415 protein-coding genes, 4 tRNA genes and 6 pseudogenes (2 of these 425 only partly in view) are annotated in these 457,695 nt (G+C 62.7%); 299 read left to right on the forward strand and 126 right to left on the reverse strand.

Translation table 11 applies throughout. The annotated features are described in order from the left end of the window. The 29 genes from C4K27_RS07300 to C4K27_RS07440 form a co-directional block, all read left to right on the forward strand. A protein-coding gene (locus C4K27_RS07300; protein ID WP_173613332.1) for a phage terminase large subunit family protein crosses the window boundary here: on the forward strand, nt 1–571 show its 3' end. Its footprint begins 1,316 nt before the window's first position; only the last 571 of its 1,887 coding nucleotides appear in the window; the start codon falls outside the window, past its left edge; the stop codon is at nt 569–571. A 12-nt stretch (nt 572–583) separates the two neighbouring features. Next, nucleotides 584–799: a hypothetical protein gene (locus C4K27_RS07305; protein ID WP_053259967.1), complete on the forward strand. Its 216-nt coding sequence runs from the start codon at nt 584–586 to the stop codon at nt 797–799. 2 nt (nt 800–801) lie between these two features. Further along, nucleotides 802–2,409: a phage portal protein gene (locus C4K27_RS07310; protein WP_053259968.1), complete on the forward strand. Its 1,608-nt coding sequence runs from the start codon at nt 802–804 to the stop codon at nt 2,407–2,409. 2 nt (nt 2,410–2,411) lie between these two features. Further along, the gene (locus C4K27_RS07315; RefSeq protein WP_053259969.1) at nt 2,412–3,632 is read left to right on the forward strand and encodes a S49 family peptidase; all 1,221 of its coding nucleotides are present in this window, start codon (nt 2,412–2,414) and stop codon (nt 3,630–3,632) included. An 11-nt stretch (nt 3,633–3,643) separates the two neighbouring features. Continuing rightward, nucleotides 3,644–3,994, forward strand: a complete 351-nt coding sequence (locus tag C4K27_RS07320) for a head decoration protein (RefSeq protein WP_053259970.1) — start codon at nt 3,644–3,646, stop codon at nt 3,992–3,994. Nucleotides 3,995–4,005: 11 nt separating this feature from the next. Continuing rightward, nucleotides 4,006–5,037, forward strand: coding sequence for a major capsid protein (locus C4K27_RS07325; protein ID WP_053259971.1), 1,032 nt, complete (start codon nt 4,006–4,008; stop codon nt 5,035–5,037). A 1-nt stretch (nt 5,038) separates the two neighbouring features. Next, on the forward strand, nt 5,039–5,218 hold the full coding sequence (locus tag C4K27_RS07330) for a hypothetical protein (protein ID WP_053259972.1): 180 nt from the start codon (nt 5,039–5,041) through the stop codon (nt 5,216–5,218). Next, nucleotides 5,211–5,540 carry a head-tail joining protein gene (locus C4K27_RS07335; protein WP_007927010.1) on the forward strand — a complete coding sequence of 110 codons (330 nt, stop codon included), beginning with the start codon at nt 5,211–5,213 and terminating at the stop codon, nt 5,538–5,540. Before C4K27_RS07330 ends, C4K27_RS07335 begins: the two co-directional genes overlap by 8 nt. Continuing rightward, entirely contained in the window at nt 5,537–6,199 is a 663-nt protein-coding gene (locus C4K27_RS07340) for a hypothetical protein (RefSeq protein ID WP_053259973.1), read from the forward strand. Before C4K27_RS07335 ends, C4K27_RS07340 begins: the two co-directional genes overlap by 4 nt. Beyond that, nucleotides 6,192–6,725, forward strand: a complete 534-nt coding sequence (locus tag C4K27_RS07345) for a hypothetical protein (RefSeq protein WP_053259974.1) — start codon at nt 6,192–6,194, stop codon at nt 6,723–6,725. The genes C4K27_RS07340 and C4K27_RS07345 overlap by 8 nt, the downstream gene beginning before the upstream one ends. Beyond that, nucleotides 6,722–7,303 (forward strand): phage baseplate assembly protein V, encoded by a 582-nt coding sequence (locus tag C4K27_RS07350; RefSeq protein ID WP_053259975.1) that lies wholly within the window; start codon nt 6,722–6,724, stop codon nt 7,301–7,303. The genes C4K27_RS07345 and C4K27_RS07350 overlap by 4 nt, the downstream gene beginning before the upstream one ends. Before the next feature lie 43 nt (nt 7,304–7,346). Next, the gene (locus C4K27_RS07355; RefSeq protein ID WP_053259976.1) at nt 7,347–7,562 is read left to right on the forward strand and encodes a hypothetical protein; all 216 of its coding nucleotides are present in this window, start codon (nt 7,347–7,349) and stop codon (nt 7,560–7,562) included. A gap of 2 nt (nt 7,563–7,564) precedes the next feature. Then, entirely contained in the window at nt 7,565–7,891 is a 327-nt protein-coding gene (locus C4K27_RS07360) for a GPW/gp25 family protein (RefSeq protein WP_009047523.1), read from the forward strand. Continuing rightward, complete coding sequence (locus C4K27_RS07365; protein ID WP_053259977.1) at nt 7,888–8,769, forward strand: baseplate assembly protein; 882 nt, start codon at nt 7,888–7,890, stop codon at nt 8,767–8,769. The genes C4K27_RS07360 and C4K27_RS07365 overlap by 4 nt, the downstream gene beginning before the upstream one ends. A gap of 1 nt (nt 8,770) precedes the next feature. Next, nucleotides 8,771–9,382: a phage tail protein I gene (locus C4K27_RS07370; protein ID WP_053259978.1), complete on the forward strand. Its 612-nt coding sequence runs from the start codon at nt 8,771–8,773 to the stop codon at nt 9,380–9,382. Next, on the forward strand, nt 9,375–10,922 hold the full coding sequence (locus C4K27_RS07375) for a phage tail protein (protein ID WP_081002224.1): 1,548 nt from the start codon (nt 9,375–9,377) through the stop codon (nt 10,920–10,922). Before C4K27_RS07370 ends, C4K27_RS07375 begins: the two co-directional genes overlap by 8 nt. A 2-nt stretch (nt 10,923–10,924) precedes the next feature. Then, entirely contained in the window at nt 10,925–11,356 is a 432-nt protein-coding gene (locus C4K27_RS07380; RefSeq protein ID WP_053259979.1) for a phage tail assembly chaperone, read from the forward strand. A gap of 98 nt (nt 11,357–11,454) precedes the next feature. Continuing rightward, complete coding sequence (locus tag C4K27_RS07385; protein ID WP_053259980.1) at nt 11,455–12,624, forward strand: phage tail sheath subtilisin-like domain-containing protein; 1,170 nt, start codon at nt 11,455–11,457, stop codon at nt 12,622–12,624. Nucleotides 12,625–12,636: 12 nt separating this feature from the next. After that, nucleotides 12,637–13,146, forward strand: coding sequence for a phage major tail tube protein (locus C4K27_RS07390; RefSeq protein ID WP_053259981.1), 510 nt, complete (start codon nt 12,637–12,639; stop codon nt 13,144–13,146). 24 nt (nt 13,147–13,170) lie between these two features. Further along, on the forward strand, nt 13,171–13,467 hold the full coding sequence (locus C4K27_RS07395) for a phage tail assembly protein (RefSeq protein ID WP_053259982.1): 297 nt from the start codon (nt 13,171–13,173) through the stop codon (nt 13,465–13,467). Nucleotides 13,468–13,598: 131 nt separating this feature from the next. Next, nucleotides 13,599–16,199, forward strand: coding sequence for a phage tail tape measure protein (locus C4K27_RS07400; RefSeq protein WP_053259983.1), 2,601 nt, complete (start codon nt 13,599–13,601; stop codon nt 16,197–16,199). Nucleotides 16,200–16,208: 9 nt separating this feature from the next. Then, nucleotides 16,209–17,054, forward strand: a complete 846-nt coding sequence (locus C4K27_RS07405; RefSeq protein ID WP_053259984.1) for a phage tail protein — start codon at nt 16,209–16,211, stop codon at nt 17,052–17,054. After that, nucleotides 17,029–17,235, forward strand: a complete 207-nt coding sequence (locus C4K27_RS07410) for a tail protein X (RefSeq protein WP_007923313.1) — start codon at nt 17,029–17,031, stop codon at nt 17,233–17,235. Before C4K27_RS07405 ends, C4K27_RS07410 begins: the two co-directional genes overlap by 26 nt. A gap of 56 nt (nt 17,236–17,291) precedes the next feature. Beyond that, the gene (locus C4K27_RS07415) at nt 17,292–18,371 is read left to right on the forward strand and encodes a phage late control D family protein (RefSeq protein ID WP_053259985.1); all 1,080 of its coding nucleotides are present in this window, start codon (nt 17,292–17,294) and stop codon (nt 18,369–18,371) included. After that, complete coding sequence (locus C4K27_RS07420) at nt 18,368–18,919, forward strand: glycoside hydrolase family 19 protein (RefSeq protein ID WP_053259986.1); 552 nt, start codon at nt 18,368–18,370, stop codon at nt 18,917–18,919. Before C4K27_RS07415 ends, C4K27_RS07420 begins: the two co-directional genes overlap by 4 nt. An 11-nt stretch (nt 18,920–18,930) precedes the next feature. Continuing rightward, nucleotides 18,931–19,443, forward strand: coding sequence for a lysis system spanin subunit (locus C4K27_RS07425; RefSeq protein ID WP_394325635.1), 513 nt, complete (start codon nt 18,931–18,933; stop codon nt 19,441–19,443). A 150-nt stretch (nt 19,444–19,593) separates the two neighbouring features. Then, nucleotides 19,594–20,388, forward strand: coding sequence for a DNA adenine methylase (locus C4K27_RS07430; protein WP_053259988.1), 795 nt, complete (start codon nt 19,594–19,596; stop codon nt 20,386–20,388). Nucleotides 20,389–20,473: 85 nt separating this feature from the next. Further along, entirely contained in the window at nt 20,474–20,659 is a 186-nt protein-coding gene (locus tag C4K27_RS07435; protein ID WP_053259989.1) for a hypothetical protein, read from the forward strand. Between the two features lie 241 nt (nt 20,660–20,900). Further along, a complete protein-coding gene (locus C4K27_RS07440; protein WP_053259990.1) occupies nt 20,901–21,701 on the forward strand; it encodes a hypothetical protein in 801 nt (266 codons plus the stop codon). Between the two features lie 413 nt (nt 21,702–22,114). On the opposite strand, the gene C4K27_RS07445 is transcribed toward C4K27_RS07440, so the two are convergent. Further along, the gene (locus C4K27_RS07445; RefSeq protein ID WP_125737983.1) at nt 22,115–22,483 is read right to left on the reverse strand and encodes a helix-turn-helix domain-containing protein; all 369 of its coding nucleotides are present in this window, start codon (nt 22,481–22,483) and stop codon (nt 22,115–22,117) included. Nucleotides 22,484–23,059: 576 nt separating this feature from the next. Between C4K27_RS07445 and C4K27_RS07450 the strand changes: the two genes are divergently transcribed. Then, the gene (locus tag C4K27_RS07450; protein ID WP_125737985.1) at nt 23,060–24,043 is read left to right on the forward strand and encodes a hypothetical protein; all 984 of its coding nucleotides are present in this window, start codon (nt 23,060–23,062) and stop codon (nt 24,041–24,043) included. 307 nt (nt 24,044–24,350) lie between these two features. Here C4K27_RS07450 and C4K27_RS07455 read toward each other — a convergent pair whose 3' ends face one another. After that, nucleotides 24,351–26,888 carry a VCBS domain-containing protein gene (locus tag C4K27_RS07455; RefSeq protein WP_238437525.1) on the reverse strand — a complete coding sequence of 846 codons (2,538 nt, stop codon included), beginning with the start codon at nt 26,886–26,888 and terminating at the stop codon, nt 24,351–24,353. 276 nt (nt 26,889–27,164) lie between these two features. Between C4K27_RS07455 and C4K27_RS07460 the strand changes: the two genes are divergently transcribed. Continuing rightward, nucleotides 27,165–27,653 (forward strand): Hpt domain-containing protein, encoded by a 489-nt coding sequence (locus C4K27_RS07460; RefSeq protein WP_053260054.1) that lies wholly within the window; start codon nt 27,165–27,167, stop codon nt 27,651–27,653. Between the two features lie 109 nt (nt 27,654–27,762). Here C4K27_RS07460 and C4K27_RS07465 read toward each other — a convergent pair whose 3' ends face one another. Beyond that, nucleotides 27,763–28,392, reverse strand: coding sequence for a response regulator transcription factor (locus C4K27_RS07465; RefSeq protein WP_053259993.1), 630 nt, complete (start codon nt 28,390–28,392; stop codon nt 27,763–27,765). A gap of 513 nt (nt 28,393–28,905) precedes the next feature. Between C4K27_RS07465 and C4K27_RS07470 the strand changes: the two genes are divergently transcribed. The 9 genes from C4K27_RS07470 (at nt 28,906) to C4K27_RS07510 (ending at nt 41,494) form a co-directional block, all read left to right on the forward strand. After that, entirely contained in the window at nt 28,906–29,469 is a 564-nt protein-coding gene (locus C4K27_RS07470; protein ID WP_053259994.1) for a fimbrial protein, read from the forward strand. A gap of 24 nt (nt 29,470–29,493) precedes the next feature. Further along, nucleotides 29,494–30,261: a fimbrial biogenesis chaperone gene (locus C4K27_RS07475; RefSeq protein ID WP_081002226.1), complete on the forward strand. Its 768-nt coding sequence runs from the start codon at nt 29,494–29,496 to the stop codon at nt 30,259–30,261. Nucleotides 30,262–30,430: 169 nt separating this feature from the next. Beyond that, complete coding sequence (locus C4K27_RS07480; protein ID WP_053259996.1) at nt 30,431–33,001, forward strand: fimbria/pilus outer membrane usher protein; 2,571 nt, start codon at nt 30,431–30,433, stop codon at nt 32,999–33,001. Next, nucleotides 33,001–33,780, forward strand: a complete 780-nt coding sequence (locus C4K27_RS07485; RefSeq protein WP_053259997.1) for a fimbrial biogenesis chaperone — start codon at nt 33,001–33,003, stop codon at nt 33,778–33,780. The genes C4K27_RS07480 and C4K27_RS07485 overlap by 1 nt, the downstream gene beginning before the upstream one ends. A 79-nt stretch (nt 33,781–33,859) precedes the next feature. Beyond that, nucleotides 33,860–35,545, forward strand: a complete 1,686-nt coding sequence (locus tag C4K27_RS07490; RefSeq protein WP_053259998.1) for a ShlB/FhaC/HecB family hemolysin secretion/activation protein — start codon at nt 33,860–33,862, stop codon at nt 35,543–35,545. Nucleotides 35,546–35,619: 74 nt separating this feature from the next. Continuing rightward, nucleotides 35,620–38,655, forward strand: a complete 3,036-nt coding sequence (locus tag C4K27_RS07495; RefSeq protein WP_053259999.1) for a two-partner secretion domain-containing protein — start codon at nt 35,620–35,622, stop codon at nt 38,653–38,655. 123 nt (nt 38,656–38,778) lie between these two features. Next, complete coding sequence (locus C4K27_RS07500) at nt 38,779–40,014, forward strand: fimbrial protein (RefSeq protein WP_238437523.1); 1,236 nt, start codon at nt 38,779–38,781, stop codon at nt 40,012–40,014. A 94-nt stretch (nt 40,015–40,108) separates the two neighbouring features. Then, a complete protein-coding gene (locus C4K27_RS07505; protein ID WP_007928849.1) occupies nt 40,109–41,038 on the forward strand; it encodes a LysR substrate-binding domain-containing protein in 930 nt (309 codons plus the stop codon). 93 nt (nt 41,039–41,131) lie between these two features. Then, on the forward strand, nt 41,132–41,494 hold the full coding sequence (locus C4K27_RS07510) for a 5-carboxymethyl-2-hydroxymuconate Delta-isomerase (protein ID WP_007928850.1): 363 nt from the start codon (nt 41,132–41,134) through the stop codon (nt 41,492–41,494). A 24-nt stretch (nt 41,495–41,518) separates the two neighbouring features. Here C4K27_RS07510 and C4K27_RS07515 read toward each other — a convergent pair whose 3' ends face one another. The 5 genes from C4K27_RS07515 to C4K27_RS07535 form a co-directional block, all read right to left on the reverse strand. After that, a complete protein-coding gene (locus C4K27_RS07515; RefSeq protein WP_007928853.1) occupies nt 41,519–42,457 on the reverse strand; it encodes a LysR family transcriptional regulator in 939 nt (312 codons plus the stop codon). A 184-nt stretch (nt 42,458–42,641) separates the two neighbouring features. Beyond that, nucleotides 42,642–43,553, reverse strand: coding sequence for a DMT family transporter (locus C4K27_RS07520; protein ID WP_053260000.1), 912 nt, complete (start codon nt 43,551–43,553; stop codon nt 42,642–42,644). Nucleotides 43,554–43,569: 16 nt separating this feature from the next. Beyond that, on the reverse strand, nt 43,570–44,754 hold the full coding sequence (locus tag C4K27_RS07525; RefSeq protein ID WP_053260001.1) for a cyanate transporter: 1,185 nt from the start codon (nt 44,752–44,754) through the stop codon (nt 43,570–43,572). Nucleotides 44,755–45,015: 261 nt separating this feature from the next. Continuing rightward, the gene (cynS, locus tag C4K27_RS07530; RefSeq protein WP_009042607.1) at nt 45,016–45,486 is read right to left on the reverse strand and encodes a cyanase; all 471 of its coding nucleotides are present in this window, start codon (nt 45,484–45,486) and stop codon (nt 45,016–45,018) included. Nucleotides 45,487–45,560: 74 nt separating this feature from the next. After that, nucleotides 45,561–46,220: a carbonic anhydrase gene (locus C4K27_RS07535; protein WP_007926930.1), complete on the reverse strand. Its 660-nt coding sequence runs from the start codon at nt 46,218–46,220 to the stop codon at nt 45,561–45,563. Between the two features lie 123 nt (nt 46,221–46,343). Between C4K27_RS07535 and cynR the strand changes: the two genes are divergently transcribed. Further along, nucleotides 46,344–47,258, forward strand: a complete 915-nt coding sequence (cynR, locus tag C4K27_RS07540) for a transcriptional regulator CynR (protein WP_053260002.1) — start codon at nt 46,344–46,346, stop codon at nt 47,256–47,258. Here the strand turns inward: cynR and C4K27_RS07545 are convergent. Further along, nucleotides 47,231–48,013 (reverse strand): transporter substrate-binding domain-containing protein, encoded by a 783-nt coding sequence (locus C4K27_RS07545; RefSeq protein WP_053260003.1) that lies wholly within the window; start codon nt 48,011–48,013, stop codon nt 47,231–47,233. The genes cynR and C4K27_RS07545 overlap by 28 nt on opposite strands. Before the next feature lie 265 nt (nt 48,014–48,278). On the opposite strand from C4K27_RS07545, the gene C4K27_RS07550 reads away from it, so the two are divergent. From C4K27_RS07550 to C4K27_RS07570, 5 genes are all read left to right on the forward strand, one after another. Beyond that, nucleotides 48,279–49,928, forward strand: coding sequence for a phosphoethanolamine transferase (locus tag C4K27_RS07550; protein WP_053260004.1), 1,650 nt, complete (start codon nt 48,279–48,281; stop codon nt 49,926–49,928). A gap of 84 nt (nt 49,929–50,012) precedes the next feature. Beyond that, complete coding sequence (locus tag C4K27_RS07555) at nt 50,013–50,696, forward strand: class I SAM-dependent methyltransferase (protein WP_009042612.1); 684 nt, start codon at nt 50,013–50,015, stop codon at nt 50,694–50,696. A gap of 123 nt (nt 50,697–50,819) precedes the next feature. Continuing rightward, nucleotides 50,820–51,953 carry a ribonuclease D gene (gene rnd, locus C4K27_RS07560; protein WP_009042613.1) on the forward strand — a complete coding sequence of 378 codons (1,134 nt, stop codon included), beginning with the start codon at nt 50,820–50,822 and terminating at the stop codon, nt 51,951–51,953. Then, nucleotides 51,950–52,243: a YcgL domain-containing protein gene (locus C4K27_RS07565; RefSeq protein ID WP_007926915.1), complete on the forward strand. Its 294-nt coding sequence runs from the start codon at nt 51,950–51,952 to the stop codon at nt 52,241–52,243. The genes rnd and C4K27_RS07565 overlap by 4 nt, the downstream gene beginning before the upstream one ends. A 127-nt stretch (nt 52,244–52,370) precedes the next feature. Beyond that, nucleotides 52,371–53,303: a D-2-hydroxyacid dehydrogenase gene (locus C4K27_RS07570; protein WP_053260005.1), complete on the forward strand. Its 933-nt coding sequence runs from the start codon at nt 52,371–52,373 to the stop codon at nt 53,301–53,303. 161 nt (nt 53,304–53,464) lie between these two features. Here C4K27_RS07570 and C4K27_RS07575 read toward each other — a convergent pair whose 3' ends face one another. Beyond that, nucleotides 53,465–54,058, reverse strand: coding sequence for a nitroreductase family protein (locus C4K27_RS07575; RefSeq protein WP_007926913.1), 594 nt, complete (start codon nt 54,056–54,058; stop codon nt 53,465–53,467). Nucleotides 54,059–54,337: 279 nt separating this feature from the next. Here C4K27_RS07575 and C4K27_RS07580 point away from each other — a divergent pair, with 279 nt between their 5' ends. Both C4K27_RS07580 and C4K27_RS07585 read left to right on the forward strand, forming a co-directional pair. Next, on the forward strand, nt 54,338–54,787 hold the full coding sequence (locus tag C4K27_RS07580) for a YcgN family cysteine cluster protein (RefSeq protein WP_007926912.1): 450 nt from the start codon (nt 54,338–54,340) through the stop codon (nt 54,785–54,787). Between the two features lie 45 nt (nt 54,788–54,832). Beyond that, the gene (locus tag C4K27_RS07585; RefSeq protein ID WP_053260006.1) at nt 54,833–56,071 is read left to right on the forward strand and encodes a hypothetical protein; all 1,239 of its coding nucleotides are present in this window, start codon (nt 54,833–54,835) and stop codon (nt 56,069–56,071) included. A 125-nt stretch (nt 56,072–56,196) separates the two neighbouring features. Here C4K27_RS07585 and C4K27_RS07590 read toward each other — a convergent pair whose 3' ends face one another. From C4K27_RS07590 to C4K27_RS07605, 4 genes are all read right to left on the reverse strand, one after another. Beyond that, nucleotides 56,197–56,574 (reverse strand): YgaP family membrane protein, encoded by a 378-nt coding sequence (locus tag C4K27_RS07590; RefSeq protein WP_053260007.1) that lies wholly within the window; start codon nt 56,572–56,574, stop codon nt 56,197–56,199. Between the two features lie 88 nt (nt 56,575–56,662). After that, entirely contained in the window at nt 56,663–57,130 is a 468-nt protein-coding gene (locus C4K27_RS07595; RefSeq protein WP_007926908.1) for an RNA methyltransferase, read from the reverse strand. Nucleotides 57,131–57,295: 165 nt separating this feature from the next. Beyond that, nucleotides 57,296–57,661 (reverse strand): YajD family HNH nuclease, encoded by a 366-nt coding sequence (locus tag C4K27_RS07600; protein WP_009042617.1) that lies wholly within the window; start codon nt 57,659–57,661, stop codon nt 57,296–57,298. 49 nt (nt 57,662–57,710) lie between these two features. Beyond that, nucleotides 57,711–58,397 (reverse strand): spermine/spermidine synthase domain-containing protein, encoded by a 687-nt coding sequence (locus C4K27_RS07605; protein WP_053260008.1) that lies wholly within the window; start codon nt 58,395–58,397, stop codon nt 57,711–57,713. 75 nt (nt 58,398–58,472) lie between these two features. Between C4K27_RS07605 and C4K27_RS07610 the strand changes: the two genes are divergently transcribed. Then, nucleotides 58,473–58,778, forward strand: a complete 306-nt coding sequence (locus C4K27_RS07610) for a hypothetical protein (protein WP_053260009.1) — start codon at nt 58,473–58,475, stop codon at nt 58,776–58,778. Here C4K27_RS07610 and C4K27_RS07615 read toward each other — a convergent pair. Together C4K27_RS07615 and C4K27_RS07620 are read right to left on the reverse strand one after the other, a co-directional pair. Further along, nucleotides 58,775–59,248 carry a cyclic nucleotide-binding domain-containing protein gene (locus C4K27_RS07615; protein WP_007926904.1) on the reverse strand — a complete coding sequence of 158 codons (474 nt, stop codon included), beginning with the start codon at nt 59,246–59,248 and terminating at the stop codon, nt 58,775–58,777. The two genes, C4K27_RS07610 and C4K27_RS07615, sit on opposite strands and share 4 nt — an antisense overlap. Before the next feature lie 103 nt (nt 59,249–59,351). Next, nucleotides 59,352–61,406, reverse strand: a complete 2,055-nt coding sequence (locus C4K27_RS07620; RefSeq protein WP_053260010.1) for a S9 family peptidase — start codon at nt 61,404–61,406, stop codon at nt 59,352–59,354. Nucleotides 61,407–61,507: 101 nt separating this feature from the next. On the opposite strand from C4K27_RS07620, the gene C4K27_RS07625 reads away from it, so the two are divergent. Genes C4K27_RS07625 through C4K27_RS07635 form a run of 3 tightly spaced genes read left to right on the forward strand, consistent with a single transcriptional unit; the run spans nt 61,508 to nt 63,358 of the window. Then, entirely contained in the window at nt 61,508–62,002 is a 495-nt protein-coding gene (locus C4K27_RS07625) for a hypothetical protein (RefSeq protein ID WP_007926901.1), read from the forward strand. Nucleotides 62,003–62,027: 25 nt separating this feature from the next. Beyond that, complete coding sequence (locus C4K27_RS07630; RefSeq protein WP_053260011.1) at nt 62,028–62,804, forward strand: class II glutamine amidotransferase; 777 nt, start codon at nt 62,028–62,030, stop codon at nt 62,802–62,804. 11 nt (nt 62,805–62,815) lie between these two features. Further along, nucleotides 62,816–63,358 (forward strand): DUF2937 family protein, encoded by a 543-nt coding sequence (locus C4K27_RS07635; RefSeq protein ID WP_009042623.1) that lies wholly within the window; start codon nt 62,816–62,818, stop codon nt 63,356–63,358. 157 nt (nt 63,359–63,515) lie between these two features. Here C4K27_RS07635 and C4K27_RS07640 read toward each other — a convergent pair whose 3' ends face one another. Then, nucleotides 63,516–64,430, reverse strand: coding sequence for a LysR family transcriptional regulator (locus C4K27_RS07640; RefSeq protein ID WP_053260012.1), 915 nt, complete (start codon nt 64,428–64,430; stop codon nt 63,516–63,518). A 134-nt stretch (nt 64,431–64,564) separates the two neighbouring features. Here C4K27_RS07640 and C4K27_RS07645 point away from each other — a divergent pair, with 134 nt between their 5' ends. The 4 genes from C4K27_RS07645 (at nt 64,565) to C4K27_RS07660 (ending at nt 68,287) form a co-directional block, all read left to right on the forward strand. Continuing rightward, nucleotides 64,565–65,851 carry an MFS transporter gene (locus tag C4K27_RS07645; RefSeq protein WP_053260013.1) on the forward strand — a complete coding sequence of 429 codons (1,287 nt, stop codon included), beginning with the start codon at nt 64,565–64,567 and terminating at the stop codon, nt 65,849–65,851. Nucleotides 65,852–65,919: 68 nt separating this feature from the next. Continuing rightward, a complete protein-coding gene (locus C4K27_RS07650; RefSeq protein WP_053260014.1) occupies nt 65,920–66,669 on the forward strand; it encodes a 5-oxoprolinase subunit PxpA in 750 nt (249 codons plus the stop codon). Next, nucleotides 66,666–67,373 carry a 5-oxoprolinase subunit B family protein gene (locus C4K27_RS07655; protein ID WP_053260015.1) on the forward strand — a complete coding sequence of 236 codons (708 nt, stop codon included), beginning with the start codon at nt 66,666–66,668 and terminating at the stop codon, nt 67,371–67,373. Before C4K27_RS07650 ends, C4K27_RS07655 begins: the two co-directional genes overlap by 4 nt. Continuing rightward, on the forward strand, nt 67,370–68,287 hold the full coding sequence (locus C4K27_RS07660) for a 5-oxoprolinase subunit C family protein (RefSeq protein ID WP_053260016.1): 918 nt from the start codon (nt 67,370–67,372) through the stop codon (nt 68,285–68,287). The genes C4K27_RS07655 and C4K27_RS07660 overlap by 4 nt, the downstream gene beginning before the upstream one ends. 60 nt (nt 68,288–68,347) lie before the next feature. On the opposite strand, the gene C4K27_RS07665 is transcribed toward C4K27_RS07660, so the two are convergent. The 3 genes from C4K27_RS07665 to C4K27_RS07675 all read right to left on the reverse strand — a co-directional run bounded on the left by C4K27_RS07665 (nt 68,348) and on the right by C4K27_RS07675 (nt 71,601). Beyond that, nucleotides 68,348–69,526: a vWA domain-containing protein gene (locus C4K27_RS07665; RefSeq protein ID WP_009042629.1), complete on the reverse strand. Its 1,179-nt coding sequence runs from the start codon at nt 69,524–69,526 to the stop codon at nt 68,348–68,350. Nucleotides 69,527–69,538: 12 nt separating this feature from the next. Further along, complete coding sequence (locus C4K27_RS07670; RefSeq protein WP_053260017.1) at nt 69,539–70,384, reverse strand: AAA family ATPase; 846 nt, start codon at nt 70,382–70,384, stop codon at nt 69,539–69,541. A 143-nt stretch (nt 70,385–70,527) separates the two neighbouring features. Further along, nucleotides 70,528–71,601, reverse strand: coding sequence for a DUF748 domain-containing protein (locus C4K27_RS07675; protein WP_053260018.1), 1,074 nt, complete (start codon nt 71,599–71,601; stop codon nt 70,528–70,530). A gap of 133 nt (nt 71,602–71,734) precedes the next feature. Here C4K27_RS07675 and cysK point away from each other — a divergent pair, with 133 nt between their 5' ends. The 4 genes from cysK (at nt 71,735) to C4K27_RS07695 (ending at nt 75,759) form a co-directional block, all read left to right on the forward strand. Continuing rightward, complete coding sequence (gene cysK / locus C4K27_RS07680; protein ID WP_007926882.1) at nt 71,735–72,709, forward strand: cysteine synthase A; 975 nt, start codon at nt 71,735–71,737, stop codon at nt 72,707–72,709. A 283-nt stretch (nt 72,710–72,992) separates the two neighbouring features. Next, nucleotides 72,993–73,931, forward strand: a complete 939-nt coding sequence (locus tag C4K27_RS07685; protein WP_009042631.1) for an aspartyl/asparaginyl beta-hydroxylase domain-containing protein — start codon at nt 72,993–72,995, stop codon at nt 73,929–73,931. Between the two features lie 345 nt (nt 73,932–74,276). Beyond that, nucleotides 74,277–75,140: a DMT family transporter gene (locus C4K27_RS07690; RefSeq protein WP_053260019.1), complete on the forward strand. Its 864-nt coding sequence runs from the start codon at nt 74,277–74,279 to the stop codon at nt 75,138–75,140. Nucleotides 75,141–75,372: 232 nt separating this feature from the next. After that, complete coding sequence (locus C4K27_RS07695; RefSeq protein ID WP_053260020.1) at nt 75,373–75,759, forward strand: hypothetical protein; 387 nt, start codon at nt 75,373–75,375, stop codon at nt 75,757–75,759. 178 nt (nt 75,760–75,937) lie between these two features. Here C4K27_RS07695 and C4K27_RS07700 read toward each other — a convergent pair whose 3' ends face one another. Both C4K27_RS07700 and C4K27_RS07705 read right to left on the reverse strand, forming a co-directional pair. Next, nucleotides 75,938–80,275 (reverse strand): autotransporter domain-containing protein, encoded by a 4,338-nt coding sequence (locus tag C4K27_RS07700; RefSeq protein WP_081002232.1) that lies wholly within the window; start codon nt 80,273–80,275, stop codon nt 75,938–75,940. Nucleotides 80,276–80,987: 712 nt separating this feature from the next. After that, complete coding sequence (locus tag C4K27_RS07705) at nt 80,988–81,902, reverse strand: DMT family transporter (RefSeq protein ID WP_053260021.1); 915 nt, start codon at nt 81,900–81,902, stop codon at nt 80,988–80,990. 198 nt (nt 81,903–82,100) lie between these two features. Here C4K27_RS07705 and aceK point away from each other — a divergent pair, with 198 nt between their 5' ends. From aceK to C4K27_RS07735, 6 genes are all read left to right on the forward strand, one after another. Further along, a complete protein-coding gene (aceK, locus tag C4K27_RS07710; RefSeq protein WP_053260022.1) occupies nt 82,101–83,822 on the forward strand; it encodes a bifunctional isocitrate dehydrogenase kinase/phosphatase in 1,722 nt (573 codons plus the stop codon). Nucleotides 83,823–84,045: 223 nt separating this feature from the next. Continuing rightward, nucleotides 84,046–87,957 (forward strand): ATP-dependent RNA helicase HrpA, encoded by a 3,912-nt coding sequence (gene hrpA / locus C4K27_RS07715; protein WP_053260023.1) that lies wholly within the window; start codon nt 84,046–84,048, stop codon nt 87,955–87,957. Nucleotides 87,958–88,292: 335 nt separating this feature from the next. Continuing rightward, nucleotides 88,293–89,414 (forward strand): beta-ketoacyl-ACP synthase III, encoded by a 1,122-nt coding sequence (locus tag C4K27_RS07720; RefSeq protein ID WP_053260024.1) that lies wholly within the window; start codon nt 88,293–88,295, stop codon nt 89,412–89,414. A 65-nt stretch (nt 89,415–89,479) separates the two neighbouring features. Continuing rightward, on the forward strand, nt 89,480–90,094 hold the full coding sequence (locus C4K27_RS07725; protein ID WP_007926857.1) for an RNA polymerase sigma factor: 615 nt from the start codon (nt 89,480–89,482) through the stop codon (nt 90,092–90,094). Further along, entirely contained in the window at nt 90,088–90,321 is a 234-nt protein-coding gene (locus C4K27_RS07730) for an anti-sigma factor family protein (protein ID WP_053260025.1), read from the forward strand. The genes C4K27_RS07725 and C4K27_RS07730 overlap by 7 nt, the downstream gene beginning before the upstream one ends. Nucleotides 90,322–90,630: 309 nt before the next feature. Then, complete coding sequence (locus C4K27_RS07735; protein WP_053260026.1) at nt 90,631–91,974, forward strand: OprO/OprP family phosphate-selective porin; 1,344 nt, start codon at nt 90,631–90,633, stop codon at nt 91,972–91,974. Nucleotides 91,975–92,073: 99 nt separating this feature from the next. Here the strand turns inward: C4K27_RS07735 and mtr are convergent, their stop codons facing one another. From mtr to C4K27_RS07775, 8 genes are all read right to left on the reverse strand, one after another. Further along, nucleotides 92,074–93,351 (reverse strand): tryptophan permease, encoded by a 1,278-nt coding sequence (gene mtr, locus C4K27_RS07740; protein ID WP_053260027.1) that lies wholly within the window; start codon nt 93,349–93,351, stop codon nt 92,074–92,076. 98 nt (nt 93,352–93,449) lie between these two features. Continuing rightward, a complete protein-coding gene (locus C4K27_RS07745; protein WP_053260028.1) occupies nt 93,450–94,793 on the reverse strand; it encodes an amidase family protein in 1,344 nt (447 codons plus the stop codon). A 36-nt stretch (nt 94,794–94,829) separates the two neighbouring features. Further along, entirely contained in the window at nt 94,830–96,539 is a 1,710-nt protein-coding gene (locus tag C4K27_RS07750) for an NAD(P)/FAD-dependent oxidoreductase (RefSeq protein ID WP_053260029.1), read from the reverse strand. Between the two features lie 18 nt (nt 96,540–96,557). Continuing rightward, nucleotides 96,558–97,028, reverse strand: coding sequence for an aromatic-ring-hydroxylating dioxygenase subunit beta (locus C4K27_RS07755; protein ID WP_053260030.1), 471 nt, complete (start codon nt 97,026–97,028; stop codon nt 96,558–96,560). Continuing rightward, a complete protein-coding gene (locus C4K27_RS07760) occupies nt 97,021–98,322 on the reverse strand; it encodes an aromatic ring-hydroxylating dioxygenase subunit alpha (RefSeq protein ID WP_007920608.1) in 1,302 nt (433 codons plus the stop codon). The genes C4K27_RS07755 and C4K27_RS07760 overlap by 8 nt, the downstream gene beginning before the upstream one ends. Before the next feature lie 13 nt (nt 98,323–98,335). Next, entirely contained in the window at nt 98,336–99,283 is a 948-nt protein-coding gene (locus C4K27_RS07765; protein ID WP_053260031.1) for a flavin reductase family protein, read from the reverse strand. A 14-nt stretch (nt 99,284–99,297) separates the two neighbouring features. Next, nucleotides 99,298–99,699: a hypothetical protein gene (locus C4K27_RS07770; protein WP_053260032.1), complete on the reverse strand. Its 402-nt coding sequence runs from the start codon at nt 99,697–99,699 to the stop codon at nt 99,298–99,300. Continuing rightward, nucleotides 99,680–101,047, reverse strand: a complete 1,368-nt coding sequence (locus C4K27_RS07775; RefSeq protein WP_007920621.1) for an MFS transporter — start codon at nt 101,045–101,047, stop codon at nt 99,680–99,682. Before C4K27_RS07775 ends, C4K27_RS07770 begins: the two co-directional genes overlap by 20 nt. A 118-nt stretch (nt 101,048–101,165) precedes the next feature. On the opposite strand from C4K27_RS07775, the gene C4K27_RS07780 reads away from it, so the two are divergent. Together C4K27_RS07780 and C4K27_RS07785 are read left to right on the forward strand one after the other, a co-directional pair. Continuing rightward, nucleotides 101,166–102,053, forward strand: a complete 888-nt coding sequence (locus C4K27_RS07780) for a LysR family transcriptional regulator (protein WP_053260056.1) — start codon at nt 101,166–101,168, stop codon at nt 102,051–102,053. 46 nt (nt 102,054–102,099) lie between these two features. Beyond that, on the forward strand, nt 102,100–103,224 hold the full coding sequence (locus C4K27_RS07785) for a GNAT family N-acetyltransferase (RefSeq protein WP_053260033.1): 1,125 nt from the start codon (nt 102,100–102,102) through the stop codon (nt 103,222–103,224). Between the two features lie 15 nt (nt 103,225–103,239). On the opposite strand, the gene aqpZ is transcribed toward C4K27_RS07785, so the two are convergent. The 5 genes from aqpZ to C4K27_RS07810 all read right to left on the reverse strand — a co-directional run bounded on the left by aqpZ (nt 103,240) and on the right by C4K27_RS07810 (nt 108,562). Next, on the reverse strand, nt 103,240–103,938 hold the full coding sequence (aqpZ, locus tag C4K27_RS07790; RefSeq protein WP_007920624.1) for an aquaporin Z: 699 nt from the start codon (nt 103,936–103,938) through the stop codon (nt 103,240–103,242). Nucleotides 103,939–104,303: 365 nt separating this feature from the next. Continuing rightward, nucleotides 104,304–106,136, reverse strand: coding sequence for an ABC transporter ATP-binding protein (locus C4K27_RS07795; protein ID WP_053260034.1), 1,833 nt, complete (start codon nt 106,134–106,136; stop codon nt 104,304–104,306). Nucleotides 106,137–106,224: 88 nt separating this feature from the next. Beyond that, complete coding sequence (locus tag C4K27_RS07800; protein ID WP_007920626.1) at nt 106,225–106,788, reverse strand: peptidylprolyl isomerase A; 564 nt, start codon at nt 106,786–106,788, stop codon at nt 106,225–106,227. Between the two features lie 3 nt (nt 106,789–106,791). Next, nucleotides 106,792–107,595: an alpha/beta fold hydrolase gene (locus C4K27_RS07805; protein WP_007920627.1), complete on the reverse strand. Its 804-nt coding sequence runs from the start codon at nt 107,593–107,595 to the stop codon at nt 106,792–106,794. A 43-nt stretch (nt 107,596–107,638) separates the two neighbouring features. Continuing rightward, nucleotides 107,639–108,562 carry a PA3225 family LysR-type transcriptional regulator gene (locus tag C4K27_RS07810; protein WP_053260035.1) on the reverse strand — a complete coding sequence of 308 codons (924 nt, stop codon included), beginning with the start codon at nt 108,560–108,562 and terminating at the stop codon, nt 107,639–107,641. Between the two features lie 49 nt (nt 108,563–108,611). On the opposite strand from C4K27_RS07810, the gene C4K27_RS07815 reads away from it, so the two are divergent. The 3 genes from C4K27_RS07815 to C4K27_RS07825 all read left to right on the forward strand — a co-directional run bounded on the left by C4K27_RS07815 (nt 108,612) and on the right by C4K27_RS07825 (nt 110,868). After that, nucleotides 108,612–108,926 (forward strand): hypothetical protein, encoded by a 315-nt coding sequence (locus C4K27_RS07815; protein WP_007920629.1) that lies wholly within the window; start codon nt 108,612–108,614, stop codon nt 108,924–108,926. A gap of 149 nt (nt 108,927–109,075) precedes the next feature. Next, nucleotides 109,076–109,675 carry an FMN-dependent NADH-azoreductase gene (locus C4K27_RS07820; protein ID WP_053260036.1) on the forward strand — a complete coding sequence of 200 codons (600 nt, stop codon included), beginning with the start codon at nt 109,076–109,078 and terminating at the stop codon, nt 109,673–109,675. Nucleotides 109,676–109,995: 320 nt separating this feature from the next. After that, complete coding sequence (locus tag C4K27_RS07825) at nt 109,996–110,868, forward strand: carboxylate/amino acid/amine transporter (protein WP_053260037.1); 873 nt, start codon at nt 109,996–109,998, stop codon at nt 110,866–110,868. A gap of 149 nt (nt 110,869–111,017) precedes the next feature. Here the strand turns inward: C4K27_RS07825 and C4K27_RS07830 are convergent, their stop codons facing one another. Then, a complete protein-coding gene (locus C4K27_RS07830; RefSeq protein ID WP_007920632.1) occupies nt 111,018–112,316 on the reverse strand; it encodes a mechanosensitive ion channel family protein in 1,299 nt (432 codons plus the stop codon). Between the two features lie 192 nt (nt 112,317–112,508). Here C4K27_RS07830 and C4K27_RS07835 point away from each other — a divergent pair, with 192 nt between their 5' ends. After that, the gene (locus tag C4K27_RS07835; protein WP_007920640.1) at nt 112,509–113,846 is read left to right on the forward strand and encodes a DEAD/DEAH box helicase; all 1,338 of its coding nucleotides are present in this window, start codon (nt 112,509–112,511) and stop codon (nt 113,844–113,846) included. 56 nt (nt 113,847–113,902) lie between these two features. Here C4K27_RS07835 and C4K27_RS07840 read toward each other — a convergent pair whose 3' ends face one another. Then, nucleotides 113,903–114,178 (reverse strand): hypothetical protein, encoded by a 276-nt coding sequence (locus C4K27_RS07840; protein ID WP_053260038.1) that lies wholly within the window; start codon nt 114,176–114,178, stop codon nt 113,903–113,905. 284 nt (nt 114,179–114,462) lie between these two features. On the opposite strand from C4K27_RS07840, the gene C4K27_RS07845 reads away from it, so the two are divergent. The 6 genes from C4K27_RS07845 to C4K27_RS07875 all read left to right on the forward strand — a co-directional run bounded on the left by C4K27_RS07845 (nt 114,463) and on the right by C4K27_RS07875 (nt 132,206). Further along, entirely contained in the window at nt 114,463–116,169 is a 1,707-nt protein-coding gene (locus tag C4K27_RS07845) for a ShlB/FhaC/HecB family hemolysin secretion/activation protein (protein ID WP_125737987.1), read from the forward strand. 25 nt (nt 116,170–116,194) lie between these two features. Continuing rightward, entirely contained in the window at nt 116,195–129,511 is a 13,317-nt protein-coding gene (locus C4K27_RS07850; RefSeq protein ID WP_249040385.1) for a two-partner secretion domain-containing protein, read from the forward strand. Next, the gene (locus C4K27_RS07855; RefSeq protein ID WP_125737989.1) at nt 129,508–130,110 is read left to right on the forward strand and encodes a hypothetical protein; all 603 of its coding nucleotides are present in this window, start codon (nt 129,508–129,510) and stop codon (nt 130,108–130,110) included. Before C4K27_RS07850 ends, C4K27_RS07855 begins: the two co-directional genes overlap by 4 nt. Nucleotides 130,111–130,522: 412 nt before the next feature. Continuing rightward, on the forward strand, nt 130,523–130,831 hold the full coding sequence (locus tag C4K27_RS07865) for a hypothetical protein (protein ID WP_125737991.1): 309 nt from the start codon (nt 130,523–130,525) through the stop codon (nt 130,829–130,831). Nucleotides 130,832–130,857: 26 nt separating this feature from the next. Then, complete coding sequence (locus C4K27_RS07870) at nt 130,858–131,436, forward strand: hypothetical protein (protein WP_394325638.1); 579 nt, start codon at nt 130,858–130,860, stop codon at nt 131,434–131,436. A 179-nt stretch (nt 131,437–131,615) separates the two neighbouring features. Then, on the forward strand, nt 131,616–132,206 hold the full coding sequence (locus C4K27_RS07875) for a hypothetical protein (RefSeq protein WP_053260059.1): 591 nt from the start codon (nt 131,616–131,618) through the stop codon (nt 132,204–132,206). Between the two features lie 302 nt (nt 132,207–132,508). Here the strand turns inward: C4K27_RS07875 and C4K27_RS07880 are convergent, their stop codons facing one another. The 3 genes from C4K27_RS07880 to C4K27_RS07890 form a co-directional block, all read right to left on the reverse strand. Continuing rightward, nucleotides 132,509–132,781 carry a hypothetical protein gene (locus C4K27_RS07880; RefSeq protein WP_053260060.1) on the reverse strand — a complete coding sequence of 91 codons (273 nt, stop codon included), beginning with the start codon at nt 132,779–132,781 and terminating at the stop codon, nt 132,509–132,511. 481 nt (nt 132,782–133,262) lie between these two features. After that, nucleotides 133,263–134,210 carry an AraC family transcriptional regulator gene (locus C4K27_RS07885; RefSeq protein ID WP_053260061.1) on the reverse strand — a complete coding sequence of 316 codons (948 nt, stop codon included), beginning with the start codon at nt 134,208–134,210 and terminating at the stop codon, nt 133,263–133,265. A 117-nt stretch (nt 134,211–134,327) separates the two neighbouring features. Further along, nucleotides 134,328–135,065 carry a DUF899 domain-containing protein gene (locus C4K27_RS07890; RefSeq protein ID WP_053260062.1) on the reverse strand — a complete coding sequence of 246 codons (738 nt, stop codon included), beginning with the start codon at nt 135,063–135,065 and terminating at the stop codon, nt 134,328–134,330. A gap of 198 nt (nt 135,066–135,263) precedes the next feature. On the opposite strand from C4K27_RS07890, the gene C4K27_RS07895 reads away from it, so the two are divergent. Then, nucleotides 135,264–135,656: a transcriptional regulator gene (locus C4K27_RS07895; protein WP_053260063.1), complete on the forward strand. Its 393-nt coding sequence runs from the start codon at nt 135,264–135,266 to the stop codon at nt 135,654–135,656. A gap of 87 nt (nt 135,657–135,743) precedes the next feature. Here C4K27_RS07895 and C4K27_RS07900 read toward each other — a convergent pair whose 3' ends face one another. The 3 genes from C4K27_RS07900 to C4K27_RS07910 form a co-directional block, all read right to left on the reverse strand. Next, nucleotides 135,744–136,613: a DUF6279 family lipoprotein gene (locus C4K27_RS07900; RefSeq protein ID WP_053260064.1), complete on the reverse strand. Its 870-nt coding sequence runs from the start codon at nt 136,611–136,613 to the stop codon at nt 135,744–135,746. A 79-nt stretch (nt 136,614–136,692) separates the two neighbouring features. Then, the gene (locus tag C4K27_RS07905; RefSeq protein ID WP_053260065.1) at nt 136,693–137,406 is read right to left on the reverse strand and encodes a TorF family putative porin; all 714 of its coding nucleotides are present in this window, start codon (nt 137,404–137,406) and stop codon (nt 136,693–136,695) included. Nucleotides 137,407–137,603: 197 nt separating this feature from the next. Further along, a complete protein-coding gene (locus tag C4K27_RS07910) occupies nt 137,604–137,792 on the reverse strand; it encodes a PFL_1563 family small protein (RefSeq protein WP_016702300.1) in 189 nt (62 codons plus the stop codon). Between the two features lie 351 nt (nt 137,793–138,143). Here C4K27_RS07910 and C4K27_RS07915 point away from each other — a divergent pair, with 351 nt between their 5' ends. The 3 genes from C4K27_RS07915 to C4K27_RS07925 all read left to right on the forward strand — a co-directional run bounded on the left by C4K27_RS07915 (nt 138,144) and on the right by C4K27_RS07925 (nt 141,952). Then, on the forward strand, nt 138,144–138,980 hold the full coding sequence (locus C4K27_RS07915) for a CvfB family protein (RefSeq protein ID WP_053260066.1): 837 nt from the start codon (nt 138,144–138,146) through the stop codon (nt 138,978–138,980). Between the two features lie 444 nt (nt 138,981–139,424). Then, nucleotides 139,425–140,873, forward strand: a complete 1,449-nt coding sequence (locus tag C4K27_RS07920; protein ID WP_053260067.1) for an NCS1 family nucleobase:cation symporter-1 — start codon at nt 139,425–139,427, stop codon at nt 140,871–140,873. Nucleotides 140,874–141,028: 155 nt separating this feature from the next. Further along, on the forward strand, nt 141,029–141,952 hold the full coding sequence (locus tag C4K27_RS07925) for a DMT family transporter (protein WP_009042666.1): 924 nt from the start codon (nt 141,029–141,031) through the stop codon (nt 141,950–141,952). 8 nt (nt 141,953–141,960) lie between these two features. Here the strand turns inward: C4K27_RS07925 and C4K27_RS07930 are convergent, their stop codons facing one another. Further along, complete coding sequence (locus C4K27_RS07930) at nt 141,961–143,121, reverse strand: MFS transporter (protein ID WP_053260068.1); 1,161 nt, start codon at nt 143,119–143,121, stop codon at nt 141,961–141,963. Nucleotides 143,122–143,225: 104 nt separating this feature from the next. Between C4K27_RS07930 and ptrR the strand changes: the two genes are divergently transcribed. Together ptrR and C4K27_RS31570 are read left to right on the forward strand one after the other, a co-directional pair. Beyond that, complete coding sequence (ptrR, locus tag C4K27_RS07935) at nt 143,226–144,107, forward strand: putrescine utilization regulator PtrR (protein ID WP_053260595.1); 882 nt, start codon at nt 143,226–143,228, stop codon at nt 144,105–144,107. Nucleotides 144,108–144,245: 138 nt separating this feature from the next. Next, nucleotides 144,246–144,374 (forward strand): PA1414 family protein, encoded by a 129-nt coding sequence (locus tag C4K27_RS31570; RefSeq protein ID WP_009042667.1) that lies wholly within the window; start codon nt 144,246–144,248, stop codon nt 144,372–144,374. A gap of 152 nt (nt 144,375–144,526) precedes the next feature. On the opposite strand, the gene C4K27_RS07940 is transcribed toward C4K27_RS31570, so the two are convergent. The 6 genes from C4K27_RS07940 to speB form a co-directional block, all read right to left on the reverse strand. Further along, nucleotides 144,527–144,778, reverse strand: a complete 252-nt coding sequence (locus C4K27_RS07940) for a hypothetical protein (RefSeq protein ID WP_053260069.1) — start codon at nt 144,776–144,778, stop codon at nt 144,527–144,529. A 72-nt stretch (nt 144,779–144,850) separates the two neighbouring features. Continuing rightward, nucleotides 144,851–145,576, reverse strand: a complete 726-nt coding sequence (locus C4K27_RS07945) for an MBL fold metallo-hydrolase (protein ID WP_053260070.1) — start codon at nt 145,574–145,576, stop codon at nt 144,851–144,853. A gap of 84 nt (nt 145,577–145,660) precedes the next feature. After that, nucleotides 145,661–147,040 (reverse strand): sodium:solute symporter family protein, encoded by a 1,380-nt coding sequence (locus C4K27_RS07950; protein ID WP_053260071.1) that lies wholly within the window; start codon nt 147,038–147,040, stop codon nt 145,661–145,663. A 140-nt stretch (nt 147,041–147,180) separates the two neighbouring features. Next, a complete protein-coding gene (locus C4K27_RS07955; protein ID WP_053260072.1) occupies nt 147,181–148,692 on the reverse strand; it encodes a purine-cytosine permease family protein in 1,512 nt (503 codons plus the stop codon). Between the two features lie 54 nt (nt 148,693–148,746). Then, nucleotides 148,747–149,169 (reverse strand): YybH family protein, encoded by a 423-nt coding sequence (locus C4K27_RS07960; RefSeq protein ID WP_053260073.1) that lies wholly within the window; start codon nt 149,167–149,169, stop codon nt 148,747–148,749. A 9-nt stretch (nt 149,170–149,178) separates the two neighbouring features. Continuing rightward, nucleotides 149,179–150,129, reverse strand: a complete 951-nt coding sequence (gene speB / locus C4K27_RS07965; protein WP_053260074.1) for an agmatinase — start codon at nt 150,127–150,129, stop codon at nt 149,179–149,181. A 373-nt stretch (nt 150,130–150,502) separates the two neighbouring features. Here speB and C4K27_RS07970 point away from each other — a divergent pair, with 373 nt between their 5' ends. Together C4K27_RS07970 and C4K27_RS07975 are read left to right on the forward strand one after the other, a co-directional pair. Further along, complete coding sequence (locus C4K27_RS07970) at nt 150,503–151,396, forward strand: LysR family transcriptional regulator (RefSeq protein ID WP_007920680.1); 894 nt, start codon at nt 150,503–150,505, stop codon at nt 151,394–151,396. 10 nt (nt 151,397–151,406) lie between these two features. Then, on the forward strand, nt 151,407–152,018 hold the full coding sequence (locus C4K27_RS07975; protein ID WP_053260075.1) for a tRNA-uridine aminocarboxypropyltransferase: 612 nt from the start codon (nt 151,407–151,409) through the stop codon (nt 152,016–152,018). 138 nt (nt 152,019–152,156) lie between these two features. On the opposite strand, the gene C4K27_RS07980 is transcribed toward C4K27_RS07975, so the two are convergent. The 3 genes from C4K27_RS07980 to C4K27_RS07990 are packed head-to-tail and all read right to left on the reverse strand — an operon-like array spanning nt 152,157 to nt 157,060. Beyond that, on the reverse strand, nt 152,157–153,512 hold the full coding sequence (locus C4K27_RS07980) for an HlyD family type I secretion periplasmic adaptor subunit (RefSeq protein ID WP_007920682.1): 1,356 nt from the start codon (nt 153,510–153,512) through the stop codon (nt 152,157–152,159). Between the two features lie 10 nt (nt 153,513–153,522). Next, nucleotides 153,523–155,682 (reverse strand): type I secretion system permease/ATPase, encoded by a 2,160-nt coding sequence (locus C4K27_RS07985; RefSeq protein WP_007920683.1) that lies wholly within the window; start codon nt 155,680–155,682, stop codon nt 153,523–153,525. A gap of 19 nt (nt 155,683–155,701) precedes the next feature. Then, nucleotides 155,702–157,060 (reverse strand): TolC family outer membrane protein, encoded by a 1,359-nt coding sequence (locus tag C4K27_RS07990; protein ID WP_007920684.1) that lies wholly within the window; start codon nt 157,058–157,060, stop codon nt 155,702–155,704. 588 nt (nt 157,061–157,648) lie between these two features. Here C4K27_RS07990 and C4K27_RS07995 point away from each other — a divergent pair. Next, nucleotides 157,649–164,023 (forward strand): retention module-containing protein, encoded by a 6,375-nt coding sequence (locus C4K27_RS07995; protein ID WP_053260076.1) that lies wholly within the window; start codon nt 157,649–157,651, stop codon nt 164,021–164,023. Nucleotides 164,024–164,085: 62 nt separating this feature from the next. Here C4K27_RS07995 and lapD read toward each other — a convergent pair whose 3' ends face one another. From lapD to C4K27_RS08015, 4 genes are all read right to left on the reverse strand, one after another. Next, nucleotides 164,086–166,026 (reverse strand): cyclic di-GMP receptor LapD, encoded by a 1,941-nt coding sequence (lapD, locus tag C4K27_RS08000; RefSeq protein WP_053260077.1) that lies wholly within the window; start codon nt 166,024–166,026, stop codon nt 164,086–164,088. A gap of 18 nt (nt 166,027–166,044) precedes the next feature. After that, nucleotides 166,045–166,752, reverse strand: coding sequence for a transglutaminase-like cysteine peptidase (locus tag C4K27_RS08005; RefSeq protein ID WP_053260078.1), 708 nt, complete (start codon nt 166,750–166,752; stop codon nt 166,045–166,047). 108 nt (nt 166,753–166,860) lie between these two features. Next, entirely contained in the window at nt 166,861–167,256 is a 396-nt protein-coding gene (locus tag C4K27_RS08010; protein WP_007929758.1) for a YbaN family protein, read from the reverse strand. Nucleotides 167,257–167,266: 10 nt separating this feature from the next. Next, complete coding sequence (locus C4K27_RS08015; protein WP_007929756.1) at nt 167,267–167,854, reverse strand: UPF0149 family protein; 588 nt, start codon at nt 167,852–167,854, stop codon at nt 167,267–167,269. Nucleotides 167,855–168,128: 274 nt separating this feature from the next. Here C4K27_RS08015 and recQ point away from each other — a divergent pair, with 274 nt between their 5' ends. The 3 genes from recQ to C4K27_RS08030 all read left to right on the forward strand — a co-directional run bounded on the left by recQ (nt 168,129) and on the right by C4K27_RS08030 (nt 172,179). Then, complete coding sequence (recQ, locus tag C4K27_RS08020; protein WP_007929753.1) at nt 168,129–170,255, forward strand: DNA helicase RecQ; 2,127 nt, start codon at nt 168,129–168,131, stop codon at nt 170,253–170,255. 124 nt (nt 170,256–170,379) lie between these two features. Further along, nucleotides 170,380–170,814 (forward strand): MarR family transcriptional regulator, encoded by a 435-nt coding sequence (locus C4K27_RS08025; RefSeq protein WP_007929752.1) that lies wholly within the window; start codon nt 170,380–170,382, stop codon nt 170,812–170,814. A gap of 129 nt (nt 170,815–170,943) precedes the next feature. Continuing rightward, nucleotides 170,944–172,179, forward strand: coding sequence for a type IV pilus assembly protein FimV (locus C4K27_RS08030; RefSeq protein WP_053260079.1), 1,236 nt, complete (start codon nt 170,944–170,946; stop codon nt 172,177–172,179). Here the strand turns inward: C4K27_RS08030 and C4K27_RS08035 are convergent. Next, nucleotides 172,152–174,341 (reverse strand): patatin-like phospholipase family protein, encoded by a 2,190-nt coding sequence (locus C4K27_RS08035; RefSeq protein WP_053260080.1) that lies wholly within the window; start codon nt 174,339–174,341, stop codon nt 172,152–172,154. The genes C4K27_RS08030 and C4K27_RS08035 overlap by 28 nt on opposite strands. Before the next feature lie 71 nt (nt 174,342–174,412). Between C4K27_RS08035 and C4K27_RS08040 the strand changes: the two genes are divergently transcribed. Further along, nucleotides 174,413–174,700 (forward strand): Rdx family protein, encoded by a 288-nt coding sequence (locus C4K27_RS08040; RefSeq protein ID WP_007929749.1) that lies wholly within the window; start codon nt 174,413–174,415, stop codon nt 174,698–174,700. On the opposite strand, the gene C4K27_RS08045 is transcribed toward C4K27_RS08040, so the two are convergent. Together C4K27_RS08045 and C4K27_RS08050 are read right to left on the reverse strand one after the other, a co-directional pair. Then, on the reverse strand, nt 174,694–175,584 hold the full coding sequence (locus C4K27_RS08045; RefSeq protein ID WP_053260081.1) for a DMT family transporter: 891 nt from the start codon (nt 175,582–175,584) through the stop codon (nt 174,694–174,696). The genes C4K27_RS08040 and C4K27_RS08045 overlap by 7 nt on opposite strands. Nucleotides 175,585–175,678: 94 nt before the next feature. Next, nucleotides 175,679–176,437: a helix-turn-helix transcriptional regulator gene (locus C4K27_RS08050; protein WP_053260082.1), complete on the reverse strand. Its 759-nt coding sequence runs from the start codon at nt 176,435–176,437 to the stop codon at nt 175,679–175,681. Nucleotides 176,438–176,569: 132 nt separating this feature from the next. Here C4K27_RS08050 and C4K27_RS08055 point away from each other — a divergent pair, with 132 nt between their 5' ends. Further along, nucleotides 176,570–177,391, forward strand: a complete 822-nt coding sequence (locus tag C4K27_RS08055) for a UDP-2,3-diacylglucosamine diphosphatase (protein ID WP_009042684.1) — start codon at nt 176,570–176,572, stop codon at nt 177,389–177,391. Nucleotides 177,392–177,510: 119 nt separating this feature from the next. Here the strand turns inward: C4K27_RS08055 and C4K27_RS08060 are convergent, their stop codons facing one another. Further along, entirely contained in the window at nt 177,511–178,101 is a 591-nt protein-coding gene (locus tag C4K27_RS08060) for an HD domain-containing protein (RefSeq protein ID WP_053260083.1), read from the reverse strand. Between the two features lie 98 nt (nt 178,102–178,199). Continuing rightward, nucleotides 178,200–178,511, reverse strand: coding sequence for an Mpo1-like protein (locus C4K27_RS08065; RefSeq protein ID WP_025805147.1), 312 nt, complete (start codon nt 178,509–178,511; stop codon nt 178,200–178,202). Nucleotides 178,512–178,673: 162 nt separating this feature from the next. Here C4K27_RS08065 and C4K27_RS08070 point away from each other — a divergent pair, with 162 nt between their 5' ends. Then, nucleotides 178,674–179,735, forward strand: coding sequence for an AraC family transcriptional regulator (locus tag C4K27_RS08070; protein WP_053260084.1), 1,062 nt, complete (start codon nt 178,674–178,676; stop codon nt 179,733–179,735). Here C4K27_RS08070 and C4K27_RS08075 read toward each other — a convergent pair. Further along, nucleotides 179,692–181,146 (reverse strand): TrkH family potassium uptake protein, encoded by a 1,455-nt coding sequence (locus tag C4K27_RS08075; protein ID WP_009042687.1) that lies wholly within the window; start codon nt 181,144–181,146, stop codon nt 179,692–179,694. The two genes, C4K27_RS08070 and C4K27_RS08075, sit on opposite strands and share 44 nt — an antisense overlap. A 120-nt stretch (nt 181,147–181,266) precedes the next feature. Between C4K27_RS08075 and C4K27_RS08080 the strand changes: the two genes are divergently transcribed. Continuing rightward, on the forward strand, nt 181,267–181,833 hold the full coding sequence (locus C4K27_RS08080; RefSeq protein WP_007929740.1) for a nitroreductase family protein: 567 nt from the start codon (nt 181,267–181,269) through the stop codon (nt 181,831–181,833). A gap of 69 nt (nt 181,834–181,902) precedes the next feature. Here C4K27_RS08080 and C4K27_RS08085 read toward each other — a convergent pair whose 3' ends face one another. From C4K27_RS08085 to C4K27_RS08110, 6 genes are all read right to left on the reverse strand, one after another. Beyond that, nucleotides 181,903–183,243 (reverse strand): sensor histidine kinase, encoded by a 1,341-nt coding sequence (locus C4K27_RS08085; protein WP_053260085.1) that lies wholly within the window; start codon nt 183,241–183,243, stop codon nt 181,903–181,905. A 66-nt stretch (nt 183,244–183,309) separates the two neighbouring features. Then, entirely contained in the window at nt 183,310–183,747 is a 438-nt protein-coding gene (locus tag C4K27_RS08090) for a Spy/CpxP family protein refolding chaperone (RefSeq protein ID WP_053260086.1), read from the reverse strand. Between the two features lie 255 nt (nt 183,748–184,002). After that, nucleotides 184,003–184,680: a response regulator transcription factor gene (locus C4K27_RS08095; protein ID WP_007930075.1), complete on the reverse strand. Its 678-nt coding sequence runs from the start codon at nt 184,678–184,680 to the stop codon at nt 184,003–184,005. 7 nt (nt 184,681–184,687) lie between these two features. After that, the gene (locus C4K27_RS08100) at nt 184,688–185,098 is read right to left on the reverse strand and encodes an SH3 domain-containing protein (RefSeq protein WP_007930076.1); all 411 of its coding nucleotides are present in this window, start codon (nt 185,096–185,098) and stop codon (nt 184,688–184,690) included. A 110-nt stretch (nt 185,099–185,208) separates the two neighbouring features. Continuing rightward, entirely contained in the window at nt 185,209–185,508 is a 300-nt protein-coding gene (locus C4K27_RS08105; RefSeq protein WP_053260087.1) for a YciI family protein, read from the reverse strand. A 1-nt stretch (nt 185,509) separates the two neighbouring features. Beyond that, complete coding sequence (locus C4K27_RS08110) at nt 185,510–186,106, reverse strand: septation protein A (protein WP_053260088.1); 597 nt, start codon at nt 186,104–186,106, stop codon at nt 185,510–185,512. 87 nt (nt 186,107–186,193) lie between these two features. On the opposite strand from C4K27_RS08110, the gene C4K27_RS08115 reads away from it, so the two are divergent. From C4K27_RS08115 to rluB, 5 genes are all read left to right on the forward strand, one after another. Beyond that, entirely contained in the window at nt 186,194–187,057 is an 864-nt protein-coding gene (locus C4K27_RS08115; protein ID WP_007930079.1) for a PHP domain-containing protein, read from the forward strand. A 13-nt stretch (nt 187,058–187,070) separates the two neighbouring features. Further along, nucleotides 187,071–187,700 (forward strand): L-threonylcarbamoyladenylate synthase, encoded by a 630-nt coding sequence (locus C4K27_RS08120; protein ID WP_009042694.1) that lies wholly within the window; start codon nt 187,071–187,073, stop codon nt 187,698–187,700. A 120-nt stretch (nt 187,701–187,820) separates the two neighbouring features. After that, complete coding sequence (locus C4K27_RS08125) at nt 187,821–188,519, forward strand: segregation and condensation protein A (protein ID WP_173613338.1); 699 nt, start codon at nt 187,821–187,823, stop codon at nt 188,517–188,519. A gap of 12 nt (nt 188,520–188,531) precedes the next feature. Beyond that, nucleotides 188,532–189,566, forward strand: a complete 1,035-nt coding sequence (gene scpB, locus C4K27_RS08130; RefSeq protein WP_053260090.1) for an SMC-Scp complex subunit ScpB — start codon at nt 188,532–188,534, stop codon at nt 189,564–189,566. Nucleotides 189,567–189,886: 320 nt separating this feature from the next. Then, nucleotides 189,887–191,101: a 23S rRNA pseudouridine(2605) synthase RluB gene (gene rluB, locus C4K27_RS08135; protein ID WP_007930085.1), complete on the forward strand. Its 1,215-nt coding sequence runs from the start codon at nt 189,887–189,889 to the stop codon at nt 191,099–191,101. A gap of 106 nt (nt 191,102–191,207) precedes the next feature. Here the strand turns inward: rluB and C4K27_RS08140 are convergent, their stop codons facing one another. Together C4K27_RS08140 and C4K27_RS31170 are read right to left on the reverse strand one after the other, a co-directional pair. Then, nucleotides 191,208–192,167, reverse strand: coding sequence for a CgnE/CgnB domain-containing protein (locus C4K27_RS08140; RefSeq protein ID WP_053260091.1), 960 nt, complete (start codon nt 192,165–192,167; stop codon nt 191,208–191,210). Nucleotides 192,168–192,237: 70 nt separating this feature from the next. Further along, a complete protein-coding gene (locus C4K27_RS31170) occupies nt 192,238–192,375 on the reverse strand; it encodes a hypothetical protein (protein ID WP_007930088.1) in 138 nt (45 codons plus the stop codon). A gap of 1,040 nt (nt 192,376–193,415) precedes the next feature. Between C4K27_RS31170 and C4K27_RS08145 the strand changes: the two genes are divergently transcribed. Further along, entirely contained in the window at nt 193,416–194,837 is a 1,422-nt protein-coding gene (locus tag C4K27_RS08145; RefSeq protein ID WP_053260092.1) for an amino acid permease, read from the forward strand. Between the two features lie 217 nt (nt 194,838–195,054). After that, the gene (gene arfB / locus C4K27_RS08150; RefSeq protein ID WP_053260093.1) at nt 195,055–195,468 is read left to right on the forward strand and encodes an alternative ribosome rescue aminoacyl-tRNA hydrolase ArfB; all 414 of its coding nucleotides are present in this window, start codon (nt 195,055–195,057) and stop codon (nt 195,466–195,468) included. Here arfB and C4K27_RS08155 read toward each other — a convergent pair. The 6 genes from C4K27_RS08155 to phhA all read right to left on the reverse strand — a co-directional run bounded on the left by C4K27_RS08155 (nt 195,465) and on the right by phhA (nt 199,808). After that, nucleotides 195,465–196,664 (reverse strand): MFS transporter, encoded by a 1,200-nt coding sequence (locus C4K27_RS08155; RefSeq protein WP_053260094.1) that lies wholly within the window; start codon nt 196,662–196,664, stop codon nt 195,465–195,467. The genes arfB and C4K27_RS08155 overlap by 4 nt on opposite strands. Nucleotides 196,665–196,777: 113 nt before the next feature. Continuing rightward, nucleotides 196,778–196,960, reverse strand: a complete 183-nt coding sequence (locus tag C4K27_RS08160; RefSeq protein ID WP_007930093.1) for a hypothetical protein — start codon at nt 196,958–196,960, stop codon at nt 196,778–196,780. 81 nt (nt 196,961–197,041) lie between these two features. Next, nucleotides 197,042–197,173, reverse strand: coding sequence for a hypothetical protein (locus C4K27_RS31575; RefSeq protein WP_007930094.1), 132 nt, complete (start codon nt 197,171–197,173; stop codon nt 197,042–197,044). Between the two features lie 224 nt (nt 197,174–197,397). After that, entirely contained in the window at nt 197,398–198,591 is a 1,194-nt protein-coding gene (locus tag C4K27_RS08165; protein WP_053260095.1) for an amino acid aminotransferase, read from the reverse strand. Continuing rightward, nucleotides 198,591–198,947 carry a 4a-hydroxytetrahydrobiopterin dehydratase gene (locus C4K27_RS08170; RefSeq protein ID WP_007930096.1) on the reverse strand — a complete coding sequence of 119 codons (357 nt, stop codon included), beginning with the start codon at nt 198,945–198,947 and terminating at the stop codon, nt 198,591–198,593. Before C4K27_RS08170 ends, C4K27_RS08165 begins: the two co-directional genes overlap by 1 nt. A gap of 69 nt (nt 198,948–199,016) precedes the next feature. After that, nucleotides 199,017–199,808, reverse strand: a complete 792-nt coding sequence (phhA, locus tag C4K27_RS08175; protein WP_053260096.1) for a phenylalanine 4-monooxygenase — start codon at nt 199,806–199,808, stop codon at nt 199,017–199,019. A gap of 305 nt (nt 199,809–200,113) precedes the next feature. On the opposite strand from phhA, the gene C4K27_RS08180 reads away from it, so the two are divergent. The 65 genes and pseudogenes from C4K27_RS08180 to C4K27_RS08500 all read left to right on the forward strand — a co-directional run bounded on the left by C4K27_RS08180 (nt 200,114) and on the right by C4K27_RS08500 (nt 269,955). Further along, nucleotides 200,114–201,679 carry a sigma-54-dependent transcriptional regulator gene (locus C4K27_RS08180; protein WP_053260097.1) on the forward strand — a complete coding sequence of 522 codons (1,566 nt, stop codon included), beginning with the start codon at nt 200,114–200,116 and terminating at the stop codon, nt 201,677–201,679. Between the two features lie 364 nt (nt 201,680–202,043). Beyond that, nucleotides 202,044–202,784, forward strand: a complete 741-nt coding sequence (locus C4K27_RS08185; RefSeq protein WP_007922703.1) for a flagellar basal body rod protein FlgF — start codon at nt 202,044–202,046, stop codon at nt 202,782–202,784. A 45-nt stretch (nt 202,785–202,829) separates the two neighbouring features. After that, nucleotides 202,830–203,615: a flagellar basal-body rod protein FlgG gene (gene flgG / locus C4K27_RS08190; protein ID WP_009047672.1), complete on the forward strand. Its 786-nt coding sequence runs from the start codon at nt 202,830–202,832 to the stop codon at nt 203,613–203,615. 51 nt (nt 203,616–203,666) lie between these two features. Continuing rightward, complete coding sequence (flgH, locus tag C4K27_RS08195; RefSeq protein ID WP_053260098.1) at nt 203,667–204,362, forward strand: flagellar basal body L-ring protein FlgH; 696 nt, start codon at nt 203,667–203,669, stop codon at nt 204,360–204,362. A gap of 27 nt (nt 204,363–204,389) precedes the next feature. Continuing rightward, entirely contained in the window at nt 204,390–205,478 is a 1,089-nt protein-coding gene (locus tag C4K27_RS08200; RefSeq protein ID WP_080748366.1) for a flagellar basal body P-ring protein FlgI, read from the forward strand. Nucleotides 205,479–205,488: 10 nt separating this feature from the next. Beyond that, nucleotides 205,489–206,769: a flagellar assembly peptidoglycan hydrolase FlgJ gene (gene flgJ / locus C4K27_RS08205; protein WP_053260099.1), complete on the forward strand. Its 1,281-nt coding sequence runs from the start codon at nt 205,489–205,491 to the stop codon at nt 206,767–206,769. Nucleotides 206,770–206,779: 10 nt separating this feature from the next. Next, nucleotides 206,780–208,831 carry a flagellar hook-associated protein FlgK gene (gene flgK, locus C4K27_RS08210; RefSeq protein WP_053260100.1) on the forward strand — a complete coding sequence of 684 codons (2,052 nt, stop codon included), beginning with the start codon at nt 206,780–206,782 and terminating at the stop codon, nt 208,829–208,831. Nucleotides 208,832–208,844: 13 nt separating this feature from the next. Then, on the forward strand, nt 208,845–210,419 hold the full coding sequence (locus tag C4K27_RS08215) for a flagellar hook-associated protein 3 (protein ID WP_053260101.1): 1,575 nt from the start codon (nt 208,845–208,847) through the stop codon (nt 210,417–210,419). 120 nt (nt 210,420–210,539) lie between these two features. Next, nucleotides 210,540–214,112, forward strand: coding sequence for a glycosyltransferase (locus tag C4K27_RS08220; protein ID WP_053260102.1), 3,573 nt, complete (start codon nt 210,540–210,542; stop codon nt 214,110–214,112). Between the two features lie 317 nt (nt 214,113–214,429). Then, nucleotides 214,430–215,203, forward strand: coding sequence for a glucose-1-phosphate cytidylyltransferase (rfbF, locus tag C4K27_RS08225; RefSeq protein ID WP_053260103.1), 774 nt, complete (start codon nt 214,430–214,432; stop codon nt 215,201–215,203). Beyond that, nucleotides 215,185–216,267, forward strand: a complete 1,083-nt coding sequence (gene rfbG / locus C4K27_RS08230; RefSeq protein ID WP_053260104.1) for a CDP-glucose 4,6-dehydratase — start codon at nt 215,185–215,187, stop codon at nt 216,265–216,267. Before rfbF ends, rfbG begins: the two co-directional genes overlap by 19 nt. Further along, on the forward strand, nt 216,264–216,824 hold the full coding sequence (locus C4K27_RS08235) for a dTDP-4-dehydrorhamnose 3,5-epimerase family protein (protein WP_053260105.1): 561 nt from the start codon (nt 216,264–216,266) through the stop codon (nt 216,822–216,824). The genes rfbG and C4K27_RS08235 overlap by 4 nt, the downstream gene beginning before the upstream one ends. Beyond that, a complete protein-coding gene (locus C4K27_RS08240; protein ID WP_053260106.1) occupies nt 216,821–218,047 on the forward strand; it encodes a class I SAM-dependent methyltransferase in 1,227 nt (408 codons plus the stop codon). Before C4K27_RS08235 ends, C4K27_RS08240 begins: the two co-directional genes overlap by 4 nt. A gap of 5 nt (nt 218,048–218,052) precedes the next feature. Next, on the forward strand, nt 218,053–218,910 hold the full coding sequence (locus tag C4K27_RS08245; protein WP_173613339.1) for an NAD-dependent epimerase/dehydratase family protein: 858 nt from the start codon (nt 218,053–218,055) through the stop codon (nt 218,908–218,910). Continuing rightward, nucleotides 218,900–219,970, forward strand: a complete 1,071-nt coding sequence (locus C4K27_RS08250; protein ID WP_053260108.1) for a class I SAM-dependent methyltransferase — start codon at nt 218,900–218,902, stop codon at nt 219,968–219,970. The genes C4K27_RS08245 and C4K27_RS08250 overlap by 11 nt, the downstream gene beginning before the upstream one ends. Before the next feature lie 19 nt (nt 219,971–219,989). Next, on the forward strand, nt 219,990–220,727 hold the full coding sequence (locus C4K27_RS08255; protein WP_053260109.1) for a cephalosporin hydroxylase family protein: 738 nt from the start codon (nt 219,990–219,992) through the stop codon (nt 220,725–220,727). Nucleotides 220,728–220,777: 50 nt separating this feature from the next. Beyond that, nucleotides 220,778–223,726, forward strand: a complete 2,949-nt coding sequence (locus C4K27_RS08260) for a TIGR00180 family glycosyltransferase (RefSeq protein ID WP_053260110.1) — start codon at nt 220,778–220,780, stop codon at nt 223,724–223,726. A 30-nt stretch (nt 223,727–223,756) separates the two neighbouring features. Continuing rightward, nucleotides 223,757–224,758: a UDP-N-acetylglucosamine 4,6-dehydratase (inverting) gene (gene pseB / locus C4K27_RS08265; RefSeq protein ID WP_053260111.1), complete on the forward strand. Its 1,002-nt coding sequence runs from the start codon at nt 223,757–223,759 to the stop codon at nt 224,756–224,758. Continuing rightward, nucleotides 224,755–225,927 (forward strand): UDP-4-amino-4,6-dideoxy-N-acetyl-beta-L-altrosamine transaminase, encoded by a 1,173-nt coding sequence (pseC, locus tag C4K27_RS08270; RefSeq protein WP_053260112.1) that lies wholly within the window; start codon nt 224,755–224,757, stop codon nt 225,925–225,927. Before pseB ends, pseC begins: the two co-directional genes overlap by 4 nt. Further along, nucleotides 225,924–226,631: a pseudaminic acid cytidylyltransferase gene (pseF, locus tag C4K27_RS08275; RefSeq protein ID WP_053260113.1), complete on the forward strand. Its 708-nt coding sequence runs from the start codon at nt 225,924–225,926 to the stop codon at nt 226,629–226,631. The genes pseC and pseF overlap by 4 nt, the downstream gene beginning before the upstream one ends. Then, a pseudogene (gene pseG, locus C4K27_RS08280) lies at nt 226,628–227,668 on the forward strand (UDP-2,4-diacetamido-2,4,6-trideoxy-beta-L-altropyranose hydrolase); the annotation flags it as partial. The gene pseF and the pseudogene pseG, both read left to right, overlap by 4 nt. A gap of 86 nt (nt 227,669–227,754) precedes the next feature. Next, the gene (gene pseI / locus C4K27_RS08285; protein WP_053260115.1) at nt 227,755–228,807 is read left to right on the forward strand and encodes a pseudaminic acid synthase; all 1,053 of its coding nucleotides are present in this window, start codon (nt 227,755–227,757) and stop codon (nt 228,805–228,807) included. 223 nt (nt 228,808–229,030) lie between these two features. Next, nucleotides 229,031–229,957 (forward strand): ketoacyl-ACP synthase III, encoded by a 927-nt coding sequence (locus C4K27_RS08290; protein WP_009042726.1) that lies wholly within the window; start codon nt 229,031–229,033, stop codon nt 229,955–229,957. An 82-nt stretch (nt 229,958–230,039) separates the two neighbouring features. Continuing rightward, a complete protein-coding gene (locus C4K27_RS08295) occupies nt 230,040–231,332 on the forward strand; it encodes a motility associated factor glycosyltransferase family protein (protein ID WP_053260116.1) in 1,293 nt (430 codons plus the stop codon). Further along, nucleotides 231,329–231,598 carry a hypothetical protein gene (locus tag C4K27_RS08300; RefSeq protein ID WP_053260117.1) on the forward strand — a complete coding sequence of 90 codons (270 nt, stop codon included), beginning with the start codon at nt 231,329–231,331 and terminating at the stop codon, nt 231,596–231,598. Before C4K27_RS08295 ends, C4K27_RS08300 begins: the two co-directional genes overlap by 4 nt. Nucleotides 231,599–231,848: 250 nt before the next feature. Beyond that, nucleotides 231,849–232,700, forward strand: a complete 852-nt coding sequence (locus tag C4K27_RS08305) for a flagellin domain-containing protein (RefSeq protein ID WP_009047694.1) — start codon at nt 231,849–231,851, stop codon at nt 232,698–232,700. 72 nt (nt 232,701–232,772) lie between these two features. Then, nucleotides 232,773–233,138 carry a flagellar protein FlaG gene (locus tag C4K27_RS08310; protein ID WP_053260596.1) on the forward strand — a complete coding sequence of 122 codons (366 nt, stop codon included), beginning with the start codon at nt 232,773–232,775 and terminating at the stop codon, nt 233,136–233,138. 82 nt (nt 233,139–233,220) lie between these two features. After that, nucleotides 233,221–234,639, forward strand: a complete 1,419-nt coding sequence (fliD, locus tag C4K27_RS08315) for a flagellar filament capping protein FliD (RefSeq protein ID WP_053260118.1) — start codon at nt 233,221–233,223, stop codon at nt 234,637–234,639. A gap of 128 nt (nt 234,640–234,767) precedes the next feature. Next, nucleotides 234,768–235,163 (forward strand): flagellar export chaperone FliS, encoded by a 396-nt coding sequence (fliS, locus tag C4K27_RS08320; RefSeq protein ID WP_053260119.1) that lies wholly within the window; start codon nt 234,768–234,770, stop codon nt 235,161–235,163. Between the two features lie 10 nt (nt 235,164–235,173). Further along, nucleotides 235,174–235,470, forward strand: coding sequence for a flagellar protein FliT (fliT, locus tag C4K27_RS08325; protein WP_007922640.1), 297 nt, complete (start codon nt 235,174–235,176; stop codon nt 235,468–235,470). A gap of 173 nt (nt 235,471–235,643) precedes the next feature. After that, a complete protein-coding gene (locus tag C4K27_RS08330; RefSeq protein ID WP_007922638.1) occupies nt 235,644–237,119 on the forward strand; it encodes a sigma-54 dependent transcriptional regulator in 1,476 nt (491 codons plus the stop codon). A 110-nt stretch (nt 237,120–237,229) separates the two neighbouring features. Then, entirely contained in the window at nt 237,230–238,441 is a 1,212-nt protein-coding gene (locus C4K27_RS08335; RefSeq protein WP_053260120.1) for a sensor histidine kinase, read from the forward strand. A 5-nt stretch (nt 238,442–238,446) separates the two neighbouring features. Beyond that, nucleotides 238,447–239,856 carry a sigma-54-dependent response regulator transcription factor FleR gene (fleR, locus tag C4K27_RS08340; RefSeq protein ID WP_053260121.1) on the forward strand — a complete coding sequence of 470 codons (1,410 nt, stop codon included), beginning with the start codon at nt 238,447–238,449 and terminating at the stop codon, nt 239,854–239,856. A 128-nt stretch (nt 239,857–239,984) separates the two neighbouring features. Beyond that, on the forward strand, nt 239,985–240,311 hold the full coding sequence (gene fliE / locus C4K27_RS08345) for a flagellar hook-basal body complex protein FliE (protein WP_007922633.1): 327 nt from the start codon (nt 239,985–239,987) through the stop codon (nt 240,309–240,311). A gap of 15 nt (nt 240,312–240,326) precedes the next feature. After that, the gene (gene fliF, locus C4K27_RS08350) at nt 240,327–242,114 is read left to right on the forward strand and encodes a flagellar basal-body MS-ring/collar protein FliF (RefSeq protein WP_007922632.1); all 1,788 of its coding nucleotides are present in this window, start codon (nt 240,327–240,329) and stop codon (nt 242,112–242,114) included. Next, the gene (gene fliG, locus C4K27_RS08355; protein WP_007922630.1) at nt 242,107–243,126 is read left to right on the forward strand and encodes a flagellar motor switch protein FliG; all 1,020 of its coding nucleotides are present in this window, start codon (nt 242,107–242,109) and stop codon (nt 243,124–243,126) included. The genes fliF and fliG overlap by 8 nt, the downstream gene beginning before the upstream one ends. Nucleotides 243,127–243,135: 9 nt before the next feature. Then, complete coding sequence (gene fliH, locus C4K27_RS08360; protein WP_053260122.1) at nt 243,136–243,948, forward strand: flagellar assembly protein FliH; 813 nt, start codon at nt 243,136–243,138, stop codon at nt 243,946–243,948. Then, nucleotides 243,938–245,296, forward strand: coding sequence for a flagellar protein export ATPase FliI (gene fliI / locus C4K27_RS08365; protein ID WP_053260123.1), 1,359 nt, complete (start codon nt 243,938–243,940; stop codon nt 245,294–245,296). Before fliH ends, fliI begins: the two co-directional genes overlap by 11 nt. A gap of 6 nt (nt 245,297–245,302) precedes the next feature. Next, on the forward strand, nt 245,303–245,752 hold the full coding sequence (fliJ, locus tag C4K27_RS08370; RefSeq protein WP_053260124.1) for a flagellar export protein FliJ: 450 nt from the start codon (nt 245,303–245,305) through the stop codon (nt 245,750–245,752). Between the two features lie 118 nt (nt 245,753–245,870). Then, entirely contained in the window at nt 245,871–246,176 is a 306-nt protein-coding gene (locus tag C4K27_RS08375) for an STAS domain-containing protein (protein ID WP_007922622.1), read from the forward strand. Nucleotides 246,177–246,181: 5 nt separating this feature from the next. Continuing rightward, on the forward strand, nt 246,182–247,888 hold the full coding sequence (locus C4K27_RS08380; protein ID WP_053260597.1) for an ATP-binding SpoIIE family protein phosphatase: 1,707 nt from the start codon (nt 246,182–246,184) through the stop codon (nt 247,886–247,888). Between the two features lie 30 nt (nt 247,889–247,918). Further along, the gene (locus C4K27_RS08385) at nt 247,919–248,263 is read left to right on the forward strand and encodes an Hpt domain-containing protein (RefSeq protein ID WP_007922619.1); all 345 of its coding nucleotides are present in this window, start codon (nt 247,919–247,921) and stop codon (nt 248,261–248,263) included. Between the two features lie 110 nt (nt 248,264–248,373). Further along, nucleotides 248,374–249,738, forward strand: coding sequence for a flagellar hook-length control protein FliK (locus C4K27_RS08390; protein ID WP_053260125.1), 1,365 nt, complete (start codon nt 248,374–248,376; stop codon nt 249,736–249,738). Between the two features lie 178 nt (nt 249,739–249,916). Next, the gene (fliL, locus tag C4K27_RS08395; RefSeq protein WP_007922529.1) at nt 249,917–250,420 is read left to right on the forward strand and encodes a flagellar basal body-associated protein FliL; all 504 of its coding nucleotides are present in this window, start codon (nt 249,917–249,919) and stop codon (nt 250,418–250,420) included. 9 nt (nt 250,421–250,429) lie between these two features. Then, nucleotides 250,430–251,398 (forward strand): flagellar motor switch protein FliM, encoded by a 969-nt coding sequence (fliM, locus tag C4K27_RS08400; RefSeq protein ID WP_009042741.1) that lies wholly within the window; start codon nt 250,430–250,432, stop codon nt 251,396–251,398. A 54-nt stretch (nt 251,399–251,452) separates the two neighbouring features. Next, the gene (gene fliN, locus C4K27_RS08405) at nt 251,453–251,920 is read left to right on the forward strand and encodes a flagellar motor switch protein FliN (RefSeq protein WP_009042742.1); all 468 of its coding nucleotides are present in this window, start codon (nt 251,453–251,455) and stop codon (nt 251,918–251,920) included. After that, nucleotides 251,921–252,358: a flagellar biosynthetic protein FliO gene (gene fliO / locus C4K27_RS08410; protein WP_053260126.1), complete on the forward strand. Its 438-nt coding sequence runs from the start codon at nt 251,921–251,923 to the stop codon at nt 252,356–252,358. It begins immediately after the preceding gene. Then, on the forward strand, nt 252,358–253,107 hold the full coding sequence (gene fliP, locus C4K27_RS08415; protein WP_007922525.1) for a flagellar type III secretion system pore protein FliP: 750 nt from the start codon (nt 252,358–252,360) through the stop codon (nt 253,105–253,107). The genes fliO and fliP overlap by 1 nt, the downstream gene beginning before the upstream one ends. Before the next feature lie 24 nt (nt 253,108–253,131). Continuing rightward, a complete protein-coding gene (fliQ, locus tag C4K27_RS08420; RefSeq protein WP_003184009.1) occupies nt 253,132–253,401 on the forward strand; it encodes a flagellar biosynthesis protein FliQ in 270 nt (89 codons plus the stop codon). 3 nt (nt 253,402–253,404) lie between these two features. Then, the gene (gene fliR, locus C4K27_RS08425) at nt 253,405–254,187 is read left to right on the forward strand and encodes a flagellar biosynthetic protein FliR (protein ID WP_053260127.1); all 783 of its coding nucleotides are present in this window, start codon (nt 253,405–253,407) and stop codon (nt 254,185–254,187) included. A gap of 3 nt (nt 254,188–254,190) precedes the next feature. After that, the gene (gene flhB, locus C4K27_RS08430; protein WP_007922509.1) at nt 254,191–255,327 is read left to right on the forward strand and encodes a flagellar biosynthesis protein FlhB; all 1,137 of its coding nucleotides are present in this window, start codon (nt 254,191–254,193) and stop codon (nt 255,325–255,327) included. A gap of 236 nt (nt 255,328–255,563) precedes the next feature. Continuing rightward, nucleotides 255,564–257,693, forward strand: coding sequence for a flagellar biosynthesis protein FlhA (gene flhA, locus C4K27_RS08435; RefSeq protein WP_053260128.1), 2,130 nt, complete (start codon nt 255,564–255,566; stop codon nt 257,691–257,693). Between the two features lie 11 nt (nt 257,694–257,704). Further along, entirely contained in the window at nt 257,705–259,021 is a 1,317-nt protein-coding gene (gene flhF / locus C4K27_RS08440; RefSeq protein WP_053260129.1) for a flagellar biosynthesis GTPase FlhF, read from the forward strand. A 118-nt stretch (nt 259,022–259,139) separates the two neighbouring features. Further along, a complete protein-coding gene (gene fleN / locus C4K27_RS08445) occupies nt 259,140–259,970 on the forward strand; it encodes a flagellar synthesis regulator FleN (RefSeq protein ID WP_007922506.1) in 831 nt (276 codons plus the stop codon). Beyond that, the gene (fliA, locus tag C4K27_RS08450; protein WP_007922505.1) at nt 259,967–260,707 is read left to right on the forward strand and encodes an RNA polymerase sigma factor FliA; all 741 of its coding nucleotides are present in this window, start codon (nt 259,967–259,969) and stop codon (nt 260,705–260,707) included. The genes fleN and fliA overlap by 4 nt, the downstream gene beginning before the upstream one ends. Before the next feature lie 160 nt (nt 260,708–260,867). Beyond that, entirely contained in the window at nt 260,868–261,239 is a 372-nt protein-coding gene (locus tag C4K27_RS08455; RefSeq protein WP_003183998.1) for a chemotaxis response regulator CheY, read from the forward strand. 29 nt (nt 261,240–261,268) lie between these two features. Further along, a complete protein-coding gene (locus C4K27_RS08460; RefSeq protein ID WP_007922504.1) occupies nt 261,269–262,057 on the forward strand; it encodes a protein phosphatase CheZ in 789 nt (262 codons plus the stop codon). Nucleotides 262,058–262,069: 12 nt separating this feature from the next. Then, nucleotides 262,070–264,361: a chemotaxis protein CheA gene (locus C4K27_RS08465; protein WP_053260130.1), complete on the forward strand. Its 2,292-nt coding sequence runs from the start codon at nt 262,070–262,072 to the stop codon at nt 264,359–264,361. A 49-nt stretch (nt 264,362–264,410) separates the two neighbouring features. Beyond that, nucleotides 264,411–265,541, forward strand: coding sequence for a protein-glutamate methylesterase/protein-glutamine glutaminase (locus C4K27_RS08470; RefSeq protein ID WP_053260131.1), 1,131 nt, complete (start codon nt 264,411–264,413; stop codon nt 265,539–265,541). Beyond that, nucleotides 265,541–266,281 carry a flagellar motor protein gene (locus C4K27_RS08475; RefSeq protein ID WP_007922500.1) on the forward strand — a complete coding sequence of 247 codons (741 nt, stop codon included), beginning with the start codon at nt 265,541–265,543 and terminating at the stop codon, nt 266,279–266,281. The genes C4K27_RS08470 and C4K27_RS08475 overlap by 1 nt, the downstream gene beginning before the upstream one ends. 15 nt (nt 266,282–266,296) lie before the next feature. Then, nucleotides 266,297–267,181 (forward strand): flagellar motor protein MotD, encoded by an 885-nt coding sequence (gene motD / locus C4K27_RS08480; protein ID WP_007922499.1) that lies wholly within the window; start codon nt 266,297–266,299, stop codon nt 267,179–267,181. A 50-nt stretch (nt 267,182–267,231) separates the two neighbouring features. Continuing rightward, a complete protein-coding gene (locus tag C4K27_RS08485) occupies nt 267,232–268,020 on the forward strand; it encodes a ParA family protein (RefSeq protein WP_007922498.1) in 789 nt (262 codons plus the stop codon). A gap of 84 nt (nt 268,021–268,104) precedes the next feature. Further along, nucleotides 268,105–269,001 carry a CheW domain-containing protein gene (locus C4K27_RS08490; RefSeq protein WP_053260132.1) on the forward strand — a complete coding sequence of 299 codons (897 nt, stop codon included), beginning with the start codon at nt 268,105–268,107 and terminating at the stop codon, nt 268,999–269,001. A gap of 78 nt (nt 269,002–269,079) precedes the next feature. Beyond that, entirely contained in the window at nt 269,080–269,562 is a 483-nt protein-coding gene (locus C4K27_RS08495; RefSeq protein WP_007922496.1) for a chemotaxis protein CheW, read from the forward strand. Continuing rightward, entirely contained in the window at nt 269,563–269,955 is a 393-nt protein-coding gene (locus C4K27_RS08500; protein WP_037033950.1) for a DUF2802 domain-containing protein, read from the forward strand. Between the two features lie 100 nt (nt 269,956–270,055). On the opposite strand, the gene C4K27_RS08505 is transcribed toward C4K27_RS08500, so the two are convergent. Beyond that, nucleotides 270,056–270,385, reverse strand: coding sequence for an EscU/YscU/HrcU family type III secretion system export apparatus switch protein (locus C4K27_RS08505; RefSeq protein ID WP_053260133.1), 330 nt, complete (start codon nt 270,383–270,385; stop codon nt 270,056–270,058). Beyond that, complete coding sequence (gene fliK / locus C4K27_RS08510; protein WP_053260134.1) at nt 270,382–271,953, reverse strand: flagellar hook-length control protein FliK; 1,572 nt, start codon at nt 271,951–271,953, stop codon at nt 270,382–270,384. The genes C4K27_RS08505 and fliK overlap by 4 nt, the downstream gene beginning before the upstream one ends. A 198-nt stretch (nt 271,954–272,151) precedes the next feature. Here fliK and ccmA point away from each other — a divergent pair, with 198 nt between their 5' ends. The 11 genes from ccmA (at nt 272,152) to C4K27_RS08565 (ending at nt 280,770) form a co-directional block, all read left to right on the forward strand. After that, the gene (gene ccmA, locus C4K27_RS08515) at nt 272,152–272,787 is read left to right on the forward strand and encodes a cytochrome c biogenesis heme-transporting ATPase CcmA (protein ID WP_053260135.1); all 636 of its coding nucleotides are present in this window, start codon (nt 272,152–272,154) and stop codon (nt 272,785–272,787) included. Beyond that, nucleotides 272,784–273,452 carry a heme exporter protein CcmB gene (gene ccmB / locus C4K27_RS08520; RefSeq protein ID WP_007922033.1) on the forward strand — a complete coding sequence of 223 codons (669 nt, stop codon included), beginning with the start codon at nt 272,784–272,786 and terminating at the stop codon, nt 273,450–273,452. The genes ccmA and ccmB overlap by 4 nt, the downstream gene beginning before the upstream one ends. 76 nt (nt 273,453–273,528) lie before the next feature. Beyond that, complete coding sequence (locus C4K27_RS08525; protein WP_007922035.1) at nt 273,529–274,284, forward strand: heme ABC transporter permease; 756 nt, start codon at nt 273,529–273,531, stop codon at nt 274,282–274,284. Next, nucleotides 274,281–274,457, forward strand: coding sequence for a heme exporter protein CcmD (gene ccmD / locus C4K27_RS08530; protein WP_007922041.1), 177 nt, complete (start codon nt 274,281–274,283; stop codon nt 274,455–274,457). The genes C4K27_RS08525 and ccmD overlap by 4 nt, the downstream gene beginning before the upstream one ends. Next, nucleotides 274,454–274,909, forward strand: a complete 456-nt coding sequence (gene ccmE, locus C4K27_RS08535; protein WP_009047728.1) for a cytochrome c maturation protein CcmE — start codon at nt 274,454–274,456, stop codon at nt 274,907–274,909. Before ccmD ends, ccmE begins: the two co-directional genes overlap by 4 nt. A gap of 3 nt (nt 274,910–274,912) precedes the next feature. Further along, nucleotides 274,913–276,901 (forward strand): heme lyase CcmF/NrfE family subunit, encoded by a 1,989-nt coding sequence (locus tag C4K27_RS08540; RefSeq protein ID WP_053260136.1) that lies wholly within the window; start codon nt 274,913–274,915, stop codon nt 276,899–276,901. Next, a complete protein-coding gene (locus C4K27_RS08545) occupies nt 276,898–277,434 on the forward strand; it encodes a DsbE family thiol:disulfide interchange protein (RefSeq protein ID WP_007922047.1) in 537 nt (178 codons plus the stop codon). Before C4K27_RS08540 ends, C4K27_RS08545 begins: the two co-directional genes overlap by 4 nt. Next, nucleotides 277,431–277,901, forward strand: a complete 471-nt coding sequence (locus C4K27_RS08550) for a cytochrome c-type biogenesis protein (RefSeq protein WP_053260137.1) — start codon at nt 277,431–277,433, stop codon at nt 277,899–277,901. The genes C4K27_RS08545 and C4K27_RS08550 overlap by 4 nt, the downstream gene beginning before the upstream one ends. Beyond that, nucleotides 277,898–279,100, forward strand: a complete 1,203-nt coding sequence (gene ccmI / locus C4K27_RS08555) for a c-type cytochrome biogenesis protein CcmI (RefSeq protein ID WP_053260138.1) — start codon at nt 277,898–277,900, stop codon at nt 279,098–279,100. Before C4K27_RS08550 ends, ccmI begins: the two co-directional genes overlap by 4 nt. A gap of 11 nt (nt 279,101–279,111) precedes the next feature. Beyond that, nucleotides 279,112–279,513, forward strand: a complete 402-nt coding sequence (locus tag C4K27_RS08560; protein WP_007922056.1) for a hypothetical protein — start codon at nt 279,112–279,114, stop codon at nt 279,511–279,513. A gap of 114 nt (nt 279,514–279,627) precedes the next feature. After that, nucleotides 279,628–280,770, forward strand: a complete 1,143-nt coding sequence (locus C4K27_RS08565; RefSeq protein ID WP_053260139.1) for a hypothetical protein — start codon at nt 279,628–279,630, stop codon at nt 280,768–280,770. A 6-nt stretch (nt 280,771–280,776) separates the two neighbouring features. Here the strand turns inward: C4K27_RS08565 and C4K27_RS08570 are convergent. Together C4K27_RS08570 and C4K27_RS08575 are read right to left on the reverse strand one after the other, a co-directional pair. Further along, a pseudogene (locus tag C4K27_RS08570) lies at nt 280,777–281,675 on the reverse strand (LysR family transcriptional regulator). Between the two features lie 78 nt (nt 281,676–281,753). After that, entirely contained in the window at nt 281,754–282,962 is a 1,209-nt protein-coding gene (locus tag C4K27_RS08575; RefSeq protein ID WP_053260140.1) for an MFS transporter, read from the reverse strand. A gap of 265 nt (nt 282,963–283,227) precedes the next feature. On the opposite strand from C4K27_RS08575, the gene C4K27_RS08580 reads away from it, so the two are divergent. Both C4K27_RS08580 and C4K27_RS08585 read left to right on the forward strand, forming a co-directional pair. Beyond that, the gene (locus tag C4K27_RS08580) at nt 283,228–283,857 is read left to right on the forward strand and encodes a DUF5666 domain-containing protein (RefSeq protein WP_023968338.1); all 630 of its coding nucleotides are present in this window, start codon (nt 283,228–283,230) and stop codon (nt 283,855–283,857) included. 105 nt (nt 283,858–283,962) lie between these two features. Further along, nucleotides 283,963–284,412, forward strand: coding sequence for a RidA family protein (locus tag C4K27_RS08585; RefSeq protein WP_053260141.1), 450 nt, complete (start codon nt 283,963–283,965; stop codon nt 284,410–284,412). A gap of 54 nt (nt 284,413–284,466) precedes the next feature. Here C4K27_RS08585 and C4K27_RS08590 read toward each other — a convergent pair whose 3' ends face one another. From C4K27_RS08590 to gcl, 8 genes are all read right to left on the reverse strand, one after another. Then, nucleotides 284,467–285,465, reverse strand: a complete 999-nt coding sequence (locus C4K27_RS08590; protein WP_009042768.1) for a sulfate ABC transporter substrate-binding protein — start codon at nt 285,463–285,465, stop codon at nt 284,467–284,469. Nucleotides 285,466–285,571: 106 nt separating this feature from the next. Then, on the reverse strand, nt 285,572–286,405 hold the full coding sequence (locus C4K27_RS08595; protein ID WP_053260142.1) for an ion transporter: 834 nt from the start codon (nt 286,403–286,405) through the stop codon (nt 285,572–285,574). 21 nt (nt 286,406–286,426) lie between these two features. After that, the gene (locus C4K27_RS08600; protein ID WP_053260143.1) at nt 286,427–287,350 is read right to left on the reverse strand and encodes an urea transporter; all 924 of its coding nucleotides are present in this window, start codon (nt 287,348–287,350) and stop codon (nt 286,427–286,429) included. 164 nt (nt 287,351–287,514) lie between these two features. After that, the gene (gene pyk, locus C4K27_RS08605) at nt 287,515–288,930 is read right to left on the reverse strand and encodes a pyruvate kinase (RefSeq protein WP_053260144.1); all 1,416 of its coding nucleotides are present in this window, start codon (nt 288,928–288,930) and stop codon (nt 287,515–287,517) included. Further along, nucleotides 288,920–290,200 carry a glycerate kinase type-2 family protein gene (locus tag C4K27_RS08610; protein ID WP_053260145.1) on the reverse strand — a complete coding sequence of 427 codons (1,281 nt, stop codon included), beginning with the start codon at nt 290,198–290,200 and terminating at the stop codon, nt 288,920–288,922. Before C4K27_RS08610 ends, pyk begins: the two co-directional genes overlap by 11 nt. A 172-nt stretch (nt 290,201–290,372) precedes the next feature. Next, nucleotides 290,373–291,263 (reverse strand): 2-hydroxy-3-oxopropionate reductase, encoded by an 891-nt coding sequence (locus C4K27_RS08615; protein WP_007922096.1) that lies wholly within the window; start codon nt 291,261–291,263, stop codon nt 290,373–290,375. 154 nt (nt 291,264–291,417) lie between these two features. After that, nucleotides 291,418–292,200: a hydroxypyruvate isomerase gene (hyi, locus tag C4K27_RS08620; protein WP_053260146.1), complete on the reverse strand. Its 783-nt coding sequence runs from the start codon at nt 292,198–292,200 to the stop codon at nt 291,418–291,420. 115 nt (nt 292,201–292,315) lie between these two features. Continuing rightward, on the reverse strand, nt 292,316–294,091 hold the full coding sequence (gcl, locus tag C4K27_RS08625) for a glyoxylate carboligase (RefSeq protein WP_053260147.1): 1,776 nt from the start codon (nt 294,089–294,091) through the stop codon (nt 292,316–292,318). 267 nt (nt 294,092–294,358) lie between these two features. Between gcl and C4K27_RS08630 the strand changes: the two genes are divergently transcribed. Continuing rightward, the gene (locus C4K27_RS08630) at nt 294,359–294,799 is read left to right on the forward strand and encodes a GlcG/HbpS family heme-binding protein (protein WP_053260148.1); all 441 of its coding nucleotides are present in this window, start codon (nt 294,359–294,361) and stop codon (nt 294,797–294,799) included. A gap of 116 nt (nt 294,800–294,915) precedes the next feature. Here C4K27_RS08630 and C4K27_RS08635 read toward each other — a convergent pair whose 3' ends face one another. Further along, entirely contained in the window at nt 294,916–295,524 is a 609-nt protein-coding gene (locus C4K27_RS08635; protein ID WP_007931453.1) for a TetR/AcrR family transcriptional regulator, read from the reverse strand. A gap of 135 nt (nt 295,525–295,659) precedes the next feature. On the opposite strand from C4K27_RS08635, the gene C4K27_RS08640 reads away from it, so the two are divergent. Continuing rightward, the gene (locus tag C4K27_RS08640) at nt 295,660–296,586 is read left to right on the forward strand and encodes a DUF808 domain-containing protein (RefSeq protein WP_053260149.1); all 927 of its coding nucleotides are present in this window, start codon (nt 295,660–295,662) and stop codon (nt 296,584–296,586) included. A gap of 48 nt (nt 296,587–296,634) precedes the next feature. Here C4K27_RS08640 and C4K27_RS08645 read toward each other — a convergent pair whose 3' ends face one another. Next, a complete protein-coding gene (locus C4K27_RS08645; protein WP_009047750.1) occupies nt 296,635–298,050 on the reverse strand; it encodes an aminotransferase-like domain-containing protein in 1,416 nt (471 codons plus the stop codon). 275 nt (nt 298,051–298,325) lie between these two features. On the opposite strand from C4K27_RS08645, the gene C4K27_RS08650 reads away from it, so the two are divergent. The 10 genes from C4K27_RS08650 (at nt 298,326) to C4K27_RS08690 (ending at nt 308,896) form a co-directional block, all read left to right on the forward strand. Then, on the forward strand, nt 298,326–299,330 hold the full coding sequence (locus C4K27_RS08650) for an SGNH/GDSL hydrolase family protein (RefSeq protein WP_007931458.1): 1,005 nt from the start codon (nt 298,326–298,328) through the stop codon (nt 299,328–299,330). A 185-nt stretch (nt 299,331–299,515) separates the two neighbouring features. Continuing rightward, nucleotides 299,516–301,693: an iron-containing redox enzyme family protein gene (locus C4K27_RS08655; RefSeq protein WP_053260151.1), complete on the forward strand. Its 2,178-nt coding sequence runs from the start codon at nt 299,516–299,518 to the stop codon at nt 301,691–301,693. Nucleotides 301,694–301,709: 16 nt separating this feature from the next. Then, nucleotides 301,710–302,753: an inosamine-phosphate amidinotransferase gene (locus C4K27_RS08660; RefSeq protein ID WP_007931460.1), complete on the forward strand. Its 1,044-nt coding sequence runs from the start codon at nt 301,710–301,712 to the stop codon at nt 302,751–302,753. A gap of 14 nt (nt 302,754–302,767) precedes the next feature. Beyond that, nucleotides 302,768–303,394 (forward strand): LysE family translocator, encoded by a 627-nt coding sequence (locus C4K27_RS08665; RefSeq protein ID WP_007931461.1) that lies wholly within the window; start codon nt 302,768–302,770, stop codon nt 303,392–303,394. 65 nt (nt 303,395–303,459) lie between these two features. After that, nucleotides 303,460–305,301: a carbamoyltransferase family protein gene (locus tag C4K27_RS08670; protein ID WP_007931462.1), complete on the forward strand. Its 1,842-nt coding sequence runs from the start codon at nt 303,460–303,462 to the stop codon at nt 305,299–305,301. A gap of 34 nt (nt 305,302–305,335) precedes the next feature. Beyond that, nucleotides 305,336–305,479, forward strand: a complete 144-nt coding sequence (locus C4K27_RS31175; RefSeq protein ID WP_007931463.1) for a hypothetical protein — start codon at nt 305,336–305,338, stop codon at nt 305,477–305,479. 27 nt (nt 305,480–305,506) lie between these two features. Further along, nucleotides 305,507–306,829, forward strand: coding sequence for an aspartate aminotransferase family protein (locus tag C4K27_RS08675; protein ID WP_053260152.1), 1,323 nt, complete (start codon nt 305,507–305,509; stop codon nt 306,827–306,829). Between the two features lie 59 nt (nt 306,830–306,888). Next, nucleotides 306,889–307,491 (forward strand): formyltransferase family protein, encoded by a 603-nt coding sequence (locus C4K27_RS08680; RefSeq protein WP_007931465.1) that lies wholly within the window; start codon nt 306,889–306,891, stop codon nt 307,489–307,491. Nucleotides 307,492–307,571: 80 nt separating this feature from the next. After that, a complete protein-coding gene (locus C4K27_RS08685; protein ID WP_053260153.1) occupies nt 307,572–308,201 on the forward strand; it encodes a LysE family translocator in 630 nt (209 codons plus the stop codon). Nucleotides 308,202–308,290: 89 nt separating this feature from the next. Continuing rightward, the gene (locus C4K27_RS08690; protein WP_007931467.1) at nt 308,291–308,896 is read left to right on the forward strand and encodes a LysE family translocator; all 606 of its coding nucleotides are present in this window, start codon (nt 308,291–308,293) and stop codon (nt 308,894–308,896) included. 69 nt (nt 308,897–308,965) lie between these two features. Here the strand turns inward: C4K27_RS08690 and C4K27_RS08695 are convergent, their stop codons facing one another. From C4K27_RS08695 to C4K27_RS08705, 3 genes are all read right to left on the reverse strand, one after another. Next, nucleotides 308,966–310,996 carry an FUSC family protein gene (locus tag C4K27_RS08695; RefSeq protein ID WP_053260154.1) on the reverse strand — a complete coding sequence of 677 codons (2,031 nt, stop codon included), beginning with the start codon at nt 310,994–310,996 and terminating at the stop codon, nt 308,966–308,968. 154 nt (nt 310,997–311,150) lie between these two features. Next, entirely contained in the window at nt 311,151–311,939 is a 789-nt protein-coding gene (locus C4K27_RS08700) for an MlaA family lipoprotein (protein WP_007931470.1), read from the reverse strand. Then, nucleotides 311,932–313,230 (reverse strand): hypothetical protein, encoded by a 1,299-nt coding sequence (locus C4K27_RS08705; RefSeq protein ID WP_007931472.1) that lies wholly within the window; start codon nt 313,228–313,230, stop codon nt 311,932–311,934. Before C4K27_RS08705 ends, C4K27_RS08700 begins: the two co-directional genes overlap by 8 nt. A gap of 241 nt (nt 313,231–313,471) precedes the next feature. Here C4K27_RS08705 and C4K27_RS08710 point away from each other — a divergent pair, with 241 nt between their 5' ends. After that, on the forward strand, nt 313,472–313,843 hold the full coding sequence (locus C4K27_RS08710) for a hypothetical protein (RefSeq protein WP_053260155.1): 372 nt from the start codon (nt 313,472–313,474) through the stop codon (nt 313,841–313,843). Between the two features lie 52 nt (nt 313,844–313,895). Here the strand turns inward: C4K27_RS08710 and C4K27_RS08715 are convergent, their stop codons facing one another. Further along, nucleotides 313,896–315,449 (reverse strand): glycoside hydrolase family 17 protein, encoded by a 1,554-nt coding sequence (locus C4K27_RS08715; RefSeq protein ID WP_053260598.1) that lies wholly within the window; start codon nt 315,447–315,449, stop codon nt 313,896–313,898. Nucleotides 315,450–315,790: 341 nt separating this feature from the next. Between C4K27_RS08715 and C4K27_RS08720 the strand changes: the two genes are divergently transcribed. The 3 genes from C4K27_RS08720 to C4K27_RS08730 all read left to right on the forward strand — a co-directional run bounded on the left by C4K27_RS08720 (nt 315,791) and on the right by C4K27_RS08730 (nt 318,800). Further along, nucleotides 315,791–316,642, forward strand: coding sequence for a glycine betaine ABC transporter substrate-binding protein (locus tag C4K27_RS08720; RefSeq protein WP_007931479.1), 852 nt, complete (start codon nt 315,791–315,793; stop codon nt 316,640–316,642). Between the two features lie 191 nt (nt 316,643–316,833). After that, the gene (locus C4K27_RS08725) at nt 316,834–317,145 is read left to right on the forward strand and encodes a DUF485 domain-containing protein (RefSeq protein WP_053260156.1); all 312 of its coding nucleotides are present in this window, start codon (nt 316,834–316,836) and stop codon (nt 317,143–317,145) included. Continuing rightward, nucleotides 317,142–318,800: a cation acetate symporter gene (locus C4K27_RS08730; RefSeq protein ID WP_007931491.1), complete on the forward strand. Its 1,659-nt coding sequence runs from the start codon at nt 317,142–317,144 to the stop codon at nt 318,798–318,800. Before C4K27_RS08725 ends, C4K27_RS08730 begins: the two co-directional genes overlap by 4 nt. Before the next feature lie 301 nt (nt 318,801–319,101). On the opposite strand, the gene gltA is transcribed toward C4K27_RS08730, so the two are convergent. Then, nucleotides 319,102–320,391 (reverse strand): citrate synthase, encoded by a 1,290-nt coding sequence (gene gltA / locus C4K27_RS08735; protein ID WP_007931493.1) that lies wholly within the window; start codon nt 320,389–320,391, stop codon nt 319,102–319,104. Between the two features lie 351 nt (nt 320,392–320,742). On the opposite strand from gltA, the gene sdhC reads away from it, so the two are divergent. The 12 genes from sdhC (at nt 320,743) to C4K27_RS08795 (ending at nt 335,161) form a co-directional block, all read left to right on the forward strand. Further along, nucleotides 320,743–321,129: a succinate dehydrogenase, cytochrome b556 subunit gene (gene sdhC, locus C4K27_RS08740; protein ID WP_169915034.1), complete on the forward strand. Its 387-nt coding sequence runs from the start codon at nt 320,743–320,745 to the stop codon at nt 321,127–321,129. Then, on the forward strand, nt 321,123–321,491 hold the full coding sequence (sdhD, locus tag C4K27_RS08745; RefSeq protein ID WP_007931497.1) for a succinate dehydrogenase, hydrophobic membrane anchor protein: 369 nt from the start codon (nt 321,123–321,125) through the stop codon (nt 321,489–321,491). The genes sdhC and sdhD overlap by 7 nt, the downstream gene beginning before the upstream one ends. Nucleotides 321,492–321,494: 3 nt before the next feature. Beyond that, nucleotides 321,495–323,267, forward strand: coding sequence for a succinate dehydrogenase flavoprotein subunit (sdhA, locus tag C4K27_RS08750; protein ID WP_007931499.1), 1,773 nt, complete (start codon nt 321,495–321,497; stop codon nt 323,265–323,267). Between the two features lie 12 nt (nt 323,268–323,279). Beyond that, the gene (locus C4K27_RS08755; RefSeq protein WP_007931501.1) at nt 323,280–323,984 is read left to right on the forward strand and encodes a succinate dehydrogenase iron-sulfur subunit; all 705 of its coding nucleotides are present in this window, start codon (nt 323,280–323,282) and stop codon (nt 323,982–323,984) included. A 276-nt stretch (nt 323,985–324,260) separates the two neighbouring features. Continuing rightward, nucleotides 324,261–327,092: a 2-oxoglutarate dehydrogenase E1 component gene (locus C4K27_RS08760; protein WP_007931503.1), complete on the forward strand. Its 2,832-nt coding sequence runs from the start codon at nt 324,261–324,263 to the stop codon at nt 327,090–327,092. A gap of 42 nt (nt 327,093–327,134) precedes the next feature. Then, complete coding sequence (gene odhB, locus C4K27_RS08765) at nt 327,135–328,355, forward strand: 2-oxoglutarate dehydrogenase complex dihydrolipoyllysine-residue succinyltransferase (RefSeq protein WP_009042789.1); 1,221 nt, start codon at nt 327,135–327,137, stop codon at nt 328,353–328,355. Between the two features lie 112 nt (nt 328,356–328,467). After that, nucleotides 328,468–329,904 (forward strand): dihydrolipoyl dehydrogenase, encoded by a 1,437-nt coding sequence (gene lpdA, locus C4K27_RS08770; RefSeq protein ID WP_007931507.1) that lies wholly within the window; start codon nt 328,468–328,470, stop codon nt 329,902–329,904. A gap of 224 nt (nt 329,905–330,128) precedes the next feature. Then, nucleotides 330,129–331,295 carry an ADP-forming succinate--CoA ligase subunit beta gene (gene sucC / locus C4K27_RS08775; RefSeq protein WP_007931510.1) on the forward strand — a complete coding sequence of 389 codons (1,167 nt, stop codon included), beginning with the start codon at nt 330,129–330,131 and terminating at the stop codon, nt 331,293–331,295. Further along, on the forward strand, nt 331,295–332,176 hold the full coding sequence (gene sucD / locus C4K27_RS08780; protein ID WP_007931513.1) for a succinate--CoA ligase subunit alpha: 882 nt from the start codon (nt 331,295–331,297) through the stop codon (nt 332,174–332,176). The genes sucC and sucD overlap by 1 nt, the downstream gene beginning before the upstream one ends. A gap of 358 nt (nt 332,177–332,534) precedes the next feature. After that, on the forward strand, nt 332,535–333,848 hold the full coding sequence (brnQ, locus tag C4K27_RS08785; RefSeq protein ID WP_007931515.1) for a branched-chain amino acid transport system II carrier protein: 1,314 nt from the start codon (nt 332,535–332,537) through the stop codon (nt 333,846–333,848). Nucleotides 333,849–334,022: 174 nt separating this feature from the next. After that, a complete protein-coding gene (locus tag C4K27_RS08790) occupies nt 334,023–334,760 on the forward strand; it encodes a DUF599 domain-containing protein (protein ID WP_007931525.1) in 738 nt (245 codons plus the stop codon). Continuing rightward, nucleotides 334,760–335,161, forward strand: a complete 402-nt coding sequence (locus tag C4K27_RS08795; RefSeq protein ID WP_009042792.1) for an MAPEG family protein — start codon at nt 334,760–334,762, stop codon at nt 335,159–335,161. The genes C4K27_RS08790 and C4K27_RS08795 overlap by 1 nt, the downstream gene beginning before the upstream one ends. Before the next feature lie 64 nt (nt 335,162–335,225). Here C4K27_RS08795 and C4K27_RS08800 read toward each other — a convergent pair whose 3' ends face one another. Then, a complete protein-coding gene (locus C4K27_RS08800; RefSeq protein ID WP_007931529.1) occupies nt 335,226–335,477 on the reverse strand; it encodes a hypothetical protein in 252 nt (83 codons plus the stop codon). A 158-nt stretch (nt 335,478–335,635) separates the two neighbouring features. Between C4K27_RS08800 and C4K27_RS08805 the strand changes: the two genes are divergently transcribed. From C4K27_RS08805 to C4K27_RS08820, 4 genes are all read left to right on the forward strand, one after another. Further along, a complete protein-coding gene (locus tag C4K27_RS08805) occupies nt 335,636–336,112 on the forward strand; it encodes a PaaI family thioesterase (protein ID WP_053260157.1) in 477 nt (158 codons plus the stop codon). Then, a complete protein-coding gene (locus tag C4K27_RS08810; protein ID WP_053260158.1) occupies nt 336,109–336,561 on the forward strand; it encodes a PaaI family thioesterase in 453 nt (150 codons plus the stop codon). The genes C4K27_RS08805 and C4K27_RS08810 overlap by 4 nt, the downstream gene beginning before the upstream one ends. 88 nt (nt 336,562–336,649) lie before the next feature. Beyond that, on the forward strand, nt 336,650–338,554 hold the full coding sequence (gene htpG, locus C4K27_RS08815) for a molecular chaperone HtpG (RefSeq protein WP_053260599.1): 1,905 nt from the start codon (nt 336,650–336,652) through the stop codon (nt 338,552–338,554). 67 nt (nt 338,555–338,621) lie between these two features. Continuing rightward, nucleotides 338,622–339,350: a dienelactone hydrolase family protein gene (locus C4K27_RS08820; protein WP_053260159.1), complete on the forward strand. Its 729-nt coding sequence runs from the start codon at nt 338,622–338,624 to the stop codon at nt 339,348–339,350. 94 nt (nt 339,351–339,444) lie between these two features. Here the strand turns inward: C4K27_RS08820 and C4K27_RS08825 are convergent, their stop codons facing one another. The 4 genes from C4K27_RS08825 to C4K27_RS08840 form a co-directional block, all read right to left on the reverse strand. After that, entirely contained in the window at nt 339,445–340,623 is a 1,179-nt protein-coding gene (locus C4K27_RS08825) for a trans-sulfuration enzyme family protein (protein ID WP_053260160.1), read from the reverse strand. After that, nucleotides 340,620–341,996 carry a pyridoxal-phosphate dependent enzyme gene (locus C4K27_RS08830; RefSeq protein WP_053260600.1) on the reverse strand — a complete coding sequence of 459 codons (1,377 nt, stop codon included), beginning with the start codon at nt 341,994–341,996 and terminating at the stop codon, nt 340,620–340,622. The genes C4K27_RS08825 and C4K27_RS08830 overlap by 4 nt, the downstream gene beginning before the upstream one ends. Before the next feature lie 208 nt (nt 341,997–342,204). Then, nucleotides 342,205–343,092: a pirin family protein gene (locus tag C4K27_RS08835; protein WP_053260161.1), complete on the reverse strand. Its 888-nt coding sequence runs from the start codon at nt 343,090–343,092 to the stop codon at nt 342,205–342,207. Nucleotides 343,093–343,154: 62 nt separating this feature from the next. Then, on the reverse strand, nt 343,155–343,571 hold the full coding sequence (locus C4K27_RS08840; protein ID WP_007931549.1) for an OsmC family protein: 417 nt from the start codon (nt 343,569–343,571) through the stop codon (nt 343,155–343,157). 148 nt (nt 343,572–343,719) lie between these two features. Here C4K27_RS08840 and C4K27_RS08845 point away from each other — a divergent pair, with 148 nt between their 5' ends. From C4K27_RS08845 to C4K27_RS31710, 4 genes and pseudogenes are all read left to right on the forward strand, one after another. After that, the gene (locus tag C4K27_RS08845) at nt 343,720–344,721 is read left to right on the forward strand and encodes an amidohydrolase family protein (protein WP_053260162.1); all 1,002 of its coding nucleotides are present in this window, start codon (nt 343,720–343,722) and stop codon (nt 344,719–344,721) included. Nucleotides 344,722–344,833: 112 nt separating this feature from the next. After that, complete coding sequence (locus C4K27_RS08850; protein ID WP_053260163.1) at nt 344,834–345,310, forward strand: DUF3859 domain-containing protein; 477 nt, start codon at nt 344,834–344,836, stop codon at nt 345,308–345,310. Nucleotides 345,311–345,447: 137 nt separating this feature from the next. Then, nucleotides 345,448–346,218, forward strand: a pseudogene (locus tag C4K27_RS31705) (MCP four helix bundle domain-containing protein); the annotation flags it as partial. Then, the gene (locus C4K27_RS31710; protein WP_370686805.1) at nt 346,210–347,073 is read left to right on the forward strand and encodes a methyl-accepting chemotaxis protein; all 864 of its coding nucleotides are present in this window, start codon (nt 346,210–346,212) and stop codon (nt 347,071–347,073) included. The pseudogene C4K27_RS31705 and the gene C4K27_RS31710, both read left to right, overlap by 9 nt. An 84-nt stretch (nt 347,074–347,157) precedes the next feature. On the opposite strand, the gene fabB is transcribed toward C4K27_RS31710, so the two are convergent. From fabB to C4K27_RS08880, 5 genes are all read right to left on the reverse strand, one after another. Continuing rightward, nucleotides 347,158–348,378 (reverse strand): beta-ketoacyl-ACP synthase I, encoded by a 1,221-nt coding sequence (gene fabB / locus C4K27_RS08860; RefSeq protein WP_053260165.1) that lies wholly within the window; start codon nt 348,376–348,378, stop codon nt 347,158–347,160. Nucleotides 348,379–348,389: 11 nt separating this feature from the next. Continuing rightward, the gene (fabA, locus tag C4K27_RS08865; protein ID WP_007931558.1) at nt 348,390–348,905 is read right to left on the reverse strand and encodes a 3-hydroxyacyl-[acyl-carrier-protein] dehydratase FabA; all 516 of its coding nucleotides are present in this window, start codon (nt 348,903–348,905) and stop codon (nt 348,390–348,392) included. A 248-nt stretch (nt 348,906–349,153) separates the two neighbouring features. Next, the gene (locus C4K27_RS08870) at nt 349,154–351,055 is read right to left on the reverse strand and encodes an ATP-binding protein (protein ID WP_053260166.1); all 1,902 of its coding nucleotides are present in this window, start codon (nt 351,053–351,055) and stop codon (nt 349,154–349,156) included. Next, nucleotides 351,052–351,981 (reverse strand): ABC transporter substrate-binding protein, encoded by a 930-nt coding sequence (locus C4K27_RS08875; RefSeq protein ID WP_053260167.1) that lies wholly within the window; start codon nt 351,979–351,981, stop codon nt 351,052–351,054. Before C4K27_RS08875 ends, C4K27_RS08870 begins: the two co-directional genes overlap by 4 nt. A gap of 1 nt (nt 351,982) precedes the next feature. After that, nucleotides 351,983–354,106 carry a TonB-dependent receptor plug domain-containing protein gene (locus tag C4K27_RS08880; RefSeq protein WP_053260168.1) on the reverse strand — a complete coding sequence of 708 codons (2,124 nt, stop codon included), beginning with the start codon at nt 354,104–354,106 and terminating at the stop codon, nt 351,983–351,985. A gap of 194 nt (nt 354,107–354,300) precedes the next feature. On the opposite strand from C4K27_RS08880, the gene C4K27_RS08885 reads away from it, so the two are divergent. From C4K27_RS08885 to C4K27_RS08930, 10 genes are all read left to right on the forward strand, one after another. Further along, a complete protein-coding gene (locus C4K27_RS08885) occupies nt 354,301–355,326 on the forward strand; it encodes an NAD(P)H-dependent glycerol-3-phosphate dehydrogenase (RefSeq protein WP_053260169.1) in 1,026 nt (341 codons plus the stop codon). 18 nt (nt 355,327–355,344) lie between these two features. After that, the gene (locus tag C4K27_RS08890) at nt 355,345–355,692 is read left to right on the forward strand and encodes a DUF4389 domain-containing protein (protein ID WP_007931570.1); all 348 of its coding nucleotides are present in this window, start codon (nt 355,345–355,347) and stop codon (nt 355,690–355,692) included. Next, nucleotides 355,689–356,138, forward strand: coding sequence for a phosphohistidine phosphatase SixA (sixA, locus tag C4K27_RS08895; RefSeq protein ID WP_053260170.1), 450 nt, complete (start codon nt 355,689–355,691; stop codon nt 356,136–356,138). The genes C4K27_RS08890 and sixA overlap by 4 nt, the downstream gene beginning before the upstream one ends. A gap of 222 nt (nt 356,139–356,360) precedes the next feature. Next, nucleotides 356,361–358,028, forward strand: coding sequence for an AMP-binding protein (locus tag C4K27_RS08900; RefSeq protein WP_053260171.1), 1,668 nt, complete (start codon nt 356,361–356,363; stop codon nt 358,026–358,028). Nucleotides 358,029–358,058: 30 nt separating this feature from the next. After that, the gene (locus tag C4K27_RS08905) at nt 358,059–358,502 is read left to right on the forward strand and encodes a hotdog fold thioesterase (RefSeq protein WP_053260172.1); all 444 of its coding nucleotides are present in this window, start codon (nt 358,059–358,061) and stop codon (nt 358,500–358,502) included. Between the two features lie 114 nt (nt 358,503–358,616). After that, nucleotides 358,617–359,423, forward strand: coding sequence for an alpha/beta fold hydrolase (locus tag C4K27_RS08910; protein ID WP_053260173.1), 807 nt, complete (start codon nt 358,617–358,619; stop codon nt 359,421–359,423). Further along, nucleotides 359,420–360,274: an alpha/beta hydrolase gene (locus C4K27_RS08915; protein ID WP_053260174.1), complete on the forward strand. Its 855-nt coding sequence runs from the start codon at nt 359,420–359,422 to the stop codon at nt 360,272–360,274. The genes C4K27_RS08910 and C4K27_RS08915 overlap by 4 nt, the downstream gene beginning before the upstream one ends. Before the next feature lie 50 nt (nt 360,275–360,324). Next, nucleotides 360,325–360,984 carry a glutathione S-transferase family protein gene (locus C4K27_RS08920; protein WP_007931599.1) on the forward strand — a complete coding sequence of 220 codons (660 nt, stop codon included), beginning with the start codon at nt 360,325–360,327 and terminating at the stop codon, nt 360,982–360,984. Nucleotides 360,985–360,992: 8 nt separating this feature from the next. Then, nucleotides 360,993–361,799: a DUF4892 domain-containing protein gene (locus C4K27_RS08925; protein WP_053260175.1), complete on the forward strand. Its 807-nt coding sequence runs from the start codon at nt 360,993–360,995 to the stop codon at nt 361,797–361,799. 82 nt (nt 361,800–361,881) lie between these two features. Further along, on the forward strand, nt 361,882–362,937 hold the full coding sequence (locus C4K27_RS08930; protein WP_053260176.1) for an AI-2E family transporter: 1,056 nt from the start codon (nt 361,882–361,884) through the stop codon (nt 362,935–362,937). Nucleotides 362,938–363,056: 119 nt separating this feature from the next. Here C4K27_RS08930 and C4K27_RS08935 read toward each other — a convergent pair whose 3' ends face one another. Then, on the reverse strand, nt 363,057–364,094 hold the full coding sequence (locus tag C4K27_RS08935; protein WP_053260177.1) for a sensor histidine kinase: 1,038 nt from the start codon (nt 364,092–364,094) through the stop codon (nt 363,057–363,059). After that, complete coding sequence (locus C4K27_RS08940; RefSeq protein ID WP_007931608.1) at nt 364,094–364,858, reverse strand: response regulator; 765 nt, start codon at nt 364,856–364,858, stop codon at nt 364,094–364,096. The genes C4K27_RS08935 and C4K27_RS08940 overlap by 1 nt, the downstream gene beginning before the upstream one ends. 315 nt (nt 364,859–365,173) lie before the next feature. Between C4K27_RS08940 and pyrF the strand changes: the two genes are divergently transcribed. Further along, on the forward strand, nt 365,174–365,872 hold the full coding sequence (pyrF, locus tag C4K27_RS08945) for an orotidine-5'-phosphate decarboxylase (protein ID WP_007931610.1): 699 nt from the start codon (nt 365,174–365,176) through the stop codon (nt 365,870–365,872). A 106-nt stretch (nt 365,873–365,978) separates the two neighbouring features. Here the strand turns inward: pyrF and C4K27_RS08950 are convergent, their stop codons facing one another. Then, on the reverse strand, nt 365,979–366,986 hold the full coding sequence (locus C4K27_RS08950; RefSeq protein WP_053260178.1) for an NADP-dependent oxidoreductase: 1,008 nt from the start codon (nt 366,984–366,986) through the stop codon (nt 365,979–365,981). 233 nt (nt 366,987–367,219) lie between these two features. Here C4K27_RS08950 and C4K27_RS08955 point away from each other — a divergent pair, with 233 nt between their 5' ends. The 3 genes and pseudogenes from C4K27_RS08955 to C4K27_RS31720 all read left to right on the forward strand — a co-directional run bounded on the left by C4K27_RS08955 (nt 367,220) and on the right by C4K27_RS31720 (nt 370,153). Then, nucleotides 367,220–367,981 carry an SDR family oxidoreductase gene (locus tag C4K27_RS08955; protein WP_053260601.1) on the forward strand — a complete coding sequence of 254 codons (762 nt, stop codon included), beginning with the start codon at nt 367,220–367,222 and terminating at the stop codon, nt 367,979–367,981. Between the two features lie 363 nt (nt 367,982–368,344). After that, a pseudogene (locus C4K27_RS31715) lies at nt 368,345–369,241 on the forward strand (methyl-accepting chemotaxis protein); the annotation flags it as partial. A 207-nt stretch (nt 369,242–369,448) separates the two neighbouring features. Further along, nucleotides 369,449–370,153 (forward strand): methyl-accepting chemotaxis protein, encoded by a 705-nt coding sequence (locus C4K27_RS31720; RefSeq protein ID WP_394325639.1) that lies wholly within the window; start codon nt 369,449–369,451, stop codon nt 370,151–370,153. Nucleotides 370,154–370,240: 87 nt separating this feature from the next. Here C4K27_RS31720 and C4K27_RS08965 read toward each other — a convergent pair whose 3' ends face one another. Further along, complete coding sequence (locus C4K27_RS08965; RefSeq protein WP_081002234.1) at nt 370,241–371,011, reverse strand: hypothetical protein; 771 nt, start codon at nt 371,009–371,011, stop codon at nt 370,241–370,243. Between the two features lie 365 nt (nt 371,012–371,376). Between C4K27_RS08965 and C4K27_RS08970 the strand changes: the two genes are divergently transcribed. From C4K27_RS08970 to C4K27_RS08990, 5 genes are all read left to right on the forward strand, one after another. Further along, a tRNA-Glu gene (locus C4K27_RS08970) sits at nt 371,377–371,452 on the forward strand. A gap of 2 nt (nt 371,453–371,454) precedes the next feature. Next, nucleotides 371,455–371,530 (forward strand) — tRNA-Gly (locus C4K27_RS08975). A gap of 104 nt (nt 371,531–371,634) precedes the next feature. Then, nucleotides 371,635–371,710, forward strand: a tRNA-Glu gene (locus tag C4K27_RS08980). Between the two features lie 3 nt (nt 371,711–371,713). After that, nucleotides 371,714–371,789, forward strand: a tRNA-Gly gene (locus tag C4K27_RS08985). 279 nt (nt 371,790–372,068) lie between these two features. Then, on the forward strand, nt 372,069–373,283 hold the full coding sequence (locus C4K27_RS08990) for a sugar transporter (RefSeq protein ID WP_053260181.1): 1,215 nt from the start codon (nt 372,069–372,071) through the stop codon (nt 373,281–373,283). A 140-nt stretch (nt 373,284–373,423) separates the two neighbouring features. On the opposite strand, the gene C4K27_RS08995 is transcribed toward C4K27_RS08990, so the two are convergent. After that, nucleotides 373,424–376,498 carry a two-partner secretion domain-containing protein gene (locus tag C4K27_RS08995; protein ID WP_053260182.1) on the reverse strand — a complete coding sequence of 1,025 codons (3,075 nt, stop codon included), beginning with the start codon at nt 376,496–376,498 and terminating at the stop codon, nt 373,424–373,426. Nucleotides 376,499–377,570: 1,072 nt separating this feature from the next. On the opposite strand from C4K27_RS08995, the gene C4K27_RS09000 reads away from it, so the two are divergent. The 4 genes from C4K27_RS09000 (at nt 377,571) to C4K27_RS09015 (ending at nt 383,825) form a co-directional block, all read left to right on the forward strand. After that, complete coding sequence (locus C4K27_RS09000) at nt 377,571–378,287, forward strand: fimbrial biogenesis chaperone (RefSeq protein ID WP_053260183.1); 717 nt, start codon at nt 377,571–377,573, stop codon at nt 378,285–378,287. Nucleotides 378,288–378,392: 105 nt separating this feature from the next. Then, on the forward strand, nt 378,393–379,358 hold the full coding sequence (locus tag C4K27_RS09005; protein ID WP_053260184.1) for a fimbrial protein: 966 nt from the start codon (nt 378,393–378,395) through the stop codon (nt 379,356–379,358). Nucleotides 379,359–379,674: 316 nt separating this feature from the next. Further along, entirely contained in the window at nt 379,675–382,551 is a 2,877-nt protein-coding gene (locus C4K27_RS09010) for an ATP-binding protein (RefSeq protein WP_053260185.1), read from the forward strand. Nucleotides 382,552–383,003: 452 nt separating this feature from the next. After that, complete coding sequence (locus C4K27_RS09015) at nt 383,004–383,825, forward strand: alpha/beta hydrolase (protein ID WP_053260186.1); 822 nt, start codon at nt 383,004–383,006, stop codon at nt 383,823–383,825. A 79-nt stretch (nt 383,826–383,904) separates the two neighbouring features. Here C4K27_RS09015 and C4K27_RS09020 read toward each other — a convergent pair whose 3' ends face one another. The 3 genes from C4K27_RS09020 to C4K27_RS09030 form a co-directional block, all read right to left on the reverse strand. Next, the gene (locus C4K27_RS09020) at nt 383,905–384,543 is read right to left on the reverse strand and encodes a LysE family translocator (protein WP_007931630.1); all 639 of its coding nucleotides are present in this window, start codon (nt 384,541–384,543) and stop codon (nt 383,905–383,907) included. Nucleotide 384,544: 1 nt separating this feature from the next. Beyond that, nucleotides 384,545–385,315 (reverse strand): 2OG-Fe(II) oxygenase, encoded by a 771-nt coding sequence (locus C4K27_RS09025; protein ID WP_053260187.1) that lies wholly within the window; start codon nt 385,313–385,315, stop codon nt 384,545–384,547. Between the two features lie 101 nt (nt 385,316–385,416). Continuing rightward, nucleotides 385,417–386,043, reverse strand: coding sequence for a serine-tRNA(Ala) deacylase AlaX (locus tag C4K27_RS09030; protein ID WP_053260188.1), 627 nt, complete (start codon nt 386,041–386,043; stop codon nt 385,417–385,419). 91 nt (nt 386,044–386,134) lie between these two features. Between C4K27_RS09030 and C4K27_RS09035 the strand changes: the two genes are divergently transcribed. After that, nucleotides 386,135–387,118: a LysR family transcriptional regulator gene (locus C4K27_RS09035; RefSeq protein ID WP_053260189.1), complete on the forward strand. Its 984-nt coding sequence runs from the start codon at nt 386,135–386,137 to the stop codon at nt 387,116–387,118. 72 nt (nt 387,119–387,190) lie between these two features. Here the strand turns inward: C4K27_RS09035 and C4K27_RS09040 are convergent, their stop codons facing one another. Then, on the reverse strand, nt 387,191–387,598 hold the full coding sequence (locus C4K27_RS09040; RefSeq protein ID WP_007931642.1) for a PA2817 family protein: 408 nt from the start codon (nt 387,596–387,598) through the stop codon (nt 387,191–387,193). 84 nt (nt 387,599–387,682) lie between these two features. Beyond that, complete coding sequence (locus C4K27_RS09045) at nt 387,683–390,130, reverse strand: acyl-CoA dehydrogenase (protein WP_053260190.1); 2,448 nt, start codon at nt 390,128–390,130, stop codon at nt 387,683–387,685. A gap of 246 nt (nt 390,131–390,376) precedes the next feature. Between C4K27_RS09045 and C4K27_RS09050 the strand changes: the two genes are divergently transcribed. The 4 genes from C4K27_RS09050 (at nt 390,377) to C4K27_RS09065 (ending at nt 393,543) form a co-directional block, all read left to right on the forward strand. Further along, nucleotides 390,377–391,036, forward strand: coding sequence for a transglutaminase-like domain-containing protein (locus C4K27_RS09050; protein WP_007931646.1), 660 nt, complete (start codon nt 390,377–390,379; stop codon nt 391,034–391,036). Nucleotides 391,037–391,078: 42 nt separating this feature from the next. Continuing rightward, a complete protein-coding gene (locus tag C4K27_RS09055) occupies nt 391,079–391,702 on the forward strand; it encodes a glutathione S-transferase family protein (RefSeq protein ID WP_053260191.1) in 624 nt (207 codons plus the stop codon). Nucleotides 391,703–391,834: 132 nt separating this feature from the next. Next, nucleotides 391,835–392,767: an ABC transporter ATP-binding protein gene (locus C4K27_RS09060; protein WP_007931649.1), complete on the forward strand. Its 933-nt coding sequence runs from the start codon at nt 391,835–391,837 to the stop codon at nt 392,765–392,767. Beyond that, nucleotides 392,764–393,543, forward strand: coding sequence for an ABC transporter permease (locus C4K27_RS09065; RefSeq protein ID WP_007931651.1), 780 nt, complete (start codon nt 392,764–392,766; stop codon nt 393,541–393,543). Before C4K27_RS09060 ends, C4K27_RS09065 begins: the two co-directional genes overlap by 4 nt. Nucleotides 393,544–393,591: 48 nt before the next feature. On the opposite strand, the gene C4K27_RS09070 is transcribed toward C4K27_RS09065, so the two are convergent. After that, nucleotides 393,592–394,107: a DUF2062 domain-containing protein gene (locus tag C4K27_RS09070; protein WP_053260192.1), complete on the reverse strand. Its 516-nt coding sequence runs from the start codon at nt 394,105–394,107 to the stop codon at nt 393,592–393,594. 148 nt (nt 394,108–394,255) lie between these two features. Between C4K27_RS09070 and C4K27_RS09075 the strand changes: the two genes are divergently transcribed. From C4K27_RS09075 to C4K27_RS09130, 12 genes are all read left to right on the forward strand, one after another. Next, nucleotides 394,256–396,487 (forward strand): DNA internalization-related competence protein ComEC/Rec2, encoded by a 2,232-nt coding sequence (locus tag C4K27_RS09075; RefSeq protein WP_053260193.1) that lies wholly within the window; start codon nt 394,256–394,258, stop codon nt 396,485–396,487. Between the two features lie 102 nt (nt 396,488–396,589). Beyond that, the gene (locus C4K27_RS09080; RefSeq protein WP_007931657.1) at nt 396,590–397,225 is read left to right on the forward strand and encodes a flagellar polar localization protein PocA; all 636 of its coding nucleotides are present in this window, start codon (nt 396,590–396,592) and stop codon (nt 397,223–397,225) included. Beyond that, nucleotides 397,222–397,650: a flagellar polar localization protein PocB gene (locus C4K27_RS09085; RefSeq protein ID WP_007931660.1), complete on the forward strand. Its 429-nt coding sequence runs from the start codon at nt 397,222–397,224 to the stop codon at nt 397,648–397,650. Before C4K27_RS09080 ends, C4K27_RS09085 begins: the two co-directional genes overlap by 4 nt. Further along, on the forward strand, nt 397,650–398,660 hold the full coding sequence (lpxK, locus tag C4K27_RS09090) for a tetraacyldisaccharide 4'-kinase (protein WP_053260194.1): 1,011 nt from the start codon (nt 397,650–397,652) through the stop codon (nt 398,658–398,660). Before C4K27_RS09085 ends, lpxK begins: the two co-directional genes overlap by 1 nt. A 22-nt stretch (nt 398,661–398,682) precedes the next feature. Beyond that, nucleotides 398,683–398,868 carry a Trm112 family protein gene (locus C4K27_RS09095; protein ID WP_007931663.1) on the forward strand — a complete coding sequence of 62 codons (186 nt, stop codon included), beginning with the start codon at nt 398,683–398,685 and terminating at the stop codon, nt 398,866–398,868. Then, a complete protein-coding gene (kdsB, locus tag C4K27_RS09100; protein ID WP_053260195.1) occupies nt 398,865–399,629 on the forward strand; it encodes a 3-deoxy-manno-octulosonate cytidylyltransferase in 765 nt (254 codons plus the stop codon). The genes C4K27_RS09095 and kdsB overlap by 4 nt, the downstream gene beginning before the upstream one ends. Next, complete coding sequence (locus tag C4K27_RS09105; RefSeq protein ID WP_007931667.1) at nt 399,629–400,093, forward strand: low molecular weight protein-tyrosine-phosphatase; 465 nt, start codon at nt 399,629–399,631, stop codon at nt 400,091–400,093. The genes kdsB and C4K27_RS09105 overlap by 1 nt, the downstream gene beginning before the upstream one ends. Continuing rightward, on the forward strand, nt 400,090–401,109 hold the full coding sequence (gene murB, locus C4K27_RS09110) for a UDP-N-acetylmuramate dehydrogenase (protein ID WP_053260196.1): 1,020 nt from the start codon (nt 400,090–400,092) through the stop codon (nt 401,107–401,109). Before C4K27_RS09105 ends, murB begins: the two co-directional genes overlap by 4 nt. A gap of 248 nt (nt 401,110–401,357) precedes the next feature. Then, nucleotides 401,358–401,828 carry a (2Fe-2S)-binding protein gene (locus C4K27_RS09115; RefSeq protein ID WP_053260197.1) on the forward strand — a complete coding sequence of 157 codons (471 nt, stop codon included), beginning with the start codon at nt 401,358–401,360 and terminating at the stop codon, nt 401,826–401,828. Further along, on the forward strand, nt 401,825–404,143 hold the full coding sequence (locus tag C4K27_RS09120; RefSeq protein ID WP_053260198.1) for a xanthine dehydrogenase family protein molybdopterin-binding subunit: 2,319 nt from the start codon (nt 401,825–401,827) through the stop codon (nt 404,141–404,143). The genes C4K27_RS09115 and C4K27_RS09120 overlap by 4 nt, the downstream gene beginning before the upstream one ends. Further along, nucleotides 404,143–405,138, forward strand: coding sequence for an XdhC family protein (locus tag C4K27_RS09125; RefSeq protein WP_053260199.1), 996 nt, complete (start codon nt 404,143–404,145; stop codon nt 405,136–405,138). The genes C4K27_RS09120 and C4K27_RS09125 overlap by 1 nt, the downstream gene beginning before the upstream one ends. Continuing rightward, nucleotides 405,135–405,728, forward strand: coding sequence for a nucleotidyltransferase family protein (locus tag C4K27_RS09130; protein WP_053260200.1), 594 nt, complete (start codon nt 405,135–405,137; stop codon nt 405,726–405,728). Before C4K27_RS09125 ends, C4K27_RS09130 begins: the two co-directional genes overlap by 4 nt. 103 nt (nt 405,729–405,831) lie before the next feature. Here the strand turns inward: C4K27_RS09130 and rne are convergent, their stop codons facing one another. Further along, nucleotides 405,832–409,041, reverse strand: coding sequence for a ribonuclease E (gene rne, locus C4K27_RS09135; protein WP_053260201.1), 3,210 nt, complete (start codon nt 409,039–409,041; stop codon nt 405,832–405,834). 716 nt (nt 409,042–409,757) lie between these two features. Between rne and rluC the strand changes: the two genes are divergently transcribed. The 3 genes from rluC to sppA are packed head-to-tail and all read left to right on the forward strand — an operon-like array spanning nt 409,758 to nt 412,374. Next, nucleotides 409,758–410,714, forward strand: coding sequence for a 23S rRNA pseudouridine(955/2504/2580) synthase RluC (gene rluC / locus C4K27_RS09140; RefSeq protein WP_007928042.1), 957 nt, complete (start codon nt 409,758–409,760; stop codon nt 410,712–410,714). After that, entirely contained in the window at nt 410,704–411,366 is a 663-nt protein-coding gene (locus C4K27_RS09145; protein ID WP_053260202.1) for an HAD-IA family hydrolase, read from the forward strand. The genes rluC and C4K27_RS09145 overlap by 11 nt, the downstream gene beginning before the upstream one ends. Before the next feature lie 18 nt (nt 411,367–411,384). Beyond that, nucleotides 411,385–412,374 carry a signal peptide peptidase SppA gene (gene sppA, locus C4K27_RS09150; RefSeq protein WP_009042847.1) on the forward strand — a complete coding sequence of 330 codons (990 nt, stop codon included), beginning with the start codon at nt 411,385–411,387 and terminating at the stop codon, nt 412,372–412,374. Between the two features lie 54 nt (nt 412,375–412,428). Here sppA and C4K27_RS09155 read toward each other — a convergent pair whose 3' ends face one another. Then, a complete protein-coding gene (locus tag C4K27_RS09155) occupies nt 412,429–413,007 on the reverse strand; it encodes a Maf family protein (protein WP_053260203.1) in 579 nt (192 codons plus the stop codon). Nucleotides 413,008–413,112: 105 nt separating this feature from the next. On the opposite strand from C4K27_RS09155, the gene C4K27_RS09160 reads away from it, so the two are divergent. The 12 genes from C4K27_RS09160 (at nt 413,113) to C4K27_RS09215 (ending at nt 423,011) form a co-directional block, all read left to right on the forward strand. Further along, nucleotides 413,113–413,640 (forward strand): YceD family protein, encoded by a 528-nt coding sequence (locus C4K27_RS09160; RefSeq protein WP_007928051.1) that lies wholly within the window; start codon nt 413,113–413,115, stop codon nt 413,638–413,640. 13 nt (nt 413,641–413,653) lie between these two features. Then, the gene (rpmF, locus tag C4K27_RS09165; RefSeq protein ID WP_003179396.1) at nt 413,654–413,836 is read left to right on the forward strand and encodes a 50S ribosomal protein L32; all 183 of its coding nucleotides are present in this window, start codon (nt 413,654–413,656) and stop codon (nt 413,834–413,836) included. Nucleotides 413,837–413,839: 3 nt separating this feature from the next. Next, nucleotides 413,840–414,850, forward strand: a complete 1,011-nt coding sequence (plsX, locus tag C4K27_RS09170) for a phosphate acyltransferase PlsX (protein ID WP_081002236.1) — start codon at nt 413,840–413,842, stop codon at nt 414,848–414,850. A gap of 126 nt (nt 414,851–414,976) precedes the next feature. Continuing rightward, the gene (fabD, locus tag C4K27_RS09175; protein WP_053260205.1) at nt 414,977–415,915 is read left to right on the forward strand and encodes an ACP S-malonyltransferase; all 939 of its coding nucleotides are present in this window, start codon (nt 414,977–414,979) and stop codon (nt 415,913–415,915) included. 16 nt (nt 415,916–415,931) lie between these two features. Beyond that, complete coding sequence (fabG, locus tag C4K27_RS09180; RefSeq protein WP_053260206.1) at nt 415,932–416,672, forward strand: 3-oxoacyl-ACP reductase FabG; 741 nt, start codon at nt 415,932–415,934, stop codon at nt 416,670–416,672. 196 nt (nt 416,673–416,868) lie between these two features. After that, entirely contained in the window at nt 416,869–417,105 is a 237-nt protein-coding gene (acpP, locus tag C4K27_RS09185) for an acyl carrier protein (RefSeq protein WP_003175607.1), read from the forward strand. Between the two features lie 111 nt (nt 417,106–417,216). Continuing rightward, entirely contained in the window at nt 417,217–418,461 is a 1,245-nt protein-coding gene (fabF, locus tag C4K27_RS09190; protein WP_007928055.1) for a beta-ketoacyl-ACP synthase II, read from the forward strand. Continuing rightward, nucleotides 418,461–419,276 (forward strand): aminodeoxychorismate lyase, encoded by an 816-nt coding sequence (pabC, locus tag C4K27_RS09195; RefSeq protein WP_053260207.1) that lies wholly within the window; start codon nt 418,461–418,463, stop codon nt 419,274–419,276. The genes fabF and pabC overlap by 1 nt, the downstream gene beginning before the upstream one ends. Before the next feature lie 3 nt (nt 419,277–419,279). Further along, nucleotides 419,280–420,512: an endolytic transglycosylase MltG gene (gene mltG / locus C4K27_RS09200; protein ID WP_053260208.1), complete on the forward strand. Its 1,233-nt coding sequence runs from the start codon at nt 419,280–419,282 to the stop codon at nt 420,510–420,512. A 19-nt stretch (nt 420,513–420,531) separates the two neighbouring features. Continuing rightward, nucleotides 420,532–421,164 (forward strand): dTMP kinase, encoded by a 633-nt coding sequence (tmk, locus tag C4K27_RS09205; protein WP_007928062.1) that lies wholly within the window; start codon nt 420,532–420,534, stop codon nt 421,162–421,164. After that, entirely contained in the window at nt 421,157–422,143 is a 987-nt protein-coding gene (locus C4K27_RS09210) for a DNA polymerase III subunit delta' (protein ID WP_053260209.1), read from the forward strand. The genes tmk and C4K27_RS09210 overlap by 8 nt, the downstream gene beginning before the upstream one ends. Before the next feature lie 82 nt (nt 422,144–422,225). Further along, on the forward strand, nt 422,226–423,011 hold the full coding sequence (locus C4K27_RS09215; protein WP_053260210.1) for a TatD family hydrolase: 786 nt from the start codon (nt 422,226–422,228) through the stop codon (nt 423,009–423,011). 217 nt (nt 423,012–423,228) lie between these two features. On the opposite strand, the gene C4K27_RS09220 is transcribed toward C4K27_RS09215, so the two are convergent. Continuing rightward, nucleotides 423,229–424,362: an aminotransferase class V-fold PLP-dependent enzyme gene (locus C4K27_RS09220; RefSeq protein WP_053260211.1), complete on the reverse strand. Its 1,134-nt coding sequence runs from the start codon at nt 424,360–424,362 to the stop codon at nt 423,229–423,231. 78 nt (nt 424,363–424,440) lie between these two features. Here C4K27_RS09220 and C4K27_RS09225 point away from each other — a divergent pair, with 78 nt between their 5' ends. The 8 genes from C4K27_RS09225 to C4K27_RS09260 all read left to right on the forward strand — a co-directional run bounded on the left by C4K27_RS09225 (nt 424,441) and on the right by C4K27_RS09260 (nt 431,935). Then, on the forward strand, nt 424,441–425,079 hold the full coding sequence (locus tag C4K27_RS09225) for a TetR/AcrR family transcriptional regulator (RefSeq protein WP_053260212.1): 639 nt from the start codon (nt 424,441–424,443) through the stop codon (nt 425,077–425,079). A 138-nt stretch (nt 425,080–425,217) separates the two neighbouring features. Beyond that, entirely contained in the window at nt 425,218–426,186 is a 969-nt protein-coding gene (locus C4K27_RS09230) for a GTP 3',8-cyclase MoaA (RefSeq protein WP_007928078.1), read from the forward strand. Nucleotides 426,187–426,421: 235 nt separating this feature from the next. Next, nucleotides 426,422–427,024 carry a DUF4823 domain-containing protein gene (locus C4K27_RS09235; protein ID WP_007928079.1) on the forward strand — a complete coding sequence of 201 codons (603 nt, stop codon included), beginning with the start codon at nt 426,422–426,424 and terminating at the stop codon, nt 427,022–427,024. 21 nt (nt 427,025–427,045) lie between these two features. Then, entirely contained in the window at nt 427,046–427,609 is a 564-nt protein-coding gene (locus C4K27_RS09240; RefSeq protein ID WP_053260213.1) for a DUF1285 domain-containing protein, read from the forward strand. A gap of 70 nt (nt 427,610–427,679) precedes the next feature. After that, a complete protein-coding gene (locus C4K27_RS09245) occupies nt 427,680–428,393 on the forward strand; it encodes a GntR family transcriptional regulator (protein ID WP_007928081.1) in 714 nt (237 codons plus the stop codon). Beyond that, nucleotides 428,390–429,388: an ADP-ribosylglycohydrolase family protein gene (locus C4K27_RS09250; RefSeq protein WP_053260214.1), complete on the forward strand. Its 999-nt coding sequence runs from the start codon at nt 428,390–428,392 to the stop codon at nt 429,386–429,388. The genes C4K27_RS09245 and C4K27_RS09250 overlap by 4 nt, the downstream gene beginning before the upstream one ends. Before the next feature lie 155 nt (nt 429,389–429,543). Next, a complete protein-coding gene (locus C4K27_RS09255) occupies nt 429,544–431,010 on the forward strand; it encodes a purine-cytosine permease family protein (RefSeq protein ID WP_053260215.1) in 1,467 nt (488 codons plus the stop codon). After that, complete coding sequence (locus C4K27_RS09260; RefSeq protein WP_053260216.1) at nt 431,003–431,935, forward strand: PfkB family carbohydrate kinase; 933 nt, start codon at nt 431,003–431,005, stop codon at nt 431,933–431,935. The genes C4K27_RS09255 and C4K27_RS09260 overlap by 8 nt, the downstream gene beginning before the upstream one ends. 76 nt (nt 431,936–432,011) lie before the next feature. On the opposite strand, the gene C4K27_RS09265 is transcribed toward C4K27_RS09260, so the two are convergent. Further along, nucleotides 432,012–432,392 carry a Rho termination factor N-terminal domain-containing protein gene (locus tag C4K27_RS09265; RefSeq protein WP_053260217.1) on the reverse strand — a complete coding sequence of 127 codons (381 nt, stop codon included), beginning with the start codon at nt 432,390–432,392 and terminating at the stop codon, nt 432,012–432,014. Nucleotides 432,393–432,788: 396 nt separating this feature from the next. Between C4K27_RS09265 and C4K27_RS09270 the strand changes: the two genes are divergently transcribed. Continuing rightward, complete coding sequence (locus C4K27_RS09270; RefSeq protein WP_053260218.1) at nt 432,789–433,769, forward strand: DUF3829 domain-containing protein; 981 nt, start codon at nt 432,789–432,791, stop codon at nt 433,767–433,769. 69 nt (nt 433,770–433,838) lie between these two features. Here C4K27_RS09270 and C4K27_RS31360 read toward each other — a convergent pair. Continuing rightward, a pseudogene (locus tag C4K27_RS31360) lies at nt 433,839–434,030 on the reverse strand (hypothetical protein); the annotation flags it as partial. Nucleotides 434,031–434,470: 440 nt separating this feature from the next. Then, nucleotides 434,471–435,121, reverse strand: coding sequence for an HD domain-containing protein (locus C4K27_RS09280; RefSeq protein ID WP_053260602.1), 651 nt, complete (start codon nt 435,119–435,121; stop codon nt 434,471–434,473). Between the two features lie 263 nt (nt 435,122–435,384). Between C4K27_RS09280 and C4K27_RS09285 the strand changes: the two genes are divergently transcribed. From C4K27_RS09285 to C4K27_RS09315, 6 genes are all read left to right on the forward strand, one after another. Then, nucleotides 435,385–435,864 carry a GNAT family N-acetyltransferase gene (locus tag C4K27_RS09285; RefSeq protein ID WP_007928100.1) on the forward strand — a complete coding sequence of 160 codons (480 nt, stop codon included), beginning with the start codon at nt 435,385–435,387 and terminating at the stop codon, nt 435,862–435,864. 840 nt (nt 435,865–436,704) lie between these two features. Continuing rightward, the gene (locus C4K27_RS09295; RefSeq protein ID WP_053260220.1) at nt 436,705–437,700 is read left to right on the forward strand and encodes a 2-dehydro-3-deoxygalactonokinase; all 996 of its coding nucleotides are present in this window, start codon (nt 436,705–436,707) and stop codon (nt 437,698–437,700) included. 13 nt (nt 437,701–437,713) lie between these two features. Continuing rightward, complete coding sequence (locus tag C4K27_RS09300; RefSeq protein ID WP_053260221.1) at nt 437,714–438,334, forward strand: 2-dehydro-3-deoxy-6-phosphogalactonate aldolase; 621 nt, start codon at nt 437,714–437,716, stop codon at nt 438,332–438,334. A 47-nt stretch (nt 438,335–438,381) separates the two neighbouring features. After that, nucleotides 438,382–439,530, forward strand: a complete 1,149-nt coding sequence (dgoD, locus tag C4K27_RS09305; protein WP_053260222.1) for a galactonate dehydratase — start codon at nt 438,382–438,384, stop codon at nt 439,528–439,530. A gap of 135 nt (nt 439,531–439,665) precedes the next feature. Beyond that, nucleotides 439,666–440,976, forward strand: coding sequence for an MFS transporter (locus C4K27_RS09310; protein ID WP_053260223.1), 1,311 nt, complete (start codon nt 439,666–439,668; stop codon nt 440,974–440,976). 55 nt (nt 440,977–441,031) lie between these two features. Next, nucleotides 441,032–441,829: an IclR family transcriptional regulator gene (locus C4K27_RS09315; protein WP_053260224.1), complete on the forward strand. Its 798-nt coding sequence runs from the start codon at nt 441,032–441,034 to the stop codon at nt 441,827–441,829. Between the two features lie 99 nt (nt 441,830–441,928). On the opposite strand, the gene C4K27_RS09320 is transcribed toward C4K27_RS09315, so the two are convergent. Continuing rightward, nucleotides 441,929–442,981: an NAD(P)-dependent alcohol dehydrogenase gene (locus tag C4K27_RS09320; RefSeq protein ID WP_053260225.1), complete on the reverse strand. Its 1,053-nt coding sequence runs from the start codon at nt 442,979–442,981 to the stop codon at nt 441,929–441,931. Between the two features lie 180 nt (nt 442,982–443,161). Here C4K27_RS09320 and C4K27_RS09325 point away from each other — a divergent pair, with 180 nt between their 5' ends. After that, the gene (locus C4K27_RS09325) at nt 443,162–444,052 is read left to right on the forward strand and encodes an AraC family transcriptional regulator (protein WP_007928122.1); all 891 of its coding nucleotides are present in this window, start codon (nt 443,162–443,164) and stop codon (nt 444,050–444,052) included. A gap of 175 nt (nt 444,053–444,227) precedes the next feature. On the opposite strand, the gene C4K27_RS09330 is transcribed toward C4K27_RS09325, so the two are convergent. Continuing rightward, nucleotides 444,228–445,892: an electron transfer flavoprotein-ubiquinone oxidoreductase gene (locus C4K27_RS09330; RefSeq protein WP_053260226.1), complete on the reverse strand. Its 1,665-nt coding sequence runs from the start codon at nt 445,890–445,892 to the stop codon at nt 444,228–444,230. A 546-nt stretch (nt 445,893–446,438) separates the two neighbouring features. Here C4K27_RS09330 and C4K27_RS09335 point away from each other — a divergent pair. From C4K27_RS09335 to C4K27_RS09385, 11 genes and pseudogenes are all read left to right on the forward strand, one after another. Next, a complete protein-coding gene (locus C4K27_RS09335) occupies nt 446,439–447,188 on the forward strand; it encodes an electron transfer flavoprotein subunit beta/FixA family protein (RefSeq protein WP_053260227.1) in 750 nt (249 codons plus the stop codon). A 2-nt stretch (nt 447,189–447,190) separates the two neighbouring features. Beyond that, a complete protein-coding gene (locus C4K27_RS09340; protein WP_009042879.1) occupies nt 447,191–448,120 on the forward strand; it encodes an electron transfer flavoprotein subunit alpha/FixB family protein in 930 nt (309 codons plus the stop codon). Between the two features lie 82 nt (nt 448,121–448,202). Then, entirely contained in the window at nt 448,203–449,027 is an 825-nt protein-coding gene (locus C4K27_RS09345; protein WP_053260228.1) for a substrate-binding periplasmic protein, read from the forward strand. A 9-nt stretch (nt 449,028–449,036) separates the two neighbouring features. Next, entirely contained in the window at nt 449,037–449,393 is a 357-nt protein-coding gene (locus C4K27_RS09350; protein WP_009042881.1) for a DUF4398 domain-containing protein, read from the forward strand. Further along, entirely contained in the window at nt 449,390–450,202 is an 813-nt protein-coding gene (locus tag C4K27_RS09355; protein ID WP_053260229.1) for an OmpA family protein, read from the forward strand. Before C4K27_RS09350 ends, C4K27_RS09355 begins: the two co-directional genes overlap by 4 nt. 202 nt (nt 450,203–450,404) lie before the next feature. Continuing rightward, a pseudogene (locus C4K27_RS09360) lies at nt 450,405–451,843 on the forward strand (aminotransferase-like domain-containing protein). 79 nt (nt 451,844–451,922) lie between these two features. Then, entirely contained in the window at nt 451,923–452,435 is a 513-nt protein-coding gene (locus C4K27_RS09365; protein WP_053260230.1) for a hypothetical protein, read from the forward strand. A gap of 168 nt (nt 452,436–452,603) precedes the next feature. Beyond that, the gene (locus tag C4K27_RS09370) at nt 452,604–452,858 is read left to right on the forward strand and encodes a YkgJ family cysteine cluster protein (protein ID WP_007928142.1); all 255 of its coding nucleotides are present in this window, start codon (nt 452,604–452,606) and stop codon (nt 452,856–452,858) included. Nucleotides 452,859–452,901: 43 nt separating this feature from the next. Further along, on the forward strand, nt 452,902–453,510 hold the full coding sequence (locus C4K27_RS09375; protein ID WP_053260232.1) for an START domain-containing protein: 609 nt from the start codon (nt 452,902–452,904) through the stop codon (nt 453,508–453,510). Between the two features lie 113 nt (nt 453,511–453,623). Further along, nucleotides 453,624–453,881: a hypothetical protein gene (locus C4K27_RS09380; protein ID WP_007928144.1), complete on the forward strand. Its 258-nt coding sequence runs from the start codon at nt 453,624–453,626 to the stop codon at nt 453,879–453,881. Nucleotides 453,882–454,103: 222 nt separating this feature from the next. Next, on the forward strand, nt 454,104–454,445 hold the full coding sequence (locus tag C4K27_RS09385; protein ID WP_009042886.1) for a ribonuclease E inhibitor RraB: 342 nt from the start codon (nt 454,104–454,106) through the stop codon (nt 454,443–454,445). Between the two features lie 402 nt (nt 454,446–454,847). On the opposite strand, the gene C4K27_RS09390 is transcribed toward C4K27_RS09385, so the two are convergent. After that, the gene (locus C4K27_RS09390; RefSeq protein ID WP_053260233.1) at nt 454,848–455,660 is read right to left on the reverse strand and encodes a c-type cytochrome; all 813 of its coding nucleotides are present in this window, start codon (nt 455,658–455,660) and stop codon (nt 454,848–454,850) included. A gap of 687 nt (nt 455,661–456,347) precedes the next feature. Here C4K27_RS09390 and C4K27_RS09395 point away from each other — a divergent pair. Continuing rightward, complete coding sequence (locus C4K27_RS09395; RefSeq protein WP_053260234.1) at nt 456,348–457,553, forward strand: acetyl-CoA C-acetyltransferase; 1,206 nt, start codon at nt 456,348–456,350, stop codon at nt 457,551–457,553. Between the two features lie 25 nt (nt 457,554–457,578). Then, nucleotides 457,579–457,695, forward strand: partial view of a 3-hydroxyacyl-CoA dehydrogenase NAD-binding domain-containing protein gene (locus C4K27_RS09400; RefSeq protein WP_053260235.1) — the start only. Its footprint extends 2,028 nt past the window's final position; the window shows 117 of its 2,145 coding nt (coding positions 1–117); its start codon is at nt 457,579–457,581; the stop codon falls past the right edge of the window.

The raw sequence follows: 457,695 nt of genomic DNA on the forward strand, positions 1-457,695 counted from the left end.
CTCCGACGGTAACACCAGCGACGCGGTGTACACCTACGTACGGGATCGCCAGCGCTTCAACATCATGGCGATCAAGGGCGCGTCCATCGACAGCCGGGACCGGGAGATCTTCACCAAGCCGGCCCAGTCAGCGGATACCAGCCAGGACAACACCAAGGCCGCCAGGTATGGCCTGCGCGTGTTCATCGTCGGTACCCACAAGGCCAAGACGCTGATCGATGGCCGGATGCGCCTCAAGGGCAGCGGGCCAGGGCGCATGCACTGGTACAGCGAGATCCGCGCGGACTACTACGAGCAGGTGACCAACGAAGTCCTGGCGCCGCACCCGCGCAACCCCAGCAAGATGGTCTGGCAGAAGAAGGCCGGCCGGCGCAACGAGGCGCTGGACTGCGAGGTGTACGCCTTGCACGCGGCCCGCAGCCTCAAGACCCATCTGCTGCGCGACAACGAATGGGACCAGCTGGAGCAGCAACTGCTTCAGCCCACCCTCTTCACTACTGAACAGGCGGTGGCGCCGATTCCTCGTCGCGTGGTTTCGCGCGGCAGGGGCACGCGGAGCCGCGTCAGCTAACCGAGGTTCACCATGACAGATGCACAACAACGCCTTGCCGATGTCCGGGCGGCGATCTCGCGCGTCCTGAAGAACGGCCAGCGGCTGCGTCGGCAGGATCGCGAGGTCCAGCTGGCCGAGCTCAACAGCTTGCGCTTGCTGGAGAAACAGTACGCCGAAGAGGTCGTCGCAGAGCAGGCCCTGCTTCAGGGCCGGGGCCGTAACCGCATTTCCTACGTGGGGATCTGACCATGTGGCCGTTCAGTAAACGGGAGTCGGCTGCCGAGCAACTGATGACCGAAGCGATCCGCGTGGCCAGGGCATCGGTCGATGGGCAACAGATCGTCGCCCAGGGCGGCGGCGGTGGGGTTGAAACCCGTTGGCGCGGCGCGTCGCGGGTATTGCGCAGCGTAGCCAGCTGGCTGCCTGGCCTCGGCAGCCCACGGCGCGACTTCAATCAGAACGAGCGCCGGATGCTGGTGGCGCGCTCCCGTGATGCCATGCGTAACCACCTGGTGGCCCGCGCGGCCATCACACGGCTACGCACCAACGTCGTGGGCACGGGGCTGGTCTGTCGCGCCCAGGTCGACCATGAAGCGCTGGGCCTGACCGAAGAGGAGGCCGAACAGCTCAACGCTAAGCTGGACCGGTTGTGGTCGCTGTATGCCGATGACCCGAGGGAGTGCGACGCCGAAGCGACACTCAACCATTACCAGCTGCAAGCCCTGGTGCTGGTGTCGTCGATGGTGGCGGGTGACGTGTTCGTGGCCAGCCCGGACCAGGAGCGCCCCGGTTGCATCTTCAGTACGCGGCTGCAGCTGATCGAGTCCGACCGTGTCGGCAACCCGAACGGCGGCATGGACCGCGCGGACCTGGTGGAAGGGGTCGAGTTCGACGGGCTGGGTTCGCCTGTGGCGTACCACGTGTGTTCCGGCTACCCCGGCGAGCATTTGGCGGGTAAGGCACTGCATTGGGAGCGGCTGACCGTGTTCGGTGCTGAGACTGGGCGGCGTCGCGTGCTGCACGTCATGGCCGACAAGGAGCGGCCTGGGCAGAAGCGCGGAGTACCGTACCTGTCCCCGGTGCTGGAGCCCCTGCAGAAGCTGGAGCGCTACAGCAGCGCCGAGCTGATGGCGGCGGTGATCTCGGCAATGTTCACCGTGTTCATCAAGAAGAGCAACGACTTCAACACCAGCAACCTGCCGATGTCGGCGCTGACTGAAGAACAGCCCGGAGGCGATGACAGCTCTGACGGCACGCTGGCTCTGGGTGAAGGCGCCATCGTGGATCTCGGCGTGGGTGAGGAACCGATGGTGGCCAACCCCGGCCGCCCAAACGCCCAGTTCGACCCGTTCTTCACCGCGGTGGTGAAGGAGATCGGCGCGGCACTGGAACTGCCGCTGGAAGAGCTGCTGTTGCACTACAGCAGCAGCTACAGCGCCGCCCGTGCCGCGATGCTCCAGGCCTGGCGCTTCTACAGCTTGCGCCGCTGGTGGCTGGCCTGCGACTTCTGCCAGCCGAGCCGCGAGCTGATCATCGATGAGGCTGTGGCCAGAGGGTTGATCGACCTGCCCGGATACAACATTCCGGCCAGGCGCAAAGCCTATTGCCAAGCCATCTGGATTGGCCCGGCCCGTGGCGCCATCGATGAGCTCAAGGAAGCCAACGCTGCCGGCAAGCGCATCGAGATCGGCGTGAGCAACGAGACCCTGGAAACGGCGGCCATGACCGGTGAGCCCTGGCAGCAGGTCATTCGTCAGCGAACCCGCGAAGTCACCTATCGCCGTACACACAACATGCAGGCCCTGCCCAAGAGCGGGCTCGAAACCCCGCCTGACCCCAACCCCGAAGAGGAATAGAGATGCCTCGAGCACTTGAGCTGGCTGCCTCGCAGCCCTGGCTGATGCTGCCTGACGCGCTGGACAACCTGCTGACCATCTCCGACCGCATGGGCGATCCGGTGGCGCTGGCGACCAAGCGCGGCGAGCAGCTGGAGGACACCCGCAAGGTGACCATGCGCAACGGCGTGGCGGTGGTGCCGGTCGTTGGGCCGATCTTCCGTTACGCGAACCTGTTCACCGAGATCAGCGGTGCGACCAGCACGCAGATCCTGGCCACGGACATTCAGCGAGCGCTGGATGACCCCAAGGTCAGGTCGATCGTACTCAACATCGACAGCCCCGGTGGGGTCGCGTCGGGCATCAACGAGCTGGCCGAGATGATCTACGCCGGCCGCGCGCGCAAGCGCATCGTCGCGTACATCGGCGGGATCGGGGCCAGTGCGGCCTACTGGATCGCCTCGGCGGCCAGCGAAATTGTCATCGACGAGGCCAGCCTGGCCGGCAGCATCGGCGTCGTTGTTGAGGCGGTAGTCGAGAACGAGAAGGTGAGCGGGCGGACCCGTTACCAGATCGTCAGCCGCAATGCCCCCAACAAGCGCCCGGACCTCAACACCGAGGAAGGCCGGGCGAAGCTGGGCGAGACCATCGACGCCCTGGGCGAAGTCTTCGTGGGCAAGGTTGCCCGCAACCTCGGCGTGACTGCCGAGAAGGTGCCCGAGATGGGCGATCACGGCGGGATCCGCGTCGGTGCTGATGCCGTCAAGCACGGCCTGGCCCATCGCGTGGGCTCGCTCGAATCCCTGATTACTGAACTGGCCAAGCCGGCCCTCAACTCCCCAAGGATACACACCATGACCACCGTCACTACCACGGCAGAACTGCGCACGGCGATTGCAGCTGGCACCGACCCCAACACCATCGAGATCGCTCAGGCGGCCCAGCCTGACACCGCGGCGATCCGCACCGAGGCTGCCACCGCCGAGCGTGAGCGCATCAAGGGCATCAACGCCCTGGCCGCCAAAGGCTTCGAGAAGGAAGTCGGGGCGGCCATCGACGATGGCAGCTCTGTAGAAGCCACCGCCCTGGTGCTGTTCAAGGCGGCCCAGGACCGCGGTATCTCGCTGGCTGCCATCAAGGGTGATGCCCAAGGCGTCACCAGCACTTCCCCATCCACTGACAGCAAGCAAGCTGACCGCAAAGCCGCTGTCAGCGCCATTGTGGCCGGCGCGTCGCGCCGCTGAAGGAGAGTTTCATGAGCAACCCCGAACGCAAGACCTACCTGCCGAGCCAGCTCTCGGCGGGCGATTTCCCCATCGTGATGGACATCGGCGTTATCGCAACTGGCCAGAAGCTGGCCCGCGGTGCGGTGCTGGGCCAGGTCACCACCACCAGTGAGTACCTGTTGTGCAAGGCCGCTGCCGAAGACGGCTCGCAGGCGCCCGCGGTGATCCTCGATCAGGACGTCGACACCACCGACGGCGCCAAGAGCGCGCCGATCCGTCTGACCGGCCAGGTGCTGGGCAGCCAACTCACCTTTGGCGAGGGCCTGACCCTGGCCGCTGCGAAGGCCGCTCTGCGTCCTCTCTGCCTCTTCATTCGTTGATCGGAGCACCCATGACTGACATTTTCGACACCCTGACCATGCTGGAAGCCGTCGAGCAGATGGTGACGCCGCGGCGCTTCCTCATGAACACTTTCTTCAACGGCGGCGCTCCCGAGACCTTCGGCACCGAAACGGTCTCCATCGACATCGTGAAGGGCCAGCGCAAGATGGCGCCGTTCGTACACCCGACCCTGCCAGGCAGCGTATCGCAGCGTACCGGCATCAACTCGTCGACCTACAAGCCGCCGTACATTCAGCCGAAGCGCGAAACCCGTGCAGAGCTGATCCTGAAGCGCGGTGCGGGCGAGAACCCATTCTCGACACGCACTCCGCTTGAGCGAGCCGGTGAGCTGCTCGGCCGTGACCTGGTGGACCTCGATGACGAGATCACTCGCCGCGAGGAGTGGATGTGCGCCCAAGCGCTGACGACCGGGCGTATCCGGGTAGTCGGCGACGGTGTGGATGACACCATCGACTTCCTCATGGAAGACACCCACAAGGTCACGCTTGCCACCGGTCGCTGGAACACCGAGGGCTCTGACCCGATCGCCAATATGCGCCAGTGGCGCCGTCTGATCGCCAAGGACTCCGGTCGATCGGCAAACGTGGCGGTGTTGAGCGCCGAGGCGCAGGACGCCTTCCAGAGCAACAAGACGGTGCTGGCACAACTGAACAGCCGGCGCGTGGACATGGGGATGATCAAGCCCGAGGAGCTGCCGGACGGGGTGACCTACCTCGGTTACCTCAACGATCCGGGCATCGATCTGTACGTCTACGACGAGTGGTACCTGGACGCAGCCGATACCGAACAGCCGGTGATTCCAGCTGGCGGCTTGATTCTGGGTTCCACCTCGACCCGCAACGCCATGCTTTACGCGGCCATTCAGGATCTGGAAGCCATCGAGAGCGGCCTGGTCGAAGCGGCGCGCTTCCCCAAGAGCTGGGTCACCCAGGAGCCGAGCGTGCGTTGGTTGAAGCTCCAATCGGCTCCTCTGGCCGGCATGCTGGAACCGAATGCTTTCCTCTACGCAAAGGTGGTGTGACATGGCAGTGAAAACGGAATACGTGGTGGTGGACGGTTGTCTTCAGGACGGCGCCAAGGTGACCCGCCAAGGTGAGGTCTACGACCCGCCCAGCAAGGAAGTCGCCGAGCTGCTGGTGGCCGAAGGCAAGATCGCTCGCCGCGGCCAGCTGCCGAAAGGTGATCAGGACGGCGGTGACTGACGTGGGCTTCCGCGATCAGGTGGCGGGCATGGATGCTGCGCTACTGGAAGAGCTGGGTGATGAGGTCGAAATCGAAGGTTTCGACGAGCCGGTGAAGGGGTTCATGTCCGTGCCGTGGCAGCAGCCAAAGGTCGGCACGATCAACACCGGCCTCCGTCAACCTGTCTTCTCTGTGCGTGTGGGTGACGCCGCGGGCATCAAGGAAGGCCTGCACCTGGTCTGCGATCTTGCCCCTGCGGATGGCGGTGGACGGTACGTCATCGCCAAGCGTGACCCGGACGGTACGGGTTGGATCAATTTCGCTTTACGGGAGGTTCGATGAATGTCGGCAGCTATCACAAGCAGTCCTCCGACACCGGCCTGATCACACTGCAGGCGAACCCTCGACAGGTGAAGGAGTTCGAGCAGTTTGCCGGGCTGGTGCCCAAGGCGATCAACGCAGCCCAGCGCCGGGCCATCAACAAGACCTTGCGCTGGCTGCGGACCCATGTCGCGCGTTCGGTAGGCCAGCAGGAGCGCATTGCCATCGCGGCGGTGCGGCAGCGCCTGCGGGCCTACACGGTGGGCAGCAACGGGCAGGGCAGACTCTGGTTTGGCCTCAACCCGATCGAGGCCAGCCGTGCTGGCCGGGCCAGGCAGACCCGCGCAGGTGTCTCGGTGGCGGGGCGGCGATATCAGGGCGCGTTCTATCGGCAGGTGTACGGCGGCAATCCAGACATCTGGATCCGCACGGCCAGCAAGCACTTTAGAGCGAGCGACTATCCCGAGAGCGAGGTTTCGAAAGCGGGTGGGGCCAGCTCGGGCTGGATCGCCGAGAACGACAGTCGCTTTCCCTTGGCCAAGGCGAAGATCTCACTCGAGGCGGTGAGGCCTCACTTCGAGTCATGGACGAACAAGGCTCACCAGCGGTTGCTGGTGGTGATGGAGCAGGAGCTGAACTTCGAAATGCACAAACTCTTACGGAGAACTGGTAATGGCTGATGATCCGATCCCTCTGGCGAGGGTGTACGCCGCGATGGAGGAGGCCATAGCTCAGGCCATTCCTGGCCTGCACTACGTGGGCACGATGCCCGGAATGCTTCAAGCCATCGCCGTCCCTGGGATTGTTCTGGAGCTGTCCGGGTTCGAGCCCGCTGACTATGACCGAGGCACGGGCGAGGTAGCGATCGAGGCGCGTTTCGAGGCACGGGCTATCGTCGGTACCGAGCATGACGATCATCTACACGTCGCGGCGTTTATCGCTGCTCAGCTGGCGGTGCTGCTGCGTATGCAAACCTGGGGGATAGAGGTTGAGCCAGCTCAGCTGGTTCGGGCTGAACCCGACTGGAGCAGGCCAGAGCTGGACGGGCTGGCGGCTTGGGTGGTCGAGTGGACCCAGGTCATCTACCTCGGTGAAGAAGAGTGGCCCTGGCCCAATCAGCCACCAGGCTCGCTTGTCTGGGGTTTTGTTCCTGACACCGGTCCGGGCAGTGAAGGCAGTTACCTGCCACCGGAGGCCATGGGATGAGCTACGCATCTTCAATGCACGACCGCATGCTCTCCAGCCTGGTGATCCCTTGTCGGGTGGTCGCGGTCGACCTCGCCGCCGCCATGGTCCGGGTCTCGGACGGCAGCGGTTGGACCAGTGCCTGGGTGCGTTGGCATAGCCAGGCGGCGGGGAAGGCGCGTCACTGGCGGGCACCGAGCCTGAATGAGCAGGGTGTCCTGATCAGCCCGAGCGGCGAGCCCGCTCAGGGCACCTTCGTTGCGGGGTTGTACGGCAACGCCGGTGCTCAGCCGGACAACCGCGACCACGTCGAGACCTGGCGCTTCGACGATGGCGGCTCGCTGATCTACGACTGGCAGGCCAAGAGCTACACCATTCAGTTACCCAGCGGCACCGTGACCGTTCAGGTGGGCGCCTCGCAGGCGGTTCTGACGGACGAGGCCATAACGGCGAAGTCCAGCAGCATCAGCGCGCAGGCCGAGACGATTACGTTGACCGGCCAAGTGACGATCAACGGTCCGCTCACGGTGACGGGTGACATTAACGGAGGTGGCCGGATCATCGACACCGCCGGTAACACGGCAAATCACAAACACTGACCAGAGCCCGCCCCGCGCGGGCTTTTTTATGCCTGGAGGTTCCATGGCCAAGACACAGAAAGAAACCGGTGAGGTCGTCGAGCCCTTACCGCAACCCAGCAAGGCAGTCACCTTCATCGACCAGGAGTACACCCGACGCACGCTGGTCCTGCCCGATTGGCTGGTGCTCGAGGTTGTCCAGGGGCAGGTCACCCTCGCGGGCGATGATGCCCCTGGCTTGGCCTATATGCGCAACCGGGCCGACTTCAAGGAGGCCTGACCATGATCGGCATGGATCGTCGAACGGGGCAGCCGGTCTCCGGCCTGGCGCACCTGCGGCAGTCCATCGAGGACATTCTCGGTACCACGGTCGGCAGCCGGCGGATGCGTCCGGAGTATGGGTGCCAGTTACGCCGCTACGTGGACTTGCCGGTGAATGAGGGGTGGAAGAGTGCGGTTCAGGCCGAAGTCGCCCGTGCCCTTGGGCGATGGGAGCCGCGGCTGCGGTTGGAGCGCGTGCGCGTTGTGGCTGTTGTCGATGGCCAGATCAGCTTGCAACTGACCGGCGAGTACCTGGGTGACAGCGCAGTGATGGAGGTGAGTGTATGAGCGCAGTGGACCTATCGCAGCTCCCGGCGCCGCAGGTGTTGGAGAGCCTGGACTTCGAGGGGATTTACGGCGAAGAGCTGCAGCGCTTCCGCGAGTACATGGGCGACAAGTGGGATGCGCTGCTCGAGAGTGACCCGATCACCAAGCTCCTCGAGCTGGGCGCGTTCCGCCGGATGCAGAACCGTGCGCGGGTCAACGATGCTGCGAAGTCTCTGCTACTGGCATATGCAACGAAGGCCGATCTCGACCAGTTGGCCGCCAATGTGAACCTGCAGCGGCTGGTGGTGCAGGCTGAGGACTTGAACGCGGTACCACCGGTGGAACGGGTTCTCGAGGCGGACGATGCACTGCGTGAGCGCGTGCAACTGGTGTATGAGGGGCTCACCACCGCCGGCCCGCGAAACAGCTACATCCTGCATGCGCGCAATGCTTCGGGACGTGTGGCAGATGCTACAGCAGAGAGCCCGGCCCCGGCCGAAGTGGTGGTGACAGTGCTGGACTTGGAGGGCACAGGGCTGGCTCCGCCTGAGCTACTGGAGACTGTGCGCTTACATCTAAGTGACGACGATGTACGACCTGTTGCCGATCGGCTCACCGTCCAATCTGCACAGATCCTGACTTATCGGGTCGAGGCCCTCGTTTACCTGTCGGGTACTGGACCGGAGAACGAAGCCATCCTCGCCGAATGCAGGCAGCGCATCGAGGCCTGGGTGAACCCCAGGCGCCGCTTGGGCTTGGAGGTAGCGCGGTCAGGGGTGGATGCGCAGTTGCACATTGCTGGGGTCAGCCGGGTGGAACTGGTGGGGTGGTCTGATATCCGTCCCACCAAGGCCCAGGCGGCCTGGTGTGAAGACATCCGCGTGACGCGAGGTGGCTGACATGAAAAGTCTGCTGCCGTTGAACAGCACCCTGCTGGAACGGGGCATTGAAGTCGCCACGGAAGAAGTGACCGAGATCCCGCTTCGGACGCTGTACAACCCCGATACCTGTCCGGTTCATCTGTTGCCTTACCTGGCCTGGGCCTGGTCGGTTGACAGGTGGGACCCGAGCTGGGCCGAGCCGGTCAAGCGTGCGGCGATCAAGGCCTCGTATTACATCCATGCGCACAAAGGCACCATCGGGGCTTTGCGGCGTGTGGTCGAGCCATTGGGTTATCTGATCGAGATTATCGAGTGGTTCAACGCCGTGCCTGAAGGCGTGCCTGGAACCTTCGCGTTAAAAGTGGGGGTTCTAGAAACCGGTATTACTGAAGAAATGTATCGAGAGCTGGAGCGCCTGATCGACGATGCCAAGCCCGTGAGTCGGCAGTTAACCGGACTCGACATCATTTTAGAAAGCCGCATCGACGCCTTCGTGGGTGTGGCCATTTATGACGGTGACGAAATCGACGTGTACCCCTGGAGCAATCCTGACATCGATATGGTGGTCCAGGGCTACAGCGGCGTAAGCGTTTACACCCTCGACGAACTGGATATGTATCCCTATGGTTGATCAGAACACTATGTTCGGCGGCATGCTGACAACGCTCGGTGCCGCCAAGAAAACAAACTGCGATGCCTTGGGCATTCCTTGGGAGCCCAAGTACATGTTGATTGGCGACGGGGGAGGGGCTGACCCAGTCCCGAGCCCGACGCAAACCAAGCTCGTTAACCAAGTCTATCGCGCCCAGCTCAATCAGCTGCGGGTTTCTCCGACTGACTCCAATGTGCTTATTGCTGAGCTGGTGTTACCGGCTGACATCGGTGGCTGGTGGATGCGCGAGCTGGCCTTGGAAGACAAGGATGGTGTGTTTTCCGCGGTGGGCAATATGCCCCCCAGTTACAAGCCTCTCTTGCCGCAGAATTCTGGGCGCAACCAGGTAGTGCGGATGCACGTCATCACCAGCGGTACGTCGAACATCCAGTTGAAAATCGACCCGTCTGTGGTCCTCGCGACTCGTGAGTATGTCGACCAGCGGATCATGGAAGAGCTGTACAAGCTCGACACTAAGCAGTCGGTACGGGTGGCCACAACTGCCAATATCGCGCTGGCAGGGCTTCAGTCGGTCGATGGTGTGGCCCTTGTGGCAGGCGACCGGGTACTTGTGAAAAACCAGGCCGCGGCCAAGGATAACGGCCTGTATGTCGCGGCGGCTGGTGCCTGGGCTCGGGCGGCGGATGCTGATACCAGTTCCGAGGTTACTTCGGCCCTACTGGTCTCCGTTGAGCAGGGTACATCTCAGGCTGATACGCGCTGGCAGTTGATCACCGATGGGGTAATTGTCTTGGGCACCACTGCCCTGACGTTCCAGAACGTGACGCAAGGATTTGCGCCGATCAACTCCCCTGCATTTATGGGTACTCCAACAGCCCCGACGCCTGCGCGATTTGATAAAACTCCACTCTTGGCAACTACAGAGTTTGTTCAACTTTCAAAGGGCGGCTACAGCGGATACGCAGAATATCAAGCGGCTAGCGGGAGTATTCCGGTAAGCGATGCAGGGAAGTACATCGGCTTCAACTCTGGCGGGGTTCAATCCTATTCGTTGCCCGATGCAAACACGCTTCCGCTTGGGGTAAGTTTTTTTATTGAAGCTGTAGGGCCGGCTTCTGTTTTGACCTTGACCGCGCCTAATACAACTTTCACAGGGGTAAGTGCGCAAGCGCCTTCTAGTTCTTTCAGGCTTCGTGACAGTGCGTGCGAGTTTATCGTTATTGGTGGGTCATACAGAGTGGTTGGAGGAGGCGGTAAATCTCTGGTCGCGAGAAATGGTTATGAGCGTATGTCAAATGGCCTGATCCGTATGTGGGGGGACGGCGGTGCTGGTGGTCATGCAAGTCACTGTGCATTCGGCAACTCGATTGCCAAAACGACCTATAACGCCTTTCCGATCCCATTTCCTAACGAGTTATTTGGCGTTGTCGCCAATCACAATAGCGCTGGGGTTTCAACAGTATCTATCGTAACCACGGGGGAGACCGTTAACGGATTTTATGCCGCTGCTAGCTGGTCTGTTGATTGCTCTGTCCGCTGGTCTGCCATTGGGAGGTAAGCATGAAATTTAGCCCTAGCAACCTTCAGTTTTATCCTGATGATATTGGCTACGAAATGACGGATGTACCGGGCGATGTTATCGACGTTCCGCCAGAGGATTTTGCGGCGGCGATGGATCGCGCTCCGGGGGAGTTGCTCAAATTTGAGAATGGTCGTGTCGTTATTATCCCGGCACCTGAGATCGATACTGTTGAGCGGTTGGTCGCGCTTGAACGCTATTGGCGTTCGCAGCAACTTACGCAAACAGATGCTGTTGTGACACGTCATCGCGACGAGCTGGAGGATGGCTCGGAAACTACATTGACACCTGCACAGTACAGCGAGCTTCAGGCGTACCGCCGAGGGCTTCGCGACTGGCCCGAAAATGGCGAGTTCCCGCTTGCGGAGCATCGCCCCATGGCTCCGCCTTGGCTGGCTGGCCAGCTTCAATAAACGCCCCGCACTGACGGGGCGTTTTCATTTCCGCAACTTGAAATCCTCACCCACCAAAGCCTCGCTCATGCGGGGCTTTTTCGTATCTGGAGACTCTAATGAGTGGCTTCTTTCACGGCGTTACAGTAACGAACGTTGACACCGGAGCGCGCACCATCGCGCTGCCGTCGTCATCGATCATTGGCTTGGTCGACACCTTCACCCCTGGCGCGGATGCCACCGCCAAGGTCAATGACCTGATGCTGATCACCAACGAGCGCGAGGCGGTTGCCGCGTTCGGTTCTAACTCGGCCATTACCAAGGCCTGTCGCGCTATCTATGCCCGCGCCAAAGCGGTCATCGTTGCCTGTGGCGTGGCCAAGACGGAGAGCAGTGCCGAACAAGCTTCGGCGATCATCGGCGGCGTGCTGGCCGACGGCAAGCGTACCGGTATGCAGGCGCTGCTCGACGGCAAGAGCCGCTTCAATGCGCAACCGCGGTTGCTGGTAACACCGAAGCACAGCGCGACCCAAGCCGTGGGCACCGCACTGGTGGCCTTGGCCGACAAGCTGCGCGGCCTCGCCATCATCGACGGTCCGAATACCACCGACGAAGCGGTCATCGCTTACGCCGGCGAGTTCGGCGCCAAGCGGGCCTTTCTGGTTGACCCTGGTGTGCAGTACTGGGACACGGACACCAGCGCGACCGTCAACGCGCCCAGCTCGGCCTATGTCGCCGGCCTGTTCGCCTGGACCGACAGTGAGTACGGCTTCTGGGCTTCGCCCTCGAACAAGGAGTTCGTCGGCATCACCGGTACAACGCGCCCGGTCGAGTTCCTCGACGGTGACGAGACGTGCCGTGCGAACCTGCTCAACAACGCGAACGTGACGACCATTATCCGCGACGACGGCTACCGCCTGTGGGGCAACCGCACCCTGTCGAGCGATCCGAAATGGGCCTTCGTCACCCGCGTGCGGACCATGGATATCGTGATGGACGCGATCCTGTACGGCCACAAATGGGCTGTCGACCGATCGATCACGGCCACCTACGTCAACGATGTGACCGAGGGGCTGCGAGCGTTCATGCGCGACCTGAAAGCTCAGGGCGCGATCATCAACTTTGAGGTGTACGCCGACCCAGAGTTGAACACCGAGAGCCAGCTGGAGCAAGGCAAGGTGTACTGGAACATCCGCTTCACCGACGTCCCGCCGGCCGAAAACCCCAACTTCCGCGTCGAGGTCACTAAGCAGTGGCTGGGCGAAGTCCTCGACAACAACGCCGCATAAGGAGCGCACCCGATGGCAATGATTCCCGAAACCTTGGCGAACCTGAACCTGTTCGTCGATGGCGTCAGTTTCCAGGGCGACGTGCCCAGCCTGACTTTGCCCAAGCTCACCCTGAAGATGGAAGAGCATCGAGCCGGCGGCATGGATATGCCGGTGGAGCTGGACCAGGGCATGGAAAAACAGGAGGCCGGCTTCACCACCACCGGCGTGCGCCGTCAGTCGCTGAAGTTCTTCGGCCTGGCTGACGGCACCGCCTTCAACGGCACTTTCCGCGGGGCTTACAAGGGCCTCAAGGGCAAGATCACCCCGGTCATCGTCACCCTGCGCGGGGCGTTGAAAGAGGTCGACATGGGCGACTGGAAGCCAGGCGACAAGGCCGAGATCAAGCACAACGTCGCAGTGACCTACTACAAGCTCGAGGTCGACGGACGCGTGGTCTACGAGATCGATGCGCTGGGCATGAAACGGGTCATCAACGGTGTCGATCAGCTCGCCGCGCAACGCCAGGCCCTGGGCCTGTAACCCTCACTACAAGGACAAACTCCCATGACTAAGAAAATCCCCGCTTTCCTGCAGGTCGACGTCGACCGCGTCACCGTCAAGTTGAGCAAGCCGAGCGAGTGCAACGGCGTCACGGTCGACACGCTGACCCTGCGGGCGCCGACTGTTCGAGATATCCGCACTGCCCAGGTTACCGCCGATGGCGATGATGAGCAGCGTGAACTGAATCTGTTTGCCTCGCTGGCCGAAGTCAGTGTGAAGGATCTCGAAGGGTTGGCACTGAAGGACTACACCCGTCTACAGGCCGGCTATTTTCGCCTGGTGCAAGACGACGAGCTTTGACCCGCAGACCCAGAAGCAGCTGGCCAAACGGCTGGCTGCCGAGCTGGGCTTCTCGGCAGCAGAGATCTCTACGATGTCCTGGATAGACATCGTCTGGTGGCTCACGGATTGAGCCTGCAGGAGGGTAGCGCATGGCAAAGCTGGCGATAGCGCTGGAAATCGGCGGCGCCGTTGCAGCATCGCTCGGTGCGGCATTCGGCACTGCCCAGGGACATATCAAGAAGCTCGAGGACAAGGGCAACCGGGCCAAGGTGTTGAAGAACACCATCGGCGAAACAATCAAGCTCAGGGACGAATGGAAGAAGGCCCATGACAGTGGGTCGTCAGCAGCATCCGGTCTGCTGCGTCGCTTGGAAGGCAATCTCGATGCCCTGAAGAAACAGGGCGTCGAGGTCGGGCGCCTTGCTCGGGAGTACCAGCGCCTTGGGCGCGAAGCGAAAGCAGCAGATCTGCAGCAGAAGGGACGGCAGCAGATCGATGCGGGCAAGTCTTCGCTGAAGTCAAACATCGGCGCCGCGGTTGTCGGCGTTGGCATGGCTGCGATCCCAACGAAGATCAGCGCGGATTACCAGGCTGTGATCCGCGACATTGCGATCAAGGCCGACGTGGCCAACAAACCCGAGGAGGCCCAGCTGACCAGGACGGTCATCGATACGGCCAAGGACACGGGCATGTCGCGCAACGACGTTGCCGACCTGGTCAACCAGCTCGTCGGTGCCGGTATGGAGCTGGACAAGGCACTGGCCTATGCCCCTACCGCAGCCAAGTTCGCGGTCGGGCAGGGTGCCAGTGGCGTCGATACGGCATCGATGATCATGGCGCTGCAGCAGAACGCCAAGATCACCGACCCCAAGGTCATGCAGCAGGCGCTCGAGGCCATCGCGTACCAGGGCCAGGCGGGCAGCTTTGAGGCCAGTGACATGGCCCGCTGGTTTCCGCAGCTGTTGGCTGGCATGGAGAAGAGCGGCAGCACGGGGCTAGAGGCAGTGACGTCTCTGGGGTCGATGCTGCAAGTGCAGATGAAAACTGCCGGCAGCTCGGATGAAGCGGCGAACAACTTCAAAAACTGGATCGAGAAGATTGGCTCTGGCGAAGTAGTCGATGCCTACAAGAAAGCTGGCATCGACTACCAGGCCTCGCTGAACACCGGCATCCAGAAGGGCATGTCGACGATCGAGTCATCGATGGCCCTGGCCCTGAAGTATGTCGAAGCCACGGACCCGGCCAAGGCGAAAAAGATCAAGGATGCCCAGGCCGGTATCAGCAAGGAAGCTGACCCGGAGAAGGCCAGGGCTGCCCTGGATGCGTTGGAGAAGTCCCTGCGTACCGGGGACTTGTTCGCGGACATGCAGGTCAAGGCGGCGCTCACGGCCTATGCGCAGAACAGAGGTTTGTACACCCAGCTCAAGAACGACTCGACCAAGGCCACCGGAATTCTAGACAAGAACCTGGCCGAGCGGCGCGAGACGTCGTCGCAGATCTGGAAGGAGACGCTGCAGTCGGTCGATGACAGCATGCGCAGTGTCGGCGACGCCATTCGGCCGGTGACAGACAAAGTCGGGCAGGGCATCAACTTTGTGGCACGCAAACTGACGGAGCTGTCGGACAAGGCGCCGGGCGTAGTGATGGGCATTGCCGGCATCACTGCTGGTATCGGTGCGCTGCTCACTCTGTACAGCACAGCGAAGATCGGGCGCGGCGTTTGGAATGTTGCGCGTGGCCATCGCTTGGGACGCGGTGCTGCTGGCGGTGGCGGCGTTCCTCAGACCGGCAACAAGGCGGTGGATGCCGGCCTTGGCGTGCTTGGCAAAGTGTTTGGTGGAGCTGCTGCAAACGATGCTGGTGGCGTGCTTGGCAATGAGCCGCAGCGAGTCTTCGTCGTCAATGCCAGGGATCTCGGCGGGTTGGGTTCTTCGGTAGGTTCTGCAGAACCAGGTGGCCGGCGCCGCCGCAGGCAGCGAAGGGGGCGTGGTGGTTCGGTGACGCGCAGGTCCCCTGGTGCAAGTTCAGTCGGGCGGGTGGTGCGTGGAGGTGCTTCGACCGGATTGGTGGCCGCGAGCGCGGTTGCGGATGCGACTCAGGTCGGGCGGATGGGGCGGGTGCTGGGTACCGTCGGCAAGGCTTCCAAGTTCGTTGGCAAACTGCCGGGCGGGAAAGTGCTCGATGCCGGCATGACCCTGGTCGACACGGCCCTCAACGCGAAAACCCAGGACGAGAAAGCCGAAGGCTATGGCACCGCGGCGGGCGGTTTGGCCGGTGCCCTGGCGGGTGGTGCTGTAGGGGCGGCGATTGGCTCGGTCGTGCCGATCATTGGTACCGCCATCGGGGGTGCCATTGGTGCAGCCTTCGGCGGTATGGGCGGGGAGGGCATAGGTGGTTGGCTCGGTAAGAAGCTGTTCGGCGAGGACGAGCAGTTGGCCAAGGCCGACAAGGACAAGGGCGCGGCACCTGGTGACGTGGCTCGCTCGATCGCAGCCGCAGCGCCGGCACCGACAGCTCCGGCAGTCGCCCAGGCCCTCGAGCAGGCCAAGCCCAAGTCTGATCCGCCCAAGGTCGACCAGCAGTTCTCCTACATGCCGAATATGCCGATCACCGTTCAAGGCGATGCCAAGGATCCGCAACAGTTGTTCCGCTCGCTCGAAGGGTTCATCCGCAATAGCTGGGATACCTGGTCGCGGGAAAACCTTGCTCGGCAGGCTGCTGGGCAACTGTTCGATGAACCCCATGTTTAAGGAGGTGCCATGGCCTACATGGAGTCTATGCAGTCGACGCTGTCTTCGTTGATTGCCGCGGGGGAGGCTGGCCGTACCAGCCTCGACGGCATGCTCGGGCCGCTGACCGGCGCTGTGAGCGATATGACGGGGGCTGCTGCCGAGCTGGAGGGCTTGCCGATCCTCGGCCCGGCCCTTGGCCAGAAGCTGCAGCGCACAATGCGGGCGATCAGCGCAGCCCAATCCACTGTGGGGCGGGTGGCGTCCACCTACAGCCAGGCGGTCAGTGGCGCCGCGGCGGTACAAGACCGAATCGGTTCGCTGAAAGAGCAGGCCGGTAAGGCTTCGGCGGCAATCAATCGGATAGCCGGCCAGGTTAGCCCGTCGTTGGCCAACATCCTGCCAACCAGCGCGCTTGCCTCGCTGGCAACGCCAGTGGCCGAGGCGATCAAACCCTTCCCGCACCTGCTGATCCTGCAGCCGCTTGATGCCAAGCAGCAGCCGTACTACTTCAACCTGGACACCGCCGCGTTCGACGAGCTGCGGCGGCAGACGGCAGCGCGCTGGGCCGGCCAGGAGCGACTGACACGGGATATCGCGCAGCAGGCGGTCGGGCAGGGCGAGGACAAAATCACGCTGAAGGGTGTGATCTATCCCGGCTTCAAAGGAGGGATCAAGCAACTGGACACCCTTCGCGCCATCGTCCGCCGGCTGCAGCCCGTCAGCCTGGTTACGGGCTATGGCGACGTGCTCGGCACCTGGTGCCTGCTGAGCATCGATGAAGAGCAGGGCGCGCTGTTGGCGGGCGGCATCCCACGCAAGCAGGGTTTCTCACTGGAGTTCGTGAAGTATGGCAACGACATGCAGAACGTCTGAGGGGGATCTGCTCGACACCCTGTGCTACCAGCACTACGGGCACCTTAACGGCACGGTCGAGTTGGTGCTGCAGGAGAACCCGGGCTTGGCTGATGAACCGCAGCCCTACCGCACCGGGGTGGTGATCGTGCTGCCCGACCTTGCGGCACCATCGATCGAAACCATCGAGCTGTGGGGTTAGCCCCCAGCCCTCAACGAGCCCCGCCCAGTGCGGGGCTCTTTCATTCTGGAGTGCCTATGCAACCCACCTTTCGCATCGTCGCTGATGGCGCGGACATCACGGCGCTGATTAATGACCGGTTGTTGCTGCTGAGAACGACCGACAAGCCTGGCATGGACTCCGACGAGTTCGAGCTGCGGATCGATGACCGTGATGCAGCGGTTGCCTTACCCGCCCGAGGGGCGCGGATCGAGGTCTACCTGGGCTATGCGGGGCAGACGCTGGCCCGCCTCGGGCGGTACACCGTCGACGAGATTGAAGTCTCGGGGCCGCCACGCACGATGGTCATCCGCGGCAAGGCCAGCGACATGCGCGGCAGCGGCAAGACCACGCGCAGCGGCAACTGGGAGGGCGTGCCGCTGTCGCAGATCGTCCGCGACATTGCGGCTCGCAATGGCTGGGCACCGGCCTGCCCCGTGCAGACCAAGGTCGACCGCGTCGACCAGCGTAACGAGTCGGACTTCAACTTCATCACCCGCCTGGCCAAGCAATACGACTGCACCGCGAAGGTCGCCGACGGCAAGCTGCTGGTCCTGCCCCGTGAGGCCAGCCAGGGGGTCAGCGGCAAGGCCTTTGGCGTGGTCACTATCACGCCTGCGGACATGAGCCGGTGGCAGTTCCGTCTCGGGGACCGCAGCGCACAGAAGGCCGTGAAGACCCAGCACCAGGACAAAAAGACTGGGAAGTTGGTGGTGGTCGAGCTGGGTAACGACGACGCCCCATCGGGGCTGCCGGGCGTACACACCGATCGACACATCTACCCGAACAAGTCCGCAGCCGAACAGGCGGCCAAGGCGAAGCTCGCTGCGTTCAACCGCACCACTGCCAGCGTGCGCTTGCAGATGCCCGGGCGCACTGACCTGTTCGCCGAGCGCTTGATCAACGCCCAGGGTTTCAAGGTGGGTCTGGATGGTCAGTACCTGGTCGACAGCGTCGAGCAGACCTTCGATGCCTCCGGCTGGTCGACCGCGGTGGAGTGCAACGGCGGCAAGAAGGGCAAGGCAAAGGCCAAGGGCAAGAAAAAGAAATCCGACACGCCACTGAAGGTGGTCGATGTGAAACCGGCCGGAGTGGCCACAGCAGGAGATCCAAGATGACTGTTACCCTCAAGCAGCTGCAACAGATCCTCCCCAACGCCGGCGCCAGAGCCGGCGTTTTTGTGTCAGCGCTCAACGCGGCCATGAGCCGTCGGCAGATCAGTACGCCCAAGCGCATAGCGGCTTTTCTCGCTCAGATCGGGCATGAGTCTGGCCAGCTGCTCTACGTCCGGGAGCTGGGCGGCTCCCAGTATCTGAGCAAGTACGACACGGGCAAGCTGGCTGAAAAGCTGGGCAATACCCCGGCGGCTGATGGCGACGGCCAGAAGTACCGCGGGCGCGGGCTGATCCAGATCACTGGCCACAACAACTACCGGCAGTGCAGCCTTGCGCTGTTCGATGACGAACGCCTGCTGCGGACGCCTGAGCTGCTGGAGCAGCCGCAATGGGCCGCCGAGTCGGCCGCCTGGTTCTGGGAGCAGAACGGCCTTAACGAGCTGGTCGATCGCGACCAGTTCAACACCATCACCCGCCGCATCAACGGTGGTTTGAACGGGTTGGAGGATCGCTTGCAGATCTGGGCGCGGGCGCGGGAGGTGTTGCAGTGAGCCCCGCGGCGTTGCGCCTGGCTGGTGCTCTGGTATTGGCCGGCCTTCTACTCGCCGCGGGCGCGGGCGGGGCATGGACGGTTCAGGACTGGCGCTATGGCAGGCAACTGGCGGAGCAAGCCCGGCTGCACGGTGAAGCCCTGAGCCAGCTGAACCTGGCGGCCGCTGCTCGACAGCGGGACGAGCAGGACAAACGGCTGGCCCTGGAGCAACAGCTGCAGGCCAGTGATCAAACCCATTACCGAGTTTTAAGCGATGTACAACGTGATCAAGGTCGCCTGCGTGACCGTCTTGCCACTGCTGATCTGCGCCTGTCAGTCCTCCTCGAGGCTACCGATTCCGGCAGCGGATGTGCCGTGCCGGCCACCACCACCGCCAGCGGCGTGGTTCATGGAGCCGCACGCGCCCGACTTGACCCAGCGCATGCTCAACGAATTATCGGAATCACCAACGACGGCGATCAAGGACTGATCGCCCTGGCAGCCTGTCAGGCGTACGCCAGAAAAGTATCTACACAGAAGTGAAAAGGAGCGGCCGGTCTGGATGCGTCAACATCCACCCCGGCCGCCGTCCCTGCAGATTGCCCCTGCAAGTCCAGCCAAGGCTCCTGCTCCGTGCACAAAGCGCGGCGAGCCTAGCACCTGTTTATATATACAGTAAAGGTCTTGCTCTTAATGTCTACTCCTATCATCCCCTGGATGGGTGGCAAACGCCGCCTAGCCGACCGCTTGATCCCCCTCTTCCCCCCTCACGAATGCTATGTGGAAGTCTTCGCCGGCGGTGCTGCGTTGTACTTCATGCGCCCCCAGCCAGCCCCGGTGGAGGTGCTGAACGACCTGAACGGTGACCTGGTGACGCTGTACCGGGTGGTGCAGAACCATCTGGAAGAGTTCGTCCGCCAGTTCAAATGGGCTCTCAGTTCTCGTCAGATTTTCGAGTGGCAGAAGATGACCCGCCCCGAGACGTTGACCGATATCCAGCGCGCTGCCCGGTTCTTCTACCTGCAGCAGCACGCCTTCGGTGGCAAGGTCACGGGACAAACGTTCGGTACTGCCACTACTGGCCCCGCCATAAACCTGTTGCGGATCGAGGAGAACCTCTCGGCCGCATGGCAGCGGCTGTCTGGCACCTACGTCGAAAACCTCTCTTGGCTTGAATGCGCGGAACGCTACGACCGTGCCCACACCTTTCACTACATGGACCCGCCTTACTGGCAGACCGCTGGGTATGGCGTGGACTTCCCTTTCGAGAACTACGAACGCATGGCCGACTTCATGCGCCGCTGCAAGGGCAAGGTGATGGTCAGCATCAACGACCATCCGGATATCCGGCGAGTGTTCGAAGGGTTTCATTTCGAGACCTTGGACATCCGTTACACCACAGCCAATCAGCGGCATGGCAAAGCTGACGTGACAGGTGAGTTAGTGATCATGAACTGGATTCCCGCAGCTCTGGGAGGGCTATTTTAGATGGTCGTCGCACAGGATCTGACTCGCTTGCTATTCGATTTGCGTGGAGCGTTACTGTGTCCACGCCCACAAAGGAAACCGCTTCATGGAAACCGCCGAGATGTACCTCCAAACCTTCCCAACACATGTCCTGCTTGCGGCTTTGCGCGGTGAGGTTGATCTGAACGAACTGGCCAAGCAGCAGTTGGTGAGCCGCGGTCTAGACTCCGCCGGTCAATGGGTTGGCTTTGCTGAGTCCGCCCGATTGATGACAGAGGTGGCGGGTAAGTAATCTCGAAGCTCCAGCACTTTCCCGGGCGAGGCTGGCCCGGGACGGTGTTCATGAGGCTGGTAATTGGACTGGCTCAACCAAGTTCGGACCCTGGTTGCGTACGTTGCCTACAGCAGTGCCGACCGGGTACCACTCGAGGATCTGGTTTTCGTAGCGTCGCATCGATGGACTGGCTCTGCGGGTGCTGTTAAGAATCTTATAGAAATCTTTTAAGCACGCGCCGATTCCGGGTAATACAGCAATGAAACCACATCGTCCCCACGGCCTTGCGCCAACTACGTTAGAAGCAGACATTCTCAAGCTTCGGGCTTTTGAAATGGTTCTGATACTTTTTTACATGGAGGATTTGAAGGCATTCATCATTGACAGCATTGAAACAACTCATGAGATCAACGGTACTGCTTCGCCCTTGCCGCTAAAAAAGAAGATGGATGCTGCAAGAAAACTGCTCGTTGTGGAAGGATGCATATCCCAGGCAGAGAGCGACGAGATTCTCCGACTTGTGAACTACCGAAACACCATTGGGCATCAAATTCATGCCCTAACGTGCGACATTGGTGCTTATTCGGAGCTTGGCGATTTTGATCCTAATACCTATGAGCCAGTGCGCAAGTACGATTACTCAGCCGCCAAAGGCGCTCGCCAGCTTCGCAAGAAAGTAAGCGAAGGAATGGCTAAGAAATTTTCCTTGCGTGCGAGTCTTAATGGCCTGAGGTTCGAGGCAGCCGAGCGCATTTACCTGACAGAGATTCAGCGTCTGACGAGAAAGGTCAACAAGCGCATACGGCAGTTCAACGAAACCATAGTGGGGACCGCTGCAGTCATCCGCAAAATTCCGGCGGCAGTTTTAGATCGCGCCCAGCCTGGTCATCCAAGGAATATCAAAAATAATGGGACACTAAGTGAGTCCGGTGTGAACTGTATCTTTCAGCTATTTGACGTCGGAGTGACACCGCTTGCTGTCGCTTATCTGATGAGGGTTTCAGTCCGGTCAGCAAACGCTTGGCATAAGAAATGGGTACAGGCTGAAGCACCTTACTAACCGGCGGTGTAGTGGGCTAGGGAATTGAAGTCGCACGGGGCACGAAGGGGGAGTAGAGCTATCGGCTTCTCGGGCTATACAGGTGGCTCCTTAAGGCAGTCTACTTTGAATATCTTTGGGGCACCCTCGGGATATGAATCTGTGCTTTCGACATGGGGCAGCCTTGGTGATCGACTGGGGCAAAGATGGGCCAAACCGAGCGACATTCCATGCTCCTCTAGCCCTTTAGGTGATTGATGGGTGAAAACACTTCTTTTGCACGCTGCTACGTGAAATCCGAGTCCTGAACCTTCTGCCAAAAATACAGATTTAAATCTCAGGCGCGTACTTTTCTGCCGTGGAAACCGAAGCCGACTTTTTCAACAGAATCGGTCGTTTTCTGCCTGTGGCGGCCAGCTGAAAATGGCCCATGGCTACTCGAGCAGATGGTAATCGTCACGGGTCCTTGGATCCGTGGTTCCACCTCGGCAGTTATGGCCGCGCATGGGCTTCAGTCCAGGAAGAAAGACAAGAGCTTCCGCTTCGAAGGCGAACGACAAGGCTTGCATCGTGACCGGTCGCAATGCCCCTCGACCTTCTTCAAGTTTCCTGATTGCCTTAACTGAAACCCCGGACCGGAATGCGAGTGCCTCTACTGACCAGCTCAGCATGGCGCGGGCAGCGGCGCAGTGGGCAGCCGAGAAGGACAGCGGTAAGTCATCAAATAAAGAGCCAGGTCCCCATTCGATTCCTGCCTCCTTTAACGCTCTGATCTGCTCGAGGTTGATAATTTTCCCAGTCATCGCACAATCTCCAGATTACTGTTTGTTTATACAGTAAAACACGCAAGCGGGAACGATTCTAGAGTCTCACGTGGTAACAGAAGGAGTTGTGGTGGTATGGAAATGGCCGGGGCGCAGATGAAGATGCGATGATCGGCTGGCAGGACGCGAGGATTGTTCAGGAAGCGGAGTGTCTAGGCGCAGGTGTCTGCTCAGTTCATACGGAGCCTGCGAAAACCAGAAACAGACACCTTAACAGACACCTTGTTGACGCGGGGTAGGCCGGAGGCCTTGAAAATAGTGGAGCGGGTGAAGGGAATCGAACCCTCGTTATCAGCTTGGGAAGCTGCGGCCTCGGAGTTTCGATAACTAGGACGTCTTTGGTTTAGCTTGACAATATTTTTTAGATCTTTAAACTTTCAGCTAAGCCGGACTGGTCTCGTTCGGCGCTGCTGGCCTTGCGCGAATTCTTAGGATACGAGACCAAACTGCTTCAATCGCAATACTTATTCTTTTGATACGAAACTTGACCCTAGTCAGGTGCACCACGGCTCGCCAGCTGCTGTACGAACTCTGTGCCCCTGTATGAGGTGTTTGATGATTCGTATTCCCGTTACATCGGCCGACTTTGATAGCGGTCGCATCAAAAGCTCTATTTCCAAGCTTAGTAAGCACCATCCCGATCAGTCTGTTAAGCCAAAGCGTTCTTTCGCGCAGCAAACCTTTGCTCAAATCCTCGGATATGGCGGATACGAAGAGTTGCGCTCGCAGGCTAAACATAATGGACCCGCTTATTCCGGCCAATCGCTAGCAATAGAGCAATTCATTGCGCCAATTTCACTTCGTATATCACGCTACTGGGGTGTGTCGTCCGATAAAGCGGAGCATGTTGCGGCCGCACTGGGACTCATCCATCTTGACGCATTCCGCGCCACAGCTCGAACAATACAGCAGCCGTTAATGCGAGAAAATCGCGTGAGCCCGCCTGGGCATTTGCCAAACCTCGGCATATCACCCGGACCAATTTTGGACGCTATTCGCCGGGCTACAGTGATGCCATTGGCGCAGCTGGAAGCGTTTCAGGATGCAATGAAGTCAATGGTACACATTGCTGCGATTCAAGACGCAATGAAACCTTCGGCCGCGATTGCTGCGATTCAAGACGCAATGAAACCTTCGGCCGCGATTGCTGCGATTCAAGACGCAATGAAACCTTCGGCCGCGATTGCTGCGATTCAAGACGCAATGAAGCCTTCGGCGGCGATGGCTGCGATTCAAGACGCAATGAAGCCTTCGGCGGCGATGGCTGCGATTCAAGACGCAATGAAACCTTCGGCGGCGATGGCTGCGATTCAAGACGCAATGAAACCTTCGGCCGCGATTGCTGCGATTCAAGACGCAATGAAGCCTTCGGCGGCGATGGCTGCAATACAAGACGCACTGAAGCCCATGGCGCATATAGCTGCGCTTCAGGATGTGCTGAGACCTTCGGCCAAGATGGCAGCGATTCAGGATGCACTGAAGCCATTGGCGCGTATTACTTCAGATCTAGACCGCGAGCGAATTCATAATGATGTTTAGGGCAAATTTAGGGCAAGCTTGAGACCGCAATAGGCCGCTTGACGACAAAGGAACGAGCAGAAATTCCCGCTTTTGTTGGCCTTAAGCGGCCTGTGGCGACAACGGAAGGGGTTCGAATCCCTATCTCTCCGCCATTATTGAAGTAGCCGAAGCCCCTGAAAACGTTAAAGTTTTCAGGGGCTTCGTCGTTTCTGGCTGTTTTTATTCCCCCGCTTGTTCCCCCATCTGGATTTCGAAAAGCTGACTGAGGGGCCACTCGATTCACATCGAGCATACTTACCCTCCCGGTCAGCTCCAGCCCAATGAATCACGCGGTCAGCGTATGGTCGGCCTCCCCGAACCAGGTGCGCACCAGATCGGGGCTGGGGGTGCCAGCGTGGTCAAGCACCGCCACATCGACGAAGTGCTTGCCATTGTTGGCGCCATCGGGATCCACCTGCACCGTGATGTCGCTGTCGGACTGCGCCAGTTGGACAAAGTCGGCTACATGGCTGGTGCCGCTGACGAAGTTGGCGTTGAGCAGCGTGGAGAGGTCGACGGTGTCACCTTCGGCAAAGTTGTAGTCGAGGATATGGTCGCCGCCTTCATTCGCGTTGAGGTAGGCGAACACGTCGGCTCCCGCGCGGTCGCTGAGCGTGTCCGCGAGCATGCTGCCCACCAGTGTGCCGCTGAATTCGCCGTGGAAGCTGACTTGGGTGCCGGCTTCGCCACCGTCGGTGACCTGGAAGTCTTCCGCCGAGTAGTGCCCCAGCAGGTTCACCTCGGCTCGATGTGCGCCGTCGCCCACCGTCAGCAGGCCATCGGCGCCAGAGGCGTTGGCGGTGTAGCTGAGCTGGGTGTTGGCGCCAAAAGCGAGATAGCCGAACGTCAGCAAGTCATCGCTCTCGAGGCCGAGGATGCCGACCAGCGAGCCCGCTGCTTCAGCCTGGGCGATCACCAGCGAGCCCGCACCTTCGCCGTGAAAGGCGACGGAGGTGTGTGCGGCGCCAGCGAAGGTCAGGCTGGCATCGCCGTCGATGGTCGCGCTGCCATTGCCGGTCACGTCGGCCAGCAGGTGCAGGTCACCACCGTTGGCCCACAGATGGCCAGTGTTTTCGACCGTGCTGACCACCGTCATGCCGCCTGTGCCTGTGGACTCCAGTACACCGCTGTTGGTGATGGTGTGGCTGCCGGTGTCGAGCACCAGACTGTTCAAACCGCTGGCCAGGACCAGCCCCGCATTGGCCAGGATCATTTGCCCGGCGCCCAACTGGCCGGCGCCGGAAATGCGGTTGTCGACATTGGTCAGCACGGTGTTGGCGCTGCCGCCGAAAATCACGTTTTGCGCGTTGTCGGATAACAGCACCTGGCCGCCACCGGTCAAGGTTGCGCCACGGAACAGAATCTCAAGACGGGTCTCGTTGCCGGCGGAGCCGAGTTCGATGGTGCCGCTGTTATCGATGCTGCCACCGAACGGCATGATCGCGCCGTCGGCAATGGTGAGGGGCCCGGTGTTTTGGGTAAGCGGGTCCCTATCGAACTGGAAGTTCGCTTCGCTCAGGTCCGCTGCATCGACACCTCTCAAGGTGACCGTCTGGCCGGAGCCGATGCTGACCAGGGCATTACCGTTTACGTCGTTGCTGATGCTCAAGTCAGCGAAGGCGGTGACGCCTGTGAAGCCGATCAAGTCGATCTTGTCCGCCGTGACGTCGAAATTGTAGATCTGGTTGTTACCGATTGGCTGGGCGAAGACGAACGTGTCGGCACCGGACGAACCGGTCAGGTTATCATCAGCGGACAAGGCGAAGACCGGCGAGCCTGGGGCATAGACTTCGACGTTGTTGAACACGTAGGCGCTTGTGGTGCTGCCGTCACTGTTGCTCCAGTACATGTTGACATCAAGTACCAACGCACCTGCGAAGTCGCTTGGGGTTGTCACGGTCAAGGCGCCGGGATCGTTGGTCTGCAAGGTCCAGGTGCAGTCGCCATTGCCGTCGGTCGCCTGAACGTCCATAACGTAGGCGTTGTCGCCGTCGGTGCCACCGACATCCTGGGCATTCTTGTAATCGGGCGCCGAATTGAATGTCAGCGCTCCGCTCGAACTGATCGAGAATTTGCCGAATTCCGTCCCGGCCGTATTCAGGATCGAGTAGCCCAGCGTCTGCGTTGGTAGATCAGCATCGGTCGCCCCCACCGTCGTGACTGCCGTGGTGTTCTCCGCCATGTTGACCGAAGCCGTTGCACCACCATCGTTGGAGGTGATAATCGGCAAGTCATTGCTGCCGGCAATATGCACGTTGACCGAAGTGAGGGTGCCGTCGGCACTGCTCACCGTGAAGATATCGGTGTAGGTGGTGCCGGCGGCGAACTCGTTGTGGGCGGAGTCGACGACGTAGGTCCAGGCACCGTTGGTGCCGATGGAGAACTTGCCGTAGTTGCCGCTGGTGTCGGTTTGTGTCTGGAAGCTTTCCGGGCTGTCGATATCGCTGACGGTCAGGCTACCGCCGGTGGTCAGCGGAGCATTGGTTTCGCTCAGCGTGACACTGGCCGAGGACAGCACGGCGGCGTCGTTGGTACCGGTGACTGTCGCGGTCACCAGTTGGGTATCCACGCCACCCAAGCTATCGCTGACCTGTACGCTGAACACTTCGTCGTGACTTTCGCCCGCTTTGAGCGATTGCACCACACTGGCAACGCCATCGGTGCCGTTGGCCAGGGTGTAGGTCCATTGGCCGGTGCCGTCGACGGTAATTGAGCCATAGCTGCCAGTTGGCGAGCCATTGATGCTCCAGGTGGCCGTGGCAGCGTGATTGATCTCGGTCGAGCTGAACTGGCCGCTGTCCGTGCCGGCGCTGATTCGGCCCAATGAGCTGAAACCCTTATGCGGCAAGGGCTGGTTGGGTCATGCCGATGCTGGATACCTGCAAGTTGCAGCGTCAGTTGTTAAAAAAACGCCAGAGCAATTTTCTGGCGGGCTTTTTTCATACTGTCCGGACTTCAATGTCTAGGAGGCCTCCCTGAATAGGGCCGCCCTGTTCAGCGCTTTGAGAAACGTCTGATATTCGCCTCCAGGAGTTTTGCCTAGCCTGATCCGTATTCAATGAACGGGCCGCGGCATATTCAAGTGAGCAAGGAGGTGGATATGAATAGGCAGAATGCACAGGCCGGCACAACGCCGGAGACAGCAGGCTTCAACACCGGCGTAAGCATGGATGACGAGATGTTTCGCGCTATCCGGGTCGGCTCCGCCGTGTCGTTGCTAGAGGTGCTTGGCAGGCTCATGGACCTAGCTGGCGACAATGAACAAATCGCACGACGGCTCATCGACGACGTAAGGACCTACCAGATCAAAGACCTCGAGCTGTTGCGGACGTACTGCACACAAAACGATCGGCAGGCCATTGCCAGGCTGTGCCACAAGATGGCGGGTGCAGCTTGTGTATTGAAGTACCAGCCGCTGATTTCCAGCTGCCAGCAGCTGAGGGACGTCAGTCTCGCGGGGACCTGGCCGGTGCTGTTGGAAAGGGTGCAGTTGGTCGAGCAGGCGTTGCTCAACCTCAAGGACATCTGTCTTGTAGCCATACAGGATGATGGGCCAATCAATCTGAGAGAACTGCCTCGTGAGCGCTGATTCCTCTGCTGCTCTAAGGGAGTAGTACTCGATGTCCCGTCGCAAAACCGATAAGACGTCGATTCTGAAACGGACAGATGTCCATGCGCTGCTGGGTTTCGCAAGAGGCCTATATGATTCCTTTCTGCCTGGCTATTTCAATCAGGGCCAGAAGGTTGGTGGTGTTGAATTTCTTCAAGAGTCTGACTTTGTAAGTGCTGACCGTTTTATGACTGATAAGCAGAGTCGCTGCAATCTCCCTATTGTTAAGACCCTGTGCCAATAACCTTAATGTGGTGATTTCCCTGTTGGTCAGTTGGGAAGCGGCAATGCTTTGCATCTGGTTGGTGTGAATGCTTTCCTGCAACAGGAGCAGAGAACTTTCAGGAAAATAGGTATGCCCCGATAACAGTGCCTTTACTGCATCTCCGACCTCATCCAGCGCTTCGTCCTTGCAAATGAAGCCTGCGGCGCCTCCATGCAAACAACGTACAGCAAAATTTTTTGAGTCGCTGGAAGTCAATATTAGTGTTTTTACCAGGAAGTTATTTGCCTTGAAGTGAGTGAGTACCGATAACCCGTCCAGTTGCGGTAGATCGAGGTCAAGTATCACCAGATCCGGTTTGTGTGTGCGAACGACTTGAATGGCATCGACGCCATTGTCTGCCTCGGCGGCGATTTGGTGACCGTTACGTTCAAGTATGACTTTCAATGCAACCCTGACCAGGGGGTGGTCGTCGACTATTACTATGGATCCCATAGTGTGCTCTCTCTATATTGATTGTGCGTACAGGTTTTATATTTCTACTCTCTATATCAATTCTTCTCATTGAGGTTTGGCCTTTTGTCGGCGCTCACTGCGCAGGCCGGCGGGGTAGACTCCTTTCATTTTTTATTGAATAGCTAGTTAGCCTGGCTCAGGCTGCTGCGATGCGAACACTTGGCAGAGTTCAGCTAAACGCGTTGAAGAAGTACACAGTCTTGTCTCATAAGTAAAGGCGAAATCAATGGGCGGTTTATTAAGATATTTCTGATGGGTGCTTCGGCCGTCTCTCAATTCAAATTCGAAGGCTGATCGGTAAGCTATGGCTTCCTTTGGATGCCCTTCATGGGGTGCCAGGGGAGCTTGCTATTGTTGTCGACCAATCGACTTAGACTTTGAATGAGAGAGGCTTGGGCTGCTATGGGTGGCGTGATTTGGCCATGGCTGGACCATGAGGGCGATCAACTAGATTGCACTTCTTTTGCCGATCAACGTGAACAAGGAAATCACATGAAACGAACATCTTTACTATCCCTGGCAACTTCCAGCTTGATGCTTGCCGCACTTGTTCCTTCGTTATCTCATGCCACTGATGGCGTGGTTAACTTTTCTGGCAGCATCACTGACGTGACTTGTAATATCAACGGCAATGCGCCCGGTGAAAATAACATCACCAACGTGGAACTGGGACGGATCTCTCCTTCGGTCTTCAAGGCCATTGGCAATGCTTCTCCGTTCAAGAGCTTCCAGTTGGTGCTCTCCGGTGCGCAATGTACCGATGGAACCAAGGTTGTCGTTGATTTTGACCAGGTGGGCAACGTCGACGTGGCGACCGGGAACCTCAAGCTGATCGGTTCGGCGCCTGCAACCGGTGTGCAGATTCAGGTGTACAACGATGATGTCGCTGATGGCACGAAAGTCCCACTTGGTCAGTCGGAAACCACGCCACAGGTCGCCACTGTTGCCGGCAATACGGCAACCCTGAAGTTCAAGGCGAACTATGTTGCCACCGCGGCTAGCGTTGGCCCGGGTTCGGGTAACTCCTTCGTTCGATACACCCTGTCGTATAAGTAAAGGCCAACGCCCGAGGAGTGATTCATGACGCCGAAAGCGCGTATTTTTTCTTCTTTCGTTCTCGGCGTCATGTTCTTGAGCGCATGTTCTGGAACCGTACAGGCGTCGGTAGTCATCCAGGGTACTCGACTGGTTTATCCGTCGGATGCTCGTGAAGTTACTATAAAAATGAACAATACCGGTGCTTCTGCTTCATTGGCCCAAAGTTGGATCGATGATGGCGATTCAACTAAAGGTCCCGAGGAAATAAAGGTTCCATTTTTGTTGTCCCCTGCGGTGATCCGTCTGGATCCGGATAGTTCGGCTTCACTGCGTGTTTCCTATACGGGCGAAAAACTTGCAGAAGATCGGGAGTCCTTGTTCTGGCTCAATGTGCTGGAAACGCCTCCGCGCAAGGAAGTCGATGAAAATGTCTTGCAATTTACGTTCAGAACTCGAATCAAAGTGTTCTTTAGGCCCAAGAACTTGAAGTCGGATGTGGATTTGGTGGCGAACAAGCTCGATTGGAAATTCAAACAAGCCAGTCATCCGGATGAAAAAGGCAAAATTGAGCATCGCTTGGGGATTCAGGTAAGCAATCCGACGGCGTATTACGTTTCTTTCGGCAAGGTAGAAGTTGCTCTGGATGGGCGGCGGATTGCAGTTAAAGATGAAATGATCGCGCCTTTCAGTAGTGATTTTTTTCCATTACCCGAACAGCCTCCTCAGGCTTATCGAAAAGCCTCTGTTCATTACGAGGTCATTAATGACTTCGGTGGGCGGCGCGTACTTGAAAAACCGTTGTCCCTGTAACTTTTCTCACCCTGCAGTTTTGTCATTTCTATGACCTGGCTGCATGCCGGTATCGAATATGTTGAACGTCCAGCGTAGTTATCTGGTTGTTTTTGCTTGTGCGTTAGTTTCGTACGGTTTGAGCTCAGGTCGGTTTTTTCTATGTCTTGTTTCTACGGCGGCTATTGTCATGACGACTGAAACATGGGCTGAAACTTCCACTGCCGAGCCCGCGGGGCAGGGCGTGGTATTCGATTCGCAGATGTTGTTTCAGACCGAAGGTGCCCCCATCGATACCAGCCGTTTTGAGCGCCAGGGCTTTCTCATTCCGGGCAATTACCGCATCGACCTGCTGGTAAATGGTCAGTGGCGTGCCACGCAGAACATCGAGTTTCGCGACACGCATGGGCCGCAAGGCGGCCAGCCTTGTTATGAGCGTTCGTTGCTGGTCCGCGCCGGTATCGATCTGGACAAGGCGGCTTCGGCGCAACCTTCCGCAGAAAGCATGCCGGAGGGCGCCTATTGCGCCGACCTGGCTCGCTACATTCCGGGTCTCACCACGAAGATCGATCTCAAGGAGCTGACGATCGATCTTTCGGTTCCGCAATATTTCCTGCAGAAGAACCTGTCGAAAACCTATGTCGATCCGGCGAACTGGGATCATGGCGTTTCCGCGGGGCTGCTCAACTACAACACTAACCTGTTCAGCGTACAAAACAGCGGCCGCACCATGACCAATGGTTATGCCGGGCTGAACATGGGGCTCAATGTCGGCTCGGTGCGTTTACGGCATAACGGCACCTTGACCTGGTCGCCGCAAACGGGTGGCCATTATCAACGCGGGCAAGTTTATGCCCAGACCGCGCTACCGGCCTGGCGCTCGCAACTGCTGGTGGGGGAGAGCGCCACCGATGCCGATCTGTTCGACTCGGTATCGTTCCGCGGGGTACAGCTGTCCAGCGACGACCGGATGCTGCCCGACACCGAGCGCTTTTACGCGCCGGTGGTGCGCGGTACGGCCAGCTCGAACGCCAAGGTGTCGGTTTATCAGCGCGGTTATCTGATCTCCGAAACCTCGGTGGCGCCAGGGCCATTCGAGATCAGCGATCTGCAGGCCGCCAGCTTCGGTGGCGACCTGAGCGTCACCGTGACCGAGGCTAACGGGAAGAGCAGCAGCTTCATCGTGCCCTTTGCCACGACTGTTCAGTTACTGCGCCCTGGAAACTCCCGATATGGCTTCACCGCCGGCCAGATCATCGATCCAGGGCTGCGTGGCAATAACCAGTATGTGCTGCAAGGGACAGCCCAGCACGGTCTGGATAACGACATTACCGGATACATCGGCAGTGCTGTCACGGGCAGTTATATGTCGGTGCTGATGGGGAGTGCGCTCAATACCGATGTGGGGGGCTTTGCTTTCGATGTGACCCAGGCCAAAACCAACGTGCCCAGAAGGGGCCGTCTGAAGGGGACGAGCCTGCGTCTGTCCTATAGCAAGAACCTGCCCAATAGCGGTACCAACTTCTCGTTACTGGCTTATCGCTACTCGACCCGTGGTTATTTGGGACTGCATGACGCGGTCGCGTTGCAGGACTTCGTCGAGAGCGGCGAACGGGTGGAAGCCTTCTCCCGAATGCGTGACCGGCTGGATGTGAATATCAGTCAGCAGTTGAAGGCCACTGGCGGGCATCTCTATGCCAGTGGTTCGGCGCTCAATTACTGGAACAGACAAGGCAAGGCCCTGAGCTTTTCCACGGGTTACAGCAATCAGTGGCGGGGCAATAGCTATTCCTTCGCCGTACAGCGCACGCTGGGACAGAACCGGTATTCAGGGCGTCGGGCAGTCAGTAGCAATACGACCTTGAGTTTGACCCTTACGATCCCGCTGGGCCGTGAGACCCGGGGCGCAACGGTGCTCAACAACTTCGTCAGTCACGACCAGAGCACGGGAACTCATCTGACCAGCGGCGTTTCCGGGACAGTAGACGACGCGGGCAAAGCATCCTACGCCGTGTCCGTTTCCCGCGATGACAAGCAACGGGAAACCAGCCACAACGCCAGTCTCAATTATTCCTTGCCCCAGGTGGCCTTGAGTTCCAGTTTTTCCCAGGGCAGCGATTACCGCCAGGGCTCCATCGGCGCGTCCGGCGGCATGATCCTGCACCCCGGCGGCCTGACGTTTGCCCAGACCCTGAGCGAGACCAGCGGCCTGGTCTACGCGCCTCATGCCAAGGGCGCAGGTGTCGGCTACAGCGGCGCGCGGGTGAATGGCAGCGGTTACGCGGTGGTACCCAGCCTGACGCCTTTCCAGCTCAACACCGTGGATATCGACCCTCAGGGCATGCCCGACGACGTCGAGCTGCAGGTCAGTTCGCGCAACACCGCGCCGGTGGCGGGAGCCGTGGTGATGCTGTCTTACCCGACCCGCAAGGCGCGCTCTTTCCTGATCAACAGCCTGCAACCCAATGGCGCGCTCCTGCCGTTTGCCGCGATCGCGACCGACGCCGAGAGCGGAGTGGAAATGGGTGCGGTCGGCCAGGGCAGTCGCCTGGTGCTGCGCAGCGAAAAGGACCAGGGTTCGATCCGCGTCGAATGGGGTGATCAGCCTGGGCAGCAATGCCTGATCGACTACCGCTTGCCCAAACGCGATGCAGCGTCTGCCAAGGCGGCTGAGGCGAAGGGCTATGAGGTATTCGACCTGCCATGCCGCCCGCTACCTCCCGACACTGCCGGCGCGCCCGCTCAGGCGAGGAACGGCTGATGCGACAGGCAGGCGGCTTGTGCTGCCCCTCGGCCATGGCTCGGCGAATCTGTGGGGGCCTGATGGCGGCCTGGCTGCTGATGTCGCTTTGCGCCGACGTCCAGGCGGCGCTGGCCATTACCGGTACGCGCTTCATCTACCCGGGCAATACCCCGGCGTTGACGGTCAGGGTCGGCAACACCGGCGATGCGCCGATCCTCCTGCAAGCCTGGCTGGACCGGGGGGATACGCGCGCCGACCCGAGTCGTTTGACGGTGCCGTTCGTACTGTCGCCGCCTATTTCCCGGCTCGACCCGCAACAGCGCAGCGCTCTGGTGGTGCGTTACACCGGTGAGCCCTTGCCCGGCGATCGCGAGTCGGTGTTCTGGATCAACTTCCTCGAAGTGCCACCGGTGACGACCAGCGACAGCAATGTGCTGCGCCTGGCCTATCGCATGCGCATGAAGCTGCTGTACCGCCCTTCGGGCCTTGCCGGCAAGGCGGACGAGGCAATCGGGCAAGTGGTCTGGAGCCTCGACAAGGCACCCGGAGCGGACGGGCAGATGGCGTTGCTGGCCACCAGCCGGGCGCCTTACTACGTGTCCATCCCGCAGTTGGAACTGGGCAGCGGGGCTCAATCGATCAGTTGGCAGGGGATCACGCTCGAGCCTTTCGGCACGACACGTATCGCCCTGCCCGCAACAAAAAAGGCAGCCGTCGCCAATGCGACGGTCGTTCGTTACCAGGTGGCGATAGACAGCGGGGAGACGCTGAGTGGAAGTGCGCGGTTACAACAGTAGTTTTGCGATGGACAGATTCGCGGCGAGTGCGTCGTCATGCGGTTGCGGTCGAGCGCCCGAGGGCGCGCGACCGGTGGGCATGAGTCTGGGGCGGCGTGGGTCGTGTTTCGTGCTGGCGGCGCTGCTGCCCCTGGCGGTGCCCGATATCGCTCTGGCCTTGCAGGTGCCTAACGCCGGTCAGGCGATGCGTGACATCGAGTCGGTCCAGCCGGTCCAGCCAGTCCCTTCGGAGCTGGAGTTGGATCTGCCCAAGGCCGATACACCCGCCGCGCCGGCAGCCCCGGACACCTCCGGGATCCGGGTGCAGGTCCAGGCGTTTGCCATCGAGGGCAACCAGGTGTTCACCACCGAGCGCCTGCGGCCGCTGCTGGCCGACCTGCAGGGCCAGGAACTGGACCTGAACGGTTTGCGCGCAGCCGCGCAGCGTATTACCGACTACTACCAGAAGCGGGGTTATGTACTGGCCCGCGCTTTCCTGCCGCCCCAGGACATTGAAAACGGCCTAGTGCGGATCGCCGTGGTGGAGGGGCGTTACGGACGCATCGAAGTGCAGAACCGTTCGCGCGCCCTGGATCAGGTGGTGCATGCGCCACTGTCGTCGCTGAACAGCGGCGAGGCGGTATACGACGCGGACCTGGAGCGCAGCCTCTTGCTGTTGAGCGACCTGCCCGGGGTCCAGGCCCGCGGCACCTTGCGCCCTGGCCAGGAGTACGGGACCACCGACCTGGTGATCGATACCGAGCCCGGGCCGCTGCTGAACGGCACCCTGGAGGCGGACAACTTCGGTGGCTACTACACCGGTGAATACCGCCTGGGCGGCAGCCTCAACCTCAACAACCCCTTGCGCCTCGGCGACCAGCTCAGCCTGCGGGCGATGCGCAGCGACGAGTCGCAGCGTTATTACCGTGCGGCCTACCAGTTACCGGTCGGTCCCTGGTCGACTCGCGTCGGCGGTGCGTACTCGCAAATGAGCTACCACGTGGGCCGGGACTTCGAGGTCCTCGACTACCACGGTACTGCCAGCTTCCGCAGTCTCTTCGTCGCCCAGCCACTGGTGCGCAGCCGGACCTTCGACCTCACTGCGCAACTGCAATACGAAGACAAGCGACTGCGCGACGATATCGACCTCTACGAGGACAGCAACCGCAAACGGATCGGCCTGTGGACCCTGAGTCTCAGTGGCAACGGCCAGGATCATGTTTTCGGGGGAGGCCAGAACTTCTTCGATCTGTCCTACGGCAGCGGACGCCTGCGTTTCGGCGACCGCGAGAAAGAGGTCGGGGACAGGCGTACCGCGGGCACTTCGGGCGGGTTCGCCAAGCTCAATCTCAACGCTGCACGCCTGCAGCGCCTGAGCGACCGCTTCCAGCTCTATACCCGGCTGAGTGCGCAATGGACCAACAGCAACCTGGACAGCTCGGAAAAGCTCGGCCTTGGCGGTCCCTACGGTGTGCGTGGCTATCCATTGGGCGCCGGCAGTGGCGACCAGGGCTGGCAGGCCAGTACCGAATTGCGCTACGCCCTGGCTCCACGCTGGCAGCTCAGTGCTTTCGCCGACACGGGCACGGTCAAGGTCAACCGCCAACCCTGGACCTCCGAAAACAATACCCGCCGGATCACGGCGACCGGTATCGGTGCCAGCTGGGCGGGGCCTTCGCAGCAAGTCAACCTGACGCTCGCCTGGCCGCTGCATGACAACGGCAAGACCCGGGACAAGCCGGAGCGCCGCCCCCAGGTCTGGATGAACGCGACGCAATATTTCTAGTACCTGCTCGTAGCAGGAGTAGTGTCGTTCTGCAAATGGTTTGCAGAACGTTCTTTAGTGAAGAGGGCGTTACCGTGAACAAAATGTATGCACTGGTTTGGAACCAGGCCTTGGCATGCTGGAATGTGGCTCATGAAGGGGCACGTCGCCGGCGCAAGTCGGGTGCACGCAAGGGGATGGTCGTGGCGGCTGTCAGCCTGCTGGGAGCGGGCGCCATGTCCTCGGCATTCGCCCTGCCGACGGGGGGAACCGTGGTGCACGGTACGGGCGATATTCTGGTCTTCGACAATAACAAGGAAATGTCGATCAACCAGCATACCGACAAGCTGATCACCAACTGGAACGACTTCAGCGTCGCAAAGGGCGAGAGGGTTACCTTCAACCAGCCTGGTAAAAGCTCGGTTGCGCTGAACCGCGTCATCGGAACCAATGCCAGTAACATCCAGGGCCGGATCAATGCCAATGGCCAGGTGTTTCTGGTCAACCCCAACGGCGTAGTGTTCGGCCAGGGCGCGCAGGTCAACGTGGGTGGTCTGGTGGCTTCGACCCGAAGCATCAGCGACGATGACTTCAAGGCCGGCAAATACAATTTCTCGGGCAACTCGTCGGCGGAGATCATCAACAACGGCGACATCATTGCCGACCAGGGCGGCAACGTGGCGCTGCTGGGGACCAACGTTCGCAACGATGGGGTGATCCAGGCGCAAATGGGCCGGGTGGTGCTGGGTGCGGGGGACAAGTTCACCGTGAACTTCGACGGCAACAACCTGCTCAACCTGCAAGTCGATGGCGCCGCAGTGGATGCCCTGGTGAAAAACGGTGGCCTGCTCAAGGCTGACGGCGGCCAGGTGCTGATGACCGCCAAGAGTGCTGGCGACATGTTGCGGACCGTGGTCAACAACCAGGGCACCATCGAGGCCAATACCCTGCGTGGCACAGCCGGCAAGATCACCCTCGATGGCGGCGATATGGGCAAGGTGCTGGTGGGCGGGGCGATGACCGCCAGTGCCATCGGCACCGTGGGTAACGGCGGTGTGATCGAGACCAAAGGCGCGAATACCGAGGTGCAACTGGCGACCCGGGTCAATACCCAGGCCAGCAACGGCCAGACCGGCAGCTGGAAGATCACCTCGCGCGAGGTCAAGGTCAATCCGACAGCGGCATCGGGCAGCGACACCGCCTACGCCGATACCTTGTCGAACAACCTGGCGACCACCAACATCGAACTGGCCAGCAGTGCCGGCGATGTGGTGGTGGGTGGTCCCGTCACCTGGAACAGTGGCAATCAGCTGAAGCTGTCTTCCAAGCGCGACATCGAGGTCAATGGCGGACTGGCCAGCACCGGTATTAAGGCCCGGGTCGAGATGAATGCCGATAAAGCCATCCGGCTCAACGGCAACGTGACCCTCAGTGGGGCCAATGCCAGCCTTGGGATGAACCATGGCAGCGGCTATGCCCTGGGGCAGGACGCGAAGGTCACTCTGTCCGGTACCGGGGCCTCGTTCGATTCGAACGGCGCGCTTTACGATGTCATTCAAAACACCGCCCAGTTGCAGGCGGTCAATAACAACCTCAATGGCTTGTATGTCCTGGGGACCGACATCAAGGGTTACGGCAACTTCAAGTCCATTGGTGGCAATGGCACCTTCTCTGGCGTCTTCGATGGCCTGGGCAATACTGTCAGCGGTTTCACGGTGACCAATACCGGGCCTATGGTTGGTCTGTTCGCCGGCAACTCGGGCAGTATCAGTAACCTGAAACTGGCCAACATGACCGTCAATGGCACTACCTCCGGAGTGGGCTTCAGCTATATCGGCGGCCTGGTGGGGGTGAACACCGGGACCCTGACCAACATCAGCGCCACTGGCCTGCGCGTCAACGCCAACGCCTCGAACACCAACGTCGTGGGTGGTTTGGTCGGGCTCAATGCAGGCGGTGCGATCGATCGCGCATCGGTGGGGGGCAACTCCTACGTGAATGGCAACAGCTATACCACGTCGGTGGGTGGCCTGGTCGGTGAAAACGTTTCAGGGGGTGCGGGTTCCGCGAGCATTACCAACAGTTTGGCGAATGTCGCCATTGGCGGGTACCTGGCGCGCAACTTCGCTGGTGGTGCGGGCGGCCTGGTCGGTACCAACAGGGGCGGTTATATCGCCGACTCTTCCAGCAGCGGTTCAGTCGGTACCTACTCGTGCAGTTATGTGGGCACGAATATAGGTGGGCTGATCGGTTACAACCAGGCAGGCACGGTCGAGCGGTCCAGCTCCTCGGCAACGGTGCAGGGTCACAGCGCCAGCAACATTGGCGGCCTGATCGGGTTCAACACCAACAGTGCGGTCAGGGAGTCCAGCTTCAGCGGTAAGGTCAACGGTTACGGCAGTGCCTCGGCAGGCGGGCTGATCGGTTACAACCAGAACAGCACGCTGAACGACGTCAAGACCAGCGGTACGGTCTACGACACTTCGGGCACCAATGTCGGTGGCCTGGTCGGCCAGAACTTCTACGGCAAAATAGACACCGCCGAGGCCTTGGCCAATGTCACCGCGGGCGCCAACAGCAATACCGGCGGGCTGATCGGCAGCAACTACGGCGGTACCGTCAGCCACGTCGTGGCTCGCGGCAAGGTCGTGGCAGGCAGCAACAGCAATGTTGGCGGGCTAATCGGCAACAACGACGGTGACCTGAGTTCGGTCGAAGCCAGTGGTGAAGTCCGGGCCGGGAGCAACAGCTTCGTGGGTGGCCTGGTGGGTACCAACGGTCGCACCCTGGGCTCGACTATCGAAACCGCTACGGCCAAGGGCACTGTCTACGGTGATCGGGACAGTAACATCGGTGGGTTGGTGGGGCAGAATCATGGCCAGATCTCCAACTCCCTGGCCCTGGGCTCGGTGAGCGGCGGTTACTACACGAGGCTCGGCGGCCTGGTGGGGCTGAATATGGGCAAAGTTCGTCAATCGGTGGCCAGTGGCAAGATCAACGCCAATTACCCGAGCTACCAGACTTACGGCGGCCTGGTCGGCGTCAACTATGGCGAGATGAAATACAACTCGGCACTGGGCGAAGCTGCCCAGGTACCGCTTTCCGGCATGAACCTGGGAATCATCCAGTAACCCTCGGCACCACCCGTTGATACCCAGGTATCGCGGGTTCCCGATACGTCATGCCGCGGCATGGCGTATCGGTTTTTCAGGATTCATCACCTCTTTCAGGATGACCCGCGATGCGGGTCTTCCATGAGCAACGAAACCCGGTCGGCCAACACGGCCGGGCTCAAGCAGAGCATGGAGAATGGCCCCATGACCCATCTATTGGCGTTGAGGCCCGCCGGCCACGTACGTCGGTTCTACCGCAGCGCCCAGGTACTGGCTTGTCTGCTCCCGGGCTTGATCGGCGCGACGGCCCAGGCCGCCTTGGTGGAAAGCCAGGCGATCGACTGCTCGTTCAGTAACGGTGCCGGCCGGCCCTGGGTGGAAGTGACGCCGTTGACCAGCACCACGCCGGTAGGCTCCGTCCTGTGGCAACGACCGGTGGCCCTGATCACCAACTACCGATATGGCGGGGCTACGGGTAACAAGGCCCATGAGTTGGTCTCTGCCGGATACTGGACCGCGGGTACGCCGCTGCCCGACGCCATCGCCCCGACCAACATCGACGGTATCGGTTTCAAGATCGCGGTGAACTCCTCCGACGGCGTCCTCAGGAATATCACCCAGGTGTCCAAGCCCGTAGCGCTGGAAAAGAACCAGGTTATCTATGACCCCGGCGCAGGCCAGAACCAGCGTTCGCTGATGGTGACCAACTATCTGCAATCGCTGATTCTCACGGTGCCCCCCAGCCAGTTGCCCAGCGGCGAGCTGGTGATCGACCGTGTCGCCGGCAGCTCAGGGCTGATGCTGTATGCGGTCGACCTGCTCAAGGATGTGGCCAGCCTGGGAGGGGAGGTCACCATCCCGAACGACAACATGCCCATCGGCATCTGCCGCAAACCCTACTCCTTGATGGGCCCCGCCATCATCAATATGGGCGGGGGAGGCGGGATCACCGTTCCCAACACCTGTGTGGTGGAGTCGTACAGGACCATCCCGGTGAAGCTCGGGCGTTTCTCCCTGGCCAATTTTCCCAAGGTGGGTTCCACCTCGTCGCCGGTACCGTTTCGCATCGAACTGAGCCAGTGCGCATTGAATGCCAGGCCGCAGATCACCTTCACCGACAAAGTTGCCGCTCACACCGACCCGTCGGTACTCAACCTGGCGGCTTCGCCCAACAGCGCCAAGGGCTTCGGCATCATCATGATCAACGACCTGAACGGGCAGCGGGTCAAATACGACGGCACTCGCTACGACATGCAACGGGTGGGCGACAGCGCGATCATCCCGCTGCGGGCCGGCTACATCCGCACCGGCAGCGATGCCGAGGTCAAGGTCGGCGACGCCGATGGCGCGGCGGAGTTCACCTTTACCTTCCCCTGAGTCATTCAGGGTTGAACCAAGCCCCTTCGATGGCGATAGACGCCGTTGCGGGGCCTTTCTACACTGGGCTCCGACCTGGGGATGGAGCACGCGGATGAATCGCAACGAACTGCGCAAGGCCGATATCAACCTGATGGTGGTGTTCGAAACCCTGATGCTCGAGCGCAATGTGACCCGGGCGGCGGAGAAGCTGTTTCTCGGCCAGCCGACCATCAGTTCGGCGCTCAATCGCTTGCGCGCGATCTTCAACGATCCGCTGTTCATTCGCGTGGGCCACAGGATGGAGCCGACCGCCCGCGCCGAGGAGCTGATCCAGCACCTGTCGCCGGCGCTGGATGCCTTGTCCTCGGCCTTGAGCCTGACCCACGATTTCGATCCCGCCAGCAGCACCATGACCTTTCGCATCGGCTTGTCCGACGACGTCGAGTTCGGCCTGTTGCCGCCGCTGCTGCGGACCTTACGCCAGGAAGCGCCGAAGGTGGTGTTCGTAGTGCAGCACGCGGACTACTGGCGAATCCCGGACCTGCTGGCCGCCGGCGACATCACCGTGGGTATCAGCCAGACCCGCGGGCTGCCGGCCAATGCCAAGCGCAAGCTGCTGCGGCATATCCAGCCCAGCGTGCTGCGCGCCGATGCCAGCGACACGCCACTGACCCTCGACGAATACTGTTCCCGTCCGCATGTGCTGGTGTCGCACACGGCCAATGTCAGCGGCTTTGCCGATGAATGGCTGGCCGAGATCGGTCGACAGCGTCATGTGGTGTTGTCGGTGCCGCAGTACAGTTCGCTGCCGGCGTTGCTGGCGGGGACCGACATGATCGCCAGCCTGCCGGACTACACGGCGGCGGCCATGGCCGCGTCGGGGCAGTTGTTCCAGGAGCCGTTTCCGTTCAAGACCCCGACCCTGGACCTGTCCATGGTCTGGCTCAGCCATGTCGACACCGACCCGGCCGAACGCTGGCTGCGTTCGCGGTTGGAGGCGTTCATGAGCGACCGCGACCTGGCGCCGCTCAAGGCGCGTTGAATCTCTTATCCCTTCGTAGAGGACTCAGGCAGGCGGTCGCGAGGCGTGTAGTATGGAGCGCCTTTTCACCCTCACCTTTCAGGGAGCTCCGCCATGCCTCATCTGCATATGGAATACACCGCCAACCTGCCGCAACTGGATGCCGACAAGGCCTTGCTGCGGTTCAACAACGCGTTGGTGGCGTCCGGGCAGTTCGCTGAATACGACATCAAGAGCCGTGCGCGCAAGGTCGAGACGTTTCGCGTCGGCACCGGCCTCGGCGAGCGGGCGTTCGTGCATGTGAAGCTGTCGTTGCTCAGCGGGCGTTCGCCAGAGATCAAGAAGCAGCTTTCGCAAAGCCTGCTGGCGGTGCTGCAGGAACTCTGTGAATGGCCGGCTGGCGTCGAGTTGCAACTGGCGGTGGAGATCCTGGATATCGACCGCGAGTCCTACGGCAAGCTCAGCATCGGCCACTGAGCCGGAATGCCACAGGGCCTGGACCTACAATAGGCCCTGCTGCGCGCAGACCTTGACCACCTGCTCGCGGAACCAGGTGTTGGCGCTGTCCTGGTCGGTGTGGGCGCTCCATTGCATGTCCAGGGTAAAGCCCGGCAGGCCGTTGGGCGCTTCGCAATGGCTGAACACCGCGTCGTTGGTCAGCAGCGCCTGGATGCGCCGTGGCAGGGTCAGGATGAAGTCGGTGCCGGTGATCATTTTCAGCGCCGCGCTGTAGCTGTTGGAGCGCGCGACGATCTGCCGCCGGTGGGCCTGGCGGGCCAGCCAGCCATCGACCATGTTGGTGGTCGAGGTCCAGGGCGTGGGGTAGACGTGCCGCCGCTCGACGAACGACTGCAGGCTGAAGCGCGGCTCCAGCGGCGGCGTCGCGCGCTTGTCGAAGACACACACCAAGTCATCCTCGAGCAGCACCTGCGACTTGAGGTCGGGGTGGTTGTGGTGAAAGTTCGGACCGAAGCAGACCACCAGGTCCAGGCTGCCGTCGCGCAGTTCCTCGGCGGGGATATCGGTTTCCAGCTTGTGCACGTTGACCGTCACCGGCAGGTCGGCGAAGTCGAAGCCCTTGAGCAGCCGCGGCAGGATCAGCAGTTCGAAATATTCCGGCGCGCAGACATTGAAGGTGACGGCCTGGCGGGTCGGGTCGAAAGCCTGGACCCCGGAATGGCACAGGTTGATGCTCTCGAGAATCTTCAGCACATGGCTGTACATGGTGCTGGCTTTGTAGGTCGGACGCATGCCGGTGCGGGTATTGATGAACAGCTCGTCCTCGAAGCCGGTGCGCAGTTTTTTCAGGCAGTAACTGACGGTCGACTGACTCACGCACAGGGTTTCCGAGACCCCGGTCACGCTGCTTTGCTCGTACACGGCGACGAACACCATCAGGTCCTGCATATCGAGCTTTCTAAGCAAGTTACTGTTCAGCATCAGTTCCGTCTCGTTGAGCACCTCGCGCGGTCGTGCGCAAACCTGCCTGATGCTAACGGAACGATCGTCCTAATTGAATCCTTGCCCCGGGGTTTCACGGATAGCGAAGGGACAATTAATTCCGAGAACACGACCTGTGCAGTATGGCGCGGCGCGTAGCGGCTTGTCCCTTGGTGTTGCGCCTTCAACCGGGCACCGGGACTGGCCGGCGGCTGCCGAGGATCAGGGCGAGCATGCCCAGGCCCACCAGCAGCGCGCCGAGCAGCTCGCCCGGCAAGGGATGCCGGCCCAGCACGAACCAGTGGAAGAGGGTGATGAACAGGGTGCTCAGGTAGATGTAGGAAATGACCGTGGCCGGTGCGATCACCCCGATGGCCCGGTGCAGCAGCCAAAAAGTCGCCAGGGTGGCGAACAAGGCCAGGTACAGCAGCCACAGGCCGTCGTCGAGGGTCAACAGCATGGCGCTGCGCCAGCCACCGCCCGGCAGGCAGAAGGCGAACAGGAACAGCGCGCCGAACAGCATGTTCCAGAAGGTCATGGCGGCCGGGCTGCGATCTTTCAGGCTGGTGGCTTTGAGCCGTTGGCTCAGCGGCGAATAACAGGCCATGGCCAGGCAACCGACCCCATACACGCCGACCGCGTAGAGCGACGGCACGCCCTCGGGGCCCGAGCCCCTGAAGGTCAGTAGCGTGGCCCCGGCGGCCGCCAGCAGCATCGGCAACAGGCGGTTTTTCCCAGGGTTGTCGCTCAGCAGGAGGCCCTCGAACAGCAGGGTCAGCAGCGGTACCAGGGCGAACAGGATGCCGGTATTGACCGCCGAGGTATGCCGCAGCGCCTCGAACAGCGAAGCGAAATAGATCGCCAGCAGCAACCCAAGCATGGCATGCGCCCGCAGCCCGGCGCGGTTGATCCGGAACGTGCCGTTAAGCCACAGCGTCGGCACGAACATCAGGGCCGACAACAGCAGGCGCAGGCCCGTCAGCAACAGCGGGTCGACGGCCTGGCTGACCCGGGCCGCGGCGAAAAAAGAAGCGGCGATCAACACCGCCCACAGCAGCATGCCGAGATGGGCGTTGAGCAAGCTGGTGGGCTTCATCGGTGCGTTCCCCGGGTCATTGGAAGTGGCGGTGGTAGTGCCGCGGATCGAAGCGCAGGACCATCAGGATCATCAGCGCCATGACCGCGGTCAGCGACCACCAGGCCCACTCGAAACTGCCCAGGCGGTCGCGGATGATCCCGGCGAGCAGCGGCGACAGGCCGGCGATCAGGTAGCCGATGCCTTGCACGAAGGCCGTCAGGCCACCGGCACGCTGCGGATTGTCCAGATGGTCGAGGGACACGATCAGGCTCATGGGAAACAACCCGCCGATACCCAGGCCGAGCAGGCACGGCCAGAGCAGGCTCAGGTGCCGGGGGCTGAGGATCAGCCCGCAGAAGCCCGTGATGATCAGCACCAGCAAGGCCACCAGCACCCGGCGACGGTCCTGGCTGCGGTTGGCGATGGCCGGCGTCACCAGGCCCGAGACCACCTCCATGGCGGTGAGAAATCCCAGCAGCAGGCCGGCGTCCTGTTCGCTCCAGCCCTGTTCCACGTAATAGGGGGCCAGCCACGCCAGGACGCAGGTGTAGGACGCCGTGCCCAGGCCGAAGAAGACCGCCAGCAGCCAGGCGCGGCGGCTGCCGGCAAAAGATTCGTGGTGCGTCGCGGCGTCCGGCAGCTTGGGCATGGCCGCCCGTTGCGCGTACCAGAACAGCAGCGTCAGGACCGCCAGCGCCGCCCAGATCGCCAGGCCCAGCCGCCAGCTGCCGGTGCGGCTCATCACCAGCGGGGCAAAGGACGCCGCGACCGCCGCGCCCCCCATGATCGAGGTGACGTACAGGCCCATGAACAGCGAGACATTGTCGGGAAAGCGCGACTTGATCAGTGCCGGCATCAGCGACTGGATCAGGGCGATGCCGAGGCCGGCGAGCACGGCGCTGAGGATCAGTTCGGCGGCCGAATCGAGGAACAGCCGCGACAGGGTGGCCAGGCCAATGACCAGCAGCGAAATCACCACGCTGCGGTGGTCGCCCAGGCGCTGGCCGATGCGCACGCCGAAGAACATCGCCAGGCCCATGGCCATGACCGGCAGCATGGTCAGCAGCGCGGCGCCACTGAAACTCAGGGCGATATCGCCACGGATGCCGGACAGCAGGGGGCCGACGGCGGCCATCGACGGCCGCAGGTTCAAGGCCACCAGTGTCACGCTGAGCATCAGCCAGAAGACGGGGCGGGTTGTCGCGCGAACGTTTTCCATAACCAGACCTTGAACAATTCAGGCGCTGATTAGGCGGGGAGGGGCATGGCCGGAGCAAATCAGAAAGTGTGCAGGACTATCTAGAAATCAAATAACACCTGTAGCCGCTGCCGCAGGCTGCGCTGGGCTGCGAAGCAGCCCCCCAAACCTGCGCACGCGGTCTGCCGCAAGCACCACGTTGCCCGGGCCAGTCCTGCGGCCTGGGTCGCAGCCTGCGGCAGCGGCTACAGAGGCCCGCGACGGTGCGCGGGCCTCGGGCGATCAGAACGGCTTGGTCGGCAGGTACTTGCCATCCAGGGTGATCACCGCGCGGGAACCGCCCTCCGGGTCTTCGACTTTCTTGATGTCGAGCTTGAAGTTGATGGCGCTGATGATGCCGTCGCCGAACTGCTCGTGGACCAGCGCCTTGAGGGTCGAACCGTAGACCTGGAGCATTTCATAGAAGCGGTACACGGTCGGGTCGGTGGGGATGCCGCCGGGGATGCTGCCGCGCGACGGGATGCTTTGCAGCAGGCGGCTGGCGTCCTGGTCCAGGTCGAGCTTGCTGCAGACCAGGTCGGCGGCCGCGGCCGGCAAGGCGTGCTGGCCGAGCAGGGCGGCGGTGACGAACGCCAGGCTCAGGCCGGTGCCGTCGGTGAGCTGTTGCCACGACAGGTTCTTGCGCGCCTTGGCGTCGATGATGGTGTCGGCCAGGGCCAGGCGTGGGGCTTGGGCGAATTGGGATTGCAGCATGTCGAGTTCCTCGTTGGGATGGTGAAACGGTTGTTGAACGAGTCGTTGAAAAAGGGTCGTTGAAAAGGGAGCGTTCAAGCCGCGTGCCGCGGTTTACCGACCAAGGCGCAGGCGTCGGGGTGTTCGGCCAGGGACACGAAGCCCTGGCTCGGGCCGTCCAGCGCGGCAATGGCGCCGCTGGCGATGTCATAGACCCAGCCATGCAGGTTCAGCCGGCCCTGTTCCAGGGCCAGGGCGACCGCGGGATGGGTCTTCAGGTTAGCCAACTGGGCGATCACGTTTTCCCGCACCAGGGCATCCAGGCGGGCTTCGTCCGAGGCATGGCTGCGGGCGGCATTGACCACCTTGGCCGACTCGGCATGGCGCAGCCAGTTGGCCACCGCCGGCAGATGGTCCAGGCATTTGCAGGTGGAGATGGCGGTCATGGCGCCGCAGTCCGAATGCCCGCAGATCACGATGTCGCTGACCCCGAGCACGGCCACCGCGTACTCCACAGTGGCCGACACACCGCCCGGTTCCGGCCCGTAGGAGGGCACGATATTGCCGGCGTTGCGGATCACGAACAGATCGCCTGGCTCCTGCTGGGTCAGCAGTTCCGGCACTACCCGGCTGTCGGAGCAGGTGACGAACAGGGTGCCGGGGTTCTGGGTGGTGGCCAGTTGCTTGAACAGCTCGCTTCGTTTCGGGAAGGCTTCGCGCTGGAACTTGAGAAAGCCGTCGATGATGTGCCGCATGGTGGTTCTCCTTGCATCGCTGATGGCGCAAGGATGGGAAATTTCAGCTATAGCGTCCAAGACTGGCTTGTTATGCTGGTCATAAGTACTGCCTATAGTTGGCGGTCCTGGCCTGGAGACACCATGCTGCTACGTCATATCCGTTACCTGCTGGCCGTCGCCGAGCACGGCAACTTCACCCGCGCCGCCGAAGCCTTGCACGTGTCCCAGCCGACGCTGTCGCAACAGATCAGGCAACTGGAGGACAGCCTCGGCGCGCCGCTGTTCGACCGCTCGGGGCGCACCGTGCGCCTGACCGACGCCGGCGAGGCCTATGTGCGTTATGCGCGGCTGGCCCTGCAGGACCTGGAGGCCGCCAGGCGCGCCATGCATGATGTGCAGGATCTGCGGCGCGGCTCGTTGCGCCTGGGCATGACCCCGACCTTCATCACGTACCTGGCGGGGCCGCTGCTGACCCGTTTCAACCAGCGGTATCCGGGGATCGCCCTGAGCCTCGAAGAGATGACCCAGGACCGACTGGAAGCGGCCCTGGCCGAAGACCGCCTGGACCTGGGCATTGCCTTTGCCGGGCAGCACCTGCCGGATATCGACAGCCAGCTGTTGTTCGAGGAGAGCCTGAGCCTGATGGTCAGCCGCGAGCAGCAGCCCGAGCTACCGCGGGAACTGACGGCGGCTGCGCTTGCGCGGCAGCCGCTGGTGCTGCTCAGCGGCGATTTCGCCACCCGCCAGCATATCGACCGTTATTGCCGCGAGCAGGGCATGACGCCGCGCATCGCCATCGAAGCCAACTCCATCGGCGCGATTGTCGAAATCGTTCGCCGCGGACAACTGGCGACCATCCTGCCGCTGGCCATTACCCAGGAGCAGCCAGGCTTGAGGCCGGTGATCCTGCAACCGCCCCTGGCGCCCCGCAGCGTGGCGCTGCTGGGGCGCAAGGGCGCTTATCGCAGCGCCGCGTGCCAGGCTTTTCGCGAGCTGCTGACGACAGCTTTTCGCGAGCGGCTGACGGCTCAGGGCGTGGGTGCCGCCAGCCACTGATTGACCACGCCGCTGTAGAAACCGGTGGCCTTGCTCAGGTGCAGCCACTGGTCGACATAGCTTTTCCAGGCGACGTCGTCCCGTGGCAACAGGAAGGCTTTTTCACTGTATTGCAGGTACTGCTCGGGGTTCACCGCACACAGCCCCGGCTTGAGTTTCTGCTGGAAGCGCGCTTCGGAAGCGTCGGTGATCATCACGTCGGCCTTGTTCTCCAGCAGTTGCTCGAAAATGGTCACGTTGTCGGCGAACAGGGTCAGGCTGGCCTTGGGCAGGTGGGCCCTGGCGAAGACTTCATTGGTGCCTCCCGGCGGTTCGATCAGGCGCACCGACGGCTGGTTGATCTGCTCGACGGTTTGGTAGCGCTGCTTGTCGGCGCACCGCACCAGGGGGATTTTCCCGTCGACGCCCAGGGTGTCGCTGAAGAAGGCTTTCTTCTGTCGCTCCAGGGACACGGAAATACCGCCCACGGCGATGTCGCACTGATTCGCCAGGAAGTCCGGCATCAGGGTTTTCCAGGTGGTCTTCACCCACTTCACCTCGACCCCCAGGCTTTGCGCCAGGGACTGCGCCATCGAAATGTCGATGCCTTCGTAGGCACCGTCCGCGCGCAGGTAGGTGTAGGGCTTGTAGTCGCCGGTGGTGCAGACGTTCAGGTGTCCGCGTTCGATGACCTGATCCAGGTGTGAGGTGCTTGGCGTGGCAAAGGCCGGGGCGCTGAGGCTCAGCAGCGAGCAGAGCAGAAGGCGTGCTTTCATGCGGTCGATCCTTGATGACGAGGGAGTGGCCGAGGGCGGCTCATTATTTGCGCCCGACCCGAATGGGGCAAGGCGCATCGCTTGCCAGGGCGCTGCGGATTGTTTTCGCCGAAAAAGTTTTGGCAAAGGGCCATGCCAACTATTTGTTGGCTTCTTTTTCACGAAACGTTGATGGTCGGCTACCTAAAGTTCGTGCTGTCGTGGGCAGTCATTGAATAACGGGCATGTTGACGACGCACTTCTTTCAAGGAACACGCCGATCATCATGCTGAACATCAAACCCCTGCGTCCCGAATGGGTGACGTTGATTGCCTGCGCCTTTTTATTGCTTGGCTGCAACTTTGTGCTCTGGCAGCACCTGTTTAGCATTACCGCCTCGGACACCCGCGGCATCGCCATGCGCGTGGCTTTCGGGGTGATGATCTTCTGTGCCTTCAACCTTATCCTGACCTGGCTGGCGTTTCGCCGGATATTTAAGCCGGTGCTGGTTTTATTGTTTATGGTCAGTGCCGGCGTGGCTTATTTCATGAGCCAGTACGGAGTGCTGATAGATGCCGGAATGTTTCGCAACTTCGCCGAAACCAATGCAACGGAAGTGCGTGACTTACTCTCCCTGAAGTTGCTTGTTTATATTCTGTTCCTGGGTGTATTGCCTTCCTGGTTATTGTGGAAAGCCCCGATCAATTATCGTCGCTGGCACCGCGAGTTATTGAGCAAGTTGCTGGTATCCGTTATGTGCGCGGCGGCCATTGGCGGGGTAGCCCTGGCCAACTATCAGGGGCTGGCCTCGCTGTTTCGCAATCACCATGAATTGCGCCTGATGATAGTGCCGAGCAACTACGTGGGCGCCTCCATCGGTTACCTGCGCGAGCAAGTGGTTTCGGCGCGCCAGCCCTTCGTCAAGATCGGGGAAGATGCCCAGCGCAATCCGACCTGGCAAAACCATGCGCGCAAGTCGCTGACGGTGCTGGTGGTCGGCGAAAGTGCCCGGGCCGAGAACTTCGGCGTGCTGGGCTACGAGCGCGACACCACGCCGAAACTCAGCCAGGAAAACGGCCTGATCGCCTTTACCGATGTGTCGTCCTGCGGCACCGAGACCGCGGTCTCGGTGCCCTGCATGTTCTCCAACATGGGGCGCAAGAACTACGACGCCAGCAAGGCGAAGAACGAGGAAGGGCTGCTGGACGTGCTCAAGCGCGCCGGGCTCGAGGTGATCTGGCGGGACAACCAATCCGGTTGCAAGGGCACCTGCGACCGGGTGACCCTCGACGACGTCAGCAATCTCAAGGACCCGGCGCTCTGTGCCAACAGCGAATGCCGCGACGAGATCCTGCTCCAGGGCCTGCAGCACTTCATCGATACCCTGGACAAGGACACCGTGCTGGTCCTGCACCAGATGGGCAGCCACGGGCCGGAATACTTCAAGCGCTACCCCAAGCAATACGAGCGCTTCACCCCGGTGTGCCAGAGCAACGCCCTGAACAATTGCAGCCGCGAGAGCATCGTCAACGGCTACGACAATACGCTGCTGTACACCGACCATGTGCTGGCGACCCTGATCGACCTGTTGCGCAGCAACCAGGACAAGGTCGACACCGCCATGCTCTACCTGTCGGATCACGGCGAGTCCCTGGGCGAATACAACCTGTTCCTGCATGGCACGCCCTACATGCTCGCGCCGTCGCAGCAAAAACATGTGGCAATGCTGGCCTGGTTCTCGGACAGCTATCAGAAGGCTTTCTCGGTGGACACCCATTGCCTGCAACTGAGCCGGGAAAAACCGCTGAGCCAGGACAACCTGTTCCACTCGATGCTCGGTCTGCTGGAGGTCGACAGCCGGGTCTACCAGCCCGACCTGGACCTGTTCGCCGGCTGCCGGGGCAGCGTGGTCGACGGCGTGTTGGCGCGGCAATGAAGCCTTGATCGGCGTTCGACCTTTTTTTCACGATCGGGGCGGTAACCTGTTTTTCATCCAATACTTACAAGAGCCAGCAGATCCATGTCCGCGCACCCTCCATCCCCCCTCGAGCTCGAGTTCGCCAGGCGTTATGACCAGGCGCACGCGCGTGTGTGTGGCGACGAGCGCCCGCTCGGGCTGGGGCGGCGCCTGTCGTTGTGGCGCGACGAGTGGCTGGTTCGCCGCGCGTTGAAGGTGGCGGGCGAGCCGGGGCTGATTCTCGATCTTGCGTGCGGCGCGGGGCGTTTCTGGCCGGTGCTGGGCGAGCACAGTAATCGGGTGATCCTGGCGGCGGACCCGTCCCAGGACATGCTCAACCACGCCCAGACCCACCACCCGGCGAGCCTGCTCAGGCGGGTCAGGACTTTCCAGAGTTCGTCGTTCAGCATCGGCCTGTCGGCCAACGCGGTGGACTGCATCGTCTGCCTGCAACTGTTCCCCCATGTCGCCAGCAGCGAGGCACGCCTGGCGTTGCTGGGCGAATTCCATCGGGTCAGTCGCGACTCGGTGATCCTCGCGGTGCGCATCGACAGTCGCTTGAAAGTCATGCGCGACCGGCTGGAGGGCAACGACACCCTGCAATTGCAGCGTGCTCCACGCATGGACGTCAGCCGGGCGCGGGTCGAGGCCGAGTTCAAGGACGCTGGGTTCGAAGTGCTCAGCCACCAGGATTTCATTCCCGGTTGCGCCGCCTGGCGGGTTTACGTCCTGCGCAAACAGGGGTAGCCGACGGCGTTCGGATTATTCTTGTGGCCCGGGCGCCGATTTCGCGCAGGCTCTTGTCGAGTGAATGCTCAGAAATCGCCAAGGGCGATATATACTGCGCGCCATTCTTCAAGGGAGAGCCGTGTGGCCATCGATATTCACTGGATTCGCGACAACGATAGCCTCGGTCAATTCTGCACCGAGTGGCAGAAGCTGCCATTCGTCGCCCTCGACACCGAATTCATGCGGGTCGACACCTTCTATCCGATCGCCGGCCTGTTGCAGGTCGGCGATGGCCAGCGCGCTTACCTCATCGACCCCTTGACCATCGACGACTGGCAGCCGCTGGCGGCCTTGCTGGAGAACAGCGCGGTGGTCAAGGTGGTGCACGCCTGCAGCGAGGACCTCGAAGTCCTGCTGCGCCTGACCGGCAGCCTGCCGACACCGTTGTTCGACACGCAACTGGCGGCCGCCTACCTGAACCTGGGTTTCTCCATGGGCTATTCGCGGCTGGTCCAGGAAGTGCTGGGCATCGAGTTGCCCAAGGGCGAGACCCGCTCCGACTGGCTGCAACGCCCGCTGTCGGAAACCCAGGTCAGCTACGCCGCCGAAGACGCCGTGCACCTGGCCGAGGTGTTCACCCGGCTGCGGCCGAAACTGTCCGAGGACAAATACAACTGGGTGCTGGAAGACGGCGCCGAGCTGGTGGCCAACCTGCGCCGCGAAGTCGATCCTTATGAGGTTTACCGCGAAGCCAAGCTGGCCTGGAAACTGTCCCGCGCGCAACTGGCGGTGCTGCGTGAACTCTGCGCCTGGCGCGAGCGTGAGGCACGGGCACGGGACCTGCCGCGCAACCGGATCGTGCGCGAGCACTCGCTGTGGCCGTTGGCCAAGAGCCAGCCGGACAACCTCGGCGCCCTGGCGAAAATCGAAGACATGCACCCGCGCACCGTGCGTCAGGACGGCGAGTTCCTGCTGGGCCTGATCAAGCGTGCCGCCAGCGTCGGCCCCGACCAGTGGCCACCGGCCGTCCCCGAGCCGTTGCCGATGGAAGCCTCGCCCCTGCTCAAGCGCCTGCGCGCCGTGGGTCAGGCCGAAGCCGAGCGCCTGGGTATCGCCCCGGAACTGATGCTGCGCAAGAAAACCCTGGAAAGCCTGCTCAAGAGTGGCTTCCCCAATGGACCCTACCAATTGCCCGATTCGCTGCGTGGCTGGCGCCGCGAATTGATGGGCCAGGCGCTGCTTGACAGCCTGGCCACCGCCGGAGAACAGCCATGAAACGTATCTGCTCGATCTACAAAAGCCCGCGCAAGAACGAGATGTACCTCTACGTGCTCAAGAGCGATGCCCTGGAGCGCGTGCCGGAAAACCTGCTGGCGGCGTTCGGCAAGCCGCAGCACGCCTTCGACCTGGTGCTGAGTCCGGAGCGCAAGCTGTCGCGCGAGGACATCCACCAGGTGCTGGAAAACCTTGAGAAGCAGGGTTACCACCTGCAGATGCCACCGGCCGAGGACGAGTACATCGAGCACTTGCCCGAAGAGCTGCTGCGCCGTAATGATCCGGTCTGACGGACACCTGTAGAGGCCCTGTCCGGGGCATCGTTGAAAATGGAACTGATTCTATCTGGCGGCTGCCGCGATCGATGGAGCGATACTCCGTCGGTGGCTGCCTGCACCGTTTTGTAAGGTTTGAACCATGCGCGTTCTGATTGCCGAACACGATCACGCTATTTATGCCCGTTTGTTGCGTCAGCTGGCACCTGACCTGGAAGTGCTCACCAGCGGCGATTCCGCCGAATTGTCGAAGCTGGCCGCGGACTGCCCGGTCTGGCTCGGCCAGCCGGACCTGCTGGCCACCCTGTTGCGCCAGGGCCACCAGCCGCAGTGGCTGCAATCGACCTGGGCCGGCATCACGCCGCTGCTCGCCGACGGCCTGCCACGCCATTACCGGCTGACCCGTGCCGTGGGGATCTTCGGCCAGGTCATGGCCGAATACGTGCTCACCTACATGCTCGGCCACGAGCGCGAAGTCCTCGCGCGCCTGGTCAGCCAGGTCGAGCGCAAGTGGGATAACCGCACGGGCCAGAGCCTGGCCGGGCGCAAGGTGCTGATCGTCGGCGCGGGCGATATCGGCCAGAGTGTGGCGCAGTTTCTCTTGCCGTTCGGCGTCGAGCTGTACGGCATCGCCAGTGAAGCCCGGGAGCAGGCGCCGTTTATCGAAGTCGCGGCCTTGGCGGACCTGGGACGTTTGGTCGGTGAGGTGGATTATGTGGTCAACCTGCTGCCCAACACCCCGCACACCCATGATCTGTACGACACGGCGCTGTTCAAGCGTTTCAAGCCGACCGGCCTGTTCATCAACGTCGGTCGCGGGGTCGCGGTGGTCGATGCGGATCTGGTGGAAGCCTTGAAGGAAGGGCATCTGGCGGGGGCGGTGATCGACGTCTGCCGCCAGGAACCGCTGCCGCAGCGCCATCCGTTCTGGACCGCCTGGGGCCTGTTGCTGACCGGCCACAGCTCGGCGCCGACCTCGCCGACCCTGATGGCGCAGCTGTTCATCGACAACCTGCGGGCCTATCAGGCCGACACGGCGTTGCGTGGGGAAGTGGATTTCACCCGCGGGTATTGAGGCGCTGCGCAGAGGGGGGCTGATGCCGCCTTTTGCGTGGACCCTGTAGCCGCTGCCGCAGGCTGCGATCGGCTCCGAAGGAGACGTGCTCTTGAGGGCCTAGGAAGGCCCTTCGGGCCTTATCGCAGCCTGCGGCAGCGGCTACAGGGATTGCAGCAGGTTTACAGGCTGAAATCGCCTTCGGCTGCGGTTTCGCTCAGCGGGCGACGCGGGCTTGGCTCTTCGCGGGCCTGCAGGTATTCGGCGAGGCTCGCCTTGTCGCCCAGCTTGCCGACGGCCACGGCGGCATGCAGGGCATAACCTTCTGGAATCTTCAGCTCCTTGCGGGTCAGCTCCTGGTCGAACCCGGCCATGCCGTGGGTGTGCCAGCCGCTGATGCTGGCTTGCAGCGCCAGGTGGCCCCAGGCCGAACCGGTGTCGAAGGTGTGCCACAGGGCTGGGGTTTCCTCGCTGGCGCCAGGCGCGGTGAAGGTGGTTTTCGAGATCACGATCACCAATGCCGAGGCGTGCTGCGCCCAGCCACGGTTGAACTCGTTGAGCAGGCCGAGGAAACGTTCCCAGTTCGGCGTGTCGCGGCGCGCATACAGGAAGCGCCACGGCTGCGAGTTGTAGGCCGACGGCGCCCAGCGCGCGGCTTCGAAGAAGCTCAGCAGGGTTTCCTCGGGAATGGCCTCGCCGGTGAAGGCGCGCGGCGACCAGCGCTCGGTGAACTGCGGGTGGATGGCGTACTCGGCAACGCGGGGATTGGCGCTCATGACAGAGATTCCTGGCTACGTTTGAGAATGAAAGGTGGATAAACCGGCAAGCGCAGTTGAACTGGGCAATGGGGTTTTTCCTGACCCTGGGCGATTCACCGGTGCGACGCGGTCGAGCGTTAATGGCACGCGGACATAGGGCTTTGCGACAGGCAAAGCTACTGCGCGGCATGCGGCCTGACAAGTAGTGCCTTACCGACAGTCGCCAGCGCTTGGCCCACGGGGCCTTGGGCACTAGACTGGCGGCCTTTTCCCTGTCCGATACCGATTACCTGAGCCATGGCCGCCAAAGTTGAACCCTTCTGGATCCGCAAAACCCTCGAACAACTCGATCAGGAGGAGTGGGAGTCGTTGTGCGACGGTTGTGGCCTGTGCTGCCTGCAGAAGCTCGAGGATGAAGAAGACAACAGCGTCTACTACACCCGCATCGCCTGCAAACTGCTGGACCTGAAGACCTGCCAGTGCAGCGACTACGCCAACCGCCGCGCCTCGGTGCCGGATTGCATCCAGCTCACCCCGGGCAAGGCCGATGAGTTCAAATGGCTGCCGCCGACCTGCGGTTATCGCCTGGTCAGCGAGGGCAAGGACCTGCCGCTCTGGCACCATCTGGTGTGCGGTGACCGCGACGCGGTGCACCACGAGCGTATTTCCCAATCCGGACGCATGCTCGCCGAAGGCAGCGTGGCCGAGGAAGACTGGGAAGATCATCTGATTTTCCGCGCCGGCTGAGGTCTGCCGCGCTCGCGTTCAAGGTTGTTTCACGAAGGAGTGTGTATGGCTGTGGGGGCAAGGCTGGCGCTGGCCGGCTGGCTGCTGGTGCTCAGTGCGCCGGGGTGGGCGGCGAAAAAAGTCGATCTGGATTACCACGTGCGCCTGTTGCCGCAGAGCGACCAGGCCGAGGTGCGCCTGACCCTGGCGGACGGCGCGGCGGTGCGCAGCCTGGATTTCGACCTGGGCACGCATGGCGATTACAGCGACTTCAAGGCCGACGGCCAATGGCAGCCCGGGGCGGCCAAGCCTCCCGCGGTACAGCGCGGCGTATGGCGCCCGGCCGGCGGCAAGGCCAGCCTGAGCTACCGGGTGCGGATCAGCCACAACCTGAAGAAGGACAGCTTCGACAGCCGCATGACCCCGCATTGGGCCTTGTTGCGTGGCGATACGCTGGTGCCGGCGGCGAAGCTCGACCAGCAGGACGGCATCGAACTGGTGTCGCGCCTGGAATTCGAGTTGCCCACGGGCTGGAAAAGCGTGGAAACCGCCTGGCCGCGGATCGGCAAGAATCGTTTCCGTATCGATAATCCCGCGCGCCTGTTCGACCGGCCCACCGGCTGGATGCTGGCCGGTGCCCTGGGCAGTCGTCGCACCCGGCTGGGGGAGACCGAAGTCACGGTGGCCTCGCCGCAAGGGCAGGGCATGCGACGCATGGATGTGCTGACCCTGCTGACCTTCGTCTGGCCGCAGATCCAGGCGACCTTTCCCCGTCATCCAACCAAGTTGCTGATCGTCGGCGCGGCCGACCCGATGTGGCGCGGCAGCCTGGCCGGGCACGATTCGCTGTTCTTGCACAGCCGCCTGCCGCTGGTCAGCGAGAGCGGCACCAGCCCGCTGCTGCGCGAAGTGATCCAGGTCTTTGCCCGGATCAATGACCGCGAGCGCAGCGACTGGATCGGCGAGGGCCTGGCGGAGTACTACGCCATCGAATTGATGCGCCGCGCCGGCGGCATGAGCGACGAGCGTTACCAGGCCCTGGAAACTCGGTTGGCCAAGAGCGGCCACGGCGTCAGCAGCCTGCGTGGCGAACAGGTGGACGCGCCGGTGGTGGCCAGGGCGGTGCTGCTGTTGCAGGAACTGGATCGGGAGATCCGCCTGAAGACCCGCAACAAGCGTTCGCTGGATGACGTGACCCGGGCGGTGATGCGTCTGGAGCGTGTCAGCACCAAAGAGTTCATCCAGCTCAGCGAGAGCGTGCTGGACGGCTCGTCGAAGGTGCTCGACAGCGATTTGTTGCATTAGTGAAGTCGACCGCTTTACGGTCATCGCGAGCGAGCTCGCTCCTACAGGTTTTGCGCAATCCCCTGTAGGAGCGAGCTTGCTCGCGATAGCGCCGGTTCATTCAACGCGGCGTTCGAGGCCGCCGATCAAACCCCGGCCTTGGGCGATTTCAACGAATCGTTGCCGGTTACGGTCGCGGTACGGGTGGCCGCCTCGGCATTGGCCTTGAGGGTTTTCAGCTCCGCGCCGGCACGCTCGATCTTCGCCCGCACGTTATTCATATCCTGGCGGCTCTTCTCCAGCAGGCTTTTCGCCGAGCTGTGGCCGGTGATGCCACGGGCCAGGGCGACCCCGCCGATGGCAACCTGGACCAGGCCGAACACACCGCCACGGCGCAGGCCCTTGCCGACCATCACCACGCCGCCGGCCAGCGAGCCGATGCGCTCCCAGCCTTGTACGTTCTGCTCCGCCGGGCTCTGGAAAGGGGTGGTTGAGATGGGTTCCAGTTGTTTGCTGTCGCTCATGATCTGTCTCCAGGGGGGATGGATATAAAGCTGACTGCGCTGGCGCGTCGCTTGTTCCATCGAATGTACGGCGAACTTGAAGCAGTGCTCAGAACTTGGGGCCGGAGCGGGTGTTGTTGCCCTTGGCCAGGCGGTCGTAGAGCACCACGTTGACGGTGGCGGCGAGGTTCATGCAGCCGGTGGTCGGGATGTAGACCACGTCTTCGCACCAGTCGCGGATGTCCTTGTCCAGGGAGCCGTCTTCCGGGCCGAAGATGTACAGCGCGCGATCCGGGTGGGTGTATTCCGGCAGCGAGCGGGCGCCTTCCACCAGTTCCACCGCCACCGGCACGCAGCCCAGGGGCAGGATCTTCTTCAGGTCGTCGATGCCGATCAGCGGGATGTCCTGGTGGACCTTCTTGGTGTCGGTGACGAAGTCGCGGGCCCGTTCATAGCGCTTGCCGGTGTAGAACACCGACGCGACGCCATAGCAACCGGCGGCGCGCATCACCGAACCGACGTTCTCCGGTGACTTGGGGTTATACAAACCAATGCAGCTGTACCTTTTGTTTGCCACGAGCGGGGTGCCTTCGAGAAAAATCGCGATTATACGGGGATTGTCGGCCGGCGGTTGGATCCGGCAAATGCATCGCGGGCAAGCGGCGCATCTGCAGGATCAGTGTCTGCCGGTGCGCCGCTTGCCCGCGAGAGGCCGGTCCTGTCGAACCGGAAAGAGCGGAGGTTACTCTTCGTCTTTCTTCATCAACCCCGCCAGCGCGGCGAAGGGGTTGTGGGTGGCCTTGGCGACTTTCGGCGTGCTCAGGGAGCCTTCGCCGAAGTACTGCTGGTCGGTGTAGCGCGAGTGTTCGTTGTCGTGGCAGTACAGGCACAGCAGTTCCCAGTTGGAACCGTCCTGCGGGTTGTTGTCGTGGTTGTGGTCGCGGTGATGCACAGTCAGCTCGCTCAGGCGCTTGCCGGAGAACTCGCGGGCGCAGCGTCCACAGACGTGCGGGTACATCTTCAGGGCCTTGTCGCGGTAGCCCATCTCGCGGTCGCGCTGGGCGTCGGCGAGGATGCGGTCGAGCTTGGAAGTGTTGGTCGAACTCATGGGTTCACCTTTATGCAAAGACTAATGACGGTAATGGGCCAAGTTTAGCTCAGGCCTTGAGCTTCTCGGCAATCCAGATGGTGTGGCGGGTGCCCTTGTTGCCGTGGGCGAAGACTTGCACTTGCTCGGTCTTGAAGCCGGCCTTGCGCAGCTTGTCGGAGTATTGCTTGTCGGCGCTGGCCGACCACACGGCCAGCACGCCCTTGGGTCGCAGGGCCCTGGCGCAGGCCGCCAGCCCGGCGGCGGAGTACAGCCAGCTGTTGGCCTTCTGGGTCAGGCCTTCGGGGCCGTTGTCGACGTCGAGCATGATCGCGTCGAACCCCTGGGGTTCGGCCTGCAGCACCTTGGCCACATCTTCCATGCGGATCACCGTGCGCGGGTCGAGCAGCGGCCGGCCGGATTTCTCCCCCAGCGGTCCGCGGTTCCATTCGACCACCCCCGGCACCAGCTCGGCGACCACCACTTCGGCGCCCTTGCCCAGGTGCTTGAGGGCCGAGGCGAGGGTGAAGCCCATGCCCAGGCCGCCGATCAGCACCCGCGAATTCGGCCGCCCGGCGACCTTGCGGCAGGGGATCTCCGCCAGGGCGTCTTCGGAGCCGTGCATGCGCGTGTTCATCAATTGCCCGCCGTCGCCGCCCTGGATCTTGATGACAAAATCCTCGCCGTATTCGAACAGGCACAAGGCACCGCCATTTTCGGGAATCGGGGTGGTGTCCAGCAGAACGAAACGTTTCATGAGGGTCTCAATGAGGAAGGCAAACCGCCCCGGTTGGGAGTAGCCTGAGGGCTGACAATAGCGATGGAGCCATTGATGAAGCGCACTATTCTAACGGTCATTGCCCGCGCAGCGCTCTTGCTAAGTGCGGTGCTCGCGATGAGCGCCGTGCACGCCGAGGAACTGCAGGCGGTGCCCGTGACTCCGGTCCCCGCCGCCGGCTCGCCCGGCACTGCGACCCCGACCCCTTATCCGCAGGTCACGCCCCCCAGCACCCCCAAGGCCACGGCCCATGGCGGTGCGCCATTGCTGCCGCCGATCGACATGCCCAAGCCGCCGAAGGACCAGACCTTGCCAGGGTTGCAGCAGAACGAGACGAAAACCAGGACCCCGGGTAGCTAGACCTGTTGCGACAGCAGCTGCCCGTCGGCCATGCGCAGGCGCCTGGACAGTGACACGGCGAGGGCGCGGATGATCTTGGCGGCGATCTTCGGCGCGTCGTTGAGCATTTTCTCCAGCGAGTCCTTGCCCAGGTTGAGCAGCCGGCAGTCGCTGGCGGCCACGCAACTGGCCGAACGCCGCTCGCCATCGAGCACCGCCATCTCTCCAAAGGCCCGACCGCTGCGCAGGGTGGCAATGGTCACGCGCACGCCTTCGCTGTTGGTCTTCTGCACGGCCACCTGGCCGGAATGGATGATGCACATGAAGCTGCCGGCATCGCCTTCGCGGAAGATCTCCTGGCCCTGGGCGATGCTGCTGATGCTGAAGTAGCCGGCGGCGGCATTGAAGTCGGCCGGCAAGAGCTGATCGAACAATCCGCAGTCCATCAGCCAGTCGCGGATTTCATTGTTCAACAAGGTAGGTTCTGGCATGTCGTCACGGTCTTTTTCTTGTGTCTGTTGCGGTCCCGGGCAGGTGCGGTATGGCTCGGGGCCGGCGGTCCTGGGTTAAGACAGGAGCACCGGCCGGAGTTCCTCAGGCAATGCCCAGAATCTTGAAAACAAATGCATATTCGAGCGCTACGTCACGCAATCCCTGGTAACGCCCGCTCATCCCTCCGTGGCCGGCGCCGAGCTCGGTCTTGAGCAGCAGCAGGTGGTCGTCGGTCTTGGTGGCGCGCAAGCGGGCCACCCACTTGGCCGCCTCCCAGTACTGCACGCGGCTGTCGTTGTAGCCGGCGATCACCAGGGTCGCCGGATAGGCCTTGGCCTCGACATTCTCATAAGGCGCGTAGGCCTTGATCCGCGCGTAGACCTCGGGCTCCTCCGGGTTGCCCCATTCGTCGTACTCGGTGACGGTCAGCGGCAGCTCGGGGTCGAGCATGGTGTTGAGCACATCGACGAACGGCACCTCGGCGATCGCCGCCTTGAACAGGTCCGGGCGCTGATTGAGTACCGCACCGATCAACAGTCCGCCGGCGCTGCCGCCGCTGATGGCCAGTTGCTCGGAAGTGGTCAGGCCCTGGGCGATCAGGTGTTCGGCGCAGGCGATGAAGTCGCTGAAGGTGTTCTGCTTGTGTTCCTGCTTGCCGGCGTGGTACCAGGCTTCGCCCAGCTCGCCGCCGCCACGCACGTGGGCAATGGCGAAGGCCACGCCGCGCTCCAGCAGGCTCAGGCGCGCATGGGAGAACCACGGGTCGAGGCTTTCGCCGTAGGCGCCGTAGCCGTAGAGGTACAGCGGTGCCGGCCGGCCCAGGGCTTCGCGCTTGATCACCAGGCTGATCGGCACCTGGGTGCCGTCGGCCGCGGTCGCCCACAGGCGCTGGCTGACATAGGCGTCCGGGTCGAACACGCCCAGCACCGGGGTTTCCTTGAGCACTTTCTGTGCGCCGCCGGCCAGATCCAGCTGGCGGATCTGCGCCGGACGGTTCAGCGCTTCGTAGCGCAGGCGGATGCGCTGGCTGACGAATTCCAGGCTGTTCTGCACATGCAGGCTGTAGGCCGCATCCGGCAGTTGCACGCGATAGGCCGGCAGGCCCTCGGGGTGCACCTCGATGATCGGCAGGCCGCCTTCGCGCAGGCTCAGGGTCATGGCCGAGCTGTTCAGGCTCAGGCCTTCGAGCATCACGCTATTGCTGTGGGGGATCAGGTTCTGCCAGTCGGCTTCACCCGGCACCGTGCCCTGGTCCGGCGCCTGGTAGAGGGCGAAGTTGATGCCGTCGCGGTTGCTGCGGATAAACCAGGTCCACTGGCCGTCGAGCAGGCCGTGGTCGACGTCGTACTCATGGTGCTCGACCCGCGGCGCCAGGCAGGTAAAGGCCTGCTGCGGCTGCGCCGCGTCGAGTACCCAGACCTCGCTGGTGGTCTTGCTGCCCAGGGACAGCAGCAGCTGTTTCTCCGAGCTTGAGCGGTAGCAATGCAGGAAAAAGCGCCCGTCCGGCTCATGGAACACCTCTTCGGCGGCGGTGCCGTCCAGGCGATAACGGAACAGTTTGTGCGGGCGGTGGGTGTCGTCCAGCTCGCCGAAGAACAGAGTCAGGCTGTCGTTGGCCCAGGTCATGCTGCCGTCGCAATCGGCGAACGCCAGTTCGCTGACCTTGCCGCTGGACAGCTCCTTGACGAACAGGGTGTAGACCTCTTCGCCGCTGGTATCGAGGCTGTAGGCCAGGCGCTGGTGGTCAGGGCTGATGCTGAAGGCGCCGAGGGAGAAGAAACCACCCTTGGCCAGCTCGTTGGGGTCCAGCAGCAGCTGTTCCTGGCTTTCGTCGACGCTCAGGCTGTCGTCGGCCGGGCGCGGGCAGCGGTAGTGCCGGGCGTATTCGTCGCCGGCAGTGGTGCGGGTGTAATACAGGTACGGGCCCCAGGGGGAGGGCAGGGACAGGTCGGTCTCGAGGATCCGGCCCTTGATTTCCTGGAACAGGGTTTCCCGCAGCGCCGCCTGGTCGGCGAGGGCGGCTTCCTGGTAGCTGTTTTCGGCCTTCAGGTAATCGAGCACGGCATCGGTGTCGCGCTCCTGGAGCCAGGCGTACGGGTCCGGGCCTTCGGCCTTGCGGGCGATCGGGGCGCTGGTGACGTGGGCGGATACGGGCATGAAGGGCTCTCGGGGCGGTGACAATTAAGGGCACAGCAGACGGCGGTGCAGCCTGGCATGCGAAAAGCCGTTATCATAAGCGCCTCTTTGCCTGCCTTGCCATGGACACCATGACCGAGAACGACTATCTGATCGCTTGGGGGCTCTACGCCTTCGCCGCCTTGGGCTGCCTGCTGGTGTGGATGCGCCTGACCCGCTGGATGTGGCGCTGGCTGCGCGAGCCGCTGCGAGTGCTGGTGGCGGTGCTGCTGTTCAGCCCGACCGTGGTCGACCCGGCCAAGGAAATGTTCGCCCCGGCCGTGGCCATCACCGCCCTGGACATGCTGTTCAAGGTCGGCAACAACGCCTGGCGTGCGGTCTCCGACCTGTTCATGTATGGCGTGATCGCCTTCGGCATCTACCTGGTGTTCGTCCTGATCCGCTGGCCGATCGAGCGCGCCTCCAAGGCCCGCCAGGAACAGGCCGAAGCCGCCAAGGCCGCGGCCCGTGCCGAAGAGCCGGACGACCAGCCTTTCGGCGGTGCCGGCGACGATCGCTACGGGCGCCCGCCAGTGCCCAGCAACCCCCAGCGTTCGCGGATCGAGCCGCGTCTGTAACACGCATTGAAGCGAGAGTCCGAGCATGTGTGAGTTATTGGGCATGAGCGCCAATGTACCGACCGATATCGTGTTCAGCTTTACCGGGCTGATGCAGCGCGGAGGGCGCACCGGCCCGCATCGCGACGGCTGGGGCATCGCTTTCTACGAGGGCCGCGGCCTGCGCCTGTTCCAGGACCCGGCGGCGAGCAGCGAGTCGGAAGTGGCCAACCTGGTGCAGCGCTACCCGATCAAGAGCGAAGTGGTGATCGGCCACATTCGCCAGGCCAACGTCGGCAAGGTCTGCCTGTCCAACACCCATCCGTTCGTGCGCGAGCTGTGGGGGCGCAACTGGTGTTTCGCCCACAACGGCCAGCTGGCGGACTTCCAGCCTCCCGCCAGCTTCTATCGTCCGGTGGGCGATACCGACAGCGAAGCGGCTTTCTGCGACCTGCTCAACCGGGTGCGCGAAGCCTTTCCCGAGCCTGTGGAAGTCGAAGAGTTGTTGCCGTCGCTGGTGGCCGCCTGCGCCGAATATCGCGGCAAGGGCGTGTTCAACTGCCTGCTCAGCGACGGTGACTGGCTGTTCTGCTACTGCTCGACCAAGCTGGCGCAGATCACCCGCCGCGCGCCCTTTGGCCCGGCCCGCCTGAAGGACGTCGATGTGATCGTCGACTTCCAGGCGGAAACCACGCCCAACGACGTGGTGACGGTGATCGCCACCGAACCTTTGACCGAAAACGAAACCTGGACTCGCTACGAGCCGGGCCAATGGAGCCTGTGGCGGCGCGGTGAATGCGTCCTGCACGGCCAGACCGAATAAGGACATCCCCTATGTTGCTCAGTTATCTGCGGCTGGTGCTGTTTGCGGCGGGCCTGTTGATCGGTGTACAGGTGCCGGGTTTCATCAGCGATTACGCCAAGCGCGTCGAGGCTCACCTGATCGAGGCCCAGGCCGGCCTGCAAGGGTTCCAGGGCACCGCCAACCAGTTCTTCAAGGGCGATCTGCAGGCGCTGGTCGCCCATTATCGGGCCAGCGACGATCCGGTGTTCCGCAGCGACGCCGACAGCCTGGGCAATCTGCTGGTTCGCCAGCGCGCCCTGGACAAGCAGTTCCAGGCCATGCAGGGCCCGTGGTACATCCGCCTGCTGCAAGTGGTGCTGGCCGCCGACCCGGATATCCGCCAGGAAACCTGGAATGGCTACAGCTACCAGATCCTGCTGACCCCGCAAGCGATGATCTGGGCCATGAGCGGCGCCTTGCTGCTGTCGTTCGGCCTGGAATGCCTGTATCGCCTGATCGACTGGGTGGTGCTCGGCGGCAAGCGCCTGCGCCAGAGCCGGCCGATCGAAGAGCGTGACTTGAAGGGCTTGTGATGTAGCCGCTGCAGCAGGCTGCGATCGACGGCGCAGCCGTCGTAAACCAGCCGACGCGTTTTTCCAGGCAGATCGCGGATGCAGGTTGTGCGGCAACTGCGTTGCCGTTCGCAGCCTCGCAGGCTCGGCAGCGGCTACATAAAGCCCTCTCGGTGGATCAGCCCGCCAGGACGATGTAGTTCTCGCCGACCTTTTGCGCATAACGCTCCAGCACTTGCTGGCACAGCACCACCACCTCTTCCACCAGTTCGACCCCCACCCGCCATGACACCACCACCTGCAGGTTCGGCGGGCGCTGGTCGATGGCCAGCAGGGTCAGTTCGCCGCGCGCCAGTTCCTCGCTGACCAGCACCGGCGGCAAGGCGCCGATGCCGAAACCGTCGCGCAGCAGGCGGGTAATGGCCGACACCGAGTTCACGCAGTTGAGCCGTGGCGCGGTCACCCCGTTGGCCTGCATCAGGCTCAGCACTTCCTGGTGCGGCAGAGAGTTCTTCGAGTAGGTGATGATGCGTTCCCGGGCCAGTTCGGCCAGGTTGGCGTACTCGCGGTTGTAGATCGAGTGGCTGGCGACTATCCAGCCCATCGGGTGGCTGGCCAGTTCCAGGCTGCGAATGGATTCCTGGCGCAGCAGGTCGGTTTGCAGCACCAGGTCGAGAAAGCCTTTCTGCAACTGGTCGCAGAGGTTCAGCGAGGTGTCGGCCACCAGCTCGATTTCCACCTGGGGATAGCTGTCCATCATCCGCGCCACCAGGGGGCTGAGCCAGGTGTGGATCACCGTGTCCATGACACCGATGCGAATCCGCCCGACCTTGCTCGAACGGGTCTCGATCGACTGCTTGAGCGCTTGCATGGTGTCCATCATCTGCTCGGCATAGTCGAGCACCTTGAGGCCTTCCGGGGTCAGGCTCACGCCGCGCGAGTCGCGCAGGAACAGCTTCACCCCCAGTTCGCCCTCGAGCACGGCGATGCGGCTGGAGATCGACGCCTGGGTGGTGAAGAGTTTGTCGGCGGTCAGGCGAAAGCTTTTCAGGCGCGCCACCCAGACAAAGGTTTCAAGAAATTTGAGGTTCATGCGATCAACTTTTCTTATGTCTGGAGGCGGTTTTTATTAGTTGGACGGAGCAGGGCGCGGGCGCCAAAAATCGCTGCGTCTCACGATAAGCGTCGTCGGGACCCAGAACAATATTAATAAGGTGGAGATTTGCCATGAGTGCGCCCGACACGCTCGCCGCCAGCAAGGCCAAAGGCCGCGCCGGCCCCTTCGACTGGTACCGCGACATCAACCAGCAGGAACGCCGCACGTTCTGGAGCTGCAAGGCCGGTTACGGTCTGGATGGCATGGACACCCAGATGCTCAGCTTCGTCATCCCGACCCTGATTGCGCTGTGGGGCATCAGCTCCGCCGAGGCCGGCCTGATCCACACCAGCACCTTGCTGGCTTCCGCCCTGGGCGGCTGGATCGCTGGCATCCTGTCCGATCGCATCGGCCGGGTACGCACCCTGCAACTGACTGTGCTCTGGTTCGCCTTCTTCACCTTCCTCTGTGGCCTGGCGCAGAACTACGAGCAACTGTTGATAGCCCGGACCCTGATGGGCTTCGGTTTCGGTGGCGAGTGGACCGCCGGCGCGGTGCTGATCGGCGAAGTGATCCGCGCGGAAAACCGCGGCAAGGCGGTGGGCATGGTGCAGTCCGGCTGGGCCTTGGGCTGGGGCATCACGGCACTGCTCTATGCGCTGATGTATTCCCTGCTGCCGCCGGAAGACGCCTGGCGCGCCTTGTTCCTGCTGGGCATCCTGCCGGCGATCTTCGTGATCTTCGTCCGCCGCCTGGTCAAGGACCCGGAGATCTACCGGCAAACCCGGGCCCGGGAAGTGCCCGACAACCCCTCGCGCTTCTACGAGATTTTCGCCCCCGGCATTCTCAGCACCACCCTGCGCGCGTCGCTGCTCGCGGCCGGCGCCCAGGGCGGCTATTACGCCATCACGTTCTGGCTGCCGACCTTCCTCAAGACCGAGCGCGGCTTGAGTGTGCTGAGCACCGGCGGCTACCTGGCGATGGTGATCTTCGGTTCTTATGTGGGCTATGTGATCAGCGCCTATCTGACCGACATTCTCGGGCGCAAGAAGAACTTCGTCCTGTTCGCCGCCGGTTCTTTCACCATCGTCCTGCTCTACACGCAAATGCCGGTGAGCAACGCGGTGATGTTGTGGCTGGGCTTTCCCCTGGGCTTCTTCGCTTCGGGGATCTTCAGCGGCATGGGCGCCTTCCTGACGGAGCTGTTCCCCACGCGGATCCGCGGTTCGGGCCAGGGCTTCTGCTACAACAGTGGCCGGGCGCTGGCGGCCCTGTTCCCGCTGCTGATCGGCCTGCTCAGCCAGCGCATCCCGCTGGGCGCGGCCATCGGCACCTTCGCCGCCGTGTCCTACGGCATCGTGGTCCTGGCGGCCCTGAGCCTGCCGGAAACCCGTGGCAAACAACTCGAAGCGCGCTAACTGATAATCTGTGGGCATCCCGTGCGATCCCCACAGCCAACATGACAAACGCTACAGGAGCACTGACCGTGAGCCGCCTGTTATTGAATTGCGACATCGGCGAAAGCTTTGGCAACTGGACCATGGGCCTGGATGCCGAGGTGATGCCGTTCATCGATTGCGCCAACATCGCCTGCGGTTTCCACGCCGGCGACCCGAGCATCATGCGCACGACCGTCAGCCTGGCCCTGGCCAATGGCGTGCGCATCGGTGCGCACCCGGCGTACCAGGACCTGGCCGGTTTCGGCCGCCGCTCCATGGCCTACGGCGCCCAGGAACTGCAGGACCTGCTGCACTACCAGATCGGCGCCCTCGACGGCATCTGCCGGGCCCAGGGCACTCGGGTGAGCTACGTCAAACCCCATGGCGCCATGTACAACGACATGATGGCCAACCCGGCGCAGTTGCGCGCGGTGATCCAGGCGGTTGCCGCCTACGACAAGACACTGCCGCTGATGTTGATGGCCACCCGTGACAACGGCGCGGCCCAGGCCCTGGGCGACGAGTTCGGCGTGACCCTGTGGTTCGAAGCCTTCGCCGACCGTGCCTACGACAACGCCGGTCACCTGGTTTCGCGGCAACTGCCGGGGGCGGTGCATCACGACCCGGAAAAGATCATCGCCCAGGCGCTGACCATCGCCCGCGGCGACGCGCTGCTGGCCAGCGACGGCAGCGCCTTGCACCTGCAGGCCAATACCCTGTGCGTGCATGGCGACAACGCCAGTTCGGTGGCCGCCGTGCAGCGTATCCGCGCGGCCCTTCAGCAGTTGCCAGCATGAAAGTACGCCTTGAAGTGGTGGCTATCGACTGCCTGATGGTGCGCCTGTTCGATGCCATCGCCGAGGCCAACATGCCGTGGATGCTCGCTGCCAGCGAGCGCCTGCGGGCGGCCTTCGGCGGGCAGTTGATCGATCTGGTGCCGTCCTATACCACGCTGATGGTGCACTACGACCTGCGGGCCCTGAGCCCGTCCCAGGCGCGGGAACTGATCGATCTGGCGCTGACCGACCTGACCCCCGATTCGCGTACCGGCGGCCAGCGCCATGTGCTGCCGGTCTGGTACGACCTCAGCGTCGGCCCGGAGCTGAGCCTGTTGTCGCGGCGCAGCGGCCTGTCGGTGAACGAGGTGATCCGTTGCCACAGCGAGCGTGAATACCAGGTGTTCGCCCTGGGTTTCGCCCCGGGTTTCGCCTTTATGGGGCTGGTGGACGAAGTGCTGGCCGCGCCGCGCCTGGATACCCCGCGCAAGCGCGTGGCGGCGGGCAGCGTGGGCATTGCCGAACGGCAGACCGCGGCTTATCCGGTGGTGTCGCCGGGGGGCTGGAACCTGATCGGGCGCACACCGAGTCGCCTGTTCGATCGCGAGCGCGATGGCTACAGCCTGATGCAACCGGGCGACAGCGTGCGTTTCGCCGCGGTGGATCACGCCGAATTCATCCGCCTGGGCGGTGACGACACGCCACTTCCGGAGGCACTGGCATGAGCCGCCTGACGATCGAAGCCAGCACGCCCTTGTGCCTGTTGCAGGATGCCGGTCGCTTTGGCGTGCGGCACCTGGGCGTGACCCAGGGCGGCGCGCTGGACTGGGTGTCGATGTCCTGGGCCAACTGGCTGCTGGGCAACGCCCTGGATGCGCCGGTGATCGAGATCACCCTGGGCGGTTTCAGCGTGGTCGCCGAGGAGTTGTGCCTGCTGGCGCTGGCGGGCGCCGACCTGGGGGCCTGTATCGACGAGCGTCCGCTCAGCCCGGGGCGCAGCTTTATCCTGCAAAAAGGCCAGCGGTTGCGTTTCACCCAACCGTACCAAGGGGCGCGGACCTACCTGGCGGCGCCCGGCGGTTTCAATGCGCCCAAGGTGCTGGGCAGTTGCGCCAGCGTGGTCCGCGAGGAACTGGGCGGGCTCGACGGTTTCGGCCGGCCGCTGGCCGCGGGCGCGCGGCTGGAGTATTGCGGGGCGGGGGTGAACCTCAAGGTGCTGTCGGGCAAGCAACTGCCGGACCTGCAGTCGAAGGCGCCGCTGGAGGTGATTCTCGGGGCGCAGATCGGCCAGTTCAGCGGGCAGAGTCTGTTCGATGCCTTCAACAGCGCCTGGACCCTGGACAACCGCGCCGACCGCATGGGCATGCGCCTGCTGGGGCCGTCACTGCGTTATCAAGGGGCGCCGATGATCTCCGAGGGCATTCCCCTGGGCGCGATCCAGGTGCCCCCGGACGGCCAGCCGATCGTGCTGCTCAACGACCGGCAGACCATTGGCGGGTATCCGCGGCTGGGAGCCTTGACGCCCCTGGCGCTGGCGCGGCTGGCGCAATGCCTGCCGGGCAGCGAAGTACGCCTGACGCCGGTGGTGCAGGAGACGGCGTATCAGCAGCAGATCGAGTTTCTGCGGCGCTTCGCCTGATCCCTGTAGCCGCTGCCGCAGACTGCGGCAGCGGCTACAGGGATCGCGTTGGATGGGATCCTATTTGGAGAGAAACCGCATCCCTTCTTCCAGGCCGCGCAAGGTCAGCGGGTACATCTGGTCTTCGATCAGCTCGCGCACGATGTTGGTCGAGGCGGTGTAGCCCCAGGTGTCTTTCGGGTAGGGGTTGATCCAGATGAGCTTCTTGTACTTCTCCATGAAGCGCTGCATCCACACATAACCGGCTTCTTCGTTCCAGTGCTCGACGCTGCCGCCGGCCTGGGTGATTTCGTAGGGCGCCATGGCGGCGTCGCCGACGAAGATCACTTTGTAGTCGGCGCCGTACTTGTGCAGCACGTCCTGGGTCGAGGTGCGTTCCGAGCCGCGGCGCAGGTTGTTCTTCCACACCGATTCATAGATGAAGTTGTGGAAGTAGTAGTACTCCAGGTGCTTGAACTCGGTCTTGCAGGCCGAGAACAGCTCTTCGCAGATCTTCACGTGGGCATCCATGGAGCCGCCGATATCGAACAGCAACAGCAGCTTGATGCTGTTGCGTCGTTCCGGGCGCATCTGGATGTTCAGCAGGCCGGCGTCGCGGGCGGTGTGGTCGATGGTACCGTCGATATCCAGCTCGTCCGCCGCGCCCTGGCGGGCGAACTTGCGCAGGCGGCGCAGGGCCACCTTGATATTGCGCGTGCCCAGTTCCACCGAGTCGTCGAGGTTCTTGTACTCGCGCTGGTCCCAGACCTTGACCGCCTTGCCCTGGCGCTTGCCGGCGTCGCCGACGCGGATACCTTCCGGGTTGAAACCGCCGGAGCCGAAGGGGCTGGTGCCGCCGGTGCCGATCCACTTGTTGCCGCCGGCATGGCGTTCCTTCTGTTCTTCCAGGCGCTTCTTGAACTCTTCGATCAGCTTGTCCAGGCCGCCGAGGGACTGGATCTGCGCCCGTTCTTCATCGGTCAGCGAGCGCTCGAACTCCTTGCGCAACCAATCCTCGGGGATCAGTGCCTGCAGGTGGTCGTCGAGTTTTTCCAGGCCGTTGAAGTAGGCGCCGAACGCGCGGTCGAACTTGTCGAAGTGCCGTTCGTCCTTCACCAGGATCGCCCGGGACAGGTAATAGAACTCGTCCATGTCGGCGAAGGTCACGCGCTGCTTGAGCGCATTGATCAGGTCGAGCAGCTCGCGCACCGACACCGGTACCTTGGCGGCACGCATTTCATTGAACAGGTTGAGCAGCATGACAATGCCCTCTCAGCGGGTGCCACGACGGCTCATGAACGCCAGGCGTTCGAGCAGCTGTACATCCTGCTCGTTCTTCACCAGGGCACCGGCTAGCGGCGGGATGGCCTTGGTCGGATCGCGTTCGCGCAGCACCGCTTCGCCGATGTTGTCGGCCATCAGCAGCTTGAGCCAGTCCACCAGTTCGGAGGTCGAAGGCTTCTTCTTCAGGCCCGGTACCTTGCGCACATCGAAGAACACGTCCAGCGCTTCGCTGACCAGGTCCTTCTTGATGTCCGGGTAGTGCACGTCGACGATTTTCTGCAGGGTGGTGCGGTCGGGGAAGGCGATGTAGTGGAAGAAACAGCGGCGCAGGAAAGCGTCCGGCAGCTCTTTCTCGTTGTTGGAGGTAATGATGATGATCGGGCGCTGTTTGGCCTTGATGGTCTCGTCGATTTCGTAGACGTAGAACTCCATCTTGTCGAGTTCCTGCAACAGGTCGTTGGGGAACTCGATGTCGGCCTTGTCGATCTCGTCGATCAGCAGGATCACCCGCTCCTCGGATTCGAAGGCCTCCCACAGCTTGCCTTTCTTCAGGTAGTTGCGGATGTCATGCACCTTGTCCACGCCCAGCTGCGAATCGCGCAGGCGGCTCACTGCGTCGTACTCGTACAGGCCCTGGTGAGCCTTGGTGGTGGACTTGATGTGCCAGGTGATCAGCCTGGCACCGAAGGACTCGGCCAGTTGCTCGGCGAGCATGGTCTTGCCGGTGCCCGGTTCACCCTTGACCAGCAGCGGCCGCTCCAGGGTGATGGCGGCATTGACTGCCAGCTTCAGGTCATCGGTGGCGACGTACGCGCTGGTGCCTTCGAACTTCATCTGCAATTCCTCGAACGGTAACGCCGACGTGCATCGAGCAGGTCGGAAGAATAAAACACGAATGGCCGACTATAGCGCGCCGCCCGGCCGACTGTGAACGCAGACGCCCCATTCAGTCTCTGAATGGGGCGTCACGTGGTGACTCAGTCAGCAGATGGTTTGGGACGCTCATATTGGGCATTGAAGGCCTCGATGAAACCATTGCGTAAAATCTGCAAAAAAGCCTGGAATGCGCTGATATCACGCTGATGTACGCTGCCTTTGAGTTCGACCCGGGTGGCGAACTGGTTTTTTCCCTGGTTTTTCAGCACGGTTTCGCTGACCCCCACCAGGGCTTCCCAGATCGAACGGAATATCCCTTTGTCCTTGTTCTCGACATCCTGCTGCCAATTGAACACATCGACGTCGCGCAGCAGCGGCTTGATATAGCCGGTGAGCTGGCCCTTGTTGGCTTCGGCTTCGATCACCAGGTCGCCGTGGCCGGCGTTGAAGTCGAATTTGCCATAGGCGGCGGCGAAGTCGTTCAAGCGCTTGAGTTCGATATCCCGCACGCGCAGGCGGAACTCGAAGTCCTGGAAGTCGCTCAGTGGGTCGAAGGTGGCGTTGGTTTCCAGGGGCGCATGGCCCAGCAGCAGGGCCTTGCCTTCGAGGCGGGCGTCGCGTTTGCCTTGGGTGTCGACCACGTTGGTCAGGTTGTAGGCGATGGCGTTGACCTGGGTGGCGCTCATGTTCACCGGCGGTTTGGAGTTGAAGTTACGGAAACTGATCTTGCCTTCGCTGACCTGTACTTCGTTGAGGGTGATGGGCAGCAGTTTGTTCAGCTGGGCCCGCCAGTCGGTGCCTTCACCGGTTTGCGAGTTCTGTTTGTTGGCGCCGTCGACGAAGTTGACCTGCGGCCCGACGAATTGCACTTCGGCCACCACCGCATGGTCGTACCACAGGGAACGCCAGCTCACTGACAGATCGACCAGCGGTGCATTGACGAACGGCACCGGCACCTTGCCGTCGACCTTGACGATTTTCAGGCCGTTGATCCGGTAGGCACCGCGCCACAGGGCCAGGTCGACATCGGCGATCTGGCCACGGTAGTCGCCCATGTTGGCGAGCCGGTCATTGAGGTAATCGCGCACCAGGTAGGGCAGGGCGATATGCAGGGCAACCAGCAGCACCAGCACCCCGGCGAGGGTCCACAGGGGCCAACTGTAGCGACGTTTCATGAGCGTGAGTCTCCAGCCATGTGCCTTATAGCGATTGACTCCCCGGCATCGCAGACGTTCGTCCCGACTGGACGCTCATGGGTGCGAGGCATACCCTTGAAGACTTCCTTTCACGCTGTACAAGGACCCAGCCATGAGCCGCATTTTCGTTGACAACGCCCATTCCATCGGCAATACGCCGCTGGTGCAGATCAACCGCATCGCGCCCCGCGGCGTCACCATCCTGGCCAAGATCGAAGGGCGCAACCCGGGTTATTCGGTGAAGTGCCGGATCGGCGCGAACATGATCTGGGATGCGGAAAGCAGCGGCAAACTCAAGCCGGGCATGACCATCATCGAGCCGACCTCGGGTAACACCGGTATCGGCCTGGCCTTCGTCGCCGCGGCCCGTGGCTATAAGCTGGTCCTGACCATGCCGGCGTCGATGAGCATCGAGCGACGCAAGGTGCTCAAGGCCCTGGGGGCCGAGCTGGTGCTGACCGAGCCGGCCAAGGGCATGAAAGGGGCGATCGAGAAGGCCGCGCAAATCCTCGCCAGCGATCCTGACAAATACTTCATGCCACAGCAGTTCGATAACCCGGCCAACCCGGCGATCCACGAGAAAACCACCGGTCCGGAAATCTGGAATGACACCGATGGCGCGGTGGACGTGCTGGTGGCGGGCGTCGGCACCGGCGGCACCATCACCGGGGTTTCCCGCTACATCAAGAAGACCCAGGGCAAACCTATCCTGTCGGTGGCGGTGGAGCCGAGCGTCTCGCCGGTGATCACCCAGAAGCTGGCCGGCGAAGAGATCAAGCCCAGCCCGCACAAGATCCAGGGCATCGGTGCCGGTTTTGTGCCGAGCAATCTCGACCTGTCGATGGTCGACCGGGTCGAGCTGGCGAGCGACGAGGAATCCAAGGCCATGGCCCTGCGCCTGATGCAGGAGGAGGGGATCCTCTGTGGCATCTCCTGCGGCGCGGCGATGGCGGTGGCGGTGCGCCTGGCGGAAACCCCCGAGATGCAAGGCAAGACCATAGTGGTGGTGCTGCCGGATTCGGGTGAGCGTTATCTGTCGAGCATGCTGTTCAGCGACCTGTTCACCGAGCAGGAGAACCAGCAGTAAGGCAGTGGGAAGGTGATCGCCGGCAGGCTCCGCAGGAGCCCGCTTGCCGGCGATCGAAGGCGTGCAGGGCATGTTGCATGGGTACTGACCTGCGTCAGCTGGCGTTCAGCTGGCGTTCAGCTGGCGTTCAGCTGGCGTGTGTTAATCAGCGTTTTATTGCACGACTGTTAACACTGATTGTCGGTTTGTGCGGGTTTTTCCAGGGGCCAGGAGTGTTTATCATGGCCGGCTGCCATGCCGGATGAATGCTGCCCCGCCGGTAATTATTTCAAGGAGATATTGCATGAGCCTTTCGTTTGCCGCCAAGTCCGCGGTGTTGCTGCTATTCATCGGCAGTACTCTCTACGTGCATTTACGCGGCAAGGCTCGACTGCCGGTGCTGCGTCAGTTCGTCAACCATTCGGCGCTGTTCGCTCCTTATAACGCCTTGATGTACCTGTTTTCCGGTGTGCCTTCCAAGCCCTATCTGGACCGCAGCAAGTTCCCCGAGCTGGATGTGCTCAAGGACAACTGGGAAGTGATCCGCGACGAAGCCATGCATTTGTTCGACGAGGGTTACATCCGCGCCGCCGAGAAGAACAACGACGCCGGTTTCGGTTCGTTCTTCAAGAAGGGCTGGAAGCGTTTCTACCTCAAGTGGTACGACAAACCGCTGCCGTCGGCCGAGTTGCTGTGCCCGAAGACCGTTGAACTGGTCAGCCGCATTCCCAACGTCAAGGGCGCGATGTTCGCCCTGCTGCCCGGTGGCAGCCACCTGAACCCGCACCGCGATCCGTTCGCCGGCTCCCTGCGTTATCACCTGGGCCTGTCCACGCCGAACTCCGACGACTGCCGGATTTTCGTCGACGGCCAGGTCTACGCCTGGCGCGATGGCGAAGACGTGATGTTCGATGAAACCTATGTGCACTGGGTCAAAAACGAGACCGACAAGACCCGGGTCATTCTGTTCTGCGACATCGAGCGTCCGCTGAGCAACCCGCTGATGACCCGCATCAACCGCTGGATCAGCGCCTGGCTGGGGCGTGCCACCGCGCCGCAGAACCTCGACGACGAGCGCGTCGGCGGGATCAACCAGGCCTATGCCTGGAGCAAGCGCTTCAGCGACCGCATCAGTGGCGTGGTCAAGCAATGGAAGCGCCGCAATCCGAAGCTCTACCGCGTCATGCGTCCGGTGCTGGCGGTGGTGGTCCTGACCGCCCTGGGTTACTGGTTGTTCGGATAAGGCGTTGCAATGAATATCGGGCGCTGGTTATAGTCGGCGCCCGGTGTATCAGAAGATTCACCTTCCACTTCAGAAAGATCAGCACATGCCTCATTCCCTCATCAACGCGGTAGTCGATTCAGCGGTCAACGCTGGCGTCGTGCCGTGCGGGAACCCGCAGCCTGTGCAGATCAGTCATTACCCCCCACCTGTCAGTAGCACGCCGGTGTGCGCCGTCGTATCACCGCCGGGTGTCGTCGTACAGGGCTGATCAGCAACCTCTGCTGTTGCCCGCGCCCGCCAGAAAAAACTACTGAATTTCAGCCTCGGCTGAGTTGGCTATTTGCCTGATTACAGGTGGTATTCATGTTGTTCATATCGAAAAAGTCCGCGCTTGCGGCGGCTTCCACGAGCCTGTTCGTCCTGCTCTGGAGCAGTGGGGCGATCTTCTCCAAATGGGGGCTGGCCCATGCCTCGCCCTTTGCCTTCCTGTTGTTTCGTTTTGCCATCGCCCTGTGCGGGCTGGTGCTGTTGATTCCCCTGCTCAATCTGCGTTTGCCCCGCGGACGCAAGCCGATGCTGTATGCGGTGGCCACCGGGCTGGTGTTGCTGGGGGCATACCAGATCTTCTACCTGCTGGCCCTGGACCTGAAGGTCACCCCCGGAGTGATGGCCACCATCATGGGAGTACAACCCATCCTCACCGTGGTGATCATGGAGCGTCAGCGCTCCTGGAGCCGGATGTTCGGCCTGGCGCTGGGTTTGGCCGGGTTGATCATGGTGGTCTATCAGGGCATCGGACTGGCCGGCATGTCGCTGGCCGGGATGCTCTTCGGTCTGCTGGCCCTGGTGAGCATGACCCTGGGCTCGATCATGCAGAAGCGCATCAGCGACAACCCGCTGGGAACCCTGCCGGTGCAGTACCTGGCGGGGCTGTTGCTGTGCGCGCTGTTCGTGCCGTTCCAGCCGTTCCACTTCGAGCACAGCGGCGGCTTTATCGTCCCGGCGCTGTGGATGGGGCTGGTGGTCTCGGTGCTGGCGACTTTGCTGCTGTACCGGCTGATCGCTCGTGGCAATCTGGTGAATGTCACCAGCCTGTTCTACTTGGTGCCGGCGGTGACCGCCGTGATGGACTACCTGTTCTTCGGTAATCGACTGGCGCTGCTGAGCGTGCTCGGCATGCTGTTGATCATCGTCGGGTTGGTGTTTGTGTTCCGCAAAAACAGCTGATTCATGAGGGCCGGGCGCAGCTTTCGACTTGAGCGAGGGCTGCGCCTTTTTTTGCCAGGGCGGACCCTTCAGATTGGCCAGGGCTGGCCGATAGCAATGATGGCTCATTGCCATTAATTTGTATTCTCCTTTACCCTATTTATTGGTGATTTGGGAATAGGACAAACCTTAAAAATTAAAGATTTCTTCTACACTGACGACACACTCTTCAGGCCCAATGGAGAAAGTCAGAATGAGTACCAAGCTGGTTTTGGCAGGTGTCGGCATGTTTCTAGGCTTGAGTGGAATCTGTTCCGCAGCCCCTCAAAGCATCCAGGGAACGATCTATTTTCACGGCAGCATCGTCGAGGAGCCTTGCACGCCAAGCTCGACTGCCCAAGGCGGGGCCGCGTTGAGTCTTCGCCAGTGCCCGCAGTTTTCCCGCGGCAACGACATTCGTGTGCATGGCGTCGGCCCATCGAGCTCGGTGACGGCCATCGGCAAATCGCCAGTCAACGTCAAGCTGGTCACGGACAGCGGCAAGGAAGGGCGCTACTACGATCAGCAATATGCGCTGGTCGATGAGGTAGGCAAACCGGTCAACTCGGGGATGTACCTGATTACCTTGACGTCGCCATGACACAGGTATAGGCCAATACCCGGCGCTAGAGCGCCGGGTATTGAATGACCGTCACGGATGCCCCCGTTGTTGCTGGAGGCATGCCTTGACGAAAGGCAAAAAAAGACCGGCAAGTGTACCTTGCCGGTCAATCCACAACACACAGCGGCGGGGCCGCCGCTGCGTGATCATGGCGGGGTCAGAAGCGGTAGCTGGCGTTCAGGCTCAGGCCATGTTCGCTGGCACCGCTGCCCAGTTGCCCGTTGTAGGCGGCGCCCAGGCTCAGCTCGGGAGTCACCCGGGTTTCCACTCCGGCTTCGACCACCGCGCTGTTGCGCGAGTAGGCCGCACCTTCGATACGGAACGCATCGCTGCCGTCGAAACGGTAGGTGTTGGACGGTGTGATGCCGTTCAGGGCGTGTTTCCAGCCGGCGCTGCCGAATACGGTGAGCAACTTGCCGTTGTCCAGCTGCTTGTCGGCGCTGGCGCGCAGACCCAGGGTGGAGAAGGTCTGCTCGTCCGACGCGTGCTTGGCGCGCAGGGCCGCGGGGCCGCCACTTTCCTTGAAACCTTCGCTCTTGACCTGCACATAGGCCAGGTTGGCGAAGGGTTCCAGCTGTACCGAAGGGCTGAGGTCGAAGCGCCGGCCCAGTTCGCCGAAGGCTTGCAGGGTATTGGCGTCATGCTTGGACTTCAGGTGGTCGCTGTAGCCGGCGAAGTTCACCGAACGCTTGGCATCGATCCGGCTCCAGGTGTACGCCATGCCGCCGCGCAGGTCGAAGCCGCTGACCTGTGTTCCGCCATAGACACCCAGGTGGATGTTGTCGTTGTCGCTCGAGGAGTCGCGTGACGAGCTCTTCAGTTCGGTGCGGCTGTAGCCGGTTAGCACGCCGATGTGGCCGCTGTCGCCGACCGCGGTATCGACCCCGGTGAGCAAGCCCTTGGTGTCGCTGCGCAGGTTGGCGGTATTGCTGTCGCCCTTGACTTCGCCCCAGTTGCCCAGCGTGGTGATCCACGGGGTCAGGCCGGAGTGAGTGTCGCTCGCGGTGTCACGGGCCTGGGCGGCGCTCGCCGAGCGCAGGCGGGTGTTCGCCGCGTCGCGAACCAGGCGGCTGTCCTGGACCAGCGCCGAACGGGTGGAGTTGTGGAACTCGCCGGACAGTTGATCGAAGGCATCCCGTGCCTGGTGGTCATCGGGCAGATAGGCGATGGCCTCGAACAGCTTGTTGTGCACCGGTGGCGTCAGCGCCGGCACGGCCGCGCCTTTCAGGCTTTGTGCCGCAGTGGCCGTGGCCCGCTGGTTGGGGGTGAAGGCGGCTTCCTGGAACAGGCGCGTCTGTTGCACATCCAGGTAGGCGTTGTGGCTGTCGTAGTTGTCCACCAGGTCATAGAAGGTCGAGACCCAGGTATCGCCCGTCAGCTTGTAGCGCCCGCTCAGGCCTTTCTCGGTCGCCAGCACCAGGTAGCGACGGTCCAGCTCGTAGCGTTTGCTGTCGAGTTTGTCCGCCTTGATGATGCTGCCGTCCTCGAGCCGCGCCGCGCCGTTCACCAGCAGCCGGTCGTTGGCCCCGGTACTCAGCAGTTCGGCGTGGAAGGTCGAACCGCTGTGCTGGTCGAGGTCGCCGGCCAGGGTCAGGGTGCCGATGGAGTTGCCGGGGGCGATGGTCGCGCCTTTGTGCAGGGTGACGTTGCCGACCTGGCCGTTGCCGGCCAGGGTTGCGCCGTCATACACGTCGGTCGAGCCGCCGAGCTTGCCGTTGACGGCGAGGATGCCCGACTCGACGAGGCTGCGGCCGTGGAAGGCGGAACTGTCGCCGCTCAGCTCGGTGCGCCCGGCACCGCGCTTATAGAGCGTACCGGTGCCGGAGAGGGCGCCGCCGAAGGTGTAGCCGTTGGCACGGTTGAACACCAGGCTGCCGGGCGCGTCGATCTGCACGTCGCCAAGAATCGAGCCGCTGTTGCCGCCGTTCGCGCCGGCACCCAGTTGCAGGGTGCCGTTGCTGATCAGCGTGCCGCCCTTGTAGGTGTTTTCGCCGGTGAGCACGGTGGTCCCCGTGCCGCGCTGCTCGACCGAGCCGCTGCCGTAGATGACGTGGTCGTACTGGTACTGGTTGTTGCGATCGAGCACCACCTGGCCATCGTTGCCGATATCGCTGAGCACTTCGCCTTGGCTGCCGTTGAAGGCACCGATGTGCAGGCTGGCGTTCTTGTCGACCTGTACTTGCCCGGCCATGACGTTGTTCAGCAGCAGTTCGCCGCCTTTGACATTCAACTGGCCGGTGAAGCGGCTGGAGTCACCGTTGAACACGGTCTGCCCGGCGATGTGATTGATGCGGCCCTGACCTTCGAAGCCGGCGTCGAACCGATAGTCGCGGTCGTTGTGGTTGAACTGGACCAGGCCCTGGCCCTGGCCGAAGACCACGCGTTTGGCTTCCAGCTTGCCCGCGCCCTTGGCGTCGGCGGCTTTGTCGCTGGTCGCTCCCACATAAAGAGCGGCATTGGAGGTGCCGTCGGCGGCGATCCGCAGGGTGCCACTGCCGACTTTGGCCACGCCCTGGTTGGCGAGCACCAGGCTGGCGTTGCCGCCCTGGCCCACGGTCAGGTCGCCGAGGGTTTCCCAGAGGCTGCCCGCGCCGTCGATGCTGGCGCTGCCATTGGCGCCCTGGTTGGCACCGATGATGCCGTCCTGGCTCGTTACATGACCGCCGTTCTTGATTTCCAGGGTGCCGTTGCCAGCACCACCGACCAGCAACGTCTTGTCGGTGGACAGCGTACTGTTGTCGACGCTGAGCGTACCGCTTGAGCCTTGGTGCGCGCCGAGGACGGTGTTGCCACCGTTCTGCACCTTGGCGCCGTTGGTGAGCAGCAGCGAGCCGTTGCCGGCCTGGCCGACGATCATGTCGCCGAGGGTCTTCCACAGGCTGTTGGCGCCATCGAGGCTGACGCTGCCATTGGAGCCCAGGTCGGCGGCGATGATGCTGTCCTGGCTCTCTACCTGGCCGCCGTTCTTGATTTGCAGGGTACCGTTGCCGGCGCCGCCGACGATCAGGGTCTTGTCGGTGGACAGCGTACTGTTGTCGACGCTGAGCGTACCGCTTGAGCCTTGGTGCGCGCCGAGGACGGTGTTGCCACCGTTCTGCACCTTGGCGCCGTTGGTGAGCAGCAGCGAGCCGTTGCCGGCCTGGCCGACGATCATGTCGCCGAGGGTCTTCCACAGGCTGTTGGCGCCATCGAGGCTGACGCTGCCATTGGAGCCCAGGTCGGCGGCGATGATGCTGTCCTGGCTCTCTACCTGGCCGCCGTTCTTGATTTCCAGGGTGCCGTTGCCGGCGCCGCCGACGATCAGGGTCTTGTCGGTGGACAGCGTGCCGTTGTCGACGCTGACCGTACCGCTACCGCCTCTGAGCGCACCGAGGACGGTGTTGCCACCGTTCTGCACCTTGGCGCCGTTGGTGAGCGACAGCGAGCCGTTGCCGGCCTGGCCGACGATCATGTCGCCGAGGGTCTTCCACAGGCTGTTGGCGCCATCGAGGCTGGCGCTGCCATTGGAGCCCAGGTCGGCGGCGATGATGCTGTCCTGGCTCTCTACCTGGCCGCCGTTCTTGATTTGCAGGGTACCGTTGCCGGCGCCGCCGACGATCAGGGTCTTGTCGGTGGACAGCGTGCCGTTGTCGACGCTGACCGTACCGCTACCGCCTCTGAGCGCACCGAGGACGGTGTTGCCACCGTTCTGCACCTTGGCCCCGTTGGTGAGCGACAGCGAGCCGTTGCCGGCCTGGCCGACGATCATGTCGCCGAGGGTCTTCCACAGGCTGTTGGCGCCATCGAGGCTGGCGCTGCCATTGGAACCCAGGTCGGCGGCGATGATGCTGTCCTGGCTGGTGACCTGGCCGCCGTTCTTGATTTGCAGAGTGCCGTTGCCGGCGCCGCCGACTACCAGCCGCTTGTCGCTGGTCAGCGTCGAGCCGCTGTCGACGATAAGGGTGCCGGAGGCACCGCGGTCTGCGCCAATCAGGGTATCGCCCTGGGAGCGGGCCTTGGAGCCGTCTTTGAGGGTCAGGTCGGCCGATCCGCCTTTGCCGACGATCAGGTCGCCGCCGGTGTTCACTGTCGCGCCGTTGTTGAAGGTGGCCTTGCCCGTGGAGCCTTGGACGGTGCCCAGGGTGAAGCTGTCACCGATGTTCAGCTTACCGTTGGCGCCGACATTTAACTGGCCCAGGCCATTGTTGGCGGTGCCGACGTTCAGGCTGCCGACCGTTCGTGCACTGTCCAGTTGCGCGACTTGGTTGTTGCGCCCGGCGAGCGGCCGGTCGATGTTGACCGCCTCATTGCTGGCGGGAGCGCCGTTGCTCCAGTTGCCACTGTTTTCCCAGGCGTTGCTGTCGTTGACGCGATAGGGATTGCCGTCCTGGTCATAGGCAATGTGATGGGCGTCTCCGGTCCAGTTCGTCGTGGCGAGTACGGCCGGGGCGAAGGAGCTCAACGCCAGGGCGACGGCGAGCGCGGTGCTGGAGGGTCTGAAGCTGTGGGGTGTCATGGTTTTCTTTTCCAAGGCGGTGCCTGTGTTGGTCGGAGGGGTGGAAATGGCGTTGAGTGCGCTATGGATCAGAGGCGCGCGCCGGGGGGTGAAAGCGTTCGATGGCTGCACAGGGGCGCGAAGCGCTTCCTGGCCGGGAGAGGAGTTTTCTGGCTATGAAGTGCAATAGGACCGGTGCTGTAACAGTGCGGCCTGAGTGATCTGTTCATAAGCGTTGAATAACTGATCAAGTTGTCCGGGGAAGTTGTGAGCGGGCCGGTAACTTAATAAAGAAGAAGGCGGGAATATACGTGGGGAGAGAGGTTGGGAACTTTTTTTAAACTTTTCAGAAATATCTTTATGGTGATCGAGAATAATCTTTGTTGGTAATGGTTAGTTTGTTGTTGTTATCAGTGGAACTGTCTGGCGCGGGCTTATTTTGCGAATTGTGTTCAAGTTTTATGGGGTTTGGACGAGGGGGTGAAAGAAGGGGGTAAAAATAAAGAAGGCGGGGTAATGATTTTTTTGCTTGAGGGGATGTTTTTGTTAAGGGAGCAGTATTTGTTTTTAGATGGCGATGATTTTTTATTGTTTTAAGTTCTTTTGCCGAAGGGCGGAAGTTACGGTGTCCGATATGCAGTTCGATTCCGCTCAAGCCTGATCGAGACTGTCATGCAAGTGGCGAGCGCGCCCATGTTTCAGGACCGCTCGCAATGCCGGGGACTCGACGCGATCAGCGATCCGCCAGTTCCCGGGGCGAGGCGACCCGGGCTCCTGGCTTGAGGACCAGCCACAAGGCCGCGGCGATCAGCACGCCGCCATACAGGTGAGCCATGGACAGCGGCTCGTCCAGCAGCAACGCGCCCCACAGCACCCCGAACGGCGGGATCATGAAGGTCACGGTCATGGACTTGACCGGGCCGATCGAGCTCAGCAGGCGGAAATACAGGATGTAGGCAAAGGCGGTGCAGGCCAGGCCCAGGCCCAGCAACGACAGCCAGACGCTCCAGCCGCCCCAGCTGGCGGGCGGCTGGCTGATGGCGCTGTAGGCGAAGACCGGCAGCAGGAACAGGCTGGCGCCGAGCATGCTGCCCAAGGCCGAGAGGCGACTGTCGAGGCCGCCGGCCTGGTCCAGCCAGCGTCGCGCGAGGAAGCCGGCGAAGCCGTAGCAGGTGGTGGCGAGCAGGCAGGCCAGCGCGCCCAGCAGCAGTTCCAGGTCGAATGCCATGGGGCCGGCGCGGGTCAGGATACCCACGCCGAACAGGCCCAGGCTGACCCCGGCGATTTTTGGCGGGGTCAGTTTTTCATGGAAGAACAGCCCGCCGATCAGTACACCCATCAACGGCGTGGTGGCATTGAAGATCGCCGAATAACCGGCCGGCAGCACCAGGGCCGCCACCGAATACATAGTGGCGGGGATGCCGGAGTTGATTACGCCGAGTAGCAGCACGGTCTTGAACTTGCCCTGGAAGTCCCAGCTGATGCGCATCAGCGCGAGGATCACCAGCAGGCCGGTGGCGGCGATGGAGACACGAAAGAATGCCGTGGGAATGCTGCCGATCACTGGAGCGATGATGCGCATGAACAGAAAACTCGCGCCCCAGATCGCGGCCAGGGACAACAAACGCAGGGTATCGACAAGTCTCACGGCGCAACTCCTTTAATGGGCCGTTCAACGGCCCTTTTTTCAGCAGGGCGAGAGTGTTGCCGAGAGACGGGGCGCGGGCAATCGCTATCTTGCGGTCGAATTGGTGGGATCCTTCTCTCTACGGAAAAATTGCACTTCTCCTGCACCCGGTTCACTGGCTAAGCTCAGGCCTTTCCGAATTCCCGCAGAGGTCTCACCATGCCGCAGAAATGGCCCGCCGCCGATATCGCTCGAACGATCCTCGATGGCTTCGACGATTACCGCGAGCATTTTCGCCAGATCACCGACGGTGCCCGGGCGCGCTTCGAGCAGGCGCAGTGGCAGGAGGCACAGACCGCCTCGGCGGCACGGATCAACCTGTACGAGGAAAAGGTCAGCGAGACCGTGCAGCGGCTGCGTACGACCTTCGACCTGGAGACCCTGCTCGACGTCAATCAGTGGCCGCTGGTGAAAAGCGCCTATATCAGCCTGATCGACCTGCGCTTCGACGATGAGCTGTCCGAGACCTGGTACAACTCGGCCTTCTGCGGCCTGTTCAGCCATGACCTGATCAGCGACGGCTGCATGTTCATCCACACCACGCGGCCGAGCCTGCGCCGCGCCCGGGCCGCGCAGACCCGCACCTACCGGCCGCAAGGCCATCTGTCGACGATGCTCGAACAGATCTTCGTCGACTACAGCTTCAGCGAGGCCTACGCCGACCTGCCCGGCGACCTGCGGCGCCTGGAGTCGCAACTGCGGGAGAACCTGCCGGACTGGGTGTGCAAGGACCCGGAACTGGCGGTGGAGTTGTTTTCCTCGGTGCTGTACCGCAACAAGGGCGCCTACCTGGTGGGCCGCATCTACACCCACGACGAGCAGTGGCCGCTGGTGATTCCGCTGCTGCACCGCGAAGGGCGGGGGATCCAGATCGACGCGCTGATCACCGACGAAGCCGATGTGTCGATCATCTTTTCCTTCACCCGCTCCTATTTCATGGTCGACGTGCCGGTGCCGGCGGAGTTCATCGGTTTCCTCAAGCGCATCCTGCCGGGCAAGCACATCGCCGAGCTGTACACCTCCATCGGTTTCTACAAGCACGGCAAGTCCGAGTTCTACCGGGCGCTGATCAACCACCTGGCCAACACCGACGATCAGTTCATCATGGCCCCGGGCGTGCGCGGCATGGTCATGAGCGTGTTCACCCTGCCGGGCTTCAACACCGTGTTCAAGATCATCAAGGACCGTTTCTCGCCGTCGAAAAACGTCGACCGTGCCACGGTGATCGAGAAGTACCGCCTGGTGAAAAGCGTCGACCGGGTCGGGCGCATGGCCGATACCCAGGAGTTCGCCGATTTCCGCTTTCCCCTGGGCAAGTTCGACCCCGCGTGCCTGGAGGAACTGCTGGAAGTCGCACCGTCCACGGTGTCGGTGGAGGGCGATACGGTGCTGATCCGCCACTGCTGGACCGAGCGGCGCATGACCCCGCTCAACCTTTACCTGGACCACGCCAACCCGGCCCAGGTGCGCGAGGCGCTGGAGGACTACGGCCTGGCGATCAAGCAACTGGCCGCGGCCAACATCTTTCCCGGTGACATGCTGCTGAAGAACTTCGGCGTCACCCGCCATGGCCGGGTGGTGTTCTACGACTACGACGAGATCTGCTTCCTTACCGAAGCCAACTTCCGCCACATCCCGGCGCCGCGTACCCCGGAGGACGAGATGGCCTCCGAGCCCTGGTATTCCATCGGCCCGCTGGACGTGTTCCCCGAGGAGTTCCCGCCGTTCCTGTTCGCCGACGCCGGGCAGCGCAAGCTGTTCGACCAGTTGCACGGCGAGTTGTACAACGCCGATTACTGGAAAGGCCTGCAGGAGGCCATTCGCGCCGGCAAGGTGATCGATGTGTTCCCGTACCGGCGCAAGGACCGGGATAACGAATAAGCCTGCACCGCGCGCCTCTGTAGCCGCTGGCGAAGCCTGCGTCCGAGGACGAAGTCCTCGCAAAACCGCTGCTCGCGGTACATCAGTAATACTCGGGAAGCAGGTTTTACGACTGCTTCGCAGCCGAACGCAGGCTACGCCAGCGGCTACAAGGATCTCGTTCGCTCGTTAAATCTGCGACAATCCGCCCCCTGCATAAATTAAGACGACCCTTGCGTACCCGATGACTTCCGAATCGCCTGCAATCGACCAACTGCTGAAAAACCTTGATCACGCCATGCTCGCCGACCGCCACCGGTTGCGTCGGCAGCTGCTTGAGCTGCGCAAGAAGCCCGATGAGGCCAAGCTGGCGCAGTGGGTCGAGCGCATGCAGGCGTCCTGCGCCCAGGTACTGACGCGGCGCGCCAGCGTGCCGTCGATTCGCTACGACGACAGCCTGCCGATCGCCGCCAAGCGCGACGAGATCAAGGCGGCGCTGCAAAAGCACCAGGTATTGATCATCGCTGGCGAAACCGGCTCGGGCAAAACCACCCAGCTGCCGAAGATCTGCCTGGAAATCGGTCGCGGCCAGCACGGCTTGATCGGCCACACCCAGCCCCGGCGGATCGCCGCGCGCAGCGTCGCCAGCCGGGTCGCCGAAGAGCTGGCGACGCCGCTGGGTGCCCTGGTGGGGTATCAGGTGCGCTTCGAGGACCAGAGCGATTCCAACACCCTGATCAAACTGATGACCGACGGCATCCTGCTGGCGGAAACCCAGAACGACCGCTACCTGGAACGCTACGACACGATCATCGTCGACGAAGCCCACGAACGCAGCCTGAACATCGACTTCCTGCTGGGCTACCTGAAGACCCTGCTGCCGCGGCGCCCGGACCTCAAGGTCATCATCACCTCGGCGACCATCGACCTGGAGCGCTTCTCCAAGCACTTCGACAATGCGCCGATTGTCGAGGTCTCCGGCCGCACCTTCCCGGTGGAAACCTGGTACCGCCCGCTGACCCTGGAGCAGGACGAAGAGGGCAACCGGGTCGAGGACGACCTGACGGTGGATCAGGCGATCCTTGCCACCCTCGATGAAATCGCCGCCCATGAGCGCAGCGAGCGCTGCAGCCCGGGTGACGTGCTGGTGTTCCTGCCGGGCGAGCGGGAGATTCGCGACGCCGCCGAAATGCTGCGCAAGGCCCAGCTCAAGCACACCGAGATCCTGCCGCTGTACGCGCGCCTGTCGCCGGCCGAGCAGCAGCGGATTTTCCAGTCGCACCCGGGCCGTAGGGTAGTGCTGGCGACCAACGTCGCCGAGACCTCGCTGACCGTGCCGGGCATCCGCTACGTGATCGACAGCGGCACCGCGCGCATCAGCCGCTACAGCTACCGGGCCAAGGTCCAGCGCCTGCCCATCGAGGCGATTTCCCAGGCCAGCGCCAACCAGCGCAAAGGCCGCTGCGGCCGGGTCGAGCCGGGCATCTGCGTGCGCCTGTACAGCGAAGAGGATTTCAACGGCCGTCCGGAATTCACCGACCCGGAAATCCTGCGTACCAACCTGGCGGCGGTGATCCTGCAGATGCTCCATCTGCGCCTCGGTGAAATCACCGCGTTCCCCTTTATCGAGCCGCCGGATGGCAAGGCCATCAGCGACGGTTTCAACCTGCTGCAAGAGCTCTCGGCGGTGGACCGCAACAGCCAGCTGACGCCGCTGGGCCGCCAGCTGGCGCGCCTGCCAGTGGACCCGCGCATGGGCCGCATGCTGCTGGAAGCGGCGAAGCTGGGTAGCCTGCAGGAAGTGCTGATCGTCGCCAGCGCCATGTCGATCCAGGACCCGCGCGAGCGGCCGCCGGAGCGCCAGCAGGCGGCCGACCAGGCCCACGCGCAATGGAAAGACGCCGACTCGGATTTCGCCGGGCTGGTCAATCTGTGGCGCGGCTTCGAAGAGCAGCGCCAGGCGCTGACCGCCAGCCCATTGCGTAACTGGTGCCGCAAGAACTTCCTCAACTACTTGCGCCTGCGCGAGTGGCGCGACTCCCATCGCCAGTTGAGCTTGATCTGCCGCGACCTGCAATTGAGCCTGAACAAGGAGCCGGCCGATTATCCGAAGCTGCATAAGGCGGTGCTGGTCGGGCTGCTGAGCCAGATCGGCCAGAAGACCGAGGAGGGCGACTACCTCGGCGCCCGCCAGCGGCGCTTCTGGATTCACCCGTCGTCGGGGATCGGCAAGAAGCGCCCGCAATGGCTGATGACCGCCGAACTGGTGGAAACCACCAAGCTCTACGCGCGCATGGTGGCGAAGATCGACGCCGACTGGATCGAGCCGCTGGCCGGGCACCTGATCAAGAAAAACCACTTCGAACCCCATTGGGAGAAGAAGCGCGGGCAGGTGGTGGCCTACGAGCAGATCACCCTGTTCGGCCTGATCGTGGTCGGCCGCCGCCCGGTGCATTACGGCCCGGTGGACCCGGTGGTGTCGCGCGAGCTGTTTATCCGCGAGGGCCTGGTGCGTGGCGAGATCCAGTCGAAAGCCAAGTGCCTGAGCGCTAATACGCGGCTGCTCGAGCAGCTCGACGAACTGGAAGCCAAGGCCCGGCGCCGCGACATCCTCGCCGACGAGGAAACCCTGTTCGCCTTCTACGACGCGCGCCTGCCGGCGGAGATCCACCAGACCGCGACCTTCGACAGCTGGTACCGGGTGCATAGCCAGAAAGACCCGCAGTTGCTGATCATGCGCGAGGAAGACGTGCTGGCCCGCGAGGCCAGCGAAGTCACCGCCATGCAGTACCCGGACACCCTGCAGATCGGCGATCTGGAACTGGCCCTGAGTTACCACTTCGAGCCCAACCATCCACGGGACGGCGTAACCCTGCGGGTGCCGGCGCCGCTGCTGCCGGCCTTGCCCGCCGAGCGCCTGGAATGGCTGGTGCCGGGGCTGGTGGAAGCCAAGTGCATCGCCCTGGTGCGCAACCTGCCCAAGGCGCTGCGCAAGAACTTCGTACCGGTGCCGGACTTCGTCAAGGCGGCCCTGGCGCGTATCGACTTCGCCCAGGGCTCGCTGCCCCAGGCCCTGGGCCGCGAACTGCTGCGCATGACCGGGGCGCGGGTCAGCGACGAGGCCTGGGCCGAGTCGGCGCAACAGGTGGAAAGCCACCTGCGGATGAACCTGGAAATCGTCGATGCCCAGGGCAAGTTTCTCGGCGAAGGCCGCGACCTGGCCGAGCTGACCGCGCGTTTCGCCGAGGCCAGCCAGGCCGCCCTGGCCGTGCCACAAACCGCGAAAAGCCAGCAGCCGGTGGAAGCCAAGATATTCGCCGCGGTGGCGGAGAAAACCCAGCAGAAGATCGCCGGGCTGTCGATGACGGTGTATCCGGCGCTGGTAGAAGAAGGCGGGACCGTCAAGGAAGGGCGCTTCTCGACCCCGGCCGAAGCCGAGTTCCAGCATCGCCGCGCCTTGCAGCGCCTGTTGCTGCAACAGCTGGCCGAGCCGGCCAAGTTCCTGCGCAACAAGCTGCCGGGGCTGACTGAGCTGGGCCTGCTGTATCGCGAACTGGGGCGCGTCGATGCCCTGGTGGAAGACATCCTGCTGGCCAGCCTCGACAGCTGCGTGCTGGAGGGCGAGGACAGCCTGCCGCGCGATGGCGCCGGCCTGGCCTCGCTGGCCGAGCGCAAGCGCGGCAGCTGGACCGAGCACGCCGAGCGCCTGGCGCGCCTGACCCTGGAGATCCTCAAGCTCTGGCATGGCCTGCAAAAGCGCTTCAAGGGCAAGATCGACCTGGCCCAGGCGGTGGCGCTGAACGACATCAAGTCGCAGCTAAGCCATCTGGTATACCCGGGTTTTGTCCGCGAGACCCCGGCGCAGTGGCTCAAGGAACTGCCGCGTTACCTCAAGGCCGTCGAGCTGCGCTTTGAGAAGCTCGGCAGCCAGGTGCAGAAGGACCGGGTCTGGAGTACCGAACTGGCCGGCCTGTGGAACCAGTACCAGGCGCGGGCGGGCAAACATGCCCAGGAAGGCAAGCGCGACCCGCAACTGGAATTGTACCGCTGGTGGCTGGAGGAATACCGGGTCTCGCTGTTCGCCCAGCAATTGGGCACCAAGGCGCCGATTTCCGACAAGCGCCTGAACAAGCAGTGGAGCCAGGTGGAAGCCTGACGCGATCTATAGCCGCTGCCGCAGGCTGCGATAAGGTCCGCAGGACCTTCCCGCGATCTCAAGGGCACACCCTCTTCGAGGTCGATCGCAGCCTGCGGCAGCGGCTACAGGGATCGGCGATGTTGCGCCGACTACGCTTGCCGATGGGGCTAAACGCCGGCGTTTATGGCAAACTTCGCCGTTATAAATGCCGGCCCCGCGGTTTTGAGCGTTCGCCGCCCGGGCAAAGCGGAATAAAGCGATGTCAGGTCCTATTCCGCCAGTCGGGATAGACCATTTACGGTTTGGTACGACGGTGCCAATACCTTCTGCCTGAACAGAATAGAGGAACGACCGTGCATAACGTCGTCATCAGCGGCACTGGCCTGTACACCCCGGCCAACAGCATCTCCAACGAAGAGCTGGTGGAGTCTTTCAACACCTACGTGCATCAGTTCAACGCCGATAACGCGCAAGCGATCGAGCGCGGCGAGGTTCAGGCCCTGACCGAATCCAGCGCGGCCTTCATCGAAAAAGCCTCTGGCATCAAAAGTCGCTTTGTCATGGACAAGGACGGCATCCTCGACCCGCAACGCATGGCCCCGCGCCTGCCCGAGCGTTCCAACGACGAATGGTCGGTGCTCTGCCAGATGGCCATCGGCGCTGCCGAACAGGCCCTGCAACGCGCCGGCAAGACCGCCGCGGACATCGACGGGGTGATCGTCGCCTGCTCCAACCTGCAACGCGCCTACCCGGCCATCGCCATCGAAGTCCAGGAAGCCCTGGGTATCGAAGGTTTCGGTTTCGACATGAACGTGGCCTGCTCCTCGGCCACCTTCGGCATCCAGGCGGCCTGCAACAGCGTGCAACTGGGCCTGGCCCGGGCGATCCTGATGGTCAACCCGGAAGTCTGCACCGGCCATCTGAACTTCCGTGACCGCGACAGCCACTTCATCTTCGGCGACGCGGCCACCGCGGTGATCATCGAACGGGCAGACCTGGCCACCTCGCCGTACCAGTTCGACATCATCAGCACCAAGCTGCTGACCAAGTTCTCCAACAACATCCGCAACAACTTCGGCTTCCTCAACCGCGCCGCGGAAGAGGGTATCGGCGCGCCGGACAAACTCTTCGTGCAGGAAGGCCGCAAGGTGTTCCGCGACGTCTGCCCGATGGTGGCGGAACTGATCGCCGAGCACCTGCAGGAAAACCAGCTGAACGTCAGCGACGTGAAGCGTTTCTGGCTGCACCAGGCCAACCTCAGCATGAACCACCTGATCGTCAAGAAGCTGCTGGGCCGCGAGGCCACCGAAGAGGAAGCACCGGTGATTCTCGACACCTACGCCAACACCAGTTCGGCCGGTTCGGTGATCGCGTTCCACAAGAATCAGGACGACCTGAGCAGCGGCTCGCTGGCGGTGCTCAGCTCGTTCGGCGCCGGTTATTCGATTGGCAGTGTGCTTCTGCGCAAGCGTTGACAGTCTTATGGATCGCAGCCGCTGCTTCAGCGGTTGCGATCCTGGATTCCGATTACGAGGCATGAATGTCCGCAGCTGACGACACGCAACTGCTTGAACGCCTGTTGGCCGGCGAGCAAAAGGCCTACAAGGAACTGGTCGGCACCTACCAGAGCGCCATGCGCGCCGTGGCCTACGCCATTGTCGGCCAGCGCCACGCCGACGAAGTGGTGCAGGATGCCTGGCTGTCGGTGGTGCGCAACCTGGCCGGTTTCCAGGGGCGTTCCAGCCTCAAGACCTGGCTGTTGACCATCACCGCCAACTCGGCAAAAAGCCGCTACAAACAGAACCGCCGCGAAGTCCTGCTGGATGACTTGCCGGCACCCCACGGCACCATCGGCGACGAGCGTTTTTCTTCCTCTGACGGGCACTGGCTGGTGGCGCCGTTCGCCTGGCACGCCGATACCCCGGAAGCCCTGCTTACCGAGGCCGAACTGCGCGAATGCCTGGAGCACACTTTGCTGAGCCTGTCGGAACTGCAAGGCAGCGTGTTGACCCTGCGCGAGCGCCAGGGCCTGGAGCTGGAGGAGATCTGTAATCTTCTGGACATTTCCCTCTCCAATGTCCGGGTGCTGCTGCACCGGGCGCGGCTGAAGATTTTTGCTACGGTGGAGCACTTCGAGGAGACCGGCCAATGCTGACCTGCAAGGAACAAGTGGCACGCTCCAGCGACTATCTCGATGGTCAGCTGAGCTTTCGCCAGCGCCTGATCCAGCGCCATCACCTGTTGTTCTGCCCCAATTGCCGGCGCTTCCTGCGGCAGATGCGCCTGATGCAGGCCACCTTGCGCAAGATGCCGGAAGGACCTGTCGCCGATATCGATGCGCTGGCCGACCGCCTGGCCGCCGAGCGCAAGCGCAACGCCTGATTCACCCGACAATCCTCCCGTAACCGCTGAAGCCTCAAGGTCCTCAAGAGCGCGACCGCTTCGCGCTCGATCGCAGGCTTCGCCAGCGGCTACAGGGTTTCGTTTTCCCCCTAATACCCCGCCGACCGCTCTAGTACAGGCTTTTTGCCTTATTTCGTTTGGAAGTAAAAAAGTTCCGCTGTCATCAAATCTTTATCTATCGGCAACTCCCCTGAAATAACCCGCCGCCAAGATTCCCTCCCAACACAAGCGGGCCTGACTCGCGTGTTTTTTCCAGCGCTACAGACCACCAATTAGGGGAAATCTTCGATGATCCGTAAGCACTTCGCCGGTTTTGCCGCCAGCGCCCTGGCCCTGGCAGTTACCGCCCAGGCTTTCGCTGGCACCGTCACCACCGATGGCGCCGATATCGTAGTCAAGACCAAGGGCGGCCTTGAGGTCGCCACCACGGACAAAGAGTTCAGCTTCAAGCTCGGTGGCCGCCTGCAAGCCGACTACAGCCGCTTCGACGGTGTCTACACCAAGAACGGTGACACCGCCGACGCCGCTTACTTCCGTCGCGCCTTCCTCGAACTGTCCGGCGTGCTGTACACCGACTGGGCCTACACCATCAACTACGACTTCTCCCACAACACCGGCGACTCCGAAAACGGTTACTTCGACGAAGCCTCGCTGGCCTACAACGGCTTCAAGCCGGTGTCGATCAAGGTCGGTCGTTTCGACCCGGACTTCGGCCTGGAAAAAGCCACCAGCTCCAAGTGGGTCACCGCGCCGGAACGTAACATCGCCTACGACATGATCGACTGGGCCAACACCCACCAGAACGGTATGGGCCTGCAGGCTTCCAGCACCTTCGCCGACTCCTTCTATGCCTCGGCCGGCGTGTTCAGCAAGGACACCGACGACACCGATGGCGACAGCGTCAAGCAGGTCAACGGTCGCTTCGTCTTCGCCCCGATGCACGATGCCGGCAACGTCCTGCACTTCGGTGTGAACGTGGCTTCGCGCGATGTCTCCGACACCGCGTTCGACTCCCGTTATCGCACCCGCATGGGCATGCGTGGCGTGGACACTCTCGGCGGTAACGATGCCGGTGGTAATGGCAACCGTCCGGTGTTGGGCGGCAGCTCCTCTTCGCCGGCCGGTTCCTACGACCGCGACACCGCGCTGGGTCTGGAGGCCGCGTTCGCCATGGGCCCGGCCTCGATCCAGGGCGAATACATCACCCGCAAGACCAAGGCTGATTCCAGCGCTTACGAAGACATCAAGGGCCACGGTTTCTACGTGCAGGGCGCCTATACCCTGACCGGCGAATCCCGCGGCTACAAGGTGGGCAAGTTCGACGCCATCAAACCGGCCAACAAAGCCTTCGGCGCCTGGGAACTGTTCTATCGTTACGACAGCCTGACCGTGGAAGACGACAACATCACCACCGCCAGCCTGACCCGCGACGTCGGCGATGCCGAAGTCAAGGTGCACAACCTGGGTGTGAACTGGTACGCCAACGAAGCGGTGAAGATCTCCGCCACCTACGTCAAGGCCAAGACCGACAAGGTCACTAACGCCACAGTCCTCAGCGGTAGCACACCGGCTGCCCGCACCGGCGACGACGACGGCGACGGCTTCATCATTCGCGCCCAGTACGTGTTCTGATATCGATGCACTGGCTGTAAAGAGCTCTTCCTCATCCGTTAAAGCTCCCTTTCGTTTCAGCCCCGCTCCGGCGGGGCTTTTTTTTGCCCGGCCATTCGACTAACGCCAGACCGGCAGCAGGTCGAAGCTGAACAGCAGATGGGCCAGGGCGTTGGCCAGGCCGAACAGCAGCACCAGGACGATCATCGGCGTGCCGCCCCAGACCCGGTACAGCGGGCTGGCGAAGCGTTTGCGCGAGGCGTGGGCGAGCAGGGCCGGGGTGATCACCGCCCAGACGGTCGCCGCCAGGCCGGCAAAACCGATGGCGAGGATGAAGCCTTCCGGCCAGATCAGCGCGCAACCGATCGGCGGGGCGAAGGTGGCCAGCGCGCTTTTCAGGCGGCCTTGGGGGCTGTCGTCGAAGCCCAGGGAGTCGGCGATGTAGTCGAACAACCCCAGGGTGACGCCGAGGAACGAACAGGCCACGGCAAAGTTGGAGAACAGGGTCAGCAGCAGGTCCACCCGGGCGCTGTCGAGCATGCTGCCCAGGGCGCTGATCAGCACATCGATGGTGCCGCCCTGGCGGGCGATGTCCTTGAACTGCTCGCGGGGCAGGGTGCCCATGGTGCAGAGCATCCACACCGTGTACAGCACCAGGGCGATCAGGGTGCCGATCAGCAGGCAGTTGCGGATGCGCTGCGGGTCCTTGCCGTAGTGCTTCATCAGGCTCGGCACGTTGCCGTGAAAGCCGAAGGAGGTCAGGCAGAACGGCAGGGTCATGAACAGATAGGGCAGGTAGTCCGGTTGCGGGTTGCCGCGATCGAGCAAAACCTCTGGCTGCACATGGCCGAGCAGGCCGCCGAAGGTCAGGAAGAAGGCGAGGATCTTGGCACCGAACACCAGGGTGGTGATGCGGCTGACCGCCGCGGTGCTGAGCCAGACCACCAGGGCCACCGCCAGGGCGAACAGCAGGCCGCCGTTGCGCGAGGAAATCTCCAGGCCCAGATTGTGGGCGGTGTGACGGATCACCGAGCCGCTGGCCGAGATGTAGGCATAGGTCAGGATGTACAGGACGAACACCAGGGTGGCGCCGTTGAACAGGCTCCAGCGCCGGCCGATCAGGTCGCGGGTGATGGTCGAGAAACTCGCCCCCGGCCGGTAGTTGAGGTTGGCTTCGAGGATCATCAGCCCCGAGTGCAGGGTGCAGAACCACGACAGTGCCAGCACCGCGAGGGAACCTTGGAACCACAGGCCCGACATCATCACCGGCAGCGAGAACATGCCCGCTCCGACAATGGTGCCGCCGATGATCATGGCGCCGCCGATGACCGAAGGCCGGCGTTCGGCGACCGTGCAGTGGGAGGTTGAAGGGGATGAAGCGATGGACGTACCGCGCATGGCAAGGCCTGCAATGAAATTGTTATTGGAGGTAGCGAGGGTGCACCTCGGGTGTGCGGAAAACCGGCAGGCCGGCTCCCGCGCACCCGGGCGACGATTCAGCGCAGAGCCAGCAGGCGGCTCAGTTGCTGCGCCATCTGTAGCAGCCGGTGGTCCTGCCCGGGCAAGGCGTCGAACGACAGCCCGACCGGCAGGCTGCCCGGCTCGGCCACCGGCACGCTGACACTCGGCGCCGCCAGGTTGCTGGCCGGGTCGGTGTTGCGCACGAAACGCTCGAAATGCTCCTGGGCGCCGCTGTCGCTCAGCAGCGGCGCGGTGCAGCTGACGGTCGGGTAGGCGATCAGGTCCAGCCGGTGCTGCTGGAACAGCCCGGCGTATTCGCGATCCAGGCGGATCTTGCTCATCAAGGCCTGCACGTAGTCTTCGTAGGAAATGGCCGGGCTCTCCAACTGTGCCATCAGGGTCTTCTTGATCTGCGGGTCGCGGATCTGCGCCAGGATCTCGAGGAACCGCTCGCCACAGCCGGCCTTGAGCAGGAAGCGCGGGAAGTCGATGAAGAACTCGAAGATCGGCAGCGGGAACTGGATGCTTTCGTTGATCTCGCCGATCAGGCGGTCGTCCACCGGCACCATTTCCACGCCCTGATCGGCCAGGCTATCGATCGCCGCGCGGCAATCGCTGTGCACCTTGGTCTCCAGCTCGGACCAGAAGAACTGCTGGGGAATGCCGATGCGCAGGCGCTTGGGCTCGGTCGGCGCGGCGCAGGACGCACCGGTCAGATGCCGATGGACGAACAGCGCGTCTTCCAGGCTGCGGGTCAGCAGGCCTGGCGAGTCCTTGGTCTGGGACACCGGGACGATGCCGTCGCCAGGGTAGACCCCGGTGCTCGGCCGGAAGCCCACCACGCCGCAGAAGGCCGCGGGAATCCGCACCGAGCCGCCGGTGTCGGTGCCCACCGCGCACGGCACCAGGCCGGCGGCCACGGCCGCGGCACAACCGCCGCTGCTGCCACCGGCGCTGTGTTGCAGGTGGCGCGGATTGACCACCGCGCCGTAGCTCAGGTTGGCCGAGGTCACGCCGAACGACAGCTCGTGCATGTTGTTCTTGCCGGCGACCCGCGCGCCCAGCGCCCTGAAGCGCTGGACGATGCCGGCGTCCGCGGCCGGGTGGTAGTCGGCCAGGCCGGGGGTGCCGGCGGTGGTCGCCAGGCCACTGACATTGATGTTGTCTTTGAACGAAACCGGGATGCCGTAGAGCGGTGCCTGGCGCTGCTCTGGCGTGCCGGTGTCGCCGCTGAACGCCTGCGCGGCGAAGCTGATGAAGCTGTTCAGGTGCCCGGCGTCGGCGTATTGCTCGAGCAGCGCGCGGTGCCAGGAATCCAGGCAGAGGCTGCCCTGGCGAAACCCGTCAACGAGCGCTTCGATCGAAAGCTGGCTGTACATGAAAAAGTCTCAACGAAAGTCGGTAGGGGCCTGGGCTCAGCAATAGCGGAAGTGCGATTGCAGATCGAACAGCGGGTTGCCTTCGAGCAGTTCGCCGCCGAGGCTGGCGATCACCGCGCAGGCACCGTTCAGGGCGGTCTGTACCGCGCCTTCGGCCCAGCCGCCGGTAAACGAGCTGCCGCAGCCGGCCAGGTACAGGCCGGTGTCCTGCTGCGGGTCGAGGGCGGTCTTGAACTGATAGAACAGGCGCTGGGAGTACAGGTCGTCGCCGGGGAAGTTCAGCTTGAAGGCGCCCAGGGCCTGCTTGTCGGTGAGCCAGTCGTATTCCAGTACGTAACGCTGGTAGTCGCCGTCCAGCGGCACCAGGTGGCTAGCGAACTGCGGCGCGCTCATCGCCAGTTCGTCCACCAGGCGCTTGCAGCGCTGGACCTTGTCGGTCATCGAAACCATTTTGTGCGAGTCGTCTTCCCAGGTGTAACTGATCAGCACCACGCCCCAGGAGTCCGGGTCCTGCGGGGCGTAGTCCAGGCAGTAGACGCCCTTGACCAGGGTATCGGTCTGGATGTTCTGCGCCAGGCCATGTTTGAGCCAGAACTTGTCGCGGGTCAGGATGAACAGCTTGGACGAGCCGACCATATGGGTTTCGTTGATCGCCCGGGCCACGTCGCGATTGACGAACTGCTCGGCCTGGGTGAGGCGCATGTTGACTTGCAGGGCGCGGGTGGTGGCGGTGGTGATCACCCGGTCGCAGCCATAGGTTTCACCATTGCAGCCTTGCAGCAGGATCTGCCCGTCGGCGCCCTTGCTGATGGATTCGATGCGCGTGCGGCAGATCCGGTCGCGCAGGGCGATGCCGTGGAATTCCTCGTCGGCGATTCGCTCCCAGAGGGTGGAAATGCCGTTGGGCACCAGCCGCTGGTTGACTTCGAAGGCGTTGATCACCAGCCGCAGGATCTCGGTGAACGAGGCCCGGTACACCGACTGGAACCCACCCGAGCCGATGCCCAGGGAACCGAACAGGTGGAAGTCTTCCGGCTTGCGCCAGCGCTTGCCGCCCGGCGGGTTGTTCGAGGTGAAGATTTGCACCATGGCCGAGTAGAAGGAGTGGTCGCCAAAGCAGTCCAGGTAGCGTTGCCACTCCGGCTGCACTTCGGCGTATTGCTGTTTTTCCAGCAGGTCGGTGAGCAGCAGCGGCGGCGCCAGGAAAGTGCCGTTGTCCAGATGCACGCCTTCCTTGAGAAAGGCGTTCCAGCCCTGGTGCACGGTGTTGAAGATCGGCGGTGGATTTTCCCCGGCCGGCCAGTGGTGGGTTTCGCCACGGTAGTGGATTTCGGTGTCGACCACCCCAGGGTCGGGAAAGGCCTCGGTGGTGCCGATGCCGAAACGATCCAGGTAATGGAACAGGCCGACTTCGCTCGGCGGGAAGCGCATGGCGCCCATCTCGGCGATGAACTGCGGTTGTGTTTCGTCGAAACACTGGGTCAGGAAACGCCCGCCAAGGTGGTCTTTCGAGGCTTCGAACAGGGTGATGCGGGTGGCGCCGGCGCGCAGCAGTTCATAGGCCGCGATCAGGCCGCTGAGGCCGGCGCCGACGATACCGACGTGCTTGTCGGCGATCGCCGGCGGCAGGTGACCGATGGCCTGGGTGGCACGGCGCAGGAACTGCCCATAGTCGTACAACAGGTCGATGTTGGGGAACGAGCGGGTGCCTTGGGTTTCTTCGAAACCGGAGTGGGAGGAGTTCACAGGTAAGGGTCTCGGAAATCAGATGATGAGCTGCAGGCTTTCAAACGCGCGGGAAGGGTTGAGCAGGAGGACTTTCTTGCGCTGGATCTTCCACTGGCCGGCGAGGCACAGCAGTTGGTGTTCCACGGTCACCGGGTAATGCCATTCGCTGTCGCCCCGGGCTTCGCAATACAGCATCGGGGTCCGGCAATGGGCACTCAGGGCATCCGCATCGAGGCTGATCGTTGGCCGCTGGGCAATGTGCAGGCCGCGGCTCTTGGGCTGCTGCGAGAAGTTGCGGGCACTGGCCAGGCGGTTGATGCGCAGGGTGGTGAGGAAGCGGTCCTCATACAGCAGCGAGGATTCGCGCAACGGGCAGGGTTGGTCGTGGCGCAGCGGAATCCAGTAGTGGAAGTCGTCGCACAGCAGTTGTTGCCAGGCGTCGAAATCCTGTTGGTCGAGAAGCGCGATCTCTTGGTAGATCAGCTGTTCGAGGGGCGAGTTATCCATGGGCGGTCGATCCGTCTGGGGCCTGCATCAGTTGCTGCCAGGTGTTGTAGAAGTTGCGCATGGCTCGTTCGCTGGTGCCGGACACCACCTGGGTCTGCTCAAAGGCTTCGCCCGGTTCGAACAGGCGGGCGACATTCACCCAGTCGTTGGCCTGGCTGCGCAGCCCGTCCATGGCCCGCTCGTACATCTCCACGTCGTCGTGGGCGACCATCGAGCATGGCGAGTTGATCAGGTTGTTGTACTGCACGGTTCTTTCCAGCAACTGCACGGGCGCGCCCACCAGCTCGAAGATCCACGACTCGACCACGGTCTCGCTGGCCGAGATCGGGCGGATCACCCGCAGGGTCTGGATCGGTCCCTTGACCATCAGGTTGGGGAAATACACGGTGTTGTGCCGGGTGTCGTCGAGGATCGCCGCGGCCTGGGTTTCGCCGTAGCTCTCGACCATCAGCTCCCAGTAGCCGGGAATGCTCGAATAGGCCTTGTGGATCGAGTTACTGACGCCGGTGTGGCCATGGCCGTTGGGCCAGGTACGGATGCCCATGGCGCTGAAGAACTCGTAGGACGCCATGAACGGCGAGAACAATTCCACGGCCATCGGCGGCTGGCCGTCGTGCCCGGTTTCCTTCCACAGGCGAATAGCTTCGCCGGCCGAGGATTCGTGGGCGACCATCGGGTGGCAGGTGTCGGTCTGGTTGTCGACCACCATCTTCCAGTTGCAGCGATGGCGGTGCAGCAAGGGCTGGCCGATGGCGCGCAATTGCCCCTGGGGCGAGCGCATGACCATGTTGTCCAGGGTCGACAGCGAGTCGCCGAAGAACTCGCTGAAGCCAACACCTTGCTCCTTGAGGCGCACGAACACGAAGCCCCGGTAGTTCTCCACCGCGGCCACCGGCTGCATGCCCTTGTGGGCGGCGCAGCTGCTGAGGTCGCAGTCGTCGTATTCCTTTTTCACTGGGATGCTCAGCAGCTGGCCGTCGGTCTTGAAGGTCCAGGCGTGGTACGGGCAGCGGATGAACCGGCCGACATTGCCTTGCGGCTCGGCCAGCACTTTCACGCCCTTGTGCGGGCAGCGGTTGTGCAGCACGACGATCTCGCCGTTTTTCTGCCGGACCATGGCCAGCGGTTGTCCGGCGATGTCGCCGGTGAAGAAGTCGCCGGTTTCCGGCACCAGGCTTTCATGGCCCAGGTAGCACCAGCTGGCGGCGAATACCTGTTGTTGTTCTCGCTCGAAGAGCGACGGATCAAGGAACAGCGTGCGATGCACTTCCTTGCCGTTGAAGTAGTTGTCCAACGAGGTTCTCTCTTTAGATGACCAGTTTCAGGCTTGGGCTTTTGGCCCGGGATACGCAGGGGTAGATCTTGTTGCTGCAGGCGGCCTGCTGCGGACTCATGATGAAGTCGCGGTGATCGACTTCACCTTCCAGCACGTCCAGCTCGCACACCCCGCATTCACCGCGACGGCAGTCGTAGAGCGGCTCCAGGCCGGCCTCTTCGAGGGCGTCGAGCAGGGACTGGCCGGGCTGCACCCGCAGGTCGACGCCGGAGTCCGCGGCGTGCACGGCGAAGCCGGGGTCATCCTCGGCCAGGCAGGTGTTGAAGACTTCGAAGTGGATGCGCTCGCGGGGAAAGCCCAGGCTCTGGGCATGGCTGAACACGTCGTTGAGCATGGCTTGCGGGCCACAGACGTACAGGCGGTCCCGGGATTGCAACTGGCCCAGCACCGCGGCCACCGACGGGCGCCCTTCGGCCGAGTCGGAGCAGTGCAGGCTCAGGCTGTCCTGCAACAGCTCGCGCATCTGCGTGGCATAGGCGGCGTCGCCCGCGCTCTTGGCGAAATAGTGCAGCCGCGCCGGGCGCTGCCGGGCTCGCAGATGGCTGAGGATGCCGGTCAACGGGGTGATGCCGATGCCGCCAGCGAGGGCGATGTCGGCGCCATCGCTGTCGTCCAGCTGGTAGTCGAAGGCATTGAACGGGCCGTCGAGCCGTACCTGATCGCCAACGCTCAGTTGGCGGATATAAGCGCTGCTGGGCGAGTCGGGGTTCAGGCGGATGGCGAACACCAGGCTGCCCGGGGGCAGCTCATGTTCGGCCAGTTCGACCCGGGAGTAGTGACGCCATTGCTCGAGCGTGGGAATCCACCATTTGAAGTGGGCCCCGGCGGTGGTCTCGCAGGGGGCCGGCACAAGAGGCGCCAGAGTGATTTCCTTGATGCTTGGCGAGAGCATCAGGCACTGGGTGATCTGGTAATTCATGGGGTGACTCGCTGTCAGCTTAACGGTGTTTCATGCAGGTACAGCCACTGGGCCGAGTGCTCATGGATGCGGATCACCACCACCGAGAGGCGCGAGGTTTCCTTCTGCTCCAGGCGATGGGTTTCCTTGTAGCGGATCGCCGCGCTGTGGCCTTCGTGCCACACGGTGTGCAGGTCGCTGACGAGGATTTCCAGGCCGGGGCGGGCACCGACGGCTCCGCGGAACATCTGTTCGACCTGCTCGCGGCTGACGATGGCGCCCGCGGTGGTGACCATGCTGAAGTGCTCGGCGAAGGCCGGCAGCAGGCGGTCGATGGCGGCGGCGCCGTTGCCGTCCTGGTCGGTGAAGACCGCGTGGATCAGGTCGTGGACCGCATGGATGCTGTGTTTGGCCTGTTCAACGATTGTGTTGTGCATGACATTCCTTTTGCGTGGTCAGGTTGCTCATCTGCAACAGGGGTAACAGACCCATCACCGCCGCGATGACGAAGGTCAGGTGATAGGCCGGGGTAGACGCCAGGCGGGCGAGCAGCAGGTTGTAGATCATCAGGAACAGCGCGGCGCCGATGCTGAAGGACATCTGCCGGTTGATGTTCCAGATCACGCTGCCCTTGTGGGTATCGGCACCTTCGAAATCCATCAGCGAAGTGGTTTGCGCGGTATTGGCGCCGATGCCGCCGCCGATGCCCATCAGGCAGTAGGCGATGACGATGATCGGCAGGTCGGCGGCGCTGTCGACCAGGTACAGGGTGGCGATGCCGGCGCTGTGCAGGAGCATGCCGAGGGTGAACAGGCGCCGGGCGCCGAAGCGGTTGTAGACCCGGCCGCAGACCAGCATGGCGATGAAGGCGCCGCTGGCGTAGAGGATCATGAACATGCCGGTCAGCTGGGCGCTGAAGTGCAGGCTGTTCTGCAGGAAGAAGATGCTCAGCAGGTTGACCCCGGTGAACACCCCGGGAATCGCGTAATAGATGAAGATCGAGGTACTGAGCTTCTTGCTCTTGAGCAGGCTCAACTCGACGATGGCGTTGTCGCAGCGGCGGTAGTGCAGGACATACAGCACCACGCAGGTGACCCCCAGCATCAGGCAGCTCAGGGCGGCCAGCGGCGGGTAGTCGCCGCCGTACAGCGACATGCCCATCAGCAGGCTGCCCAGGGCCGCGCTGACCAGCAGCAGGCCCTTGATGTCCGGGCGCGCCAGGCTGGCGGGCCGGGCTTCCTTGATCCACAGCCAGGACAGGGCGGCGGCGATCAGCGAGAACGGAATATTGCTGTGGAACACCCAGCGCCAGGAGCTGCTGTCGACGATCACGCCGCCGATGGTCGGCGAAATGGCCGGGGCGATCAGGGCGACGGCCATCACCAGGGTGGAGATCTTGGCCCGCTGCGGGCCCTGGAACAGGTTGAAGGTCAGGGCCTGGCCCACCGGGATCAGCAGGCCGCCGCCGATGCCCTGGACGAAACGCCAGATCACCAGTTCATGGAAGCTGCCGGCCATCCCGCACATCCACACGGCGGTGCTGAACACCAGCATCGAGGCGGTGAGGGTTTCGCGGCTGCCAAAACGTCCGGCCAGCCAGGTGCTCACCGGAATGATCAGGGTCAGGCCGAGAATATAGGCATTGGCCACCCAGGCCACGGATGAAGTCGAGACGTGCATCTCATGGGCAATACTCGGTAAAGCCACGGCCGACATGAATATGTTTATACAGTCGATAAAGAACCCGATGAGGAATATAAGAGCCACTTTGTAGCGATAAGTCATATGATCTCCCTTTTGCGGCGGGATCATAGGAGCGATAGACCGAGGGTGTCGATACGCCTATACTTGAAACATTGTTTGGTGGGATTTGACAATGATTTACAACACGGTGAGCTATAACATGCACACGCATCTAAATCGCGTCCAGACATTCCTGGCGGTTGTCGATTTCGGTTCCTATACCAAGGCGGCCAACTACCTGTGCATCAGCAAAGCCATGGCCAGCCTGCATGTCAAGGCGCTCGAGGAAGTTTTGTCGGCGACCCTGTTAATCCGCAATACCCGCAATATATCCCTGACAGAAATAGGCCAGGACTTTTATAACGAGTTCAAGGGCATTGTCGCGGATATCGACAATGCCTTCGAGAATGTCCTGCATGGGCATAATCGTATTTCTGGAAAGTTGCGTTTCAGTTCAACTAGTGAGTATGGCGAGCGCTATATACTGCCGATCATTTCCAAGTTCACCGAGCGTTATCCGGAGATCCGTCTTTGTTATAACTTCAACTCTTCGTTGAATGATCTGGTGGCGGAAAAACTCGACCTGGTGATCCGCCTGGGCAACCTCGCCGACTCGGCTTTCAAGAGCCGCAAGCTGGCCGACTACGACATCGTCCTGGTGGCCAGCCCGGACTTTCTGGCGCGCCATCCGGTGGTCGAGCCCCTGGACCTGAACAGCGTGCCGTGGATCGCCAACAGCAACCTGCAAGGGCCGACCAACTGGACCCTGAGCCACCCGCAACGGGGCCAGGTCGAAGTCAGCGGGCCCAATCATTTCGAATCCAATTCCTCCACCGCCATTCGCGCCATGACCCTGTCGTCCCTGGGGGTGTCGGTACTGCCCGGCTGGGTGGTCGAGGACGACCTGGCCAGCGGCCGGCTGGTGCGCCTGCTGCCCGACTACGCCTTGCCTTCGCAGTCGGTGAACGTGGTGTTTCCCAACAGTTCGCACCTGCCGCACAAGTCGCGGGCGTTCATCGATTTCCTGTTGCTGCACCTGGGGCAGTGATCGGCGATACTCGGCGCGTTCGTGGACCACACTCGCGGGGAACCCAATGCCGTTGCAATCCTTGACCAGCCTGGCCGCCGTCGATCCGCAGCAATGGGACGGTTTGCTCAGTGACGGCCAGCCGTTTCTGCGCCACGCCTTTCTCAGCGCGCTGGAAGACAGCGGCAGCCTCGGCCCGAATTCTGGCTGGCAGGCCGAGCATCTGCTGCATGTGCAAGACGGACGCCTGATCGCGGCGCTGCCCAGCTACCGCAAGTGGCATTCCTACGGCGAGTACGTGTTCGACCATGGCTGGGCCGACGCCTGCGCCCGGGCCGGCATCGAGTATTACCCCAAGCTGCTGAGCGCCGTGCCCTTCAGCCCGGTCAGCGGCGCGCGGCTGCTGGCGGCAAGCCTGGAAGACGGCCTTGAACTGCTGCAAAGCCTGCCCGGTTACCTGGAGATCGAAGGGCTTTCCAGCGCCCATATCAACTTCACCGACGCCTTTACCGATGCCGCCCTGGCTGGGCAAGCCGGTTGGTTGCAGCGCCTGGGTTGCCAGTTCCATTGGCAGAACCGCGGCTATCGGGACTTCCAGGACTTTCTCGATACCCTCAGTTCGCGCAAGCGCAAACAGATGCGCAAGGAGCGCGAACAGGTGGCGGGGCAGGGCATCGAATTCGAGTGGCTCGAAGGCCGGCAACTCAGCGAAGCGCAGTGGGATTTTGTCTACGCCTGTTATGCCAATACCTATGCGGTGCGGCGCCAGTCCCCCTACCTGACCCGGGCCTTTTTCAGCCTGCTGGCCGAGCGCATGCCCGAGGCCATTCGCGTGGTGCTGGCCAAGCAGAACGCCAGGCCGGTGGCCATGGCCTTCAGCCTGATCGGTGGCGACAGTTTCTACGGGCGTTACTGGGGCTGCCTGGCGGAATTCGATCGCCTGCATTTCGAAACCTGTTTCTACCAGGGCATGGATTACGCCATCGCCCAGGGGGTGCAGCGTTTCGACGCTGGGGCCCAGGGCGAGCACAAGTTGATTCGGGGGTTCGAGCCGGTGATTACCCGGTCCTGGCACTACCTGCGACACCCCGGCTTGAAAGCGGCGGTGAAGGATTTTCTCCAGCAGGAGCGGGTGGGCGTGCTGGCTTACGCCGAAGAGGCGAGGGCCGCGCTGCCGTATCGGCAGGCGTGACCCTCGGGGTTGCTGTCAGCTGTCTTCCTTGCCCAGCCAGCGATAGAGGCCACCGCCGACCACCGCGCCGAGAATCGGCGCCAGCCAGAACAGCCACAGTTGCTGGATCGCCCAGCCGCCGACGATCAAGGCCGGCCCGGTGCTGCGCGCCGGGTTGACCGAGGTGTTGGTCACCGGAATCGAGATCAGGTGGATCAGCGTCAGCGCCAGGCCGATGGCGATCGGCGCGAAGCCCACCGGCGCACGTTTATCGGTGGCGCCGAGGATGATCACCACGAACATCCCGGTCATCACCAGCTCGCTGACAAAGCCCGCCGCCAGTGAATAGCCCCCCGGCGAGTGTTCGCCATAGCCGTTGGAGGCCAGGCCGCTGGCCAGCTCGAAGCCGGGCTTGCCGCTGGCGATGAAGTACAGCAGCGCCGCGGCGATCACCCCGCCTATCACTTGCGCGATGACATAGGCGGGCAGTTCCTTGAGCGGAAAACGCCCGCCGACCACCAGGCCGACGGACACCGCGGGGTTGAGATGGCAGCCGGAGATATGGCCGATGGCGAAGGCCATCGTCAGCACGGTAAGACCGAAGGCCAGCGCCACGCCGAGCAGGCCGATGCCGACATCCGGAAACGCGGCCGCCAGTACGGCGCTGCCGCAACCACCCAATACCAGCCAGAAGGTGCCTAACAACTCAGTGACTGAACGTTTGAACAGCGACATAGAAGTTATTCCTTATCGATCCGATAAAGCCGTTATGCAGCCGTGCAGCCTGGCTACAGGCCCTGCTCCAGAACCTAGGCTCAGTACAGCAGGCTTTTTTTACAAATCCAGTGCGAAAAAAAACGCCAGGGCCCTGTTCACGGGGCTCTGGCGTTTTCTGTAGCCGCTGCCGAAGGCTGCGATCGAGCGCGCAGCGCTCGCAAAGCCTGTAACCCTGATCTGCCTGAAAGAGCGCATTCACCGGTTTGCGACGGCTGCGCCGCCGATCGCAGCCTCGCGGGCTCGGCAGCGGCTACGGGTGAAGGGTGGCGCAAAAAAAACGCCAGGGCCCCGAAGGGTGCTGGCGTTTTTTGGGGCGGGGCGGATCAATCGATACCGACGAACCCCCCGGTCTGGTGCTGCCAGAGGCGCGCATACAAACCGCCGTGGGCCAGCAGCTCGGCATGGCTGCCGGTCTCGGCGATGCGGCCTTTTTCCAGGACCACCAGGCGGTCCATGCGGGCGATGGTCGAGAGGCGGTGGGCGATGGCGATCACGGTCTTGCCCTGCATCAGGGTCTCCAGGCTTTCCTGGATCGCCGCCTCGACTTCCGAGTCCAGGGCCGAGGTGGCCTCGTCCATGATCAGGATCGGCGCGTCCTTGAGCAGCACCCGGGCAATGGCGATGCGCTGGCGCTGGCCGCCGGAGAGTTTCACCCCGCGTTCACCGACATGGGCATCGAAGCCGGTGCGGCCCTGGGCGTCGGAAAGCAACGGGATGAACTCGTCGGCGCGGGCCTTGCGCACTGCTTCCCAGAGTTCCTCGTCGGTAGCGTCGGGCTTGCCGTACAGCAGGTTGTCGCGGATCGAACGGTGCAGCAGCGAGGTGTCCTGGGTGATCATGCCGATCCGTTCGCGCAGGCTTTCCTGGGTCACGTCGGCGATGTTCTGGTTGTCGATCAGGATGCGCCCGCTCTCCAGATCGTAGAGCCGCAGCAACAGGTTGACCAGGGTCGACTTGCCGGCGCCGGACGGGCCGATCAGGCCGATCTTTTCCCCGGGCTTGATGGTCAGGTTGAGGTCGCTGATGACCCCGGCCTTTTTCCCGTAGTGGAAATCCACATGCTCGAAACGCACTTCACCGCTGGCCACCGCCAGGCGCGGCGCCTGCTCGCGGTCGCTGACGCTGATGGGCTGGGCGATGGTCTGCAGGCCGTCCTGGACCATGCCGATGTTCTCGAAGATGCCGTTGACCACCCACATGATCCAGCCGGACATGTTGACGATGCGGATCACCAGGCCGGTGGCCAGGGCGATGGCGCCGACCGAGATCAGCGACTGGGTCCACAGCCATAGGGCCAGGCCCGTGGTGGAGACGATCAGCAGGCCGTTCATGGCGGTGATCACCACGTCCATGCTGGTGATGACGCGTCCGGCCAGCTGGCTTTTCTCGGTCTGTTCGCCGATGGCTTCGCGCGCGTAGTTCTGCTCGAAGTGGGTGTGGGCGAACAGCTTGAGGGTGGTGATGTTGGTGTAGCCGTCGACGATCCTGCCGACCAGCTTGGAGTTGGCGTCCGAGGAAATCACCGAGCGTTCCTTGACCCGCGGCACGAAGTACCAGAGCGCGCCGATGTAGCTGGCGATCCAGATCAGCAGCGGGATCATCAGGTGCCAGTCGGCCTCGGCGAACAGCACCAGGGCGCTGACCGCATAGATCAGCACGTGCCACAGCGCGTCCACCGCCTGCACCGCCGAATCGCGCAGCGAGTTGCCGGTCTGCATGATGCGCTGGGCGATGCGCCCGGCGAAATCGTTCTGGAAGAAGTTCAGGCTCTGCTTGAGCACATAGCTGTGGTTCTGCCAGCGAATCAGGCTGGTCATGCCCGGGCTGATGGTCTGGTGCACCAGCAGGTCGTGCAGGGCGACGAACAGCGGGCGGAAGATCAGCGCGACCACCGCCATCCAGGCCAGCTCGAGGCCGTGGGTCTTGAAGATCTCGACATTCGGCGTGCCCTGGGCCAGGTCGATGATCGTGCTCAGGTAGCTGAACAGCGACACCTCGATCAGCGCGACGAACAGGCCGACCACCAGCAGGGCGACGAAGCTCGGCCAGACCTGCTTGATGTAGTAGAGGTAGAAGGGCAGTACGCGGTTGGGGGGAGCGGCAGTGGGAGCGTCGCGGAAAATATCGATCAGCTGTTCAAAACGACGATAGAGCATGGGATCTGACGCCCGCGTGGCGGGCTCTCCTTATCAGTAAGCAGGCGCAGCACTGTGTCAGCGCCGCGCCGGGACTCCCGGTGACACATTAGTCGATGCGCTTGGCCGACTTGATCAGCACGGGGTCGATCGGCACGTTCTGCATGCCTTGTTTGGTGGTGGTCTGCGAGTTGACGATCTGGTCGACCACGTCCATGCCACTCACCACTTTGGCGAACACCGCGTAACCGGCATCGCGACCCGGATCGAGGAAGGCATTGTCGGCGACGTTGATGAAGAACTGGCTGGTGGCCGAGTTCGGGTTCGAGGTGCGGGCCATGGACAGGGTGCCGCGTACGTTATGCAGGCCGTTGCTGGCTTCGTTCTTGATCGGGTCGCGGGTTTCCTTCTGCACCATCTGCGGAGTGAAGCCGCCGCCCTGGACCATGAAGCCCGGGATCACCCGGTGAAAGATGGTGTTGGTGTAGAAACCACTGTCGACGTAGTCGAGGAAGTTCTTGCTGGAGATCGGGGCCTTGACCGGGTCCAGTTCGACTTCGATCTTGCCGAAGCTGGTGTCCAGCAGGACGTGAGGCGCCTTGGCCGGTTGGGCGGCCATCAGGTTGGCAGCAAACAGAACGGAGCCGGCGACGAGGGCGATTTTTTTCAGCATGGGTCAGTGATCCTGGGTGGTGGTGTCGACTGCGGTTAAAAACTCGAGCAGGGTTTGGTTGAAGCGTTGCGGCTGGTCCAGCGGCGTGGCGTGACGCGAATCGGCGATCACCACCAGGCGCCCGTCGGGCAGCAGTTTCACATAACTTTCTTTCAGTGCGACCGGGGTGTAGTCACGGTCGGCGCTGATGACCAGGGTTGGACAGGCGACTTGCGAAAGTCGTTCCTGGACCCCCCAGCCAACGATGGCATCGAAGCTTGCGAGATAAGCACGTTTGTCGTTTTTTGCCCAGCGCTCGGCCATCTTTTGCCGCAGCTCGGCCTGCGCAGGTAGGGGGAACAATTTGCCGGCCAGGGCAATGCCGATGGTTTCCAGGCTGAGCAGGCGCATCAGGCTCCAGCGCTTGAACCATTGCCAGGCATCGTTGGCGCTGCGGATCTTGACCTCGGGCGCGCTGTTGACGATGCACAGGCTTTTCAGCAGCCCGGGCTGATCCACCGCGACCTGGAAGGCGATCATGCCGCCCATGGACAGGCCTACCAAGTGCACCCGCGACAGGTTCAGGTGCTCCAGCAGGGCGATGAGGTCGGCGCTGAACCCGGCGATGCTGTAGGGCTCGCGGGGTTTGTCGGAGCGGCCATGGCCGCGCACGTCGGGCAGGATCAGGCGGTAATGGGCGGACAGCTCGGCGATCTGCTTTTCCCAGTCACGGGTGCTGGAGCCGAGCCCGTGGACCAGCACCAGCGGTTCGCCATGGCCGTATTCCTCATAGTGCAGGGTGCATCCTTCGTGTTCGAAATAGGCCATGGCTGAATTCCTGTTCAGGCGCGTGGAGGGTTCAAGTACGGGGTCAGGCTTGTTCCGGGGCGGCGAACGGCGCGTCCAGCGGCGCGGTGTCGAAGGTGCGCAGCAGCTCGACGAGGATCTGCGTGGCCGGGCCCAGGGGTTTGTCCTTGTTCGAGTACAGGTAGAAGGTCGGGTGGCGGCTGCCGCCCTGGTCCAACGGTAGCACCTTGAGCAGGCCCTCCCGGAGTTCGCGCTCGATTATATGCCGCGGCAGCCAGGCAAAGCCCAGGCCGCTGCCGACGAAGGTGGCGGCGGTGGCCAGGCTGCCGACGGTCCAGCGCTGTTCGGCGCCGAGCCAGCCGACGTCCCGCGGCTGTTGGCGGCCGGAGTCGCGGATCACCACCTGCAGCTGGCTTTCCAGGTCCTGGAAATTCAGCTCGCGGTTCAGGCGGTGCAGGGCGTGTTCCGGGTGGGCCACGGCGACGAACTCCACCGAGCTCATTTCCGTGCCCAGGTAGCCGGAGATATTGAAGCCACTGATGGCCAGGTCGGCCACGCCTTCGAGCAGCACCTCTTCGACCCCGGACAACACTTCTTCGCGCAGGCGCACCCGGCAGCCACGGCTTTGCGGCATGAAGGCGGTCAGCGCGCGGACCAGGCGCGCGCTGGGGTAGGCGGCGTCCACCACCAGGCGCACTTCGGCTTCCCAGCCCTGTTCCATGTGGTGGGCCAGGTCTTCCAGCTGGCTGGCCTGTTTCACCAGTTGCCGCGAGCGCCGCAGCAACACGCCGCCGGCTTCGGTGAGCACGGCCTTGCGCCCATCGATACGCAGCAGCGGCACGCCCAGTTGGTCCTGCATGCGCGCCACGGTGTAACTGACAGAGGATTGCGAACGGTGCAGCGCTTCGGCCGCCTGGGCGAAGCCGCCGTGGTCGACCACGGCCTGCAGCGTTCGCCATTGATCGAGGGTAACGCGGGGCGCTTTCATGAGGAGCTCCTCTTGTCCTAAGCTGGCGCTCCTTATTGGAGACTGCCGAATGAGAAAATTCTGTTGTGTGTTGCTGGCCCTGCTGCCGCTCAGTGCGTTCGCCTATCCCATCGACGTGAAGAAACACCTCGAAGGCGTGAGCATCGACTACACCGCCTACGACACCGATGCCGACATCGGTTCGATCCAGGTGAACAACTACGGCACCACCGACGCCGCCTGCACGGTGGTCTTTCGCAACGGCCCCGAAGCCCCGCGTACGCGCAAGGTGGAAGTGGCGGCCGGCAAGTTCAAGAACGCCACGGCCAAGTTCAACCGCAGCATCATCAAGCTGCGCATCGACCTGACCTGTACCGCCAAATAAGCGCAAAGCGGAGCAGGGTGCGCGACCTGCTCCGCTTATAAACGAATTTATTGATTGGTTATAGCAGTTATTTGCGCTTTTTCATCGATATGACTCTGTTTAATCTGCGCTCCATCGACCTACAGCATTCCCGATGGAGGCTACATCCCATGTCCCGCGTTCTGATCATCGAAAGCAGTGCCCGTCAGCAGGATTCCGTTTCCCGTCAGCTGACCCAGACCTTCATCAAGCAATGGCAAGCGGCCCACCCGGGCGACCAGATCACCGTGCGTGACCTGGCGGTAACCCCGGTGCCGCACCTGGACAGCAACCTGCTGGGCGGCTGGATGAAACCCGCCGGGCAGCGCAACGAGATCGAAGAGGCCTCGCTGCAACGCTCCAACGAACTGACCGACGAACTGCTGGCCGCCGACGTGCTGGTGATGGCCGCGCCGATGTACAACTTCGCCATCCCGAGCACCCTCAAGGCCTGGCTGGACCACGTGCTGCGTGCCGGTGTGACCTTCAAGTACACCGCAACCGGTCCCCAGGGCCTGCTCAACGGCAAGCGTGCCTACGTGCTGACCGCCCGTGGCGGCATCTACGCCGGCAGCACCGCGGACCACCAGGAACCTTACCTGCGGCAGGTCATGGGTTTCATCGGGATCCACGACGTCGAGTTCATTCACGCCGAAGGCATGAACCTGGGCGGCGACTTCCAGGAGAAGGGCCTGAACCAGGCCAACGCCAAACTGGCCCAGGTCGCCTGATCCGTTAATCGCCAGATAATCGCGCAGTGGTCTAGTAGGCCCTGCGCTCCCCTTCAAGTTTGTTTGCGCATCGAACCTCCCTTTGCACTTGTTGCTCCTGAGTGCTCCCGCCCGATTGAACGCTTTGCGAGATCGGGCTTTTTTTTGCCCGCGATTTATCAACCCCCCGTAGGAGCGAGGCTTGCCCGCGATAGCGATCCGACAGGCACCGCGAAATCAGGCCGCTGCGCGGATCGCGGGCAAGCCTCGCTCCTACGGAAGGTGTTTTATTGTGCGCGGCAAAACCGCTATCGTCGCCGCCTCTTCAAGACGAGGCGAGCATGGGCTATCTACTTTTTGTCACGCTGATCCAGGCGTTTTCCTTCAGCCTGATCGGCGAATACCTGGCCGGGCATGTCGACAGTTACTTCGCGGTGCTGGTCCGGGTACTGCTGGCCGGGCTGGTGTTCATCCCGCTGACCCGCTGGCGCCAGGTGGAGCCGGCGTTCATGCGCGGCATGCTGCTGATCGGCGCCTTGCAGTTCGGCGTGACCTACGTCTGCCTGTACCTGAGTTTCCGCGTGCTGACGGTGCCGGAGGTGCTGCTGTTCACCATCCTCACGCCGCTGCACGTGACCCTGATCGAGGACGCGCTCAACCGCCGCTTCAACCCCTGGGGCCTGCTGGCGGCGCTGGTGGCGGTGGCCGGGGCGGCGGTGATCCGCTACGACCGCATCAGCCCGGATTTCTTCATGGGCTTCTTGCTGCTGCAACTGGCCAACTTCACCTACGCCGCCGGGCAGGTGCTGTACAAGCACCTGGTGGCGCGCCATCCGAGCGACCTGCCGCATTACCGGCGTTTCGGCTACTTCTACCTGGGGGCGCTGGCGGTGGTGTTGCCGGCTTTCCTGTTGTTCGGCAAGCCGGACTTCCTGCCCGAAGCGCCGTTGCAATGGGCGGTGCTGCTGTTTCTCGGGCTGGTGTCCACCGCACTGGGGCTGTACTGGTGGAACAAAGGTGCCTGCCTGGTCACTGGCGCGACCCTGGCGGTGATGAACAACCTGCATGTGCCGGTGGGGCTGCTGATCAACCTGTTGATCTGGAACCAGCACGAAGAACTGGGGCGCCTGTTCCTCGGGGCGTTGGTGATTCTGGCGGCGGTGTGGATCAGCCGTCGCGGCGTAAAAAACGCGACTACCGCTACTGCCTTGTAGGAGCGAGGCTTGCCCGCGATAGCGATCTGGTAGACACCGCGGGGTCAGGCCGCTGTGCGGATCGCGAGCAATCGAGCGTCGACCGGCCGCTCCTACAGATTGAGCAGATAGAGGGGGATCGCCCCGGGGACGGGGCGATCAGGCGGGAATTACAGCGCGCGTTTTTCCACTTCGGGGATATGGCTGGCGCCCAGCACCGCCGGCAGCAGGCCAGCGCGCAGGTCGTTGCCGCTCGGCTGTTGATACAGGCTCAGGCCGAATTCCGGCATCACCGCCAGCAGGTAATCGAAGATATCGCCCTGGATACGCTCGTAGTCGGTCCACGCCGTGGTGCGGGTGAAGCAGTAGATTTCCAGCGGAATGCCCTGGGCGGTGGTCTGCATCTGGCGGACCATGCAGGTCATGTTCGGCTGGATGTCCGGATGACTCTTCAGGTACGCCAGGGCATAGGCGCGGAAGGTCCCCAGGTTGGTCATGCGGCGGCGGTTGGCCGACATGGCGGCGACATTGCCCTGGGCTTCGTTCCAGCTCTTGAGCTCGGCCTGCTTGCGACTGATGTAGTCGGTGAGCAGGTGGACCTTGCCCAGGCGCGCTTCTTCCTCATCGTTGATGAAACGCACGCCGCTGGCGTCGATGTACAGGCTGCGCTTGATCCGCCGGCCGCCGGACTGCTGCATGCCGCGCCAGTTCTTGAACGACTCGGACATCAGGCGCCAGGTGGGGATCGAGACGATGGTCTTGTCGAAGTTCTGCACCTTGACCGTGTGCAGGGTGATATCCACCACATCGCCGTCGGCGCCGACCTGGGGCATTTCGATCCAGTCGCCGACCCGCAGCATATCGTTGCTGGTCAGCTGCACGCTGGCGACGAACGACAGCAGGGTGTCCTTGTAGACCAACAGGATCACCGCCGACATGGCGCCCAGGCCGGACAACAGCAGCAGCGGAGAGCGGTCGATCAGGGTGGCGACGATGATGATCGCGCCGAACACGAACAGCACCATCTTCGCCAGTTGCACATAACCCTTGATCGAACGGGTACGCGCATGTTCGGTGCGGGCGTAGATGTCCAGCAGGGCGTTGAGCAGGGCGCTGATGGCCAGTACCTGGAACAGGATGGTGAAGGCCAGGGCCAGGTTGCCGAGGAACACCAGGCTGGTCTTGCTCAGCTCCGGCACCAGGTGCAGGCCGAACTGGACCACCAGCGACGGGGTCATCTGCGCCAGGCGATGGAACACCTTGTTCTGGCGCAGATCGTTGAGCCAGTGCAGGGACGGCTGGCGGCCGAGCAGCTTGACCGCGTGCAGGATCAGGTAGCGCGCCACTCGTCCGACGAGCAGCGCCACCACCAGCAGGATGACCAGGGCCAGGCTGGAATGCAGGAGCGGGTGCTCATCGAGCGCCCCCCAGAGGTCTTGAACGTTGAGCCAGAGCTGTTTGAAATCCATGGGGTCAGAAGCTTCCTCTATGAGACGAGACGGATCGATTAGAACATTTAAGCCGTCGAAAGTTACCGTTAAGGACAAATCGCTGACAAAAACCAATTGTTTACCGTGGTTTGCGTGAAAGAAACTCGGCCTTCGCGCCCGAAACCGTTACCCTATGCAGCTGTTTTTTTGCATATCTTCGAGGTAGCACCCGTGTTTTCCCAATTCGCCCTGCACGAACGCCTGCTCAAAGCCGTGGCCGAGCTTAAATTTGTCGAGCCAACGCCTGTGCAGGCAGCGGCCATTCCGCTCGCGCTCCAGGGGCGTGACCTGCGGGTGACGGCACAGACCGGCAGCGGCAAGACCGCCGCGTTCGTCCTGCCGATTCTCAATCGCCTGATCGGTCCGGCGAAGATCCGCGTCAGCATCAAGACCCTGATCCTGCTGCCGACCCGCGAACTGGCGCAGCAGACCCTGAAGGAAGTCGAACGCTTCTCGCAGTTCACCTTTATCAAGGCCGGCCTGATCACCGGTGGCGAAGACTTCAAGGTCCAGGCCGCCATGCTGCGCAAGGTGCCGGACATCCTGATCGGCACCCCGGGCCGCCTGATCGAGCAACTGAACGCCGGCAACCTCGATTTGAAAGAAGTGGAAGTGCTGGTCCTCGACGAAGCCGACCGCATGCTCGACATGGGCTTTGCCGACGACGTGCAGCGCCTGGTGGACGAGTGCCCGAACCGGCAGCAGACCATGCTGTTCTCCGCCACCACCGGCGGCTCGGGCCTGCGCGAGATGGTCGCCAAGGTCCTGAACAACCCTGAGCACCTGCAGCTCAACGCGGTCAGCCAGCTGAACGACACCACCCGTCAGCAGATCATCACCGCCGACCACAACCAGCACAAAGAGCAGATCGTCAACTGGCTGTTGGCCAACGAGACCTACCAGAAGGCCATCGTCTTCACCAACACCCGCGCCATGGCCGACCGCATCTACGGCCGCCTGGTGGCCCAGGAGTACAAGGCGTTCGTCCTGCACGGTGAGAAGGACCAGAAGGACCGCAAGCTGGCCATCGACCGCCTGAAGCAGGGTGGGGTGAAAATCCTCGTCGCCACCGACGTCGCCGCCCGCGGCCTGGACGTCGACGGCCTGGACCTGGTGATCAACTTCGACATGCCGCGCAGCGGCGACGAGTATGTGCACCGCATCGGTCGTACCGGGCGTGCCGGCAACGACGGCCTGGCCATCTCGCTGATCTGCCATGGCGACTGGAACCTGATGTCGAGCATCGAGCGCTACCTCAAGCAGAACTTCGAGCGCCGCACTATCAAGGAAGTCAAAGGCACCTACGGCGGGCCGAAGAAGGTCAAGGCCTCCGGTAAGGCCGCGGGCGTGAAGAAGAAAAAGACCGACGCCAAGGGCGACAAGAAAAAAACCGCGGCCAAGGCCCCGACCAAGCGCAAGACCGCCAACCGGCCGAAAAGCGATGCCCTGGTCAGCCAGGACGGCATGGCGCCGCTCAAGCGCCGCAAGCCAGCACCGGCTGCCGAATAAGCCGTAGCGCAACAGAAAAAGCCCGGACCCTGTCCGGGCTTTTTATTGGCCGGCGATCAGCTGTCGGCCTTCTTCTCGGCCGCGCCCAACTCCTTCAGGCGCTGGTCGATCAACTGGCACTTGTCCGGCAGATCCTTGCTGGCCGTGCTCAGGTCCATCTTCTGCAACTCGTCGTTGATTTCCTTGGCCTTGGCCGGGTTCTGCTCGGTGAGCCTGGTCACTTCCTGGGCCAGTTGTTCACGCTTGGCGGTGGCCTCGTCGAGGGTGCAGGCCCAGGCGGGCAGGGCGCAGAGCAGGGTGGTGGCGATGCTGAGGGAGAGGAGCGCTTTCATGGGGTGGCCTCTTGATCGGGGCGACAGGGTTATGCGGTTGAGGGCCAGGAACTTGGAAAAGTTCAGCGGTTGATCAGGTGAGGGCGATCTTGAGTTCAGGGCGGAAGCAGGCTTGGCTGGGCCTTATCGGGGCAGCCCCTTCGACGACTTAAGTTCTTCGCTGGAACCCCCGTTGCAGAGCCTCTCTCCGGCATCAGCCGGCAGGATGAATGATTGACGTCAAAATGATGGCCAATTAACATGTTGATATCATTTTGACACTAATGCGTCTCGAGGGACCGAACATGTACTCACCCGCCCTCGCGGGGAGGTTGTGCCTGGCTTTGCTGTGCTTGACTCCGCTACACCTCGTTCATGCAGCTCCCACCCCCGGTGATACCGATCTGATCCGCGAACGCCAGGACCGCCTGCTCGAAGAGCAGCGCCGGCGCCTGGAAGAACTCAAGGACCTGCCCGGTAAAGAGGCCGCCCCCACGGCGCCGACCGCACCTGCCGACACCCGCTGTTTCCCGATCAAGGACATCGAGCTCAAGGGCGCCGACAGCCTGTCCGCCGCCGAGCAGGCGCGCCTGCTCAAGCCCTATATCGGCCAGTGCCTGGGTGTCAGCCAGCTCAACGAGCTGCTCAAGGTCATCACCGATCACTACCTCGAGAAGGGCCTGGTGACCAGCCGTGCCTACCTGCCGCAGCAGGACCTGTCCGGCGGCCACTTGAAGGTGCTGGTGGTCGAGGGCCGGCTCGAAGGCTTGAAGGGCGCGGCCGACAGCCAGCTGTCCGAGCGCGAGCTGGCCATGGCCTTTCCCGGCCAGGTCGGCGAGCGGGTCAACCTGCGGGAAATCGAACAGCTGGTGGACCAGCTCAACCGCCTGCCGTCGAACCAGGCGCAAATGGAGCTGGCGCCCGGCAAGGAGGTCGGTGGCAGCGAAGTGCTGGTCAAGAACACCGCGCAAAAGCCTTGGCGCGCCGGGCTGTCGCGCAGCAACGACGGCCAGCGCAGCACCGGCGAGCAGCAGTGGGGCACCACCTTCGATTGGGACAGCCCGCTGGGGCTGGCCGACCAACTGATGTTGCGCGGTGGCCACGATGCCATGAGCGATCACCAGCACAGCTCCAACAACGCCATGCTCTATTACAACCTGCCCTGGGGCTGGTGGAACTTCAGTTACACCTACAGCCAGAGCGAGTACCGCTCCCAGGCCCAGGCCAATGGTTTCAGCTTCAAGCAGACCGGCGACAGCCAGAACCACCAGTTGCGCGCCGAGCGGGTGATCCTGCGTGATGCGGTGAGCAAGACTTCGCTGAATGCCGGCCTGGCCTACCTGCGCACCAATAACTTCATCGAAGACAGCAAGCTGGCCTTGAGCAGCAACCGCCTCAGCGAAGCCCAGTTCGGCATCAACCATGGCCGGCGCATCGGCGGTGCCTTCGTCAACCTCGACCTGGGTATGCAGCACGGCATTGGCGCTTTCGACGCCCAGGACAATGGCCACCCGGGACCCGGCGAACCGAATGCGCGCTACCGCAAATACACCGCCACCCTCAGTTACCTGCAGCCGTTCAAGCTGTGGGGCGAGTCGTTCAGCTTCAGCAGCCTGATGACCGGCCAGCGCAGCGAAGACGTGCTGTTCAGCCCGCAGCGCACCAGCCTGGGCGGGCAGTCGTCGATTCGCGGGTACAAGGACCAGTCGCTGTCCGGCGACAGCGGCGGTTACTGGCGCAACGACCTGCGCTGGAGCCGTCCGGTGACCTGGGCCTGGCTACAGCCTCTGTTCACTGAGTACGGCAGCAGCCTGGGCTACGACCAGGGCGTCATCCGGGGCGATCGCTACAACGGCGAGCAGCACGGGCGCCTGTCGAGCAACTCCCTGGAGCTGTTCGCCCGCGGCCGGCACCTGGCGACCAGCGTGACCTTCGCCCATTCCCTTGAACGCCCGGATGTCCTGAGCGAGCGCGAAGCGCCGATCTACTTCCGCCTGGACTTCTTCCTCTGATTCGCGTTTTTCCGAGACCTTCGACATGGATGTTCGCCAATTCGCTTTCCTGGCCCGCCAGCCTTCTGCCGCCCTGAAAACCCGCGAGCACTTCTGCGGCCTACCCAAGCGCGGCCTGGCGTTCATCCTGGCCAACGCCATGTTCTGGCAACCGCTGTGGGCCCAGGCGGAAGGCATCGTGGTCAGCGCGCCGGGCACCAGCCTGGGGCAGGCGGGCAACGGCGTACCCATCGTCAATATCGCCACGCCCAATGGCAGCGGCCTGTCGCATAACCAGTTCCACGACTACAACGTCGGCCAGCAGGGCGTGATCCTCAACAACGCCACCGACCGCACGCAGAGCACCCAACTGGGCGGGATCATCGTCGGCAACCCGAACCTCAAGGGCGTCGCGGCGCAAACCATCCTCAACGAAGTCAACGGCGGCAGCCCCAGCCAGCTGCGCGGCTACACCGAAGTGGCAGGGCAGTCGGCCCATGTGATCGTCGCCAACCCCTATGGCATCAGTTGCAACGGCTGCGGCTTCATCAACACCCCGAAAGCCACCCTGACCACCGGCAAGCCGGTGATCGAAAACGGCCAGCTCACGCGCTATCAGGTCGATCAGGGGCAAGTGACCATCGACGGCGCCCAGCTCAACGCCAGCAACGTCGACCGCTTCGAAATCATCACCCGCAGCGCCAGGATCAACGCCGAGATCCAGGCGAACAACCTGACCATCGTCACCGGCCGCAACGACGTCGACGCCCGCACCCTGAACGCCACGGCGCGCGCCGACGACGGCAGCACCAAGCCGGAATTGGCCATCGACTCCTCGGCCCTGGGCGGGATGTACGCCGGGGCGATCAGGCTGGTGGGCACCGAGGCCGGGGTCGGGGTAAAACTCGACGGCAAACTGATCGCCAGCGGCGGCGATATCCAGCTCGATGCCAACGGCCAACTGCGCATGGTCGACGCCTCGGCGGCCAATGGCGCGGTCAAGGTCAAGGCAGCGAGTCTGGATGCCCAAGGATCGGTCCATGCCGGCAGCGCACTCACAGTGCAAACCCAGGGCGACCTGAATAACCGGCAAAACCTGACCGCGCGCGACAGCATCACCCTCAGCGCCGGTGGGCAACTGAGCAACAACGGCATCATCGAAGCCGGGGTCAATGCCGATAACAGCCGCAATGCCAATGGCGATGTCAGCCTGAGCGCGCAGAGCCTCAATAACAGCGGCAAGAGCGTGATCGCCAGTCGTAATTTGACGGTCAATGCGGTGCAGAGTCTGAACAACCAAGGCGGCACCTTGAGCGCCGGGCAGAGCGCCAACGTCAGCGCCGCGACCCTGGATAACCAGAACAAGGGGCGGGTGCTGAGCAGCGGCAGTCTCGAACTCACGGCCGGTCAGGTGCTCAACGGCCGGGGCCTGATCAGCGGCGACGGCAACCTCAGCGCCACATTGGGCCATCTGAATAACCACGATGGCGAAGTCTCCAGCGCCGGTATCACCACCCTGACGGCCAACAGCCTGTACAACAGCGGCGGTCAGGTCACCGGTGACGTGGCGTTGAACATCGGCTTGATCGGCGCCCTGAACAACCAGGGCGGTGTCCTGGGTTCCGCCAAGCGTGTGAGCATCAGCGCCGCCAGCCTGGATAACAGCCATGCAGGCAGCCTGGCCAGCGATGGCAGCCTGACCACGCGGATCGTGGGCCTGTTCGATAACCAGAGCGCAGGAGACCTGGGTGCCAAGGGGGTGGTGGACCTGCAGGCTGGTAGTCTCGACAACCGTGGCGGCAGCCTGACCGGCAAGGATCGCCTGAGCCTGGACACGGCTTTGCTGGACAACCGCGCAGGCAAGGTACGCACCGACAAACACCTGCAACTCGATGTGCGCCAGCTCGACAATCGCGACAAAGGCGTGATCACCAGTCAGGCTGGGATCGGCCTGACCGGTACCCGCCTGGACAACCGCGGCGGCTTGCTCAGCGCCGTCGGCCCAGTGACGCTCAAGGCTCAGAACGTGCAAAACGCCCTGGGGCGGATCGCCAGCCAAGGCGATGTACATGCGACCGTCGACACCTTCCAACAACAGGGCGGCACCCTGGTGGCGCAAGGCAACCTGACGCTGATCGGCAGTGTTCTCGACAACCGTGACAACAGTCTGGTCGCGGCAACAAAAGCGCTGAAACTCGAGGTTCAGGGCATCGACAACCGCGCCGGAAAACTGTCCAGCGGAATCACCACTGAAGTTGACGGCCAGCAGCTCGACAACAGTGACGGTGGCAGAGTCCTGGCCGGTAGCGATCTGGAGCTGAAGGTTGGCCGTCTTATCAATCAGAGCAAGGGGCTGATCCAGGGCAAGGGCACCACGACGCTGAACAGCCAGAGCCTGGATAACACCGATGGCGAGATCGACAGCCACAACGGGCTGGAGATCACTCTGGCCGGTGGGCTCGACAACACCCGCGGGCTGGTCCGCAGCGACCGCCCCCTGACCCTGGGCACCAGCAAACTGACGAACACCGCCGGCCGTATCGAGAGCGTGGAAGACCTGTCGATCACCAGCCGTGGCGAACTGCTCAATCAGGGTGGCTCCATCAAGTCCGAGAAGGGCCTGACTGTCGCCAGCGGCCCTCTCGATAACAGCCAGAAGGGCCTGCTGTCCGGCAAGCACGCCACGCAAATCACCGCGACGACCTTCAACAACAGCCAGGGTGGAAGCCTGCGCAGTGAAAGCAGCCTTGGCCTGATCGCCACCCAGGTCAATAACGCCGGTGGCAGCATCAGCAGCGCACAGGACCTCACGGCCAGCGTGACCGGGCTCGATCAGCAACACGGGGAGCTGTTCAGCGAAGCCGCCCTGAGCCTGGACCTGAACAACGGACAGCTCAATAACCAGGGCGGCTACATCCATGCGCCGGGAGTCCTGCTGCTCAAGAACCTGAAGGGCGTCGACAACCGAAAGGGTGAGATTTCCAGCGCCCGGGCTTTCAGCCTGGAAGCGCAAAGCCTGGACAACAACGGCGCCAAGCTGATCAGTGACCAGGGGCTGACACTGCGTATCGCCGAGGCCCTGAACAACGTGAAGGGCCTGGTCAGCGCCAGTTCCCTCGACAGCCACAGCGCCAGCCTGGACAACACTGATGGCGTGCTCGGCACGACCGGCGACCTGGACCTGAAGGTCGATACGGTTTTCGCTAACCAGCGGGGCACCGTTGTCGCCGACGGCGCGTTGCTGCTCACCGCCGCCAGCCTGGACAACCGCGCTGCCGATATCTCCGGCAAACAGGATGTGACCGCTCGGATCGGCACCCTGGACAATCAGGGCGGCAAGTTGATCGCCACTGGTGTGCTGGACCTGACGGGGGCGAGCCTGGATAACCGCCAAGGCGGTCTGGTAGGGGCTACAAAAGCGCTGAAACTCAAGGTCGATACGCTCGATAACCGAAGCGGCGAGCTTTCTACCCAGGCCGGCCTGAGCCTGACCGGCAAGCACCTGGATAACAGCGACCAGGGTCTGGTCGAGGCCCATGACACGCTGACCCTCAAGGTCGATGAGGTGATCAACCAGGCTGTCGGCTTGATCAATGCGCTGGCCGACCTGACGATCACGGGCGGGCGTATCGATAACCGCAGTGGGAAAATCAAAAGCCAGCAAGGCCTGGACCTCACACTCAAGGGCAATCTGCAAAACAACCAAGGGCTGATCGATAGCCAAAGCACCCTTGATGTGGCCGCGGCAGCCCTGGACAACAGCGACGGTCGTCTCATGAGCGCTGCTGCGCTGGACCTCGGCGCTCGTGGCGCCTTGACCAACGTGGGCGGCAAGCTGGTGAGCGAGGGTGGCGTGCAGTTACGCAGCGCCAGCCTGGACAACAGCCACAAAGGCGTGATCAGCGGCAAGGGCGCGGTACAGGTCACCACTGGCGACTTCGATAACAGCCAGGCCGGCAGCCTCGACAGTGGCGACACCCTGGACCTGACGGCGGCAAAACTGACCAACGCGGCCGGGCGCATCGGCAGTGACAAGGCACTCACCGCGAAGGTCAGCAGCCTTGAACAGCAGGGCGGCAGTCTGTTCAGCAACACCAGCCTGAGCCTGGACCTGAACCATGGCCGGCTGAACAACCGGGACGGTTTCATTCACGCGCCGGGTGCGCTGCTGCTGAAAAACCTCAGTGACCTCGACAATCGCAACGGCGAAATCTCCAGCGACGCGGCCTACGAACTCAACGCCAAGAGCCTGAACAACGATGGCGGCCAACTGCTCGGTAACCAGGCGTTGACCCTGCGTATCGAACAGGCGCTCAGCTCCATCAAGGGCAAGATCGGTGCCGCGGCGCTGGAGGTAGAGGCCGCCAGCCTGGACAACAGCGCCGGTGCGTTGACCAGCCGCTCGGGGCTGAAACTGACGGTACAGGGGCCACTGACCAACCAGGACCAGGGGCTGATCAATGCCATTAACGGCTTGAGTATCGCCAGCGGTGACTTGAACAACCGCCACGGTTCCGTGCTGGCGGGTGACTGGCTGAACCTGTCGGCCAAGGCGCTGAACAACACAGACAGCGGGCTGATCAACAGTAAAGGCGCATTGGAGCTGACCGCGCATCAGTTGGACTCAAGCGATGCCGGCGAGGTGTCGGCCAAGGCCGACATGAACCTCAAGGTCATGGGGCTGACGCAGCGCGGCGGTCGCCTGTTGGGCGACGGCGCGGTGACCCTGGACCTGGCCAATGGCGATCTCGACAACAGCCTCGGCCGACTGAATGCCAAAGGCTTGTTGAGCATCAAGCAACTGCAGGACCTGAAGAACCAGCAGGGGACATTGTCCAGTCGCCAAGGCTTCACGCTGACGGGCCGCACCCTGGATAACAGCCAAGGCAAGTTGATCAGTGAGGCGGCGCTGGGTGTCGTGTCCGGCCAGTTGCTGAATGCCAATGGCCTGGTGTCGGGGATCAAGGGCCTGACCGTCGAGGCAGGGAGCCTGGACAACCGCAACCACGGGACGCTCTCCAGCAAGGAGGGCAACCTGGCCGTTGACGTCAGCGGCGCCCTGCTGAACAGCGGCGCCGGCGCCCTGGCCAGCAATGGCACGCTCAAGCTGAGCGCCGCGAGCCTGGACAACAGCGGCGAAGGGGTGGTCTCCAGTGTCGGCGGCCAGACGCTCACGGTCGCCGGCCTGCTGAATAACGCGGGCGGCGGTCTGCTCGACAGCGGTGCCACCCTTGATCTCAAGGCGGCAACCTTGAATAACCAGGCCGGCAACCTCAGTGCGTTGCAATCGGTCGATCTGCGCGCCGGCAGCCTGGACAACAGTGGCGGCAGCCTGGCGACCAAAGGTGCCCTGACCCTGGACGTGGCGGGTCACCTGGACAACGTCCTGGGTACCCTCAGCAGTGACGGGGCCTTGCTGCTCAAGCGCGCGACTCACGTTGATAACCGCGGCGGCAAACTGATCGGCCAGGATCTGTTGACCTTCAACGCCGACAGCCTGGACAACCGAGACCACGGCACCGTGGCGGCCAACCGGCAAGCCATCCTGACTGTCGCGGGAGCTGTCCAGAATGCCCAGGGCGGTTTGATTTACAGCCGTGATGCCGGCCTTGAGCTGAAGGCTGCCAGCCTCGACAACAGCAAGGCCGCGGTGCAAAGCCAGAACGGCCTGACGCTGAATATCAGCGGCGACTTCAACAACCAGGGCGGCAAGGTCATCGGTCAGGACGGCGCGGTCAGCATTACCGCGGCCAACCTCGACAACCGTGGCGGGGTGCTATCGAGCCTCAAGGGCGCGCTTGAAACCCATATCAGTGGCGTGCTGCTCAACGGTTATGACCTGAATGACCAGCGCCAGCGTGGCGTGATCGAAGCCCAGCGCTTGAACCTGCGTGCCTTGGCCGGGTTGAACAACAACGGGGGGCGCATTGCCGCGCGCCAGGGCGATGTCATCGTCAACACCGCCGGCTTCGACAACCGCAATGGCGGGCTTTATGCCAGCGGCCAGCTTGGCGTCACCGCGACTACGTTCGACAACGGCGGCGACAAGGGCGGGCAGGTTGCCGGTCAAGGCATCGATCTCGGCTTGAGCGGTGCATTGAACAACCGCCTGGGGGTTATCGAGAGCGACACCTCGCTGCTCATCCGAGCGGCCAGTATCGACAACGCTCAGGGTCAGCTACGGGCCGCCGGGAGCGGCGGTAAGAGCCTGTTCCAGATCAGCGGTTTGCTGGACAACCGTAACGGCCGCATCGAAGTGGCCAGTACCGACCTGGGCCTCGGCGCGACGAGCTTGCAGAATGCCGGCGGCACCCTGCTGCACTCCGGCAAGGGGCAATTCGATATCTCGATGGCCAACGTCAGTGGGGCGGGCGGCACCCTGGTCACCCAAGGGGGGCTGACCCTCAATGCCGACTCGTGGAGCAACACCAGCGTGATCCAGGCTGGACGCCTGAAGGTCAACGTCAACAACTTCTACCAGAGTGCCGGCGGCCAGTTGCTGGCCTCCAACAGCTTTGACGGTGGTGGCGGCAACTGGAACAACGATGGCCTGATCGCCAGTGACGGCAGCCTGAGCCTGCAACTGTCCGGCGCCTACGGTGGCAATGGGCGACTGACCAGCCTGGGCGACATGAGCTTCGGCGCCGCCCAGCTCGACCTGCCAGGCGCCGCGACTATCACCGGGGGCGGCAACACGCGGATCAATGTCGGCGGAGTGCTCACCAATCGCGGACGCTTGAGCTCCGCCCAGGGGCTGACGGTCAATGCCGGGACTATCAATAACTATGGTTCGCTCGGCAGCGCCGGGGCGCTGACCCTCAATGCCGGGACGCTGCTCAATTCCGGTGTCAGCGATGCCGAGCACAGCTCGATCTTCAGCGGCGGCGACATGCAGTTGCTGGGCAACACCTTCAGCAATCGCTATGCCGACGTTTTCAGCATGGGCAGCCTGCTGGTGGCCGCCAATGCCGGGCAGGCCCAGTCGAGCCTGCTGGAAAACCGCTCCGGCACGATCGAAAGCCTGGGCGACATGACCATTCGCGCCATGACGGTGAAGAACGTCATGGACATCCTCACCTACTCGGAACACGAGAAGTACTACGCCGCAATCACTGAGTTGCCGTGCGGCCCCTTTGGGGTATGCCATGTCAAGAAGCATGGCAATCGGCGTAATGCGGTCTGGCAGCTCACCGAGCGTGATCGCCTGCAGGTGACCGCCAGTACGGCGGCCTCCAGTATCTCCAGCGGTGGGCAGCTGGACATCGGTGCCCAGGAGCTGAGCAACGAAAGCAGTTTTATCGCCTCCTCCGGCAACCTGGCGATCAACGCCGTCAGCATCAAGAACCAGGGTGTGGTGCCCCAGGACATTGAAACCACCACCATCAAATACAACCATGTGGATGAGTACCAAGGTGCGGTCGCTGCGGTGGCTGCCTTCAATGCCAGAAATGGCACCAAGCCGTCTGCTACTTTCGAAGCCGACCTGGCGCGGTTCAATGCCCTGATGACCGGTACTCGAAAACTGGCGGGTGGTGGTACCAAGGCTCTGGCAAGCAGCGACGGCAAGCGCTTCGACGCCATCATCCAGTCCGGCGCCAGCGTCCAGCTCAACGCTTCGGAGAAGATCGACAACGGCGTGGTGCGTGGTTACTACGCCTATGTCGGCGGCGGCAAGAAGACCGGCGACACTTCGACGGGCAGTCAGTATTCGACGCCGATCTATATCAACTCGCAATTGCCGCCGGATCTGGCCAAGCAGCAGGTCAACCCCTTGGCCCTGCCAGGCTTCACGTTGCCGGTCGGGCAACACGGCCTGTTCCGCCTGAGCAGCGAAGGGGCCGGCGACACCGCGGCGACCCAGCGCAACCCGGCACCGATGGACTGGAGCATGGGCAGCATCAGCCTGAGATTCGCCGAGCGCGAGCAGAACCTGGCCCAGAGTCAGGCGCGGGCGCTCCAGGTCGATGCGCTGGTTCCGGTGGCCGCGACTGAGCGCAAGCTGGCGCAGGTTGGCGCGGTGCAGCCTGGTGTCGATGCCAGTCTGCCGATGATTAGCGTCACGACCCCGACGGACAGTGGAACGGCTACTCAAGGGCCGGTATACAGCCGTACCCCGGCGCAACAGGTGCAAGGCAGCATTGTGCGGGTCCAGGGCATCCCGACGCTCGACAATCCCCCTCAAGCGCACAAATACCTGGTTGAAACCAACCCGGTGCTGACCAACCAGAAACAGTTCATGAGCTCGGACTACCTGCTGTCGAACCTGGGTTACAACCCCGACAACAGCTGGAAACGCCTGGGCGACGGTTTCTACGAACAACGGCTGATCCAGCAGGCGGTGGTCGCCCGTACCGGCCAACGTTTCATCGATGGCCAGGACTCCGACGAGAAGCTGTTCAAGTACCTGATGGATAACGCGCTGCAGAGCAAGCAGCAGCTCAACCTGGCGATCGGCACCTCACTGACCTCCGAGCAGGTCGCGGCCCTGACCCACGACATCGTCTGGCTCGAATCGCACCCGGTAAATGGCGAGAACGTGCTGGTGCCGGTGCTGTACATGGCCCACGCCAACAACCGCCTGGCCGCCAACGGCGCGCTGATCGCCGGGCAGGACATCAGCCTGATCGCCGGCAAGGACCTGCTCAACGCCGGCACCCTGCGCGCCACCAACAACCTCTCGGCCAAGGCGGGCAACGACCTGGTCAACAGCGGGCTGATCGAAGCCGGCAATCGCCTGGACCTGCTGGCGGGCAACAACTTGGTGAACAAGGCGGGCGGCATCATCGCCGGTCGCGATGTGAACCTGAGCGCGCTCAACGGCGACCTGATCAACGAACGCACGGTCACCCGCCACCAGAACAGCGGCGGCGATCTGCAACAACGGCGTGACTTCCTCGACAGCGCCGCGCGTATCGAAGCCGCCAATGACCTGACGCTCAAGGCCGGTCGCGATTTCAATAATGCCGGTGGCGTGCTGCAAGCCGCGCGTGACACCACCATCAACGCCGGCCGGGACGCCAACCTCACCGCTGTCGAACAGCAGGACAACGAGACGCGGACCAACTCCCTGCACACCAGCACCAGCCAGCACGGCTCGGTGCTCACCAGCGGCCGCGACCTGACGATCAACAGCGGCCGCGACCTGTCGGCCATCGCCAGCCAGATCGACGCCAAACGCAACCTCGCCCTGGCCGCCACCGGCAACCTGACCCTGGCCTCGGCGGCGGACGAACAGCACTCGTACTCCAGCTCGAAGAAGTACAAGGGGCAGTCGGACAAGGTCAGTCAGGTGGCCACGGCGGTGACCGCAGGTGGCAGTGTGGCCCTCAGTGCCGGCAAGGATCTGGAACTGATTGCCAGTCGGGTGAGTGCCGGAGACGAGGCGTATCTGGTGGCCGGTGGCAACCTGGCGCTGGAGTCCGCGGAGGACAGCAACTACAGCTTCTACAGCAAGACCAAGAAGAGCTCGTCGGGCAAGAAGAGTCGGCTTGATGAGGTGGCTAGCACCACCAACATCGCCAGTTCTGTTACCTCGGGAACCGACAGTGTACTGGTCGCAGGGAATGACTTGCTGATCAAGGGTAGTGATGTCACCGCGGAAAAAGGTGCCGCGAAGTTGATGGCGGGTAATGACGTTCAAATCCTGGCTGTTAGCGACTCAAATAGTGCCCGTCACGAAAGCAGTAAAAGCAAAAGCAGCTGGGGTGGTCTGAAGTCGAGCAAGGTCAAGGATCAGGTAGCCGAGACCCAAACCACGGCAGTCGGCAGCGTCATCTCCGGCAACACCGTGGAAGTGGCGGCCAAGCGCGACGCGACCGTAACAGGCTCGGCATTGGTCAGTACTCAGGACCTGGCAGTTCAGGCCGGGCGCGACCTGACCATCGATGCGGCCGAAAACACCTTCACCCGTAGTGAGTTGCATAAGCAGAAGAACCGTGACCTGACGGGAGTTCTCACGGCCAACAATCTGGGCGTGGACGACATCACGGGCAACCAGCATCTGTCGATCAGGAGCGGGAACCACACCGGTAAGGCGGCGCAAACCACCTTGACGGGCAGTACCGTGGGATCGAGTGAAGGTAGTGTGAGACTTGAGGCTGGGCGCGAACTGAAGGTGGTGGCCAGTGATTTGGTCAGCACCAAGGAGATGAATCTTACCGGTTCCAATGTGACCATCGCCGCGGGTGCGGAAACTGCCACGCAAAGCAGCACTGACAGCTCGAAGAGTCTTGCAGTGGGCCGGGTAGTCGGTGGCATGGTGGTCGATACGTACAAGAGCATTCGCAATGATGTACGTGCGGCCAGGGATGCAGATGATAGTCGTTTGAAAGCGGTCAAGGGGGCGCAGGCATTGCTCTCTGCCTACAACGCGGCCGACAGCTTCAGCGCCGATGCGGCGAATCAATCCCAAGGTAAGCCAGCCAACAGCAGTGGTTCGCTTATCAAGATTGGGACCGAGTTGGGTTCGACCCGGAGTAAAAGTACCAGCGAGTATCGCAGTGAAACGGCCAAGCAATCGAGCTTGACCAGTGGTGCGGGTCTGGTCATTTCGGCGGTAGGGGATGCGGCGGGTACCCAGGGCGATATTCATGTCGTGGGTAGTAGCCTCAAGGCAAAAGATACGCTGTTGATGGCGAAAAACGACATCACTCTGGAAAGCGCGCAGGACCGTGCGCAATGGGATAACCAGAGCCGCAACAGCAAGACCAGTATCGGCGCCAGCTTCAATATTGGTGATCAGAACGGCTTCACTCTGGATCTCGGCGCACAGATGGCCAAAGGCATGGGTAAGGGGCACTCGGTTACCCAGGTCAACAGCACCGTGGATACCGGCTTGCTCATGCTGAAAAGTGGTCAGGACACCACCTTGGCCGGCGCCCAGGTACGGGCCGATACCATCAAGGCGGATGTGGGAGGCAATCTCAATATCGTCTCCCGGCAGGACGAAGCTGATCAGAAAAACCGACAGACGAGTGGAGGTTTCGGCGCCAGCATCTGTGTACCGCCGTTCTGCTACGGCTCCATAGTGACCGCCAGCGGCAATATTGCTGGCAGCAAGATGAACAGCGATTACCAGGCGGTGACTGACCAGACCGGACTCTATGCAGGTAAAGGGGGATACGACATTTATGTTGGGGCCAACACCCAACTGCAAGGCGGAGTGATTGCCAGTGAAGCCAGTGCCGACAAGAACCATCTCGATACCGGCCGCCTGATCGTCAGCGACATCAAGAACAGCAGTGAAATAAAGAGCCAGTCGGCCAGCCTGAGCGCTTCCTACACCAGCACCAAATGGGACAAGCCGGGCGGACCGCAGACGCCTGACAGTGAAAGGAAATGGGCACACTCGGAAACCGGTGGCACCCTGCCGCTGGCGCTCAAGGAGTCTGATCACAGCAGCACTCGCAGTGCCATCAGCGAGGGCACCATCACGGTTCGTGATCCAGCGGGCGCCCAGGATCTGGTGGGGCTGAATCGCGATACCAGCAATGCGAATCAGCATCTTGACCGGCCGGACGAGAAGAAAATGCAGGAGCGCATGGACCTGATCCAGAGTTCTGCGCAGCTAGCGAGTACCACCATCAATCTGATAGCTAAAGCCAAGGCGGATTCTGCTAAAGAGCTGCTAAGCAAAGCCAAAACTTCTGAAGAGAAGGAGAAGGCCAACACGGCCCTTGCGGATGCTGCTAGCTGGAGCGTCGGTGGTGACAAACGCATCATGGCTGACATTGCCTCGGGCCTGATTGCGGCGGGCCTCGGAGGTGTTGGTGGCACGACTGCAGTTGGCATCGTTGCCAATACCACGGCCAATGACACCTTCAAAAAGATTGGTGATTACGCCGATGCACAGAAGCGCAATGCTACCGAAGACATCAGCCGAGCGGCATGGGCTGAAGGTGGCGCTGCCCGGGTATTGCTTCACGCCTTGGCCGGTGCTGCGATGGGGCTGTCGAGCGGCTCTGTACAGAGCGGTGCGTTGGGAGCGGGAGCGTCGGCGGCGCTGATGCCTGCGATTGCAGAGGCCTTGGGCAAAAGTGGTATTGAACAGAGCAATCAGGAAGCTATTGCAACACTCATCGCCACGGGGCTTGGAGCATCGGCCGGATCGCTGGGAGGTACTGCCGGAGCAATCGCAGGTGGCGGTAGCGGGGCAGGGGTCGAGGTTAATAATCGCCAGCATCATCGTGATCAAGAACTTCCGCTGCTGAAGAAAAAAGCCGAGGAGCTGGAGCAGACACTGGGCAAACCGAAGTCTGACGCCCTTTGGGAGGATCTGCTCCTCCTCGCCAGTGGTGAAAAAATTGACGCAGTTGAAAAAGCGCGCTTGGAAGCCTTGGTTGAGAAGTGGGGGAGTGACCCGACCACGGATTGGTTCAAGCGCGATCTGGATGTTGCAAAAAACGCCGTAAAACAGTTGGTGGATCAAAAAATCCCGCTGACTTGGGCAGATGGCAAGCCGATCATTGCCTATGGTAACCCTGTCTATGCGTTCGCCTCGACGCCAGAGCAGTTTAATGACTCAGGTTTGTTCAACGGCCTTGGAAAGGGTTATTACGGCGAACTGACGGCGGCCGAAAAATGGAAGCAGTATGGGAAAGCTCAGGCTGAGGCATACAGCAAGGAAATCCTGGATTTCTCGAGTAACAACCTAGCCTCGAAAAATGCCACTGATCGGATATTGACGCTGGCGGTGAAGAATACGGAGTCGGTGAGTATTATCGACGATGTCATCCTGTCGCTGGGTGGAGTGGTCGGAGGTAAGGCTACTCTCAAAACGATATTGGAAGCTGTAGCGGAAAGGCGGGCGGCGAAGAAGGTTGCGGCGGCGGAAGCTGAGAGCCTTGGTGCCAAAGGTACTGGAGGGGTAATAAGTGAGCTTGAAAGAGAAATACCTGCAACCTCAGCTATTGCTCGTGAGGGATTGCGTAATAATCTTGCTGCGCAAGTCGGTATACCTCGCAATATTGCCGAGGCTCCTACAAGTGTTTGGGGTAAGTCGATAGATGATCTTAAACAGTCATTTCTCCTAGACCGTTTTATTGTGACGTCTTCAACTAAAAGCGGTACCTCTGGTAATGCCCAGGTATTTAAAGTTAGCTCTAGTGATGGTGGGGTTTCTAAAATTGTAGAAGTGCAATATAGTCCGTCAACTGCTGGCGCTGTTAAACAGTCAACGCATATAGGTGAATATTATAAGTTGACCTATGCGGATGGTAGTAAAATCAAGATTGTTGAGCCTGCCACATATCGGCCAACTTTTGAGAGGGGACAGCCTGTTTATGATAAAAATACGGTTTACCTGAACCCGCAGGGGCAGAATGTTAAATTTGACGCTTCGCAAAATTTATGGACGCCTCAATGACAAGCACTAACTGTTTTATTATCTCGTGGTCGGCTCCGGTCGTTCCATCTCATTCACTTGCAGGAATCCCGTTGGGTGCGCATGTGGAAGACTTTGAGAGAAGTCTTAGTAAGTATGTTATTGATGAGGTGGAAGGTTTATATCGGTTTGTTGGTTCTCCAGTTTTGAGGATGGAGAAGAGATTTGATTCAAGTGGGGATGGTGGATATGGATTTTATGTCGTTGATTTAGAGCTGACGAATTGGCGTCTGTACTATGATAGCAAAAGTCATCCTGGTGTTGAAACGCGAGCGCTTCACGTACTTACTAGTGGATGGAAAATCCATGCTATTAAAGCGTGGATGTTTGAGTGTCTTAATGTGGGTGATAAGCCTGTCAATTCATATCAAGGGGAGTTGTCAGGAGGCATTGGGCTTGGGAGTTATGTGCGGGAATTATTGCCATATACAGGGTTGGAGTTTGATGGTGCTGAAGAGTGGTTTTACACTGATAAAAATTATGGTGGCTTAGAGGTTAGTGGCTGTGGGGGAGATCTGAATGATGCACCAGATCAGGTTATTATGTCTTTGGCAGTAATTAAAGAGTCCCCTTTTTCTTAGGGGAGCTCCGTTTTGCCGTAATCGACAAGCAGTCTTATGTCCTCCATCGCTGCTTGTATGTTGGGAAAAACTAACGCTCAGAATATAAAGACTATATTCTTCCAAGGTTCTGATGGGGTAGTTGTCCGATTTTACCGGCCTTCTGGAGGGGACTAGCTGTGCCAAAGTATTCTTGTGTATGCGGTTACGTTATGAACCTTTCCCAAGAGTGGTCAGACTACGAGCTGACTTTAATTTCTGAGTCGACGATAGAGAGAATGGGGGAAAGATTGGATAATGGAGGTGAGCTCTCTTCTGATCAGCGATATGAGGCTCTTGATGAAAGAGCTATTACGGTATATCGATGTCCAAACTGTAGAAGATTGCACTTAGAAGAGGGGTAAATAAATTCACTACATATGTAGTTGAGTAAGTGCTCTCTAAAGAAATCGGCATCTGTTGGGGGGGTTATTTCACTTACTTAACTAATAAGCGTCCAGATGGTTCTGTAGTTGTATTTGATGTGGATGCTAATCTCCATAAGGAAATTATGGCTAATGCGATACCCCAACGACCGATCCCAGGTATTCCACGAGATCCATCAGCACCTAAAATCGTAGATCCCACTAAGCCAGGTACTGCCCTGGAACTCCCTAAAATATGGGAGTCGTTACTTGAAAAGAATTCGAGTAATGCACGTGTTTACTCTCAAGAGGCGTTTTTAAAGGAGTTTGGGAATTGAATTTTGATCAGGCGTTACTTGATGATATGTGGAACGGGGAAAAAAGCATCTGCTTTTTTGTCAACAAAGGAAAGTGTTATTGGGTTTTGGATTATAAATATAATTTTTCGCTAGATGCGGAGAGAGACTATCGTGGGTATTTGAGTAAAGGTTATATAACGCAAGATCAATATGTGCAGGCGTGTAAGGGGTTTAGGGGAGGGGTTTTAAAGCTGACGTCCGATAATTTTCTGCAGTATATAAGTGGCATAAGGGAATGTGTGTTTGTTAGTGAGGATTTTAAGGGGATCTTTGATGTAGATGGAAAATGCAACGCTGGAAAATTGTTGAGGCGAGTTGAAGAATATTATTTGTCGGGGGTGGAGTTGGATGCAGATGAGTTCAGTTTTGCTGGGCGGCTCGCATCTAGATTGCCGATGTTCTATATAAATTTTGACAGAAAGATATATATGCATATGGATTTTGGTCGGTTCCATGAAGATCTTGCGTATCCGGATTGGCTTTCCAAATGTTCAGATTTCAGCTTCTTGATACCCGATATAGAGCGATATTGGGTTCAGGGTGGTGATTATTGGAAGTTAAGGTTTGTTCAAGCACCTTGTTAAATTGGTGCAAAAGGCAGAATGCGTGTTCCCATAGCCAATCCGACACCAGCGCAGGTGGCCACTGCTAAGAAGTTGGACGTTGATCCTAGGTGGGTGAAATCTGATGGAAGTCCCGATTGGCCAACGAAAGCAAATAATGGTTTCAGTTTTTATTTCACACCTTCACGGAAACTCTCCTAATGAAAATAGCCAAAATTTTAGCCTTGATGTTGGTCCTGACAGGCTGTCATTCCAATGTCAGAGATTCTTCGCCAAGCCTGCTCAAGGATGGTATCCAGCTGCAGCAAAAGAAGGTTGTGGCCGATGCCGGCCATGCGAAGGTCATCATGAAATCGACTGGATTCACCTACCCGGTACAGTTCTCCGTGCGGCGCGGTTCTGACCCGGATCAGCGTCCGGAGATATTGGGCACCGTAGTAGACTCCGGTCGTGGTCAGGTATTTGGCTGGATCGCCAAGCTTAACGAAGTAGCCAACAGCGCAGCCGTTAAGCGTTTCCCACAGTTGGAGTTGCAGGCTGATTCTGGGCAGTCGATTGAAGTGATTGGCGAGTCGCGGGTTTACGATAACAACTACTATCGTATTGCTGAAAGGTTGGTTTATGCCTGTGGCCCTATGCGCTCGAGCTTCAAACCCGAGAAGGAAAAAGTTTACCTGGTAGAGTTCTTGATCATCGGTAAAGGTTGTGAACAGCATGTCTATGATGTCACTAAACCTAAAGAACGCATCCCTGTTATTACAGAGAAGTATGATGCGAGTAATCCTGTCTGATCGCAGGGAAATCGAGTCGGGTCACTTTTATTATTGGATGGCTTTTAAGGTTTACGAGGCTCTGCTTGTTGAATGAGTTGGCTTTTTTGTGAGTTGTCCTGTTGTTTTTTTTGTAGTCTATAAAGATTAATGCTAAATGCTAGGTTTTGTGTTTCTGTTTTTTAAGGTGGTGGGACAAATGGGGCTAGCTGCTTAAGCGACTCGTTAATCAATGATGTGGGTTGTTTAATGGTTCTAGTAGTCGTCTGTTGCATGTCTTTAAGTAATTGACGAATGGGCGGCTCAACGCCGCCCATTACTATTTATGTTGAAAGTTGCTCTTGCAGTCGTCGCCCCGCCACATCCATCAAATCACACCCGTCACGCAGCACGATGCTACAGACCAGTGTCAGTTCCTGAAGAAGAACAGGTTCATGACGAGGGGCATCAGCTACTGAAAAGCTTTCCAGCAACTGGGTCACCGCGCGAATGCGATAAGCAGCGGCCTCGTGCAGTATGTCAATAGGTGCCTGGGTATCGATAAGCAGGTAGGGAATATTGCAGTCGTGGCCGGTAATGGGCATGTAGCGATTCATAGGTGTAACTCCATTCAGTTGAAAAGAGCTATCACTCAAACGTCGCCAAACGAAAGGTGGCAGCTGTACGCGGGTTGGCGAGCCGGGAATGGAAAACCGACAGGCCCGAAGGCCTCCCGCGCACAACTGCCATAAGGCAGCTTTGCATGCGCAAAAGCTTCTGTAATCAGAAATCTTTTGCACACCATTCACCAGGTCGCCAAACCCGGTCGCCATCTGGGCGACCCATCGACTGTAAATCGCACTGTGGTTGGCAGGAATAAGGTGAGTGCACTGTAGGCTGTAGGGCTTTTCTGATTAGCGCAGAAGGAAGCTGTCGGCTTGGCGGGCAGCTCCAATACCCAATAAAACGCCCCGTGCGTTTCCCAAATACGGCTTCCTGCAAAAGACTGTGGGTAATAGCCTCTAGAGCATGCTTGAGGAACAAAAAGACGGGGCAGCACAGGCCGCCCCGTATCGTTTCGCTCAAGCCCGGCGCGGCTTACAACGCCTTCACCGGAATACAGATCTCACACTCCAGTTCCCCCGTCTTCATGTCGTATTTCGCGTCCACCGGATAACGCTCGAACGCTGGTCGGGCGTCGAATTGCATGCCGCTCTTGGGCAGCCAGTCGCGGCACAGTTCGGTCCAGGCGTCGGCGATGTCGGGGCCTTTGCCCTGGTAGTGGGCGATGGCGTAGAGGCCGCCGAGCAGGGTGGTGACGACGGCGGGGGCGCTGGCCTTGAAGTCGTCGGGGACTTCGACGCAGGCGTCGTAGCGGCATTTTTCGGGTGGGGTGACGTAGGGATCGTCGTGGCCGATGCCGTAACGCACGCGGCCCAACAGGCCGTTTTCGACCATCCAGGGGGCGACGGTGTCGCGCCAGAAGGTGCCGATGCCCGACCCGTAGGGGCCGATATAACGCAGGTAGGCGACGCGGACCGGTGGCAGTTCCTTGAGGGTGACGTTCATCAAAGGCTCCTTCAGGTGAATGAAGGCGTCAGGATCGTCGAAGGCCGGGATGTGCGTCTGATCAGGATTGCTCAATTCCCGCAGGCGCCGTTCGCGGACGTCGCTGAGGCGGCGGTGCCAGCGTTTGGGTTCGATGCTGCGCCAGGTGCTCGGGGTGACCGAGAAATGCTGCTTGAACGCCCGGGAGAACGCTTCGCCGGAGCTGAAGCCGACTTCCAGGGCCACGTCGAGAATGCTCATTTCTGGATGGCTGGCCAGCTGATAGGCAGCACAGGCCAGGCGGCGTCGGCGCAGGTAGTCGCCCAGGGTTTCGCCGACCCAGGCGGTGAACAGGCGATGAAAGTGAAAGGGCGAAAAATGCGCGACCTGCGCGAGTTCCGCCAGCTCCAGCGGCTGGTCCAGGTGTTGGTCGATATACTCCAGCACCCGGTTCATGCGTTGGGTGTATTCGTGGAGGCTGTGATAGGCGGGGCTCATGGAGCCAAGTTTAGCCGGGGGCCAGGCCACGGGTTTGTGCCGGGCGGGTTTTTTCCGTCGGCCGGACGAACGTGATCGCGAGCCAGCTCCTGCAGGCCCGCGATCGCCGTCCGGCGCTCAGGAGCCGCCATGGCAGCAACTGGCGGCCGGTTTGTCGTCATAACGATCATGGTGCCTGACCCAGTCCATGATCTGTTCTTCGTTGCGCCCCTTGGGCGTCAGGTCCAGGTAGTTGTAGGCCCCCACCAGCAGGTCCAGGCCACGGGCGTAGGTGGAGTAGGTGTGGAAGATCTCACCGGCTTCATTGCGATAGAACACGCTGAGGCCAGGCAGCTCTTCTTCGGCGCCGTCGGTTTTCTCGTAGTTGTACGTGGCGGTGCCGGCGGCGACCTCGTCGGCCCGGGCGCAGACCCCGAAGTCGTAGTTGAAATCACAGCCGGCGGACGAAACCCAGTCGAACTTCCAGCCCATGCGCCGCTTGAACGCCTGGAACTCGGCGAAGGGCGCGTGGGACACCGCCACCAGTGCGATGTCGTGGTGGGCCAGGTGCTGGTTGGCGCCGTCGATGTGATCGGAGAGGAAGGAGCAGCCCGGGCAACCTTCGTCCCAGCCATCGGCGAACATGAAGTGGTAGACCACCAGCTGGCTGCGATCGCCGAACAGGTCGGCCAGGCTCAGTTCGCCGTGGGGGCCCTGGAAGCGGTAGGGCTTGTCGATTTTCACCCAGGGCAGGGCACGCCGCTCGGCGCTGAGCTGGTCGCGTTGGCGGGTGAACGCCTTTTCGTGAATCAGGTGCTGCTTGCGGGCCTGTATCCATTGTTCCCGGGATACGACCGGATGATCGTTGAGGTGCATGACGTCTTCTCCTGCGGCAAAGGTGCGCGGCGACAGTGCCTACACAGGCTAGTCGTTTCGCCCGCGGGCAAATCGACAGCCGCCGGACGGTTCCGCCCAACGGTCGCCCGCCTGCTCGATGCTGCTGAACGGCTATAGGTGGCGCCTGTCACAACCTGGGTACAGGCATCTCTCTTTCATGAATGGAGGCAGAACAGGATGGCGACTTATAACTGGGATCTGATCGAACGATTGCTGCATGAGGTGCAGAACGGCGCGGGCCACAGCTTCACGCCGCGACCCTATGCCGAGCAGCATGCCGCGGCCAAGGCGGCCGAGGGTGAATCCATGGGCAATCTGGATGAGCTGAAAAGCACCGCCGCCGAGTATGAAAAACTGTTGCTGGACCGGGGTTTCATCGAGCCGCGTCCCGAGGAGGAAGGCGGCAATGGCGAGAACTTCATGTTGACGCCGCGCGGTTCCAGCCTGCTGTGCATGATCGACAGCTGCATTCCGGGCAACGATCACCCGCGCCAGGTGCTGGACGAACAGGCCGATGCGCTGGAACCGGCGGTTTTCGATGAGTTGGCCAGCAAGGCGCAGATTGCCTGAGGGGTATCTAGAACATCGCGAGCAAGTTCGCTGCTGCGGGGAATATGCCTTGCAGCAGCGAGCGCGTTGGCGCAAGACGCGCCAGTGTTACTCCTGGCGTACCGTCTTCATGCATTTCAACGCTTCGAATTCATTGCGCACGTTCTGCAGCTTGTTGCGCAGATGCTCGCGCTGGGCTGGCGTGCTTTTGGCCATCACGTCCACCAGCAGGTTGCGCGCCGCCTGTTCGCTGTTGGCATAGGCCTGGCGATAAGCCGGTGTCCAGAAGCTTTCACGATCCACCAGCAGGCGCTCGATGCGTCTGTCGAAGTCGCTGTTCTGGCGTTGCTCCAGCGCGGCGCTGAACTGTGCCTGCCAGTTGGCCCGATTGGCGAGCCAGAGCTGGTTCTGTTCGCCGAGGGACGTTGACCAGTCCGCCACCCGCTGGGTCTGCTCGGGAGTGAGGGGGCCGAGCCAGGTATTCAGGCGCTTGTCCATGCGTTCGGCACGCAGCCTGATCTGTTGCTCCAGTGGTGGCTTGAGGTTTTTGCTGCGACGTTGGCGCATGTCTTTGGCGAAGGCCGCCTTCATTTCCGCGACCTGTCGGTCGTCCAGGCCCCGCAGCAACTCGATGGCCGAAGGCGCGATCGCGCGGGCGGTCTGGGCAATGGCCTGCTTGGCTCCGCGGGTGAACTCTTGCAGCTCGGCATCGTTGACCTGATTGCGTTCGACCATCTGCTGCAGACGGTCCAGGTAGTCCAGGTAGCCGGGCAACTGCGTGCTGCAGTGCCAGCTCAGGTGTTCCTTGAGGCGCTGGTTGAACCAGATTTTCTGCTCGCGATTCATTTCCAGGTAGTCATTGAGCGTCCAGGGAATGATCACATCGAGGTTGCGGTAAGCCAGGCCGACACGATTGCAGGAGGTCAGCACCAGGCTCAACAGCAGTAGCAGGGTGAGGTGTTGCAGCCGGCGCGACATGGCAAGTCCTTGCGAAGGCCTGGGTTTGTAAGCATGGGTTTCTTATCTGAACCGGGAAAGCTTCCGGCAGTTCAGCCGCTCAATAGAACGAATGCTCGGCCTTGAAGGTGAGCAGACCGTCGCATTGTGCGTTATGTCCAGAATAGGCCGAACAATCGCTGCCGTTGAGGTTGGAGTCGCTGTAGATCAGTTTCAGGTCGATGCCCATCCAGGGGCGGGAGAACTTGATCGACCAGTCGTTGAAGCTGCTGACGTAGCCGCTGCTCACCGAAACCGGGTTGCCCAGCTGATGAGTGGTGTACTTGATGCTGACGCCAATGCCGAAGGGCTGGTTGCCGCCCAGGTCGGCGAACAGGGTGCTGTTGCGCTTGTCCGGTTCCTGGCTGAACGCGGCGCCGAAGCGGCTGCCCAGCAGCGTCAGGCCGCCATAGAACTCCTGGCTGTCCTGCGGGGCCAGTTGCGGGTAGTTGTACTGGATCATCCCCACCTCATAACCCAGGGTCTGATCGAAGGGGCGCTTGAATCCCAGGTAGGAGTCCACTTCCAGGTCGCTCTCGCCCAGGCCCATGCTCGGCGACCACTGGCCGATGTACCAGCCGCTGTCATGGGTCAGGTCCAGGCCGCCATGGAACGAGCCGGTGGCCGAGGGTTTGACCAGGCCCTGGGCCATGCTGCGGCTCGGGGTGCTGCTGAGCTTGAGGTCGAAGTCCCCCAGTTCGCGCTGGAAGATCTGCCCGTGGGCCAAGGGGCTGGCGAGAAGGCTGGCAAGCAGCACATGGGAGGGTTTGAGCATGCTTCACTCCATGAAACGCGAGGAGCAGGAACCGCGGAGCCTACTGGAATGCCCGATCTAGACGTGTGCAAGGATACCGGCGAAACCTCGGGGATGAGGGCCGTTCGTCGATTTTTATGGGAGGGGAGGAGTCAGAACTCTAGTCCTAGCGCTTTGAGGTTCAAAGCGCATAGGGACCAGGAGGTGTGGCGGGGGGATTACTTCTTGCCCAGGCTGATCTGCTTGGACGGGCCGAAAGTCTGGCCGCTGACGCCTTTGGCAATTTGCTGGATCTCGCCGCCGGACTTCAGGAAAGCAGCAATCTGATCGTTGATCGATTCGCTGGTTTCAACGGCTGGAGCTGGCTTTGCTTTGCTGTTGGATGCTTTTACACGCATGGCGGCCATTAACCTTCAGAAAATTAATTTGGCCAGCCATCATACATGAAATGCTTGACAATTGCTTGGTAAATATCCTCCTGGAATAACGGTGGAAAACTCCCGAATAATCCTAAGTTGATCTCGGGAATATCCCCATAAGCTGCTGTTTTAAATAAAGACAATGGCACAAAGAGCGGCTTGTTCGGCGGCGCTGAGGCAAAAGTCGCTGCCGGCTGGCCTGACGGGCGGAACCGGTTGCTGGCGCAAAGCCATAAAAATCAAGGCATTCAGGAAAATCTCCGCTGCTATCCGGCGACGCGGGCCAACCAGGAGCGGAAAACCGGGTAGAATGCCGCCCACGCAATGAGGGTATTGGAAATGGCTTTAGTCGGGCGCTACAACAGTTTGCAAGTGGTTAAACACACTAACTTCGGTTTATATCTGGACGGCGGGGCGGATGGCGAAATACTGCTGCCCAATCGTTATATTCCCAAGGATATTCCCAGTGAAGATGAAGACTGGTTGAATGTTTTCGTTTATCTGGATAGCGCCGACAAGTTAATTGCAACTACCGAAAAACCAAAAGTTCAAGTCGGTGAGTTCGCCAGTCTTAAAGTCGTGGAAGTTAACAGTATCGGTGTGTTCCTCGACTGGGGCCTGCCCAAGGACCTGCTGCTGCCGTACTCCGAGGAAAAGCGCCAGCTGACCGCCGGTGAGTATTGCGTGGTGCACGTCTACCTCGACAAGCACACTCGTCGCATCACTGCCACAGCCCGTCTGGACCGCTACCTGGACAAGGCTCCGGTGACCTACAAGGTCGGCCAGGAAGTCGATCTGCTGGTGGCCGAGAGCACCGACATGGGCTTCAAGGCGATCATCAACAACAAGCACTGGGGCCTGATCCACAAGAACGAAGTGTTCAAGTTCCTGCGTCCGGGCAAACAGGAAAAGGGTTTCATCAAAGAGATCCGCGCCGACGGCAAGATCAGCCTCAGCCTGCAACCGGTGGGCGAAGAACTGGCCAGCAGCCTGAACGCGAAGATCCTCGCCAAGTTGCGGGAAAACAATGGCACCCTGCCGGTCAGCGACAAGAGCGATCCGACGGTGATCAGTGGTCTGTTCGGCGTCAGCAAGGGCAACTTCAAGAAGGCCATCGGTGCCTTGTACAAGAATGGCCAGATCATTATTCATGCCGACCGCATTGAACTGACCTGATTCGTTCCTCCCTGGCGTAGTTGCGGTCGAAGAACCTTCGGCGGCGCTAACGACCCACGGGGCTGTCCGAAAAACCGCTGCCGGAACCGGCAGCGGTTTTTTATTGCCTTTTTTCCTGGCTGCGTTGAAGGACGTCAGAGTCGGCGTCTTCGATCGTTGTCATGGCCGATGTATACAGTTTCAAGCCATTCCTGATGCACTGATATCAGGCAGTCGTGCACAGCCAGTGGGCATGTCTGCCGCTGATCCCGGCTGCTGATCATCGTTATGTAGTCAAGGCCCAGCCCTTGATGGACAAGCGATCCACGCCGTTCGCCTACAGGTTTTTCCGGTATGGCACGCATTCTGCGTAGCGCTTCGTATACAACTCATGCCGGCTCCCGTACGCAGTGTGGTCGCAAGGTCAATCGCGGGGGCAGGGCCTGTCCAATAAGGAGCCTTGCAATGACCGAGCAACTACCCAAGGGCTACAGCCCGCGCTTGTACAACCAGGACCTGGGGCCGCTGCCGCAGAAGTGGAACTGGTACAACATCTTCGCCTTCTGGATGAGCGACGTGCACAGCGTCGGCGGTTATGTGTTCGCCGCCAGCCTGTTCGCCCTCGGGCTGGCCAGCTGGCAAGTGCTGGTGGCCCTGCTGGCGGGGATCTGCATCGTGCAACTGATCGCCAACCTGGTGGCCAGGCCCAGCCAGCAGGCGGCGGTGCCATACCCGGTGATCTGCCGGCTGGCGTTCGGTGTATTCGGGGCGAATATCCCGGCGGTGATTCGCGGCCTGATCGCGGTGGCCTGGTATGGGATCCAGACCTACCTGGCGTCCAGCGCCCTGATCATTGTGGTGCTGCGCTTTTTCCCGGCCATGGCGGCCTATGCCGAGCCGCATTTTGCCGGGCTGTCCTACCTGGGCTGGTTCGGTTTCCTGGCGCTGTGGCTGGTCCAGGCCCTGGTGTTCTGGGCCGGCATGGAGTCGATCCGGCGCTTTATCGACTGGGCGGGGCCGGTGGTCTACGCGGTGATGTTCCTCCTCGCCGGCTGGATCGTCTGGAAGGCCGGCTGGAGCAACATCAGCTTCACCCTGGGGGAGAAGTCGCTGTCGGGCTGGCAGGCATTCGGCCAGGTGATCGTCGCCACGGCGCTGGTGGTGTCCTACTTCTCCGGGCCGACCCTGAACTTCGGTGACTTCAGCCGCTACTGCCGCAGCATGCAGGATGTACGACGCGGCAACTTCTGGGGGCTGCCGGTGAACTTCCTGGCGTTCTCCCTGGTGACCGTGGTCATTGTCTCCGGCACTCTGCCGGTGTTCGGTGAAATGCTCCATGACCCGATCGCCACGGTGGCGCGGATCGACAACGACGTTGCGGTGCTGCTCGGCGCCTTCGCTTTTGTCACCGCTACCGTCGGCATCAACATCGTCGCCAACTTCGTCTCGCCGGCCTTCGACTTCGCCAACGTCGCTCCGAGCCGGATCAGCTGGCGCACGGGCGGCATGATCGCGGCCCTGGCCTCGATCTTCATCACCCCCTGGAACCTGTTCAACAACCCCCAGGTAATCCACTACACCCTCGACGTGCTGGCCGCCTTTATCGGCCCGCTGTTCGGCATTCTGCTGGTGGACTACTACCTGATCAAAAAGCAGCAGATCGATATCGACGCGCTGTTCAACGACGGCCCGGACGGGCGTTATTACTACAGCGGCGGAGTCAACTGGACCGCGGTCAAGGCGCTGGTGCCGGCGACCCTGATGGGCGTGGCGATCACCTTCACGCCGGCGCTGCAGCCGATGGCCAACTTCGCCTGGTTCACCGGGTGTTTCCTCGGTGGCGCGCTGTTTTTTCTCCTCGCGCGCCGTGAGGCCCTGCCATCCCTGAGGCTGAGCCCGACGGCGTCGAGCTGACGGTACGGCCAGGAAAAGGTCTTTTCCAGGCGTCTTTTTCTGTCCGTTTGGTTGATAATCGACAACACATCCATTCTTCGCCCCGGACCGGTTCCGGGGCTTTGTCGTTTCTGTCGAGTAACTGCCATGTCTATGAATCTGCCCGAGGGGCTGCGGTGAGTATCGAGCGGCGCAGCGCCGACGGTTTTGCACTGCAAGTGATGTTGGGGCTGTGCCTGATCTGGGGCGTGCAGCAGGTGATGATCAAGTGGGCCGCGGCGGATATCGCGCCGGTGATGCAGGCGGCTGCGCGTTCGGGCATTTCGGCGCTGCTGGTGGCCTTGCTGATGTGCTGGAAGGGCGGCTGGTCGCAGATCGGCAGTACCTGGCGCGGCGGCTTGCTGGCCGGCAGCCTGTTTGGCCTGGAGTTCCTGTTTATCGCCGAAGGGCTCAAGCTCACCAGCGCGGCGCACATGTCGGTGTTTCTCTATACCGCGCCGATCTTCACCGCGCTGGGGGTGAACTGGCTGCTGCCCAGCGAGCGCCTCAGACCCTTGCAGTGGCTGGGGATTCTACTGGCGTTCATCGGCATTGGCGTGGCCTTCGCCGGTGGCATTTCGCTGGATAACCTGGACACGCGCATGCTGCTTGGCGACGCCCTGGGTGTGCTGGCCGGCCTGGCCTGGGGCGCGACCACGGTGGTGGTGCGCGCGTCGCGCTTGTCCGAGGCGCCAGCGACCCTGACCCTGTTCTATCAGCTGATCGTCGGTTTTGTCGGCCTGCTGCTGATCGCCGTGCTGAGCGGCCAGGTCACCCATGTCAGCCTGACCCCGGTGGCGGTGGCCAGCGTGCTGTTCCAGGGGCTGGTGGTGTCCTTTTTCAGCTACCTGACCTGGTTCTGGCTGCTGCGCCGTTACCTGGCCGCCAACCTGGCGGTGTTTTCCTTCATGACGCCGCTGTTCGGTGTCACCTTCGGGGTCCTGTTGCTGGGCGAACCCCTGAGCCTCAATTTCGTCATTGGCGCGGTGCTGGTGTTGCTGGGCATCACCTTCGTCAGCGCCGAACAGTGGCTGCGCCGGCGGATCCGCAGCCTGCTGTAATCCCAGGCTCAGGCTGTGGCGTGGCATTCCCGGGCAAGCGGTTGTTGCCTCAACAGCAAGCCCCCCGCCAGCAGCAGGCTGCTGCCGGCGACGATCAGCGCCGGTTGCAGGCTACCGCTGAAATGGCTGCTCAGGGCCGCCAGCAGTGGCCCGCTCAACTGGCCCATGGCGAAGCAGGCCGTGAGCAAACCGGCGTTGCGCTGGGCCGCATGGGGCGCCAACTCCCGCGAGCGCTGCATCACCAACTGCATGCAGGCCAGGAACGGCGCGCCGCAAAGAATCACCCCCAGCGCCAGGCCGGCGCCACTGCCCAGCAGACAGGCGAAGACCCCGGCGGCTTGCAGCCACAAGGTCGCCATCAGCCAGTGACGGGTGGCGTTCGGGCTGTATCGGCGCAGGCTGACCAGCCCCACGCCGATGGCCGCCGCCAGACCGAAGCACGGCCAGAACAGGTCGGCCTGCCATTGCCCTTGAAAGCGTGCGCTGGCCATCTGTGACAGGAAGGTTGCCGGGATGATGTAACCCAGGCCGTACAGCGCATAAATCAGCCCGAGGCGGGGGATGCCGCTGTGGTTCGAGGCGTGTGGCATCTGGGAGGTCAGTGCAGGCATGGCGGGTTGCGGCAGGATCGGCAGGATCACCAGCAGCATCAGCAGGCCGGCCGCGGCGTACACCAGCCACAGGGTCGCGGAGCTTTGCCCCAGCAGGTTTGAGCCCAGGGCCAGCAGGCCGGTGAGGAAAATCCCCAGCCCGGGCCCGGCAAACACCAGGGCGCCCAGGCGTGGCCGGCCGGCGGCCAGGGCCAGCGACTGGCTCAGGGCGGCGATCATCACCATCACCCAGGCACTGGCCACGCCGGTGCCGAAGCGCAATACCGAATGCGCCCAGAAGCCGCCGGCCCAGAACGAGGCCAGGGTCAGCAGCACGCACAGCCACAGCCCACCCAACAGACGCCGGCGAACCTGGGCCGGGCGGCGGGCGAACATGGCATCCAGCGCGCCGATGAAATACCCCAGATAGTTGGCGGCGGCGATCAGGCCAGTGTCGGTCAGGTCGACCTGGCCTTCGCTCAGCAAGTGCGGCAGTTGCGGGGTGAGGGCGAAGCGACCGATGCCCATGGCCATCATCAGGGCAATGAAACTGGCGAGTAAGCGAATCAGCGGTGACATGGTCCGGGCTCCGTCGAAGAGGCGATGAACGTCAGGCTAGGACTGATTGACTTTCTATAAAAATGAATAATATTAAGCAACTTGTTCGCTTTTGGAGAATGGTCGTGGAGTTCAGCCAGTTGCGCATCTTCCAGGCGGTCGCCGAGGAAGGTTCCATCACTCGGGCGGCCGAGCGCTTGCATCGGGTGCCGTCCAACCTGTCGACGCGGCTCAAGCAACTGGAAGAGCAACTGGGGGTCGAGCTGTTCCTGCGGGAACGGCAGCGGCTGCAACTGTCGCCGGCGGGCAAGGTGCTGCTCGATTACGCCGCGCGCCTGTTTGCCCTGCGCGATGAGGCCCATGGGGCGGTGCAGGGCGGTCAGCCGGCCGGGGATTTCGTACTGGGCACCATGTACAGCACGGCAGCGATTCAATTACCGGCGCTGCTGGCGCGTTACCACCGCGCCTACCCGGCGGTGAACCTGCAGGTGCAATCGGCGCCCAGCAGCGAGTTGCTCGAAGGCTTGCTGGCCGGGCGCCTGGATGCAGTGCTGGTGGACGGCCCGCTGGAGCTGGCCAGCCTGGATGGGGTGCCGCTGTGCAATGAAAAGCTGGTGTTGATCAGCGAAGCGGACCACCCGCCGATCCGCAGTGCCCGGGATGTCGAAGGGCGCGCGGTATTTACCTTTCGCCGTGGCTGCTCGTACCGCCTGCGCCTGGAGTCCTGGTTCGCCCACTACCAAGCGGCCATGGGACGGGCGATAGAAATCGAGTCCTATCAGGGGATGCTGGCTTGCGTGATTGCCGGGTCCGGAGTGGCGCTGATGTCGGCGTCGATGCTCGCCAGCCTGCCCGGTCGCGAGAGCGTGGCGGTTCACCCGCTGGCCGAGCCATTCGCCAGTGCCACCACCTGGCTGATGTGGCGCAAGGGCATGCTCGGCGCCAACCTCAATGCCTGGATCGAGCTGCAACAGGCGAGTCAGACGGATCAGCGGGCGACGGCCTGAAATGGGCTGGCTGATTCGGATTAATCCGGTAACAGATCATTGCTATCCGGGGGGAGCACTGGGCGAAAGTTAGCGCTATTATCAGAGCGAAGCGGCTTTAGAACCCAGCCGCCAGGCACGACCCTTAAGGGGGGCACTATGAAAGAGAAACTGCAAAACTGGCTTCACGACCTCGGGGTCGCACTGGGGCTGATCGAGCCGCCATTGCAGCCGGTGCCAATCCGCACAGACGACGAACAACGGCGTCGGCAACAGCGTCGCCGCTAACCATCGGCTCGGGAATGGGGCAGGCATCCAGCCTGCTCCCGTCACTTTTCAGCCGCGCGAGGGCAGGTTCACTCGCGAACGGTTGCCGCCTTCTGATCCAAACCAGTCACCCCGCACGCAACCCGCCCATGGTGCTTGGCGCCGTGGAGTTTTCAGTGCCGTGAAATCTTCAGCAGAAACCGGCTCAAGTCATTGGCGCTGTTCGCTGCCTTGAGCATCTGGTCTTCTTCGTGGGTGAAGGCGGTCAGTCCAAACTGATCTTCCAGGTGGAAGATCAGGTCCTCGATATCCTGCTTGTCCAACCCCAGCTCCTGCAGGCTCACATTGTCGGCAAATCCGTCGTTGCCATCCAGCAGGCGGCTGATGAAGTCATGCACGGCTTGTCGGACTTCAGCTCTTTTCATCTTGGCTCTTTTCGCCAGGGGCCTGCGCATGGTCTTTGAAGCGGGCGCGATTGTGTGCAGTACAGCACAGCTTCATGGGTGCCGGCGGATCCAATCCTCGATCATCCTGCGCAGCTGCGTTCCCGAAAAACTGCCGAAATGGCCGCCATGCACAGTCTGCACCGGCAGCTGGTACAGGCGTCTCAGGCTGGCAGCGTAGTCCTCCAGGTTGGAGTGATAGGCGTCTTCGACCAACGGGCCGTCGTAGATGATGTCGCCGCTGAACAGGGTGCCGCTGGCGGCTTCCCAGAGGCTGATCCCCCCGGGGGAATGGCCGGGCGTATGCAGCACCTGGAGGCTACGGTTGCCCAGGTCGAGCACGTCGCCTTCCTCGATCAGGCGCGTCGCCGGGGCGGCCTTGACCCGATATTCGGCGTAGCACAGCGGGCAATCCGGCTGGGCCTCGAACATCGCGTCGCCAACGTAGGCGGCCGACAAGGTATTGGCCCCGTCAGGCGCGGCGAGGATCTGCGCCTCGGCCGGGTGCACCAGGCGTTCGGGGAATTCGTGATGCCCGGCGATATGGTCGAAATGGCAATGGCTGGCCACCGCCAGCAACGGCCGTTCGGTGAGCCAGGGCAACTGTTCGCGCAAGCTGACCAGGCCGGAGCCGCTGTCCAGCAGCAGGTCCCTGTCGCGACCCTGGATATGCCACAGGTTGCAGCGATAGAACGGCCGGATATAGGGCTCGTGGATCAGCCGAATCCCGTCTCTCAGGCTTCTGACTTCGAACCAGCGGTCGCGGCTGACAATCTTCATCGGCTTTCCTCCAGGCGAAAAAAAACGGGTGCAGCCACCGACGCTGCACCCGCCGAAGAAAAATGTACGGCGTCTGACCTGAGGTTAGATCGCGTTGGCCAGGGTTGCCGGGCGACGAGACAACAGGCTCACCACCACGAAGCTGATCAGGCCGACAGCCAGGCTGTAGTAGATCGGGGTGTTGGCGTCCAGGCCGTCCTTGAACATGAACGCCAGCGCGGTGAGGAAACCCAGGCCCATGCTGGCGATGGCGCCGGCGGTGGTCGCGCGTTTCCAGAAGATCGCCCCGATCAGCGGGATCAGCATGCCGCCCACCAGCAGGTTATAGGCCAGGGTCAGGGCGCTGATCACGTCGTTGACCACCAGGGCGATGCCCAGGACCACGATGCCGGTCAGCAGGGTGAACAGGCGGTTGATCCCCAGGCTCGACTGCTTGCCGCCACGCAGCTTGGGCAACAGGTCTTCGGTCAGGGTGGTGGAGGCGGCCAGCAGGCCGGCGCTGGCGGTGGACATCATGGCGGCCAGGGCCGCGGCGATCACCAGGCCACGGATGCCGTCCGGCAGCGAAGCTTTGACGATGGCGGCGAAGGCGTTGTTGACGTTGTCCAGGTCCGGCAGCAAGACATGCGCGGCCATGCCGATCAGGGCACAGGCCAGACCGTAGAGGATGCAGTAGAGGCCGGCGACGGTGCCTGCGTATTGCGCGACTTTTTCGGTCTTGGCGGTGAACACCCGTTGCCAGATGTCCTGGCCGATCAGGATGCCGAAGAAGTAGATCATGAAGTAGGTGACGATGGTGTCCCAGCCGATGGTGGTGAAGCTGAAGCTGGACGCCGGCAGCTTGGCCACCAGCTCATCCCAGCCGCCGACGCGGTACAGGCAGATCGGCAGCAGGATGAACATCAGGCCGACGGTCTTGATCACGAACTGGACGATGTCGGTCAGGGTCAGCGACCACATGCCGCCGATCGCCGAATAAATCACCACCACGCCGCCGCCCAGCAGCACCGAAATCCAGAACGGCAGGCCGAATAGCACTTGCAGCACGGTGCCGATGGCGAGGATCGAGGTCACGCCGATCATCAGCGCGTAGGCCAGCATGATCACCGCGCTGGCCTGGCGGGCCATCGGGTTGTAGCGTTTTTCCAGGACCTGGGTAACGGTGAAGATCCGCAGCTTGAGCAGCGGTTTGGCCAGCAGCAGGTTGAGGGCGATGATGCCCAGGCCCAGCGCCGCGCACAGCCAGAAGCCGGAGATGCCGTGGACATAGCCCAGGCGCACGGTGCCGACGGTGGAGGCACCGCCCAGCACGGTGGCGGCCATGGTGCCCATGTACAGGGTCGGGCCCAGGTTGCGGCCGGCTACCAGGTAGTCCTCGTGGGTCTTGGCCTTGCGCATGCCGTAATAGCCGAGCACCAGCATGCCGGCGGCGTAGATGAGTACGACGAATAGATCTAAAGCCATGATGGCGTGTCTCCGATTGTCTTTCTTATAGTGGCTTGCTGTAGAAGCGAGGCTTGCCGCAATCAAGGCGACGCGGTCTGGCGGACCCGTCGTGTGAGGCGTGATTGCCGGCGAGCCTGCCGCTACAGGTCATGCTTGAGTCAGGCGGCTTGGCGCATGACCGGTTTACCGAGCGAATCCGTGCTCTTGCTGCGTGGATCGTTGGGGCCGTAGACCGCGGCCGGCTCCGGGAACAGGTTGAGCAGGGCCAGGTACACCAGCGAGGCCAGGCCCAGGGTCACCGGCAGGCTGATATCGATGCCGTCGGCCAGGTTGCCCAGCGGACCGACGAACTGCCCGGGCAGGTTGACGAAGCACAGGCCGACCAGCGCGCTGGGGATCCAGGCCCCCAGGCCACGCCAGTTCCAGCCGTGCTGGAACCAGTAGCGGCCACCTTGCTCGCCACGGGTGAAGACTTGCAGGTCGTCCGGGCAGTAGAAGCCGCGACGCACCAGCAGGCCGATCAGCATGATCACCATCCACGGGGTGGTGCAGGTGATGATCAGCACGGCGAAGGTCGACGCGCTCTGCACCAGGTTGGCGGCGAAGCGCCCGATGAAGATGAAGGCGATCGACAGCACGCCGATCAGCAAGGTCGCCTTGACCCGCGACAGCACCCGCGGGAACACGCTGGACATGTCCAGGCCGGTGCCATACAGCGAGGTGGTGCCGGTGGACATGCCGCCGATCACCGCGATCAGGCACACCGGCAGGAAGAACCAGCTCGGCGAGACTGCCAGCAGGCCGCCGACGTAGTTGTTGGCGGCGATGTAGTCGGGCGCCTTGATCGCCACGATGGTGGCGGTGGCCAGGCCGAACAGGAAGGGAATCAGGGTGGCGATCTGGGCGGCGATCACTGCCAGCATGATCCGGCCTTTCGGCGTTTCGCGGGGGATGTAGCGCGACCAGTCGCCGAGGAACGCGCCGAAGGAAATCGGGTTGCTCATGGCCACCAGCGCGGCACCGATGAAGGCCGCCCAGAAACCCGCCTGGCCGAGGGCCAGGGTACCGGCGAACTGGCTGTCGAAGGCCGGCGCGAAGGCGAAGATCCCCAGCAGGAACAGCAGGCTCGCCGCCCAGACGGCAATGCGGTTGACCCACAGCATGAAGCGGAAGCCGTAGATGCACACCGTCAGTACCAGGATCGCGAACAGGCCGTAGGCCAGGCCCAGGGTCAGGTCGGTTTCCGGCAGGTCGACCAGGCGCTTGGCGCCGCCCACCAGGGCGTCCCCCGAACTCCATACGGAGAGGGAGAAGAAGGCGATGGCGGTCAGCAACGACAGGAACGAGCCGACGATCCGCCCGTGCACGCCGAAGTGCGCACCGGAAGAGACGGCGTTGTTGGTGCCGTTGATCGGCCCGAACAGGCCCATCGGCGCGAGGATCAATGCCCCCAGGATCACGCCCAGCACGATCGCCCAGACACCCGCCTGGAAGGACAGGCCGAACAGCACCGGGAAACTGCCGAGCACGGCGGTGGCGAAGGTATTGGCGCCGCCGAAGATCAGGCGAAACAGGTCGCTGGGCCGGGCGTCGCGTTCATGGTCGGGGATCTGTTCGACCCCATTCGTTTCGATGCTGCTAAGGCTTTTTTCTTTGTTGTTGTTATTCATGATCTGCTCCGATCACTAGGGCGCGCTCATCGTGCGTGAGCGTCACCTTTCTGGCTAAGGGGGTGGCAGCCCTTCCGGCATTGCGGACAAATGTTCGTGGCAGGCCAGCCATAGGCCTTGTTGTTGTGTGCCGGACCCTTGTTTACAAAAAACAATGGTCTCGCGCTCCTGGCTGAAGTGTTGCTCCCCTTGCATGCGCAGCTCGGTGGCGACGTCATGAATGAATACCGCGGTGTCCCCCTGCAGGCTGACAAACGCGTTGCTCGAGGTGCAGGACAGCACCTCGAAGCCGTCCTCGCGACGCCAGCTGTCCCACAGCACCTGGTAGGCGTCGCGGGACAGCAGGGGTTGGGCGAGGGTGTGGAAGACGAAGCTGGCGTCGGTGCTGAATGCACCGAAGTAGGCTTCGCGATCGTTACGGGCGAAGGCCTCCACCAGCTCGGCGGCGGCTTTGAGGACCTGCTCGCGCTCGCTCATGGCCGGGCCTCAGCGACGCGCCACGCCCGGCAGCACGCAGAGCATTTCGTACAGCAGGTTGGCGCCCAGCAGCGAGGTGTTGCCGGTGGTGTCGTACGGCGGCGAGACTTCTACCAGATCGCAGCCGACCAGGTCGAGGCCCTGGCAGCCACGGACGATCTCGATCGCCTGGATGGTGGTCAGGCCGCCGATTTCCGGGGTGCCGGTGCCTGGTGCCCAGGCCGGGTCGATGCCGTCGATGTCGAAGCTCAGGTACACCGGGCCGTCGCCGACTTTCGCCCGTACTTCGGCCATCAGCGGGTCCAGCGACTTGTGCCAGCACTCTTCGGCCTGCACCACGCGAAAGCCCTGCTTGCGGCTCCAGTTGAAGTCTTCGGCGGTGTAGCCCTGGGCGCGCAGGCCGATCTGCACCACGCGGTCGCAGTCCAGCAGGCCTTCTTCGACGGCGCGGCGGAAGGTGGTGCCGTGGGCGATCTTCTCGCCGAACATATGATCGTTGACATCGGCGTGGGCGTCGATGTGCACCAGGCCGACCTTGCCGTGTTTCCTGTGGATGGCGCGCAGGATCGGCAGGGTAATGGTGTGGTCGCCGCCCAGGGTCAGCGGGATCACGTTGTGCTCGAGGATGCCGTCATAGGCTTCTTCGATGATGCGCACGGCGTCCAGCAGGTTGAAGGTGTTGATCGCCACGTCGCCGATGTCGGCCACGTTCAGCGAGTCGAAGGGCGCGGCGCCGGTGGCCATGTTGTATGGACGGATCATCACCGATTCGGCGCGGATTTCACGGGGCCCGAAGCGGGTGCCGGCGCGCAGCGAGGTGCCGATGTCCAGCGGTACGCCGACGAAGGCGGCATCCAGGCCGGCCGGGGTAGGTACATGGGGAAGACGCATCATGGTGGCGATGCCGCCGAAGCGCGGCATTTCGTTGCCGCCCAGTGGTTGGTGGAGAATCTTGTCCACGGGATTGGCCTCATCGTTGTTTTATTTATGGGGTTTGTGGCGCGGCAATGACTGCCGGCGAAACCGAGTGGGGCCGATTCTGCGAAATGTAGTGGGCAGGAAGAATCGCTACGGGCAAATACTTAGTTCAGATTTTTCTAAACTAAGGGCGGGTGTAAAGGATAGACTCTGGCCCAGTGAGAGCGGCACTGCCCGGACCAGAGATCATTCGCGGGCAAGCCTCGCTCCTACAGAAGCAGGAGCGAGGCTTGCCCGCGATTGGCCGCACAGCGGTCATAATCGGCGCCGCGACGCTGTTCATGAAGGAACGCCAATGAGGTCTGGATGACCCTGACACCCGATCCCCGTTGTCGATTTTCCTTGTGGAGCTCCCATGGCCAACGCTTTACCTGATCTGAAACTATTGCGCATCTTCGTCAGCGTGGTGCGGCATCAGGGGTTCGCCAATGCCCAGCACGAACTGAACCTCTCCACGTCGGCCATCAGCACCTATATGAGCCAGCTCGAGTCGGCCCTGGGGCTGGTCCTGTGCCACCGTGGCCGCGGCGGTTTCAGCCTGACCAGCAAGGGCGAGTTGTTCCACCAGGAAACCCTGCGCCTGCTGGGCGAGCTGGAGGGTTTCGAGCAGTACGCCGCGGCGCTCAAGGGCGAACTGCGTGGCACTCTCAACCTGGGAGTGATCGACTCGACGGTGAGCGACAAGGCCCTGCCGTTCGCCGAAGCCATCGGCGCCTACAGCCAGGAACACCCGGCGGTGCATTTGCACCTGTCGGTACTCAGCCCCTACGAATTGCAGCTCGGCGTGCAGGACAACCGCCTGGACCTGGCCATCGGTGCGTTCTCCACGCGCATGAGCGGGCTGGTGTACATGCCGCTGTACCGCGAGCAGCACTGGCTGTATTGCAGCAGCCGGCACCCGCTGTTCAACGAGCGGCGCATCCCCGAGCAAGTGATCACCCAGCAGCGCATGGTCGGCCGTGGCTACTGGAGCCAGGCCGAACTGGCGCGCCACGGCTTCAAGCACAGCGCGGCGACAGTGGAGAGCATGGAGGCGCAGTTGATCCTGGTGCTGTCCGGCGCCTATATCGGCTACCTGCCGGAGCATTACGCCCAGGCCTGGGCCGACAAGGGCGACTTGCGCGTGCTGCTGCCGGCGACCTTCGGCTATCAGGCACCGTTTTCGATGATCGTGCGTCGCGGCCGTAGCCGTGAGCCGCTGATCCAGACGTTCCGCGACCTGCTCAAGGCGCAGCTCAACCAGGCCTGAGGAGGCGCCCATGTCGAGAATTCAATGCCCGCGTTGCCTGCGCCCGAAAACCCATTGCCTGTGCCCGCTGATTCCACGGCTGGACAGCCGCACCCGGATCCTGCTGTTGCAGCATCCCAGTGAAGTGAACCACGCGCTGAACACCGCGCGGCTGGCGGCGTTGGGGTTGAACAATGCCGAGTTGATCGTTGGCGAGGTGTTTGCCGATCTGCCGAAGCTGTTGAACTGTCCCGGGTATCAGGCGCGCCTGCTGTTCCCGGCGGAGGACGCGCAGCCGTTGCAGGCCTATTCCAGCGTGCCGGACGAGCAGCCCTTGCTGCTGGTGGTGCCCGACGGTACCTGGCGCAAGGCGCGCAAGTTGCTGCACCTCAATCCGCTGCTGGCCGCGTTGCCCCGGGTGACCCTGGCCGAAGGCACGGTGTCCCGTTACCGGCTGCGCAAGGCGCCCGGGCCGGGGGCCTTGTCGACCATCGAGGCCATCGTCCAGGCCCTGCAAGTCCTGGAGGCTCCGGCCACGTTCGCGCCCTTGCTGAAGCCCTTCGAGGCCTTGATCGACGGACAGATCGCGGCAATGGGCGAAGACACCTACCAACGTAACCACCAACAGACAAAAGACCTGTAGCCGCTGCCGCAGGCTGCGATCGACCGCGAAGCGGGCGCCGATCCAGGCGGCGTGGTCTTTCAGAAGGTACGCGGTGTCAGGCCCAGGGGCCGCTGCGCGCCCCGGCGCAGCCTGCGGCAGCGGCTACAGGTCGGTGTATCAGCGCTCGCGCATCGCCTCGGTCCGCGCCTTGAGCACCGGCTTGAGCAGGTAGTCGAGCACGCTTTTCTCGCCGGTGATGATGTCTACCGTGGCGACCATGCCGGGGATGATCAGCAGCGGCTTGAGGTCGCCGCCCAGGTGGTTCTTGTCGGTGCGCACCTGGATCAGATAGAAACTGTTGCCCTTGTCGTCGGCGATGGTGTCGGCGCCGATCAGTTCCAGCTTGGCGCTCAGGCCACCGTAGATGGTGTAGTCGTAGGCGCTGAACTTGACCATGGCTTTCTGCCCGGGATGGAGGAAGGCCACGTCCTGTGGCCGCACCTTGGCCTCGATCAGCAGGTTGTCCTCCAGCGGCACGATTTCCAGCATGTCGCTGCCCGGCTGGACCACGCCGCCGATGGTGTTGACCTTGAGCTGCTTGATCACCCCGTGCACCGGCGAAGTCACGGTGGTGCGGGTCACTCGGTCGTCGATGGCGATGCTCGAGGCGGTGATTTTCGACAGGTCGGTGCGTTTCTCGTTGAGTTCCTTGGCGGCATCGGAACGGAAGCCCTGTTCGGACTCGTCGATCTTGCTCCTGATTTCGTTGATCGCCGATTCCGCCCGGGGAATGGCCAGGGTCGTGGCATTCAGCGAGCCGCGGATTTCCACCGCGCTGCGCTTGAGACGCAGGATCTCCACTGGTGACACCGCGCCGGTACTTACCAGCGGCGCCGACATGTTCATCTCCTGGTTGAGCAGGGCCAGGCTGGAGCTGAATTGCCCCTGTTTCGAACGGAATTCCGCCAGTTCCTGGGTCTTTTGCCGCAGCTGTTCGCTCAGGGTCCGCTGTTCGCTGGCCAGGCGGCGCTGGCGCTGCTCATACAGCGAGCGTTCGTCCTCCGCCACCTGGGGCGCCTTGGCCACCACTTCGTCAGACGGCTTGAACGGCCGGCCTTCGGCTTCGGCGGACAGGCGTTCGACCTGGGCCATCAAGGCATAGCGGTCGGCCTCGCTTTCGCCCTTGTTCGACAGGAAGCGCGTGTCGTCCAGGCGCAGCAGGGTGTCGCCCTTGTTCACCATCTGCCCTTCGCGCACGAAGATCTCGGTGACGATGCCGCCTTCCAGGTTCTGCACCACCTGCACCTTGCTCGACGGGATGGCCTTGCCTTCGCCGGTGGTGACTTCCTGAAGCACCGCGAACTTGGCCCAGAGCAGGGCGCTGACGAGCAGTCCGGTGGTCAGCCAGACGACGATGCGCGAGCCGCGGGGCGAATCCTGCAGCGAGGCGCCGGCGGTTTCGGGCATGAACTCGCTTTCCGCGCTTTTGCGCAGGCTGGCGAAGTAGCCGCGTGATTGCGATGAGGCAGGCATGGGGCGACTCCTAGACCGCCGCAGAGCCGACACGGCCCTTGCGCAGTGCATCGATGACCGCTTCTTTCGGCCCGTCGGCGACGATCCGCCCGTTGTCCAGGACCACCAGCCGCTCCACCAGGCTGAGCATCGAGGTGCGGTGGGTCACCAGCAGCAGGGTCTTGCCTTGCACCCAGGCGTGCAGGCGCTGGCGCAGGGCGTCTTCGCTGCTGTTGTCCATGGCGCTGGTGGGTTCGTCCAGGAGCATGATCGGCGGGTCCAGCAGCAGCGCTCGGGCCAGCAGCACGGCCTGGCGCTGGCCGCCGGACAGCAGCTGGCCACGCTCGCCCACCGGCCGGTCGAAGCCTTGGGGATGCTGGCGGGCCAGCTCGGTGACTCCGGTCAGCTCGGCGACCTCGAGCATGCGCGCATCGCTGATGTAGCGGGCGCCGAGGGTCAGGTTGTCGCGCAGGCTGCCGGCCAGCAGCGGCAGGTCGTGGGCGACATAGCCGATCTGCTGGCGCAGGTCGGCCACGTCCAGTTGGCGCAGGTCCAGGCCGTCCAGCAGCAACTGGCCTTCCTCGGGGGCATAGAAACCCATGACCAGGCGTCCCAGGGTGCTCTTGCCGGAGCCGCTGCGGCCGATGATGCCGATGCGTTCGCCGGGCTGCATGCTGAAGCTGATATTGCTCAGGGCCGCGGCATTCTGCCCCTGATAACGGAAGGTCACCTGATTGAGCGCCAGCGCGCCTTGCAGTTGCGTGCGCTCCAGCGGGCGCTGGCGGGCATCGCGTTCCTGGGGCAAGGCCATCAGGGCGTCGGTGCTGCGCATGGTCAGTTGCGCCTGCTGGTAGCGGGTGATCAGCCCTGCGATCTGCCCCAGCGGCGCCAGGACCCGGCTGCCGAGCATGTAGGTGGCGACCAGCGCGCCGACGCTGAGGTTGCCGGCGATGATGCTGTAGACCCCGGCGACTATGGTCGCCATGCCGCAGAACTGCTGGATGAACAGGGTGCCGTTGGTGGCCAGGGCCGAGAGATTGCGCGCGTGGCTATCGAGGCGGGTGAGGGCGCCGTGGGTGCTTTCCCACCGGTGCTGGCGTTCGCTTTCGGCGCTGCAGGCCTTGAGGGTTTCCAGGCCGCCGAGGGTCTCGATCAGCAGCGCCTGGCGTTCGGCGCCCAGGCTCAGGCTCTTTTGCACGGTGTCGCGCAGGCGGGCCTGGATCAGCATGGCGAAGACGATGGTCAGGGGAAACGCCAGCAGCGGGATCACCACCAGCCAGCCGCCGAGCAGGCCGATCACCAGCAGCATCAGCACGGCGAAGGGCAGGTCGATCAGGCTGGTCAGGGTCACGGCGGTGAGAAACTCGCGCAGGCCCTGGAAGTCATGGATGCTCTGGGCGAAGCCGCCGATGGTCGCCGGCTTGGCTTTCATCGCCATGCCGGTGATGCGCTCGAACAGGGTGGCGGAGAGGATCACGTCGGTGCGCTTGCCGGCGCTGTCCAGCAGATGGGCGCGCACCACTCGCAGCACCAGCTCGAAGCCGGTGCCGATCAACAGGCCGATGGCCAGCACCCAGAGGGTCGAGGTGGCCTGGTTGGGCACCACGCGGTCGTAGGTCTGCATGACGAACAGCGGCACCATCAACCCCAGGAGATTGATCAGCAGGCTGGCGAGGATCGCGTCGCTGTACAGCCAGCGCGAGAGTTTCAGGGTGTCGCGAAACCAGGCTTCGACCCGCGGCACCAGGGAATTGCGCAGTTCTTCCAGTTCGTGGCGTGGCCGGGCGAACAGCGCCTGGCCACTGTAGTCATCGTTCAGCTCCGCCTGGCTGACCCACTGCTCGCCGCCTTCGGCTTCGCTGGGCAGGATCAGCGCCTGGCCGTCATCGCCCCAGCGGCGCAGGACCGCACAGCGGCCATGCTTGAGGATCAGCAGCACCGGCAGGTTGAGCCTGGAGATCGCCGACAGCTCACGCCGCAGCAGGCGGGCCTGCAGGCTGGCGCGGGCCGCGGCGCGGGGCAGCAGGTCCAGGCTCAGGCGTTGCTGGGCCAGAGGCAGCCCCGCGCTGAGGCTGGCCCGGCTGACGGTGCAGTCGTGCAGTTTGCAGAGGATCAACAATCCGTCCAACAACGGGTCATCAAAGCTCAGGCGCGGATCGACGCCTGAGCTCCCGGGTTCCATGCTGGTCACATTGAAGTCCTCCGAGGACTTAACGCATCTCAGGCAGACGGGCTTCGCTCTTCACTTCGGTCTGGGCGATCGCTTCGGCTGGTACCACGACTTTTTCCTTGTTCAACAACTCGCCCATGTTCGCCAGCACGCGATACATCGAAAACTCCTCGGTGTAACGCACCTCGGTGTAGCGTCGGTTGGCGTTGTACAGCTCGTTTTCGCTGTCCAGCAGGTCGAGCAGGGTGCGCTGGCCGAGACCGAACTGGTCCTGGTAAGCGGCCCGTACGCGGGTGGTGGTTTCAGCGTATTCGCGAGCGGTGGGGGTCTGCTTCTTGGCGTTGAGCATGGCGTTCCAGGCCAGGGTGATGTTCTCGTTGAGCATGCGCAGCGCGTTGTTGCGGATGTCCATGGCCTGGTTGATCTTGTGCGCGTCCGATTGCAGGCGGGCCTTGTCGCTGCCGCCGCGGAACAGGTTGTAGTTCATCACCACGCCCACTCGCCATTCATTGTCGTGGCCCTTGTCGCCCTGCACGTTGTCGTTGGCGCCCACCGCGGCCTCGGCATCGAAGCGTGGGTAGAACGGCGACTTGGCGACTTCGTACTGGCTCTCGGCCGCTTGCACGTCGGCCTGGGCCGATTTCAGGTAGGGGTTGTTCTCCAGCATGCTCTGCCGGGCATCCGGCAGGCTGGCGGGGATCTCGCCGCGCACCGAAGGCAGGCTTTCCAGTTCGTCGGGCATACGGCCCACGGCGCTGAAGAAGTTGGCCTCGGCGTCGGCCAGGTCGACCTGCGCCGTGTCGTAGTTGTTTTCCGCCAGGGCGCGACGGGCCTTGGACTGGTCGAGGTCGGCGGTGCTGCCGACGCCACGTTCGCTGCGCAGGCCGATCTGGTCGTTGACCCGCAGGTGCGCCTGCAGGTTGTTCTTGGCCAGGGTCACCAGTTCGCGGCGCTTGAGCACTTCCAGGTACACCTCGATGGTGCGCAGGGCTAGGCTCTCGGCGGTACCGCGGGTGTAGTAGGCCCGCGAGTTGGAGACCGACTGGGTCCGCCCGACTTCGTTGGCGGTATTGAAGCCGTCGAAGAGCATTTGCCGCAGGCGCAACTCCGACTGGGTATAGGTCAACGTCTCGGTGTGATGGTTGCCCAACGCGCGCGTGGTGGTGTTGTCGCTGTAGCCACGGCCATAGGCAGCATTCAGGTCCAGCGATGGATAGAAGCCCCCTTTGGCGACCTTGACGTCCTCATCAGCCGACAGACGGTTGTTCTGGCTCGCGCGCAGTTCCGGGTGGTTGTCCAGCGTGCTTTGAATCGCCTCCGTCAGAGACATGGCTTGGGCCTGATGAATGCAGGCCATGGCTAATAAAATCGCGCTACTGAGGGGGGTAAAAACGCGCATGAGGTACATCTCCCTGGTCCATGTATGGTGCTTTGCAGTCGCCAAAAAAATGACGAACTTTATAGGTCAAACCGTTTCAGGCTTGTAACAACAGAGCTAAGAACATCCTGAGCGCAAGCTAAGAAGAATTTCTCATAAGGCTTATGCTGAAAAAAACTTATGCACTCTGTGAAATCCAGCACATTGTTCAGTTCGTAAGCCCCGTATTTATAGGCTCTAGAGGGCTTTTCAGGGGTTTGAAAAGGTTCAACAAAATTTGCGACATAGGGCGGGAGAGGAGCGGTGGGGAGGGTGCGATACGGATTTTAAAGCGACATTTTTTTGTCACTTGCAGTGTTTGAATCCATGTCGCGACTTTCGCGGGAGGGCTGTCCGAAGCCTGAATGCGTTTGATTGCATTCGGTTTTGCCTTCGGCAGAAACAGCAGGCCAGCGAGGGACGAGCGAGAGGGAAGGCCGGTGCGCAGGTTCGACTGAGCAGCAATCAGCGAACCTTCAGGCTGGCGTTTCCCGTCGGTGACCCGATAACGCCATAGCACTTTTCCGTGCAACCAGATGCCGATAGCGGTCGGCAGCGGAGGAAGTGCTCATGGCTAGGTTAATCGGTGTCGTCAGTAAGGTAATCGGGCAGGTGGTAGCGGTAGCGGCGGATGGCAGCCGGCGCGTTCTGGTAGAAGGCGATCGTCTGTTTGCGGGGGATCAACTGGTGACCGGTGCGCAGGGCGCGGTAGCCGTGCATCTGCAGAACGGCCAGGAACTGACCCTCGGGCGCGACAGCAGCCTGCAATTGACCCCGCAACTGCTGGCGAACCAGGCGCCCCATGTGCAGGCTCCTGAAGTCTTGGCCCCCAGCGAGGCGCAACTGACCGATGTCGAGCAACTGCAGAAAGCCATCGCTGCCGGCGCCGACCCGACGCAGACTGGCGAAGCCACCGCGGCCGGCCCCGGTACTACGGGTGGCACCGCTGGCGCCCTGGGTGGCGGGCATACCTTTGTACTGCTTGAAGAAGTCGCGGGTCGGGTCGAGCCGATCATTGGTTTCCCCACCGCGGGCTTCAATGGCATTCCCGAGTTCGTGCCTGAGCGGATTGCCGCGGTACCGCCTAGCGACGACGGCGGTATCGCGCCGCCACCGCCACCGAACAATCCGGTCACCCTGGGCGGCCTGTCGGTCGCCAATGGCGAGTTGACCCTCAGCGAAGCCAATCTGCCCCAAGGCTCGGCGAGCAATCCTGCGGCGCTGGTGCAGAACGGTACCTTCAGTGTCTCCGCCCCCGACGGGCTGCTCAGCCTCAGCGTGGGCGGGATCGCCGTGGTCAGTGGCGGGGTGGCCGCCAGCTTCCCGCAGTCGATCACCACCGCCCTCGGCAACACCCTGACCATCACCGGTTTCGATCCTGCCACGGGTACGGTCAGCTACAGCTACACCCTGGTCGGCAACGAAATCCATTCCGCCGCCGACGGTGCCAACAACCTGAGCGAACATTTCAGCGTGGTCGCCAGCGACAGTAATGGCGATTCGGCGAGCAACTCGCTGGATATCAACATCACCGACGATGTGCCCCAGGCGTTCAACGACAGCAATGGCGTCGCCTCGGAAAGCCAACTGACCCTGAGCGGCAATGTCCTGACCAACGATGTGCAAGGCGCCGACCGGGTGCCCAGCGGACCGATCACTGCCGGCACCTTCAACGGCACCTACGGCACCCTGGTGCTGGCCGCCGACGGTACCTATACCTACACCGTGCATACCAGCGATCCGGCGTTCCTCGCGCTTCAGGGCGGCGGCAACGGTACGGACAGCTTCACCTATACCCTGACCGATGCCGACGGCGACAGCAGCACCGCCAACCTGGTGTTGCAGGTGCACAACAACGACGACACGGTGGTGATTCAGGGCCTCAATGCCGAAGGCGGCGAAGTCACGGTCTACGAGAAGAACCTGACGGATGGCAGCAGCCCGGATGCGGGCGCGTTGACCCAAAGCGGCACCTTCACCGTGACCGCGCTGGACGGCCTGCAGACCCTGACGGTCGGCGGGATCAACCTGGTGACGGGCGGGGTGGCCGCAGGCTTCCCGCAATCGGCGACCACGGCCTTGGGCAACACCTTGACCATCACGGGCTATAACGCCGCCACCGGGGTGATCAGCTACAGCTACACCCTGGCCGACAATGAGGCCCACCCGACGGCCAATGGCGCCAACAGCCTCAGCGAACACTTCAATGTGGTGGCGACCGATGCCGATGGCAGCACCGCCAGCGGTTCGCTGGATGTGAATGTGGTGGACGACCTGCCAACGGCAGTCGATGACAGCAATGGCGTGGCCTCGGAAAGCCAACTGGTGCTCAGCGGCAATGTGTTGACCAACGACGTGCAGGGCGCTGACCGCGTACCCACTGGCCCAGTGACCGCCGGTACCTTCACCGGTACCTATGGCACCCTCGTCCTCGCAGCCGATGGCACTTACACCTACACCCTCAACACCGCGGACGCCGACTTCAAGGCTTTGCAGGGCAATGGCAGCGCTACCGAGACCTTTGCCTACACCATTACCGACGCCGACGGCGACTCGAGCACCGCCAACCTGGTGCTGAACATCCATAACAACGACGACGGCGTGACCCTCGATGGCCTGGATACCAACGGCGGCGAACTGACGGTCTACGAGAAAAACCTGGCGGACGGCAGCAGCCCGGATGCGGGCGCGTTGACCCAAAGCGGCACCTTCACCGTGACTGCGCTGGATGGCCTGCAGACCTTGACGGTCGGCGGGATCAACGTGGTGACGGGCGGGGTGGCTGCAGGCTTCCCGCAATCGGTGACCACGGCCTTGGGCAATACCCTGACCATCACAGGCTACAACGCTGCCACCGGGGTGATCAGCTACAGCTACACCCTGACGGACAACGAGGATCACCCAACCGCCAATGGCGCCAACAGTCTCAGCGAACACTTCAATGTGGTGGCGACCGATGCCGATGGCAGTACCGCCAGCGGTTCGCTGGATGTGAATGTGGTGGACGACCTGCCAACGGCGGTCAATGACAGCAATGGCGTGGCCTCGGAAAGCCAGCTGGTGCTCAGCGGCAATGTGTTGACCAACGATGTGCAGGGCGCTGACCGCGTACCCACTGGCCCAGTGACCGCCGGTACCTTCACCGGTACCTATGGCACCCTGGTCCTCGCAGCCGATGGCACTTACACCTACACCCTCAACACCGCGGACGCCGACTTCAAGGCCTTGCAGGGCAATGGCAGCGCTACCGAGACCTTCGCCTACACCATCACCGACGCCGATGGAGACCCGAGCACCGCCAACCTAGTGCTGAACGTCCATAACAACGACGACTGCGTGACCCTGCACTGCCTGGATATCGAGGGCGGCGAGTTGACGGTCTACGAGAAGCACCTCAGCGATGGCACCAGCCCCAACGCCCCGGCCTTGACCCAGAGCGGCTTCTTCCTGGTCAACGCACCGGACGGCCTGCAAACCCTGACGGTGGGCGGGATCAACGTGGTAACGGGCGGAGTGGCCGCGAGCTTCCCGCAATCGATCCTGACGGCCTTGGGTAACGTGCTGACCATTACCGGCTACGACGCTAGCATCGGTGTCGTCGCCTACAGCTACACCCTGCTCGACAATGAAAGCCATCCGACGGGGCTGGGGGCCAACAGCATCGCCGAGCATTTCAATGTGTTCGCCAGCGATGGCGATGGCAGCAGCGCCTCTGGGGTGCTGGATGTGAATATCGTCGATGACCTGCCCACCGCTCACCCTGATGTGGTGATGGCCGACGAAGGCACGACCCTCAGCGGCAACGTGCTGGGTAACGACATTGGTGGCGCCGATGGCCCGGCAATCACTGGCGCGGTGGTCGGCGTGCGTGCCGGCAGCGACACCTCGACCTCGGCCATTGGCGGCTTGAACACTACCATCAACGGCCTGTATGGCACGCTGACCCTGGACGCCTTCGGCAACGCGACCTATCACAGCAATCCGAACTCGGTCACCGCTCCCGATTCAGAGGATGTGTTCGTCTACACCGTGCGTGACGCGGACGGCGATGAAAGCACCACCACCATCACCATCCAGATCTGCGGCAACGAACTCAGGGCGGTCACCGACCAGGACATTACTGTCTTCGAAAAGGCCCTGGACCTGAGCAAGGACGGCCAGGACCTGGCGTCCGGTACGGTGACCGGCAGTGACCCGGGCAATACCGGCGAAACCGCCACCGGCACCCTGGTCGGCTCGGTCACCGGCGGCAGCGGTGCGATTACCTACACCCTGGTCGGCAGCGCCACCGGTACTTACGGGCAGATCCTGCTCAACCCCGACGGCACCTACCGCTACACCCTGACCTCGGCGCCGAAAACCTCGCCGAACGCCAACGACGGCCCGAACGTGCTGAGCGAAAGCTTCACCTACAAGGCTACTGACGCGGTGGGCAATACCACCACCAGCACCATCCAGATCAGCATCGTCGACGATGTGCCCCAGGCGGTCGCCAGCGAGCGGGCGGTCACTGCGCTGGAGGTCGATTCCAACCTGCTGCTGGTGATCGACGTATCCGGCAGCATGGCCGACCCGTCGGGCGTCCCCGGCCTGTCGCGCCTGGAACTGGCCAAGCAGGCGATCAGCACCTTGCTCGACAAGTACGACGACATGGGCGATGTGAAGGTGCAGATCGTCACCTTCAGCAGCAGCGCCACGGACAAGACGCCGATCTGGGTCGATGTGGCGACGGCCAAGTCGATCATCGCCTCCCTGACCGCGGGCGGCGGCACCAACTACGATGCGGCCGTGGCCGTGGCGAAGCTGGCGTTTGTCACCAGTGGCCAGATCAGCGGGGCGCAGAACGTCGGTTATTTCTTCTCCGACGGCAAGCCCACCGATGGCCAGGAGATCGGCACCGCCGACGAGACCGCCTGGAAAGCCTTCCTCGACGCCAATGGCATCAAGAACTATGCAATCGGCCTGGGCAGCGGTGTCAGCAACAGCAACCTCGACCCGCTGGCCTATGACGGCAGTACCCACATCGATACCAATGCCGTGGTGGTCACCGACCTGAACCAGCTCGACTCGGTGCTGGCCGGTACGGTACAGGGCACCCCGGTCACCGGCAGCCTGCTCGGCGAAGGTGGCTCGTTCGGCGCCGACGGCGGTTTCATCAAGACCCTGGTGGTTGATGGCACCACCTACACCTATGACCCCAACGGCAATAGCAACCAGGGCTCGCTAAGCTTCAGCGGCGGGGTCAACCACGGCACCTTCAATACCCTGGACAACAGCCTCAGCATCGCCACCAACAACGGCGGCACACTGGTGGTGAAACTCGACACCGGCGATTACACCTACACCTCGCAGAAAGTCACCAGCGTGGTGCTGACCGAGACAGTCGGCTTCACCGCCAGCGATAACGACGGCGACCTGGCCAGCTCGACCCTGGTGGTCAAGGTCAATCCGAACGCGGCGCCGGTGGCGGGCGACGACCACATCATCACCAACATTCTGTCGGGTACTATCGTGGTGCCGGCCGATGCCCTGCTGGCCAACGACAGTGATGCCAACGGCGATCCGCTGACGGCCGCGCCGACCAGTTTCAACACCGGCTGGCTGTCCCCAGGGGCGGACTTTACCGCCGGCAGCCTGCAGACCATCGGCTTCACCGGAGGGTCCAGCCAGACCCTGACCATCGCCCGGGCCTCGTTCAACGCCAATACGGCGGCGATGACGGCCGCGGTGGTGATCAGCGGCTTCCTGGGCAGCATCAACAACGGCAATGACAACGACGAGGATGTGATCAGCGTCAACCTGAAGCAGGGCGAGACCCTGAACCTGGATCACAACCTGACGGCGGGCCGGGTGGGCATGGAGTACGCCTTCAATGGCGGGGCCTACACCGCGATTGCCGACGGTGGCTCGTTCACCGCGGGGGCGGACGGCACCTACCAGATCCACATCACCAACCTGACCAACCCCAGCGGCGGCAACGCCAATGGTTCGGAAAACTACCAGCTGACCATGACCGTCAACTACGCGGGCGGCCAGGAATCCACGCCGGATTACCACGGCACTTACACCGCCAGCGACAGCCATGGCGGCAGCGACAGCGCGGCGGTGAGCATCAGCTATCAGGACGGCCATACCCTGACCGGTACTGCTGGCGACGATGTGCTGCTGGCCGGCAGTGGCGATAACCTGATCAATGCCGGCGACGGCAACGACGTGCTCGTCGCCGGCAGCGGCAACAACACCTTGCACGGCGACGCGGGTAACGACCTGCTGTTCGGCGGTCCGGGCAACGACCTGCTCAACGGCGGCACGGGCAACGACACCGCCAGCTACGCCCATGCCAGCGCCGGGGTCACGGTCGACCTCTCGCTGCTCGGTGCGCAGAACACCGGTGGCGCCGGGACCGATACCCTGACCGCCATCGAAAACCTGGTGGGCTCCAACTACAACGACACCCTGACCGGCGACAGCAACGCCAACATCATCACCGGCGGCCTGGGCAACGATGTGCTCAACGGCGGTGGCGGCGACGACCTGTTGATCGGCGGGATGGGCAACAACACCCTGACCGGTGGCAGCGGCAGCGACACCTTCCAGTGGCAGCAGGGCAACAGCGGGCATGACCTGGTCACCGACTTCACGCCGGGTATCGACAAACTCGACCTGTCGCAACTGTTGCAGGGCGAGAGCGCCAGCAGCGCATCGCTGGATGATTACCTGCACTTCACGGTCACTGGCAGCGGTCCGTCACTGATCACCAGTATCGACGTCAGCGCGGCGGCGGGGGCCTCGCCGACCCAGACCATCGATCTGGCCGGGGTCAACCTGGCGGAGCACTACGGGGTGACGCCGGGCGCGGGCGGAGTGATCGCGGGTGGCGCGGATACCGCGACCATCATCAACGGCATGCTCAACGACCATTCGTTGAAGGTCGATACCGTCTGAGGCCCGGCGGGCCCGGCGCCTGCCTCGACTGAGGTTGGCGCCGGGGCTGTGCGGGGAAGGGGCTACATCGGTTCCGGTGGGCCGATCAGCCGCCCCATGACCCCGAACAGGCCCAGGGCCTTGAGGGTGTCCAGTTCGCCCTGGGTTTCGACCCGTTCGGCGATCAGCGGCAGGTCGATGCTGTGGGTGGCGCGAAATATCGCCTCGATGAACAGCTGTTTGTCGCTTTGCCGGTCGATGTCGCGGATGTAGCTGCCATCGACTTTCAGGTAGGCCAGGCCGAGGTGGGCGAGGTTGCCGATCTGGCTGAAGTTGCCGCCGAAATGCTGCAGGCCGATCCGGTAGCCGCTGTCCCGCAGGCGCTGGCTCAATTGCTGCAGCTCGCTGGCGGAGGGCAGTTGGCGTTCGTCGATTTCCAGGGTCAGTAACTTGGCCAGGTCGGGCAGGGCCTTGAGCTGGTCGAGGATCCGCCGCAACGCGTCGGGGTCGCGCAGGGTGCTGCCAGACAGGCTCAGGGCCAGCGGCCAGGCATGCTCGAGCAGATAATCCAGGGTGTGTTCGAGCATGGCCAGGTCGAAGCGCGACGACCAGCCCAGGCGCTCGATCCACGGCAGGAAATGCCCGGCGGCAATGGCTTCGCCCTGCGGGTCGAGCAAGCGCGCCAGCACTTTGTGATGCAGCACTTCGCTGGTGTCGACGCACTGCACCACCGGTTGGAAATACAATTTCAACTTGCCGTTGCTCAGGGCGTCGTCGATCCAGGCGCGCCAGTCATGCTGCGGCTGGCTGGGGCCGGCGGCGAACTCCTGCAGCAATACCCAGGGACGCTCGGGGTGCTGCTGGGCCTGTGCCAGCGCCTGGTCCAGGCGCAACCAGACGCCGCTTAGCGGGTCGCCGGGCCGGTAGGCGACTATGCCCAGGTGCGCCACCGGTGTGCAGTCGCTGGCCCCGGTCAGGCGCAGGTTCTCCAGGGTGGCGCTGATTTCCATGGCCAGGCGCTCGGCGCCGCGGCTGTCCAGGCTCGGTGTCAGCAGGCTGAATTCGCCGCCGCGATTGCGCGCCGCCAGCCAGTGGCGTCGGTCGGCCTGGGCGCTGATGCGTTTGAGCAGATCGCCGATGCTCTTGATCAGGGCGTCCGTGCGCTGGCCACCCAGGCGCTGGTTCAGGCCACTGAGGTCATTGACCCGCAGCATCAGCAGATAACCATCGCCACTCTGCTCGTTGAGCAGCAACTGATCGCCGAGCTGTTCGTCCAGCAGGCGCCGGTTGGCCAGGCCGGTCAGGCTGTCCTGATAGGACTCGGCCCGCAGTTTCTCGCTGCGCGCGGCCTCTTCGGCGAACAGGGCTTTGAGTTTTTCCACCATCTGGTTCATGGCCAGGACCACCCGCTTGAGCTCGGGCGTGCGCGGCACCGTCGGCAGGCTGAGGAACTCGCGGTGGCTGATGGCTTCGGCCTGCCTGACCATGGCGTCCAGCGGTCGCAACTGGCGCCGCAGTAGCCAGCCGCCGAACACCGCGCTGAGCAAGCCGCACACCAGCAGCCAGAGCAGGCTGCCGACGCTGCTGTCCCAGAGCCTGGCCAGGGCGAACTGCGGGTTGCTCAGCACTTCCACCCGCGCCACCTGTTCCCAGCCACGCATGACCAGAGCGTCGCCACCCTGCGGGCGCAGGCTCACCAGCCTGACGAACCATTGGGGTACGCCCTCGATCCTGGCAGGCACCGAACGCTCCAGCAGAATGCTTTCGTCTTCGATGTTCACCACCCGGATGCTGTTGTAGTAGCCGCTGTCGAAGACCGAACTGACCATCAGTTCCATCATCGCCGGGTCGTCGACCTGGCTGGTCAGGGACAGGCCCAGGGCGGTGGCCGCATCCTGGGCGTGGGAGCGCAGCTGGTTGAGCATCTGCTCGCGGGAGCTTTCCAGGCTGACAAAAAAACTGCCGCTGAAGGCCACCAGCAGGAACAGGCAGATGGCGATGAACAGTTGCTTGAGTAGCGACATTCGGCACTCCTTGTCGGATCAGCCATTACCCACCGTGAAGCCCTCGTCCCGCATCTTTTTCAGGACGTCCTGCCAGCGCGAGAGTTTTTTCGGGTCGATGCTGCGCGTGTCGCCAGCCGCTCCGGTCAGGTACAGCCCCTCGGCATTGAAGGCGTATACCGGGTTCGGATCCTGGCGCTGGGCGGCGGAACGAATGTCGCTGCTGAGGTTGTCCAGTATCAGCGGTCCGGCGCCGGGGCTGGGGTAATAGGCCAGGACCATGTGCGGCCGGTTGCCGCGCCTGGCCTTGACGTAAGTGAGGCGCAGTTTGTCGCTGGAGACCCCCAGGCTGCGCAAGCTGAAATACTTGGCCAGTGCATAGTCCTCGCAATCCCCGGCGCCCTTGAGCAGGGCCTCGATCGGCGTGGCCCAATAATCGCTCTGCTGCCAGGTGCGCTGGTCCTCCTTGAAGCTCAGTTGCTGGTTGAAGAAGCGGTTGATGGCATTCAGTTGTTCGTATTCCGCTCGCCCGGTCAGGTCCTGCAATAACTGGTTCCAGGCCTCGAGACGCTCCCGGGCCGGGCCCAGGACCTGATGACGGTACTCGAAGGTGCTCAGGGCGGAAACGAATTCCCAGTTCGCCCGCACATTGCCCGGGTCGGTCCACAAACAGACCAGCAACAGCGACCAGCCGGCCAGCCGAAACCGGAGCAGTGTCCATTCGGGGCGACGCGAACGTGCGGGCATGGCGGGCTGCTCGAATGCAGGTTTCTGAAGTCTAGGCGGTATTTTTCGCGAGCATGGGCAACTGGTCGGGTTGCCACGAACGGAGGAAGGCGGCGCGCAGGGCCGGGTTCAAGGCTTGTGCAGGGTCTTCTGGCGCAGGATGTAGATCGTCACCAGCACCGCGCTGGTCAGCATGAAGCCGCGGGCCCAGGGCAGGGGCACCAGGTAGCAGGACAGGCCGATGCTCAGCCACATCAGGCCGATGGCGTAGACCTTGCCTTTGAGCGGGATACCGTGGCCGTCCAGGTAATCGCGGATCCACGGGCCGAGCCGCGGATGTTCCACCAGCCACCGATAGAAGCGCGGCGAACTGCGGGCAAAGCAGGCGGCGGCCAGTAGCAGGAAGGGGGTAGTGGGCAATACCGGGAGGAAGATACCGGTCACCCCCAGCACTACGCTCAGCCAGCCGATGGCCAGCAGAACGTAACGCAGGATCAGGGGGCGGTTGCCTATGGGCTTGGCCATAGGCGGTGACTCAGTGGTGACGGGGCTTGAGAATGGCCGGTTTTTCGTCCGGCGCGTTGCACAGCAGGTACAGCGCGGTCAGGGCTTCCGGGATCTGCACGATCATGTCGTCCATCAGGTTGGCATCGCTGGCGATGTCGGAGAACTCGGGTTGTTCGTCGAACAGACCGGAGCCGACCATGATCGGCAGAAGCATCTCGCTGACTTCTTCCTCGGCGGTTTCGAACCAGGCCGCTTCGCGCAGGAACACGCCTTCCATGAAACCGATGCACCAGCCGCGCAGGTCGGAGTCGTCCGGCTCGTCGCCGAGGTCGAGGTCGCATGGCAGCTCGAACTCTTCGTCAGAGGCCAGTTGGCGGGCGATGTGGGCCTTGAGGGCGATCAGGGTGGACTCGATCTCTTCGCGCTGGGCGGCGTCGCTGTAGTGCGGCTCCTCGGCGAACAGGGCGTCGATCCACTCACGGTCGGGAACGCTTTCGGAACAGATGGACAGCGCAGTCAGGTAGCCGTGGGCGGCCACATAGTCCAGCGCCTCGTCATGCAGCTCATCGGCGTCGAGGAAGGCTTGCAGGCGGGTTAATTGCTCAGCGAAGGACATTGAAGGACTACCTTGGGAATAAACGATGCTGAATTCTAGGCCTTCTTGAGCGCCCAGGCCAGCCGCAGCGCAGATTTGCGCGCTTCTAAAGGTTACCAGCGGTCCATTGTCGGCGCCCTTCGCCGGCAAGTGCTCGGGTATACTTGCGCGTTTTGTGATGCCCGGCAGGCGTCATGACGGTCCAGGAAAAGTCCGCTAACGGATTTGTCAGTGAAAACCGTGGTCTTTTCGGCCAGCCTGCGCACAGGGATTTCAGCGATTTTTGGAGTTTTTCATGCTCGAACAGGCTCAACGCGTCCTCAAGGACATCTTCGGCTACGACAGTTTCCGTGGCCGCCAAGGTGCGATCATTGAGCGTGTGGCCAGTGGCGGCGACGCCCTGGTACTGATGCCTACCGGCGGCGGCAAGTCATTGTGCTTCCAGGTCCCGGCCCTGCTGCGCGAAGGCCTGGCGGTGGTGGTTTCGCCATTGATCGCGCTGATGGACGATCAGGTCGCGACCCTGGAGGAACTCGGGGTCGCCGCGGCGGCGTTGAACTCCACCCTGAGCGCCGAACAGCAGCGCGACCTGGCCGCGCGCATCCGGCGGGGCGAGGTGAAGATGCTGTACCTGGCGCCGGAGCGCCTGGTGCAGCCGCGGATGCTGGCGTTCCTGCAGAACCTCGACATCGCCCTGTTCGCCATCGACGAGGCGCATTGCGTGTCCCAGTGGGGGCATGATTTCCGTCCGGAGTACCTGCAACTGGGCCAGCTGGCGGAAATGTTCCCCCAGGTGCCGCGCATCGCCCTGACCGCCACCGCCGACAAGCGTACCCGCGAGGAAATCGTCAATCGCCTGCACCTGCAGGATGCCGAGCGTTTCCTCTCCAGTTTCGACCGTCCGAACATCTTCTATCGCATCGTTCCCAAGGAGCAGCCGCGCAAGCAGTTGCTGGCGTTCCTCAGCGAACGGCGCAGCGACGCCGGTATCGTCTATTGCCTGTCGCGCAAGAAGGTCGACGAGGTTGCCGCCTTCCTCTGCGAGCAGGGCTTTCCGGCGCTGCCGTATCACGCCGGGTTGCCCAGCGAGCTGCGGGCCTATCACCAGAAGCGTTTCCTCAACGAGGAAGGGCTGATCATGGTCGCGACCATCGCTTTCGGCATGGGCATCGACAAACCCAACGTGCGCTTCGTGGCGCACCTGGACCTGCCCAAGTCCCTCGAGGCCTATTATCAGGAAACCGGGCGTGCCGGGCGTGACGGCCTGCCTGCCGATGCCTGGATGGCCTACGGCCTGCAGGACGTGCTGATGCTCAAGCAGATGCTGCAGAACTCCGAGGGCGACGAACGCCACAAACGCCTGGAGCAGCACAAGCTCGATGCCATGCTGGCGCTGTGCGAGGAAACCCGCTGCCGGCGCCAGACCCTGCTGGCCTATTTCGACGAAGACATGCCACAGCCATGCGGCCATTGCGACAACTGCGTCGACGGCGTGCAGACCTGGGATGCCACTGAGCCGGCGCGCCAGGCGCTGTCGGCGATCTATCGCACCGGCCAGCGGTATGGCGTCGGCCACCTGGTGGACGTGCTGCTGGGCAAGGACACGGAAAAGGTCCGCAGCTTCGGCCATCAGCATCTTTCCGTGTTCGGCGTGGGCAAGGCGCGCAGCGAAGGCGAATGGCGCTCGCTGTTCCGCCAACTGGTGGCCCGCGGCCTGGCCGACATCGATCTGGAAGGCTACGGCGGCCTGCGTCTGAGCGACAGCTGCCGGCCGCTGCTCAAGGGCGAGGTGAGCCTGGAGCTGCGCCGCGACATAAAGCCGCAGACCGCCGCCAAGAGCAGCACCAGCCAGGCCAGCCAACTGGTACGTGGCGAAGAGCGCGAACAGTGGGAAGCCTTGCGCGCCTTGCGGCGCAAGCTGGCGGAAGAACATGGCGTGCCGCCCTATGTCATTTTCCCCGATTCCACCCTGCTGGAAATGCTCCGCAGCCAGCCCGGCTCCCTGGCGGAAATGGCCCGGGTCAGCGGCGTCGGCGCGCGCAAGCTGGAGCGCTACGGCGAGGCATTCCTCGAAGTGTTGGGCGGCCAGGTGGAGGCGCCGAAAGTGGTGGCCGATATCCGCCACGAGCTGATTACCCTGGCCCGCGCCGGCATGACGCCACTGCAGATCGCTGGGCAATTGCAGTGCTCGGAAAAGAACGTTTACACGATGCTCGCCGAAGCCGTGGGCAAGCAGCAGTTGTCTCTGGAACAGGCGCTGGATCTGCCGGAAGACCTGCTCGGCGAGATTCAGGACGCCTTTCTCGATGGCGAAGGCGAGCTGCCCTCGGTGAGCGAAGTGGCCGAGCTGTTTGCCGGTCGCGTGCCGGAAGGCGTGCTGTATTGCGTGCGTGCGGCGCTGGAATCGGAATTCGAGATGTGAGTCCCACGGCGGCAAGATGTAACGATTCAGTTCATGCCAAACCTTGCCACTCGGCAACTGTCATGCTTAGCTGACTAATAATTAGTTTTTCTTAATTTTCAGTCTACTAACTCATGAGTTGTTTATGCCGTTAACCGATCAACACCGTTTTGGCATGCAGTTGGCGCAGATGTCCCGAGGCTGGCGCGCCGAACTGGATCGCCGTCTGGCCGGACTTGGCCTGTCCCAGGCCCGCTGGCTGGTGCTGCTGCACCTCGCCCGTTTCGATGAAGCCCCGACCCAGCGTGAACTTGCCCAGAGTGTCGGCGTCGAAGGACCTACCCTGGCGCGGCTGCTCGACAGCCTGGAAACCCAGGGTTTGGTGCAACGGCAGTCGGTGGTCGAGGATCGCCGGGCGAAGAAGATCGTTCTGTGCGCCCCGGCGCTGCCCTTGATCGAACAGATCGAAACCATCGCCACAGCCCTGCGCAGTGAATTGTTCGTCGGTGTCGATGAAGAGGATATGCGGGTATGCATGCGGGTTCATGCGCATATCCTGGCCAATCTGGAAAAGTCTTGAGGCATAACTAGCGCCGCGGATTTTTGAGCTACCGACACCGGCGGACTATAAGAAATACCAGGTCCACAGCGGCATGCGCAGCCAGCGTATCGCCGCTGTGGTCGCTTTCGGTCCTCAAAAAGGGTGCTCATGTTCCAGAGTCTGCTGGCCGCTCTGCGCGGTTTCGTCGGGTCGTCCTGGGTGGCGAAGAATCGTTCCTTGTTTCTTCTGCCGGTGCTGGCGGCCTTGTATTCGTCCCTGGCCTCGGCGGTGGGTCTGGGTGAAATCACCGTGCATTCGGCGCTGAACCAGCCGCTGGAGGCGGAGATCGCCCTGGTGCAGGCGCAAGGCCTGGAGGAGGGCGAGTTGTCGGTCAGCCTGGCGACGGCCGGCGAGTTCAAGCAGGCCGGTATCGAGCGCTTGCCGTTTCTCGAAGATTTGCGTTTTACCCAGGTTCTGCAGGGCGAGCGCAGGGTGATCCGGGTGGTGTCGAGCAAGCCGGTGAACGAGCCGTTCCTGGATTTCCTGCTGCAGGTGAACCAGGCCAATGGCCGGCAGTTGCGCGAGTACACGCTGCTGATCGATCCCCCGGGAAGCCCCGAGATAGTGCCGGTTCCGCTCAGGGAGGTAGCAAAACCCGAACCGGCGATTGCCACCCAGGCGCCATCTACGGCGGTCAAGGTGAGCGATCCTGCGGCCGGACAATTGGCGCAAGCCCTGCAGGCCAACCAGCAATTGCAGGACCAGGCCCAAGAGCTGCGCAACACACTGCAGCAGCGGGACGAACAACTGGCGCGCCAGCAGCAACAGCTGGTGGAGCTGCAACGTCAGTTGGCCGAAGCCCGGAGCAAGCCTGCCGATCATCCTGCCCCGGCGCCCGGGGCCGCGACACCCACCGCCGCCAGCCCACCCCAGCCAGCCGAACAGGCCCCGGAGACTGATGAAGGCTCGAATCCCTGGCTGATGCTTGCTGCCTTGCTGTTGACGGCCTGGCTGGTGGTGTTGGTCGTGCGTCGCCGTCGTCAGTCCGCCGCCGTACCGGAGGCACAGATGGCCCCCGAGAGTCGGCCCACACGAACGCTGGCCAGTGCTGTGACGACGGTGGCAGCCCAGGAGTCGTTCAGATCAACGCCCCCTGTCGCTCCGGTACAGCCCGTGGCAGGAGATCGGTTGGCTGATCGCGAGCCGTCGATCGATGTCGACTGGGACCTGATCGCACCTTCCGAGCCCTCCAGCGCTCCGGCGTCCCCTACCGCAGCACCGGCGCCATTCAATGCCGATTCGATCGTCTGGCGCCTTGAGGAGCCAGACGAACCGGGCTCCGGCACCCAGGCCGAAGCCGAGTCGAAGGCCAAGCCTCAGAACGTCTGGCCCAAGTTGAGGTAGACCGCTTTCTGGTTGTCGTCGTTGATGCCGTAACTGAAATTCAGCGGCCCCAGCGGCGTGTCGAAACCAAGGAAGATGCTGGCGGCGTTGATGTAGCCACTGTCGAACTCGTTGTCGTTGTTCCAGGCGCGCCCCCGCTCCAGGGAGCCGCCGATATACAGCGGGAAGTCCAGGGGCAGGTAGGAGCGGGGTGTCAGTCGCCGGTAGTAGACGCCCCGCATCAGGCTGACGTTCTGGCCCGAGAGCGCATCCTGGCGGAAACCCGACAGCTGGCGGGCGCCGCCAAGCACGAAGCTTGAGGTCACCACTTCGGCCTCATCCAGGGTCCGGCCATACCGACCGCCGAGGATAAAGGTGTTCGGGCCGCTGCTCAGGGCCTTGTCCAGCTTGAACTCCCACTGCCGGTAGCGCTTGTCCGAGCCCAGGCTGGGTTCGAACTGGCGCAGCGACAGGCCGATGTCCTCGCCCGCGTGGGGGAAGTAGACATTGTCCAGGGAGTCGAACGAGTAGCGCAGTTCGTAGTAGCCCTCGTTGAAGCTTTCGCTGGGCAGGTCCTGGTCGCCGACGCGGACATCGGCCTTGCCCCAGGCCTCGCCGACACCGAAGCGGATCTCGCCGCTGTTACCGATCTGGCGCCCGATATTGAGGCCGAAACCGTAGCGCTCCAGGCGGTATTCGGCGATCGGGTCGTTATCCAGCACGGCTTCGATGTTCTGCGACTCGATGCCGATGTAAGGCGCGATGAAGTAGCGCGAGCCGACATCCAATGGTTGATAGAACTCGCTGTAGAGCTCCTGCTGATCACCGATCTGCACCCGGGTCAGCCATTCGGCGCCGAGGCTGTTGATGCCGTTGACCCGGTAGCTGGCGCCCAGGTTGAAGGCGCTGTCGCCGCGCATGTCGTCGGACAGGTTCAGCCCCAGGCGCAGGTAGTCGGTGCCGCTGCGTTTGCCCCGGGCGTTGATCACCAGGGTGTGGTCATTGCCCTTGTGGACCACGCGGTATTGCACCTGCTCGAAGTAGTCCAGGCCATACAGCGTGCCCATGTCGGTCTGCAGCCGGCCCAGGTCCAGAGGCTCGCCGATGTGCTGGCGGATGTAGTAACGGATCACGTCGTCGCTGACCTTCGAATCGTTTTCCACCCGGATCGCAGTGATGATCGGGGTGCGTTGGCTGGGCGTGCGCGCGGCGCTGAGTTCGGCATCCATCGGTTCGGCCCGGCGCAGCGGTGCCAGGCGGGCGTCGAGGATGCGGGTGGCGCGGTAGCCGGCGTCGATCATTTCCTGGGCGCGGCCGAAGTCGGTGACCCCGAAGCTGGCCAAGGGCGGCTGGATCAGCACGTCATTCTTGTGCAGGGTCGCCAGTTGTTCCTCGGAGTTGCGCCGGGTCATCAGGGTGATCGACTGGTTCAGCACATCGACCACGGTCGCCAACTGCTGACGCGAGCGCAACGGGGTGCCGATGTCGACCACGATGGCGATGTCCACGCCCATGTCGCGGGCCACATCCAGCGGAATGTTGTCGGTCATGCCACCGTCCACCAGCAGCCGGCCATCCATTTCCACCGGGGCGAACACCGCCGGGATCGACATGCTGGCGCGAATCACCCGGGGCAGGTGGCCCTTGCGGAACACTACTTTCTCGCCGCTGGCGATGTCGGTGGCGACCGCGCGGAAGGGGATCGGCAGCTTGTCGAAGTCCCGGGTATCGCTGGCGTGGGCCAGCATGCTTTCCAGCAGCAGCGCCAGGTTCTGGCCCTGGATGACCCCCAGCGGCAGGCCGAGGCTGCCGTCGTCGCGGAAGCTGAGTTTCTGTTTCACCAGGAAGTCGCGGTCATCCTGCTTGCGACGAAACGGTATGTCTTCCCGGGGGGGCGCGTCGGACAGCGCCTGTTGCCAGTCGATGCTCAGGGCCAGTTTTTCCAGCTCGTCGATCTTGTAGCCCGAGGCGTACAGCCCGCCGATCACCGCGCCCATGCTGGTGCCGGCAATCGCATCGATCTTCACGCCTTGCTCCTCCAGGGCCTTGAGCACGCCGATATGCGCCAGGCCACGGGCGGCGCCGCCGGACAACACCAGGCCGATCTTCGGCCGTGGTGCTTCGGCGGCGTGCAAGAACACGGGGAGCAAACACAGGAGCAGGCAGGACAGCAAACGACGCATCATGGATCTCGGGGCGAGCGATAAAGGCGGCTATTATAACGACGCCCTTGAGCCCAGGAGTCGGCAGCACCATGTCAGAACGTAAACCCGAAGTGGTCATCACCTATTGCACCCAGTGCCAGTGGCTGCTGCGCGCCGCCTGGCTGGCCCAGGAACTGCTGAGCACCTTCAGCGACGACCTGGGCAAGGTGTCCCTGGAACCGGCTACCGGCGGCACGTTCCGCATTACCTGCGACGGCGTACAGATCTGGGAGCGCAAGGCCGATGGCGGTTTTCCCGAAGCCAAGGTGCTCAAGCAGCGGGTGCGCGACCAGATCGATCCGCAGCGCGACCTCGGCCACAACGACCGCACTCAGTGAGACGCGACTTCCGCCACTGGCGCTTTTTTGCTTGAGCCGGACAGGCTGCTGGAGACCACGATGGCGAGGATGATCAAGACGCCGCCGATCAGCATGCGCAGCGTCGGCGTCTCGTTGAACAGCAGCCAGGCCACGGTGATCCCGTAGACCGGCTCCAGGGCGAACACCACCGCCGCGGTACGGGCCTTGATCACCGCGAGGCTGGCGACGAACAGACTGTGGGCCAGGCCGGTGCAGAAGATGCCGAGCAGGCTGATCCACAACCAGTCGAGGGCCCGGACCTCGCTCAGCCCTGGGGCCGCCACCGGCAGCAAGCACAAGGCAACCACCACGTTCTGGCACAGCGCCGCCTGCACCGCCGGGATGCGCGCGGAACTGGCGCGATTGTTCAGTGACAGCAGGGCGAACAGCAGACCCGATCCCACGGCCCAGAGCAGCCCGCTGGTGGCTTCGCTGGCGAGGTCGAAGTCCGGCGTGACCAGCACCAGGCCGACGCTGACCAGGGCCACCAGGACGATCTCGTTGAGGCGGATCCGCTCACGAAAGATCAGCCCCTCAAGGATCACCGTGAAGGCCGGGAAGCTGGCGAAGCCCAGGGTGGCGATGGCCACGCCGGCGACTTTCACCGCGATGAAGAAACTCACCCAGTGCCCGGCCAGCAGCAGGCCGCTGAGCAACAGGCGCCACCCGTCCGTGGCCTGCAGCCGTTGCCAGCGGATGCTGCTGGCGCAGCGGGCGAAAAACGCCAGGGCGAGCACCGCGAACGCCGCGCGACCAAAGACGATGATGGCCGGCGAAGCGGCGGCGAGTTTGCCGAATACACCGGTGAGGCCGAACATCAATGCGCCGATATGCAGGGCGCCAAGGGCAGTACGCGGAGTCATTTCAATCCTTCAAAACGGTTGAGCGGAGCGGTGCCAGTCTAAAAGCCTGGGCAGGACCCGGTCTGTCGCGATCCTCGCGTTTTTTGTCGACAGCCTAGCGCTGACCTGTCGCGCGCCGCAGCTTGCCGGGGGAGACGCCGAACTCGCGCAGCACCGCGGCGGCGAAGGCGCTCTGGGAGCTGTAGCCGACGCGGCTGGCGATTTCGCCGATGGGCAGTGCCGAATCGCGCAACAGCCCGGCGGCCATGTGCAGGCGCCGGCTGCGGATGTAGTCCATCGGCGTCTGCCCGCATTCGGCGACAAACCGCGCATGCAGGCGAGCGCTGGACAGTCCGGCGATTTGCGCCAGGTCGGCCACTTGCAGCGGATGGGCGGCGTGTTTATCGATATGGGCATTCAAGGCCGCATAGGGCAGGCGTCGGCCGCCGACACTGGCGGGGCTGGCCTGGTTGAGGCTGGCCAGCAACAGCACGGCGCCTTGCTGGGCAATCAGCGGGTCGTTGACCGGGCTGCCGGCGAGCCAGTTGACCAGCTGGCTCTGCGCCGTATCCAGGGGCAGGCGCCCAGGGTTGTCGAGCAGGCGGCGACTGGCATCGGCGTGATCGCCCAGCGACTGCAGCAGCCAATGTTCGTCGGGCACGTCGAGCACCAGGCAGCGACTGCCGTTGGGGCTGCCGCAGGCATGATGGGCGCCGGAAGGCACCACCACGAAGCTCTGCTGGACCACCTGGCTGCCCTGGCCGTCGACCTCGAAGTCGAGCTGGCCCGACAGGCCGAACACCAGTTGCGCGTGTTCGTGGCTGTGGACGATCAGGTCGTGGCTGTATTGGCGTAGCGTGAGGATCGGTCTCATCGCAGTCTCCTTGGCAGAACGGCAGTCTACACCGGCGGCCCGGGCTTCAGCGTTGTCATCGGACTGCCGTATTTCTGTCACAGGCGATTAATCGCTGGGGCGCAAGCTCGCAGAAAATGCAGGAGCGTGCCCATGACCAGTGCCGAACTCGCCAGACCCAGCCGTAAACAACGCGTGCGCACCCTGTGGATTTCCGATGTGCATCTGGGCACCCGGGACTGCCAGGCGGAGCATCTGTCGCAGTTCCTCAAGGGCTATCACGCCGACCGGATCTACCTGGTCGGCGACATCATCGACGGCTGGAAGCTGCGCGGCGGCATGTACTGGCCCCAGGCACACACCAACGTCATCCGCCGCCTGCTGACCATGAGCAAGCGCGGCACCGAGGTGATCTATGTCACCGGCAACCACGACGAATTCCTGCGCCGTTATTCGAAGCTGATCCTGGGCAATATCCAGTTGGTGGACGAGGCGGTGCACGTCACAGCCGACGGCCGGCACCTGCTGGTGATCCATGGCGACCAGTTCGATGTCATCACCCGCTACCATCGCTGGCTGGCCTTTCTCGGCGACTCGGCCTACGAGTTCACCCTGACCCTCAATCGCTGGCTGAATCACTGGCGGGCGCGCTACGGCTACGGTTACTGGTCGTTGTCGGCCTACCTCAAGCACAAGGTCAAGACCGCGGTCAGCTTTATCAGCGACTTCGAGGAAGCCATCGCTCACGAATGCGTGAAGCGCGAGTTGCACGGCGTGGTGTGCGGGCACATTCACCATGCCGAGATCCGCAAGGTCGGCGAGGTGGACTACCTCAACTGCGGGGATTGGGTCGAGTCGTGCACCGCCCTGATCGAGCATTGGGACGGCACCATCGAGCTGTATCGCCTGGCCGATGCCCAGGCGCGGGAGGCGCAGCGCAAGGCCGAACTGGCCAAGGTCGCGGAGCTGGCTTGAGGCTTTGGTCGCCTGATCTGACGTTATCGCGGGCAAGCCTCGCTCCTACAGATGCCGCGTACCCTGTAGGAGCGAGCGGCGGCGATCCGACTTGCCCGCGATAGCTTGCGCAGCAGGCCTCAGGCCGGTGCGTGTTCCTTTATGGCCGCCTTGTAGATCGAGCTTTTCGGCTGGGCGAACAGGCGTTCGAGCATGGGTTCGAAAAAGCTCAGGGGCAGGCTGTCGTAGTCTGGATCGAACGCCGCGGCGTCGTACTTGGCACAGAACTCGGCGGTCTGCAGATACAGCGGGTGGTCCTTGAATTGTTCGCGCAGGTGCCGGTCCATGCCCAGGTGATGGAAGAAGTAGTAGCCCTGGAAGATCCCGTGCTTCTCCACCATCCACAGGTTCTCGGGGCTGACGAAGGGCTTGAGGATCGCCGCGGCGATGTCCGGGTGATTGTAGGAACCCAGGGTGTCGCCGATGTCGTGGAGCAGGGCACAGACCACGTATTCCTCGTCGCGGCCGTCATGCCAGGCCCGGCTGGCGGTTTGCAGCGAGTGGGTCAGGCGGTCCACCGGGAAGCCGCCAAAATCGCCCTCGAGCAACTTCAGGTGCGCCACGATGCGCGCCGGCAACTGCTTGGCGTAGGCACTGAAGTCCGCGGCGATGATCGCCCAGTCTTCCTGGGTGCCATCCTTCATGTGGGTGAAACGGGCGTGAGCGTTCATCGGCCATCCTCTTGTTGTTTTTTGTGCAACGATGGGAGTCTATGCCCTGGATCCAATCCTGCACTGGCTGTGCAGGACGGCTTGCTGTCCGGCCAGGCCTAGAACGGCACCTTGCCGGTCAGCATGTCGCGGTACATGACGAAATCGCCCACAAGGCTGTAGAGCGGATGCTGGAAGGTGGCTGGGCGGTTTTTCTCGAAGAAGAAATGACCGACCCAGGCGAAGCTGTAGCCGGCCACCGGCAGGGCCAGCAGCAATAGCCAGGCGCCTTTGCCGATGGCGAAGGCGAGGATGAAGATCACCAGGGTCGTGCCCACGAAGTGCAGGCGGCGGCAAGTGCTGTTGCTGTGTTCGCTCAGGTAATACGGATAGAACTCGGCGAAGCTATTGAATTGCTTGATGTTATCCACGACTGCGATCTCTGTGGTTGTTGTTCTGCCAGCGGGATGCTCTGCGGGGAGCTTATTTGAGTCTAGAGTCATCAATGGCTGGGGCCAGTGACAATAGGCGCCACTTTAGTATCCTTGGGAAATCGGCCGTGGCATGCGGCTCATCATGTAAAAGAACCCACCATGAGCGAACGAACGACTTCTGCAAGCTGGGCGATGGGAATTGTCAAAGCTCTGGAGATGGACGGCCTGGATTGCCGTGCATTGTTCAAGCTGGTCGGGCTCGACTATGCCGCGCTGGACGACCCGGACGCACGCTTCCCCCAGGACTCGATGACGCGTCTCTGGCAGCGTGCGGTGGAGCAGTCCGGCAACCCGGCGATCGGCCTGAACATGGGCAAGGTGGTGCGACCGGCCTCCTTCAACGTGGCCGGGTATGCCCTGATGTCCAGTCGTACCCTGGCCGAGGGTTTCCAGCGTTTGGTGCGCTATCAGCGGATCATCGCGGAAAGTGCTGATCTGAGTTTCCGACTTTTACCTGAAGGTTATGCGCTGATTCTGACGGTGCACGGCGATCATCTGCCGCCGACCCGGCAAAGTGCCGAGGCTTCGCTGGCCTGTGCGCTGGCGCTGTGTGGCTGGCTGACCGGGCGTACGCTGCAGCCGCGCCAGGTCCTGATGCAGGGGGCGGTGCCGGTCGATCTGGAGCCCTACAAGCAGGCGTTTCATGCGCCGCTGGTGTTCAACGCGCCTTACGATGGATTGATTTTCGAGCGGGCCGATATGGAGGCGCCGTTGCCGACCGCCAATGAAGCCATGGCGCGGCTGCATGACCGCTTCGCCGGTGAGTACCTGGCGCGCTTCTCCGAAAGTCGGGTGACGCACAAGGCGCGCCAGGCGCTGTGCCGGTTGTTGCCCCAGGGCGAGCCGAAGCGCGAAGCCGTGGCCCAGACCCTGCACCTGTCCCAGCGCACCCTGCAACGGCGTCTGCAGGAGGAGGGCACCAGTTTCCAGACCCTGCTCGACGACACCCGGCGTGAGCTGGCCGAGCAGTACCTGGCGCAGCCGAGCATGACCCTGCTGGAGATTGCCTATCTGTTGGGGTTTGCCGACCCGAGCAATTTTTTCCGCGCTTTCCGCCGCTGGTTCGATGCCACGCCCGGCGAATACCGGGCGCGATTGCAGGAGTCCGGGGCCGCTGTCAGTGACGCCAGAATGCCGGAATACACAGCACGAATACGGTGATGATTTCCAACCGGCCGAGCAGCATGCCCAGGGACAGAATCCACTTGGCGGCGTCCGGCAGGGTGGCGAAGTTGCCGGCCGGGCCGATGGTTTCGCCCAGGCCCGGGCCGACCCCCGACACCGTACTGGCCGCGCCGGTCAGGGCGGTCATCCAGTCCACACCCAGCAGCGACAGCGCCAGGGCGATCACACAGATGGTGATGGCGAAGAAGAACGAGAAGGTCAGGATCGAACGGACGATTTCCTCGTCGAGACGGTGACCGTTGTACTTCTGCTTGATCACCGCGCGCGGGTGGATCAGCTGGTTCAAGTTGGCCTTGAGCAGGATATAGGCGACCTGGAAGCGGAAGATCTTGATCCCGCCGGCGGTCGAGCCGGAACAGCCGCCGACGAAGCCCAGGTAAAAGAACAGCATCAGCGAGAAGTTGCCCCACAGGCTGTAGTCGCCCAGGGCGAAACCGGTGGTGGTGACCACCGAGGTGACGTTCAGCGCAACGTGACGCAGGGCTTCCAGCCAATGCAGCTGGGTGGTCCACCAGTACCAGGTGCCGAGCACCAGCCAGGTCACCAGCAGCATCCCGAGCAGGCCCTGGACCTGCTGGTCCTTGATCAGCGCCCGGCGGTTGCCGCGCAGGGTGGCGACGTACAGGGTGAACGGCAGGCTGCCGAGGATCATCACCACCACCGCCACCCAGTGCACCGCCGGTTGCGGCCAGTGCGCCAGCGAGCTGTCGGACGTGGAGAAGCCGCCGGTGGAAATCGCCGACATCGCATGGTTGATCGCGTCGAACAGGCTCATCCCGGCCCACCAGAAGGCCAGGCTGCCGAGAATGGTGATGCCGACATAGGCCGCCACGATCAGCCGCGCCACCATGTGCGAGCGCGGCATGACCTTTTCCGAGCGGTCCGAGGATTCGGTCTGGAACAGGCGCATGCCACCGATGCGCAGCAGCGGCAGGATCGCCACCGCCATGCCGATGAAGCCGATGCCGCCGAGCCAGTGCAGCAGGGAACGCCACATCAGGATGCCCGGCGACATGTTGTCCAGGCCGCTGAGCACGGTGGCGCCGGTGGCGGTGATGCCGGACATGCTTTCAAAGAACGAGTCGGTGTAGCTGATGTGCTGGGTCAGCAAAAACGGCAGGGCGGCGAAGATGCACACCACCAGCCAGCTGGACACCGTCAGCAGGTACATGTCCCGCGGACGCAGGTGCACATGTTCCGGGCGCCCCGGTATCACCAGGGCCAGGCCGGCGACGAAGGTGATCATGCTGGCCCAGAGGAACGACGGCAGGTCGCCGGTGCGTTCGAACAGCACCAGCGTCGCCATCGGAATGACCATGGCGATGGCCAGGGTGATCAGGAAAATGCCGATGATGAAACCAATGATCCGTAGGGTCGGCAACGCCATGAGGTCCGCTCGGGGCTGATAAGGAGGGCGCCATTCTACCTGCGGCGCAGAGCATGTAAACCGGCACCCGGAAGGCACTTCCCGGTAGAATGGCCGGACATTTTTTTCAGGAGGTGGCCGATGGAGGCTCTCGACGCATTGCTCAACCGTGTTTCCGTACCGCGTCTGGTGGACCCGGCGCCGACGGCGGCGCAACGCGAAGCGCTGTTCGCGGCGGCATTGCGCGCCCCGGATCATGGCCAGTTGCGGCCGTGGCGCTTTCTGACGGTGGAAGGCGCGGCCCGCGAGCAGTTGGGCGAGCTGCTGGTGGAAGCGGTGCAATTGCAGGGGGGCGAAGTGACCCAGGCGGCCCTGGACAAGGCCCGTGCCATGCCATTGCGCGCGCCGTTGGTGGTGGTTGTGGTGGCTCGCCTGCAGGAACACGTCAAGGTGCCGAAGTCGGAGCAACGGCTGGCGGCCGGCTGTGCCGCCCATGGCATCCTGCTGGCGGCCTATGCCCAGGGTATCGGTGCGGTGTGGCGTACCGGCGAGCTGTCCTATTCGCCCCATGTCGCCAAGGGCCTTGGCCTGGGCGAAGGTGAAGAAATCATCGCCTTCCTGTACCTGGGCACGCCGCTGAACGAGCCACGGGTCGCGCCCAAGGTGGATACGGCGGAGTTCGTCAGCGCCTGGTCGGGCAAGGCCTGATCCTAGAGTCGCGGTGTAGCGGATAGCCAATCGCGGGCAAGCCTCGCTCCGACTTGCCCGCGAAGCTTTTCAGGCCTGGGCAGTAACGCCTGGCACCAACGGCAACTCCAGGCTGGCGATAAAACCACCCTGCGGATGATTGTCCAGGTTCAGGCTGCCGCCATGGCGTTCCGCGGCGCGTCGGGCGATGGCCAGGCCCAGCCCGTGACCCGGCGCGGTCTGGCCCGGGGCGCGGTAAAAGGGTTCCCCCAGCTGGCGCAAATGTTCGGCCTTCACACCGGGGCCGTGATCGCGGACGCTGAGCACGATCCTGTCCCCCTGACGCAATGCCTGTACTTCGATCGGCTGTCCGGCCGGGTTGAAGCGCTGGGCATTGCGCAGCAGATTGTCCACCGCCCGCTCGATCATGGTCGGCCAGCCCTTGAGGCTGAGTTGCGATTCGGCCTGGATGTTCACTGGCTGTTCCGGGCAGGCCAGTTGGGCATCCTTCTGCAGGTTATCGAGCAGGGCGTTGAGGTCCACCTCTTCGGCGCTGGCGTTGTCGGCATCGACCCGGGCCAGCACCAGGATTTCGCTGATCAGCGCTTCCAGGCGATCACACTCGCGGGTCAGGCGCGGCCACAGGCGCTCGCGCTCCTCGACCGTGGCGCGCTCGGCCAGCGCCAGGGCGATGCGCAGGCGCGCCAGCGGCGAGCGCAGCTCGTGGGAGACGTCGCGCAGCAGTTGGCGCTGGCTGCCGATCAGGCTTTGCAGGCGCGAGCCCATGCGGTTGAAGTCCTTGGCCAGTACGCCGAACTCGTCGCGGCGGGCGGCCAGGCGGGCCAGGCTGTTCTGTTGGTAGGTGGCCTGTCCCAGGTCATGCACCGCACCGCGTAAACGGCTGAGGGGGCGGGTGATGGACAGGGTCACCAGCAGGCTGAACAGGGTCAGCACCACCAGCGCGATGGTCAGGGCACTCAGCGGCCACAGCAGGCTGTCGCGGTGCCAGGCGTCCAGTTCCGGATGGGGGATGCGGTAGATCAGCAGGTAGGTCTCGCCGGTTTTCGGGCTGGTGTATTCGGCGGTCAGGCGCCGCCAGGGCAGGCGCCGGTCATCGTTGTTCTGCCGGGCCTCCAAGGCGGCCGCGCGGCGTGGGAAGGTGCCACGGACCACCGGGTCGCCGGCGTCGTTGAGCACTTGCACGTTGACGTGATACTGGTGCTTGCGCTGCTCCAGGATCTCCTGGGCGGCGTCTTCGCCTTGTTCTTCGTAGGTGCGCGTCCACTCTTCGGCCAGGGTATTGAGGCCCGGATGGCGACTGAGGATCCAGGCATCCTGGTTCAGCATGTGGCCAAGCAGAATCGACAGCCCTGCAACCAGGGTGATGGCCAGCCAGAAGCTGGCGAGGATGCGCCAGAACAATGAACGCACGGGAAGTCCTCAAACAAGGAAAGCCCAGTGGGAGCGCCACTGGGCTGTGGGATAAGCGCTAAAGCATTATTGCGCTTTTTGCGGCTGTTGCGCTTTCCAGGCCTTGAACTCAGCCCATTCGGCGCGGCGCTCGGCGTGTTTCTTCTGGATGGCGTCAAACTCTTTCTGCTGTTCCGGCTTGAGCAGGGCGCGGATATCGGCTTCGGTTTTCTGGCGCTTGGCGGCGATCTCGTCCTTCATGGCTTTCTGGTCGGCCGGCGACAGTTTTTCCAGGTACTTCTGCACCAGCTGCTTGCGCTCGTGCATCTGCTCACCCATCAGATTGCGGATCTGCTGGCGCTGTTCGTGGCTCAGGTCCAGCTGGCTGTAAGGGCCTTTGCCCCGCATGTGTTCGCTGTGGCGCGGGCCATCCATCGGCCCCATGGGGCCTGCGCCTTCCGGCATGGCCATGGCCACGGTCGGCAGGGCGGCGGCGAACATCAGAGCGATCAGGGTCTTGCGCATGGTGTATCTCCTTGTCTCATTCCCGGTCAGTTCCGGATGTGTGCAGATTACGCAGAGCAAGGTCAGCGGCGGTCAGCGAAGGGTAAAGCTTGGGTAAAGACGTTTTTTGGCGAAACTGACATAACCCCTGTAGCCGCTGCCGAGCCCGCGAGGCGGCGAACGACCGGTACGCTCGCGGGGATCTTGCGAATGCAGGACGGCGGCGCCCTATCGCAGCCTGCGGCAGCGGCTGCAGGACCAGGGATCAGTTCAGAGTCAGAGGCTGTAGTAGTAGCCGCGGCTGCGCAGGGCGACGATGCGCGGGCGGCCGTCGGGGTGCGGGCCGATCTTCTTGCGCAGGTTGCTGACGTGCATGTCCAGGCTGCGGTCGTACAGGGTCAACTTGCGGCCCAGGGCGATCTGCGCCAGTTCCTGCTTGTCCAGCGGTTCGCCCGGTTGCTTGAGCAAGGCTTCCAGCAGGCGGCTTTCGGAAACGGTGAGGGTGATGTCCTGTTCGTCGATGCTGACCACGCCGCGCACCGGGCTGAAACACAGGTCGCCCAGCTCCATCTGGCTGGACACCGCGGTCGGGTGGCTGCGGCGCAGCACAGCGCGCAGGCGGGCGGTCAGTTCACGCGGATCGCAGGGTTTGGCCAGGTAGTCGTCGGCGCCCAGCTCCAGGCCGAGGATGCGGTCCAGGGGCTCGCCGCGGGCCGAGAGCATCAGCACCGGCAAGTCCGGGTGGTCGCTGCGCAGTTGCTTGAGCAGTTCCAGGCCGCTGCCGTCGGGCAGCATCACGTCCAGCACCACCGCCGCCGGGGCGTGATCGGCCAGGGCGCGACGGGCGCTCAGGCCATCGTGGCAGGCCCGTACCTGAAAACCCTCCTGGCCCAGCCAGCTGGTCAGGAGCTCGCAGAGCTCCTGGTCATCGTCAATCAGTAACAGGTCGCTCATGAATCACTCAATTTAGCCATTGTCGACGCTTTCTATGTCCACCACTGGCGAAGATACCGCAGAGCAGGGCCAATAGCGCTACCCCGGCGCCGGTGACGAACCACTGTTGCTGATCGGTCAGCAGGCGCGGCACGGAACTGGCCTGGACTTCGCGCAGTTGCAGCTTGAGGCGCTGATTCTCCTGGCGCAGGCGGCTCAGCTGGGCGCTTTCGCGCTCGCTGTCGGCTCCCTGCAATTGCCGGGTCAGCTCTTCACGCTGGCGCTCGCTGTCTTTGAGGCGCTGCTGCAATTCGTTGATCTGGCTGCCGGCACTCAGGGACAAAGGCGTCGAGTGCCCAGGGTCCGTGGTTTCTTCGGCGGAGGCACTCGCCCCGATCGTTAACATGACCAACAACAGGCACAACAGACCTTGGCGCATCGCAACTCCTGATTCCAATCGAGTGTTGGGCAGGTTGTCGGCAGTCAAACGAGAATAATGAGCGATTGAGAGCGCGATGAACCGATAAGGTTCACCGCGGGGGAGAGGATTTACGGCAGGACTTGCTTGAACGGCTTGACCACGACGTTGGCATAGACACCGGCGGCGACGTAAGGGTCGGCGTCGGCCCAGGCCTGGGCGGCGCTCAGCGAGTCGAATTCGGCGACGATCAGGCTGCCGGTGAAACCCGCGGCGCCAGGATCATTGCTGTCGACGGCAGGGTGTGGCCCGGCCAGTACCACGCGACCTTCGGCCTTGAGCTGCTGCAACCGCTCCAGATGCGCCGGGCGCGCGGCCAGGCGGTTTTCCAGGGAGTTGGCGACGTCTGTAGCAATGATTGCGTAAAGCATGTCAGTCCTCGGTTTTCGACGTGGTGGGTTCGGTGTCGTGAAGATGGCGCGACAGGTAGATGCCCTGGCCGACCAGGAACAGCACGGTCATGCCCAGGCTGCCGAAGACCTTGAAGTCGACCCAGATGCTCTGGAAGGTGAAGGCGACGAACAGGTTGGCGGCGCCGCAGAACAGGAAGAAGGCGATCCAGGCGATGTTCAGGCGGGTCCAGACCGGATCCGGCAGGCTCAGCGCGTGGCCCATGATGCGCTTGATCAGCAGGCGGTCGCCGATGAAATGGCTGCCGATAAAGGCCAGGGCGAACAGCCAGTTGACCACCGGCGCTTTCCACTTGAGGAAGGTCTCGCTGTGGAAGGCCAGGGTCAGGCTGCCGAACACCAGGCAGGCGACCAGGGTCAGCCACTGGCTTTTCTCCAGCTTGCGCTGGGAGATGAACAGCGCGCCGTAGACCACCAGGGAACTGATGATCAACACCGCCGTGGCGCTGTAGATACCGCCTACGGTCAGTTGTTGACCGGCAATGTCGACGACTCGGGGATCGATTTTGTAGACGATGAAAAACAGGAACAGCGGGATGAAGTCGATGAATTGTTTCACAGTGGCAGCCAGAAGCAGGATGTGGCGGCATAATAACAAACATCCATGGTAGCGAAAGCGCCAGCTGACTTGAGGTTGAACAGTCCCGTGAATGTTGATTTGCACTGCCACAGCACGGCCTCCGATGGCGCCCTGGCGCCCGCGGCTCTGGTTGCGCGTGCGTTCGAGAAAGGCGTGCGAGTCCTGGCCCTGACCGATCATGACACCCTGGAAGGCCTCGACGAGGCGCGCCTGGCGGCCCATGAACTGGGCATGCAACTGGTCAATGGCGTCGAATTGTCCTGCACCTGGGGTGGGGCGACCATTCATGTGCTGGGCTACGGCTTCGACGTCAATGCGCCGTCATTGGTCGAAGCCATCGGCAAATTGCACGACGGTCGCTGGCTGCGGTCCGAAGAAATAAGCCGCAAGCTGGCGCTCAAAGGCATGCCGGGCGCCCTCGAAGGGGCCCGGGCGATCCAGCAGGAACTGGGCGACAGCGGCAATGCGCCGGCCCGGCCGCACTTCGCCGATTACCTGGTGCGCGCCGGTTTCGTGAAGGACCGCGCCGAAGCTTTTCGCAAATGGCTGGGGGCTGGCAAGCTGGGCGACGTCAAGCAGCACTGGCCGACCCTCGAGGAAACCGTCGAGACGTTGCGCGCGGCGGGGGCCTGGGTCAGCCTGGCGCATCCCTGGCATTACGATTTCACCCGCAGCAAACGTCGCCGCCTGATTGCCGACTATATTCAAGCAGGTGGCCACGCGATCGAGGTGGTCAACGGCCATCAACCCGCCGAGCAGGTGGGCAGCCTGGCCATCCTTGCTCGGGAGTTCGGTCTGCTGGTGAGCGCCGGCAGTGATTTTCATGGCCCTGGAGGCTGGTCCGAGATAGGCGAGTATCGCCCTGTTCCGGAGGATCTGCCGCCGCTCTGGTGTCGGTTCAAACATGACCCAATTATTGCCGCCGTCTGAACAGGTAGAGAATGTGAGTCAATTTTTCCAGATTCATCCGGAAAACCCGCAACCGCGCCTGATCAAACAGGCTGTCGAAATCATCCGCTCAGGGGGCGTGGTGATCTACCCGACCGACTCGTCCTACGCCATTGGCTGCCAGATCGGCGACAAGAGTGCGGTCGAGCGCGTGCGGCGTCTGCGGCAACTGGATGACAAACACAACTTCGCGCTGATCTGCAGCGACCTGTCGCAGTTGGGCCTGTTCGCCAAGATCGATACCGGCACCTTTCGCCTGCTCAAGGCGCATCTGCCAGGGCCTTATACCTTCATCCTCAACGCCACCCGCGAAGTGCCACGGCTGTTGCTGCACCCGAAGAAACGCACCATCGGCCTGCGGGTGCCGAGCCATCCGATCGCCCTGGCGCTGCTGGCCGAACTCGGCGAGCCGCTGATGAGCGTCAGCCTGATCATGCCCGGCGAAACCGAGCCGATGAACGACCCTTATGAAATGCGCCAACTGCTCGAGCATCAGGTCGACCTGATCATCGATGGCGGTTTTGGCGGCATCATGGCCTCCACCGTGATCAACCTGGCCGATGGCGAGCCGGAAGTGATCCGTATCGGCTGCGGCGACCCGGCTCCCTTCATGGTCGAGGCCTGAATGTCCGCAGTGGAACACGTCGACGACCAGGCCGGAGCGCAGCAGGAGCTGCCCTTTGCGATGGTCTATGGCCAGGCGGTCATGGAAATGCCGCTGGACCTGTACATCCCGCCGGACGCCCTGGAAGTCTTTCTCGAAGCCTTCGAAGGCCCGCTCGACCTGCTGCTGTACCTGATTCGCAAACAGAACATCGACATCCTCGACATCCCGGTGGCGGAAATCACCCGCCAGTACATGGGCTATGTCGAATTGATGCAGTCGGTGCGCCTGGAGCTGGCCGCCGAATACCTGGTGATGGCGGCCATGCTTGCCGAGATCAAGTCGCGCATGCTGTTGCCGCGCTCGGCCGAGGTGGAAGAGGAGGAGGAAGACCCGCGCGCCGAACTGATCCGTCGCCTGCAGGAGTACGAGCGCTTCAAGGCCGCCGCCGAAGGCATCGACGGCCTGAGCCGGGTCGGTCGCGACGTCATAGTGCCCAAGCTCGACGCCCCGGAAGCCCGGGCGCGCAAGCTGCTGCCGGATGTCGCCCTGGAAGAGGTGCTGATGTCCATGGCCGAGGTGTTGCGCCGTGGCGACATGTTCGAAAGCCATCAGGTCAGTCGCGAGGCGCTGTCCACCCGCGAGCGCATGAGCGAGGTGCTGGAGCGGCTCAAGGGCGGTGGTTTTGTGCCCTTTGTCGAGCTGTTCACCGCGCAAGAAGGACGCCTGGGGGTGGTGGTGACCTTCATGGCGATCCTCGAGCTGGTCAAGGAATCCCTGGTCGAGCTGGTACAGAATGAGCCCTTCACGGCTATCCATGTGCGTGCACGAGCCGAATAACGAGCTGAAACAATGAATCTGAATGAACCCCGCGAGCTGGCGCCACTGCTTGAAGCCTTTCTGTTGGCCTCGGGAAAACCGCAATCCATGGAGCGCCTGTTCGAACTTTTCGAGGAAGGCGAGCGGCCGGACCCCGCGGTCTTCAAGAAGGCCCTGACCATTCTGGGCAAGTCCTGCGAGGGGCGGGCCTTCGAACTCAAGGAAGTGGCCTCCGGTTATCGCCTGCAGGTGCGGGAAAAGTTCGCGCCCTGGGTCGGCCGGCTGTGGGAAGAACGGCCCCAGCGCTACTCCCGGGCGATGCTGGAAACCCTGGCGCTGATTGCTTACCGCCAGCCGATCACCCGTGGCGAGATCGAGGATGTGCGGGGCGTGGCGGTCAACAGCCAGATCGTCAAGACCTTGCTGGAGCGCGAGTGGATTCGGGTGGTTGGCTACCGTGACGTGCCGGGCAAGCCGGCGATGTTCGCCACCACCAAGGCGTTTCTCGATCACTTCAACCTGAAGAACCTCGACGACCTGCCGCCGCTGGCCGAGCTGCGTGAGATCGAGACCGAGCCGGTCCTCGACTTCGACGACGTGCCGGTGCCCGCCAGCCTGCAAGCCCTGGCCGACGCCAGCGCCGAACCGGAAGAGCCGAAGGAAGAGACCAGTTTCCACACCTTGCTGCTGGAGCTGGACTCGATGGAGGAGGGGATCAAGACCGACTTCGACGATCTGCATCGCGATGGCGCGGTCGAGTCGTCCGGGGACGATGTTATTGCCGGCACCGAGGTGGACGCCGAGATCAGGGCCGAAGCGCACACCCGTGCCGAAGCCGAAGCCGAAACCGAAGTACAAGTCGAGCACGATACCGAACTCGAAGTGGACGCCGACGACGAACAGGAAGTCGATGACGATGTGCTCGGCGTCGCCGAAGCCCGCGCCAAGCTGCTGGCCGCCGTGGCGGCACTGGAACCGCCGGCTCCGTCGCTGAGCGACGAAGAGGCCGAAGCCCTGGCGCTGGCCGAGGCCATCGAGAACGAAAGACGCCTGCAGGAAGACGACTGAACCAGGCCTCTAGGCCTCTGTAGGAGCGAGGCTTGCCCGCGATCGGCAACGCCAGGATATGCCTGGCACACCGCATCAGCCTTTATCGCGGGCAAGCCGGATCGCCGCCCGCTCGCTCCTACAGGTCAGGCGCCCACTGTCGGGCTGCCACCGGCCAGCGGAAAAATCGGTAGGCCACCACTTATCGGCTAGTCTCTGATGCGCAACCGACGCCATGAGCGTATGATTCGCGACCCTTTGGCGATCCCTTCGCCACAAGACCTGTTTTTATTACCGTTCAGGCCGCTCAAGCCTGAATCGACACACCGGGAGGTGCCCAGATGAGTGAAGATCAGCAAGACCAACAGGAAATCGGCCCAGCAGGCGAAAAGCTGCAGAAAGTCCTCGCCCGTATCGGCGTCGGCTCGCGCCGTGACGTAGAGTCCTGGATCAGCCAGGGCCGGATCAAGGTCAATGGCAAAGAGGCCACCCTTGGCCTGCGCGTCGACCTGCACGACGCCATCTCCATCGATGGCAAGGTGATCAAGCGCGAAGAGGCGTCCGAATCGGTCCGCCGCGTGATCATGTACAACAAGCCCGATGGCGAAATCTGCACCCGTGACGACCCGGAAGGCCGTCCGACCGTGTTCGACAAGCTGCCGCGTCCGCGAGAAGGCCGCTGGATCAATATCGGTCGCCTCGACATCAACACCACTGGCTTGCTGATGTTCACCACCGACGGTGAGCTGGCCAACCGCCTGATGCACCCGTCCTATGAAATGGACCGTGAGTACGCGGTACGTGTGCGTGGCGAAGTCGACGACGAGATGATCGAGCGCCTGAAAGCCGGCGTGATGCTCGAAGACGGCCCGGCCAAGTTCACTGACATCCAGCAGGCGCCCGGTGGTGAAGGTTTCAACCACTGGTACCACTGCGTGGTGATGGAAGGCCGCAACCGTGAAGTGCGTCGCCTGTGGGAATCCCAGGGCCTGGTGGTCAGCCGCCTGAAGCGCGTGCGTTTCGGTCCGGTGTTTCTCAACTCCGACCTGCCGATGGGCCGCTGGCGCGAAATGAGCCAGTACGAAGTGGACGTCCTCAGCGCCGAGGTTGGCCTGACGCCGGTGGCGATGCCGCAGCTCAACGCCAAGAGCAAGGACAAGCTGGAACGCATGCAGCGCAAATCCTCGCGCCCGGTGGGCAAGAGCGAGCGCGTGCGGACTCTGCGTCCGGCCCATGGCGCGCCTGCCGCCGGTGCCCCGCGCCCGTCGCGCGAGCCGCAGATCGAAGGCGAGCGTCCAGGCCGCAAACCTGCGCCACGCCAGGATGGCGAGCGCGCTCCACGGGCGCCGCGTCCGGCTGCCGGTCGGGGTGAGTCGGGTCGTGGCACGCCAGTGGCGGATCGTCCGAGCGACACCAAGCGCCCGGCCAAGCCAGCGCCGAAGTCCAAGCGTCCGGGCATCGTCCTGGTCGACAAGGACGCACCGTCGGGCAAGCGCCGTGGCGCTCCGGCCGGTTCCGGCCAGCGCCCGGGGTTCGGTCGCCGCAAGCCCGAGTGAGGCAGCCTTGAGCTGCAAGCTGTAAGCGACAAGAAAAAACGCCAACCTCAGGGTTGGCGTTTTTTTTGCCTCTATGTAGCCGCAGGCTGCGCCAGCGGCTACAGGCTCAGAACACGAACCTGCCATCGAACACCGGCTTGTCGTCCAGCGCCAGCACCCCGCTGGCAAAGATCAGGTCCAGGTGATGGCTGCCCTTGGCGCCACCGCCCAGCCCCAGGTGCAGGCCGCAATGGCGCTCCTCGAAACCCGAGTTGCGCGCGTAGAGGTCTTTCACCCCTTCGTTGGTGCCGATGCCCAGCTCTTCGATGCGCCGGTTGGACGGGTTGGCATCCAGGTATTTGTTGAAGTCCTCCGCCAGCCCCGGCACGTCGGTGGCGATGCGGCTGATGGTGGAGTTCTCGATCCACAATTCCAGCGGTGATTGCAGCACGCCGTACTTGCGCGCGAAGGGAATGGTGCCGAGGAAGGTGCCGACGAATTTCACCCGGCCATTGATGGCCTCGCTGTGGCTGGCGATTTCTCCGGGCGCCAGGTCGTAGTTGCCCACGCCGTTGATGTTGGTCCACTTCTTGATGCTGTCCAGCGGCGCTTCGAAGTACGAGCCGTGGTCGTCGCGAAAGCTCAGGGTGGTGGCCTCGGACATATGCTGGATCAGGGTCGCGTTGAGCTCGGCGATGCGTTGCGGCTCGACGCTGAAGGTGTCGTAGAAGTAGTCGCCGTAGTCCTTGAACAGCAGCGACTTCTTCCAGTTCTCGGCCATCACGCCCTGCAGCGCCTGGATGAACTCGGGGCCTTGCGGGCGGGGCGGCGAGAGGGTGGAGGAGTCGTAGAAGAAGATATACAGATCGCAGTCGGCGATGGCCTGGGCCAGCGCCGAGGTGGGTTCGAGGTCGAGACGCAGGGCTGTGAAACTGAAGGGGTCACCGGCCTGCTCGATGATGGCGGCGCTGGTGGCGGCATATTCGGCGGTGTGGCCGATCAGGACCCTGGCGTTCTGGCGCTCGGCCAGGGCCGGGTGGTGTTCGAGGTAGTAAAGGAAATGCCGGATGGCAGCGGTGTTGTCCATGGATCCTCCCTGACAGACAGCGGATGGAGGCAGGGGCGACCGCCGGGCCGCTCCTGCCTGAAGGCCCTTTTTACAAGGGCCACATCGCCGTGCCGAACGGTACTACCGCGTCGGCCTGCATCATTTCCACCGCGGCCTCGTGGGTCGCTGCTTCAAACCAATCGTCCAGTTGCAGTTCAGTGTCCAAGTCTTTTTCCAGTGCTTGCATCGTGAATCTCCTAGATGACTTTTTCGGATAAAAGCAGTCGGTGAGACGGCTCGGGCGTTCTACGGGGAGTGCTTGAAAGCCCCAGCTGCTCAATGTGGCCGCTCGGCTTGCCGGGGGTGTGGTCCGGCAAGTGGCTGGAAACCTAGTCCAGGGTTTTTTGAAATGCAAAAAAATAATTGAATTATTTTTATTGAACTTTTTGTTCTGTTTTTGCGCTGGAAAATTATCAAGAAAAAACAAAAAGCTGAGCGAGCAGACAGATAAAAAAGCGCTGGCCGTCAATTTGCAGTCGCCGATGTCACTGATCTGAAGTGGAAAAAATACGTTCCGCCTTGTAAAGAAATGCTTACGAAAAACCCGCTATCGATTCATCGAATCGACCCTTGTTCGGCGCTGTAAGAAAAACCTTCCGTTGTTGCCTCGATACGGCCCGCCGCCGGGCTCCAAGCCGCTTGTTCCGCGGCCTCAAGGCAGGTGTGATGCAGCCCATGCCTGTGTGCAGGTGCATAACAAGAAGGAGGCGCAATGAACGCCGTGGCTCACCTCAACCGATTCCCTCCGAAGGGCGATTGCTGTCGTACCTTCGTCGACGACCCCGACGGGGCTGTCCCGAACCTTGCCGCCGATGCCGAGCATCGAGTTGGCCCCGTGCGATTCCGGCACCCGACGCGCTGATAAGCCGCGTCTGGCGGCAGGGAGTCAGGGGTGTACAATGCGCGGCGTTTTAACTGTGACCCAACTGCGTATCCGCGCATTTTGCGCCCCAACGACTGGTTTCGACGCGTGACGAGCCCTGGCTCGAATGCTCGAGACACGCTCCCAAGGCCAATAATCTCAAGGCTATCCGCCTTGTTCACTCCGCCGCGTCACAAGCGTGGTGGGTTCGATTTCGTCACAGATAAAAACAACAGGTGACGCATGACCGTTAAACAAACGCTGAACTCCTGGTGCCTGCGCTGGGGTTTGATCCGCGCTGCTTAAGCCTGCTGTCGGCTGCAACGTCTATCGAACATCATCAAACCTTGCGTGAGACCCTTTTCATGAGTGGACAAAACTCGCATTCAGGCGAGCTGAAGCGCGGCCTGAAAAATCGCCATATTCAACTGATCGCCCTGGGCGGCGCGATCGGTACCGGACTGTTCCTGGGCTCCGCCGGCGTGCTCAAGTCGGCCGGGCCGTCGATGATCCTCGGCTACGCCATCTGCGGCTTCATCGCCTTCATGATCATGCGCCAGCTCGGCGAGATGATCGTCGAAGAGCCGGTGGCCGGTTCCTTCAGCCATTTCGCGCACAAGTACTGGGGCGGTTTCGCCGGTTTCCTGTCGGGCTGGAACTGCTGGATTCTGTACATCCTGGTGGGTATGTCGGAGCTGACCGCGGTCGGCAAGTACGTGCACTACTGGTGGCCGGACGTGCCGACCTGGGCCTCGGCCGCGGCGTTCTTCGTGCTGATCAACCTGATCAACCTGGCCAACGTCAAAGTCTTCGGTGAAGCCGAGTTCTGGTTCGCGATCATCAAGGTGGTGGCCATCGTCGGCATGATTGCCCTGGGCAGCTACCTACTGGTCAGCGGTCACGGCGGCCCACAGGCTTCGGTGAGCAACCTGTGGGAGCACGGCGGGTTCTTCCCCAATGGCGTCAGCGGCCTGGTGATGGCCATGGCGATCATCATGTTCTCCTTCGGTGGCCTGGAGATGCTCGGGTTTACCGCGGCCGAGGCCGACAAGCCGAAGACCGTAATTCCCAAGGCCATCAACCAGGTGATCTACCGCATCCTGATTTTCTACATCGGTGCCCTGGTCGTGCTGTTGTCCCTGACCCCATGGAACAGTCTGCTGGAAACCCTGAATGCCTCCGGCGATGCCTACAGCGGCAGCCCGTTCGTCCAGGTGTTCTCGATGCTGGGCAGCGATACCGCGGCGCACATCCTCAACTTCGTGGTCCTGACCGCGGCCTTGTCGGTGTACAACAGCGGCACCTACTGCAACAGTCGCATGCTGCTGGGCATGGCCGAGCAGGGCGACGCACCGAAAGTCCTGGCGAAGATCGACAAGCGCGGCGTGCCGGTGATGTCGATCCTGGCCTCGGCGGTGGTGACCTTCGTTGCCGTGGTGCTCAACTACCTGATCCCGCAGCACGCCCTGGAGCTGCTGATGTCGCTGGTGGTCGCGACCCTGGTGATCAACTGGGCGATGATCAGCTACTCGCACTTCAAGTTCCGCCAGCACATGAACCGCACGAAACAATCGCCGCTGTTCAAGGCGCTGTGGTACCCCTACGGCAACTACGTCTGCCTGGCGTTCGTGGTGTTCATCCTTGGCATCATGCTGATGATCCCGGGCATCCAGATCTCGGTGTACGCGATTCCGGTGTGGGTCGCCTTCATGTGGGTCTGCTACGGCATCAAGAACAAGCGCAGCGCGCAGCACGCGCTGCAGGTCGCCAGTTCTTCGGCGAAGTAACGCCAGCGCGACAACGACAAACCCGGCCTTGGCCGGGTTTTTTGTGGGCGCCAGGATTGCTTGGCAGCGAGCGGGCGGCGATCCGACTTGCCCGCGATCCGCGAAGCGGCCATCCAGCGGGTTGCCAAAACGGGCGCCATCGCCAACAAGCCTCGCTCCTACGGGAGGCAGTACGATTCGCGGTATCCTGAGCGCCCTGAAAGCGGATGCCTTTTCCATGCTGGTGATTTCCAACAACGTGCATCTGCCGGATGCCGAGATCGAGTTGACCGCCATTCGCGCGCAAGGCGCGGGTGGGCAGAACGTCAACAAGGTCTCCAGCGCGGTGCACCTGCGCTTCGACATTCCGGCCTCGTCGCTGCCGCCGTTCTACAAGGAGCGGCTGCTGGCGCTGCGCGACAGTCGCATTACCAGCGACGGGGTGATCGTCATCAAGGCCCAGCAATACCGGACCCAGGAACAGAACCGCGCCGATGCCCTGGAGCGTCTGGTGGAGCTGATCCTCAGTGCCATCAAGGTGGAGAAGAAGCGCCGGCCGACCAAGCCGACCCTGGGCTCGAAGACCCGGCGCCTGGAGTCCAAGAGCAAGCGCGGCAACATCAAGGCCGGTCGCGGCAAGGTCGACTACTAACGCTCGCCGCGCTCCTCGCGATACTTCGGCGCCAGGCGGTACAGGTAGAGGCTCAGCAGCAAACCGCTGCAGGCGGCGAGGGCGGCGAACAGGAAGATCGAGGCAAAACCGAAACCGGCGGCGATCGCCCCGGCCAGCGGTCCGGTGATTCCCAGCGACAGGTCGATGAACAGCGAGTAGGCACCCACCGCCGCGCCACGGCTGGAGGCGGGAACCAGGTTGACCGCTTCCACCCCCAGCGCCGGGAACACCAGGGAGAAGCCGAAGCCGCTCAACGCCGCGCCGGCCAGCGCCCAATGGGCATCCGGCGCCAGCCACAACAGCAACAGGCCCAGGGTTTCCACCGACAGACAGGCGATTGCCACGCGAAAGCCGCCGAGGCGGTTGATCAGGTTGCCGAACAGCAGGCGCGCGCCGATAAAGCTGGCACCGAACAGGCTCAGGCACAGCACTGCGTTGGACCAGTTCTGCGTGGCGTAATACAGGGTGATGAAGGTGGCGATGGTGCCAAAGCCGATCGAGCCCAGGGCCAGGCCGCAGCCGTGGGGGAATACCCGGCCCAGGACATGGATAAATGGCAAGCGCTCGCCGGCGACGATCGGCGCCGCCAGTTTCGGCCAGGCCAGCGCCAGGCCCAGGAGCGCCAGGAGGATGATGCTCACGCCCATGCTCCACAGCCCCAGGCGATCCACCAGCAACACCCCCAGCGGCGCGCCGACGGCCAGCGCGCCATAGCTGGCGATGCCGTTCCAGGAAATCACCTTGGCGGTGTTCTGCGCGCCGACGCGGCCGATGCCCCAGCCGATGGAGCCCGAGCCCACCAGGCTCTCGGCGCTGCCCAGCACCAGGCGCCCGACCAGCAGGCTGGCCAGGCTCAGCACCGGCAAGCTGTGCAGCCATGCCGACAACAGCATGAACACCCCGCTCAGGCCGCAGCCGGCCAGGCCGTACATCACCGCGCGCTTGCTGCCCAGGTTGTCGATGATCTTCCCGGCATAGGGGCGGCTGAGCAGGGTGGCCAGGTATTGCACGCTGATCACCAGCCCGGCGATCACCGCGCCAAAGCCCAGTTCGCTGTGCACGTAGCCCGGCAGCACGGCCAGGGGGATGCCGATGTTCAGGTAGCCGATAAAGGTGAAAAGTACGATGGAGACGACTTGCAGCGTGACCGCCAAGGGGCGCTGGGTATCTGGCATGGGAAAGGTCCACGGACGCGGCAGAGATAGATAGGCTGCTTATGATACCGAGGGTTGAAACGATTCAGGTGGAGAAATCGATGCCCATCCGCACTTTTTTGCGCGCGGCAGGCTCAGGCTTTTACAGGGGCCAGCAATTGCGTGGTGACCAGGGCGGCCAGGGCGTTTTCCTGGGTGCCGAAGCGCGCCAGCAGGGCGGCCTGTTTTTCCGGCGTCAGGCGGTTCCAGATCTCGATCATCTTTTCGGCGGTGCCGATCAGCACGCTGGCTTGGGTTTCGCTGAAGGCGTCGGTCATGGAGGCGGTTCTCGAAAGCGGGTTTCAGGCGGTGTGGAAAGCGCATCAAAGAGCGCTTTCCACACGGTCTGGGTGTTGCGGTCAGTCTTCGCTGTCGGCCTTGTGACCGGGTGCGGCTTCTTTCGGCTCGGGCTGTTGGGCGCCGGCTTGTTGCGGGGTTGTCTGCTCAGTTTCGTGCAGGCTTGGGAAGGGGAGATTAGGAATCTCGTGCATGTTCGTTGCTCCTCGCAAGGTCTGTTTTTTAAATCGCTGGGTAGATCCGCGCTTTTAAAAAGCCTGGGCAGGATACAGCACTGGAAATGACAAAAAGATTTTTATCACGGCTTTTAGGATGAAAGGAGTTTCATCGGGCGGGGGATCGTTGAAGAGCATCGCGAGCAAGCTTGCTCCTACAGGCAGGTGCTTTTGTAGGAGCGAGCTTGCTCGCGATCAGGGTGTCACTTGCAGACTTCGGCGATGGCTTCGGCCAGCAGGTCCAGGCGGGTGGCGTCGATACCGGCGACGTTGGCCCGGCCGGAGCTGACCATGTACACGCTGTGCTGGTTGCGCAACTTGGCGACCTGTTCCGGCGTCAGGCCGGTGTAGGAGAACATCCCGCGTTGCACGCCGATATGGGCGAAGCGCTCGGCCAGGCCGAAGGGTTGCAGCGCCTCCACCAGGCCTGAACGCAACTGGGCGATGCGCAGGCGCATGGCTTCCACTTCGTCGGCCCAGAGGCTTTTCAGCTCCGGGTCGCCAAGGATGGTGGCGACCACCGCGGCGCCGTGATCCGGCGGGGTGGACCACAGGTTGCGGGCGATGTGGGCCAGCTGGCTGCGTACGTCCAGCAGCTTTTCCGCGTCCCGGGTGCAGACGATCAGCGCGCCGGTACGGTCGCGGTACAGGCCGAAGTTCTTCGAGCAGGAACTGGTGATCAGCAGCTCGGGCAGTTCGGCCGCGAACAGGCGGACCGCCCAGGCATCCTGCTCCAGGCCGTCGCCGAAGCCCTGGTAGGCGAAGTCGATCAGCGGCAGCAGGTTGCGGCTGCGCACCACGTCCAGCACCCGATGCCAGTCGTCGTGGCTCAGGTCGAAACCGGTGGGGTTGTGGCAGCAAGCGTGCAACAGCACCACGTCGCCCTTGGGCACCTGGTTCAGGGTCGCCAGCATGGCCTCGACGTCGAGGCGGTTGTCGCTGCCGACGTAAGGGTAGTGGCTGACCTGGATGCCGGCGGCGGCAAAGATGGTTTCGTGGATCGGCCAGGTTGGATTGCTCAACCACACGCCACGGCCCGGCAGGCAGTGGGCGATGAAGTCGGCGCTCAGGCGCAGCGCGCCGGTGCCGCCCGGGGTCTGGGTGGCGCCGGCGCGGCGTTCGGCGATCAGTTGCGAATCGGCGCCCAGCACCAGTTCATTGATCACCTTGCCAAAGGCCGCGTCGCCGTGGCCGCCGATGTAGATCTTGGTGGTCTGCCGGTCGACCAGGCGCTGCTCGGCCAGCTTGACCGACCGAGGGATCGGCGTCAGGCCCTGGGAATCCTTGTAGACACCGACGCCGAGGTCGAACTTGCGTGGGTTGCTGTCCGACGCATAGGCCTCCATCAGGCCAAGAATCGGGTCGCCGGGTACTCGGCCTATGGCGTCGAAATGCATTACTTGCGTCCTTCTGCGGTCTTGGCCACTTCGTCGGTGCGAGCGGCCATGATGAAGTCGTTGCGGTGCAGGCCCTTGATGGAGTGGCTCCACCAGGTCACGGTGACCTTGCCCCATTCGGTGAGTAGGCCAGGATGATGACCTTCTGCCTCGGAAATTTCACCCATTGCGTTGGTAAAGGCCAGGGCGAACTTGAAGTTTTTGAACAGGAAGACTTTTTCCAGTTGCATGACGCCATCGCGCACTTCGATGTTCCAGTCGGGGATCTGCTTGATCAGTACCGGCAGTTCTTCGTCGCTGACTTGTGGAGCATCGGCGCGGCAGGCTTCGCAATGGGCTTGGTTGAGAGCGGTCATGGTGGGTTCCTGAAATCGGTTCTTGTTGGAAATTACGGGTTTTATGAGCGCCGCGCGAGGGCAGGGCGCTCAGGCCGCCTTGGGTTTGGGCGGAAACTTGGGTGCGTGCAGGCCCATCTGCATGCCCTGGTGCACCAGGGCCATGATGTCTTCATGGGCCAGGTCGAACAGGCGCTTGAGGTTGGGCAGCACAAAGTAGAGGGGTTGCAGGATGTCGATGCGGTACGGGGTGCGCATCGCTTCCAGCGGGTCGAAGGCCTGGTGCTCGGGCACGTCCGACAGGCAGTAGACGGTTTCCTTCGGCGAGGAGAGGATGCCGCCGCCGTAGATGCGCTGGCCTTGCGGGGTGTCCAGCAGGCCGAACTCGATGGTCATCCAGTACAGGCGCGCCAGGTACACCCGTTCTTCCTTGGTGGCCTGCAGGCCGAGCTTGCCGTAGGTGTGGGTGAATTCGGCGAACCAGGGGTTGGTCAGCAGCGGGCAGTGGCCAAAGATCTCGTGGAAGATGTCCGGCTCTTGCAGGTAGTCCAGTTCTTCGCGGGTACGAATAAAGGTCGCGACCGGAAACTGTTTGCTGGCGAGCAATTCGAAGAAGGTCTGGAAGGGAATCAGCGCCGGCACCCGCGCGACCTGCCAGCCGGTGGTTGCGCCCAGCACCTTGTTGATTTCGCCCAGCTGCGGGATGCGGTCGTGGGGCAGGCCGAGTTTCTCGATGCCGTCCAGGTATTCCTGGCACGCGCGACCCTCGATCACTTTCAGTTGACGGGTGATCAGGGTGTTCCACACCGCGTGTTCTTCATCGGGGTAGTGGATAAAACCTTGCGCGTCGGGCTCGCGGGCCACGTACTGCGTCTGCTTCATGCTGCTCTCCTGTCAGGGGCTGCTTCTTGTTATCAGTTGACGCTAGAGATAACCCAAGGTTGCAGCCCATGCAGCAGGTTGACGTGAACGTAATGGGCGGATCAGGGGTGATTTCGTAAAGTTTTCGTTACGAAAGCATCGCGGGGCCGCTAATACTGAGAATAGTCGATTTGAAAAGGCCGGTGACTGTCACATAATCTTGACGATTATCTGCGTCACACCGCAGAAAGTTTTTGTCGGACGGTGTCAAAAACGCCGCTTTCTGGCATTCACGCCCTCCATTACCTGTCTCGGGCCTTCCTTCTATGCGTATCAAAGTCCACTGCCAGAATCGCATCGGCATCCTGCGCGACATTCTCAACCTGCTGGTGGAGTACGGCATCAACGTGGCCCGGGGTGAGGTGGGCGGCGAACATGGCAATGCCATCTACCTGCATTGCCCGAACCTGATCAATCTGCAGTTCCAGGCATTGCGGCCGAAGTTCGAGTCGATCGCCGGGGTGTTCGGGGTCAAGCGGGTCGGGCTGATGCCCAGCGAGCGGCGGCACATGGAACTCAATGCGCTGCTTGGGGCCCTGGAGTTTCCGGTGTTGTCCATCGACATGGGCGGTTCCATTGTCGCCGCCAACCGCGCGGCGGCGCAGCTGTTGGGCGTGCGGGTGGACGAGGTGCCGGGGATTCCACTGTCGCGCTATGCCGAGGATTTCGACCTGCCGGAACTGGTACGGGCCAACAAATCGCGGATCAACGGCCTGCGGGTCAAGGTCAAGGGTGACGTGTTCCTGGCGGACATCGCGCCGCTGCAATCGGAGCACGACGACAGCGAGGCCATGGCCGGCGCGGTGCTGACGCTGCACCGCGCGGACCGGGTCGGCGAGCGCATCTATAACGTGCGCAAGCAGGAGCTGCGTGGCTTCGACAGCATCTTCCAGAGCTCGAAAGTCATGGCCGCGGTGGTCCGCGAAGCACGACGCATGGCACCGCTGGACGCGCCGCTGCTGATCGAGGGGGAGACTGGCACCGGCAAGGAACTGCTGGCGCGCGCCTGCCACCTGGCCAGCCCGCGCGGGCAATCGCCGCTGATGGCGCTCAACTGCGCTGGCCTGCCGGAATCCATGGCCGAGACCGAGCTGTTCGGCTACGGGCCGGGGGCCTTCGAAGGTGCGCGGGCCGAAGGCAAGCTCGGGCTGCTGGAACTGACTGCTGGCGGCACACTGTTTCTCGACGGGGTGGGGGAGATGAGCCCGCGCTTGCAGGTCAAGCTCCTGCGTTTTCTGCAGGACGGCTGCTTCCGTCGGGTCGGTAGCGACGAAGAGGTGTACCTGGACGTGCGGGTGATCTGTGCGACCCAGGTCGACTTGTCCGAGTTGTGCGCCCGCGGCGAGTTCCGCCAGGATTTGTATCACCGCCTCAACGTCTTGTCGTTGCACATCCCGCCGCTGCGCGAGTGCCTCGACGGCCTGACACCGCTGGTGGAGCACTTCCTCGACCAGGCCAGCCGGCAGATCGGCTGCGCCTTGCCCAGGCTGGCGCCGGCGGCCATGGAGCGCCTCAGCCATTACCATTGGCCGGGCAACGTGCGGCAGCTGGAAAACGTGCTGTTCCAGGCGGTGTCCCTGTGCGACGGCGGCACGGTCAAGGCCGAGCACATCCGCCTGCCGGACTATGGCGTGCGCCAACCCCTTGGTGACTTCTCCCTGGAAGGCGGGCTCGACGAAATCGTCGGGCGCTTCGAAAAGGCGGTGCTCGAACGCCTGTATTCCGAGCACCCCAGCAGCCGCCAGTTGGGCAAGCGCCTGGGCGTGTCGCACACCACCATCGCCAACAAACTGCGCGAATACGAAGTCGGCAAAAACACCGACGAAAACTGAATCCTGTAGCCGCTGCCGCAGGCTGCGATCGGCTGCGCAGCAGGCGCCAGACCTTAAGTCTGCGATCGGGGCGAGGTCATGCGTTGCCAGCCTTGCGAGTCCTGCGGCCTCGATCGCAGCCTGCGGCAACGGCTACAGGAGCAGCGGCGAGGCAGGGGAGTGCCCTGGAGGCCGAGGCTTGCCGTAAGCGGCATATCTGCGCCGGTTTTTCGTCTTTGACACAATCGCCCGATTCCCTTCGAACGCCCTCAAGCTCCCGGATTTCCTGCCTTCGGCCGCCCGCAAAACAAGTTGGTGCGCTTATTGCTTATGGCTCAGCAGTACAGCGGTGGACGGCAAACGTCCGACATGCAGAGGAAAGACTGTGGACAAGTACCTTTATGTGGCCATGACCGGTGCCAGCCAGAATGCGCTGGCGCAAAAGGCGCATGCCAACAACCTGGCGAACATCTCCACCAACGGTTTCCAGCGCGACCTGGAGCAGGCGCGTTCGATGCCGGTGTTTGGTGACAGCTTTCCGGCGCGGGCCTTTGCCATGTCCGAACGGCCGGCTACCGATTTCACCCCTGGCTCGCTGGTGGAAACCGGTCGCGACCTCGACGTGGCGGTCAGCGGCAATGGCTGGATCGCCGTGCAGACCCCGGAGGGCGGTGAAAGCTACGTGCGCACCGGCAGCCTGAACATCGACGCCCTGGGCGTGTTGCGCGCCGGCAACGGCATGCCGGTGATCGGCAACGGCGGCCCGATCGCCGTGCCGCCGGAGCAGCAGGTGGAAGTCGGCCAGGACGGCACCATCAGCATCCGCGCCATGGGCGAAGGCCCGCGGGTGATGGCCGAGGTCGACCGCATCAAGCTGGTCAATCCGGACCTGAAGAACATGACCAAGGGGCTGGACGGTTCGATCCATACCAAGGACGGCCAGCCGGCAGCGGCTGACGCCAATGTGCAACTGGTCTCGGGATTCCTCGAGTCGAGCAACGTCAATGCGGTCGAGGAAATGACCTCGGTGCTGGCGCTCTCCAAGCAGTTCGAGCTGCACATCAAGATGATGAACACCGCCAAAGAAGACGACCAGGCCATGGCTCGGGTCTTGCAGATCAGCTAATTACCAGTACGTCGCGCCGTAAAACAGGCGCACGAGGAGAATCGAATGCTTCCGGCTCTGTGGGTTGCCAAAACAGGTCTGTCCGCCCAGGACACTAACCTGACCACCATTTCCAACAACCTGGCGAACGTTTCGACCACGGGTTTCAAACGTGATCGCGCCGAGTTCCAGGACCTGCTGTATCAGATCAAGCGTCAGCCTGGTGCCCAGTCGACCCAGGACAGCGAGCTGCCGTCGGGCCTGCAACTGGGTACCGGTGTGCGCATCGTCGGCACCCAGAAGAACTTCACTGCCGGCAGCCTGCAGACCACCGAGCAGCCGCTGGACATGGCCATCAACGGCCGCGGTTTCTTCCAGATCCTGCAACCGGACGGCACCACGTCCTACACCCGTGACGGCACCTTCCACCTTGATTCCAACGGCCAGATCGTCACCGCCAACGGCTTCGCGCTGGAGCCGGCGATCGTCGTGCCGAACGACGCCCAGACCTTCACCGTGGGCCAGGACGGCACCGTCTCGATCACCACCGCCGGCAACCCGGCCTCGCAAGTGATCGGCAACCTGCAGACCGCCGACTTCATCAACCCGGCCGGCCTGCAAGCGACGGGCAACAACCTGTTCCTGGAAACCGCCGCCAGCGGCGCGCCGCAAGTCGGTACCCCGGGCCTCAACGGTTTCGGCACCACCCTGCAGAACACCCTGGAAACCTCCAACGTCAGCACCGTTGAGGAGATGGTCAACATGATCACCACCCAGCGCGCCTACGAGATGAACTCCAAGGTGATCTCCACCGCCGACCAGATGCTCTCGTTCGTCACGCAGAATCTGTAATCAAGTCCTGGGGCGGCCCAGCGGCCGCCTGCAACACCATGAGGTAGGGTCATGAATCGCTTTGTATCTGTTCTCGCACTGAGTGGGTTCGTCGTGCTCGGAGGCTGCGTGGCCCCGACGCCGAAGCCCAATGACCCGTATTACGCTCCGGTGTTGCCACGTACTCCGTTGCCGGCTGCGGCCAACAACGGCTCGATCTACCAGGCCGGCTTCGAGCAGAACCTCTACAGCGACCGCAAGGCGTTCCGCGTGGGCGACATCATCACCATCACTCTCAACGAGCGGACCCAGGCGAGCAAGAACGCCAACTCGCAGGTCGACAAGAACAGCAAGACCGGCATCGGCCTGACCTCGTTTTTCGGTGGTGGCCTGAGCACCAATAACCCGGTGGGCAGCGGCGACCTGAGCCTGGACGTCGGTTACAGCGGCGACCGGGCCACCAAGGGCGACAGCAAGTCCGGCCAGAGCAACAGCCTGACCGGTTCGATCACCGTGACGGTGGCCGACGTGCTGCCCAACGGCATCATCGCCGTGCGCGGCGAGAAGTGGCTGACCCTCAACACCGGCGACGAGTTGGTGCGGATTGCCGGCCTGGTGCGCGCCGACGATATTGCCACCGACAACACGGTGTCCTCGACCCGCGTCGCCGACGCACGCATCACCTATTCGGGCACCGGTGCCTTTGCCGATGCGAGCCAGCCGGGCTGGTTCGACCGTTTCTTCCTCAGCCCGCTGTTCCCTTTCTAGGTGGCTACGTTGAATTTCAAACGCCTCATGCTGGCCGCGCTGTTGCTTTCGGCGGCCTGCCACGCTCAAGCCGAACGGCTGAAGGACATCGCCAGCATTTCCGGCGTGCGTTCCAACCAGTTGATCGGCTACGGCCTGGTGGTCGGGCTTAATGGCACCGGCGACCAGACGACCCAGACACCCTTCACCCTGCAGACCTTCAACAACATGCTGTCGCAGTTCGGCATCAAGGTGCCGCCGGGTTCCGGCAACGTGCAGTTGAAGAACGTCGCGGCGGTATCGGTGAGCGCCGATCTGCCAGCGTTCGCCAAGCCGGGGCAGCAGGTGGATATCACCGTGTCCTCCATCGGCAACTCCAAGAGCCTGCGTGGTGGCACCTTGCTGCTGACGCCACTCAAGGGGATCGACGGCAACGTCTACGCCATCGCCCAGGGCAACCTGGTGGTGGGCGGTTTCGACGCCGAGGGGCGTGACGGTTCGAAGATCACGGTCAACGTTCCGTCGGCCGGTCGCATCCCTGGCGGTGCCTCGGTGGAGCGCGCGGTACCGAGCGGTTTCAACCAGGGCAACAGCCTGACCCTGAACCTCAACCGTTCCGACTTCACCACCGCCAAGCGCATCGTCGACAAGATCAACGACATGCTCGGCCCGGGCGTGGCCCAGGCTATCGACGGCGGTTCGATCCGCGTCACCGCGCCGCTCGATCCGAGCCAGCGCGTCGACTATCTGTCGATCCTCGAGAACCTGGAAATCGATCCGGGGCAGGCGGTGGCCAAGGTCATCATCAACTCGCGCACCGGCACTATCGTCATCGGCCAGAACGTCAAGGTGTCGCCAGCCGCCGTGACTCACGGCAGCCTTACCGTGACCATCACCGAAGACCCGATCGTCAGCCAGCCTGGACCGCTGTCCAATGGCCAGACCGCGGTCGTGCCACGCTCGCGGGTCAACGCCGAACAGGAAGCCAAGCCGATGTTCAAGTTCGGCCCGGGCACCACCCTCGACGAGATCGTGCGTGCGGTGAATCAGGTCGGCGCGGCACCGGGCGACCTGATGGCGATCCTCGAAGCCTTGAAACAGGCCGGCGCGCTGCAAGCCGACCTGATCGTGATTTGAGGTAGGGGCCATGGATATTCGCAAGAGCGGTCTGGTCAGCAGCGGCGATTCGGGTTCCTACTCGGACCTCAACCGGCTTAACCAGCTCAAGGTCGGCGACAAGAACAGCGACGCCAACATGCGCAAGGTGGCGCAGGAGTTCGAGTCGCTGTTCCTCAACGAAATGCTCAAGTCCATGCGCTCGGCCACCGAAGCGCTGGGCAAGGACAACCCGCTCAATACCCCGGCGGCCAAGCAATACCAGGAAATGTACGACCAGCAACTGGCGGTTTCCATGTCCCGCGAGGGCGGTGGCATCGGCCTGGCCGATGTGCTGATGCGCCAGATGTCGAAGAACAAATCTACTAATCCTGCCGCGGCGGCGACCCTGCCCGGCGCCCAGGCTGAAAAGGTCGCGCTGACTGAAAAGGTCGCGACGCCAACCGCCATCGCTGCCGGCACCACCGCTTTGGGCGGGCCATTGTCGCGGGTCAATGGTCAGCGTCCGTTGTGGGCGTCTCGTGCGCTGGAACCGCAGCGCGCCGCCGACAGCGGTACCCATAACGATATGGCGCTGCTCAACCAGCGGCGTATTTCCCTGCCGAGCAAGCTGACCGATCGCCTGCTGGCGGGTATCGTGCCGTCGGCCGACAGTGCCGTAGCCAACAGGACGGCCTTGCCGGAACGCACCACGGCCGCTACCGACGCGCTGGTCAAGAACAGCTCGCGCAGCTTTGCCGCGGTGCCCCACGGACGCATGCAGATCTACGGTCGCGCCGTGGCCCAGCCACCGTTGGCGCCGGCGAAGAAAGCCTTCAGCTCGGCGGACGAATTCGTCGCCACCATGCTGCCGATGGCGCAGCAGGCCGCCGACCGCATCGGTGTCGATCCGCGCTACCTGGTGGCCCAGGCCGCACTGGAAACCGGCTGGGGCAAATCGGTGATGCGCCAGCAGGACGGCAGCAGCAGCCACAACCTGTTCGGCATCAAGGCCGGCAGCAGTTGGAAGGGCGACCAGGCGCGGGCGATCACCAGCGAATTCAGAAATGGCCAGATGGTCAAGGAGACGGCCGAGTTCCGTTCCTATGCCTCGTATCAGGACAGCTTCCACGACCTGGTGACCTTGTTGCAGAGCAACAATCGCTATCAAGAAGTGCTGAAGTCGGCCGATAACCCCGAACAGTTTGTACGCGAGTTGCAAAAGGCCGGGTATGCAACCGACCCGGACTACGCAAGCAAGATTTCGCAGATTGCCAAGCAGATGAAGAGCTACGAGAACTACGCTGCGGCGGGCGCTTCCACGAATTTATAAGGTCTGAATCATGAGTTTGCTCAATATCGGGATGTCGGGGCTGTCAGCCAGCCAAACGTCGTTGATGACCACGGGTAATAACATCGCCAACGCCGATACCGCCGGTTATTCGCGCCAGCAGACCGTGCAGGGCAGCAAGGCATCGAACCAGTACGGCAATGTCTTCATCGGCAGCGGTACCACCTTGGCCGACGTGCGCCGGGTGTACAACAGCTACCTGGACGCCCAGCTGCAGACCACCACCTCGCTGAACAGCGATGCCGCTGCCTATCTGGGGCAGATCACCCCGGTGGACAAGCTGCTGTCGGACAGCGGCACCGGCATCACCGGCGCGCTGACCAAATTCTTTGCCTCGATGCAGAACGTCAACGCCAAGCCGGCCGACGATGCCTCGCGCCAATTGCTGCTCAGCGACGCGCAAGCCCTGAGCAACCGCTTCAATTCCGTTTCCAGCCAGTTGAACGAGCAGAACGCCAACATCAACGGCAACCTGAGTAGCATGGCTGACCAGGTCAACAAGCTGGCGGCCACTGTCGCCCAGCTGAACCAGAAGATTTCCGAAGTCTCCAGTGGCGGTGGCATGCCCAACGACCTGCTCGACGCGCGCAACGAGACGCTGCGCCAGCTGTCGCAGTTCGTCAAAGTGGATGTCTCGGAGCGCGGCTCGAGCGTCGACCTGTACCTGGGCAGCGGCCAGCCGCTGGTCGTGGGTAACACCACCAGCAAACTGGAAGTGGTCCCCGGAAAGACCGACCCGACCCGTTCCTCGCTGCAGCTCAATCGCGGCTCGAGCACTATCGATGTGACCTCGGTGGTCACCGGTGGCGAGATCGGCGGCCTGTTGCGCTATCGCAACGAGGTGCTGGACCCGGCGATGAACGAACTGGGGCGCGTGGCCCTGGTGATCGCCGACCAGGTCAACAGCCAGCTCGGACAGGGCATCGACAAGAACGGCGAGTTCGGCGCGGCACTGTTCAACAACATCAACAGTGCGGCCCTGATCAGCCAGCGCAGCATTGCCAATGGCAACAACAGCGCCGGTTCGGGCAACCTCGACGTGACCATCAAGGACACCGGCAAGCTGACCATCAGCGACTACCAGGTGACCTTCACCAGCGCCACCGACTACACGGTCAAGCGCTCCGACGGCACCAGCCTGGGCGCGTTCAGCACCACCACCACGCCGCCACCGGTGATCGACGGTTTCACCCTGAGCCTCAACGGCGGGGCGATGAGCGCCGGCGACAGTTTCAAGATCACCCCGACCCGTAACGCGGCGACCACGATCAAGACCGAGCTGACCGACGCCAAGCGCCTGGCCATCGCCGCGCCGCTGAATGCCGAGGTACTGCCGGGGGCCACCGGTTCGCTGAGTATTCCGGGCCTGCCGACAGTCAAGCCGGCGCTGGATATCTACAACTCGGCCGCCAAAACCGAGATGCAGACCGCGATCAAGAATTCGGTACCGGTCAAGCTGGTCTTCGACGCCCCCGCGGGCGGCAGCCAGGGCTACAAATACTACGATGCCAAGGGCACGTTGATGGGCACCGGTTCGATCGTCCCGGGGCAGAACAACACCCTGAACCTGCAGATCAAGATGGTCGATGCCAGCGGCAACCCGATCACCGACGGCGGCACACCGCCGGTGCAGAAAACCTTCACCGTGGAAATGAGCGTCGCTGGTTCGCCGAAGGAAGGCGAAGGGCTGAACATCAAGTTCAACGGTGCCGGTTCCACCGATAACCGCAACGGCACCGCGCTGGCGGGCCTGCAGAGCAAGCAGACGGTGGATACCGGTTCGGCCAGCAAGGGCATCACCCTGGTCGACGCCTACGGCAAGCTGGTGGAGAACGTCGGTGCCAAGGCCAGCCAGGGCAAGCTCGACAGCGCGGCCACCGAGACGATCCTGGCCAACGCCAAGGGCGCGCGGGATTCGTTGTCCGGGGTCGACCTGGATCAAGAGACCGGCAACCTGGTCAAGTACCAGCAGTACTACACCGCGTCCTCGCAGATCATCAAGGCGGCGCAGGAAACCTTCGCCACCCTGATCAACAGCCTTTAAGGAGTCGTAGTCCATGCGTATTTCCACCGCCCAGTTTTACGAGTCCTCGGCTGCCAACTACCAGAAGAACTTCGCCAATGCGGTCAAGAGCAGCGAAGAGGCTAGCAGCCTGATTCGCGTCAACACCGCGGCCGATGATCCGGTAGGCGCCTCGCGCCTGCTGCAACTGGGCCAGCAGGCTTCGCTGCTGAGTCAGTATTCGGCCAACACCACCTCGATCAAAGCGTCCCTGGGCCAGGCCGAATCGGCCCTGACCAGTATCACCAACGTTCTGGCGCGTGCCCAGGAACTGGCGAGCGGAGCCGGCAACGCCGGTTACACCGACGCCGACCGCAAGGCCAACGCCGCCGAACTGGCGCAGATCGAAGAGCAGTTGCTGAGCTTGATGAACACCCAGGACGAAAACGGCAAGTACATCTTTGCCGGTTCCCAGGGCGACACCGTGCCGTTCACCCGCAACTCCGACGGCACCTACAGCTACAATGGCGACCAGACCACGCTGAACCTGCCGGTGGGCGACACCATGTCCATGGCCACCAATACCACCGGCTGGGCCGCCTTCCAGCAAGCCATCAATACCAGCCGCAGCCAGGTCAGCATGACCGCGCCGGCGGTGGATGATGGCCGGGTGACGCTGTCCAACGGCCAGGTGTCTTCGAATCCGAAGTACAACAGTGAGTTCCGCAGCGGCGAGCCATACACCATCAGCTTCCTCAGCAGCACTCAGTTCAAGATCACCGACAGCGCCGGCAACGACGTGACGTCCGAGGCCAGCCAGAATGGCTCCTTCTCCTCCAGCAAGGGCGCCGAGGCACAGACCGTCAGTTTCCGCGGCGTCGATCTGCGCCTGAGCATCAACCTGAAACCTGGCGATGCCACCCCCCCGAACACGGAGATCGCCGGTCACAGCTTCACCCTGGCGGCCAAGCCTGACTCCTTCAACGTTTCGCGCAGCCCGGGCAACCCGTCGACCGCAGTCGTGACCGGTGCCAGCGTCAGCAACAGCAACGCCTACAACGCCAGCTTCCCGAGCGGTGGTGCGATCCTCAAGTTCACCAGCGCCACCGACTACGAGCTGTATGCATCGCCGTTGACCGCCGACAGCAAGCCGGTTTCCACCGGCACCATGGCCGGCTCCACTGCCACGGCGTCTGGCGTGGGCTTCACCTTCAGCGGTACGCCAGCGGCGGGCGACCAGTATGTGGTGGCGGTCAACAACCACCAGACCCAGAACGTCCTCGACACCATCAGCCAACTGCGTACGGTGCTGGATACACCGACCAACGGTGATCCGATCGCCATCCAGAAACTCAACGCGGGGTTGCAGGCGGGGATGGCCAACCTGGCCAGCGGTGCCAACCAGGTGGCGAGTGCGGTCAGTGATATCGGTGGTCGTGGGTCGGCGCTGGAGATTCAGAACGAAACCAATATGAGCCTGAGCGCCGCCAATACCCAGACCCAGTCGGCAATCCGCGATTCCGACCCGGCCGAGGTGATGACCCGCCTGACCCTGCAACAGACCATGCTGCAAGCCTCGCAACTGGCCTTCAGCAAGATTGCCCAACTGGGCCTGTTCAACAAGGTCTGAGCCTGAGCCCGGTCGCGCTCCTGTGAGCGCGGCCGCACCGCCGAGCCGTCAACCGTCTTCATTAAGCGGTTCCGCGGCCCGCCTGACCAGGCCGGGCCCGCCGCTCGAGAGTTTCCCGTCGTGAATCAACGCCCGCTAGTCAGCATCGTCATCCCTGCCTTCAATCCGCGCTTCTTCAGCCAGGCGTTCGAGAGTGCGCTGGCCCAGACCTGGGAACGGGTCGAAATCGTCATCTGCGACGACTCGGCCGGTGATGAGATCCGTCAGGCGGTGGACGCCATCGCCGAGCCGCCCCATCCGGTGCGTTATCTGCGCAACCCACGGCGCCTGGGTATGCAGAAGAACCTGATGCGTTGTGTCGAAGAGGCGCGGGGCGAACTGATCAAGATCCTCTGTGACGACGACCGCCTGTTTGCTCCCAGCATTGCCATGCAGGCCCAGGTGCTGGTCGAGCACCCCGAGATCAATCTGGTCTGCGCCCTGCGCATGATGAGCGACGCCAGCAACTTCATTCTGCCGCCGCGGGTCGAGAACGCCCGGCTGTCGCCGAACGACGCCATGCTCAAGGGCGACGACATGCTGGCGATCCTTGAGAGCACGCCGCGCAACTTCCTCGGTAATTTCAGTTCGACCCTGATGCGCCGCGCCGATGTGCTCGAGCTGCTGCCAGCCTTGACGCAGGAGGGCGCGGGGTTTGTCGCGCTGCTGGACCTGGCGCTGTTCGTGTGCCTGATGCGCCGCGGCAACCTGGCGCTGCTCAACACCGTGCTGAGTACCGAGCGTCTGTATCCGGAGCGCTTGAGCAAGCAGCCGGAAATGCAGCGGGCGGAGAAGCTCGAATGGGACTGGCTGGCGCAGATGCTCGCCGCGCGCAGCGGCGAGTCGGCCCCGGCCTCGGGCTGGGTGCGTTGTGTCGACCTGGCAAAAATGTCCGAGCCATCCTGGCAGTGGGACGAGCTCTGCGTGAGCCGTGTGCTCGGCAACCGCAATACGGTGGTCAGTGGTCGGGTCGGCGGCGAGAGCGAAAGCTACGCCGAGTTCTACCAGGAGTGGCTGGCCATCCGGCGTTTCAGCGAGACCGAGAAGCGCCACTTGCCGCAGCGCATCGCCAGCTGGCCGATGCGGCCGCAGATCGTGCCCATCGTGATCGACCTGGACGCCGATGGCATGGCTCTGGAGTCGACCCTGCAGAGCCTGGGGCAGCAGTTGTATGCGCCGCAGGCGATCCTGGTCCTGTCCAATGCCGAATGCACGGAGCACGAACGCGTGCTGCAACTGCCGCTGGAAATGCAGTGGCCGCAGCAGCTCAATGCGCTGGTGCCGCAGCTGGAAGGTTGCCACTGGTTTTACCTGCTGCGCGCCGGCGACATCCTCCAGGAATCGGCGCTGCTGATCCTCGCCGAACGTATCGCCGCGACGCCGGGCGCGCTGTGCATCTACAGCGATGAAGGTGCGCGGATCGAGGGCGAGTCCAGCGACCCGGTGTTCAAGCCCGACTTCAACCTGGACCTGATGCGCGGTTACCCCTATGTCGGCCGGACGCTGGCGTTCGAGCGCCAGCGCTTTATGGCCCTGGGCGGTTTCGATCCGGCCTTCGGCGAGCTGGCCCCTCATGACGTGCTGTGGCGCCTGGTGGAAGAGGCAGGTCCGCAGACCATCGAACACATTGCCGAGATCCAGGTCGAGAGCCCGCTCAATTTCGCCGACTGGCTGTCGCTGCCCGAAGTGATCGAGGGCAATGCCGGCCTGGTCGGTGCGCATCTGGACAGGATTGGCGTCGAGCATCGGATTCGTCATGACGAATTGCCGCTGCTCAACCGCATCGACTACCTGTTCCCGCAGCGGCCGCTGGTGTCGATCATCATTCAGGCCGGCGATTCGCTGGTGGCCTTGCAGCGCTGCACCGAGAGCCTGATCGAAAAGACCGCCTACAGCCATTACGAGATCCTGATCGTCGACAGCGGCAGCCGCGACCCGGCCATGGCCGGCTGGCTGCAAGCCATGGCGCAACTGGGCGCCGACATGTTGCGAGTGGTGCCGTTTGCCGGCAGCGCTAGCGATGCGGCGCTGCGCAATTACGCGGCGCAACAGGCGCGCGGTGAGTACCTGCTGTTGCTCAGCGCCAATGCGCTGATCTGCTCCGGCGACTGGCTGGACGAGCTGCTCAATCACGCCCAGCGGCCGGAAGTGGGCGTGGTGGGCGCGCGATTGCTCGGTCTGGACGGCTCGATCATGCACGCCGGGCTGGTCCTCGGCCTGGCCGGTGCCGCCAGCTCACCGTTCTCCGGCGAGGCCGCCAGTGCTCGCGGTTACATGCAGCGCTTGCAGGTGCCGCAGAGCTGGAGCGCGGTCAGCGGCGATTGCCTGCTGGTGCGCAAGGAAGTCTTCGACAGTGTCGGCCAGCTGGATGAGGTCAACTATTCCCAGGTCTTGGGTGATGTCGACCTGTGCCTGCGGATCAGTCGCGACGGTTACCTGGTGGTCTGGACGCCCTATGCCAGCTTGATGCTGGCGCCCGCCGAGCAGGCACCGCAAGAGCCTGGAGCCCTGGAGCGACAGGAGCGCGAGCACGACACCTTCTATCGCTGCTGGATGCCCCTGGTCGCGCGCGATCCGGCCTACAACCCGGCCCTGAGCCTGGGGTATTCCAGCTTCAGCCTGGAGGTGGGGCTGCGCAACAACTGGAACCCGTTCTCGACCCGCGCCTTGCCACTGGTGCTCGGTTTGCCGGTAACCAAAACGGCAGTGGGCCATTACCGGGTGACCGCGCCCCTCATGGCGCTGGAAGAGGAAGGGCGGGTGCTCGGTCGGTTCGCCTATGAGTCCCCGTCGAGCGTGGAGATTGAGCGCCTGTCCCCCGATTCGATCATCCTGCAATGTCGCTACAGCGGCGGCGCGGAGAGCGATATCCAGCGTATGAAAAACTACTCCAGTGCCCTGAGGGTATTCGAGCTGGACGACTATGTGATCAGCGCGCCGAAGAAAAACTCCCATGCACGCAACACGCCGGTCAATACCGAAGAAATGCTGCGCCAGAGCATTGCTCTGTGTGATCGGGTAGTGGTCACCACGCAACCGCTGGCTGATGCGCTGTCGAGCATGCACAGCGATATCCGGATCGTGCCGAACATGTTGCCGGTCGATCCCTGGGGCAGTCTGACCAGTCGCCGCGGTACCTCGAGCAAGCCACGAGTAGGCTGGGGCGGCGGCACCAGCCACACCGGCGACCTGGAAATCATTGTCGATGTGGTGCGTGAGTTGGCCAATGAAGTCGAGTGGGTGTTCTTCGGCATGTGTCCGGACCAGCTGCGGCCTTATGTCCATGAGTTCCACTCTGTCATCAGCCTGCAGGCCTATCCGTTCAAGCTGGCCAGCCTCAACCTCGACCTGGCCCTGGCGCCGCTGGAATTCCATATCTTCAACGACTGCAAGAGCAACCTGCGCCTGCTGGAATACGGCGCCTGCGGTTATCCGGTGATCTGCACCGACACCGAGGCCTATCGTGGCTACCTGCCGTGTACCAAGGTCGTGAGCAACAGCACCCAGGAGTGGATCGAGGCGATCCGCATGCACCTGGCCGACCCCGACGCCAGCTACCGCATGGGCGATGCGCTGCGCGAGGAAGTCCTGCGCGACTACATGCTGCGGGGCAACAACCTGAATCTGTGGATGCAGGGGTGGTTGCCGGATTGATCCGAGGCGGGAACTAAACAAGCCAGGCTTTCGATGCCTGGCTTTTTTATGGCGGCGATCCAGTGGAGGGTGCGCCGGTTTTCTCGCTGCTGAAGGCGATCCTTGTGGCGTCGCCTCCCGGGCTCTCCACGGTGCCAGGGCCATGGGCCGGGACCCAGGAGCTGGCGCGTTTCCTGCAAGCCCCCTCGAAATCGCCATAAAACGAGCGCTTGCGTCAAACAGCGAAGCGCCGCCAACGGCACAAGGTTTTATCCAGAAGGCCCGCAAAAAGCTCGGTACAGCTTGGCAGAGCCCTGTGACGAACAAGAGGGGAGACGATGAAGGCAGTTATTTTGGCGGGTGGCCTGGGCACGCGCATCAGCGAAGAGTCCCATCTCAAGCCCAAGCCGATGATCGAGATCGGCGGCAAGCCAATTCTCTGGCACATCATGAAGCAGTACTCCGCCCACGGTATTCACGACTTCGTGATCTGCCTGGGCTACAAGGGGTACGCGATCAAGGATTTCTTCGCCAACTACTTCCTGCACACCTCCGACGTCACCTTCGACATGCGGGAAAACCGCATGGACGTTCACCAGAACTACAGCGAGCCCTGGCGCGTGACCCTGATCGACACCGGTGAGGAAACCATGACCGGCGGCCGTCTGCGCCGGGCCGGGCGCTACCTGGAGAACGAAGAAGCCTTCTGCTTTACCTACGGCGACGGCGTTTCCGATCTGAATATCGGCGCCCTGGTGGACTTCCACCTGGCCCATGGCAAGCACGCGACCGTCACGGCGGTGCAGCCGCCTGGCCGTTACGGCGCCCTGGAGCGCGACGGCGACAGCGTCCTGGGCTTTACCGAAAAGCCCCGCGGTGATGGTGGCTGGATCAATGGCGGCTTTTTCGTGCTGTCACCCAAGGTGTTGCCGCTGCTGACGGCCGACGACACGGTGTGGGAAGCCGAGCCGCTGACCACCCTGGCCCGGCAAGGCCAATTGCATGCCTTCCAGCACGACGGCTTCTGGCATCCGATGGACACCCTGCGTGACAAGAACCACCTGGAGCAGCTCTGGCAGAGCGGGGAGGCCCCATGGAAGCAGTGGGCCTGAGCGCGCAATTCTGGCGTGGCAAGCGGGTTTTGCTGACCGGCCACACCGGTTTCAAGGGCAGTTGGCTGAGCCTGTGGTTGCACAGCCTGGGGGCCGAAGTCAGTGGCTTCTCCCTGGACCCTGCGACCGAGCCGAGCCTGTTCGAGCTGGCGCGGGTCGCCGAGGGTATCAACGACCAGCGCGGCGACCTGCGCGACCTTGGCGCCTTGCTGGAACTGATCGCCGAGACGCAGCCGGAAATCGTCCTGCACCTGGCGGCGCAGCCGCTGGTGCGCGAAGGCTATCGCGACCCGCTGGGTACTTACTCCAGCAACGTGATGGGCACCCTCAACCTGCTGGAAGCGATCCGTCAGGTCGGCGGCGTGCGCGCCTGCGTGCTGGTGACCACCGACAAGGTCTACGCCAATCAGGAATGGCTGTGGCCGTACCGTGAAAACGAAGCCCTGGGCGGGCATGACCCCTACAGCAGCAGCAAGGCGTGCTGCGAGTTGCTGGCGCAGTCCTATGCCGCTTCATTCTTCCCGGCCGAGCGTTATGCCGAGCACGGCCTGGCCCTGGCCACGGCGCGCGCCGGCAACGTGTTGGGCGGCGGCGACTTTGCCCCCGAACGGCTGATCCCCGATGTGCTCAAGGCCTGGTCGGCCGACGAGCCGGTGACCCTGCGCTACCCGCAGGCGGTGCGCCCGTGGCAGCACGCCCTGGAGCCACTGGCCGGCTACCTGCAACTGGCCGCCGGCCTCTACGAACAAGGGCCGCAGTTTGCCGGGGCCTGGAACTTCGGGCCAAGCGAAGCGGACATGTGCAGCGTCGGTGAAGTGGTCGAGTTGCTGGCCGCGCGCTGGCCGGCCGCCCCCGGGCTGCGGATCGAACCGAGCGAGTTGCACGAAGCCGGCCTGTTGCGCCTGGACAGTAGCCGCGCACGCCAACTGCTGGCCTGGCAACCGCGCTGGTCGCTGCAGCAATGCCTGGCACAGACCCTGGACTGGCACCTGGCCTGGCAACGAGGCGACGACATGCGCACTGTGACCCTCGCTCAACTGAACCTGTACCGGGGCGCGCTGTGAGCGAGTTTTCCTTGAAGCAGCTGCCGCTGGCCGGGCTGTTCAGCGTCCAGCACAAGCGCTTCGAAGATCAGCGCGGACATTTCGCCCGGCTGTTCTGCGAAGGCAGTCTGAGTGCATTCGACAGCGAGTTTCATATCCGTCAGATCAATCATTCCTGTACCCGCGAGAAGGGTAGTGTGCGCGGCCTGCATTACCAGAACGCCAATGCGCCGGAAGCCAAGCTGATTACCTGCCTGCGCGGCGAGGTGTGGGATGTGGCGGTGGATCTGCGTCCGGACTCCGAAACCTTTCTGCACTGGCACGCCGAGCACTTGAAGGCCGGCGATGGCCGTAGCCTGCTGATCCCGGCCGGATTCGCCCACGGTTTTCAGACCCTCACCGACGACGCCGAGCTGCTCTACCTGCACAGCGCCGATTACACGCCGGAGCACGAGGGCGGTCTGTCGGTGAACGATCCACGGCTGGCGATTGCCTGGCCGTTGCCTGTCAATAATCTGTCGGCCCGGGATTCCAGCCATCCCGCGCTCGATCAACACTTTGCTGGAGTGCGTCTATGAACTGCCGTGGGTGCGCCGCACCGCTGAGCCTGCCGTTGATCGACCTCGGCACCTCGCCACCGTCCAACGCCTATGTGCATGCCGAGCGTCTTGAACAGGCCGAGCAATGGGTGCCGCTGAAGGTCGCTGTGTGCCAGCAATGCTGGCTGGTACAGACCGAGGATTACACCAGCGCCGAAAGCCTGTTCGATGCCGAGTACGCCTATTTCAGTTCTTTCTCCAGCACTTGGCTGGCCCACGCCGAGCGCTATGTGGCCGAGATGGTCGAGCGCTTTGGCTTGACGGCTGACAGCCGTATGGTGGAAGTCGCCGCCAACGACGGTTACCTGTTGCAGTACGTGGCCGCTCGCGGGATCAAATGCCTGGGCGTCGAGCCGACCCGCAGCACTGCGCAAGCCGCGCGGGAAAAAGGCCTGGAGATTCGTGAGCTGTTCTTCGGTCGCGACACTGCCGCGCAGTTGAAAAGCCAAGGCTGGGCCGCCGACCTGATGGCGGCCAACAATGTGCTGGCCCATGTACCGGATATCAACGATTTCCTCGGCGGTTTCGCGACGCTGCTCAAGCCGACCGGCGTGGCCACCTTCGAATTCCCGCAACTGCTGACGCTGATGGCCGGCGCGCAGTTCGACACGCTCTATCACGAACACTATTCCTATCTGTCCCTGACCGCCGTGCAGGCACTGTGCGAGCGCAACGGACTGGAAGTCTTCGACATCAGCCAGTTGACCACCCATGGTGGTTCGCTACGGGTTTTCGTCCAGCGCAAGGACGGCGAACGCCGCGCCGTGCAACCGGCGGTGCAGCAGCAGTTGCAAACCGAGTTCGACGCGGGCGTGAAGACCCCCGAGTTCTACGCCACGCTGGCACCCGCTGCAGAACGCATCAAGCATGACCTGTTGCGCTTCCTGCTCCAGGCCAAGGCCGAAGGCAAGCGCGTGGTAGGTTACGGCGCCGCGGCCAAGGGCAACACCTTGCTCAATTACGCCGGGGTCAAGCCGGACCTGCTGGCCTGGGTTGCTGACGCCAGCCCGCACAAGCAGGGTAAGTTCCTGCCCGGCAGCCGAATTCCTGTAGTCGCGCCCGAGCGTATCGACAGCGAGCGTCCGGACTATGTACTGGTGCTGCCGTGGAACCTGCTGTCGGAAGTCAGCGAGCAACTGGCCCACGTTCGCCAGTGGGGCGGACGTTTCGTGATCGCCGTGCCCGAGTTGAAGCTGCTGTGAGTGGCCTGAAGGTACTGGTCACCGGGGCCAGCGGGTTTGTCGGCCGGCATCTGGTCGCCGCCTTGCTGGCCCGCGGCTGCCAAGTGCGGGCGCTGGCCCGTGACCCACAAAAGCTGGCCGCCATGCCCTGGGCTGGAGCGGTGGAGCGGGTGGCCGCGGACGTGCATGCCGCCGACACCGATATCGCCGCCCTGGTCGAGGGCGTCGATGCCCTGGCGCACCTGGCCTGGCCGGGGCTGCCGAATTACAAGGCGCTGTTCCACTTCGAGCACAACCTGATGGCCGACTACCGGTTCATCAAGGTCGCGGTCGAAGCGGGCGTGCCCCAGGTCATGATCACCGGCACCTGTTTCGAATACGGTATGCAGAGCGGTCCGCTCGACGAGCAGACGCCGGCGCAGCCGAGCAATCCCTATGGGTTGGCCAAGCACAGCCTGCGGCTGTTCTTGGAAAACCTGCAGCAGCAACTGCCTTTCACCCTGCAATGGGCGCGGCTGTTCTACCTGCATGGCGCCGGGCAGAACCCCAACAGCCTGCTGGCCGCCCTGGACCGGGCGATCGACGCCGGCGATGCGGTGTTCGACATGTCCGCCGGCGAACAGCTGCGCGATTACCTGGCCATCGAAGACGCCGCCGCCAGCCTGGCGGCGTTGCTGCAACGGCGGGATTTTTCCGGGGTGGTCAACTGTTCCAGCGGCCAGCCGATATCGGTTCGTGCGCTGGTCGAGCGACGGGTGCGCGAGCGCGGCTCGATGATCCGCCTGAACCTGGGGCATTACCCCTATCCCGCCCACGAACCCATGGCGTTCTGGGGGGCGAACGAGCGCCTGCAACAACTATTGGGAGCAGAACATGGGGCATGAGTTGTATCGGGTCATGGACCTGCCGGTGCTGCAGAATCGCACCTTCGCCGACGCGCAGAGCGCCAGGGCGTCGGCCTGTGCCGACATGGTGCTGGTGCAGGACGAGGAGAGCGGCCTGATCTTCAACCAGGCCTTCGACCCCGACAAGCTGAGCTACGACAGCGATTACCAGAACGAGCAGGCCCACTCGGCGCAGTTCCAGCGTCACCTGCTGGATGTCGAGGGCATCATCGCCCGGCATTTCAAGGGCCGCGAGCTGATCGAGGTCGGTTGCGGCAAGGGCTATTTCCTTGAGCTGCTGCGTGAGCGGGGCTATCGCATCACTGGCATCGACCCGGCCTACGAAGGCGATAACGCCGATGTGATCAAGGCGCCCTTTACCTCTGGCCTGGGCCTGTCGGCCGATGCCGTGGTGTTGCGCCATGTGCTGGAGCATATTGCCGACCCGCGGGCGTTCCTGGCACAGATGGCCGAGGCCAACCAGGGCGGGCGGATCTACATCGAAGTGCCGTGCTTCGACTGGATCGTCGAGCATCGCGCCTGGTTCGATGTGTTCTACGAGCACGTCAACTACTTCCGCCTGGACGACCTGCGGCGGATGTTCGGCACCGTGCACGAAGCCGGCCACCTGTTCGGCGGCCAGTACCTGTACGTGGTGGCCGACCTCGGCACCTTGCGCGAGCCTGGCAAGACACCGGTCGAGCGCCTCGAGATGCCACTGGATTTCACCGCCAGCCTTGAGCGCGCCAAGCAGATCATCCAGGCCCAACCCGAGGCGGGCTCGGCGATCTGGGGCGCGTCTTCCAAGGGTGTGATCTATTCGTTGTTCCTGCAGCGCGCGGGCATTTCGGTGGACCAGGTGGTGGATATCAATCCGGCCAAGCAGGGCCGTTATCTGCCCCTGAGCGGCGCCCGTGTGTCATCCCCCGAAGAGGTCATGGCGACCTTGCCCGAGGGCGCCCACCTGTTTGTGATGAATTCCAACTATCTCGACGAAATCAAGCGCATGACCGATGGGCGTTATGTCTATCACGCAGTCGACAGCGCTTCGTTCAAATGACGTTTATTGAGACCCGACCATGACCGACAACAGCATTATCCAAGCCTTCGAAGCCGAGTGTCAGGAGCAGATCCGCGCCCAGGGCGAAGACCAGAAACTCAGGGGCCTGGCGCGCGACTTCTTCAACGAGTCCGCCGGCCACAAGTACAGCTATCACTTCTCCTGGATGGGCCGCCCGATCATCCAGCTGCCCCAGGACATGATGGCCATGCAGGAGATCATCTGGCGGGTCAAGCCGGACCTGGTGATCGAATGCGGCATCGCCCACGGCGGCTCGATCATCTACTACGCCTCGCTGCTCGAACTGCAGGGCCACGGCGAAGTGCTGGGCATCGACCTGGATATCCGCGCCCATAACCGCGAAGCCATCGAAAGCCATCCGATGAGCAAGCGCATCAAGATGATCGAAGGTTCGAGCATCGACCCGGCAATCGCCGCCAAGGTGCGCGCCGCCGCCGAAGGCAAAAAAGTGATTCTGGTACTCGACTCCAACCACACCCACGAGCACGTGCTCGAAGAGCTACGCCTGTATGCGCCGCTGGTGTCGGTGGACAGCTACTGCGTGGTGATGGACACCGTGGTCGAGGACATGCCGGCGGACTTCTTCCCGGACCGTCCATGGGGCCCGGGTGACAACCCGAAAACCGCGGTCTGGGCCTACCTGGAAGAGAACCGCGACTTCGAGATCGACTACCAGATGCAGAACAAGCTGCTGATCACCGTGGCGCCGGATGGCTATCTGCGTCGCGTTCGTTGAATTCAATGGTTTGCAGGTAACAGCACTTTGCCGGTTGTGGGGAAACACTGATGCAGGTTCAAGACAAGGCTCAAAACACTAGCGCACCGTTGAGCGAGCGTTTCACGCTGGTGGTGATGTCCCACAATCGCAAGGCGTTCTTGCGCCGTACCTTGCAGTACTACAGCACCTACCCCTGCAAGATCCTGGTGCTGGACTCTTCGCTGCACGCCGACGAAAGCCTGGTCGGGCAGTTCCCTCAGGTCGACTACCGGCATCTGCCGCACTACACCTACAAGGGCCTGCAGGACAAGCTGACCTACGGTGTCGGGCAGGTGACGACGCCGTACATGGTGTTTGCCGCCGACGACGACTTCCTGCTGCATGGCGCGCTGACCGAGTCGGTGGAGTTTCTCGAAGCCAACCCCGACTACGGCCTGTGCCATGGCTACGGGATGATGTACCTGGCCCGCGCCGCCGAGGTGAACTACTACCGGCGCGATTGCCGGGTGATCGAGGACTACGCCTCGGAAGATGCCGGCGAGCGGGTCATGGCGTTCATGAGCCATTTCCTGCCGCCGTTCTACGCGGTGACCCGCACCGATCTGCTGCAACAGTGGTACAGCCTGCTGCCGCCGGGGACCAGTTTCGAATGGCAGGAGATCGGCCATACCTTCTTCCTGCTGGCCTCGGCCAAGGCGCGGATCCTGCCGATCCCGTTCGCCGTGCGGGAAGTCAACTACAACGCCTCGGAGCACAACACCGATGTATTGACGGTGCTGACCTACGGCGACGCCAAGTCGGTGGCCCAGCGCGAGGCGTTCGCCGGGTTCCTGGCATCGTTGCCTACCGGCTTGAGCGGCCTGGACCCACAGCGGGCCAAACAGATTGCCCTGGACAGCTTCACGGCCATGGCCGAGTGCCTGCTCACCGGGCGCTCGCTCAACGGCAAGATGATTTTCCGTTCGGCCTGGCTCGAGCCGGGGGCCGAGCCGGTGCGTTCGTTCGGCCCGGAACAGTTCGTCGAGATGCCGTTCTACAACAAGCCGATGTTCGACCTGTTGACCGAATTCGAATTCCTCATGCATGGGATGCCGGCCGGCCGCCTGCAACTGCAGGAGCTCGAAGGCGTGTTGCTCAAGCAGCAGGAACTGATGCAGGTACAACCCAACGACACCGACCGTACCCTGCGCAGCCGCCTGTGGGAGGCGCTGTCGTGCAACCTGTTCAACCTCGAAGTGGTCCGCCGCCTGGCGGCCTCGCTGCAGGCTTGCAATGGGCAAGATCCCCAGGAGCAGGACGATGCCCGCAAGCTGCAGGCCTGGGCCGAGCGCCTGGCGTCGCTGCCTTTCCAGGACAGCCCGGGGCTGCTGGAGAACATGCCTTCGGGGCGCCTGCTGAAGTGGCTGGAGGCGCGTAACCCCGAGGTGCAGCAGCTCAAGGCGATCAACGAGCACCTGGCCCGGCACAACGGTGGCCCGAGCTTCGGCATCCTGCTGCTCGACCTCGACGCGGACATGGTCAAGCTGCAGGCGACCTTCGACAGCCTGGTCAACGGCCATTGCCGGTCCTTCCAGGTGGTGGTCTTCACCACGGGCGACCTGCCAGCGACCACCACCGCCCAGGACACCGTGCATTTCGTCAAGGTCAGCACCAGCAACTATGTGGAGCGCATCAACCAGGTCGCGGCGCAATCCTCCCGCGACTGGTTGCTCCTGGCCCGTGCCGGCGAGCGTTTCACAGCCAGCGGCCTGTTGCGCGCCAGCCTGGAACTGCTCGGCGCCGAAGGTTGCCGCGCGGTGGCCATGGATGAAATCCACTACGGCGCCGATGGCGCGCTGAAGGATGTGTTCCGCCCGGGCATCAACCTTGACCTGCTGCAAAGCGTGCCGGACCTGATGGCCGGCCACTGGCTGATTCGCCGTGATGTACTGGTGGCCGCCGGTGGTTATTCGACGGCCTTTCCACAGGCCATGGAATACGACCTGCTGCTGCGCCTGATCGAAGACGGCGGGTTGGCCGGCCTGGCCCATCTGGCCGAACCGCTGTTGATCGGCCAGGCCGCGACGGTGGAGGAGAACACCCAACAAAGCCAGGCGTTGACCCGTCATCTGGGCAACCGTGGCTACCGGGCCCAGGTCAGCGCGGCGCAGCCTGGGGTCTACCAGATCAACTACGGCCATGCCGAGCGTCCGCTGGCCTCGATCATCCTGCGCAGCGAGGACAACCTGGAGCAGTTGCAGCGTTGCCTGGTCAGCGTGCTGCAACGCACGCGCTACCAGCGCTACGAAGTGGTCATCGCCGACAACCATAGCCAGTCCGAAGAGTTGGCCAGCTGGCTCGCCAGCCTGGAGCAGAAGGGCGATCGTATCCGCGTGCTGCGCAGCCCGCGGCGCCTGAGCGCCTCGGCGCTGTACAATGCGGCGAGCCAGGAGGCCCGGGGCGAATACCTGGTGCTGCTGGCGGCCGACGGCGAAGTGGTCAATGCCGACTGGATGGAGAGCCTGCTCAATCAGGCGCAGCGGCCGGAGGTAGGGATTGTCGGCGCGCGCCTGGTCGACGCCAAGGGCGCGACCACCTCGGCTGGCCTGGTTCTCGGGTTGAACGGGCATCTGGGGGCGGCGTTCGCCGGTGAGCCGAAAGGCGCCAGCGGCTACCTGAACGGCTTGCTCGCCGAGCAGGACTATTCGGCGGTCTCCGGCACCTGCCTGATGATTCGCAAGGACGTCTATAACGCTGTCGGTGGCCTGGACGAAGAACACTTCGCCGAGGCATTCGCTGATGTCGACCTGTGCCTGAAAGTGGCCGATGCCGGCCTGTTGACGGTCTGGACCCCGCAGGTGCAGATCCTCCATCCGGGCATCCTGGCGGACGCTACCCAGGTCGCGGCGGCGCTGCGTGACAAATGGCAGGCGCGCTTCGAACACGATGTGGCCTACAACCAGAACCTGAGCCGGACCGGCAAGGGCTTCACTCCTGGCGCTCCTGCCAGTGTCGACTGGGCGCAACTGATTGCATAAGCCTGGCTGACAGGAAAAAGGACTCAAGACATGTTCAACGGCAAATCGATTTTCATCTCTGGCGGCACCGGCTCGTTCGGGCGCAATTTCATCCGGCGCCTGCTGGAGCAATACCAGCCCAAGCGGGTGGTGGTGTTCTCCCGCGATGAACTGAAACAGTACGAAATGCAGCAGACCTTCAATGCGCCCTGCATGCGTTATTTCCTCGGCGATGTGCGTGACGCCGAGCGTCTGCGCCAGGCCATGCGCGGGATCGACTATGTGGTGCACGCTGCGGCCCTGAAACAGGTGCCGGCGGCGGAATACAACCCCACCGAGTGCATCCGCACCAACGTCAACGGCGCGGAAAACATCATTGCCGCGGCCATCGACAACGGCGTGAAGAAAGTCATCGCCCTGTCCACCGACAAAGCGGCGAGCCCGGTCAACCTGTACGGCGCGACCAAGCTGCTGTCGGACAAGCTGTTCGTCGCGGCGAACAATATCGCCGGCGACCAGCCGACCCGTTTTGCCGTGGTGCGCTACGGCAACGTAGCCGGTTCCCGGGGCTCGGTGGTGCCGTTTTTCAGCCAGCTGATCGCCGAAGGCGCCCGCGAGTTGCCGATCACCGACGCGCGCATGACCCGTTTCTGGATCACCCTGGATCACGGGGTGCAGTTCGTGCTCGACAGCTTCTCGCGCATGCATGGCGGTGAAGTCTTCGTGCCGAAGATTCCGTCGATCCGGATCGTCGACCTGGCGCGCGGCATGGCGCAAAACCTGCCGCACAAGCAGGTGGGCATTCGTCCGGGGGAAAAACTCCACGAGCTGATGGTGCCGCTGGATGACGCGCGCATGACCCTGGAGTTCGCCGATCACTACACCATCCAGCCGTCGATCCGCTTTACCAACGTCAATGTCGATTTCGCCGTGGATGGCCTGGGCGAGCGCGGGCGACCGGTGGACGAGCAATTCGAATACCGCTCCGACACCAATCCGCATTTCCTCTCGGTGGGCCAGATCGCCGAGCTGCATGCCAGGTTGCCGGCATGATTCCCTATGGGCGCCAGAGTCTCGACCAGGCGGACATCGATGCGGTGGTCGCGGTGCTGCGGTCCGACTGGCTGACCCAGGGGCCGACCATCGAACGCTTCGAGCAGGCCATGGCCGCTCGCTGCGAGGCCGGCCATGGCGTGGCGGTGTGCAATGCCACGGCGGCCTTGCACATCGCCTGCCTGGCCGCCGGTCTGGGGCCGGGAGACCGGCTCTGGACCACGCCCAATACCTTCCTCGCCTCGGCCAACTGCGGACGTTATTGCGGCGCCGAAGTGGACTTCGTCGATATCGACCCGCACACCTGGAACATGGATGCCCGGGCGTTGGCGCACAAGCTCGAGGCCGCCGAACGCACGGGCAGACTGCCCAAGGTGGTGGTGGCGGTGGCGTTTTCTGGGCAAAGCTGCGACATGCGGGCCATGGCGCAACTGGCGCAGCGTTATGGCTTCGTGCTGATCGAGGATGCCTCCCACGCGGTGGGCGCGTCCTATGCCGGCCGGCCGGTGGGCTGCGGCGAATTTGCGGCGATGACGGTGTTCAGCTTTCATCCGGTGAAAATCATCACCAGCGCCGAGGGCGGCATGGTCCTGACCAACAGCCCGCAACTGGCGGACCATCTGCGCCGCTTGCGCAGCCACGGCATGACCCGCGACCCGGTGCAGATGACCGAGCCCAGCCACGGCCCCTGGTACTACCAGCAGACCGAGCTGGGTTTCAATTACCGCATCACCGACCTGCAGGCGGCACTGGGCTTGTCCCAGCTGGACAAGCTCGACGCTTTCATTGCCCGGCGCCGGCAGCTGGCGGCCCGTTATGACCGCCTGCTGGCCGATCTGCCGCTGACCCTGCCGCAGGCTCAGGAGCAGGCGCAGTCGGCCTGGCATCTGTACGTGGTGCGCCTGCAGCCCGAGCGCATCCACCGCACCCATCGCGAGGTGTTCGAGGCATTGCGCGAGGCCGGGGTCGGGGTCAATCTGCATTACATCCCGGTGCATCTGCAGCCGTATTACCGCGATCTGGGATTCGCCGCGGGGGATTTCCCCGAGGCCGAGCGCTACTACGGCGAAGCCATCAGCCTGCCGCTGTTTCCGGCGCTGGACGATGAGCAGCAGACGTATGTGGTCGAGCAATTGCGCCAGCTTATCCAGGAGCCCGCCCAGCCTTGAGTGCCATCGCGATCATTCCCGCCCGTGGCGGCAGCAAACGCATAGCGCGCAAGAACCTCAAGCCGTTCGACGGCGTGCCGATGATTGCCCGCTCGATTGCCACGGCGCTGCGCTCCGGGTTGTTCGATCAGGTGCTGGTCAGTACCGACGACTCGGAGATCGCCGAGCTGGCCAGGGCCAGCGGCGCCACGGTGCCATTCATGCGTCCGGCCGAGCTGGCGGACGATTTCACCGGCACCGGGCCGGTGATCGTGCATGCTTTGCAGGCATTGCAGGAGCGTGGCGAGACTTTTGATTACGCCTGCTGCATTTACGCCACCGCGCCCTTGTTGCAACTGCGCTACCTGCGCCAGGGCTTGGCGGCGCTGGAGGCTCAGCCTGAAAAGTCCTTCGCCTTTTCCGTGTGCAGCTTTGCGTTTCCGGTGCAGCGCGCCCTGACCCTGGACGAGCAGGGCACGTTGACTGCGCTTTATCCGGAGTTTCGCAACACACGCTCCCAGGACCTGCCGACGGCCTATCAGGACGCCGGGCAGTTCTATTGGGGGCGCAGTGAGGCCTGGTTGCGCGGCGACCTGATGTTTTCCTCGCTCAGCCTGCCGGTGATCCTGCCGCGCCATCTGGTGCAGGACATCGACACCGAGGAAGACTGGCTGCGCGCGGAGTATCTATACGCGGCGCTGAAAGCCGGTGGAGAGCTGGAGTGAGAGTGCTGATCCGGGCCGACGCCTCACCGGCCATTGGCAGCGGCCATATCGCCCGCTGCCTGACCTTGGCCTGGGCCTTGCGCGAGCAGGGCGCCACAGTGGCTTTCGCTTGCCGAAGCTTGCCCGGGCAGCAATTGGACCGCCTGGCCGGACTGGGTTTCCAGACGTTCGCCCTGCCGGCGAGTTATCCGGGGGAATGCGCGCAGGACATTGAGACGCCGCTGCCCTGGCAGGCGGATATCACCGCCTTGCGGGCAGTTTTGCAGGATCAGCCGCGATTCGATTGGGTGCTGGTCGATCACTACGGCCTCGACCGGCAGTGGCAGCAGGCGGCGCGGCAATGGGCGCCACGGATTGCCGCCATCGATGACCTGGCCAACCGGCGGCACGGGGTCGATCTGTTGCTCGACCAGAACTTCAGCGGCACGCCCCAGGCCTATGCCGGCCTGATCGACGCCGAGTGTCGGGCGCTGCTGGGGCCGCACTTCGCCTTGCTGCGCGAGGAGTTCCGTTGTCCGCCGATCGCCATTCGCGAGCAAGCGCGTCGGGTGCTGGTGAATTTCGGCGGTTTCGATGCGGCCAGCCAGACCCACAAGGCGATGCTGGCCTTGGGTGAGTTCGATGACCTGCAGGTGGACTTTGTCGCCGGGGCCGGTAACCCGGCCTGGGCGCAGATGCAGGAACTGGCGGCCGGTCGTGGGCATTGGCGTTTGCACGCCTATGTCAGCGACTTTTCCCGCTTGATGGCCGAGGCCGACCTGTTTATCGGTGCCGGCGGCGGCACCAGCTGGGAGCGCGCCGCCCTGGGCTTGCCGACCCTGTGCATCAGCGTGGCCGGCAATCAAGAGGCCAATGCCCGGTTGCTGGCCGAGGCGGGTATGCATGTCTACCTGGGGCCCAGCGAGCAGGTGAGTGTCGAGCAGATCCGCCAGGCGGTCGCGGCGCTCGTTGGCGATTACCCGTTGCGCCAGAGCCTGGCGCAGCGCTCCCGGCAGTTGGTGGACGGGCAGGGGGCATCGCGGGTGGCGGCGGCGCTGTTCGAGATGACCGGCAACCCATTGCGCCGTGCCGGTGATGGACCGGCCACTGGCGAATTTACGCGTGAATCGAAGGAAAACCCCCAATGACTAGTTTCAAGATCGGCTCGCGCTCGATCGGCGCCGGCTCGCCGCCGTTCATCATTGCCGAGATGAGCGGCAACCATAACCAGTCGCTGGACGTTGCCCTGCAGATAGTCGAGGCCGCGGCCAAGGCCGGCGCCCATGCCCTGAAGTTGCAGACCTATACTGCCGACACCATGACCCTGGACCTGGAGCATGGTGAGTTCTTCATCAAGGATCCGGCCAGTCTCTGGGCCGGCTCTTCGCTGTATGCCCTGTATGAAAAGGCCCACACGCCCTGGCAGTGGCACGCGCCGATCTTCGCCCGCGCCAGGGAACTGGGGATGCTGGCGTTCTCCACGCCGTTTGATGAGAGCGCGGTGGACTTCCTCGAAAGCCTCGACGTGCCGGCCTACAAGATCGCCAGTTTCGAAAACACCGACCTGCCGCTGATCCGTCGGGTCGCGGCCACCGGCAAACCGCTGATCATTTCCACCGGCATGGCCAGCATCGCCGAGCTGGACGAAAGCGTGCGCACCGCCCGGGAGGCCGGCTGCAAGGATCTGGTGCTGCTCAAGTGCACCAGCACCTACCCGGCTTCGCCGGAAAACAGCAACATCCTGACCATTCCCCATCTGCGCCAGCTGTTCGGCTGCGAGGTCGGTTTGTCCGACCACTCCATGGGCGTCGGGGTTTCCGTGGCCGCCGTGGCGCTGGGCGCCACTGTGGTGGAGAAACACTTCACCCTTGACCGCGCCGCCGGCGGGGTGGATGCGAGTTTTTCCCTGGAACCTGCGGAGCTGCACAGCCTGGTGCTGGAAACCGAACGTGCCTGGCAGGCCCTGGGCCAGGTGCGTTACGGCGCGACCGAGGCCGAGCGGCAGTCGGTGTTGTATCGCCGTTCCCTCTATGTCACCCGCGATATGGTGGCGGGGGAGGTGTTCAGCAGCGATAACGTCAGGGCCATCCGTCCGGGCCTGGGGCTGGCCCCCAAGCACATCGACGCGGTCCTCGGGCGTTGCGCGCGCCAGGCCCTCAAGCGCGGTACCGCACTGGATTGGGCATTTGTCGAATAGCCGTTTGTATGGCTGATTCGGCAAAATAGCGTGACCTGCGAGTCATAACGCGCATCTTCACTGTATTGTATTGACCGGGGAGATGGCGCCTGGCCGGTAAACGGCGCAGTGATAGCCTTTTATTCTTCCCGCTGTCGCCTGTCAGGGGCGCCAGGATGTCTGTTTGTCGGCAGCCCCGGTCCGGTGGTCGGGGTATTCAGCTGTTTATTATTGGGAAGCCGTAATGATTGGCATAAAGAGCATTGCGAGCTACGTGCCTGTAGCCGGCGTAGACAATTACGCACAAGGTGCAAAATTCGAGAAGGATGAAGAGTTCATCCTGGGCAAGATCGGTTCGGCCTTCCTGCCGCGCAAAGACGCCACGCAGGAAACCTCGGACCTGTGTGTCGAAGCAGTCAATGCGCTGTTCGCCAACAACCCGCAACTGTCGCGCGAGTCGATCGATGCGCTGATCGTCGTCACCCAGAACGGCGACGAAGAAGGCCTGCCGCACACCGCCGCCATCGTCCAGGACAAGCTGGGCCTGCCGACCCACGTCGCGGCCTTCGATATTTCCCTGGGCTGCTCCGGTTATGTCTATGGCATCTACGCGCTCAAGGGCTTCATGGAAGCCGCGGGCCTGAAGAACGGCCTGCTGGTCACCGCCGACCCTTACTCGAAGATCGTCGATCCGCAAGACCGCAATACCACCATGCTGTTCGGCGATGCGGCGACCGCGACCTGGATGGGCGAAGACGCTCCCTGGCAACTGGGCAAGGCCAAGTTCGGCACCGACGGCTCCGGCGCTCCGCACCTGAAAGTCACCGATGGCGTGTTTTTCATGAATGGCCGCCAGGTGTTCAACTTTGCCCTGCTGAAAGTCCCGGCGCATTTGAACGAGCTGCTGGATGAGTCCGGCCTGAAGGCTGAGCAGATCGATGCGTTCTGTATCCACCAGGGCAGTGCGGCGATCGTCGATGCCGTGGCGCGCCGTTTCGAAGGCGAGCCGGAGAAATTCATCAAGGACATGGTCGAGACCGGTAACACCGTATCGTCGAGCATTCCGCTGCTGCTGGAAAAGCACGTGCTCGAGTCGAAGTGGCAACGTGTGGCCCTGAGTGGCTTCGGTGTAGGGCTGTCCTGGGGCTCGGCGATTATCTATCGCCCATGAGTTGATCCCGCGGCATCCAAAAATAGCGCCCAGGGTGTACCCTGAGCGCTATTTTTTTTTGCATGAAGATAGGCGAGACAGCATGAGCGAAAGCTTCGAGGGCAATGCCCAGGCAATACAGGCTCGCTGGCCGCGACTGCTCGAGCGGTTGCTGGCGGAAGACAGTGCCGGGTTGCAGGCGGATCTGGTCGAAGGCCTGGGTTCGACCTTGAGTATTTCCGGCATTCAGCTCACCAGCCGCCATGATCGCACCGCGGAAGCACGAACCCAGGCGGCGAGCCTGCCGGCCGACAGCCCGGTGATCCATCTGTACGGTACCGGCTTGGGCGACTTGCAGCAGATACTGCTGGAAAACCCGGCGCTGCAACGCTTGCAGGTGCACATCCTGAACGGCGCGGTGTTTGCGCTGGTGCTGCAATTGCTCGATCAGCAGGCCTGGTTGAACGATCCTCGAGTGGCACTGAGTTATGCCGGCGATCTGACGGAGATCCAGTTGCCGTTCTTCGCCTTGCCCTCCGAGCTGGTGCTGGCGGATGACTACAACGCCAAGATCCGCGATCGCCTGGTCAGTGAGGTGCACCTGGCCTTCAATAACCGCGACTTCGTGGCCGATTCCCCGGAGGTCGCCCAACGTCTGCAAGCGAGTGCCGAGCTGGTGGCCAGTGACAGTGACGTGGCGCAGCTGTTCGGTAGCCAGCCGGGGCGCGAGATTTTTGTGATTGCCACCGGGCCGAGCCTAGAGCGGCATTTCGAACGCTTGCGCGAGATTCGCGCCCAGGCCCGGCGGCCTCTGTTTATCTGTGTCGATACCGCCTACCGGCCGTTGCTCAAACAGGGGATCGAGCCGGATATCGTGGTCAGCATCGATCACCGGATTTCCAGCCTGCACCTGCCACCAGAAAAATCGGCAGCCATCACCCTGGTCTATTTGCCGATGGTCGATCCGAGGATTCTGGCGCTCTGGCAGGGACCGCGTTACGTGGGGTATTCCGCCAGCCCGATTTACACGCGGATGCGCGGGCAATTGCCCAAGGCGCAGCTGTATGTCGGCGGCAGCGTGATCCATCCCGCGGTGGACCTGGCGGTAAAAATGGGCGCCGAGCAGGTCACCTTGTTCGGTGCCGACTTTGCCTTCCCGATGAACAAGACGCATGCCGGCTGGCTCGACGGTGAGCTGGGGCCGCAGCTGGGCGCGGCCCGGCACTGGGTGCTGGACGGGCATGGCCAGCGGGTCAGGACCCAACTCAATTTCCGCAGTTACCTGTGCGAGCTGGAGCGTTTTATCGCCGGTCATCCGCGGGTGCGCTTCTATAACAGCAGTCGGGACGGGGCGATGATTGCCGGGACGACCTACCATCCGGAGTTCAGCCAATGAGCGCGATCGAAGGGCTGATCGCCCGTTTGCAGCAATGCGCCGAGGACTTTCGCCTGGGGTACGATGTCGAGACGGCCGTGACCATGGTCCAGTTGATGGGGGCGATCCAGCCGCTGATCGATACCGCGCCGCCAGCGCAGCGCCAGGACTGGGAGACGTTGCTTGGCCTGATGTTCGAATGTCAGCAAGGGCAAAACTGGCTGGCCCTGGCCGACTACCTGCAATACGAATGCGTTGAAGTGCTGCGTTCCCTCTCTGCTGGCTGAAACATTTCCTGTCTGCCCGGGCGATCTCCGCGCCTGGGTCTTCTCCGGCATTTTCCTGGCGCCATTTTTCCACGGTTTGAAAACGCCGAGCCCTTGATTTACGAGGGGTGGCACGCTGATGGCAAATTTTTTTGAAAATCCCCTAAAGCAACTTGCATTGCCGACGATAACTATTACGAAGGTTCTCTAGGCCATACCCGGCGGTTGCCAGGGCCGGAAGCCGCAGTACCCAACCAACGAGGAATTCGTCATGGCTTTAACAGTAAACACTAACGTCACATCGTTGAACGTTCAGAAGAACCTGAACCGCGCTTCCGACGCTCTGTCGACTTCGATGACTCGCCTGTCTTCCGGCCTGAAAATCAACAGTGCAAAAGACGACGCCGCCGGCCTGCAAATCGCTACCCGTATGACTTCGCAGATCCGCGGTCAGACCATGGCGATCAAAAACGCCAACGACGGTATCTCCATCGCTCAGACCGCTGAAGGCGCGATGCAGGAATCCACCAACATCCTGCAACGTATGCGTGAACTGGCCGTTCAAGCACGAAACGACTCCAACGGTACCGCTGACCGTGTTGCACTGAACAAAGAATTCGCTTCGATGTCGGACGAGCTGACTCGTATCGCCAAGTCGACCAACCTGAACGGCAAGAACCTGATCGACGGTACTGCTGGCACCATGACCTTCCAGGTCGGTTCCAACACCGGTGCTACCAACCAGATCACCATCACTCTGGCCAGCGGCTTCGACGCTACCACCCTGGGTGTTAACTCCGGTGCTATCGCCATTACCGGTAACAACAGCACCACCGCCGAAGCCAGCTCGAAAGCTTCGATCGACGCGATCGACAAGGCTCTGGCAACCATCAACTCCAGCCGTGCTGACCTCGGTGCTGCACAAAACCGTCTGACCAGCACCATCTCCAACCTGCAGAACATCAACGAAAACGCCAGTGCTGCACTGGGTCGCGTACAAGATACCGACTTCGCTGCTGAAACTGCACAGCTGACCAAGCAACAAACTCTGCAACAAGCTTCCACCGCAGTTCTGGCCCAGGCCAACCAACTGCCGTCCGCTGTACTGAAACTGCTTCAGTAATAGCTGACTAAGCTCTAGCGGGGGAGTGCGCAGGTCGTGCTCTCTCGCTTTTTACTTTAAGAGGTGATGGACATGGATATGAGCATGAAGCTGAACTTGTCTTATCCAACAGCCAAGCCGGCAACGCCTGTTGCTGACAAGCCTGTGGAGAAGCCTCAAGCGGACGTTGTGGCGCTGTCGACTGTCAAGGAAGAGAGTAAGAGTGCGCAAACCGAGCAGGACAAACTGAAAATGGCCATTAAGGAAATTGAAGAGTTTGTGCAATCGGTCAAACGTAACCTGGAATTCTCTATCGACGAGCCTTCTGGCAAGGTTGTCGTCAAGGTCATTGCCAGTGACTCCGGTGAGGTGATTCGTCAAATCCCCAACGAAGAAGTCCTGAAGTTGGCCAATAGTTTGAATGATGCGAGCAGCTTGTTGTTCAGCGCTAAAGTCTGACAGCTGGCATGAAAATTGTTGCTATGTTCTTTTGGGCGTTGTAATGGTCAAAAGACCGGCGACACACTGAAGGGAGATCTCCATGGCAAGTCCAATTCTACCGGGTACCGGTCTAGGCTCCGGCCTCGATACCGGTGCTATCGTCAAAGCCTTGGTGAACGCTGACAAAGCGGCCAAGCAAGGTCAGATCGACCGGGGAACTGCGAACAACACCGCAAGCATCTCCGGAATCGGTACCTTGAAGTCCTTGTTGTCGACCTTTCGGACCACCATTACCGAACTCAGCAGCAAGACCAACCCGCAATTTCCCGGCTATGCCGCCACTACTTCCGACAACAAGTATGTAACAGCGGTCGCTGGCAATGCCGCGGTCAATGGCAACTATGTTGTCGCTGTACAGAATCTTGCGACTTCCTCGAAAGTCACCAGTGCGGCCTTCGCTGGCGGTACTGCAAGTGCTATTCCGACTGGTACCCTGAAAATCAGTCAAAATGGCACTGACTACAACCTCGATGTAAAAGCCGGCGCTACTCTGCAGTCGGTGCGTGACTCGATCAACGCCGACGCATCGCTCAAGAGTGCCGGGATCAGCGCGAACATCGTGACCGACTCCTTTGGGTCGCGCCTAGTGGTGGGCTCGACCACGACCGGTGCGGGCTCCGATATTTCTCTTAGCGGTATTGCTGGCCTGGAAATCGACGGCAGCAATGTCGTTGGCACTTCCAGTTCTCCGATGACCGCGACCTCTGCCGGTTCCATTGGTGCCCTGGCAGTGGATGCCAAGTTCACCGTCGACGGCATGGCGCTGACCAGCAAGAGCAACTCGGTGGACAAGGCGGTTTCCGGGATGACCTTCAATCTGGTCGCTCCAGGTACCTCGACCATTACCGTCGCGGCCAACACCGATGGCTTGAAGGCTTCGATCCAGAAGTTTGTCGATGCCTACAATGCAGTGGCCAACAGCGTTACCGCGCTGACCAAGCCGTCTCTGGATGATGATGGCAAGCCGACCATTCCGGCCCAGTTGACTGGTGACTCGTTGCCGCGCTCGATCCTGGCGGCCATGCGTGCGCCGCTGTCGGAAGTAGGATCTGGCGACAAGCTGACCGTCCTGGCGCAGTTGGGGATTACCACCAACCAGAAGACTGGTGCCCTGGACTTCGACACCACCAAGTTCACCGCGGCGATGAACGACAAAAAGCTCGGTGGCGAGGTGCAGACCCTGTTCACTGGCGAAAACGGTCTGCTGGACCGCATGGACAAGGCCATCGCGCCTTTTGCCCAGACCGGTGGTGTTCTCGATCAGCGCACCACCGCGTTGAACAAGACCAAGACCAAGCTGGCTTCGGATCAGGCTGCCCTGGACCGCCGTATCGAGACCCTGACGGCGGTACTGACCAAGAAGTACAACGACATGGACACCCTGGTGGGCAAGTTGAAGGCCACCGCCAGCAACATTACCTCGATGTTCGAGGCGTTGACTGCGCAACAGAAAGGCTGATTGATACAAGGCGCCAAAAGCCCGGCAACGTTTGTAGCGTTCCGGGCTTTTGGCTTTTGATCTAAAGTTTTTTGACGCCAGGTCGATACGCTGGTTATACGAACCCTTGAGTTTTGATGAGGTAGAACATGAATCCGATGTTAGCCCTTCGGCAATACCAGAAGATTGGTGCCCAGGCGCAGACTTCCGAGGCCAGCCCCCATCGTCTGGTGCAGATGCTGATGGAAGGCGGCCTGGATCGTATCGCCCAGGCCAAGGGGGCGATGGAGCGCAAGGATATTCCCAACAAGGGCGTGTTCATCAGCAAGGCCATCGGCATTATTGGCGGCTTGCGTGAAGGGCTCGACCTGGAAAGCTCACCCGACACCCTGGGCGATCTGGATGGCTTGTACACCTACATGATGACGCGCCTCACCGAGGCGAACATCAAGACCGATCCAAAGATTCTCGACGAGGTCGCCGATCTGCTGCGCACCGTCAAGGAAGGCTGGGACGCCATCGCTGCGCCGGGTCCGCAGTTCTAAGGAGATCACCATGAGTCTTGTATTGCAGCGCATCGAAGAAACCCGTGAAGCACTGGTCGCCGCCCTGGCCGAGCGTAACTGGGAAGCGATCGGTCAGTTGGATCTGGCCTGCCGTTCCTGCATGGAAGACATCTTGAGTGAAGCTCCGGAAGATGAAGCCGCGTTGCGCGAGAATTTGCAGGAGCTGTTGGGGGTTTATCGGCAGCTTCTTGAAGTGACGACAGGGGAGCGTCAGGCGATAGTCGACGAGATGTCGCAGATCCATCAAGCACAGAACGCGGCAAAGGTTTACCATCTGTTCGGTTAATTAACCCCTAAGTTAATCCGAATCCAGTGCGCCATAAATTTGACTGTGCACGCTTTTTTGACTTAACTAGTGGCTGTTTTCAGATTTCAGACGTCTATCAGGCTCAAAATGCCTACAAGCGTCTAGCTTGCCCTGATTCCGGGCATTGAGTTGACTAGGGAAGTTGCTATTGCATGTGGCGTGAAACCAAAATTCTGCTGATTGATGACGATAGCGTCCGCCGCCGCGACCTGGCGGTGATTTTAAATTTTCTTGGCGAAGAAAATTTACCCTGCGGTAGCCATGATTGGCAGCAGGCTGTCGGCTCATTGTCATCCAGTCGTGAAGTAATCTGTGTCCTCATCGGGACTGTAAATGCTCCTGGTGCACTTTTGGGCCTGTTAAAGACACTCTCAACCTGGGATGAGTTCCTTCCAGTTTTGTTAATGGGCGATAATTCTTCCATTGACTTGCCGGAAGACCAGCGTCGTCGAGTGCTTTCCACCCTGGAAATGCCACCCAGCTACAGCAAGTTGCTCGATTCCCTGCATCGCGCCCAGGTCTATCGTGAGATGTACGACCAGGCCCGTGAGCGCGGTCGCCATCGCGAACCCAACCTCTTTCGCAGTCTGGTCGGTACCAGCCGGGCGATCCAGCATGTCCGGCAGATGATGCAGCAAGTGGCCGATACCGACGCCAGCGTGCTGATCCTCGGCGAGTCCGGGACTGGCAAGGAAGTGGTGGCGCGTAACCTGCACTATCACTCCAAACGTCGCGAAGCGCCGTTCGTGCCCGTCAACTGTGGTGCGATTCCGGCAGAGTTGCTGGAGAGCGAACTGTTCGGCCATGAGAAGGGCGCCTTCACCGGGGCCATCACCAGCCGTGCCGGGCGTTTCGAGCTGGCCAACGGCGGCACCCTGTTCCTCGACGAAATCGGCGATATGCCGTTGCCGATGCAGGTCAAGCTGTTGCGCGTGCTGCAGGAGCGTACCTTCGAGCGCGTGGGTAGCAACAAGACCCAGAGCGTCGACGTGCGGATCATCGCCGCGACTCACAAGAACCTCGAGAGCATGATCGAGGTCGGCAGTTTCCGCGAAGACCTGTACTACCGCCTGAACGTGTTCCCGATCGAGATGGCGCCGCTGCGTGAGCGGGTGGAAGACATTCCGCTACTGATGAACGAGCTGATCTCGCGCATGGAGCATGAGAAGCGCGGCTCGATCCGCTTCAACTCCGCAGCGATCATGTCGCTCTGCCGCCATGGCTGGCCTGGCAACGTCCGCGAGTTGGCCAACCTGGTGGAGCGCATGGCGATCATGCATCCCTATGGCGTGATCGGCGTGGTCGAGTTGCCGAAGAAATTCCGCTATGTCGACGACGAAGACGAGCAGTTGGTGGACAGCCTGCGCAGTGATCTGGAAGAGCGGGTGGCGATCAATGGTCATACGCCGGACTTCGCCGCCACCGCCATGCTGCCGCCGGAAGGCCTGGACCTGAAGGACTACCTCGGTGGTCTGGAGCAGGGTCTGATCCAGCAGGCGCTCGACGACGCCAATGGCATTGTCGCGCGGGCTGCGGAGCGCCTGCGTATTCGCCGCACCACGCTGGTGGAAAAAATGCGCAAGTACGGCATGAGCCGTCGCGAGGGTGATGAACAGGCGGATGATTGACGCCTGTTTTTTAACCTGTTGAAAACAGGGCGGTTTTTTTCCGGCACGGGTATTGCTAAGTCTCTCTCAACGTTCCGTTTAACTGACGGTCAGCCACGCGAGAGAGCACGATGCCCCAAGCCGCCCAGATGTCTCCTGTTCCTGAAAGCCAGGGGCAAACGTCGTCCGTAGAGCAGGCAAGCCGGCTTGGCCTTGAGCAGGCGTTCGCCTTGTTCAACCAGATGTCGAGCCAGCTTACCGACTCCTACAGCATGCTTGAGGCTCGGGTGACCGAGCTCAAGGGCGAACTGGCCGTGGTCAGCGCCCAGCGCATGCAGGAGCTGGCGGAAAAAGAGCGTCTGGCCAACCGTCTGCAAAACCTCCTCGATCTGCTGCCTGGCGGCGTCATTGTCATCGACGCCCAGGGCATTGTCCGCGAAGCCAACCCTGCCGCCTGCGACCTGCTGGGCCTGCCTCTCGAGGGCGAGCTCTGGCGGCATGTCATCGCCCGTTGTTTCGCGCCACGGGAAGACGACGGCCATGAGATTTCGTTGAAGGATGGGCGGCGGCTGTCGATCTCCACCCGTTCGCTGGATGCCGAACCGGGCCAATTGGTGCTGCTCAACGACCTGACTGAAACCCGTCACCTGCAAGATCAGCTGGCCCGCCATGAGCGCCTGTCGTCCCTGGGGCGCATGGTGGCGTCCCTGGCGCATCAGATTCGTACGCCATTGTCCGCCGCGCTGCTGTATGCCAGTCACCTGACCGAGCAGGAGCTGCCTGTCGCCACCCAGCAGCGCTTTGCCGGGCGGCTGAAGGAGCGGTTGCATGAGCTGGAGCATCAGGTCCGCGACATGCTGGTGTTTGCCCGGGGCGAGTTGCCGCTGACCGATCGCGTGACGCCCAAGGCGCTATTGCAGTCGCTGCAGGCGGCGGCCCTGACCCATGTGCAGGACGTGCCCGTGCGCTGGCAGTGCGACAGTCCTGCGGGTGAGTTGCTGTGCAACCGCGACACGCTGGTGGGGGCGGTGCTCAACCTGATCGAGAACGCCATCCAGGCCAGTGCCGGCCAGGTGCGCCTGAAAGTCCATCTTTATACCCGTGGCAACAACTTGCGGTTGTGCGTCAGCGATAGCGGCAGCGGTATCGAGGCTGCGGTACTGGCGCGTTTGGGTGAACCGTTTTTTACCACCAAGACCACGGGAACTGGCCTGGGGCTGACAGTCGTCAAGGCGGTGGCGCGTGCCCACCAGGGAGAATTGCTGCTGCGTTCGCGTCCTGGGCGCGGTACATGTGCGCTGGTGGTTCTGCCACTGTTCTGCGGCGCTCAAGGAGTGGAGTGAAGGTAATGGCAATCAAGGTTCTACTGGTTGAAGACGATCGCGCCCTGCGCGAAGCCCTGGCGGATACACTGCTGTTGGCCGGTCATGACTACAAGGCGGTCGGCAGTGCGGAGGAAGCGCTGGAGGCGGTGTCTGGCGAGTCGTTCAGCCTGGTGGTCAGCGACGTCAACATGCCGGGCATGGACGGTCATCAGTTGCTGGGCCTGCTGCGTGCGCGCCAGCCGCAATTGCCGGTATTGCTGATGACCGCCCATGGCGCGGTCGAGCGTGCGGTCGAGGCCATGCGTCAAGGCGCCGCCGACTACCTGGTCAAGCCCTTCGAGCCCAAGGCCTTGCTGGATCTGGTGGCGCGACATGCCCTGGGTTGCCTTGGGGCTACCGAGGGCGAAGGGCCGGTGGCATTCGAGCCGGCCAGCGCTCAACTGCTCGAGCTGGCGGCGCGGGTCGCTCGCAGCGATTCCACCGTGTTGATCTCGGGTGAGTCCGGCACCGGCAAAGAGGTGTTGGCGCGCTACATTCACCAGCAGTCCCATCGCTCCAGCCAGCCCTTTATCGCCATCAACTGCGCGGCGATTCCGGACAACATGCTCGAAGCCACGCTGTTCGGTCACGAGAAGGGCGCCTTTACCGGCGCCATCGCCGCCCAGCCCGGCAAGTTCGAACAGGCCGATGGCGGTACCCTGCTGCTGGACGAGATTTCCGAAATGCCCCTGGCCCTGCAGGCCAAGCTGTTGCGGGTGCTGCAGGAACGCGAAGTCGAGCGGGTAGGGGCGCGCAAGCCCATCGCCCTGGATATCCGGGTGGTGGCGACCACCAACCGCGACCTGGCCGGCGAAGTGGCGGCGGGGCGGTTCCGGGAAGACCTTTACTATCGGCTGTCGGTATTCCCGCTGGCCTGGCGCCCGCTGCGCGAGCGTACCGCCGATATCCTGCCGCTGGCCGAGCGTCTGCTGGCCAAACACGTCAATAAAATGAAACACGCTGCCGCGCGGCTGTCGGCCGAAGCGCAGGCGTGCCTGCTCGGTTATCCATGGCCGGGCAACGTGCGCGAACTGGACAACGCCATCCAGCGCGCGCTGATCCTGCAGCAGGGCGGCCTGATCCAGCCGGAAGATTTCTGCCTGGGCGGACCGCTGGCCTGTGCGCCGCTGCCTGCCATGGCGCCCGCCGCGGTGGCGACGGTGCGCAGTGCGCCGGTGGAGGCCGAGGTGCCGCCAGCCGAGTCGGCGGGGGCCTTGGGTGACGATCTGCGGCGTCGGGAGTTCCAGATGATCATCGACACCTTGCGCACCGAGCGTGGCCGACGCAAGGAGGCGGCCGAGCGCCTGGGTATCAGCCCGCGAACCTTGCGCTACAAGTTAGCGCAAATGCGCGATGCCGGAATGGATGTCGAGGCGTATCTGTTTGCAACATGAGTCGTTTAAGGCTGAAGCCATGCAGGCTTTTGTTCGGTGTCGCCGCGGAGCTGGCACCCTTGTTGCTAACACCTCACTAACCGCTGCGTGAGTGTCAAAAAATTGCGGGTCGTCGGAGAGAGTAGACCATGAGCCAAGGTATTGAATTTAATCGGTTGATGTTGGACATGCGGGCCATGCAAATGGACGCCATGGCCCAGCCAAAATCGGCCGCGGTGCCGCAGGTGAGCGGCAGCAGTTTTTCCGACATGCTTGGGCAGGCGGTGAACAAGGTCAACGACACTCAGCAGGCGTCCAGCCAGCTGGCCAGTGCCTTCGAGATCGGCAAGAGCGGTGTCGACCTGACCGACGTGATGATTTCCTCGCAGAAGGCCAGTGTGTCCTTCCAGGCGTTGACCCAGGTGCGCAACAAGCTGGTTCAGGCGTACCAAGACATCATGCAGATGCCGGTTTAAGGACGAGATTGAGTCATGGCAGAAGCAGTCGCCGATAACGTACCGGCCAAGGCCACTCCGACAGAAGGCAAGCCGCCGCTGTTCGGGTTGTCCTTTCTGGAAAACCTCTCCGAGATGACCATGTTGCGTCAGGTTGGCCTCATGGTCGGTCTGGCTGCCAGCGTGGCGATTGGTTTTGCCGTGGTGTTGTGGTCCCAGCAACCCGATTACCGTCCGTTGTACGGCAGCCTTGCCGGCATGGACGCCAAGCAGGTCATGGACACCCTGGCCTCCGCCGACATTCCCTACACCGTCGAACCCAACTCCGGTGCCTTGCTGGTCAAGGCAGACGACCTGTCGCGCGCGCGCCTCAAGCTGGCGGCTGCCGGTGTGGCCCCGGGGGACGGCAATATCGGTTTCGAGATTCTCGATAAAGAGCAGGGCCTGGGCACCAGCCAGTTCATGGAGGCGACCCGTTACCGTCGTGGCCTGGAAGGCGAGCTGGCACGGACCATTTCCAGCCTGAACAACGTCAAGGGCGCACGCGTGCACCTGGCGATTCCGAAAAGCTCGGTGTTCGTGCGCGACGAGCGCAAGCCCAGCGCTTCGGTATTGGTCGAGCTGTATTCCGGCCGTTCGCTGGAGCCGGGCCAGGTGGTAGCCATCGTCAATCTGGTGGCGACTAGCGTTCCCGAGCTGAGCAAGTCGCAGATCACCGTGGTCGACCAGAAGGGTAACCTGCTCTCCGACCAGGCGGAAAACTCCGAACTGACCATGGCCGGCAAGCAATTCGACTACAGCCGCCGCATGGAAAGCATGCTGACCCAGCGTGTGCACAACATCCTGCAGCCGATCCTCGGCAACGATCGCTACAAGGCTGAAGTGTCCGCCGATGTGGACTTCAGCGCCGTCGAGTCGACCTCCGAACAGTTCAACCCGGACCAGCCGGCCTTGCGCAGCGAGCAGTCGGTCAACGAACAACGCTCCAGCAGCCTGGGCCCGCAAGGTGTTCCTGGCGCCCTGAGCAACCAGCCTCCATCGCCGGCCAGCGCACCGCAGACCACCGGTGGCGCCACCGCTGCCGCCGGCATGGTGCAGCCAGGCCAGCCGCTGCTGGACGCCAACGGCCAGCAGATCATGGATCCGGCCACTGGCCAGCCGATGCTGGCGCCGTACCCGAACGACAAGCGTCAACAATCCACCAAGAACTTCGAACTGGATCGCTCCATCAGCCACACCAAGCAACAGCAGGGGCGTCTGAACCGGCTGTCGGTGGCGGTGGTGGTGGACGATCAGGTCAAGGTCAATCCGGCCAACGGCGAAACCAGCCGTGCGCCGTGGAGCGCCGACGAATTGGCGCGCTTTACCCGCCTGGTGCAGGACGCCGTGGGCTTCGACGCCAGCCGTGGCGACAGCGTCAGCGTGATCAACGTGCCGTTCTCGGCCGATCGCGGCGAGGTGATCGCCGACATTCCGTTCTACTCGCAGCCCTGGTTCTGGGACATCGTGAAGCAGGTCCTAGGCGTGCTGTTTATCCTGGTCCTGGTGTTCGGCGTGCTGCGTCCGGTGCTCAACAACATCACCGGTGGCGGCAAGGGCAAGCAACTGGCGGGTCTGGGCAGCGATGTCGAACTCGGTGGCATGGGCGGCCTGGATGGCGAGCTGGCCAACGATCGCGTCAGCCTCGGCGGCCCGCAAAGCATCCTGCTGCCTAGCCCGAGCGAAGGCTATGACGCACAGTTGAACGCAATCAAGAGTCTGGTGGCAGAAGACCCGGGTCGAGTGGCCCAGGTCGTGAAAGAGTGGATTAACGCAGATGAGTGATAACCGAGCCGCTACCGCCAAACTGACCCGGGTCGACAAGGCCGCGATTCTGCTGCTGTCCCTGGGTTCCACCGACGCCGCGCAGGTGCTGCGCCACATGGGCCCCAAAGAAGTCCAGCGAGTGGGCGTGGCCATGGCGCAGATGGGCAACGTGCATCGCGAGCAGGTCGAGCAGGTGATGAGCGAGTTCGTCGACATCGTCGGCGATCAGACCAGCCTGGGCGTGGGCTCCGACGACTATGTGCGCAAGATGCTCACCCAGGCCCTGGGCGAGGACAAGGCCAACGGCCTGATCGACCGCATCCTGCTGGGCGGCAACACCAGCGGCCTGGACAGCCTGAAGTGGATGGAACCGCGCGCCGTGGCGGACGTGATCCGTTACGAGCACCCGCAGATCCAGGCGATCGTGGTGGCCTACCTCGATCCGGACCAGGCGGGCGAAGTGCTTGGTAACTTCGACCACAAGGCGCGCCTGGACATCATCCTGCGGGTTTCCTCGCTCAATACCGTGCAGCCGGCCGCCCTGAAAGAACTCAACCAGATTCTCGAGAAGCAGTTCGCCGGTAACTCCAACGCCTCGCGTACCACCCTGGGTGGTATCAAGCGCGCTGCCGACATCATGAACTTCCTCGACAGCTCGATCGAAGGCCAGCTGATGGACTCGATCCGCGAAGTCGACGAAGACCTGTCCGGCCAGATCGAAGACCTCATGTTCGTGTTCAACAACCTCGCCGATGTCGACGACCGCGGCATCCAGGCGTTGCTGCGCGAAGTGTCTTCCGACGTGCTGGTCCTGGCCCTCAAGGGGTCGGACGAAGGCGTCAAGGAAAAGATCTTCAAGAACATGTCCAAGCGGGCTGCCGAACTGCTGCGCGACGACCTCGAGGCCAAGGGCCCGGTGCGCGTCAGCGATGTGGAAACCGCGCAGAAGGAAATCCTCACCATTGCCCGCCGTATGGCCGAAGCCGGAGAAATCGTTCTCGGCGGGAAGGGCGGCGAAGAAATGATCTAAGGTCGCGTTATGTCGTCCAGCAGTGATGAATCCCACAGCGACCTGATTCGCGCTCGGGACGTCGGTGGTTTCGACGTCTGGGCGCTGCCCAGTTTCGACCCCCATGTACCCGAGCCCGAGCCGGAACCGGTGGAAGAGCCGCCGGCGCAGATCGAGGAAGTGCCGCTGGAAGAAGTCCAGCCACTGACCCTCGAAGAACTCGAGAGCATTCGCCAGGAAGCCTATAACGAAGGCTTCGCCACGGGCGAAAAGGAAGGTTTCCACAGCACCACGCTGAAGGTCCGCCAGGAAGCCGAAGTGGCCCTGGGCGCCAAGCTGGAGGCGCTGGAAACGCTGATGGGCAATCTGTTCGACCCCATCGCCGAGCAGGACACACAGATTGAAAAGGCCCTGGTCAACCTGGTGCAGCACATGACGCGCCAGGTGATCCAGCGCGAGCTGGCCATCGACTCCAGCCAGATCGAGCATGTCATGCGCGAAGCCCTCAAGTTGCTGCCGCTGGGTGTGGGCAATGTGCGCCTGTACATCAATCCACAGGATTTCGCCCAGGTCAAAAGCCTGCGCGAGCGCCATGAGGAAAGCTGGCGCATCGTCGAGGACGAAGCCATGTTGCCGGGCGGCTGCCGGGTCGAGACCGAGCACAGCCGGATCGACGCGACCATGGAAACCCGGATCGCCAAGATCATGGACAAGCTGTCCGACCAGCTTCATGAGCAGGCTTTGCATCCCGCCGGATCGGACTTGAGCGTCGAGCTGGGGGCCGCCACCGACAAGCCCGCCGCGGATGTCGACCCCGCGCAGGACCCCGCCGATGCGCCTTGACCGCACCAGCTTCGGCAAGCGCCTGAGCAGCTACGCCGAAGCCACCGAGCTGCCGAACCAGCCGATTCTCGAAGGCCGCCTGCTGCGCATGGTCGGCCTGACCCTGGAGGCCGAAGGCCTGCGGGCGGCCATGGGCACGCGTTGCATGGTGATCAACGACGACAGCTATCACCCGGTGCAGGTCGAGGCCGAGGTGATGGGCTTCTCCGGCAGCAAGGTATTCCTGATGCCGGTCGGCAGCGTCGCCGGCATCGCGCCCGGCGCCCGGGTCGTGCCGCTGGCCGATACTGGCCGCCTGCCGATGGGCATGAGCATGCTCGGGCGGGTCCTCGACGGTGCTGGCCGTGCGCTGGATGGCAAGGGCGGGATGAAGGCCGAGGACTGGGTGCCGATGGACGGTCCGACCATCAACCCGCTCAAGCGCGACCCCATCAGCCGGCCGCTGGACGTGGGCATTCGCTGCATCAACGGATTATTGACGGTGGGCCGCGGCCAGCGTCTCGGCCTGTTCGCCGGTACCGGCGTGGGCAAGAGTGTGCTGCTGGGCATGATGACCCGCTTTACCGAGGCCGACATCATCGTGGTCGGGCTGATCGGTGAGCGGGGGCGCGAGGTCAAGGAGTTCATCGAGCACATCCTCGGTGAGGAGGGGCTCAAGCGCTCCGTGGTGGTGGCGTCGCCGGCGGACGATGCGCCGCTGATGCGCCTGCGCGCGGCCATGTACTGCACGCGTATCGCCGAATATTTTCGCGACAAGGGCAAGAACGTCCTGTTGCTGATGGATTCCCTGACCCGTTTCGCCCAGGCCCAGCGGGAAATCGCCCTGGCCATCGGCGAGCCGCCCGCGACCAAGGGCTATCCGCCGTCGGTCTTCGCCAAGCTGCCGAAGCTGGTGGAGCGCGCGGGCAACGCCGAGGCCGGTGGCGGCTCGATCACCGCGTTCTATACCGTGTTGTCCGAAGGCGACGACCAGCAGGACCCGATCGCCGACTCGGCGCGAGGTGTGCTCGACGGGCACATCGTGCTGTCGCGGCGCCTGGCGGAAGAGGGGCATTACCCGGCGATCGATATCGAGGCGTCCATCAGCCGGGTCATGCCGGCGGTGGTGACTCCGGATCACATGACCCGCGCCCAGTATTTCAAGCAGCTGTGGTCGCGTTACCAACAGGCGCGCGACCTGATCAGCGTCGGCGCTTACGTACCGGGCGGCGATCGCGAAACCGACGCCGCCATCTCGCTACAGCCGTCGATGGTCACCTACCTGCGCCAGGGGCTCAACGACAGCATCAGCCTGGGTGAAAGCGAAGCCCATCTGGAGATGGTTTTCGCTCCGGCGCCGGGCGGTTAATCCGTCATGGCCAACAGCCGTGCCGCGCGTCTGGCGCCGGTGGTCGACATGGCCGAAAGCGCCGAGCGCACCGCCGCCCAGCGCCTGGGGCATTTCCAGGGCCAGGTGCGCCTGGCGGAAAGCAAGCTGGGGGACCTGGAGCGCTTTCGTGCCGAATATCAGCAACAGTGGATCGAGAGGGGCAGTGCTGGGGTTTCCGGCCAGTGGCTGATGAACTACCAGCACTTCCTCAATCAGCTGGAAACCGCCGTGGGCCAGCAGCGGCAAAGCCTGGCCTGGCACCAGAACAACCTCAACCGCGCCCGGGAAGCCTGGCAGCAGGCCTATGCCCGGGTCGAGGGTTTGCGCAAGCTGGTGCAACGCTACATCGATGAAGCCCGCCAACTGGAAGACAAGCGCGAGCAGAAGCTGCTCGACGAACTGTCCCAGCGCCTGCCGCGCCAGGATCCGTACTGAGCGCCACCCCATTCGTCGCCGCCAGGCGCTCGTCAGCGACGCTTCGGCGGTTCGGGTTGCCCAGGCTTGTACGGGGTGCTAAACCTTGTACAGATTGCCAATCACAAGGAAGCGAATCATGTCAGTCGTTACTGAAGTTTCACCGGACGGGCACAAACTGACGATTTCGATCAAGGGGCGTTTCGATTTCGGCCGTCATCAAGAGTTTCGCGAGTCCTACGAGCGCCTCAACAAAAGGCCTGACTCCATAGTGGTGGACCTGAAAGACGCCACCTACCTCGACAGTTCCGCCCTGGGCATGCTCCTGTTGCTGCGCGATCACGCCGGCGGCGACGATTCCGACGTGCGAGTGATCAACAGCAACTCGGACGTGCGCAAGATTCTCGCCATTTCCAATTTCGACAAGCTGTTCGACATCAGTTGATCGACATGCAGTCGAGTGAGGCGCCTCTGTGCGTGCTGATCGCCGAGGACGGCACCAGCGACCGCATGTTGCTGTCGAGCATCGTCCGGCGCCAGGGGCACGAAGTGCTGACGGCGAGTAACGGCGCCGAGGCGGTGGAACTGTTCGTCCAGCAGCGCCCGCACCTGGTGTTGATGGACGCGATGATGCCGGTGATGGACGGTTTCGAGGCCGCCCGGCAGATCAAGCGTCTGGCTGGCGAAGCGCTGGTGCCGATCATTTTCCTGACCTCACTCACCCAGAGCGAGGCGTTGGCGCGCTGCCTGGAAGCCGGTGGCGACGATTTTCTGGCAAAACCCTACAGTCCGGTGATCCTGGCCGCCAAGATCAAAGCCATGGATCGCTTGCGGCGCCTGCAGGAAACCGTGCTGCAGCAGCGCGACCAGATCACCCAGCACCATGACTACCTGCTCAACGAGCAGCGGGTGGCCAAGGCGGTGTTCGACAAGGTGGCGCATTCCGGCTGCCTGAGCGCGCCGAATATCCGCTACCTGCAGTCGCCGTACGCGCTGTTCAATGGCGATTTGCTGCTGGCTGCCTTTACCCCGACGGGCGACATGCATGTGCTGTTGGGGGATTTCACTGGCCACGGCTTGCCGGCGGCGGTGGGCGCGATGCCCCTGGCCGAGGTGTTTTACGGCATGACGGCCAAGGGTTACGGGCTGCCCGAAACCCTGCGCGAGATGAATGCCAAGCTCAAGCGCATCCTGCCGGTCGGCATGTTCTGTTGTGCGACGCTGCTGTGCCTGAGTTTCCAGCGGCGGGCGGTGGAGGTGTGGAACGGCGGCATGCCGGATGGCTACCTGCATCGCCTGGCAAGCGGGGAGCGGGTGCCGCTGGTAGCGCACCATCTGCCGCTGGGGGTGCTGGGCGCCGAGGCATTCGACGACCGCACCGAAGTCTTTCCCATGGCCCTGGGCGACCGGGTTTTCCTGTTGTCCGATGGGGTGATCGACACCTGCGACGCCAACGAGCAGTTGTTCGGTGTCGAGCGCCTGCAGCGGGTGTTTGCCGCCAACCGCGAGCCGGACCTGTTGTTCGAGGAGATCCAGCGGGCCCTGAGCGAGTTTGGCGGGGATGCGCGGGACGATGTGAGCATGGTCGAGGTCAGCCTGCTCGAGGCCCGGCAGCTGACGCCGCCGGCACTGGTGTACTCCGACAGCGGTCAGTCCTGCCCGCTGGACTGGTCGGTGAGTTTCGAGTACCGCGCCGCGACCCTCAAACGTTTCAACCCTTTGCCTTACCTGTTGCAGCTGCTGCTGGAAGTGCATGGCCTGCGGGCGCAGAGCGGAGCGCTCTACAGTGTGCTGGCCGAGTTGTATTCCAATGCCCTGGAGCATGGCGTATTGGGCCTGGACTCGAGCCTCAAGCGCGATGCCCAGGGGTTTTCCCGCTATTACCGGGAGCGCGCGGTACGCCTTGAAGCCTTGCAGGAGGGGTTTGTGCGGGTGCACCTGCAAGTGGAGCCTCAAGGGGCTGGCGGTCGTTTGCTGATCCGGGTCGAGGACAGCGGCAGCGGTTTCGATGTCGGGCGGGTGATGGCGCGGCCCGTCGATGGCGATCGCCTTTCCGGGCGCGGCGTCAGCCTGATCCGTCAGCTCAGCCGGCGTGCCAGCTGGTCTGACGACGGTCGTAGTGCCTGCGTGGAGTTTTCTTGGGAGCCTCTGGCATAATTCGCCGATTCTTGATCAAGGAGTGAGCAAGTGTCTGAGATTCATCTGGATCACGAGGTGCTGAACGCATTGCAGGAAGTCATGGAGGATGAGTATCCGCTGTTGCTCGACACCTTCCTCTGTGACTCCGAAGAGCGTTTGCGCCAGTTGCACAAGGTCGACGACCCCCGTCAACTTGTCGCCACTGCCCATAGCTTCAAGGGCAGCAGCAGCAATATGGGGGCGATTCGCCTGGCCGAGCTCTGTCATCAGTTGGAGCAACGTGCCCAGGGCTCGTCGTTGCGTGGTATCGAGCAGCTGGTGGGCGAGATCGATGGCGAATTCGCCATTGTCCGGCAGCTGTGCGAGCAGGAACGCCAGCGTTTTCACTGCTGAAAAACCGCTGCAGCCCAGGCTTTTTCCCGCGAGCCAGCAAAGCTGGCTCGACCTTTGCAATCAAGTCTCCCAACTGTACCTACGATCCCAGTGCAGCGGAGACCGTTTTCATGCCCCTTACCCCGAACATGCTTCTTCAGGCCGCTTCCCAGGCCAAGACTCAAGCGGCTTCCGCCACCCCCCAGGCCAGCGCCGCCGAGCCCGGGGACAAAGGCGCAAGCTTTGCCCGGGTGTTCGCCAAGGAGGTACTCGGCAAGCCGGTAGCGGCTGCCGACGGCCCGATCAAGCCGGCTCGCGACAAGGGGAGCGAAAGCGCTGCCAAGGTGGATCCGGGCAAGGGCAAGACTGCCGCTCCCGAGCCTGCGGTTGCCGATAGCGGCAAAACCTTGCCTGCCGACAAGGCTGTCGCCAGTGACGAAAAAGTCGCCGATGACCAGGCCGCGAGCAGCGATCAGCCGCTGGCCGAGAGCACACCGGTCGACCCGACCCTCGATCCGGCGCTGATGCAGGCGACCCAGCCGGTGCCGTTGCCGGCGCCCGAGCCGGAAGTGGCGGCCGCGCCGGTTCCGGCACAGCCGCCAGTGCAGCTGCAAACGCAGCCGGTTATACCGGTGGTGGCCAGCACCGCGACGCCGGTGCCGGTCGATCCGGAATTCGACCCTGAAGCCGATCCGCTGGATGCGCTGCCGGTGGTGCGCCTGGCCATGGAGCAGAGCGGCCATGTCTCGGCTTCCAGCCAGGCGCAGAGCAAGGCGGCGCCGAGCGTGGTGGCCGATGATGGGCCGACTTCGGCGCAGACCTTCGCCAGCGGCATGGCCAACATGCTGGACCTGCAGGTGGACAAGGACAGCACCGAGCAGGGCGGCGAAAAGGCCTTTAGCGGCCTGCTCGATGACGGTCTCAAGGACCTCAAGGGCGCTGCCAGCGACACCCGCGTCGACGATTTCGCCAACCGCCTGGCGGCCCTGACCCAGGCGGCCACGCCCAAGACCGCCAATGCCGTCCCGGTGAACCAGCCGCTGGCCATGCATCAGAGCGGCTGGACTGAAGAAGTGGTCAACCGGGTCATGTACCTGTCCAGCGTCAATCTGAAGTCGGCCGAGATCCAGTTGCAGCCGGCCGAGCTGGGGCGCCTGGACATTCGCGTGAACATGGTGCCGGACCAGCAGACCCAGGTGACCTTCATGAGTGCCCATGTCGGCGTGCGCGAGGCCCTCGAAGGGCAGATGCATCGCCTGCGCGACATGTTCCACCAGCAAGGCATGGGGCAGGTGGACGTCAACGTCTCCGACCAGTCGCGCAACTGGCAGGGTGGCCAGGAGCAGGCCCAGCAGGGGCAGCATCGCAGCAACGGCGCCAGCGCCAGCGGCGGGCGTGTGGATGGCGTGGATGAAGAGCTGCCGCCGAGCGTCGCCGAAGTCGCCGCCAGCACCAGCACGGTCATCGGCACCAGCGCCGTCGACTATTACGCCTGACCCGCTTCGGGCGTCATTGAACAGAAGATCGCCAGTCGTGTGACGCCGCGGCTGGCGATCTTCTGCTTTGCGCTTCCCCTATCCCTTCAGTTCATCCCAGTTCAGACAAATCTGGCATAACACTTGCTCTTGCCTTGCCGTGCGACTGTGAAAACCCGATTAGTGACGGATTATTGGCATGGCGAAGAGCGAAGCAGCAGAGAAAACACCCGCCGGGAAAGGCAAACTCAAGCTTATCCTCTTGATTGTTCTGGCCTTGTTGCTGGCGATCGGTTTGTCCGTCGGGGCGACCTGGTACTTCATGCACAGCAGTGCCCAGAGCAAGCCTGCCGAGACGACCGAGGCGACCAGCAGCGTCAAGCCGGCGGCCATCTATGAGCCCATGGCGCCAGCCTTCGTGGCCAACTACACGCAGAACGGCCGCCAGCGCTACATGCAGGTGAGCATCACCCTGCTGGCGCGCAACCAGGCCGATCTGGACGCGCTGAAAGTGCATATGCCGGTGATCCGCAACAACCTGGTCATGCTCTTCTCCGGCCAGAGCTTCGACACCCTGGCGACTCCGGTCGGTCAGGAAATGCTGCGTCAGAAGGCCACCGCCAGCGTGCAGGAAGTGGCGCAGAAAGAGGTCGGCAAAGTGGTGGTCGAGCAGTTGCTCTTTACTAACTTCGTACTGCAGTAGGAACACGACATGGCCGTGCAGGACCTGCTGTCCCAGGATGAGATCGACGCGCTGCTGCATGGCGTCGATGACGGTCTGGTACAGACCGAACACGCCGCCGAGCCCGGCAGCGTCAAAAGCTACGACCTGACCAGCCAGGATCGCATCGTCCGCGGACGCATGCCGACCCTGGAGATGATCAACGAGCGTTTTGCCCGCTACACCCGTATCAGCATGTTCAACATGCTGCGCCGTTCGGCGGACGTGGCGGTGGGCGGCGTGCAGGTGATGAAGTTCGGCGAATACGTGCACTCGCTGTACGTGCCGACCAGCCTCAACCTGGTGAAGATCAAGCCGCTGCGCGGTACCGCGCTGTTCATCCTCGACGCCAAGCTGGTGTTCAAGCTGGTGGACAACTTCTTCGGCGGCGACGGTCGTCACGCCAAGATCGAAGGCCGTGAATTCACCCCGACCGAATTGCGCGTGGTGCGCATGGTGCTGGAGCAGGCTTTCGTCGACCTGAAGGAAGCCTGGCAGGCGATCATGGAAGTCAACTTCGAGTACATCAACTCCGAAGTGAACCCGGCCATGGCCAACATCGTCGGCCCGAGCGAAGCGATCGTGGTCTCGACCTTCCACATCGAGCTCGATGGCGGCGGCGGCGACCTGCACGTGACCATGCCGTACTCGATGATCGAGCCGGTGCGGGAAATGCTCGACGCCGGCTTCCAGTCGGACCTGGACGACCAGGACGAGCGCTGGAGCAAGGCCCTGCGCGAAGACGTGCTGGATGTGGATGTGCCTTTGAGCGCCACGGTGGCCCGCCGGCAGTTGCGCCTGCGCGACATCCTGCACATGCAACCAGGGGATGTGATCCCGGTGGAGCTGCCTGAAGACATGATCATGCGCGCCAACGGCGTACCGGCGTTCAAGGTCAAGCTCGGTTCGCACAAGGGCAACCTGGCCCTGCAAGTGATCGAGCCGATCGAGCGCCGTTGAGCGGCGTTGTTATGAATTCGCTTTGTTAATGATTTTTTGCCCGCCGAGGACAACATGGCTGACGAACACGAAATGACTTCCGCAGAAGACCAGGCCCTGGCTGATGAGTGGGCGGCTGCCCTGCAGGAAACCGGCGACGCCGGGCAAGACGATATCGATGCCTTGCTGGCGGCCGATGCGGCCAGCGCGCCGGCGTCCAATCGCCTGCCGATGGAAGAGTTCGGCAGCGTGCCGAAGAACAACGAGCCGGTGACCCTCGACGGTCCGAACCTGGACGTGATCCTGGATATCCCGGTATCGATCTCCATGGAGGTCGGCAGCACCGACATCAACATTCGCAACCTGCTGCAACTCAACCAGGGGTCGGTGATCGAACTCGATCGTCTGGCCGGTGAGCCGCTGGACGTGCTGGTCAACGGCACGCTGATCGCCCATGGCGAAGTGGTGGTGGTCAACGAGAAGTTCGGCATCCGCCTGACCGACGTGATCAGCCCGAGCGAACGCATCAAGAAGCTGCGCTAAGTGAGAAGGGCACTCGCGCTGTTCCTGGCCTGGCCGCTCTGGGCCCTGGCCGCCGAGCCGGTGGCCGGTACCGCCGCGCCAGCGGTTGGCAGCAGCGGCGTGGCCGGGCAGCTGACCCAGCTGGTGCTGGGCCTGTTGCTGGTGGTGGGGCTGATCTTCTTCCTCGCCTGGCTGTTGCGCCGGGTGCAGCAGGCCGGACCGGCCGGCAAGGGCCAGGTCATCGAGCTGATCGGTTCGCGGGCGCTTGGCCCGCGGGACCGGCTGGTGCTGGTGCAGGTCGGCAACGAACAGATTCTGCTCGGCCTGACGCCGGGCACCATCACTGCGTTGCATGTGCTCAAGGAGTCGGTGCAGGTGCCGAGCACCGAGCAGGCGACTCCGGAGTTTGCCCAGCGCCTGATGGAGCTGCTGGGCAAGGATCAGAAGGATAAGAAGTAATGCCGTTGCGCCTCCTCTTGATGTTGGCCCTGATGCTGGCGGCGCCGCTGGCGCTGGCGGCCGACCCGTTGTCGATCCCGGCGATCACCCTCGGCACCAATGCCGACGGCCAGCAGGAATACTCGGTCAGCCTGCAGATCCTGCTGATCATGACTGCGCTGAGCTTCATTCCGGCGTTCGTCATGCTGATGACCAGCTTTACCCGGATCATCATCGTGTTCTCGATCCTGCGTCAGGCCCTGGGCCTGCAGCAGACGCCGTCGAACCAGATCCTCACCGGCATGGCGCTGTTCCTGACGATGTTCATCATGGCCCCGGTGTTCGACCGGGTGAACCAGGATGCCCTGCAGCCGTACCTGGCGGAGAAGCTCAGCGCCCAGGACGCGGTGGCCAAGGCCCAGGTGCCGATCAAGGACTTCATGCTGGCCCAGACCCGCAGCAGCGACCTGGAGCTGTTCATGCGCCTGTCCAAGCGCACTGATATCGCGACGCCGGACCAGGCGCCGCTGACGATCCTGGTGCCGGCCTTCGTCACCTCGGAGCTGAAGACCGCGTTCCAGATCGGTTTCATGATCTTCATTCCGTTCCTGATCATCGACCTGGTGGTCGCCAGTGTGCTGATGGCGATGGGCATGATGATGCTGTCGCCGCTGATCATTTCCCTGCCGTTCAAGATCATGCTGTTCGTGCTGGTGGATGGCTGGGCGCTGATCATCGGCACCCTGGCGGGCAGTTTCGGTGGTGTTTAGAACCTTGTTGGCGGGTGACGCGTTATGACGCCTGAAGTCGCAGTAGACCTGTTTCGCGAAGCGCTGTGGCTGACCACCATGATGGTCGCCATCCTGGTGATCCCCAGCCTGCTGGTGGGCTTGCTGGTGGCGATGTTCCAGGCCGCCACCCAGATCAACGAACAGACCCTGAGCTTCCTGCCGCGCCTGCTGGTGATGCTGGTGACGCTGATCGTCGCCGGTCCCTGGCTGGTGCAGACCTTCATGGAATACATCCTGCAGTTGTACGGCAGTATTCCGCAGTTGATCGGCTGAATCATGTCTCTGCTGGCGCTTACCGATACGCAGATCAGCACCTGGGTCGCGAGCTTCATGCTGCCGCTGTTTCGTATCGGCGCCGTGCTGATGACCATGCCGGTCTTCGGCACGACCCTGGTGCCGACCCGTATCCGCCTGTATTTCACTCTGGCCATCACAGTTGTGGTGGTGCCGGGCCTGCCGCCCATGCCGGCGGTCAATGCACTGGATCTCGGCGGGCTGCTGCTGATTGCCGAGCAGATCATCATCGGCGCCTTGTTCGGTTTCTCCCTGCAGTTGTTCTTCCAGGCTTTCGTGATCGCCGGGCAGATCATTTCGACGCAGATGGGCATGGGCTTCGCGTCCATGGTCGACCCTACCAACGGTGTTTCGGCGGCGGTGATCGGGCAGTTCCTGACCATGCTGGTGACCTTGCTGTTCCTCGGCATGAACGGGCATCTGGTGGTCTTCGAGGTGCTGACCGAGAGCTTCACCACCTTGCCGGTGGGCAGCGCGCTGCTGGTCAACCATTTCTGGGACATCGCCGGCAAGCTGGGTTGGGTGCTGGGCGCCGCGCTGTTGCTGGTATTGCCAGCGATCACCGCGCTGCTGGTGGTGAACATCGCCTTTGGCGTGATGACCCGCGCGGCGCCGCAGTTGAACATTTTCTCCATCGGCTTTCCGCTGACCCTGGTGCTGGGCCTGGTGATTTTCTGGGTCAGCCTGGGCGACATTCTCAACCAGTACCAACCGCTGGCCGTCGAGGCCCTGCAGTTGCTGCGCAACCTGGCACAGGCGAGTTGAACCATGGCTGAGAGCGAGAGCGGTCAGGACAAGACAGAAGACCCCACGGAGAAACGCAAGAAGGACTCCCGGGAAAAGGGCGAGATTGCCCGCTCCAAGGAGCTCAATACCCTGGCGATCACCATGATCGGCGCCGCCGGCCTGCTGATCTACGGCGCGGGAGTGGCCCGGGACCTGCTGGAAATCATGCGCCTGAACTTCTCCCTGCCGCGCGAGGTGCTGCTCAGCCCAGGCGCCATGGGCCTGTACCTGCTGCATTCGGGCAAGATCGCGATTATCGCTGCGATGCCGATCCTGCTGCCCCTGGTGCTGGCGGCACTGATCGGTCCGATCTCCCTGGGCGGCTGGCTGTTTTCCACCAAGAGCCTGGCGCCCAAGTTCAGCCGCATGAACCCGCTCAGCGGCATGAAGCGCATGGTGTCCCCGACCTCGCTGATCGAGTTGCTCAAGGCCTTCGCCAAGTTCGTGGTGATCCTGATCGTGGCCTTGTCGGTGCTGTCTTCGGACATCGACGACCTGCTGCGGATCGCCCACGAGCCGCTGGAGCAGGCGATTATCCACAGTGTGCAAGTGGTGGCCTGGAGTACCTTGTGGATGGCTTGCGGGCTGATCCTGATCGCCGCGGTGGACGTGCCGGTACAGCTGTACCAGAGCTACAAGAAGCTGCTGATGACCAAGCAGGAGGTGCGTGACGAGCACAAGGACCAGGAGGGGCGTCCGGAGGTCAAGCAGCGGATTCGCCAGGTCCAGCGCGAGATGTCGCAGCGGCGGATGATGGCGGCGATTCCCGAGGCGGATGTGGTCATCACCAACCCGACCCACTACGCCGTGGCGCTCAAGTACGACGCCGAGAAGGGTGGGGCGCCGGTGTTGCTGGCCAAGGGCAGCGATTTCCTGGCGCTGAAGATCCGCGAGATCGCCGTGGCCAACGAGGTGCTGTTGCTGGAGTCGCCGGCGCTGGCGCGTTCGATCTACTACTCCACCGAGCTGGAGCAGGAAATCCCCGCCGGGCTTTATCTGGCGGTGGCCCAGGTGCTGGCGTATGTCTATCAGATTCGCCAGCACCGGGCCGGCAAAGGCAAGCGTCCCGATCCGCTCAAGGACCTGCCGATTCCGCCGGATTTGCGTCGCGATTCCTGAGGTCGGCGTTGGCTGTGCCGACGTTATCGCGAGCGAGCTCGCTCCTGCAGAGTCCACGCCCGGCCTGTAGGCGCGAGCGTGCTCGCGATGGCGTGAAAGCGCCTTGTGTGACGACTGATGGCGCAACGCCATAAATCAGTTTGTGTTCCAGGCCAAAGTTGGAAGGCTTCTTGCAATACCCGCCCTGCGCCGCCTCCAGGCGTCAAAAGTTTGCTTCAAGGGAACGGGGAATACCGGTGGATCGCTCTCAGTTAATCAGTACGGCTCGCACTAACCTGGCCGACCTCAGTCGAGGGAATCTGGGGGTGCCGCTGTTGCTGCTGGTCATGCTGGCCATGATGATGCTGCCGGTGCCGCCGTTCCTGCTGGACGTGTTCTTCACCTTCAACATCGCCCTGTCGATCGTCGTGCTGCTGGTCTGTGTGTATGCCCTGCGACCGCTGGATTTCGCGGTGTTCCCGACCATCCTGCTGGTGGCGACCCTGTTGCGCCTGGCGCTGAACGTGGCCTCCACGCGGGTGGTGATGCTCCACGGCCAGGACGGTCACGCCGCCGCCGGTAAAGTGATCCAGGCCTTCGGCGAGGTGGTGATCGGCGGTAACTACGTTGTCGGTATCGTGGTGTTCGCGATCCTGATGATCATCAACTTCGTGGTGGTGACCAAGGGGGCCGGGCGGATTTCCGAGGTGAGCGCGCGTTTCACCCTCGATGCGATGCCGGGCAAGCAGATGGCCATCGACGCCGACCTCAACGCCGGCCTGATCGACCAGGCCCAGGCCAAGGCCCGCCGCTCGGAAGTGGCCCAGGAGGCCGAGTTCTACGGTTCCATGGACGGTGCCAGCAAGTTCGTCCGCGGTGACGCCATCGCCGGCCTGCTGATCCTGTTCATCAACCTGATCGGCGGCATGGCGGTCGGTATCTTCCAGCACCACATGTCCTTCGGCGATGCCGGCCGGGTCTACGCCTTGCTGACCATCGGTGACGGTTTGGTGGCGCAATTGCCATCGCTGCTGCTGTCCACCGCGGCCGCGATCATGGTGACCCGTGCTTCCGGTTCCGAAGACATGGGCAAGCAGATCAACCGGCAGATGTTCGCTTCGCCCCGGGCCCTGGCTGTCGCCGCTGGCCTGATGGCGGTGATGGGCCTGGTGCCGGGCATGCCGCACTTTTCCTTCCTGAGCATGGCGGCCCTGGCGGCCGGTGCCGCGTACCTGTTCTGGAAACGCCAGAACGTGGTCAAGGTCAAGGCGCTGGAAGAGGTCAAGCGCCAGCAGGAACTGCTGCCATCGCCGGCCCGCGCCCAGGAAACCAAGGAGCTGGGCTGGGACGATGTGACCCAGATCGACATGATCGGCCTGGAAGTCGGCTACCGCCTGATTCCCCTGGTGGACCGCAACCAGGGTGGGCAATTGCTGGCGCGGATCAAGGGCGTGCGCAAGAAGCTGTCCCAGGACCTGGGCTTCCTCATGCCCACTGTGCATATTCGCGACAACCTCGACCTGGCGCCCAGCGCTTACCGGCTGACGCTGATGGGGGTGATCCTGGCCGAGGCCGAGATTTACCCGGATCGCGAGCTGGCGATCAACCCGGGGCAGGTCTATGGCACGCTCAACGGCATCAACGCCAAAGATCCGGCCTTCGGCCTGGAGGCGGTGTGGATCGAGATCAGCCAGCGCGCCCAGGCGCAGTCGCTGGGCTACACCGTGGTCGACGCCAGTACCGTGGTCGCCACCCACCTCAACCAGATTCTGTACAAGCACTCCAGCGAGCTGATCGGCCACGAAGAAGTCCAGCAGCTTTTGCAATTGCTGGCCAAGGGTTCGCCGAAGCTGGCGGAAGAGCTGGTGCCGGGCGTGCTTTCGTTGTCCCAGCTGCTCAAGGTGCTGCAGGCGCTGCTGGCCGAACAGGTGCCGGTGCGCGATATCCGCAGCATTGCCGAGGCCATCGCGAACAATGCCGCCAAGAGTCAAGATACTGCCGCTTTGGTGGCCGCGGTGCGTGTCGGATTGTCGCGCGCCATCGTGCAAAGCATTGTAGGCACTGAGTCCGAGCTGCCTGTGATCACCTTGGAGCCCAGGTTGGAACAGATTTTGCTCAATAGTCTGCAGAAGGCAGGACAAGGCTCGGAAGAGGGTGTCCTGTTGGAGCCAAGCATGGCTGAGAAGCTGCAGCGTTCGTTGATCGAAGCCGCGCAGCGCCAGGAAATGCAAGGTCAACCGGTGATTCTGCTGGTAGCCGGTCCGGTCCGCGCGATGCTCTCGCGGTTCGGACGCCTGGCGGTCCCGGGCTTGCACGTGTTGGCGTACCAGGAAATCCCTGACAACAAGCAAGTGACCATCGTTGCGACAGTAGGGCCCAACGGCTGAGGTAGTGGGTTATGCAAGTTAAGCGTTTTTTCGCCGCCGATATGCGTCAGGCCATGAAGCTGGTTCGTGATGAGCTGGGCGCCGACGCTGCCATCATTGGCAATCGCCGCATCGCCGGCGGTGTCGAGCTGACGGCTGCCCTGGATTACAAGCTATCGGCGCTGGCGCCGCGGGTGCCGAACATGGAGCTCGAGGACGAACTGCGCAAGACTCAGTCGCGCATCGTCACCGCCCAGGCCGAACTGAGCCTGCGTGGCGACGGCGATTCCAGTACCAATCGCCAGTTGTTCGCCGGCCTGCCGCTGACCGCCGCCGAGCCGCTGATCGAACCTACGTTCAACGAGCCCCAGCGCCCTGCTCCGGTGGCCGCCGCGCCGGCGGTCGATCAGCGGGCACTGGACTCGATGCGTTTTGAACTCAACGGCCTGCGCGAGCTGCTGGAAGTCCAGCTCGGCTCCCTGGCCTGGAGCCAGCTGCAAGGCAGCCGGCCCGAACAGGCTAACCTGTGGCGGCGCCTGCAGCGTATCGGCTTGTCCGGTCCGCTGGCCCGCGACCTGCTGGCGCTGATCACTGAAATCGACGAACCCCGCCAGGCCTGGCGCATGCTCCTGGCCCACCTGGCGCGGATGATCGTGACCCCGGAAGTCGAGCCACTGGAGGAGGGCGGTGTGATCGCCATGGTCGGCCCCGCCGGCATGGGCAAGACCACCACCCTGGCCAAGCTGGCCGCGCGTTATGTACTCAAGTACGGCGCGCAGAACATCGCGCTGGTGAGCATGGACAGCTACCGCATCGGCGCCCAGGAACAGCTCAAGACCCTGGGCCGGATCCTCAATGTCTCGGTGACCCATGTCGACCCGGGCCAGTCCCTGGCGCAAGCCCTCGATCCGCTGCTGCGCAAGCGTGTGGTGCTGATCGACACCGCCGGCCTGCAAGCCAGCGACCCGGCCCTGCGCATGCAGCTGGAAAGCCTGGCCGGACGTGGCATCCGGGCAAAAAATTATCTGGTCTTGGCAACCACCAGCCAGAAACAGGTTCTAACCGCCGCATACCACAGCTACAAGCGTTGCGGGCTGGCCGGCTGCATCCTGACTAAACTGGATGAAACCGCCAGCCTTGGTGAGGTGTTGAGCCTGGCGATCAGTCATGAACTCCCTGTTGCCTATCTGACCGATGGCCCGCGGATTCCGGACGATCTGCACTTGCCGCGCCGTCACCAGCTGGTCAGTCGTGCGGTGAGCGTGCAGATGCAGGAAGAACCCAGCGAAGAAGCCATGGCTGACATGTTCGCTGACCTCTACCACAACCCGACCAAGCGGGTTGGCTGAGGGAATCATGAAAAGATTGCAATGTACCTACATCGATGGTCTGCCAGGCATTGTTCCGTTGGTGAACGCGCAGCCAGTTATGTGGCCCCGTCTAAGTAAGACAAGGTAAAGAACGAACATGGGCAGCATGCATCCCGTACAGGTGATCGCGGTGACCGGCGGCAAAGGTGGCGTCGGCAAGACTAACGTGTCAGTGAACTTGTCCCTGGCCCTAGCGGAGCTCGGCCGGCGCGTCATGCTGCTGGACGCCGACCTGGGCCTGGCCAACGTCGACGTGCTATTGGGGCTGACCCCCAAACGGACCCTCGCCGACGTGATCGAAGGCCGCTGCGAGCTGCGCGATGTGCTGCTGCAGGGGCCGGGTGGAATCCGTATCGTGCCGGCGGCGTCCGGCACCCAGAGCATGGTTCATCTGAGCCCGGCGCAGCATGCCGGCCTGATCCAGGCTTTCAGCGACATCGGCGACAACCTCGATGTGCTGGTGATCGACACCGCCGCCGGCATCGGCGACTCGGTGGTCAGCTTCGTCCGCGCGGCCCAGGAAGTGTTGCTGGTGGTCTGCGACGAGCCGACCTCGATCACCGACGCCTACGCGCTGATCAAGCTGCTCAACCGCGACTACGGCATGAACCGCTTCCGCGTGCTCGCCAACATGGCGCAGAGCCCGCAGGAGGGGCGCAATCTGTTCGCCAAGTTGACCAAGGTCACGGATCGCTTCCTGGACGTGGCCCTACAATATGTCGGCGCCGTGCCTTACGACGAATGCGTGCGCAAGGCCGTGCAAAAGCAGCGTGCGGTCTATGAGGCGTTTCCGCGTTCGAAATGCGCGCTGGCATTCAAGGCCATCGCGCAGAAGGTCGATACCTGGCCGTTGCCGGCCAACCCACGCGGACATCTGGAATTTTTCGTCGAGCGGCTCGTGCATCAGACAGCGGGACCGGTGCTATGAGCGCCAGCGGCTACAACCTTTACAAAAAGTCGGCACGTGACAGCCAGTACGAATTGATCGAGCGCTATGCGCCGCTGGTCAAGCGTATTGCCTATCACTTGCTGGCGCGCCTGCCGGCCAGTGTCCAGGTCGAAGACCTGATCCAGGCCGGGATGATCGGTCTGCTCGAAGTGTCGACCAAGTACGACGCGAGCAAGGGCGCGAGTTTCGAGACCTACGCGGGTATCCGTATCCGTGGTGCGATGCTCGATGAGGTCCGTAAAGGTGACTGGGCGCCGCGTTCGGTACATCGCAATACCCGGATGGTGAGCGATGCCATTCGCGCAATTGAAGCTAAAACCGGTCGTGACGCTAAAGATCATGAAGTTGCGGCCGAACTTCAATTGAGTCTCGACGATTATTACGGGATTTTGAACGACACCTTGGGCAGTCGCCTGTTCAGCTTCGACGACCTGTTGCAGGACGGCGAGCATGAAGGGCTGCATGAGGATGGCGCGAGTGCTCATCTCGAGCCGTCGCGCGACCTGGAGGACGAACGTTTCCAGGCCGCGCTGGCGGACGCGATTGCCAATTTGCCGGAGCGTGAGCGACTGGTCTTGGCGCTGTACTACGACGAAGAGCTGAACCTCAAGGAAATCGGTGAGGTCCTGGGGGTCAGCGAATCGCGGGTCAGCCAGTTACACAGCCAGTGCGCGGCCCGTTTGCGGGGGCGTTTGGGAGAGTGGCGAGCGCGCTGACAGGCAGTGTGGGGGACACTGCGGACGAGACTGGCACGACGTGGCCGGACTTGCGGTGTGTATTCCATGCAGTCGTTGAGTGCTCTGCCTGATTGATTGAATGGCGCGTTCAGGTGCTGGACGCGTTTAAGACTGCTTGGAGGTCGAATTGGACAAGAACATGAAAATCCTCATCGTTGATGACTTCTCAACGATGCGGCGGATCATAAAAAACCTGTTGCGTGACCTGGGGTTCACCAACACGGTCGAGGCTGACGATGGCACCACCGCCATTCCGGTCCTCAACAGTGGGAGCATCGACTTTCTGGTAACGGACTGGAACATGCCCGGCATGACCGGTATCGATCTGCTGCGCCATGTGCGCGCCGATGAAAAACTCAAGCACCTGCCGGTACTCATGGTGACCGCTGAAGCCAAGCGCGAACAAATCATCGAAGCTGCCCAGGCCGGCGTAAACGGTTATGTGGTCAAGCCCTTCACGGCCCAGGCGTTGAAAGAGAAGATCGAGAAGATCTTCGAACGCATCGGTTGAGAGTGGAATCATTCCGCCACGGGGGAGCTATGGAGCACAACGAATCTTCATTGGGCGATTTCGAATCGACCCTGAAAAAACACGCACTCGAACTGGTCGACAGCCTTGAAAAAGGCAAGTTCGGCGAAGCCGTGCAACTGATCCATGAGCTCAACCAGACCCGTGACCGCGGCCTGTACCAGGAGGTCGGCAAGCTCACCCGCGAGCTGCATAGCGCCATCGTCAATTTCCAGATTGACCCGCATATGCCGCAAGCCGAGGAAGTTTCACAGATCACGGATGCCACCGAGCGCCTGTCCTATGTGGTCAGGCTGACCGAGGCCGCGGCCAACCGCACCATGGATCTGGTCGAGAGCGCCACCCCGCTGGTCAATGGCCTGAGTAGCGAAGCCCAGGCCCTGAGCGCCGATTGGGGGCGTTTCATGCGCCGCGAACTGGGCGCCGAGGAATTCCGCGACCTGGCCCGCCGGGTGGACGGTTTCCTGACCCGCAGCGAGCAAGACACGCGTGCGGTATCGAGCAACCTCAACGACATTCTGCTGGCGCAGGACTACCAGGACCTGACCGGTCAGGTGATCAAGCGCGTGACCCAGTTGGTCACCGAAGTCGAGAGCAACCTGCTCAAACTGGTCCTGATGGCCAGCCAGGTCGATCGTTTTGCCGGCATCGAACATGACCGTGAATCGATCCTCGCTGAAAAAGATCCGCAAAAACATCTGGCCAAGGGTGAAGGTCCGCAGATTCATGCCGATAAACGTGAAGACGTTGTATCCGGTCAGGACGATGTCGACGATTTGCTTTCCAGCCTTGGATTCTAGGAGCACCCATACATGAGCTTCGGCGCCGATGAAGAAATCCTTCAGGATTTTCTGGTTGAGGCCGGCGAGATTCTAGAGCAACTGTCCGAACAACTGGTCGAGCTGGAAAGCCGACCGGACGATGCGGATCTGCTCAACGCAATTTTTCGCGGTTTTCACACTGTAAAAGGGGGCGCCGGCTTCCTCCAGCTCAACGAGCTGGTGGAGTGCTGCCACATCGCCGAGAACGTGTTCGACATCCTGCGCAAGGGTGAGCGTCGCGTCGACGCGGAACTGATGGACGTAGTGCTCGAAGCGCTGGACGCAGTGAACGGCATGTTCGGCCAGGTGCGCGAGCGTACCGAGATCACCGCCGCCACTCCGGAGCTGCTGGCTGCCCTGGCCCGTCTGGCCGAGCCTGCGGGGGCCGAGGAGGTCGCCGCGCCGGTGGCCGACGTTGAGACAGTTGTTGAAGCCGTTGCCGAGCCGGTCGCCGAGTCGACCGAAAGCGAGTCCGGCGATATCACCGACAGCGAGTTCGAGCAGCTGCTCGATTCGCTCAATGCCGCCAAGGCCGAGGCCGAAGCCCCGGCTGCTGTTGCTCCCGCGACGCCTGCCGCCGGCAGCGAAGCGGCCAGCGACGAAATCACCGATGCCGAGTTCGAGTCGTTGCTCGATCAATTGCACGGCAAGGGCCAGTTCGCACCGGATGCGGTGGCCCCTTCGGCCACGGCGCCGGCTGCGGAAAAAGCCGCGGCCAGCGATGAAATCACCGATGACGAGTTCGAAGCCCTGCTGGATCAGCTGCATGGCAAAGGCAACTTTGCGGTCGATGCGCTGGACTCCGCGGTGGCAGCGGCGGTACCGCCGGCTGCGCCAAGCGCGGCCGCCGCCGGTAGCGACCTGATCACCGACCAGGAATTCGAATCCCTGCTCGACGAGCTGCATGGCAAGGGCAAGTTCTCTGAAGTGCCCGCAGCCGCGGCGACCGTGGGTAGCGCAACGGCCGCCACGGCTCCGGCGCCTGCCGCCATCGCCAAGCCAGCGGTGAAGAAGCCCGAAGCCAAGGCCGAAACGCCAAAACCGGCTCCAGCCGCTGCTCCGGCGCCCGCTCGTGCTCCGGCTGCCGCCCCGGCGGAAAAGCCGGTCAGCGAAGCCGAAACCACCGTGCGGGTCGATACCGCGCGGCTGGACGAAATCATGAACATGGTCGGCGAGCTGGTGCTGGTGCGTAACCGCCTGGTGCGCCTGGGGCTCAACAGCGGCGACGAAGCCATGTCCAAGGCCGTGTCGAACCTCGACGTGGTCACGGCCGACTTGCAGACCGCGGTGATGAAGACCCGGATGCAGCCGATCAAGAAGGTCTTCGGGCGCTTCCCGCGCCTGGTTCGCGACCTGGCCCGCCAGCTCAAGAAAGAGATCAACCTGGAGCTGGTCGGCGAAGAGACCGACCTCGACAAGAACCTCGTCGAGGCCCTGGCCGACCCGCTGGTGCACTTGGTGCGCAACGCCGTCGACCACGGTATCGAGTCGCCGGAAGAGCGCGAGGAGGCGGGCAAGTCCCGTGGCGGCAAGGTGGTGCTGGCGGCCGAGCAGGAAGGCGACCATATCCTGCTGTCGATCTCCGACGACGGCAAAGGCATGGACCCGAACGTCCTGCGCGCGATTGCGGTCAAGCGTGGGGTGATGGACAAGGATGCCGCCGATCGCCTGAGCGACACCGAGTGCTACAACCTGATCTTCGCCCCGGGCTTCTCGACCAAGACCGAGATCTCCGACGTGTCCGGCCGCGGCGTGGGCATGGACGTGGTGAAGACCAAGATTTCCCAGCTCAACGGTTCGATCAACATCTACTCGACCAAGGGCCAGGGTTCGAAGATCGTCATCAAGGTGCCGCTGACCCTGGCGATCATGCCGACCCTGATGGTGATGCTGGGCAACCAGGCGTTCGCCTTCCCGCTGGTCAACGTCAACGAAATCTTCCACCTGGACCTGTCGCGCACCAACGTGGTCGATGGCCAGGAGGTGGTGATCGTCCGCGACAAGGCGCTGCCACTGTTCTACCTCAAGCGCTGGCTGGTCAGTTCCGCCGCTCACGAAGAGCAGCGCGAAGGCCATGTGGTGATCCTTTCGGTCGGCACCCAGCGGATCGGCTTCGTCGTCGATCAACTGGTCGGCCAGGAAGAAGTCGTCATCAAGCCATTGGGCAAGATGCTCCAGGGGACTCCAGGCATGTCGGGCGCCACCATTACCGGTGACGGCCGCATCGCCCTGATTCTCGATGTTCCGAGCATGCTCAAGCGTTACGCCGCACGGCGTATTTGAATACCGGAGGGGCGGGGCCATTTGCCTTGCCCCGCCTAACGGAGTGTTTATGGCAGTCAAGGTCCTGGTGGTGGATGATTCGGGTTTTTTCCGCCGCCGCGTCTCGGAAATTCTTTCAGCGGATATCAATATCCAGGTCGTCGGTACCGCGACCAACGGCAAAGAGGCGATCGATCAGGCGCTGGCGCTCAAGCCGGACGTGATCACCATGGACTACGAGATGCCGATGATGGATGGCATCACGGCCGTGCGGCACATCATGCAGCGCTGCCCGACGCCGGTATTGATGTTCTCCTCGCTGACCCATGAAGGCGCCCGGGTAACCCTGGATGCGCTGGATGCCGGCGCGGTGGATTTCCTGCCGAAGAACTTCGAGGACATCTCGCGCAATCCCGAGAAGGTCAAGCAACTGCTGTGCGAGAAGGTCCATAGCATCTCGCGCAGTAACCGTCGTTTCAGCAGCTACAGTGCGCCGGCGCCACAACCGGCGGCGACACCGAAGCCTGCGCCAACGAGCACCAGCAGTTTCGGCGGCACGGCCCCGGCGCGCCCGGCGGCGACGCCGATTCCCGCCCGTACGCCGGCCGCTGGCGCGTCGTCGCCGGCGCCTAAGCGCAAGGCCTACAAACTGGTGGCCATCGGTACCTCCACCGGTGGTCCGGTGGCGCTGCAGCGGGTGCTGACCCAGTTGCCGGCCAACTTTCCGGCGCCGATCGTGCTGATCCAGCACATGCCGGCGGCCTTCACCAAGGCGTTCGCCGAGCGCCTGGACAAGCTTTGCCGGATCAGCGTCAAGGAAGCCGAGGATGGCGACATCCTGCGTCCGGGCCTGGCGCTGCTGGCACCGGGCGGCAAGCAGATGATGGTCGACGGCCGTGGCGCGGTGAAAATCCTCCCGGGCGACGAGCGCCTGAACTACAAGCCGTGCGTGGACATCACCTTCGGTTCGGCGGCCAAGTCCTACGGCGACAAAGTTCTGGCGGTGGTCCTCACCGGCATGGGCGCCGACGGTCGCGAAGGCGCGCGCCTGCTCAAGCAGGGCGGTAGCGCGGTCTGGGCCCAGGATGAGGCGAGCTGTGTGATCTACGGGATGCCGATGGCGATCGTCAAGGCGGAACTGGCGGATGCGGTGTACGGCCTGGACGACATTGGCAAGCACCTGGTCGAGGCCTGTCTCTGATGGATGTTCTAAGCCTCATCGGGATCATCATGGCGTTCGTCGCCATCATCGGTGGCAACTACCTGGAAGGCGGTCATCTGTCGGCCCTGGCCAATGGTCCGGCGGCGCTGATCGTGCTGGGCGGGACCATCGGTGCGGCGTTGCTGCAATCGCCGCTGAGCGCCTTCAAGCGTGCCATGCAGATCCTCGGCTGGATCCTGTTTCCGCCGCGGGTCGATCTGCCCGGGGGCATCGACCGCGTCGTCAACTGGAGCCTGACCGCCCGCAAGGAAGGCCTGCTGGGCCTGGAAGGCGTGGCCGATGCAGAGCCCGACACCTATTCGCGCAAGGGCCTGCAACTGCTGGTGGACGGCGCCGAACCGGAATCCATCCGCAGCATCCTGGAAGTGGATTTCTACACCCAGGAAAGCCGCGACATCGAAGCGGCCAAAGTCTTTGAAAGCATGGGCGGCTACGCGCCGACCATCGGTATCATCGGTGCGGTCATGGGCCTGATCCATGTGATGGGCAACCTGGCCGACCCTTCGCAACTGGGCAGCGGTATCGCCGTGGCCTTCGTCGCGACCATCTACGGCGTGGCCAGCGCCAACCTGGTGTTGCTGCCGATCGCCGCCAAGCTCAAGTCCATAGCCTTGCGCCAGTCGCGTTATCGCGAAATGTTGCTTGAAGGAATCCTGTCGATTGCCGAAGGTGAAAACCCTCGTTCCATTGAGTTGAAGCTGCAAGGCTTCATGGATTGATGGGGGTAATGGACTATGTCCCGTCGTCGCCGGCATGAAGAACACGTCAACCATGAGCGTTGGCTGGTGTCCTACGCGGACTTCATCACCTTGCTGTTCGCCTTTTTCGTGGTCATGTACTCGATCTCCTCGATCAACGAGGGCAAGTACAAGGTCATTTCCGAAGCGCTGATCGGCGTGTTCACCGATTCGGACCGCGCCCTCAAACCGATTCCCATCGGTGAGGAGCGGCCCCAGACCGTGACCCCGGCCAAGCCGCTGGTCAAGGACAGCGAGCAGACCGACGCCGGTATCGCCGGTGCCAGCGATCCGCTGAAAAGCATCGCCGACGATATCAGCGCGGCCTTTGGCGACCTGATCAGTTCCAACCAGATGACCGTGCGCGGCAACGAGCTGTGGGTCGAGATCGAACTCAACTCCAGCCTGTTGTTCGGCAGCGGCGATGCCATGCCCAGCGACCTGGCGTTCAACATCATCGACAAGGTGGCGGCGATCCTCAAACCCTTCGACAACCCGATTCACGTCGAGGGCTTTACCGACAACCAACCGATCCAGACCGCGCAGTACCCGACCAACTGGGAGCTGTCGTCGGCCCGCTCGGCGAGCATCGTGCGGATGCTGGCGATGCAGGGGGTCAATCCGCAGCGCCTGGCGTCGGTCGGCTACGGCGAGTTCCAGCCGGTAGCCAATAACGCGACGGCCGATGGCCGTGCCCGCAACCGTCGGGTGGTGCTGGTGGTGTCGCGCAATCTCGACGTACGCCGCAGCCTGACGGGCACCGGCACGGCCCATGCGACACCGGATGCGGCATTGAAGCGGGCTGGCACACAAACTGCACCTACGTCAGTCAAGACGCCGGGACGCGAGAGTGCCGTCAATTCTCCGTCACCGGCTTTATAACTGGGTGCTATTTCTCGGTGGGCCCGTGCCTGCCGGGAGGAACAATCTGAATGAGAGTCTGGGCAGTTGCCAATCAAAAGGGTGGCGTCGGTAAGACCACCAGTTCCATCGCTTTAGCCGGGTTGCTGGCCGAGGCGGGCAAGCGCGTGGTCGTGGTCGATCTCGACCCCCACGGCTCCATGACCAGCTACTTCGGCTATGACCCCGACAGCCTGGAACACAGTAACTACGACCTGTTCCTGCACAAGGGCAGCGTCCCCGAGGGCTTGCCCGGGCAGTTGCTGCTGTCGACCAGCGACGAACGTATTTCCCTGCTGCCCTCGAGTACCGCGCTGGCTACCCTGGAGCGCCAGTCGCCGGGGCAGAGCGGCCTGGGCCTGGTGATCGCCAAGAGCCTGGCGCAGCTGTGGCAGGATTTCGACTATGCGGTGATCGACAGCCCGCCGTTGCTCGGCGTGCTGATGGTCAATGCCTTGGCGGCGAGCCAGCAACTGGTGATCCCGGTGCAGACCGAGCACCTGGCGGTCAAGGGCCTGGAACGCATGGTCAATACCTTGGCGATGATCAACCGCTCGCGCAAACAGGCGCTGCCGTTCAGCATCGTGCCGACCCTGTTCGACCGCCGCACCCAGGCGTCCCTGGGCACCTTGCGGGTGCTGCGCGACAAGTTCCCGGATGAGATCTGGCAGGGCTATATCCCGGTCGACACGCGCCTGCGCGATGCCAGCCGGGCCGGGTTGACGCCTTCGCAGTTCGACGGCAAGAGCCGCGGCGTACTGGCCTATCGCGCCTTGCTCAAGCACCTGCTGGCCCAGCAACTTGTCCCGCAGGTGGCCTGACGTGGCGGAGCATTCAAGTCTGCTGCCGGTCTGGCCGATAAACCCTACAGGTCACTGTGCTGGGCTTTATCCGTGGGCATCCTTATGAACCGTCCTGTCGACGTCACGTCCCGGCCGCAGTTGGCGCTGCAGTCCTACCTGGACGCGTTGCTGCAGGACGCCACCGAAGAAGAATTCGCGGTTCCCGAGGCGCTGCCGCAGGTTCAGGCAGCCGTTGCAGAGGTGGCGGTGTCGAGCGAGGTACTGGATGAGTTCCAGGCCGCGGTGCTCGAAGAACAGGCTCGTGATGCCCAGGCCCAGCCTGCGCCGGCTGCGGTTGTCGCGCCGGTAGTGCGGGTCGAGGAAGCGGTGGTCGCCCCCGTGCTGGAGGCGCCCGCGCCATTGCCGGCCACGTTGTCGACCGTTGCGCCCTTGCTGCAAGGCCTGGTCGAACCGGTGGTCGAGGTGCATCGGCCACCCAGCGGCACGCCGCCCCCGGTGGCGGGTGACGACCGGCCGAGCTGGGCGGCGGAACCCTTCGAGTGCCTGCTGTTCGATGTCGCCGGGTTGACCCTGGCGGTGCCGCTGGTCTGCCTGGGGTCGATCTACTCCCTGGCGGGGCATGAGCTGACGCCGCTGTTCGGTCAGCCGGAGTGGTTCCTCGGGATCCTGCCGAGCCAGGCCGGCAACCTGAAGGTGCTGGATACCGCGCGCTGGGTGATGCCGGACCGCTACCGCGACGACTTCCGCCAGGGCCTGCAATACGTGATCTCGGTCCAGGGCTACGAGTGGGGGCTGGCGGTGCATCAGGTCAGCCGCTCGTTGCGCCTGGACCCGAACGAAATCAAATGGCGCAGCCACCGTGGCCAGCGGCCATGGCTGGCGGGCACGGTCATCGAGCATATGTGCGCGCTGCTGGACGTTTCCGAGCTGGCCGAGCTGATCGCCAGCGGCGGCGCGAAACACATGGCTATCAGTAAACCGGCGCCGAAGCCGATATAGACCAACAACAGGCTGCGCCGACGGTGCGGCCACACAGAACACACACCGTTTCCAACGGTTTTTTAAGGGGTCAGGGGTATGAATAAGTCGTCGTCTGCACAGAGTTCCGAAGATCCGATCCTGCAATGGGTAACCTTCAAGCTGGATAACGAGTCCTACGGCATCAACGTGATGCGCGTGCAGGAAGTCCTGCGCTACACCGAGATCGCACCGGTACCGGGTGCCCCGAGCTACGTGCTGGGCATCATCAACCTGCGCGGCAACGTGGTGACCGTGATCGACACCCGCCAGCGCTTCGGCCTGGTGCCCACCGAGGTCAATGACAACACCCGTATCGTGATCATCGAAGCCGACAAGCAAGTGGTCGGGATCATGGTCGACAGCGTGGCGGAAGTGGTTTACCTGCGTCAGTCGGAAGTCGAGACCGCGCCGAACGTCGGTAACGAAGAGTCGGCCAAGTTCATCCAGGGCGTGTGCAACAAGAACGGCGAGCTGCTGATTCTGGTTGAGCTGGACAAGATGATGAGCGAAGAAGAGTGGTCGGAACTGGAGAGTATCTGATTGATTCTCGAGGTTGCGGTTATTGTCCTGTTCCTCTTTTGGGCAGGCACACTGGCGATGTTCCTGGCCTATATCCGCGCTCAGCGGCAGATCGCCGCCCAGCAGGCCCAGGGCGATGCGCTGCGCGATCAGCGCATCAAGGACCTGGCCAAGCGCGTCGACGATTACCAGAACGGTACGGTGCGCATGGGCGAAGACCTGCATGAGCTGCGCGCGGTGGTCGGCCCGTTGCCGGACAAGCTGGCCCAGCTGGAACAGCGCGATCCGTCGAGCCTGTCCTTCGCCCAGGCCGCGCGCCTGGTGGGCATGGGCGCCAGCGTCGACGAACTGACTCAGTCCTGCGGCTTGACCCAGGCCGAGGCCGAGTTGATGAGTAAGTTGCACAAAAGCTGAAATCCCTCTGTAGCCGCTGCCGCAGACTGCGCCAAGGCCGAAGGCCTTCAGCGATCCTGAGGTCCTGCGGCCGATCGCAGCCTGCGGCAGCGGCTACAGATCAGTAATCCTCCCCGCTTTCCGTCACATCCTTCTCCAGCGCCGCTTCCTGCGGCTCATGCCCGGCCGGGAACTTGCCCTTGAGGTTCCAGGCGAAGGCGATGATTTCGGCAATGGTCCGGTACAACTCCTCGGGAATGCTGTCGCCCAGTTCCATGCGCGCCAGCAGTTTCACCAGCTCGGCGTTCTCATAGATCGGCACTTCACAGTCGCGGGCGATTTTCAGGATGGCTTCGGCCAGTTCGTCGTCGCCCTTGGCGGTCAGCGTGGGGGCGTGCTGGCCGTCGTACTTGAGGGCGATGGCCTGGCGTGGCGGGTTGGGATTATTCATGCGGTTTCATCGACCCAGCGTTGTTCCAGTCGGGTTTTCGGGCCCTGCGGCGGTGTGCCGAGATGGCAGTCCAGATCGCCCACATCCAGGCCGGACGCGAGCAGCCGTTCACGCAGGCTGCCCAGATGGCTTTCGATCAGGCTCGCGGTAAATGGCCGCTGCGCCCAGAGCTGGCTGGACAGGCGGCCCTTGAGCAATTGCGCCTGCACCTGTAGCGGGCCCAGGGGTTCGAGGTCGAACGCCAGTTCGACGCGCCACAGCTGCTGTTTCGGTTCGCGTTCCTCGCGTTTTTCCTCGGGCGTTTTTTCCGCTGGGTCTTCGCGCTGGAACTTGACCTGCAGGGGCACGACGTCCTGCATCGTGCGCATCGGGATTTCCAGTTGCCAGGTGGTCAGCAGCCGCCCGTCATCGGTCAGGCCGCTCTGTTCCAGGCTCGCCAGCTGATGGCTCTGCAGGCGCGAAACAGCGGCCGCGGCCAGGCGCAGCAGGTGTTCCAGGTCGCCTTCCTCCTCGAGGCTTTGCAGCAGTCGCGAGGGCAGGGGGAAGCCACCTGGCTGGGGCTTGGCGCTGACCTGGCCGAGGGTCCCCAGAGCGCTGCGCACGAAGCTCGGCAGCACCTGGGCCAGGGTGTTGGCGGCAATGATCGCGTTGAAGCTGGTGCTGGCCGGCAGGCCCGGCGTCATCTGGGCGATCAGGCGCAGCAGGTTGCCTTTCAGGTCAGCCGCCAGGGCCGGATTGTCGCCGGCCAGCAGCCGCGACTCGAGGAAGGCGCCGCTGTTGCCCAGGGCCTGGGCCAGCGCCTTGGGATTGCTCAGTTGCTGCAGGTCGGGCAGGCCGGCGAGCAGCTTGTCCACCGTGGCGCGCAGTTCGCTGGAGGTGTCGTCGGAGGGCGGCAGGTTCTGCAACGCATTGATCAGGCCCGTCAGCGAGGCTTGGCGGCTTTGCTGGGCGGCCAGTTGCTGGGCGATCGCCAGTTGCTCCTGGCGCCCGCTCAGCGGCACGAAGCTCAAGCTCTGCGAGCCTTGCACCAGGGCGCTCAACAGGCTGCCGATGCGCAGGGGTTGCGGGCTGTCGATGCTCAGGGTGCTGCCGCTCAGGGCGGTGTTGAGCAGGCTCACCAGCGAGCGGTAGACCGCCGGTTGTCCGGCTGCCTGGGGTTGTAGCTGGGTGGTCAGCACCTTGCCCTGCAGCAGGGTGCCCACGGGAAGCTGTGCGGTGTCGAGGCGAGTCAGGGTGGCGACGCTGGCGGCAATCGCCTGCTGCACGGTGATGGCCAGGTTGCCGGCCGAGGGCTGGGTCACCGCCAGGCTGGTGCCCAGGGGCAGCGGCTGGTTGCTGGTGGCCTGGACGGTGGTTTGCCGGCCGCTGTCGAGGGTCAGCTTGAGCAACAGTTGGAACGTCTGGTCCGCCTGCTTGAGCGACAGTACTTCGGCCTTGGCCGATTGGCCCGCGGCGATCAGGCCTTCCAGGGGCTGCAGCAACTTGAGCAGCTCACCGCTGATCGGCAGCGCGCGTACGGTTCCCGGCGTCAGTTGAGGCAGCGGAGGGAGGGTGATTTCGCCTGTCATCTGGACACAACCTGTGGAGAAATAAGCCCTCTTGAGAGTAGGGCATCGCATGTATAATGCCGCCCGTCTTCGGGGAGCGTGGCGAAAACATCGCAAAAGTTTGACGCAGCTCTCTGGAACAGGCCGCCGATGCGTTTATTCTGCATCTCTTTAACGGCTGCTCCACCGCCGACTTGAACCGTAAAGGCCCGCGATCATTTGACCAGTCCTCTTCTAGAAGCCGTAGCGCTTGCCTGTGAGCGCGACCTGCGGCTGCTCTTCGAAAAGCTCGAACTGCGTCTGGCCAGCGGCGACATGTTGCAGATCAGCGGTCCCAACGGCAGCGGCAAGACCAGCCTGTTGCGCCTGCTGGCAGGGCTGATGCAGCCGACCAGCGGCCAGGTGCTGCTCAACGGCCAGCCGCTCAACGCCCAGCGCGCGGAGCTGGCGCGCAACCTGTTGTGGATCGGCCATGCGGCGGGGATCAAGGACCTGTTGACCCCCGAGGAAAACCTCAGCTGGCTCTGCGCCCTGCATCAGCCCGCCGATCGCGAGGCGATCTGGCAGGCCCTGGCGGCGGTCGGCCTGCGCGGTTTCGAGGATGTGCCCTGTCACACCTTGTCCGCCGGCCAGCAGCGCCGGGTGGCGCTGGCCCGGCTGTACCTGGACAGCCCGCTGCTGTGGATTCTCGACGAACCCTTCACCGCCCTGGACAAACAGGGCGTGGCGCAACTGGAAGAACACCTGGCCGGCCACTGCGAACGCGGCGGCATGGTAATCCTCACCACCCACCACACACTGGGCCGCCTGCCGGCCGGCTATCGCGACATCGATCTGGGGCATTGGGCCGTATGAGTGTTTTCGGACTGCTGGTTGCCCGCGAATCCCGGCTGCTGTTCCGCCGGCCCGCCGAACTGGCCAACCCGCTGGTGTTTTTCGCCATCGTTGTCTCACTGTTCCCATTGGCGGTGGGACCTGAGACACAATTGTTGCAAACCTTGTCTCCAGGGCTAGTCTGGGTAGCGGCTTTATTATCGGTTTTGCTCTCGCTGGACGGGCTTTTTCGCAGTGATTTCGAGGACGGATCCCTGGAACAGTGGGTCCTTTCGCCGCACCCCCTGCCTCTTCTGGTTCTGGCCAAGGTGCTGGCACACTGGGCCTTTTCCGGCCTGGCACTGGTATTGCTTGCGCCCCTGTTGGCACTGATGCTCGGTCTGCCCACAGCCTGTCTGCCGGTGCTGTTGCTGTCCCTTCTGTTGGGCACTCCGGTGCTCAGCCTGCTGGGAGCGGTGGGCGCGGCGTTGACGGTAGGACTCAAGCGTGGCGGCCTGTTATTGGCGCTGCTGATCCTGCCCCTGTACATCCCGGTATTGATTCTCGGCAGCGGCGCCTTGCAGGCGGCCTTGCAGGGCATGCCGGCGACCGGTTACCTGCTGTGGCTTGGGAGCCTGACCGCCCTGGCAGTAACGCTGACACCTTTTGCAATAGCGGCTGGCCTGAAGATCAGCGTCGGCGAATAATGAGGTCTGATCAAATTTTGATCAGTAAAGACCCTGGCTGTGCGTGACAACGCGTGGCACCCGTGATGGAAACAGTATGAACTGGACCTGGTTTCATAAGCTCGGCTCGCCCAAGTGGTTTTACGGCATCAGCAGCAAGCTGTTGCCCTGGCTGAGCATCGCAGCCTTGCTGCTGATCACCGTCGGCGTCGTTTGGGGCCTGGCCTTTGCGCCGCCGGACTATCAGCAAGGCAACAGCTTTCGCATCATCTACATCCACGTTCCCGCGGCCATGCTGGCCCAGTCCATCTACGTGATGCTGGCGGTGTGCGGGGTGGTGGGCCTGGTGTGGAAGATGAAACTGGCCGACGTCGCCCTGCAATGCGCGGCGCCCATCGGTGCCTGGATGACCGCCGTGGCGCTGGTCACCGGGGCCATCTGGGGCAAGCCGACCTGGGGCTCATGGTGGGTCTGGGACGCGCGCCTGACCTCCATGCTGATCCTGCTGTTCCTGTACTTCGGCCTGATCGCCCTGGGCAACGCCATCAGCAATCGCGACAGTGCGGCCAAGGCCTGCGCGGTGCTGGCCATCGTCGGGGTGATCAACATCCCGATCATCAAATACTCGGTGGAGTGGTGGAACACCCTGCACCAGGGCGCGACCTTCACCCTCACCGAAAAGCCGGCGATGCCCGTCGAGATGTGGCTGCCGCTGTTGCTGACCGTGCTGGGCTTCTATTGTTTCTTCGGCGCCGTGCTGTTGCTGCGCATGCGTCTCGAAGTGCTCAAGCGCGAAGCCCGCGCCAGCTGGGTCAGGGCCGAAGTGCAGAACAGCCTGGAGGCGGCATCATGAGTTTTTCGTCCTTCGCCGACTTTCTCGCCATGGGCCATCATGGCCTGTATGTCTGGTCAGCCTACGGCATCTGCCTGGTGGTGCTGATCCTCAACGTGGCGGTGCCGTTGCTGGCCCGCAAGCGTTACCTGCAACAAGAGGCGCGTCGTCTGCGCCGGGAGAACAATCAGTGAATCCGCTGCGTAAAAAGCGTCTGTTGATCATCCTCGGTGTGCTGGGCGGCGTGGGCGTTGCCGTCGGCCTGGCGCTGAGCGCCCTGCAACAGAACATCAATCTGTTCTACACCCCGACCCAGATCGCCAACGGCGAAGCCCCCCATGACACGCGGATCCGCGCCGGCGGCATGGTGCAGATGGGCTCGCTGCAACGCTCGGCGGACTCGCTGGACGTGCGCTTCGTGGTCACCGACTTCAACAAGGCCGTGACCATCACCTACCGCGGCATCCTCCCGGACCTGTTCCGCGAAGGGCAGGGCATCGTCGCCCTGGGCAAGCTCAACGCCGACGGCGTGGTGGTGGCCGACGAAGTGCTGGCCAAGCACGATGAGAAGTACATGCCGCCGGAAGTGACCAAGGCCCTGAAAGACAGTGGGCAAATGGCGCCGGCTCCGGCCAAGGAGGGCTGAGCGATGACATCCGCAATCTTCATTCCCGAGCTCGGCCATCTGGCGATGATCCTGGCCCTGTGTTTTGCCCTGGTCCAGGCCGTGGTGCCGCTGCTCGGCGCCTGGCGTGGCGACCGTCTGTGGATGGGCCTGGCGCAGCCCGCGGCCTGGGGGCAGTTCACCTTTCTCGCATTTGCCTTCGGCTGCCTGACCTATGCCTTCATGGTCGACGATTTCTCGGTGGCCTATGTCGCCAGCAACTCCAACAGCGCCTTGCCCTGGTACTACAAGTTCAGTGCGGTGTGGGGCGCCCACGAGGGCTCGTTGCTGCTCTGGGCGCTGATCCTCGGGGGCTGGACCTTCGCCGTGTCGGTGTTCTCCCGGCAGTTGCCGCAAGTGATGCTGGCGCGGGTGCTGGCGGTGATGGGCATGATCAGCACCGGCTTCCTGCTGTTCCTGATCGTTACCTCCAACCCCTTCGCGCGGATTCTGCCGCAGGTGCCCGGCGACGGCCGCGACCTCAACCCGCTGCTGCAGGACATCGGCCTGATCGTGCACCCGCCGATGCTCTACATGGGCTATGTCGGTTTCTCCGTGGCTTTCGCCTTCGCCATCGCAGCCTTGCTCGGCGGTCGCCTGGACGCGGCCTGGGCGCGCTGGTCGCGGCCCTGGACCATAGTCGCCTGGGCATTCCTCGGCATCGGTATCACCCTCGGCTCCTGGTGGGCCTACTACGAACTCGGCTGGGGTGGCTGGTGGTTCTGGGACCCGGTGGAAAACGCCTCGTTCATGCCGTGGCTGGTGGGCACCGCGTTGATCCACTCGCTGGCGGTCACCGAAAAGCGCGGCGTGTTCAAGAGCTGGACCGTGCTGCTGGCGATCGCCGCGTTCTCCCTGAGCCTGCTGGGGACCTTCCTGGTGCGTTCCGGGGTGCTGACCTCGGTCCACGCCTTCGCCTCGGACCCCGAGCGCGGCGTGTTCATCCTGATCTTCCTGCTGTTCGTGGTCGGCGGTTCGCTGACCCTGTTCGCCCTGCGCGCGCCGGTGGTCAAGAGCCAGGTCGGCTTCAACCTGTGGTCGCGGGAAACCCTGCTGCTGGGCAACAACCTGGTGCTGGTGGTGGCGGCCTCGATGATCCTGCTGGGCACCCTGTACCCGCTGGTACTGGACGCCTTGACCGGGGCCAAGCTGTCGGTCGGCCCGCCGTACTTCAATGCGCTGTTCATTCCACTGATGGCGCTGCTGATGGTGGTGATGGCGGTGGGCGTGGTGGTGCGCTGGAAAGACACCCCGGTCAAATGGCTGGTGAGCATGCTGACTCCGGTGCTGCTGGGCAGCGCCGCGCTGGCGGTGGTGGCCGGTATCGTCTACGGCGACTTCAACTGGGCAGTGCTGGCGACCTTCATGCTGGCGGCCTGGGTGTTGCTCGCCGGGGTCCGCGACATCTTCGACAAGACCCGCCACAAAGGCCTGGTCAAGGGTCTGCCGGGCCTGACCCGCAGCTACTGGGGCATGCAGTTGGCGCACCTGGGCATCGCGGTCTGCGCCCTGGGCGTGGTGCTGTCGAGCCAGAACAGCGCCGAGCGCGACCTGCGCCTGGAGCCGGGCGAGTCCATGGACCTGGCCGGTTATCATTTCGTCTTCGAGGGCGCCAAGCATTTCGAAGGCCCCAACTTCACCTCCGACAAGGGTACGGTGCGAGTGGTCCGCGACGGCAAGGAGGTTGCTGTGCTGCACCCGGAAAAACGCCTCTACACGGTACAGAACTCGGTGATGACCGAGGCCGGCATCGACGCCGGTTTCACCCGTGACCTCTACGTCGCCCTAGGCGAGCCGCTGGGCGATGGCGCCTGGGCCGTGCGGGTGCACGTCAAGCCGTTCGTGCGCTGGATCTGGTTCGGCGGCCTGCTCACCGGTTTCGGCGGCCTGCTGGCGGCCCTCGACCGGCGTTACCGGGTCAAGGTGAAGACCCGGGTGCGCGAAGCCCTGGGCATGACAGGAGCCACTGCATGAGACGCTGGATAATGTTGTTGCCGCTGGCGCTGTTCCTGCTGGTGGCGGTGTTCCTGTACCGCGGGTTGTACCTGGACCCGGCCGAGCTGCCGTCGGCGATGATCGGCAAGCCGTTCCCGGAGTTCTCCCTGCCGTCGGTGCAGGGCGACAAGACCCTGACCCGCGCCGACCTGCTGGGCAAGCCGGCGCTGGTCAACGTCTGGGGCACCTGGTGCATTTCCTGCCGGGTCGAGCACCCGGTGCTGAACAAGCTGGCGCAGCAGGGCGTGACCATCTACGGCGTCAACTACAAGGACGTCAACGCCGACGCCCTGAAGTGGCTGGTCGAATTCCACAACCCTTACCAGCTGGATATCCGCGACGAGGAGGGCACCCTGGGCCTGAACCTCGGGGTGTACGGCGCGCCGGAAACCTTCTTCATCGACGCCAAGGGCATCATCCGCGACAAATACGTCGGGGTGATCGACGAAACGGTGTGGCGCGAGAAGCTGGCCGCCAAGTATCAGGCCCTGGCCGACGAGGCCAAGCCATGAAGCGTTGGCTGGCCGCGGCCGTCCTGGGCCTGAGTATCGCTGGCGTGGCCCACGCCGCGATCGATACCTACGAATTCGCCAACGACGCCGAGCGCGAGCGCTTTCGCGAGTTGACCAAAGAGCTGCGGTGCCCCAAGTGCCAGAACCAGGACATCGCCGACTCCAATGCGCCGATCGCCGCGGACTTGCGCAAGGAGATCTTCCGCATGCTCGGCGAAGGGAAGGACAACCAGCAGATCATCGATTTCATGGTCGACCGCTATGGCGACTTCGTGCGCTACAAGCCGGCCCTGACCGGCAAGACCGCCTTGCTCTGGTTCGGCCCCGCCGGCCTGCTGCTGGGGGGCGTGGTGATCATCGCCGTGATCGTCCGGCGTCGGCGCGTGCAGCGCAGCGACAGCCCGAGCACACTTTCCGCCGAGGAGCGTCAGCGCCTCGACCAACTGTTGGATAAAGACCGCGAATGATTGATTTCTGGCTCGCCGCAGGCCTGCTGCTCCTGGTAGCCCTGAGTTTTCTGCTGATCCCGGTTCTACGCGGCCGTCGCGCCCAGCGTGAAGAGGATCGTACCGCGCTGAACGTGGCGCTTTATCAAGAACGCGTGGCTGAGCTGCAAGGCCAGCAGGCCGAAGGCGTGCTCAGCGCCGAGCAGATGGACAGCGGCCGCGCCGAAGCCGCGCGCGAACTGCTGGCCGATACCGAGGGCGCGGAACTGGCTGGGGTATCGCGCCTGGGCAAGCCGCTGCCATTGCTGGCGGCGCTGCTGGTGCCGCTATTGGGCCTGGGCCTGTACCTGCATTTCGGCGCCAGCGACAAGGTCGAGCTGACCCGTGAATTCGCCCAGGCCCCGCAATCCATGGAAGAGATGACCCGCCGCCTCGAGCGCGCGGTCGCCGCCCAGCCGGATTCCGCCGAGGGCCTGTACTTCCTCGGTCGTACCTACATGGCCCAGGACCGCCCAGCGGACGCGGCGAAGATCTTCGAGCGCACCGTGGCCCTGGCCGGGCGCCAGCCGGAACTGCTCGGCCAGTGGGCGCAGGCGCAGTATTTCGCCGACGGCAAGCGGTGGTCGGACAAGGTCCAGGCCCTGACCGACGAAGCGCTGAAGGCCGATCCGAAGGAAGTCACCAGCCTCGGCCTGCTGGGCATCGCCGCCTTCGAAGGCGAGCGTTATCAAGAGGCCATCGATTACTGGAACCGCCTGCTGGCGCAATTGCCGGCGGACGACAACTCGCGCGCCGCGCTGCAGGGCGGTATCGACCGGGCCACCGAGAAGCTGCTGGCCAGCGGCGGCAAAGTGGCCCAGGCGCCCGCGCCCAAGGCCGCCGCGCTGCTCAAGGTGCGTGTCGACCTGGCCGCCGAGCTGAAAGCCAAGGTGCAGCCGGGCGACAGCGTGTTCATCTTTGCCCGCGCCACTTCCGGGCCGCCGGCGCCACTGGCGGCCAAGCGCCTGACCGTGGCCGACCTGCCGGTGACGGTGGAGCTGGGGGATGCCGACGCGATGATGCCGCAGTTGAAACTGTCGAACTTCCCGGAAGTCCAACTGGTTGCACGCATTTCCCGCGCCGGCCAACCGACTGCCGGCGAGTGGGTCGGTCGCAGCAAGCCCCTGGCCAGCAGCACCACCGCGCCGCAACAACTGACCATCGACAGCCCGGATAAATAAGAGAAGCCGCCATGACCGCCATTGCCCGCATCACCCTGTTAACACTGGTCCTGGGGTTGAGCGCCTGTGCGGTCCAGCAGCCGACGCCGCCCGAGACGCTGCCACCGATTCCGCCCGCGCAACCCACTACCAAGCCGACGCCCGGCACCCCGAGCAAACCCGCCACGCCGATCAAGCCGGCCAAGCCGTTGCCGCGCACTTCCGCGAGCTTCGCGCCGCCACCGGGCGGCAACAGCCACTGGGACCCGCGCCTGGGCGTCTATGTGCTGGATAACCAGACCAACACCTTCTACCGCCAGCGCACCTACTACCGCTGGAACAACGGCTGGAGCCGTTCCATCAGCCCCGACGGGCCATGGGAAGAAACCGATATCCACGGTGTGCCGTCGGGCCTGGGGCGCCAGTTCCAGTAAGCGGCTCCCCGTAAGCGTCGAACACTGAGCGGACCGCGGGCGAGTCCGGTTCAAGCGGTCGGTTGGATGGCCGATACCCCGGGGTGTTCCTGAGTATCGCCATCCGAGCGCCCGATGAAGAAAAGCCTGAACAAACCCTATTTCGCGCCCATGGCCTTCTGGCTCTGTGTTGTCGTTGTGCTGCTCGCCCTGCATGGCTTCGCCGATGTCGAAGTGCCGCAGCTGATCTACTTCTCCCTGGCACCGGTGTATTTGCTGGTGCTGTTTATCTTCCTCTACTACTTCTTCTGCTGGAGCTTCATCTCGGTCTTTCCCCTGGGCGAGATCGGCTGGAAGCGCGTGGACTACGGCTGGCTGTTGCTGGCGTCGCTGGCGCTGATCGGCGAGACCCAGAGCGTCAGGACCGAATGGTTCCAGAGCGACTATCGGCTGGCCGAATCCCATGAAGCCGCGACCCAGAGGCGCCTCAAGGCCGAGATCGACGATCTGCTGGGCCCGGAGCATTGCCGTGCCGCCGTGACTCTCTATAGCGCCGCCGATGCCGCGCAGGTGAGCGAGCTCTGTCAGCGTTTTGCCACGCTGGAGAGAACGGCGCAGGGGCGGCTGACGGCGCTCTCGGTGGGGACGGTGGTCCAGGCGCTGGATGAGCTTCGCGCCCGGTATTCGGCGCCGCCCGTATTGGCCTGGCTCGGCCGCCTCGATGAAACCCTGGGCGACCAGCGCAAGGCCCGGGGCGAGGTTTCCAGGCTGTATGAGCTGACCCGCGCCACCAATGCCGAGACCGTTTATCGCTACTTCGTTCCGGTGCTGCTGGTGTTCGCCCTGGCCCTGCGCGCCTCGAAGGTCACCGGCGAGGTGCTGCTCAAGGCCCCGCGCAAACGCAAGGTGTGGATGATCATCAACCGGCGCATGGTGATCGACGGCCTGGGGTTTGTCCGCGGCGCCCGCAGCCGCTTCGACGAAGCGCTGCGCAACTGGCGCGTGGCGAAGTGGGACGTGGTGCACCTGGCCTGTCCGTTCCTGCCTGAAGTCAGTGCCGTCGATGCCCAGGTCGCCGTGGTGCCCGGCTTCTACGAAAACGAGTTCCAGCTGGCGGCTATCGACACCTTCGAGCAGTGCGGGTTTGTCGAGTGGGCGGCTGCCCAATCGATCGAAACCTTGTATCTGGCGGGCGAAACCGACCCTGCGCTGATCGAACGGGTCCAACGCTGGGGTGAGGCGGCCAAGGTCGAAGTGCTGGTACGTGGGCGAATCTGACGTCGCTCAACCTTGAGTGGCATCCGGGCGGGCCAGCAGCTGCTGGACAAACTCGACGAAGGCCCGGGCCTTGGCGCTGGTCAGCCGCCCGGTAGGGAACACCGCCCATAGCTCCTGGCGGGGCAGCGTCCAGTCCGACATCACTTCGTGCACCGTGCCACTGGCCAGCTCGGGGGCGAACATCCATTGCGAGGCCATGGTCAGCCCCTGATGGCCCAGCACCGACTCGCGCAACCCCTCTGCGGCGCTGACGCGAATCCGCCCGCGGACCGTCACCGATTGCTGTTCGTCGCCCCGTTCGAAGCGCCAGTGGGCACCACCGCCGAGGCTGTAGACGATCGCCTGGTGCTTGCTCAGGTCGGCGGGGCAGGCGGGTTCGCCGTGGTGGGCGAAGTAGTCCGGGGTGGCCAATACCACGCGCCGGCATTCGCCGATCCGCCGCGCGGTCAGCCCGGAGTCGCTCAAGGGGCCCATGCGCAGGGCGACGTCGATGCCGGCCTCCACCAGATTGATATTGCGGTCATCCAGCACCACGTCGATGTCGAGCTCGGGGTGGCGCTCGAGAAAGGTCCCCAGGTGCGGCACGATGTGCAGGCGGGCGAAGGTCACCGCGGCGCAGACTCGCAGCGTACCGCGCAGCCCCGTACCGGCCCCGCGCGCCGCGAGATCGGCTTCGTCGGCTTCTTCGAGGGCCCGCCTGGCCCGCTCGAAAAACGCCATGCCGGCCTCGGTGGGCGTCAGGCCGCGGGTCGAGCGCAGCAACAGCCGCACCGCCAGCCGCGCCTCGAGCTGGGCGATGGTTTTCGATACGGCCGGCTGGCCGATATCCAGAAGCCGGGCGGCGGCGGAAAGGACCCGCTTTCCACCACATGAACGAAGGTTTGCATGGCTGCCAGCCGGTCCATTGGGACTCCTTGTGTGTGAGCGATCGAGCAGGGTCTGGAGCGTTGCCTTGTCCTCCGGTTTTGCGACTGGGGAATGCATCAGGCCGTGACAGGCAGCGCCTTCTGCGAGGTGCCCAGGAAGCGCAGCAGGGCCAGCAACGGCAAGGCGCTGCCGACGCCGACTATGCCCAGCCAGCCGGCGTGTTCGTACACCGCGCTGGCAATCGACGAGCCGACCGCGCCGCCGATGAAGATGCTGGTCATGTACAGCGCGTTGAGGCGGCCGCGGCTATGGGCATCCAGCGCGTAGACCGCGCGCTGGCCGAGGACCATGTTCATCTGCACGCAGAAATCCAGGACCACGCCGGTCACCGCCAGGCCGATGACGCTGTAGGCCGGGTGGACAAAGGCCGGCAGGAAGCTCAAGGCGGCGAACAGCATGGCCAGCAACGAGGCGACGCGGGTGTGACCGGCATCCGCCAGGCGTCCGCTGATGGGTGCGGCGATGGCGCCTATGGCTCCGACCAGGGCGAACAGGGCGATCTGGCTTTGCGACAGGCCATGGTTGCGCGCCAGCTCCAGCGGCACCGCGGTCCAGAACAGGCTGAAGGTGGCGAACATACAGGCCTGGTAAAACGCTCGCTGACGCAGCACCGGTTGCTGGCGCAGCAGGGTGCCCAGCGAGCGCAGCAACTGGCCGTAGGTGGCGCTGTGAGCGGGCTGGCGCTTGGGCACGGTCAGCAGTAGGACCAGGCTGATGGCAGCCATCAGCACGGCGGCGGCGATAAACATCGCGCGCCAGCCGAACAGGTCGGCCACCACGCTGGACACCGGGCGTGCCAGCAGGATGCCCAGCAGCAGGCCGCCCATGATGCCGCCGACCACCCGGCCACGGGATTCCTCCGGCGTCAGGTGCGCAGCCAGGGGAATCAGGATCTGTACCGACACCGAGCTGAAGCCGATCAGCAGCGAGACCAGCAGAAAGGCGTTGGGCTGCTCGGTGAACCCGGCGCCCAGTAGGCTGGCGATGGCCACCAGGCTGGTGAGGATCATCAGCCGGCGGTTTTCCAGCAGGTCGCCCAGGGGCACCAGGAAGAACAGGCCCAGGGCGTAGCCGATCTGGGTCAGGGATACGATCAGGCTGGCCATGGTGCTGCTCAGGCCGATGTCCGGGGCGATCAGCTCGATGATCGGCTGGGCATAGTAGATGTTGGCGACTATGGCGCCGCAGCAGAAGGCGAACAGCAGCACCATGCCGCGGGTCATGGTCGTGGTGGCGGCGGGCAGCCCCTGGGTCGTGGAAGTCATGGCGATTCTCGTTGCAGCGAAAAGGGTGCGGGCGAGGCTAAGGGGCTGGCCCGTGACGCGGTAGAAGCTGACGAGCGATAGCATTCATGCCCGGGAGGAATAAATGCCTGGCGGGGCCGGCCGAGAGCGGCAGACGACGACCGGGATCGCGTTGCGATGATACATTTACTTACATTCAGTTCCATAGCTCGCTCATTGTTCCGCGGACACTGGAGTGCTTTCGTTTAGACCTCTGTGCCACCTTTCATCACAGGAAGCCCGTCCCATGAATCTGTGTCTTCGCCGCCTGCTCGGCGGCGCCCAAGCGATCACCCTCGGCGCACTGCTGCTGGCCGGCCCGGCCCAGGCCCAGGACGCACCGGGCATGCGCATCGGCGTGCGCGGGGAAATCACCAGCATCGCCGGCGACGCGGTGCGGGTGCACGTCAACAGTGGCGAGAACGTCACCATCAACCTCACACCACAGACCCAGGTCCGCGCCGTGACCCTGGCCAATATCGAGGACATCAAGCCCGGCAGCTACATAGGTTCGGCCGCCGTGCCGCAGGCCGATGGCAGCCTCAAGGCGCTGGAGGTCCATGTGTTTCCACCGCAGATGGCCGGCACCGGCGACGGCCATCGGCCTTTCGATCTGGTCAAGGGCAGCAGCATGACCAATGGCCGCGTCGGCGACCTGGTGGTGAGCAACGGCCGCACCCTGACTGTCAACTACAAGGGCGGCCAGCAGACGATCCTGGTGCCGGACGACGTGCCCATCGTCAACCTGGTGCCGGGCGACCGCAGCCTGCTCAAGGCTGGGGTCAAGGTGGTGATGTTCGTCTCCCAGAGCGCGGACGGCACGCTCACCGCGCAATCGATCTCCGCCGGCAAGGATGGGGTGACGCCACCGATGTAGCTGGCTGGCGGTTACGTTGCCAGGTGTTTCAACGACCTGGTTTCGGATGGCCTTGTGCAGGGGCTTGGTTTAGGGTTTGCGGTCGTCTATCGCAGCGGAGGTCCCATGCACACATCAGTCTTCAATCCGCCCAGTGTCTTCAATTCCCTGCAGTACGGTTTCAGCCAGGCCGTGGAGGTGCGCGGTGGGCGGCGCCTGCTGCTGTCCGGCCAGGTGGGTGTCGATGAGCGCGAGGTCTGCGTCGGCCCGGGGCTGCGCGAGCAGACCGAGCAGAGCTTCGACAATATCGCCCGGGTCCTGGCGGCGGCAGGCGGCGACCTGAGCCACGTGGTCATGCTGCGGATCTACATCGCCGAGGCAGCCCGCGACCAGCAGGAACAGATCAGCCAGGTGCTGTTGCAGCGTTTCCCCCAGCAGCCGCCGGCGTCCTCGTGGATCATCGTCAGCGGCCTGTCCTTGCCCGAGTGGCTGATCGAGGTCGAGGCCGAGGCGATGTTGCCTGAGCTGCACGAGGTTCGGGGCGCCGCCCTGGTCGATGTAGCCGCCGGGCTTTAGGCGCAAGCAATAAAAAAGCGACCCGAGGGTCGCTTTTTTCATGGGCCGGGGGCGTTATTTGCCACCGTAGATCTGGTCGAAGACCCCGCCATCGTTGAAGTGGGTCTTCTGCACGGTACGCCAGTCGCCGAAGGTTTTTTCCACTGAGAGGAAGTCGACTTTCGGGAAACGGTCGGTGTACTTGGCCAGGACTTTCGGGTCCCGTGGGCGCAGGTAGTTGTTGGCGGCGATTTCCTGGCCTTCTGGCGACCACAGGTACTTCAGGTACTCCTCGGCCGCGGCACGCGAGCCTTTCTTGTCGACCACTTTGTCGACCACCGACACCGGTGGCTCGGCTTCGGCGGAGACGCTCGGGTAGATGACTTCGAACTGATCGCGGCCGAATTCGCGGGCGATCATTTCCGCTTCGTTCTCGAAGGTCACCAGCACGTCGCCGATCTGGTTGGTCATGAAGGTGGTGGTCGCGGCGCGGCCACCGGTGTCGAGCACCGGTGCCTGCTTGAACAGCTTGCCGACGAAGTCCTTGGCCTTGTTCTCGTCGCCGCCGTTCTTCAGCACATAACCCCAGGCCGACAGGTAGGTGTAGCGGCCGTTACCCGAAGTCTTGGGGTTCGGCACTATCACTTGCACGCCATCCTTGAGCAGGTCCGGCCAGTCTTTCAGGGCCTTGGGGTTGCCCTTGCGCACGATGAACACGGTGGCCGAGGTGAAGGGTGCGCTGTTGTTGGGCAGGCGGGTCACCCAGTTGTCCGGCACCAGCTTGCCGTTGTCCGCCAGGGCGTTGATGTCGGTGGCCATGTTCATGGTGATGACGTCGGCCGGCAGGCCGTCGATCACTGAGCGCGCCTGTTTGCTGGAACCGCCGAAGGACATCTGCAGGGTGATGTTCTCGTTGTGCTCGGCCTGCCAGTGCTTCTGGAAGGCGCTGTTGTAGTCCTTGTAGAAGTCTCGCATCACGTCATAGGAAACGTTGAGCAGGGTCGGGGCGGCCTGGGCGACGCTGCCCAGTGCCAGGCCGGCGGCCAGGAGAGAGGCGCTAACGAGTTTTTTCACTGCACATTCCTTTTTGTTGAGAGTGAATTCGAGAGTGAAGGCATTTTGCCGCCGACTATAGCCGGGGCGGTATATCTCTTTAAAGATTAAAAAGTGCTTTGCTTATTCAGTTTTCCTGAACCACTTTTGGGAACAACGCATTGCCGCACCGCGAGCAGAACGCGGCGCCGTGCTCATGGTCGTTCTTCCTGCACACCGGGCAGTCGTGCTTGAGCTGTTCGCCGCGCAGGGCATTGGCCAGTTCCGCGGTGAAGATCCCGGTGGGCACGGCGATGATCGAGTAACCAGTGATCATCACCATCGATGAAATCACCTGGCCCAGCGGCGTCTTCGGCACGATGTCGCCAAAACCCACGGTGGTCAGGGTGACGATGGCCCAGTAGATGCCCTTGGGGATGCTGGTGAACCCGTGCTCCGGCCCCTCGACCACATACATCAGGGTGCCGAACACCGTGACCAGGGTCGATACGCTGAGCAGGAACACGATGATTTTCTGCTTGCTGCCGCGCAGCGCCGACATCAGGTAGTTGGCCTGCTTGAGGTACGGGCTGAGCTTGAGCACGCGGAAGATGCGCAGCATGCGGATCACCCGGATGATCAGCAGGTACTGGGCGTCGCTGTAATACAGGGCGAGGATCCCCGGCACGATGGCCAGCAGGTCCACCAAGCCGTAGAAACTGAAGGCGTAGCGCAACGGCTTGGGCGAGCAATACAGGCGCAGGCCGTATTCGATGGCGAAGATCAGGGTAAAACCCCATTCGATATAGGCCAGCACATTGGCGTAGTTCTGATGCACCTCGTCGATGCTGTCGAGGATCACGATCACCAGGCTGGCGAGGATGATCAGCAACAGGGTGCTGTCGAAGCGTCGACCGGCCACGGTGTCGGTCTGGAAAATCATGACGTAGAGACGCTCGCGCCAGTGCCGGTTGTTGTCCATGTTGTTCGCCTGAATCGAAGGTCAGCGAAGCCTAGGGGGATTGGCCCCGGTAGCGCAAGGCGTGCTGTCCACGGCGGCCTGGCGCAGCACCCGCAGCGCGGCGCGAACCAGCCAGCAGGCGAGGATAAAGGGTGCGGTGAGAACGGGCAGGCCCAGCGCGGCGAAGCCCGGGGCGAGCAGCAGCGCCAGGAGCATTCCCGGCAGGGCCAACCAGGATCGGCGGCGGTCCTGGCTCAGGGCCAGGGCGACCAGGGCACAGTTGTAGCCGCCAAGGCCCAGCAGGGCGCCGGCGTGGTCCTGTTGCAGCAGGGCGAAGCCCAGGCCCGCCGCCGAACCGAATAGCGCCCAGGCGGCCGCCCGGCGATCAGCCAGCAGCAACCCCAGGGCAATCAGCACCCCGGCCAGCGGATGCTCGAGGAACATCACCTGGCCGAGTCCCTGGATCAGTGCCTGCAGCAGCGCCAGCGCATCGGGCTCGACCCAGGGCGCGGCGGCACTGGCGGGCAGCGGCGCGGCCAGGCCCAGCAGCAACCAGCCGAGGCCGACGAAGGGCGCGGTGTAGGCCGGTAGGCAATATTGATCGCGGGCGCGTTTGAGCCATTGCCGGGTGAGGATCGCACTGAGGCCGCCGCAGGCGATGATCAGCGGTGGCAGCAGCACCGACCAGTCGAAGCGCAGGCTCAGGAGCAGGCCGAGCAAGACTCCGTTGTAGCTGAACAGCCCGGCTTGCCGGTCGGCCTTGGCATAGCCCCGGCGCTGCGCGGTGAGCAGCCCGGCCACGCCGCCCAGCAGCGCGCCACCGAGCAACGCCGGAGCGCTCAGCAGGATGGCCAGCATGCACAGCAGGCCGCACAGCGGATGGCGCTGGAGGAAGATCTGGCTGAAGCCGTTGAGCAGGGCGGTGGCCCAGTCGGGGCAGTGCGCGTTGAAGTGTTCTGAAGGCATGAGGTGGGCTCTTGTAGCCGCTGACGAGCACAGCGAGGCTGCGATCGGGCGCGTAGCGGCCGTCAATCAGGCAATGCCGTGTTCCACAGGCAAGTCCAGTGCTCGGGCCTGGCGAAGACTGCGTTTTCGAGCGCAGCCTCGCAGGCTCGGCAGCGGCTACAGGCTCAGATCAGGGTTTCGATGCGCAGCGAGTTGGTCGAGCCCGGCTGGCCGAACGGCACGCCGGCGGTGATCAACAGGGTGTCGCCACGTTTGGCCATGCCTTGTGCCTGGGCGATTTCCAGGGCAGTGGAGCAGACCTCGTCGACCTGACGCAGGCGGTCGTTGACCACCGAGTGCACACCCCAGGCCACCGTCAGGCGCCGCGCGGTGGACAGGTTCGGCGTCAGGTTGAGGATCGGCACCGTCGGCCGTTCCCGGGCCGCGCGCAGGCTGGAGCTGCCGGACTCGCTGTAGTTCACCAGCACCGCCACCGGCAGGATGCTGCTGATACGGCGGATCGCGCAACTGATGGCATCGGACACCGTGGCTTCGGCCTGGGGCCGGCTGACGTCGAGCTGGGCCTGGTAGTCCGGGCCGCTTTCCACCTGGCGGATGATCTTGCTCATCATCTGCACCGCTTCCAGCGGGTATTCGCCGGAGGCGGTTTCCGCCGAGAGCATCACCGCGTCGGCACCTTCGGCCACCGCGTTGGCCACGTCCGTGACCTCGGCCCGGGTCGGGGCGGGGGAGAATCGCATGGATTCGAGCATCTGCGTGGCCACCACCACCGGTTTGCCCAGCTGGCGGCAGGTGCCGATGATGTTCTTCTGGATCTGCGGCACGCTTTCGGCCGGCACTTCGACGCCCAGGTCGCCACGGGCCACCATGATCGCGTCGCTCAATTCGGCGATCTCGCGCAGTTGGGTGACCGCCGAGGGTTTCTCGATCTTGGCCATCAGGAACGCCTTGTCGCCGATCAGCGCGCGGGCTTCGCGAATGTCCTCGGGGCGCTGCACGAACGACAGGGCGACCCAGTCCACCCCCAGTTCCAGGCCGAAGTCCAGGTCGCGGCGATCCTTGGCGGTCAGCGGGCTGAGGTCGAGCAGCGCCTGCGGGACGTTGACGCCTTTGCGGTCCGACAGCTCGCCGCCGTTGAGCACTGTGGTGTCGATGGCGTCGGCGTGTTTGGCGGTGACCCGCAGGCGCAGCTTGCCATCGTCCAGCAGCAGGTCCATGCCCGGCTCCAGGGCTTTGAGGATTTCCGGGTGGGGCAGGTTGACCCGGCGCTGGTCGCCCGGGGTGCTGTCCAGGTCCAGGCGCAGGGCCTGGCCACGGTGCAGTTGGACCTTGCCTTCGGCGAACGTGCCGACCCGCAGTTTCGGGCCTTGCAGGTCCATGAGGATGCCCAGCGGGTAGTTCAGCTGCTTTTCGACTTCGCGGATCCACTGGTAACGCTGGGCGTGATCGGCGTGGTCACCGTGGCTGAAGTTGAGGCGAAAGATATTCACCCCGGCCTGCACCAGCTCGCGGATATCGTCGATGCCGTCGATGGCCGGGCCGAGGGTGGCGAGGATTTTGACCTTTTTGTCAGGCGTCATGTTGGGGGCTCTCGAGGATCAGGATGGCGCGGAAGTCATTGACGTTGGTGCGGGTCGGCTCGGTGACGATCAACCCATCCAGGGCCGCGAAATAGCCATAGCCGTTGTTGTTGTCCAGCTCGTCGCTGGCACTCAGGCCCAGGGCGGCGGCGCGGGCATGGCTGTCCGGGGCCATGATGGCGCCGGCGTTGTCTTCGGAGCCGTCGATACCGTCGGTATCGCCCGCCAGGGCGTAGACGCCGGGCAGGCCCTTGAGGCTGTCGGTGAGGCTCAGGAGGAACTCGGCATTGCGCCCGCCACGGCCATTGCCGCGCACGGTGACCGTGGTCTCACCGCCGGAGAGGATCACGCAGGGAGCGGCCAGCGGTTGGCCATGCAGCACCACCTGGCGGGCGATGCCGGCGTGGACCTTGGCCACCTCGCGGGACTCGCCTTCCAGGTCGCCGAGGATCAGCGGGCTGAAGCCGGCCTGGCGGGCCTTCACCGCGGCGGCCTCCAGCGACTGCTGCGGCCGGGCGATCAGCTGGAAGTGACTGCGGGCCAGGCTCGGGTCGCCGGGCTTGACGGTTTCCGACTCCGGGCTTTGCAGCCAGGTGCGCACCGCCGCCGGGACCTCGATGGCATAGCGCTTGAGGATCGCCAGGGCCTCGGCCGAGGTGCTGGGGTCGGCCACGGTGGGGCCGGAAGCGATGACCGTGGCCAGGTCGCCCGGTACATCGGAAATCGCGTAGGTGTAGACGGTGGCCGGCCAGCAGGCCTTGGCCAGGCGGCCGCCCTTGATTGCCGAGAGGTGTTTGCGCACGCAGTTCATCTCGCCGATGGTGGCGCCGGACTTGAGCAGGGCTTTGTTGATCGACTGCTTGTCCGCCAGGCTGATGCCCGCGGCGGGCAGGGCCAGCAGGGCGGAACCGCCGCCGGACAGGAGGAAGATCACCCGGTCCTGTTCCGACAGGTCGCTGACCAGCTCCAGCACGCGCTTGGCCACGGCCAGGCCGGCGGCATCGGGCACCGGGTGGGCGGCTTCGACCACTTCGATTTTTTCGCAGGGGGCGCCGTGGCCGTAGCGGGTGACGACCAGCCCGCTGACTTCACCCAACCAGCAGCGTTCGACCACCTGGGCCATGGCCGCGGCGGCCTTGCCGGCACCGATGACGATCACCCGGCCGCTGCGGTCGCTGGGCAAATGGGCTTCGAGGACGTGCTGCGGGTGGGCGGCGTCGATGGCTGTGGCGAACAGCTCACGGAGGAATTGTTGCGGATCGACCGACATGGCGGGCTCCCGGATTTCTTGTTATTCGAGGTGTGGCTGTAACGCAACCTGTAGCCGCTGCCGAAGGCTGCGATAAGGTTCGAAGAACCTTCCTGCGATGTGCAGGTGCACGCCTGCTGCGCAGGCGATCGCAGCCTTCGGCAGCGGCTACAGGGGATTTCCTGGCGTTCTCTTACTGGTCGCGGATCGAGAAGTTGGCCATGTGTTCCAGGCCCTTGATCAGCGCCGAGTGGTCCCAGTTGCTGCCGCCGATGGCCGCGCAGGTGCTGAACACTTGCTGGGCGTTGGCGGTGTTGGGCAGGTTGATGTTCAGCTCCTTGGCGCCTTGCAGGGCCAGGTTCAGGTCCTTCTGGTGCAGGCTGATACGGAAGCCCGGGTCGAAGGTGCCCTTGATCATGCGCTCGCCATGCACCTCGAGGATCTTCGAGGAGGCGAAGCCACCCATCAGCGCCTCGCGTACCTTGGCCGGATCGGCGCCGTTTTTCGCGGCGAACAGCAGGGCCTCGGCCACCGCCTGGATGTTCAGGGCGACGATGATCTGGTTCGCCACCTTGGCGGTCTGGCCGTCGCCATTGCCGCCGACCAGGGTGATGTTCTTGCCCATGGCTTGGAACAGCGGCAGGGCGCGCTCGAAGGCCTGGCTGTCGCCGCCGACCATGATGCTCAGGGTCGCCGCCTTGGCGCCGACTTCACCGCCGGATACCGGGGCATCCAGGTACTGCGCGCCTTTCTCGTTGATCCTGGCGGCGAAGGCCTTGGTCGCGGTCGGCGAGATCGAGCTCATGTCGATCACCACCTTGCCCGGGCCGACGCCCGCCGCCACGCCGTCGGCGCGGAACAGCACGTCGTCGACCTGCGGGGTATCCGGGACCATGACGATGATGAATTCGGCTTCCTGGGCCACTTCCCTGGGGCTGGCCAGGGCGACTGCGCCGGCGGCGACCAGGTCGGCCGGGGCCGCGTCGTGGTGCTGGGACAGGAACAGACTGTGACCGGCTTTCTGCAGGTTGGAGGCCATTGGGTGGCCCATGATGCCGGTGCCGATGAATCCGATTTTAGCCATGAGAAAATCCTCTCTTGTTATTGCTCTATAAGGTGCGGGGTACCAAGGCATCTGTCTCGCGGGCAAGCCTCGCTCCTACAGGAATGCAGGCTCTTGTAGGCGCGAGCGGGCGGCGATCCGATTTGCCCGCAATAAACGATGACGCGGTTGCCGATCAGATTGCGTTGTGGCTCTTGAGCCAGCCCAGGCCGGCCTCGGTGGTGGTCAGCGGCTTGTATTCGCAGCCGACCCAGCCCTGGTAGCCGATCTTGTCCAGGTGCCCGAACAGGAAGCGGTAGTTGATCTCGCCGGTCCCCGGTTCGTGACGCCCCGGGTTGTCCGCCAGCTGGACATGGTTGATCGCGTCCAGGTGGCCGGACAGGGTCCGGGCCAGATCGCCCTCCATGATTTGCATGTGGTAGATGTCGTATTGCAGGTACAGGTTGCTGCTGCCGACCTGTTCGCGAATCGACAGGGCCTGGGCCGTGTTGTTCAGGTAGAAGCCCGGGATGTCGCGGGTGTTGATCGCTTCCATCACCAGCTTGATGCCCGCGGCCTGGAGTTTCTCGGCGGCGTACTTGAGGTTGGCGACGAAGGTCTTTTCCACCGTGGCATCGTCGACGCCCTGCGGACGGATGCCGGCCAGGCAGTTGATCTGGGTGTTGCCCAGCACCTGGGCGTAGGCGATGGCCAGGTCGACCCCGGCGCGGAACTCTTCGACCCGGTCCGGCAGGCAGGCGATGCCGCGCTCGCCTTTCACCCAATCGCCCGCAGGCAGGTTGAACAGCACCTGGGTCAGGCCGTGGGCGTCGAGTTGCGCCTTGATCTCGGCGGAGCTGAATTCGTAGGGGAACAGGTATTCGACACCACTGAAGCCAGCCTCGGCGGCGGCCTTGAAGCGGGCGAGGAAGTCCTGTTCGGTGAACAGCATGGACAGGTTGGCGGCAAAACGCGGCATGGTGGTCTCCTGTGAAAAGGGGGCTCTGTAGCCGCTGCCGCAGGCTGCGATAAGGCCGAAGGCCTTCGACGATCCTGAGATCTTGCGCATCCTTCGGCAGCGGCTACATAGGGGGTCAGTCGAGTAGGGAAATCGCGGTCGGCGCGTCGTTGCCGACCAGCGCCAGGTCTTCGAATTCGTTGACCGCGTTGATCTCGGTGCCCATGGAGATGTTGGTGACACGCTCCAGGATGATCTCGACGATCACCGGCACCTTGAACTGTTCGAGCATTTCCTGGGCCTGGCGCAGGGCCGGCTGGATGCCCGACGGCTCGAATACCCGCAGCGCCTTGCAGCCCAGGCCCTCGGCGACCGCGACGTGGTCCACGCCGTAGCCGTTGAGTTCCGGGGCGTTGAGGTTGTCGAAGGACAGTTGCACGCAGTAGTCCATGTCGAAACCGCGCTGTGCCTGGCGGATCAGGCCCAGGTAGGAGTTGTTCACCACCACATGGATGTACGGCAGCTTGAACTGCGCGCCCACGGCCAGTTCTTCGATCATGAACTGGAAGTCGTAGTCGCCGGACAGCGCCACTACTTTGCGCGATGGATCGGCCTTGACCACCCCCAGCGCCGCCGGAATGGTCCAGCCCAGCGGGCCGGCCTGGCCGCAGTTGATCCAGTGGCGTGGCTTGTAAACGTGCAGGAACTGCGCGCCGGCAATCTGCGACAGGCCGATGGTGCTGACGTAGCAGGTGTCCTTGCCGAATACCTGGTTCATCTCTTCATACACGCGCTGTGGCTTGACCGGCACGTTGTCGAAGTGGGTCTTGCGTTGCAGGCTCGATTTGCGCTGCTGGCAATCCTGCAGCCAGGCGCTGCGGTTCTTCAGCTTGCCGGCGGCCTGCCATTCGCGAGCGACTTCGATGAATACGGTCAGCGCCGAGCTGGCGTCGGAGACGATGCCCAGGTCCGGGGTGAACACCCGGCCGATCTGGGTCGGCTCGATGTCCACGTGGATGAACTTGCGTCCCTCGGTGTAGACGTCCACCGAACCGGTGTGGCGGTTGGCCCAGCGGTTGCCGATGCCCAGGACCACATCAGACTTGAGCAGGGTGGCGTTGCCGTAGCGGTGGGAGGTCTGCAGGCCGACCATGCCGACCATCTGTGGGTGATCGTCGGGGATGCTGCCCCAGCCCATCAGGGTCGGAATGACCGGGATGCCGGTCAGCTCGGCGAACTCCACCAGCAGTTCGCTGGCGTCGGCATTGATGATGCCGCCACCGGCCACCAGCAGCGGGCGCTCGGCCTGGTCCAGCAGGGCCAGGGCCTTTTCGACCTGGAGCCGGGTCGCCGAAGGCTTGGCTAGCGGCAGCGGCTGGTAGGCGTCGATGTCGAATTCGATCTCGGCCATCTGCACGTCGAACGGCAGGTCGATCAGCACCGGGCCGGGGCGGCCGGAGCGCATTTCATAAAAGGCTTTCTGGAAGGCGTAGGGCACCTGGCCGGGTTCCAGGACGGTGGTCGCCCACTTGGTCACCGGCTTGACGATGCTGGTGATGTCGACGGCCTGGAAGTCTTCCTTGTGCAGGCGGGCACGCGGGGCCTGGCCGGTGATGCAGAGAATCGGGATCGAGTCGGCCGAGGCGCTGTACAGGCCGGTGACCATGTCGGTGCCGGCAGGGCCGGAAGTACCGATGCACACGCCGATATTGCCGGCCTTGGTGCGGGTGTAACCCTCGGCCATGTGCGAGGCGCCTTCGACGTGGCGAGCGAGGACGTGATCGATGCCGCCGACCTTTTGCAGGGCGCTGTACAGCGGGTTGATGGCGGCACCGGGGATGCCAAAGGCGGTATCGACCCCTTCACGGCGCATCACCAGAACGGCGGCTTCGATTGCTCTCATTTTGCTCATGGTTTTGTGCCTCTTACGTTTTGTAATTGTATACAAGTGGCTTTGCGCAGAGTGTATTCACGGCAAGCGTCGCAGGTCAATCCATTTTCTCTAGCGCTTGGGTGCGTTCGTCCGGTGCCGATAAACCGGCAGCTTTTCGTCGGCTGGATGGCTTTGCGAAAATTATTGTATACAAAAACAAATGTTGTTGTGTTCTATTTGTTATATCGATCTTCTTATCGGAACACCCGAAAAAACTTTCCCAATAACAAAATAAGGACGGCACCCATGAGCGCTTTAACCTTGAAAGTTGCAGTCAGCCTGGCCAGCAAGGCCATAGCCTTCGGCCGCGAGATCGGCGCGGCCCCCCTGACCATTGCAGTGCTCGATGCCGGCGGGCATCTGGTGGCCTTGCAGCGGGAGGACGGCGCCAGCCTGCTGCGGCCGCAGATCGCCATTGGCAAGGCCTGGGGCGCGATCGCCCTGGGCAAGGGCTCGCGCCTGCTGGCGCTGGATGCGCAGCAGCGGCCGGCGTTCATTGCCGCGCTCAACAGCCTGGGGCAGGGCAGCGTGGTGCCGGCACCGGGTGGGGTATTGATTCGTGATCAGCAGGGGGCGGTGGTGGGGGCGATCGGCATCAGCGGCGACACCTCGGACATCGACGAGCAATGCGCGATCAGCGCCATCGAGGCGCAGGGCTTGCAGGCGGATGCGGGCGTGAGCGCCTGATCTGTAGCCGTGTAGCCGCTGCCGCAGGCTGCGATCGCACACAACGTGTGCGCAAGATCTGAAGATCGCTGAAGGCCTTCGGCCTTATCGCAGCCTGCGGCAGCGGCTACAGGGGCTTACTTGTCCGTTTCGCAGCCCTTGAGCACCAGGCGGATGATGGTCTGGGCGGCGGCTTCGTAATCGGACTCGTCCAGCTTGGCCTTGCCGGTCACCACCGAGATCTGCCAGTCGAAGTCGGCGTAGGTCTGGGTCGCGGCCCAGATGCTGAACATCAGGTGGTGTGGGTCGATGGGCGCGATCTGGCCACGATCGATCCAGGTCTGGATGCAATCGATGTTGTGCTTGGCCTGGGCGTTGAGCTGTTCGACCTGGTCCGGGCTCAGGTGCGGAGCGCCGTGCATGATCTCGCTGGCGAACACCTTGGAGGCGAAGGGCAGGTCGCGGGAGATGCGGATCTTCGAGCGGATGTAGCCGCTCAGTACTTCACTGGGCACACCGTCGGCGTTGAACGGGGTCGAAGCCTGGAGGATCGGCTCGATGATGCTTTCCAGAACCTCGCGGTAGAGGTTCTCCTTGGATTTGAAGTAGTAGTAGACGTTGGGTTTGGGCAATCCTGCCTTGGCCGCGATATCGCTGGTTTTGGTCGCAGCGAAGCCTTTGTCGGCAAACTCTTCACTGGCGGCACGCAGGATCAGTTCTTTGTTGCGCTCGCGGATGGTGCTCATAAACCAGGTGATTCCTTGCCTGTTCGGGCGGTTGCGCATGGTAGCACCGGCCTTGCGCGAGGCTCAAGAATGCCCCGGCGGCCCTCGTTGCGCGTTATGCTTCGCAGCATTTATCACCTCAAGGAACCCTGATCCATGGCCGGAAGCAGTTTGCTGGTGCTGATCGACGATATTGCCGCGGTACTCGACGACGTGGCGCTGATGACCAAGATGGCGGCGAAGAAGACCGCCGGGGTGCTGGGGGACGACCTCGCGCTCAATGCCCAGCAGGTTTCCGGGGTGCGCGCCGAGCGTGAGTTGCCGGTGGTCTGGGCGGTGGCCAAGGGCTCGTTCCTGAACAAGCTGATCCTGGTGCCCGCGGCGCTGGCCATCAGTGCCTTCGCGCCCTGGCTGGTGATACCGCTGCTGATGCTCGGCGGCGCCTATCTGTGCTTCGAGGGCTTTGAAAAGCTCGCCCACAAGTTTCTCCACAGCAAGGCCGAGGATCAGGCCGAGCACCAGCAACTGATCGAAGCCGTGGCGGACCCGGCCACCGATCTGGTGGCCTTCGAGAAGACCAAGATCAAGGGCGCGATCCGCACCGACTTCATTCTCTCGGCCGAGATCATCGCCATTACCCTGGGCACCGTCGCCGACGCGCCGTTGATGCAGCAGGTGGTGGTGCTTTCGGGCATCGCCATCGTCATGACCGTCGGCGTGTATGGCCTGGTGGGCGGCATCGTCAAGCTCGACGACCTTGGCCTGTGGCTGACGCAGAAGCCGGGCCAGGTGGCGAAAAGCATCGGTGGCGCGATCCTGCGCGCGGCGCCCTACATGATGAAAAGCCTCTCGGTGATCGGCACCGCGGCCATGTTCATGGTCGGCGGCGGCATCCTGACCCATGGCGTGCCGGCGGCGCATCACTGGATCGAGACTGTCACCGCGCGCACGGCCGAGGCGGTTGGCGGGTTTTCGCTGATCATGCCGACGCTGCTCAATGCCGTGGCCGGCATCATCGCCGGCGCCGCGGTACTGGTCGTGGTGTCGCTGGGCGGCAAGCTGTGGCGCGCGGCCAGGGCCTGATCCGCTGATGCCCCTCGCCACAGTGGCGAAGGGCAGGCGCGAGGGGGGTCAGGCGGGGAGCAGTTGCGCGACCGCCAGGCCGATCTTGTTGATCGCCTGTTCGATCTTGCGGTTGGGCACGCCGGCAAAGTTCAGCCTGAGGCAATTGCGGTACTTGCCGGCCGCGGAAAAGATATTGCCGTTGGCGATCTGGATGTCCTCGGCTTCCAACAGCCGGTTCAGGGTGTAGGTGTCGAACTCGTCCGGCAGCTCCACCCACAAGGTGAACCCGCCCTGGGGTTTGCTGACCCGGGTGCCTTCCGGCAGATAGCGGCTGACCCACTCGGTCATCAGGTCGCGATGGCGCTGGTACTGTTTGCGCATCCGCCGCAGGTGCGGCAGGTAGTGACCCTTGGCAATGAATTCGGCCACCGCCAGCTGTGGCTGGGTAGCGGTGGTGCCGGAGCCGACGTATTTCATGTGCAGCACTTGCGGCAGGTAACGTCCCGGGGCGATCCAGCCGATCCTCAGTCCTGGCGCCAGGGTTTTCGAGAACGAACTGCACAGCAGCACGCGCCCGTCGTCGTCGAATGACTTCAGGGTGCGCGGCCGCGGATAGCGGAACGCCAGGTCGCCATAGATATCGTCTTCGATGATCGGCACGTCGTAGCGCTGGGCCAGGCGGATCATCGCGCGCTTGCGATCGTCCGGCATGATGTAGCCCAGCGGGTTGTTGCAATTGGGCGTGAGCTGGATGGCCTTGATCGGCCATTGTTCCAGGGCCATTTCCATGGCTTCCAGGCTGATGCCGGTGACCGGGTCGGTGGGAATCTCCAGGGCCTTGAGGCCGGCGGCCTTGAGCAGCTGGATGATGCCGTGGAAGCAGGGGGAGGCGATGGCCACGATGTCGCCGGGTTCGCACAGGGCGCGGATGGCGATGGACAGGGCTTCCTGGCAGCCGCTGGTGACGACGATTTCCGCGGGCGTCAGGCGGCAACCGGAATCGACGCCGAGGCGGGCAATCTGCTCGCGCAGGCTCAGCACACCTTGTAGGTGGTTGTATTGCAGGCTAGGGCTGTCGCTGCGCCGGCTGATCCGCGCCAGGGCGGTCAGCAGCGGCTTGAGGGTCGGCGCGGTGGTGTCGGGCATGCCGCAACCCAGCTGAATGGCATTGGCGTTCTGCTCCTGGCGCATCAGGTCCTGCACCAGGTCCCACTGGGAGATATCCACAGGCCGCAACGACGGCCGTCCCATCTTCGGCAGCTCCGGCAAGCGCCGGCCGGCCGGGACGAAATAGCCCGACTTGGGCTTGGGGATAGCCAGTCCCGAGCTTTCCAGAACCCGATAGGCCTGTTGCACGGTGGTGAGGCTGACGCCGTGCTCGAGGCTCAGGGCCCGCACCGAAGGCAGACGCTCCCCCGGTCCGTATAACCCCTGCTCAATGCGGCTGCTGATGTATTCGGCGAGATTCAGGTATCGAGTCATGCGGGGGACTGTAGCGACTCATCTGTCGTATAAAAAGTTACAGATTTCACTTTTTTTGAAAATTTTTCAGGGCGAAAAGGCAATCTGTACTGAGAAAAATCATCCGGCGTGTACCTATAAGACAGTGGTTGCCTTTGGGAAGATGGCCCGCATCGCGCTGTACTGGTTGTTCTTAAATACAGTTGCGGCGCAATTCAGAGTCCCCCCGGGCAACGTGTAACGGGCTTCCCCCTCAGGCTACTTTAGACGATGACTTCTCAAGGAAGAGCAGGGTAATGACGGCAAGGATCAAACTGACTCCGCAGATGGCTGAGTACGAGCAGAAATTCACCGACGGTGGTGAGGTTCGCTGGCTTCCTTATTTGATGTATTTCCATCCTACCGACCACCGTTCGGAGGTGGTCAATACAGATGCCTCGGGCTTCCGCTATTCGGAGTTGCTGGGCATACAGTATTCGGTGGTCAATAGCCGCCACGCTAAGAGCGTGCGGGTGCTGGCCGGCAGCTCGACCGTGTTTGGCATCGGTGCCAGCTCGGATGCCTGGACACTGCCTTCGCGCCTGGCCGAGAACGATCCGGACAGCAAACCCTGGATCAACTTCGGCGGACGCAGCTTCAACTCGACCCAGGAACTGACACTCTTCACCCTTTATCGTCATTTGCTGCCCAAGGTCGACGAGATCGTGCTGTTTTCCGGGTTCAACAATCTGGGGCTGGCACGCCAGCCACACAGCAGCCGTGGCGAACATGGCGCTTTCTTCAACTGCAATCAGTTCTTCGACGCCATGCGTCCGGAGACTCAGGCCCCCAAGCGCGGCATGTTCCGCGCCTTGCTCGGCAAGGAACAGGAAGAGCCGACGCCCGAGCCGCCACCGACCATGGAAGAGCAGATCGACTACGCCGCCGACCTGACCCTGCGTCACCTGGATACCTGGCGCGCACTGGCGGCCGACATGGGCGCCAAGCTGACCTTCATTCTGCAGCCGCTGGCCGGCTGGGTCCGGGAAAAGGGTTGCGACGAGGAAGAACAGCTGTTCGCCGAGCTGGATCGCGCCGGCAGTTTCAGCGAGGTCTATGGCGATATCCTGCAGCCCAGCGTCTGCGAGGCCTATGCCGCCCGCCTGCGCGAAGGCGCACAGAAGATGGGCGTGCGTTTCGTGAACATTACACCACTGCTGTCCGAGGCCCTGCGGCCTGAACAGTGGTTGTTCGTCGACCGTATTCACTTCACCGACCAGGGGAACGATTTCGTCTCGAAAATCATCCTCGATGTTCTTTAAAGGAGTCTGCCATGAGTTACATCAAGAGCTTGTTCCAACGCCTGTTCGGCAAGAAGAAAAAGAAGAAGCCGGACTCTTCGATCTACCCGATGTTCTGATCTCGACACCCGACGTCATTGCTTGCCGATGACTGAGGGCCGGCAATGGATTGCCTTGGTCTCCAACCTGGAAGGGAAGTAAACAGTATGTGGCGCCAGTTTTATCGATCAGTCAGCAATCCCGAGAGCTTTCTGGGGGATGTCAGTATTCGGCGCCTGATGGGCCTGGCCGCACCGGGTGAAGCCGGTGCGGGTGGCCTGGCCGGGTTGCGGGTACAGATCGAGCACTGGCGTGACGAGCAGGCCCGGGCTTACCGCGAACTGGCCAGCCAGGCCGCGGAGCTGGGCAACCAACGGGAATTCGCCGAGGCGCTGCTGGCGCACTCGGCGCCACTGGCCTCGGTATTGGGCTGCTGGTTGCAAGGCATGAGCGCCCCCGGTGTCTTCGAGGACAGCGCGCAGCTCAAGCTCATGGAGCTGCTGGCCCACGACGTGGGCGTCGGGCGGCCCCTGGCATCGCGCGCCGATCACTTCAAATCGCTGTTGGTACAGTCGGGGCTGACCGCCTATGCGGTTTCGCCGTTCGAACTTTCCACGCTCCCCGGCCTGCCTGACGAACTGTTCGAATTACCTGCATTGCTGCAAGCGGTCAGCCGCCGCAGCGATGCCTTTGGCGACACCCTGTGCGGCATCGATTATGCCTGGCGTGCCCTGGGGCTGAGTCCATGGTGGTCGGTGCTGGATGCGCAGCAGCTGGACGTCCGCCGGCTCGACCTGAACCAGCTGGATGAAACCGCGGGCGACAGTTCGGCGCTGGAAATCTCCCAGTGGGTCTGCGAGCAGGTCGCCAGCCAGGGCAGCCTTCGCCGCCTGCAACTGGAGGCGGGCGCCCAATGGTTGTTCGCGGCCCTGAAAACCTTCAACGAACGATTGCTGGCGCACTGCCGGGCCGCGGTATCGCCCGAGCGCCTGATGGGCAAGATGATCCAGCGCATGGCCCGGGCCGGCGCGGTCTATCACCAGGATTACAAGATGGAAGGCCGCAGCCTGGCGCAGTGGCTGCGTGAGGCCCAGGTCGACCCCGTGCCGCTGTTGGAAATGCTTTCGCGCAGCCGCCTGATCGTGCCGGGCAATGCCGAGAAGAGCCTGCTGGTCAATACACTGGTCGCGCCGAACGGGCGCATGTTCCGGATTTTCAGCGAGGCTGACCTGAGCGTCATCCGCAAGTGGATCGATGGCCTGTCCGGCCCGATCCAGCGTGCGGAAGCTGCCGAAGAACCAGCGCCAACCCCTTGCAATGCAGTGGTTCGGCAGGTACTGGGCGAGAGCATTGCAGAGCAGGGCCAGTGGCCCAAGAGCTTGCGCGAGGCCTATTTCGTCTTGCAGGGCAGGGCGCTGGCGCCGCGCACCCAGGCTTTTGCCCAGGCTTATGTGACCCGTTGGCTGGAACAGTCGCGGCGCTCGCTGCAAAGCTCCGAACGCACTTTGCCTGAAGCCTGGAATGTCGGCGTCTTGCGCGAATGGTTGCTGGACAAGCATGACCGCCATGGCCAGGAGTTCGAAGAAAGCGACCCGGCGGCCATGCCGTCGCGCGAAGAAATCGTCGACTCCACCCTGCAACTGGCACCGCTGACCCTGATCGACGGCGCCTGGCTCCAGGGTTTCACCGACCTGACGCTGGCCTCGTCCCATGTCGGCTATGCGCTGTTCCAGACCTATTGGGATGAGCTGGGTAACGGCTCCTATGCGTTGAACCATCCGAAAATCTACCGCGACGGCCTGCGCCAGATGGGCCTGGAGCTGGCGCCTACCGGTGCCCGCGAGTTCGCCGAGGATGAGCGGCTGCGCGAGGCGTCGTTCCGCTTGCCGGTCTACTGGCTGTGCCTGGGCAAGTTGCCGGTGACCTTCATGCCGGAAATCCTCGGCATGAACCTGGCGATGGAGCTGTCGGGGGTGGGCGGCAGCTATCGCTCGGCCCGGCGCTTCCTCAGGCACTACGGCTTCAGCACCGCGTTCGTCGACCTGCACAACACCATCGATAACGTCTCCACCGGGCATTCGGCCTGGGCGGTGGACGCCATCGACGCCTACATGCGCCAGGTCGCCGCCTCGAAACCGGCGGAACTGGCAGAGCACTGGCAGCGGGTCCGCGTCGGCTACGAGTCCCTGGCACCGCAGCCGGACCGCCTGACGTCCTGGTTGCGGCGCCTGGGTATCGGCTCCGCGGGTGCGGTGCTGCCCCGGAGCAAGACGCGGGGCGAGGACCAGGCGCTGTTTCATCACGAACCTATTGTCCCTGCCGTGCCGGTGGGCGTAACGGCCTGAACATCAAGGAGTGTCCATGTCTCTGGTCAATGTGCACAACGAGTGGGATCCGCTGGAAGAAATGATCGTCGGTGTCGCCCAGGGCGCACAGGTGCCGCGACCTGATCGCGGGCTGTTCGCCCTGGACTACAGTGAGCAGCACGATTACATCGAGGAGATTCCATCCGGCCCCTATCCGCAGCAGGTCATCGAGGAGGCCAGCGAGGACCTGGACGCCTTTGCCGCCTTTCTGCGTTCCCACGGGGTTATAGTGCGGCGGCCGGACGTCACTGATCATCGCGCGGTATTCGGCACCCCAGCCTGGAAAACCGACGGCGAATACAACTATTGCCCACGGGATGTGCTGCTGCCCATCGGCCAGACCATCATCGAGGCGCCGATGGCGTTGCGCAGCCGTTACCTGGAGCCGTTCGCCTATCGCCGGCACCTGGCCGAATACTTTGCCAGCGGCTCCAACTGGATCTCCGCGCCCAAGCCGCAGCTGCTGGACAGCACCTACCGGATCAACCCCAAGGACGGCTCGATCATTGCCAATGACGAGCCGATCTTCGACGCCGCCAACGTAATCCGCATCGGCGAGGACATCCTCTATCTGGTTTCCCGCAGCGGCAACGAACTGGGCTGCCAGTGGTTGCAGCGGGTGCTGGGCGAGCGTTACCGGGTGCACCCGGTGAGCGGCGTGTACGACGGCACGCACCTGGATACCACCATCACCGTGGTCCGCCCGGGGCTGGTGGTGCTGTGTCCGGAGCGTATCCGCAAGGACCAGGTGCCGGCGCTGTTCAAGAACTGGGACATCATCTGGGCGCCGGAAATGGTCGACACCGGCTATTGCTGGTCCTACCCGCGCGCATCGATCTGGCAGGGCATGAACTTCATCATGGTCAACCCGGCCCTGGCGGTGATCAACGACCAGCAGGTGCCGCTGATTCGCGCCCTGGAGAAACACGGTATCGATGTGGCGCCGCTGAAAATGCGCCATGCCCGCAGCCTCAGTGGCGGCTTCCATTGCGTGTCGGTCGACATTCGTCGCCGCGGCACCCTTGAAGACTATCGTTGAGCGGAGCCTGGGGCATGCAGAATCTGGACTACTACGCCGTCATCCTGTTCGCGATTTCCACCTGCGTGACGCCGGGGCCGAACAACGTGATGCTGATGTCCTCCGGGGTCAACTTCGGCATCAGCCGCACCCTGCGCCACGTCGCGGGCATCAACATCGGCTTTCCACTGATGCTGATCGCGGTGGGGCTCGGCGCCGGCGCGGTATTCCATCGTTATCCCAGCCTGCACGACATCCTGCAGGTGGTCGGTGCCCTGTACATGCTGTACCTGGCCTACCGGATCGCCACGGCGCCCACGGTCGATCTCGACGACCAGGGCGGTCGCCCGCTGGGCTTCACCGGTGCCGCGCTGTTCCAGTGGGTCAACCCCAAGGCCTGGATCATGGCGGTGGGCGCGGTCCTGGCCTACACCACACCGGTCGGTTCCTACAGTGCGCAGATCCTGCTGATCGCCTTGATCTTCTTTCTCTTCGGCTCGCCCTGCTCGATGGTCTGGGTGCTGTTCGGACGTTATTTGCGGCGCTTTCTCAGCGAGCCGAACCGGCTGCGGCTGTTCAATATTTCAATGAGTGTGTTGTTGGTGGTGTCGTTGATTCCGGCATTAAAAAGCCTGCCGGTCTCAAGTTGGTTGCACGGATGACGGACTGTGCACAGACACAGGGAATTTCCATGGATTGGCATGAAGCTATGAGGATGAGCGTTTAAATGGCTACTTACGTATTAGGGATTTCGGCGTTCTATCACGACAGCGCAGCAGCGTTGGTGAAGGACGGGGTGCCGGTGGCGGCGGCCCAGGAAGAGCGCTTCACGCGGGTGCGGCACGACGCGGCGTTTCCGGCCAATGCCATCAAGTACTGCCTGGACGCCGAGGGTATCGGCCTCGATGAGCTGACCGCCGTGGTCTACTACGAAGACCCGCAGGAAAAGTTCTCGCGGATGATTTCCTCCTTCGCCAGTGGCGGCATCAGCGGCGCGCGCACCTTCATCAGCACCATGCCGGAATGGATCCGCTGGAAGCTCAATGTGCTCAAGTTCATCGACGAGAAGCTCGAGGAACTGGGGCGTGGTACCGGACCGCTCACCATCGCCTCGCAGCATCACCGCTCCCATGCCGCGGCAGCGTTTTTCCCGTCGCCGTTCGAGCAGGCGGCGGTGCTGTGCATCGACGGCATCGGCGAATGGCATTCGACCACGATCTGGAAGGGCGACGGTTCCAAGCTCGACCTGATGAACTCGATTTCCTATCCGCACTCGGTCGGCCTGTTCTACTCGGCGTTCACCTATTACTGCGGCTTCAAGGTCGACTCCGGCGAGTACAAGCTCATGGGCCTGGCGCCTTACGGCCGGCCGATCTATGCCGACAAGATCCGCAAGGAATTGATCAACATCCGCGCCGACGGTTCCTTCACCCTGAACATGAAGTACTTCGAGTACCTGCGTGGCGAGCGCATGGTCGGCGAGGCGTTCGAGGAACTGTTCGGCGGTCCGGTGCGCAAGCCGGAGAGCCCGATCACCCAGCGCGAATGCGACCTGGCGGCCTCGGTACAGCAGGTGACCGAGGAGGTGGTACTGGGGCTGGCCACCGCGGCCGTGCGGCAGACCGGTTACCGCAACCTGTGTCTGGCCGGTGGCGTGGCGCTCAACTGCGTGGCCAACGGAGTGCTCAGCCGTTCCGGACGTTTCGACGCGATCTGGATTCAACCCGCGGCCGGCGACGCCGGTTGTGCCCTGGGGGCGGCCATGGACTATTCGGTCAAGCGCACCGGGCGCCCGCACCTGGGCAGCAAGAAGCTCGACGCCATGAGCGGCAGCCTGTTGGGGCCGGGCTTTGGCGATGAAGAGATCCAGGCGTTTCTCGACGCCAACCAGTATCCATACCGGCGCTTCGAGGGTGCCGAGCTGTATGACGAAACTGCGCGGCACCTGGCCGACGGCGCCGTGGTCGGCTGGTTCCAGGGACGCATGGAGTTCGGCCCGCGAGCCCTGGGTGCGCGCTCGATCCTCGGCGATCCACGCAATCCCGAGATGCAGCGCACCATGAACCTGAAGATCAAGTACCGCGAATCCTTCCGGCCCTTTGCCCCGGCGGTGCTGGACGAGGACGCCCAGGTCTACTTCGACATCTGCGAGAAGAGCCCGTACATGTTGATGGTTTCGCAGGTCACCGACTCGATCAAGACCGAGGAATCGCGCAAGCCGGGTGGCCCTGAGCGTGGCCTGGGCAGCATCAACTCGATCCGTTCGCAGCTGCCGGCGGTGACCCACGTCGACCTGTCGGCGCGGGTGCAGACAGTGACCGAAGAAAACAACGCGCCGTTCACCCATCTGCTGCGCAGTTTCAAGAAGCGCACCGGCTGCTCGGTACTGGTCAACACCTCGTTCAACGTGCGCGGCGAGCCGATCGTGTGCAAGCCGGAAGAAGCCTACGCCTGCTTCATGCGCACCGAGATGGATGTGCTGGTACTGGGCAACTTCATTCTCGAGCGCACGACCCAGCCGGAGTTCGTCGAAGAGGTCGACTGGCGCAACGAGATCCCGCTGGACTGATCGCTCACTCACTTTTTATTCAGGAGACAAGGCCATGCTCAGGTTGCTTTCGTTGTTGATGTTCGCTGTGGTGTTGCTACCGATCGGCTGGGCGCGCCGGATATTCAATTCCTCGCGCTTCAGCCAGCGTTTCCATCAAGGCTCGACGGCGTGGGACCACCCGGAAAACACCCGTTAGGCCGCATAACTGCAAGGGCTCGGATCCATGTCAACGGTCATCTACAAGAACTTGAATGCCTCACCGATTCTCGCCGTCAATGGCGCTGGGGTCTGGCTTGAGGATGCCTCGGGCAAACGCTACCTCGACACGTGCGGCGGGGTAGCCGTTTCCAGCCTGGGACATGGACACCCACGGATCGCCGCGGCCATCGAGCAGCAGGCGAAAAAGCTCAGTTGGGCCCATGCCGGCAGTTTCACCACGGCCGCCGCCGAGGAGTTGGCGGACCTGCTGGTGGGGGCCTCCGGCGGGTTGGCCAAGGCGCAGTTTCTCTCCGGCGGCTCCGAGGTTATGGAGCTGGCGATGAAAATTGCCTACCAGTATCAGTGCGAGCGCGGGCTGCCGGGCAAATCGATCTTTATCTCGCGGCAGCAGAGCTACCACGGCAGCACCCTGGGGACCTTGTCGATATCCGGCAACCTGCAGCGTCGCGGGGTATTCGAGCCGTTGCTGGGGGCCGCCGAATTCGTCTCGCCCTGTTATGCCTATCGCCATCAGGGCGCCGATGAAAGTGACGAGCAGTACGGGACGCGCCTGGCGCTGGAACTGGACGAAAAAATCCGGGCACTGGGCAGCGACAGGGTCGCGGCGTTTTTCGCCGAGACCGTGGTCGGCTCCACCAACGGCGCGGTGCCGCCGGTGCCGGGTTACTTCCGCAAGATCAAGGCGGTGTGCGAGCGCCACGATGTGCTGCTGATCCTCGACGAGGTGATGGCCGGCATGGGCCGTACCGGCAGGTTCTTCGCCTACGAGGACGACGGCATCGTGCCGGACATGGTCGCGGTCGGCAAAGGTCTGGCGGCCGGTTACCAGCCGATCTCGGCGTTGCTGGTCAGCAGCCAGGTGCATGAGGCGATGGCGGGCAACTCCGGGGTGCTGGGCAACGGCCAGACCCACGTCAACCATCCGCTGGCCTGCGCCGTTGCGTTGGAGGTGCAGCGGGTCATCGAGGACGAGAACCTGCTGCAGGCCGTGCGCCTGCGCGGCGAGCAACTGCGCCACGGCCTGCGCGAGTGCCTGGCGCGCTTCGAGCATGTCGGCGATGTGCGCGGACGCGGGCTGTTCGTCGGCGTGGAGTTCGTTCAGGACCGCGACACCCGCGAGCCCTATCACGGTGGCGGCCGTTACGCCGCGAGCCTCAAGGCGCAGGCGCTGGAACAAGGGCTGCTGATTTATCCGGGCAGCGGAACCGCCGACGGTGTTCACGGTAACCACGTTCTGTTCGCGCCGCCGTTCATCTCCAGCGAAGCGGAAATCGCCGAAATGGTCGAGCGCTTCACGGCGGTGGTCGAGGCCTGCCAGCAGGGTTAGCGGGAGGGCGGACCGGGGGTGTTTTCGAAATGTACCAACAGCCAATAGTGGAAAAGACTATGCAGACCATCGAACCATGCAAGGACAAAGTTCTATTGTCGGTGTGCACCATGGACTGGTGCGATCACGGCGTTGAATTCGCCAAGACGGTTTTTTCCAACCTGGAAGTGTTCTGTTGGGACCCGGGCGACCCCTATCCGTATCACCTGGAAGACTGGGAAGGCGACTGGATCATTTCCTATCGTGGCGACTTCATCTTCCCGCCGAGTATCTATCAGCGGGCCCGCAAGGGCGCAATCAACCTGCACCCGGCGCCGCCCAAGTACCGCGGCCTGGGCAGCCAGCACTACGCGATCTACTACCAGGACGAAACCTACGGCTCGACCTGTCATCACCTGGCGCCCTCGGTGGACAGCGGCGACATCATCCATGTTGCGCGTTTCAACATCGCCCCGGCGGAAACCGCGTCTTCGCTGCGCCTGCATGTCGGCGCCTATTGCCTGCAGCAGTTCATCCACCTGTTGACCGACTACATCCTGCAAGGCCGTCCGCTGCCGGTTTCGCCCGAACGCTGGGGCGAGCGGCTGTACAAGCAGTCCGAACTCAAGCCCTGGATGGAAAAGATCCGGGCCGAAGAACCCGATCATCGCTGCTTCAAGTAACGAGGAGGGATGCCGGCCCGCGCGGGGCGGCATCCCGGTTGGTAAACCCTGCTCCCGCGACTTCTACGAGAGACCGTCAAATGTTTGATTTATCGAGCTTTGGTGCTGCTATGGCCGTTTATGTCATCGGAACCGCCAGCCCTGGCCCGGGTAACCTGGCTATTGCCAACACCTCGCTCAGCTACGGGCGTACCCCGGGGTTGGCGCTGGCGGCCGGGGTCATTTCCGGTTCGTTGTGCTGGGGCGCGATGACGGCCGCGGGCGTCTCGGCCTTGCTGATGTCCAACACCCAGGTGCTGGTCTGGCTGAAGATCCTCGGCGCCTGCTATCTGTTGTGGCTGGCCTACAAATCCATCCGCAGTGCCCTGAGCTCGAGCGCGGTCAACCTCAACCGCGCCCGGGCCAAACAGAGCCGCACGCTGGGGTTCTATCTGCAAGGGTTGGGCATCCACCTGACCAACCCCAAGGCGGCCCTGACCTGGTTCACCGTGACCACCGTCGGTCTCAGCGCCACGGCGCCATCCTGGGCCAGTTTTGTGCTGGTGGGCAGCTGTGCGGTCGCCGGTTTCGTGATTTTCTGCGCCTATGCCCTGGCTTTTTCCGCGCGTTCGGCGGAGCCGTTTTTCGTCCGCACGCGCAAGGCTTTCGGCCTGGTCTGCGGCGCGTTCTACGCGATGGTCGCCGCGGGCTTCATCGGGTCCTTGCTGTAAGCGTGGATAAGCCTCGCCCGTGGCGATCGCCGGGGCGAAAACAATGACTCAGGGCTCTGTTCGGAGCATGTACTTCTCAGGATGACTGTATGCCGTTGTCGATCGACTTGTTGTTGGCTTTCGCCTTGTTTGCCTTTGTCACCTCGGTAACCCCCGGACCGAATAACGCCATGCTGCTGGCCTCGGGCGTGAATTTCGGATTCCGCCGCACGGTGCCGCATATCCTCGGGATCAGTTCGGGGTTCCTGGTGCTGGTGCTGGCTGTGGGCCTGGGCCTGGGCGCGGTGTTCGAGGCCTACCCGGTGCTGTACAAGGTGCTGCGCTACGTCGGTGCGGCCTATCTGCTGTACCTGGCCTGGAACATCGCCCGTTCCGGGCCGGTGTCCCAGGAAGTCGACGGCAAGGGCCGGCCGCTGGGGTTCTGGGGCGCCGCGGCGTTCCAGTGGGTCAACCCCAAGGCCTGGGTCATGGCGCTAGGGGCCATCAGCACCTACACGCCGTTGCAGGGCTACTTTTTCAACGTGGTGGTGATCGCCAGCCTGTTTGCCTTGATCAACGCCCCGAGCGTCGGGGTCTGGGCCGGGTTTGGCAGCGTGCTGCGCAATGTCCTGCGCGACCCGCGCTGGCTGCGCCTGTTCAACTACGGCATGGCGTTGCTGCTGGTGATTTCGCTGTTCCCGCTGCTGCAAGCTTGAGGGGCTTTCGCAGGGCGTTATGCCGCTACCCGCCACCACCGGCGCGTGGCGGTTTTTTTTGCCCGCTCATTACCCCTGGGCGACAGCCGCCACGCCGGGTTCGTGGCGAGTCAGGCGGCACCATTTGTGCCAGGTGAATTGCAGTTGCAGCAGCGCCGCCCTGGCCATTTCCAGATCCTGTTCCGGCAGTTGCGGCGCCTGTTCCAGGGCCTTGAGCAGGGCGACGGTCGGAGCATCCAGTCGATCGCTGCGGCGTGGCGTCGGACCGCCTGACTTGAGCAGCGTGGCGATGCTCTGCAGGTAGTGCCCGCGTTCCACGGCCAGGGCGCCGGTCGCCGCGCCCAGGCTGGCGCGCAGTTGCAGCAGTTCGTCGCCCAGGTCGAGCCCGAGCAGGCCGTTGTCCCAGTGCTGGCGGCGTTCCTGGGGCAGGCTTTCGGAATAGCGCGCCAGGCGGATCAGGCGGTCGGCCATGCGCCCGCCGAACCAGCTCTCGGCTTGCTCCAGCGGGCGCGAGGTGAGTTGCGCCAGGTCGAACAGCGAGGCGCGGAACATCCGCCGATAGTGATGTTCGCCGGGGTTGAGGCTGACCAGGCGGAACACCAGGACAGCGATGCCGACGCCGACCAGGGTGGCCATGGCCTTGTTGAGGAAGTTGGCCAGGTCGTAGGTCATCAGGTTGCCGGGGCCGACGTTGTTGATGAAAAAAATGCAGAACGCCGAGGCGATCGGCGCCATCCGCGGCTTGCTCATGCACAGCGAGGCGCAAAACAGCGGCACCCCCAGGCCCACGCACAGCAGCGGGAAACCGTCCCAACCGGGTAGCAATCCCAGGCCGACGAAGCCGGCGACCGGCACCGACAGGGCGATGCCCTTGAGAAAGTTGAGGCTGGAGGCGGAAGGGTTTTCCCGGCCGGCGAACAGGCTCAGTACCACCCCGCAGATCGATACCGCGCCCAGGCCGGAAGGCCAGGCCGAGAGTACCCAGAAGCCAGCCACGGCGAGAAACGCCAGGGCGCTGCGCAGGCCGCCGAGAATGCCTTGCTCGATATCGCGGTGCCAGGACAGGGCGCCAGGCGCGCCATCGGGCACTCGGGCTTGCTCGACGGCCTGCAGGGTTTGCGCACTGCGTTCGAGCAGCACCGGCACTTGTGCCAGTTGCATCAGGCACAGATGCGCGTGCTGCGACAGGCTGCGGTCCTGCAGCGCCTCTTGAAGGCGTGAGGACAGTTGGGCGATGTCTTGCTCGTGGCTGTGTTCCAGGGCCGTGGCCAGCTGTTCGATCAGGGGAGCCACGCTGGCATTCGCCGCGCTGTCGAGCATCAGCCGCTGGCGGGCCACGCCACGGGCCGCACGCAGCAGGCTCAGCAAGTCGCGACTGAGCACCCGCAGGGCCTGTGAACGTCGCCGTCCCTGGGGGCCTTCGAACCAGGCGTGATCGCGCTGGGCATCGACCGCCACCAGCTTGCCGAGGGCTTCCAGCAGCCCCTTGCGCTGGTCCTGGCCGATCAGTTCGGAGGCCGCGGCGCGCATGCCGGCTTGCCACGCGAGCTTGCCCTGGGTGGCCAACGCCTGTTCGACCCGGCGTGGCCAGAGCACGGTGCTGGCGATCGCCGCGCAGATGATCCCCAGGCTGATTTCCGAACAGCGGGCCACGGCCTGATCGAACACCAGCAGCGGATGTACGGTGGCGGGCAGGGCGACGATCGCTGCGGTGTAGCCGGCCAGTACGAAACCGTAGGAGGCGTGATTGCGCAGCAGCGAGGCACCGGTGGTGCAGAAGGCCAGCCACAGCGCCATCGCCAACAGAAACAGCAGGGGCGCCTGGCCGAACAGGCCGATCAGCACGATCGAGGCCACGGCCCCGCTAAAGGTGCCGAGCAGGCGGAAGGCACCCTTGGCCAGGACCATGCCGCTGCTGGGCTGGCTGACGATGAATACCGTGGTCAGGGCCCATTGCGGCTGCTCGAGGTTGAAGCGAAAGGCCAGGTACAAGGCGATGACCCCGGCGATCATGTTCCTGATGGCGAACAGCAGGTCGTTGCGGCTGGGAGCCAGGACGGCCAGCCAGAAATCGGGGATTCGCAGGGCGAGGCTTTTCATTGGCAAGGCACATAGATAGCTAGCTAATGATTAGTATCGTATCTACTTGCCAGGGAAATTCCAATGAGGATTTTTCCGGGGCCGGAGAAGGTACAGGTGGTGAGGGGAGGGGCGAAGAAAAGGGCCCTGCGCGGATGGCAGGGCCCTGGAGGGATCACTCGGCGATTTGCAGCTTGCGCGATTCGGTGTAGACGTAGCGGACTTTCTCGTATTCGAACGGCGAGTCCAGCTGGCCATAGCGGAAGCTGGTCTGATAACGCTTGTCGATAGCGCGCAGGACCCAGAGTTCCGGGTGATTCGAGCTGACCTCGGACACGTTGAGGAAGTTGATCGCCGACTCGGTGGTGTAATCCACGGCCAATCCGGCGGTGTCGCGAAGGTTCGAGGGCCCGAGGATCGGCAGGACGAAATAGGCGCCGCCCGGCACGCCGTAGAAGCCCAGGGTCTGGCCGAAGTCTTCGCTCTGGCGTGGCAGGCCCATGCGGGTGGCGGGGTCCCAGAGACCGCCGATACCGAGGGTGGTGTTGACCAGCAGGCGGGCGGTGGTGTTCAGCGAGCGCTGGCCCTTGAACTGCAGCAGGCTGTTGACCAGGTTCGGCACGTCGCCCAGGTTGTTGAAGAAGTTGCTCACACCGGTGCGCAGGAAGCTCGGGGTGATGTAGCGGTAACCGTCGACCACCGGCAGGAACACCCACTGATCGAAGCGGTAGTTGAAGTGGTACACCCGGCGGTTCCACGACTCCAGTGGGTCGTAGACGTTCAGCGCGTTGAGGGTCGAGCGCTCGAACTCGCGCTGGTCCAGGCCCGGGTTGAACTTGAGTCGCTTGAGCGGTTGGGTGAAGCCGTCCCCGTCTGCGACCACGGGTGTTGCGGTCTGGCCGTCGTCGGCATTGGCATAGCCTGCGCAGAACAACGCAGCGATGAGCAGGAAATGTTTAGCCACGGAAGAACTCCAGCATGGCGTCGCTGTTGACGCGGTAGTTGAGGTTGCCGCAATGGCCGCCATGGGGGTAGACCGTCAGCCGGTCGCCAAAGGTCTTGCGCAGGAACCCCAGGTCGCCCGGGCCGAGGATCACGTCGTCGGCGTTGTGCATCACGGCGATTTTCGGGCTGTCCTGCAGGTAATCCTTGAGTGCGTACAAGCTCACCTGGTCGATCAGTTGCAGCACGCTGCCGCCGTCGGTGCGGGCGCGCCACATCGGAATCACCTGCTCGGTGAGGTAGCAGTCGAAGTCGCATTGCAGGGCGCGCTTGAGGAACGGCGTGAGGTTGGTGCCTTCGCTGATCGGGTACTTGGGCGGGGTGATCAGGCCGCGGCGGTTGATCAGGTCCGAGGTGAACGCGATATCGGCGGCGGAGAAGCGGAACGAGGTGCCGATCAGCATCGCCATCTGCTCGTTGCTCAGGTGCTGCTTGGACTGCTGGAAGTCGTAGAGCAGGGCATCGTTGAGGTCGATGTAGCCCTTCTGCTGGAAGTAGCGGGTCAGCTTGTTCAGTACCAGCTCGTAGAAGGTGGTGGTGTTATTGATGCCCTTGACCTCGGTCTGCACCAGCTTGTCGAGGTTGGTGATGGAGGTATAGAGGTTGACCGGGGGGTTGAGCAGCAGGACTTTCTTGAAGTTGAAGCTGCGTCGGGTTTCGTCCAGCTTGCTGACGAAGGCCGCATCCAGGGCGCCGAGGCTGTAGCCGGTGAGGTAGAAGTCGGTGACCGGCAGTTTCGGGTTCTGCGCGCGCACTGCCTGCATCACGCGGTATAGGTCTTCGGCGTCTTCCTTGGTCACGCCGGGGGTGGCGAACCGCGAGGCGGCGCTGATGAAGTCGAAGCTGGTGGGCGAGGACAGCTGCACCACGTGGTAGCCGGCCTGGTAATAGAGCTTTTTCAGGTACTCGTTGAGACTGCTGTCATAGCGCGCGCCGGTGCCGGCGATGAGGAAGATCAGCGGCGCGGCATGGTCCTGCTCGGCGATGCGGTAGGTGAGCTTCTTCACGGCCCAGAAGTTGTCCGGCAGGATGAACTCACGCTCGGGGCGCAAGGTCAGGCTGCGGTCCGCCTGATTGATGTCATCGTCACTCGGCAGCTTCGGACGCAGGTCCGGCGGAGTGGTGGCAATGGTCGCCTCGAACGGATTGGTCAAGGGGTAGCCATAGCTGGCGGCATCGATGTCGACCGCGAGCGCGGACGCACTCGAAATAAGGCCGCCAAACAGGGCAGCGAAGCGCAAGGAACGGAGCATGACTAAATCCCTGTAGAGGAAGGTGCCGAGTGAAGTTCGCAGGCTATGACCACCGGGTTGCTGCCGAAGTGCCATGGCACGGCACAAAAAACGATCAAGGCAGGGCAAAGCCGGATCGGCGGTAATAGTCGCCAGACGATACACTTTGCCGCTGATTGCTGAACAGTTATCTATGTAACAAGCTTGCTTACCAGCCTCGGGCGATTATGCTGGGCGCCGTTTTCGCTTATCGGAGTGCTTCATGTCCCGCCGTCTTCCCCTGATTCTGCTGCTTGTTGTCCTGCCGTTGTGGCTGGCCGCCAGTTATGGCGTGCGCTACGGCTTCATGGAGGACGCTCGATGGGTCGGCGTCTGTGTCGACGAGGCCAGCCGCTGGGAGTGCCAGGCGCGTTCCAGCCTGGGGTTGCTGATCCACTTCAAGGTCATGGGTTGGGCGGCGTTGGCGGCGGCCCTGATCGCCTTCGTGGTGCCTGGCCGTTCCGGCTGGGGCCTGGCGGTGCTGGCGCTGCTGTTCGGCTTTCCGGCGCTGGCGCTCTACAACACCAGCCTGGCGGTGTTTGCCATCGTGATCGGCGCCCTGCGGCTGGTGCGAGCGCCTCGCGCGGTGGCGTGAGGCGAATCGCCGGTAATAAAAAAGGGATGACCATGGTCATCCCTTTTTTCTGTCAGGCTTTGCGAGCCCGCAAGCTGCGCCACAGGGCGGCGACCATCAGCACGCTGACCAGGGCCCAACCCCAGGCCTGCTGGTTTTCCAGGCCTTCGCGATACAGCTGGGGAGCGATGCCGGCACCGACGATAAAGGTCAGCAGGGCGATTTCGCGACGCGGCACCCGCACCGGGCGGCACAGGTAGACCAGGGCCGGCAGGAGCAGGGCGGCGCTGGGGAAGCTGCGATAACGCGGGTCGAACACCAGCTCCAGCATCATCACCGCGGCGGCGAAACCGGCGCCGGCGAGCAGCCAGCCGGCATGCTTTTCCAGGCGATTGAACATACGTTGGCGCCAGCCGGCGCGGGTGCTCAGGCTCAGTGCCGCGTGTGCCAGCACCAGCAGGTTCAGGGCCAGCAGCAGGCCCGCCCAGAACCATTCCCCGGCAAAGCGGCTGGTGACCCGCGCCAGCTCGCCCCAGGCGCCGATGGAGCAGGCGGCCAGGGCGCCGAGCAGTGGCAGGGTAAGCGCCGCGCGAGTACCGCGGATCCGGCCACCGAGGATCAGCGTGGCAACGAAGATCACCCCGCCCACGCCCAGCCACAATGGCCAGTAAGGCAGGTTCGACACCGGCCCGGCGAGTACGCCCTTGTCCTGGCGATCGGCATCGAACAACCCCCAGTAACCGCCGACCGCACCTTCGCTGGCGCGCTTCCACGGCTGGTCGAAGGCTTCGATCAGGTTGTAATGCCAGCCATTCTGTTCGGCCATGACCACAAAACCACGGATGAACTTGGCCTCGTTGACCCGGCTCGGCAGGGCGGTTTCGCGCTGGCGGCCTTCGCTGGGCCAGCCGGTTTCGCCGATCATCACGTCCTTGGGCGCGAACTTGTTGCCGAACACCTGGCGCACCTGCGCCACATGGTTCAGCGCGGCATCGATGTTGGACGGATCGTCTTCCCAGTAGGGCAGCAGGTGGATGGTCAGGAAGTCCACCGCCGGCGCGATTTCCGGGTGCTTGAGCCAGAACTCCCAGACGTCCGCGTAAGTGACCGGCTGCTTGACGTGGGCCTTGACCTTGTTGATCAGCCTGGCCAATTGCGGGCCGGTGACTTCCTTGCGCAGGAGGGCTTCGTTGCCGACGATCACCGAGCTCACCACGTCCGGGTTGGCATTGGCCGAGGCGATCAGCAGGTCGACCTCTTTTTCGCTGTCCACCGGGTTGCTGTTGACCCAGGCGCCGATCATCAGCTTCAGGCCGTGCTTGCGCGCCAGGTCCGGCAGGGCTTCGAGGCCGGTCATGGAGTAGGTGCGGATGCACTCGAAGCGCGTCGCCAGCAGCGCCAGGTCGGCGTCCATGCGCTCCGGGCGCAGTTTGAACGGCTGGTCGAAGGGCGACTGGTCTTTGTCGAACGGCGTGTAGGACGCGCATTGCAGCTTGTGGCTGGCGCTGGCGACATCCGGCAGCACCACCGGCTGGCCGAGGCCGTACCAGAAACCGCAGAGCGCGAAGACTCCCAGCAGGCAGGCGAATAGATAGGGCAGGAGCGGGAAGCGGGCAATCGAGGGCATGGTCAGGCCGTCAGGAAACAAAGCCGGGCATCTTACCCGGATTTGCCGCTGCCCAGGTGGCCTGCATGATTTTGACATGCAAAGTTCGGGCGGGATTGGGCGACTGTTTTGGGCATGCCCTGATTACTGGCGAACTGGTGTCGTTGCTGAATGTTTTGAGGTCGCAGTCAGAGCAGGTCGCCTTTGGCGTCAGGTTGATGATCGACGCGTCAGAGCTCTCATAGGGCAATCGCGCTGATGTTCGAGCAAGTTGGTGGGGCGTGATGAGGGCGCTGTGCACCATAACAACAGGTTGACGCGGCTCGGCATCCGTCGGGCGCAGCACTTTCGGGGAAGTAACGATGAAGATGCGACGACTCTTAGGCGCAGGTGCCGGTCTGGTACTTGCGATCAGTTCAACCCTGGCCAGCGCCGATAGCAAAACCCTGAGCATCGGCTATGTCGACGGTTGGTCGGACAGTGTGGCGACCACCTATGTAGCGTCTGAGGTGATCAAGCAGAAACTCGGTTATGACGTGAAGTTGCAGGCCGTGGCGACCGGGATCATGTGGCAGGGCGTGGCCACCGGCAAGCTGGACGCCATGCTGTCGGCCTGGCTGCCGGTGACCCACGGCGAGTACTGGACCAAGAACAAGGACAAGGTGGTCGACTACGGTCCCAACTTCAAGGACGCGAAAATCGGCCTGATCGTGCCGGAGTACGTCAAGGCCAAGAGCATTGCCGACCTGAAGGGTGACACCACCTTCAAGAACAAGATCGTCGGTATCGATGCCGGCTCGGGTGTGATGCTCAAGACCGACCAGGCCATCAAGGACTACGGTCTGGACTACAAACTGCAAGCCAGCTCGGGCGCGGCAATGATTGCCGAGTTGACCCGCGCCGAAGAGAAGAACGAATCCATCGCGGTCACCGGCTGGGTGCCGCACTGGATGTTCGCCAAGTGGAAGCTGCGCTTCCTGGACGATCCGAAAGGCGTTTACGGCGCCGCTGAAACCGTCAACAGCATCGGTAGCAAAGGCCTGGAGAAGAAGGCGCCGGAGGTTGCGGCTTTCCTGAAGAAGTTCCAGTGGGCCTCCAAGGATGAAATCGGCGAGGTGATGCTGGCTATTCAAGAGGGCGCCAAGCCGGAAGCGGCGGCCAAGGACTGGGTGGCCAAGCACCCTGAGCGCGTTGCCGAATGGACTGCTAACTGACCGGGAAGCGTCTAGCTCGCAGGTCTCGAGGCCGCCGGGTGTTCGCACCCGGCGGCCTTTTGTTTTGCTCGGTGCAAAAGCCTGTGTCGGGGGTACTGTCGTTCTAATACTAAGGTCGTCTGGAACCGGCTCCAGAGCTGCATAGAGTGGACTACGTTCCAACTAAAATCTGTGCTGCGAGGATAAAAACAATGAACGACAGCATTTACCTCTCGATTCAAAACAGCTCGCGTTTCAAGGAGCTGGTCAGCAAGCGCGAACGATTCGCCTGGATACTGTCGGCGGTCATGCTCGGGCTCTATTCGGGCTTCATCCTGCTGATTGCCTACGGACCCCATGTGCTGGGGGCAAAACTCAGTCCTGAATCATCCATCACCTGGGGTATTCCCATTGGTGTCGGGTTGATTGTCGCGGCCTTTGTCCTGACCGGTATCTACGTGCAACGCGCCAACGGCGAATTCGACGACCTGAACAATGCGATTCTCAAGGAGGCTCAGCAATGATCCGGCGTCTATTGGCTTTTTTTAGCGTCGCGGCCTTTGCTCCCAGTCTCTGGGCGGCCGATGCCCTGACCGGCGAAGTGCATAAACAACCCCTCAATGTCTCTGCGATCATCATGTTCGTGCTGTTCGTCGGGGCCACCCTGTGTATCACCTACTGGGCCTCCAAGCGCAACAAGTCGGCGGCCGACTACTATGCCGCGGGCGGCAAGATCACTGGTTTCCAGAACGGCCTGGCGATTGCCGGTGACTACATGTCGGCGGCGTCCTTCCTGGGGATTTCCGCCCTGGTGTTCACCTCCGGCTACGATGGCCTGATCTATTCGATCGGCTTCCTGGTGGGCTGGCCGATCATTCTGTTCCTGATCGCCGAGCGTCTGCGCAACCTGGGCAAGTACACCTTTGCCGATGTGGCGTCCTATCGCCTCGGGCAGACCCAGATCCGCTCGCTGTCGGCCTGCGGCTCGCTGGTGGTGGTGGCGTTCTACCTGATCGCGCAAATGGTCGGTGCCGGCAAGCTGATCCAGCTGCTGTTCGGCCTCGATTATCATGTGGCGGTGATCCTGGTGGGTATCCTGATGGTGCTGTACGTGCTGTTCGGCGGCATGCTGGCGACCACCTGGGTACAGATCATCAAGGCGGTCCTGCTGCTGTCCGGTGCCTCGTTCATGGCGCTGATGGTCATGAAGCATGTCAACTTCGACTTCAACATGCTGTTCTCCGAAGCCACCAAGGTTCACCCCAAAGGTGAAGCGATCATGAGCCCGGGCGGTCTGGTGAAGGATCCGATCTCGGCGTTCTCCCTGGGCCTGGCGCTGATGTTCGGTACCGCGGGCCTGCCGCACATCCTGATGCGCTTCTTCACCGTGAGCGACGCCAAGGAAGCGCGCAAGAGCGTGCTGTATGCCACCGGCTTCATCGGCTACTTCTACATCCTGACCTTCATCATCGGTTTTGGCGCGATCCTCCTGGTCAGCACCAACCCGGCGTTCAAGGACGCGGCGGGCGCTCTGCTCGGCGGCAACAACATGGCGGCGGTGCACCTGGCCAATGCCGTGGGCGGCAGCGTGTTCCTCGGCTTCATCTCGGCGGTGGCCTTCGCCACTATCCTGGCGGTGGTAGCTGGCCTGACCCTGGCCGGGGCCTCGGCGGTTTCCCATGACCTGTACGCCAGCGTGATCAAGAAGGGCAAGGCCAACGAGAAGGATGAGATCCGCGTCTCGAAGATCACCACCGTGTGCCTGGGTGTGCTGGCGATTGCCCTGGGCATCCTGTTCGAGAGCCAGAACATCGCGTTCATGGTCGGCCTAGCGTTCTCCATCGCGGCGAGCTGCAACTTCCCGGTGCTGCTGCTTTCCATGTACTGGAAGAAGCTCACCACCCGCGGCGCCATGATTGGCGGCTGGCTGGGCCTGGTCAGCGCCGTTGGCCTGATGGTCCTCGGTCCGACCATCTGGGTGCAGATCATGGGGCATGAAAAAGCCATCTTCCCTTACGAGTACCCGGCGCTGTTCTCGATGATCATTGCTTTTATCGGGATCTGGTTCTTCTCCATCACCGACAAGTCCACTGCGGCTGACAATGAGCGGGCGCTGTTCTTCCCGCAGTTCGTGCGCTCGCAGACCGGCCTGGGAGCCAGCGGGGCGGTATCGCACTAAGGCCCCTGTGTATCGGCTTCTATATATAAGCTGAGTTGCAAACCAGTGCCCCTGTCGAGAGACAGGGGCATTTTTATTGGCGTCGCCCTTTGTAGCCGCTGGCGCAGCCTGCGATCGAGTGCGCAGCGCTCGCAAGCTCGTTCAGCGTGAGAGTGATGTGGAGTTGGTATTCCACATCCGCTGTGCGGCCGAATGCAGGCAGCTACAGGGAAATGGCGGGGGAGGGGGGCATAAACAAATACGGCCTCTATAAAGAGGCCGTATCCGCTGCAGTCAAGACGTTAGCGCAAGGCAGCAGGTCTTACTTGCGGTCTTCCAGCTTGGTGATGTCGCGCGACTCGTAGCCGGTGTACAGCTGGCGAGGACGGCCGATCTTGTAAGGGCTGGAGAGCATTTCTTTCCAGTGCGAGATCCAGCCGACGGTACGCGCCAGGGCGAAGATCACGGTGAACATGCTGGTCGGAATGCCGATGGCCTTGAGGATGATCCCCGAGTAGAAGTCGACGTTCGGGTACAGCGAGCGCTCGATGAAGTAGGGGTCGGTCAGGGCGATCTCTTCCAGGCGCATGGCCAGTTCGAGTTGCGGATCGTTGGTGATGCCCAGTTCCTTCAGCACTTCGTCGCAGGTCTGCTTCATGACGGTGGCGCGCGGGTCGCGATTCTTGTAGACGCGGTGACCGAAGCCCATCAGCTTGAACGGATCGTTCTTGTCCTTGGCCTTGGCGATGAACTTGTCGATGTTCGAGACATCGCCAATTTCGTCGAGCATGGTCAGTACGGCTTCGTTGGCGCCGCCGTGAGCCGGGCCCCAGAGTGCGGCGATACCGGCAGCGATACAGGCGAACGGGTTGGCGCCCGAGGAGCCCGCCAGGCGTACGGTGGAGGTCGATGCGTTCTGCTCGTGGTCGGCATGGAGGATGAAGATCCGGTCCATTGCCTTGGCCAGCACCGGGCTGATCGGTTTGATCTCGCACGGGGTGTTGAACATCATGTGCAGGAAGTTTTCCGCGTACGACAGGTCGTTGCGCGGGTACATCATGGGTTGGCCCATGGAGTACTTGTAAACCATCGCGGCCAGGGTCGGCATCTTGGCAACCAGGCGGATCGCGGAGATTTCGCGATGCTGCGGGTTATTGATGTCCAGGGAGTCGTGGTAGAAGGCCGAGAGGGCGCCGACTACGCCGCACATGACCGCCATCGGGTGGGCGTCGCGACGGAAGCCGTTGAAGAAGGTCTTCAACTGCTCGTGAACCATGGTGTGGTTCTTCACGTTGCCGACGAACTGGGCCTTCTGTTCTGCGGTCGGCAATTCGCCGTTGAGCAGCAGGTAGCAGGTTTCCAGGTAGTCCGACTTTTCAGCCAGCTGTTCGATCGGGTAGCCGCGGTGCAACAGAATGCCGTTGTCGCCGTCGATATAGGTGATTTTCGACTCGCAGGAGGCGGTCGACATGAAACCCGGGTCAAAGGTGAAGCGGCCCGTGGCCGTCAAGCCCCGAACATCGATTACATCGGGACCAACGGTGCCGGTTAAAATGGGCAGCTCGACGGGGGCTGCGCCCTCGATGATCAACTGCGCTTTTTTGTCAGCCATGTGGCCTCCTATTTATGCTTGAAATCATCAGACAGACCCCCCACGCAGGGCCCGCACCACTATAGTGAGATAAATCCGAATGTCAATTTGCCTAAAGTCTTGCCCCAGAAGGCTTTAACCGGACTTTTTCCTCGAAATTCCCCGCCATTTACGCCTTTTATCCGCCTAACGCAATGAGCTATTAGGGGAAGGTGATTGCGTTGTCATTAGTAGCCTAACTGTCTATACTCGGCCACCGACCGCCATGGGCTTTCGGGCCCGGTTTGATGGGGGTCGTCACTCCCTGGGTGGTGGGTACCTGACCAGTGCACTCCCCAACAACTTTGCCCTGATTGTTAGGGGCTCTTCAGTGTGAAAAAAGCCGTGAATAGCCAACGACCTGTAAACCTAGACCTAAGGACCATCAAACTCCCAGTCACTGCTTACACGTCCATCCTTCACCGTATTTCCGGTGTCATCCTCTTTGTGAGCCTTGCCATCATGCTTTATGCATTGGACAAGTCGCTCAGCTCCGAGGAAGGCTTCGGCGAGGTGAAAGCGTGTCTGACCAGTCCGCTAGCCAAGCTAGTGATTTGGGGCATCCTGTCCGCCTTGCTGTATCACTTGGTTGCCGGTGTGCGCCATTTGATCATGGACATGGGCATCGGTGAGACGCTGGAAGGCGGCAAGCTGGGCTCTAAAATCGTTATCGCCGTATCCGTGGTGGTAATCGTTCTGGCAGGAGTTTGGATATGGTAACTAACGTCACGAACCTGTCGCGTTCGGGCCTCTATGACTGGATGGCACAACGTGTGTCTGCGGTCGTTCTCGCGGCTTATTTCATCTTCCTGATCGGATACCTCGTTGCGAACCCGGGCCTTGGCTACGAGCAATGGCACGCACTGTTCTCCAACAACTGGATGCGTATCTTCAGCCTGCTGGCCATGGTTGCTCTGGGCGCTCACGCCTGGGTCGGCATGTGGACCATTTCGACCGACTACCTGACGCCGATGGCGCTGGGCAAGTCGGCGACTGCAGTACGTTTCCTTTTCCAGGCAGTATGCGGCGTTGCAATGTTCGCCTACTTCGTCTGGGGTGTGCAGATTCTCTGGGGTATCTGATTCATGGCTAACATTCCAACGATTTCTTTCGACGCCATCATCATTGGTGGCGGCGGCGCCGGCATGCGTGCCGCATTGCAGCTGGCCCAGGGCGGCCACAAGACTGCAGTGATCACCAAGGTGTTCCCGACCCGCTCGCACACTGTGTCGGCCCAGGGCGGCATCACCTGCGCCATCGCGTCGGCCGACCCGAACGATGACTGGCGCTGGCACATGTACGATACCGTCAAGGGGTCCGACTATATCGGTGACCAGGACGCTATCGAATACATGTGTCAGGAAGGCCCGGCCGCGGTTTTCGAGCTGGACCACATGGGCCTGCCGTTCTCCCGCACCGAAACCGGTCGTATCTACCAGCGTCCTTTCGGCGGCCAGTCCAAGGACTACGGTAAAGGCGGCCAGGCTGCCCGTACCTGCGCGGCTTCCGACCGTACCGGTCACGCGCTGCTGCACACCCTTTATCAGGGCAACCTGAAAGCCGGCACCACCTTCCTGAACGAGTACTACGCTGTTGACCTGGTGAAGAACCAGGACGGCGCGTTCGTCGGTGTGATCGCGATCTGCATCGAAACCGGCGAAACCACCTACATCCGCGCGAAAGCCACCGTATTGGCGACTGGCGGTGCAGGGCGTATCTACGCATCCACCACCAACGCCCTGATCAACACCGGTGACGGTGTCGGCATGGCGCTGCGTGCTGGCGTGCCGGTACAAGACATCGAAATGTGGCAGTTCCACCCGACCGGCATCGCCGGTGCCGGTGTACTGGTTACCGAAGGTTGCCGTGGTGAAGGCGGTTACCTGATCAACAAGCACGGCGAGCGTTTCATGGAGCGTTATGCTCCGAACGCCAAGGACCTTGCCGGTCGTGACGTTGTTGCCCGTTCGATGGTGAAAGAAATCATCGCCGGCAACGGTTGCGGTCCGAATGGCGACCACGTGATGCTCAAGCTCGACCACCTGGGCGAGGAAGTGTTGCACAGCCGTCTGCCAGGCATCTGCGAACTGTCCAAGACTTTCGCTCACGTTGACCCGGTGGTTGCTCCGGTTCCGGTTGTTCCGACTTGCCACTATATGATGGGCGGCGTTGCCACCAACATTCATGGTCAGGCGATCACCCAGAACGCCGAAGGCAACGACGAAATCATCCCTGGCCTGTTCGCAGTGGGTGAAGTGGCTTGCGTATCGGTTCACGGTGCCAACCGTCTGGGCGGCAACTCGCTGCTCGACCTGGTGGTATTCGGCCGCGCTGCCGGCCTGCACCTGGAAAAAGCGCTGACCGACGGTATCGAATACGACGACGCCACCGACGCCGACATCAATGCGGCCCTGGCACGTCTGTCCGCCCTCAACGAGCGTACCGACGGCGAAGACGTGGCGACCCTGCGTCGCGAGCTGCAAAGCTGCATGCAGAACTACTTCGGCGTATTCCGCACCGGCGAATACATGCAGAAGGGCATCGCCCAGCTGGCCGAGCTGCGCACCCGCATCGCCAACGTCAAAATCAACGACAAGTCGCAGGCGTTCAACACTGCACGTATCGAAGCGCTGGAACTGCAGAACCTGCTGGAAGTGGCCGAAGCCACTGCCATCGCTGCCGAAGTGCGTAAAGAGTCCCGTGGCGCCCACGCCCGTGAAGACTTCGAAGACCGCGACGACGAAAACTGGCTGTGCCACACCCTGTACTTCCCGGGTGAGAAGCGCGTTGCCAAGCGTGCCGTTAACTTCTCGCCGAAGACTGTTCCGACTTTTGAACCAAAAGTCCGGACTTACTAAAGGGTGATCGATATGTTGCAAGTCGAAGTTTATCGTTACAACCCTGACACCGACTCCGCGCCGAAAACCCAGGTTTTCCAGGTCGACACCGGTGGCAAGGATTTGATGGTGCTGGACGTACTGGCGCTGATCAAAGAGCAGGACGAAGGTTTCTCCTATCGTCGCTCCTGCCGTGAAGGCGTTTGCGGTTCCGACGGCATGAACATCAACGGCAAGAACGGCCTGGCCTGCATCACGCCGCTGTCTGCCGTGGTGAAGAACAACAAGCTGGTTGTTCGTCCGCTCCCAGGTTTGCCGGTTATCCGTGACCTGGTCGTCGATATGAGCATCTTCTACAAGCAATACGAGAAGGTGAAGCCATTCCTGCAGAACGACACGCCGGCTCCGGCCATCGAACGTCTGCAGTCCCCTGAAGAGCGCGAAAAGCTCGATGGTCTGTACGAGTGCATCCTGTGCGCTTGCTGCTCGACTTCCTGCCCGTCCTTCTGGTGGAACCCGGACAAGTTCCTGGGTCCAGCTGCCCTGCTGCAAGCCTATCGCTTCCTGGCAGACAGCCGCGACACCAAGACGTCCGAGCGCCTGGCTTCGCTGGATGATCCGTTCAGCGTATTCCGCTGCCGCGGCATCATGAACTGCGTCAACGTTTGTCCGAAAGGCCTGAACCCGACTAAGGCCATCGGTCACATACGTAACATGCTGCTCTCGAGCGGCGTGTGATTCAGCTGCTGTAACCCAGTTGTTGTAAAGGCAGGACCGCTGTACCCGTAGAGGCTACGGCGCAGGCTTCAACCGGCGCCGTAGTTTTAAGCTGAGCAGCAGCTCACAAAGTTGCCGCTCGTATTTTGAAGAAATGAGACAAGCAGGGGCATCCGGGCTGGTACCCGGACTATCAGCGTGATCCTAAGTGGCTTGTTTTGGTCGCTGCACTCGGACTTTTGCAAGTTTGCTCGGTGTCTTCGCCGGTGGTGTTCCCCTAACCGAGGGTGACCAAGCATGCAAGAAAGCGTGATGCAGCGCATGTGGAACAGCGCCTACCTATCCGGTAGTAACGCTGCCTATGTGGAAGAGCTCTACGAGCTCTACCTGCACGACCCTAACGCTGTGCCAGAAGAGTGGCGCACTTACTTCCAGAAGTTGCCTACCGACGGCAGCACTGCCATCGATGTTTCGCACTCGACAATCCGCGATCATTTCGTGTTGCTGGCAAAGAACCAGCGCCGCGCCCAGCCGGTATCCGCCGGTAGCGTGAGCAGCGAGCACGAGAAGAAGCAAGTTGAAGTGCTGCGATTGATCCAGGCCTACCGTATGCGTGGCCACCAGGCAGCCCAGCTGGACCCGCTGGGGCTGTGGCAGCGTCCTGCACCTGCAGACCTGTCAATCAATCATTACGGCTTGACCAATGCCGATCTTGATACGACCTTCCGTGCCGGCGACCTGTTCATCGGCAAAGAGGAAGCGAGCCTACGCGAAATTCACGAAGCGTTGCAGCAGACATATTGCCGCACCATCGGCGCTGAATTTACGCACATCACCGATTCCGAGCAGCGCCAGTGGTTCCAGCAGCGTCTGGAAAGCGTACGCGGCCGTCCGACCTACTCCACGGATATCAAGGGTCATCTGCTCGAGCGCGTCACCGCAGCTGAAGGCCTCGAAAAATACCTGGGCACCAAGTATCCGGGCACCAAGCGTTTCGGCCTGGAAGGCGGCGAAAGCCTGATCCCGATGCTCGACGAGCTGATCCAGCGTTCCGGTTCCTACGGGACCAAGGAAGTCGTGATCGGCATGGCCCACCGTGGTCGCCTCAACGTCCTGGTCAACACCTTCGGCAAGAACCCGCGCGAGCTGTTCGACGAGTTCGAAGGCAAGAAGAAGGTCGAACTGGGTTCCGGTGACGTGAAATACCACCAGGGCTTCTCGTCCAACGTGATGACCACCGGCGGTGAAGTTCACCTGGCCATGGCCTTCAACCCGTCCCACCTGGAGATCGTTTCGCCAGTGGTCGAGGGTTCGGTGCGCGCCCGTCAGGATCGCCGCAACGACCAGACCGGTGACAAGGTTCTGCCAATCTCGATCCACGGTGACGCTGCTTTCGCAGGCCAGGGCGTGGTGATGGAAACCTTCCAGATGTCGCAGACCCGCGGTTTCAAGACCGGCGGCACCGTGCACATCGTGATCAACAACCAGGTCGGTTTCACCATCAGCAACCCGCTGGACTCGCGTTCCACCGAGTACGCCACCGACGTCGCGAAAATGATCCAGGCGCCGATCCTCCATGTAAATGGTGACGATCCGGAAGCCGTGCTGTTCGTGACCCAGCTGGCCATCGACTACCGCATGCAGTACAAGCGCGATGTGGTGATCGACCTGGTCTGCTACCGTCGTCGCGGCCACAACGAAGCGGACGAGCCAAGCGGCACCCAGCCTCTGATGTACCAGCAGATCGCCAAGCAGCGCACCACCCGTGAGCTGTATGCCGATCGTCTGGTCCAGGCAAGCGTGCTCGACGCCGAGCGTGTTCAGGCGAAAGTCGACGAATACCGCAACGCGCTGGACAACGGCCTGCACGTCGTGAAGAGCCTGGTCAAAGAGCCGAACAAAGAGCTGTTCGTGGACTGGCGTCCATATCTGGGTCACGCCTGGACTGCACGTCATGACACCACCTTCGATCTGAAGACCCTGCAGGAACTGTCCGCCAAGCTGCTGGAGCTGCCGGAAGGCTTCGTGGTCCAGCGCCAGGTCGCGAAGATCTACGAAGACCGTCAGAAGATGCAAGCCGGCGGCCTGCCGATCAACTGGGGTTATGCCGAAACCATGGCATACGCGACCCTGGCGTTCGAAGGTCACCCGATCCGCATGACCGGCCAGGATATCGGCCGCGGTACGTTCTCGCACCGTCATGCGGTCCTGCACAACCAGAAAGACGCCAGCACCTACATTCCGCTGCAGCACCTGTACGACGGCCAGCCACGTTTCGATCTGTACGATTCGTTCCTGTCCGAAGAAGCCGTACTGGCGTTCGAATACGGTTACTCGACCACCACGCCAAACGCGCTGGTGATCTGGGAAGCCCAGTTCGGCGACTTCGCCAACGGTGCCCAGGTGGTGATCGACCAGTTCATCACCAGTGGCGAGCACAAGTGGGGCCGTCTCTGCGGCCTGACCATGCTGCTGCCGCACGGTTATGAAGGTCAGGGTCCTGAGCACTCTTCGGCTCGCCTGGAGCGTTACCTGCAGCTGTGCGCCGAGCACAACATCCAGGTCTGCATGCCGACCACCCCGGCCCAGATCTACCACCTGCTGCGTCGTCAGGTGATTCGCCCGCTGCGCAAGCCGCTGGTGGTCCTGACTCCGAAGTCGCTGCTGCGTCACAAACTGGCCATCTCGACCCTGGAAGATCTGGCGGAAGGTTCGTTCCAGACCGTTATTCCGGAAATCGATGCCCAGGATCCAAAAGACGTGAATCGTCTGATTCTGTGCAGCGGCAAGGTCTACTACGACCTGCTGGAAAAACGCCGTGCCGAAGGCCGCGACGACATCGCCGTCGTGCGTATCGAGCAGCTGTACCCATTCCCTGAGGACGACTTGAACGAAGTCCTGGCTCCGTACACCAACCTCAAGCATGTCGTTTGGTGTCAGGAAGAGCCGATGAACCAGGGTGCCTGGTACTGCAGCCAGCACCACATGCGCCGCATCGTTGGCAATCACGACAAGTCGCTCGTACTCGAGTACGCAGGCCGTGAAGCCTCTGCTGCACCTGCATGCGGTTACGCGTCGATGCACGCCGAGCAGCAGGAAAAACTGCTGCAAGATGCTTTCACTGTTTAACGCCTTCGCGCACCTGAAACCGAATTTAAGGAACCACAGATAATGGCTATCGAGATCAAAGCCCCCACTTTCCCGGAATCGGTTGCCGATGGCACCGTTGCCACCTGGCACAAAAAACCGGGCGACGCCGTCAAGCGCGACGAACTGATCGTCGACATCGAAACCGACAAGGTCGTGCTGGAAGTTCTGGCCACCGCTGACGGCGTGCTGGGCGCTATCGTCAAGAACGAAGGCGACACCGTTCTGTCCGACGAAGTACTGGGCTCCATCGCTGAAGGCGCTGCCGCCGCTGCTGCTCCAGCCGCTGCCGCACCGGCTGCCGCCCAGGCCGCAGCGCCTGCTGCCGAAGGCGAAGACGATCCAATCGCTGCTCCAGCCGCGCGCAAGCTGGCCGAAGAGAACGGCATCAATATCGCTTCCGTTGCCGGTACCGGCAAAGGCGGTCGCGTGACCAAGGAAGACGTGGTTGCAGCCGTTGCCGCCAAGAAAGCCGCTCCGGCTGCCGCGCCTGCCAAGGCCGCTGCTCCTGCCGCCGCTGCTCCGGTATTCGCTGCTGGCGACCGCGTCGAGAAGCGTGTTCCGATGACCCGCCTGCGTGCCAAGGTTGCTGAGCGTCTGGTCGAAGCCCAGTCGAACATGGCGATGCTGACCACTTTCAACGAAGTCGACATGACCGAAGTCATGGCCCTGCGTTCGAAGTACAAGGATCTGTTCGAGAAGTCCCACAACGGCGTACGCCTGGGCTTCATGTCGTTCTTCGTCAAGGCTGCTACCGAGGCGCTGAAGCGTTTCCCTGCGGTCAACGCCTCGATCGACGGCTCCGACATCGTTTACCACGGTTACGCCGACATCGGTGTTGCCGTGTCCAGCGACCGCGGCCTGGTGGTTCCGGTTCTGCGTAACGCCGAACTGATGAGCCTGGCTGAAATCGAAGGCGGCATCGCCACCTTCGGCAAGAAAGCCCGTGACGGCAAACTGTCGATGGAAGAGATGACCGGCGGTACTTTCACCATCACCAACGGTGGTACTTTCGGTTCGATGATGTCGACTCCGATCGTCAACCCGCCACAAGCGGCGATCCTGGGCATGCACAACATTCTGCAGCGCCCTATGGCGATCAACGGTCAGGTGGTTATCCGTCCGATGATGTACCTGGCCCTGTCCTACGATCACCGTTTGATCGACGGCAAAGAAGCAGTGACCTTCCTGGTTACCATCAAGAACCTGCTGGAAGACCCGGCTCGTCTGCTGCTGGATATCTGATTTCGTAGCATGGGCCGATCAGCGATGATCGGCCTTTCGCCGAAACGAACAGCTTCGTCCCACGACGGCCTCCACAAGAGGCCGTCCGGTTTGATTCGAGAAGGAATGACACATGACTCAGAAATTCGACGTGGTAGTGATTGGCGCAGGCCCTGGCGGCTATGTAGCTGCCATTAAAGCTGCGCAACTCGGCCTCACGACTGCCTGCATCGAGAAATATACCGACAAGGAGGGCAAGCTGGCCCTCGGCGGTACTTGCCTGAACGTCGGCTGCATCCCTTCCAAGGCGCTGCTGGACAGCTCCTGGAAATTCCACGAAGCCCAAGACGGTTTCGCGATCCACGGTATCAGCCACGCTGGCGTGTCCATGGACGTGCCTGCGATGGTCGGCCGCAAGGCCAACATCGTGAAAAACCTGACCAGCGGTGTTGCCACCCTGTTCAAGGCCAACGGCGTGACCTCCATCCAGGGCCACGGCAAACTGCTGGCCGGCAAGAAAGTCGAAGTCACCAAGCCTGACGGCTCGGTGGAAGTGATCGAAGCCGAGAACGTCATCCTGGCGCCGGGCTCGCGTCCAATCGACATTCCACCGGCTCCGGTCGATCAGAAAGTGATCGTCGACTCCACCGGCGCCCTGGAATTCCAATCCGTACCAAAACGCCTGGGCGTGATCGGCGCTGGTGTGATCGGTCTGGAGCTGGGTTCGGTATGGTCCCGTCTGGGCGCTGAAGTGACTGTCCTCGAAGCTCTGGACACCTTCCTGATGGCTGCCGACACCGCCGTCTCCAAGGAAGCGCTGAAAACCCTGACCAAACAGGGTCTGGACATCAAACTGGGCGCTCGCGTCACCGGCTCCAAGGTCAACGGCGAAGAAGTGGTCGTGACCTACACCGATGCCAACGGCGAACAGAACATCACTTTCGACAAGCTGATCGTAGCCGTTGGTCGCCGTCCAGTGACCACTGATCTGCTGGCTGCTGATTGCGGCGTGACCCTCGACGAGCGCGGTTTCGTGCACGTTGACGATCACTGCGCTACCACCGTACCGGGCGTTTACGCGATCGGCGACGTGGTTCGCGGCATGATGCTGGCTCACAAGGCCTCGGAAGAGGGCATCATGGTCGTCGAGCGCATCAAGGGCCACAAGGCTCAGATGAACTATGACCTGATCCCTTCGGTTATTTATACTCACCCGGAAATCGCGTGGGTCGGCAAGACCGAGCAGGCCTTGAAAGCTGAAGGCGTTGAAGTTAACGTCGGCACCTTCCCGTTCGCAGCCAGCGGCCGTGCCATGGCAGCCAACGACACCGGCGGTTTCGTAAAAGTCATCGCTGATGCCAAGACTGACCGTGTACTGGGCGTTCACGTGATCGGCCCAAGCGCGGCAGAACTGGTTCAGCAAGGTGCGATCGGCATGGAGTTCGGCACCAGCGCCGAAGACCTGGGCATGATGGTTTTCTCCCATCCGACCCTGTCCGAAGCCCTGCACGAAGCAGCACTGGCAGTGAATGGCGGCGCCATCCACATCGCCAACCGCAAAAAGCGTTAAGACAATAAGAAACCACGGCGGATTGCCCGTCGTGAGCCTTGCGAGCAAGACTCACCGCGGAACGTCCGCTGGACTCGACCTCACGGGAATCTTCATGCGCTGTGCCGCAGCCCAGGCTGCGGATGCGGGGCAGGGGAGTCCGGTGAGGAGCGGTCACAGGTGGCGCGGCACTCATCAAGAGCGCAGCGCCGAATGCGCAGTACCTAACGAAGACGGTAAAAAGCATGAATCTTCACGAGTATCAGGGTAAGCAGCTGTTCGCTGAATACGGCCTGCCAGTATCCAAAGGCTACGCGGTAGACACCCCGGAAGAAGCAGCAGAAGCTTGCGACAAGATCGGCGGCTCCGAGTGGGTTGTCAAAGCCCAGGTTCACGCCGGTGGTCGCGGTAAAGCGGGCGGCGTAAAGCTGGTTCGCAGCAAAGAAGACGCTAAAGCATTCGCTCAACAGTGGTTGGGCAAGCGTCTGGTGACTTACCAGACTGACGCCAATGGTCAGCCAGTCACCAAGATCCTGGTTGAATCGTGCACTGATATCGCTAAAGAGCTGTACCTGGGCGCTGTCGTCGACCGTTCGAGCCGTCGCATCGTGTTCATGGCTTCCACCGAAGGTGGCGTGGACATCGAGAAAATCGCTCACGACACCCCTGAGAAAATCCTCAAGGCTACTATCGATCCACTGGTTGGCGCTCAGCCATTCCAGGGTCGCGAGCTGGCTTTCCAGCTGGGCCTGGAAGGCAAGCAAGTCACTCAGTTCGCCAAGATCTTCGTCGGCCTGGCCAAACTGTTCCAGGACCACGATCTGGCACTGCTGGAAGTGAACCCGCTGGTGATCAAGGCTGATGGCGATCTGCACTGCCTGGACGCGAAGATCAACATCGACGCCAACGCCATGTACCGTCAGCCTAAGCTGAAGACTTTCCACGATCCGTCCCAGGACGATCCGCGCGAAGCGCACGCTGCCAAGTTCGAACTGAACTACGTAGCGCTGGAAGGCAACATCGGCTGCATGGTCAACGGTGCCGGCCTGGCCATGGGTACCATGGACATCGTCAACCTGCACGGCGGCAAGCCAGCCAACTTCCTCGACGTAGGTGGTGGTGCTACCAAAGAGCGCGTGACCGAAGCCTTCAAGATCATCCTGTCCGACACCAACGTCGCTGCAGTACTGGTCAACATCTTCGGCGGCATCGTTCGTTGCGACATGATTGCCGAAGGCATCATCGGTGCAGTGAAAGAAGTCGGCGTGAAAATCCCGGTTGTTGTTCGCCTTGAAGGCAACAATGCTGAACTGGGCGCTAAAGTACTGGCAGAAAGCGGCTTGAACATCATCGCTGCTACCAGCCTGACCGACGCTGCTCAACAAGTTGTCAAAGCTGCGGAGGGCAAATAATGAGCGTCCTGATCAATAAAGACACCAAAGTTATCTGCCAGGGTATTACCGGTTCGCAAGGTAGTTTCCACACCCAGCAAGCCATCGAATACGGCACCAAGATGGTTGGCGGCGTAACTCCGGGCAAAGGCGGCACCGAGCACCTGGGCCTGCCTGTCTTCAACACCGTGAAAGACGCTGTAGCTGCCACTGGCGCCACCGCCAGCGTGATCTACGTTCCAGCTCCTTTCTGCAAGGACTCCATCCTGGAAGCGGCTTTCGGCGGCATCAAGCTGATCGTCTGCATCACCGAAGGCATTCCTACCCTGGACATGCTGGACGCTAAAGTTAAGTGCGACGAGCTGGGTGTTACCCTGATCGGCCCTAACTGCCCAGGCGTGATCACTCCAGGCGAATGCAAGATCGGCATCATGCCAGGTCACATTCACTTGCCAGGCAAGGTCGGTATCGTTTCCCGTTCCGGCACCCTGACTTACGAAGCCGTGAAGCAGACCACTGACGCCGGTTTCGGTCAGTCCACCTGCGTCGGCATCGGTGGTGACCCGATCCCAGGCTCCAACTTCATCGACATCCTGAAGCTGTTCCAGGAAGACCCGAAGACCGAAGCGATCGTGATGATCGGTGAGATCGGCGGTTCGGCTGAAGAAGAAGCGGCTGCCTATATCAAGGCTAACGTGACCAAGCCGGTTGTTTCCTACATCGCTGGTGTGACTGCTCCTCCGGGCAAGCGCATGGGCCATGCTGGCGCAATCATCTCTGGCGGCAAAGGCACTGCAGACGAGAAATTCGCTGCTCTGCAAGACGCAGGCGTGAAAACCGTGCGTTCGCTGGCAGACATCGGCAAGGCCCTGGCCGAGCTGACTGGCTGGGCTGTCAAGTAAGCCTCGCGCTTAGCTGACGCTCCACCAACAAAGGCCACCTTCGGGTGGCCTTTGTTCGTTAAGAGCAGTTGCAAGCCTCAAGCGACAAGCTGCAAGAGAAGCTTGTCGCTTGAAACTTGTACCTTGCAGCTGCTTTTAATACGTAAACGCGACACGCAAATGTCGCTGATCGGACAGTTCGCCCTCTAACAGTGCGTTTGTCTTACAAATTCGGTAGTCTAGCCGCCTCTTTTGCGTCTGCGTCCCACAAGGAAGCCGCGCGCTAAACGGGTCAGTCCTATACGGACCGACAGCATTTCCCTCACCCATAAGGGAAATCCCTCTCTAAATTCCGATTCAGTAGTGTGGTATTTCCTTAATGAAAGTGTTGAAAGGCCAGGACATTCTGGCACTGGGTTTTATGACCTTTGCCCTGTTCGTCGGGGCCGGCAATATCATCTTCCCGCCTATCGTCGGCTTGCAGTCCGGACCTAACGTCTGGATCGCGGCGCTGGGCTTTCTGATCACCGCTGTGGGGCTTCCGGTGGTGACTGTCATTGCGCTGGCCAAGGTCGGCGGGGCGATGGACGCGCTGAGCAGCCCGATCGGCAAGATCGCCGGTGGCCTGCTGGCGGCGGTCTGCTACCTGGCGGTCGGCCCGTTGTTCGCGACGCCGCGTACCGCGACCGTGTCCTTTGAAGTAGGCCTGGCGCCCCTGACCGGCGAAAGCCCGCTGGCGCTGTTCCTCTATAGCTCGGTGTATTTCCTGCTGGTGTTTTTCATCTCCCTCTACCCGGGACGCCTGCTGGATACCGTTGGACGTTTCCTCGCGCCGCTGAAGATCATCGCCCTGGCCGTACTGGGCATCGCCGCGTTCGCCTTGCCGGCCGGTGATATCGGTGTTGCGACGCCCGAATACGTCGCGGCGCCGTTCTCCCAAGGCTTCATCAATGGTTACCTGACCATGGATACCCTGGGCGCGCTGGTGTTCGGCATCGTCATCGTCAACGCCATCCGTTCCCGCGGTGTCGAGTCGCCACGCCTGATCACCCGTTACGCGATCATCGCCGGGCTGATTGCCGGTATCGGCCTGGCGCTGGTGTATGTCAGCCTGTTCCGCCTGGGTTCGGGCAGCCATGAAGTCGCGGCCGGTGCCACCAATGGCGCGGCGGTGCTGCACGCTTATGTGCAACACACTTTCGGCTCCCTGGGCAGCGGCTTCCTCGCCGTGTTGATTTCCCTGGCCTGCCTGGTGACCGCGGTCGGTTTGACCTGCGCTTGCGCGGAGTACTTCAGCCGCGTACTGCCGCTGTCGTACAAGACCCTGGTGATCATCCTGGCGGCGTTCTCGCTGCTGGTGTCCAACCTGGGCCTGACCAAGCTGATCGCCTTCTCCATCCCGGTGCTGACCGCCATCTACCCACCGTGCATCGCCCTGGTGGCCCTTAGCTTCTGCAAGGACTTCTGGCATGAGCAAGGCCGCATCGTCGGTCCGGTGATGCTGGTGTCCTTCCTGTTCGGCCTGATCGACGCCCTCAAGGGCGCCGGCCTGGCGGACTGGATGCCAACCCAGTTGATGCACCTGCCGCTGAGCGAGCAGGGCCTGGCGTGGCTGGTGCCTTCGGTCATGACCCTGGTGGTCGCGGTAGCCTGCGACCGCCTGCTGGGCAAGCGCAGCGAAGCGCTGGCCTAAACCGCTATCTGCCGGGGCCCGTCACAAACGGGCACCGAGTAGCCATGAAAATGCCCCGTATCCAGCGATACGGGGCATTTTTTATGGGCGGCCGATGGTGTCTTTTTTCCTCGATCAACGTCGAAGCAGTGCCAGTTGTATCCGCACTCTGCCAACGCCTATCCGGGAACCTGCATGTCGTTCGTCGAAGCCAACCTGATCCATCTCATCGCCGCCCTCTGGTTTGTCATCTGCTGGGGCGGCTACACCCGCTACGCCACGTGGAAGGGCCGTGACACCGCGTGCCTGGCCAGCGTGCTGCACCTGTACCGGGAAGACTGGATGCGCCGCATGCTGCTGCGCGACAACCGCATTGCCGACGCCAGCGTGATCGGCAACCTGGAACGCAATGCCTCGTTCTTTGCCTCCAGCACCCTGATTATCCTCGCCGGTATCCTCACCGTGCTTGGCGCTTCCGAGCGTGCGGTGTCGCTGCTGGCCGATATTCCCATGGTGCAGCAGGCCTCCCAGGGCATGTCGGAGATCAAGCTGCTGTGCCTGGCCCTGGTGTTCGTCTATGCCTTCTTCACCTTCAGCTGGTGCATGCGCCAGTACAACTTCGCGGCCATTCTCGTGGGCTCGGCGCCGATGATCGGTGAGCGGCATGTTTCCGAACAGGAACGAAAAGCCTTTGCAATGCGGGCCGCGCGGGTGATTTCCATGGCCGCCAACCAGTTCAACTTCGGCCTGCGTTCCTATTACTTCGGCATGAGCATGCTGGCCTGGTTCGTCAGCCCCTGGCTGTTCATGCTGATGAGCGCGGGCGTGGTGCTGGTGCTGTACCGCCGGGAGTTTCATTCCGACGTGTTGGATGTGATGGTCTATACCCCTACAGAGGCGCCATTGCCCGAGGCGAACAAGGAGATAGCCTGATGAGTATTGCGTTCTGGTGTGTGTTTATCAGCGCGTTGTTGATTTACGTGGCGCGCATACCGGTAGCCAGGGCGATGAAAGAGCAGGGCGGCTACGACAATCACCTGCCACGCCAGCAACAGACACAACTCACGGGGTTCGGCGCCCGGGCAGTGGCGGCGCACCAGAACAGTTTCGAAGCCTTCATGTTATTCGCGGTGGGGGTCCTGATGGCCCATACCACCCAGACTCAGGGCTGGTTGATCGACGGCCTGGCGATCGTCTTCGTCATTACGCGGGTTATCTATCTGCTTTGCTATTGGGCGGATCTTGCCTGGCAGCGCAGTCTGGTCTGGTTTATCGGTCTGCTCTGCTCATTGCTGCTGATGCTTAGTCCGACTTTTCGCAGCCTGTTGGCTTAGCGTTATTGCAGACAAAGTAAAGCCCGCACTAGGCGGGCTTTCTTTTTGCTGCACTAAAACCGGATTAGTTGGTTTTAGGAGCGGCTTCCTTGGCAGCTTCTTCAGCCGCTGCTTTGCTCGATTCAACCTGATCTTTGGCTGCTTCGGCGTTTTCTTTTGCAGCTTCGTTCACTTTATCCTGAGCTTCATTCATTTTCTGTTGAGCTTGCTCAGCATGTTGGTTGGCATCTTGAGCTTTGTCCTCGGATTTTTTATCGCAGGCAGCGAGACCGAGGGAAGCGGTCAGCATCAGGGCAATAGCTAAAGTCTTACGCATGGGGTGTTTCTCCTTATTGAAGATATCTTCTGGCCTTTCGAGCATGGCTCTACAGGTTAAGTTCCTTGAAAGTTAAAGATATATAAAGTGCCAGCAATATGGAACTTTTACCTGCCGCGTTAACCGAGCGGTTTTGACACCAACTAGAGAGTTTCCTTATGGAGCAAAACCCTGTTTTTGAGCGTGCGACGCGGTTTTTGTCGGCGCTGCGCCATTGCCAGGTATTGGCCATGAGCGTGCACAGCGCCTCAAAAGACGGCATTACCCTGATGTTGCCTTACAGCCCGCAGATAGTCGGCAACCCCGAGACCGGAGTGATCCACGGTGGCGCGCTGACCTCGTTGATGGACACCGCCTGTGGCATGGCGACCTTGTGCGTCCTGCCGGAGTTCGAGGTCTGCCCGACCCTGGACCTGCGCATCGATTACATGCACCCTGCGCAGCCGGGCAAGAGCGTGTATGGCTTTGCCCAGTGCTACCGGGTGACCACCGATGTGATTTTCACCCGTGGTTTTGCCTATCAGGATGACCCCGAGCACCCTGTTGCCCATGTGGTGGGCACCTTCATGCGCATGGGCAAGGGCATCAAGGGCAGCAAAGGTTTTGCCGGCGCCATCAAGGGTGAGCAGCCATGAGCGATGATTTCCAGAAGCAAGTGCTGCATGCCCACCAGCAAGGCGATTACGCCGCGCTGCTGCAATTGATTCCCTACGCCAGACTGATTGGCATCGAGTGTTCGCGGCAGGGCGATGAGTTGCTGTTTCGCCTGCCCGCCAACCGCGACAATATCGGCAACCCGTTGCTGCCGGCCCTGCACGGTGGGGTGATCGCCGGATTCATGGAGCTGGCCGCGGCCCTGCATCTGCTGATTGGCACCGGCTCGCCGGGCGTGCCGAAGATCATCGACTTTTCCCTCGATTACCTGCGTGCCGGGCAATTTCGCGATACTTATGCCAAATGCCAGGTCTGCCGCCAGGGACGGCGGGTGGCGAATGTGGCCATCACCGCCTGGCAGAGCAGCGCGGAGGAGCCGATTGCCACCGCCCGCGCACATTTCAAGCTCGAAGAAAGTCCAGGGCCTTGAAATCTCAGGTATAGCCCCCAACTCTGTGGACATCCCGCCGTAAGCCCTTCGGGCGCGGCTTATGCCATCTGATTGGAGTTTGATGACCATGAGTGTGGAAACTCAAAAGGAAACCCTGGGCTTCCAGACCGAGGTAAAGCAACTGCTGCACCTCATGATCCATTCGCTGTATTCCAACAAGGAAATCTTCCTTCGCGAACTGATCTCGAACGCCTCTGACGCTGTCGACAAATTGCGCTTCGAAGCCCTGTCCAAGCCTGAGTTGCTGGAAGGTGGCGCGGAGCTGAAAATCCGTGTGAGCTTCGACAAGGACGCCAAGACCGTCACCCTCGAAGACAACGGCATCGGCATGAGCCGGGACGATGTGATCACCCACCTGGGGACCATCGCCAAGTCCGGCACCGCCGATTTCATGAAAAACCTCACCGGCGACCAGAAGAAGGATTCGCACCTGATCGGTCAGTTTGGCGTGGGCTTCTATTCCGCCTTCATCGTCGCCGACAAGGTCGATGTCTTCAGCCGCCGCGCCGGCCTTGACGCCAGCGAAGGCGTGCACTGGTCCTCCAAGGGCGAAGGCGAGTTCGAAGTCGCGACCATCGACAAGGCCGACCGCGGTACCCGCATCGTCCTGCACCTGAAGTCCGGCGAAGACGAGTTCGCCGACGGCTGGCGCCTGCGCAACATCATCAAGAAGTACTCCGACCATATCGCCCTGCCGATCGAGCTACCGAAAGAGGCCGCTGCCGCTGAGGGCGAGGAGAAGCCTGCGCAGGAATGGGAAACCGTCAACCGCGCCAGTGCCCTGTGGACCCGTCCGCGTACCGAAATCAAGGACGAGGAATACCAGGAGTTCTACAAGCACATCGCCCACGACTTCGAGAACCCGCTGAGCTGGAGCCACAACAAGGTCGAAGGCAAGCTGGAATACAGTTCGCTGTTGTACGTGCCGGCCCGTGCGCCATTCGACCTGTACCAGCGTGAAGCGCCGAAAGGCCTGAAGTTGTACGTGCAGCGCGTGTTCGTGATGGACCAGGCGGAATCCTTCCTGCCGCTGTACCTGCGCTTCATCAAGGGCGTAGTTGACTCCAACGACCTATCGCTGAACGTGTCGCGGGAAATCCTGCAGAAAGACCCGATCATCGACTCCATGAAGTCGGCGCTGACCAAGCGCGTGCTGGACATGCTGGAAAAACTGGCGAAGAACGAGCCTGAGCAATACAAGGGCTTCTGGAAAAACTTCGGCCAGGTGATGAAGGAAGGCCCGGCCGAAGACTTCGCCAACAAGGAAAAGATCGCCGGCCTGCTGCGCTTCGCCTCCACCCAGGGCGACGACGGCGAGCAGAATGTTTCCCTGGCCGAGTACCTGGCACGCGCCAAGGAAGGCCAGGACAAGATCTACTACCTCACCGGCGAAACCTACGCGCAGGTCAAGAACAGCCCGCACCTGGAAGTCTTCCGCAAGAAAGGCATCGAAGTGCTGCTGCTGACCGACCGCATCGACGAGTGGCTGATGAGCTACCTGAGCGACTTCGACGGCAAGGGTTTTGTCGACGTGGCGCGGGGTGACCTGGACCTGGGCAACCTGGACTCGGAAGAGGACAAGAAGGCCGCGGAAGAAGTCGCCAAGAGCAAGGAAGGCCTGGTGGAGCGGATCAAGACCGCCCTGGGCGATACCGTCAGCGAAGTGCGGGTTTCCCACCGCCTGACCGACTCCCCGGCGATCCTGGCGATCGGCGAGCAGGACCTGGGCCTGCAGATGCGCCAGATCCTCGAGGCCAGCGGGCAGAAGGTGCCGGATTCCAAGCCGATCTTCGAATTCAACCCGGCTCACCCGTTGATCGAGAAACTCGACGGCGAGCAGAGCGACGAGCGCTTCGGCGACCTGTCGCACATCCTCTTCGATCAGGCGGCCCTGGCTGCCGGCGACAGCTTGAAAGACCCGGCCGCCTATGTGCGCCGCCTGAACAAGCTGCTGGTTGAACTGTCGGTTTAACTGCGTTGTATAAAAACCCGCTTCGGCGGGTTTTTTCATTCCGGTGTTTTTGAATCAGGAGTCTGAAATGAGCCAAGTCACTGTTCGTTCCCTGGTCTACCAGATTGATGGTCAATCCTATGAAAGCCGCCTGGCGTTCGATGCCAGCCAGCAGGGCCCGCGTCCGGGGCTGTTGATGGCGCCGAACTGGATGGGTGTCGGCGCCGGTGCCGAGAAGATCGCCGAGGCGGTCGCCGCCAAGGGGTATGTGGTGTTGATCGCCGACCTGTACGGGCAACAGGTCCGCCCGAGCAACGGCGACGAGGCGGGTGCCGCCATGATGCCGCTGAAGAATGACCGGGCCTTGCTGCGCAAGCGCATGCAGGCGGCCTTCGAGGCGCTGCAGAGCCAGCAGGAAGCGGCGGTGGACAAGGCCCGGCTGGCCACCTTCGGCTTCTGCTTTGGCGGTTGCTGCTCCCTGGAGTTGGCGCGCAGTGGTGCGCCGCTGAAAGCCGCGGTGTCCTTCCACGGCAGCCTGGATACGCCGAACCCGGCCGACGCCCGGAACATCAAGGGTTCGGTGCTGGTGCTGCATGGCGCCTCCGACCCGCTGGTGCCGAAAGAGCAATTGCCGGCCTTCGAAGAGGAAATGAATGCCGCGGGGGTGGATTGGCAACTGCTGAGTTACGGCGGCGCGGTGCATTCCTTCACCGATCCGCACGCCAATGTACCGGGCAAGATGATGTACGACGCCAAGACCGCCCGTCGCGCCTTCACCTCGATGCACAACCTGCTGGATGAAGTGTTCAAGGGCTGAGCCCCGGGAACCACAAGCCCGCTTGGCGATGCAATGCGGCTCTCAGTGAGCCGCCTTGTGCGCCAGGCGGGCTTTTTTTGTGCCTGTCGGCCATTCAGATCCGCGTCAGTGCCTGGGCCAGGTCGGCGCGCAGGTCCTCCACATCCTCGACGCCCACGGACAAACGCACCAGCCCGTCGCCGATGCCGAGCTGCGCCCGGGTATCCGCGGGAATGCTGGCGTGGGTCATGATCGCCGGGTGCTCGATCAGGCTTTCCACCCCGCCCAGGCTCTCGGCCAGGGCAAAGATCCGCACGCTCTCGAGAAAACGCCTGGCGCCGGCGAGGTCGCAGTCCAGGTCGAGGGAAATCATCCCGCCGAAACCGTGCATCTGCCGCCGTGCCAGTGCGTGCTGCGGGTGGGACGGCAGGCCCGGGTAGTAGACCCGCGCCACCTGTGGCTGGCGTTCCAGCCATTGCGCCAGCTCCAGGGCGTTGCTGCAGTGGCGTTCCATGCGCAGCGCCAGGGTCTTCACCCCGCGCAGGGTGAGGAAGGCGTCGAACGGCCCGGCGATCGCTCCCACGGCGTTCTGCAGGAAGCCCAAACGTTCGGCCAGGTCGAGGTTCTGCCCGACCACCGCGATGCCGCCGATCACGTCGGAATGGCCGTTGAGGTACTTGGTCGTCGAGTGCAGCACGATATCGAAGCCCAGCTCCAGCGGACGCTGGATCCGCGGGCTGGCAAAGGTGTTGTCGGCGACGCAGATGATGCCCCGTGCCCGGCAGATGCGCGCGATGGCGGCGAGATCGGTGAGGCGCAGCAGGGGATTGCTCGGGGTCTCGACCATCACCATCCGCGTGTCGTCCTGCAGCGCCGCTTCGAAAGCCGACAGATCGGTCAGGTCGACGAAGCTGAAGCGATGGCCGGCGCTGCGTTGGCGCACCTTGTCGAAGAGACGGAACGTCCCGCCATACAAGTCATTGCCGGAAACGATATGCGCGCCTGCGTCGAGCAGTTCGAGCACGGTGGAAATCGTTGCCAGCCCGGAGGCGAAGGCGAAGGCCTGGGTGCCGCCCTCGAGGTCCGCCACGCAGCGTTCCAGGGCCCAGCGCGTGGGGTTGTGCGAGCGCCCGTAGTCGAGCCCCTTGTGCACCCCGGGGCTTTGCTGGGCATAGGTGGAGTTGGCGTAGATCGGCGGCATCAGCGCCCCGGTGGAAGGGTCCGGCGTTTGCCCGGCATGGATTACCCGGGTGGCGAAGGCGCGTGGCGCGCTGCTTTCATCCTGTTGGCTCATGGCAGTGATCTCCGTAAGTGGTTGAGCATGTCGACCCGGGTAATCAAGCCGTGGAAGCCCGAAGCGTCGGCGATGATCGCCACGAAGCCACGGTCGAGTTCCGCCTCCAGTTCGGCCAGGCTGGCGCCGGGAGGCAGGGTTTCCAGCTGATCGGTCATGGCGCTGGCCACGGTCTTGCGAAAGTGTGAAGCATCTTCGTGCACACCCAGCAGGATGTCCGACTCGTCGATCACCCCGACCAGCCGCTGCCCATCCACCAGCACCGGCAGTTGCGAGACGTCGGCCAGGCGCATGCGCTGGAAGGCGGTGAGCAGGGTATCGTCCGGCCCCACGCTGATTACCCGGCCGTCCTCGAAGCGCCGCGCGATCAGGTCGCGCAGGTCGCCGTAGCCTTTGCGTTGCAGCAGGCCCTGGTCGTTCATCCATTGGTCGTTGTAGATCTTCGACAGGTAGCGGGTGCCGGTGTCGCAGACGAAGCTGACCACCCGCTTCGGCTCAGTCTGCTCGCGGCAGTAGCGCAGAGCCGCGGCCAGCAGGGTACCGGTCGAAGAGCCGCCGAGAATACCCTCGGCGCGCAGCAACTGGCGGGCGTGCTCGAAACTTTCCTCGTCGCTGATGGAATAGGCCTTGCGCACGCTGGAAAGGTCGGCGATGGACGGAATGAAGTCTTCGCCGATGCCTTCCACCGCCCAGGAACCGGGCGTGCCGAGGGCGCCGCTGCGGCTGTATTCGGCCATCACCGAGCCGACCGGATCGGCCAGGACCATGGCCAGGTCCGGCTGCACCCGGCGGAAGAACCGGGTCAGGCCGGTCAGGGTGCCGGCCGAGCCGACGCCGACCACGATGGCGTCCACGTCATGCTGGGTCTGCGCCCAGATTTCCGGCGCGGTGCTGCATTCGTGGGCCAGCGGGTTGGCCGGGTTGTTGAACTGATCGGCGAAGAACGCGTTGGGAATCTCCTTGGTCAGTCGCGCGGCCATATCCTGGTAGTAGTCAGGGTGGCCCTTGCCGACATCGGAGCGGGTGATGTGCACTTCGGCGCCCATCGCCTTGAGGTGCAGGACTTTCTCGGTGGACATCTTGTCCGGCACCACCAGGACCACTCGATAACCCTTGGCGCGGCCGACCAGGGCCAGGCCGAGGCCGGTGTTGCCGGCGGTGGCTTCGACTATGGTGCCACCGGGTCGCAGGCGGCCATCACGCTCGGCGGCATCGATCATCGCCAGGCCGATGCGGTCCTTGATCGAGCCACCGGGGTTTTGCGATTCAAGCTTGAGAAACAGCGTACAGGGGCCGGTATCGAAACGGCTGACACGCACCAGCGGCGTGTTGCCGATCAGTTCGAGCACGGCGGGACGGGAGTCGTTCGGCATGTCGTCACCTCGCTGCGCAAAGCTGCGCTGGATGGGCGACCCACGGCGAATCATCGCGCGCCGGTCGCAGGCAATGCATCGCTTGGACCATAGGCCGGGATCCTGCTACCCGCAACCGCTCGCGCCGGCCGGTACCTGGTTGCGCAACCAGGCGGCGGGGGAAGCCTGGCCCGGCGCTTGACCTGTCCGGATCACCGAGCGCCCGGCGCTACAGGGGTGACGGCGAGCCTTTGCCCTTGGGCAGTTCGATTCTTTCGCTTTCCCCCGGCACCGTCGGCCAGTCGCCGGCGGCCCAGCGTTGGCGGGCTTCATCGATACGCGCCGGGTCGCTGGAGACGAAGTTCCAGTTGATCCGCCGTGGACCATCCAGCGGCGCGCCGCCGAACAGCACGGCATGGCAATCGCTGTCGGCGAACAGGGTGGGTGTGGTTCTGGCCGGCAGGATCACCAGCGAGTGCGGTTCGACGGGCTCGCCATCCAGCTGGGCGTCGCCTTCGAGCACGTACAGGGCGCGCTCTTCATGTTCGGCGGGGATCAGCAGGGTGGTCGCGGTCTGCAACTGTATTTCGGCATACAGGGTCGGGGAGAGCACTGGCACCGGCGATTCCAGGCAGAAACCACTGCCGGCGATCATGCGGATCTTGACCCCGAGATTATCGCTGACCGGCAAGGTCGCGGCCGGGTGATGGCTGTAGTGCCCAGGGCCTTGTTCATGGGCTTTGGGCGAAGCCAGCCAGACCTGCAGGCCGTGCATGCTGAAGTCGCTGTCGATCAGCGCCTGCGGGGTGCGCTCGACATGGGCGATGGCGCTACCGGCGGTCATCCAGCTGACATCCCCCGGGTTCACCACATGATCGGAACCGAGGCTGTCCTTGTGCTGGATCTGCCCCTGGAACAGGTAGGTCAGGGTCGACAGGCCGATATGCGGATGTTGGCGGATATTCATGCCCTTGCCCGCGGGGTAGCGGGTTTGCAGCATATGATCGAAAAACACGAAGGGCCCCACGCTGCGGCATTGGGCCGAGGGCAGCGGACGCAGGATGGGTTGGCCTTCGACGTCCTCGGCGCGAGGGCGAATCACGAGCGGTGTGTTCATGGTGCATTCCAGGCTGATCGGGTTATGCCCGGGAGCATAACCCGCTTGTGCGAGCCGTGGCGCTATTGGCTGAAGGCGCCTTCGGAGAGGTGGGTCTCGATGCTCACCTCGGCGGTGGTCATCAGCTTGTGCACCGGGCAGCGGTCGGCGACGCGATGCAGTTCTTCACGTTGGGCGTCGGTGAGCACGCCCTTGAGGGTCAGCTTGACGTGCAGCGCATATTTGCCTTTCTGCTCCTGGCTGTTGTCGTGCTTGACCTCGACCGTGACGCCGGTGAGCGGAATCTCTTTTTTCTGCGCATACAGCTTGAGGGTCAGGGCCTTGCAGGCACCCAGGGCGGCATCGAAAAAGTCGTGGGGTTCCGGCGCGGAGCCTTCGCCGCCCAGGGTCTTGGGCAGGTCGGCGAACAATTGATGGTCATCGATCTGGATGCTGTGGCGGAAACCTTCGCTGGACTCGGTGTTGACGGTGATAGTCATGGCGGACCTCGGGCAGTGGTGAGCAGTCGGAACAGACATTGAAAGGTGGTGCAGTTATAGAGCATTACGCTTGCCGTGCGTTCCCCTTTTTCTGAACCGTCACCTGCGGGGCAGGGTCTACCCAGCGTCAACCGACGGGAGCCCGCCCATGCACTGGATCTACCTGAGCACCTTGCTGTTACTGCTGCCGAGCGCCTGGGCCCAGGCCCGCGACTACGCCTACAGCGATGCTCACTTGCATTACGTCGACTTCTTCCAGGAGTCGGCAGGCATGGACAAGCTGCTCAAGGCCATGGCCGACAATCGCATCGAACATGTGATGATTTCCGGTATCCCGGTGGCCAAGAAATGGCATGAAGACGAACCCAAGCGGCCGCGCTACTACGCCGGCGACGACGCCGATGCCTACTGGTACAGCGCCACCGATGTGATTGTCGCTGCCGCGGTGAACCGCCTGACGCCCGAGCAGCGCCAGCATTTTCATCCGTTCCTCTCTGGCTTCAACCCCAACGACAAGAACTCCGACGCCCATATCCAGCGCATGCTCGACCTCAATCCGGGGCTATGGCAGGGCATCGGCGAAGTGTTCACCCGCCACGACGACCTGACCGCGCTGACCTCCGGCGATACACCGCGGGCCAATAACGAGGCGATGACGCGGATCTATCACCTGGCGGCGGAAAACGACCTGCCGGTGATGCTGCATTCCAACATCACCTCCAAGCGCGAGAAGAACCCGCTGTACCTGGCGGAAATCGAAGAGCCGCTGCGCAATCATCCCCACACGCGCTTTATCTGGGCCCACGCGGGCACCAGCATGGAGATCCACCGGCATCAGGTGCAGCTGGATTTTCTCCTGCCGACCCTGGCGCGGATGCTCGAGTCTTACCCCAACCTGTACATCGACCTGTCCTGGAGCGTGCTCAGGCCATATCTGCTGGATGAGCAGGGCGTGCCTCGGGCGCAGTGGCTGAAGCTGGTGGAGCGCTTTCCCGAGCGCTTCATGCTGGGTTCGGACGTTGTCGGGCGTTTCAACAAGCTGGGGCGGGAAATGCGCGGCTTCGATCCCTTCCTCGATGCCTTGCCGGAGGCCGTGGCGCGTAAGGTGGCTCGGGACAACTTCCTCGCCGTGCTGCCGCGCGCACGTTGATCCTGGGTGGCTCCGGTTCGTGGGCGTTGCCAAGGCGCTGGTGATGCAGGTTTGTCATCAGCCTGTCATGCCTGCGTCATAGGCTCGCGCCATCTCAATCAAGGAGCGCGATATGCACCTCACCCGTTTAAGCGCATTGGCGGCGCTGATGATGCTCAGTGGCCTGGGCTATTCCGAAGCCCGTGCCGAAGTCCGTGTCGAAGGCCCGGTGGAATATGGTGTGTTCGAGGGGCCGAAGGCCGCGTTGCAGTCGGGTGAGAGGGTGCTGCGGCGCAGCAACGAAAACATCGAGCAGACCGAGATCGTGCCCGCGCGGCTGGGCACCAAGTTCGGCCTGCGTTATCAGTTGGCCGGCAAGGTGGCCGAGGATGTGCCACTGACCCTGTTGTATTTCACGCCGGGCATCCGTACCCCGGATGGCCAGCGTCACGATAAGCTCGAAGTGACCCAGAAACTGGTGCCGGGCGCACCGCAGGACATCATGGCCTATGAGTTCACCGAGAGTCATGAGGTGATCCCCGGCGAGTGGCGTTTCATGGTATTCCAGGGCGACCGTTTGTTGGTCCAGCAGCGTTTTACCGTACGCTGAATCGTTTACGCCCAGGCATCGGAGTGCTTGGGCGTTTTGATATCACGTTTTCGTCTTAAGCAAATTTTCCGCGACCCGATACCTTCAAGAGCAGCCCGCTGTATGGCGAATGCAGCGCTTTTGGAAGGAACCGGAGAATGAGCATCAGGAGTCTCAACATTGCACCGCGCGCGGGCCTGGGCTTCGGCCTGCTGGCGTTGATGGTGTTCGGCCTGGGGGCGTTCGCCCTGCTGCAGATGTCGAACATGCGCGCGCAGTCCGACGAGGTCGACAATAACTGGCTACCCAGTGTGATGTCGGTGGGCGAAATGAATCAGGACCTGCTGCGGGTCCGGGCGCTGACCATGCGCTTGCTGATCAACCGCAGCCCCCAGGCCCTGGCGCAGAACGAAAGCAAACTCAATGAGATCAAGCGCGGCATGACGGTGGCCCAGGAGCGCTATAACGCGCTGATTGTGCTACCGGAAGAGCGTGTGCTGTTCGATCGCTACAAGGCCGCCGAGAAGCGCTACCTCGAGCATCAGAACCAGGTGATGGCGCTGTCGCAGCAGGGGCGGGTCGAGGATGCGGTTGCGGTGGTCAATGGCGAGATGAGCCAGCTGGCCGATGAGCTGGCGGGCACCCTCAATGAGCTGGTGGCCCTTAACCGGCACAACGCCAACCTGGCCACCGAGCTGGCCAGGGCGGTGTTCAGCAACGCCAAGGTCTGGGTGGTGGTGATGATCGTGGTGGCGGGCCTGATGACCATTGTCCTGGCCCTGTTGCTCACCCGCAGCATCGTGCTGCCGCTCGCGCAATCGTTGAACGTGGCCGAGGTGGTGGCCGGCGGCGACCTGACCGAGGACATTCGTATCAGCGGCAAGGATGAGCCGGCGCGCCTGCTGCAGGCGCTCAAGGCCATGCAGCACAGCCTGCGGGAGACCATCCGGCGTATTTCCGAGTCCTCTAGCCAGCTGGCTTCCGCTTCGGAGGAACTCAGTTGCGTGACCGAGGATGCCACCCGTGGCCTGCACCAGCAGAGCCAGGAAATCGAACAGGCGGCGACTGCGGTGAACCAGATGACCGCTGCGGTGGAGGAGGTGGCCAGCAATGCCGTGGCAACGTCCGAAGCCTCCCGCCAGTCCGACCTGATTGCCCAGCATGGGCGTGAGCAGGTGCGCCAGACGGTACAGTCCATCGAGTCCCTGGCCGACGACGTGACTGCCAACGCCTCCCAGGTCGAAGAGCTGGCGCAGAAGGTGTATGGCATCAGCAAGGTGCTGGATGTGATTCGTTCGGTGGCCGAACAGACCAATCTGCTGGCCCTGAATGCCGCCATCGAGGCGGCGCGGGCCGGGGATGCCGGTCGCGGGTTCGCGGTGGTGGCGGACGAGGTGCGGGCGCTGGCGCATCGCACCCAGCAATCGACCCAGGAGATCGAGCAGATGATCGGCGGCATTCAGCTGGGCACCGAGCAGGCTGTCAGCTCCATGCAGCAGAGCAACAGTCGGGCCCGCTCGACCCTGGAGCTGGCCAAGGCGGCGGGGGCGGCGCTGGAGGAAATCGCCGGAGCGATCACCCTGATCAACGAGCGCAACACGGTGATCGCCAGCGCCTCGGAGGAGCAGGCGGCGGTGGCCAGGGAGGTGGATCGCAACCTGATGAACATCCGCGACCTGGCCATGCAGACCTCGGCCGGGGCCAACCAGACCAGCGCCGCGAGCCAGGAGTTGTCACGGCTGGCGGTGGACCTGAACACCCTGGTGGCGCGTTTCTCGGTGTAAGTGCTTTTGCGCGGGGGAAAACAGTCGCCCAATAAAAAACGCCCCGAACCAGTCGGGGCGTTTTTCATGTGGCAAAGGCGGGGCTTACTTGCCCTGCCAGCGCTTCAGGACCAGGGTGGCGTTAGTGCCGCCGAAGCCGAAGCTGTTGCTCATCACGGTGTTGATGGTGGCGTCTTCGCGAGTCTTGGTCAGGATCGGCATGTCGGCCACTTCCGGATCCAGCTCGTCGATGTTGGCCGAACCTGCCATGAAGTTGCCTTCCATCATCAGCAGGCAGTAGATCGCTTCGTGAACGCCGGCGGCGCCCAGGGAGTGACCCGACAGGCTCTTGGTGGAGCTGATGGCTGGAGCCTTGTCGCCGAACACTTCACGCACGCCTTTCATTTCCGCGACGTCGCCGACCGGAGTCGAGGTGCCGTGGGTATTCAGGTAGTCGATCGGTGCGTCGACAGTGGACATGGCCATCTGCATGCAACGGATTGCACCTTCGCCGCTTGGCGCCACCATGTCGTAGCCGTCGGACGTCGCGCCGTAGCCAACGATTTCGGCGTAGATCTTCGCGCCACGGGCCAGAGCGTGTTCCAGCTCCTCGACCACCACCATGCCGCCACCGCCGGCGATGACGAAGCCGTCACGGTCGGCATCGTAGGCGCGGGAGGCTTGTTCCGGGGTGTCATTGCGTTTGCTGGACAGGGCGCCCATGGCGTCGAACAGGAACGACTGGCTCCAGTGTTCTTCTTCACCGCCGCCGGCGAACACGATGTCCTGTTTGCCCATCTGGATCTGTTCCATGGCGGTACCGATGCAGTGAGCACTGGTGGCGCAGGCGGAAGCGATGGAGTAGTTCAGGCCCTTGATCTTGAACGGAGTGGCCAGGCATGCGGAAACGGTGCTGCTCATGGTCCGCGTCACGCGGTATGGGCCGACGCGCTTGACGCCTTTCTCGCGCAGGATATCCAGCGCTTCCATCTGGTTCAGGGTAGAGGCGCCGCCGGAGCCGGCGATCAGGCCGGTACGCGGGTTGGAAATCTGCTCTTCGGTCAGGCCGGAGTCGGCGATGGCGTCTTTCATGGCCAGGTAGGCGTAAGCCGCCGCGTGGCCGACGAAGCGATAGATCTTGCGATCGATCAGCTCTTCGAGATTGAGGTCAATGGAGCCGGAAACCTGGCTACGCAGACCCATTTCGGCATATTCCGGGTTGAAGCGGATGCCAGGGCGACTTGCACGCAGGTTAGCGGAGACGGTCTCTTTGTCATTGCCCAGGCACGAAACGATGCCCAGACCAGTGATAACGACGCGGCGCATGCGGATAACCCTTAGAAGTTGTCAGTGGAGGTGAAAACGCCGACCCGGAGGCCTTCGGCGGTGTAGATTTCGCGGCCGTCGACGCTGACCGAACCATCGGCGATGGCCATGTTCAGCTTGCCCTTGAGGACGCGCTTGATATGAATGTTATAGGTGACTTTCTTGGCGGTCGGCAGCACCTGGCCAAAGAACTTCACTTCGCCCGAGCCCAGGGCGCGACCGCGGCCCGGCAGGCCTTGCCAGCCCAGGAAGAAACCGACCAGTTGCCACATGGCGTCAAGGCCCAGGCAGCCCGGCATCACCGGATCGCCTTCGAAGTGGCAGGCGAAGAACCACAGGTCAGGGGTGATATCCAGCTCGGCGACCAATTCACCTTTGCCGTACTTGCCGCCCTCTTGGCTGATATGAGTGATGCGATCCACCATCAGCATGTTCGGGGCGGGCAGTTGCGCGTTACCTGGGCCGAACAGCTCACCGCGACTGCAGCGCAGCAGATCTTCCCGAGTAAAGGCGTTTTGTTTGGTCATGCGAGCTCCTCAATAGTCCCATGCGGCAGGGTGGGGCAAATCTTCCCGGCCGATCGAAGCGTTCATGCCTCGAGCCGGCAGCCTACTCATAGACTATTGCGTTGTGGTGAAAGTCACAGCACAAGGGACATGAATGTACACTTGTGCACTGAAATTATTATACAGGCCCTGTGAGGGGCCTGTTCGGGTGCCTAAGACTGCCGCACTTTCGCCCGCCACGCCAGTCGCAGATGGTCGATAAGTGGCCGCTACTGCACCCAGCGTTGGAGAATTTGCTGCAGATCCGTGCGTTTGAACGGCTTGGCCAGGTAATCGTTCATTCCCGCCGACAAACACGCTTCGCGGTCGCCCTGCAAGGCGTTGGCGGTCAAGGCGATGATCGGCAGATCGGCGCATCCGGGCAGTTGGCGGATCTGCCGGGTGGCCTCGTAGCCGTCGATCAGCGGCAGCCGGCAATCCATCAGGATCGCCTCGAAGATCAGGCTCTCGGCGCTGCGAATGGCCTGGGCGCCATCGGTGGCGATGCTGACCGTGAAGCCCAGGCTGCGCAGCATGGCCTGGATCACGGTCTGGTTGACCGGGTTGTCTTCCACCAGCAGTACGTTGCGTCCTTCGCCATGGGCATGCCCGCTGTGCACCCGTGGCGCCAGCACCGGCAGGCTTTGCTGGTACAGCGCCAGCGGGATCTCCAGGGTGAACACCGAGCCGCGGCCTTCCTCGCTCTGGGCGCGCAGGGTGCCGCCCATGCGTTCGGCCAGGGTGCGGGCGATCGGCAGCCCCAGGCCGGTGCCGCCATAACGCCGGGAAATCGAACTGTCGGCCTGCTGGAAGGCGTTGAACATCAGTTCCAGGCTTTCGGTGCTGATGCCAATCCCGCTGTCGCGCACGCTGCAGGTGAACCACAGCAGCTCATGGTCCAGGGCCTGCCATTGCGGCTCGACGGTGACGCTGCCTTGCTCGGTGAACTTCAAGGCGTTGCCGATCAGGTTCACCAGGATCTGCCGGATGCGCGTCGGGTCGCCTTTGACCTGCAGCGACTCCATGCCGGGCGGCAGTCGCAGTTGCAGGTCCAGCCCGCGTTGCGCGGCGCTGTGCTGGAAGGCCTGGGCCGAACTGCTGATCAGTTCGGCGAGGTTGAACGGGATGTGCTCCAGCTCCAGGGCCGAGCGCTCGATGCGCGAGAAGTCGAGGATGTCGTTGATCACCTTGAGCAGGTGCTCGGTGGACTCGGAGGCCAGCGCCGCGTATTCGTGCTGTTCATCGGTCATTTCGGTGGTTTCGAGCAGTTGCAGCATGCCCAGCACGCCGTTCATGGGCGTGCGCAGTTCATGGCTCATCATCGCCAGGAAATCCGACTTGGCGTTGTTGGCCCGCTCCGCTTCTTCGCGGGTCTGGATCAACTGGGCCATGGCCTGGTGCTGCTCGCGGCTGGCCTGCTCGAGGCCGGCGGCCAGGTTGTTGATATGCCGCGAAAGATCGCCCAGCTCGGCGTCGTCGACGATCGGCAGCGGAGTCTTGAAGTCACCCTGTTGAATGGCCTTGACCGCGGTGCCCATGGCGCTGATCGGCTGTGACAGGCTGGCCGCCAGGCGGCGGGCCAGGAGGAAGGTGAACAGCAGGGCGAACAGCGCGAGGATGCCGGCCTTGAACAGGATCTCCTGCTGGCGCTGGCTGAAGGCGTCGTTGGACATGCCGACGATCACCCGCCCCAGGTAATCCTCGCTCGGACTCACGCTGGCACTCGGGTCGTCCTGGAAAAAGTCGTTGCTGAGCTGGATGCGTTGCAGGCGCACCGGGGCCTGGAACACTTCGACCTGCTGTGAGCGGTTGTGGGTCTCCGAAGGCTGCTCGACGTACACCAGGATCTTGTTGCGGCTGTCCTGGACTTCGAGAAAACGCACGTGGGGCGTGGCCAGGGTGGCCTTGAGCAGGCTCTCGAGACCTTCGCTGTTGCCCGAGATCACCCCGTATTCGGTGGCCGGCGCCAGCTGGTTGGCGATCAACTGGCCGGTGTGGTTCAGCTCCTGGCGCAGATCCTGGATCCGTACGAAGGTAAAGAAGCTGATCAGCAGCAGGGTCAGCAGCAGCGCCGGGCCGAGGCAGATAATCTGGGTGCGGGTACTGATGTCCCAACGGCGACGGAAGGTCATGGGCGTTTTTCTCCTTCGGCCAGCTGGGTCGCCACCGATTGCTCGTCAATCGGTTCGACACCCAGGGAGCGTGCCACTTGCGGGTTGCTCAACACCTTGAACGGTTGTGGATACAGGGTACGCGGCCAGTGGGTCGTGGGCCGGTCCAGCAAATCGTCGAGCACCTGCAGCCAGTCTTCCTGGTCGCTGTAGGTGCTGGCCAGGCTGCCGGCCTTGACGAAGCCGGCATTGGGGCCGATCAGCGCCAGTTGCCGGGCATAGCTGCTCAATAACAGGTTCTTCGCGGTTTTCGGGTTGTACAGCTGCGGATCGTCCAGCCCCAGCAGGACGTCGCTGCTTTTCAGCAGGCTTTGCAGCGGACGGCTGTCATTGGTGTCGTCCCAGCGTTCGGCGACGATTTCCAGCCCCAGGGGATGGGCGGCCTGGTGCAGCTCCTTGAGCAGGAATTCGCTGTCGACGCCGTAGAGCACGCCGATCCGCCGGGCCTGGGGCAGAATCTTGCGGATCAGCCGCAATTGCCGAGCCAGCGGCGGGTCGCTCCATAACAGGCTCAGCCGGGGCGAAGACGTTGCCCCCAGGCGCTGCTGAGCCTGAATCCGGCCGATGCGCAACACCAGCGTGGCCGGGCCCTGGGCCTCCTGCTGGCGCCATTCGAGGCTGGCCGGGTCGAGCAGGATCAGCCGGGTGCCCGCTGGCAATTGACCGGGGGCAGGCAGGTTGGCCAGGGGCTCGAAGCGCACGTCGTCCTGTGGCCGCTGTTGCGCCAGTGCCTGGGCAAAGGCCTGCACGCCGGCGCTGTCTTCGGCGCCGGTCAGCAACACCTGTGCCGCCCATGCGGGGAGTGCACCCCAGAGGCAACAGAACAGCAGCAGGCGAACCCGGAATCGGTTCAAGGCAGGCGTCATCCCTGACTGACGGTGGCTCATGCTAGAACGTCAACTCCGCACTGAAGTAGAGGACGTGGTGCGAGTCATAGTTGTTGTCGACAAAGGTAGTGGGCTCGTCGTCGAGCCGTTGCTGGAGCACGCCGGCCAGCTCCAGGCTGCCCTTGCCCAAGGGGATACGCTTGGCGACGCGGGTATCGACCCGTTCGAAGCGATACCCGTTGAGCGCGCTGGAACCATAGTAGAAGAGCGCGCTGGACCAGCCCTGGCCCCAGTCGCGCAACCAGCCCGCCGAGCCGCTGTGGCGCGCGGTCAATTGCTCGTCCAGCGGGTTGCTGGCCTCGGCGTCGACATAGGCGTACGTCAGGCGCAGCCGGTCCGCCGGGTTCAGGCGCCAGTCCAGCTGGGTTTCAGTGCCGGCGAAGCGTGAGCTGTTGCTGTTACTGGCGATGTATTGGTTGTTGCGCAGCGGCTCGCTGATCATCCCGCTGATTTCGTCGTAGAACAGCTTCACATCGAGGTTCAGCCCGAGATCGGCGAAAAAGCCGTTGTAGCCCAGTTCCCGTGAACGCATGCGTTCCTGGTCGAGGTTGCCCGGGCCGCGGGTCTTGACGAAGTACTGGGCGCTGGGCTGGCCGTAGGCGGTCGGGCTCAGCTTGGTGACCCGGTAGCTCCAGTTGACGTTGTTCTCGAACATGTCCGGCGAGCGGATTGCTTCCGAATACACCGCCCGCAGGCCGTGGCGCGGGTTGATCAGGTAGTTGACCGCCACCCGCGGGGTCAGCGAGCTGCCGCTCAGTTGCGAGTCCTCGAACATGGCGCCGCCCTGCAACAGCCAGTGTTCGGTGGCGCGCCATTCCAGCTGGCCGAAGGCGCGCCAGGTGCTGTCGTCGAGGGTGCCGTTGAAATAGGTTTGCGAGTCGGCGCGGTCGTAGCGATAGTTCAGGCCGCTGACCAGGCGCACGCCATCGGACAGGCTCAGGGTGTCCTGCAGTTCGAGGTCGTAGCGCGATTCGCGGGCGCTCTGGTCGATATCCCCGCAGACCGTGCGCTTGGCGCCGTCCTTCCATTGCGTCAGCACCTGGTTCGCCAGGGCCTGTTCGGCCGCGGTGCCTGGAGGGGCGCCGGAGCCGGTGAAATTGTCCATGTGCCGGGCCAGCAGTTCGGCGTAGTTCGGGTTGAGCTGCCAGAGGCGGGTCAGTTCCGGGCTGAACGACACTTCGGCGTCACAGGCGCGCCAGTTCTGCTGGCGGTCCCAGTGCTGGGCCGAGCCTTGTATATAAAGGCTGTGCTCCGGGTTGATGTCCAGGTTCCAGCGCAGCGAGCCGGCATAGTCCTTGGCAATCACGTCGGAGTTGTAGCCGGCCGAGGTGATACCGGAGAACACCGGGCGGTAGGTATAGGGGCGCTGGTTGCTGCCTTCCTTGGCGCTGAGCTGCCAGTCGATGCTCTGCTGCTCATTGAGCATCTGGCTGACCGACAGGCTGAAGCGGTTCAAGCGCCGGCTGTCGCGGTAGTCGGCGCCGTTGCGATCGCTGTCGAAGCCGTCGTCCTCCTGCCCGGACAGCGACAGGCGCAGGTCGCCGCTGTCCCAGCCGGTGCCCTGGCTGGCGTACCAGTCGCTGATGCCGCGCTGGCCGCGGGTGACCTTGATCCGCGTGCCGTGGCTGTTGGCGGGCGAGCGGGTGATGATGTTGATCACCGCCATCAGCGCGTTGGCGCCGTAACTGACGGTATTGGGGCCGCGGAACACCTCGATGCGCTCGATGTCCTCCATGGCCACCGGAATGTCGCTCCAGTCCACGGTGGCCAGGCCTGCCCGGTACACCGAGCGCCCATCGATCAGCACCTGCATGCGGCGCGCTTCGCTGGCATTGGTGCCGTGATAGTTCACCGCGGCTTGGTTGCCGCTGATATTGCCGACCATCATCCCCGGCACCAGGCGCAGCAGCTCGCTGATATCGCGGGCGCCGCTGGCGTTGATCAGTTCGCTGTCGAGCACGGTCATGCTGCCGGGCACGGCCGCGGGGGATTGTTTCAGACGGGTGGCGGTGAGGATTTCCGGCAGCGGCTGGCTGTCCAGGAACAGATCGTCGGCCAGCACCGGGGTGCTGCAAAGCAGCGCCAGCAACAGGGATGGGCGGGAGAGGGGAGGGCCAGGATACACGGCACAGCCTTGATAACGAGTAATTGCCGCGCATGTTAACCGAGATGACCGGGTTTTCCAGTCGATAACCCCGACATTCCCCGTCCTAATCGGTGTTTTCCCGGCATTTGTGCCTAATTGTTCACAGGGCTGGCCGCCGCAGGGGCGCCCCGTATAATGCCGCCATCGCCACTGTATGGATTGATGGATTGCATATGACTGAACAGCGCCCTATCGCGGTCCTGGGAGGCGGAAGCTTTGGTACCGCCGTGGCCAATCTGCTGGCCGAGAACGGTCATCGGGTGCGGCAGTGGATGCGTGACCCGGAGCAGGCGGAGGCCATTCGCATTCATCGCGAAAATCCGCGTTACCTCAAAGGCATCAAGATTCATCCGGCGGTGGAGCCGGTGACCGATCTGTTGGCCACCCTGAACGACAGTGACCTGTGTTTTGTCGCCTTGCCCTCCAGCGCCCTGCGCTCGGTGCTGGCGCCCCATGCGCAGTTGCTCGCCGGCAAGCTGCTGGTCAGCCTGACCAAGGGCATCGAGGCGCAGACCTTCAAGCTGATGAGCGAAATCCTCGAAGACATCGCCCCGCAAGCGCGGATCGGCGTGCTGTCCGGGCCGAACCTGGCCCGTGAAGTGGCCGAACACGCCTTGACCGCCACCGTGGTCGCCAGCGAAGACGAAGAACTCTGCCAGCGTGTGCAGGCGGCCCTGCATGGCCGGACCTTCCGCGTCTATGCCAGCGCCGACCGCTTCGGCGTCGAGCTGGGCGGGGCGTTGAAGAATGTCTACGCGATCATTGCCGGCATGGCTGTGGCCTTGGGCATGGGGGAAAACACCAAGAGCATGCTGATTACCCGGGCGCTGGCGGAAATGACCCGTTTCGCCGTCAGCCAGGGCGCCAACCCGATGACCTTCCTTGGTCTGGCAGGGGTTGGCGATTTGATCGTCACCTGCTCGTCGCCCAAGAGCCGCAACTACCAGGTCGGTTTCGCCCTGGGCGAAGGCCTGAGCCTGGAAGAGGCGGTGGACCGGCTCGGCGAGGTGGCCGAAGGCGTGAATACCCTCAAGGTGCTCAAGGTCAAGGCACAGGAAGTGGGCGTATATATGCCGCTGGTGGCTGGATTACATGCCATCCTGTTTGAAGGTCGCACGCTGAACCAGGTCATCGAGCTGCTGATGCGTGGCGAGCCGAAAACCGATGTCGACTTTATCTCCCCCAGTGGTTTCAACTGAGCAGGACAGGAGCGAGACATGAACGATACGAATTCCGAAGCCAAGTACGAATCCATCCTGCTGCGTGTGCTGTGGATGCTGGTGTTCGTGCTGGTCTGGCAAGTGGCGCAATTCATCCTCGGTGCGCTGGTGCTGGTGCAGTTGATCTACCGGCTGATCTACGGCTCGCCAAGTGCCAGCCTGATGAACTTCGGCGACAGCCTGAGCCAGTTCCTGGCGCAGATCGGTCGCTTCGGCAGTTTCCACACCGACCAGAAGCCTTGGCCGTTTGCCGACTGGCCGGCCCCGCGGGCCCCTGAAGGTGAAGCGCCGCATGTGGTGCCACCGGCGCCCCATCCGGTGCGTGACGAGGAGCCCAAGCTGTGAAGCTCTGGGTGTTGCGTCACGGTGAAGCCGAGCCTCATGCGCGCAGCGACGCCGAGCGCAACCTGACTGAGCATGGTCGCGAGGAGGCGCTGCGCAGCGCCGCGCACCTGATCGGCCAGCCGCTCAGCGCGATCATCGCCAGCCCTTATGCGCGGGCGCAGCAGACGGCGAGGCTGGTGCGCGAAGCCCTGGGCTTCGAAGCGGACATCCGCACCGTGTCCTGGCTGACGCCGGACAACAACCCGCTGTCGGTGGTCGCCCAGCTCGACTCGGCGGACAACGTGCTGCTGGTCAGCCACCAGCCGCTGGTGGGCAACCTGATCGGCTTTCTGCAGCACGGTCATCTGCGCAATCCCCAGCCGATGCACACCGCGGGCCTGGCGGAACTCGAAGGCGACTGGCCGCTGGCCGGCCTGATGACCCTCAACAGCATCAGGAATCCCTGAGCCCCTGAGCTGTAGGAGCGAGGCTTGCCCGCGAAGGAAGCGGCGTGGACTGTCTGAAGCAGCGCGTTCCTCTTATCGCGGGCAAGCCTCGCTCCTACCACGATCTGTTCTTTTCGCTACATTTCTTAACTTGCAGCGTTCCTTTGTGCGTGGAATAGTCGCCCGAGCAAGTGCTTGGTTGGCTAGCCTCACGATCAGAACAAAAACAAAGGAGCGAGTCGCATGTCTGCTGCTTTTCGTTTGCCGCTGGAAGTGTTCTACGAGCGCGAAGCTCGTCATCCCCGCCAACGTTTCCTGGTCCAGCCCCTGGGTGGTGGCCGGGTCGAAGAACTAACCTGGGCCGACGTCGGCCACCAGGCCCGCTGCGCCGCCCACTGGCTGCGCGCCCGCGAGCTGCCGCCGGGCAGTCATGTCGCGATCATTTCCAAGAACTGCGCCCACTGGATCATCGCCGACCTGGCGATCTGGATGGCCGGTCACGTTTCCGTGCCGCTGTATCCCAACCTGACCGCCGATTCGGTGGCCCAGGTGCTGGAGCATTCCGAGTCGGCCCTGGTGTTCATCGGCAAGCTCGACGACTGGCCGGCGATGGCCCCCGGCGTGAAGCCCGGGCTGCCCACCATCAGCCTGCCGATCTGTCCCGAAGGCCGCTTCGACTTCACCTGGGACGAGTTGCAGCAGTGCTCGCCGATCCAGGACGACCCCAACCCCGCCGCCGAGCAACTGGCGACCATCATCTACACCTCGGGCACCACCGGCCTGCCCAAGGGCGTGATGCACAGCTTCGGCACCCTGGGTTTCGCGGCTTCACGCGGCACCCAGCTGTTCGGCCTCGGGCCGACGGACCGGCTACTGTCCTACCTGCCGCTGTGCCATGTGGCCGAGCGCATGTTCGTCGAGATGGCGGCGATCTATACCGGGCAGACGGTGTTCTTCGCCGAGAGCCTGGAGACCTTTCTCACCGACTTGCAGCGGGCGCGGCCCACGGCGCTGTTCGGCGTACCGCGGATCTGGACCAAGTTCCAGATGGGCGTGTACAGCAAGGTCCCGGCCAAGCGCCTGGACTTCCTGTTGGGCCTGCCTTTCATCGGCAAGCGGGTCGGGCACAAGGTGCTGGCCGGGCTGGGGCTGGACGCCCTGCGGGTCGCCTTGTCCGGCGCCGCGCCGGTGCCGCAGACCCTGTTGGACTGGTATCAGCGCCTGGGCCTCGACGTGCTGGAGGTGTACGGCATGACCGAAAGTTGCGGTTATTCTCACATCGGCCGCAGCGGCCAGCATGTACCCGGCTGGATCGGCCGGCCCTGCCCGGACGTCGAGGTACGGATCGACGAGGCCGGAGAGGTCCAGGTGCGCAGCGGGGCGACCATGCTCGGCTACTTCAAGGACCCGCAGAAGACCGCGGAAACCGTCACCGCGGATGGTTTCCTGCGTACCGGCGACAAGGGCGAGCAGGACGCCGAGGGCAATCTGCGCCTGACCGGGCGGCTCAAGGAGATCTTCAAGACCAGCAAGGGCAAGTACGTGGCCCCGGCGCCGATCGAGAACCGCCTGGCGGTGCATTCGCGGATCGAGCAGGTGTGTGTGGTCGGCGATGGCCTGAGTGCGCCGCTGGGCTTGTGCGTGTTGTCCGCGGCCGGTTTGCAGGACGCCGCAGGCAACGCCCGTGGTGGCCTGCATGCGAGCCTGGAAAGCCTGCTTGACGAGGTCAATGGCGCGCTCGACAAACATGAACGCTTGCACCGCCTGGTGGTGGTGAAGGACAGTTGGGCGGTGGAAAATGGCTTTCTGACCCCGACCCTGAAGATCAAGCGCAATGTCATCGAAGCCGCCTACGGCGAGCGCTTCAAAGAGTGGAGCGAGCGCTCCGAAGCGGTGCTGTGGCAGGATTGAGCGCGGATAACCACCCTAAAGGATGCAGTGATGAGCCTATGGCGTACCACCCCGAACATCGAGCAACTGAACGCGATCCAGAAAAACACCATCGGTGAGGTGCTGGACATCCGCTTCGAGTCCTTCGACGACGAATCCTTGACCGCCAGCATGGTGGTCGACCATCGCACCCATCAACCCTATGGCCTGCTGCACGGCGGCGCCTCGGTGGTGCTGGCGGAAACGGTCGGCTCCATGGCCAGCTACCTGTGCATCGACGCCAGCAAGTTCTACTGCGTGGGCCTGGAGATCAATGCCAACCATCTGCGCGGCCTGCGCTCCGGCCGGGTGACAGCGGTGGCCAGGGCGATTCATATCGGGCGTACCACCCATGTCTGGGATATTCGCCTCTGCAGCGACGAAGGCAAGGCCAGCTGCGTATCGCGCCTGACCATGGCCGTGGTGCCCCTGGGGCAGACGCCGCCGGCACGTTGAGTGGCACCCATAGGCTGAAGCGGAGTGTCATCATTCTTGACCGTTACTGTCATTGCCGCCGGGTAATGGCATGCGGACAATCAGCCATCGTTTTTTGTTCATGAGTTAGCCGGTATGTCGCAACAGGTGTTTTTCACTCACGCCAACGGATTTCCCTCGGGTACCTATGGCAAGTTGTTCGCCGCCCTGGCACCCGAATATCAGGTGGCGCATTTGCAGCAGCACGCCCACGATCCGCGCTTTCCGGCGGACGACAACTGGCTGAACCTGGTGGACGAACTGATCCACCATCTGCAACAGCAGGCCGAGCCGGTGTGGGGTGTCGGCCATTCCTTCGGCGGCGTCCTGCATCTGCATGCGGCGCTGCGTTGTCCGGAGCTGTATCGCGGGGTGGTGATGCTCGATTCGCCGGTGCTGACCCGTGCCGATCAATGGGTGATTCGCGCGGCCAAGCGGTTCGGTTTCATCGATCGCCTGACCCCCGCCGGCCGGACCCTGGGCCGCCGCGAGGAGTTCAGCGACCTGGAGTCGGCGCGCAAGTATTTTGCCGGCAAGACCCTGTTCCGCGGCTTCGACCCCGAGTGTTTCGACGCCTACCTGCAACATGGCCTGCATCAGGTCGACGGCCGTTTGCGGCTGCGTTTCGACCCGGCCACCGAGATCAGCATCTATCGCGGTGTGCCGCACACCAGCCCGGGCCGCCCCCGGCAGTTGAAGGTGCCGCTGGCGGTGGTGCGCGGGCGCCAGAGCCGGGTGGTGATGAAGCACCACGCCAGCAGTGTCGGGCGCATGCCCCATGGTGAGTCCCTGAGCATGCCGGGCGGGCACATGTTCCCGCTGGAGCGCCCGCAGGACACTGCGGCCCTGCTGAAAAAACTCTTCAGCCGCTGGCAGGCCCGCGCCGAACGGAGCTGCGCATGAGCGCCGCGGTGGAAGAAGTCCGCCTGAGCCTGCCGCATATCGAGCTGGCGGCGCACCTGTTCGGCCCCGAGGACGGCCTGCCGGTCATTGCCTTGCACGGCTGGCTGGACAACGCCAACAGCTTTGCGCGGCTGGCGCCCCGGCTGCGTGGCTTGCGCATCGTCGCCCTGGACATGGCCGGGCATGGCCATTCCGGACACCGCCCCCTGGGCGCCAGCTATGTGCTCTGGGATTACGTGTATGACGTCTTGCAGGTTGCCGAGCAACTGGGTTGGAAACGCTTTGGCCTGCTCGGGCATTCCCTGGGGGCGATCGTCTCGTTGGTGTTGGCCGGCTCGTTGCCCGAGCGAGTGAGCCATCTGGCGCTGATCGATGGGGTGATTCCGCCGACCGCCAGCGGGGAAAACGCCGCCGAGCGCATGGGCATGGCCCTGCAGGCCCAGTTGGACCTGCGGGGCAAGCGCAAGCCGGTCTACGCCACCCTGGACCGCGCCATCGAGGCGCGGATGAAGGGCATGGTCGCGGTCAGCCGCGAAGCCGCCGAACTGCTCGCGCAACGCGGCCTGATGCCGGTCCCGGAGGGCTATACCTGGCGCAGCGACAGCCGCCTGACCCTGGCTTCGCCGCTGCGCCTGACCCAGGAGCAGGCCCTGACGTTCGTCCAGCGCCTGGCCTGTCCGGCCCATCTGGTGGTGGCGGCCGACGGCATGCTGGCCAAGCACACAGAGTTGCTGGAGCGGCTACCCTTCAGCCGGGAACAGCTGCCCGGAGGCCATCACCTGCACTTGAACGACGAAGACGGCGCGATCCTTGTTGCAGACTGTTTCAATAGGTTTTTCGCCGTTTCTTGACTTGCAGCGGGCAACTGTCGAGGCTGGGCGGGTTGAAATGGGAGACAACCATGATAGATCTCTATACCGCTGCGACCCCGAATGGCCACAAGGTCTCTATCGTGCTCGAGGAACTCGGCCTGCCCTATACGGTGCATGCCCTGAGTTTCGACAAGAAGGAACAAAAGGCTCCAGGCTTTCTCAAGATCAATCCCAATGGCCGGATTCCGGCGATTGTCGACCGCGCCAACGGTGATTTCGCGGTGTTCGAGTCCGGCGCGATTCTCATCTACCTGGCTGAACTCAGCGGGCAACTGCTGCCCAGCGATCCCCAGGGCCGTTCCCGGGTGATCCAGTGGCTGATGTTCCAGATGGGCGGCATCGGTCCGATGCAGGGCCAGGCCAACGTGTTCTTCCGTTATTTTCCGGAAAAGCTCCAGGGCGCCATCGATCGTTACCAGCATGAAACCCGGCGCCTGTACGAGGTGCTCGACAGCCGCTTGCAGGAGGTCGAGTTCCTTGCCGGCGACTACAGCATTGCCGATATCGCCACCTTTCCCTGGGTGCGCGGCCATGAATGGTCCGGGGTTTCGGTGGACGGCCTGGCGGCCCTGCAACGCTGGATGGCGACCCTCGAGGCGCGGCCGGCGGTGCAGCGCGGGCTGCTGGTCCCGCAACGCACGGATGACGCCAGTGTCATCAAGGGCGCCCAGGCCATGCTGATCCGATGAGAGCACCCATGCGTTTATTCAGTGTCCTGCTGTTGTCCGCTGTCAGCCCCTTGCTGTTCGCCGCCGATTTGCCCGGCAGCCATGACTTGCCGATCGTGCCGCGCATGCCTGACGCGCAGATCGTCGACTATCGTCCGGCGGCCGAGATGGAGCGGATCTACCCCATGGGCTCGATCCGCAAGATCAGCGGCCAGTTGCGTTTCGATGGCCAGGTCGGCGCTCGTGGCACCACGACTTCGGTGACCTACGAGTTGCCGCCGGAGCATTCCTCGACCGCAGCCTTTACCGCCGCCCGCGAAGCCTTGCAGGGGCAGGGCGCCGAACTGTTGTTCTGGTGCCAGGCCCGCGATTGCGGGGAAAGCAGCCTGTGGGCCAACGAGGTGTTCGGCAACGCCAAGCTGTATGGCGCCGATGCCCAGCAGGCGTACCTGCTGTTGCGCCTGGCCGCGCCCAACGACAATTCGCTGGTGGCCCTGTACAGCATTACCCGCGGCAACCGCCGGGCGTACCTGCATGTCGAGCAATTCGACGCCAGCACCCCCCTGGGCGAGTTGTTGCCGACCTCGGCCACCCTGTTGCGCCAGCTCAAGGACACCGGCGAGCTGGACCTGCCCAAGCTCGGCGGCGAGCCCCAGCCGACCTGGCTGACCTTGCTGTCGCGCGGGTTGAACCTCGATACCACCTTGCGGGTCAGTGTTTCCGGGCCGAATGCCGAAGCCTGGCGCCAGGCCCTGATCGGCCAGGGCGTGCGGGCGGCACGCATGGAAACCGGCAGCAGCGAGGCGCCTGGCCTGCGTCTTGAGCTGCTGCGCTGAACCGCTGCATTGAACGGGCTTGGGCGAACGGGCATCCACCGTTCGCCTACGCTTGGTGAGTTGACCTTTCTCGAGATCCCAAATGCTCAATAATGATCGCCTGTTGGTGCAGATCCTGCTTCTGGTGCTGTTCGGCGCCAGCTTCTGGGTCATGGCGCCGTTCTGGTCCGCGTTATTCTGGGGGGCGGTCCTGGCGTTTGCCAGCTGGCCGCTGATGCGCCTGCTGACCCGCTGGCTCAATGGCCGCGAGGCCCTGGCCGCAGCCGTGCTGACCCTGGGCTGGATGCTGCTGGTGGCGGCGCCGCTGGTCTGGCTCGGCTTCAACCTGGCCGACCATGTGCGTGACGCCACCGCCTTTATCAAGGATGTGCAGGTCGATGGCCTGCCCGCAGCGCCGAGCTGGCTGGCCGGCGTGCCCTTCGTCGGTGAACGGCTGGTGGGGCTGTGGAACAGCATCGACCAGCAGGGCGCGGCGATGATGCTGGCGATCAAGCCCTACCTGGGGCAGGTCGGCAACTGGCTGCTGGCCCGCAGCGCGCAGATCGGTGGCGGGATCCTCGAGCTGACCCTGAGCATCGTCTTCGTATTTTTCTTCTATCGCGACGGGCCGCGCCTGGCGGCGTTCGTCCACGGGCTGCTGGAGCGGCTGATCGGCGACCGCGCCGGCTACTACATCGAGCTGGTGGCCGGTACGGTGCAGCGGGTGGTCAACGGAGTGATCGGCACCGCCGCGGCCCAGGCAGTCCTGGCCCTGATCGGGTTCCTGATCGCCGGCGTGCCGGGTGCGCTGGTGCTGGGGATCGTCACCTTCCTGCTCAGCCTGATTCCCATGGGCCCACCGCTGGTGTGGATTCCGGCCACCGCCTGGCTGGCCTGGAAGGGCGAATACGGGATGGCGGTGTTCCTCGGTATCTGGGGCACCTTCATCATCAGTGGCGTCGATAACGTGCTCAAACCCTACCTGATCAGCCGCGGCGGCAACCTGCCGCTGGTGATCGTGCTGCTCGGGGTCTTCGGCGGACTGATCGCGTTCGGTTTCATCGGCCTGTTCATCGGCCCGACTCTATTGGCCGTGGCCTACAGCCTGTTGACCGACTGGAGCGCGAGCCAGGCGCGGGGCGAAGACAAGCGCCTGTAGCCGCTGCTCGGCAGCAGCTACAGCGGTACGGTGGTGGCGGATGATCAGGCGGCGACGTCAACGCCGCCGGGGGCAAGGTTCGTGGACGGGAGCCGGGTACCGCCCGGCACACGGGCGATTCAGGCGCGGGGCAGGCGCACCACGGTGGTCAGGCCACCACCGGGGGTTTCTTCCAGGTGCAGTTGCCCGCCCAGGCGTTCGGCGGCCTCGCGGGCGATGGTCATGCCCAGGCCGACGCCGCCGGAATTGCGGTTGCGCGAGCCTTCCAGCCGGTAGAAGGGTTCGAACACGGCTTCGCGCTGATCTTCGGCGATGCCCGGGCCATGGTCGATGACCCGGATCAGCACCTGCTCGCGGCTGTCCTGCAGGCTGATGCGGGCATGCCCGGCATAGCGCAGGGCATTGTCCAGCAGGTTGTTCAGGCAGGAGCGCAGGGCCATCGGCTGCACTTGCAGGGGCGTGCAATGGCCGTCGGTCTGCACGTCGGCGCCCTGGTCCTGGGCGTTTTCGCAGAGCGACTCCACCAGCGCCTGCACATCCATCCACTGCACGGCTTCGCTGGTGCGCTGTTCGTGCAGGTAGCTCAGGGTCGCGTCGAGCATGCTGATCATGTCGTCGAGGTCCTGGCGCATCTGGCCCTGTAGCTTGTTGTCCTCGATCTGTTCCAGCCGCAGCTTGAGGCGCGACAAGGGCGTGCGCAGGTCATGGGAAACCGCGCCGAGCATGCGCCCGCGCTGCTTGACCTGCTCCTGGATACGCCGTTGCATCAGGTTGAAGGTATGGGCCGCCTGCCGCGCTTCCCGCGGGCCGGACTCGTCCAGCGGCGGGCTGTCGAGGTCTTCGCTGAGGCGCTCGGCGGCGTCGCTCAGGCGCTGGATCGGCCGGGTCAACAGCTTGGCGCCGTACCAGGCGGCGATGATCAGCGAGATGAACTGGAAGGTCAGCGGCACGATCGGGCCGCCGAACCAGGGACGTGGTGGCCGCGGCTCGAAACGCCCGCCGCCGGGCTGTGACTGGCCGCTGAATTCGCTGGCCGGCGGGCGCGGAGGCGGGCCGTAGAGACGGAACCAGAAGAAGGCGAGCAGGTGGGCGAGCACGATCGCGATCAGCAGCACCCCGAACAGGCGGCCGAACAGCGTATCGAAGCGCCCACGCATCAGCCGATGTCTCGGGCGTCGAACAGGTAGCCTTCGCCGCGCACGGTCTTGATCAACTGCGGCGATTTCGGGTCGTCGCCGAGCTTCTGCCGCAGGCGCGAGACCAGCAGGTCGATGCTGCGATCGAAGGCTTCGATGGAGCGCCCACGGGCGGCGTCCAGCAACTGTTCGCGGCTCAGCACCCGGCGCGGGCGTTCGATGAACACCCAGAGCAGGCGGAACTCGGCGTTGGACAGCGGCACGACAAGACCGTCGGCGGAGATCAACTGGCGCAGCACGCTGTTCAGGCGCCAGTTGTCGAAGCGGATATTGGCCCGCTGCTCGGTGCGGTCGTCGCGGACCCGGCGCAGGATAGTCTGGATCCGCGCCACCAGTTCCCGGGGCTCGAAGGGCTTGGCCATGTAGTCGTCGGCCCCCAGCTCCAGGCCGATGATCCGGTCGGTGGGTTCGCAGCGGGCGGTGAGCATCAGGATCGGGATGTCCGATTCGGTGCGCAGCCAGCGGCACAGGGACAGGCCATCCTCGCCGGGCAGCATCAGGTCGAGCACCACCACGTCGAAGTGTTCCGCCTGCAAGGCCTGGCGCATCGCCGCGCCGTCGGTCACGCCGGTGGCGTGGATATTGAAGCGGGCCAGGTAGTCGATCAGCAGTTCGCGGATCGGTACATCGTCGTCGACGATCAGCGCCCGGGTGTTCCAGCGCTTGTCGTCACCCGTGCCAGGTGCTTTCTGATCGTCATTGAGGGGAGCTGGAATGTTGTGCATGCGTGCGATCGTCTGCCAGGTAGGCTGCCAACCACAAAGATGGGCGGCGAGGTGGTGGCTTCAGCATAGGCGTCCGGCCCTGGGGCTGGAAGTGCTGTTCGGGAGTGTTGCGGCTGGCGAGGGTAGCCGGGCGGGTTGTTGCCGGCGTGTCGGGAGTGTATCGGGCTCGACACAATTGCCGCCAGGGTCGGGCATTTGCACGGTTTTATCGATACGCAAGCTGCCGTTGGCGATGAATTACCGATCATCGGGTCCCGGAGCGCCGTCGCTTGCGCTACAATCCGCGCCGATTTCGACTTGCCTGAGAGCCCCTTCATGTCCGCCTGCCAGACTCCTATCATCGTCGCCCTGGACTTTCCCACCCGTGACGCCGCACTGAAACTGGCTGATCAGCTGGACCCCAAGCTGTGCCGGGTCAAAGTCGGCAAGGAACTGTTCACCAGTTGCGCTTCGGAAATCGTCGGCACCCTGCGCGACAAGGGTTTTGAAGTCTTCCTCGACCTGAAATTCCATGACATCCCCAACACCACCGCGATGGCCGTCAAGGCCGCCGCGGAGATGGGCGTGTGGATGGTCAATGTGCACTGCTCCGGTGGCTTGCGCATGATGGCGGCCTGCCGCGAAGTGCTGGACCAGCGCAGCGGCCCGAAACCGCTGCTGATCGGCGTGACCGTGCTGACCAGCATGGAGCGTGAAGACCTGGCCGGCATCGGCCTGGATATCGAGCCGCAGGAGCAGGTGCTGCGCCTCGCCGCCCTGGCGGAAAAGGCCGGCATGGACGGCCTGGTCTGTTCGGCCCTGGAAGCCCAGGCGCTGAAGGCCGCGCACCCGTCGCTGCAACTGGTGACCCCGGGGATCCGTCCGGCAGGCAGCGCCCAGGACGACCAGCGCCGTATCCTCACCCCGCGCCAGGCGCTGGATGCCGGTTCCGATTACCTGGTGATCGGCCGTCCGATCAGCCAGGCGGCCGACCCGGCCAAGGCCCTGGCGGCCGTGGTGGCCGAGCTGGCGTAAGCTGCGCCCGCAAGACCCATCGCGGGCAAGTCGCGCTCCACATCTTCATGTAGGAGCGCGCGGGCGGCGATCCGACTTGCCTGCGATGCGTTTCAGCCCTCGATGATCAACTGACCTTCAATACCAGCTTGCCGAAGTTCTCGCCGCTGAACAGCTTCATCAGCGTTTCCGGGAAGGTCTCCAGGCCTTCGACGATATCCTCCTTGCTCTTGAGCTGCCCCTTGGCCATCCAGCCGGCCATTTCCTGCCCGGCGGCGGCGAACTGGGCGGCGTAGTCCATCACCACAAAACCTTCCATGCGCGCGCGATTGACCAGTAACGACAGGTAGTTGGCCGGACCCTTGACCGCTTCCTTATTGTTGTACTGGCTGATGGCGCCGCAGATCACCACCCGCGCCTTGAAGTTCAGGCGGCTGAGCACCGCATCGAGAATGTCGCCGCCGACGTTGTCGAAATACACATCGACGCCTTTCGGGCATTCGCGCTTGAGGCCGGCATGGACGTCTTCGCTCTTGTAGTCGATCGCGCCATCGAAGCCCAGTTCGTCGATCAGGAACTTGCACTTGTCCTGGCCACCGGCGATGCCGACCACCCGACAGCCTTTGATCTTGGCGATCTGCCCGGCAATGCTGCCCACCGCGCCGGCCGCGCCCGACAGCACCACGGTTTCACCGGCTTTTGGCGCACCGACGTCCAGCAGGGCGAAATAGGCGGTCATGCCGGTCATGCCCAGGGCCGACAGATAACGTGGCAGCGGCGCCAGTTTCGGATCGACCTTATAGAAGCCGCGCGGCTCGCCGAGGAAATAGTCCTGCACGCCCAGGGCGCCATTGACATAGTCGCCGACGGCGAAGCCGGGGTTGTTCGAGGCGATCACCTGGCCCACGCCCAGGGCGCGCATCACTTCACCGATGCCCACTGGCGGGATGTAGGACTTGCCTTCGTTCATCCAGCCGCGCATGGCCGGGTCGAGGGACAGGTACTCATTCTTCACCAGGATCTGCCCGGCCGTGGGTTCGCCGACGGGAACCTGCTGGTAGGTGAAGGTTTCGCGGGTCGCCGCGCCCACCGGGCGTTTGGCGAGCAGAAACTGGCGATTGGTCTGGGTGGTCATGGCAGGCACTCAAGAATCGATGGAACCCTAGTTGATAGACCTTCAGCCCTGATGCCGCAAGGTTTGCCGCTGTAGCGAATAGGGGGCGATCCAGAGGCGTGATGGTGGTATTGCAGCCTTCATCACCATCGCGGATAAGTGGGCAACCGGCCCTCTGATAGTGCTGCCGCGTGCTCGTTGCCTGTGCCTAGACTGGGCGAATACGATCCATGCATTCCATCGAGGGCATCACCATGAGCATGACGTTTTCCGGCCAGGTCGTTTTGGTCACTGGCGCAGCGGCGGGTATTGGCCGGGCCACGGCCCTGGCGTTCGCCGCGCAGGGGCTGCAAGTGGTGGCGGCCGACCTCGACGTCGCCGGTGGCGAAGGCACGGTGCAATTGATTCGCGCCGCCGGTGGTGAGGCACTGTTCGTGCGCTGCAACGTTACCGACGAGGCGGATGTGCAGAACCTGATGGCCCAGGTGGTAAGCAGCTACGGCCGCCTCGACTATGCCTTCAACAATGCCGGGATCGAAATCGAGAAGGGCAAGCTGGCGGACGGCACCCTGGACGAGTTCGACGCGATCATGGGAGTCAACGTCAAGGGCGTCTGGCTGTGCATGAAGCACCAGTTGCCGCTGATGCTCGCCCAGGGCGGCGGGGCCATCGTCAACACGGCGTCGGTGGCCGGCCTCGGCGCGGCGCCGAAGATGAGCATCTATGCCGCCTCCAAGCATGCGGTGATCGGCCTGACCAAGTCGGCGGCCATCGAGTATGCGAAGAAGAAAATCCGGGTTAACGCGGTGTGCCCGGCGGTGATCGACACCGATATGTTCCGCCGCGCCTACGAGGCCGATCCGAAGAAAGCCGAATTCGCCGCGGCCATGCACCCGGTCGGGCGGATCGGCAAGGTCGAGGAAATCGCCAGCGCGGTGCTGTATCTGTGCAGCGACGGCGCGGCCTTCACCACCGGCCATGCGCTGGCGGTCGACGGTGGCGCCACCGCCATCTGACGCTCGTCTGCCTTAGGGGCGGCCCTGGTGACCAAGCGTTGCCTGGGTTGTACCGGATCGACCTCGACCATTCTGAAAACGACCTGAACGTAGCTTTTTGCCATTATTCCGACGCCAGAGACTTGTGCTCCAGTGCAGCCCGTTGCGAACCTGCAAAACTGGACAATGGCCCTGTTGCCATTGGGGACTGGAAGGGGACTGAGCGCAATGAATTCGGCCACGAACGGACGTTTTGCCAACCTCGGCATGGCGAAAAAACTGGGTGTCGGCTTCACCCTGGTGCTGCTGCTGACGGCGCTGGTAGCCGCCATCGGCGTCTGGTCCCTGCAGACCATCAGCCAGCGTTTCGATGGCCTCAAGCAGATGTCGTCACTCAACAGCGGCTTGCTCAAGGTCCGCCTGCTCGAACAGAACTATGCCTTGCACGGTGACGCCAAAACCGCGGACGCCTTGCACGAGGGCATCGACGCCTTGCTGGCCCTGGCGGCGCAGCTCAAGGAACGTTCGGCGGCGAATGTGCCGGTGATGACCGATGTCGAGCAGGCGCTGGGGGCTTACCGCAAGGCCTTCGACGAGTTCGTCGAGCTGACCCAGGCCAAGGACCTGGCGCTGGAAATGGCCAGTTGGTCAGTGTCCAGCGTGGCCAACAACCTCGACGTGCTGCAGGCCGGCCTGGCCGACGACGGTACCTATAGCCTCAAGGAGTCCGCCGGCAAGGAGGGCAGCGAGTTCGTCGAGCAGGCCAATCAGGTCAGCCAGGTCTCGCGCCTGATGCTGCAAGCGATGAACGAAGCCCGGGTGCGCCTGGACCAGAGCCGCAAGGGCGAGGAAGAGGTCGAGCAGGGCAAGATCGAGCAGGCCGACCAGGCCCTGGCCCAGGCCGAGCAGCTCAAGACCCTGGTCAAGGACGCCGGTTATCAGACGGTGCTCAACGAAGTGGTCGGGCATATCGGTGGTTTCAGCGAGAAGCTCGCCGAATACACCGGCTTGCTGGCGCAGGAGAAAAAGGTCTATCAGCAACTGCACGAGCGCGCCGCGCAGGTGATGGAGCGGGTCGACCAGGCGTACGGCGCGCAGGATCAGTCGATGCAGGCGGAGCTGAAAAAGAACTCGCTATTGATCGTCGCGTCTTCGGCCCTGGCGTTGCTGGTGGGCGTGTTGGCGGCCTGGATCATTACCCGTTTGATCGTCACTCCGCTGCGCAGCGTGATGCGCGTGGCGCAGCAGATCGCCGCCGGTGACCTGAGCGCGACGGTGGAGGTGACGCGCCGGGACGAAATCGGCCAACTGATGCTGGCGATGCAACAGATGGGTAGCGGCCTGAGCGGTATTGTCAGCGGCCTGCAGGCAGGCATCGAACAGTTGGCCAGCTCGGCCCAGTCGCTGTCGGCGGTGACCGAACAGACCAATCTGGAAGTCAGCAGCCAGAAGGAAGAAACCGAGCAGGTGGCGACTGCGATGAACCAGATGACCGCCACCGTGCACGACGTCGCGCGCAACGCCGAAGAAGCCGCGCAGGCGGCGCAGACCGCCGACGACAAGGTGGAAAGTGGCCAGCAGGTGGTGCGCCAGAGTATGCAGCGCATCGAACAGCTGGCGGATTCGGCCACCAGCGCCAGCTCCAGCATCGAAAGCCTCAGCGCCGAGATCCAGAACATCGGCACCGTGCTCAGCGTGATCAAGAGTGTCGCCGAGCAGACCAACCTGCTGGCGCTGAACGCGGCCATCGAAGCGGCGCGTGCCGGCGAGCAGGGCAGGGGCTTCGCGGTGGTGGCCGACGAAGTGCGGGCCCTGGCCAAGCGCACCCAGCAATCCACCGAAGAGATCGAGCGCCTGGTCAGTGCCTTGCGCTCGGCGGCGCAGTCCTCGGTGCAGCAGATCCAGAGCAGCGGCGAACTGGTCAAGCTGGCGGTCAGCGATGCGCTGCAGACCGAAAGCGCGCTGGGCAGCATCGCCACGGCGGTGTCGCTGATTCAGCAGATGAACCAGCAGATCGCCGCGGCCGCCGAGCAACAAAGCTCGGTCGCCGAAGAGATCAACCGCAGCGTCACCAGCATCCGCGCCAGTGCCGATCAGTCGTCACTGGCCATGCAGGGCAATGCGGCGTCGAGCATCGAGCTGGCGCAGTTGGGGGTGGAGTTGAAGGGGATGGTCGGGCATTTCCGGTTGTAATGCCGCTGATGCTTGCTACAGGCTGCGCCGCCAGGGGCGCAGCCTTATAGACCGTGCCGTGCGAGTGGCTCGCGCGGCCGTTGCCGGTCAGTCGTAAATGGCTTTCTTCTTCCAGTCGGCGTCGGCTTCGACGACCTTCAGGCCTTCGGTCAATTGGTTGACCTCGCCTTCGACCGGCTGGGTGTTGGTCAGCACCATCGCGTTGGAGCGGGCCAGGAGTTTTTCCAGGTACTCCAGTTGTTCCCGATAGACCGCCGGGTCCGGCTGCTTGCGCAGGTATTGCACGCCGCGCTCGAACGCCAGGCGCGCCTGGCCGGGTTGTTCCTGCTGCAGGGCGTACTGGCCGAGGTTGTTGAAGAACTCGATGTGCAGCAGCACCAGGATGTGGCGGATTTCCCGGATCCAGTGCTTGGCTTCGTTGGTCGGCAGGAAGCCGTCCTGGGCGGCGCGAGTCACCTGGCCATGCAGGGCTTCCAGGAGAAAGCGCACGTCCTTGGCCTTGGCTTCGGTCTGGATCGGGCAGGGCGGGTTGTTGACCGGAATCGATTCGCCCTGGCCGACCAGCGCGTTCAACTCGGCGATACGCGCCTTGAGCGCGGCATCGGTCTTGTTCAGGTTCAACAGACGCTGAACGACGTTGAGTTCCAGGCGGGTCATCAGCAGCTTGAGCCCTGGCGACATGAACTGGCCGGGGAAGGTCTCGGTGATTTCGCCGCAGCGGCGCAGGCGGTCATTGAGTTCGACCTTGGTACGGGCCTTTTCCAGTTTGTTGTTTTCCACCACATGGTTCATGTAGCCAATGGCGATCAATATTACGATCCCGGCTACTACTAGCAGGGTGATCATGAGTGGTGTCACCGTGTAAGACCTCTTTCTGGGGTTCGCGTACGAGTGGCGAGTGTAGTGACTTAGCCTTGGGGCGCCTAGCGCAGGTCGACGAGCAGAAACAGGCCGATTCTCTGCTTATATAGGAAATGTCTGGCTGGTTTCATATTGCCATCACCTAAGGATGTGGACTATAGCGTCTTGTCGAGTGTCAGAATATAGGCGTCAAGGCACAGGCTGCACAAATGCCCGAAAGGGCTCGCAAACCACCCCGAAGTCATTGATTTAAATAAATTTATATCAGGGGGTTGACGACCCTCCAATCCATCCATAGAATGCGCGCCACTTGCAGCGTAAAGCACACAGCGAAACGCGGCAGGGAGTGAATGTTGTAGCGTGTCCCCTTCGTCTAGTGGCCTAGGACACCGCCCTTTCACGGCGGTAACAGGGGTTCGAGTCCCCTAGGGGACGCCAATGCGGGAATAGCTCAGTTGGTAGAGCACGACCTTGCCAAGGTCGGGGTCGCGAGTTCGAGTCTCGTTTCCCGCTCCAATTTTAAACGGCACTGCTTTCGGGCGGGGCTGAGTGAAACCAGAACCGAGTCTTCGGAGGCGGGTCTGGACACCGAAACACACACCATGTGTTCCGGGTAGCGTGTCCCCTTCGTCTAGTGGCCTAGGACACCGCCCTTTCACGGCGGTAACAGGGGTTCGAGTCCCCTAGGGGACGCCATTTGCGGGAATAGCTCAGTTGGTAGAGCACGACCTTGCCAAGGTCGGGGTCGCGAGTTCGAGTCTCGTTTCCCGCTCCAAACATAGAGCTACAGATTCTCAAAGGTCTGTAGCTCATCGAAAAAGGGTCCCATTCGGGACCCTTTTTTCGTTTCCGTCGGCAGTGGCCGAGTTTCGGTCCGTTGCTCCTCTGCAGTGCGGGATGACGCTGCTTTCCCCTTGTCCTGTACGCTGGCGCAGATCCTGTTCGGCGCCTACATGTTCCTGACCGTGCGCCCTGCCTTTGTGAGTGGGTGTTTGGCACAGGGTTTGCGAAGGTCTGGGCCTGATTGACCATCGATAGAGTGGTGCACCTTTAAATGAGTATCTCCGTGGCGACAACTAAGGGTAATTGGCGGGCGGTCATCGCACTGACGTTGGCGGCCTTTGTGTTCAACACCACGGAGTTCGTCCCCGTCGGGCTATTGAGCTCGATCGGCAGCAGCTTCGACCTGTCGACGGCCCGGGTCGGTCTGATGCTCACTCTCTATGCCTGGATAGTGTCCCTGACTTCGCTGCCGGTCATGCTGCTGACGCGCAACGTCGAGCGACGCAAGCTGTTGCTCGTGCTGTTCGGGATGTTCATTGCCAGTCACATCCTGTCGGGGCTGGCCACGAGTTTCGGCATGCTGTTGCTGAGCCGGGTCGGTGTGGCCTTGTCCCATGCGCTGTTCTGGTCCATTACCGCGTCCCTGGCGGTGCGTCTGGCACCACCGGGAAAACAGGTCCAGGCCCTGGGTTTGCTGGCCACCGGTACTTCCCTGGCGATGGTGCTGGGTATTCCCCTCGGCCGGTTGCTGGGCGAGGCCATGGGCTGGCGGACCACCTTTATCGTGATTGCTGGCCTGGCCACCGCGCTGGTGTTCTGGCTGGCCAGGAGCCTGCCGTTGTTGCCCAGCCAGAACTCGGGTTCTCTCAGAAGCCTGCCGGTGCTGTTCAAGCGCCCTGCGCTGATGGCGCTCTATGTGCTGACGGCCCTGGTGGTCACCGCGCAGTTCACGGCCTACAGCTATATCGAGCCTTTCATCAAGGTGGTGGCCGGCTTGAGTGGCGATGTGGTGACCCTCATCCTGCTGCTGTTCGGTGGCGCCGGTATCTTCGGCTCGCTGTTGTTCAGCAGGTTTCACCGCTACAGCCCGCAGCGCTTTCTGCTGGTGACGGTGGCGTTGCTCATTCTGTGCCTGGCATTGCTGTTGCCATTGAGCGGGGAGGTCTCGTACCTGGGCGGACTCAGCCTGATCTGGGGGATGGCGATCATGGGCTTCGGGCTGGCGCTGCAGTCCAGGGTCCTGGTGCTCGCTCCGGACGCTACCGATGTGGCAATGGCGCTGTTTTCGGGGATCTACAATATCGGCATCGGCGGCGGCGCGCTGCTTGGCAGCTGGGTAGGGGGCCAACTCGGGTTCGCCTATATCGGCTTGGCCGGCGGCTTGCTGGCGGCCTTGGCGCTGCTGTTCTACTGCGCATCCATCTATCGCCTGGCCCGGTCCAGCGTTCCGGGCGCCGATTGTGCTGATATTGCGACAGAGAAGTAGAGCACTGGAGTCGGGCGTCGAGCACAGTCATATATAAAAAGGGGGCAATGACTCAGACGAATCATTGCCCCCTCTTTTTTCTCAAGCAGATAGCCAGAATAAAACCCTGCGCCCTTTTAACCGGGGCAGGGTTCCGGATTTCAGAGCTGCTTGCCGATCAGTGGAGCCTTGGCCGCCTCCCCGAAGACGCTGTTGAGGGATTGTTGGCCCGGTCCGAAGTTCATGCCGATCAGGCCGCCATAGATCTGGTTATAGGCGGGCGAGCCGTCGATCCTGCCGCCTGCCGACGACAGGCGCACATTGCCGAGATTCAACCCCACCAGCCCGCCCAGGCGCGCGCCATAGCCGCCACTGACGTTGCTGGTAGCCTTGGAGTTGCTGATCTGCCCGCTGTTCACACCGACCAGGCCGCCCACGTTGCTGTTGTTGCCACCTTTGACCGAGCCTCTGGCGGAGGAGTTGCTGATCTTGCCCAGCAGGGCACCGACTAGGCCGCCGACATTGCTATCGTTACCACTGGTCACTATGGCGTCTGCCGAGGCGTTGCTGATGTCGGTATTTTGGCTATAGCCCACCAGGCCGCCGACACTGGACCCACTGCCTCCCGTGACAGTCGCGGAGGTGGAGGAAGCATTGGAGATGAAGGCCTTGTCGCTGTAGCCGACCAGACCGCCAATGTGGGCGTTTCTGCCGCCAGTCACGGTGCCGGAGGCCGAGGAGTTGGCGATGCGACCGCCCAGGGTTTTACCAATCAGGCCGCCAACGCTACGACTGCTCAGGTCGGACACATTGCCGGTGGCCCGGCTGTTGGTGATCGACCCGTTATGGTTCTTGCCCACCAGGCCTCCGATCGCTTCCGTACCATTGCCCGTTACCTGGCCGCTGGCGTGAGAGTTGGTCAGCGAACCTTGCCAGTTGAGCCCGACCAGGCCGCCGACCCGAGCGAATTCGCCGCCCGAGACATGGCTGCTGGAGTGCGAGTTGACGATGCTGCCATTGTAGCTGTTCACTCCGACCAGGCCGCCGACGTTCAGGTTGGCGCCCGAGAGGTTGGCGGTACCGGCGCTGGAGGAGTTGGCGATGATGCCGCCGTGGTTCGAACCCACCAGCCCGCCTGCGCCATAGGAGTCATACAGCATCTGGCCCAAAAGTCTGACATCGGCATGACTATTGGTGATTTTCGCCACGCCATCGGGGTTGGTGATGTTTTCCCCCACCAAGCCACCCATTGCATAGGTGTACTGGTTGCCGATCACCTGGCCGCTGGCCGAGGAGTTGGCGATGTCGCCGGCCAGGTTGAGCGCTACCAGGCCGCCCAGCGAGTTCAGGTGAGAGGCTCCGGTCACCCGCACGTCCTTGGCCTTGACGTTGCGGATGCTGCCCATGTTCACCGCGGCAAGTGTGCCGACCTGGGTGTTGTAGTGGGTGGAATAAGCGCCGCTGGCGGAAATGCGTTCCAGGTTCAGGTTGCTGATCTGCCCCAGGTTCGCGCCGAACAGCCCGACAAAGGCAGTGGTGCCATAGATCGACAGGTCGCTGATGGTATTGCCCAGGCCATCAAGCTTGCCGGTGAAGGAGCTACCTTCGCCAAGCGTCCTGAAGCTGCCTTGGCCGGTGATCTGGTTACCCAGTACATAGCGGCCATTCATGTCGTTTTCGATATCGCGCAACTGCTTCAGGTTCTGCACCACCTGGTAGGACTCGCCGTTGGCGCTGAAGCGGGCATCCGTACCAGAGAGGGTGACGCTCTTGTCATTCTTGAGGCTGTGGCCGTTTTTGGAGTTCAGCTCCAGGCCCGCTCCCGTTCCGGTCAGCTCGACGTTGTCATTCAGCTGGATGCCGCCCTGCGCGGCGTTCAGGGCCAGGGCTGCGCCGGTACCGGTGGCGCTCAATGCCGCATTCACCTGGACGTCGCCGCGTTCGGCGGTCAGGCCGAGCTTGTTACCGCTGTTCCAGGACACCGCCTTGTTGACCGACAGGTTGCCCTTGCTGCTCAGTTCGACGTTGGTCCGGGCCAGGTTCTGGGCCAGGGTATCGGCGTGCAGCGTCGGGACAGTGCCGCTATTGCCGCCCGTTCCATTGTTACCGTTGATACCGCCGCCAATGATCAATCCACGCGTGGACGGATTCTCTGCCTTGGAAACGTTCACCTCGTCTGCGCTGATCTTCCAGGTACCGGTCGTGCCCTGGTCGGCGTGCGTATCCACTTGCGCAGCCAGTTGGACCTCGACCCGGGCGCCGCGGTTTTCCACCACGCCACCGTTACCCTGGCCACCCAGGGCGCTGGCGTCCTGGCGTCCGGCCACCTGGACGATGCCGTTGTCGCCACCGTCCAGGACAATCTTGCCGGCCTTGTTCTGCAAGGTCTTGGCCTCGATCACGCCCTGGTTGCTCACCACGTTTTTCAGAAGGCTGCTGGCGCTGCTGGCGGTCATCAACACCTGGCCGCCGTCGGCCTTGAGCAGGCCGCCGTTCTGCACCAGGGCATCCACCGCGGCACCGTTCACCTGCAGGTTGAGCAGGCCGTTACCGTCGAAGTTGACGCTGAAGTCCTTGCCCGCGCCCAGCGCGACACTGCCCATCTGCGCCTGGATCACCCCGCTGTTGCTGACCTGGGCACCTAGCAACGCGACGCTGCCGCCCTCGCTGGCGGTGATCTGGCCGGCGTTGCTCACGGCAGAGCTGGAATTCCCGGTAAAGCGGTAAGTACCGTCGAGGAAATCCTTGTCGCTGATGTTCTGGGTGGAGGCCACCAGGCCGCCGACGTTGACCTGGGCGGACTTGCCGAAGACCACGCCATTGGGGTTGATCAGGAACACCTTGCCGTTGGCATCGATGCGGCCCTGGATATCGCTGCCATTGATGCCCAGTACCCGGTTGAGGGCGATCGATTGGCTACCGGGCTGGTGGAAGCTGACGCTTTCGTCGCCAGCGACGCTGAACTCGTTCCAGTTGGTGATCAGTTTGTTGCTCTGTTGGTCGACGGTCATGTGTTTGCCGTCGACAGTGGTATGGATGCCAGCATCGCCCGCGACTATCGCCGCTCCGTTCGGCAAGGCGAAGGCCGGGGCCTGGGCCAGCAGGCCCAGCAGCGAGAAGCCGGCGGCGATCACGACCTTGAGTCGGCTTGATTTGCCCCGGCGTCGGGTTCCTTCGCTGGCGACGTTCCAGCAACCAGTGGCCTGGTTCCAGATCAGTGCATAGCTTTTGTTCATGGTGCTTCCTCTATATGAATACTCTGCTGATCCCCCCAGCAGAACGGGTACAACGGATGCGGGCAGGCGCCGAGGCGATCACGCAAAGCCGCAGCGCCATTCCCTCCAGTCGGGAGGGCAAGTTGTTTGTCTCAATCCGCACTTGATTTCATGGTCTTCGAAGCAAGGGAGACTCATGAGTCTGTTTGTCAGGTGAAATCTGCTGCCTAGCGTCTAAAAAATTGCTGTTCGACGGTTTCGAATGACTATCTGATTTCGAGGGCAAATTGATCGCGAGCCTGTACACGGCAGAGTCGATGTCTGGAGTTTTTTTTGCATGTAAATACTTGGTTGCTCAGAGGGCTGTATTAATTAACAAAAGTAAATAAAAGAAAAAACCAGAACTTTCTTAACTGGTGTACGGCGCTTTCCCAGTTGAAGTAAAGCAGCAGGCTATTGCGCTCGTCATATTGAGGTCCTTGTTGTCTGATGCCCGATGGCGTGGCGAAATCTGAAGCGCGATTGCGTGGGGAGACCGCCGCTTTCTCTGCGTTTGGGGGCATCTCAAACCAGCGCTCCAGGGCTTTAAACCTGTCTGGCAGGCTTTCTCGATCGTCGAGCCTGGACCGTTTCGGACTGCAGTGCTTTTTTGTCCTGTGAGAGGGTTGTCTAAGTTAAAACCAGGATGTAAGAGGGCAGGGGGATACTTCATTCATGTCGGGAAGTATCAGGTTCATGAGGGGATAACATTTCGAATATCAGGGGGTGGAAATACCCGTCTGGAGTTTCTGGAACGACAACACTTGTTTTCCGCAACTACTGATGCGCAGACAGATATCTGTCGATATGGGTTTTGAGGGTGGTACTGATTCCGTTCGCTCTTTTCTACTTTCGTATATGAGTGAGCATGTTGTTCCTTTTAGGAATCGTCCTACTGATTACGACGCCTATCTACTGTAGTTTTCCTGCCTCCTGACTTTCTCGAGCGTCACGAATACCCGAACGGTTCGCCCCGTCGAGTCATCGATGTTTTTGCATGGCGCGCAACAACGGGGGGCTGCCCTTCGACGCATACTGAGGTAAAGAATTTACCGTGAAGACTCCAGCCATCGCCGGATTGATTCTGGCCAGCTTCGCCCTGTTTTTTCCTGCTTTCTCCCAGGCCGGCATCAACCTGGAAAACACCCGTGTGGTGCTTGCGGCGCCGAGCAAGGAAGCGTCCCTGGTGATCAAGAACAGCGCGGCCGAGGACCTGATGTTCCAGGCCTGGGTCGAGTCGGCCGACAAGAGCGAGGATGTGCCCTTCGCCATCACCCCGGTGCTCAAGCGCCTGGCTGGCGAACAGCAGCAGGTGTTGCGCATCCTCTACAGCGGCAAGGGCCTGCCGACCGACAAGGAGTCGCTGTACTGGCTGAACGTGCGGGAGGTTCCGCAAAAGTCCCGGGAGGAAAATACCCTGCAAATCGCCGTGCAGCAGCGCCTCAAGCTGTTCTACCGGCCGGCCGGGCTACCCGGCAAGGTCACGGAGGCCCCGCAACAGCTGAAGTGGCGCCTGCTTGCCAAAGACGGCAAGCCCTATCTGGAGGTGACCAACCCGTCGGCTTTCCACCTGTCTTTTGCCGCGATCACGTTGCGGATGGGAAGCAAGGGTTTCACCGCGCCGATCGATATGGTCGCGCCGGCTGCCACTACTCAGGTCGAGATGGCGGACCTGCCGAGCGGCGTCCAGGCTAACGACCTCAAGGTTGAGTTCGAAGTCATCGGCGATTTCGGTGGAATCCTCAAATACGACGGCGCCATCTCTGGCTGAGGCCTGGCGTCATATGGCAGAGACGAGAAGCTTCTCGCTACTTCTCTTTGCTCATCATCGATTTGTACCCAGGCACTTCATAGGGCGTGGGAAGGAATCTTATATATGCGAAAACTGATCTTCATCTTGATGTTTTTATCCAGCCTTTTTGCTCGAAATGCGCTTGCAGCTTATTGCTCATTGCCCAATGGTACTCCGCTGATAAAGGACATCATTCTCCCTGCTCAAACCCTCATCAAGGCCGCCTCCATCGGGCAGGAGATTGCTAGACATCGGGTAACGAACCTCTGGAGCGGGGAGGTTAGGTGCATTGGACTGCAGACTGTTTCTATTACTGCGGATACCGCACTGACCCCATCGGCACTTCCGGCGGTGTATGAGACGGGCATCAAGGGTGTTGGGGTCAAATTCTGTCTGGCGCTGGATCTGAGTAACGGCAGCTGGTGTACCCCATACTCCTGGACGCCTCCATCGGGGAATCCAGTCCTTCCCAGGTTTATGGATGTTGTATTCGTTCGCACCGGTCGCGGCGTGGCATCAGGAAATGCGCCGATGAAGTTCAGCGTAACCTGGGCTAGGGGGGACGTATCCGTTCAGGTCCGATCACAAGGCACTACCGAACTGGTCAACGATATATTTTTCGCTGGCTGCGAATCGGTGGGGGCGGCGGTCAATGTCCAGATGGGTAAACAGACCATCGAAAATATTACCAAGGGTAGCGTCAGAGAAGTGCCATTCAACTTCGATGTCCGTTGCGAAGGCTTGAAGCCTGATACGAAAGTTCCGGTGAAAGCCTACTTCGAAGGCAACTCCCAGGCCGACGGCCTGCTCAAACTTGTCAATCTAGGCCAGCCCGGCGTTGCATCGGGAGTTGGTATTTCCCTGGTCAATAACAAGGGCGTCAAGTTGCCATTCGATATCTCCAGGTCCGTCGCCCTCGATTGGAACCGGGAGATAGCGGAAGGCTCCATTTACCGGTTCTCCGGCAGCGCCAAATACGTTCCGACAGGTGGCGAGATAAAACCGGGCAAGGGCGATGCGACCATGAGCTTCGTTCTCAACTACAACTGATCGTCATCGGTGGCGGGCACATATTCTTCTGCTCGCCGACCTGTTTCCTGCCCCGATCGGATGGCTATCGCGAGCCAGTTGCTGTCCAGCCTTCCCGAGCCCCCAGAGCACAAGGGCGCGATTAGTCGAGAAAGGCTCTCGCCGCTCGATGTCACAACCGCCGGCGCCCGGCTAGAATACCGACGGATCACTCTTGATCCATCCCCCATTGCCACAGATCAAAGCGGCACTCTCCGTAAGAGGGTGACGCTATTGCTCGTGGGACAACGGCCCATTTGCGCAGGTTGCCGGGGTTCGATTCACAGGAAGGTATTCCATGATTCCAGCGTGTTGTCGGATGGTCGCTCTCTGCCTGTTACTTGTTCTGTCACCCGCCCTGGTCGCACAGGAGCCTGACATCTCCCTTGTCGCAAGGGTGGCAGTGATCAGCCGGCCATGGCTGAGTGAAGTGGATCGACAGTGGCTGGCGAGCAGAGGCCCACTCACGATCGGGGTGGCATTGCCCGACTATCCGCCGCTGGGCATGCTCGACGTCAATCGTTTTCAGGGCGTCACCGCGGATTACCTCGCCCTGCTGTTCGAGATCCCCCCCAAAGTCCGTCAGTTCCCTTCCCGGCAGGCGGCATTGATCGCGCTGCACAAGGGTGAGATTGACCTGGTCGGCGGTGGCTCCGCGATGGATGCCGAGGATAACGGTCTGCTCCTGACCCAGGCCTATGAGCCGAATCAACCGGTGCTGGTAACCGCCGAAGGCCGTCCTTTCGACCCACAAGCAACCGGCACCCGGCTGGGGGTGTTTGCCGGCTATCGTGTCGAGGAAAAGGTCTCCGCGGTTTATCCGAACAGCCAGATCCTGCCATTCGCCTCGCCGCTGCGCGCGCTCGAGGCGTTGAGCCTGGGAGAGGTCGATGGGGTGATCGATGACGCGGTGTCCGCCCACTATCTGCTCAACATCAACTACTTGCTGGACCTGCACATCGAAAACTTCGCGCCGGTGGAAAGCCGTGGTTTCGGCTTCCTGGTGCGCGCCTCCGATACTCGCCTGCATGCCGTGATCGAACGAGCCATTCCGACCATTCGCTCACGCCATAGCGAAAGTATTCTGCGCAATTGGAGTGCGGGGAGCAGCCTGCGCCTGACTCAGCAGCGCGTGACGCTGACGCCCGCCGAGAACCGTTGGCTGGACGCCCATCCGGAAATCCCGGTGACTGTCCATGACTCTCTCGGCGCCTTGGGACAATTGGACAACAGTGGGCAGGTGCGGGGTATCGGCCCCGACTATCTCAAATTGCTCAGCCAGCGCAGCGGCCTGACGTTCCGCTTTGTCCGCGCGCAGAACTATGCCGAGATGAACGCGCAGATAACCGAGGGCAAGACCCTGATGACCTCGGTTACGTCTGCCGACACCGACACCGAGGCCTATATGGATATCCTTCTTCCTTATCTGAGGAGCTCGGTGGTACTGATGGCCGGACCCAAGGCAGCCCGTACCCAGGGCAGTCCTTTCCATAGCCTGAATGACCTGCAAGGCAAGCGCCTGGCCAGTGTCCCGGGTTATTTCGTCAATCAGATCATCCAGCAGAACTATCCGGATATCCGCTTACAGATCTATCCCAACTTTCTGGAGGCCATGCGCAGTGTCGACGACGGGCGTAGCGACGCGTTCATCGGCAGTGACTACACCGGTCGTTTCCTGTCCGCCCAGCGTTTCAACAACCGCTTGCGCGTAATAGGCATTCTTGACGAGTTCTCCCGACCGGTCAGCCTTGGGGTGCTGAAGGGGCAGGAAGAACTGCGCAGCATCCTGGAGAAGGCCCAGGTGGCGATCACCCCGGAGGAAGTGGCGGACATCGTGGAACAGTGGGAGCCGCGTATTTCTACCTTGGGCAGCCATTTCTGGCGGGATCATCGCAGCAATATCCTCCGGCTTGGCGGTGTCTTCGGCTTGCTGGTCCTGTTGTCGCTGATCTGGGGTTTCTACCTGACCCGGCAGGTGCGCAAGACCCGCCAGGCCGAAGGCGAGCTGGCGCTGGCGCGGGAGAAGGCCGAAGCGGCCAACGAGGCCAAGAGCATCTTTTTGTCCACCATGAGCCATGAGATCCGTACCCCGCTGAACGCCATCATCGGCCTGCAGGAAGTGGTGCAGCAGAAGGCCGAACGGGGCGAGCTGGACCTGGCGTCGCTGGCCGTCGCGCAGGAGGCGGCACAGGGGCTGCTGCTGTTACTCGGCAATGTGCTCGACCTGAACCGGATCGAGTCGGGGATGATCGACTCGGCGCCCGAGGCGGTGCAGCTCAAGGCCCAGATCGAAGCGATCGCGCCCCTGGTAGTCGGCATGGCGCGACAGAAGCAGCTGGCGTTCGAGATGCGGTTCACTGGTGACATGGAGCAATGGGTGCTGATCGACCCGCTGCATTTGAAACAGGTGCTGTTCAACCTGCTGAGCAATGCCATCAAGTTCACCGAGCGCGGCCGGGTGACGCTGCATGCCTCGGGCAGCCGGGAGGCAGAACATCTGCACCTGTTGCTGGAGGTCATCGACAGCGGTATCGGCATCTCGGAGCAGGACCAGGCCAGATTGTTCCAGCCATTCTCCCAGGTCAGTTCGGCTCAGGCCGGGCAAACCTTTGGCAGTGGGCTGGGGCTGAATATCACCCGGCGGCTGGTCGAACTCATGGGCGGCACTATCGTCCTGAGCAGCGAACCGGATATAGGCTCCTGCTTCAGCGTGACCCTGCAACTGCCTCTGGCCGAGGCGCCTGCCGAAGCGGCGGCAGAAGTACCGCAGGCGAGCACGGAGCCGCTTTCGCTGAATATCCTCGTTGCTGAGGACAATGCGTTCAGCCGGCTGACGCTGGAAGAGCAATTGCTGGTTCTGGGGCATCGCGTGACGCTGGTCGAGGATGGGCAGGCGGCGTGGGAAGCCTGGCTGGCCGCCGAGTACGATGTGTTGATCACCGACAGCCAGATGCCACGCCTGGGCGGCTATGACTTGACCGTGCGCATCCGCCAGATGGAGCGCGAGGAGGGGCGCCGGCGCTGCTGGATCCTGGGGGCGACCGCCAGTGCCGAGGACGCGGAAATCCAGCGCTGCCTGGCCGCCGGGATGGATGAGGTGGTGTTCAAGCCCCTGACCCAGCAGGTGCTGAGGCAGGCCCTGGAGAATACTCAACGAGCCCCTGCACGGGCTTGAGCGCGGCGAACCGGTCACCAGGACAGTATTCCGAGCATCCCGTTTCGGACAATCGCGGCGCTGACTGAGCGGGCCGGACGCACTCAGCGCCGGCTTTCCCAACATCGCGCTGGCCTGCATGGCCTCCGCCTGGATATCTCCCCGTTTCACGTTGATATGCCGTTGCGCCATTCACCCAGGGCGGCCACGGCAAGATAAATCCTAGAGAAATTTAAGATTCGGCTGATTTACGTCTGACCTGGGCTCCACTCACTCTTTAGCGCATTCGAGCCGCGTTCCGCACACCACCCTGCCTACAGTCCCCAACCACGCGTGGCATTCCTCTCACAGAGAGCAGCCGTGGACAGCGAAGCCGCTCCCCTGAAACCTTCCTGCCCGATGACGGACACGTCCGCACCAATCGCAGGCCGCTGACCAAGCCTTTTTAAACATTCCTTCCATCGGAGATGACCATGACCATTCTCTATCGCGACATGAATCAAGCCCAGCTCGACGCGGCGTATAACAACACCGAGGCAGTGCCGGATTTCCCCGGTATCTACGCGGATTTGCAGGCGCGTAGTGCCAGTTTCTACGCCTCTGTGGCCGGCCGGCTCGATCTGCCTTACGGCACCGGCCCCAGGCAGCGTTATGACTGGTTGCCCTGTGGCAAAGCCGACGCCCCGACGTTCATCTTCATCCATGGCGGGTATTGGCAGAATTGCAGCAAGGAAGATTTCGCCTTCATCGCCGCCGGTCCCCTGGCTGCGGGGTTCAACGTCGTCCTGGCCGAATATACGCTCGCGCCGCAAGCCTCGATGACACAGATCGTCAGCGAAATTGGCAGCCTGCTCGAGCATCTCCACGCCGACGTTGATCACCTGGGTATTGCGGGGCACAAGGTGGTCCTGAGCGGGCACTCGGCAGGAGGCCACCTGGCGATCCAGTTCCGTTCGCACCCATGGGTGACCGATGTCCTGGCGATCAGCGCATTGGTCGACCTGGAACCCATAAGCCTGTCGTGGCTCAACCAGAAACTGAGTCTCTCGGAAGCGGAGATCAATGCCTATAGCCCGCTGCACCATATCGGCAAGGGTGCCCATACATGGGTGGCGGTAGGTGCCGACGAACTGTCGGAACTGGTCCGCCAGTCTGATGAATACGCCAGGCAAGCGTTGGCCCGAGGAGAATCTGTGCAACTGATTCACGTGCCGGGCTGCACGCACTTTTCAGTCCTGGACGAAATGGCAAAACCGCAGGGAGTCTTGCTTCAGGCCTTGTCATCCGCCAGCTGATCGTGGATCGGAACTGAGCAAGCCTGTGTCGAGCCGCCAGTTGCTGGCGGCTCGCTTGAGCAGGGCGTTGGGATGCGGCTTACATCGACAGGATCAGGCGCCCGGCGAACAGAATCAGGATCACTCCCATGGTTCGCTCGAACCAGTGGCCCATGCGCATGAACAGCAAGCGCACCCGCGGGCTGGAAAAGAACAGCGCGACGATCACGAACCACAGCGCGTTCACACAACACATCCATACACCGTAGAGCGCCTGCACCTTGAGGGGCGTGGTGGCGCTGATCACCGTGGTGAAAATCGCCAGGAAGAACAGCGTGGCCTTGGGGTTGGTGGCGTTGGTCAGGAAACCGGTCATGAAGGCCTTGGGCAAGGTCTGCCGCTGCACCTGATCGTTGTTCGTGTCGCTGCCCTCGATCGATGTCTTGGGTTTGCTGCGCAACAGGCTGACCCCGAGATAAAGAATGTAGGCGCCGCCCACCACCTTGGCCACGCTCAGCAGCCATGGCGTGGTATGCATCAGCGCACCGACCCCCAGCAGGGTGTACAGCACATGCACGGAAATCCCCGCGCCGATGCCGATGGCCGTGCACAGCCCGACCACCCGGCCAAAGCGCACGCTCTGGCGGATGGTCACGGCAAAGTCAGGCCCGGGAGCCACCACGGCGAGAAAGTGGATGGTCGCCAGGGCCAGGAATTCGCCTAGATAGTTGGAAAGCATTTCAACTCCAGAAGGTCAGGGGGGACGAGCTGCCGCGATAGCCGACAAAAAAGGAAAGACTCAGGCGCGGGTTGGCCACCCCCGGGGTGACTGCGTGCATGCGCCTTGAGTTGAACATGATGAAATCCCCGGGCTCCGGGCGGATCTCCAGTGAGGGGGTGCCGAGCAGGGCGGGGTCGATGCCGTAGCTGTCGCCGCGCATGTCGTCGAACTGGTCCGGGGAAATATCGTGATTCCACATCTGCAGGGCGCCGCCTGCGTCGGGCATGTTCAGGTAGAGGTTGCAGGCGAACTGCGCCTCCAGGCTGTGGGCCTGGAAGCTGTCGGGGGCGTCCTTGGCGAAAATGTCATGATGGGCAAGGAAGCACACCCCGGGTTTCACCACCCGCGACAGGCCAACGTACATTTTGCGCCCGTACAGGTTTTCCAGGTGGGCGCCGGCCGGCCAGGACTCGTCGAGCATGCAGCGCAGGGTGTCGACGGGAGACGCATAGGGCGCGCAACGTGTGCGCAGTTCGGCGATGTTGGCGGTGGCGCGTTCGAAATAGTCCTCGATCAGCAGCGGCTGGTTTTCCGCCTCATAAAACGCCATGCCGATCCGCCCGATGCTGGGGGCGTTGATGTAGCCCTCGAAGCCGGGAGCGAGAATCTTGTCACCCAGCTGGATCGCCTGGATGTGCGGCAGGAAATTCTTGATGCGCAGGGCGAGCACTTGTTCCTGGGCCAGTTTTTTTATGCACGTCTCATCGAGACGCTCGACGTCAAGCATCATCTGCAGATCCCTCTATCCGATAATCGTCGAACCCGCGCACGCGGGTTTCCCCTGTGTCAGGCGATGCGTCGCGTGATGTGCAAGGCGACACCGCCGATGAATCAGTCCACGTGGTAGTGAACCGAAAGCATTCCTTTTTTCTGCGAGAGGGAGGCGATGGTGACGTTGCCCAATTCCTTCAGGCGCTTCACGTGGGTCCCCCCGCAGCCATAGGCGGGAAGCTCGCCGAAACCGATTTCCCGCGAGCCTTCACGCAGCGAGATCAGGCGCGGCAGGTCGGCGGCAATCCAGTGATCGATGCCACTCTGCAGGCTGTCGACGTCGAGTTCCTGCGGGCTGTCCCCGGGCTTGAAGGACACGCGGCCCTCGCCAGGCCAGTGATGGGCCTTGACCGGGACCCAGCCGCGGGTTTCGCCGAAATGACCGATCAGGTGCCCGGCCGAGTGCATGCGGGTATTGAACTGGCGGCGCTGTTCATCGACCTGGACCTGGACCATGCCTGGTTGCACCGGCTGGCTGACGTAATGAATGATTCGCTCGGGTTCCTGGACCACGCGCAACACCTGGCTTTCGCCGATCCAGCCGGTGTCGCAGGGTTGGCCGCCGCCTTGGGGATGAAAGATCGTGGCACGCAGGATCACCGCGAATTCGTTGTCCTGCGGGGTGCATTCGAGCACTTCAACGTTGGCCTTGAGTTCATCATTATGAAAAAAGAGGCGAAGCGTCATATTCCGTGCCCTTATTAAAATACCTTTTTTAATTATATGGCGCGGCGGAATTGCGTGATAATCCGTTCAAACCTCAAAGGACTGTTGTGCTGTGAGCATAAATCTCCCCCTTCCGCTGCTGGGCGAAATGGCGATTTTCGTCAAGGTCGTCGAGGTCGGCAGCTTCTCCGAAGCCGCCCGCCAGCTGGGTTCGTCACCCTCGGCGGTGAGTCGCAGCATTTCCCGTCTGGAGAAGGCGCTGGCGACTCGCTTGCTGCAACGCACCACGCGCAAGTTGCGCTTGAGCGAAGGGGGCGAGGAGGTGTTCAAGCGCTGCAGCGAAATGGTCAGCGCCGCCAAGTCGGTGATGGAAATCAGCGGTCAGTTTACCCACGAGGCCGAAGGGCTGGTGCGGGTCAGCGTGCCCAAGGCCGTGGGGCGTTTTGTCGTGCATCCGTACATGCCCGAGTTTCTGCGGCGTTACCCCAAGGTCGATGTCGAGTTGTTATTGGAAGATCGCAACATTGATCTGATCGACGACAACGTGGACCTGGCCATCCGCATCACCGATCGGCCGCCGGCGGGGCTGGTTGGCCGCCAGTTGCTGACCATCGATCACATGCTGTGCGCCACGCCGCAGTACCTGGCCGAGCACGGGACGCCGAGCCATCCCCATGATCTGCTCAACCACAGTTGCATTTACCTGGGTGAAACCCCCAGCGATGCGCGCTGGAAGTTCAAGAAGGGCAGCAAGTCGGTGACGGTTGGCGTGCGTGGGCGTTATGCGGCCAATCACACCGGGGTACGGCTGGGGGCGGTGTTGGAGCATATCGGCATCGGCAGCTTGCCGTACTTCACCGCGCGGCATGCCCTGGAGCAGGGCTTGCTGGTGCAGGTTCTACCGGACTGGACGTTTCTCGCTTCCTACCATGGCGGTGCCTGGCTGTTGCATTCGCCGACCCGTTACCTGCCGCCGAAGCTGCGGGTATTCATCGATTATCTGGTGGAGTGCCTGGCCAAGGAGCCGACCTTGAGCCGGCAGGGCAAGCAGGAGGCGAAAGGCTACGAGTTGCCCGAAGGCGATGGCGCGGGTTGAGCCAGCCGCTCATGGGTAGAAAAAAGGCCCGCCGGTTCAACCGTGCGGGCCTTTGTAGTGTCCGGGCCGGACTCAGTGCTTGCTGTCCTGGGCGGAGAGCGCCAGCAGCTGCTTTTCCTGGTTCCAGTCGAACGGTTCATCATTCTGCTCGGCCTCGTAGCGACGTTCTTCGAGCGCCTGGTACAGGTCGATTTCCTCGTCGGGCATGTAGTGCAGGCAATCCCCAGCGAAGAACCACAGCAGGTCGCGCGGTACCAGATGGGCGACCTGTGGATAACGCTGCATCACCTGGCACAGCAGATCCTGGCCCAGGTACTGGCTTTCGATCGGGTCGATCGGCAGCGAGGCGCGCAGTTCGTCGAAGCGTTCCAGGAACAAGGCATGGCTTTCTTCGGGAACCTGCTCGGCTTCACCCACGGCGACCAGGATACTGCGCAAATGGTCGAGCAGGACGAGATGATCGGCGACGACGTTGGACATGACATGAGTCCTCAACAGCAAAACGGGCGCGGGAGTATATAGCTCCCGCGCCCGGTTTCATAATCCGCCTGACGGTCCTGCGCCTTAGCGGGTTTTCCCTTCGCTCAGGGTCAGCTCTTCCTTGGCGAAGTCATCGACATCGATGACTTCGCGGCGGGCGGCTTCAGCCTCGCGCAGGGTCTGGGCTTCCACCGGCTGCAACACGCCGGCCTCCAGCGCGGCGTCGATGGCATGTTCGCCGGCCACCGGCTTGACCTGGCCACTTTTCAGCGCCTCGTGCAGTTTTTTCTGCAGCGGGTGACTGGCGCTCAACAAGTCGAAGGCGTGTTGCAGGGCGCCGACAGGGTCTTGCGTCGATTGTGGGCGGTAGCAGCCGGCCAGCAGCTCTTCCAGGGTCGGGTCGCCCTTGGCCCGGCCGATGATCGCGGCGACCTCGGCATCCAGCTGGTCGGACGGACCTTTGTGACGGCGGCCGAACGGAAATACCACCACCCGCAGCAGGCAGCCCAGCACCCGGTTCGGGAAGTTCTCGAGCAGTTCGTCCAGGGCTCGTTCCGACTGGCCGAGGCTTTCTTCCATGGCCCAGGTGAACAGCGGCCGCAGATGCTCCGGCGAATCCAGGTCGTGGTAGCGCTTGAGTGCGGCGGAAGCGAGGTACATATGGCTGAGCACATCGCCGAGGCGTGCCGAAAGGCGTTCGCGACGCTTCAGCTCGCCGCCCAGCAACATCATGCTCAGGTCGGCCAGCATGGCGAAGGCCGCGGCCTGGCGGTTGAGGGCGCGGAAATAACCCTGGCTGAGCTTGTCCCCCGGCGCCTGTTCGAAGTGCCCCAGGCCCAGGTTCAGCACCAGGGTGCTGGCCGCGTTGCCCATGGCAAAACCGATGTGCTTGAGCAGCAGGCCGTCGAATTCGACCAGCGCCTGGTCGTGGTCTTCGCGACCGGCCAGGGCCATTTCCTTGAGCACGAACGGATGGCAGCGAATGGCGCCCTGGCCGAAGATCATCAGGTTACGCGAGAGGATGTTCGCGCCTTCCACGGTGATGAAGATCGGCGCGCCTTGCCAACTGCGACCCAGGTAGTTGTTCGGGCCCATGATGATGGCCTTGCCGCCGTGCACGTCCATGGCGTGGCCGATGCATTCGCGGCCGCGCTCGGTCAGGTGGTACTTGAGAATCGCCGACAGCACCGAAGGCTTTTCCCCCAGGTCGACCGCATTGGCCGTGAGCATGCGCGCGCTGTCCATCAGCCAGGCGTTGCCGCCGATGCGGGCCAGGGCTTCCTGGATGCCCTCGAAGGCATTGAGCGGGACGTTGAACTGCTCACGTACCTGGGCATATTGGCCGGTCACCAGGCTGGTGAACTTGGCCGCGCCGGTGCCGACGGCCGGAAGGGAAATGGAGCGGCCGACCGACAGGCAGTTCATCAGCATCATCCAGCCCTTGCCGAGCATTTCCTGGCCGCCGATAAGGAAGTCCAGGGGAATGAACACGTCCTTGCCGGAGTTCGGACCGTTCATGAAGGCAGCGCCGAGCGGCAGGTGGCGGCGGCCGATTTCCACGCCGGGGGTGTCGGTAGGAATCAGCGCCAGGCTGATCCCCAGGTCTTCATCGTCACCCAGCAGATGGTCCGGGTCGTAGGCCTTGAAGGCCAGGCCGAGGAGGGTGGCGACCGGGCCCAGGGTGATGTAGCGCTTTTCCCAGTTCAGGCGCAGGCCGAGGGTTTCCTCGCCTTGCCACTGGCCTTTGCAGATCACCCCGGTATCGGGCATGGCGCCGGCGTCGGAACCGGCCAGCGGGCCGGTGAGGGCGAAACAGGGGATATCGTCGCCACGGGCCAGCCGCGGCAGGTAGTGGTTACGCTGTTCGTCGGTGCCGTAATGCAGCAGCAGCTCGGCCGGGCCGAGGGAGTTGGGGACCATCACGGTGGACGCCAGGTCGCCGCTGCGGGTCGCCAGTTTCATCGCCACCTGTGAGTGGGCATAGGCGGAGAAGCCCTTGCCACCGAACTCCTTGGGGATGATCAGGGCAAAGAAACCGTGTTGCTTGATGTGCTCCCAGGCCGCAGGCGGCAGGTCCATGGACTGGCCGATCTGCCAGTCACTGACCATGGCGCACAGCTCTTCGGTGGGGCCGTCGATGAAGGCCTGTTCCTCTTCGCTCAGTTGCGCTTTCGGGTAGGCCAGCAGCTTGTCCCAGTCCGGACGGCCGCTGAACAGTTCACCGTCCCACCAGACCGTGCCGGCATCGATGGCGTCGCGTTCGGTTTGCGACATCGGTGGCAGGACTTTCTGGAACCAACTGAACAGCGGGGCGCTGAAGTACTTGCGGCGCAGGTCGGGCAGTAGCAAGGGCGCTGCCACCGCGGCCAGCAGTACCCAGAAGATCAGCAGCAGCCAGCCCGGTGCACGGCTGAAGGCGCCCATGGCCAGCAGGTAGACGGCCACCACGCCCAGAGCGGGCAGGGGCGCAATGCGGCGGTGGGCCAGGTAGGCAATACCGACCAGCAGAACCAGTATCCACAACAACAGCATATTTAATCCTCCGTGAAACCAGGGGCAAAATCACCCACAGAGCTTAGTCGGCATCCGACAAAAGGGGTGACAGGGCAGTGCGCTTGCAGCGGTAAGAAGAAGCGGACGCAGCGCGTCAGGCATCGGGTCAGCAGCGTGTCGATCTTGTCAGGCTCGAAGCGGCAGCCACTGATATTTGGCCGAAACGTCGTTATCGCTGGGATGAGGCCGTCGTTAGACTCGGGACTTCACTCGGAGATCATCCCCATGCACGAGTACCTGAGTCCCAGCCGCTTCATCGATAGTGACCACCCCGCGGTGGTGGAGTTCGCGGAAACTCATCGTGGCGCCAGCAGCGATCCGTTGGAGCAGGCGGTGAACCTCTATTACGCGGTGCGCGAGGCCGTGCGCTACAACCCCTACACCTTCAGTCGCGACCCCGAGACCCTGCGTGGCAGCCATGCCCTGGCTACCGGCGAAAGTTACTGCGTGCCCAAGGCCACCCTGCTTGCCGGCTGCGCGCGGCATTGCGGGATCGCCGCGCGGATCGGCCTGGCGGACGTGCGCAATCACTTGTCGACCCCGCGTTTGCTGGAGTTGCTGCGCAGTGATGTGTTTGCCATGCACGGCTATACCGAGCTGTACCTGCAAGGACGCTGGGTCAAGGCCACGCCGGCGTTCAACCGGAAACTCTGCGAGATGTACGATGTGGCGCCCCTGGAGTTCGATGGCCGCCACGACAGCGTATTCCACCCCTTCAACCGCCAGGGCGAGCAGATGATGGAATACGTGCTGGACCACGGACAATTCGCCGACGTCCCCGAGACCTTCTTCTTCAAACACCTGGAAAAGTGTTATCCGCATCTGTTCGCCGAGCAGATGCCGTTGCTGCTGGGCGACATGCAGAGTGATTTGAGTCAGGTCTGATCCGGCGTAGACTGCCTCGGCATTCATCACTGAGGAGCGGTCATGCTGAAGATCTGGGGTCGGAAAAACTCGTCGAATGTCAGGAAAGCATTGTGGTGCGCCGAAGAGCTCGGGCTGACCTACGAGGCGGTGGATGCCGGTGGTGCCTGCGGTGTGGTGGATACCCCGGAATATCGGGCGATGAATCCCAATGGGCGGATTCCGCTGATCGAGGACGACGGCTTTGTGCTGTGGGAGTCCAACACCATCGTGCGTTATCTCGCCGCGCGCCATGCCGCCGGTACGGCCTGGTACCCGAGCGATGTACAGGCGCGGGCCTCGGCCGAGAAGTGGATGGACTGGACCACTTCGACCTTCGCCGAACCCTTCCGGCACCTGTTCTGGGGTGTGCTGCGCACGCCGGCACAGCAGCAGGACTGGGACAAGATCAATGCTGCGCTGAACAGTTGCGGCGAACTGCTGGCCGTGGTCGACCAGGCCCTGGCCGAACATCCCTACCTGTCCGGCGAGGAAATCGGCATCGGCGATATCCCTCTGGGCAGCTTCATTTATGCCTGGTTCGAAATGCCCATCGAGCGCCCGCAATTGTCTAATCTGCAAGCCTGGTACGCCCGCCTGCAACAGCGTCCGGCCTACCGCAAGGCGGTGATGACCGCGTTGACTTAATACTGACTATCAATACGGGTGACTGTACTTGTGCGGCGTCGGCAAGCACCATTGGGTGTATCCGGCGCCGTTGCAATGCAGGCGGTCCGCCCTTACCTATAATGCTCTCCCTTCTTGGTGCGTAAATCCGATATGAGTTCCGCTCTGTCCATCCGGCAGCTAACCAAAACCTACGGCAACGGTTTCCAGGCCCTGAGTGGTATCGATCTGGATGTCGCCGAAGGTGACTTCTTCGCCTTGCTCGGCCCTAACGGTGCCGGCAAATCCACCACCATCGGCATCCTCTCGACCCTGGTCAACAAGACCAGCGGCACGGTGAATGTCTTCGGCCATGACCTGGACCGCGAGCCCGCCGCGCTCAAGCGCTGCATCGGCGTGGTGCCACAGGAATTCAACTTCAACCAGTTCGAGAAGACCTTCGACATCGTGGTGACCCAGGCCGGTTACTACGGTATCCCGACCAAGGTCGCCAAGGAGCGGGCCGAGCAGTACCTGACCCAGCTCGGCTTGTGGGACAAGCGCGATGTGCCGTCGCGCTCGCTGTCCGGCGGCATGAAGCGCCGCCTGATGATTGCCCGCGCCCTGGTGCACGAGCCGCGCCTGTTGATCCTCGACGAACCGACTGCCGGCGTGGACATCGAGCTGCGGCGTTCGATGTGGACCTTCCTCACCGAGCTGAACCAGAAAGGCATCACCATCATCCTCACCACCCATTACCTGGAGGAGGCTGAGCAGCTGTGCCGCAATATCGGCATCATCGACCACGGCACCATCGTCGAGAACACCAGCATGCGCCAGCTGCTCAGCCAGCTGCATGTGGAAACCTTCCTGCTCGACCTGAAGACCGACCTGAAGGTGGCGCCGCAACTGATCGGCTATCCAAGCAAGCTGCTGGACAGCCACACCCTGGAAGTCCAAGTCGACAAAGCCGTGGGCATCACCGCGCTGTTCAGCCAGTTGGCCCAGCAGAACATCGAAGTGCTGAGCCTGCGTAACAAAACCAATCGCCTTGAGGAGCTGTTCGTGTCCCTGGTGGAGAAAAACCTGTCGAAGGTGGCGGTATGAGTTCCGAGCTACGGCCCAACCTTGTCGCGCTGAACACCATCGTCTATCGCGAAGTCCGGCGTTTTACCCGGATCTGGCCGCAGACCCTGCTGCCGCCGGCGATCACCATGGTTCTGTACTTCGTGATCTTCGGCAACCTGATCGGCCGGCAGATCGGCGACATGGGTGGTTTCACCTACATGGAGTACATCGTGCCGGGCCTGATCATGATGTCGGTGATCACCAACTCCTACGGCAACGTGGTCTCGAGTTTCTTCGGCAGCAAGTTCCAGCGCTCCATCGAGGAGTTGATGGTGTCGCCGGTGTCGCCGCACACCATCCTCATCGGCTATACCCTGGGCGGTGTCCTGCGGGGGCTGGCGGTGGGCGTGATCGTGACCCTGCTGTCGCTGTTCTTCACCCACCTGCAGGTGCATCACCTGGGCATCACCTTGCTGGTGGTGGTCCTCACCGCGACGATCTTTTCGCTGTTGGGCTTTATCAACGCGGTGTTCGCGCGCAACTTCGACGATATCTCGATCATCCCGACCTTCGTGCTGACCCCGCTGACCTACCTGGGCGGGGTGTTCTACTCCATCACCCTGCTGCCACCGTTCTGGCAGACGGTGTCGCTGGCGAACCCTGTGCTGCATATGGTCAACGCCTTCCGTTTCGGCATCCTCGGGGTTTCCGACATCCAGATTAGCGTGGCCATTACCTTCATGCTGGTGGCGACCGTGGTCCTGTACTTCGGTTGTGCCCGCCTGCTGGTCAGTGGTCGCGGCATGCGCCAGTAAGCCCGCGCAGAAACGACAACGGCCTCCCTCGGGAGGCCGTTTGCGTTTCTACAGTCGGCTCTGCTTGCGGCGGCGCCATTGCCGGCTGACCCACCAGCGCCAGTACAGCATGGTCAGGCAATAGGCGAGGGCGCCCAGCACCAGGCCAGCCACCAGCGAGCCCAGCAGGAAGGGTTGCCAGAGGGTCGAGAGTTCGCCGCTGATCCACTCCCAGGTCAGCTCGTCGGGCAGGGTCCGGGCGGGTACGTTCATCAACCAGGCACCGACCTGATAGGTGCAGAAGAACACCGGCGGCATGGTGATCGGATTGGTCAGCCAGACCAGGCTCACGGCAATCGGCATGTTGCCGCGCACGGAAATGGCCAGCACGGCTGCCAGCAGCATTTGCGCCGGGATCGGCATAAAGGCCGCGAACAGGCCGACCGCCATGGCGCGCGCCACGGAGTGCCGGTTGAGGTGCCAGAGGTTGGGGTCATGCAGCAACGTGCCAAGAAAGCGTAAGGACTTGTGTTCCCTGATGCTGGTCGGATCTGGCATGTAACGTTTGAATAGGCGCCGGGGCATAAGGCTTCTCGGTCAGTTCAAGCGGCAAGTATGCCCGGATTCTAGAAGGCGCCCATTCAGACTTTGTGACAAATGATAAAGCCGGCCCCCGGTCCGCTGAGCTAAGCCAAGGAGTGGCAACACTCAAAAACTGCTCAAGGACGGGCTTATGCGCACAGGGATGCTGGCGTTGGCGGCGGGGCTTTTATGCCTGCGCTTTTTGCCGGCGCTACCAGCGATCGGATGGCTGGCAGTGCTGCCGGTGGTGGCCTTGATGCTGTTGCCGTTTCGCACCTATCCATTGGCCCTCTTTCTGTTGGGCCTGGCGTGGGCCTGCATCAGCGCGCAATGGGCGCTGGATGATCGTTTGGCGGAACCGCTCGACGGGCAGACTCACTGGCTCGAAGGTCGAGTGGTGGGGCTGCCGCAGCAGACCGAGGGGCTGGTGCGTTTCGAGCTGGAAGACGGGCGGGCGCGGCGCGGCCGGATCCCGCAACGCCTGCGCCTGGCCTGGTATGGCGGGCCGCCGGTGCACAGCGGCGAACGCTGGCGCCTGGCGGTGAAGCTCAAGCGACCTGCCGGCCTGGTCAATCTGCAGGCCTTCGATCACGAGGCCTGGTTGCTGGCCCAGCGCATCGGCGCCACGGGCACGGTCAAGGATGGGCAATTGCTGGCCACCACCCGGGAGAGTTGGCGTGCGCGCATTCGCCAGCGCTTGCTGCAAGTCGATGCCCATGGGCGCGCCGGCGGCCTGGCGGCCCTGGTACTGGGCGACGGCTCGGGCTTGAGCCAGGAAGACTGGCGTGTCTTGCAAGACACCGGGACCGTGCACCTGATGGTGATTTCCGGGCAGCACATCAGCTTGCTGGCCGCGGTGATGTACGCCCTGGTGGCGGGGCTGGCCCGTTACGGCCTGTGGCCCGGACGCTGGCCCTGGCTGCCCTGGGCCTGTGGACTGGCGTTCGCTTCGGCCCTGGGGTACGGATTGCTGGCGGGGTTCGATGTGCCGGTGCGCCGTGCCTGCGTGATGGTGGCCCTGGTGCTGATCTGGCGCCTGCGCTTTCGCCACCTGGGTGCCTGGTGGCCGTTCCTGCTGGCATTGAATGCGGTGCTGTTGTTCGAGCCGCTGGCCAGTCTGCAGCCAGGTTTCTGGCTGTCCTTTACCGCGGTGGCGGTGCTGATCCTGATCTTCGGCGGGCGCCTGGGAGGCTGGCGCTGGTGGCAGTCCTGGACCCGCATTCAATGGTTGATCGCCATCGGCCTGTGCCCGGTGCTGCTGGCGCTGGGGTTGCCCATCAGTCTCAGCGGGCCGCTGGCCAATCTGCTGGCGGAACCCTGGATCAGCCTGCTGGTGCTGCCGCCGGCGTTGCTCGGCACCTTGTTGCTGGCGGTGCCTTACCTGGGCGAAGGCTTGCTCTGGCTGGCCGGTGGTTTGCTGGACCTGCTGTTCCGCGGCCTGACCCTGCTGGCTGCCCAGTGGCCGGCGTGGGTAGCGCCGGCCATACCGCTCTGGGCCTGGAGCATCAGCGCGCTGGGAGCCTTGCTGCTGTTGCTGCCTGCGGGCGTGCCGCTGCGTCCCTTGGGCTGGCCGATGCTGCTGTTGGTGGTGTTCCCGCCGAAAAACACGCTGCCATATGGCGAGGCGGAAGTCTGGCAGCTGGATGTCGGGCAGGGCCTGGCGGTGCTGGTACGGACTCGCGAGCACGCGATGCTGTATGACGCCGGTCCGCGTTTTGGCGATTCCGACCTGGGCGCGCGGGTGGTGCTGCCGTCCTTGCGCAAGCTGGGCGTCGCGCACCTCGACCTGATGCTGCTCAGCCACGCCGATGCCGATCATGCCGGTGGCGCCGACGCCATTTCGCGCGGCTTGCCGGTGGCCAGGCTGGTCAGCGGCGATCCCGAGGGTTTGCCGGCCTATTTACCGGCAGAGCCTTGCGCCAGCGGCGAGCAGTGGCAATGGGACGGGGTGCGTTTTTCCCTGTGGCAATGGGCAGGTGCGCAGAACGGTAACCAGAAGTCCTGCGTGATGCAGGTCGAGGCCAAGGGCGAGCGTTTGCTGCTGACGGGGGATATCGATGCCCTGGCCGAGCGCGCCTTGCTGGATACCCCGCTGGCCGTCGAGACCCACTGGTTGCAGGCGCCGCATCACGGCAGCCGCAGCTCGTCGTCCGCGGCCCTGCTCAAGGCCCTTGCGCCTTCGGCGGTGCTGATTTCCCGTGGGCACGGCAATGGGTTTGGGCATCCGCACCCGCAGGTCGTCGAACGTTATCGCCAGCAAGGGACCGCCATTTACGACAGTGCGGAGCAGGGAGCGCTGCGGCTGATGCTGGGCACCTACACCGAACCGACGAGCCTGCGGGCGCAGCGGCGCTTTTGGCGCAAATGGCCACTATCTCCTTAAATAACCGAGAGTTATTAAAGCCTGAAGGCATGCGACATCAGGTTCTTCGGTGCATTCGGCCCCTATGTTAGAGTGGCGCACTTTTTCGAGGGGACTGTCACTGTGTGGGAATTGGTCAAATCCGGCGGCTGGATGATGTTGCCGATCATTCTGAGTTCCATTGTCGCGGTCGGCATCATTGCCGAGCGTCTGTGGACCCTGCGGGCCAGCCGCGTTACCCCGCCTCATCTGCTGGGCCAGGTGTGGCGCTGGATCAAGGACAAACAGCTGAACAAGGACAAGCTCAAGGAGCTGCGCGCCCATTCGCCTCTGGGCGAGATCCTGGCCGCCGGCCTGGCCAACTCCAAGCATGGCCGCGAGGTCATGAAAGAGTGCATCGAGGAAGCCGCCGCCCGGGTCATCCACGAACTGGAGCGCTACCTCAATGCCCTCGGCACTATCGCCGCCATGGCCCCGCTGCTGGGCTTGCTGGGTACGGTGCTGGGCATGATCGATATTTTCAGTTCGTTCATGGGCTCGGGCATGACCAGCAACGCCGCGGTGCTGGCCGGTGGTATCTCCAAGGCGCTGATCACCACCGCGTCCGGCCTGATGGTCGGTATCCCGGCGGTGTTCTTCCACCGTTTCCTGCAACGCCGGGTCGATGAGCTGGTGGTTGGCATGGAGCAGGAAGCCATCAAACTGGTCGAAGTGGTGCAGGGCGACCGCGACGTCGATCTGGCCGAGGGCAAAGCGTGAAATTCCGCCGCAAGCCACGGGAAACCATCGATATCAACCTCGCGTCGTTGATCGACGTGGTGTTTATCCTGCTGCTGTTTTTCGTCGTGACCACTACCTTTACCCGGGAAACCCAGTTGCGTGTCGAGTTGCCGGAGGCCGTCAGCGGCTCGCCGGCCGAAGACCAGCAGACCAAGCAACTGGATATCGCCATCAGCGCCGACGGGGTGTTTTCGGTGAACAACCAGGTGCTGCCCAAGAGCGACCTGGCCAGTCTGATCGAAGCCTTGCAGAAGGAGTCGGCGGGCGACACCAACCTGCCGCTGTCCATCAGTGCCGACGGCAAGGCCCAGCACCAGGCCGTCATTACCGCGATGGACGCCGCCGGCAAGCTCGGTTTCAGCCATCTGCGCATGACCACCGTCGAGGCGGCGCCAGCACCCTGATGGCCATGTCCGATCGTTTGCTTGCTGCCTGGTACAACGGCCATCCCGCGCTGAAACTGCTGCAGCCCCTGGAGTGGCTCTATCGCCGGGTGGTGGTGCGCAAGCGCGAACGCTTCCTGGCCGGTGAGGGCAATGTTTACCAGCCGCCGGTGCCGCTGGTGGTGGTCGGCAATATCACCGTGGGCGGTACTGGCAAGACGCCGCTGATCCTGTGGTTGATCGAGCATTGCCAGCGCAGCGGGCTGCGGGTCGGCGTGGTCAGCCGGGGTTACGGCGCCAAGCCGCCGCAGTGGCCATGGCGGGTCGCCGCCGAGCAGAGCGCCGCAGTCGCCGGCGACGAGCCTTTGCTGATCGTCCAGCGCAGCGGCGTGCCGCTGATGATCGACCCCGATCGCAGTCGTGCCGTGCGAGCCCTGCTGGCCGCCGAGCCGCTGGACCTGATTCTCTCCGACGACGGCATGCAGCATTACCGCATGGCCCGCGACCTCGAACTGGTGTTGATCGACGCCGCGCGTGGGCTGGGCAACCGGCGTTGCCTGCCGGCCGGGCCGCTACGCGAGCCGGTCGAGCGCCTGCAAAGCGTCGACGCAGTGCTCTACAACGGCGCCAGCGACGATCGCGAGGATGGCTTCGCCTTTCGCCTGGTGCCCACCGCCTTGGTCAATCTGCAAAGCGGCGAACGCCGCGGGCTTGAGCACTTCGCGCCGGGTCAGGCATTGCACGCGGTGGCCGGTATCGGCAATCCGCAACGTTTCTTCACTACCCTTGAAACGCTACACTGGCAGCCTGTCCCGCATGCTTTCGCCGACCACGCCGAATACAGCGTGCAGGCGCTGAGTTTCACCCCGGCGTTGCCGCTGGTCATGACCGAAAAGGATGCGGTGAAGTGCCGTGCCTTCGCGGCTCCCGACTGGTGGTACCTGGCGGTGGATGCTGTGCCATCCCCGGCCTTCGTGGCCTGGTTCGATACGCAGCTGATGCGCCTGTTGCCCGCTCGTCTTCTGCCTTAACGCTTCTATCCAGGGAATTCTCATGGACACCAAATTGCTCGATATCCTCGCTTGCCCGATCTGCAAGGGACCGCTCAAGCTCAGCGCCGACAAGACCGAGCTGATCAGCAAGGGCGCCGGCCTGGCCTATCCGATTCGTGATGGCATCCCGGTCATGCTGGAAAGCGAAGCCCGCACCCTCAGCACCGACGAGCGCCTGGATAAATGACCACAGCCTTTACCGTTGTCATTCCAGCCCGATTCGCCTCCACCCGCCTGCCGGGTAAACCGCTGCAGATGATCGCCGGCAAGCCGATGATCCAGCACGTCTGGGAACAGGCCTGCAAGAGCGCCGCCCAGCGTGTGGTGGTGGCGACCGACGACGCGCGAATCGTCGAAGCCTGCCAGGGCTTCGGCGCCGAAGCGGTGTTGACCCGCGAGGACCACAACTCCGGGACCGATCGCCTGGCAGAAGTCGCCAGCCAGCTGGGCCTGGCCGCGGATGCCATCGTGGTCAATGTCCAGGGCGACGAGCCGTTGATCCCGCCGGCGGTGATCGACCAGGTGGCCGCCAACCTGGCTACCCACACCGAAGCGAGCATGGCCACCCTGGCCGAGCCGATCGAAGACGTCGAGACCCTGTTCAACCCGAACGTGGTCAAGGTGGTCAGTGACATCAATGGTCTGGCCCTGACCTTCAGCCGCGCCACCTTGCCATGGGCGCGCGACGCCTTTGCGAAGAATCGCGACCTGCTGCCGGAAGGCGTGCCTTATCGCCGCCATATCGGCATCTATGCCTACCGCGCCGGTTTCCTGCATGACTTTGTCAGCTGGGGCCCGTGCTGGCTGGAGAACACCGAGTCGCTGGAGCAGTTGCGGGCCTTGTGGCACGGCGTGCGTATCCATGTCGCCGATGCCCTGGAAGCGCCACCTGGTGGTGTCGATACCGCCGAAGACCTTGAGCGCGTTCGTCGCCTGCTGGAGGCCTGATGCGGGTTTTGTTTGTCTGCCTGGGCAATATCTGCCGTTCGCCGACGGCGGAGGGCGTACTGCGCCACAAGTTACGTGAAGCGGGGCTGGCCGACCGGGTCGAAGTCGCGTCCGCGGGCACCGGCGAATGGCACATCGGCAAGGCGCCGGACAAGCGCAGCCAGCGCGCGGCGCTGTTGCGCGGCTACGACCTGTCGGCCCAGCGCGCGCAGCAAGTCAGCAGCGCGGACTTTGCTCGCTACGACCTGATCCTGGCCATGGACGAGAGCAACCTGCGCAACCTCAAGGCGCTGCAGCCGGCCCAGGGCAAGGCCGAGCTGGACCTGTTCCTGCGCCGCTACGAGGCGGCGGTGGACGAGGTGCCGGATCCTTACTACGACGGTGAGCAAGGTTTCGAGCAGGTGCTGGACCTGATCGAGTACGCCAGCGATCGGCTGGTGATCGAGCTGAAGGGGCGTCTATGAGCTTGCATCTGCAGTCCCAGGTTTCCCTCAAGCCCTTCAACACCTTCGGCGTCGATGTGCGCGCGCAGCTGTTCGCCGAGGCCCACAGCGATGCCGACGTGCGTGAGGCGCTGGCCTGTTCGGCGCAGCATCGACTGCCGCTGCTGGTGATTGGCGGCGGCAGCAACTTGCTGCTGACCGCGGATATTCCAGCGCTGGTCTTGCGCATGAGTACCCGTGGCATTCGTCTGCTGAGCGACGATGGCCAGCAGGTAGTAGTCGAAGCCGAAGCGGGTGAAATCTGGCATCCCTTCGTGCAGTGGACCTTGCAACAGGGCTTGTCCGGCCTGGAAAACCTCAGCCTGATTCCGGGGACTGTGGGCGCCGCACCGATGCAGAACATCGGTGCCTACGGGGTCGAGATCAAGGATGTGTTCGCCGGCCTGACCGCACTGGATCGGCAGAGCGGCGAGTTGCGCGATTTCAGCCTGGAGGAATGTCAGTTCGCCTACCGCGATAGCCTGTTCAAGCAAGAGGCTGGCCGCTGGCTGATTCTGCGGGTGCGTTTTGCCCTGGCCCGCAGCGAGCATCTGCACCTGGAGTATGGCCCGGTGCGCCAGCGCTTGAGCGAGCAGGGCATTGAGCAGCCGACGGCCAGCGATGTCAGTCTCGCCATTTGCAGCATCCGCAGCGAAAAACTGCCGGACCCGGCGGTACTGGGCAATGCCGGCAGTTTCTTCAAAAACCCGGTAGTGTCCGCTGCGCTGGCGGCCGAGATCAGGCAGCGGCATGCGGGGCTGGTGGGTTATCCACAGGCGGACGGGCAGGTGAAGCTGGCCGCTGGCTGGTTGATCGAACAGGCGGGCTGGAAGGGCTTTCGCGATGGCGATGCCGGGGTGCATCGTTTGCAGTCGCTGGTGCTGGTCAACTATGGCGGTGCCACGGGCTTGCAGCTGTTAAGCCTGGCACGAAGGATCCAGCAGGATATTGCCGAGCGCTTCCATGTTCAGCTGGAGATGGAGCCCAATCTCTACTGAGCTTGTTGAGCTAAGCTCAAGACGCGCCAGCAAAGCCTTGCATGGGTTCACACCCTGCAAGGCTTTTTTGTTAATTGCGGCTTAACTTAGCCTGCTAACAATGCAACTATTTGTACCCCCAAAGGCCCGGTGAAGACTCCCCGTCTTCATAAGAGAGCCCATTAGCCTGAGTCGATCTGCTCCTGCAAGTCGTTGTACTCAACGGCAGATTGCTCGACCCCATAAACGGAAAATATGCGGGCGTGCCCATGATTACCCTGAAACTCAACGGTCAAGATCACCCACTGGATGTCACCGAGGACATGCCGCTGCTCTGGGCTATCCGCGACGTGGCGGGCTACAACGGCACCAAGTTCGGTTGCGGCATGGGCCTGTGCGGCGCGTGCACCATCCATATCGACGGCGCCCCGGCGCGCAGTTGCATCACGCCGATCGGCTCGGTGGTCGGGCAGAATGTCAGCACCATCGACAACCTGCACAGCGACCCGGTCGGCAAAGTCGTGCAGCAGGCCTGGCTGGACAGCGCAGTGGCCCAGTGCGGCTACTGCCAGGGCGGGCAGATCATGTCGGCCACTGCCTTGCTCAAGGTCAACCCCAACCCCAGCGACGAACAGATCGAAGCCGCCATGGTTGGCAACATCTGCCGCTGCGGCACCTACAACCGGATCAAGACGGCGATCCGCCAGGCCTCCACCCACCTGAAGGAGGCCAAGGCATGAGCCAGCTGCCGAATGATTTTGCTTTGAGCAACCTCAGCCGCCGCGGTTTTCTCAAAGGCGTCGGAGCCACCGGCGCACTGGTGCTGGCGGCCAGCTGGGGCTGGCAGGACGCTTTCGCCGAAGAGAAGAAGTTCGGTGCCGACGGTATGCCCAACGGCTGGGTCGATGACCCCAAGGTGTACGTGAGCATCGCCGCCGACGGCAGCGTGACCGTGTTCTGCAACCGTTCGGAAATGGGCCAGGGTGTGCGTACCAGCCTGAGCATGGTGGTCGCTGACGAACTGGAGGCCGACTGGGCGCTGGTGAAGGTCAAGCAGGCGCCGGGCGACGAGGCGCTGTTCGGTAACCAGGACACCGACGGTTCGCGCAGCATGCGCCATTGGTACGAGCCGATGCGGCGCTGCGGTGCGGCGGCGCGGACCATGCTCGAGCAGGCGGCGGCCGAGCAGTGGAAAGTCCCGCTGGCCGAGTGCCGGGCGCAGTTGCATAAAGTGGTCCACCAGCCGAGCGGCCGTGAACTGGGCTACGGCGCCCTGGCCGCGGCGGCGAGCGCCCTGGCGGTGCCGGCCCGCGACAGCCTGCGGCTGAAGCAACCCAGCGAATTCCGCTACATCGGCAAGGAGGGCACCCGCGCCATCGACGGTGCGGACATCGTCAATGGCCAGGCGGTCTACGGCGCCGACGTGCATTTCGACGGCATGCTCTTCGCGACGGTTGCGCGCCCACGGGTCTATGGCGGCAAGGTCAAATCCTTCGATGGCAGCGCGGCGCTGAAGGTGCCGGGCGTGATCAAGGTGGTGCAGATCGAAAGTCGCCCGCTGCCTTCCGAGTTTCAGCCGCTGGGCGGCGTGGCGGTGATCGCCAGCAATACCTGGGCGGCGATCAAGGGCCGCGATGCGTTGAAGATCGAGTGGGATGATGGCGTCAACGCCGGCTACGACTCGATTGCCTACCGCAAGGAACTGGAAGCCGCGGCGCTCAAGCCCGGCAAGGTAGTGCGCAGCACCGGCAATATCGACGACGCCATGGGCAGCGCCGACAGCAACCTGGAGGCCTCCTACTACCTGCCGCACCTGGCGCAGGCGCCGATGGAACCGATGGTCGCCGTGGCGCGCTTCAAGGACGGCCAGTGCGAAGCCTGGGCTCCGAGCCAGGCGCCACAGGTGACCCGCGAACGTATTGCCGAGCGCCTGAGCATTCCCTTCGACAAGGTGACGGTCAACATCACCTTGCTCGGCGGTGGCTTCGGGCGTAAATCCAAGCCCGACTTCATCCTCGAGGCGGCGATTCTCGCCAAGGAAGTGCCGGGCAAGGCCGTGCGGGTGCAATGGACCCGTGAAGACGACATTCACAACTCCTACTTCCACACCGTGTCGGCGCAATACCTCAAGGCCAGCCTGAACAAGGACGGCATGCCGTCCGGCTGGCTGCACCGCACCGTGGCGCCGAGCATCACCGCGCTGTTCGCCCCGGGCATGAACCATGAGGCCGCCTTCGAACTGGGCATGGGCTTCACCAACCTGGCCTATGCGATTCCCAACGTGCGCCTGGAAAACCCCGAGGCCGCTGCGCATACCCGGGTTGGCTGGTATCGCTCGGTGTCGAACATCCCGCACGGTTTCGCCATCCAGAGCTTTATCGACGAACTGGCCCATAAGGCGGGCCAGGACCCGTTGAAGTACCAGCTCAAACTGCTCGGGCCGGATCGCCGGATCGATCCGCGGACCTTGAGCGAAGAGTGGAACTACGGTGAGTCGCCGGAGCGTTACCCAATCGACACCGCGCGCATGCGCGGCGTGCTGGAGACGGCGGCCAAGGCGGCGGGCTGGGGCCGCAGCCTGCCCAAGGGCCGCGGCCTGGGGCTGGCGGTGCATTACAGCTTCGTCACCTACGTGGCGGCGGTGATCGAGGTCGAGGTCAAGGATGATGGCACCTTGATCGTGCACAAGGCCGATATCGCCGTGGACTGCGGTCCGCAGATCAATCCCGAGCGTATCCGCTCGCAGTTCGAGGGCGCCTGTGTGATGGGCCTGGGCAATGCGGTGGTGGGTGAGATCAGCTTCAAGGATGGCAAGGTCCAGCAGGACAACTTCCATATGTATGAAGTGGCGCGCATGTCTCTGGCGCCGAAGGAAGTCGCCGTGCACCTGGTGACGCCACCGGGCGATGTGCCACTGGGCGGTGTCGGTGAGCCGGGCGTGCCGCCGATCGCGCCGGCCCTGTGTAACGCGATCTTTGCCGCCACCGGCAAGCGCATCCGTAACCTGCCAGTGCGTTACCAGCTGCAGGGCTGGCAACAGGCGGGCAAGGCCTGATGGACAGCGTCGACCTGAATGTCCTGCGCAGCGTGCTGGAATGGCGCCGCGCGGGGCAGCGCGTGACCTTGTACAGCGTGGTCCAGACTTGGGGCAGCGCGCCGCGGCCACCGGGGGCCATGCTGGCTTTGCGCGAAGACGGCATGGTGATCGGCTCGGTCTCGGGCGGTTGCATCGAGGACGACCTGATCGCCCGTTTGCACGATGGCCGCCTGTCTCTGGACGGGCCGCCGGTGCAACTGGTGACCTATGGCGTGACCCGCGAGGAGGCCGCACGTTTTGGCCTGCCGTGCGGCGGCACCTTGCGCCTGACCGAGGAGCGGGTTGGCGATCCGGGCTGGGTCGCGGAACTGCTGGCTCGTTGCGAGGCGCATGAAATCGTCGCTCGGGAGTTGAACCTGAGCAGCGGTGAAGTGCTGCTAAAGCCGGCCAGCAAGACCGACGTGCTGAGCTTCGATGACACCACCCTGCGGGCGATCTATGGCCCGCGCTGGCGGCTGTTGCTGATCGGCGCCGGGCAGTTGTCGCGGTATGTGGCGGAAATGGCGCGGCTGCTGGACTTCGAAGTACTGATCTGTGATCCGCGCAAGGAGTTTGTCTACGGTTGGGAAGAGCAGCACGGGCGTTTTGTGCCGGGAATGCCGGACGATGCGGTGCTGAATATCGAGACTGACGAGCGTACAGCCATTGTCGCGCTGACCCATGACCCCCGGCTGGATGACATGGCGCTGTTGACCGCGCTCAATTCCCGGGCGTTTTACGTCGGGGCGCTGGGCTCTCGGGTCAACAGTCAGAAGCGTCGGGAGAATCTGGCCCAGCTGGGACTGGAGCCGCAGGCCATCGAACGCCTGCACGGGCCCATCGGCCTGCATATCGGCAGCCATACACCGGCGGAGATTGCCCTGTCGGTGATGTCGGAGATCGTCGCCATCAAGAACGGCATCGACCTGTTGCAGAAAAAGCCACCTCAAGTCACTGCGCAGGTGAGCGCGTGAGCGAGTCGCTGTGCGCGGTCATCCTGGCCGCGGGGCAGGGCAGTCGTTTCCGACAGGCGGCGGGGGGCGGGCAAGACAAGTTGCTGGCTCCATGCCTGGGACGAGACGCGGTGATCAGGCCGGTAGTCGAGCAGGTCCTGAGGAGTTTGCCCGAACTGCTGACCCGTAGAGTCCTGGTGACAACGCCGGACCGTACCGAGGTGATTGCCTTGGCTGAAGCCTATGGCTGCCAGGTGGTGCTTCTGGATTCGCCGGGTATGGGCGACAGCCTCGCGGCGGCCGTCGCAGCCTGCGCCGATGCCAGTGGCTGGCTGGTGGTGCTGGGGGACATGCCCTTTATCCTGCCGTCGAGTATCGAGAGCGTGGTGCGGGAACTGGGCGAGCAAATGATCCGGGTGCCTGTTTATAAGGGGGCCTATGGTCACCCGGTGGCTTTTGGCGCGGCCTTTGGGCAGGCGTTGCGGGGCCTGACCGGGGATCGAGGAGCCAGGCCGCTGTTTGCCGCGGGGCAGGTTGTCGAGGTGGAACTGGCGGATGCTGGCGTGTTGTGGGACGTGGATATGCCGCAGGCGTTGGTTTTTAGCGGTTGAGATCGCTGGGCTCGCTTTCGCGGCGAAGATGTTGATCGAAGAATTGCAGGCATGAAAAAGCCCCGCCTGGGTGACCAGGCGGGGCTTTTTATCGGGCTAGGAATCAGACGAGGGGTTTAGGCTCGTGCTCTTCTTCCTGGGCCTTGGGCTTGTGCTCTACCACTTCTTCGACGGAGCGCGGGGCTTCGTCGGCGGCAGGCGCAGGTTGCTCGATGGCCGGTTCGGCAGCAGGAGCTGCCTCGACCGCGGCAACCACTGGCGCAGGCTCGGCGGCCACTACGGCTTCTACCGGAGCTTCAGCGGCAGCAGCGGCAGCCAGTTCGGCTTCCTTCTGCAGACGCTCGGCTTCGCGCTTGCGACGACGCACTTCACGCGGGTCGTTTGGCGCGCGACCGGTGCTGGTCAGGGCGCTGGCTGGAGCGGCCTCGACAACCGGTGCAGCCACTTCGGCGGCAGGTGCCTCAATCGGCGCTGCCGGTGCGGCAGCCACAGGCTCGGCAACTACAGGTTCAGCAGCCACGACTGCTTCAGCCACAACTTCTGCGACTGGTGCAGGCGCTTCGGCAACGATCGCCTCGGCGGCACGCTCGAAGGCACGAGGCGCTTCCTGGGCTGGCTCTGCCGCTGGTGCTTCGGCGACTGGCGCTTCGACCACTGGCTCGGCAACGACTGCTGGTTGTTCTGCAACAATTGCAGGTTGCACAGCCTGTTCTTCGTGCTGTTCTTCACGAACCTGGGCGACTTCAACAGCAGGTGCTGCTGGAATCTCTACCGCAGTGGTGGCCTCGACGACCGGTGCTTCGACGGTCGGTGCGGCTTCCTGGACGGCAGCAGTGGCACGTTCGGCCTGCTCGTGAGCCTGTGCTTCGGCCGGGGCGCTGATCACGGTGCTGGCAACGGCAGCGGTTACCGCCAGGCCTGCGGCCAGATCGGCGCTGCTTGGCTCTTCGCTGTTTTCTTCCGAACCTTCGATCACATTGCCGTTGGCGTCACGCTGACGCTCACGACGGTTGCTGCGACGACGCTGGCCACGGGAGCGGCGGCGTGGACGATCGCCCTCGGCGTTCTCCTGACCATCTTCCTGCAGTTGCTCTTCGTTCGGCAGCAGCTCTTCTTCAGCTACGGCAGCGGCCTGTTCGGCGCGAGGTTGACGCTCTTCACGCGGTGGGCGCGGTTGACGCTCTTCGCGTGGCTGACGAGCCGGACGTTCTTCGGCGACAGCGGCAGCGGCAGGAGCAGCGTCCAGCGGTTCGCGCAGTTCACGCACGCGTTCTTCACGCTCGCCGCGTGGCTTGCGGTCTTCACGTGGTGGGCGTGGTTGACGCTCTTCCCGTGGCGGACGTGGCGCGCGCTCTTCGCGAGCGGTGGCCTGGACTTCCTCGCGAGCCTCGCGGACTTCGCGTGGCTGACGCTCTTCGCGGGCTTCGCGCGGTGCGCGCTCTTCACGAGGGGCGCGTTCTTCGCGTGGCTTGCGCTCTTCGTCGCGGCGACCGTTGCGATTGCGGCTCTGCTGACGACCGTTGCGGCGTTCTTCGTTGCGTGCAGGACGCTCGGTGGCCGGTTTTTCAACCACGACCGGAGCGGCTGGCTCTTCCTTGGTGGCGAACAGGCTGACCAGGGATTTCACCAGACCCTTGAACAGGCTTGGCTCGGCAACGGCGGCCGGAGCGGCAACCGGGGCGGCGGCCACTTCGGTTGGGACCGGTGCGTTGGCGCGGGCTGGAGCGGTCTTGACGGCGGCTTCCTGGCGAACCAGGGTGCGGGTCGCGGCGGCTGGCTGGACTTCTTCGGCTTCGGCAGCGGCAGCGGCGATTTCGTAGCTGGACTGGTTGATGCCGGCTTCCGGGCTGTCATCACGCAGACGCTGGACTTCGAAGTGCGGCGTTTCGAGATGGTCGTTCGGCAGAATGACGATACGAGCACGGGTGCGCAGTTCGATCTTGGTGATCGAGTTGCGTTTTTCGTTGAGCAGGAAGGCCGCGACCGGAATCGGCACTTGGGCGCGAACTTCGGCGGTGCGGTCTTTCAGGGCTTCTTCTTCGATCAGGCGCAGGATCGCCAGCGACAGCGATTCGACGTCGCGGATGATGCCGGTGCCGTTGCAGCGTGGGCAGACGATGCCGCTGCTTTCGCCGAGGGATGGACGCAGGCGCTGGCGGGACATTTCCAGCAGGCCGAAGCGCGAAATGCGACCGACCTGGACGCGAGCGCGGTCGGCTTCCAGGCATTCGCGGACTTTCTCTTCCACGGCGCGCTGGTTCTTGGCCGGGGTCATGTCGATGAAGTCGATGACGATCAGGCCGCCGATGTCACGCAGGCGCAGCTGGCGAGCGATTTCTTCCGCTGCTTCCAGGTTGGTCTGCAGGGCGGTTTCCTCGATGTCGCTGCCTTTGGTGGCGCGCGCCGAGTTGATGTCGATGGACACCAGGGCTTCGGTCGGATCGATAACGATGGAGCCGCCGGAAGGCAGTTCGACGACGCGCTGGAAGGCGGTTTCGATCTGGCTTTCGATCTGGAAACGGTTGAACAGCGGAACGCTGTCTTCATACAGCTTGATCTTGCTGGCGTACTGCGGCATCACCTGGCGGATGAAGGTCAGGGCTTCGTCCTGGGCTTCAACGCTGTCGATCAGCACTTCGCCGATGTCCTGGCGCAGGTAGTCGCGGATGGCGCGGATGATCACGTTGCTTTCCTGGTAGATCAGGAAAGGCGCCGCGCGGTCCAGCGAGGCTTCTTTGATGGCGGTCCAGAGTTGCAGCAGGTAGTCGAGGTCCCACTGCATTTCTTCGCTGCTACGGCCCAGGCCGGCAGTGCGCACGATCAGGCCCATGTCGGCAGGGGCGACCAGGCCGTTCAAGGCTTCGCGCAGTTCGTTGCGCTCTTCGCCTTCGATGCGACGGGAGATGCCTCCGGCACGCGGGTTGTTCGGCATCAGCACCAGGTAACGACCGGCCAGGCTGATGAAGGTGGTCAGGGCTGCACCCTTGTTGCCACGTTCTTCTTTTTCGACCTGAACGATGACTTCCTGGCCTTCGCTCAGGACGTCCTTGATATTGACGCGGCCTTCGGGAGCTTTCTTGAAGTATTCGCGGGAGATTTCTTTGAGGGGCAGGAAGCCGTGGCGCTCAGAGCCGAAATCGACAAAGGCAGCCTCGAGGCTTGGTTCGATGCGAGTGATACGGCCTTTATAGATGTTGGCCTTCTTCTGCTCGCGTGCACCGGATTCGATGTCCAGGTCGTAGAGGCGTTGGCCATCTACCAGTGCAACACGCAACTCTTCGGGTTGAGTTGCGTTAATCAGCATTCTTTTCATGTAGTACCGTCGGTTTCCGGGCTGCCGGAAACGGCGTTCGGCACACACGACTTCTCACGGTCGGTGTCAGGTGCGTCAGGAGCGGTTGGCCGCTCCAGTGTCTAGCGAAATCCGGCCAGTTGGGGCGAACTCGCGACTCACGCGTCCTGCTTGCTGGGGTGACAAAAGGCACCTCTTAAGCAAAAGCTCAATCAGGAGGAGGAATCAACCGGCGACTGTGGACGAGATGAAGCGTCTTGATAAAGCCTAATGCTACACAGTCCGACGGTTGTGCATCTCCACCCTACACGTATCCCTGATAATTCGGGTGCTGCCGCGCGCAGAATCCGCAGCGGGTTGGCATTTACCGTGAGCTCCGAAAGGGGAGCTCACGCATCATGGCTAATTTAGGCGGTGTTTCCGAAGCGCTCGCTCGGGTTCGTTCGTAGCTGACTGCACTTTGTGAACTGGCCGTGAATATTTGCTCGAAAGGCGAGTGGAAACTCTGCTTTTCGGCGTGCTTCAGGCCTCATGTCACCTGCGCTTGTTACAACTGCAAAACTCCACCGTTCGTAGTGAAAGCCCCGTAGGACGGCCTCGCATCCTGGTGAATTGCGTTGGTCAGGGCCGGCTGTTGGCCGTTGGTCCGCTGTCCAGGCCGCTTTTGGCGGCGTTCGCGACTATAGCAGTAATCATTAAGTGCTTCAATTCCATAAAAAATTGTTATCATTTGCGCCATGACGACTACTGCCCCCTCGACCCCAGGCGTTCAACTGCTTGAGGTCTCGCCGGAATATGCCGGCCAACGAATCGACAATTTCCTCCTCGCTCGGCTCAAAGGCGTGCCCAAGACCTTGATTTACCGCATTTTGCGCAAAGGCGAAGTGCGGGTGAACAAGGGCCGGATCAAGCCCGAATACAAGCTGCAGGCGGGCGATATCGTGCGCGTGCCGCCGGTGCGCGTGCCGGAGCGTGATGAACCCGTGCCCGTGGCGCAGGGGTTGTTGCAGCGCCTGGAGGCTTCGATTGTCTATGAAGACAAAGCCCTGATCGTGATCAACAAGCCCGCCGGCATCGCTGTGCATGGTGGCAGCGGTCTGAATTTCGGGGTGATCGAAGCCTTTCGTCAGTTGCGCCCGGACGCCAAGGAGCTGGAGCTGGTCCATCGCCTCGACCGCGATACTTCCGGCCTGCTGATGATCGCCAAGAAACGCAGCATGCTGCGTCATTTGCATGAAGCCTTGCGCGGCGATGGTGTCGACAAGCGCTACATGGCGCTGGTGCGCGGCAACTGGGCGACCTCGATCAAGCAGGTCCGTGCGCCGCTGCTCAAGAGCAACCTGCGTTCCGGCGAGCGCATGGTCGAAGTGAACGAAGAGGGCAAGGAGGCCTTGACCGTGTTCAAGGTGCTGCGCCGCTTCGGTGACTTCGCCACCATGGTCGAAGCCAAGCCGGTGACCGGTCGTACTCACCAGATCCGTGTGCATACCCTGCATGCCGGGCATTGCATTGCCGGCGACAGCAAGTATGGCGATGACGATTTCACCAAGGAAATCCGCGACCTGGGCGGTAAGCGCCTGTTTCTGCATGCCTACATGCTGACCGTGCCGCTGCCCGATGGCGGCGAGCTGAAATTGCAGGCGCCGGTGGATGAAATGTGGGCCAAGACCGTGGAGCGCCTGAGTGCACCCTGATTACAAACTGCTGATCTTTGATTGGGACGGCACCCTGGCAGACTCCATTGGTCGGATAGTCGAGGCCATGCATGTGGCCTCCGATCGCTCGGGGTTTGCCCGGTGCGACGATTTTGCGGTCAAGGGCATTATCGGCCTGGGATTGCCGGAGGCGATCCGCACGCTGTATCCGCACATCAGCGATGCCGAGCTGGTAGATTTTCGCCAGCACTATGCCGATCACTACATTGCTCTCGAGGCCGAGCCTTCTCCGTTGTTCGCCGGAGTGGTGCAGTCTCTCGAAGCTTTCCGGAGCGAGGGATATCATCTGGCGGTAGCGACCGGTAAGGCGCGTCGTGGCCTGGATCGGGTGTTGAAGGCGCATGGCTGGGAAGATTATTTCGACATCACCCGCGCTGCCGATGAAACCGCGAGCAAGCCTCATCCTCTGATGCTCGAGCAGATCCTGGCGCATTGCGAGGTGCGCCCCGAGCAGGCGTTGATGGTGGGGGATTCCTCTTTCGACCTGCTGATGGCGCGTAACGCGGGCATGGCATCGGTTGCGGTCGGTTATGGCGCGCAATCGCTGGAAGCCTTGCAGGCTTACGAGCCGCGCCTGTCTATCGATAGTTTTCCTCAATTGCATGCCTGGCTCGGCCAGCGGGGCAATTGAGTCTTTTGGGGTAAAAGCATGAGCGACGAATGGAAAGCGCCGAGTAAATCGGCTGCCGACAGTGCTGACGACAAGAGCTGGAAACTGCTGGAAAAGACCCTGTTGGCCGGTGTGCAAGAACAGCGGCGTTCGCGGCGCTGGGGGATTTTCTTCAAACTCCTGACCTTTGTTTATCTGCTTGTAGCCCTGGCGCTGTTTACGCCGTTGATGGATATGGAAAAAACCGCCACCCGCGGGGCCGGTTACACGGCATTGATCGAGGTGACGGGCGTGATCGCGGACAAGGAGTCGGCGAGCGCCGACAACATCGTGACCGGCTTGCGTGCGGCTTTCGAGGACTCGAAGGTCAAAGGCATTGTGCTGCGTATCAACAGTCCTGGCGGCAGCCCGGTGCAGTCGGGTTATGTCTATGACGAAATCCGTCGTCTGCGTGGCCTGCATCCGGATATCAAGGTGTATGCAGTGATTTCCGACCTGGGGGCTTCCGGCGCCTACTACATTGCCAGCGCTGCCGATCAGATCTATGCCGACAAGGCGAGCCTGGTCGGTTCCATCGGGGTCACGGCGGCCGGTTATGGTTTTGTCGGCACCATGGAGAAGCTGGGGGTGGAGCGTCGTACCTACACCTCGGGTGAGCACAAGTCGTTCCTGGACCCGTTCCAGCCGCAGAAGCCCGAGGAAACCCAGTTCTGGCAGGGCGTGCTGGATACCACTCATCGCCAGTTCATCGCCAGCGTCAAGCAGGGGCGTGGCGAGCGTCTCAAGGACAAGGATCACCCGGAGCTGTTCTCTGGCCTGGTCTGGTCCGGCGAGCAGGCGCTGCAACTGGGCTTGATCGATGGGCTGGGGAGTGCCAGCTCAGTTGCCCGGGATGTGGTTGGCGAGAAGGAATTGGTGGATTTCACTGTGCAGGAGTCGCCTTTCGATCGCTTCTCGAAAAAGCTGGGTGCCAGTGTTGCCGAGCATCTGGCCATGTGGATGGGCTTTCAGGGGCCGACACTGCGTTGATTGCGCTGTTTTAAAAAGAGCCGGCCCTATGGCCGGCTTTTTTAGTGTGGGTGGTCAGGGGATTTCCACGCTTTCGGCGAGCAGCATGTCTACCAGGCGGATCAGCGGCAGGCCGATCAGGCTGCTGGCGTCGCTGCCCTCGGTGCTGCGGAACAGGCTGATGCCCAGGCCCTCGGCCTTGAAGCTGCCGGCACAGTCATAAGGCTGTTCTGCGTGCAGGTAGCGTTCGATGCGGGCAGGGCTCAGCTCGCGCATATGCACGGTGAAGGGTACGCAGTCGACCTGGCAGTGGCCGCTCTTGCTGTTGAGCAGGGCCAGGCCGGTGAGAAAGGTCACGCTGGCGCCGCTGGCGGCGAGCAATTGCTCGCGCGCCTTTTCGAATGTGTGGGGCTTGCCGATGATGCGCTCGCCGAGCACCGCGACTTGGTCCGAGCCAATGATCAGGTGTTCTGGGTGGGTGACGGCCAGCGCTCGGGCTTTCTCTTCGGCGAGGCGCTTGACCAGGTCGCTGGCGGATTCGCCGGGGCGATGGCTTTCGTCGATATCCGGTGAGCTGCAGGTGAATGGCAGGCGCAGGCGGGTGAGCAATTCGCGCCGGTAGGCCGAGCTTGAGGCAAGTAATAAAGGCAGCATGCGCATCTCCTGAGGCTGGCCGCGAATTCTAGCGGGGCTTGCAAGTGACGGACAGGGCTGAATTTCCTTTGACATGGCCGGGGGCATCCCTATAATGCTGCGCCTATGTTGAATGACCCGATTCCACCTCACGTTGACCCGCGCAAATTGGCTGACCGTGGCACCACCCTTCAAGGTGAACTGCTGCTGGCCGATTTGAAGAGACTCTGCGACCCGCTTTCCGACGATGTCGGTACGGTGCAGGCTAAATTCGTTTTTGAACGAGATGAACGTAAATCTGTGGTGATCCACAGCTTTATCGACACTGAAGTCAAAATGGTTTGCCAGCGTTGTCTTGAGCTGGTCACCCTGCCGATCCACAGCGAATGCAGTTACGCTGTGGTGAAGGAGGGTGCGAATACCCAGTCGTTGCCGAAAGGTTATGACGTGCTGGAACTGGGCGAAGATCCTTTGGATCTGCAGGCTTTGATCGAGGAGGAGCTTTTGCTCGCCTTGCCCATCGTGCCTGCTCATCATCCGGAAGAATGCCAGCAGCCGGCGGGTCTCGATGAGCCCGAACCGAGCGAGGACGAGGTAACGCGGTCCAACCCGTTCAGTGTATTGGCGCAGTTAAAGCGTGACCCAAACGTTTAGGAGTTAATCAATTATGGCTGTTCAGCAGAACAAAAAATCCCGCTCTGCCCGTGACATGCGTCGTTCGCACGACGCTCTCGAGGCTAGCACTCTGTCCGTAGAAAAGACCACTGGTGAAGTTCACCTGCGTCACCACGTATCGCCAGAAGGCGTATACCGTGGTCGTAAAGTGATCGACAAGGGCGCTGACGAGTAATCCTTGTCCGCTCAAGTCATCGCGATTGACGCAATGGGCGGGGACTTCGGTCCCCGCAGCATTGTTCAGGCCAGCCTTGCGTGCCTGTCTGCCACCCCCTCGCTGCACCTGGCCCTTGTCGGTCAACCTTTCCTTCTAGAAGAACTGATTTCCGGTCATTCGGCTGTGGATCGCGCGCGCCTGATGGTTGTGCCCGCCGCAGAAGTCATTGGCATGGATGAAAAACCTTCCCAGGCTCTGCGTGGCAAGCCGGACTCCTCCATGCGGGTGGCGTTGGAGCTGCTGCGTGATGGCAAGGTCCAGGCCTGTGTCAGCGCCGGCAATACCGGTGCGCTGATGGCGTTGTCGCGTTATGTGTTGAAAACCCTTCCGGGCATCGATCGTCCGGCGATGGTGGCGGCTATTCCAACCCAGCGCGGCTATTGCCAGTTGCTGGATCTGGGGGCAAACGTCGATTGCAGCGCCGAGCATCTGTTCCAGTTCGCGGTCATGGGGTCGGTGGCGGCCGAGACGCTGGGGGTCGTTCGTCCGCGAGTGGCGTTGCTCAATATCGGTACTGAAGACATCAAGGGCAATCAGCAGGTCAAGCTGGCAGCTAGCCTGCTGCAGAATGCCCGGGGTCTGAATTACATCGGTTTTGTCGAGGGCGACGGGTTGTATCGCGGCGAGGCGGACGTGGTGGTGTGCGACGGTTTTGTCGGCAATATCCTGCTCAAGTCCAGCGAGGGGCTGGCGACCATGATTGCCGCGCGCATCGAATCCCTGTTCAAGCAAAACGCGATTTCCCGTGTGGTCGGTGCTCTGGCGCTGCCGCTGATGCGGCGTCTGCAGGCCGATCTGGCGCCGGCGCGACACAATGGTGCGAGTTTTCTCGGCTTGCAGGGAATAGTCGTGAAAAGCCACGGTTCGGCAGGGGTTCAGGGTTTCCAGAGTGCGATTCAACGGGCGTTGATCGAGATCCAGGAAAACCTCCCGGAGCGCCTGCATGGGCGGCTCGAAGATCTGTTGCTTTAGGCGTTTGCACTCGGAAATGCTTAAATGTGACCGCTCAGTTCAATTGGCCATCCAACTGTCAGTTTCTTGCGTCCACCACGGTGGGGCGTCAATTCTCCGACGACAAGATCATTAGGGGCTTGTTACATGTCTGCATCCCTCGCATTCGTCTTTCCTGGACAGGGCTCGCAGTCCCTCGGCATGTTGGCCGAGTTGGGCGCGCAGTGCCCGTTGATCCTCGAAACCTTCAAAGAAGCTTCCGATGCTCTGGGCTACGATCTCTGGGCCTTGACCCAAGAGGGTCCCGAAGAGCTGCTCAATCAAACCGACAAAACCCAGCCGGCCATTCTGACCGCCTCTATCGCCCTGTGGCGTCTGTGGCTGGCGGAAGGCGGGGCGCGCCCGGCATTCGTTGCCGGCCACAGCCTGGGTGAATACAGCGCGCTGGTTGCCGCTGGCAGCCTGACTCTGGGCGAAGCCGTGAAGCTGGTAGAGCGTCGCGGCCAGTTGATGCAAGAAGCCGTTCCAGCAGGGCAGGGCGGCATGGCGGCGATTCTCGGCCTGGAAGATGCCGATGTGCTGGCCGCTTGTGCCGAAGCCGCACAAGGCGAAGTGGTCAGCGCGGTCAATTTCAACTCCCCGGGTCAGGTGGTGATCGCCGGCGCCAAGGCCGCTGTCGAGCGCGCCATTGAGGGTTGCAAGGCGCGTGGCGCCAAGCGCGCCATGCCATTGCCCGTCAGCGTGCCATCACACTGCGAGCTGATGCGTCCGGCTGCCGAGCGTTTCGCCGAGTCGATTGCCGCCATCAACTGGCAGGCGCCACAGATTCCGTTGGTACAGAACGTCAGCGCTGATGTGGCTCCGGATCTCGAAACCCTCAAGCGCGACCTGCTGGAGCAGCTGTACAAGCCGGTGCGTTGGGTGGAGTCGGTGCAGACCCTGGCCGCCAAGGGCGCTACCCAGCTGGTCGAGTGCGGTCCGGGCAAGGTCCTGGCGGGTCTCAACAAGCGCTGCGCCGAAGGCGTATCGACCTCTAACCTGAACACCCCAGATGCCTTCGCTGCCGCTCGCGCAGCGTTGGTCTGAATTAGGAGAAGCCTGCATGAGTCTGCAAGGTAAAGTTGCATTGGTTACCGGCGCCAGCCGCGGTATTGGCCAGGCCATCGCGCTTGAGCTGGGTCGCCTGGGCGCTATCGTTGTGGGTACCGCAACCTCCGCTTCGGGCGCCGAGGCTATTGCTGCCACGTTGAAGGAAAACGGCATTCAAGGCACTGGCCTTGAACTCAATGTCACCAGCGACGAGTCCGTTGCTGCCGTACTGGCCAGTATTCAGGAGCAGTTCGGCGCGCCGGCGATCCTGGTGAACAACGCTGGTATTACCCGTGACAACCTGATGATGCGCATGAAAGACGACGAGTGGTACGACGTGATCGATACCAACCTGAACAGTCTGTATCGCCTGTCCAAGGGCGTTCTGCGCGGCATGACCAAGGCTCGCTGGGGGCGAATCATCAGTATCGGTTCGGTGGTGGGTGCCATGGGCAACGCTGGCCAAGTAAACTACGCCACCGCCAAGGCCGGTCTGGAAGGTTTCAGCCGTGCTCTGGCGCGTGAGGTCGGCTCGCGGTCGGTTACCGTGAACTCGGTGACTCCGGGTTTCATCGATACCGACATGACCCGCGACTTGCCTGAAGCGCAGCGTGAAGCGCTGCAAACACAAATTCCGCTGGGTCGTCTGGGGCAGGCTCAAGAGATCGCGCAAGTGGTCGCTTTTCTTGCATCCGACGGTGCGGCATACGTGACCGGGGCTACAATCCCGGTGAACGGCGGGATGTACATGTGAGTTAAATGTGACGGATTGCTTCAAAAAAATGTCATACGAGCTGTCTAAAATCCGTTATAAAGCTGCAATCAATTTATAGGCAGGTGGCCAAAGGGTTTGAGGAGTGAAGCTTTCAGTTGAAAAGCTGAAAAGCCTTTCTATACACTTACCCACTGGCCAGCTGCCTGAATTTGTCCATTAGGAGTGAAAACAAGGTATGAGCACCATCGAAGAGCGCGTCAAGAAAATCGTTGCTGAGCAACTGGGCGTTAAAGAAGAAGAAGTTGTTAACACCGCTTCCTTCGTTGAAGACCTGGGTGCCGACTCCCTTGACACCGTTGAGCTGGTGATGGCTCTGGAAGAGGAATTCGAGACCGAAATCCCTGACGAAGAAGCTGAAAAGATCACTACCGTTCAAGCAGCTATCGACTACGTTACCAGCCACCAGGCTTAATCGTATTTAGTCGTCTTTTGCTGTCATGGAAAAACCGCACTGCCGTTACGGCGTGCGGTTTTTTCTTTAGGCCTGATGCAAAGTGTCGTCATTAGAAAAAAGGAGAGTGCTGTGTCGCGTAGACGCGTCGTAGTCACCGGTATGGGTATGTTGTCGCCACTGGGTACGGATGTTCCGAGCAGCTGGCAGGGCATTCTGGCTGGCCGCAGTGGCATTGGTCTGATCGAACACACCGACCTTTCTGCCTATTCCACCCGTTTTGGCGGCTCGGTAAAGGGCTTCAATGTCGAGGAATACCTGTCGGTCAAAGAGGCCCGCAAGCTCGACCTGTTCATTCAATACGGCTTGGCGGCCGGTTTTCAGGCAGTGCGTAATGCCGGCCTGGAAGTGACCGATGCCAACCGCGAGCGAATTGGCGTTGCCATGGGGTCGGGTATTGGTGGTTTGACCAATATCGAGGAAACCAGCCGCACGCTGCATGATTCCGGCCCGCGTCGAATTTCTCCGTTCTTCGTGCCTGGCTCGATCATCAATATGATTTCCGGATTCCTGTCCATCCATCTGGGTGCCCAGGGGCCGAACTACGCCATTTCCACGGCCTGCACCACAGGTACCCACTGCATTGGCATGGCGGCCCGCAATATTGCCTTTGGCGAAGCCGACGTGATGATCGCCGGTGGCGCTGAAATGGCCGCCTGCGGCCTGGGCATGGGTGGTTTTGGCGCATCCCGCGCGCTGTCGACCCGCAATGACGAGCCAACCCGTGCCAGTCGTCCTTGGGACAAGGGCCGTGATGGCTTCGTGCTGTCCGACGGTGCCGGCGCGCTGGTGCTCGAAGAGCTGGAGCATGCCAAGGCCCGTGGCGCGACCATCTATGCCGAACTGATCGGTTTTGGCATGAGCGGCGATGCCTACCACATGACTTCGCCACCCGCCGATGGCGCCGGCGCGGCGCGCTGCATCGCCAATGCGCTGCGTGACGCCAAGCTGAACGTCGAGCAGGTGCAGTACATCAATGCCCACGGTACTTCGACACCTGCTGGTGACCTGGCGGAAGCCGAGGCGATCAAGAGTGTGTTCGGCGATCACGCCTACAAGCTGGCGATCAGCTCCACCAAGTCCATGACCGGCCATCTGCTGGGTGCCGCGGGTGCCATCGAGGCCATCTTCAGCGTGCTGGCGATCAACAGCCAGGCAGCGCCACCGACCATCAACCTCGATGAGCCGGACGAAGGTTGCGACCTGGATTTCGTGCCGCACACCGCACGCAACATGGACATCGACGTGGTGCTGTCCAACTCCTTCGGGTTCGGCGGTACCAACGGCTCCCTGGTGTTCCGCCGGTTCGCCGGCTGATGGACAGCTGGGTCGACGGTCAGCCGGCTGACGTTCTGTCGCTCAAGGACCGCGGCCTGGCTTATGGCGATGGCCTGTTCGAGACCATCGCGGTAAGGGCGGGCCAGCCCTTGTTGCTGGAGCGGCACCTGCTGCGCCTGGCCGACGGCTGTTCGCGCCTGGCCATCGCTGCCGATCAGGCGTTGATCCGCAGCGAGCTCACCGCCTACGCCTCGCTGCTGGGGGAGGGCGTGCTCAAGCTGATCCTCACCCGGGGTGACAGCCAGCGCGGTTATGCCGCCGACCCGCGGGCGCAGCCGCGGCGAATCCTCCAGGGTAATGCGCCGGCTGCTTATCCGGCGGCGCATGCCGAGCAGGGGGTTCGACTGTTCCCTTGCACCACCCGCCTGTCCGAGCAGCCCTTGCTCGCCGGCCTCAAGCACCTCAACCGACTGGAGCAGGTTCTTGCCCGTTCCGAGTGGCAGGACAGCGAGCATGCCGAAGGCTTGATGCTCGACGTTTCCGGGCGGGTGATCGAGGGCGTGTTCAGCAATCTGTTCCTGGTGCGCGACGGTGCCTTATTCACGGCCGATCTGAGCCGTTGCGGAGTCGCCGGAGTGATGCGCGCTGAAATATTGTTTCAGGCCGCGTCGTTGGCTATCCCCACAGAAATCGCCGACATCAGTCTCGAACAGTTGCAACAGGCCGACGAAGTCTTTGTCTGCAACAGTGTCTATGGCATTTGGCCGGTGCTTGCCTGTGGCGCGCTGCGCTGGTCGGCCGGACCGCTCACCCGTAAACTGCAACGCATTGCCCGCACGCTACTGGATGCCTGATTTGTGAGACGTAAACTATTGCTTCTGCTGGAGACCGGACTGGTTCTGGCAGGTCTGGCGCTGGGCGCCTCGGCCTGGAAGTTGAACTCGGCGCTGGAGCAGCCTCTCAACCTGACCCAAGAGCAATTGCTCGACGTGCCGGCTGGCTCGACGCCAGGCGGTACCTTCAACCGTATGGAAGCCAATGGCGTTCTCAAGGACGCGTTCTGGCTGCGCCTGTACTGGCGCTTCAACATGGAAGGACAGCCACTGCACAGCGGCGAATACCGCATGACCCCAGGGATGACCGCGCAAGGCCTGATCGGGGTCTGGCAGCGTGGTGAAGTGGTGCAGTACAGCCTGACCCTGGTGGAAGGCTGGACCTTCCGTCAGGTGCGCGCGGCGTTGGCCAAGCATGACAAGCTCGAGCAGACCCTGAATGGGTTGAGTGACAGTGAAGTCATGGAAAAGCTCGGTCACGGCGGAGTTTTCCCCGAAGGCCGGTTCTTTCCCGATACCTACCGTTTCGTGCGTGGGATGACCGATGCCGAGCTACTGGAAAAAGCCTACAGCCGCCTGGACGAGGTGCTGGCCAAGGAATGGAACAAGCGCTCGGCCGATGTGCCTTATACCGAGCCCTATCAGGCGCTGATCATGGCCTCGCTGGTGGAGAAGGAAACCGGCGTGCCCCAGGAGCGTGGACAGATCGCCGGGGTTTTCGTGCGCCGCATGCAGGTCGGCATGTTGCTGCAAACCGATCCGACGGTGATCTATGGTCTGGGCGAGCGTTACAACGGTAAGTTGACCCGCGCCCTGCTGAAGGAAGCGACCCCCTACAACACCTACGTGATCAGTGGCTTGCCGCCGACGCCGATCGCCATGGTCGGTCGCGAGGCGATCCATGCCGCGCTCAACCCGGTACCGGGCAGCAGTCTGTATTTCGTGGCGCGTGGCGATGGCAGTCATGTGTTCTCCGACGATCTGGATGCGCATAACAATGCCGTGCGCGAGTTCCAGCTCAAGCGTCGCGCCGATTATCGTTCCAGCCCGGCTCCGGCGGGCAGCCCGGCGGCTTCCGAGACTCCGGAGTCGACTCCGGCGGCGTCACCCGATACCGGGCCCGAGGCGGTTCCGCAGGTGGCACCTCAGACGTCCCCTGAAGAGCCTTCTCAGGAGGCTCCCCAAGTGAGCCCGGAAGTACCGCCGCAAGCACCGCTCGAAACTCCCGTCGAGCCCGAGCCGAAAAGCCCGCAATGACTTTGATTAAGGACTGCCTGTGACTGGCTTGTTTATTACTCTGGAAGGCCCGGAAGGCGCGGGTAAGAGCACCAACCGCGAATACCTGGCCGAGCGCCTGCGCGCCGCTGGCATCGAGGTGTTGCTGACTCGCGAGCCGGGCGGTACGCCCTTGGCCGAGCGGATCCGCGAGGTGCTGCTGACCCCTGGCGACGAGGTCATGAATCCCGATACCGAGCTGTTGCTGGTGTTCGCCGCGCGCGCCCAGCATCTGGCCGAGGTGATTCGTCCGGCGCTGGCCCGTGGCGCGGTGGTGTTGTGCGACCGTTTTACCGATTCCACCTACGCCTATCAGGGCGGTGGTCGTGGTTTGTCCGTGGAGCGCATCGCGACCCTGGAGCAGTTCGTTCAGGGTGAGCTGCGACCCGACCTGACCCTGGTGTTCGATCTGCCGGTCGAAGTGGGTCTGGCCCGCGCCAGCGCCCGGGGCCGCCTGGACCGTTTCGAGCTGGAAGGCCGGGTATTCTTCGATGCGGTACGCCAGGCGTACCTGAAGCGCGCGGCAGCCGATCCGGCGCGTTACCTGTTGGTGGATGCGGCGCAGCCGCTGTCCCAGGTCCAGCAAGCACTGGACGCCCTGTTGCCGAAATTGCTGGAGCTGCACCGTGGCTGAGGCCTTTCCCTGGCAGGATGAACTCTGGCAGCAGCTGGCGGGCCGAGCGCAGCATGCCCACGCCTATCTGCTCCATGGCCCGGCGGGCATCGGCAAGCGTGCGCTGGCCGAGCGCCTGATGGCGCGTCTGCTGTGCCAGCGTCCGGCCGGGCTGGATGCCTGCGGGCAATGCAAGTCGTGCTTGCTGCTGCAGGCCGGCAGCCATCCGGACAACTACGTGCTGGAGCCGGAGGAAGCGGACAAGGCGATCAAGGTCGACCAGGTGCGCGAGCTGGTCAGCTTCGTAGTGCAGACCGCGCAACTGGGCGGGCGCAAGGTGGTGCTGATCGAGCCGGTGGAGTCGATGAACATCAACGCTTCCAACGCGCTGCTGAAAAGCCTCGAAGAGCCGTCCGGCGATACGGTGTTGCTGCTGGTCAGCCACCAGCCGAGCCGTTTGTTGCCGACCATCAAGAGTCGCTGCGTGCAGCAGGCCTGTCCTCTGCCCAGTGAGGCCATGAGCCTGCAATGGCTGAGCAAGGCCCTGCCGGACTGCTCGGAAGAGGAGCGGGTCGAGCTGTTGACCCTGGCGGCCGGTTCGCCCCTGGCGGCTGTCAGCCTGCAAGCCCAGGGCGCGCGCGAGCAGCGGGCGCAGGTGGTCGACGGGGTGAAGAAGTTGCTCAAGCAGCAGCAATCGCCGACCCAACTGGCCGAAGGCTGGAATGCGATACCCTTGCTACTGCTGTTCGACTGGTTTTGCGACTGGTCGAGCCTGATCCTGCGTTATCAGCTGACGCAGGATGAGGATGGGCTGGGATTGGCCGATATGCGCAAAGTGGTGCAGTACCTCGCGCAGAAGTCCTCCCAGGCCAAGGTTCTGGAGATCCAGGACTGGATCCTTGCGCAACGCCAGAAGGTGTTGAACAAGGCCAACCTCAATCGGGTGCTGTTGCTCGAAGCCTTGCTGGTGCAGTGGGCCGCACTGCCTGGCCGCAACTGACGGCGGCGTCTGGAAATAAACCGAATCGCCGGCTGCCGCTCGGGCCGGCCTGTTCATTGACCGAATGTGGTTGTCGCTTCTTATGCTTGTAGATTCCCATTGTCACCTCGATCGCCTCGACCTCGCCGCCCATGACGGCTCCCTGGATGCCGCCTTGGACGCGGCTCGTCAGCGCGGTGTCGGGCATTTCCTGTGCATTGGCGTCAGCGCCGACAATGCGGCCGACGTCAAGGCGCTGGCGGAGCGTTATGACGACGTCGATTGCTCGGTGGGTATCCATCCCCTGGATGTCCAGCCCGGCGCCGCACCAGCCCTCGACTGGCTGCTGCGGGAGCTGAATCACCCGCGGGTGGTGGCCATCGGCGAGACCGGCCTGGATTACCACTACGAGCCGGAAGCGGCGCAGTTGCAGCAGGAATCCTTCCGCCTGCACCTGCAAGCCGCCCAGCAGACCGGCCAGCCGGTGATCGTTCACACCCGTGGCGCGCGCGCCGATACCCTGACTCTGCTGCGCGAAGCGGCGTTGCCGCAAGCCGGAGTCCTGCACTGCTTCACCGAAGACTGGGACATGGCCAAGGCCGCGCTGGACCTGGGTTTCTACATTTCCCTGTCCGGGATTGTCACTTTCCGCAATGCCGATGCACTGCGGGACGTGGCGCGCCAGGTGCCGACCGACCGTTTGCTGGTGGAAACCGATTCGCCGTACCTGGCGCCGATTCCTTATCGCGGCAAGCCCAACCTGCCGCAGTACGTGCGTGAAGTCGCCGAGTTCCTGGCCATGCTGCGTGGGGAGCCCTACGAGCGTTTTGCCGAACAGACCACCGAGAACTTCAAGCGTCTGTTCCCGCTGGCGCACGTCAAGGGCTGAATCGCAGGCAAAAAAAACCCGGGTTCTGGGGGGTGAATCCGGGTTAAGACCATTAGGAGTAAAACAAAGGCACACCATCCCTTGGTACCTTCATCGGCGCTTCACTTGGGGGAGATGTCACGCCGACATTTCAAGTATTGATCACTATTGAATTCAGTCCAGTTGGCCTTGCTCGTTTTTTAAACAAATTTGGAATACGAGCGCTTCGCTTGAGTTCTCATTGCCGGGCGATATCAGCCACGATGGCGAGAGTTTCGTCGATTACGCGTTTTTCGGTATAGAAATGCGGTGAAAATCTAACCCCTGGACCACGGGGAATACACACCACCTGCTGCTGTTGCAGCGCCTCATGAACTGCCTGATTATCGATGCCATCGATACTGAACGAGAAAATTCCGCCGCGTCGGGCGGGGTTGAGTGGGGTGTGCAGGCGTACGCCGGGGATAGCATTCAGGCCATCCTGGAGCCATTGGACCCGTTCGGCGATCAAGGTCGCCACGTGTTCCATGCCCACCTCTTCCAATAACGACAGGCTTGCTTCCAGGGCCATGGCGCCGAGCATGTTCGGGCTGCCGCACTCGAAGCGCCGCGCGCTCTTGGCCGGTTCCCATTCGCTACGGCTGTAATCGCCCATGTGTTCCAGCATGTGCCAGCCGAACTCATGGAGCTTGAGCTGCGCGCGCAGCTCGCTGCGGCAATAGAACACGCCGAGACCTTCAGGCCCGAGCATCCATTTGTGGCCGTCGGCCATGGCGAAGTCGCATTGATAGGCCTGGACGTCGAAGGGTTGGGCGCCCAGTTGCTGGATGGCGTCGATGCAGAACAGCACGTTCTGTTGTTTGCAGCCGGCGCCCAGGCGCTGCAGGTCCAGGCGCAGACCGCTGGCGAACTGCACCGCGCTGATCGCCATCAGCCGGGTGCGCGGCCCGCAGGCGGCCAGCAGCGCGCCTTCCGGATCGTCGCCCTTGAGGCTGACCTGCAGCACTTCCACACCCTGGCTGGCCAGGGCTTCCCAGACGACGCGGTTGGAGGGGAATTCCTCGTCGCTGATGACGATCTGGTCACCTTGTTCCCAAGGCAGACCAAAGGCGACGAATGACAGCGCCTCCGAAGTATTTTTGACCAGCGCGATGTCATCCGTTGACGGTGCATTTAGCAGGCGCATCAGGCGTTCGCGCAGGCGTTGTTCAAGGGCCATCCAGTCCGGATAATCCCGCGCGCCCAGCAAAACGTTCTCTTTGGCGAAGCGCGCCACGGCTTCGGCGGCCCGATTCGGCCAGGGGGCGACAGCTGCGTGATTCAAATAACGCAGGCCTGGGGCTTGTACAAATTCATCAAGAAACATAGTCATGGTCGGATGATCCGTGCATTTTGGCGCAATTTAGGCATAATACGCGGCTTCGATTTTGACCCCGACAGACCTTTTCTTATGCAGAAAGAACCTCGTAAGGTCCGTGAGTTTCGTCGCCGTGAGCAAGAAATTCTCGATACCGCGCTCAAGCTGTTCCTCGATCAAGGTGAAGACAGCGTCACCGTCGAGATGATCGCTGATGCCGTTGGTATCGGCAAAGGGACCATCTACAAGCACTTCAAGTCCAAGGCGGAGATTTATCTGCGCCTGATGCTCGATTATGAGCGCGACCTGAATGAGCTGCTGCACTCTGCCGATGTCGACAAGGATAAGGAAGCCCTGTCCCGGGCCTACTTCGAATTCCGCATGCGTGATCCACAGCGTTACCGGCTGTTCGATCGCCTGGAAGAGAAGGTGGTCAAGGGCAACCAGGTGCCGGAAATGGTCGAGGAGCTGCACAAGATCCGTGCTTCCAACTTCGAACGCCTGACCCTGTTGATCAAGGGCCGCATCAGCGAAGGCAAGCTCGAAGACGTGCCGCCTTACTTCCACTACTGCGCGGCCTGGGCGCTGGTGCATGGCGCGGTGGCGCTGTATCACTCGCCGTTCTGGAGCAACGTGCTGGAAGACCAGGAAGGCTTCTTCCAGTTCCTGATGGACATCGGCGTGCGCATGGGCAACAAGCGCAAGCGCGACCCCGATAGCTCCGGCAACTGATTCATTCAGTGGCCTTATGGCGCCATGATTTCTCTATATGGCGCAGTGTCCCAGGAATATACTCAGGCATGGGGCTTGCCAAAACCTGATTTTTGAGTCAGGTTTTGGTCGGTCACTCTTCCTTCGCCGGAGTCATCCATGATCGTTGATCGTCAAGGCAGGCGTTTTCGCAATCTGCGTATCAGCCTGACTTCTGCCTGCAACTACGCCTGTACCTACTGCGTGCCCAACGGCAAGCGGCTGGTGGCTGCCCAGGACGAGTTGTCGGCCGAGGCCATGGCGCGCGGCGTGGCCTATCTGATCGAGGCAGCAGGCATCGAACGCCTGCGGATCACCGGCGGCGAGCCCCTGGTCAGTCCGAAACTCGAAGCCTTCATGGCGGCGGTGGGGCAAATGGGGCTGGAAGACATCAGCCTGACCACCAATGGCCAATTGCTTGCACGCAAGCTGCCGTTGCTGGTGGATGCCGGTATCCGGCGCATCAACGTTTCCCTCGATACCCTCGACGCCTCGGCTTTCCGCGGCATTGCGCGTGGCGGCGATCTGGCGACCGTGCTCGACGGCATGGACCAGGCTCGCGCGGCGGGTATGAAAATCAAGGTTAATATGGTGCCGCTGCGCGGGCAGAACCTGGACCAGGTAATGCCGCTGCTCGACTACTGCCTGGAGCGTGGCTATGAACTGCGCTTTATCGAGCTGATGCGCATGGGCCATCTGGCCAGCGATTCCAACGCTTTCCTGCAGCAGTTCGTCAGTCTGCAGCAGCTGCTGAGTCTGATCGGCGAGCGCTACGAATACCTGCAGGCCGATGCGCCGGTGGACGCCACCGCAGTGCGCTATGAAATTCCGGGGCAGGGCCATTTCGGCGTGATCGCCAATGAAAGCGTACCGTTCTGCCGGACCTGCTCGCGCCTGCGGCTGTCGTCCACCGGCTGGCTGCACGGTTGCCTGTCGTCGAGTAACCGGCATTACGTCGGCGATCTGCTGGACAAGCCGCGCCACCAGGCCTTGCCGGCCTTGCAGCGCTTGCTGGTCAAAGCCTTGGGCGACAAGCAGGACGTGGCATTCTCCGGTGGTGCGACGGTGATGAAAATCATCGGCGGCTAAACCCCATCTCCCTGATCCCCGTCCTCTGTAGCCGCTGCCGCAGGCTGCGATCGAGGGCGTAGCCCTCGCCAATCGAGGCGACCCATTTCTCTCCAGCCAATAGCCTTCACCAGGTTTGTGGCTGCTGCGCAGCCATTCGCAGCCTGCGGCAGCGGTTACAGGCGCCCGAGCTGGCGCGGAAGCTGCATCTCGTGGCCATTCGCCGGTTTTCCGTCACCGGCTTCTGGAGGGAAGGATGCGTAGCCTGGTTTTGCTGCTGGCTTTTTTGGGGCTCGGCGGCTGCATGAATGTCAGCGATATGGGCGAGGGCGTTCGCTATCACATGAGTGATGCGGGTTTTCTCGATCACAGTAATACCCAGCGCTCCAACTCGTTCCGCGTTCAACCGGACTCGTTCATTTTCATCGCCCAGGGCGCCTTTGCGCCGCCGGGCAGCGCCTACCCGCGCCCCAACGTGGTGGCCGAGGAAGCCTTCAAGGGCTTTATCGAATACTTCCCCATGGTCCGCCGCGCCCGGGCGCCGGAAGGCCTGGACCAGGCCATGGCCGAGGCCCGTGAGGTGGGTGCGCATTACCTGCTGTACACCCGTTTCGCCAAGGCCGACGACCGCATCGGCAACTCCGATGAATGGTTCGACCAGGAAGCCGTGGATCGCCTGGGGATCGACAACGGCGTGATTCAGATCATGCTGATCGAGACCAGTACCCAGTATCTGATCGACACCGCGCGGATTCGCAGTCGTGGCGGTTTACTGACGTTCCACGACAAAAAGCCGGAAGACCTGCTTGGCCCGCCGCTCGAACAATACGCCCGCAGCCTGTTAGGCTTGAGCGATTAAGCCAAGCACGAGGAGAGCAGCATGAGTGGTCCGGGCAAAGCCAACGATCTGTTGGCGCAGATTCCCAAGGCGCAGAAGGGCTTGCCGCCGGTCCACCTGTGGAATCCCGACTTCTGTGGCGATATCGACATGCGTATCGCCCGCGACGGCACCTGGTACTACTTGGGTACCCCCATTGGCCGCAAACCCATGGTCAAGTTGTTCTCCACCATTATTCGCCGCGACGGCGATGACTACTTCCTGATCACCCCAGTGGAAAAGGTCGGCATCAAGGTCGATGACACGCCTTTTGTCGCCGTCACCCTGGAGGTCGAAGGTGAAGGCGAGGCCCAGGTCCTGCGCTTTACCACCAACGTCGACGAGCAGGTCAGCGCCGGCGGCGAGCATCCGCTGCGGGTGGTGATCGACCCGCAGACCCAGGAACCGGCGCCTTACGTTCATGTGCGCAGCAATCTGGAGGCGCTGGTGCACCGCAATGTGTTCTACCAACTGGTGGAGCTGGCGGTGAGCCGTCCGATCGACGGTCAGAACTGGCTGGGCGTCTGGAGCGGCGGGGTGTTCTTCCCGATCGGCCTGGAGCCCTGAGCTGCGAAACCTCTTGTTGATCGAATAAATATCTTGCGACGAAGATCCCATTTCGGGTATCAATTTGTACATGATTAGACATGTTCGATTTGACAAGAAAAAACGCGTGGTCGACGAGCTGATCCGACGCATCGAAAGCGGCCTTATGGAGGACGGTTTCCTGCTGCCGGGCGAGCATCAGTTGGCCCAGGAATTCTCGGTGAGTCGTGGCACCTTGCGCGAGGCCCTGGCCGAACTCAAACGCCGCAACTACATCGCCACCCAGAGCGGGGTCGGCTCCATCGTCACCTTTGACGGTGTGGTGCTGGACCAGCAAAACGGCTGGGCCCAGGCCCTGGCGGACAGCGGGGCGCTGATCAACACCGAGCTGCTGCGCCTGGAAGCGGTGCAGCGTCCCGACCTGCTCAGTCGCTTCGGCACTGACCAGTTCATCGCCCTGGACCGGCGCCGACGCTCTACCGACGGCACCGTGGTTTCCCTTGAACGTTCCCTGATGCCTGCCACCGGAGGCCTGGAAAGCCTGCCGCGAGTAGGGCTGATCGATGATTCCCTGACCATTACCCTGGCCGCTTACGGCTATATCGGCGAGCGCGGCGATCAATGGATCGGCGCCGAGCCACTGGGTGAAGAAGAGGCACGACTGCTGGGACGTCCGGCCGGCAGTGTGTTTCTCAAGGCCCTGCGGACCACCTATGACCGCCGCGGGCGTTTCATGGAACAGGTGGAGAGTTTTCTCGACCCGCTGCACTTTCGCCTGCACCTGGAATTCGGAGCGCAGAAATGATCCCGCTGGATCGCGCGCTGGGCGCCTTTTACGGGCTGGCCCTGGGCGATGCCCTGGGCATGCCGACCCAATCCTTGAGCCGACAGCAGATCAAGCAGCGTTTCGGTGCCATCCATCGCCTGGAGGACGCCGGCCCCGATCAGCCGATTGCCGCCAACATGCCCAAGGGCTCGATCACCGACGACACCGAGCAGGCGATCCTGGTCGGCGGCCTGCTGGTCGCGGGCAAGGGCCGGATCGAACCGGCGGCGCTGGCCCACAGCCTGATCGAGTGGGAAGCGGCGATGCAGGCCAAGGGCTCCCAGGACCTTTTGGGCCCCTCGACCAAGCGCGCCATCGAGATGATCCTCGCCGGCCATACCGCGGAAGAGGCCGGGCGCTACGGCACCACCAACGGCGCGGCGATGCGCATCACCCCGGTGGGCATCGCGGCGAACGTCGACGATGTCCAGGGCTTCATCCGCGCGGTGGTGGAAGCTTGCCAGGTCACCCATAACACCACGCTGGGTATCTCCAGCGCGGCGGCGGTGGCGGCGGTAGTATCCGCCGGGATCAATGGCGTGCCGCTGGGCGACGCCTTGCAGATCGGCGTGCAGATCGCCCTGGAAGCGGAGCGGCATGGTCACTGGGTGGCTGGCGGCCGTATTGCCACGCGCATCAGTTGGGCGCGCACCCTCAGCGTCGAAAGCGACAAGGCGCTGCTGGCCGATCTGCTGTACGACGTGATCGGCACCTCCGTCGCGTCCCAGGAATCAGTGGTGGTGTCCTTCGCCTTGGCGCATCAGGTGGCCATCGGCGAGCTGCAGGCGTTCGAGGCACTGTGCATGGCCGCGAGCCTTGGGGGCGACACCGATACCATTGCCGCGATCCTCGGCGCGATGCTCGGTGCCTGCCAGGGGATGGAGTGCTGGCCGGCCGCCTTGATCGAGCAGATCAAGCAGGTCAACGACCTGGACCTCGAACCGCTGGTGCAGGGGCTGCTGGCCCTGCGTTAAAGACTGGCTGCATGGCCAAGGTTCCCACCACCTGTGCGCGAGCCGTCGCTGAAGCATTTTTGCCATGGATAGCAGGAAACGGCGAGGAGTGCCGGGATGTCTGATCGACTTCCGAAATTGCCGACAATCACAACAAGGGCAACAGGAGCTTTTTCATGAGTGCATCGAACCCCGGGCAAAGCGCCGGGCAACTGGAAACCCGCGGCATCGAGCCGGTGCCGGAAGGCGAGTGCAACGGCCATCCGCTGCAACTGTTCTGGGTCTGGTTCGCCGCCAATATCAGCATCCTCGGCTTGCCGTTGGGGGCGACCCTGGTGGCCTTTCGTGGCCTGTCGATCTGGCAGGCGATCATCGTTGCCATCCTCGGCGCCGCCGGTTCGTTCGCGGTGGTGGGGATCATCTCCATCGCCGGGCGTCGCGGGCGGGCGCCGAGCCTGACGCTGTCGCGGGCGATCTTCGGCGTGCGCGGCAATATCGGCCCGACCCTGGTGTCGCTGATGTCGCGGGTGGGCTGGGAAACCGTCAACACCACTACCGCTGCCTTCGTCCTGTTGTCGCTGTGTTCGATCCTGTTCGGCTCGCCGGTGGAAGCCAAGAGTGCGCCGCTGCTGACCCTGCTGTTCATCGGTATTTTCGTGCTGCTGACCCTGGCCGTCTCCGGCCTCGGCCACGCCACCTTGCTGGTGATCCAGAAGTGGGCCACCTATGTGTTCGGCGCGCTGAACCTGCTGGTGGGCGGCTTCCTCTGCGCCACCATCGACTGGAGCGCGGTGTTCAACGCCTCCCCGGCGCCGTTGAGCGCGATGATCATCGGTATCGGCACCATGGCCGCGGGCACCGGTATCGGCTGGGCCAATACCGGTGCCGACATGTCGCGTTACCAGCACAGCAGCGTCAAGGCCTCGCGCCTGGTGGCATCGGCGGCCTTCGGCGCCGGCATTCCGCTGGTGCTGCTGATTACCCTGGGTGGCCTGCTGTCGGTGGGCAACGATGACCTGGCCTCGGCCACCGACCCGATTGTGGCGATTCGCGACATGCTGCCGACTTGGATGGCGGTGCCGTACCTGATCACCGCTTTCGGCGGTCTGCTGCTGTCGAACAACCTGTCGGTGTACTCGGCCGGCCTGACCACTCTGACCCTGGGGCTCAAGGTCAAGCGGGTGTACGCGGTGGTGGTGGACATCGTGGCGATCTTCGCCGGCTCCATCTACTTCATGCTGATCGCCGAGAGTTTCTATGGGCCGTTCATTACCTTCATTTCCTTGCTGGCGGTGCCTCTAACCGCCTGGGTCGGGATCTTCGTGGTCGACCTGATCCACCGTCACTACTACAGCCCCAAGGATCTGCTGGACGTCAGCCCGAGCAGCGCCTACTGGTATCGCGGCGGTGTCGAATGGCGGGCCTTCGGTGCCTGGGCACTGGCTATAGTGCTGGGTTTCAGCTTCACCACCATCGGTACCAGCGCCGAGAACGTCTGGTTCGCCGGGCCGCTGGCCGATTCCTGGCTGGGCCATAACGGCCTGGGCTGGATCGTCACCTTCCTGGTAGCCGGCGGCGTGTATGCCGCGCTGGGCGGGGCCAGGGATCGCCGCGGTGCTTTTGTCGAGAATGCCAATGCCTAGAATGCTGCACACCGGCCAGGTTATCGTCGATCTGGTGATGTCCGTGGAGCGCCTGCCGAGCTCCGGCGGCGATGTGCTGGCGCAGTCCGCCAGCTTCGAGGCCGGCGGCGGCTTCAACGTGATGGCTGCCGCCCAGCGTAACGGCTTGCCGGTGCTGTACCTGGGGCGACACGGCAACGGTCGCTTCGGGGATCTGGCACGTGAGGCGATGCGCGCCGAGGGCATCCGGATCGCTCTCGAGGCCAGCCGCACCGAGGACACCGGCCTGTGCGTGGCGCTGACCGAAGCCACGGCCGAACGCAGCTTCATTTCCTATATCGGGGTGGAAGGCCAGCTGTCGGCCGAGGACCTGGACGGTGTCGCGGTGCAGGCCGATGACTTTGTCTATGTCAGCGGCTACAGCCTGCTGCATGTCGGCAAGGCCGAGGCTTTGCTGGACTGGCTGCTGGCCTTGCCGCAGGGGATCCAGGTGGTGTTCGATCCGGGCCCGCTGGTGGAATCGCCGGACTCCGAGGCCATGCGCCGGCTGCTGCCGCGTATCGATCTCTGGACCAGCAACAGCGTCGAGGCCTTGCGCTTCACCGGGACCTCGACCATCGCCGAAGCCCTGCGACGCCTGCATGACGAACTGTCGCAGGAGGTGTTGCTGGTGGTCAGGGACGGGCCGCAGGGCTGCTGGGTCAGCCAGCATGGCCATAGCGCCCATGTGCCGGGCTTCAAGGTCCGGGCGGTGGACAGCAACGGCGCTGGCGATGCCCATGCCGGAGTCTTCGTCGCAGCGCTGGCGCAGGGGCTGGAACCGTTGCAGGCGGCGCGCCGGGCCAACGCCGCGGCGGCCCTGGCGGTGACCCGCTGGGGGCCGGCCACCGCGCCGGGGGCAGCGGAGGTGGATGCGCTGGTCAATGGGGATAGCGTCCGAGCCTAGGCGTTTGCCGACTGAACGAGAGTGATCGCGAGCAAGCTCGTTCCCGCCGGGAGTAGGCCTGCTCGCGATCCGTGGTTTATCCCGCCTTGCGCAATGCCTCGATCAGTTCCTGCTTGCTCATGGTCGAGCGGCCGCGAATGTTCTTCGTTCGGGCCTCCTTCAGCAGGCTGTCCTTCGTCTGGGTGCTCAGCGACGTCGTGCTGTTGCGGGCATGTCCTTCACGGCTGGCGACGGCACGCCTGGCCGAGGACTGGCGCGCGGCGGTTTTTTCCGAGGCCGGTGTGCGTTGCCCGGAACCGCCAGCCCGTTCCCCTCCACCGGACTGCTTGTTCACCGTGGCCCAGGCGCGCGCTTCGGCCTCGTCCTTGGGCACGCCCTTGGCTTCGTAGCCGGCTTCGATATGCGCGGCCTTGCGCTTCTGTTCGGCGGTGTATTTGGCTTTGCTTCCACGAGGCATGAGGGCTCTCCTTTGGCAATGGGTACCTGAAGTTGGGGCGGGAAAAAGGCCGATAAGTGCCCGGGAATCGACGGATGGGCTCTGGATACCCTGCCAGAGGGTGTGATCGCTATCACAGAAGCGCGGCATTTCGCGCAAGAGGGGTAGGCCAGGGCGGCCCGAGGTTTGCCAGGGCGGGGGAAGTCTCGCACAATGCCTGCCCCGGAAATGGATGTGTCTGACGAGTTGTCAGGCCTTTTCGCGAGATTCTCATGGATGATTCTTACGCCCCAGATCAGGGGCGGCTGATCGACACGGCACGCTGCCGTCAATCCCCTGTTGTGCCCATCCAACCCCGTCACCGGTCTGCCCGCTGCCGTGCGGTTGGTCGTGGCCTGTTTTTAAAGGAATGAACCAATGAATACCCGGATGTTTTTGGCTGCGGCCCTGTTGGGCGGCAGCGTGCTGCTGGCCGGTTGTGGCGACAAGAGTGAAAAGGTCAGCCAGCCCGTCGCGCAGGTCGATACCCGGCAACAGGAAATAGAGAAATACAACCAGTACGTCGGTGCGGCGAACAGCATCAGCGAATCCTTCCAGACCTTCCTCCAGCGTTACCAGCAGTACGAGGTGCCGGCCCTGGCGGGCAAGGCGCCGATCACTGCCTTCAGCATTGGCAACGATATCCTCATTGATCGCCTGAGCCGGGCCCTGGATGGCGCCCTAGCCATCGATACGCCGATCCCGGAAGTGGACCAGGCGGCCCAGGCCTTTTCCGCGGCCCTGAAAACCCTCTCGCCCTTGAGCCATGAACTGCAGAACTACGCCACTTCCAAGGGCTACCTGAGCGACAACGGCGACCTGGCCCGTCGCCAGGGCCAGGCCTACCTGGCCGCCCTGACTGAGGTCAGCGAAAAGGAGCAGGACTTCTACGCCGGCCTTGGGGCGCGTGACCTGGCGCTGACCAAGCAGGCATTCGATGAGGCGCCGAAAGACACCGCGGCCTACTACCGTGCCGGGCTGATCTACTACGGCAAACTCAACACCGCGGATGCCGAGACGCTGTTCGCCGAACCGAACGATCCGCAGGCCCTGGCGGCCTTCGAGAAGTCCCTGGCACTGGTGGCCGACGCGGCCGCGGGCTGGAATGGCAAGGTCAGCGCCCAGGCCGCACAGAGCGGCAAGTCGTGCGGTGGCGGCATGCTGGAAATCAATGAGTTCATCGGCCAGTCGCGTTCGATCGTCCGCGACGTCAAGGACGGGGTGTACAAGCGCGCTCCCGAGGGCGCGATGAAGAACCTGCCGGCACACATGCAGAGTTCGAGCATCGTCCGCTCGGCCAACCGCTACAACCGCACCTACGGCAACATGATCAATCGCTTCAACCATCCGACCTGCTGAGTCGGCGCTGGCGGCACCCGCGTCGTAACGCGGGTGCCGGTGGGCGCGAACGAACGCCCCGGTCTTCGATCAGGCGTCCAGCTTGCGGGCCGCTTCCACTCCGGAAGTGGTCAGCTTGATCGGCAGGTTCAGGGCATGTTCGCCCTCCGGGTTGAGGGTGACATGGCCCTCCTTGATCAAGCCGCGTTCCTGCAACATTGCCAGGGTACTGGCCACGACTCTTTCGCCGCGATAGTTATCCAGCACCTCCTTGCCCAGGCCCAGGGTCAGGCCGAAAAACAGCAGGGCATCGCCGAAGCCCGGCGCCAGGGCAAAGCCCAGGCTGGCGACCACCAGCAGGCAGCCGAACAGGGCAATCGAGCGCGCGGCGCCCAGCAGGTCCGACAGGTGCCCGGAGAAGATCACGGCGACCAAGGTGCTGAGCATGGCGACCGAAATCACGCTGCTGGCATCGTGCTCATTGCCACCGCGCGAGCCGATCAGCAGCGAGAGCAGGAAGGTCGAGCCATAGGACAGCGACAGCAGGTAGCTGGCGACGCAGAACAGCCCGAACAGCCTGGCTGGAACCATGGGGGGTGGGGTAGCGCTGGACATGCGCAGGCCTCGTTCTTGTTGGATTCATGAGGCGCCGTTCTACCATGGGCGGTTGTCGCGTTAGTTGTGATCTTGCAGGCTTCAGGATTAGCCCGCAGCGGAGTAAGTCAGCCACCGATCTCGTCGATGAATTCGTCCATGAAGCGCTTCAGGCGGGCATGGCGCACCTGCGCCAGGCGCGCGCCGGTCACGGTCTGGAAACCCTCGGCCAGGTGCAGCAGCTTGGTGTGGAAGTGGTCGAGGGTGAAGTTCAGGTCGTCGTAGCCGCGGTGTTCGGCGTGCGGGTCATGAGGATCGTAGAAGGCTCGGTTCAACCGGCCGCCAACATAGAAGGTGCGGGCCACGCCGAGAGCGCCCAGGGCGTCGAGACGGTCGGCGTCCTGCAGGATCTTCGCCTCCAGGGTGCGCGCCTCGATGGCGGCGGAAAAACTGTGGGCTTCGATGGCGTGGGCCACCGCGGCGATCTTCGCTTCGGGCCAGCCCAGTCGGTGCAGCAGGGCCGAGGCCTTTTCCGCCGACAGGCGCGAGGCCTGGGCGCGCAGCGGTGAGCTCTTTTCCACTGCGACGCAATCGTGCAGCAGGGTGGCGGCCAGCAGCACTTGCAGATCGCCGCCGTCTTCCCGGGCGATGCGCCGCGCATTGGCCCACACCCGCTGCAGGTGCGACAGGTCGTGGGCGCCGTCTTCGACGGGCTCCAGCGCGTGGGGCAGCAGGGTGTTGGCGAGATCGGGCAGGGGAGCAAAAGCGTCGGAAGTCATTTCAGCCAGGCAGTAAAAATACAGGCGCACACTGTAGCCGCTGCCGCAGGCTGCGATAAGGCCCGCGGGACCTTCGGGCGTCGATAAAAGTGCCGTGCGCTTCGCGACCGATCGCAGCCAGCGGCAGCGGCTACAGGTATCGGGCAATTCCGACATGGACAATCACCCGTCACGACCTCCAGGCATATCCCTGTGAAATACCCGTGCATGTCCTTCCCCTGTCGATCTAATATGGCCGCCTACCTTCCAACCGAGACCCGCCGATGTCCGTCGAAATCCGTCCAGCCGTGCCCAGCGATGCACCGCAAATCCTTGCCTTCATCAGGGAGTTGGCCGATTACGAACGTGCTCGCCATGAGGTCATCGCCAGCGTCGCCGACATCGAGCGCAGCCTGTTCAGCGAGGGCGCCACGGCCCACGGCCTGATCTGCCTGCGCGATGGCGTGCCGATCGGCTTCGCGGTGTTTTTCTTCAGCTATTCCACCTGGCTGGGCAGCAATTGCCTGTACCTGGAAGACCTCTACATCACCCCCGCACAACGCGGCGGCGGCGCTGGCAAACAGCTGCTGCGGCACCTGGCGCGGATCGCCTGCGACAACGGTTGCGGGCGCTTCGAATGGAGCGTGTTGGAGTGGAACGAACCGGCGATCCAGTTCTACAAATCCCTGGGCGCCCAGCCCCAGGAAGAGTGGGTGAGGTACCGCATGGATGGCGATGTGTTGCGCGCGTTCGCCCAGGGCTGATTTACCCGGCGTTTCTTTCGTGCAGGAGCTCGCTCGCACTAGCAATCCTGATAGCCAACTCCATTCTCAAGGCAGCCCTCGAGCTCAGGGCTGCCGTCGTTCGACCAGGGCTCAGGCCTGCAGGCGCCAGCCCGTCATATGGGCGAGCGCGGACTATAAGGCAGCGTCTCTGGAGCGGACGAGGTTCTTTGCAAAGCTTGTAGAAGCAGCGGGTCGACGCTCGATTGCCCGCGATGATGCCCGCTCTGGCGCTGCATTTTTTTGGACGGGGTACATATCCATTCCTGCGGTAACGGCGGCTTAGGGTTCCGCCCTTACGGCGGGTCACTTTTTTTCAAACGCCAAAAAAAGTAACCAAAAAACGCTTGCCCCTGCGTACGGCCTTCGCTGCGCTCAGGTTCCCTCGCTCCGGCGTCCCTCAGGGGGCATCGACTCCGGTCGGCTTCGCTTCGACCTCCATACGATGTCCTCGACTGCGTCGAGGGGCGCTGCGCGCCATCCCCCTGATGAACGCCTCCACTCGGCCTCCCGATGGGGCGGGTAGATCAAGATCAAAAGCCAAAGCCATGCGCGACCTACCGGTCGGCGCTAAATCTTGTAGCCGCTGCCGAGCCTGCGAGGTTGCGTCCAGCCTGGGCGGCATTGCGTCGCAGCGGGTGCAGGGTCTTGAGATCGCTGGAGGATCTTCGGTCCTATCGCAGCCTTCGGCAGCGGCCACAGTGTCTTATCCCATAATATGGGAATGATATTTATATATTGAGATTTTATTCGAGTCGGGTTTATAGTCGCCGCCATCAGCTCTTACGCACTCACTGCCAAAAACAACTCACAGGTGAAGCGATGCAGGCGCAATTGATCGCGCTCGATTGGGGAACCACGTCCCTTCGTGCTTACAAACTCGCAGCAGGCGGCCAGGTGCTGGAACAGCGCGCGTTGACCTCGGGGGTCATGCAGTTGCCGAAGGTGGCGCGGATGATTGCCGGCCAGCGCTGCGACGATGGTTTTGAACTGGCCTTCGATGAGGCCTGCGGCGACTGGCTCGACGCGCAGCCGGGACTGCCGGTGATTGCCTGCGGCATGGTCGGCAGCGCCCAGGGCTGGCGCGAGGCCAGTTACTGCGAGACCCCGGCGGATGTCGCCCAGCTCGGGCAGGCCCTGGTGACCTTGCGCAGTCGGCGCGGGGTGGACGTGCATATCGTGCCGGGGGTGATCCAGCGTTCGCGCTTGCCGAACGTGATGCGGGGCGAAGAAACCCAGGTGCTGGGGGTGCTGCCGCAGCTGCCGGACGGGGCAGGGAGCGACGTGCTGATCGGCCTGCCCGGCAGTCATTCCAAATGGGTGCAGGTGGCCGATGGCTGCATCGTCCATTTCGACACCTTCATGACCGGCGAGCTGTTCGCCGTGCTCAGTCAACACAGCATTCTCGGCCGCACCCAGGAGCGTGGCGCGGCATTCGACGCCGAGGCCTTCGACCGCGGCGTGCAGGTGGCCTTGTCCGCCGAGGGCGAGATCGGCCCGCTGTCGACCCTGTTCAGCGCCCGCAGCCTGGGATTGACCGGTGAACTCAGCGGCCGCGCCCAGCCGGATTATCTGTCGGGCCTGCTGATCGGCCACGAACTTTGCGCACTGGCTGCCGTGCAGCGGCGCCGCCACAGCGACCCATTGCCGTCGATCGTGCTGATCGGCAATTCCCAGCTTTGCGCCCGTTACAGCCGGGCCTTGTCCGCCTGCGGTTTTCCCCGGGCAATCCTGGCCGAACAGGCCACCGAACGCGGTTTATGGCACCTGGCCGAAGCGGCCGGGCTGCTGACGCGCGTCCCTTGCGTTCACCCTTGAAAAGAGGTCCGACATGCTCAAGCAAGCACTGGCACATAACGGCCTGATTGCCATTCTCCGGGGGCTGCGTCCGCCAGAAGCGGTGGCCATCGGCGAGGCGCTGTATCAGGCGGGGTTTCGGGTTATCGAGGTGCCGCTCAATTCGCCGCAACCCTTTGACAGCATCCGCATCATGCGCGACGCCTTGCCCGCCGATTGCCTGATCGGCGCCGGCACGGTGCTGACCCCGGAGCAGGTCGGGCAGGTCAAGGCCGCGGGTGGCCAGGTGATCGTCATGCCCCACAGCGATCCCAAGGTGCTGCGCGCGGCCAGGGCCGCCGGCCTCTATCTGTCGCCCGGCGTGGCCACGCCGACCGAGGCCTTTGCCGCGCTGGCCGAAGGCGCCGACGTGCTCAAGCTGTTTCCCGCCGAGCAGATGGGCCCGGCGGTGGTCAAGGCCTGGCTCGCGGTATTGCCGGTCGGCACCGTGTTGCTACCGGTAGGCGGGATCACCCCGGACAACATGCAGGTGTTCGTCGACGCCGGGGTCAAGGGCTTCGGCCTGGGCTCCGGGTTGTTCAAGCCAGGGATGAGCGCCGCCGAGGTGGCGACCCGCGCCAAGGCCTATGTCGCCGCCTGGAATGCGCTGCGTTAAGACTTTTTGGCGCCCTCGGCGCTGCATCCGACAAGAGAGACAAGAAGATGAAAATCACCAAGTTGACCACCTTTATCGTTCCGCCGCGCTGGTGCTTTCTCAAGGTCGAGACCGACGAGGGCGTCACCGGCTGGGGCGAGCCCGTGGTCGAAGGGCGGGCGCACACGGTGGCCGCCGCCGTGGACGAACTGGCCGATTACCTGATCGGCAAGGACCCGCGCAATATCGAGGACAACTGGACCGTGCTCTACCGCGGCGGCTTCTACCGCGGCGGCGCCATCCACATGAGTGCCCTGGCCGGGATCGACCAGGCGCTGTGGGACATCAAGGGCAAGGCCCTGGGGGTGTCGGTCAGCGACCTGCTGGGCGGCCAGGTGCGGGACAAGATCCGCGTCTATTCGTGGATCGGCGGCGACCGTCCGGCCGACACCGCGCGTGCCGCCAAAGAGGCGGTGGCGCGTGGTTTTACCGCGGTGAAGATGAACGGGACCGAAGAGCTGCAGTTCCTCGACACCTTCGACAAGGTCGACCTGGCCCTGGCCAACGTGGCCGCGGTGCGTGACGCAGTCGGCCCCAACGTCGGGATCGGCGTCGATTTCCATGGCCGGGTGCACAAGCCCATGGCCAAGGTGCTGATGAAGGAACTCGATCCCTACAAGCTGATGTTTATCGAAGAACCGGTGCTCAGCGAAAACTACGAGGCCCTCAAGGAACTGGCGCCGCTGACCAATACCCCGATCGCCCTGGGCGAGCGGCTGTTCTCGCGCTGGGATTTCAAACGGGTGCTCAGCGAAGGTTACGTCGACATCATCCAGCCGGATGCTTCCCATGCCGGCGGCATCACCGAAACCCGCAAGATCGCCAACATGGCCGAAGCCTACGACGTGGCCCTGGCCCTGCATTGCCCGCTGGGGCCGATTGCCCTGGCCGCCTGCCTGCAACTGGACGCGGCTTGCTACAACGCCTTCATCCAGGAGCAGAGCCTGGGCATCCATTACAACGAAAGCAACGACCTGCTGGATTACGTCAAGGACCCGCGCGTCTTCGACTACCAGCAAGGCATGGTGAAGATTCCCAACGGCCCGGGCCTGGGCATCGAGATCAACGAGGAATACGTCATCGAGCGCGCGGCCATCGGCCACCGCTGGCGCAACCCGATCTGGCGCCACGCCGACGGCAGCTTCGCCGAATGGTGAGTTGATTCATTGCTGATAGGGGCGAGCTTGCTCGCGATGCCGGCGCGGTGCAGCAACCGACGCTATTGCGAGCGAGCCCGTTCCTCCAGGTACATAGCTGCATAGCCCTCAATAACCATAAGAAGAGGCATCCCCATGCAACCGCAAACCTTCACCGGGCAGGCGTCGCTGGTCGCGCCGAGCCGCAAGCGTTTTTTCATCATGGTGCTGTTGTTCATCACGGTGGTGATCAACTACCTGGACCGCAGCAACCTGTCGATCGCCGCGCCGGCCTTGACCCGCGACCTGGGCATCGACCCGATCCACGTCGGGCTGATTTTCTCGGCCTTCGGCTGGACCTACGCCGCCATGCAGATCCCCGGTGGCTGGCTGGTGGACCGCGTACCGCCACGCATTCTTTACACGGCGGCACTGCTGCTGTGGTCGCTGGCGACGGTGATGCTCGGCTTCGCCGCCAGCTTTATCGCCCTGTTCGTCCTGCGCATGGCGGTGGGCGCGCTGGAGGCGCCGGCCTATCCGATCAACAGCCGGGTGGTGACCACCTGGTTTCCCGAGCGCGAGCGTGCCACGGCCATCGGCTTTTACACTTCCGGGCAGTTTGTCGGGCTGGCTTTTCTCACCCCGGTGCTGGCCTGGCTGCAGCATGCCTTTGGCTGGCACATGGTGTTTGTCGTCACCGGTGCGGTGGGCATTCTGTGGGCGGCGATCTGGTACGCGGTGTATCGCGAACCACGGGATTTCAAGGGCGCCAACCCGGCGGAAATCGACCTGATCCGCCAGGGCGGCGGCCTGGTGGATATCCAGCGTGAGACGAACAGGAGCAAGGCGCGTTTCAGCTGGACCGACCTGGGGATTGTCCTGAGCAAGCGCAAGCTGTGGGGCATCTATCTGGGGCAGTTCTGCCTCAATTCGACCCTGTGGTTTTTCCTCACCTGGTTCCCCACTTACCTGGTGAAGTACCGCGGCATGGATTTCATCAAGTCCGGCCTGCTGGCGTCGCTGCCGTTCCTCGCGGCCTTTGTCGGCGTGCTGTGTTCCGGGTTCTTCTCCGACTGGCTGATCCGGCGTGGCGCCTCGGTGGGCTTTGCCCGCAAGCTGCCGATCATTGGCGGGCTGCTGATTTCCACCTCGATCATCGGCGCCAATTTCGTCGAGTCGACGCCGCTGGTGATTGCCTTCCTGGCGTTGGCGTTCTTCGGCAACGGCCTGGCCTCGATCACCTGGTCGCTGGTCTCGACCCTGGCGCCGGCGCGGTTGCTGGGGCTGACTGGCGGGGTGTTCAACTTCATCGGCAACCTGTCGGCGATCGCCACGCCGATCGTCATCGGCTTCCTGGCCAGCGGCGACTCCTTTGCCCCGGCCATTACCTACATTGCCGTGCTGGCGCTGGCGGGGGCCCTGTCCTACGTGCTGCTGGTGGGCAAGGTCGAGCGTATCGAGTTGTAGTGGCGGGGGACGGGCGATCATAATGCCGCCCGTTCTCACCCTCGGAAGGCTGGATATGCAGGACGACGCAGCAAAGACCGCCAAGGATGCCGCCCCCACCGGTACCCAGACATTGCTCCGTGGCCTGGCGGTGGTGCAGGCCGTGGCCAGCGGTGCCCGCGACCTCAAGGAAATCGCCCGGCTGATCGGCACCACCCGCAGCACCACCCATCGCCTGGCCAGTTGCCTGGTGGACGAGCGTTATTTGAGGGTAGTGCCGCAGGTCGGCTACCTGCTGGGGCCGAAGCTGATCGAGCTGGGTTTCCAGGCCCGCGAGGCCTTGCCGTTGGTGACCCTGGCCAGGCCATTCCTCGATGAGCTGTCGGCGTTGACCGGCGACACCATTCACCTGGCAATCCGCGAAGACGACGATGTGCTGTACCTGCACAAGAACCCGGGGCGCAACGGCCCGGAAATGCGTTCGCGGGTCGGCCATCGCATGCCGCTGGCGCGCACCGGGATAGGCAAGGCGCTGCTGCTCGATAGCACGCCCCAGGAGTGGCAGCGTTTGTATGAAGCGAGCCTGCCGGCGGGGGGCAGGAATGCGCTCTGGCCGCAGCACGAAGAGCCGACCTGGGAGCAGTTCCAGCAGCGTATGCAGGACTATGTGGCGGGAGGTTATGCCTTCGACCTGGAGGACAACGAACCGTCGATCCGTTGCGTGGCGGCGCCGGTCCGCGATGCCAGCGGCCAGATCGTCGCCGGTATCAGCATCGCCAGCACCGTGCCGTACATGCCGCTGGAAAAGATGGCCGAACTGATCCCGGTGATCAAACAGGCCGCCGCTGGCATCTCCGCCGAACTCGGCGGCTGACTTATTCCTCTGTAGGAGCGAGGCTTGCCCGCGACGCCGTGTACCTGATGTACCGCGGCGTCCGTATCGCCGGCAAGCCGGATTCCTACAATATTGTGCTTATTGTTTGAGGGTCGCCATGTCGATGACGAAGCGGTATTTCACATTGCCGGCGATCATCCGCGCGTAAGCCTCGTTGATCTGGCGGATGTCGAGCATTTCGATGTCGCAGGTGATGTTGTGCTCGGCGCAGAAATCCAGCACTTCCTGGGTTTCGGCGATGCCGCCGATCAGCGAGCCGGCCAGCACGCGACGGCCCAGTACCAGCTTGGCCGCGTGCACGGGCGGATCCACCGGCTCGATCAGGCCGACCAGGATGTGTACGCCGTCAAAACGCAGGGTATCCAGGTAGGGGTTGAGGTCGTGCTGCACCGGGATGGTGTCCAGCAGGAAGTCGAAGCGGCCGGCCGCGGCCTTCATCTGCTCGGCATCAGTGGAGACGATCACATGATCGGCGCCCTGGCGACGGGCTTCCTCGGCCTTGCTCGCCGAACGGGTGAACAGGGTCACTTGCGCGCCCAGGGCCTTGGCGAACTTGATGCCCATGTGGCCCAGGCCACCCATGCCGAGAATGCCCACCTTGTCGCCGGCCTTCACCCCGTAATGCTTGAGCGGCGAGTAGGTGGTGATGCCCGCGCAGAGGATCGGCGCGGCGCTGGCCAGGTCGAGTTTCTCGGGAATGCGCACGACAAAGTGCTCGTTGACCACGATGCTGTCGGAGTACCCGCCCATGGTGTTGCTGCCGTCGACCCGGTCCGGGGTGGCGTAGGTCATGGTCGGGCCTTCCAGGCAGTATTGCTCCAGGTTGGCGGCGCAGGCTTCGCAATGCTGGCAGGAGTCGACCATGCAGCCGACGCCGACCAGGTCGCCGATCTTGTGCCTGGTCACTTGGGCGCCGACCGCGGTGACCTTGCCGACGATTTCGTGGCCCGGCATCAGCGGGTACACGGCGATGCCCCATTCATTGCGGGCCTGGTGGATATCGGAGTGGCAGACGCCGCAGTAGAGAATCTCGATGGCCACGTCGTCGGGACGCGGGCTGCGGCGCTGAAAGCTCATGGGGGCGAGGGGCGTGGTGGCGGACTGGGCGGCGTAACCGATGGCTGTGTACATGATGAACCTCGCAAAAGCACTGACAGGTGAGGCGGGCCATTCTCGGCGCCGCTGCCTGGCGCGAACATGGCGATTCCTCGGCATGTCATGCCTATTCCTCCGCCATCGGCCATTTGCGCGCGGCATTGGCGTGCAGACCTGCGATGATGTTTTCATCCCTTTTTCCGTGAAGTTTTCCCCATGTTGTTGACCCGCCATCTCGATGCCAATGCCACCCTGGTGTCCCTGATCCAGCCTCTTGCGACCCGCGACGGTTTCGTTCCCACGGGGCTGCCCGGGGTCCAGGTGTTGCGAGCCAGTTGCGACGTGGCCCGCGGCCCGCATATCTACGAGCCGAGCCTGATGATCATCGCCCAGGGCAGCAAGCTGGCGTACCTGGGCCCGCGGACCCTGGAGTACGGCGCTGGGCATTACCTGATCCAGGCGCTGTCGGTGCCCTTCGAGTGCGAAACCTTCGCCATGCCCAATGCGCCGTTGCTGGGGGTGTCCATCGCCATCGACCGGGCGCTGTTGGGCGAGTTGGTACTGGCGATGGGCGTTGCCGCGGGGCGCAGTGCCCAGGCGCAGACCCCGGAGTCGATGACCTCGGTGGTGCTCGACGACACGATGCGCGGTTGCGTGGAGCGCCTGCTGCGCTGCCTGCACGATCCTCTGGAGTGCAAGGTGATGGGCCAGGCGCGCTTGCGCGAATTGATGTTCACCGTCTTGCGCGGGCCGCAGGCCGATGTGCTGCGCGCGCTGGTGGAGCAGCACGGGCAGTTCGCGCGGATTTCCGCCTCGCTGAATCACTTGCACGAGCATTACACCGAGCCGCTGAACGTCGAGACCCTGGCCCGTTGCGCGAACATGAGCACCTCGACCTTTCATGAGCACTTCAAGCGCAGCACGCTGCTGTCGCCGGTGCAGTACCTCAAGCGCCTGCGCTTGCTCAGGGCGCAGCAGTTGCTGCTGGGAGAAGGGCTGGGCGTAGCCCAGGTGGCGCATCGGGTGGGCTACCAGAGCACCTCGCAGTTCAGCCGTGAATACAAGCGCTACTTCGAGCGCAATCCGGGGGATGAGCGAGCAGCGTGATAGGAGGCGCTCGTCTGTAGGAGCGAGGCTTGCCCGCGATGAAGGGTGAGACGGTCTGACAGATACATCGCCAAAGCCTTATCGCACGTAAGCTGTGCTCCTACAGAAGCAGGGCAGTGGCGCCGGCAATAAAAAAGGCCCCCATTCGGGAGCCTTTTTTCTTCAAGCGTACGCCTTACATGTTCGGGTAAGTCGGACCGCCCGCGCCTTCCGGCGCGACCCAGGTGATGTTCTGCGCAGGGTCCTTGATGTCGCAGGTTTTGCAGTGCACGCAGTTCTGGGCGTTGATCTGGAAGCGCTTCTCGCCGTCTTCCTTGGTGATCACTTCATACACCCCGGCCGGGCAGTAGCGTTGAGCAGGCTCATCGTACAGCGGCAGGTTCTTGCCGATCGGGATGCTCGGATCGGTCAGCTTCAGGTGGCAAGGCTGCTCTTCTTCATGGTTGGTGCCCGAGATGAACACCGAACTGAGTTTGTCGAAGCTGAGCTTGCCGTCCGGTTTCGGGTAGTCGATCTTCTTGCAGTCCGCGGCCAGCTTCAGGCAGGCGTAGTCCGGCTTGGTGTCGTGCAGGGTAAACGGCAGCTTGCCACCGAAGATGTTCTGGTCGACCCAGTTGAAACCGCCGCCGACGATGGCGCCGTACTTGTGGATCGCCGGGCCGAAGTTGCGGCTGGCGAACAGTTCTTCGTACAGCCAGCTGGACTTGAACGCTTCTACATAGGTGTTCAGCTCGTCGGCGCCTTCGGAACCGGCGAACAGCGCATCGGCCACGGCGTCAGCGGCGAGCATGCCGGACTTCATGGCGGTGTGGCTGCCCTTGATCTTGGCGAAGTTCAGGGTGCCCAGGTCGCAACCGATCAGCGCGCCGCCCTTGAACACCATCTTCGGCAGCGAGTTCAGGCCGCCTTTGCAGATGGCGCGCGCGCCGTAGCTGACGCGCTTGCCGCCTTCGAGGTACTGCTTGAGCACCGGGTGATGCTTGAGGCGCTGGAATTCGTCGAACGGTGACAGGTAGGTGTTGCTGTAGGACAGGTCGACGATCAGGCCGACCACCACCTGGTTGTTTTCCAGGTGATAAAGGAAGGAGCCGCCGGTGTTCTCGGTGCCCATGATGTCCAGCGGCCAACCGGCGGTGTGGACCACCAGGCCTGGCTGATGCTTGGCCGGATCGATTTCCCAGATTTCCTTGAGGCCGATGCCGTAGTGCTGGGCGTCGGCGTCGCTGTCCAGGTTGAAGCGCTTGATCAGTTGTTTGCCGATGTGGCCACGGCAGCCTTCGGCGAACAGGGTGTACTTGCCACGCAGTTCCATGCCGGGGGTGTACAGGCCTTCCTTCGGATTGCCTTCGCGGTCGACACCCAGGTCGCCGGTGATGATCCCGCGGACCACGCCGTTCTCGTCGAACAGCGCTTCCTGGGCGGCGAAGCCCGGATAGATTTCCACGCCCAGGTTCTCGGCCTGCTGGGCCAGCCAGCGGCACAGGTTGCCCAGGGAGATGATGTAGTTGCCTTCGTTGTGCATGGTCTTGGGCACAAAGAAGTCGGGAACTTTGGTCGCGCTGTCGGCGTTTTTCAGGACATAGATGTCATCGCGCTTGACCGGGGTGTTCAGCGGGGCGCCGAGTTCCTTCCAGTCCGGGAACAGCTCGTTCAGGGCGCGCGGTTCGAACACGGCGCCGGAAAGAATGTGAGCACCGACTTCGGAGCCTTTCTCGACCACGCAGACGCTGATTTCCTTACCGGCTTCGGCGGCCTTCTGCTTCAGTCGGCAGGCGGCGGACAAGCCAGCGGGGCCGGCACCGACGATGACCACGTCGAATTCCATGTATTCGCGTTCCACTAGGCTATCTCCTACTCAAGGCTCAACGGTTTTTTTCTAATTGGAGGTTGGGTGTCGCATCGATGGTTTTCTCCGCCAAACAGGGGAGGGGACAATGAGCGACCCGCCTTTCTCTCTAGGCGGCGCATTATATCTACACCACTCTTAGCGTCCAATACAAACGTTTGTTTGAATTTGCTGCAGCCCATGTAAATCAAAGAAGCGCGGCTTATGACTGGCCATTTTGGCGTATTGACCAGAATAGGCGTTCCGGTCAAGATACGGTCGGTTTTGCGCTCGCCGTAGGCTGACTGTTGGTTTCAAGAGCACCTCTAAAGACAGGGCGAAGGCAGTACAAGGTGACGCAACGCGCAGTTTACACGCCGCGATAAAGAATGACCGGCCAGTCGCTACTGACGAACGGTCATCATCCCGTGAGCAAGGTCATCTGTCTGCTGTTGCAAGAGTCCATGCCAGCGTTTTTAGAGGTGCCCTTGTGCCCGATGAGCATCAACCGCCAGGTTCGCCTAGGCGACTTTCTTTTCACCGGAGAGTAACGAGGAATCCATGAAGGTTCTTGTAGCTGTCAAACGCGTTGTCGATTACAACGTCAAGGTTCGCGTCAAGGCGGACAATTCCGGCGTCGACCTCGCCAACGTCAAGATGTCGATGAACCCTTTCTGCGAAATCGCAGTGGAAGAAGCCGTACGCCTGAAAGAAAAAGGCGTAGCGACTGAAATCGTCGTCGTCTCCATCGGTCCCGCTACTGCTCAAGAGCAACTGCGTACCGCCCTGGCGCTGGGTGCCGATCGTGCCATCCTCGTCGAGTCCGCTGATGAACTGAACTCCCTGGCCGTGGCCAAGCTGCTCAAGGCCGTGGTCGACAAGGAACAGCCTCAGCTGGTGATCCTTGGCAAGCAAGCCATCGACAGCGACAACAACCAGACCGGCCAGATGCTGGCAGCCCTGAGCGGTTACGCTCAAGGCACCTTCGCCTCCAAGGTCGAAGTGTCGGGCGACAAGGTTGCCGTGACCCGTGAAATCGACGGTGGCTTGCAAACCGTTTCGCTGAACCTGCCAGCGATCGTCACCACCGACCTGCGTTTGAATGAGCCGCGCTACGCGTCTCTGCCAAACATCATGAAAGCCAAGAAGAAGCCGCTTGAAGTGCTGACTCCTGATGCTTTGGGCGTTTCCACCGCCTCTACCAACAATACCCTGAAAGTCGAAGCGCCGGCTGCACGCAGCGCGGGCATCAAGGTCAAGTCGGTCGCTGAACTGGTCGAGAAACTGAAAAACGAAGCGAAGGTAATCTGATCATGACTATCTTGGTAATCGCTGAACACGACAACAAGGTGCTGGCTCCGGCCACCCTGAACACCGTTGCCGCCGCTGCCAAAATCGGTGGCGACATCCACGTCCTGGTCGCCGGCCAGGGCGCTGGCGCCGTGGCTGAAGCCGCGGCGAAAATCGCTGGCGTGAGCAAAGTCCTGTCGGCCGACAACGCCGCTTACGCTCACCAACTGCCGGAAAACGTTGCCCCTCTGGTAGCAGAGCTGGGCAAGGGCTACAGCCACATCCTGGCCGCCGCCACTTCCAACGGCAAAAACATCCTGCCGCGCGTGGCCGCGCAGCTGGACGTCGACCAGATCTCCGAGATCATCTCGGTAGAAAGCGCCGACACCTTCAAGCGTCCGATCTATGCCGGTAACGCCATCGCTACCGTGCAATCGAACGCCGCCGTGAAGGTCATCACCGTGCGCGCCACCGGTTTCGATCCGGTTGCCGCCGAAGGCGGTTCGGCCGCTGTCGAAGCGGTTGCTGCCGCTCACGACGCAGGCAAATCGAGCTTCGTCGGCGAAGAGCTGGCCAAGTCCGACCGTCCTGAACTGACTGCTGCCAAGATCGTCATTTCCGGCGGCCGCGGCATGCAGAACGGCGACAACTTCAAACACCTGTACGCCCTGGCCGACAAGCTGGGCGCTGCCGTGGGTGCTTCGCGCGCTGCGGTCGACGCAGGTTTCGTACCCAACGACATGCAGGTCGGCCAGACCGGCAAGATCGTGGCGCCACAGCTGTACATTGCCGTCGGTATTTCCGGCGCGATCCAGCACCTGGCCGGCATGAAAGACTCCAAGGTGATCGTTGCGATCAACAAGGACGAAGAAGCGCCGATCTTCCAGGTGGCCGATTACGGCCTGGTGGCGGACTTGTTCGAAGCCGTACCAGAGCTGGAGAAGCTGGTCTAATCCAGCGGCTTCACTTATAAGAGAGCCCGGTCTTTTGGCCGGGCTTTTTTATTGTCTGGGATTTGAGTGGGAGAATTTCGCCATGGATTTGCGCCGCCTGGGTGGCCTGTCAGTGCTGCTGGGGCTGACACTGATGCCGTTGTCGTCGATGGCCGCCGGTAAATGCGAGCGCCTGGTGGTGACCGGCAGTCCGGATGCCCCGCCGTATCTGTGGCGCGACCCGCAGGACCCCAGCCACCTGATTGGCGCCAGCGCCGAACTGCTGCAACACGTGGCGCAGGAACTGGGGATCAAGGTCGAGTTGTTGTATGCCGGCAAACGCTCCGCCGCCCTGGACGAAGTGCGCAGCGGGCGTATGGACATGCTGGCCGACGCGCCGCTGACGGTGAGTGAGTTGGAAGCGCTGGACTACATTCATCCGCCGCTGCTGGAGAACGATTTCCTGGTCTGGACCCGCAAGGGCTCGACGCTGAGCTACAGCCAGCCGTCGGACCTGCATGGGCATACCGGCGCATTGTCGGAAAGGGCGCGCCTGACGCCGTCCTTCGACGCCTTCGCCAAGGAGCAATTGAGCCTGACCCGCATGCCGAATCTGACCCAGGCATTCCAGAAACTGTTGCTGGGGGAGGTGGAGTACGTACTGGCCGGACGTTACGCCGGCATGGCCCTGGCCCAGTCGCTGGGCATGGCCAACGATCTGCTGGCATTCCCGCAGCCTGCCGACAAACCTGGGCTGTTCCTGGCCATCTCGCACAACTCCGCCTGCAACGACCCATGGTTGCGCGGACAGTTGGCGAAAAAGATGACAGAATTGCCCGCGTCCGGTCTGACGGAAGCCGTGCTGCAGCGCAATCTCGAGCGTTGGAAGGCACAGTTGCAGCAACCTGTCAGCACCCCCAAACAGTAGGGATTTCTAGTGAGTATTCGACCTCTTTTCGCTGCCCTGGCCGTCCTGGCTCTGGCGGGTTGCGCAGCCGATCCGGCGCCGAATGAACAAATGCGCCTGACCGAACAAACCCTGGCCCAGGCCAAGGCCGTGGGAGCCACGGCAGAGGATGTGCCGGAAATGAAACTGGCCGAGGACAAATTCGCCCGTGCCCAACGCAACATGCAGGAAGAGTCGTTCAAGCACGCGCGCATGCGTGCCGAGCAGGCGGAGCTGGATGCGCGCCTGGCCGAGGCGCGGGTCCTGACCCTGAAAAGCCAGGAACAGCTGAACCTCGTCCAGACTCGCATCACTCGTCTGCGCAAGCAGTTGGGAGATGCCCAATGATTCGTCTGACCCAGGTATTGAGTGGCGTGCTGCTGATCGCCTGCACCGGCCTCTACGGCTGCGCCGGGCAACGCAGTGAAGCCGCGCTGGAACAGGCCGGCGAGGACTTCCAGAAGGTCAAGGAAGATTCCAATGTGCTGCGCATCGCGCCCAAGGATGTGATCCGCGCCGGTGAGTCCCTGGCCCGGGCCGATCGCCTGTCCAGCTACTGGGGCAGCGGTTCGGATGTGGTGCACTACGCCTACCTTAGCCAGCGCTACAGCGAAATCGCCCGCGAGCACACCAACCAGGCGCTGAACCAGGAGCAGGCGGCCAAGCTCGAACTCGAACGCCAGCGCCTGCAACTGGCCCTGCGCGAGGCCAAATTGCTGAGCGTGCAGCAGCAGGGCAAGTGGCTGGAAGAGCAGATCATCAACCTGGCCACGACCCAGACCGATCGCGGGCTGGTGATGACCCTGGGCGATGTGTTGTTCGACACCGGCGAAGCGGAGCTGAAGAGCTCGGCCAATCGTACCGTGCTCAAAGTCGTGCAGTTTCTCCAGCTGAACCCCAAGCGTGTGGTGCGGATCGAGGGCTACACGGACAACACCGGCGACAAGCAGAGCAATCTGAAACTGTCCCGCGACCGGGCGCAGGCCGTGGCCGATATCCTGGTGGACTTGGGCGTCGAGGAGAAACGGGTCCAGGTCGAAGGTTATGGCGATGAGTACCCGGTCGAGGCCAACGCCTCGGAACGTGGGCGGGCGCAGAACCGTCGGGTGGAAATCGTCTTCTCCGACGAGAAAGGCCAGTTGGGCGCCGCGCGCTAAGACGCGGCGGCTCAAGACAACCCGGTTTCCCCCACGGAGCCGGGTTTTTTTGTGCCTGACGATTGGCACACAAAACAGTACAGTTTTTGCTGACACTGCCCTGTACGGTCGACTATTGTGGCAACTGTCCCAGTACACTTATGAACTGTTCCGGTATCGTCATCCACAAGAATAAAATGCCGGTGAAATCGAGTGCAGCGTCATGACCAATCTCTTGCTTTATCAACGTATCGCTCAGCAGCTGGCTGAAGATATCCGTCGTGGTGTGTACCAGCCTGGGGAACGCGTACCCTCGGTACGCAAGATGAGTTCCCAGCTTAACGTCAGCCATGCCACGGTGCTCCAGGCCTACGCCAATCTCGAGGACCAGGGGCTGATCCGCGCCCGTCCGCAGTCGGGCTATTACGTGCACCAGACCCCGGCGCTGACCGCGCCGACCCCGGACATCGCCCGGGTCGAGCGGCCTGGCCTGGTGACGCGCAGCAGCATCATTCATCAAGTGTTGGTGGAGTCGCGCCGTGAAGGCGTGTTTCCGCTGGGCGCCGCGGTGCCGAGCGTCGATTACCTGCCGGTGCGGGCGTTGCACCAGCAACTGGCCAAGGTCACCCGTTTCCACAGCCCGCGCGCCTTCAGCTACATGTTCAGCCCCGGCTTCGAGCCGTTGCGCCGACAGGTGGCGATTCGCATGCGCGACGCTGGCGTGGTGGTCGACCCCTCTGAAGTGGTGATCACCCACGGCTGCGTGGATGCCCTGCAGATGTCGTTGCGCGTGCTGACCCGCCCGGGCGACCTGATCGCCGCGGAGTCGCCGACTTACTACGGCCTGCTGCAACTGGCCGACCTGCTGGGGCTCAAGGTCATCGAGATTCCCAGCGACCCTTCCACCGGCATGAGCCTGGAAGCGCTGCAACTGGCGGCCAACCAGTGGTCGATCAAGGCCCTGGTGTTGACCACGCGCCTGAGCAATCCACTGGGCGGCACCTGCCGGAAGAGCGGCAGAAACAACTGCTGCGCCTGGCCTCGGATTTCGATATCCAGGTGGTCGAAGATGACATCTACGGCGAACTGATGTTCGAGGTCGGTCGTACCAAGGCGCTGAAAGCCTATGACCGGCTGGATCGGGTGATCTATTGCTCGAGCTTTTCCAAGACCCTGTCACCTGGCGTGCGCATCGGCTGGATGATTGCCGGCAAGTTCCAGCAGGAAATCCAGCGTTTGCAGACCTTCAGCACTCATTCGGCCTGCAGTGTCACGCAGATGGGCGTCGCGGCCTACCTGGAGAACGGCGGTTACGACCGGCATCTGCGTTTCATCCGCCAGGAGTACCGCAAGAACCTCAGTGCCTTTCAGCTGGCGGTGCAGCAGTACTTCCCGGAGGGCACGCAGATTACCCGTCCGAACGGTGGTTTCATTCTCTGGGTCAGCCTGCCGGGGCGGGTCAATACCCAGGAATTGCATGTCCGGGCATTGCAGCAGGGCATCAGTATCGCGCCGGGGCTGATCTTCAGTAATACCGAGCAGTTCAACCACTGCATTCGCCTCAACTGCGGTACCCCATGGAATCGCGAGGCCGAACGGGCACTGATGACCCTGGGCATGTTGGCCAGCCAGCTGTGCCAGGAGGCTGCGGGCGGTTTTTGAAGGATCGGTTACCGCGCTTGTTTTCGCGCGGTCAACAGGCGAGCATATGGCTCTTTGCCGCCGATCCTGTTGTCTCTCTATGAAAGCGATTTTTCCTGTTGCCTGGGTATTGGTCAGTGTATTGAGTGCTTTCGGCACGGCCAGCGTTCTGGCGGCTCCGGCCCAGGAAAAGGTCGCGGCAAGCGCCACCGCGAGTAAATCGCAGAAAACCGCGGCAGCCAAGAAAGCCGCGCCGGTAAAGAAGGCGGTAGCGACCAGCAAGGCCAAGCCCAAGGCCAAGGTACAGAAAAGGCGCGCGCCGATCGCTTCCAAGTCCAAGCCTGCCAGTGAGATCGTGAAGACGCGTTTGCCTTCGGCCAATGTGGATCTGAGCCTGCCGCCGGAAATGGTCAAGCAATTGCAGCCGATCGGTTCGGTCAACCAGCCCAAGCGCACCCCGTTGCTGCCGCCGATGTTCGGCGAGAAACCCAAGGACGACAGTCCGTTCCAACTCAACGGCCGCTTGCTGAGCAACGAAATGCAGTTGCAGCTGCGCAATGACGAACGGCGTGATGTGGAAGGCGCGGCGCTGGATTTCGAATTCAAGCAGTAAACCCTCATCCTGACTGTGACCCGCAGCCCTGACGCTTTGTCGGAGACTGGTCAGTCACGCGAGCCTGAGCGTAAAAACCCGTGGGCGGCCAATTTCAAACGGCTGTTTTAGCGGTTACTCTAGTCCGCGTCATTTCAATACTTTGCCCGTCGCGAGGAGCTTGTCGTCATGAACTGCCGTGAAGGCTGTGGCGCCTGTTGCATTGCCCCTTCCATCAGTACCCCGATTCCCGGAATGCCCAATGGCAAACCGGCCGGAGAACGTTGCATCCATCTTTCTGTCGAACTGCTGTGCGGTTTGTTCGGCCAACCCGAACGGCCCGCCGTCTGTGGTGCGTTCCAGGCCGATGTCGAAGTCTGCGGCGGCAGTCGGGAAGAGGCTATCCGCTTGTTGGGCTGGTGGGAGCAAGTGACGGCGGCGTGAAGTGTTTTCAATGAACGGAACTTCAACAATAAGGAATAAGACAATGGGTTCGCTGCATCGAATTGCTGTGCTCTGTGGGTTGACCGTTCTGCTGTCGGCAACCGCCCACGCCGAAGATTGGCAAACGGCCAAGGATGAAGACGGCATCAAGGTCTCCTTGAGTGAAGTGGCCGGCTCCAAATACAAGGCCTACCGGGGCGTGACCACCATGAAAACCAGCGTGGCCAAGCTGCGCGCGCTGCAGGACGACGTGACGGGCGCCTGCGCCTGGATTCACGAGTGCAAGTCGCAGAAACTGCTCAAGCACGAAGGTGAGCAGAGCTGGACCTACACCCAGTTCAACACCCCATGGCCAGTTACGCCGCGTGATTCGGTGCTGCACGTCACCACCAACGAAGCGGCCGATGGCAGCCTGACCCGCAAGCTCGAAGGCGTACCGACCTACCTTCCCGAGGAGAAAGGTTTCGTGCGTGTCGCCCAGGTCGAAGGCTTCTGGAAGTTCGTGCCCAAGGGCGCGGACCAGGTCGAAGTGACCTATCAGGTGCACACCGAACCGGGCGGCAGCGTGCCGTCCTGGCTGGCCAACAAGTTTGTCGTGGATGCGCCGTTCAACACCCTCAAGGCCTTGAAGGCGCGCGCCGAGAAACCGTAAACGTCGATCGTTGCGAAAAGGCTGCCCCAGGGCAGCCTTTTTTAATGGCGCCGCCGGGCCTTTGGTTTGAACGATCATTGGTTCTTCAGGGTCGACATCTTGTGAGTCCATCCATGGGCTTCATCAAGGAGGCACTGATGCAAAAGTGGCAAGTCACTTTCGTTGACGATCATGGTGTCCAGTCAGTCGAGCAGTTCGACTGTGAGCAGCAGCCCAGCATGGAGGAGGCGGCACAATTGATTCGCGCAAAGCTTTTGCCGGTTCCGGCCGAGCTTGACCTCAACGACCTGGAAGGGCGCACCGACGACCCTACGCTCAAGAGCCTGAAAGATCAGAACAGCATTCAAATCCTCAGCATTACGCCGATTTAATCTTTAATGCGCAAAGCTCCACCGAGCTTTAACCCAGACCTTGGCAGCGCCTGCGTCTTGGCGCTACTCTGCATTCGAGATCAGCGAATGAATCGCTAAGGTCTGGTCTTGTCAGCTACATGCTTGTTTCCTGGCGGCGATCTTCTCGCCGCAAGTCTGCACCGTGCGGTGACAGGCAAGGGAGTACGGAAAGTCTATCCATCGGTTTGAGGAGGACGTTTCATGAGCACAGCCTATCAAGAAGACATCAGCAGCAGCGTGCTGCGCCGCATGAAAGAAGGCGGTTTCGACTTTTCACGATTCCATCCCATCGAGTTCTACGCCATTTTTCCGGACGAGGAGCGGGCACGCAGGGCGGCAGGGCAGTTCCGCGGTGAATCCTTGAATGCCCAGGTCAGCGTGCGCGATGACGGCGCCTGGTACCTGGAGCTGAGCAAGGTGATGTACGCCACCTACGGCGGCATCGGCGATTTCGAGCAGGACTTTGAAGCGGTGGTTGCGCCCCTGGGCGGGATCATTGAAGGTTGGGGCGTGAAGCAGGAGGTTCGAGGGCGACTCGTTTAGTGCATATGAATAGCGTCAAGACTCAGCATCGGCTGACCTTCGGGTCGGCCGATTTCGTTTCTGCCCCCGGGATCCTACAAAAAAAAGTGGGTAAAAAAAGGCCACCCGCTGAGGGTGGCCAAAAGGGAAGACCGGTAGGAGAGGAAACCGGTCGGGGACATTCTGGGTCCGGCTGCCATTGGCGCCATGAAGGGAGGCATCGACTGCGCACCTTGGGGGCTGAAGTCGTTTGCGCTGTTGCAGCAAATTCTGCGCAATTTTGCCCAAGCGGTGAAATCAAGTCTGGCTATGCCGTCGATAGCCACTGCATTGCAATGGAGCGCTTGCCGGGGAGCAGGCCCGACTGTAAGGAGCGAGGCTTGCCTGCGATGGCATTCTGGACAGCATCTCCCCAAGCCAGCTTTATTGCCCAGGCTGCTTACGTCCCGCCATATGCTTCAGATACCCCACCAGCAACTCCAGCTCGGCATCCGGCAATACGCTGCTTGCGAAGGCCGGCATCTTCGCCTGTGGCCAGCGGCGCAGGCTCTGTGGGTCACGGATATAACGCTTGAGGAGGTCCGCACCGAAATACTCGGTGGGGCTGTAGGGGATATTCAGGTCCGGGCCGAACTGCGAGTCGCCGGCGCCGTTGAGGCGATGGCAAGCCAGGCAGTTCTTCTGGAACAGGGCGAAGCCCTGGTTCACCGGGTCGCCGTCTGCCAGTTTGGGGTCCGGGCGCAGGGCCGGGAAACGCTCGGCCACCGGCGCCAGGCGCTTGATGCTCGCCACTTCGAACGGCCATTGCTCGGGGCTGATATGACCGGCCTGCGGGTTGGTCCACACCAGGTAGAAAGGCCCGGCGCTGTGCTTGCCTTCAGCCAGGGGCGGCCAGGGCTTGGCCGGGTCTTCGATGGCCAGCCAGGCCTGGGCGCCGTCCTGGTTGAGCAGGGGGGCGGCGGGCAACTCGGCGGCGAAACCGTCCAGGGCGACAGCCTGCAGATGGTCATCAGCCTTGATGCCGGTGAGCAGGGCCGAGATCGGCACCGCGCGGTAACTCATGTCGCGTTTGTACGACACGTCATCCTTGACTGTGACGGTCCGGGCCTGAGGGTGCTTGAGCAGTTCTTCGGTCTGCCAGGTGCGACTGCCGGCCCCCAGTTCCAGGGTCAGCTGCGCGGCATGCACGGGTGTGGTGAGCAGCAGGGCGCTGCACAGGAGGATAAGAGATTTCAATTGATCGCTGTTCCGTCGCTGAGGTGGAGAGCACCGCGTACGGCCTGTCTCCAGTTTTCTGATAGGTGCGACGACACCCTGATTCAGCGTGGCCGCGGCGTCAGAAAGAGTGGCATACAAGCGCCTGCCCCGGTAGCGAACCGGAGCACAAAGATGCAATTGCGTGACGGGATGGCCACGCATCTAGCCGATCACTTTGGTGAGATTCGGCAAAATCAGAAGCAAGGTGGTTGCGAACAGAATGAGCCCCGCTTGACGGACTTTCGAATGCTTGAACATGGCTGAATGCCTTTTGTTGTTATTCCTGAACATCAAATGCATGCCTGCCGCTTCACTCTGGTCAGGCGATGTGTCCCTTTTCTTACACGTGCACCGGCAAGACCCGGCTGCAACGATTCACTGCCTACAGTTCCTACCTTAGGGGCCTTGTAACCCTTGGCTTAGATCCATTTCATATCAGCTAATAGGCGGATGCTTTAAAAAACGCATGAGGCTTATTGCCATCTTCTTGCCCGGCCTTTGTCTAGACAGTTCCGTTATGCGGCGGGCGGAATCCATTAGCTCACTACCGTTCGTCTGAGCGTGACCGTCAAGGTCAGTGAGCGCATCGGTCATTGAATCCGGGGCCCTCGAGGCCAAGAGTGGGAGCCCTGTCATCATTCATCTGCACAGCGGTTCGAGGACGTCATGACCCAGGCTTTGATATTCGATGCATTACGCACCCCCCGTGGCAAAGGCAAGGCCGACGGCGCCCTGCACAGCGTCAAGCCGGTGAACCTGCTGGCCGGGCTGCTCGATGCCCTGCAGCGGCGTACCGGACTCGACACCAGCCAGGTCGACGACATCGTGCTCGGCTGCGTGACGCCGATTGGCGACCAGGGGGCCGACATCGCCAAGACCGCAGCGCTGGTCGCCGACTGGGACGTCAGCGTGGCCGGAGTGCAGATCAACCGCTTTTGCGCCTCGGGCCTCGAGGCGGTGAACCTGGGGGCGATGAAAGTGCGCTCCGGCTTCGAGGACCTGGTGGTGGTCGGCGGCGTCGAGTCGATGTCGCGGGTGCCCATGGGCAGCGACGGCGGTGCCTGGGTGCTCGACCCGCAAACCAATATGCACAGCCATTTCACCCCGCAAGGCATAGGCGCGGACCTGATCGCCACCCTGGAAGGCTTCAGCCGTGAGGATGTCGATACCTTTGCCCTGCAGTCCCAGCAAAAGGCTGCGCGGGCCAGGGCGGCGGGGGCTTTCAGCAAGTCCCTGGTGTCGGTGCAGGACCAGAACGGCATCGTCCTGCTGGATCATGATGAGTTCATACGCGCCGATTCCACCCTCGAAGGCCTGGGCAAGCTCAAGCCCAGCTTCGAGATGATCGGCCAGATGGGCTTCGACGCCACCGCCTTGCGGGTCTACAGCCATGTCGAGCGGATCCACCACGTGCACACCCCGGGCAACAGCTCAGGGATAGTCGATGGCGCGGCGCTGATGCTGATCGGTTCCGAAGCCAAGGGCCAGGCGCTGGGCCTCAAGCCACGGGCGCGGATCGTAGCCACGGCGGTCACCAGCACCGATCCGACCATCATGCTCACCGGGCCGGCGCCGGCCACGCGCAAGGCGCTGGCCAAGGCTGGGCTGCGGGTCGAGGACATCGACCTGTTCGAGGTCAACGAGGCCTTCGCTTCGGTGGTGCTGAAGTTCATCAAGGACATGGCCATCGACCCGGAAAAGGTCAACGTCAATGGCGGTTCCATCGCCATGGGCCACCCGCTGGGCGCCACCGGCTGCGCGATCCTCGGCACCTTGCTCGACGAGCTGGAAGCGCGGCGCCAGCGTTACGGCCTGGCGACCCTCTGCGTCGGCGGCGGCATGGGTATCGCCACCATCATCGAACGCCTCTGAGCCCTGACTTCAAGGAAACACTTTCATGACCCAAGCCATCCGTTACGAAAAGGGCCAGGACCAGATCGTCGTTCTGACCATCGACATGCCGGGCCAGAGCGCCAACACCATGAACGCGGTGTACCGCGAGGCCATGGCCGCT

The sequence above is a fragment of the Pseudomonas chlororaphis subsp. chlororaphis genome (assembly GCF_003945765.1).
Taxonomy (GTDB): Bacteria; Pseudomonadota; Gammaproteobacteria; order Pseudomonadales; family Pseudomonadaceae; genus Aquipseudomonas; species Aquipseudomonas chlororaphis.

Excerpts from the sequence above, each read along its gene's own strand:
- C4K27_RS07435 (WP_053259989.1), top strand. The coding sequence starts at position 20,474 with ATGGAAACCGCCGAGATGTACCTCCAAACCTTCCCAACACATGTCCTG.
- C4K27_RS08165 (WP_053260095.1), bottom strand. The coding sequence starts at position 198,591 with ATGCATTTCGACGCCATAGGCCGAGTACCCGGCGACCCGATTCTTGGC.
- C4K27_RS09335 (WP_053260227.1), top strand. The coding sequence starts at position 446,439 with ATGAAGGTTCTTGTAGCTGTCAAACGCGTTGTCGATTACAACGTCAAG.
- fliF (WP_007922632.1), top strand. The coding sequence starts at position 240,327 with ATGGCAGAAGCAGTCGCCGATAACGTACCGGCCAAGGCCACTCCGACA.
- lpxK (WP_053260194.1), top strand. The coding sequence starts at position 397,650 with ATGGCCATGTCCGATCGTTTGCTTGCTGCCTGGTACAACGGCCATCCC.
- C4K27_RS07590 (WP_053260007.1), bottom strand. The coding sequence starts at position 56,574 with ATGAGCGACAGCAAACAACTGGAACCCATCTCAACCACCCCTTTCCAG.
- C4K27_RS07890 (WP_053260062.1), bottom strand. The coding sequence starts at position 135,065 with ATGCACCTCAACGATCATCCGGTCGTATCCCGGGAACAATGGATACAG.
- C4K27_RS07440 (WP_053259990.1), top strand. The coding sequence starts at position 20,901 with ATGAAACCACATCGTCCCCACGGCCTTGCGCCAACTACGTTAGAAGCA.
- C4K27_RS07845 (WP_125737987.1), top strand. The coding sequence starts at position 114,463 with ATGTACTCACCCGCCCTCGCGGGGAGGTTGTGCCTGGCTTTGCTGTGC.
- C4K27_RS08470 (WP_053260131.1), top strand. The coding sequence starts at position 264,411 with ATGGCAGTCAAGGTCCTGGTGGTGGATGATTCGGGTTTTTTCCGCCGC.
- C4K27_RS08995 (WP_053260182.1), bottom strand. The coding sequence starts at position 376,498 with ATGAACAAAAGCTATGCACTGATCTGGAACCAGGCCACTGGTTGCTGG.
- C4K27_RS08710 (WP_053260155.1), top strand. The coding sequence starts at position 313,472 with ATGTCCCGCCGTCTTCCCCTGATTCTGCTGCTTGTTGTCCTGCCGTTG.
- C4K27_RS08760 (WP_007931503.1), top strand. The coding sequence starts at position 324,261 with ATGCAAGAAAGCGTGATGCAGCGCATGTGGAACAGCGCCTACCTATCC.
- C4K27_RS09025 (WP_053260187.1), bottom strand. The coding sequence starts at position 385,315 with ATGATGCTTGACGTCGAGCGTCTCGATGAGACGTGCATAAAAAAACTG.
- C4K27_RS08595 (WP_053260142.1), bottom strand. The coding sequence starts at position 286,405 with ATGGACAACAACCGGCACTGGCGCGAGCGTCTCTACGTCATGATTTTC.
- C4K27_RS07430 (WP_053259988.1), top strand. The coding sequence starts at position 19,594 with ATGTCTACTCCTATCATCCCCTGGATGGGTGGCAAACGCCGCCTAGCC.
- fliA (WP_007922505.1), top strand. The coding sequence starts at position 259,967 with ATGAGCGCCAGCGGCTACAACCTTTACAAAAAGTCGGCACGTGACAGC.
- C4K27_RS07445 (WP_125737983.1), bottom strand. The coding sequence starts at position 22,483 with ATGACTGGGAAAATTATCAACCTCGAGCAGATCAGAGCGTTAAAGGAG.
- C4K27_RS07625 (WP_007926901.1), top strand. The coding sequence starts at position 61,508 with ATGGACACCATGACCGAGAACGACTATCTGATCGCTTGGGGGCTCTAC.
- C4K27_RS08825 (WP_053260160.1), bottom strand. The coding sequence starts at position 340,623 with ATGAGCCAACAGGATGAAAGCAGCGCGCCACGCGCCTTCGCCACCCGG.
- C4K27_RS07470 (WP_053259994.1), top strand. The coding sequence starts at position 28,906 with ATGAAACGAACATCTTTACTATCCCTGGCAACTTCCAGCTTGATGCTT.
- C4K27_RS07880 (WP_053260060.1), bottom strand. The coding sequence starts at position 132,781 with ATGAATCGCTACATGCCCATTACCGGCCACGACTGCAATATTCCCTAC.
- C4K27_RS08660 (WP_007931460.1), top strand. The coding sequence starts at position 301,710 with ATGTCTCTGGTCAATGTGCACAACGAGTGGGATCCGCTGGAAGAAATG.
- C4K27_RS08630 (WP_053260148.1), top strand. The coding sequence starts at position 294,359 with ATGAGCGCTTTAACCTTGAAAGTTGCAGTCAGCCTGGCCAGCAAGGCC.
- rfbG (WP_053260104.1), top strand. The coding sequence starts at position 215,185 with ATGGAAGCAGTGGGCCTGAGCGCGCAATTCTGGCGTGGCAAGCGGGTT.
- fliM (WP_009042741.1), top strand. The coding sequence starts at position 250,430 with ATGGCCGTGCAGGACCTGCTGTCCCAGGATGAGATCGACGCGCTGCTG.
- flgG (WP_009047672.1), top strand. The coding sequence starts at position 202,830 with ATGCTTCCGGCTCTGTGGGTTGCCAAAACAGGTCTGTCCGCCCAGGAC.
- C4K27_RS08830 (WP_053260600.1), bottom strand. The coding sequence starts at position 341,996 with ATGCCGAACGACTCCCGTCCCGCCGTGCTCGAACTGATCGGCAACACG.
- brnQ (WP_007931515.1), top strand. The coding sequence starts at position 332,535 with ATGAAAGTGTTGAAAGGCCAGGACATTCTGGCACTGGGTTTTATGACC.
- C4K27_RS07795 (WP_053260034.1), bottom strand. The coding sequence starts at position 106,136 with ATGCTCTATCGTCGTTTTGAACAGCTGATCGATATTTTCCGCGACGCT.
- C4K27_RS08145 (WP_053260092.1), top strand. The coding sequence starts at position 193,416 with ATGAGTGGACAAAACTCGCATTCAGGCGAGCTGAAGCGCGGCCTGAAA.
- C4K27_RS08100 (WP_007930076.1), bottom strand. The coding sequence starts at position 185,098 with ATGCGCCAAGGTCTGTTGTGCCTGTTGTTGGTCATGTTAACGATCGGG.
- C4K27_RS07360 (WP_009047523.1), top strand. The coding sequence starts at position 7,565 with ATGATCGGCATGGATCGTCGAACGGGGCAGCCGGTCTCCGGCCTGGCG.
- pyrF (WP_007931610.1), top strand. The coding sequence starts at position 365,174 with ATGTCCGCCTGCCAGACTCCTATCATCGTCGCCCTGGACTTTCCCACC.
- C4K27_RS09075 (WP_053260193.1), top strand. The coding sequence starts at position 394,256 with ATGCGCACAGGGATGCTGGCGTTGGCGGCGGGGCTTTTATGCCTGCGC.
- ccmD (WP_007922041.1), top strand. The coding sequence starts at position 274,281 with ATGAGTTTTTCGTCCTTCGCCGACTTTCTCGCCATGGGCCATCATGGC.
- C4K27_RS07330 (WP_053259972.1), top strand. The coding sequence starts at position 5,039 with ATGGCAGTGAAAACGGAATACGTGGTGGTGGACGGTTGTCTTCAGGAC.
- C4K27_RS08460 (WP_007922504.1), top strand. The coding sequence starts at position 261,269 with ATGGAGCACAACGAATCTTCATTGGGCGATTTCGAATCGACCCTGAAA.
- C4K27_RS07995 (WP_053260076.1), top strand. The coding sequence starts at position 157,649 with ATGGCTAGGTTAATCGGTGTCGTCAGTAAGGTAATCGGGCAGGTGGTA.
- fleN (WP_007922506.1), top strand. The coding sequence starts at position 259,140 with ATGGGCAGCATGCATCCCGTACAGGTGATCGCGGTGACCGGCGGCAAA.
- sucD (WP_007931513.1), top strand. The coding sequence starts at position 331,295 with ATGAGCGTCCTGATCAATAAAGACACCAAAGTTATCTGCCAGGGTATT.
- gcl (WP_053260147.1), bottom strand. The coding sequence starts at position 294,091 with ATGAGCAAAATGAGAGCAATCGAAGCCGCCGTTCTGGTGATGCGCCGT.
- C4K27_RS07315 (WP_053259969.1), top strand. The coding sequence starts at position 2,412 with ATGCCTCGAGCACTTGAGCTGGCTGCCTCGCAGCCCTGGCTGATGCTG.
- C4K27_RS08490 (WP_053260132.1), top strand. The coding sequence starts at position 268,105 with ATGAACCGTCCTGTCGACGTCACGTCCCGGCCGCAGTTGGCGCTGCAG.
- C4K27_RS09310 (WP_053260223.1), top strand. The coding sequence starts at position 439,666 with ATGCAACCGCAAACCTTCACCGGGCAGGCGTCGCTGGTCGCGCCGAGC.
- C4K27_RS08015 (WP_007929756.1), bottom strand. The coding sequence starts at position 167,854 with ATGTCCTTCGCTGAGCAATTAACCCGCCTGCAAGCCTTCCTCGACGCC.
- kdsB (WP_053260195.1), top strand. The coding sequence starts at position 398,865 with ATGACCACAGCCTTTACCGTTGTCATTCCAGCCCGATTCGCCTCCACC.
- C4K27_RS08550 (WP_053260137.1), top strand. The coding sequence starts at position 277,431 with ATGAAGCGTTGGCTGGCCGCGGCCGTCCTGGGCCTGAGTATCGCTGGC.
- C4K27_RS08040 (WP_007929749.1), top strand. The coding sequence starts at position 174,413 with ATGTCAGAACGTAAACCCGAAGTGGTCATCACCTATTGCACCCAGTGC.
- C4K27_RS09160 (WP_007928051.1), top strand. The coding sequence starts at position 413,113 with ATGTTGAATGACCCGATTCCACCTCACGTTGACCCGCGCAAATTGGCT.
- C4K27_RS07915 (WP_053260066.1), top strand. The coding sequence starts at position 138,144 with ATGGCTTTAGTCGGGCGCTACAACAGTTTGCAAGTGGTTAAACACACT.
- aceK (WP_053260022.1), top strand. The coding sequence starts at position 82,101 with ATGCCGCAGAAATGGCCCGCCGCCGATATCGCTCGAACGATCCTCGAT.
- C4K27_RS07565 (WP_007926915.1), top strand. The coding sequence starts at position 51,950 with ATGAAACGTATCTGCTCGATCTACAAAAGCCCGCGCAAGAACGAGATG.
- C4K27_RS09325 (WP_007928122.1), top strand. The coding sequence starts at position 443,162 with ATGTTGTTGACCCGCCATCTCGATGCCAATGCCACCCTGGTGTCCCTG.
- C4K27_RS07485 (WP_053259997.1), top strand. The coding sequence starts at position 33,001 with ATGCGACAGGCAGGCGGCTTGTGCTGCCCCTCGGCCATGGCTCGGCGA.
- C4K27_RS07320 (WP_053259970.1), top strand. The coding sequence starts at position 3,644 with ATGAGCAACCCCGAACGCAAGACCTACCTGCCGAGCCAGCTCTCGGCG.
- C4K27_RS09070 (WP_053260192.1), bottom strand. The coding sequence starts at position 394,107 with ATGCCCCGGCGCCTATTCAAACGTTACATGCCAGATCCGACCAGCATC.
- C4K27_RS09255 (WP_053260215.1), top strand. The coding sequence starts at position 429,544 with ATGAGTGCATCGAACCCCGGGCAAAGCGCCGGGCAACTGGAAACCCGC.
- C4K27_RS07460 (WP_053260054.1), top strand. The coding sequence starts at position 27,165 with ATGAATAGGCAGAATGCACAGGCCGGCACAACGCCGGAGACAGCAGGC.
- C4K27_RS07620 (WP_053260010.1), bottom strand. The coding sequence starts at position 61,406 with ATGCCCGTATCCGCCCACGTCACCAGCGCCCCGATCGCCCGCAAGGCC.
- fliP (WP_007922525.1), top strand. The coding sequence starts at position 252,358 with ATGCCGTTGCGCCTCCTCTTGATGTTGGCCCTGATGCTGGCGGCGCCG.
- C4K27_RS07975 (WP_053260075.1), top strand. The coding sequence starts at position 151,407 with ATGTCGAGAATTCAATGCCCGCGTTGCCTGCGCCCGAAAACCCATTGC.
- C4K27_RS09065 (WP_007931651.1), top strand. The coding sequence starts at position 392,764 with ATGAGTTCCGAGCTACGGCCCAACCTTGTCGCGCTGAACACCATCGTC.
- C4K27_RS07605 (WP_053260008.1), bottom strand. The coding sequence starts at position 58,397 with ATGAAACGTTTCGTTCTGCTGGACACCACCCCGATTCCCGAAAATGGC.
- C4K27_RS08090 (WP_053260086.1), bottom strand. The coding sequence starts at position 183,747 with ATGCGCAAGACCCTGATCGCTCTGATGTTCGCCGCCGCCCTGCCGACC.
- C4K27_RS07745 (WP_053260028.1), bottom strand. The coding sequence starts at position 94,793 with ATGTACAGCCAGCTTTCGATCGAAGCGCTCGTTGACGGGTTTCGCCAG.
- C4K27_RS09155 (WP_053260203.1), bottom strand. The coding sequence starts at position 413,007 with ATGCTGCCTTTATTACTTGCCTCAAGCTCGGCCTACCGGCGCGAATTG.
- C4K27_RS09395 (WP_053260234.1), top strand. The coding sequence starts at position 456,348 with ATGACCCAGGCTTTGATATTCGATGCATTACGCACCCCCCGTGGCAAA.
- C4K27_RS09315 (WP_053260224.1), top strand. The coding sequence starts at position 441,032 with ATGCAGGACGACGCAGCAAAGACCGCCAAGGATGCCGCCCCCACCGGT.
- C4K27_RS07850 (WP_249040385.1), top strand. The coding sequence starts at position 116,195 with ATGGATGTTCGCCAATTCGCTTTCCTGGCCCGCCAGCCTTCTGCCGCC.
- C4K27_RS07400 (WP_053259983.1), top strand. The coding sequence starts at position 13,599 with ATGGCAAAGCTGGCGATAGCGCTGGAAATCGGCGGCGCCGTTGCAGCA.
- C4K27_RS08690 (WP_007931467.1), top strand. The coding sequence starts at position 308,291 with ATGCCGTTGTCGATCGACTTGTTGTTGGCTTTCGCCTTGTTTGCCTTT.
- C4K27_RS09355 (WP_053260229.1), top strand. The coding sequence starts at position 449,390 with ATGATTCGTCTGACCCAGGTATTGAGTGGCGTGCTGCTGATCGCCTGC.
- C4K27_RS08525 (WP_007922035.1), top strand. The coding sequence starts at position 273,529 with ATGAACTGGACCTGGTTTCATAAGCTCGGCTCGCCCAAGTGGTTTTAC.
- C4K27_RS07840 (WP_053260038.1), bottom strand. The coding sequence starts at position 114,178 with ATGAAAGCGCTCCTCTCCCTCAGCATCGCCACCACCCTGCTCTGCGCC.
- C4K27_RS08680 (WP_007931465.1), top strand. The coding sequence starts at position 306,889 with ATGCAGACCATCGAACCATGCAAGGACAAAGTTCTATTGTCGGTGTGC.
- C4K27_RS07785 (WP_053260033.1), top strand. The coding sequence starts at position 102,100 with ATGCCGTTGCAATCCTTGACCAGCCTGGCCGCCGTCGATCCGCAGCAA.
- C4K27_RS09040 (WP_007931642.1), bottom strand. The coding sequence starts at position 387,598 with ATGTCCAACGTCGTCGCCGATCATCTCGTCCTGCTCGACCATTTGCGC.
- C4K27_RS09005 (WP_053260184.1), top strand. The coding sequence starts at position 378,393 with ATGCGAAAACTGATCTTCATCTTGATGTTTTTATCCAGCCTTTTTGCT.
- C4K27_RS08915 (WP_053260174.1), top strand. The coding sequence starts at position 359,420 with ATGAGCGCCGCGGTGGAAGAAGTCCGCCTGAGCCTGCCGCATATCGAG.
- C4K27_RS09240 (WP_053260213.1), top strand. The coding sequence starts at position 427,046 with ATGAGTGGTCCGGGCAAAGCCAACGATCTGTTGGCGCAGATTCCCAAG.
- C4K27_RS09010 (WP_053260185.1), top strand. The coding sequence starts at position 379,675 with ATGATTCCAGCGTGTTGTCGGATGGTCGCTCTCTGCCTGTTACTTGTT.
- C4K27_RS08670 (WP_007931462.1), top strand. The coding sequence starts at position 303,460 with ATGGCTACTTACGTATTAGGGATTTCGGCGTTCTATCACGACAGCGCA.
- fliG (WP_007922630.1), top strand. The coding sequence starts at position 242,107 with ATGAGTGATAACCGAGCCGCTACCGCCAAACTGACCCGGGTCGACAAG.
- C4K27_RS08050 (WP_053260082.1), bottom strand. The coding sequence starts at position 176,437 with ATGAGACCGATCCTCACGCTACGCCAATACAGCCACGACCTGATCGTC.
- C4K27_RS07945 (WP_053260070.1), bottom strand. The coding sequence starts at position 145,576 with ATGAAGATTGTCAGCCGCGACCGCTGGTTCGAAGTCAGAAGCCTGAGA.
- sdhD (WP_007931497.1), top strand. The coding sequence starts at position 321,123 with ATGGTAACTAACGTCACGAACCTGTCGCGTTCGGGCCTCTATGACTGG.
- C4K27_RS09125 (WP_053260199.1), top strand. The coding sequence starts at position 404,143 with ATGGACAGCGTCGACCTGAATGTCCTGCGCAGCGTGCTGGAATGGCGC.
- C4K27_RS08640 (WP_053260149.1), top strand. The coding sequence starts at position 295,660 with ATGGCCGGAAGCAGTTTGCTGGTGCTGATCGACGATATTGCCGCGGTA.
- hrpA (WP_053260023.1), top strand. The coding sequence starts at position 84,046 with ATGACTTCCGAATCGCCTGCAATCGACCAACTGCTGAAAAACCTTGAT.
- sucC (WP_007931510.1), top strand. The coding sequence starts at position 330,129 with ATGAATCTTCACGAGTATCAGGGTAAGCAGCTGTTCGCTGAATACGGC.
- C4K27_RS08305 (WP_009047694.1), top strand. The coding sequence starts at position 231,849 with ATGGCTTTAACAGTAAACACTAACGTCACATCGTTGAACGTTCAGAAG.
- C4K27_RS09380 (WP_007928144.1), top strand. The coding sequence starts at position 453,624 with ATGGGCTTCATCAAGGAGGCACTGATGCAAAAGTGGCAAGTCACTTTC.
- C4K27_RS07800 (WP_007920626.1), bottom strand. The coding sequence starts at position 106,788 with ATGCTGAAAAAAATCGCCCTCGTCGCCGGCTCCGTTCTGTTTGCTGCC.
- C4K27_RS08635 (WP_007931453.1), bottom strand. The coding sequence starts at position 295,524 with ATGAGCACCATCCGCGAGCGCAACAAAGAACTGATCCTGCGTGCCGCC.
- C4K27_RS08240 (WP_053260106.1), top strand. The coding sequence starts at position 216,821 with ATGAACTGCCGTGGGTGCGCCGCACCGCTGAGCCTGCCGTTGATCGAC.
- fliR (WP_053260127.1), top strand. The coding sequence starts at position 253,405 with ATGTCTCTGCTGGCGCTTACCGATACGCAGATCAGCACCTGGGTCGCG.
- C4K27_RS08035 (WP_053260080.1), bottom strand. The coding sequence starts at position 174,341 with ATGCGTCGTTTGCTGTCCTGCCTGCTCCTGTGTTTGCTCCCCGTGTTC.
- C4K27_RS07355 (WP_053259976.1), top strand. The coding sequence starts at position 7,347 with ATGGCCAAGACACAGAAAGAAACCGGTGAGGTCGTCGAGCCCTTACCG.
- C4K27_RS31720 (WP_394325639.1), top strand. The coding sequence starts at position 369,449 with ATGACCGCCACCGTGCACGACGTCGCGCGCAACGCCGAAGAAGCCGCG.
- C4K27_RS07380 (WP_053259979.1), top strand. The coding sequence starts at position 10,925 with ATGAAATTTAGCCCTAGCAACCTTCAGTTTTATCCTGATGATATTGGC.
- C4K27_RS07685 (WP_009042631.1), top strand. The coding sequence starts at position 72,993 with ATGAGCCTTTCGTTTGCCGCCAAGTCCGCGGTGTTGCTGCTATTCATC.
- C4K27_RS08250 (WP_053260108.1), top strand. The coding sequence starts at position 218,900 with ATGGGGCATGAGTTGTATCGGGTCATGGACCTGCCGGTGCTGCAGAAT.
- C4K27_RS09050 (WP_007931646.1), top strand. The coding sequence starts at position 390,377 with ATGCACGAGTACCTGAGTCCCAGCCGCTTCATCGATAGTGACCACCCC.
- C4K27_RS07305 (WP_053259967.1), top strand. The coding sequence starts at position 584 with ATGACAGATGCACAACAACGCCTTGCCGATGTCCGGGCGGCGATCTCG.
- C4K27_RS07500 (WP_238437523.1), top strand. The coding sequence starts at position 38,779 with ATGAGCAACGAAACCCGGTCGGCCAACACGGCCGGGCTCAAGCAGAGC.
- fabB (WP_053260165.1), bottom strand. The coding sequence starts at position 348,378 with ATGCGCCGCGTCGTTATCACTGGTCTGGGCATCGTTTCGTGCCTGGGC.
- C4K27_RS31575 (WP_007930094.1), bottom strand. The coding sequence starts at position 197,173 with ATGCACGAGATTCCTAATCTCCCCTTCCCAAGCCTGCACGAAACTGAG.
- flhB (WP_007922509.1), top strand. The coding sequence starts at position 254,191 with ATGGCTGAGAGCGAGAGCGGTCAGGACAAGACAGAAGACCCCACGGAG.
- C4K27_RS07580 (WP_007926912.1), top strand. The coding sequence starts at position 54,338 with ATGGCCGCCAAAGTTGAACCCTTCTGGATCCGCAAAACCCTCGAACAA.
- C4K27_RS09375 (WP_053260232.1), top strand. The coding sequence starts at position 452,902 with ATGGGTTCGCTGCATCGAATTGCTGTGCTCTGTGGGTTGACCGTTCTG.
- C4K27_RS08585 (WP_053260141.1), top strand. The coding sequence starts at position 283,963 with ATGCACACATCAGTCTTCAATCCGCCCAGTGTCTTCAATTCCCTGCAG.
- fliS (WP_053260119.1), top strand. The coding sequence starts at position 234,768 with ATGAATCCGATGTTAGCCCTTCGGCAATACCAGAAGATTGGTGCCCAG.
- C4K27_RS07585 (WP_053260006.1), top strand. The coding sequence starts at position 54,833 with ATGGCTGTGGGGGCAAGGCTGGCGCTGGCCGGCTGGCTGCTGGTGCTC.
- C4K27_RS07905 (WP_053260065.1), bottom strand. The coding sequence starts at position 137,406 with ATGCTCAAACCCTCCCATGTGCTGCTTGCCAGCCTTCTCGCCAGCCCC.
- C4K27_RS07510 (WP_007928850.1), top strand. The coding sequence starts at position 41,132 with ATGCCTCATCTGCATATGGAATACACCGCCAACCTGCCGCAACTGGAT.
- C4K27_RS07390 (WP_053259981.1), top strand. The coding sequence starts at position 12,637 with ATGGCAATGATTCCCGAAACCTTGGCGAACCTGAACCTGTTCGTCGAT.
- C4K27_RS08295 (WP_053260116.1), top strand. The coding sequence starts at position 230,040 with ATGAGCGAAAGCTTCGAGGGCAATGCCCAGGCAATACAGGCTCGCTGG.
- C4K27_RS07570 (WP_053260005.1), top strand. The coding sequence starts at position 52,371 with ATGCGCGTTCTGATTGCCGAACACGATCACGCTATTTATGCCCGTTTG.
- pyk (WP_053260144.1), bottom strand. The coding sequence starts at position 288,930 with ATGACGCCTGACAAAAAGGTCAAAATCCTCGCCACCCTCGGCCCGGCC.
- C4K27_RS08260 (WP_053260110.1), top strand. The coding sequence starts at position 220,778 with ATGCAGGTTCAAGACAAGGCTCAAAACACTAGCGCACCGTTGAGCGAG.
- pabC (WP_053260207.1), top strand. The coding sequence starts at position 418,461 with ATGGACAGCTGGGTCGACGGTCAGCCGGCTGACGTTCTGTCGCTCAAG.
- C4K27_RS07725 (WP_007926857.1), top strand. The coding sequence starts at position 89,480 with ATGTCCGCAGCTGACGACACGCAACTGCTTGAACGCCTGTTGGCCGGC.
- C4K27_RS08675 (WP_053260152.1), top strand. The coding sequence starts at position 305,507 with ATGTCAACGGTCATCTACAAGAACTTGAATGCCTCACCGATTCTCGCC.
- pseI (WP_053260115.1), top strand. The coding sequence starts at position 227,755 with ATGACTAGTTTCAAGATCGGCTCGCGCTCGATCGGCGCCGGCTCGCCG.
- C4K27_RS07635 (WP_009042623.1), top strand. The coding sequence starts at position 62,816 with ATGTTGCTCAGTTATCTGCGGCTGGTGCTGTTTGCGGCGGGCCTGTTG.
- C4K27_RS07690 (WP_053260019.1), top strand. The coding sequence starts at position 74,277 with ATGTTGTTCATATCGAAAAAGTCCGCGCTTGCGGCGGCTTCCACGAGC.
- C4K27_RS08730 (WP_007931491.1), top strand. The coding sequence starts at position 317,142 with ATGATCCGGCGTCTATTGGCTTTTTTTAGCGTCGCGGCCTTTGCTCCC.
- C4K27_RS08925 (WP_053260175.1), top strand. The coding sequence starts at position 360,993 with ATGCGTTTATTCAGTGTCCTGCTGTTGTCCGCTGTCAGCCCCTTGCTG.
- C4K27_RS09055 (WP_053260191.1), top strand. The coding sequence starts at position 391,079 with ATGCTGAAGATCTGGGGTCGGAAAAACTCGTCGAATGTCAGGAAAGCA.
- C4K27_RS08615 (WP_007922096.1), bottom strand. The coding sequence starts at position 291,263 with ATGGCTAAAATCGGATTCATCGGCACCGGCATCATGGGCCACCCAATG.
- C4K27_RS07465 (WP_053259993.1), bottom strand. The coding sequence starts at position 28,392 with ATGGGATCCATAGTAATAGTCGACGACCACCCCCTGGTCAGGGTTGCA.
- C4K27_RS08805 (WP_053260157.1), top strand. The coding sequence starts at position 335,636 with ATGGAGCAAAACCCTGTTTTTGAGCGTGCGACGCGGTTTTTGTCGGCG.
- C4K27_RS07895 (WP_053260063.1), top strand. The coding sequence starts at position 135,264 with ATGGCGACTTATAACTGGGATCTGATCGAACGATTGCTGCATGAGGTG.
- C4K27_RS07375 (WP_081002224.1), top strand. The coding sequence starts at position 9,375 with ATGGTTGATCAGAACACTATGTTCGGCGGCATGCTGACAACGCTCGGT.
- fliH (WP_053260122.1), top strand. The coding sequence starts at position 243,136 with ATGTCGTCCAGCAGTGATGAATCCCACAGCGACCTGATTCGCGCTCGG.
- C4K27_RS08465 (WP_053260130.1), top strand. The coding sequence starts at position 262,070 with ATGAGCTTCGGCGCCGATGAAGAAATCCTTCAGGATTTTCTGGTTGAG.
- C4K27_RS08200 (WP_080748366.1), top strand. The coding sequence starts at position 204,390 with ATGCTGGCCGCGCTGTTGCTTTCGGCGGCCTGCCACGCTCAAGCCGAA.
- C4K27_RS09245 (WP_007928081.1), top strand. The coding sequence starts at position 427,680 with ATGATTAGACATGTTCGATTTGACAAGAAAAAACGCGTGGTCGACGAG.
- fleR (WP_053260121.1), top strand. The coding sequence starts at position 238,447 with ATGGCAATCAAGGTTCTACTGGTTGAAGACGATCGCGCCCTGCGCGAA.
- C4K27_RS08030 (WP_053260079.1), top strand. The coding sequence starts at position 170,944 with ATGTTCCAGAGTCTGCTGGCCGCTCTGCGCGGTTTCGTCGGGTCGTCC.
- C4K27_RS31175 (WP_007931463.1), top strand. The coding sequence starts at position 305,336 with ATGCTCAGGTTGCTTTCGTTGTTGATGTTCGCTGTGGTGTTGCTACCG.
- C4K27_RS08255 (WP_053260109.1), top strand. The coding sequence starts at position 219,990 with ATGACCGACAACAGCATTATCCAAGCCTTCGAAGCCGAGTGTCAGGAG.
- C4K27_RS07765 (WP_053260031.1), bottom strand. The coding sequence starts at position 99,283 with ATGAATTACCAGATCACCCAGTGCCTGATGCTCTCGCCAAGCATCAAG.
- C4K27_RS07805 (WP_007920627.1), bottom strand. The coding sequence starts at position 107,595 with ATGGCCTATTTCGAACACGAAGGATGCACCCTGCACTATGAGGAATAC.
- C4K27_RS09295 (WP_053260220.1), top strand. The coding sequence starts at position 436,705 with ATGCAGGCGCAATTGATCGCGCTCGATTGGGGAACCACGTCCCTTCGT.
- C4K27_RS07810 (WP_053260035.1), bottom strand. The coding sequence starts at position 108,562 with ATGAAAGCGCCCCGCGTTACCCTCGATCAATGGCGAACGCTGCAGGCC.
- C4K27_RS08545 (WP_007922047.1), top strand. The coding sequence starts at position 276,898 with ATGAGACGCTGGATAATGTTGTTGCCGCTGGCGCTGTTCCTGCTGGTG.
- arfB (WP_053260093.1), top strand. The coding sequence starts at position 195,055 with ATGCTGGTGATTTCCAACAACGTGCATCTGCCGGATGCCGAGATCGAG.
- C4K27_RS07370 (WP_053259978.1), top strand. The coding sequence starts at position 8,771 with ATGAAAAGTCTGCTGCCGTTGAACAGCACCCTGCTGGAACGGGGCATT.
- C4K27_RS08790 (WP_007931525.1), top strand. The coding sequence starts at position 334,023 with ATGTCGTTCGTCGAAGCCAACCTGATCCATCTCATCGCCGCCCTCTGG.
- C4K27_RS07655 (WP_053260015.1), top strand. The coding sequence starts at position 66,666 with ATGAAAGTACGCCTTGAAGTGGTGGCTATCGACTGCCTGATGGTGCGC.
- C4K27_RS08055 (WP_009042684.1), top strand. The coding sequence starts at position 176,570 with ATGACCAGTGCCGAACTCGCCAGACCCAGCCGTAAACAACGCGTGCGC.
- C4K27_RS08665 (WP_007931461.1), top strand. The coding sequence starts at position 302,768 with ATGCAGAATCTGGACTACTACGCCGTCATCCTGTTCGCGATTTCCACC.
- C4K27_RS07545 (WP_053260003.1), bottom strand. The coding sequence starts at position 48,013 with ATGAAAGCACGCCTTCTGCTCTGCTCGCTGCTGAGCCTCAGCGCCCCG.
- fliI (WP_053260123.1), top strand. The coding sequence starts at position 243,938 with ATGCGCCTTGACCGCACCAGCTTCGGCAAGCGCCTGAGCAGCTACGCC.
- pseC (WP_053260112.1), top strand. The coding sequence starts at position 224,755 with ATGATTCCCTATGGGCGCCAGAGTCTCGACCAGGCGGACATCGATGCG.
- C4K27_RS08930 (WP_053260176.1), top strand. The coding sequence starts at position 361,882 with ATGCTCAATAATGATCGCCTGTTGGTGCAGATCCTGCTTCTGGTGCTG.
- C4K27_RS08600 (WP_053260143.1), bottom strand. The coding sequence starts at position 287,350 with ATGCCTTCAGAACACTTCAACGCGCACTGCCCCGACTGGGCCACCGCC.
- C4K27_RS09015 (WP_053260186.1), top strand. The coding sequence starts at position 383,004 with ATGACCATTCTCTATCGCGACATGAATCAAGCCCAGCTCGACGCGGCG.
- C4K27_RS08565 (WP_053260139.1), top strand. The coding sequence starts at position 279,628 with ATGAAGAAAAGCCTGAACAAACCCTATTTCGCGCCCATGGCCTTCTGG.
- C4K27_RS07660 (WP_053260016.1), top strand. The coding sequence starts at position 67,370 with ATGAGCCGCCTGACGATCGAAGCCAGCACGCCCTTGTGCCTGTTGCAG.
- C4K27_RS09385 (WP_009042886.1), top strand. The coding sequence starts at position 454,104 with ATGAGCACAGCCTATCAAGAAGACATCAGCAGCAGCGTGCTGCGCCGC.
- C4K27_RS07395 (WP_053259982.1), top strand. The coding sequence starts at position 13,171 with ATGACTAAGAAAATCCCCGCTTTCCTGCAGGTCGACGTCGACCGCGTC.
- C4K27_RS08025 (WP_007929752.1), top strand. The coding sequence starts at position 170,380 with ATGCCGTTAACCGATCAACACCGTTTTGGCATGCAGTTGGCGCAGATG.
- cynS (WP_009042607.1), bottom strand. The coding sequence starts at position 45,486 with ATGCTGCAATCCCAATTCGCCCAAGCCCCACGCCTGGCCCTGGCCGAC.
- ccmI (WP_053260138.1), top strand. The coding sequence starts at position 277,898 with ATGATTGATTTCTGGCTCGCCGCAGGCCTGCTGCTCCTGGTAGCCCTG.
- C4K27_RS07955 (WP_053260072.1), bottom strand. The coding sequence starts at position 148,692 with ATGAATAACAACAACAAAGAAAAAAGCCTTAGCAGCATCGAAACGAAT.
- C4K27_RS07830 (WP_007920632.1), bottom strand. The coding sequence starts at position 112,316 with ATGGATTTCAAACAGCTCTGGCTCAACGTTCAAGACCTCTGGGGGGCG.
- rluB (WP_007930085.1), top strand. The coding sequence starts at position 189,887 with ATGAGTGAAGATCAGCAAGACCAACAGGAAATCGGCCCAGCAGGCGAA.
- cysK (WP_007926882.1), top strand. The coding sequence starts at position 71,735 with ATGAGCCGCATTTTCGTTGACAACGCCCATTCCATCGGCAATACGCCG.
- phhA (WP_053260096.1), bottom strand. The coding sequence starts at position 199,808 with ATGAAGCAGACGCAGTACGTGGCCCGCGAGCCCGACGCGCAAGGTTTT.
- C4K27_RS08845 (WP_053260162.1), top strand. The coding sequence starts at position 343,720 with ATGCACTGGATCTACCTGAGCACCTTGCTGTTACTGCTGCCGAGCGCC.
- C4K27_RS08935 (WP_053260177.1), bottom strand. The coding sequence starts at position 364,094 with ATGCGTGGGCGCTTCGATACGCTGTTCGGCCGCCTGTTCGGGGTGCTG.
- fliE (WP_007922633.1), top strand. The coding sequence starts at position 239,985 with ATGAGCCAAGGTATTGAATTTAATCGGTTGATGTTGGACATGCGGGCC.
- C4K27_RS08455 (WP_003183998.1), top strand. The coding sequence starts at position 260,868 with ATGAAAATCCTCATCGTTGATGACTTCTCAACGATGCGGCGGATCATA.
- C4K27_RS09345 (WP_053260228.1), top strand. The coding sequence starts at position 448,203 with ATGGATTTGCGCCGCCTGGGTGGCCTGTCAGTGCTGCTGGGGCTGACA.
- C4K27_RS08755 (WP_007931501.1), top strand. The coding sequence starts at position 323,280 with ATGTTGCAAGTCGAAGTTTATCGTTACAACCCTGACACCGACTCCGCG.
- C4K27_RS08380 (WP_053260597.1), top strand. The coding sequence starts at position 246,182 with ATGCAGTCGAGTGAGGCGCCTCTGTGCGTGCTGATCGCCGAGGACGGC.
- C4K27_RS07950 (WP_053260071.1), bottom strand. The coding sequence starts at position 147,040 with ATGGCTTTAGATCTATTCGTCGTACTCATCTACGCCGCCGGCATGCTG.
- C4K27_RS08870 (WP_053260166.1), bottom strand. The coding sequence starts at position 351,055 with ATGACCTTCCGTCGCCGTTGGGACATCAGTACCCGCACCCAGATTATC.
- scpB (WP_053260090.1), top strand. The coding sequence starts at position 188,532 with ATGAATCTGAATGAACCCCGCGAGCTGGCGCCACTGCTTGAAGCCTTT.
- C4K27_RS07815 (WP_007920629.1), top strand. The coding sequence starts at position 108,612 with ATGAGAAAATTCTGTTGTGTGTTGCTGGCCCTGCTGCCGCTCAGTGCG.
- C4K27_RS08685 (WP_053260153.1), top strand. The coding sequence starts at position 307,572 with ATGTTTGATTTATCGAGCTTTGGTGCTGCTATGGCCGTTTATGTCATC.
- C4K27_RS08910 (WP_053260173.1), top strand. The coding sequence starts at position 358,617 with ATGTCGCAACAGGTGTTTTTCACTCACGCCAACGGATTTCCCTCGGGT.
- C4K27_RS09120 (WP_053260198.1), top strand. The coding sequence starts at position 401,825 with ATGAGCCAGCTGCCGAATGATTTTGCTTTGAGCAACCTCAGCCGCCGC.
- C4K27_RS07900 (WP_053260064.1), bottom strand. The coding sequence starts at position 136,613 with ATGTCGCGCCGGCTGCAACACCTCACCCTGCTACTGCTGTTGAGCCTG.
- fliQ (WP_003184009.1), top strand. The coding sequence starts at position 253,132 with ATGACGCCTGAAGTCGCAGTAGACCTGTTTCGCGAAGCGCTGTGGCTG.
- C4K27_RS08180 (WP_053260097.1), top strand. The coding sequence starts at position 200,114 with ATGCGTATCAAAGTCCACTGCCAGAATCGCATCGGCATCCTGCGCGAC.
- flgH (WP_053260098.1), top strand. The coding sequence starts at position 203,667 with ATGAATCGCTTTGTATCTGTTCTCGCACTGAGTGGGTTCGTCGTGCTC.
- C4K27_RS07630 (WP_053260011.1), top strand. The coding sequence starts at position 62,028 with ATGTGTGAGTTATTGGGCATGAGCGCCAATGTACCGACCGATATCGTG.
- C4K27_RS09265 (WP_053260217.1), bottom strand. The coding sequence starts at position 432,392 with ATGCCTCGTGGAAGCAAAGCCAAATACACCGCCGAACAGAAGCGCAAG.
- C4K27_RS08875 (WP_053260167.1), bottom strand. The coding sequence starts at position 351,981 with ATGAGCCACCGTCAGTCAGGGATGACGCCTGCCTTGAACCGATTCCGG.
- lapD (WP_053260077.1), bottom strand. The coding sequence starts at position 166,026 with ATGTCGCTACTCAAGCAACTGTTCATCGCCATCTGCCTGTTCCTGCTG.
- C4K27_RS08990 (WP_053260181.1), top strand. The coding sequence starts at position 372,069 with ATGAGTATCTCCGTGGCGACAACTAAGGGTAATTGGCGGGCGGTCATC.
- flgK (WP_053260100.1), top strand. The coding sequence starts at position 206,780 with ATGAGTTTGCTCAATATCGGGATGTCGGGGCTGTCAGCCAGCCAAACG.
- C4K27_RS08495 (WP_007922496.1), top strand. The coding sequence starts at position 269,080 with ATGAATAAGTCGTCGTCTGCACAGAGTTCCGAAGATCCGATCCTGCAA.
- gltA (WP_007931493.1), bottom strand. The coding sequence starts at position 320,391 with ATGGCTGACAAAAAAGCGCAGTTGATCATCGAGGGCGCAGCCCCCGTC.
- C4K27_RS07820 (WP_053260036.1), top strand. The coding sequence starts at position 109,076 with ATGTCCCGCGTTCTGATCATCGAAAGCAGTGCCCGTCAGCAGGATTCC.
- C4K27_RS07940 (WP_053260069.1), bottom strand. The coding sequence starts at position 144,778 with ATGAAAAGAGCTGAAGTCCGACAAGCCGTGCATGACTTCATCAGCCGC.
- C4K27_RS08850 (WP_053260163.1), top strand. The coding sequence starts at position 344,834 with ATGCACCTCACCCGTTTAAGCGCATTGGCGGCGCTGATGATGCTCAGT.
- C4K27_RS08505 (WP_053260133.1), bottom strand. The coding sequence starts at position 270,385 with ATGAATAATCCCAACCCGCCACGCCAGGCCATCGCCCTCAAGTACGAC.
- C4K27_RS07575 (WP_007926913.1), bottom strand. The coding sequence starts at position 54,058 with ATGAGCGCCAATCCCCGCGTTGCCGAGTACGCCATCCACCCGCAGTTC.
- C4K27_RS07980 (WP_007920682.1), bottom strand. The coding sequence starts at position 153,512 with ATGCCTGCCTCATCGCAATCACGCGGCTACTTCGCCAGCCTGCGCAAA.
- sppA (WP_009042847.1), top strand. The coding sequence starts at position 411,385 with ATGAGCGACGAATGGAAAGCGCCGAGTAAATCGGCTGCCGACAGTGCT.
- C4K27_RS07535 (WP_007926930.1), bottom strand. The coding sequence starts at position 46,220 with ATGCGGCACATCATCGACGGCTTTCTCAAGTTCCAGCGCGAAGCCTTC.
- C4K27_RS07910 (WP_016702300.1), bottom strand. The coding sequence starts at position 137,792 with ATGGCCGCCATGCGTGTAAAAGCATCCAACAGCAAAGCAAAGCCAGCT.
- C4K27_RS08800 (WP_007931529.1), bottom strand. The coding sequence starts at position 335,477 with ATGCGTAAGACTTTAGCTATTGCCCTGATGCTGACCGCTTCCCTCGGT.
- C4K27_RS08330 (WP_007922638.1), top strand. The coding sequence starts at position 235,644 with ATGTGGCGTGAAACCAAAATTCTGCTGATTGATGACGATAGCGTCCGC.
- C4K27_RS07550 (WP_053260004.1), top strand. The coding sequence starts at position 48,279 with ATGCTGAACATCAAACCCCTGCGTCCCGAATGGGTGACGTTGATTGCC.
- C4K27_RS07475 (WP_081002226.1), top strand. The coding sequence starts at position 29,494 with ATGACGCCGAAAGCGCGTATTTTTTCTTCTTTCGTTCTCGGCGTCATG.
- C4K27_RS07525 (WP_053260001.1), bottom strand. The coding sequence starts at position 44,754 with ATGGAAAACGTTCGCGCGACAACCCGCCCCGTCTTCTGGCTGATGCTC.
- C4K27_RS09225 (WP_053260212.1), top strand. The coding sequence starts at position 424,441 with ATGCAGAAAGAACCTCGTAAGGTCCGTGAGTTTCGTCGCCGTGAGCAA.
- C4K27_RS09220 (WP_053260211.1), bottom strand. The coding sequence starts at position 424,362 with ATGACTATGTTTCTTGATGAATTTGTACAAGCCCCAGGCCTGCGTTAT.
- C4K27_RS08095 (WP_007930075.1), bottom strand. The coding sequence starts at position 184,680 with ATGAGCGACCTGTTACTGATTGACGATGACCAGGAGCTCTGCGAGCTC.
- C4K27_RS09280 (WP_053260602.1), bottom strand. The coding sequence starts at position 435,121 with ATGACTTCCGACGCTTTTGCTCCCCTGCCCGATCTCGCCAACACCCTG.
- fabA (WP_007931558.1), bottom strand. The coding sequence starts at position 348,905 with ATGACCAAACAAAACGCCTTTACTCGGGAAGATCTGCTGCGCTGCAGT.
- lpdA (WP_007931507.1), top strand. The coding sequence starts at position 328,468 with ATGACTCAGAAATTCGACGTGGTAGTGATTGGCGCAGGCCCTGGCGGC.
- C4K27_RS07770 (WP_053260032.1), bottom strand. The coding sequence starts at position 99,699 with ATGCACAACACAATCGTTGAACAGGCCAAACACAGCATCCATGCGGTC.
- C4K27_RS07555 (WP_009042612.1), top strand. The coding sequence starts at position 50,013 with ATGTCCGCGCACCCTCCATCCCCCCTCGAGCTCGAGTTCGCCAGGCGT.
- C4K27_RS07345 (WP_053259974.1), top strand. The coding sequence starts at position 6,192 with ATGGCTGATGATCCGATCCCTCTGGCGAGGGTGTACGCCGCGATGGAG.
- C4K27_RS08705 (WP_007931472.1), bottom strand. The coding sequence starts at position 313,230 with ATGCTCCGTTCCTTGCGCTTCGCTGCCCTGTTTGGCGGCCTTATTTCG.
- C4K27_RS08045 (WP_053260081.1), bottom strand. The coding sequence starts at position 175,584 with ATGACTCCGCGTACTGCCCTTGGCGCCCTGCATATCGGCGCATTGATG.
- C4K27_RS08560 (WP_007922056.1), top strand. The coding sequence starts at position 279,112 with ATGACCGCCATTGCCCGCATCACCCTGTTAACACTGGTCCTGGGGTTG.
- sdhA (WP_007931499.1), top strand. The coding sequence starts at position 321,495 with ATGGCTAACATTCCAACGATTTCTTTCGACGCCATCATCATTGGTGGC.
- C4K27_RS08215 (WP_053260101.1), top strand. The coding sequence starts at position 208,845 with ATGCGTATTTCCACCGCCCAGTTTTACGAGTCCTCGGCTGCCAACTAC.
- fliD (WP_053260118.1), top strand. The coding sequence starts at position 233,221 with ATGGCAAGTCCAATTCTACCGGGTACCGGTCTAGGCTCCGGCCTCGAT.
- C4K27_RS31710 (WP_370686805.1), top strand. The coding sequence starts at position 346,210 with ATGCAGCACAGCCTGCGGGAGACCATCCGGCGTATTTCCGAGTCCTCT.
- C4K27_RS09030 (WP_053260188.1), bottom strand. The coding sequence starts at position 386,043 with ATGACGCTTCGCCTCTTTTTTCATAATGATGAACTCAAGGCCAACGTT.
- C4K27_RS07385 (WP_053259980.1), top strand. The coding sequence starts at position 11,455 with ATGAGTGGCTTCTTTCACGGCGTTACAGTAACGAACGTTGACACCGGA.
- C4K27_RS08170 (WP_007930096.1), bottom strand. The coding sequence starts at position 198,947 with ATGACCGCTCTCAACCAAGCCCATTGCGAAGCCTGCCGCGCCGATGCT.
- mtr (WP_053260027.1), bottom strand. The coding sequence starts at position 93,351 with ATGCGCGGTACGTCCATCGCTTCATCCCCTTCAACCTCCCACTGCACG.
- C4K27_RS07855 (WP_125737989.1), top strand. The coding sequence starts at position 129,508 with ATGACAAGCACTAACTGTTTTATTATCTCGTGGTCGGCTCCGGTCGTT.
- acpP (WP_003175607.1), top strand. The coding sequence starts at position 416,869 with ATGAGCACCATCGAAGAGCGCGTCAAGAAAATCGTTGCTGAGCAACTG.
- C4K27_RS08290 (WP_009042726.1), top strand. The coding sequence starts at position 229,031 with ATGATTGGCATAAAGAGCATTGCGAGCTACGTGCCTGTAGCCGGCGTA.
- fliK (WP_053260134.1), bottom strand. The coding sequence starts at position 271,953 with ATGACAGGCGAAATCACCCTCCCTCCGCTGCCTCAACTGACGCCGGGA.
- C4K27_RS08060 (WP_053260083.1), bottom strand. The coding sequence starts at position 178,101 with ATGAACGCTCACGCCCGTTTCACCCACATGAAGGATGGCACCCAGGAA.
- rfbF (WP_053260103.1), top strand. The coding sequence starts at position 214,430 with ATGAAGGCAGTTATTTTGGCGGGTGGCCTGGGCACGCGCATCAGCGAA.
- aqpZ (WP_007920624.1), bottom strand. The coding sequence starts at position 103,938 with ATGTCGCTGTTCAAACGTTCAGTCACTGAGTTGTTAGGCACCTTCTGG.
- C4K27_RS08645 (WP_009047750.1), bottom strand. The coding sequence starts at position 298,050 with ATGACTCGATACCTGAATCTCGCCGAATACATCAGCAGCCGCATTGAG.
- C4K27_RS08940 (WP_007931608.1), bottom strand. The coding sequence starts at position 364,858 with ATGCACAACATTCCAGCTCCCCTCAATGACGATCAGAAAGCACCTGGC.
- C4K27_RS07960 (WP_053260073.1), bottom strand. The coding sequence starts at position 149,169 with ATGAGCGAGCGCGAGCAGGTCCTCAAAGCCGCCGCCGAGCTGGTGGAG.
- C4K27_RS08300 (WP_053260117.1), top strand. The coding sequence starts at position 231,329 with ATGAGCGCGATCGAAGGGCTGATCGCCCGTTTGCAGCAATGCGCCGAG.
- C4K27_RS08610 (WP_053260145.1), bottom strand. The coding sequence starts at position 290,200 with ATGTCGGTCGATCCGCAACAATTCCTCCGTGAGCTGTTCGCCACAGCC.
- C4K27_RS08900 (WP_053260171.1), top strand. The coding sequence starts at position 356,361 with ATGTCTGCTGCTTTTCGTTTGCCGCTGGAAGTGTTCTACGAGCGCGAA.
- C4K27_RS07670 (WP_053260017.1), bottom strand. The coding sequence starts at position 70,384 with ATGAAGTTCGAAGGCACCAGCGCGTACGTCGCCACCGATGACCTGAAG.
- C4K27_RS07885 (WP_053260061.1), bottom strand. The coding sequence starts at position 134,210 with ATGAGCCCCGCCTATCACAGCCTCCACGAATACACCCAACGCATGAAC.
- C4K27_RS07325 (WP_053259971.1), top strand. The coding sequence starts at position 4,006 with ATGACTGACATTTTCGACACCCTGACCATGCTGGAAGCCGTCGAGCAG.
- C4K27_RS07645 (WP_053260013.1), top strand. The coding sequence starts at position 64,565 with ATGAGTGCGCCCGACACGCTCGCCGCCAGCAAGGCCAAAGGCCGCGCC.
- C4K27_RS07640 (WP_053260012.1), bottom strand. The coding sequence starts at position 64,430 with ATGAACCTCAAATTTCTTGAAACCTTTGTCTGGGTGGCGCGCCTGAAA.
- C4K27_RS09300 (WP_053260221.1), top strand. The coding sequence starts at position 437,714 with ATGCTCAAGCAAGCACTGGCACATAACGGCCTGATTGCCATTCTCCGG.
- C4K27_RS07970 (WP_007920680.1), top strand. The coding sequence starts at position 150,503 with ATGGCCAACGCTTTACCTGATCTGAAACTATTGCGCATCTTCGTCAGC.
- C4K27_RS07825 (WP_053260037.1), top strand. The coding sequence starts at position 109,996 with ATGGGCTATCTACTTTTTGTCACGCTGATCCAGGCGTTTTCCTTCAGC.
- hyi (WP_053260146.1), bottom strand. The coding sequence starts at position 292,200 with ATGCCGCGTTTTGCCGCCAACCTGTCCATGCTGTTCACCGAACAGGAC.
- recQ (WP_007929753.1), top strand. The coding sequence starts at position 168,129 with ATGCTCGAACAGGCTCAACGCGTCCTCAAGGACATCTTCGGCTACGAC.
- C4K27_RS07480 (WP_053259996.1), top strand. The coding sequence starts at position 30,431 with ATGACGACTGAAACATGGGCTGAAACTTCCACTGCCGAGCCCGCGGGG.
- C4K27_RS07310 (WP_053259968.1), top strand. The coding sequence starts at position 802 with ATGTGGCCGTTCAGTAAACGGGAGTCGGCTGCCGAGCAACTGATGACC.
- C4K27_RS09320 (WP_053260225.1), bottom strand. The coding sequence starts at position 442,981 with ATGTACACAGCCATCGGTTACGCCGCCCAGTCCGCCACCACGCCCCTC.
- C4K27_RS07755 (WP_053260030.1), bottom strand. The coding sequence starts at position 97,028 with ATGGATAACTCGCCCCTCGAACAGCTGATCTACCAAGAGATCGCGCTT.
- C4K27_RS08160 (WP_007930093.1), bottom strand. The coding sequence starts at position 196,960 with ATGACCGACGCCTTCAGCGAAACCCAAGCCAGCGTGCTGATCGGCACC.
- C4K27_RS08105 (WP_053260087.1), bottom strand. The coding sequence starts at position 185,508 with ATGCTTTACGCAATCATTGCTACAGACGTCGCCAACTCCCTGGAAAAC.
- C4K27_RS07520 (WP_053260000.1), bottom strand. The coding sequence starts at position 43,553 with ATGAAGCCCACCAGCTTGCTCAACGCCCATCTCGGCATGCTGCTGTGG.
- C4K27_RS07695 (WP_053260020.1), top strand. The coding sequence starts at position 75,373 with ATGAGTACCAAGCTGGTTTTGGCAGGTGTCGGCATGTTTCTAGGCTTG.
- C4K27_RS09215 (WP_053260210.1), top strand. The coding sequence starts at position 422,226 with ATGCTTGTAGATTCCCATTGTCACCTCGATCGCCTCGACCTCGCCGCC.
- flgJ (WP_053260099.1), top strand. The coding sequence starts at position 205,489 with ATGGATATTCGCAAGAGCGGTCTGGTCAGCAGCGGCGATTCGGGTTCC.
- C4K27_RS07775 (WP_007920621.1), bottom strand. The coding sequence starts at position 101,047 with ATGACTTATCGCTACAAAGTGGCTCTTATATTCCTCATCGGGTTCTTT.
- C4K27_RS08075 (WP_009042687.1), bottom strand. The coding sequence starts at position 181,146 with ATGGCGTTGCCGACCCTACGGATCATTGGTTTCATCATCGGCATTTTC.
- C4K27_RS07735 (WP_053260026.1), top strand. The coding sequence starts at position 90,631 with ATGATCCGTAAGCACTTCGCCGGTTTTGCCGCCAGCGCCCTGGCCCTG.
- C4K27_RS08010 (WP_007929758.1), bottom strand. The coding sequence starts at position 167,256 with ATGGCCAAGCCCATAGGCAACCGCCCCCTGATCCTGCGTTACGTTCTG.
- ccmB (WP_007922033.1), top strand. The coding sequence starts at position 272,784 with ATGAGTGTTTTCGGACTGCTGGTTGCCCGCGAATCCCGGCTGCTGTTC.
- C4K27_RS09235 (WP_007928079.1), top strand. The coding sequence starts at position 426,422 with ATGCGTAGCCTGGTTTTGCTGCTGGCTTTTTTGGGGCTCGGCGGCTGC.
- htpG (WP_053260599.1), top strand. The coding sequence starts at position 336,650 with ATGAGTGTGGAAACTCAAAAGGAAACCCTGGGCTTCCAGACCGAGGTA.
- C4K27_RS08310 (WP_053260596.1), top strand. The coding sequence starts at position 232,773 with ATGGATATGAGCATGAAGCTGAACTTGTCTTATCCAACAGCCAAGCCG.
- rpmF (WP_003179396.1), top strand. The coding sequence starts at position 413,654 with ATGGCTGTTCAGCAGAACAAAAAATCCCGCTCTGCCCGTGACATGCGT.
- C4K27_RS07730 (WP_053260025.1), top strand. The coding sequence starts at position 90,088 with ATGCTGACCTGCAAGGAACAAGTGGCACGCTCCAGCGACTATCTCGAT.
- C4K27_RS09340 (WP_009042879.1), top strand. The coding sequence starts at position 447,191 with ATGACTATCTTGGTAATCGCTGAACACGACAACAAGGTGCTGGCTCCG.
- C4K27_RS07990 (WP_007920684.1), bottom strand. The coding sequence starts at position 157,060 with ATGCGCGTTTTTACCCCCCTCAGTAGCGCGATTTTATTAGCCATGGCC.
- dgoD (WP_053260222.1), top strand. The coding sequence starts at position 438,382 with ATGAAAATCACCAAGTTGACCACCTTTATCGTTCCGCCGCGCTGGTGC.
- C4K27_RS08655 (WP_053260151.1), top strand. The coding sequence starts at position 299,516 with ATGTGGCGCCAGTTTTATCGATCAGTCAGCAATCCCGAGAGCTTTCTG.
- C4K27_RS08835 (WP_053260161.1), bottom strand. The coding sequence starts at position 343,092 with ATGAACACACCGCTCGTGATTCGCCCTCGCGCCGAGGACGTCGAAGGC.
- C4K27_RS07340 (WP_053259973.1), top strand. The coding sequence starts at position 5,537 with ATGAATGTCGGCAGCTATCACAAGCAGTCCTCCGACACCGGCCTGATC.
- C4K27_RS07415 (WP_053259985.1), top strand. The coding sequence starts at position 17,292 with ATGCAACCCACCTTTCGCATCGTCGCTGATGGCGCGGACATCACGGCG.
- C4K27_RS07600 (WP_009042617.1), bottom strand. The coding sequence starts at position 57,661 with ATGAGTTCGACCAACACTTCCAAGCTCGACCGCATCCTCGCCGACGCC.
- C4K27_RS08885 (WP_053260169.1), top strand. The coding sequence starts at position 354,301 with ATGACTGAACAGCGCCCTATCGCGGTCCTGGGAGGCGGAAGCTTTGGT.
- C4K27_RS08650 (WP_007931458.1), top strand. The coding sequence starts at position 298,326 with ATGACGGCAAGGATCAAACTGACTCCGCAGATGGCTGAGTACGAGCAG.
- C4K27_RS07870 (WP_394325638.1), top strand. The coding sequence starts at position 130,858 with ATGTGGAACGGGGAAAAAAGCATCTGCTTTTTTGTCAACAAAGGAAAG.
- C4K27_RS07700 (WP_081002232.1), bottom strand. The coding sequence starts at position 80,275 with ATGACACCCCACAGCTTCAGACCCTCCAGCACCGCGCTCGCCGTCGCC.
- rluC (WP_007928042.1), top strand. The coding sequence starts at position 409,758 with ATGACGACTACTGCCCCCTCGACCCCAGGCGTTCAACTGCTTGAGGTC.
- C4K27_RS07365 (WP_053259977.1), top strand. The coding sequence starts at position 7,888 with ATGAGCGCAGTGGACCTATCGCAGCTCCCGGCGCCGCAGGTGTTGGAG.
- flhF (WP_053260129.1), top strand. The coding sequence starts at position 257,705 with ATGCAAGTTAAGCGTTTTTTCGCCGCCGATATGCGTCAGGCCATGAAG.
- C4K27_RS08720 (WP_007931479.1), top strand. The coding sequence starts at position 315,791 with ATGAAGATGCGACGACTCTTAGGCGCAGGTGCCGGTCTGGTACTTGCG.
- C4K27_RS09365 (WP_053260230.1), top strand. The coding sequence starts at position 451,923 with ATGAAAGCGATTTTTCCTGTTGCCTGGGTATTGGTCAGTGTATTGAGT.
- C4K27_RS08575 (WP_053260140.1), bottom strand. The coding sequence starts at position 282,962 with ATGACTTCCACGACCCAGGGGCTGCCCGCCGCCACCACGACCATGACC.
- C4K27_RS09270 (WP_053260218.1), top strand. The coding sequence starts at position 432,789 with ATGAATACCCGGATGTTTTTGGCTGCGGCCCTGTTGGGCGGCAGCGTG.
- C4K27_RS08070 (WP_053260084.1), top strand. The coding sequence starts at position 178,674 with ATGAGCGAACGAACGACTTCTGCAAGCTGGGCGATGGGAATTGTCAAA.
- C4K27_RS07930 (WP_053260068.1), bottom strand. The coding sequence starts at position 143,121 with ATGTCACCGCTGATTCGCTTACTCGCCAGTTTCATTGCCCTGATGATG.
- C4K27_RS08950 (WP_053260178.1), bottom strand. The coding sequence starts at position 366,986 with ATGACCACCCAGACCAATCGCCAGTTTCTGCTCGCCAAACGCCCGGTG.
- C4K27_RS07405 (WP_053259984.1), top strand. The coding sequence starts at position 16,209 with ATGGCCTACATGGAGTCTATGCAGTCGACGCTGTCTTCGTTGATTGCC.
- C4K27_RS08475 (WP_007922500.1), top strand. The coding sequence starts at position 265,541 with ATGGATGTTCTAAGCCTCATCGGGATCATCATGGCGTTCGTCGCCATC.
- C4K27_RS09060 (WP_007931649.1), top strand. The coding sequence starts at position 391,835 with ATGAGTTCCGCTCTGTCCATCCGGCAGCTAACCAAAACCTACGGCAAC.
- C4K27_RS07665 (WP_009042629.1), bottom strand. The coding sequence starts at position 69,526 with ATGCTGCTCAACCTGTTCAATGAAATGCGTGCCGCCAAGGTACCGGTG.
- C4K27_RS31570 (WP_009042667.1), top strand. The coding sequence starts at position 144,246 with ATGAAAGAGAAACTGCAAAACTGGCTTCACGACCTCGGGGTCGCACTG.
- C4K27_RS08005 (WP_053260078.1), bottom strand. The coding sequence starts at position 166,752 with ATGCCCGCACGTTCGCGTCGCCCCGAATGGACACTGCTCCGGTTTCGG.
- C4K27_RS07450 (WP_125737985.1), top strand. The coding sequence starts at position 23,060 with ATGATTCGTATTCCCGTTACATCGGCCGACTTTGATAGCGGTCGCATC.
- C4K27_RS09285 (WP_007928100.1), top strand. The coding sequence starts at position 435,385 with ATGTCCGTCGAAATCCGTCCAGCCGTGCCCAGCGATGCACCGCAAATC.
- odhB (WP_009042789.1), top strand. The coding sequence starts at position 327,135 with ATGGCTATCGAGATCAAAGCCCCCACTTTCCCGGAATCGGTTGCCGAT.
- C4K27_RS08375 (WP_007922622.1), top strand. The coding sequence starts at position 245,871 with ATGTCAGTCGTTACTGAAGTTTCACCGGACGGGCACAAACTGACGATT.
- C4K27_RS07920 (WP_053260067.1), top strand. The coding sequence starts at position 139,425 with ATGACCGAGCAACTACCCAAGGGCTACAGCCCGCGCTTGTACAACCAG.
- C4K27_RS31170 (WP_007930088.1), bottom strand. The coding sequence starts at position 192,375 with ATGCAAGCACTGGAAAAAGACTTGGACACTGAACTGCAACTGGACGAT.
- fliT (WP_007922640.1), top strand. The coding sequence starts at position 235,174 with ATGAGTCTTGTATTGCAGCGCATCGAAGAAACCCGTGAAGCACTGGTC.
- C4K27_RS08920 (WP_007931599.1), top strand. The coding sequence starts at position 360,325 with ATGATAGATCTCTATACCGCTGCGACCCCGAATGGCCACAAGGTCTCT.
- C4K27_RS08390 (WP_053260125.1), top strand. The coding sequence starts at position 248,374 with ATGCCCCTTACCCCGAACATGCTTCTTCAGGCCGCTTCCCAGGCCAAG.
- C4K27_RS09370 (WP_007928142.1), top strand. The coding sequence starts at position 452,604 with ATGAACTGCCGTGAAGGCTGTGGCGCCTGTTGCATTGCCCCTTCCATC.
- C4K27_RS09230 (WP_007928078.1), top strand. The coding sequence starts at position 425,218 with ATGATCGTTGATCGTCAAGGCAGGCGTTTTCGCAATCTGCGTATCAGC.
- C4K27_RS08715 (WP_053260598.1), bottom strand. The coding sequence starts at position 315,449 with ATGCCCTCGATTGCCCGCTTCCCGCTCCTGCCCTATCTATTCGCCTGC.
- C4K27_RS09095 (WP_007931663.1), top strand. The coding sequence starts at position 398,683 with ATGGACACCAAATTGCTCGATATCCTCGCTTGCCCGATCTGCAAGGGA.
- fabG (WP_053260206.1), top strand. The coding sequence starts at position 415,932 with ATGAGTCTGCAAGGTAAAGTTGCATTGGTTACCGGCGCCAGCCGCGGT.
- C4K27_RS08955 (WP_053260601.1), top strand. The coding sequence starts at position 367,220 with ATGAGCATGACGTTTTCCGGCCAGGTCGTTTTGGTCACTGGCGCAGCG.
- C4K27_RS08695 (WP_053260154.1), bottom strand. The coding sequence starts at position 310,996 with ATGAAAAGCCTCGCCCTGCGAATCCCCGATTTCTGGCTGGCCGTCCTG.
- C4K27_RS07490 (WP_053259998.1), top strand. The coding sequence starts at position 33,860 with ATGAGTCTGGGGCGGCGTGGGTCGTGTTTCGTGCTGGCGGCGCTGCTG.
- C4K27_RS07515 (WP_007928853.1), bottom strand. The coding sequence starts at position 42,457 with ATGCTGAACAGTAACTTGCTTAGAAAGCTCGATATGCAGGACCTGATG.
- C4K27_RS08725 (WP_053260156.1), top strand. The coding sequence starts at position 316,834 with ATGAACGACAGCATTTACCTCTCGATTCAAAACAGCTCGCGTTTCAAG.
- fliL (WP_007922529.1), top strand. The coding sequence starts at position 249,917 with ATGGCGAAGAGCGAAGCAGCAGAGAAAACACCCGCCGGGAAAGGCAAA.
- C4K27_RS08485 (WP_007922498.1), top strand. The coding sequence starts at position 267,232 with ATGAGAGTCTGGGCAGTTGCCAATCAAAAGGGTGGCGTCGGTAAGACC.
- fliN (WP_009042742.1), top strand. The coding sequence starts at position 251,453 with ATGGCTGACGAACACGAAATGACTTCCGCAGAAGACCAGGCCCTGGCT.
- C4K27_RS09115 (WP_053260197.1), top strand. The coding sequence starts at position 401,358 with ATGATTACCCTGAAACTCAACGGTCAAGATCACCCACTGGATGTCACC.
- C4K27_RS07780 (WP_053260056.1), top strand. The coding sequence starts at position 101,166 with ATGCACACGCATCTAAATCGCGTCCAGACATTCCTGGCGGTTGTCGAT.
- C4K27_RS09045 (WP_053260190.1), bottom strand. The coding sequence starts at position 390,130 with ATGCTGTTGTTGTGGATACTGGTTCTGCTGGTCGGTATTGCCTACCTG.
- C4K27_RS07410 (WP_007923313.1), top strand. The coding sequence starts at position 17,029 with ATGGCAACGACATGCAGAACGTCTGAGGGGGATCTGCTCGACACCCTG.
- C4K27_RS08810 (WP_053260158.1), top strand. The coding sequence starts at position 336,109 with ATGAGCGATGATTTCCAGAAGCAAGTGCTGCATGCCCACCAGCAAGGC.
- C4K27_RS08905 (WP_053260172.1), top strand. The coding sequence starts at position 358,059 with ATGAGCCTATGGCGTACCACCCCGAACATCGAGCAACTGAACGCGATC.
- rne (WP_053260201.1), bottom strand. The coding sequence starts at position 409,041 with ATGAAAAGAATGCTGATTAACGCAACTCAACCCGAAGAGTTGCGTGTT.
- C4K27_RS08540 (WP_053260136.1), top strand. The coding sequence starts at position 274,913 with ATGACATCCGCAATCTTCATTCCCGAGCTCGGCCATCTGGCGATGATC.
- C4K27_RS08335 (WP_053260120.1), top strand. The coding sequence starts at position 237,230 with ATGCCCCAAGCCGCCCAGATGTCTCCTGTTCCTGAAAGCCAGGGGCAA.
- fabD (WP_053260205.1), top strand. The coding sequence starts at position 414,977 with ATGTCTGCATCCCTCGCATTCGTCTTTCCTGGACAGGGCTCGCAGTCC.
- C4K27_RS09105 (WP_007931667.1), top strand. The coding sequence starts at position 399,629 with ATGCGGGTTTTGTTTGTCTGCCTGGGCAATATCTGCCGTTCGCCGACG.
- C4K27_RS07610 (WP_053260009.1), top strand. The coding sequence starts at position 58,473 with ATGAAGCGCACTATTCTAACGGTCATTGCCCGCGCAGCGCTCTTGCTA.
- fliJ (WP_053260124.1), top strand. The coding sequence starts at position 245,303 with ATGGCCAACAGCCGTGCCGCGCGTCTGGCGCCGGTGGTCGACATGGCC.
- C4K27_RS09020 (WP_007931630.1), bottom strand. The coding sequence starts at position 384,543 with ATGCTTTCCAACTATCTAGGCGAATTCCTGGCCCTGGCGACCATCCAC.
- C4K27_RS08820 (WP_053260159.1), top strand. The coding sequence starts at position 338,622 with ATGAGCCAAGTCACTGTTCGTTCCCTGGTCTACCAGATTGATGGTCAA.
- C4K27_RS07420 (WP_053259986.1), top strand. The coding sequence starts at position 18,368 with ATGACTGTTACCCTCAAGCAGCTGCAACAGATCCTCCCCAACGCCGGC.
- C4K27_RS08795 (WP_009042792.1), top strand. The coding sequence starts at position 334,760 with ATGAGTATTGCGTTCTGGTGTGTGTTTATCAGCGCGTTGTTGATTTAC.
- C4K27_RS08890 (WP_007931570.1), top strand. The coding sequence starts at position 355,345 with ATGAACGATACGAATTCCGAAGCCAAGTACGAATCCATCCTGCTGCGT.
- cynR (WP_053260002.1), top strand. The coding sequence starts at position 46,344 with ATGCTGCTACGTCATATCCGTTACCTGCTGGCCGTCGCCGAGCACGGC.
- C4K27_RS07875 (WP_053260059.1), top strand. The coding sequence starts at position 131,616 with ATGAAAATAGCCAAAATTTTAGCCTTGATGTTGGTCCTGACAGGCTGT.
- C4K27_RS08080 (WP_007929740.1), top strand. The coding sequence starts at position 181,267 with ATGGAGGCTCTCGACGCATTGCTCAACCGTGTTTCCGTACCGCGTCTG.
- C4K27_RS07675 (WP_053260018.1), bottom strand. The coding sequence starts at position 71,601 with ATGAAACGTCGCTACAGTTGGCCCCTGTGGACCCTCGCCGGGGTGCTG.
- C4K27_RS07505 (WP_007928849.1), top strand. The coding sequence starts at position 40,109 with ATGAATCGCAACGAACTGCGCAAGGCCGATATCAACCTGATGGTGGTG.
- C4K27_RS07350 (WP_053259975.1), top strand. The coding sequence starts at position 6,722 with ATGAGCTACGCATCTTCAATGCACGACCGCATGCTCTCCAGCCTGGTG.
- C4K27_RS08580 (WP_023968338.1), top strand. The coding sequence starts at position 283,228 with ATGAATCTGTGTCTTCGCCGCCTGCTCGGCGGCGCCCAAGCGATCACC.
- C4K27_RS07615 (WP_007926904.1), bottom strand. The coding sequence starts at position 59,248 with ATGCCAGAACCTACCTTGTTGAACAATGAAATCCGCGACTGGCTGATG.
- pseB (WP_053260111.1), top strand. The coding sequence starts at position 223,757 with ATGTTCAACGGCAAATCGATTTTCATCTCTGGCGGCACCGGCTCGTTC.
- C4K27_RS08840 (WP_007931549.1), bottom strand. The coding sequence starts at position 343,571 with ATGACTATCACCGTCAACACCGAGTCCAGCGAAGGTTTCCGCCACAGC.
- motD (WP_007922499.1), top strand. The coding sequence starts at position 266,297 with ATGTCCCGTCGTCGCCGGCATGAAGAACACGTCAACCATGAGCGTTGG.
- C4K27_RS09260 (WP_053260216.1), top strand. The coding sequence starts at position 431,003 with ATGCCTAGAATGCTGCACACCGGCCAGGTTATCGTCGATCTGGTGATG.
- murB (WP_053260196.1), top strand. The coding sequence starts at position 400,090 with ATGAGCTTGCATCTGCAGTCCCAGGTTTCCCTCAAGCCCTTCAACACC.
- C4K27_RS08155 (WP_053260094.1), bottom strand. The coding sequence starts at position 196,664 with ATGCCAGATACCCAGCGCCCCTTGGCGGTCACGCTGCAAGTCGTCTCC.
- C4K27_RS09250 (WP_053260214.1), top strand. The coding sequence starts at position 428,390 with ATGATCCCGCTGGATCGCGCGCTGGGCGCCTTTTACGGGCTGGCCCTG.
- C4K27_RS08140 (WP_053260091.1), bottom strand. The coding sequence starts at position 192,167 with ATGGACAACACCGCTGCCATCCGGCATTTCCTTTACTACCTCGAACAC.